This is a genomic window from Pseudomonas sp. LRP2-20 (assembly GCF_024349685.1).
Classification (GTDB): Bacteria; Pseudomonadota; Gammaproteobacteria; order Pseudomonadales; family Pseudomonadaceae; genus Aquipseudomonas.
This window is the reverse complement of the sequence record NZ_AP025944.1, coordinates 4,007,780-4,464,312: the sequence shown is the minus strand read 5'-3', so window position 1 is coordinate 4,464,312 and position 456,533 is coordinate 4,007,780. Positions and strand designations below refer to the sequence as shown.

The window sequence follows — 456,533 nt, the reverse complement described above, 5'->3', positions numbered from 1 at the left end:
TGGAGTTGCGAGTATTTCATCGCAACTTAAATGCAGGGGGGAATCAGTGCGTGCTGGCCGGGCCTTGCGCGCTCAACAGCTGTTTTTCCATATGCCAGTCGAAGGGCTCGCCCTGTTGCTCGGCTTCGTAGCGGCGTTCTTCCAGTTGCTGATACAGCGCCAGTTCTTCGTCAGGCATGAAGTGCAGGCAGTCGCCGGCAAAGAACCACAGCAGGTCGCGCGGCACCAGGTGGGCAATCTGCGGGTAGCGCTGGATCACCTGGCAGATCAGGTCCTGGCCCAGGTACTGGCTCTCCAGCGGGTCCTGCGGCAGCAGGGTCAGCAGTTCGTCGAAGCGTTCGAGGAACAGGGCGTGGCTTTCCTCCGGTACCTGATCCGCTTCGCCCAGCGCCACCAGGATGGTGCGCAGGTGGTTGAGCAGTTGCAGGTGATATTCCAGGTGGGGGTTGGCCATGGGGGCGGTCCTCGGGGTGGTTGAAACGGGGGCGGAGTATACGCGGGATGAGGAAGGGGCCGCAAAGCGGCCCCTGTGCATCAGCGGACCTTGCCGGGTTGCGTGAACAACTGCTCCTTGTCGAACGCGTCGACGTCGATCACCGCCCTGCGGGCCTGTTCCGCCGCGTGCAGGCGCTGCGCTTCACCGGGCTGCAGTACACTGCTCTCGACGGCGGCATCGATGGTCGACTGGCCCGCTGCCGGGCGTACCTTGCCATCTTTGATCGCTTGGTGCAGTGCCTTGTGCACAGGTGCTGCCTCGTCCAGCAGCTCGCTGGCCCGTTGCAGCGCCGCCACCGGGTCGCCCTCTGCCTGGGGCCTGAAGCAGCCCGCGAGCAGCTCCTCGAGCGCCGGGTCACCTTTACGGCGGCCAATCAGTGCGGCGATCTCGGCGTCAAGCTCGTCGCTCGGCCCGGTATGACGGCGGCCGAATGGAAACACCAGGGCCCGCAGCGCGCAGCCGACAAAACGGTTGGGAAAGTTGTCCAGTAGACGGTCCAGGGCCTTTTCCGCCTGGCCGAGGGATTCCTCCATGGCCCAGCGAAGCAGCGGTTGCATGTGTTCCGGCGAACCGAGGTCGTGATAGCGCTTGAGGGCAGCGCTGGACAAGTACAGGTAGCTCAGCACATCACCCAGCCGTGCGCTCAGGCGTTCGCGGCGCTTGAGCGCGCCACCCAGCAGCATCATCGACAGGTCGGCCAGCAGGGCGAATGCCGCAGCTTGGCGGTTGAGAGCCCGGAAGTAGCCTTGGCTCAAGGCGTCACCTGGCACGTTCTCCAGGCGCCCCAGCCCCAGGTTGAACACCAGGGTGCTGGCCGCGTTGCCGGCAGCGAACATGATGTGCTTCATCAACAGGTCGTCGAACTCCCTCAGTGCCTGATCGCGGTCTTCACGCCCGGCCAGGGCCATCTCCTTGAGCACGAATGGGTGGCAGCGAATGGCACCCTGGCCAAAGATCATCAGGTTGCGCGAGAGAATGTTCGCCCCTTCGACGGTGATGAAGATCGGCGCGCCTTGCCAGTTGCGCCCCAGGTAATTGTTCGGGCCCATGATGATGCCCTTGCCACCGTGTACGTCCATGGCGTGCTGGATGCATTCGCGGCCACGCTCGGTGAGGTGGTACTTGAGGATTGCCGACAGTACCGAGGGTTTTTCGCCCAGGTCCACGGCCTTGGCGGTCAGCAGGCGGGCGCTGTCCATCAGCCAGGCGTTGCCGCCGATGCGTGCCAGTGATTCCTGGATGCCTTCGAAGGCCGCCAGCGGCACGTTGAACTGTTCGCGGATGTTGGCGTACTGGCCGGTGACCAGGCTGGTGTACTTGGCGGCGCCGGTGCCGACGGCAGGCAGGGAGATCGAGCGGCCTACCGACAGGCAGTTCATCAGCATCATCCAACCCTTGCCGAGCATGGCCTGGCCGCCGATCAGGAAGCTCAACGGCACGAACACGTCCTTGCCGCTGTTGGGGCCGTTCATGAACGCGGCGCCCAGGGGGAGGTGACGCTTGCCGATCTCGACGCCGGGGGTGTCGGTTGGGATCAGCGCAAGGCTGATGCCCAGCTCTTCCTGCTCGCCGAGCAGGTGTTCAGGATCGTAAGCCTTGAATGCGAGACCAAGCAGCGTCGCTACCGGGCCCAAGGTGATATAGCGCTTTTCCCAGTTCAGGCGCAGGCCGATCACTTCTTCGCCGTGCCATTGGCCTTTGCAGACGACGCCGGTGTCAGGCATGGCGCCAGCATCGGAGCCTGCCAGTGGGCCGGTGAGGGCGAAGCAGGGGATTTCCTCGCCGCGGGCAAGGCGGGGGAGGTAGTGGTTGCGTTGTTCGTCGGTGCCGTAATGCAGCAGGAGTTCGGCCGGGCCGAGGGAGTTGGGCACCATCACCGTGGAGGCCAGGTCGCCACTGCGGGTGGCGAGCTTCATCGCCACCTGGGAGTGCGCGTAGGCAGAGAAACCTTTGCCGCCATATTCCTTGGGGATGATCAGGGCGAAGAAGCCGTTCTGCTTGATATGCGCCCAGGCTGCGGGTGGCAGGTCGAGGTCCTGGCCGATCTGCCAGTCGCTGACCATGGCGCAGAGTGCTTCGGTCGGGCCATCGATGAAGGCTTGTTCTTCCTCGGTCAGTCTGGGGGCCGGGTAACTGAGCAGGGTGCGCCAGTCGGGGCGACCGCTGAACAGCTCGCCGTCCCACCACACGGTACCCGCGTCGATCGCTTCGCGCTCGGTTTGCGACATGGGTGGCAGGGTGCGCTGGAACCACGTGAACACCGGGCCGGTGAACACCTTGCGGCGCCAGTCCGGCAGCGCCACCAGAGCGATTTTCAGCGCCAGCACGATCCAGATCAGGGTCAGCAACCAGCCGGGGGCACTGCTGAAAATGCCCATCAGCAACACGTAGGCCGCCATGATGCCGAGAATCTGCAAGGGCGCGAGGCGCCGGTGCGTGAGATACGCCGCGCCGATCACCAGCGCCACCAACCACAACAGCAACATAATCGGTCCTCCTTGGAACCAAGGGCTTGAGCCGTCCCAGACAGCTTAGACGCAACGCTGTGAACGGCAGGGTCAGAACAGTGACAGGGTGTGGCGGTGGGAGTTTCAGTGCGATGTTTGCCTGTACCGGCCTCTTCGCGGGTGAACCCGCTCCCACAGGTTCTGCATCTCTCTGAGGTCTGGTGCGATCCTTGTGGGAGCGGGTTTACCCGCGAAGAGGCCGGTACAGGCGATAAAACTCTGGAGTAGACTGTGCCTCCTGCGCATTCATAAGGACGTTGTCATGCTGAAGATCTGGGGCCGCAAAAACTCGAGCAATGTACGCAAGGCGCTGTGGATCGCCCACGAGCTGGGCCTGGACTTCGAATCCATCGACGCCGGGGGCGCCTTCGGCGTGGTCAACGAGCCGCACTACCGCGCCCGTAACCCCAACGGCCTGGTGCCCATGCTCGAAGACGGCGACCTGACCCTGTGGGAATCCAACACCATCGTCCGCTACCTGTGCGCCGAATACGGTACTGAGCAGGGCTGGTACCTGGAAGACCCGCGCCAACGCGCCCTGGCCGACAAGTGGATGGACTGGACCACCTCGTCGTTCGCCGGCCCGTTCCGCCCGCTGTTCTGGGGGCTTTTGCGCACCGCGGAAGACCAGCGCGACTGGGTGGCGATCAATGCCGCGCACAAGCAGTGCGCCCAGTTGCTGGCCATTGCTGACGAAACCCTGGCCAAACAGCCGTACCTGTCCGGTGACCAGATCGGCATGGGCGACATCCCACTGGGTAGCTTCGTCTACGCCTGGTTCGAAATGCCCATCGAGCGCCCGGCCATGCGTCATCTGGAGGCCTGGTACGAGCGCCTCAAGGCTCGCCCGGCCTACCAGGCAGCAGTGATGACTGCGCTGACCTGACCTTGCTTCGATAGTCATTATCAATACATGTGACTGTACTTGTGCGGCCTGGCCTTGCACCATGGCCGCACTCACTGCGCCAGTGATCTGCCCTGGCGTGTCCTGCACCTTTTTCTTCGGTAAGTGACCCGCTATGAGTTCCGCCCTGTCCATCCGACAGCTGACCAAGACCTACGGCAACGGCTTCCAGGCCCTCAAGGGCATCGACCTGGACGTCGCCGAAGGCGACTTCTTCGCCTTGCTCGGCCCCAACGGCGCCGGCAAGTCCACCACCATCGGCATCCTCTCGACCCTGGTGAACAAGACCAGTGGCACGGTCAATGTGTTCGGCCATGACCTTGACCGTGAACCTTCGGCGCTCAAGCGCTGCCTGGGTGTGGTGCCGCAGGAGTTCAACTTCAACCAGTTCGAGAAGTGTTTCGACATCGTCGTGACCCAGGCGGGCTATTACGGCATCCCGGCCAAGGTGGCCAAGGAACGCGCCGAGCAGTACCTGACCCAGCTGGGCCTGTGGGACAAGCGTGACGTGCCTTCGCGGTCGTTGTCCGGTGGCATGAAGCGCCGCTTGATGATCGCCCGTGCGTTGATCCATGAACCGCGCTTGCTGATCCTCGACGAACCCACTGCTGGGGTGGACATCGAGCTGCGTCGCTCGATGTGGAGCTTCCTCACCGAGCTCAACCAGAAGGGCATCACCATCATCCTCACCACCCACTACCTGGAAGAAGCCGAGCAGCTGTGCCGTAACATCGGCATCATCGACCATGGCACCATCGTCGAGAACACCAGCATGCGCCAGCTGCTGGGCAAGCTGCATGTCGAGACCTTCGTCCTCGACCTCAAGCAGGACCTGACTTCGGCGCCGGTGCTGCAAGGCTACCCGTGCCGGTTGCTGACCCCGCACACCCTGGAAGTGCAGGTGGAGAAGGACATCGGCATCACTGCGCTGTTCGGCCAGCTGGCGCTGCAGAACATCGAAGTGCAGAGCCTGCGCAACAAGACCAACCGACTCGAGGAGCTGTTCGTGTCCCTGGTGGAAAAAAACCTGTCGAAGGTGGCCGTATGAGTGTGGAACTGCGCACCAACTGGGTCGCCCTGCAGACCATCGTCTACCGCGAAGTGCGGCGCTTTTTGCGCATCTGGCCGCAGACCCTGCTGCCGCCGGCGATCACCATGGTCCTGTACTTCGTCATCTTCGGTAACCTGATCGGCCGGCAGATCGGCGACATGGGTGGTTTCACCTACATGCAGTACATCGTGCCGGGGCTGATCATGATGTCGGTGATCACCAACTCCTATGGCAACGTGGTGTCGAGCTTCTTCGGCAGCAAGTTCCAGCGTTCGATCGAAGAGCTGATGGTGTCACCGGTGTCGCCACACACCATCCTCGTCGGCTATGTGCTGGGTGGCGTGCTGCGTGGCCTGGCGGTGGGGGTGATCGTGACCATCCTGTCGATGTTCTTCACCGACCTGCAAGTGCATCACCTGGGCGTGACCGTGGTCGTGGTACTGCTGACGGCTACCATCTTCTCGCTGCTGGGCTTCGTCAACGCGGTGTTCGCACGCAACTTCGACGATATCTCGATCATTCCGACCTTCGTGCTGACGCCGCTGACCTACCTGGGCGGGGTGTTCTACTCGATCAACCTGCTGCCGCCGTTCTGGCAGACCGTGTCGCTGGCCAACCCGGTGCTGCACATGGTCAATTCGTTCCGCTACGGCATCCTAGGGGTGTCGGACATCAGTATTGGCACGGCGATCACCTTCATGCTGGTGGCCACCGCGGTGCTCTATGTGCTGTGCGTGCGCCTGCTGGTCAGCGGCCGCGGCATGCGCGCCTGACGCCCGTTGCTTGCGCCGGCGCCACTGCCGGCCAATCCACCAGCGCCAGTACAGCAGGGTGGTGAAGTAGGCCGCGATGCCCAGCACCACCCCGCACACCACCGAACCCAGCAGAAACGGCTGCCACAGCGTGGCCAGCTGGTCGGTGATCCACTCGAAGGTCAGTTCGTCGGGCAAGGTACGTGGCGGAATCTGCATCAGCCAGGCGCCGGTCATGTAGGTGACGAAGAACACCGGCGGCATGGTCAGCGGGTTGGTCAACCACACCAGGCTGACGGCGATCGGCAGGTTGCCGCGCACCGGGATCGCCAGCGCCGCGGCCAGCAGCATCTGCATGGGGATGGGGATCAACGCCGCGAACAGGCCCACGCCCATGGCCCGCGCCACCGAGTGGCGGTTGAGGTGCCAGAGGTTCGGGTCGTGCAGCAGCTTGCCGAAAAAGCGTAAGGACTTGTGTTCCCGAATGCTGGTCGGGTCCGGCATGTAGCGTTTGAAAAGTCGGCGCGGCATGTAGGCTCCCGGAGCGTTGATCGGGTCAGTATGCCTCGATTCGCGTTCAGCCTCGTTTAGAGTTTGTGACAATTGTTGAGCGGGCAGCGCCAGCTTTTCGTCTATGCCTCAGTAAGCGATTGTGCTTCTGGAGCTCTACCTCATGCGCACAGGGATGTTCGCGCTCGCGCTCGGGCTTTTGTGCCTGGGCGTTCTCCCCGTTTTGCCGTCGGTCGGCTGGCTGCTACTGCTGGTGCTGGTCGGCGGCGTCTGCGCCTGCTCACGGTTGTGGCCGCTGGGCTGTTTTCTGCTGGGGCTTTGCTGGGCCTGCTGGTCGGCCCAGCAGGCGCTGGATGATCGCCTGAGCGCGCAGCTGGATGGTCGCACTTTATGGCTGGAGGGCCGGGTCGTCGGGTTGCCGGCGCGTACCGCACAGGGCGTGCGCTTCGAGCTGGAGCAGCCGCATTCGCGTCGAGCCGAGCTGCCGCAGCGTCTGCAGTTGAGTTGGTTCGATGGCCCGGTCATCCATGCGGGCGAGCATTGGCGCGTGGCCGTCACCTTGCAGCGCCCGGCCGGGTTGCTGAACCCCCATGGCCCGGATCGCGAGGCTCAGCTGCTGGCCCGGCGCATCGGTGCCACTGGCACGGTAAAGGCGGGCCAGGTACTGCAGGCGCAGGCGCGAGGGTGGCGGGATGCGCTGCGCGAACGCCTGCTGCAGGCCGATGCCTTTGGCCAGGAAGCTGCACTGGTGGCGTTGGTGCTCGGCGACGGCGCGGGCTTGGCCCGTGAACAGTGGCAGGTATTGCAGGCGACCGGCACGGTGCATTTGCTGGTGATTTCCGGGCAACACATCGGCCTCGTCGCGGGCTTGTTGTATGCCTTGGTCGCAGGTTTGGCGCGCAGTGGGCTTTGGCCGCGACGGTGGCCATGGTTGCCTTGGGCATGCAGCCTGGCACTGGCGGCGGCGCTGGCCTACGGTTGGCTGGCCGGTGCGGGTGTGCCGGTGCAGCGTGCCTGCCTGATGCTGGCGGTGGTGCTGCTGTGGCGCCTGCGCTTTCGCCAACTGGGGGCGATGTTCCCGCTGCTGCTGGCGTTGAACCTGGTGTTGCTGGCCGAACCCCTGGCAGCGTTGCTCCCCGGTTTCTGGCTGTCGTTCGCGGCGGTGGCGATCCTCATCTACAGCTTTGCTGCACGACTTGGCGGTTGGCGACCCTGGCAGGCATGGACGCGGGCCCAATGGGTGATCGCCGTCGGCCTGTTGCCGGTGCTGTTGGTCACGGGGTTGCCGGTCAGCCTGAGTGCGCCTGTGGCGAATTTGCTGGCGGTACCCTGGGTCAGCCTGGCGGTGTTGCCACTGGCATTGCTCGGAACGTTGTTGTTACCGCTGGCAGGCGTTGGTGAGGGGTTGCTGTGGGTCGCGGGTGGCTTGCTGGATATCCTGTTCCGGCTGCTTGCCTTGCTGGCGGGGTGGCGGCCGGCATGGATACCGCCGGCACTGCCGGTGGTGGCCTGGTTGCTGGTGTGTGCCGGCGCGCTGCTGCTGTTGCTGCCCCGTGGTGTGCCGCTGCGCGGCCTTGGCGGGGTCATGCTGCTGGCCCTTTGGGTGCCACGGGATACGCTACCGCTTGGGCAGGTCGAGGTCTGGCAGCTGGATGTTGGCCAAGGCTTGGCGATGCTCTTGCGCACACGGCATCACACCCTGCTGTTCGACGCCGGGCCGGCCAAGGGCGAAACCGACCTGGGCGAACGGGTGGTGCTGCCGACCCTGCGCAAGCTTGGGGTGGGCCGCCTGGACCTGATGCTGATCAGCCATGCCCATGCCGACCATGCGGGCGGCGCTGCGGCCATCCTGCGCGGTTTGCCGGTCGGCCGGGTGATTGGCGGTGAAGCGTTGAGTGGCGTTCAGTTGCAGCCTTGCAGCAGTGGCGAGCGATGGACGTGGGATGGCGTGCATTTTTCGCTTTGGCGCTGGGAGGACGGGCAAAGCAGCAATGATCGCTCTTGTGTACTGATGGTCGAAGCGCGGGGCGAGCGTTTGCTGCTGGCGGGGGACATGGAGGCTGGCGCCGAGCGGGCTTGGCTGGCGGACACCGAAGTGCCTCGCATCGACTGGCTGCAGGCGCCCCACCATGGCAGCCGTAGTTCTTCCACCGAGGCCTTTATCCGCGCCACGATACCGCGCGGGGTGCTGATTTCGCGGGGGCGCAACAACAGCTTCGGGCACCCGCATGCGCAGGTGGTCGAGCGTTATCGGCGGCATGGGGTGGTGGTGTATGACACGGCAGTGGAGGGGGCATTGCGGTTGGTGATGGGCGGGCATGGGAGCGTCGAAAGTGTGGGGCGGCAGCGGAGGTTCTGGCGGGGGAAGTGAGGAGGGGCTGACAGGTGCTTGCCTCAAAAAATTCAGCGTCTGTGAGATCGAGCGCCGCCCGCGCGGCGCATCGCGAGCTGCGCTCGCTCCTACGCTTGTTTCGGGCCAATCATTCCTGGGGGATTTTCGCGCGGACGCCTTGCCGCACGGCGCGATATCGTGTCGTACCAACAAGGCGGTCGCGCGCGCCTGTCACAGGCGTTACTGGCCAGAAACAAACGTAGGAGCGAGCGCAGCTCGCGATGCGCCGCGCGGGCGGCGCTCGGTCTGACAGGCGCTGCATCTGTCATGGCGATCACAACAGCCCTGATGCATATTTCCCTGACCTTCGGCAGATGAGCCCCCCGCGCGCGTATGTTAGAGTGGCGGCCTTTTTCCAGAGGGGCGCTTACTGTGTGGGAATTGGTCAAGTCCGGTGGTTGGATGATGCTGCCGATCATTCTGAGTTCCATCGCCGCCATGGCTATCGTCGTCGAGCGCCTGTGGACCCTGCGCGCCAGCCGCGTTACCCCGCCGCACCTGCTGGGCCAGGTGTGGATGTGGATCAAGGACAAGCAACTCACCAGTGACAAGCTCAAGGCCCTGCGCGCCGACTCGCCGCTGGGCGAAATCCTCGCGGCGGGCCTGGCCAACTCGCGCCATGGCCGCGAGATCATGAAAGAGTGCATCGAGGAAGCCGCCTCGCGCGTCATCCACGAACTCGAACGCTACATCAGCACCCTCGGCACCATCGCTGCCATGGCGCCGCTGCTGGGCCTGCTGGGCACCGTACTGGGCATGATCGACATCTTCAGCGCCTTCATGGGCTCGCAGATGACCGCCAACGCCGCCGTGCTGGCCGGCGGTATCTCCAAGGCCCTGGTCACCACGGCGGCCGGCCTGATGGTCGGTATCCCGGCGGTGTTCTTCCACCGCTTCCTGCTGCGCCGCATCGATGAGCTGGTGGTGGGCATGGAGCAGGAGGCGATCAAGCTGGTGGAAGTGATCCAGGGCGACCGCGAAGTGGAAGTGGCCGGAGGCAAGGCGTGAAGTTTCGGCGCAATCGCCAGCGGGAGAACGTCGACATCAACCTCGCATCGCTGATCGATGTGGTGTTCGTCCTGCTGCTGTTCTTCGTGGTCACCACCACCTTCACCCGCGAGACCCAGTTGCGTGTCGAGCTGCCCGAAGCGGCCAGCGCCGAGCAGGCACCGGCCGATCAGGGCAAGCTGGTGGAAGTGACCATCAGCGCCGATGGCGTGTATTCGGTGAACAACCACCTGCTGCCCAAGAGCGACCTGGCGACCCTGACCGAGGCCATCGAACGAGAGTCTGGCGGTGACAACAAGCTGCCGCTAGCCATCAGCGCCGACGGCAAGACCCCGCACCAGGCCGTGATCACCGCAATGGATGCTGCCGGCAAGCTCGGTTTCAGCCACCTGCGCATGACCACCGTCGAGGCAGCCCAGGGGACACCTTGATGGCGCTCGCCGACCGCTTGCTCGCCGCCTGGTACGCCGGCCACCCGGCCCTGGCGCTGCTGCGCCCGCTCGAAGCGCTGTATCGGCGTGTGGTGCTGCGCAAGCGCGCGCGTTTCCTCAGCGGTGAAAGCGCCAGCTACCGGGCGCCGGTGCCGGTCATCGTGGTGGGCAACATCACCGTGGGCGGCACCGGCAAGACGCCGATGATTCTCTGGCTGATCGAGCATTGCCGCCGCCAGGGCCTCAAGGTCGGCGTGGTCAGCCGTGGCTACGGTGCCAAGCCGCCACACTACCCGTGGCGGGTGGAGGCGAGCCAGCCAGCCGAGCAGGCCGGTGATGAACCCCTGCTGATCGTCCAGCGCACCGGTGTGCCGCTGATGATCGACCCTGACCGTTCCGGCGCGGTGCAGGCGCTGCTGGCCAGCGAACCGCTGGACCTGATCCTCTGCGATGACGGTATGCAGCACTACCGCCTGGCCCGTGACCTCGAACTGGTACTGATCGACGCCGCCCGCGGTCTGGGCAATGGCCGCTGCCTGCCGGCCGGCCCACTGCGCGAGCCCCGCGAGCGCCTGCAAGAGGCGGATGCCGTATTGTTCAACGGTGCCGATGGCGACCGCGCGGACGGTTTTGGCTTTTGCCTGCAACCCTCTGCCCTAGTCAACCTGCGCAGCGGCGAGCGCCGCGAACTCGACTTCTTCCCTGCGGGCCAGCGCCTGCACGCGGTAGCCGGCATCGGTAACCCGCAACGTTTCTTCAATACCCTGCTGGGGCTAAACTGGCAGCCGGTGCCGCATCCCTTTGCCGACCATGCGCAGTTCAGCGCCGAAAGCCTGGCGTTCAGCCCGGCGCTACCGCTGGTCATGACCGAGAAGGATGCGGTGAAATGCCGGGCGTTCGCCGCCGACGACTGGTGGTACCTGGCGGTCGAGGCCCGGCCCACGCCGGCCTTCAGCGCCTGGTTCGACAGCCAGTTGCAGCGCCTGCTGCGCAAGCCCTGAGCCTCTATTCACTTTTCGGCCATCCGGCCTCAAGGACGCTTCCATGGACACCAAACTGCTCGATATCCTGGCCTGCCCGATCACCAAGGGCCCGCTCAAGCTCAGTGCCGACAAGACCGAGCTGATCAGCAAGGGCGCAGGCCTGGCTTACCCGATTCGTGACGGCATCCCGGTGATGCTGGAAAGCGAGGCGCGCACCCTGACCGACGACGAGCGTCTGGACAAATGAGCGTGAACTACACCGTGGTCATTCCCGCCCGGCTGCGCTCCACGCGCCTGCCGGGCAAGCCCTTGTTGTTGATCGCCGGCAAGCCGATGGTCCAGCACGTCTGGGAGCAGGCGCGCAAGAGCGGCGCCAGCCGGGTGGTCATCGCCACCGATGACACCAGCATCCTCGAAGCCTGCCAGGCCTTTGGCGCCGAAGTGCTGATGACCCGCGCCGACCATGAATCGGGCACCGACCGCCTGGCGGAAGTGGCCGCGCAGCTCGGCCTGCCGGCCGATGCCATCGTGGTCAACGTGCAGGGTGACGAGCCGCTGATCCCGCCGGTGATCATCGACCAGGTGGCGGCCAACCTGGCCGCCCACCCGGAAGCCGGCATCGCCACCCTGGCCGAGCCGATCCATGAGCCGGAAACCGTGTTCAACCCCAATGCGGTCAAGGTGGTCAGCGACAAGAACGGCCTGGCCCTGAGCTTCAGCCGTGCACCGCTGCCGTGGGCCCGTGATGCCTTTGCCAAGGACCGCGATGTGCTGCCGGCAGGTGTGCCGTATCGCCGCCACATCGGCATGTACGCTTACCGTGTCGGCTTCCTGCAGGACTTCGTCGGCTGGGGCCCATGCTGGCTCGAGCAGACCGAGGCCCTGGAACAGCTGCGTGCGCTGTGGCATGGCGTGCGTATCCACGTCGAGGACGCCATCGAGGCGCCGGCCGTGGGTGTCGATACCCCTGAAGACCTGGAGCGCGTCCGGCGCTTGCTGGAGGCCTGATGCGCGTCCTGTTCGTCTGCCTCGGCAATATCTGCCGCTCGCCCACCGCCGAAGGCGTGTTGCGCCATCAGTTGCAGGTGGCCGGCCTGGCTGAGCAGGTGCATGTGGCGTCTGCCGGTACCGGAGACTGGCATGTCGGCAAGGCTCCTGACAGCCGCACCTGCAAGGCCGCGCTGGCGCGTGGTTATGACTTGTCACGCCAGCGTGCCCAGCAGGTCAAGCCGGCGCATTTCGCCGAGTACGACCTGATTCTGGCCATGGATGAGAGCAATCTCGGCCATTTGCGCGCCATGCGCCCGCACAACGCCGCTGGCGAACTTGACCTGTTCCTGCGCCGCTACGGCGCAGCCCTGGACGAGGTACCGGACCCTTACTATGGCGGTGCCGAGGGCTTCGAGCAGGTGCTGGACCTGATCGAGGCGGCGTGCCGCGAGCTGGTCGTGGAAATCAAGGGGCGGCTATGACGGCGGTTTGGCAGGAACAGGTTTCGCTGAAGCCCTACAACACCTTCGGCATCGACGTGAAAGCCCGGTATTTCACCCAGGCGCACAACGATGACGAGGTGCGCGAGGCGTTGGCCCAGGCGCGCCAGCGTGAGTTGCGGGTGCAGGTGATAGGGGGTGGCAGCAACCTGCTGCTGACCCGCGATATCGATGCACTGGTGTTGCACATGGCCAGCCGCGGCCGGCGCGTACTGAGTGATGACGGTGAGCGGGTGGTGGTCGAGGCGCAAGCCGGCGAGCCCTGGCATCCGTTCGTGCAATGGTCGTTGGCGCAAGGCTATTGTGGCCTGGAGAACCTTAGCCTGATCCCTGGCACCGTTGGCGCTGCGCCGATGCAGAACGTCGGCGCCTATGGTGTCGAGATCAAGGATGTGTTTGCCGGGCTGACCGCACTGGACCGGGAGACCGGGGAGTTGCGCGATTTCAACCTGGAGGAATGCGCCTTCGGTTACCGTGACAGCCTGTTCAAGCGCAACCCCGGGCGTTGGTTGATCCTGCGGGTGCGCTTTGCTCTGAGCCATGCACTGCAGGCACATCTGGATTATGGACCGGTGCGTCAGCGCCTGGCGGAGCAGGGCGTCGAGCAACCGACCGCGCAGGCGATCAGTGACGCCATATGCAGCATTCGTCGTGAAAAATTGCCGGACCCGGCCGAGCTGGGCAATGCCGGGAGCTTCTTCAAGAACCCGGTGGTGGCGGCTGAGTTGGTCGAACGCATTCGTAGCCAGTATCCGGGCGTGGTGGCGTATCCGCAGGCGGATGGCCAGGTGAAGCTGGCAGCGGGCTGGCTGATCGAGCAGGCGGGCTGGAAGGGCTATCGCGAGGGCGATGCCGGTGTGCACCGGTTGCAGTCGCTGGTGCTGGTCAATCATGGCCAGGCGAGCGGGGCGCAGTTGCATGCACTCGCACAGCGGATCCAGGCGGATATCCTGGAGCGGTTTGGGGTTGAGCTGGAGATGGAGCCCAATCTGTACTGATTGCTTTGCCTGTACCGGCCTCTTCGCGGGCAAGCCCGCTCCCACAGGGCTATCACAAGGCCTGAACCAAGTGGGGTGATTGTGGGAGCGGGCTTGCCCGCGAAGAGGCCGGTACAGGTAAAAACAGATAGCCAAGAAAAAGCCCCGCCAGTTCGCACTGGCGGGGCTTTTTCATTCAGCCTTGGCTATCAACCGTGATGAGGCTTGTGCTCATCGGCGGTTTCCAGCACGGGCTCGGCAGCTTCCTGGGCAGCCTTGGCAGCGGCCTCGGCTTCACGCTTGCGGCGACGCACTTCACGTGGGTCGTTCGGCGCGCGGCCGTTTGGCAGCATGACAGTAGCGGCTTCGACGGTTGCCGGTGTTTCTACCGGGGCCGGTGCGACAACCGCCGGGGCAGCTTCGGCAGCGACGGGTTCAGCCGCCACTTCTGGCTGGGCTTCGACGACAGCAACTGGCTGCTCGGCAACCGGTGCTTCTTCAGCCACAACCTGCGCCTTCTCGGCTTCACCGCTCTCGACTGCTGGGGCTTCGACCGCCTTGGTTTCGACAGCAGGGGCCTCGACCGCTGCTTCGGCAGCCACGACCGGCTCGGCGGCAGGGGCTTCTTCAACTACCGGCTGCGGTGCGAGGTCGACCACTGGCTCGGCGCTGGCTTCGACCACGACAACCGGCTCGCTGACGGGCTGTTCGACCACTGGGGCGATGACAGCTTCCTCGGCTTGAGCGGCCACTTCAACCTGCTCGGTCGGCTGGGCGACTTCGCTGGTTTCGGTGGTTACGGCTGCGGCGCTGGCGCGTTCGGCCTGCTGGTTGGCTTGAGCCTCGGCATCGGCGCTGATCTGGCTGCTGGCGACAGCGGCAGTGACGGCCAGGCCGGCGGCCAGCTCGGCGCCAAGCTCGGTGGCCTGGTGCTGCTGCGGCTGCTCTTCGCTGCCTTCTTCATCGCCACCTTCGATCAGCTCGCCATTGGCATTGCGCTGACGCTCACGACGGTTGCTGCGGCGACGCTGGCCACGGGAGCGACGACGCGGACGCTCGTCATCGGTACCTTCCTGCTCGTCCTGCAGCAGCTCTTCGTTCGGCAGTTGCTCTTCGGCGAGTTCGGCAGCCTGCTCGGCAGCCTGTTCGGCCGGGCGCGGCTGGCGCTCTTCACGTGGCGGGCGAGGCTGGCGTTCTTCGCGAGGTGCACGCTCTTCACGTGGAGCGCGTTCTTCGCGAGGTGCACGCTCTTCACGTGGGGCGCGTTCTTCGCGAGGTGCGCGCTCTTCACGTGGGGCGCGCTCTTCACGTGGGGCGCGTTCTTCGCGAGGTGCACGTTCTTCACGTGGGGCGCGTTCTTCGCGAGGTGCACGTTCTTCACGTGGGGCGCGCTCTTCACGGGCTACACGTTCTTCACGTGGCTGGCGTTCTTCGCGCTCTGCCGGCGTGGCGTCGAGGGGCTCACGCAGTTCACGTACGCGCTCTTCACCGCGGTTGCCGCGGCGGTCTTCGCGTGGCTGGCGTGGTGCACGTTCTTCACGTGGGGCGCGCTCTTCACGAGGTGCGCGTTCTTCGCGTGGAGCACGTTCCTCACGAGGTGCACGTTCTTCGCGCGGTTGACGCTCTTCACGCGGGGCACGCTCGGCACGCTCTTCGCGCGGCTTGCGCTCTTCATCGCGGCGGCCGTTGCGGTTGCGGCTCTGCTGGCGGCCGTTGCGGCGTTCTTCGTTGCGTGGGCTGCGCTCGGCGGCCGGCTTTTCGGTGGCAGTGACCACTGGCGCTGCGGCGGGCTCTTCCTTGCCGGCGAACAGGCTGACCAGCGACTTCACCAGGCCCTTGAACAGGCTTGGCTCAGGTGCGCTCGGCGCCGGGGCTACCGGTGCGGCTGGCTGAGGCTGCTCTTCGGCGGCGCTCGGTACCGGGGCGTTGGCGCGGGCCGGGGCGGTCTTCACCGCCGCTTCCTGGCGAACCAGGGTGCGGGTGGCGGTCGGCTGCGGCGCTTCTTCGGCTTCGGCGGCGGCGATTTCGTAGCTGGACTGGTTGTTCAGCACTTCCGGGTTGTCGTCGCGCAGACGCTGGACTTCGAAGTGCGGGGTTTCCAGGTGGTCGTTCGGCAGAATGATGATGCGTGCGCGAGTGCGCAGTTCGATCTTGGTGATCGAGTTGCGTTTCTCGTTGAGCAGGAATGCGGCGACCGGGATCGGCACCTGGGCGCGTACTTCGGCAGTACGGTCTTTCAGGGCTTCTTCTTCGATCAGGCGCAGGATGGCCAGCGACAACGATTCGACGTCACGGATGATGCCGGTGCCGGAGCAGCGTGGGCAGACGATGCCGCTGCTTTCGCCAAGCGACGGGCGCAGACGCTGACGGGACATTTCCAGCAGGCCGAAGCGCGAGATGCGGCCGACCTGGACACGGGCGCGGTCGGCTTCCAGGCATTCACGCACGCGCTCTTCTACAGCGCGCTGGTTCTTCGCCGGGGTCATGTCGATGAAGTCGATGACGATCAAGCCGCCGATGTCACGCAGGCGCAGCTGGCGGGCGATTTCCTCGGCCGCTTCCAGGTTGGTCTGCAGGGCGGTTTCCTCGATGTCGCTGCCCTTGGTGGCGCGCGCCGAGTTGATGTCGATGGAGACCAGGGCTTCGGTCGGGTCGATCACGATCGAGCCACCGGACGGCAGGTCGACCACGCGCTGGAAGGCGGTCTCGATCTGGCTTTCGATCTGGAAGCGGTTGAACAGCGGTACGCTGTCTTCGTACAGCTTGACCTTGCTGGCGTACTGCGGCATTACCTGGCGGATGAAGGTCAGGGCTTCTTCCTGGGCATCGATGCTGTCGATCAGCACTTCGCCGATGTCCTGGCGCAGGTAGTCGCGGATGGCGCGGATGATGACGTTGCTTTCCTGGTAGATCAGGAATGGCGCGGCGCGGTCCAGGGACGCTTCCTTGATGGCGGTCCACAGCTGCAGCAGGTAGTCGAGGTCCCACTGCATTTCTTCGCTGCTGCGGCCCAGGCCGGCAGTGCGCACGATCAGGCCCATGTCGCCCGGCACGGTCAGGCCGTTCAGGGCTTCACGCAGCTCGTTGCGCTCTTCGCCTTCGATGCGGCGGGAGATGCCACCGGCACGCGGGTTGTTGGGCATCAGCACCAGGTAGCGGCCAGCCAGGCTGATGAAGGTGGTCAGGGCGGCGCCTTTGTTGCCGCGCTCTTCCTTCTCGACCTGAACGATGACTTCCTGGCCTTCGCTCAGGACTTCCTTGATGTTGACCCGGCCTTCAGGGGCTTTCTTGAAGTATTCGCGGGAGATTTCTTTCAGCGGCAGGAAGCCGTGACGTTCGGAGCCGAAGTCGACGAAGGCGGCTTCGAGGCTCGGTTCGATGCGGGTGATCTTGCCTTTGTAGATGTTGGCCTTTTTCTGCTCACGCGCGCCGGACTCGATGTCCAGGTCGTAGAGACGTTGGCCGTCCACCAGGGCTACACGCAACTCTTCGGGCTGAGTTGCGTTAATCAGCATTCTTTTCATGTTGTACCGTCGGTTTCCGGGCTGCCGGAAACGGCGTTCGGCACACACGACTTCTCATGGTCGGTGCCAAGGTGCGCAAAGGGTGGCTGGGCCACCCCCGTGTCGAGCAACGTTCGGCACCAGCCGGTTGCCCAGCCTGCCGTTGTCGCGACGACGCGTCCTGTTTGCTGCGGTGCCAACCAGGCCCCGGTGGTTTCGAATGGGTATCCGAATCAACCAAGCGGGCCTCGTGCACTCAGTCAGGAGGAGGAATCAACCGTCGGCCGTGGACGCTCGAGGCATCTGCTACACGGTCCGAGGGCTGTGCATCTCCACCCTGCACGTATCCCTGATAATTCGGGTGCTGCCGCGCGCTGAATCCGCAACGGGTTGCATTTTTCGCCAGCTTCGAATGGGAGCTGACGCCATTACATATCCAAGGCAGGTATTTCCGAAGCATTCGCCTTGCGTTGCGTGGAAGCGACGGGGCGGGCAGAGGTGCAGCGAAAAGAATCGGGAAGCAGGTGAAAAACCACACTTGTCGTTTTTTTTCGGTCTTCTCTACACAGCGCTGGTGGCGATTCCAGGCAATTCGGTAAACTGGCGAAAACCCCGTAGGACGGCCTCGCGTCCTGGAGAACTGCGTAGGTCAGGAACCGGCCCAGGGCCTGGTTTCACTGGCCTGCCGCTTTTGGCGGCGTTCGCGACTATAGCAGTAATGATTAAGTGCTTCAATTCCATAAATAATTGTTATGATCCCCGCCATGACGACCAATACCCCTCCGACTTCCGGCGTTCAGCTGATCGAAGTCGCGCCGGAACTTGCCGGCCAACGCATTGACAATTTCCTCATCACGGCGCTCAAGGGCGTGCCCAAGACCCTGGTCTACCGCATCCTGCGCAAGGGTGAGGTGCGGGTCAACAAGGGGCGGGTCAAACCCGAGTACAAGATTCAGGCCGGCGATATCGTGCGCGTGCCGCCTGTCCGGTTGCCCGAGCGTGACGAGCCGGCGCCGGTGGCCCAGGGCCTGCTGCAGCGCCTGGAAGCAGCCATCGTCTACGAAGACAAGGCGCTGATCGTGATGAACAAGCCAGCCGGTATTGCCGTGCATGGCGGCAGCGGCCTGAGCTTTGGCGTGATCGAGGCGCTGCGCCAGCTGCGTCCGGACGCCAAGGAGCTGGAGCTGGTGCATCGCCTGGACCGCGACACCTCGGGCCTGCTGATGATCGCCAAGAAGCGCAGCATGTTGCGCCACCTGCACGCCGCCCTGCGTGGCGACGGCGTGGACAAACGCTACATGGCGCTGGTGCGTGGCCACTGGCCGACCTCGAAGAAGCAGGTCAATGCGCCACTGCTCAAGAGCAACCTGCGCTCCGGTGAGCGCATGGTCGAAGTCAATGACGAGGGCAAGGAAGCGCTGACCCTGTTCCGCGTGCTGCGCCGCTTCGGCGAGTTTGCCACCATTGTCGAGGCGCGCCCGATCACCGGTCGCACCCACCAGATTCGCGTGCATACCCTGCATGCCGGGCACATGATTGCCGGTGACAGCAAGTATGGCGACGAGGACTTCAGCCGCGAGATCCGCGAGCTGGGTGGCAAGCGGCTGTTCCTGCATGCCTATGCCCTGACCGTGCCGCTGCCCGATGGCGGCGAGCTCAAGCTCGAGGCGCCTGTTGATGAAGTGTGGGCGAAAACCGTGGAGCGACTCAGTGCGGCGTGACTATGAGTTACTGATTTTCGATTGGGATGGCACCCTGGCCGACTCCATCGGCCGCATCGTCGAGGCGATGAATGCCGCTGCCGAGCGTGCTGGGGAGGCGCCCAGCCCTGAGGATGCCGTCAAGGGCATCATCGGCCTGGCGCTGGGGGAGGCCATTGCGACGTTGTATCCGCACCTGGATCCACTGCAAGTCGAAACCTTCCGCCAGCACTACGCCGACATCTATATGGCCCTGGACCAGCAGCCTTCGCCGCTGTTCGAAGGTGTGGTCGAGTCGCTGGATGCTTTCCGCGCCGAGGGCTATCGCCTGGCGGTGGCAACCGGCAAGGCGCGCCGCGGGCTGGATCGCGTGCTCAAGGCCAATGGCTGGGAGCAATTCTTCGACATCACCCGTGCCGCCGACGAAACCCGTGGCAAGCCCCACCCGCTGATGCTCGAGCAAATCCTCGGGCATTGTGGTGTCGAACCCGGGCGGGCGCTGATGGTCGGAGATTCGGCATTCGACCTGCAGATGGCTAGCAACGCCGGCATGCATTCGGTGGCGGTGGGCTATGGTGCCATGTCGCTGCAGGCGCTGGCCGAGTTTGGCCCGCAGGTGTGCATCGATCATTTTTCCCAGCTGCGCGAGTGGCTGGGCGGTTCCAGGCAAGTCCAATTCCAAGGTAGGTGAGCATGGCTGACGAGTGGAAAGCGCCGGTTAACGAAACCGAAGAGGAGCGCCTCGCTCGCGAGGCGCGTGAAGCGCAGAACGAAGAGGCTCGTGTCGAGCAGAAGAGCTGGAAACTGCTGGAAAAGACCCTGCTGGCGGGTGTTCAGGAGCAGCGCCGGGCCCGGCGCTGGGGGATCTTCTTCAAGCTGCTGACCTTCGTCTACCTGTTTGGCATTCTGGTGCTGTTTACGCCCTTGATGGACATGGACAAGGCTGCCACGCGCAGCGGCAATCACACGGCCCTGGTAGAAGTGCGCGGGGTGATTGCCGATCAGGAGGCCGCCAGTGCCGATAACCTGGTCAAGAGCTTGCGCGATGCGTTCAAGGACCCCAAGACCAAAGCGGTGGTCATGCGCATCAACAGCCCTGGCGGCAGCCCGGTGCAGGCGGGTTATGTGTACGACGAGATGCGCCGCCTGCGTGGCGAGCACCCGGATATCAAGTTGTATGCGGTAATCACTGATCTGGGGGCTTCGGGTGCCTACTACATCGCCAGCGCGGCGGATGAGATCTATGCCGACAAGGCCAGCCTGGTCGGTTCGATTGGTGTGACAGCGGCCGGTTATGGCTTTGTGGGCTCAATGGAAAAGCTGGGCGTCGAGCGTCGGACCTACACCGCTGGTGAGCACAAGGCGTTCCTTGATCCGTTCTCGCCAGAAAAGCCTGATGAGCGCGCGTTCTGGCAGGGCGTGCTGGACACCACGCACCAGCAGTTCATTGCCATGGTCAAGCAGGGGCGGGGGGATCGCCTGAAGGACAAGGAGCATCCGGAGTTGTTCAGCGGCCTGGTCTGGTCGGGTGAGCAGGCCAAGGCGCTGGGGCTGGTGGATGGGCTTGGCAGTGCCAGCTATGTGGCGCGGGAAATCGTAGGTGAGAAGGAGTTGGTCGATTACACCGTGCAGGAATCGCCGTTCGATCGCTTCTCCAAGCGTATTGGTGCCAGTGTGGCTGAGCATCTGGCCATGTGGATGGGGTTCCAGGGGCCGCAGTTGCGCTGAATGCTGCAGGGTGCCTGTCTTGGGGTTTGTGTCGGGTGTGAGATCGAGCGCCGCCCGCGCGGCGCATCGCGAGCTGCGCTCGCTCCTACGTTTGTTTCGGGCCAGTATCGCCTGTGACAGGCGCGCGCGACCGCCTTGGTGGCATGGCGCGATATCCAGTCGTGTGCCAAAGCGTCCGCGCGCAAATCCCACAGAAATAATTGGCCCGAAACAAACGTAGGAGCGAGCGCAGCTCGCGAAGCGCCGCGCGGGCGGCGCTCGATCTCACAGGCGCCATAACCCTCAAGCCAGGCTCAAGGAACCACCACCCCTTCCTTGGTCAGCATATCCACCAGCCGAATCAGCGGCAGCCCGATCAGGCTGGTCGCATCGCACCCATGGGTGCTCTGAAACAAGCTCACCCCCAATCCCTCCGCCTTGAAGCTCCCTGCGCAATCCAGCGGCTGCTCCGCTGCCACATAGCGCTCCACACGCTCCCGATCCAGCTCGCGCATCGTCACCGTGAACGGCACACAGTCGACCTGGCGCTGCCCGGTCGCGGTATTGAGCAGTGCCAGCCCGGTCAGGAAGGTCACTTGCTGGCCGCTGGCTTCGAGCAACTGCTCGCAGGCGCGCTCGAAGGTGTGCGGCTTGCCGAGGATCTGCTCGCCCAGCACTGCCACCTGGTCGGAGCCGATGATCAGGTGCTGTGGATGGCTCTCGGCAAGTGCCTCGGCTTTTTGCCTGGCCAGGCGCCGTACCAGTTCCACGGCGGGCTCGTCAGCCAGGCGCCGCTCGTCTAGGTCGGGGCTTGCCCAGGTGAAGGGCAGGCGCAGGCGCGCGAGCAGTTCGCGCCGGTAGGCAGAGCTGGAAGCCAGCAACAGAGGCAGCATGATAGACTCCTGGTCAGTTGAACCTGATTCTAACATGCGAGATGCCGCCGAATTTCCTTTGACAGGGGCGGGGGGCATCCCTAGAATGCTGCGCCTATGTTGAATGACCCGATTCCACCTCACGTTGACCCGCGCAAATTAGCCGATCGAGGCGTATCCATCACTGGTACGCTGCAACTCGCTGATTTGGAAAGACTCTGCGACCCGCTTTCCGACGATGTCGGTACGGTGCAGGCGAAGTTCGATTTTGAACGAGATGAACAGCACGTGGTGGTTATCCACAGCGAGCTGGACGTCGAGGTCAAAATGGTTTGCCAGCGTTGTCTTGAGCTGGTCACCCTGCCGATCCACAGCGAATGTACTTACGCCGTGGTGAAGGAGGGTGCGAATACCCAGTCGTTGCCGAAAGGCTATGACGTGCTGGAACTGGGCGAAGATCCTTTGGATCTGCAGGCCTTGGTCGAGGAGGAGCTGCTGCTCGCCTTGCCTATCGTGCCTGCTCATCATCCGGAAGAATGCCAGCAGCCGGCGGGCGCAGACGAGCCCGAATCGAGCAAGGACGAGGTATCGCGGTCCAACCCGTTCAGTGTTTTGGCGCAGTTAAAGCGTGACCCAAACGTTTAGGAGTTAATCAATTATGGCTGTTCAGCAGAACAAAAAATCCCGCTCTGCCCGTGACATGCGCCGTTCGCACGACGCCCTGTCGGAAAACGCGCTGTCGGTAGAAAAGACCACCGGTGAAGTACACCTGCGTCACCACGTTTCGCCAGAAGGCGTATACCGTGGTCGCAAAGTGATCGACAAGGGCGCTGACGAGTAATCCTTGTCCGCTCAGATCATCGCGATCGACGCAATGGGCGGGGACTTCGGTCCCCGCAGCATTGTCCAGGCTAGCATTGCCTGCCTTTCGGCTACTCCCTCGCTGCACCTGACCCTCGTCGGTCAACCCTCCCTCCTTGAAGATCTTGTCAGCGGCCTTGCGGCTGCGGATCGCGCGCGTCTGCAGATTGTCGCCGCCAGTGAGGTGGTCGGTATGGACGAGCGGCCATCGCAGGCATTGCGTGGCAAGCCGGATTCGTCGATGCGCATCGCCCTTGAACTGGTGCGGGACGGCAAGGCCCAGGCCTGCGTCAGCGCCGGCAATACCGGGGCGCTGATGGCGTTGTCGCGTTTCGTGCTCAAGACCCTGCCGGGTATCGATCGGCCGGCAATGGTCGCGGCGATCCCGACCCAGGCGGGTTATTGCCAGCTGCTCGACCTGGGAGCCAACGTCGACTGCAGTGCCGAAAACCTCTACCAGTTCGCCGTCATGGGCTCCGTGGCTGCCCAGGCCTTGGGTATTCACCGGCCGCGCGTGGCGCTGTTGAACATTGGTACCGAGGACATCAAGGGCAACCAGCAGGTCAAGCTGGCGGCCACGTTGCTGCAGAACGCCCGCGGCCTGAATTACGTCGGTTTCGTCGAAGGTGACGGCCTGTACCGTGGCGAGGCGGATGTGGTGGTGTGCGACGGCTTCGTCGGCAACATCCTGCTCAAGTCCAGCGAAGGCCTGGCGACCATGATCGGCGAGCGTATCGAAAAGCTGTTCAAGGGCGGCGCGTTGTCGCGGGTGGCCGGGGCGGTGGCGATGCCGCTGCTCAAGCGGCTGCAGGCCGACCTGGCGCCGGCGCGGCACAATGGCGCGAGCTTCCTCGGCCTGCAGGGCATCGTCATCAAGAGCCATGGCTCGGCAGGTGTGCAGGGCTTTCAGAGCGCGATCCAGCGGGCGCTGATCGAGATCCAGGAAAACCTCCCGCAGCGGTTGCATGGCCGCCTCGAAGACCTGTTGCCTTAGGCATTTCGCCGATGAAGTGCTTAAATGTGACCGCTCAGTTTCCGTTTCCATCCAAGTTTTCAGATTCCGCGTCTGGCCCACGGCTTGGCGCACCCTATCCGACGACAAGATCATAAGGGCTTGTTCAATGTCTGCATCCCTCGCATTCGTCTTTCCCGGTCAAGGTTCCCAGTCGCTGGGCATGCTCAAAGAGCTGGGCGCTGAAAAGCCGGTGATCATCGAGACCTTCAAGGAGGCCTCCGAAGCTCTGGGCTACGACCTGTGGGACCTGGTTCAGAACGGGCCGGAAGAAAAACTCAATCAAACCGACAAGACCCAGCCGGCGATCCTTACCGCCTCCATCGCCCTGTGGCGGCTGTGGCTGGAAGAGGGTGGCGCGCAGCCGGCCTTCGTCTCTGGTCACAGCCTGGGTGAATACAGCGCGCTGGTCGCCGCTGGCAGCCTGTCGCTGAAAGAGGCGGTGAAGCTGGTCAAGCGCCGTGGCGAACTGATGCAGGAGGCCGTGCCGGCCGGTCACGGTGCCATGGCGGCGATTCTGGGCCTGGATGACGCGGTGGTGGTCGAGATCTGTGCCAAGGCCGCTGAAGATGAAGTGGTCAGCGCGGTAAACTTCAACTCGCCAGGCCAGGTCGTGATCGCTGGCAACAAGGCTGCAGTGGACCGTGCCATCGAGCTGTGCAAAGAGGCCGGTGCCAAGCGCGCTTTGCCGCTGGCGGTCAGCGTGCCGTCGCATTGCGCCCTGATGAAGCCGGCCGCCGAGCGTTTCGCCGAATCGGTCAATGCCATCGAATGGAAGGCCCCGCAGATCCCGGTGGTGCAGAACGTCACCGCCGCCATCGCTGCCGACCTCGATGCCCTGAAGCAGGACCTGCTGGCGCAGCTGTACCAGCCGGTACGCTGGGTCGAGTGCGTACAGACCCTGGCTGCCAATGGCGCGGTCAACCTGGTCGAGTGCGGCCCGGGCAAGGTTCTGGCTGGCCTGAACAAGCGTTGCGCTGACGGCGTGACCACCTACAACCTCAATACCCCTGACGCTGTCGCCGCCACCCGTGCGGCGCTGGCCTGATTTGGAGAAGCTTGCATGAGCCTGCAAGGTAAAGTTGCACTGGTCACCGGCGCCAGCCGTGGTATTGGCCAGGCCATCGCCCTCGAGCTGGGCCGCCAGGGCGCGACCGTGATCGGTACCGCTACGTCGGCTTCCGGTGCCGAGCGCATCGCTGCCACCCTGAAAGAGCATGGTATCGCCGGCACCGGCATGGAGCTGAACGTCACCAGCGCCGAGTCCGTGGAAGCAGTGCTGGGCGCCATCGGCGAGCAGTTCGGTGCGCCGACCATTCTGGTCAACAATGCGGGTATCACTCGCGACAACCTCATGCTGCGCATGAAGGACGACGAGTGGTTCGACGTGATCGACACCAACCTGAACAGCCTCTACCGTCTGTCCAAGGGCGTGCTGCGTGGCATGACCAAGGCGCGTTGGGGTCGTATCATCAGCATCGGTTCGGTCGTCGGTGCCATGGGCAACGCCGGCCAGGCCAACTACGCGGCGGCCAAGGCCGGCCTCGAAGGCTTCAGCCGCGCCCTGGCGCGTGAAGTGGGCTCGCGTGGCATCACCGTCAACTCGGTGACCCCGGGCTTCATCGACACCGACATGACTCGCGAGCTGCCAGAAGCGCAGCGCGAAGCCCTGCAGACCCAGATTCCGCTGGGCCGCCTGGGTCAGGCTGACGAAATTGCCAAGGTGGTTTCGTTCCTGGCGTCGGACGGCGCAGGCTACGTTACCGGCGCTACCGTGCCGGTCAACGGCGGGATGTACATGTAAAACTGCAACGCAATGTGACGGATTGCTTCAAAAAAGAGTCATACTGCGAGCCTAAAATCCGTTATAAAGCTGCAACCAGATTCCAGGCAGCGGGTGCAGTGGCTAAAGGGAAGGTGCGTTCCGCTTGAAAAGCGAACGTCTTTCTATAAACTTGGTCACCGGCCAGCTGCCTGACATATGTCCATTAGGAGTGAAAACTAGGTATGAGCACCATCGAAGAACGCGTCAAGAAAATCGTCGCCGAGCAACTGGGCGTCAAGGAAGAGGAAGTGACCAACGAGAAGTCCTTCGTCGATGACCTGGGTGCCGATTCGCTTGACACCGTTGAGCTGGTGATGGCTCTGGAAGAGGAATTCGAGACCGAAATCCCTGACGAAGAAGCCGAGAAGATCACTACCGTTCAAGCTGCCATCGACTACGTCAACAGCCACAAGGCCTAAGACGTTGTAGTCGACGCTTCTTGTCGAGAAGAACCGCACTGCCTTTGCTGGCGTGCGGTTTTTTCTTTGCGAGCCTTCAGCGTTGCTTCACTCGCGTCGAGAGCTTGTTGCCATTTCATTCCATTGCTTGAATGCAATGGCAAGAAACTCTGTGATTAGAAAAGGAGAGTACTGTGTCGCGTAGACGCGTCGTGGTCACCGGTATGGGTATGCTGTCGCCACTGGGTACCGATGTACCGAGCACTTGGCAGGGCATTCTGGCTGGCCGCAGTGGCATTGGTCCGATCGAACACACGGACCTGTCTGCCTACTCCACCCGTTTTGGCGGCTCGGTGAAAGGCTTCGAGGTTGAGCAGTACCTGTCGGCCAAAGAGGCCCGCAAGCTCGACCTGTTCATCCAGTACGGCCTGGCGGCCGGTTTCCAGGCGGTGCGTAACGCCGGCCTGGAAGTCACCGACGCCAACCGTGAGCGCATTGGCGTGGCCATGGGCTCGGGTATCGGCGGCCTGACCAACATCGAAGAAACCAGCCGTACCTTGCACGAGCAGGGCCCGCGCCGCATTTCGCCGTTCTTCGTGCCGGGTTCGATCATCAACATGATCTCCGGTTTTCTGTCGATCCACCTGGGGCTGCAGGGGCCGAACTACGCCATTGCCACCGCATGCACCACTGGCACCCACTGCATCGGCATGGCCGCGCGCAACATTGCCTACGGTGAAGCCGACGTGATGATCGCCGGTGGCGCCGAAATGGCCGCCTGTGGCCTGGGCATGGGCGGCTTTGGTGCCTCCCGTGCGCTGTCGACCCGCAACGATGAGCCAACCCGTGCCAGCCGTCCCTGGGACAAAGGCCGTGATGGCTTCGTGCTGTCCGACGGTGCCGGCGCCCTGGTGCTCGAAGAGCTCGAACACGCCAAGGCCCGCGGTGCGACCATCTATGCCGAGCTGGTCGGTTTCGGCATGAGCGGTGACGCCTACCACATGACCTCGCCGCCCGACAGCGGTGAAGGTGCGGCCCGTTGCATGGCCAACGCCCTGCGCGATGCTGGCATCCAGCCTGACGAGGTCAGCTACATCAACGCCCACGGTACCTCGACGCCGGCCGGTGATATCGCCGAAGTCGCGGCGATCAAGCGCGTGTTCGGTGATCATGCCTACAAGCTGGCCGTCAGCTCGACCAAGTCGATGACCGGTCACTTGCTCGGCGCCGCCGGTGCGGTAGAGGCGATCTTCAGCGTGCTGGCAATCAACAGCCAGATGGCGCCGCCGACCATCAACCTCGACGAGCCGGACGAAGGGTGCGACCTCGACTTCGTGCCGCACCAGGCGCGCAGCATGCCGATCGATGTGGTGCTGTCCAACTCGTTCGGCTTTGGCGGCACCAACGGTTCGCTGGTGTTCCGCCGGTTCGCCGGTTGATGCACAGCTGGATCGACGGCCAGCCCGCGACTGCGATCAACTTGCAGAACCGCGGCCTGGCCTACGGCGATGGCCTGTTCGAGACCATCGCCGTGCGCGGTGGCCGGCCCAGCCTGCTGGACGGCCATCTGGCCCGCCTGGCGCTGGGTTGTCAGCGCCTGGCCATCGACGCCGACCTGGCGCTGCTGCGTGATGAAATCCTGCGCTTTGCCAGCCAGCTCGGTGACGGTGTCGCCAAGCTGGTCCTCACCCGTGGTGACAGCCAGCGTGGCTACGCGCCGCTTGCCGGCGTTGCGCCGCGCCGGATTCTCCAGGGCAGCCCGCTGCCCAGCTATCCTGTCGAACATGCCGAGCTGGGCGTACGGCTGTTCCCTTGCCAGACCCGGCTTGGGGAACAACCGTTGCTGGCCGGGCTCAAACACCTCAATCGCCTGGAGCAGGTGCTGGCCCGTGCCGAATGGCAGGACAGCGAGCATGCCGAAGGCCTGATGCGTGACGGGCAGGGCAGGGTGGTCGAAGGCGTATACAGCAACCTGTTTCTGGTGCGTGATGGCGTGCTGCTTACGGCGGACCTCAGCCGTTGCGGCGTTGCCGGCGTGATGCGTGGTGCCTTGCTGGAGCAGGCGCAGCTACTGGGCATGGTGGTACAGGTGCGTGATATCGCGTTCGACGAACTGCAACAGGCGGATGAAGTATTCGTCTGCAACAGTGTCTACGGCGTCTGGCCTGTGCGTGCAATTGCCGCGCTGAACTGGCCGCCGGGACCGCTCACCCGTAAACTGCAGGCCGTTGCCCGTACGTTACTGGATACCTGAATTCGTGAGACGCAAATTCCTGCTGCTGCTGGAAATGGGCTTGATCCTCGCCGGCCTGGCCCTGGGCTGGTCGGCGTGGAAGATCAACTCGGTGCTGGAGCAGCCACTGCATGTGGCCGAAGAGCGCCTGCTCGACGTGCCCAGTGGCACCAACCCCAACCGCATGTTCTATCGCATGCAGGCCGAGGGCTTGCTCGATGATGCCGTCTGGCTGCGCCTCTATTGGCGCTTCAACATGGCCGGCACGCAGTTGCATACTGGCGAGTATCGCCTGACCCCTGGCATGACCGTGGAAGCACTGTTCGACGCCTGGCGCCGTGCCGACGTGGTGCAGTACAACCTGACCCTGGTCGAAGGCTGGACCTTCCGCCAGGTGCGCTCGGCGGTGGCCAGGCACGAGAAGATCAAGCATACACTCGAAGGGCTTTCCGACGCCGAAGTGATGGACAAGCTCGGCCACACCGGCGTGTTCCCTGAAGGCCGCTTCTTCCCGGACACCTACCGCTTCGTGCGTGGCATGAGCGACGTCGAGTTGCTGCAGCAGGCGTATATGCGCCTGGATGAAGTGCTGGCCAAGGAGTGGGCAGAGCGCACCACCGACCTGCCTTACCGCGACCCTTACCAGGCTTTGATCATGGCCTCGCTGGTGGAGAAGGAAACCGGCATCCCGCAGGAGCGCGGGCAGATTGCCGGCGTTTTCGTCCGCCGCTTGCGCCTGGGCATGATGCTGCAGACCGATCCGACGGTGATCTACGGCATGGGTGAGCGTTACAACGGCAAGATTACCCGCGCCGACCTGCGCGAACCGACGCCTTACAACACCTACACCATGACTGGCCTGCCACCGACGCCGATCGCCATGGTCGGGCGCGAGGCAATCCATGCCGCGCTCAATCCGTCCGATGGCACCAGCCTGTACTTCGTCGCCCGCGGCGATGGCAGCCACGTGTTCTCCGATGACCTGGATGATCACAACTCGGCGGTGCGCGAGTTTCAGCTCAAGCGTCGTGCGGATTACCGGTCCAGTCCGGCGCCGCAATCGCCATCCGAGGACCCGGCCGAGCCTGCTGTGCAGGATCCGGCCGACGAGGCTGCACCGGCTGACGCGCCGGCGCCCGACGAACAATATTAAGGACTGCCTGTGAGCGGCTTGTTTATTACCCTGGAAGGCCCCGAAGGCGCGGGCAAGAGCACCAACCGCGATTACCTGGCCGCACGCCTGCGAGAGCAGGGCCTGGACGTGGTACTGACGCGGGAGCCTGGTGGTACGCCATTGGCAGAAAAGGTTCGTGAGCTGTTGCTGGCGCCAAGCGATGAAGCCATGGCGGCGGACACCGAACTGCTGTTGGTATTCGCTGCCCGCGCCCAGCACCTGGCCCAGGTGATTCGCCCGGCGCTGGCCCGTGGTGCGGTGGTCCTGTGCGATCGCTTCACCGATGCCACCTACGCCTACCAGGGCGGTGGTCGCGGACTGTCCGTGGCGCGTATCGCTACCTTGGAGCAGTTCGTCCAAGGTGATCTGCGCCCGGACCTGACCCTGGTCTTCGACCTGCCGGTGGAAGTCGGCCTGGCCCGTGCCGCCGCGCGCGGCCGCCTGGACCGTTTCGAGCAGGAAGGCCAGGCCTTCTTCGAGGCCGTGCGCCAAGCCTATCTGCAGCGCGCCCAGAGCGAACCCCAGCGCTACAGCCTGCTCGACGCTGCGCAGCCACTGGAAGCCGTGCAGCGCGCCATCGATGCACTGCTGCCGGCCATCGTGGGGCGTTGCCGTGGCTGAGGCCTACCCCTGGCAGCAGGCGCTCTGGCAGCAACTGGCCGGGCGTGCCCGGCACGCCCATGCCTACCTGCTGCATGGCCCGCAGGGCATCGGCAAACGCGCCTTGGCCGAGCGGCTGATGGCGCGCCTGCTATGCCAGCAGCCGCAGGGGCTGGATGCCTGTGGGCAGTGCAAATCGTGTCTGTTGCTCAAGGCTGGCAGCCACCCGGACAACTTCGTGCTGGAACCGGAAGAAGCCGATAAGCCGATCAAGGTGGACCAGGTACGTGAACTGGTGTCGTTCGTGGTGCAGACGGCGCAGCTGGGCGGGCGTAAAGTGGTGTTGATCGAGCCGGTCGAGGCGATGAACGTCAACGCTTCCAACGCCTTGCTCAAGAGCCTGGAGGAGCCTTCGGGCGATACTGTGTTGCTGCTGGTCAGTCATCAGCCCAGTCGGCTGCTGCCCACCATCAAGAGCCGCTGTCAGCAAGTCGTCTGTCCGCAGCCAAGCCAGGCACAGAGCCAGGCCTGGCTGGCCACGGCATTGACCGACAGCGATGAGGCAGAGCGCGAGGAGCTGCTGACGCTGGCCGCCGGGTCGCCGTTGATGGCCGTGAGTCTGCAAGCTCAAGGTGTGCGTGAGCAAAGGGCTCTGGTGACCGACGGGGTGAAGAAGCTGCTCAAGCAGCAGCAATCGCCCAGCCAGTTGGCCGAGGCCTGGAGCAACGTACCGTTGTTGCTGTTGTTCGACTGGTTCTGCGACTGGTCGCACCTGATTCTGCGCTACCAGTTGACCCAGGATGAAGACGGGTTAGGTTTGGCCGACATGCGCAAGGTAGTGCAATACCTGGCGCAGAAGGCTCGTCAGGGTAAGGTGCTGGAAGTCCAGGCGTGGATCCTTGAACAGCGCCAGAAGGTGCTCGGTAAAGCCAACCTCAATCGCGTTTTGCTGCTGGAAGCCTTGCTGGCCCATTGGGTACAGCTGCCGGGTTCCCGCTGATTTTCCATCTTTTCATGTGTGCCGCCTGCCATGCTCGTAGATTCCCATTGCCATCTCGACCGTCTTGACCTGAGCGCCCACCAGGGCTCCCTCGATGCTGCCCTGCAGGCGGCGCGCGAGCGTGGGGTCGGGCATTTCCTGTGCATTGGCGTCAGCGCCGAAAATGCCGGGGCGGTGAAGGCGCTGAGTGAGCAGTACGTCGATGTCGACTGCTCGGTCGGTATTCACCCGCTGGACCTGGCGCCGGGCGAGACGCCGGCGCTGGAATGGCTGCTGCGCGAGCTGGCGCACCCGCATGTGGTGGCGATCGGTGAAACTGGCCTGGATTACCACTACGAGCCGGAAGCCGCCGAGTTGCAGCAGGCGTCGTTCCGCCTGCACCTGGAAGCTTCGCGCCAGACTGGCAAGCCGGTGATCGTGCATACCCGTGCTGCCCGTGCCGATACGCTGGCGTTGCTGCGTGAAGCGAACCTGCCGCAGGCGGGCGTGCTGCACTGTTTCACCGAAGACTGGGACATGGCCAAGGCGGCGCTGGACCTGGGTTATTACATTTCGCTGTCTGGCATCGTCACGTTCCGCAATGCCGATGCCCTGCGTGAGGTGGCGCGGCAGGTGCCGGTCGACCGCCTGCTGGTGGAAACCGACTCGCCTTACCTGGCGCCAATCCCGCATCGCGGCAAGCCGAACCTGCCGCAGTATGTTCGGGAGGTGGCGGAGTATGTGGCATCGTTGCGCGGGGTCAGCTACGACCAGTTGGCCGAGCAGACTACCGGCAACTTCAAGCGCCTGTTCCCACTTGCACGAGTGGCCTAAACCCAGCCCAATCGCTTTTGCTCTGCTTTTGCTCTGCTTTTGCTCTGCTTTTGCTCTGCTTTTGCTCTGCTTTTGCTCTGCTTTTGCTCTGCTTTTGCTCTGCTTTTGCTTCTAAGTGCGCGGTAGTTCAGGCGACGCAGAGTGCGACTTCAGGAGGCCGAACGCAGGCGTCTGGAGGGCCAGGGTGCGTAGCACCCCTTCGGCGTAGCCGAAGGCGCGAGATGTAGACTTGCGCAGCAAGTCGTAGGCCGCGCGGGCCCGGAAGGCGCCGGAGTGAGGGGACCCCGGAGCGCAGCGTAGGGGCCGGATGATGGGAGCGGGGGTTTTTGCCTACTTTTTGCCCAGTCAAAAAGTAGGTCGCCGTAAAGGCGAAAAGGTGATTCAGCGCCACCATGGCGAATGAATGTAGACCTGCTTTGAAAGCCCACTTTTAAAAGCCAAAAGCCAAAAGCCAAAAGCCAAAAGCCAAAAGCTGAAGCGAAAAACTCGCACGCAGTGGTTTTGATTATTACGAGCGCATTCATTTGCGAGGGCGACGCACAGTCACCTTTCCGCCCTTACGGCGGGTTACTTTTTGACTGGGCAAAAAGTAACCAAAAACCCCGGCTCCCATCATCCGGCCCCTGCGCTGCGCTCCGGGGTCCCCTCACTCCGGCGCCTTCCGGGCCCGCGCGGCCTACGACTTGCTGCGCAAGTCTACATCTCGCGCCTTCGGCTACGCCGAAGGGGTGCTGCGCACCCTGGCCCTCCAGACGCCTGCGTTCGGCCTCCTGAAGTCGCACTCTGCGTCGCCTGAACTATCGCGCGCTTAGAAGCAAAAGCAGAGCCAGAGCCAGAGCCAGAGCCAGAGCCAGAGCTTGGCATCTGGTCTCGGGCAAAAAAAACCCGGGTTCTGGGGGGGGAATCCGGGTTAAGACCATTAGGAGTAAAACAAAGGTACGCGGTCCCTGAGCACCTTTATCGGCGCGCCACTTGGGGGGGATGCGCCGCGCCAACACTTCAAGTATTGGTCAGGTTTGGCACAGTGCCAGTGCTTCTCTGTTCGTTTTTTAAACAGATTTGGAATACGCCCGCCGTCCCTTCCTCCCTCAACGCATGGCAAGACGCTTTACTTGCTGAACAGCTTCGTCGATCAACTGCCCACTGGTGTAGAAATGTGGCGAAAATCGCACACCGGGCCCTCTCAGTGCACAAATCGTCTGCTCCGCCACCAGGCTTCGGTAGATAACCGCACTGTCCCGCCCCTGAAGGCTGAAGGTCACGATACCCGCCCGTCTTTCCTGGGCAGCAGGACTATGCAGATGCAAGCCGGGAATACCGTTCAGCCCTTGCAGCAGTTGATCGACCCGCAACTGCAATTGTCGGCCGACCTCGTCCATGCCGATTTCCTCCAGCAATGACAGGCTGGCTTCCAGGGCGCACGCGCCCAGCATGTTCGGGCTGCCGCTTTCGAAGCGCCTTGCGCTGCGGGCCGGCTGCCAGTCGCGGCGTTCGAAGTCGCCCAGACGTTCCAGCATATGCCAGCCATAGGCATGCAGCTTCAGCTGCGGGCGCAAGGCGGCGCGGCAATAGAACAAGCCCAGGCCCTCGGGGCCCAACATCCACTTGTGGCCGTCGGCCATGGCGAAATCGCAGCGGTAGCGCTGCACGTCGAAGGGCAGGGCGCCAATCTGCTGGATGGCATCGACACAGAACAGCACCTGGCGAGCCTGGCAGCCCTCGCCGAGGCGAGGCAGGTCCAGGCGCAGCCCGCTGGCGAACTGCACGGCGCTCACCGCCAGCAAGCGCGTGCGCGGGCCGCAGGCGGCGAGCAGCGCGGCTTCCGGGTCTGCCCCGGCAAGGCTCACCTGGTTCACCTCGACGCCATGCTTGGCCAACGCTTCCCAGACGACCCGGTTGGAAGGAAATTCCTCATCACTGATCACCACTTGGTCACCGGCCTGCCAGTCGAGACCGAAAGCAACCAGCGACAGCGCCTCGGACGTGTTCTTCACCAGCGCGATGTCTGCCCAGGAGGGCGCGTTGATCAGCCGCGCCAGCCTTTCGCGCAGCCTGCGTTCGGTGGCCAGCCATGTCGGGTAGTCGCTCGCCCCCAGGCGCACATTGTCACGGGCAAACCGCGCCACGGCCTCGCTGGCCCGGCGCGGCCAGGGAGCGATGGCCGCGTGGTTCAGGTAACGCAGCCCTGGCGCCTGTTCGAACTCATCGTGAAACATAGACATGGTTGGATGATCCGTGCAATTTGCTGCAAGTTAGGCATAATAAACCGCTTCAATGTCATCCAGTCCTTCCTATGCAGAAAGAACCTCGTAAGGTCCGTGAGTTTCGCCGTCGCGAACAGGAAATCCTCGATACAGCGCTGAAGCTGTTCCTCGAACAGGGTGAAGACAGCGTCACCGTCGAGATGATCGCCGACGCCGTGGGTATCGGCAAAGGTACGATCTACAAGCACTTCAAGTCCAAGGCGGAGATCTACCTGCGCCTGATGCTCGATTATGAGCGTGACTTGAACGCGCTGTTGCACTCGGCCGATGTCGATCGCGACAAGGAGGCGCTGTCGCGCGCCTACTTCGAGTTCCGCATGCGCGACCCGCAGCGCTACCGGCTGTTCGACCGCCTGGAAGAGAAGGTGGTCAAAGGCAACCAGGTGCCGGAAATGGTCGAACAGCTGCACAGCATCCGCGCGTCCAACTTCGACCGCCTCACCCAGCTGATCAAGGGCCGCATCAGCGAAGGCAAGCTCGAAGACGTGCCGCCGTACTTCCACTACTGCGCGGCCTGGGCGCTGGTGCATGGCGCCGTGGCGCTGTACCACTCGCCGTTCTGGAGCAATGTGCTGGAGGATCAGGAGGGCTTCTTCCAGTTCCTCATGGACATCGGCGTGCGCATGGGCAACAAGCGCAAGCGTGATCCGGAAACCACCAACTGAAGGTGCGCGTCGTCACCGGGTGAGCCTGGCGTGAAATGGGGACTTGCAAAAACTTGATCCATGAGTCAAGTTTTGCCAGCCCCGATTCATCCATGCCGGAGTCATCCATGATCGTCGATCGTCAAGGCAGGCGTTTTCGCAACCTGCGCGTCAGCCTGACGGCTGCCTGCAACTATGCCTGCAGCTACTGCGTGCCTGACGGCAAGCGCCTGGTCGCAGCCCAGGATGAGCTGTCGGCGGAGGCCTTGGCGCGTGGTGTGGGCTACCTCATCGAAGCCGCCGGCATCGAGCGTTTGCGCATCACCGGAGGCGAGCCGCTGGTCAGCCCTCGGCTGGATGCCTTTCTGGCGGCGGTGGCCAAGCTCGACCTGGACGACATCGCGCTGACCACCAACGGCCAGCTGCTCGCACGCAAACTGCCTCAGCTGCAGGCGGCCGGCATTCGTCGCCTGAACGTGTCCCTCGATACCCTCGATCCTCAGGCATTCCGCCGCATCGCCCGTGGCGGTGATCTGGCCAGTGTGCTGGCAGGCATGGACAAAGCCAGCGCCATGGGCATGCGCATCAAGGTCAACATGGTGCCAATGCGTGGCCAGAACCTCGATCAGGTGCTGCCGATGCTCGACTATTGCATGGCACGTGGCTTCGAGCTGCGCTTCATCGAACTGATGCGCATGGGGCATCTGGCCCGGGACAACAATGCGTTCCTGCAGCAGTTTGTCGGGCTCGATGCGTTGCTCGATGTGATTGGCACCAGGTATGGCTATCAACAGGTCGAGGCGCCGCTGGACGCCACGGCGCTGCGCTACCGGATCCCCGGGCACGGCCAGTTCGGCGTCATCGCCAACGAAAGCGTGCCGTTCTGCCGTACCTGCTCGCGGCTGCGGCTGTCCTCTACCGGCTGGCTGCACGGCTGCCTGTCTTCGAGCAATCGTCACTTTGTCGGCGACCTGCTGGAAAAACCACGTCATCAGGCGCTGCCAGGTTTGCAACGGTTGCTGGTAAAAGCCCTGGCAGACAAACAGGAACTGGCGTTTTCCGGAGGGGTGATGGTGATGAAGGTGATTGGCGGCTGAAGCTGGCGCAAAAGCTGCATCCGCCGGCTATTCGCCGGTTTTTCGTCACCGGCCACTGGAGGAAAGATGCGTAGCCTGGTCTTGCTGCTGACGCTGATGGCGTTGGGCGGTTGCATGAATGTCAGCGATATGGGCGAGGGCGTCCGTTACCACATGAGCGATGCCGGTTTGCTGGACCACAGCGATACCCGTCGTACCCTGTCGATTCGCCTGCAGCCCGATTCGTTCATCTTCATTGGCCAGGGCGCGTTCATGCCGCCAGGCAAGGGCCCGGTGCCGAAGCAGAACGTCGTGGCCGAGGAGGCCTTCAAGAGCTTCGTCGAGTATTTCCCGCTGGTGCGTCGCGCCCAAGGGCCGCTGGGGCTTGAGGAAGCGATTGCCCAGGCCCGATCGGTGGGCGCCGATTATGTGCTGTACACCCGCTTCGCCCGCACGGACGACCGCATCGGCAATGGCGATGAGTGGTATGACGAACAGGCTGTCGATCGACTGGGTTGGGACACCGGTGTCGTGCAGATGATGCTGATCGAGACCAACACGCGCTACCTGATCGACACGGCGCGGATCAAGAGCCGTGGCGGTTTGTTGACGTTCCACGACCAGTCACCGCAGGATTTGCTTGGCGCACCGATGCGCGAGTACGCTCGTAGCCTTCTGGGCATGAGCGAGTGAGGGCAGGGTGATGACGGATTCCGGCAAGGCCAACGATTTATTGGCGCAGATTCCCAAGCACAAGGGGCTGCCGCCGGTGCATCTGTGGAACCCGGATTTCTGCGGCGATATCGACATGCGTATCGCCCGCGATGGCACCTGGTATTACCTGGGCACACCCATCGGGCGCAAGCCGATGGTTCGCTTGTTCTCCACGATCATTCGCCGCGATGGCGATGATTATTTCCTGATCACGCCGGTGGAGAAGGTTGGCATCCGCGTCGATGATGCGCCGTTCGTGGCCGTGACGTTGGAGGTGCTGGGCAGCGGCGAGGCACAGGTGCTGCGCTTTACCAGCAATGTCGAGGACGAGGCCGAGGCGGGGCCACAGAATCCGTTGCGGGTCGAAATCGATCCGCTCACCCAGGAGCCATCACCCTACGTCTTGATGCGCACGAATCTGGAAGCGCTGATCCACCGCAATGTGTTCTACCAGTTGGTCGACCTGGCAGTGCCGCGCATGATCGATGGCGAGGAGTGGCTCGGGGTCTGGAGCCACGGCGAGTTCTACCCGATCGGGCGCAATTGCTGAGATCGATTGCCGCTGGCTGGCCCCCTGTTTTTTCTCCTGATTGGCCGTTTGCGCAGTGTGCCGCCGGGCCTAACCTGCAGGCACTTGCCAATCAGGAGAAACCCCATGAAACCTTCCAGTCTTTGCCTTGCCTTGTTCGTCAGTACTGGTCTGCTCGGTGGCCAGAGCGCCGCTTGGGCGCACGGCGACATGCCTGATCAGGTAAAGGTCTTGCAGCAAAAACAACCCGCCAATGCGCCTGGCAAGAAAGCCGTCATGCTCACTGTCAGCTACGCCCCCGGGCAGGCATCGCCCGCCCACCAGCATCCTGGTGCCGTCATGGCTTATGTGCTGGAAGGCGCGGTAGTCTCGAAACTCAACGACGAACAGGAAAAGACCTACAAGGCGGGGGAGTACTGGTACGAGGCGCCTGGGACCGTGCACAGCGTTTCGCGCAATGCCAGCAACAGCCGGCCGGCGAAATTGCTGGTGTGGAGCTTGGTGGATGAAGGCAAGCCGGTGACTGAGCTGCTTGGGGAGTGATGTGGGGGCTGAAAGGGGCTTGGCTGGGGAGGGTCAGCGCCTGTGAGATCGAGCGCCGCCCGCGCGGCGCATCGCGAGCTGCGCTCGCTCCTACGTTTGTTTCGGGCCAGTTTATCCTGTGGGATTTGCGCGCGGACGCATTGGCGTATGACTCGATATCGTGTCGTACCAACAAGGCGGTCGCGCGCGCCTGTCACAGGCGTTACTGGCCCGAAACAAACGTAGGAGCGAGCGCAGCTCGCGATGCGCCGCGCGGGCGGCGCTCGATCTCACAGGCGCCACAAACCTTCAGGCAGGCAACGAAAAAGCCCCCGATGCTTACGCATTCGGGGGCTTTCTCAATGTTTGGCTCCGCGACCTGGACTCGAACCAGGGACCCAATGATTAACAGTCATTTGCTCTACCGACTGAGCTATCGCGGAATCTGCGCGTATCTTACCGATTGCCCGGGGGAAGTCAAGCCTCCCCCTGACAAATCAATTAGTTACAGCACTTCAACGATAGCCTTGGTGACCACGTGAATGTTGCTCTGGTTCAAGGCGGCGACGGCGATGCGGCCGGTGTCCAGGGCGTAGATGCCAAAGTCGTTCTTCAGGCGGGTAACCTGCTCAACGGTCAGGCCCGAGTACGAGAACATGCCCACCTGGCGGCCGACGAAGCTGAAGTCACGTTTGGCCCCGTATTCGGCCAGCAGCGCAACCATCTGCTTGCGCATGCCATGGATGCGCTCGCGCATCTCGCCCAGTTCGGCTTCCCACATCTGGCGCAGTTCGGCGCTGTTCAGCACGGTGGCGACGATGGTCGCGCCGTGGGTCGGCGGGTTGGAGTAGGTGGTGCGGATCACGCGCTTGACCTGCGACAGCACGCGGGTGCTTTCGTCTTTCGAGGCGGTGACGATCGACAGTGCGCCGACGCGCTCGCCGTACAGCGAGAACGACTTGGAGAACGAGCTGGAAACGAAGAACTCCATGCCCGACTCGGCGAACAGGCGCACAGCGAAGGCGTCTTCGCCGATGCCGTCACCAAAGCCTTGGTAGGCCATGTCGAGGAACGGCACGTGGCCTTTGGCCTTGACCACTTCCAGAACGTTTTTCCAGTCGTCCAGGGTCAGGTCTACGCCGGTCGGGTTGTGGCAGCAGGCGTGCAGTACCACGATCGAGCCGGACGGCAGGGCGTTGAGGTCTTCGAGCATGCCGGCACGGTTGACGTCGTTGCTCGGTGCGTCGTAGTAGCGATAGTTCTGCACCGGGAAGCCAGCGCTTTCGAACAGCGCACGGTGGTTTTCCCAGCTCGGGTCGCTGATGGCGACCACGGCGTTCGGCGAAATGCGCTTGAGGAAGTCGGCGCCGATCTTCAGAGCGCCAGTGCCGCCGACGGCCTGCACGGTGACCACGCGGCCAGCGGCCAGCAGTGGCGACTCGGCACCGAACAGCAGCTTCTGCACGGCCTGGTCGTAGGTGGCGATACCATCGATCGGCAGGTAGCCGCGCGAGGCGTGCTGGGCAGCACGCTGGGTCTCGGCTTCGATCACGGCGCGCAGCAGCGGAATGCGGCCTTCCTCATTGCAGTAAACGCCTACGCCCAGGTTGACCTTGTCGGTACGTGGGTCGGCGTTGAAGGCTTCGTTGAGGCCCAGGATAGGGTCGCGGGGTGCCAGCTCGACAGCGGAAAACAGGCTCATTGTTACTTCGGCTCTGATTGGAGAGTGATAGGGCGTACACGCTCCAGCCGAATGCACTGAAGCGGTGCACAAACGGGGAGTCAGTATAGTGATACCGACCGGTCACTGCGACAGCCTGGCGCAGGTTTTCCGGCAATTTGCGCGAATTTTTTTCGACCATTGGTCGAATTGGCCGGTCCACCGTAATGCGCGCTCACTACTTGCCCTTGATTCGGCCACCGGGCGGGCGCATTTGGGTATAGACTACTGGCTAAATTTACAGTTGCTGCGTTACCGCGAGGTCCGTCATGTCCGAGTTCCAGCTCGTCACCCGTTTCCAGCCGGCCGGCGACCAGCCCGAGGCCATCCGCCAGATGGTCGAGGGCATCGACGCGGGCCTGTCGCACCAGACCCTGCTCGGGGTGACCGGCTCAGGCAAGACCTTCAGCATCGCCAACGTCATCCAGCAGGTGCAGCGGCCAACCCTGGTGCTGGCGCCGAACAAGACCCTGGCGGCGCAGCTGTATGGCGAGTTCAAGGCGTTCTTCCCGAACAACGCGGTGGAGTACTTCGTTTCCTACTACGACTACTACCAGCCCGAGGCCTACGTGCCGTCGTCGGACACCTTCATCGAGAAGGATGCCTCGATCAACGACCACATCGAACAGATGCGCCTGTCGGCGACCAAGGCGCTGCTGGAACGGCGCGACGCGATCATCGTCACCACCGTGTCATGCATCTATGGCCTGGGCAGCCCCGAGACCTACCTGAAGATGGTCCTGCACGTCGATCGCGGCGACAAGCTCGACCAGCGTGCGCTGCTGCGCCGCCTGGCCGACCTGCAGTACACCCGCAACGAAATGGACTTCGCCCGCGCCACCTTCCGTGTGCGCGGTGACGTGATCGACATCTTCCCGGCCGAATCCGACCTCGAGGCCATCCGCATCGAGCTGTTCGACGACGAAGTGGAGAACATCGCCGCCTTCGATCCCCTGACCGGCGAGGTCTTCCGCAAGCTGCCGCGTTTCACTTTCTACCCCAAGAGCCACTACGTGACCCCGCGGGAAACCCTGCTGGAGGCGGTGGAGGGCATCAAGGTAGAACTCAAGGACCGGCTCGAGTACCTGCAAAAGGCCAACAAGCTGGTCGAAGCCCAGCGCCTGGAACAGCGCACCCGTTTTGATCTGGAGATGATCCTCGAGCTCGGTTACTGCAACGGCATCGAGAACTACTCGCGTTACCTGTCCGGGCGCCCGGCCGGCGCGCCGCCGCCCACCCTCTACGACTATCTGCCGCCCGATGCGCTGTTGGTGATCGACGAGTCCCATGTCAGCGTTCCGCAGGTCGGCGCCATGTACAAGGGCGACCGCTCGCGCAAGGAAACCCTGGTCGAATACGGCTTCCGCCTGCCGTCGGCGTTGGACAACCGGCCGATGCGCTTTGACGAGTGGGAGGATGTCAGCCCCCAGACCATCTTCGTGTCGGCCACCCCAGGCCCCTACGAGGCCGAGCATGCAGGCCGCGTGGTAGAGCAGGTAGTGCGCCCGACTGGCCTGGTCGATCCGCAGGTGGAAGTGCGCCCGGCGCTGACCCAGGTCGATGACCTGCTGTCGGAGATCCGCAAGCGCGTCGATCAGGGCGATCGGGTACTGGCCACCACGCTGACCAAGCGCATGGCCGAAGACCTTACCGATTACCTGGCCGACCATGATGTGCGGGTGCGCTACCTGCACTCGGACATCGACACGGTGGAGCGCGTCGAGATCATCCGCGACCTGCGCCTGGGCACCTTCGATGTGCTGGTGGGTATCAACCTGCTGCGCGAGGGCCTGGACATGCCCGAGGTGTCGCTGGTGGCGATTCTCGATGCCGACAAGGAAGGCTTCCTGCGCTCCGAGCGCTCGCTGATCCAGACCATCGGCCGCGCTGCCCGTAACCTCAATGGCCGGGCGATCTTGTATGCCGACAACATCACTGGCTCCATGCAACGCGCCATCGACGAGACCGAACGGCGGCGCGAGAAACAGATCGCCTTCAACCAGGCCAACGGCATCGTACCCAAGGGTGTGGTCAAGGACATCACCGACATCATGGAAGGCGCCACCGTGCCCGGCGCGCGCAGCAAGAAGCGCAAGGGCATGGCCAAGGCGGCGGAAGAGAGCGCCCGCTACGAGGCCGAGCTGCGTACCCCGGGCGAGATCACCAAGCGCATCAAGCAGCTGGAAGAGAAGATGATGCAGTTTGCCCGCGACCTGGAGTTCGAAGCCGCCGCGCAGTTGCGTGATGAGATTACCCAGTTGCGTGAGCGCCTGATCACCAGCTGATTTCATTACTGGCTGCACTGGCCTCTTCGCGGGCAAGCCCGCTCCCACAGGATTGCTGCAACCCTGACCATTGCGCAAGACCTGTAGGAGCGGCGGTTCGGCGCCCCGATTTACCCGCGAAGAGGCCAGTGCAGGTTAATGAGCCTCACCAGCTTTCAACCCCTCCGGCAGCTTGCGGGTCAGCAACACCGCCACCATGCTCACCGCCAAGCCGATCCCGACAAAATGGAAGGCATCGTTGTACGCCATGATCAGCGCCTGTTGATGAGCGATTTCGCTCAGCTTGCCCAGCGCCGCATTGTCATTGCCCAGCCGCTCCGCCAGCTGTGCCAGTCGCTCCGCCACCTGTGGGTTGCTCGGTACCACCGACTCCCGCAAGTAGTCGAAGTACACCTTGGTCCGCGCATCCAGCAAGGTCGCCAGCAAGGCAATGCCGATCGCACCGCCCAGGTTACGCAGGATGTTGAACAGGCTCGAAGCTGACCCGGCATCCTGAGGCTGGATATACGCCGTGGCGATCAGCGAAATGGTCACCATGATCATCGGCTGGCCAAGGGCGCGGATGATCTGGATATGGTTGAACTGCGGCCCGGCAAAGTCCGGGTTCAACACCCCTGAACCAAAGCTGGCGATACCGAACAGGCAGAAGCCGATGGCGCACAGCACCTTGGGCGACACCACCTTCATGAGCTGTGGCACCAGCGGAATCAGGAACAGCTGCGGAACGCCCATCCACATGATCACCTCGCCGATCTGCAGGGCGTTGTAGCCCTGGATCTGCGCCAGGTACAGCGGCAGCAGGTAGATCGACCCATAAAGCCCTACGCCCATGCCCAGGCTGGCAATGCTCGACAGGCCGAAATTGCGGTTGCCGAGGATGCGCAGGTTGATCAAGGGGTGCGGCTTGGAAAGCTGCAGGATGACGAAAGTGATCAGGCTGATCAGGGCGACGGTTGCCAGGCCGACGATCAGGTTGGACTCCAGCCAGTCCTTGCGGTGGCCTTCCTCGAGGAAGACCTGCAGGCAGCCCAGGCCCACGCCGAGGGTGACAATGCCGGCATAGTCGGTACTTTTCAGCAGTTCCCAGTGTGCTTCCTTCTTTTCCAACCCATAGAGCAGGCCGGCGATCATCACCAGCCCGGGCGGGATGTTGATGTAGAAGATGTATTCCCAGCCCCAGTTCTCGGTCAGCCAGCCACCCAGGGTCGGGCCGATCGAAGGGGCGAAGGTGGCGGTCATGGCGAACATGGCCATGCCTTTGGCGCGGTGGTGCTCGGGCAGCTTGATCAGGGTCAGGGTGAATGCCAGCGGAATCAGCGCGCCCCCGGTGAAGCCCTGCAGGGCACGGAACAGGATCATGCTCTCGAGGTTCCAGGCCATCGAACACAGCAGCGAGGACAGCAGGAAACCGCCAGACACCCACACCGCCAGGCGCCGCGCCGAGAGCAGCTGCACCAGCCAGGCGGTCAGCGGAATCATGATGATCTCCGCCACCAGGTACGAGGTGGAGATCCACGAGCCTTCCTCCAGGGTCGCTGACAGCGCACCCTGGATGTCCTTGAGCGAGGAGTTGGTGATCTGGATGTCCAGCACCGCCATGAAGGCGCCGAGCATCACGCTCATCACCGCGATCCAGTCGCGCCGGGTCGGCTCCGCAGTAGGGCGGAGCAGTTGATCACCGGCCATCGTGGCCTTCGTCTTCGCGGCGCAGGTCGACGGTGGCGGTCACCGACATGCCGGGGCGAATGCGCCCATGCAGCGGGTTGTCGGCAGCGAACGTCAGCTTCACCGGAATGCGCTGTACCACCTTGGTGAAGTTGCCGGTGGCGTTGTCTGGCGGCAGCAGGCTGAACTGCGCGCCGGACGCGGCGAACAGGCTGTCGACGCGGCCCTCGATCGGGGTGTCGGGGTAGCTGTCGAACAGCAGCTCGGCACGCTGGCCGGGCTGCATCTTGCCGATCTGGGTTTCCTTGAAGTTGGCCTGCACCCAGATGTTTTCATCAGGCACGATCGACAGCAGGTAGGCGCCGGCTTGCACTACCTGACCATTGCGGGCATTGCGCTGGCCGATGGTACCGCTCAGCGGGGCGCGGATCTCGCAGCGGGTCAGGTTCAGCTCGGCCTGGGCCAGGTCGGCACGGGCATTGGCGATCTGGGCGTCGAGGCGCTTGAGGTCGGCATTCAGGGCGTTGACCTGCTGGCGCTGGCTTTGCAGGTCTGCACGGGCCTTGTCGACCTGGGAGCCGGCCACGTGGCTTTCCGCCGACAGGGTAGTGACCTGTGCTTCCGAGACGAAGCCAGGCTTGCGCAGCTTTTCGGCGCGGCTCAGGTCCAGGCGCGAGCGGTCGAAGGTCGCCTGGTTGGCTGAAACCTGAGCCTGGCCGGCGGCGATCAGGCTGCCTTGCTGGGTCAGCCGGCTCTGGGCCTGGGCATACTCGGCCTCGCGGGTGGCCAGGGCGGCGCGGGCGCGTTCCACGGCCAGTTCGAAGTCGGCGACCTCCAGACGCACCAGCAGGTCACCCTTGTTCACGTGCTGGTTGTCGTCGACCCGGACTTCGTCGATGCGTGCGCCGAGCTGGCTGGAAATGCGGGTGATTTCACCCTGCACGTAGGCGTTGTCGGTGCTTTCGTAGAAGCGGCCTTTGAAATACCACTCGGCCAGGAAGGCGAGGGCGATGATGGCCACCAGGGTGAAGAAGATCGCCAGGCGGCGTTTGAGTTGGGCAGGCATGAGGACTATCGTTCCAGAAATGTAATCAAATTTAACAGCGGCACATGGCCAGTCGACAAGTGACGTTCGCGCCATTGCTGGAGCCCGGTGCCTGCTCCCTGCTAACATCCCGCCTTTGTTTCATCTTTCGTTCGAGACTCTCCATGACCACCGTTCGCACGCGTATCGCGCCATCGCCCACCGGCGACCCCCATGTCGGCACCGCCTACATCGCCCTGTTCAACTACTGCTTTGCCAAGCAGCACGGCGGTGAGTTCATCCTGCGTATCGAAGACACCGACCAGCTGCGCTCCACCCGCGAGTCGGAACAGCAGATCTTCGACGCCTTGCGCTGGCTCGGCATCGAATGGAACGAAGGCCCGGATGTCGGTGGCCCGCATGGCCCATACCGGCAGAGCGAGCGTGGCGAGATCTACGCCAAGTACGCCAAGGAGCTGGTTGATGCCGGCCACGCCTTCTACTGCTTCTGCACCGCCGAAGAGCTGGAGCAGATGCGCGCCGAGCAGATGGCTCGCGGTGAAACCCCGCGCTACGACGGCCGTGCCCTGCTGCTGAGTGCCGAGGAAGTCCAGCGCCGCCTGGCCGCTGGCGAGCCACACGTGATCCGCATGAAGGTGCCGAGCGAAGGCATCTGCGTGGTTCCGGACATGCTCCGTGGCGATGTCGAGATTCCTTGGGACCGCATGGACATGCAGGTGCTGATGAAGAACGACGGCCTGCCGACCTACTTCCTGGCCAACGTGGTCGATGACCATCTGATGGGCATCACCCACGTGCTGCGTGGCGAAGAGTGGCTGCCTTCGGCGCCGAAGCTGATCAAGCTGTACGAGTACTTCGGTTGGGAGCAGCCGAAGCTGTGCTACATGCCGCTGCTGCGTAACCCGGACAAGTCCAAGCTGTCCAAACGCAAGAACCCGACTTCGGTGACCTTCTACGAGCGCATGGGCTTCATGCCCGAGGCCATGCTCAACTACCTTGGCCGCATGGGCTGGTCGATGCCGGACGAGCGTGAGAAGTTCTCCCTGGCCGAGATGGTCGAGCACTTCGACCTGTCGCGTATCTCCCTGGGTGGCCCGATCTTCGACATCGAAAAGCTGTCCTGGCTCAACGGCCAGTGGCTGCGCGAGATGCCAGTGGAAGAGTTTGCCGCACGCGTGCAGCAGTGGGCGTTCAACAGCGACTACATGATGAAGATCGCCCCGCATGTGCAGGGCCGGGTGGAGACCTTCAGCCAGATCGCCCCGCTGGGTGGTTTCTTCTTCGAAGGCGCTCTCAAGCTCGATGCCAAGCTGTTCGAAAGCAAGAAACTGTCCGCTGACCAGGTACGCCAGGTGATGCAGCTGATCCTGTGGAAACTGGAAAGCCTGCGTCAGTGGGAGAAAGAGCGCATCACCGGCTGCATCCAGGCCGTGGTCGAAGCGCTGGAGCTGAAGCTGCGTGACGCCATGCCGCTGATGTTCGCCGCCATTACCGGTCAGGCCAGTTCGGTATCGGTGCTCGACGCCATGGAAATCCTTGGCCCTGACCTGACCCGCTACCGTCTGCGCCAGGCCCTGGACCTGCTCGGTGGTGTGTCGAAGAAAGAAAACAAGGAATGGGAAAAGCTGCTGGCCAACATCGCCTGATAGCATTCTTGAAACGATAGCTGAAGCTGGGGGAGAGGGTTTAACCGCGAATACGATGGGGCATGCACCGCCGCATTCGCGGGTAAACCCGCTCCCACAGGGCTCAGTGTGCGGGTTTTGAGTGGGACAGGGCGGTAAGTGATTGTTATCTGTGAAAAAAATTTTGAATATTTTCAAAATTTAGTTTGACAGCCCTGCAATCCGATCTTAATATGCGCCCCGTCCACAGCGATGAACGAAAACGAAACGCCAGGCACCCAGCCAGCGCTTCTGTTCAGAGCGACATTGTGGGGCTATAGCTCAGCTGGGAGAGCGCCTGCATGGCATGCAGGAGGTCAGCGGTTCGATCCCGCTTAGCTCCACCAAATTCCGCTTGGCAGCCAAGGTTGTCGAGCAAGATCGGGTCCAGCAACCGGGTCTTGAAGGTAAGAAGGTTCGTCCCCTTCGTCTAGTGGCCTAGGACACCGCCCTTTCACGGCGGTAACAGGGGTTCGAGTCCCCTAGGGGACGCCAGTTTTGCACAAGCGATGTTTAGCGATGTCGCTGGGCCGAGAGGCTATAAATCTGGGGCTATAGCTCAGCTGGGAGAGCGCCTGCATGGCATGCAGGAGGTCAGCGGTTCGATCCCGCTTAGCTCCACCAATTTTGCCGCGGTTCGTGAAAACGGACCGGCACGAAGGTTACGTCCCCTTCGTCTAGTGGCCTAGGACACCGCCCTTTCACGGCGGTAACAGGGGTTCGAGTCCCCTAGGGGACGCCACTTTTACCCGCGTTTTGCGGGACTTAAAAGGCTCGTTCGTATATTGAATGAGTCTTTTGTTTCGGGGCTATAGCTCAGCTGGGAGAGCGCCTGCATGGCATGCAGGAGGTCAGCGGTTCGATCCCGCTTAGCTCCACCATTTCTGCCAGGGTTCGATTGTTCGAATCTTCGCGAAGGTTACGTCCCCTTCGTCTAGTGGCCTAGGACACCGCCCTTTCACGGCGGTAACAGGGGTTCGAGTCCCCTAGGGGACGCCATTTTTACCCGCGTTTTGCGGGACTTTAAAGGCTCATTCGCTTATTGAATGGGCCTTTTGTTTTTCTCCCTTCCCAATAATTCTGATGCCGACGAGCGGTGGCAGATTCTGCTTGCCAAAAAATATGATGAGAATAATATTTCGATCATCATATTTTGATCGGCGAGCCGGCGAATGAGCGACAAGAAGAGCAAGACCCGCGAACGCATCCTTGAAGCGGCCCGCAGCGCGTTGATCCAGCATGGCCCGGCCGAGCCGAGTGTCAGCCAGGTGATGGGCGCGGCAGGCCTGACCGTTGGCGGTTTCTATGCGCACTTCGAGAGCAAGGACGAGCTCATGCTCGAGGCCTTCCGCCAGTTGCTGAGCGAACGTCGTGCCTTGCTCGCCCAGGTCGACCCAAACCTGGATGGGGAAGGGCGCCGCGCGTTGGTCAGCGCTTTCTACCTGTCGCGCAAGCACCGTGACGCCGAAGTGCATGCGTGCCCGCTGCCCAATTCGCTCGGCGAAATGCAGCGCCTGCCCGAAGCCTTCCGCGAGGTCCTGACCGAGCATATCGAGCTGATGACCGCGGCCATGGTCGACCGCCCGGAAGACGCCGACAAAGCGTTGGCTGATCTGGCTTTGATGATCGGTGGTCTGGCTCTCGCGCGTGCCTTGGGCCCCGGCGAGTTGTCCGACCGCATTCTGCGTGCCGCCAAGTCGGCAGTTCTCTGATACCCCTGATCCTGGAGCAAGGCGATGACTACCCTGAGCTGGATTCGTGGCGTTAATGGCACCCTCGGCCGACTGGCCCCCGAGCATGTTGCCGGCAAGATGCGCCGTGCCTTCATGACCCCGCGCAACCTGCCGCCCCGGCAATGGGAGCTGCCACTGCTGGCCAGCGCCGAGCGCATCACATTGCGCTTCGGCCTGTCGGCCTTGCGCTGGGGCAAGGGGCCGACGGTGTTGTTGATGCATGGCTGGGAAGGGCGCCCGACCCAGTTTGCGGCATTGATCGAAACCCTGGTGCAGGCCGGGCACACCGTGGTGTCGCTGGAAGGCCCGGGCCATGGCCGCTCGCCTGGGCAGCAGGCGCATGTGGTGCTGTTTGCCCGGGCGCTGCTGGAAGCAGCCGCAGAGCTGCCGCCGCTGCGTGCCGTGATCGGCCATTCCATGGGCGGCGCCAGCGTGCTGTTAGCGCTGCAGATGGGGCTGCGTGCCGAGGCTGCCGTGAGCATTGCGGCACCGGCGCAGCTGCTCGGTGTGCTGCGTGGTTTTGCCCATCGTCTGGGCTTGCCGGCGCGGGCCAGGGCGGCCTTCATTCGCCAGGTCGAGCAGGATGTCGGCATGCAGATCGCTCGCCTTGATGTCAGTGGCTATCAGCTGGAACTGCCGGGCCTGGTGGTGCATGCCGCCGATGACGCACTGGTGCCCGCCGCTGAGGCGCAGGCCATCCACAAGGCCTGGTTCGACAGCCGCCTGATGCTGTTGGAAGAGGGTGGGCACCAGCGCGTATTGGCCGACCCGCGTCTGAGCGAGGCGGTGCTCGAATTGCTTGCTCGCGCAGCTGCACCGGCGCGGCAGAGCGCTTGACTGTGGGAGCAACGGTCTTGCTCAATTTTTAGAATCTGGCGCGATACCTGTGGGAGCGGCGGTTCGGCGCCCCGACTTGCCCGCGAAGAGGCCCGCTAATCCACCACAAAGGCTGGACATTTGCCCACTTGGCCATGCTAAATCCAGTTTTCCTTCAAGGAAGCAGGCATGAGCTGGGACCTGGCAACGCCATTCATCATCGACCTGCGCGTCGGCAGCGAGGACATCGACGGCCTCGGCCACGCCAACAATGCGGTCTACGTCACCTGGCTGGAGCGCTGCGCCTGGCGCCACTCCCAGCGCCTGGGCCTGGATCTGGCCGAATACCGGCGCCTGGACCGGGCCATGGCAGTGGTGCGCCACGAAATCGACTACCTCGCCGCCGGCTACGAGGACGATGAGCTGCAACTGGCCACCTGGATCATCGACTGGGACCAGCGCCTGCGCATGACCCGGCGCTTTCAGCTCAAGCGCCCGCGCGACGGCGTGACCTTGCTGCGCGCGCAGACCACCTTCGCCTGCATCGAGTTGTCCAGCGGCAAGCCCAAGCGTATGCCGGCCGAATTCCTCGACGGCTACGGGCCGGCGCTGATCGGCAGCTGAGACGGCGGCTTTTTTTGCTAGACTGCGGCCTTTTTCCGCCGAGACCCAGACATGCAAATTGCCCTGGCCCCCATGGAGGGGCTGGTCGACAACATCCTGCGCGACGTCCTGACCCGAGTGGGCGGCATCGATTGGTGCGTCACCGAGTTCATCCGCGTGTGCGACCGCCTGCTGCCGGCTTCCTCGTTCGACAAGCTCGCCCCTGAGCTGCGTCAGGGGGCGCGCACGGCGGCCGGCGTGCCGATGCGCGTGCAGTTGCTGGGTTCGGACCCGGTATGCCTGGCGGAGAACGCTGCGCTGGCCTGCGAACTGGGTGCGCCGGTCATCGACCTGAACTTTGGCTGCCCGGCCAAGACCGTGAACAAGTCGCGTGGCGGTGCGGTACTGCTCAAGGAGCCGGAGCTGCTGCATGCCATCGTGCGTGAAGTGCGGCGCGCGGTACCGGCGCATATCCCGGTCACCTCCAAGATGCGCCTGGGCTTCGACAGCCCGGACGGCGCGCTGGATTGTGCCACGGCCTTGGCCGAGGGCGGTTCGGCGCACCTGGTGGTGCATGCGCGGACCAAGGTTGAAGGCTACAAGCCGCCCGCCCATTGGGAGTGGGTGGCGCGGGTGCAGGATGTGGTCCAGGTGCCCGTGTTCGCCAACGGTGAAATCTGGACCGTCGACGACTGGCGGCGCTGCCGCGAGGTCAGCGGTGCCGAGGACATCATGCTGGGGCGCGGGTTGGTATCACGTCCGGACCTGGCCTTGCAGATTGCAGCGGCACGGGATGGGCGCGAGTACCAGCCGATGAGCTGGGATCAGTTGCTGCCGTTGCTGCGCGAGTTCTGGCGCCAGGCCCAGGCCAAGCTGTCGCCGCGCTATGCGCCGGGGCGGATGAAACAGTGGCTGGCGATGCTGACCCGCAGTTATCCCGAGGCAGTGGTGCTGTTTGCCGAATTGCGCCGAGAGGATGATTGCGCCCGCATCAGCCGGTTGCTTGGGGTTGAGGTGACTTCCTTCGAGTCTTGTGTTGCCTGATCTGGCCTCTTCGCGGGCTTGCCCGCGAAGAGGCCATCAGATCAAAAGCTGAATCAAGATTTTTTCCTCGTTCCTCTTGAAAGCTTTCCCGCTGGCCATATCTCTTTAGTACGCGATGCCGAAGTCGGGTCGCGCAATGACCTACTTGCTGAATTTCAGGAGTTTATGACCATGACTAGCGCTTTCTCTCTCGCTCCACTGTTCCGCCATTCCGTTGGCTTCGACCGTTTCAACGACCTGTTCGAGTCCGCGGCACGTAATGAGGCGGGTAGCAGCTACCCTCCCTACAACGTGGAAAAACATGGCGATGACCACTATCGCATCGTGGTTGCCGCAGCCGGTTTCCAGGAGCAGGACCTCGACCTGCAAGTCGAAAAGGGCGTCCTGACCGTGATCGGTGGCAAGCGCGAAAGCGCCACCGCTGAAGTGACCTACCTGCACCAGGGTATCGCCCAGCGCGCTTTCAAGCTGTCGTTCCGCCTGGCAGACCACATCGAGGTCAAATCGGCGGGCCTGGCCAACGGCCTGCTCAGCATCGACCTGCTGCGCATCGTGCCGGAAGAAGCCAAGGCCAAGCGTATCCCGATCAATGGCGACCAGCCTGCATTGAACTGATCCCTTCGGGCCAAGCCCGGTAGGATGAAAGAAAGGGCACCTTCGGGTGCCCTTTCTGCGTTTCAGTAATCCGCCGGTGCTTCCATCAGCATCTGCCTGAACTCCTGCAGCGGCAGTGGCCGGCTGTGCAGGTAGCCTTGGTAAAGGTGGCAGCCCAGGCGCTCGAGAAACGCCAGTTGCTCGGTCAATTCCACCCCTTCGGCAATCACTGCAAGGTCAAGGCTGCGGGCCATGGCCACGATGGCGCGGACAATTTCTGCATCGTTGGGGTCTTCCGGGGCATCGCGGACGAAGGTCTGGTCGATTTTCAGCACATCCACCGGCAGGCGTTTGAGGTAAGTCAGCGAGGAGTAGCCGGTGCCGAAGTCGTCCATGGCGAAACTCACGCCGTAGCGCTTGAGTTCACGCATCTTGCTGATGGTGTCTTCAAGGTTCTGGATGACGATGCCCTCGGTGATCTCCAGCTTCAGCATGTGCCGCGGCAGGCGGTAGTCGTCCAGGCTGCGCAGCACCCGCTCGACGAAGTCGTTCTGGCGGAACTGCCGCGGGCTGATGTTCACGCACAGGCTGAAATCATTGGCGTCGATCAGGCGGTCTTCCAGCATGCGCGCGCAGGCATCGCAGGCTTCGTCGAGGATCCAGCTGCCAACTTCGAGTATCAGGCCGCTTTCTTCCAGTACCTGAATGAACTGCGCAGGCGGTTGCTGGCCCAGTTGCGGATGGTGCCAGCGCAGCAGCACTTCGGCACCGATGATGCGATTGTCGCGGGCATCGACCTGGGGCTGGAAATGCAAGGCCAGCTCGCCACGGGCCAGGGCCAGGCGCAGGTCGCTTTCCATGCGCAGGCGCTCGCTGGCGGCCTTTTGCATGGTGGTGTGGAACAGCTGGGTGGTGTTGCGCCCGGAATCCTTGGCCCGGTACAGGGCTATATCGGCGCGCTTGAGCAGGTCGGCCGGCGTCGCGCCGTGGTCGGGGATCAGTGCCACGCCGATGCTCGGCGTCACCTGCAGGCGCTGGCCGTCCAGCGACATCGGTTCGGCCAGCAGTTCGCGCAGGGTGTCAGCCAGCTCGCGGACCTTGCTTTCCACCGCTTCGCGGCTGCCTTCCAGGCCGCTGAGCAGCACCACGAACTCATCGCCACCGAGGCGCGCCACGGTGTCTTCCAGGCGCACGCTGGCCTCCAGCCGTGCGGTGATGATTTTCAGCACGGTGTCGCCCACCGGGTGGCCGAGCGAGTCGTTGATGTGCTTGAAGTGGTCGAGGTCCAGGAACAGCAGCGCGCCACGCAGGTTGTGCCGGCGCAACAGGGCGATCTGCTGGCTCAGGCGGTCCATCAGCAAGGCGCGGTTGGGCAGGTTGGTCAGCGGGTCGTGGTAGGCCAGGTGGCGGATCTGCGCCTGGGCGTTCTTCAACTGGCTGACATCGCGGGCGGTCAGCAGCAGGCAGTCAACTTCGTTGAGGCTGATCGGCTCCACCGACACCTCCACGGTGAGGATGTCGCCGCGCTTGTTGCGCCCGAGCATCTCCCGGTGGTGCACCCGGCCGCGTTCCTTGAGCTCGCCGAGCAAGGCGCTGCGCTGCTTGTCGTCGGCCCAGATGCCGATTTCATAGACGCTGCGGCCGATCACTTCGGCGGTGCTGTAGCCGGTCAGCCGGCAGAAGCCGTCGTTGACCTCCAGGTAGCGGCCGCTGCGGCGTTCGGTGATGGTGATGGCGTCGGGGCTGGAGTGGAAGGCCTTGGCGAACTTCTCTTCGCTGGATTTGAGCGCCGCCTCGGCACGCTGTTGCTGGGTGATGTCGCGCAAGGTGGTGACGCTGCACGGCTGGTCGTCGACGCTGATCAGGCGGCTGGCGATCACGCAGGTCAGCGGCGCGCCATTGCGGTGGTTGACCACCACCGCGACATTGCTCAGCGCCTGCTCGCGGATCACCCGTTCGATGCGCTGGGCGCGTTCGATCGACTCGGCCCACAGGCCGATCTCTTCGGCAGTGCGGCCGATTACCTGCTCGGCAGTCCAGCCGAAGGTCTGGGTGAAGGCCGGGTTGATCTCGATGAACTGGCCAGTGTCCTGGCGGGTCACGCAGATCGGGTCGGGGCTGACCTGGAACAGGCTGGCGAACTTCTCTTCCGAGGCACTCAGGCGCTGTTCGCGTTCCACCTGTTCGGTGATATCGAGCAAGGTGCCGGCCATGCGCAACGGGTTGCCCTGGTCGTCGCGATAAAGGCGTGCACGGCTTTCGATGTAGCGCGAGGCGCCGTTTTCCAGCTGCACGCGGTAGGTGATCTGGTAATTGCCGGCCGGGCCTTCTCGCAGGCTGCGGTAGGCCTGGCGCATGCTGGCACGTTCATGCTCTGGCACACCTTCGAAGAACGAATCGAACGATTCATGGAAGGGGACCGGGTCCAGCCCGTGCAGTTGCGCGGCGCGGGCCGAGCCGTAGAGCATGCCGCTGGGGATGTGCCAGTCCCAAGTGCCCAGCTGCGCCGAGTCCAGCGCCAGGTCGAGGCGCTCCTGGCTGTCCTTGAGGGCCTGCTCGGCGCGTTTGCGTTCAGTGGTGTCGACGAAGGTGCTGATCAGGTAGGTGACGCCCTCCATGTCGATGCTCTGGGTGCACAGGATGCCGTCGTGGAGCTTGCCGGTGCTGGCGCGGAACTGCACCTCCATGATCGCCGGGCCGTGGTTGCTGCGGGTGGCCTCGATGACCTGATGGCGTTGTTCGGGGTTGACCCACAGCCCCAGTTCGATGCTGGTCTTGCCGATCACCTGGCCGCCGGGCCAGCCGAACATGTCTTCGAAGTGCTGGTTGACCTCGATGATCATGCCGTCCTGGCGGCGGCTCAGCAAAATGGCGTTGGGGCTCAGGTGGAACAGCGTGGCGAAGCGTTTTTCCGAGTTGATCAGCGCGGTTTCCCGTTCACGCTGGCGGGTGATTTCGCGGATCACCCCGATCATCTGCCGGCGGCCATGGCGGTCGTGGGTCAGGCTGCCGTTGATTTCCAGCCAGTGCAGGCTACCGTCCGGCCAGCGGATACGATGGCGCATGGCCTGTTCCACTGGCTCGCCATTGACCACTGCGTGGAACAGCTGGCGGGTTCGAGCGCGGTCTTCCTCTGGCAGCAGGTCCAGGTAGTCGATGTCGTTGGGCAACGGGCGTTGCGGGTCGAAGCCGAACAGCGCCTGGGTACCCCGTGACCAGCTGATGCGGCCGGTGTCGATATCCCATAGCCAGGCGCCCAGGCGTGCGCCATTGAGCGCGGCCAGCAACTGCGGGGCGTTCTGCCACGCCTGCTCCGATTCCTGTGGGTCGGCCGCAGGGATGCGCGGCAGGCGCGGAAAGCGATTTGCTGATTTGGGCATTGGTACCAGACCTTTGGCGTGTGACGCGTCCTTGAGTTGGAAATGCCGAGCTGACGACCGGTCAGGCGGACCCTGCGTGGCTGTCGAGCAGGGCCATGAAGGCCCTTGCAGCGTTCGATAGCGTTCGCTCCGTGTGCAGAATGTAGCCTAGCTGGCGCGACAGCTGTATGCCGGGCAAAGCGATGGGTGCAACCTGATCATCCAGCATGGTCCGGGGTAGCACGCTCCAGGCCAGGCCGATCGATACCATCATCTTGATGGTTTCCAGGTAGTTGGTGCTCATGGCGATGTTCGGCGTCAGGCCCTGGCTTTCGAACAGGCGCTGCACAATGTGGTGGGTGAAGGTGTTGCCGCCGGGGAATACCGCCGGGTGGCGGGCGACGTCGGCCAGGCTGACCGCGTGGTTGCTGGCCAGCGGATGCTCGGGCGCCGCCACGAAATCCAGGGCGTCGTCCCACACCGGCACGGCCCTGACCAGGTGGTGCGGCTCGGGGGCGAGGGTGATGACGGCGATTTCAGCGCGGCCATGGAGAATCTCATCGTAGGCCTGTTCCGAATCCATGAACTGAATATCCAGGGCCACGGCGGGGTGCTGGCGGGTGAATGCCCGCAACAGCGGCGGCAGGCGGTGCAGGCCGATATGGTGGCTGGTAGCCAGGGTCAGGCGACCGCTCACCTCGCCGTTGAGGTTGGTCAGCGCCCGTCGGGTATCATCGAGGACGTTGAGGATCTGGTAGGCGCGCGGCAGCAGGGCGCGGCCGGCTTCGGTCAGGGTGACCTCGCGACCCAGGCGGTCGAACAGGCGCACATCCAGTTGCTGCTCCAGCCCGGCGATGCGTTTGCTGATGGCCGGCTGGGTCAGGAACAGGCGTTCGCCGGCACCGGAAAAGCTGCCAGTCTCGGCAATGGCGATGAAGGCACTCAGGTTGGCCAGGTCCACGGTGTCGAATTCCTGTTGGTTATCCAAAGCATAAAAATTATGAATTTGAGTTATTCAATCTAACCCCATAGCATCGTCCGTACAAGCCAAGGGGTCTTTGGCATAGAAAGACGCTGATGAGGAACAGTCTGATGGCTGGCAAAACGCTCTACGACAAACTCTGGGAAGCCCATGAGGTCAAGCGCCGTGATGACGGCTCGTCCTTGATCTACATCGACCGCCATATCATTCACGAAGTGACGTCGCCCCAGGCCTTCGAAGGCCTGCGCCTGGCCAACCGCAAGCCGTGGCGCATCGATGCCAACATCGCCACCCCGGATCACAACGTGCCGACCACGCCAGAGCGCAAGGGCGGCATCGAGGCCATCGTCGACCAGGTGTCGCGCCTGCAGGTGCAGACCCTCGATGAGAACTGTGACGAATATGGCATCGTCGAATTCAAGATGAACGACGAGCGCCAGGGCATCGTCCACGTCATCAGCCCCGAGCAGGGCGCCACCTTGCCGGGCATGACCGTGGTCTGCGGCGACTCGCACACCTCCACCCACGGCGCTTTCGGTGCCCTGGCCCATGGCATCGGCACGTCCGAGGTGGAGCACGTGCTCGCCACCCAGTGCCTGGTCGCCAAGAAGATGAAGAACATGCTGGTGCGTGTCGAAGGCCAGTTGCCGGCCGGCGTCACCGCCAAGGACATCGTGCTGGCCGTGATCGGCAAGATCGGCACCGCCGGTGGTAACGGCCACGCCATGGAGTTCGCCGGCAGCGCCATCCGCGAATTGTCGATGGAAGGCCGCATGACCATCTGCAACATGTCGATCGAAGCCGGTGCCCGGGTTGGCCTGGTGGCGACCGACGCCACCACCGTGGCCTATGTTGAAGGCCGCCCTTATGCGCCGAAGGGCGAGGACTGGAAGCGTGCCGTCGAAGCGTGGAAGGACCTGGTTTCCGACGACGATGCCGTGTTCGACACCGTGGTCGAGCTCGACGCTGCGCAGATCAAGCCGCAAGTCAGCTGGGGGACTTCGCCGGAGATGGTGCTGGCCGTGGATCAGCGCGTGCCGGACCCGGCCGCCGAGCCAGACCTGATCAAGCGTGGTTCGATCGAGCGCGCCCTGAAGTACATGGGCCTCGCCGCCAACCAGGCAATCACCGACATCAAGCTCGACCGCGTGTTCATCGGTTCTTGCACCAACTCGCGTATCGAAGACCTGCGCGCTGCCGCCGCAATTGCCAAGGGCCGCAAGGTCGCCGCGACGGTCAAGCAGGCGCTGGTGGTGCCTGGCTCGGGCCTGGTCAAGGCCCAGGCCGAGCGTGAAGGCCTGGACAAGATCTTCCTCGAGGCGGGTTTCGAATGGCGTGAACCTGGCTGCTCGATGTGCCTGGCGATGAACCCGGACCGCCTGGAAAGCGGCGAGCACTGCGCGTCCACCTCCAACCGCAACTTCGAGGGCCGTCAGGGGGCCGGTGGTCGTACCCACCTGGTCAGCCCGGCCATGGCTGCCGCTGCCGCGGTGACCGGCCACTTCATCGATGTCCGCGAGTTGATCCAAGGGAGCGCAGCATGAAAGCCTTTACCCAGCACACCGGTCTCGTCGCGCCGTTGGATCGTGCCAACGTCGACACCGATCAGATCATCCCCAAGCAGTTCCTCAAGTCGATCAAGCGCACCGGTTTCGGCCCCAACCTGTTCGACGAGTGGCGTTACCTGGATGTCGGCCAGCCGTACCAGGACAACAGCAAGCGCCCGCTGAACCAGGAGTTCGTGCTCAACCATGCGCGTTACCAAGGTGCCAGCGTGCTGCTGGCGCGGGAGAACTTCGGCTGCGGTTCGAGCCGTGAGCACGCCCCTTGGGCGCTGGATGAATACGGCTTCCGCAGCGTGATCGCGCCAAGCTTCGCCGATATCTTCTTCAACAACAGCTTCAAGAACGGTTTGCTGCCGATCATCCTCAGCGACGAGGAAGTCGACGAGCTGTTCAAGCAGGTCGAAGCCAACCCAGGCTACCAGCTGACCATCGACCTGCAGGCGCAGGCGGTGACCCGCCCGGATGGCAAGGTGCTGCACTTCGAGATCGACGCGTTCCGCAAGCACTGCCTGCTCAATGGCCTGGACGACATCGGCCTGACCTTGCAGGACAGTGATGCGATCAAGGCATTCGAAGGCAAGCACCGCGCCAGCCAGCCTTGGCTGTTTCGGGACGCCTGAAACAGGTAGGTGACGGTTCCGGCCTCTTCGCGGGCAAGTCGGGGCGCCGAACCGCCGCTCCCACAGGCATATCACAAGCCCTGAGGGCTGCGCTGTAACTGTGGGAGCGGGCTTGCCCGCGAAAGGGCCGGAACAGGCAACGAAAATCAAAAGGACTCAGTCATGACCAGCACCACCCACACCGATGTGGTCCAACGTCAGTTCGGCGAACAGGCCAACGCTTACCTCAGCAGCACCGTGCACGCCCAAGGCAGCGAATTCGCCCTGCTGCAGGCCGAGCTGGCGGGGCAGGGTGGTGCGCGCGTGCTGGACCTGGGCTGCGGTGCCGGTCATGTCAGCTTTCACGTTGCGCCACTGGTTGCCGAGGTGGTCGCCTACGACCTCTCGCAATCGATGCTCGACGTGGTCGCCAGTGCCGCCAGCGAGCGCGGCCTGGGCAATATCACCACCGAATGCGGTGCCGCCGAACGTTTGCCGTTCGCCGATGCTTCGTTCGATTTCGTCTTCAGCCGCTACTCGGCGCACCACTGGAGCGACCTCGGCGTGGCCCTGCGTGAAGTGCGCCGGGTGCTCAAGCCAGGTGGCGTGGCAGCGTTCATCGACGTGATGTCGCCGGGCAGCCCGTTGCTCGATACCTACCTGCAAACCGTCGAAGTGCTGCGCGACACCAGTCACGTGCGGGACTACTCCGCCGCCGAATGGCAGCGCCAGGTCAGCGAAGCCGGCCTGCACGTGCGCAGCCACACGCGCCAGCCGTTGCGCCTGGAGTTTGCCAGCTGGGTCGAGCGCATGCGCACCCCGGAGCCGATGCGCGTTGCCATCCGCCAATTGCAGCAAGCCATGGGCGAAGAAGTACGGCAGTATTACCAGATCGAGGCCGATGGCTCGTTCAGCACCGACGTGCTGGTGTTGTGGGCCGAGCGTTGAGAATTTTTCGGTGGGGCCCGCTTGGCCGCACCGCGTGAATGGATAGAGGAAAGCATGAGCAAGCAGATTCTGATTCTCCCAGGTGATGGCATTGGCCCGGAAATCATGGCCGAGGCGGTCAAGGTGCTGGAGCTGGCCAACGACAAGTTCCAGCTCGGCTTCAGCCTTGAGCACGACGTGATCGGTGGCGCCGCCATCGACAAGCACGGCGTGCCGCTGGCCGACGAAACCCTGGAGCGTGCCCGCAAGGCCGATGCTGTGCTGCTGGGCGCCGTGGGCGGCCCGAAGTGGGACAAGATCGAGCGTGACATCCGCCCGGAGCGCGGCCTGCTGAAAATCCGTTCGCAACTGGGCCTGTTCGCCAACCTGCGCCCGGCCATCCTCTACCCGCAACTGGCCGATGCTTCCTCGCTGAAGCCGGAAATCGTTTCGGGCCTGGATATCCTCATCGTCCGTGAGCTGACCGGCGGTATCTACTTCGGTGCCCCGCGTGGCCAGCGCGAGCTGCAAGGTGGCGAGCGCCAGGCCTACGACACCCTGCCGTACAGCGAAAGCGAAGTGCGCCGTATCGCCCGTGTCGGCTTCGACATGGCCCGCGTGCGTGGCAAGAAGCTGTGCTCGGTGGACAAGGCCAACGTCCTGGCCTCCAGCCAGCTGTGGCGCGAAGTGGTCGAAGAGGTGGCCAAGGACTACCCGGACGTCGAACTGAGCCACATGTACGTCGACAACGCCGCCATGCAGCTGGTCCGCGCGCCGAAACAGTTCGACGTGGTGGTGACCGATAACATGTTCGGTGACATCCTGTCGGATGAAGCTTCCATGCTGACCGGTTCCATCGGCATGCTGCCTTCGGCATCCCTGGACGCCAACAACAAGGGCATGTACGAGCCTTGCCACGGTTCGGCGCCGGACATCGCCGGGCAGGGCATCGCCAACCCGCTGGCGACTATCCTGTCGGTGTCGATGATGCTGCGTTACAGCTTCAACCAGCAGGCGGCGGCCGAGGCGATCGAGAAGGCGGTCAGCGTCGTTCTGGACCAGGGCCTGCGTACCGGTGACATCTGGTCGGCCGGCTGCGACAAAGTAGGCACGCAGGAAATGGGCGACGCAGTAGTCGCAGCGCTGCGGAATCTGTAATCTCTCTGGCCCGCCACCAAAAATTCAAGGTGGCGGCCCACTTTTAGCAAAGGTGTAGTTGCGATGAAACGTGTAGGTCTGATCGGTTGGCGCGGTATGGTCGGTTCCGTGCTCATGCAGCGGATGCTGGAGGAGCAGGATTTCGACCTTATCGAGCCGGTGTTCTTCACCACCTCCAACGTAGGTGGCCAGGGCCCGAACGTGGGCAAGGATATTGCTCCGCTCAAGGACGCTTATTCGATTGAAGAACTCAAGACCCTCGACGTGATCCTGACCTGCCAGGGCGGCGACTACACCAACGAGGTGTTCCCCAAGCTGCGTGAAGCCGGCTGGCAGGGTTACTGGATCGACGCCGCGTCGTCGCTGCGCATGCAGGACGACGCGGTCATCGTGCTCGACCCGGTCAACCGCAAGGTCATCGACCAGCAGCTCGACGCCGGTACCAAGAACTACATCGGCGGCAACTGCACTGTCAGCCTGATGCTGATGGGCCTGGGCGGCCTGTTCGAAGCCGGCCTGGTCGAGTGGATGAGCGCCATGACCTACCAGGCGGCTTCCGGTGCTGGCGCGCAGAACATGCGCGAGCTGATCAAGCAGATGGGCGCTACCCACGCGGCCGTTGCCGATGACCTGGCCAACCCGGCCAGCGCCATCCTCGACATCGACCGCAAGGTGGCCGAAACCATGCGTGGCGAAGGCTTCCCGACCGAGAACTTCGGTGTGCCACTGGCTGGCAGCCTGATCCCGTGGATCGACAAGGAGCTGCCGAACGGGCAGAGCCGCGAAGAGTGGAAGGCCCAGGCCGAGACCAACAAGATCCTTGGCCGCTTCAAGAGCCCGATCCCGGTCGACGGTATCTGCGTGCGCATCGGTGCCATGCGCTGCCACAGCCAGGCGCTGACCATCAAGCTGAACAAGGATGTGCCACTGGCCGACATCGAAGGCATGATCAGCCAGCACAACCCATGGGTGAAACTGGTGCCGAACCAGCGCGAGATCAGCATGCAAGAGCTGACCCCGACCAAGGTCACCGGTACCCTGAACATCCCGGTTGGCCGCCTGCGCAAGCTGAACATGGGTTCCCAGTACCTGGGCGCGTTCACCGTGGGTGACCAACTGCTGTGGGGCGCCGCCGAGCCGCTGCGCCGCATGCTGCGGATCCTGCTGGAGCGTTGATCGTTCCGGTTGTACCGAAAACCCGTGCTGGTGACAGCGCGGGTTTTTTTTTTTTGCCTGTCGGTCGGGAGATTTTTAGCGCCTGTCAGATCGAGCGCCGCCCGCGCGGCGCATCGCGAGCTGCGCTCGCTCCTACGTTTGTTTCTGGCCAGTAACGCCTGTCACAGGCGCGCGCGAACGCCTTGTCCGTACGACGCGATATCGCGTCATGCGCCAAAGCGTTCGCGCACAAATCCCCCAGGAATAATTGGCCCGAAACAACCGTAGGAGCGAGCGCAGCTCGCGATGCGCCGCGCGGGCGGCGCTCGATATCACAGGCGCCGAAACTGTCACGGCCAGCACAGACAAAACACTACAATCCAAGTAAAGTGCCGCCCCCCGCCGTTTCAGCAAAAGGACCCCTCCATGACCACTTCCCTGGACATCGCCATCGTCGGCGCCACCGGCAGCGTCGGTGAAACCCTCGTACAGATCCTCGAAGAGCTGGCGTTCCCGGTCGGCACCCTGCACCTGCTGGCCAGCATGGAATCGGCGGGCAGCAGCGTGATGTTCGCCGGCAAGAAGATCAAGGTGCGTGAGGTCGACAGCTTCGACTTCGCCCAGGTCAAGCTGGCCTTCTTCGCTGCCAGCCCGGCCGTCAGCCGCAGCTTTGCCAGCAAGGCCGGGCAGGCCGGCTGCACGGTCATCGATTTGTCTGGTGGTCTGGAAGATGCCCTGGCCGTGGTACCGGAGGCCAATGGCGACAGCATTGCTGCCCTGAAGCTACCTGCGCGCATCACCAGTCCCAGCTGCGCGGCCGTTGCCTTGGCGGTTGCCCTGGCACCGCTCAAGGGCCAGCTGGATATCGAGCGGGTGCAGGTCATGGCCGCCCTGGCGGTGTCCGCGCAAGGCCGCGAAGCGGTCAGCGAACTGGCCCGGCAAACCGCCGAGCTGCTCAACGCGCGGCCGCTGGAGCCGCGCTTCTTCGATCGGCAGATGGCGTTCAACCTGCTGGCCCAGGTCGGTACTGTCGACGAGCAGGGCCACAGCGCCGTGGAGCGCCGCCTGGTTGGCGAGCTGCGCGTGCTGTTGGGCCTGCCGGAACTGAAGATTTCCGTCAGCTGTATTCAAGTCCCGGTGTTTTTCGGCGATAGCTTCAGTGTGGCGGTGCAGAGCCGTCGCCCAGTCGATCTGGCGCAGGTCAACCAGGCACTGGAACGCGCCGAAAGTGTCGAGCTGGTGGAAAACGATGATTATCCGACCCCGGTCGGTGACGCAGTCGGCCAAGACGTGGTCTATGTTGGTCGTGTACGCCATGGAATTGACGAAAACCAGCAGCTCAACCTCTGGTTGACCACTGACAATGTGCGCAAGGGCGCTGCGCTGAACGCCGTGCAGGTGGCGCAATTGTTGATTAAACACATGGTGTAAAAGATACTGGCGAGCACTTTTGTCCCGCGCCGCACGCAGGTTTTTGGGACGATTCATACAAGGGAAGAGGTCATGCTTCGAATTCGCAAACTGGTTCTGGCCATGGCGGCAGCGTCTGCGCTGACGTCGGGCATGGCGAATGCCCTGGGGTTGGGTGAACTGACATTGAAGTCGGCGCAGAACCAGCCCCTGGATGCCGAGATCGAACTGCTCGACGTGCGCGACCTCACCGCAGCCGAAGTGGCGCCAAGCCTGGCGCCGCCGGAAGAGTTCAGCAAGGCCGGGGTGGCGTTTCCGAGCTACCTCGAAGACCTGACCTTCACCCCGGTGATCAACCCCAACGGCAAGAGCGTGCTGCGAGTCACTTCCAGCCAGCCGCTGCCCGGCACGGTGGTCAAGTTCCTGGTCCAGGTGATGTGGCCCCAAGGCCGCCTGTTGCGTGACTACAGCGTGCTGCTCGACCAGGCCAAGGCGCAGGGCCAGCAGCCCGCGGCAGCCAATGTCAACCCGGCCACCAGCAGCGCAGGCAGCTACACCACCAAGCGCCGCGACACCCTGTGGCAGATCGCCGCCCGCAATACCCAGGGCGGTGGCTCGGTGCAGCAGACCATGATCGCCATCCAGGCGCTCAACCCGGATGCCTTCATCGGCAACAACATCAACCAGCTGAAGGTTGGCCAGGTCCTGCGCCTGCCCGACCAGCAGCAGATCCAGAACATCCCCCAAGGCGAAGCCACTCGTGAAGTGGCCGAGCAGTATGCGGCCTGGCGTGAAGGCCGGCGCCTGGGGCCGCGTGCGCGTCAGCTGGATGCCACCCGCCGCGGCGCCGCCGACGCAGCGCCCGAGCGCATCGCCCAGGGCGATAACCTGCGCCTGGTAAGCCCCGGCAACCAGGCGGGCGGCAACAGCGCCAAGGCCATCAACGACAAGCTGGCCGTCGCCCAGGAGAGCCTGGACACCAGCCGTCGTGACAACGACGAACTGAAGAGCCGGGTGGCTGACCTGCAGAGTCAGATGGACAAGCTGCAGAAGCTGATCCAGCTCAAGAACGACCAGTTGGCGCGCCTGGAAGCCCAGGCCGCGGCACCTGAAGCGCCGGCTGCGGCCGCCCTGCCTGGCGAGCCGACCCCTGCGCAGGCCCCAGCGGCCGACGCTGCGCCTGTGGTCGCGCCAGCACCGGCTGCGGTCGATACCGCACCGGCTGAAGGGGAGGCGGCTGCGCAACAGCAGCCAAGTGCCCTGGACGAAATGCTGGGTAACCCGGTCGTATTGGGCCTCATCGCCGGGTCCGCGTTCCTTGTGCTGTTGCTCCTGCTGTTGCTGCTGGCGCGCAAGCGCAAGGCTCAGCAAGAGGCAGAAAAACACCTGCGCATGGCCCGCGCGCTGGCCGAGGAGGGTGAGCGCAGCCCGGATCTCGACCTGCCGCCGAGCAGCTTCGATGGGCTGGAAGTGTCTGCGCCGAGCGTGACCCTCTCGCCTGCCGTGGTGGCCGCCTCGGCCGCCGCTGCGGTGGCGGCGGAAAAACCGGCTGCCGCCACGCCCGCGGCGCCGATTGCAGAGCCCGAGCCGGTGCAGGACCCGAATGCCGCGCTGCTGGCCGAAGTCGAACTGAGCCTGTCGCGCGGTCGCCTGAATCATGCGGCCGACCTGCTGGAGAAGGCAGTGGCGGCGCAGCCGGAAAATGACACCCTGCGCCTCAAGCTGATGGACGTCTATGCCCGTCAGGGCGACCACAGCGCCTTTGTCGAGCAGGAGCGCAAGCTGCCTGGCAGCGAAGCGAACACGGCGCAGGTCAACAGCCTCAAGGAGCGCTACCCGGCCATGCTGGGTCTTGCTGCCGTTGGTGTGGGGGCTGCGGCGCTGGCCGCCGAAATGGACGAGCAGTATGTTCAGGAGTTGCTCCAGGAACAGCCGCAAGAACCCGCTGTAGTTGAAGCAGAACCTGGGCCTGAGCCGCAAGCGCTCGTCGAGCCAGCGCCAGCGCCTGAATCCGAGCCAGAGCTCGAAGCCGCCGCCGAGGCCTTCACCGAGACCTCGGTGCTTGACGACAATGACCTGGACAGCGCTTTTGACCTGAGCCTGGGTGATGATCTGCCGGCGGATGATCTGTCGGTGGAAGATCAACTCGAGCCACCGATGCTGGATGAGGTGCAGTTGGCCGAAGCACAGGCAGTCGCCGAACCGGCGGTCGTCGAGCCGCAAACCGATGCCGATGCTGATTTCGAAGCCTTGCTGGCCCAGGCCCAGTCCGAGCCGCAGAGCGTCGACGACCTGGCCGATTTCGACCTGGCTGAGTTCGATCTGGACAGTGGCGAAGCGGCAGCTCCGGCCGCCTCGGTTGCAGCGGAAGAGGAACCGGTGGATGTCGCCGCCGAACTGGCAGCTTTCGATGCCATCCCGGAGTTCGACCCGATTTCCGAGCTGGAACTACCGGAAGACTTCGACCTGTCGCTGTCGCTGGATGACGACTCGCCGGCGGCCAAGAGCTTTGCCTCGGAGCTGAGCGACGTCAACGCCGAGCTCGACAAGCTGTCGCAGAGCCTGGAGTCGCCATCGCTCGAGCCGCACTTCACCGCCGAAGACGCTGCCGCCGAGCCCGAGCCGCTGGATGACCTCGACTTCGACTTCTTCTCCGGTGCCGACGAAGTCGCGACCAAGCTCGACCTGGCGCGCGCCTACATCGACATGGGCGACCATCAGGGTGCCCGCGACATCCTCGACGAAGTGGTCAAGGATGGTGATGACGGCCAGCGTCAGGAAGCCGAAGAGATGCTCTCGCGTCTGGTCTGAACGCTGGAGCCGAAATTGGCTCCAGCTCGGTCATTGTGGGAGCCGCGCTTGCCGGCGATGGGCCGCGAAGCGGCCCCGGCAATTTATGCAGCAACCTTGAAATCGTGGGGCCGCTTTGCGGTCCATCGCCGGCAAGCGCGGCTCCCACAAGTACGGCGTACGCCTGAGGAAGGTGATAAGCCCGTGCCATCACAGCCCTATAGGGCTGCCGTTGTCGTTATAATCCCCGCCATTCCGTATCACCCACAGGTTTCACGCTCTTGGACATCATCGACACCGCCGCCACCGAATCGGCCGCCGAAGGCTTCACCCGCATTGCCCTGGGCGTGGAATACAAAGGCTCGCGCTACCGCGGCTGGCAGCGCCAGGCCAGCGGCGTGCCCAGCGTCCAGCAGGCCCTCGAGCAGGCGCTGTCGAAGGTGGCCGATGAACCGATCAGCGTCATCTGCGCCGGGCGCACCGATGCCGGTGTGCACGGCTGCGGGCAGGTCGTGCATTTCGACACCCGCGCCGTGCGTGACGAGCGCGCCTGGACCCTGGGCACCAATTTCAACCTGCCCCACGACATCAGTGTGGTCTGGTCGCGGCCGATGCCGGCCGACTTCCATGCGCGCTTCAAGGCCTGTGCCCGGCGCTATCGCTATGTGATCTACAACGACCCGATCCGTCCCGCGCACCTGGCTGAGGAAGTGACCTGGAACCACCGCCCGCTGGATGTCGAGCGCATGGCCCAGGCCGCCCAGTACCTGCTCGGCACCCATGACTTCAGCGCCTTTCGCGCCAGCCAGTGCCAGGCCAAGTCACCGATCAAGCACATCCATCACCTGCGGGTGACCCGTCACGGGCAGATGATCGTGCTGGATGTGCGGGCCACCGCCTTCCTGCACCACATGGTGCGCAACATCGCCGGGGTGCTGATGACCATCGGTGCCGGCGAGCGCCCGGTGGAGTGGGCCCGTGAAGTGCTGGAGGGGCGCAACCGCCGCGAAGGCGGGGTGACTGCGCACCCTTATGGCCTGTACCTGGTGCAGGTGGAGTACCCGGAAGAGTTCCAGCTGCCGCAACGTTACATCGGCCCACACTTTTTGAGCGGTTACGAAGCGCTGGCCGACTGACGCGTCAGAAGTCATTTGCTACCATCGGGCCTTTCACCACTCACTCAAGGTTTGCTGTCCATGAGCAACGTTCGCAGCAAGATCTGCGGGATTACCCGCATCGAAGACGCGCTGGCCGCCGCCGAGGCGGGGGCCGATGCCATCGGTTTCGTCTTCTATGCCAAAAGCCCGCGTGCCGTGGACGTGCGCCAGGCACGGGCGATCATTGCCGAGCTGCCACCGTTCGTGACCACGGTCGGGCTGTTCGTCAATGCCTCGCGTTGCGAGCTGAACGAGATACTCGAGGTGGTGCCGCTGGACCTGCTACAGTTCCACGGCGACGAAACCCCAGCCGATTGCGAAGGCTATCACCGCCCCTGGATCAAGGCCCTGCGGGTGCGCCCGGGCGATGACCTGGAAGCGGCCTGCCAGCACTATGCCGGCGCCCGCGGCATTCTCCTCGACACCTACGTGGCCGGTGTGCCTGGCGGTACCGGCGAGGCCTTCGACTGGTCGCTGGTACCGGCGCGGCTGAGCAAGCCGATCATCCTCGCCGGCGGGCTGTCAGCCGCCAACGTCGGCCAGGCGATCGCCCAGGTGCGGCCGTATGCGGTGGATGTCAGTGGCGGTGTGGAGCAGGCCAAGGGCATCAAGGATGCGGCGAAAATCGAAGCCTTCATGCGTGCGGTGAAACAGGCGTGACAGCAGATGTGACGGCTGGCGGCGCGCCATCGTCCATAGGTTTCGCAGCCCTGCGGGGCGGCCGGCGGCATGCCGCATGGCCAAACGACAGATTGAAGATGGCGCGGTACGCGGGTAGCCCTTGTGGCCGGGCCGTCATCGTTTCATAGAAGAATTTGAGCTCAAGGGCAGGGCATGGCCGGCCAGTCCGGTCCCCGTCCGCCAATACTGGAGAAAGAAAGCATGAGCAACTGGTTAGTCGACAAACTGATCCCTTCGATCATGCGTTCCGAGGTGAAGAAGAGCTCGGTGCCGGAAGGCCTGTGGCACAAGTGCCCGGCCTGCGAGGCCGTGCTGTATCGTCCGGAGCTGGAAAAGACCCTGGATGTCTGCCCCAAGTGCAACCACCACATGCGCATCGGTGCACGTGCCCGCATCGACATCTTCCTCGACCCGGAAGGCCGCGCCGAGCTGGGCGCCGAGCTGGAACCGGTCGACCGCCTGAAGTTCCGTGACGGCAAGAAGTACAAGGACCGCCTGACCGCTGCGCAGAAGCAGACCGGCGAAAAAGATGCCCTGATCTCCATGAGCGGTACCCTGATGGGCATGCCGATCGTGGTCAGCGCCTTCGAGTTCTCGTTCATGGGCGGTTCCATGGGTGCCATCGTCGGTGAGCGCTTCGTGCGCGCCGCCAACTACGCCCTGGAAAACCGCTGCCCGATGGTCTGCTTCTCCGCCTCCGGCGGTGCGCGCATGCAGGAAGCGCTGATCTCGCTGATGCAGATGGCCAAGACCTCGGCCGTGCTGGCACGCCTGCGCGAAGAAGGCATTCCGTTCATTTCGGTGCTGACCGACCCGGTCTACGGCGGTGTTTCTGCCAGCCTGGCAATGCTCGGTGACGTCATCGTCGGTGAGCCGAAGGCGCTGATCGGCTTCGCCGGCCCGCGCGTGATCGAGCAGACCGTACGCGAAAAACTGCCGGAAGGCTTCCAGCGCAGCGAGTTCCTGCTGGAGCACGGTGCCATCGACCTGATCATCTCCCGTGGCGAGCTGCGCCCGCGTCTGGCCCGCCTGCTGGCGCAGATGACCGGCCAGCCAACCCCAGAGCAGGCCCGTGAGGTCGCTGCGGTCGCGTGATGAAACAACGATCCCTGGGCGAGTGGCTCGCCTACCTCGAGCAGCTGCACCCCTCGGCCATCGACATGGGCCTGGAACGGTCGCAGAAGGTGCTTGCCCGGCTGGCGCTGGGCAAGCTGGCGCCACGCGTGGTAACGGTGACTGGCACCAACGGCAAGGGCTCGACCTGCGCCTTCGTGGCCTCGCTGTTGCGCGCCCAGGGGCTGAGGGTGGGCGTGTACAGCTCGCCCCACCTGCTGCGCTACAACGAACGGGTACTGATCGATGGCCAGGAAGCCAGCGATGAGCGCCTGTGCGAAGCCTTTGCCGCCGTCGAGGCGGCGCGGGGCGAAATTTCCCTGACCTACTTCGAAATGGGCACGCTGGCGGCGTTCTGGTTGTTCTACCAGTCGCAGCTGGATGCCGTGGTGCTCGAAGTGGGCCTCGGTGGCCGCCTGGACACCGTGAACGTGGTGGATGCCGACCTGGCGCTGGTGACCAGCATCGGCGTCGATCATGTCGACTACCTGGGCGATACCCGCGAGCTGGTGGCCTTCGAGAAGGCCGGCATCTTCCGAGCGGGCAAGCCGGCGCTGTGCGGTGATCTCGATCCCCCTCGGCCGCTACTGGACAAGGCCGCCGAACTGGCTGCGCCGCTGTTCCTGCGTGGCCGTGATTTCGACCTGGCAAGCGGTGACGGAGGCTGGGATTGGCGCGGGGTCACGGCAGACGGCAAGCCAGTCGAGTTGCATGGCCTGCCGCTGCTCGATCTGCCGATGGAGAACGCCACCCTGGCCCTGCAGGCCTACCTGCTGATGGGCTTGCCGTGGGATGGCGGACAGATCCGCCAGGCTTTGCTCGACACCCGCATTACCGGGCGCCTCGATCGTCGCCAGTTGACCTGGCATGGCAGGGCGGTGGAGCTGCTGCTGGATGTCGGGCACAACCCGCATGCTGCCGAGTATCTGGCCCGGCGTCTGGCCGCACGCCCGCTGAAAGGTCGTCGCCTGGCGGTGTTCGGCTTGCTCGCCGACAAGGATCTGCAGGGTGTCATCGCGCCGCTGCACGAGCTGGTCGATGAGTGGGCGGTTGCGCCACTGCACACGCCACGCAGCCGTCCGGCTGCCGAATTGGCTGCTGCCTTGACGAACCACGGCGCTGCGGTGAAGTCTTACGCCAGTGTCGACGCGGCCCTTGAGGGGCAATGCGCACAGGCGACGGCAGATGACCAGATTCTGCTGTTCGGTTCGTTTTTCTGTGTCGCCGAAGCCCTGGAATGGCTGGAGCGGCAGGCCCTGGAGGGGTGACTAGATGGCAGTGCTGGACAAAGGGATGAAACAGCGCATGGTAGGTGCTTTGGTGCTGGTGGCGCTGGCGGTGATCTTCCTGCCGATGCTGTTCACCCGCCAGGACGAAATGCGCACGGTGCGTGTCGACGCCCCGCAGGCGCCTGCCATGCCGAACCTGCCGGAAGTCAAGGTGGAACCGGTGGCAGTACCTGAGCCGCAGCCGCTGCCGGAGGCACCAGAGCCGTCGCCGGTGGTGGTCAACGAGTCCACGGCACCGGTGAGGGCGCCGAGCCAGCCGATCACGCCGTCGCCGCAGACTCAGCCCCAGCCCCAGCCCCAGACCCAAGTGCAGGCGCAGGTGCAGGCCCAGCCCAAGCCGCAGACGCCTGTGCCAGCGCCAGCGCCAGCTGCCAAGGTAGCAACGCCGGTGGCGACTGCGCCTGCGCCGTCGAAGATTGACGTCAATGGCTTGCCGGTGAGCTGGTCGATCCAGCTGGCCAGCCTGTCCAGCCGGGCCGGCGCCGAGAACCTGCAGAAGACCCTGCGCAGCCAGGGCTACAACGCCTATATCCGCTCAGCCGGTGGCATGAACCGGGTGTATGTCGGGCCGCTGATCGAGCGCGCCGAGGCTGACAAGCTGAAAGACGTGATCAACCGCCAGCAGAAGCTCAATGGCTTCGTGACGCGATTCCAGCCTGAAAAAGGCTGAGCACGGCCGCTCCTACAGGGGGGCGGCGCAGGCCTGAAAACCTGACCCGCCGATCCACCTGACATTCCGCTTACTCCCGGCCTTTTGCTCTGATAAAATGCGCCGCCTCAAACGTCTGCAGGCAGCACCGTGGCCTTTACCCTGGTTGATTGGGCGATCATCGCGATCATCGCCGTCTCCACACTGATCAGTCTCAAGCGCGGCTTCGTCAAGGAAGCCTTGTCCCTGCTCATCTGGATCGTTGCAGGGGCGGTCGCCTGGATGTTCGGTGGGTCGCTTTCGGTGTACCTTGAGAGCTATATCCAGACGCCGTCGATGCGCATCATCGCCGGCTGCGCCATTCTTTTCGTCGCCACCCTGCTGGTGGGGGCCATGCTCAACTTCCTCATCGGCGAGCTGATCCGCGTGACCGGGCTGTCCGGCACCGATCGTTTCCTCGGCATGGCCTTTGGCGCCGCGCGCGGAGCCTTGCTGGTGGTGGTGGCCGTTGGGCTGCTCAGCCTGGGGCCGGTGCAACAAGACACCTGGTGGCAGGAATCACGTCTGATTCCACAGTTTCTATTGGTCGCTGACTGGTCGAAAAACCTGATCCTGGGTTTCACCGGTCAGTGGACTTCCAGTGGGGTGATCAGCGCTCCGGCTGATCTTCCATTCAAGGAGCAGTTGCTCGGGCCGGCAAAGCCCTGAGCGCTGTTCGTTCAAGTTTCATCAAAGTAGGGGTTGCGTCGCATGTGTGGCATCGTCGGTATCGTCGGTAAGTCGAACGTCAATCAGGCGCTGTATGACGCGCTTACGGTCCTCCAGCACCGCGGCCAGGACGCTGCCGGTATCGTGACCAGCCACGACGGCCGGTTGTTCCTGCGCAAGGATAATGGCCTGGTGCGCGACGTCTTCCAGCAGCGCCACATGCAGCGCCTGGTTGGCAGCATCGGCATCGGCCACGTGCGCTACCCGACCGCGGGCAGCTCGACCTCGGCCGAGGCCCAGCCGTTCTACGTCAACTCGCCGTACGGCATCACCCTGGCGCACAACGGCAACCTGACCAACGTCGAGCAGTTGGCCAAGGAGATCTACGAGTCCGACCTGCGCCACGTCAACACCAATTCCGATTCGGAAGTGCTGCTGAACGTGTTCGCCCACGAGCTGGCCGTGCGTGGCAAGCTGCAGCCGACCGAAGAAGACGTGTTCGCCGCGGTTTCCCACGTGCACAGCCGTTGCGTCGGTGGCTACGCAGTGGTCGCGATGATCACCGGTTACGGCATCGTCGGCTTCCGTGATCCGAACGGCATCCGCCCGGTGGTGTTCGGCCAGCGGCACACCGACGAAGGCGTGGAATACATGATCGCCTCGGAAAGCGTCGCTCTGGACGTACTCGGCTTCACCCTGATCCGCGACCTGGCGCCGGGCGAAGCGGTGTACATCACCGAAGAAGGCCAGCTGTACACCAAGCAGTGCGCCGAAGCGCCGAAGCTGCAGCCGTGCATCTTCGAGCACGTCTACCTGGCCCGCCCGGACTCGATCATCGACGGTATCTCGGTATACAAGGCCCGTCTACGCATGGGTGAAAAACTCGCCGACAAGATCATGCGCGAGCGCCCGGAGCACGATATCGACGTGGTCATCCCGATCCCGGACACCAGCCGCACTGCCGCGCTGGAGCTGGCCAACCGTCTGGGCGTGAAGTTCCGCGAAGGCTTCGTCAAGAACCGTTACATCGGCCGTACCTTCATCATGCCTGGCCAGGCTGCACGGAAGAAATCGGTGCGCCAGAAGCTCAACGCCATCGAGCTGGAATTCCGCGGCAAGAACGTGATGCTGGTCGATGACTCGATCGTGCGCGGCACCACCTGCAAGCAGATCATCCAGATGGCCCGCGAAGCTGGCGCCAAGAACGTCTACTTCTGCTCCGCAGCCCCTGCGGTGCGCTACCCCAACGTCTACGGCATCGACATGCCGAGTGTTCACGAACTGATCGCCCACAACCGTACCACCGAACAGGTGGCCGAGTTGATCGGCGCCGACTGGCTGGTCTACCAGGACCTGCCTGACCTGATCGATTCGGTCGGTGGCGGCAAGATCAAGATCGATCACTTCGATTGCGCGGTGTTCAACGGTGAATACGTCACCGGTGACATCGACGAAGCCTACCTTGACCGTATCGAACAGGCCCGTAACGACCTGGCCAAGGTCAAGAACCAGGCCGTTAGCGCGATCATCGACCTCTACAACAACTGATTTGGGAGCGACGGCATGACGGATCAATGGGATGCCGGGCGACTGGACAGTGACCTCGAGGGTGTCGGTTTCGACACCCTGGCGGTACGCGCCGGTCAAAACCGTACACCGGAGGCCGAGCACAGCGAAGCGCTGTTCCTGACCTCCAGCTATGTGTTCCGCACGGCGGCCGATGCCGCTGCGCGTTTTGCCGGCGAAACGCCGGGCAACGTCTATTCGCGCTACACCAACCCGTCCGTGCGTGCGTTCGAAGAGCGCCTGGCGGCCATGGAAGGTGCCGAGCAGGCCGTGGCCACTTCCACCGGCATGGCGGCGATCCTTGCCGTGGTGATGTCGCTGTGCAGTGCCGGCGACCATGTGCTGGTGTCGCAGAGCGTGTTCGGCTCGACCATCAGCCTGTTCGAGAAGTACTTCAAGCGCTTTGGTGTGCAGGTGGACTACGTGCCACTGGTCGATCTCACTGGCTGGGAAAAGGCCATCAAGGACAACACCAAGCTGCTGATCGTCGAATCGCCTTCAAACCCGCTCGCCGAACTGGTCGACATCACTGCGCTGGCTGAAATTGCCCACGCCCGTGGCGCCATGCTGGTGGTAGACAACTGCTTCAGCACGCCGGCCTTGCAGCAGCCGCTCAAGCTGGGTGCCGACATCGTGTTCCACTCAGCCACCAAGTTCATCGACGGCCAGGGCCGTTGCATGGGTGGCGTGGTCGCCGGCCGCGCCGAGCAGATGAAAGAAGTGGTGGGCTTCCTGCGTACTGCGGGGCCGACCCTCAGCCCGTTCAACGCCTGGATCTTCACCAAGGGCCTGGAAACCCTCAAGCTGCGCATGCGTGCGCATTGCGAGAGCGCCCAGCGCCTGGCCGAATGGCTGGAGCAGCAGGACGGTGTGGAGAAGGTGCATTACGCCGGCCTGCCAAGCCACCCGCAGCACGAGCTGGCCAAGCGCCAGATGAGCGGCTTCGGCGCGGTGGTCAGCTTCGAGGTCAAGGGTGGCAAAGCAGGCGCCTGGCGCTTCATCGATGCGACCCGGGTGATTTCGATCACCACCAACCTTGGCGACAGCAAGACCACCATCGCCCACCCGGCCACCACCTCCCACGGCCGCCTGACGCCGCAGGAGCGTGAAGCGGCGGGCATTCGCGACAGCCTGATCCGGGTTGCCGTGGGCCTGGAAGACGTGGCTGACCTGCAGGCGGACCTCGCCCGTGGGTTGGCGGTGCTGTGATGGAAATCCGCGGCGGTGCGCCAGGCCATAACGGCCGGGTTGCCCTGGTCACCGGTGCCGCCCGCGGCATCGGCCTGGGCATTGCCGCCTGGTTGATCTGCGAAGGTTGGCAAGTGGTACTCAGCGACCTCGACCGCCAGCGCGGTGCCAAGGTGGCCAAGGCCCTGGGCGAAAACGCCTGGTTCATCACCATGGACGTGGCCGATGAGGCCCAGGTCAGTGCCGGGGTGTCCGAAGTGCTCGGCCAGTTCGGGCGCCTGGATGCCCTGGTGTGCAACGCGGCGATCGCCAACCCGCACAACCAGACCCTCGAAAGCCTGAGCCTGGCACAGTGGAATCGGGTGCTGGCGGTCAATCTCAATGGCCCCATGCTGCTGGCCAAGCATTGTGCGCCGTACCTGCGCGCGCACAATGGTGCAATCGTCAACTTGACCTCGACCCGTGCCCGGCAATCCGAGCCGGACACCGAGGCCTATGCGGCGAGCAAGGGTGGCCTGGTGGCCTTGACCCACGCCCTGGCCATGAGCCTGGGCCCGGAGATCCGCGTCAATGCGGTGAGCCCGGGCTGGATCGATGCCCGTGATCCGTCCCAGCGCCGTGCCGAGCCATTGACCGATGCCGACCATGCCCAGCATCCGACGGGCAGGGTGGGGACCGTGGAAGATGTGGCGGCCATGGTTGCCTGGTTGCTGTCGCGCCAGGCCGGGTTCGTCACGGGCCAGGAGTTCGTTGTCGACGGCGGCATGACCCGCAAGATGATCTACACCTGAGTAGGCCGCCACACGCGAAGGGGACCGAAGGTCCCTTTTGCTTTTTTGGCTTTTTTGAAAAAAATTCAACGGGGCTATTGACTTAGCTTCGGCACCTGCGTAAATTTCGCGGCCTCAGCGAAGCAAACGCAACAAGCAACATCGCGAGGGTGATTAGCTCAGCCGGGAGAGCATCTGCCTTACAAGCAGAGGGTCGGCGGTTCGATCCCGTCATCACCCACCACTTCCTGAGAGTGTTTCTAGCGCTGGACGCTTCAGATGAAGCTGATAGCCGGAGAGAAACGCACTGCGCAGCGGTAGTTCAGTCGGTTAGAATACCGGCCTGTCACGCCGGGGGTCGCGGGTTCGAGTCCCGTCCGCTGCGCCATTTTTCAGTAACAGATGGGTGCCTGGCACCGGTCTGAAGTCGAAGGCGAAATGCCATAGACTGATCCCAGTTTCAATCAGGCGTAAGCCTGAACGATACGCAGCGGTAGTTCAGTCGGTTAGAATACCGGCCTGTCACGCCGGGGGTCGCGGGTTCGAGTCCCGTCCGCTGCGCCATCTTCGTTTCAAGGTCCCTAGAACACCTTGAAGCACACACAAATGAAGCGATCAAATATCGCTTTTTTTGTGCCTGCCCTGAGGCTATAGCGCCGGAAGGGTAGACCCAGGTTTCAATCGGGCGCAAGCCTGAATGATACGCAGCGGTAGTTCAGTCGGTTAGAATACCGGCCTGTCACGCCGGGGGTCGCGGGTTCGAGTCCCGTCCGCTGCGCCATCTTCGCTTCAAGGCCCCTTGAACGCCTTGAAGCAACGAGAAAGCGACCTTAGGGTCGCTTTTTTCGTTTCTGGACCATGCCGGCGACCAGATTTACACGAACCTGACAGACTCTTCACCGATCAACGGTTCCTGTGCTTGCCTGCAGTGATGCACAATAGGCATCTTTTTGACTTTCCCGGAATTCGCAATGACCAAGTCATCCGTCTTTGGTGCGCTCGGGCTGGCCCTGGTGCTGGCGGGCGTGACCGGTTGCTCTTCGAAGAAAGCCGCCATCTACGAGCACGAGAACTTCGACGACTCGGGGACTTACTCGCGCAGCTTCCCGGTGACCGATGCCGGCTCCTGCGAAGCGGCCCGCCGTGCGTTGCTCAGCCAGGGCTACATCATCACCAGCAGTGGTGCCAACCAGGTGATGGGCAACAAGAGCTTCCAGCAGAACAGCGAAAACCACCTGCAGATCAGCTTCAACGTGACCTGTGCGCCAGACGTCAACGACGACAAGCGTTCGACCATGTTCGCCAACGCCCTGCAGGACCGCTACAGCCTGAAGAAGTCCAACAGTTCGGCTAGCCTGGGTGTCGGTGTGCTCGGTTCGGTATCCATGCCGATCGGGTCCAGCGACGATTCGATGGTCAAGGTCGCCAGCGAAACGGTGACGGCGGCGCAGTTCTATGACCGTTACTTCGCCCTGGTCGAAAGCTTCCTGCCCAAGCCGAAGAAGGTTGCCAAGGCCAAGGTCGAGGCGCCCGTGGCCAAGCCCGAGAAGCCGGCGCCGGACCTGGGCTTGCCGGAGCAAGCCTCGGTGGCCCCTGCTGTTGCACCGCCAGCGGCTGCACCGTTGGTTGACGCTGCTTCTGCTTCTGCTTCTGCTCCTGCGGCGGCTGCGCCTGCCAGTGAAGCGGTGGCCAAACCGCTGGTCGATGACAGCCAGGGTTCGCAACCGGTGGCACCGCCAGCGGAGGCTGCCCCGATTCAGGTGCAGCAGGATGCCCAGCCTGCAGCGCCGGCGCCGTCCTCGCTTTAATTCGCTGTTACAGATGAGCGGCGATAAGTTCCTGAACACCTGCTACGTTTACCACTCATGGACTTGTCATTATTCCTTCACCCGGCTCGTTTAGGTTGAAGGCATGACCAATGAAGACAGATGAGAAGAGGAAGCAGGGCGATGGATGACTATCAGGAAGAGCTGCTCGAGTTCCAAGCTTACGAACTGGATCCGCCAGAGCCGGCAGACGACGCTACAGAGCTTTAACCTGCTCGCCGCTGGCTGCGGCGAAACTCCCCCGGCGTAAGGCCCGTCCAGCGCTTGAATGCGCGCTGGAAGGCCTCTGCCGAAGCAAACCCCAACAGATAGGCGATCTCGCCAAAGGCCAGCTCCGTATCGCGGATATAGGCCTCGGCAAGGTCACGCCGCGTGTCATTGAGCAAGTCACGAAAGCGCGTGCCTTCTTCGGCCAGCTTGCGGCGCAGTGTCCAGGTGGGCAGTTGCAGGTGCAATGCCACTTCTTCCAGGTCGGGTTCCCGGCCGCCATTGAGCAACGGCCCGAGCAGGTGGGTAATGCGCTCGCCCAGGCTGCGCACCCGGGTGCGCTGGAGCATTTCCGCTTCACACAACTGCAACAGGTGGCCGAAGGTGCTTGGGCAGTGCTGTGGGTTGGCCAGTTCCAGCGTGCTCCGGCTCAGGCGCAAGCGGTTGGCGTTGGCGGTGAACTGCACGGGGGTGCTGCAAAGGGATTGATACCCGTTGGCGTAGGCCGGTGCCTCGAATTCGACCTCCAGGCGCTCGGCCTGCAAAGGGGTGCCAGCCAGGGCGGCGAGCTGGGCCAGCCAGCCGGCCAGCAGCGAGTCGACCACAAAGCGGTTGTAGTCATTGTAGGGGCTGATCGAATAGAAACCCAGCCACGCGCCCTGGGCGTCTTCCTGGTAGCTGGAGTGGCCACGGTAGTTGGCGGCGTACAGTGGCTCGAAGCGCAGCAGCGTGCGTGCCGCCTCACCCAAGGTAGGGGCCTGGGCCGCTGTGACGCCGGCCAATCCGGCCTGGGCCAGGCGGCTTAGGCGCCCCATGCGCAGGCCCAGCGCGGGCTCGCCACACAGCGCGATGGCCGCATGCCCAAGGTGCATGTAGCGCGGGATCGACAGGCGCGCACCGGCTTCGGCCAGGCGTGCGGCATCGAGCCCGTATTGCTGCAGGAGTGGCGCCGGATCATGGCCTTGCTCGCGCAGAGCCTCGGCCAGGGGTTGGACGAACCCCACCGAAAGGTCACCCAGGCGCACGCGGGGGCGGCTCATGCGCCTACAGCCACAGGTTGAGCAGGCGCGCGCCGTGACTGGGAGGGCCCGCCAGCAACTCACCTGCCTGATGGGCGAAGCCCTGGCCGTCGCTGCCCTGTTCCCAGAACTGCCCACGCATGAACACGCTCATGCTGCTGACGCTGTCACCTGCGGCCTGGGTCAGGCGTTGCCAGGCGGTCTGCTCGCTGACCTCGCCGCGTTGCAGGCTCAGCTCGGCAGCGGCGTCCTGGTGGCGATTGCCGCGCCAGGGGGCATCCCAGCTATCTTTGCCGCTGAGAAACACCGGGTTGGCGACCAGCTGGACTTGCTGTTGCTGCAACTGATGCTGGTTCTCGGGGTACCAGCTGTCGCTGCCAATCAGCACGCCGAGGCGCCCGGCGGGGGTCTGCACCACTTGCAACGGGAAATGCCGGCCATGGTGGATGTAGCGCCGTGTTTCGCTGTCGGGGTATTGCTGGTGTTGCGGTTGGCCCAGCAGCGAGCCATCTGCGGCGAACACCATGCTGGTGTTGTACAGCGGCCCGGGGCCAATGTGCAGCACGCCTTGATCGACGTACGGGGCGGGTAGCACGATCGAGCCGGCTACCAGGGTCACGCCGAACTCCTTGGCCAGGCCGCCGAACAGTTGCTGATAATCGCTGGCCATCTGCTGGGCTTTCATGCGCAGGTGGGCATCGGCGCGCCGATCATCGCCATTGGCGCTCAGCATTGCCAGGCCATAGCGCAGCGGGTTGCTCAGCTCCAGCCATTGCTCGGCATCACGGTTGCGGGTGGCCTGGTACAGCTCATTCTTTTCGCCGCGAGCCCATAGCCAGGTGCCGATGTGTTCCGGTAGCACCACGACCGTGCGCGGGCCAACCAGGCCCTTGGCGCGTGCCTGCTCCAGGTAGGCCGAAAGCTTGCGGTGCAGACGTTGCAGGTTCTGGTAGTCGCTGGGGAACAGCAGCGGCTCGATGCCAAGCAGGTTGCCATGCTCGCCCGGCACGCCATGGTTGAGCGCCAGTTCGATGCGCAGATCGGAGAGGTAGTGGCCTTCCGGGCGCTGTTGGGTCCAGAGGCCGTAGCCGCAGAGGGCAGCAATCATCACCAGCGCCAGGGCGCCTGCCAGGAGTTTTCGCATGAAGCGGTGAAGTGCCTTGGGAAACGAGGGTTACCTAGGGTAGTACTGCTGTGCGCACGGATCAATAACTTGTCAGTTTCGATCATTGAGCGCGTTCAAACAGCTGTTTAATGTCGCAGGCAGACAAACGACGGGCACCCGCTGAGGCGCCCGCATTCCGTGATCACGCCACCTGGGGAACCGTACCATGGCTGCCGACCGCTATCCGCATTTGCTGGCCCCGCTGGATCTGGGCTTCACCACCTTGCGCAACCGCACCCTGATGGGCTCGATGCACACCGGCCTCGAAGAGCGCCCGAGTGGTTTCGAGCGCATGGCGGCGTATTTTGCCGAGCGTGCCCGTGGCGGCGTTGGCCTGATGGTCACTGGCGGCATCGCGCCGAACGATGAGGGTGGGGTGTACGCCGGCGCTGCCAAGCTCAGCACCGAGGAAGAGGCTGACAAGCACCGCATCGTCACCGAAGCCGTGCATGCCGCAGGTGGCAAGATCTGCCTGCAGATCCTGCATGCCGGGCGCTACGCCTATAGCCCGCGGCAAGTGGCACCGAGTGCGATCCAGGCGCCGATCAACCCGTTCAAACCCAAGGAACTGGACGAAGCGGGTATCGAGAAGCAGATCGCCGACTTCGTAAACTGTGCCGTGCTGGCCCAGCGTGCCGGCTACGATGGCGTCGAGATCATGGGTTCGGAAGGCTACTTCATCAACCAGTTCCTCGCTGCCCACACCAACCATCGCACCGATCGCTGGGGTGGCAGCTACGAGAACCGCATGCGTCTGGCGGTACAGATCGTCACCCGCGTGCGCGAGGCGGTAGGGCCGAACTTCATCATCATCTTCCGCCTGTCGATGCTCGACCTGGTCGAGGGCGGCAGCACCTGGGACGAAATCGAGCTGCTGGCCAAGGCCATCGAGCAGGCCGGCGCGACGCTGATCAACACCGGCATCGGCTGGCACGAGGCGCGCATCCCGACCATCGCCACCAAGGTGCCGCGTGCGGCGTTCAGCAAGGTCACCGCCAAGCTGCGCGGCGCTGTGAACATCCCGCTGATCACCACCAACCGCATCAACACACCGGAGGTGGCCGAAGCCGTGCTGGCCGAGGGCGATGCCGACATGGTCTCCATGGCCAGGCCGTTCCTCGCCGATGCGGACTTCGTCAACAAGGCGGCCGCAGGGCGTGCTGACGAGATCAACACCTGCATCGGTTGCAACCAGGCCTGCCTGGACCACACCTTCGGTGGCAAACTCACCAGCTGCCTGGTCAACCCGCGCGCCTGCCACGAAACCGAGCTCAACTACCTGCCGGTGCGCGCGGTGAAGCGCATCGCCGTGGTCGGTGCCGGCCCGGCGGGCCTGGCAGCGGCCACCGTGGCGGCCGAGCGCGGCCATGAGGTGACACTGTTCGATGCCGCCAGCGAGATTGGCGGGCAGTTCAACGTGGCCAAGCGGGTACCGGGCAAGGAGGAATTTCACGAGACCTTGCGCTACTTCCGCAACAAGGTGAAAAGCACCGGTGTCGAGCTGCGCCTGAATACCCGGGTCGATGTGCAGGCGCTGGCAGGCGGTGGTTACGACGAGATCATCCTGGCCACCGGTATTGCGCCGCGTACCCCGGCCATCCCAGGTGTCGAGCATGCCAAGGTGCTCAGTTACCTGGACGTGTTGCTCGAGCGCAAACCGGTCGGCAAGTCGGTTGCGGTGATTGGTGCGGGGGGCATCGGTTTCGACGTTTCCGAGTACCTGGTGCACCAGGGCGTGGCCAGCAGCCAGGACCGCGAAGCGTTCTGGAAAGAGTGGGGGATCGATACGCGCCTGGAGGCGCGCGGGGGGGTTGCCGGGATTACAGCCGAGCCGCATGCGCCCGCGCGTCAGGTGTACCTGTTGCAGCGCAAGAAATCCAAGGTCGGCGACGGCCTGGGCAAGACCACCGGCTGGATTCACCGGACCGGGCTGAAGAACAAGCAGGTGCAGATGCTCAACAGTGTCGAGTACCTGCAGATCGACGACGCCGGCCTGCACATTCGCGTTGGCGACGGGGAACCGCAGGTGCTGGCAGTGGACAACGTGGTGATCTGCGCCGGGCAGGAGCCGTTGCGTGAGCTGCATGAAGGGCTGCTGGCGGCGGGGCAGTCGGTGCACCTGATCGGTGGCGCCGATGTGGCGGCCGAGCTGGATGCCAAGCGGGCGATCAACCAAGGGTCTCGATTGGCCGCTGAACTCTGAGATCGCCGGGGGTGCTTTGCACCCCTTTCGCCGGCAAGCGCGGCTCCCACAGGTATTGCGCTAGCCGTGAGACTTGCGCGGTAACCCTGTGGGAGCCGCGCTTGCCGGCGATGGGCCGCAAGGCGGCCCCGGGGATTTCTCGGTTAAACTCGGGCGATGCCCAACTCTTTCCTGAACCTCCCCGATGCCCCACTGCAACCCTTCAGCCTGCCCTGGCTGGAAATGGCCCAAGTCATGGCCGCCATCCTGCGCCTGGACCTGATCGACCCCCTGATCAGCGGCAACAAGTGGTTCAAGCTCCGCCACCACCTGCAGCAGGCCCGTGAGTCCGGCGCCCCCGGCCTGATCAGCCTGGGCGGCAATCATTCCAACCACCTGCACGCCCTGGCTGCCGCCGGCAAACGCTTTGGCTTCGCCACCGCCGGCCTGTTGCGCGGCCACCCCCAGGACACCCCCACGGTGCGCGACCTGCAAGGGTTGGGCATGGAATTGCACTGGCTGGGTTACGGCGGCTATCGCGCACGCCATGAAGCGGGTTTCTGGGCGCCTTGGCAGGCTCGTTATCCGGGCTGGCACTGCATTCCTGAGGGCGGTGGCGGAGCCGCGGGTGCCGAGGGTTGCGCGCTGATCGTCGAGCAGGCCCGTTCGCAGTTGCCTGCGCTGGGATGGTCGGGCTACGACGCCTGGTGGCTGGCCGCAGGTACCGGCACGACCTTGGCCGGCCTGGCCCTTGCCGAGGCAGGGGCACATACGGTGCATGGTGCCCTGGCGGTGCCGAGGGATCACGGCGTGCCGCAGACAGTCGCCGAGCTGGCTGGCATGCAGGGCTACCAGTTGCACGACGCCTGCCGAGGTGGCTTTGGAAAATTCGATGATGAGTTGCTGGCCTTCATCGCCGAGAGCGAGCGGCACAGTGGCGTGCCGCTGGAAGCCCTGTATACCGGCAAGGCCTTGCTGGCCCTGCGTGATCAGGTCGAGGCCGGGTTGTTCGCGCCCGGTACCCGCCTGATCTTCGTGCATAGCGGCGGCCTGCAGGGCCGGCGCGGTTACTTGTAGGGCAGCATGCGCAGCAGCGTGTTGTCGCGCTGCACGTAGTGGTGATACAGCCCGGCCAGCGCATGCAGGCCGATCAGCCAGTAGCCCCAGGACGCCACCCGCTCATGCCAGCCTTTGATGAACTTGGCCTGGTCCGGGTCCGGGCCGATCAGGTGCGGCAGCTCCAGGCCAAAGAACGGCACCGGCTTGTCGGCGGCACTGAGAATCAGCCAGCCGGCCAGCGGCAGGCCGATCATCAGCAGGTACAGTGCCAGGTGCATCAGGTGCGCAAGGCCAGTCTGCCAGGCCGGCGGCTTGGGCACGATCGGCGGGGTCGGGCGGACCAGGCGCACGGCCAGGCGCAGCCAGACCAGCACGAACACACTCAGGCCGAGCATGAAGTGCAGGTCTTTCATCAGGTTGCGTTCGGCGCTGTCCTTGGGGAACAGGCCTCGGAATTCGATGCAGGCGTAAACGGCGGCCAGCAGCACCAGCATCAGCCAATGCAGGGCGATGGACAGGCGTGCGTAATGGGGCGCGGGGGTGGATGAAACCATGATCGGTCCTCGTCATCAGGTTGGAATGGCGCTCTTGCTGGCGCTCTGGGGTAACTGTAATCGCTATCCGGGAATATAGTTTTGCGCCAGGTCGGTGAAATTTGTGTTGTCAGTGGCGCCCCTTTCGCGGGTAAACCCGCTCCCACAGAGTCACCACAGAGTTCGCAGGCTGTGATGTACCTGTGGGAGCGGGTTTACCCGCGAAAGGGCCAGGGCAGGCAAAATCAATTGCTGGGCAAATGCGGCCAACTGTCAGCCACCAGAAACAAGCGCTCGGCTTCCTGCCAGGCGCCCTCGTCATCAGGCTCCAGCCTGACCAGCAACTGCGCCGGTGCATGCTCGTCCAGCTGCTTCAGCCAGTCTCCAGACCGCTGCACCGTCCAGCATTCGTCCGCCTCGACCCGCGCTGGCGCCAGCCAGGCATGCCGCGCCAGTGGTTGCCAGTGTTCATCCGCTGCCATGTGCCAGTCGCTTCGCCTTGCCCAGCGCCCGCGCAGATGCTGGGGGTTGGCACCTGCAGGCGGCCGGGCTTGCCCAGGCCACGGATAGAACAGGTAGCCGCCCAGCCACAGGTGTGCCTGCACCTGGTCCACCCCTACAGCTGCCAGTGCTTCACGACTCTGTGAGTCTCCCGACATGGGCAACTGATGCCCGGCCAGGTGTGCCAGTTTGCTGCCGAGCCGATCGTGGCAGCCAGGCCCGAGCCAGTGCGCCGGGTCGCGCCCGTCGTCCACGGTCGGCCCCAGGTAGAGCTTGATCGCCAACTCCAGATGGTGAGTGCCTTCGCCATCGCGCAGCAGAATATCCAGCTCGCCCAAGGTCCGCCCGCCCGCGCGAATCGCCAGGTTGGACGCCAGCAACTCGACCCCGGGCGCTTGCGCCAGGGCGAACTGCCACAGACCTTCGTAGTACAGCCCCAGGCGCCGGCTGGTGATCTTTGCCAACCAGTCGCGCAGGGGCAGATCATCCGCATCCAGGGCACGCAGCCAGTCGTGCAGGCGCTGCGGATCGCCCACCCAGGCGCTACCCGCCAGCGGATGGCGCTGGGGGCAGGGCGGGGCGCTCAACAGCGCGGGCGACAGCAGGGTCCAGGCCAGGTCGCGCACGGCAGGGCGGCGCAAGCGGCGGGGCAGCTCATGGAGCTCGGCAAATGGCATCATGCTGCGAGCATAGCCGGTTTGCCGCTGCCCGGTCGTTTCGCCCATAATCGCGACATCGTCACCCCGCCGCAGAGCCTCGCAGGAGCCCCATGGAGCAATTTCGCAATATCGGTATCATCGGCCGCCTTGGCAGCTCGCAGGTGCTCGACACCATTCGCCGACTGAAAAAATTCCTCCTCGAGCGCCACCTGCACGTGATCCTCGAGGACACCATCGCCGAAGTGCTGCCCGGCCACGGCTTGCAAACCTCGACGCGCAAGCTGCTCGGCGAGGTCTGCGACCTGGTCATCGTGGTCGGTGGCGATGGTAGCCTGCTTGGCGCCGCCCGCGCGTTGGCCCGGCACAATGTGCCGGTGCTGGGTATCAACCGCGGCAACCTGGGCTTTCTGACCGATATCCGCCCGGACGAGCTGGAGCAGAAAGTCGCCGAAGTGCTCGACGGCCACTACCTGGTGGAAAACCGCTTCCTGCTGCAGGCCGAGGTGCGCCGCCATCACGAGGCCATCGGCCAGGGCGACGCGCTCAACGACGTGGTCCTGCACCCGGGCAAGTCGACGCGAATGATCGAGTTCGAGATCTACATCGATGGCCAGTTCGTCTGCAGCCAGAAGGCCGACGGCCTGATCGTCGCCACCCCGACCGGCTCCACCGCCTACGCGCTGTCGGCCGGCGGCCCGATCATGCACCCCAAGCTCGACGCCATCGTCATCGTGCCGATGTACCCGCATACCCTTTCGGGCCGGCCGATCGTGGTCGACGGCAACAGCGAGCTGAAGATCGTGGTGTCCAAGGACCTGCAGATCTACCCCCAGGTGTCGTGCGACGGCCAGAACCACTTCACCTGCGCCCCGGGCGATACCATCACGGTGAGCAAGAAGCCGCAGAAGCTGCGCCTGATCCATCCGCTCGACCACAACTACTATGAGGTGTGTCGCACCAAACTCGGCTGGGGCAGCCGCCTGGGAGGCAGGGACGACTGATGCTCGATCCGGCGCGCAGTTTCGACATCATCGGCGACGTGCATGGCTGTGCACTGACCCTCGAACGCTTGCTCGACGCCCTGGGCTACAAACGCGTCGGTGGCGTGTGGCGCCACCCGCGGCGGCAGGCATTGTTCCTCGGCGACATCGTCGACCGTGGCCCGCGCATCCGCGAGGCGCTGCATATCGTTCATGACATGGTCGAGGCCGGCCAGGCGTTCTGCATCATGGGCAACCACGAGTACAACGCCCTGGGCTGGGTCACCCCGGCATTGCCTGGCAGCGGCAAGTCGTTCGTGCGCGAACACACCCCGCGCCACGCCCGGCTGATCGACGAAACCCTCACCCAGTTCGCCCACCACCCCGGCGACTGGCACGACTTCGTCCAGTGGTTCTACGACCTGCCGCTGTTCGTCGACGCCGGGCGCTTCCGCCTGGTGCACGCCTGCTGGGACCCGCGGCTGATCGAGCCGCTGCGCCAGCAGTACCCTGGCGGGCGTATCGACGAGCACTTCATCCAGGCTTCGGCGGTGTCCGGCAGCTTTGCCGCCACCGTGTGCAACCGTCTGCTGCGCGGCACCGACATGCGCTTGCCGGACGGCCTGACCCTGACCGGCGGTGACGGCCTGACCCGCGCGTTCTTCCGCACCAAGTTCTGGGAAGAAGACCCGCAGACCTACGGCGACATCGTCTTCCAGCCCGATGCGCTGCCCGATGAAGTTGCCCGCACGCCCCTGAGCCACACCGAGAAAAATGCCCTGCTGCGCTATGCCGAAGACGAACCGATGCTGTTCGTCGGCCACTACTGGCGCAGCGGCCGCCCGGCGCCGATCCGCGCCAACCTGGCCTGCCTGGACTACAGCGCGGTGCTGTACGGCAAGCTGGTGGCCTACCGCCTGGATGATGAAACCCGCATCGACCCGCACAAGTTCGTCTGGGTCGACGTCGAACGCCCGCAGGCCAATCAATGAATATCATCGAAGTGATGCGCCTGCCGCTGTCGGTCGACCTCAGCGGCTTCGTCCACCTGCTGCAGCGCCTGCAGGTGCCGCACCGGGTGAGCGAGGAAGGTGAGGATCAGGTGCTCTGGGCCCCCGACACCCTGGCCGCCGACGTGCGCGAACTGTACCAGCGCTTCCCGGACGGTAACGCCGACGTACAGCTTGCGCATGACCCTGTGGGAGCGGGTTCACCCGCGAATGCCCCTACACAGCCCTCCCTGGCAGACCAGGCCAAAGCCTGCAAGGTCACCGCCACCATCCTCGTCCTCTGCCTGATCGTCGCCGGCCTCACCAGCCTTGGCGACAACCTGAACGTCATCAGTTGGTTCACGTTCCTCGACTTCCGCGTCCAGGGTGAATACCTGCACTTCACGCCGCTGGCCCAAGGCCTGGCCGAAGGCCAGTGGTGGCGCCTGGTGTCACCCATGCTGCTGCACTTCGGCGTGCTGCACCTGGCCATGAACGGCCTGTGGTACTGGGAGCTGGGCAAGCGCATAGAACTGCGCCAGGGCCCCTGGCTGCTGCTGGGCCTGACCCTGCTGTTCAGCCTGGTGTCCAACCTGGCCCAGCACTACACCAGTGGCCCGAGCCTGTTCGGCGGCCTGTCCGGCGTGCTCTATGGCTTGCTCGGCCATGTCTGGCTGTACCAGTGGCTGGCGCCCAACCCTTACTTCAACCTGCCCAAGGGCGTGCTGGTGATGATGCTGCTCTGGCTGGTGATCTGCCTGACCGGCGTGGTCGGCCAGCTCGGCTTCGGCCAGATCGCCAATGCTGCCCACGTCGGCGGGCTGCTCATCGGATGCCTGACCGGGCTCTTGGGCGGGGCGCTGGCCCGGCGTAAACTGTCGGCTTGAATCAGGAGACACTATGTCCACTTTCGCGCAAATGATCGAAAACATTACCCCGGAAATCTACCAGAGCCTGAAACTGGCCGTGGAAATCGGCAAATGGTCGGACGGGCGCAAGCTCACCGCCGAGCAGAAAGAACTGTCGCTGCAGGCGGTGATCGCCTGGGAAATGAAAAACCTGCCCGAAGAGCAGCGCACCGGCTACATGGGCCCGCAGGAGTGCGCGTCGAAGTCCGCACCCATTGCCAACATTCTGTTCAAGTCGGACTCGGTACATTGATCGAACTCGCTCGTGGCTCTTTGAGCAAGATGGCGGTCAGCCTGCAGGCACCGGTGGTGCAATACAGCTTCCGCCTGGATGACACCCAGGTGCCGGTCAACCCGCTGATCGGCCAGCGCCTGCGCCTGGAATACCTCGGCGCCATTCACTGCAGCCATTGCGGCAAACGCACCAAGACCAGCTTCAGCCAGGGTTACTGCTACCCGTGCATGACCAAGCTGGCCCAGTGCGATGTGTGCATCATGGCCCCGGAAAAATGCCACTACGACGCCGGCACCTGCCGCGAGCCGTCGTGGGGCGAACAGTTCTGCATGACCGACCACGTGGTGTACCTGGCCAACTCGTCGGGGATCAAGGTCGGCATCACCCGCGCCACCCAGCTGCCCACCCGCTGGCTCGACCAGGGCGCCAGCCAGGCGCTGCCGATCATGCGCGTGGCCACCCGCCAGCAATCGGGCCTGGTCGAAGACATCCTGCGCAGCCAGGTACCGGACCGCACCAACTGGCGCACGCTGCTCAAGGGCGACGCCGAAGTGCTCGACCTGCCCGCCATTCGCGAGCAGGTCTTCGAAGCCTGTGCCGACGGCCTGCGCGAACTGCAGGGCCGCTTCGGCCTGCAGGCGATCCAGCCGCTGGCAGACGCCGAAGTGGTGGAGATGCGCTATCCGGTCGAGGCCTATCCGAAAAAGATCGTCAGCTTCAACCTCGACAAGGACCCGGTGGCCGAAGGCACGCTGCTGGGCATCAAGGGCCAGTACCTGATCTTCGACACCGGCGTGATCAATATTCGCAAGTACACGGCCTACCAGTTGGCCGTGCTCCAGTAAAAAGGACCTGCACATGCGTACCGAACAACCGCAAGTGATCTACCTCAAGGATTACCAGGCGCCCGAGTACCTGATCGACGAGACGCACCTGACCTTCGAGCTGTTCGAGGACCACACCCTGGTCCACGCGCAACTGGTCATGCGCCGCAACCCGGCACGCGGTGCCGGCCTGCCGCCACTGGAGCTCGATGGCCAGCAGCTGGAGCTGCTGCGCGCCTCGCTGGACGACCAGGAACTGCAGGCGGGCGACTACCAGCTCGACGCCGACAGCCTGACCGTTCAGCCCAAGGCCGAACGTTTCACCCTCGACACCAGCGTGAAGATCCACCCGGAGCGCAACACTGCGCTGGAAGGCCTGTACAAGTCCGGCAAGATGTTCTGCACCCAGTGCGAGGCCGAAGGTTTCCGCAAGATCACCTACTACCTCGACCGCCCGGACGTGATGAGCACCTTCACCACCACGGTGATCGCCGAGCAGCATCGCTACCCGGTGCTGTTGAGCAACGGCAACCCGATCGGCAGCGGGCCGGCAGAAGACGGCCGCCACTGGGCGACCTGGGAAGACCCGTTCATGAAGCCGGCCTACCTGTTCGCGCTGGTGGCCGGTGACCTGTGGTGCGTAGAAGACAGTTTTACTCGCCAGTCCGGCCGCGACGTGACCCTGCGCATCTACGTCGAACCCGAGAACATCGACAAGTGCGACCACGCCATGGTCAGCCTGAAGAAGTCCATGCGTTGGGATGAAGAAGTCTACGGCCGCGAGTACGACCTGGACATCTTCATGATCGTCGCGGTCAACGACTTCAACATGGGCGCCATGGAAAACAAGGGCCTGAACATCTTCAACTCGAGCTGCGTGCTGGCCCGCGCCGAAACCGCCACCGATGCCGCCCACCAGCGCGTCGAGGGTGTTGTCGCCCACGAGTACTTCCACAACTGGTCGGGCAACCGCGTGACCTGCCGCGACTGGTTCCAGCTGTCGCTCAAAGAAGGCTTCACGGTGTTCCGCGATGCCGAGTTCAGCGCCGACATGAACTCGCGCACGGTCAAGCGCATCGAGGACGTTGCCTACCTGCGCACCCACCAGTTCGCCGAAGACGCCGGCCCCATGGCCCATCCGGTGCGCCCGGACAGCTTCATCGAAATCTCCAACTTCTATACCCTGACCGTGTACGAGAAGGGTGCCGAAGTGGTGCGCATGGTTCGCACGCTGCTGGGTGCCGAGGGCTTCCGCAAGGGCAGCGACCTGTACTTCGAGCGCCACGATGGCCAGGCGGTGACCACCGACGATTTCATCAAGGCCATGGAAGACGCCAACGGCGTCGACCTCACCCAGTTCAAGCGCTGGTACAACCAGGCCGGTACCCCGCGCCTGGACGTCAGCGAAGCCTATGACGCAGCTGCGCAGACTTACCGCCTGACCTTCCGCCAGAGCTGCCCGCAGACCCCGGACAAGGCCGAGAAGCTGCCGTTCGTGATCCCGGTCGAACTGGGCCTGCTGGACGCTGCCGGCAACGACCTGCCGCTGCAACTGGCCGGCGAAAGTTCGTCTGCAGGCACCAGCCGTGTGCTGTCGGTGACCGAAGCCGAGCAGACCTTCACCTTCCAGGGCATCGCTGCCAAGCCGCTGCCGTCGCTGCTGCGTGGTTTCAGCGCGCCGGTCAAGCTGAGCTTCCCGTACGACCGTGACCAGCTGATGTTCCTCATGCAGCACGACAGTGACGGCTTCAACCGCTGGGAAGCGGGCCAGCAGCTGTCGGTGCAGGTGCTGCAGGAACTGATCGGCCAGCATCAGCGCGGCGAAGCGCTGAAGCTCGACCAGCGCCTGATCACCGCCCTTGGCACCGTGTTGGGCAACGAAGCGCTGGACCCCGCCATGGTCGCCGAGATGCTCTCGCTGCCAGGCGAAGCCTACCTGACCGAGATCAGCCAGGTGGCCGACGTCGATGCCATCCATGCCGCCCGTGAGTTCGCCCGCCAGCAGATCGCCGAGCAGCTGTTCGACGCCCTGTGGTCGCGTTACCAGGCCAACCGCGAAGTGTCGCGCAACACCGCCTACGTGGCCGCCGCCGAGCACTTTGCCCGCCGCAGCCTGCAGAACATTGCCCTGTCGTACCTGATGCAGAGCGGCAAGCCGCAAGTGCTGGAAGCGACCCTGGAGCAGTTCGACCAATGCGACAACATGACCGAGCGCCTGACTGCGCTGGCCGTGCTGGTCAACTCGCCGTTCGAAGCCGAGCGTGCCAAGGCCCTGGAAAGCTTTGCCGAGCACTTCAAGGACAACCCGTTGGTCATGGACCAGTGGTTCAGCGTGCAGGCGGCCAGCACGCTGCCGGGCGGGCTGGCGCGGGTCAAGGCGCTGATGCAGCACCCGGCGTTCACCCTGAAGAACCCGAACAAGGTACGGGCGCTGATCGGTGCCTTTGCCGGGCAGAACCTGGTCAACTTCCACGCGGCCGATGGCTCGGGCTATCGCTTCCTGGCGGACCTGGTGATCGAACTGAATGCGCTGAACCCGCAGATTGCCTCGCGTCAGCTGGCGCCGCTGACCCGCTGGCGCAAGTATGACGGTGCGCGGCAGGTGCTGATGAAGGGTGAGCTGGAGCGGATTCTCGCGTCCGGCGAGCTGTCCAGCGATGTGTATGAAGTGGTGAGCAAGAGCCTGGCGTAAGCCTGCTGGATCCTGGGGCTGCTGTGCAGCCCTTCGCGGGCAAGCCCGCTCCCACAGAGAGGGTGTTGACCTGAGCCTGTGGGAGCGGGCTTGCCCGCGAAGGGCCGCATAGCGGCCCCAGTTTTTTGGTTAACAAAACATAACGCAGCGCGCGTTGTATTCCCGCGACCTTCCCCGATACGATCCCTGCAAGCCTCTAACACAGGCTTTTCACAGCACAGACCCACCAAGAAGAACAGAACAGGGGACGGTCATGAAGGAGCGGGTGATGACGCAGGCCAGGCGTGGTGCCTGGCCATTGGCGGCCGGCGCGATGCTGGCGCTGGCACTGGGAATGTGGGCCGACAGCGCCCAGGCTGCTGCAGCCGACGAATACTCGACCGAATCAGCCAAGGCCAGCCAGAGCCTGCTGATCGGCGCTGCCCATGCCGGCAAGCGCCTGGTGGTGGTCGGTGATCGCGGCCACATTCTGTTCTCCGACGACCAGGGCAGCACCTGGACCCAGGCCCGGGTGCCCACCCGGCAACTGCTCACCGCCGTGTTCTTCCTCGACGACAAGCGCGGCTGGGCGGTCGGCCACGATGCGCAGATCCTTGCCAGCAGCGATGGCGGCGCCACCTGGAGCAAGCAGTTCGAAGACCTGGCCCGCGAAGCGCCATTGCTCGATGTCACCTTCCTCGACGCCCAGCACGGCTTTGCCGTGGGGGCCTATGGCGCCCTGCTGGAAACCCTCGACGGTGGCCAGCACTGGCAGGACATCGCCGAACGCCTGGACAACCCTGACCAGCTGCACCTAAACGGTATCACCCGGGTGCGCGACGCTGGCCTGTTCATCGTCGGCGAGCAGGGCGGCATGTACCGCTCCAGCGACAACGGCCAGACCTGGGCCAAGGTCCAGGGCCCCTACGAGGGCTCGCTGTTCGGTGTGATCGGCACCGCCAAGGCCAATACCTTGCTGGCATACGGGCTGCGCGGCAACCTGTTCCGCTCCAGCGACTTTGGTGACAGCTGGCAGCCGATCCCGCTCAAGGCCGCGCGCGGCGAACTCGAATTCGGCCTGGCAGGCGCTACGCTTGTCGAGGATGGCAGCCTGGTGCTGGTCGGCAATGGTGGCAGCGTGCTGCGCAGCACCGATGATGGCCAGACTTTCAGCGTCTACAACCGCAGCGACCGCATTGCCCTGGCCGGCGTCACTGGCCTGGCTGACGGTGGCTTGCTGCTGGTGGGGCAGGGTGGCGTACACCTGGCCAGCGCCGAAGGCGCAGAGCCGGCTGCCAAGGAGGTGCGTCCATGACCAGCAGGGAGAGCATCACCATGCACCCGCATCACCAGGACAAGGCCACGCTGCTCGAACGGCTGATCTTCAACAACCGCCCAGTGGTCATCGCCCTGTGCCTGCTGGTCAGCATTTTCCTGTTCTGGCAGGCTACGCAGATCCGCCCCTCGACCAGCTTCGAGAAGATGATCCCGCTGCAGCACCCGTTCATCGAGCAGATGATGGAGCACCGCAACGACCTGGCCAACCTGGGCAACACCGTGCGCATCTCGGTCGAAGCGGTCAACGGCGACATCTTCGACAAGGACTACATGGAGACGCTGCGCCAGATCCATGACGAGGTGTTCTACATCCCCGGTGTCGACCGTGCCGGCCTCAAGTCGCTGTGGAGCCCCAGCGTGCGCTGGAGCGAGGTCACCGAGGAGGGCTTCTCCGGCGGCGAAGTCATCCCCAATACCTACAACGGCTCCCAGGACAGCCTCGACACCCTGCGCGACAACGTGCTCAAGTCCGGCCAGGTCGGGCGCCTGGTAGGCAACAACTTCAAGTCCAGCATCGTCGACGTGCCGCTGCTGGAGAGCTTCCCCGACCCGCAGGACCCCGGCAAGCAGGTCAAACTGGATTACCAGCAGTTCTCGCACCAGCTGGAAGAGAAGATCCGCGACAAGTTCCAGGCGCAGAACCCCAATGTGAAGATCCACATCATCGGCTTCGCCAAGAAGGTCGGCGATCTGATCGACGGTCTGGTGATGGTGGCGATGTTCTTCGGTGTGGCCCTGGTGATCACCTGGATCCTGCTGTACTGGTTCACCTGGTGCATCCGCAGCACCATCGCCGTGCTCATCACCACCCTGGTGGCGGTGGTCTGGCAGTTGGGCCTGATGCATGCGGTGGGCTTCGGCCTGGACCCGTACTCGATGCTGGTACCGTTCCTGATCTTCGCCATCGGCATTTCCCACGGGGTGCAGAAGATCAACGGCATCGCCTTGCAGTCCAGCGACGCCGACAATGCCTTGACCGCCGCCCGGCGCACCTTCCGCCAGCTGTTCCTGCCGGGGATGATCGCCATCCTCGCCGATGCCGTGGGCTTCATCACCCTGCTGATCATCGATATCGGCGTGATCCGCGAGCTGGCCATCGGTGCGTCCATCGGCGTGGCGGTGATCGTCTTCACCAACCTGATCCTGCTGCCGGTGGCGATTTCCTATGTCGGCATCAGCAAGAAGGCCATCGAACGCAGCAAGAAGGACGCGACCCGTGAGCACCCGTTCTGGCGCCTGCTGTCGAACTTCGCCAGCGCCAAGGTGGCGCCGGTGTCCATCACCCTGGCTTTGATCGCCTTCGCCGGCGGCCTGTGGTACAGCCAGAACCTGAAGATCGGCGACCTTGACCAGGGTGCGCCGGAACTGCGCCCGGATTCGCGCTACAACCAGGACAACAACTTCATCATCAGCAACTACTCGACCAGTTCCGACGTGCTGGTGATCATGGTCAAGACCCCGGCCGAGAGCTGCTCGATCCACTCGACCATGGCCCCGATCGACGAGCTGATGTGGACCATGCAGAACACCCCCGGCGTGCAGTCGGCGATCTCCCTGGTGACCGTGTCCAAGCAGGTGATCAAGGGCATGAACGAGGGCAGCCTGAAGTGGGAGACGCTGTCGCGCAACCCGGACATCCTCAACAACTCCATCGCCCGCGCCGACGGCCTGTACAACGCCGACTGCTCGCTGGCGCCAGTGCTGGTGTTCCTCAACGACCACAAGGCCGAGACCCTGGAACGTGTTACCGCAGTGGCCAAGGCGTTCGCCGACAGCCATCACAAGGAGGGCCTGCAGTTCCTGCTGGCGGCGGGCAACGCCGGGATCGAGGCGGCCACCAACGAGGTGATCAAGTCGGCCGAGCTGACCATCCTGATCCTGGTCTACCTGTGCGTGGCGGTGATGTGCATGATCACCTTCCGCTCGTTCGCCGCGACCCTGTGCATCGTCCTGCCGCTGGTGCTGACCTCGGTGCTGGGTAACGCGCTGATGGCGTTCATGGGGATCGGCGTCAAGGTCGCCACCTTGCCGGTGGTGGCCCTGGGCGTGGGCATCGGCGTGGACTACGGCATCTACATCTACAGCCGCCTGGAAAGCTTCCTGCGTGCCGGCCTGCCGTTGCAGGAGGCTTATTACCAGACCCTGCGTTCGACCGGTAAAGCGGTGCTGTTCACCGGCCTTTGCCTGGCGATTGGCGTGTGCACCTGGATCTTCTCGGCGATCAAGTTTCAGGCCGACATGGGGCTGATGCTGACCTTCATGCTGCTGTGGAACATGTTTGGCGCGCTGTGGCTGCTGCCGGCGCTGGCGCGGTTCCTGATCAAGCCGCAGAAGTTGGCGGGCAAGGAGGGGGGCTCCATTTTCGCCCATTGAGTCGCCAGGGGCTGCTTTGCAGCCCATCGCCGGCAAGCGCGGCTCCCACAGGAACTGCGGCGCTGCACAAATCTCTGTGGGAGCCGCGCTTGCCGGCGATGGGCCGCAAAGCGGCCCCAGGGTTATACTGCCGTCTCATTTCTGATCGGTATCCCCATGTCCCCCCTCGCCACCGCCCTCGCATCCTGCGACATGCTCCTGATCGATGGCCTGCACGCCTTCGATTTCACCTGCGACGAATCCGGCCTGACCATCGAGTGCATGGACGGCCGCCAGCTCCGCCGCTGGTCCTTCACCCCCGAGCAGCTCGCTGCCGCTGTCGGCGCCGGTGATCAATGGCAACTCAACGATGCCCAGGGCGAGCATCGTCTAGTCTGTATGAGTGCCTTCCGCGCCCCGGATGAAGACGACGATGAACCGGATCTGGACCCGCCTGCTGACCGCTAGCCTGATGAGCCTGACAATCAGCGCCCACGCCGCCACGTTGCTGGTGGGCAGCTACACCGATGGCCAGAGCCAGGGCATCTACCGCTACCAGTTCGACAGCAAGACAGGGCAGATCGACCCGACGCCGCAGCAGGTGGTCAAGAGCGTCAGCCCGTCGTGGCTGGTGCTGTCGGCCGACCAGCGCCAGTTGTTCGCGGTCAATGAAACCCCGAACGGCCACGTCAGCAGCTTCAGTGTCAGTGCCAAGGATGAGATCAAGCCGCTGAACCAGGTGAGCAGCCGTGGCGACGAGCCGACCCACGCCAGCCTCAGCCGCGACCAGCGCTACCTGTTCGTCGCCAACTACGCCGTCGCCCCCGACCCGGGCGGCAGCCTGGTGGTGATCCCGGTGGCCAAGGATGGCAAGCTCAAGGACGTGGTGCAGCAGTTGCGGCACAAAGCCAGTGGCGTCAACCCCGAGCGCCAGGCCGGGGCCCATGTGCATTCGCTGGTGCTGTCGCCGGATGGCCAGCATGTGTATGCCTGCGACCTGGGGGCCGACAAGGTGTTCATCTACCGCTACGACGGCGCCAGCGCCGATCACCCACTGAGCCCGGCGATCCCGGCGTCGGTGGACCTGCCGCCCGGCAGCGGGCCACGCCATCTGCTGTTCGATGCCAAGGGCCGGCACGCCTACCTGACGCTGGAGATGAGCGGTGAAGTGGTGATGTTCGACGTCGAGGACGACGCCTTGCTGGAGCGCCAGCGCCTGCCGCTGACCGACCGGCAGGATGCCGCCGCCAAGGCCTCGGGTGGCCTGCACCTGTCGGCGGACGGGCGCTTCCTGTATGTCAGCAACCGCGGCACGGTGAACGAGATCGTGGTGTTCAGCGTGGGCAAGGACGATGGCCAGCTGGCCTTCCTGCAACGTCGTTCGGTGGAAGGCGACCACCCGCGCGAGTTCGCCCTGGACCCGAGCGACAACTTCCTGCTGGTGGCCAACCAGAAGAGCAACCAGATCGTGGTCATGCGCCGCGACCCGCGTAGCGGCAAGCTCGGCGAGACGGTGCAGCGCTTTACCCAGGATGCGCCTTCGGACCTCAAGTTCATCAAGTGAGGCGCGTCACAAGGACTATCGATACGGGTAATAATTCTTACCAGCGCAATGAATTTCTGCGGGCGACCTCAGCGGCGTAAGTTTGACCCAAGGCCCAAGCGGCTGAACGTCAAACCACACAAGTCGAGGTCAGCCACCATGAACTTCAATCTCTTCCCCGTGATTGCCGCATCCGCCATTTCCGCTTCCGTCGTGCTTCCGGCCCATGCCCATGCCGACACCAGCAAGGCCACTGCCACCCACAGCTACACCGAGCAGTACCTGCGCCAGAGCGCCAACTTCCATGCGGCACTGAGTGGCAAGCAAAACCATTGATCCAGGTTGACTCGGACCTTGTGGGAGCGGGCTTGCCCGCGAATCAGGCACCGCGGTGCTTGGCACCGGCATAGCCGGTGTTCGCGGGCAAGCCCGCTCCCACAGGGACTGAGTTGCAATCGAAGGTGCTAGCGAGCCATTACGGACTTGAACAGCTCCGACGCCAACCATCCCTCCAGCCAGCTCCGCACCTGCGGATAAGCCGCCTCGGCGAACCACTGCGGTTCGACCCCGGCAAACTGGCGCATCAAGGGCAACAGGGCGGCATCGGCCAGGCTCGGGTGAGCGGCCAGCAGGTAGGGCCGGCCTTCGAGCAACTGCTCTAGCTCTGCCAGCCAGGCTTCGGCCTGTTGGCGATAGTGCTCGCGTGAGTGCTCGGGGTAGCGCTCGGCGTACTTGTACAGGTTCACCTGCGCCTTGAAGGTGCTGTCGTTGCGGGCAATCAGCGCCTCGGCGTGTTGCGCGGCAGCGGGGTCGGCCTGCAGGCGCCAGTCCTCTGGATCATGCTGCTGCAGCGCCCAGCGCATGATGTCCAGGCTCTCTTCCAGTACACCGGCACCGGTATCGAGCACCGGCACCGTACCCTTGGGCGACAAGGCCAGCAGCGCTGCCGGCTTGTTCTTCATCGCCACCTCGACGACCTCCACCGCACAGCCGGCATAGCGCAGCGCCAGGCGCGCACGCATCGCCCACGGGCAGCGGCGGAACGAGTAGAGGATCACCCGCACACCTCCACGTCGCTCAGGCCATTGCCCTGGCGGCGCACCTGGATCTGCACCGGAATGCGCTCGTGCATTTCCTGCACGTGAGAGATCACCGCGACCTTGCGGCCCTGGGCCTGCAGGCCGTCGAGGGCATCCATGGCCAGTTGCAGCGACTCCGGGTCGAGGCTGCCGAAACCTTCGTCGATGAACAGCGATTCGATGCGCAGGGTGCTCGAGGCCATCGACGCCAGGCCCAGGGCCAGGGCCAGCGAGACCAGGAAGGTTTCCCCGCCGGACAGCGAGTGCACCGAGCGCAGCTCGTCGCCCATTTCGGTGTCCAGCACCAGCAGGCCCAGGGCGCTGCCGCCGCGCTTGAGGCGGTAGCGGCGCGCCAGCTGGCGCAGCTGGGCGTTGGCGTGGTGCAGCAGCAGGTCGAGGTTGTAGCCTTGGGCTATCTTGCGGAACACGTCGCCCGAGGCCGAGCCGATCAGCGCGTTCAGCCGCGCCCACCGCTGCCATTGCTGGTAGGCCTGCTCGATTTCCCCGGCCAGGGCCTGGCTGGCCTGCTGGCGGCGTTGGTCGTCGGCCTGCTGCGCGCGCAGTTCGGCGCATTGCTGCTCGTGGCCGGCCAGCCGCTCGCGCAGCTCGCCCAGTGCCTGCTCAAGGTCTTCGAGCGAAGCGTCCACGCTCATCTGCGCGGCATGTTGCTGCAGGCGTTGTTCACGTTCCTGGAGCAGCACGCGGTTCTGTTCGATGGCCTTCTCGGCACGTTGCAGGCGCTGGCGCAGCTCGCCCAACTGGGCATCGTCGATGGCCAACAGGCGATCCAGCCCGGCGTCGTCCAGCTCCGGATGCTCGGCGCGCCATTGGGCGATGTCGCCTTGCAGCTGCTGGCATTCCTGCGCCAGTGCCTGCTGCTGCTGGGTATTGGCCTTGAGTTCGCTGGCCAGTTGCACGGCCTGGGTGCGCAAGTCCTGCAGCTGCTGGGCGGTGTCTGCCTCGACGGCGCGGGCCTGCTCCAGCTGGCTGTCCATGTGCTGCTGCCAGGCTTCGGCACTGGCCTGCTCGCCAAGCAGCTCGGCCAGCGCGGCCTGGGCCTGCTGGCGCTGTGTGTCGAGTGCGGCGAGCTGCTGCTGCGCCTGCGTCAAGGCCTGTACGCGCGCTTGTTGCTGGTCGCGCAGCTTGTCCAGTTGAAGCTGACGCGTCTGTTGTTCTTCCTGCTCGTCCTTGCGTTGCTCCAGTTGCTGCAGGCGCTGGGCGATCTGCTGATCCAGGGCCAGGAAGGCATTGGCCGGGTCATCGCTCAGGGCTTTGAGGACATCGCCCGGAAGCACATTGGCCAGGTCATTGAGCCCTTGCTCCAGCTGTTGTTCATCGCTGGCCAGTGCCTGGTGCTGCTGGTCGAGATGGCGCTGGGCCTGCTGCTGGGCTTGCTGCGCGGCCTGCAGTTGCTGGTTCAGGCGCGCAGCATCCTTTTGCAGGGCGAGCAGGGCGCTCTGGCGTTTCTCGTCCTTGGCGATTTCTTCGTCCAGGCGCCGCAGCTGGCTGTCGAGCCAGGCGCTCCGAGCCTTGTCGTCCTGCGGGGCGAGGGCAGGCCAGAGGCTGTGCGCCTGCACCTGGGCCACCAGCGCCTGCAACTGTTCGCCAAGCTGCTGCTGTTGCTGCTGGTAATCCTTGAGCTGGGCGTTGACCACGCCAAGCTGGGTGCGCAGTTCGACCAGCTTGCCGTTGAGGGTTTCGACCTGTTTCTGCGCCGCGTCCTCTTCGGCCTGGTCATGGCGACCGAGGCTCTGCAGCAGTGCTTCGGGTTGGTGGAACGGGTGCTCGGCGCTGCCGCATACCGGGCAGGGCTCACCGTCGCGCAACTGGCCGCGCAGTTCTTCGACGCTGGTATTGCGCGCCAGGCGTTGGCGCTGCAGCAACTGGCGGGTGAGGTTGAGCGCCTGTTCGGCGGCTTCCAGTTCGGCCTTGGCTGCGGTGCCTTCGCCGATCAGCTGCTGGCGCTGCTGCATGGCCTGTTGCTGGCGCTCGCGCAGGGCGTCGAGCTGCTGGCGCAGTTCCAGTTCACGGCCGTGCAGGCGTGACAGTTCCTCGACGGCGCGTTGCTGCTTGCGGTTGTCCTGCAGCATGTTGCCGAGCAGGTCGATCTGTTCGGCCAGGGCTTGGGGCTCGGCCTTGGCTTCGCGGAACAACAGCTCGAAGTGGTCACGCTGGGCCTGCAATTGGGCATTGGCCTGGCTGGCCTGGGCCTGCAGGCCGGGCAACTCCTCGCGGCCCTTGGCCAGGCGGCCGCCGATCAGCATCACTTGCTTGAGCTGCGGCAGGTAGGCTTGCCAGGCATTGGCCAGGCCGGCCAGGTGCTGGCTGTCGGCCAGGGCCGTATCGATCTGGGCCAGTTGCTGCTGGCTGCGCTGCTGGTTTTCTTCCGTCTGCTGCAGCTGCTGCTGGCCCTCGGCGACAAGCTGTTCGGCTTGCTGACAGACCGCGAGTTGCTCGACCTTTTGCTGGTCGAGGCGCACCAGGTTGTCCTGGCCGGCGAACGCCTGGCGCAGGCGCGGGGCATTCTCGCTGTGCAGGGTCTGGCTCTGCGCCAGGGCCTCGCGAGCTGCCACCAGCGCCTGTTCCAGCGCTGCGGTGCGCGTTTGCAATTCGGTTTGCTGGCGCTGTTGCTCGGCGATCTGTGCAGTGACCGGTGCCAGTTGCGCGCCGAGCATCTGCTGGCGGTGGAACTGGTGGCGCTGCGGTGCCAGGCGCTCCAGGCGTTGCAGGTCGAGGCGCTGCTCGGCCAGTTGCTGCCAGTCCTGTTCGGCAGCTTGCAGGGTGGCGCCGGCTTCGGCGTGCTGGGCCTGCAGCTGGTGGTGTTCCTTGAGCCAGCTGCTTTGCTGCTCCAGCTGACGCTCGCCAGCCTGGTCGGCCTTGAACTGCTGCAACGCCTGTTCCAGGCGCTGGTCGAGTTCGGCGCGGGCGTCGGCGGCCATCGGCAGCAAGTGGCTGGCGCGGTCCTTGAGGGCGTTGTGCGCTTCGGCGGTTTCCCGCGCCTTGCTGAAGGCGCGCTGGCCGAGGCGGGTGTAGATGGCGGTGTTGGTGAGCTTTTCCAGCAGTTCGCTGCGCTCTTTGTCATCGGCCTTGAGGAAGGCGCCGAACTCGCTTTGCGCCAGCATCACCGCGCGGGTGAACTGCTCGAAATTCAGGCCCAGGCGGGCTTCGATCAGTTGCTTGTATTCGTTCTTGCCACTGCCCAGCACCTGTTCGCTGTCCAGGTCGTACAGGCTCTGGCGGCTGAGCTGCAGCTTGCCATTGGCCTTGTCGCGGGCGCGGTTGGCTTCCCAGCGGGCACGGTAGCGGTGGCCGTCGATACCGATGAAGTCGACTTCGGCAAAGCCGCTGCCGGTGCCACGGCGCAGCAGGTTGCGCGGGTCCGACGTGGGGATCTCGCCGTCGGCGTCCGGCACCTTGGCTTCGCGGCCGATGTCGTTCAGGCGCGGCACGGTGCCGAACAGGGCCAGGCACAGGGCATCGAGCAAGGTGCTCTTGCCGGCACCGGTCGGCCCGGTGATGGCGAACAGGCCGGCGCTGGCCAGGGGCTCGGCGGTGAAGTCGATGTCGACCGGGCCGGCCAGGGATGCCAGGTTCTTCAGGCGGATGGCGAGAATCTTCATGGCTGTTCCTCTTCCAGCTGGACGTCCTGCAGCAGCAGGGCGAAGTCGGCCAGGGACTGCTCGTCGACGGGGTTGCCGTAGGCCTGTTCCCAGGCGCGGCTGAACAGGTCCTGCGGGGTCATCTGCGCCAGCTCGACGAATTCCAGGTCATCGTCTTCGCCACGGCCGTTGCCTGCGTATTCGGTACTGATACGGATCAGCCGCACCGCCTTGCCGTGCAGGGCGCCTTCGATCTGCTGGCGCAGGTCGGGTTGCGGTTCGTCCAGGCGTACCCGCACCTCCAGCCAGGGCTGGCGGTTGGGGTCGTCGAGCAGGTCGATCACCGGCAGCTCGGCCAGTTGCTCGAGCAGTTCACCCAGTGGCGCCGGGCCGACCCGCTGCAGGGCCACCGCACGCGGTACCGGGCGCGGTTCGACGCTGACCAGCTGGCTGCCCTCGAGCTCGACTTCCAGCACCTGGTGCGGGTAGTTGATTTCGGCGAACGACAGCGGGATCGGCGAGCCGCTGTAACGGATGCGGTTTTCGCGGTTGACCTTCTGCGGCTTGTGCAGGTGGCCGAGCGCCACGTAGCTGATCGACTTGTCGAACAGCTTGGCCGGCAAGGCCTCGGCATTGCCGATGATCAGGCTGCGCTCGGAGTCTTCGGACACCGCGCCACCGGCCATGTGCGCATGGCTGATGGCGATCAGCGCCTGGTCCTTCTTGCGCTTCTTCTGCGCCGCGCCAATCAGCTGCTGATGCACCTGGGTGATGCCTTGCAGGTAGTCGTCGCCCAGCTGCGGGCCGGTGACTTCGGCCGGGCGCAGGAAGGGCAGGGCCAGGCACCAGGCGGCGACCTTGCCGCGGCCATTGGTCAGCGGGATCAGCAGGCGTTCGACATCCAGCTGGCCTTCGTCGAGCCAGTGCACACGGCCCAGCGCGTGGGTGCGCAGGCGGCGCATGAGCGCGGCCGGCAGCTCGATGCGCGAGCCGGAGTCGTGGTTGCCGGCGATCATCACGATGTCCAGCTTCGGCTGCTGCTCATGGGCCTGGACGATGAAGTCGTAGAGCCGCTCCTGGGCTTTGACCGGCGGGTTGACGGTGTCGAAGATGTCGCCGGCGATCAGCAGCGCGTCCGGCTGGCGCAGGCGCAGCTGGCCGAGCAGCCAGTCGAGGAAGCAGGCGTGTTCGAAGTCGCGTTCCTGGCCGTGCAGGCTTTGGCCCAGGTGCCAGTCGGAGGTGTGAAACAGACGCATGGATGACCTGTTGGTGTCGAGTCAGCAAGCCGGGGCTTGGCGTGAATGATGGGCTTTGCGGAGCCAGGTATGGTAACCCAAGCCCGGGCGACACGGCAGTCACGCCTTTTATGACTGCGCTGGGCCAAGCGTTTTGCCCAATCCGTGACAGGGTTCGCGCTCTACCGGCATTTCTGAAGTTGCTGGCAAGCCAATGCTGACCTACCCTCCGAACCGGCCAAGTTCATGGCCATTTAACACCCACGGACGATCATCACGGAGCTCCCCATGGAAGGTATCCCGCAATCCCAATCTACCTCTGGCAATCTCAAGCCTAAATGGCAAGAGCGTTTCGCCTTCTTCGATCAGTACGGCGCCCCGACTTCCGAGCCTTACAAAGCCGCTTTCCGCGCCTTGCCATTTCGCAAGAAGCTGCTGATCAACAATAACTTCATTGGCTTCTTCTTCGGCCCGATCTACTGGTTCGTGCTGGGATTGTGGAAGAAGAACCTGGTCATGCTGGCTATCATGATCGCCCTTGGTTTGCTGCTGGGCGTCGTCGAGGCGGTGACTGGGAGTGAGATCCCGCGGCCGGTGGATAACGGGCTCAGCATGGCGTTTGCATTTCTTTATAGTTTCCTGAGCAATCGGGCTTACTACATGAAGCAAACCAAAGGGCTGAATGGCTGGAACCCGTTTGAGGGACAACGGGTTATCTGAGTTTCTGCTTGCGGCTGGGGCCCTAGGTGTATGACTGAAGATCCGAAGGCATACACCTCTCAGCCACACCCTTCACTTCGTGCAGGACGCGAACGGCCTTGGGCATATTGTGGTTCGCGTCCTACAAACTATGCCTTCGCATTGAACATTTCGTTTGTTGACGGTCTATGACCGAAGGCCTAGCTTCCGGTTTTCGAACCTCAAAGACGCGCAAGCAACAACGCTCAAGGATCTGACTGAGCGAGCCAGTGGCCCAGAGCCTTGGGCGCGTTGGTCGGGCACTTGGTACTGGCGCGGCGTTAAGTTGCCTCTGATGTGTATCGTCAGTAAATGGAGAACTTTTCAATGGACCTGACCTTCGGCACCCCGCTTTCGCAAAGCGGCCGCCTGCTGCAGCTGACCACCCCGTTGGGTGCCGATCAGCTGCAGGCCCTGCGCGCCCACGGCGTCGAGCGCATCGGCCGCACCCCGCGCTACACCCTCGACGTGCTGGTGCAGGACACCGAGTACGACCCGGAAAAACTCATCGGCCAACCCGTCAGCCTCGCCCTGCTCTGCGACGACGGCAGCCAGGCCCCGCGCCATGGCTTGGTCGAGAGCGTGCGCTACCTCGGCAGCGACGGCGGTCTGCACGACTGGCAACTGGTGTTCGCGCCTTGGTTCAGCCTGCTCGAATACCGCAGCGACTGCCGCATCTGGCAGGACAAGGCCCTGCCCGCCATCCTCGAAGCGGTGTTCGCCCAGTATGAACAAGCCAAAGGCAACTACCGCCTCGACCTGCGCCGCGAATACGCGCCGCTGTCCTACGTCACCCAGTTCAACGAGACCGACGCCAACTTCGTGCAGCGCTGGTGCGAGCTCGAAGGCATCTTCTGGTACGTCGAGCACGAGGCCGACAGCCACTGCATCGTCTTCACCGACAGCAACGACACCTTGCCCGCCCTCGCCCCGCAGCAACTGCCGTTCCACACCCAGAGCGTGACCCAGAAGCAGGACGGCATCACCCAGTGGAGCACCGGCTCGCAACTGCTCAGCGGCAAGCTCAACTGGCGCAGCGTCGATTACCTGGCCCACAGCCAGCCGCGGGAAAGTGTGATGCCGGCCTTGCAGGCCGCCTCCGCCCCGGCGGCCCTTGAGCGTTACGAATACCAGGGCCAGTACAACTGGCAGAAACAGGAGCGCGGCGACTGGCTCAGCCGCGTGCAGAGAACAGCACGAGTCCCAGGCCCGCCGCGTGCACGGCCAAGGCGGCGTGCGCAAGTTGCAGGCCGGCCGCTGGTTCGAACTGACCCAGCACCCGCTGTACGAGCGCAAGGCCGCCGAGGCCCGGCAGTTCCTGCTGATCGAAGTGCAGTTCTTTGCCGAAAGTAACCTGCCCATGGCCCAGCAGCGCCGCGAAGCCCCCGGCAGCCTGGCACCCTTGTTCAAATCGGTACGCCCGGCACCGGACGATTCACTGCTCGGCTCGAAGCTCAGCGAAGCCTCCTACGGCTTCTTCTTCAGCACCTTCGAAGGCCAGCTGCACAACGCGCCCTACCGCAGCCCGTTCGAGCACGCCAAGCCCACCAGCCCTGGCCCGCAGACCGCCGTGGTGGTCACCCCCAGCGGCCATGAGCTGTTCACCGACAGCCTCAACCGCGTCTGTGTGCGTTTCCACTGGGACCGCCTCAGCCAGGACGGCGAGCTTTCCTCTTGCTGGCTACGCATGCTGCAACCGAGCAGCGGCCCGGACTGGGGCAGCGTGCACGTGCCACGGGCCGGTGAAGAAGTGGTGGTCACCTTCCTCGACAACGACATCGACCGCCCGCTGATCATGGGCCAGGTATACGGCGGCCACAAACCGGCCTGGCACTCCAGCGGTTTGATGAGCGGCTACAAGAGCAAGGAAATCGGCGGCGGTGGCTTCAACCAGTGGGTGATGGACGATTCCACCGGCCAGGTACGCACCCAGTTGCACAGCAGCCACGGCCACACCCAGCTCAACCTTGGCTACCTGATCGACCAGCGCGGCAACAACCGCGGCGCCCTGCGCGGCACTGGCTTCGAACTGCGCACCGACGCCTACGGCGCCCTGCGCGCCCAGCAGGGCCTGTACCTGAGCACCTGGAAGCGCAGCAACGCCCAGGGCGCCCAGCTCGACATCAGCGAAGCCCAGCAACAGCTGCAGAACAGCGAACAGCGCCTCAAGACCCTTTCCGACACGGCCAAACAGCACAACGCCGACGCCCTGCAAGCCGGCCTCGACAGCCTGACCCAGCTCAACGCCGATACCGACGTCACCTACGGCAGCGACAACAGCAGCCCCAGTCAGGGCCCGAGCGAGCAGCAACGCAACGGCGGCGACACCGCCTGGGCGATCCGCAGCGGCGGCCGCGGCAAGACGCCGGGGTACCAGAAGCCACTGCTGATCGCTTCCTCCCCGGCCGACATCGCCACCGCCACGCCGCAGAACACCCACCTGCACAGCGGCAAGCACCTGACCGTGAGCACGGGTGAGGATGTCAGTATCGCCAGCGGCAAGTCGCTGCTGGCCAGCGTGGTGCAAAGCATCAGCCTGTTTGCGCAGAACGCCGGGGCGAAGCTGTTTGCCGCCAAGGGCAAGGTGGAATTGCAGGCGCAGAGCGATGCTATGGAGCTGATTGCCAAACAAGGCATAAAGATCACTTCCACCGCCGCCGGCATCGAAGTCGCCGCGCAGGAAGGCATCTTGCTCACCAGCGGTGGCGGCTACATCCGCATCAAGGACGGCAACATCGAGATTCATGCGCCAGGGACGATTGATATCAAAGGGGCGAAGAAGATGTTCAGCGGGCCGGCACAGCTCAACCGGGAGAGCCCGGCCTGGCCTGAATCGTCTGTGACCCAGAGCCTGTCGTTCTTTGCCGGGAATACAAATGCGGGCAGCTCTGGCGCTTGGGCTGGCATGCCTTACAAACTTTATGCTGGCGGCTCAATGATCGGGCAGGGGGTGATGGACAAGTCCGGAATGATAGCTGTCGACCACCACCCGACGACATCTGACTATACCGTAGAACTTGCAAATGGGATTCGCTATGACATACCTGTAGGCGGCCAGTACAAGGGAGAAAACAAAAATGCCGAACTGGCTAATAGCGGCTTTCACCGCCACGAAAGCAAAACCCATCCGGATGTCAACCAGCCCGGCACGCGTAGCTTTTTCAGAGACAGCTATGCATCGCTTAACAACCCAAATTCAGAGGAGAATTAAATGACGACCTCCAGTTCAATTACTTCTCCGATCGCTACGGGTAAAACAACGTCAGCCACGTTAAATCTTCCGTGGTTTTTACAAAAAACTGAGTATCACCCGGTCCCGGCAACGTTTGAGCCCTTGGTGAATGGCGAACGTGCGTTTGGTGCGCTGTATGATGCGATCATGGCTGCTACAACAAGCATTGATTATATCTGCTGGGGCTTTCAGCCCTCGATGCATTTCAAGCGCAATGGCAATACGGGCGATTTGTGTATAGGGGATTTGCTGGTAAAAAAAGGGGCTGAGGGCGTAAAGGTCAGGATTCTTTGCTGGTATCTACCGCCAGCACAATTCATGGAAAATCCAACGCCCGGCAACAATGCAATAAGTTATTTTTCTGCAGGGAAGCAAAATCGTAATGACGCGCAAGAAGAGTATGATTTGAAATGGTATGAGCAAGCCCGGCTCACTGGCGTAGCTGATCGAAACTCTATACTGAATGATTCACCCTACTACCTGAAGAATGTAGAGTTTGCGACGCGGGGCTTTGGGGCCATAGAGCGCGTGGAGATTGTTTGGCAGCTTCTCGTGAACGGTGCGGATAAGAACGGTTCAAAACTTAATAAACTCTTGAGCACTGGGGCGATGTCGGCTGCTCCTACCCATCATCAAAAAATGGTGCTCATTGACTATGAAAAGCCTGATAAAGCTATAGGCTTTGTCATGGGGCACAACACGTTAGACGCATACTGGGATAAGGACGATCACAGCTATGAGAGGATGCACGCTCGTTTTGGTAGAAATGGTGCAACGCCGCGGCAGGACATCTCCAGCAAAGTAACAGGGCCGATCCTTGAGCACCTCAATCACAACTTCTGTCAGGCGTGGAAGCGTGAAACCGGCGTTGATCTGCTGTCGAAACGTAAAAATAGTGCAGCGAATTTAAAGGTTCGACCCGATGCAGGCACACCTGTCATGGCGCAATTGCTTCGTACGCAGCAGCAGGAAGGGGTGCATGATATCAAGGCGCTTTATCTGAAGGCGACCAATAACGTCACAAATTATATATACATGGAGAATCAGTATTTCAGATGGGAGCCTGTTGCAACCGCAATAAAAAAAGCGGCGCAAAAGCAGCTGGAGTGGGGCAGGAACCATGCGAAACATGGAGCCATTTACCTGTTTGTCGTGACTAACTCAAGCGACGAAGGAATGGGTGACGGCTCAATGAACACTCACAGGATGTTGCGCAGCCTGGGGCGGGAAGATGTCATGCCTACCGTTTCGAAGCTTGAGCGTAATGAAAAGCTGGATGAACAACTTAGGCTTGCACGCTCAGAAACGATAAGCGCCAGGCAATCCTTGATGTCACTGAACTATGTTGCACAACCCCTGGTAGATTCCACGCTCTTGCAAAAGATGAAAAATGAGCGTGAAGCCAAAGTCGCAGCGGCAGAAGCCAGGCAGAAGGAGCTTGAGGCGTCGATTGCGACCAAGAAAGATGCAGCCATTGTTCCAGTAGAGATCCCAGGGCTCAAAGTGCACATCTGCACATTGGTCGCTCCTGATTCACCGCCAGATAACTGGATGCCCGTTTATATTCATAGCAAGCTAGCGATAATCGATGATGTATTCACGACGTTAGGCTCCGCCAATATAAACATACGCAGCATGGAGGTCGACAGCGAGCTCAATATATGTCATGAGAGTCCTGCGTTGTCAAAACCTCTTCGCCAGCACCTTTGGGATATACATACGAAGGGGATGGGTGCGCAAGACGATGCAGCGCAAGCATTTCTAAAGTGGAATGACATTATTTTGGAAAATAATCAACGTCAAGAACACAATAAAATTTCATCATTGGATCAGAAAAAAGCTCCTTATGCTTCGCTGATAGAATTCTTTCGCGGCAGCCCAGCACGTAAAAATTTGGATTAAAATGTATAAGTATATATATATCGCGTGTGTTGTTTTTGTTGGCTTAACTATAGCATTTGAGGAGCACCTAATGCCAATGCGGTCTGAAACGTCCGATACGTCCGAAATGTATAAAGATCTCACGTTTGAATGCCGTCGTGAGGCTGATGTGCTTCCGCCATTGGATCCAAGCGTAGATTCGCTTTATAAGTACGGGCTTTTTCTAGAGCAACAGGAGGGGCCCAAGGATTTCAATGAAATTGCAAAATACTATCGTATTGCAGCATCTCATGGTCACTACAAAGCTTCTACCAATTTGCAAGCACTCATCTCTCAGGGGCTGGCTAATTCTCCCGACCCACAAAAGGAAACAATTGAACTTGTTGAAAGCGCTATAGCTCAAGGCATACCTGGCGCCTATTATGATATGGCACATTACCTTGAGTTAGGTTTTGGCGTTGAGCAGGATCGCGATAAAGCAAACGTTTATTTCCGTAAGGCGGCAGACTTGGGAAGCCCTGATGCGCAGTTCTATGTTGCAAGTCTGTTGGGTCGTGTTATAGGAACACATAGCGTAGTGACGGAGATGCGTCGTTGCGCGGCTTTCCAGGGGCACAGGCGAGCTGCGGAGAATTTGGCGGTTTCTCTACGCGTGAGTGCCAATTATAACGAAGCGGTGCAGGTTTATCAGCAAGGCGTAAAATCGGGAGATGCTGCATCAGCCAGAAAACTTGGAGAAGCTTTTGATGGTCCGCCAGAAGACAGTCTTTATTATATTGCATTGAAGGTCGATAAGGAACGCTCTGTAAGATACAAGAAAATAAGTGATTTTTTAGAGGAAAATGAGCAGCTTGGAGCAAAGCTGCCCGATATAGATGATATCGTACCTCTTCCGCCAGCCCAGCTCCCCAGTTGGGATGGTTCGTTTCAATGGCAGAAGGAGCGAGCGACGAAAAAAAACCTAGTGAAGCCTAATCAGGACTTGGTTGAGCGTTTAAGTGCAGAGAAACATCTTGATCCAGAAACTGGTCTTCCGCAGAAAACCCGAGCAATGTAAATCGGGTTGACGGAAACAACATGGATTAAAGGGGCGGATAGAAAATGCCAGACATTCTACTCTATATATTAATAGCCGTGATTTTGGCGATCCCGCTTTCCGGGGCCTGTTACGCTCCTTTCAAGGCGATCGTATTCTTGCTCAGCGGGAAACGACCTTTGGATTGTATTCCTAAGTATCAATTTCTTATTTCATTTGTCCTGTCGCTTCCTGGGGCTTATTACTCTATGGTCTTCTTTGCTGTCGGTAGGGGTAAATATGAATCCTGTTTGTATCTGTCTGTCTATTTGTTTGTGCAAGCCTGTCTGATGCTTATATTTACATTTAAAGCAAAAGCATCGCCCCCGCAGTAATGCACTTTTTTATCACTCGAAATCATGCTCTGCATCAGAGTGGTCGCGCGCAAGTGCCGAAGGACGCATTGACCAAAATCATGATTGCGTCCGGGCTGACAGGTGCCTGGCCGAAGAAATTCAGCGCCTGTGAGATCGAGCGCTCCCCGCGCGGCGCATCGCGAGCAGGTTCGCTCACATTTGTTTCTCAACCGTTTCGTTTAGGAGCGAGCGCAGCTCGCGATGCGCCGCGCGGGCGGCGCTCGGTCTCAAGGGCGCTGAAAATTCAAAGGCATGCACCTCTGCGCCACACCCCTCACTTCGGATAAAGCGGCGGTAAACTCCCACTCTCCCCAGTCGGCAACAACACCTGCTCCGCCGGCGGAATCGTCCCAATGGCCCGCCACAGATCCTCACCCTGCCAATACTGCCCGCTCTCGCTGTACAACGCCCCGTTCAACCCATCCAGCGCATCCGACAACGGCACGAAGCGCGCCGCCATCTCGGCCAGGGTCTCCGGCTGCTGCCGCGCCCAGGCATCGAGCGCCTGGCGTGTAGCTTGCGGGTCGTTGGCCAGGCACGCGCGCTTGAGGTCGTCCAGCAAGGTGCGTGGGCTCGGGCCGTTCTGCGCAGCACGCAATACCGCCGGTTGCGAGCGGGCGCGCCACCACAGGGCGAAGCCGAGCACCGTGGTCAGGGCGAACAGCAGGGTGGCGAGCTGCCAGGGCCAGAGCAGGTGATTGGCACCGCTGCTGTCGCCAACCGGCGTGTCGGCGCTCAGTGCCGGGTTGTCCTGCACGTCCAGTGTGCGCGCCGGCAGGCTGCTGTGCTCCAGGTGGTCTTCGCGGGTGTTCCACCAGGTGACTTCCACTGCCGGCAGGGCCAGCTTGCCGCTGTGGGTCGGCACCAGCGCTTCGCGCTCCTCGCGGTTGGCAGTCATGCCGCGCTCGCTGATCTCGTTGCGCAGCACCGGCTGGTCCGGGTAGCGGCGCAGGCCGACGATTTCGGTGGCAGGCAACTGCGGCAGCTGGGTGCTCGACAGGCCCTCGGCGCGCAGGGTGATACTGCGCGTCAGCGAGTCGCCAATCTGTGGCTGCTGGCTGGTCGGGTCGGGATTCCAGTGCTCTTCCAGGGTCAGCTCACGTGCCGGCAGCCAGGGCACGTTGGCAGGCCAGGCTGCGGGGATGGGGCGTACGGCCAGGCGCAGCGGCAATGAACTGACCTGCACCTGGCGGCCAACCCGGGCGGTACCGGCGGGTTGCTGGCCGTTGTCGGCGGCGGTGGCGGTAAAGGTCAGTGGTGGGATGTCCAGGTCGCCGCTCTGCTGCGGGTACACCGCGTAGCGGGTCTCGATCACCCCGTGGCGCACGCCGTTGATTTCTTTCTCGTAGGTGCGCGATTCGCCCAGCGGTTCGACCTTGGCGTTCTCCAGCTGCAGCGGGCTCAGGCTACTGTCATCGTACAGAGACACCGAATGGTAAATGCGCAGGGTCAGCACGGCCTGGGCCTGCACGTACACGTCGTTGCTGTCCAGGGTGGCCTCGACGAACACCTGCGAGGCGGCCTCCGGGCGGCTGGCGTCGGCCTGCAGCACCTGCAGGTCGATGGCCTGGCTGAACGACTGGCCCAGTTGCAGCTCGGGGATGCGCAGGCTACCGCTGCGCCGTGGCAGCAGGGTGATGATCCAGCGGGTGCTGGCGCGGGTTTCGCCGTCGAGGGTGTGCAGGCTGTTCAGCTGGCGGGTGCCGCGCACTTCGAAGTCGCTGTCCAGGGCGTGCAGGTCGGGCTTGCCGAACTGGGTCACGTCCTGGCTTTCCAGGGTCAGCTCAAGGGTTTCGCCGGCCTCCAGGCGCGTGCGGTCGACGCTCGCCTGCAGCGTGGGTAGGGCCTGGGCCATGACGGCCCACAACAGGCTGAGAACAAAGACGCCGAAGCGACTCATGGTGTTTTTTCCTGATGCAATTGCTGTTCATACCAGAATTTGCGCCGCAACAGCTCCGCCGGGTTGTCGGGGATCTCACGCAGCCATTGTTCCAGGGCCTGGCGCTGTTCGGCATCGAGGTTGGTCGATACCGGGCGCTGTGGGGGCTGGGTGATGCTGTCGTCATCGCCGCCCTGGTTGCCAGGCGCCGCCTGGCTGTTGTTGTTGCCTTCACCGGGTTGCTCGGTGCTGGCTTGCTGCTCACTGCCTGGCGTGCCTTGTACGGGGCTGGTGGCCGAGCTGCTGTTGCCTTCGGTTTCGCTGCCCGGGGTGCCTTGGGCCTCGCTGTTGGCCGGTTGTTCCTCGGCCTGGGCATCGCGTTGCTGCAGCAATTGCTGTACCAGCGCCTGGTTGGCCAGTGCCGGTTGCAGGTCGGGCTGGCGCTCCAGCGCCTGTTCGTAGGCGTCCAGGGCAGCTTCCAGTTCGCCGCTGCGGGCCAGGGCATTGCCTCGATTGTAGTGGGCCGCGGCGCTGTCGCTGTGGGCGAAGGCCTCGGCGGCACCGGCGTAGTCACCGGCCTGGTACAGCGCCATGCCGCGCCACTGTGGGTCCTGGAAGTGCCGGGCGGCATCTGCCGGGCGTTGCTTGCGCAGCAGCATCTGGCCTTGTTGATCGGGGCGTAGCCACAGGTCGTTGAACTCGAAGGCCTGGCTGGGTTGCGGCAGGGCCAGCAGCAGCGGCAGGCAGAACAGCCAGCCGCGGCGCCCGGCACAGGCGGCCAGCAGCAACAGGGGTAGCAACAGCCAGTAACCCTGGTCGGCCCAGCTGTCCAGTTGCAGGGTCTGGCCGGCATCACGCAGGTGGCGCGGGTTGTCGAACAGGCCCAGGCCGCGCAGGTCGAGGTCGTCGATGCGAGCATGGCGGTAGCGCCCGCCGGTGCCACTGATGAAGGCTTTGAGGCTGGCGCTGTCGAGCCGCGGCAGGAGGATGCCACCCTGGTCATCCTTGAGGTATTCGCCATTGGCCTGGCGTACCGGCGCGCCGTCGCTGGTGCCGATGCCGAGCATCAGCAGGCTCGGGCCCTGGCGGCCGAGGGCCTGGCTGATGCCCTGGCGTTCCGGTGCGCTCAGCGCCGAGCCGACCAGTAGCAGGCGGCCCTGGCCCAGGCCGCTCTGGGCCAGCAGGGCCAGGCCTTTCTGTACGGCCAGGTCGGCGCGCTGGCCGGGCTTGGGCATGATCGACGGGTCGATGGCCTCCAACAGGTTGCGCGTGGTACCCAGGTCGTCCGACAGCGGCACCAGGGTATGCGCACTGCCGGCATAGACGATCAGCGCGGTCTGGCTGTCGCTGCGGTGTTCGAGCAGGTCGAGGATCTTGCGCCGGGCCTGTTCCAGGCGGTTGGGGGCAACGTCGTCGGCGAGCATCTGCGGGGTCAGTTCGAGCAGGATCACCAGCGGGTCGGCCGGGCGCTGGCGGGTTTCTTCCAGGCGTTGCCAGCTCGGCCCGAGCAAGGCCAGCACCACCAGCAGCCAGGCCAGGCCCAGGGCTACCCATGGCAGCTTGCTGTTGCTACCGCTGCCGCCGCCGAGCAGCACCGGGTGGAAGGCCGGCGGCAGGATCATCTGCCAGCGCCCGGCGCGCTTGCGCCGGTGCCACAGCTTGAACAGCAGCCAGCCGAGCAGGGGCACCACCAGCAACCAGAGCGGGCGCAGCCATTGTGGCCAGAGATCGATCATCGCCGTTTCCTCAGGCGCAGGCGTTTCAGGCGCTGGCGCCATTCCGGATGAGGCTGCAGGAAGCGCGGTTTGCGCAGCACCTTGTGCAGCAGGTTGTCGGGCCATTGTGCCGCCACCACCAGCAGCACGCTGAGCAGCAGGGCCAAGGCCAGCGGCCAGGCATACAGGGCTTTGGCGGTGCGCGCCTGGGTCGGTTGCTGCGCCACCGGCTCAAGCTGGTCGAGGGTATCGCCGATGGCGTTCAGCTCGGCGCCGTCATGGGCGCGGAAGTAGGCGCCGTGGGTGATGTCGGCAATTTCCTTGAGCGACGCTTCGTCGAGGTCCAGGCTCGGGTTCAGGCCGAGCAGGCCGGGCGTGCCGCTGGCCTCGGGGTTGGCGCCGATGCCTATGGTGTAGATGCGCACGCCTTCCTGGGCTGCCAGGCGGGCGGCGGTCAGCGGGTGGATCTGCCCACCGTTGTTGGCGCCATCGGTGACCAGCACCAGCACCCGGCTTTGTGCCGGACGTTGACGCAGGCGCTTGACCGCCAGGCCGATGGCGTCGCCGATGGCAGTGTTCTTGCCGGCGATGCCGATCTGCGCCTCGTCGAGGAAGGTGCGCACGGTGCGCCGATCGAAGGTCAGCGGTGCTTGCAGGTAGGCCTGGCTGCCGAACAGGATCAGGCCGACACGGTCGCCTTGGCGGTCCTGCAGGAAGTCGCCGAGCAGGGCCTTGACCAGGTCGAGGCGGCTGATGTCTTCGTCTTTCCACTGCATGTCGGGGAAGTCCATCGAACCCGAGACATCCACCGCTACCAGCAGGTCGCGGCCGCTGGCAGCCACCGGCACGGGTTCACCGAGCCATTGCGGCCGTGCGGCGGCCAACAGCAGTAACAGCCAGATCAGTACAAACGGCGCCTGCTGGCGCAGGGTGGGCAGGTTCAGGCGGGCGCGGCGCCCGGCCAGGCCTTCCAGTTCGTCGAGAAAGCCGACCTTGAGCACCGGTTCACCACTGTCGGCGGCGGGCAGCAGCAGGCGCGCCAGCCACGGCAGCGGCAGCAGCACGAAGACCCACGGCCAGGCCAGTTCAAACATGTTTGCGAATCCAGGTTTCGACAGCCTGGCTGAGCCCGACGATGGCCTTGTCGTCGAGCTTGCACTCGGGCTTGTAAGCGCCTTCGACCAGCACCATCCAACGGGTCAGGCCGGCCGCCGGGCAGCGGTTGTCGAGAAACGCCAGCCACTGGCGACCGTTCAGGGTATGGCTGTTGGCGCCAGGGTAGTGGTTGCGGCACAGGCGCTTGAGCAGGGCGTTGATCTGCTGCAGCCAGGCGCCGGCCGGGGCGCCGTCGTAGGGGCGCGGCAGGCGGGCGAGTTCGGCCAGGGCTTCCAGGCGCACCGGGTCGAGCGGCAGCTCGGCGCGTACCACCGGGCGTTTGCCCGGGCGCCAGCGGCGCAACCGCCACAGGCCCCAGACCAGCAGCGGCAGCAGTGCCAGCAGCAACCACCAGCCCGGTGCCGGTGGCCACAGGCCGATCGCCGGCGGTGCGATTAGCGGTTGCAGCTGGTCCAGCGGAGTCATTGACTGCTCCTGGGGCGTTGGGCGTTCAGGTACTCGCGCAGTTGCTCGATCATCTCGCTCTGGGTGCTCAGCGGCATCAACAGCACGCGCAGTTTCTGTGCCATCAGCTCCCAGCGCTCGATACGCGCTTCGGCCTGTTGGCGGTAGGCCTGGCGCAGGTTGGCGTCGAGGGTATCGAGTTCCAGCTGGGCGCCGCGCTGGGCGAAACGCAGCAGGCCGGCAGCGGGCAGGGCGTGGTCGAGCGGGTCGGATACCGGCATCAGCAGCAGGTCGCAATGGCGCGAGAGCATGGCCAGGTGTTGCTCGGCCTGGGTGCTGAGCGAGCGTTCGTCGCAGATGACGATGGCCAGGCTGCCGGGGCGCAGCACTTCACGGGCGCGGCGCAGGGCCAGGCCGAGGCTGTCGGTCTGGGGCGCGGCTTCGGTGTGCAGGGCCTGGTTGACCTTGGCCAGGCGGTTGAGCAGTTGCAGCAGGCTTTGCTTGCTGCGCCGGGGTTTGATCTCGTGGTGCTCGTTGTCGCCGAACACCAGCCCACCGATGCGGTCGTTGTGGCCCAGCGCGGCCCAGCCGAACAGCGCGGCCGCTTCGGCCGCGAGCACCGACTTGAACATCAGCCCCGAGCCGAAGAACAGGCGCTGGCTCTGTTCGACGAGGATGAAGATCGGCCGTTCGCGTTCTTCGTGGAACAGCTTGGTGTGCGGCTCCTGGGTACGTGCGGTCACGCGCCAGTCGATGTTGCGCACGTCGTCACCGGCCTGGTACACGCGCACCTGGTCGAAGTCCACGCCACGCCCACGCAGCTTGGAATGGTGCAGGCCGACCAGCGGGCTGCGCTGGCCGGGGCGGGAAAACAGCTGGATCTCGCGCACGCGGTGGCGCATGTCGATCAGCTCGGCGAGGCCGATGCGGATGCCGGGTTCGGCCTGCTGCGCGGTGGGCATGGGTCAGGCGACGGCCACGACGTCGAGGATGCGCTGGACCACGCGGTCCTGGTCGATCCCCGCGGCTTCGGCTTCGAACGACAGGATGATGCGGTGGCGCAGCACATCGAACAGCACCGCCTGGATGTCTTCGGGGCTGACGAAGTCGCGCCCGGCCAGCCAGGCATGGGCGCGGGCGCAGCGGTCGAGGGCGATCGAGCCGCGCGGGCTGGCGCCATAGGCGATCCAGTCGGCCAGCTCGGCGTCGAACTTGGCCGGGGTGCGGGTAGCCATGACCAGCTGCACCAGGTATTCCTCCACGGCATCGGCCATGTACAGGCCGAGGATTTCCTTGCGCGCGGCAAAGATCGCCTGCTGGCTGACCCGGCGCTCGGGTTTCACTTCACCGCCCAGCGCTTCGCCACGGGCCTGGGCCAGGATGCGACGTTCCACGGCGGCATCGGGGAAGCCGATCTTGACGTGCATCAGGAAGCGGTCGAGCTGGGCTTCGGGCAGTGGGTAGGTGCCTTCCTGCTCGATCGGGTTCTGTGTGGCCATGACCAGGAACAGCGGCGACAGGTCATAGGTACTGCGGCCGACGCTGACCTGGCGCTCGGCCATGGCTTCGAGCAGTGCTGACTGGACCTTGGCCGGGGCGCGGTTGATTTCGTCGGCCAGCACCAGGTTGTGGAAGATCGGCCCCTGCTGGAACACGAAACTGCCGGTTTCCGGGCGATAGATCTCGGTGCCGGTGATGTCGGCCGGGAGCAGGTCGGGGGTGAACTGGATGCGATGGAACTGCGCCTCGATGCCTTCGGCCAGCTCTTTGATGGCCTTGGTCTTGGCCAGGCCCGGCGCACCTTCGACCAGCATATGGCCGTCGGCCAGCAACACGATCAACAGCCGCTCGACCAGCTTTTCCTGGCCTAGGATCTGGGAGGAAAGAAAAGTGCGTAGCGCGATCAGCGCTTCACGGTGTTCCATCGGCGGCGGTTCCTGGGTCTGGGCCAGGTCGCGGGCGACCTGGCTGGGGGGGATACTTTAATCTATCCGTGATGCCGCGTCGAAATCTGCGCTCGTGGTTTGCAGTGTTCTTCGATTTTCTACCCCACCGATCGGATGTTTGTCTGGTGCCTTCTGAACCGGAAGGAGCATGACCGTGAACAAGCATCAGCGCATTGTGCGGATGGGGCTGTTTTTCGATGGCACCAGCAACAACCAGAACAACGTGGCGCCTGTCGATGACGATGGCCGCAACTTCAATGACGACAGCTACGCCAATGCGCGGAGCAACATAGCCTTGCTGCACGCGCTCTATCCCTGTGGGGATGTCGGGCAGCAGGTGTTTTTCAAGCTTTACGTGGAGGGTATCGGCACCCGCGCCGGGGAGGCCGACACGCTGTTTGGCAAGATTACAGGAAGAGGCGCAACAGGGGTGCAGGCGCGGGTCGAGCAAACCCTGCTCAAGGTGGGTGAGTTGCTGCGCGACTACCTGGGCGACGAGCCGCAGGCCGTGCCGGAGCGGGTCGAGTTCGACCTGTTCGGTTTCAGTCGCGGGGCGGCGGCGGCCAGGCACCTGGCCAATCGGTTGGGCGCGGGCGAGCCGGGCCTGCCGGTTGAATTGCAGGGGGAACGGCAAATCAACTTCATCGGCCTGTTCGACACGGTGGCAGCCATTGTCGCTCCGCTGCAGGGTAACTTCAGCCCTGCCAACACAGACTACGGTGGCTTGCGTCTGGGCCTGGGCAGGCATGTCGCGCGGCAGGTGGTACAGCTGGTGGCAGGGCATGAACAGCGGCATAACTTTCCGCTGGTGAGCAGTGCAAACGATATCGTTGTGCCCGGCGTGCACTCGAATATCGGCGGTGGGTACCTGGAAACCATGCGTGAGCACGTCTTGCTGTGCAAGCCGCACGTATGCCGTGTTTCGCGTACGAAGCCGGTTGAACAGACAAGTGCCTGGGTGGCAGCCAATGCGCTGCTGGCATCAGCGTTCGCTGACGTGGCTGAGCCACGGCCGCAGTTGCTGACCTGGGAGGAGCCGGTAGCCGGAGGCCGGGCGAGGCGTGAAGACCTCGAAAAGCTGGTGTACGCCGCCGTGTATCGTGAGCGAGAGGTGAGCGGGCACTTGTCACGCGTGTACCTGAGCATCATGCGTGAGCTTGGCGTGCGAGGCGGAGTGCCTTTCATGCCGTTGGGCGATGATGAGGCCCACCGGTTGCCGGACGAGTTGGGGGGGATCAGCGCGAAACTGCATGACCATGTACTGGGCGCCAAGGGCGGGCCAGTGCTTTCAGCTGACGAAGAGGCGTTGCTGCAGTGGAAATATGTGCATCACTCGGCGAACTGGAACGCGCCGGGTAGTATGCGGGGCAGTCCGCTGGATGTGATTTACTTCAACCGGCCAGCGGAGGGGGGCAGGGTGGTTCATGAGAACCCGGTTGACTGAAGGGGGCTGCCTTCCTGGCGGTCCACAGGTACTCCCACTGTGCGCAAGGCTTGTGGATTCTCTGTGGCGCCGCCAGCACGGGCTTCAGTTCTTCGAGGTTGAATGCTTGCGCCCCTGGTCGCACAGGGCGAACACCACCACCAGCACCCCGGCAATCGCCAGGATCAGCGCCACGCCATCGGTGGAATGGGTCGACGACCCGGCCACCAGGGCCAACCCGCCCAGCGGCGCCAGGCCGCCGGCTACCGCCGTGCCGATCTCGCGGCCGGTGCCAAAGCCGGACGAGCGTGTCTGGGTCGGGAACTGACGGCTGAGGAACGAACCCTGCGGGGCGAACATCATCGGCGCGAGGATGCCGGTACCGATCGCGATGGCGATGTAGATCTGGGTGGGCTCACCGCTGCTCAACAGCTGCAGGAACGGGTAGGCGAACAGTGCCGACAGCACTCCGCCGAGCATCAGCACGGTCTTGCTGCTCCAGCGGTCGCACAACCAGCCGAAGAACGGCACGGCGAAGATCGCCACCAGGCTGGCGATGGTTACCGACAGCGAGGTGACATGCGCTTCCACGCCCTTGAACTGGGTCAGGTAGGCCAGTGAGAAGGTCTTGAAGATGTAGCTCAGGGCGTTGTAGCCGATGGCCACGAAGAACACCACGGCCAGGCCCTTGAGGTCGTTCCTGAACAGCAGCTTCAACGGCGACACTTGCGGCTTGCTGCTGTCGGCCTTGTCCAGCTCTTTGAAATCCGGTGTCTCGGGGATGCTCTTGCGCACCCACAGGCCGATCGCCACCAGGGCGATGCTGGCAATGAACGGGATGCGCCAGCCACCGGCGAGGAGGAAGTCATTGCCATTCATGGTCAGCAGGTAAACGGTCAGCGACGACAGCAGCAGCCCCAGGTTCAGCCCCAACGCCGGCCAGGCGCCCTGGCTGCCGCGTTTGCCTTCACTGGCATGTTCGTAGGAGGTGACTGCCGCGCCGGACAGCTCGGCACCTGCGCCCAGGCCCTGGATGATGCGGATCACCACCAGCAGGATCGGCGCCCAGATGCCGATACTGGCATAGCTTGGAATCAGCCCGATCAGCGCCGTGCACACACCCATCATGCAGAAGGTGATCACCAGCACATGCTTGCGACCGAAGCGGTCACCCAGGTAGCCGAACAGGACGCCGCCGAAGGGGCGGGCGATGAAGCCAATGGCGAAGGTGGAGAAGGCCAGCAGCGAGGCCACCGCGGGGTTGCTGGCATCGAAGAAGATCTTCGAGAACACGATCGCCGCCATGGTCGCGTAGAGGTAGAAGTCGTACCACTCCAGCATCGAGCCGAAGATGGTCGCCGCCGCCACCTTGCGCAGGCGCTTGCGTTGCTGTTGCGGGGTCTCGTGCGCGGCCGGGGCCGCCTCATGTACCGACATGGGGGGTTCCTTATTGTCTTTGTAGTTGTGGGTGTTGCAGGTTTCAGCGGGCCTTGAGGATCTTCTCGGCGATCATCTGGCCGATGGGAATGGCCGAGGTGGCAGCCGGCGACGGGGCATTGCAGACGTGCACCATGCGCGGGGTCTCGGCGAACAGGAAGTCGTGCACCAGGGTGCCGTCGCGCATCACCGCCTGGGCGCGGATGCCGGCTTCGTAAGGCAGCAGGTCCGCCACTTCCAGCGATGGGCAGTACTTGCGGCACTGTTCCAGGTAGCCGCGTTTGAACAGCGAGTTCTTCATCTCGGCGGTGCCGGAGCCGAGGTTGTTCCAGAGGGTCTTCCAGAAGCCCGGGAAGCGCGCGTACTCGGCCACGTCGCGCCAGTTGATCGAAAACTTGCGGTAGTTCTCCCGGCCGAAACCGAGCACGGCATTTGGGCCGACGGTGACACTGCCGTCGATCATGCGCGTCAGGTGCACACCGAGAAACGGCAACTCCGGGTCAGGGATCGGGTAGATCAGGTGGTTGACGATCTGGTTCTTGCTGGCCGGCAGGCGGTAGTACTCGCCGCGGAAGGGGATGATCTGGTGCTCGATCTTCACGCCGGCAAGGCGCGCCAGGCGGTCGGACTGCAGGCCGGCGCAGGCGACCAGCTGGCGGGCGCGCCAGGTCTGGCTGTCGGTGCCGATGGCGACGTGGTCGGCATGCTCCTGGATGGCGCGCACGCTGGTCGACAGGTGCACCTCGCCGCCGGCCTGACGGATCACCTTGGCCATGGCGTTGCACACCTGGGTGTAGTCGACGATGCCAGTGGCATCGAGGAACAGTGCGCCCTTGCCGACGATGTTCGGTTCACGTTCAGCCAGCGCAGCGGCATCCAGGCGCTCGACCTTCAGGCCGTTCTGCTGCGAGCGCTCATACAGCGCCTGCATGCGCTGCACTTCCAGGTCGTTGGAGGCCACCAGCAGCTTGCCGCAGACCTCGAAGGCAATGCCATGTTCGCTGCAGAAGTCCTTGGTCGCCTGGGCGCCGCGCTTGCACAGTTCAGCCTTGAGGCTGCCCGGTGCATAGTAGATGCCCGCATGGATCACGCCGCTGTTGTGGCCGGTCTGGTGGCGGCCGAGGCTGGCTTCCTTTTCCAGAATCAGCAGGGATGCGCCTGGGCGTTGCTGGAGCAGGGCCATCGCGGTGGCGAGGCCGACGATGCCGCCGCCGATGATGCAGTAGTCGTAAGTCATGCAGGGGTACCTTGGTGTTCTTGTCGGTGGATCTGCTTATCAGGTTGTCAGACTAAGTAGTGCGTAAAAAGGCCCGCGCCGGGCTGCGCCTGTATCACCGGGGTCAGTCGAGCGCGGGGAGGTCGATCTTCAGGCGTTTGGCCGAAGCGCGCAGGTGCGCTTCGGCGCAGGCTGCGGCTGCCTGGCGGTCGCCCGCGGCAATGGCCTGGTACAGCGCCTGGTGTTCGCGGTTGGCGTCGGCAGAGCCACCCACCGAGTGGGCGGCGGAGTTTTCCCAGGCGGTGCGCCTTGCGCTGGCCAACTGGCCGCCCAGGAAGTCGTGGAAGGCCACAAAGTAATCGTTCTTGCTGGCTTCGGCAATGGCTCGGTGGAAGGCCACGTCGGCAGCCGAGGCGGTGGCGAAATCGCTGCGCTTGTCGAGCATCACTTGCAGGGCCTTGGCCATGCGGGACAGGTCCTGTTCGTCGCGGCGGCGGGCGGCGATGGCGGCGGCCTGGGTTTCGATCCACAGGCGCATCTCGAACATCTGCACCAGGTCCGGCTTGCGGCCATGGCTGCCGGGGAAGCGGAACACGGTACCGGCAGGTGTTTGCGAGATGTAGGAACCGAGCCCGCGACGGGCGATCAGCACGCCGTCGGCCTTGAGCTGCGCCACGGCCTCGCGCACCACCGAACGGCTGACATTCAGCTGTTCGGCCAGTTGCTGTTCGGTGGGCAGGCGCGATTCGGCGGCCAGGCGGCCGGAATCGATCTCGGCGCGGATGGCGCTGACGACTCGCTCGACCAGGGTGTCGGGGCGCTGGAGCTCTAGCATGGAAACGGTTGCCTAGTTATCAGGTTGTCAGACAATGCCTGTGGTGGGGCTGGGCTGTCAATGGTGCGTTGGGGCTGGGGTGAATGTCTGGAGAGATTCATTGCCTTTGAGATCGAGCGCCGCCCGCGCGGCGCATCGCGAGCTGCGCTCGCTCCTACGTTTGTTTCGGGCCAATTATTCCTGGGGGATTTGCGCGCGGACGCCTTGGGGGATGGCGCGATATCGCGTCGTACCAACAAGGCGGTCGCGCGCGCCTGTCACAGGCGTTACTGGCCCAAAACAAACGTAGGAGCGAGCGCAGCTCGCGATGCGCCGCGCGGGCGGCGCTCGATCTCAACGGCGCTGAAAATCTACCGGCATGCACCCCTCAGCCTCAAAAATCTCAAAGCTCGCTGACAAAGGTACCCGTGCCATCGAGAATGTTGCGCAAGGTCAGCGCCACTTCCTCAAGGTCAGTCCCCGCCGAAGTCAGCACGATCTCCAGCGCCTCATCCCCTTTCAGCGCATCACGATCCCCGGCCGCCACCTCGAGCAGCAAGCGTTGCGCGCTCAAGGTCACCTTCAGTCCATCCAGTGTCGACGGTTCGTCATCCAGGGTCAGGTCGACGGTGTCTTCGTCCGGGTAGCGGGTCAGCAGAAACATCTGCCCCTTGTCACTGTGGCAGCACAGGGTCGCCATGTTGTCTTCCTCGTCATCGCAAGGGGTGGCGAACAGCAGGGCGGTCTTGATTTGCATGGCTACAACTCAGTTCGAGGGAATGAGAGGGAATTCTGACAGTCTTGCACATATCCATAAACGTAAAGTTGCCGCCCCTTGACCGAAATTGTCGCAGCGTTGCAAGCGGTGATGACCCATCAGTCGTTAAGCTTCCGCGAGCCCTGAACTTTACGTCCGGCTTGCCATGGGTTGGCTATCGTTGATCCGTACATGGCGGACGTGCGCGACGCTTCAACTATTACAAAGCCCAAGCGGAGTACCACAGATGGCGTTCTTCACCGCAGCCAGCAAAGCCGACTTCCAGCATCAACTGCAAGCGGCCCTGGCGCAGCACATCAGCGAACAGTCCCTGCCACAAGTGGCGCTGTTCGCCGAGCAGTTCTTCGGCATCATTTCTCTGGACGAACTCACCCAGCGCCGGCTTTCGGACCTGGCCGGCTGCACCCTGTCGGCGTGGCGCATCATCGAGCGTTTCGACCCCGAATACCCGCAAGTGCGGGTGTACAACCCCGATTACGAACGCAATGGCTGGCAATCGACCCATACCGTGGTCGAAGTGCTGCACCACGACCTGCCGTTCCTGGTCGACTCGGTGCGTACCGAGCTGAACCGCCGCGGCTACAGCATCCACACCCTGCAGACCACGGTGCTGAGCGTGCGCCGAGGCGCCAAGGGCGAACTGCTCGAACTGCTGCCCAAAGGCACCCAGGGCGAGGGCGTGCGTCATGAGTCGCTGATGTACCTGGAGATCGACCGCTGTGCCAATGCCGCCGAGCTGACCGTGCTGGCCCGCGAGATCGAGCAGGTGCTGGCCGAAGTGCGCGTGGCGGTGGCCGATTTCGAACCGATGAAAGCCAAGCTGCGGGAGGTCGTCGCCGAGGTGGAGAACACCGCCTATGGCCCGGTCCAGCATGAAAAGGGCGAGGTCAAGGCCTTCCTCGAATGGTTGCTGGACAACCACTTCACCTTCCTCGGCTATGAAGAATTCACCGTCCAGGCCGACAGTTCCGGTGGCCAGATGGTATACGACGAACAGTCGTTCCTCGGCCTGCCGCGCCGCCTGCGGGTGGGCCTGACGGCGGAAGAGCTGCGCATCGAAGACTACGCCGTGGCCTACCTCAACGAGCCGCTGCTGCTGTCGTTCGCCAAGGCCGCGCTGCCCAGCCGTGTGCATCGCCCGGCGTACCCGGACTACGTGTCGATCCGCCAGCTGGATGCCGACGGCAAGGTCATCAAGGAACACCGTTTCATGGGCCTGTACACCTCGTCGGTGTATGGCGAGAGCGTGCATGCCATCCCTTACATCCGTGTGAAGGTCGCCGAAGTCGAGCGCCGTTCCGGCTTCGACCCGAAAGCGCACCTGGGCAAGGAGCTGGCCCAGGTGCTCGAAGTGCTGCCGCGCGACGACCTGTTCCAGACCCCGATCGACGAGCTGTTCAGCACTGTGATGTCGATCGTGCAGATCCAGGAGCGCAACAAGATCCGCGTGTTCCTGCGCAAGGACCCATACGGGCGTTTCTGCTACTGCCTGGCCTACGTGCCACGCGAGATCTATTCCACCGAAGTGCGGCAGAAGATCCAGCAGGTGCTGATGGAGCGCCTGAAGGCCAGCGACTGCGAGTTCTGGACGTTCTTCTCCGAATCGGTGCTGGCGCGCGTGCAGCTGATCCTGCGGGTCGACCCGAAGAACCGCATCGACATCGACCCGCAGCAGCTGGAAAACGAAGTGATCCAGGCCTGCCGCTCGTGGCATGACGACTACTCGGCGCTGGTCATCGAAAACTTCGGCGAAGCCCAGGGCACCAATATCCTCGGTGACTTCCCCAAAGGCTTCCCGGCGGGCTACCGCGAGCGCTTCCCGGCACATTCGGCCGTGGTCGACCTGCAGCACGTGCTGGCGCTGTCCGAGAGCAAACCGCTGGCGATGAGTTTCTACCAGCCCCTGACTCGCCTGGGCGAACGCCTGCTGCACTGCAAGCTGTACCACGCCGACACCCCGCTGGCGCTGTCGGACGTGCTGCCGATCCTGGAAAACCTTGGCCTGCGCGTGCTTGGCGAGTTCCCTTACCGCCTGCGCCACGCCAGCGGGCGTGAGTACTGGATCCACGACTTCGCCTTCACCTACAGCGAAGGCCTGGACCTGGACATCCAGCAGCTCAACGACATCCTGCAGGATGCCTTCGTCCACATTGTCAACGGCGATGCCGAGAACGACGCGTTCAACCGCCTGGTCCTCACTGCCGGCCTGCCATGGCGTGACGTGGCGTTGCTGCGTGCCTATGCCCGCTACCTCAAGCAGATCCGCCTGGGCTTCGACCTTGGCTACATCGCCAGCACCCTGAACAACCACACCGACATCGCCCGCGAGCTGACCCGGTTGTTCAAGACCCGCTTCTACCTGGCGCGCAAGCTCACCACTGAGGACCTGGACGACAAGCAGCAGCGCCTGGAGCAGGCGATCCTCACGGCCCTGGACGAGGTCCAGGTGCTCAACGAGGACCGCATCCTGCGGCGCTACCTGGACCTGATCAAGGCGACCCTGCGCACCAACTTCTACCAGCCGGATGCCAACGGCCAGAACAAGTCGTACTTCAGCTTCAAGTTCAACCCCAAGCTGATTCCCGAGCTGCCCAAGCCGGTGCCGAAGTTCGAGATCTTCGTCTATTCGCCACGGGTCGAAGGCGTGCACCTGCGCTTTGGCAACGTCGCCCGCGGCGGCCTGCGCTGGTCGGACCGCGAGGAAGACTTCCGCACCGAAGTGCTGGGCCTGGTCAAAGCCCAACAAGTGAAGAACTCGGTGATCGTGCCGGTTGGCGCCAAGGGCGGCTTCCTGCCGCGCCGGCTGCCGCTGGGCGGCACCCGCGACGAGATCGCCGCCGAAGGCGTGGCGTGCTACCGCATCTTCATTTCTGGCCTGCTCGATATCACCGACAACCTCAAGGACGGTGGCGTGGTGCCGCCGGCCAACGTGGTGCGTCACGATGATGACGACCCGTACCTGGTAGTAGCAGCCGACAAGGGCACCGCGACCTTCTCCGATATCGCCAACGGCATCGCCATCGACTACGGCTTCTGGCTCGGCGATGCGTTCGCCTCGGGTGGCTCGGCCGGTTATGACCACAAGAAGATGGGCATCACTGCCCGTGGCGCCTGGGTTGGCGTGCAGCGGCACTTCCGCGAGCGTGGCATCAATGTGCAGCAGGACCCGATCACCGTGATCGGCGTCGGCGACATGGCCGGTGACGTGTTCGGCAACGGCCTGCTGATGTCCGACAAACTGCAGTTGGTGGCGGCATTCAACCACCTGCATATCTTCATCGACCCGAACCCGGACCCGGCCACCAGCTTCGTCGAGCGCAAGCGCCTGTTCGACCTGCCGCGCTCGGCCTGGAGCGACTACGACAGCAGCATCATGTCCGAAGGCGGCGGTATCTTCCCGCGCAGTGCCAAGAGCATCGCCATCACCCCGCAGATGAAGGAGCGCTTCGCCATCGAGGCGGACCGCCTGACCCCGACCGAACTGTTGCACGCGTTGCTCAAGGCGCCGGTGGACCTGCTGTGGAACGGCGGCATCGGCACCTACGTCAAGGCCAGCAGCGAAAGCCACGCCGATGTCGGCGACAAGGCCAACGACGCCCTGCGGGTCAATGGCAACGAGCTGCGCTGCAAGGTGGTGGGCGAGGGCGGCAACCTCGGCATGACCCAGCTCGGCCGTGTCGAGTTCGGCCTGCACGGCGGCGCCACCAACACCGACTTCATCGACAACGCCGGTGGCGTGGACTGCTCCGACCACGAGGTCAACATCAAGATCCTGCTCAATGAAGTGGTGCAGGGTGGCGACATGACCGAGAAGCAGCGCAACCAGCTGCTCGGCAGCATGACCGACGAAGTGGCCGGCCTGGTGCTGGGCAACAACTACAAGCAGACCCAGGCGCTGTCACTGGCCGCCCGCCGCGCTCGCGAGCGGATTGCCGAGTACAAGCGCCTGATGGCCGACCTCGAAAGCCGTGGCAAGCTGGACCGGGCCATCGAGTTCCTGCCGTCCGAAGAGCAGCTGGCCGAACGCTTGGCCGCCGGCCAGGGCCTGACCCGCGCCGAGCTGTCGGTGCTGATCTCGTACAGCAAGATCGACCTCAAGGAGCAGCTGCTCAAGTCGCTGGTGCCGGACGACGACTACCTGACCCGCGACATGGAGACTGCCTTCCCGCCGTCGCTGGTCAGCAAGTTCGCCGAAGCCATGCGCCGTCACCGGTTGAAGCGCGAAATCGTCAGCACCCAGATCGCCAACGACCTGGTCAACAACATGGGCATCACCTTCGTCCAGCGCCTGAAGGAGTCGACCGGCATGAGCCCGGCCAACGTCGCCGGGGCCTATGTGATCGTGCGCGACATCTTCCACCTGCCGCACTGGTTCCGCCAGATCGAGGCGCTCGACTACCAGGTGCCAGCGGAAATCCAGCTGACCCTGATGGACGAACTGATGCGCCTGGGCCGCCGCGCCACCCGCTGGTTCCTGCGCAGCCGGCGCAACGAGCAGGATGCCGGGCGTGACACCGCGCACTTCGGGCCGAAGATTGCCCAGCTGGGGCTCAAGCTCGACGAGCTGCTGGAGGGCCCGACCCGCGAGCGCTGGATGGTACGTTACCAAAGCTTCGTCGACGCCGGGGTGCCGGAGTTGCTGGCACGCATGGTGGCCGGTACCACCCACCTGTACACCCTGCTGCCGATCATCGAAGCCTCGGACGTGACCGGGCATGACCCGGCGCAGGTGGCCAAGGCGTTCTTCGCCGTGGGCAGTGCCCTGGACCTGACCTGGTACTTGCAGGAAATCAGCAACCTGCCGGTGGAAAACAACTGGCAGGCCCTGGCCCGCGAGGCGTTCCGCGACGACATCGACCTGCAACAGCGGGCGATCACCATCTCGGTGTTGCAGATGGCCGATGGCCCGGAAGACATGGACGCCCGCGTGGCGCTGTGGGCCGAGCAGCACCGGGTCATGGTCGAGCGCTGGCGCGCCATGCTCGACGACTTGCGCAACGCCACCGGCACCGACTATGCGATGTACGCGGTAGCAAACCGCGAGCTGGTCGACCTGGCACTGAGCGGGCAGGCGGCGGTGGTGCCGTCCTGAGTCAGGTGGTGAGGTAAAAGAAAGCCCCGGCAGCGATGCCGGGGCTTTTTTTGTACTCCTGCGGCGGCCTCTTCGCGGGTAAACCCGCTCCCACAGGGATCTTACTGACCTTGGGTATGTGCAATACCTGTGGGAGCGGGCTTGCCCGCGAAAGGGCCGCTGCAGGCTTACTTGAACCTGCGCTCCACACCTTTTTCCACGAGGATCTTCGCCGAAATCTCTTCCACCGAAAAATGCGTGGAGTTGATGTTGGGAATGTTCTCGCGACGGAACAGGTTCTCCACCTCGCGCACCTCGAACTCGCACTGGGCAAAGCTCGAATAGCGGCTGTTGGGCTTGCGCTCGTGGCGGATGGCGGTCAGGCGGTCAGGGTCGATGGTCAGGCCGAACAGTTTGTGATGGTACTTCTTCAGTACCGCCGGCAGCTGCAGGCGCTCCATGTCATCCTCGGTCAGCGGGTAGTTGGCTGCGCGGATGCCGAATTGCATGGCCATGTACAGGCAGGTCGGGGTCTTGCCGCAACGCGACACGCCAACCAGGATCAGGTCGGCCTTGTCGTAGTAGTGGGTGCGCGCGCCGTCGTCGTTATCCAGCGCGAAGTTGACCGCCTCGATCCGTTCCATGTAGTTGGAATTGCCGCCGATCGAGTGCGACTTGCCCACGGAATACGACGAATGGGCAGTCAATTCCTGCTCAAGCGGGGATAAAAACGTCGAAAAGATGTCGATCATGAAGCCGTTCGACGTCGCCAGGATCTCGCGGATGTCCTGATTGACGATGGTATCGAAGATGATCGGCCGCATGCCATCGCGCTCTGCGGCCGTGTTGATCTGCTGCACCATGGCCCGCGCTTTTTCCGGGCTGTCGATGTACGGACGGGTGAATTTATTGAACGGAATGCTCTCGAATTGAGCGAGCAGGCTCTGGCCCAGTGTTTCGGCGGTGATGCCGGTGCCATCGGAGATGAAGAACGCGGTTCGTTTCATTTGCGATCTGGGCCTTAAGCTGATGACGTTTCTTGGATATGATAAGTTCGGTTTGCCGAATGCGGCTGTCGGCATTCTGCCATATTTTGCGAACCTATTTTCCAGGTACAGGCCACAAGCGTCCGGCCCAGTCAACGAAGGCAGGCGGGCGCCCTTGAGCTTTTCCAATACAGTTAGTGGAGAGATCACCTTGGTAGAGTACGTAGTTTCCCTCGATAAGCTCGGCGTCCATGATGTGGAGCATGTGGGGGGCAAGAACGCATCCCTGGGCGAGATGATCAGTAACCTCGCCGGTGCCGGCGTGTCGGTGCCGGGCGGCTTTGCCACTACGGCTCAGGCGTACCGTGACTTTCTCGAACAGAGTGGCCTGAACGACAAGATTCACGCCGCGCTCGATGCCCTGGACGTGGACGACGTCAACGCCCTGGCCAAGACCGGCGCGCAGATTCGCCAGTGGGTGATGGAGGCCGAATTCCCGGCGCGTCTGGATTCGGAAATCCGTACCGCCTTCGCCGAAATGTCCAAGGGCAACGACAACATGGCGGTGGCCGTGCGTTCCTCGGCCACCGCCGAAGACCTGCCGGACGCCTCGTTCGCCGGCCAGCAGGAAACCTTCCTCAACATCCGTGGCGTCGACAACGTGATCCGCGCGGCCAAGGAAGTGTTCGCCTCGCTGTTCAACGACCGTGCCATCGCCTACCGCGTGCACCAGGGCTTCGACCACAAGCTGGTGGCCCTGTCCGCCGGCGTGCAGCGCATGGTCCGCTCGGAAACCGGCACCGCCGGCGTGATGTTCACCCTCGACACCGAGTCGGGCTTCCGTGACGTGGTGTTCATCACCGGCGCCTACGGCCTGGGTGAGACCGTAGTGCAGGGTGCGGTCAACCCTGACGAATTCTACGTGCACAAACAGACCCTGCAGGCCGGCCGCCCGGCCATCCTGCGCCGCAACCTGGGCAGCAAGGCGATCAAGATGGTCTATGGCGACGAAGCCAAGGCCGGTCGCTCGGTCAAGACCGTCGAGGTCGACCGCGCCGAACGCGCCCGCTTCTGCCTGAGCGACGACGAAGTCAACGAACTGGCCAAGCAGGCGATGATCATCGAGCAGCACTACCAGCGCCCGATGGACATCGAATGGGCCAAGGACGGTGACGACGGCAAACTGTACATCGTCCAGGCCCGCCCTGAGACGGTCAAGAGCCGCGCCAGCGCCAACGTCATGGAGCGTTACCTGCTCAAGGAAAAAGGCACCGTGCTGGTCGAAGGCCGCGCCATCGGCCAGCGCATCGGCGCCGGCAAGGTCCGCGTGATCAACGACGTGTCCGAGATGGACAAGGTGCAGCCGGGTGACGTACTGGTCTCCGACATGACCGACCCGGATTGGGAACCGGTAATGAAGCGCGCCAGCGCCATCGTCACCAACCGTGGCGGGCGTACCTGCCACGCGGCGATCATCGCCCGTGAGCTGGGCATTCCGGCCGTGGTCGGTTGCGGCAACGCCACCCAGGTGCTCAAAGATGGCCAGGGTGTGACCGTATCCTGCGCCGAAGGCGATACCGGCTTCATCTTCGAGGGTGAGCTGGGCTTCGACGTCAAGCAGAACTCGGTAGATGCCATGCCGGAGCTGCCGTTCAAGATCATGATGAACGTCGGTAACCCGGACCGCGCCTTCGACTTCGCCCAGCTGCCGAACGCAGGTGTGGGCCTGGCGCGCCTGGAGTTCATCATCAACCGCATGATCGGCGTGCACCCCAAGGCGCTGCTGAACTACGCAGGCCTGCCAGCCGACCTGAAAGAAAGCGTCGACAAGCGCATCGCCGGCTACAACGACCCGGTCGGCTTCTATGTCGAAAAACTGGTCGAGGGCATCAGCACCCTGGCTGCGGCCTTCTACCCGAAAAAGGTCATCGTGCGCCTGTCGGACTTCAAGTCCAACGAGTACGCCAACCTGATCGGCGGCAAGCTGTACGAGCCGGAAGAAGAAAACCCGATGCTGGGCTTCCGCGGTGCCTCGCGCTACATCAGCGAATCGTTCCGTGACTGCTTCGAGCTCGAGTGCCGTGCGCTGAAGCGTGTGCGCAACGAGATGGGCCTGACCAACGTCGAGATCATGGTGCCGTTCGTGCGCACTCTGGGCGAAGCCAGCCAGGTCGTCGACCTGCTCGCCGAAAACGGCCTGGCCCGCGGCGACAACGGCCTGCGCGTGATCATGATGTGCGAACTTCCGTCCAACGCGATCCTCGCCGAAGAGTTCCTCGAGTACTTCGACGGTTTCTCGATCGGCTCCAACGACCTGACCCAGCTGACCCTGGGCCTGGACCGCGACTCTGGCATCATCGCCCACCTGTTCGACGAGCGTAACCCGGCCGTCAAGAAACTGCTGGCCAACGCCATCCAGGCGTGCAACAAGGCTGGCAAGTACATCGGTATCTGCGGTCAGGGCCCATCGGACCACCCGGACCTGGCCAAGTGGCTGATGGAGCAGGGCATCGAAAGCGTGTCGCTGAACCCGGACTCGGTACTCGAGACCTGGTTCTTCCTGGCCGAAGGCCAGGGCGCGGCCTGATGCGGTAAATTGCGGGGGCGCGTCTGGCGCGCCCCCGCCTGGTTTTTTCCAGGGCGAGTTCCAGTGATGGATCCCGCCCTTTTTTGTGCACCAAGCAACCTTATGCAAAGCAGCAGCAACCTTTTTCCCGTGGCCTTGCTCAGTGCCGAGCGCCGCGGCGACCTCAGCGAAGACGTGTACCGGATCAAGGCCGGCAACAGCCCTGACCCCAGCGTCGAACTGGCCGTGACCCGCCTGGGCCTGGCTGATCAAGGCCGGCCCCAGGGAGTGCCGGTGATTCTGCTGCATGGCAGTTTCTCCAACCGACGCTTCTGGTACTCGCCCAAAGGCATCGGCCTGGGTGCCTATTTGGCGCGGGCCGGGTTCGATGTGTGGATCCCGGAGATGCGCGGTCATGGCCTGTCGCCGCGCAATATCGCATGGAAGCACAACAGCGTTGCCGACTATGCCCGCGATGACCTGCCATTGATTGGCGCATTCGTGCGCGAGCAGTCTGGCCAGGCGCCGCACTGGATCGGCCACTCCCTGGGTGGAACCACCTTGGTGGCGGCATTGGGTGGCGGCTTTCTCAAGGCTGAACAGGTGGCCAGCGTGGCGCTTTTCGGTACGCAGATCAGCCGTGTCTACTGGCCGCTGAAAGTGCCTCCGCTGACCTGGGGAGCGAAATTGCTGCTCAAGCGCTGGGGGCAGATTTCCGGGCCCCGTTTCAAGCGTGGGCCGGAAGACGAGCCAATCGGACTGGCCCTTGAGAGCATGCGCTGGCATGGCCTGTTCGGCCGTTTTGGCGACAAACAGGGTGATTGGTGGGCGGCGTTAGCCGAAGTGGATGTGCCGCTGCTGGCCGTGGCCGGTGCCGGCGACTTCCAGGACCCGGTGTGGGCCTGCCGCAAGCTGTTCGATCAGCTTGGTGGTGCGCGCAAGCAGTTCCTGCGCCTGGGGCGCGAAGAAGGCTTCGAGGCCTTCGGGCATGTCGACATGCTGGTGAGCAAGGCGGCGCAGGCGCAGGTCTGGCCGCTGGTGGAGCGGTGGTTGCGCGATCCGCTGTTGCCGGTGCATGAGTCGACGGTGGTGTGCGAGCCTGTGCCTGCCAACTGAATCAGTTGCGCCTGTACCGGCCTCTTCGCGGGCAAGCCCGCTCCCACAGGGACCCCTCAGGTCCTGAGGGCAGTGATGTACCTGTGGGAGCGGGTTTACCCGCGAAGAGGCCGGTACAGGCTGAATACACAACTGACTGCCTGGTCCCGGATGACTGCGATGGCATCTACGGTGTAGCCTTGGCCGATACCCGCTTTCGTTGTGACTGACAGGAGCTTCCCATGCAGCATTACGTAACGCCCGACCTGTGTGACGCCTACCCGGACCTGGTTCAGGTGCTGGAGCCGATGTTCAGCAACTTCGGTGGCCGCGACTCCTTCGGTGGCCAGATCGTCACCATCAAGTGCTTCGAAGACAACTCGCTGGTCAAGGAGCAGGTCGAACTCGATGGCAAAGGCAAGGTCCTGGTAGTCGATGGCGGTGGCTCGCTGCGCCGTGCGCTGCTCGGTGACATGCTCGCGGAAAAGGCTGCGAAAAATGGCTGGGAAGGCCTGGTGATCTATGGCTGCGTGCGTGACGTCGATGTGCTGATCCAGACCGACGTCGGCGTGCAGGCCCTGGCCAGCCACCCGATGAAAACCGACAAGCGCGGCATCGGCGACCTCAACGTGGCCGTGACCTTTGCCGGTGTCACCTTCCGCCCGGGTGAGTACCTGTACGCCGACAACAACGGCGTGATCATCTCGCCAAGCCCGCTGAAAATGCCGGAGTGACGCGCAGTACGCGCTGATGGAGCTTTGATGTTCGAGGAAGACAACGCGCAGTGGGGGCTGGTGCATGCCCTGGTGCTCGATGGTAAAGGGGGCGCGCGCTCGATTGCCCGGACCGAGCTGGACGACCTGCAGTTGCAGCCACAGGAAAGCCTGTGGCTGCACTGGGACCGCAGCCATCCGCAGACCCGCACCTGGCTGTTGCAGGACAGTGGCCTGAGCGAATTTGCCTGCGACCTGCTGCTGGAGGAAAACACCCGGCCGCGGTTGTTGCCGCAGCCGGGTGAGCAGCTGCTGTTGTTCCTGCGTGGGGTCAACCTCAACCCGGGCGCCGAGCCCGAGGACATGGTCTCGGTGCGCATCCATGCCCAGCCGCAGCGGGTCATTTCGCTGCGCTTGCGGCCATTGCGTGCCAGCGATGAAGTCCTTCAGCAGCTCGAAGAGGGCAGGGGACCGAAATCGGCGTCCGAACTGTTGCTGCTGATGGGCGAGTTGCTGACCGAAAAGGTTCAGAGCCTGGTCAGCGACCTCTCGGAACTGGTCGACCTGGAAGAAGAAAAGGTTGAATCCGACGAACGGTATACCCCTGAGCAGGGCAGCCTGCAGCAGATCCGTCGCCGCGCCGCAGGTTTGCGCCGCTTCCTGGCGCCACAGCGGGAGATCTACGCCCAGCTGTCGCGCAGCAAGTGCAGCTGGTTCTGCGATGCCGATGCCGATTACTGGAACGAGCTTAACAACAGCCTGATCCGCTACCTCGAAGAGCTCGAGCTGACCCGCGAGCGGGCAGCGCTGGTGCTGGAAAGCGAAGACCGCCGGCGCAGCGAGCGGATGAACCGGACCATGTACCGCTTCGGCATCATCACCTGCATCTTCCTGCCCATGAGCTTCATCACCGGGCTGCTCGGCATCAACGTCGGCGGCATTCCGGGGGCGAGCAACCCGTATGGCTTCCTGCTGGCCTGCATCGTCGTGCTGGCGCTGGCGGTGGGGCAATGGTGGCTGTTCAGGCGGTTGCGCTGGGTATGAAGGTGCCGAATCCTCTTGAAACATTCGTTCCATGGCGATGTGTGACCCATCGCCCGGCCATCTCGTCTCTGAGTGACACTGCGCGAGGTGCCCATGCACGATCCGTTTGAACAATCCCTGCGCGACCTGCTCAAGGCGTCACCCTCCGGTGAAGAGCGCGATGATGCCGCATGCCTGGGTCGCGTGCTGAAAACCGCCAACCGCCAGGTCGGCGCCGGTGATCTGTTCAGCCTGCTTGGCCGTTGGAGCCAGGCGCTGCTGATCGCCGTGAACAATGGCTCGGCGCACGTTGCGCCGGTGCGTCGACACTCTACCCGCAACGCTGCCAATGGCAGCAAAGCAGATAAGGCCGATTGAATATGGAACTCGATCTCTGGACCCAGAGCCTGGTCACTGCGATGACCGCCCTATGGACCAAGGTAGCGAACTTCATCCCCAACCTGTTCGGCGCGCTGGTCGTGGTGCTGCTCGGTTTCGTGGTGGCCAAGCTGCTCGATACACTGCTTTCCAAGCTCCTGGCCAAGTTCGGCCTGGACCGCCTGATGGCCGGCACCGGGCTGACCAAGATGCTTGGCCGGGTCGGCATCCAGGTGCCGATCTCGACCCTGATTGGCAAGATCGTCTACTGGTTCGTGTTGCTGATCTTCCTCGTCTCGGCCGCAGAGTCACTGGGCCTGGAGCGGGTTTCGGCAACGCTCGACATGCTCGCCCTGTACCTGCCCAAGGTCTTTGGCGCAGCCCTGGTACTGCTGGCTGGCGTGCTGCTGGCGCAGGTGGCCAACGGCCTGGTGCGCGGCGCTGCCGAAGGTATCGGCCTGGAATACTCCGCAGGCCTGGGGCGCATCACCCAAGGCCTGGTGATCATCATCAGCATCTCGGTGGCCATCAGCCAGCTTGAGGTCAAGACCGACCTGCTCAACCACGTGATCGTCATTGGGCTGATTACCGTTGGTCTGGCCGTTGCGCTTGCCATGGGCCTTGGCAGCCGCGAAATTGCCGGGCAGATTCTGGCCGGCATCTACGTTCGCGAACTCTACCAGGTCGGCCAGCAGGTGCGGATTGGAGAGGTTGAAGGAATGATCGAAGAGATCGGCACGGTCAAGACGACGCTGTTGACCGATGATGGCGAACTGGTGTCGCTGTCCAATCGCGTGCTCCTCGAGCAGCGAGTCAATAGCCGCTAACCGCACAAAAGCTGTTAATGTATGCCGCCGCGAAAATCGCCCCATGGGGCTGAGCGGCGACATTGACCTGACTGTCGGCCAGATCCGTTTTGAATAAAGTTCATTCGCCGCCCATGCGTTATGACCCCCGCGAACTCACCGACGAGGAGTTGGTGGCGCGTTCGCATGAGGAGCTGTATCACGTAACCCGCGCCTATGAGGAACTCATGCGGCGCTACCAGCGGACCCTGTTCAACGTCTGTGCGCGTTACCTGGGGAACGATCGCGACGCTGATGATGTCTGTCAGGAAGTGATGCTGAAGGTGCTGTACGGTCTGAAGAACTTCGAGGGCAAGTCCAAGTTCAAGACCTGGCTCTACAGCATTACCTACAACGAATGCATTACCCAGTACCGCAAGGAGCGTCGTAAACGCCGGTTGATGGATGCCTTGAGCCTGGACCCTGTAGAAGAGGCGTCCGAAGAAAAGGCACCGAAGCCGGAAGAAAAAGGCGGGCTGGACAAGTGGTTGGTGCATGTGAACCCGATCGATCGGGAAATTCTGGTGTTGCGCTTTGTCGCTGAGCTGGAATTTCAGGAGATCGCCGATATCATGCACATGGGCTTGAGCGCTACGAAAATGCGCTACAAGCGCGCGCTAGACAAGCTTCGTGAGAAATTTGCAGGTCTGGATGAAACTTAGTCCCTTGTAAATATCTCTAACGGATCGGCGAGTTCTGCTAGACTTGCCGTCGAGTTGTCCCCCGGATGTTGGTGGGACTGCTTAACTATCACCAGATGGGGATTTAACGGATGAAATTGAAAAACACCTTGGGCTTGGCCATTGGCTCGCTCGTCGCTGCTACTTCGTTCGGCGTTATGGCTCAAGGCCAGGGCGCAGTCGAAATCGAAGGTAACGTTACCAAGCAGTACTACGACAGCGAGCGTAACTTCAAGAACGACGGCACCAATCCTGGTGTTCGCCTGGGTTACTTCCTGACTGACGACGTATCCCTGGACCTGGGCTACAACGAGACTCACAACGCTCGTGGCGAAGTCTTCAACAAGGACATCAAAGGTTCCAAGGCCAAGCTGGACGCTACCTACCACTTCGGTACCGTCGGCGACGCTCTGCGTCCGTACGTTTCCGCTGGTTTCGCTCACGAGAGCCTGGGCCAGGCCACTCGCGGCGGCCGTGACCACTCCACCTTCGCCAACGTTGGCGCTGGCGCCAAGTGGTACATCACCGACATGTTCTTCGCCCGTGCCGGCGTAGAAGCCATGTACAACATCGACGACGGCAACACCGAGTGGGGTCCGACCGTTGGTGTGGGTCTGAACTTCGGTGGCAGCGGCGGCAAAGTTGCTGCAGCTCCTGCTCCAGTTGCTGAAGTCTGCTCCGACTCCGACAACGACGGCGTTTGCGACAACGTCGACAAGTGCCCAGACACCCCAGCCAACGTTACCGTTGACGCTGACGGCTGCCCGGCTGTTGCCGAAGTCGTTCGCGTTGAGCTGGACGTCAAGTTCGACTTCGACAAGTCGGTCGTCAAGCCAAACAGCTACGGCGACATCAAGAACCTGGCTGACTTCATGAAGCAGTACCCACAGACCACCACCGTGGTTGAAGGTCACACTGACTCCGTCGGCCCAGACGCTTACAACCAGAAGCTGTCCGAGCGTCGTGCCAACGCTGTCAAGCAGGTCCTGACCCAGCAGTACGGCGTAGAAGCTAGCCGTGTTGACTCGGTTGGCTACGGCGAAACCCGTCCGGTTGCCGACAACGCCACCGAAGAAGGCCGCGCTATCAACCGTCGCGTTGAAGCTCAGGTAGAAGCCCAGGCCAAGTAATTGGTTTGAAGCTTCCATGAAAAACCCGGCCTCGGCCGGGTTTTTCTTTGCCTGGAATTTCTATTGCCTGTGCCGGGCATTACCCGGCCTCTGCTATCCATTCCTGAATCACCTGCTCCCCTACCACCTCGCCGATTACCAGGATTGCCGGGCTGCACAGCCCGAATACCCGGGCATCCTCGACCATCCCCGACACATCGCTGCGGCATTCCCGCTGCTCCGGCAACGATGCATTTTCTATCATCGCCACCGGCATCCCCGGCAACATGCCACCCTCCAACAGCCCGCGGCGGATCTGCTCCAGGCGCGCCACCCCCATGTACACCACCAACGTCGTGCCGCCCTGTGCCAGTGCTGCCCAGTTCAGCTCGCTGTCATCCTGGGTGTGTGCGGTCACCAGCGTCACCCCACGGCTGACGCCACGCGAGGTCAGCGAGATTCCGCACTGGGTGGCACCGGCCAAACCTGCGGTTATGCCGTTGACCAACTCCACGTCGATACCGTGGCCCTGCAGCCACAGTGCCTCCTCGCCGCCACGGCCAAAGATGCACGGGTCACCGCCCTTGAGCCTGACCACACAACGCCCCTGCCGTGCATGACGCAGCATCAGGCGCTGGATGAAGGCCTGGGGCGTGGAACGACAACCGCCGCGCTTGCCAACGGCAATTACCCTGGCTTGCGGGCAATGCTCCAGTATGGCGGGGTTGACCAGATCGTCGATCATCACCACCTCGGCCTGTTGCAGCGCGCGCACGGCCTTGAGCGTGAGCAGTTCAGGATCGCCAGGGCCGGCACCGACCAGCCATACTTTTGCATTCATAAACGTTTCCTCATGGACAAGGTGCGCTCAACCCTTGAGCAGGGCAAACAGCAGCATCAGGTTGAACAGCAGAGACAGCAGGGCCAGGGTCCGCCAGACCTTCAGCGGCTCGCGTTCGAGCAGCGGGCGCGGGCGGCTGGGCAGTTCCTGACGGTCACCGCGCTCGAGCAGCAGTAGCCACTGTTCGGCGGTTTCAAAGCGTTGCGCCGGGTCTGTTGCCACGGCTTGCAGCAGGTTGTGCTGCAGCCATTCGGGCAGGTCGGGGCGATAGCGGGATGCATTGACCGGCTGGCCGAAGCGTGGGCGCTGGAAGGCCTCGATCTCGCCGTAGGGGTAGTGCCCGGTCAGCAGCAGATAGAGCGTGACGCCGACCGCGTACAGGTCCTGGCGCGGGCTCGGCGGCTGGCCCTCAAAGGCTTCCGGGGCAATGAACGAAGGCGTGCCGGGCAGCTCGTGCAGCGGCTCCTGGGAAAGGCCGGGGCAGTATGCCAGACCGAAGTCCAGCAGGCGCAGCTGGCCGTCATCACCCAGGTGCAGGTTGTCGGGCTTGATGTCCCGGTGCAGCAGGTTGCGCCGGTGCAGTACGCCGACCGCTTGGAGCAGCTGGCGGGCGACTTCCATCCACTGCGCCAGCGCCAGCGGGCCCTGTTCGGCAACGTGTGCCGCGAGGGTCTTGCCGCTGTGTTCGCGCATCACGTAGTACAGGTGCTGACGCTGGCTGGCGGCGTGCAGCTCAGGGAAGTGGCGGCCTGCGACCCGGCGCAGGAACCATTCCTCCAGCAGCAGGCCTTGTGCGGCGCCGGGTTCCTGTTCGCGGTCCTCGGGCAAGGTCTTCAGCAGCCATGGCTGGCCCTGGGCATCGTGCACACGATAGAGCAGTGACTGGCGGCTATGCGCCAGGCACGTTTCGACCTGCCAGCCATCGAGCAGCTGGCCTTCGCGTAGCGGGCCCGGTAATGGCCATTGCTGCAGTTGCACCAAGGTGTCGCCGAGGTTGGCCGTGCCCAGCTGGTCCACCCTAACCAGCAAGGCGCTGGCATTGTCCTGGCTGCCGTTGTGGTGGGCGCTGGCAACCAGTGTGTCGGCGGCCGACTGCAGGTCGGGCTGTTCGCGCAGCACGGCCTGGATGTGCTGGTCGCCAAGGCTGGCCCATACGCCGTCGCTGAGCAGCAGGTAGCATTCACCGGCCTGCAGTTCGCCGTCCAGGTAGTCGACCAGCAGATGCTGGTCCAGGCCCAGCGCGCGCTTTAGCACGTGTTGCATGCCGGGCTGGTCCCAGACGTGGTCTTGGCTCAGGCACTGCAGGCGCCCGGCATGCCAGCGATAGGCCCGACAGTCGCCCACGTGCGCCAGGGTGAAGCGGCGCCCGCGCAGTACCAGGGCGCTCAGTGTGGTGAGCAGGGGCTGGCTGCCCTGGGCGCGCAACCAGCGGTTCTGTGCCAGCAGCAGGCGGTCAAGGGCCTGGGCCACGCCCCAGGTGGCGGGCGTGGCGTAATAGTCCATGGCCAGTGCCTGCAAGCTGGCACGGGCAGCCAGGCCGCCGTCGGCGCATTGGCTGACGCCATCGGCGAGGGCGAACAGGTAACCCTTGCTGGCGGCCAGCTCCGGCGCCGGCGTGACCAGGCGCAGGGCGTCCTGGTTCTCCGTGCGTGGCCCGGTGGCGCTGGCCTGGGCAAAGCTCAGTTGCAGGCTCATGGCGCCGCCTCAGACCCGTGCCGCGGTAACCGCTGCCGAGCCCCAGGTGGTGCGCCAGCGTTGCTTGACCCCGTGCAGGCCGAACCAGGCGAGCAGGCCAAGGCTGGCGAACAGCCACAGGCCCAGCTGATAGTCGCCGCTGTGCTGCTTGATGGCGCCGAGGCCCGCTGCCAGCAGGAAGCCGCCGGTGCCACCGGCCATGCCGATCAGCCCGGTCATCACGCCGATCTCCTGGCGGAAGCGTTGCGGCACCAGCTGGAACACTGCGCCGTTGCCAGCGCCGAGGCCGAGCATGGCACTGACGAACAACGCCAGGGCCGCTGCGGCGCTCGGCAGGTTGAAGCCGACCGCGGCGATGCAGATGGCGGCCACGCTGTACATGCCGAGCAGGGTGCGGATGCCGCCGAAACGATCGGCCAAAGCGCCACCCAACGGGCGCATCAGGCTGCCGGCGAACACGCAGGCCGCGGTGTAGTAGCCGGCGGTGACCGGGCTCAGGGCGTACTGGTCGCTGAAGTAGCCGGGCAGGGCGCTGGCCAGGCCGATGAAGCCACCGAAGGTGACGCTGTAGAAGAACATGAACCACCAGCTGTCACGGTCGCCCAGGGCTTTCAGGTAGTCGGCTGCCGCCTTGGGTTTGGGCCGTTGTGGGGCGTTGCGGGCGAGCAGGGCGAACAGCGTCAGGGCCAGCAGCAGTGGCAGCACGGCAAAGCCGAACACATTGTTCCAGCCAAACCCGGCGGCCAGCACCGGGGCCAGCAGTGCGGCGAACACCGTACCGGAGTTGCCCGCCCCGGCGATGCCCATGGCCTTGCCTTGGTGCTGCGGCGGATACCACTGCGAGGCCAGCGGCAGCGACACGGCGAACGAAGCGCCGGCAACACCGAGGAACACGCCCAACAGCAGGGCCTGCTCATAGCTGTGCACGCCCAGGTACCAGGCGCCGGCGAGGGCGACGATGACGATCACCTGGCCGATCAGGCCGGCGGTTTTCGGCGAAAGGCGGTCGACCAGCACACCCATGACGAAGCGCAGCACCGCACCGGCGAGAATCGGCGTGGCCACCATCAGGCCGCGTTGCTGGGCGCTCAGTTGCAGGTCGGCGGCGATCTGTACTGCCAGCGGGCCAAGCAGGTACCAGACCATGAAGCTCAGGTCGAAATACAGGAACGCGGCGAACAGCGTGGGCACATGCCCGGATTTCCAGAAGCTGGTACTCATCGAACACCTCACTGGGCTATGCAACGGAAACGAAAAAGACGCCGCTACCCGGTCCACTGGCGTGGAGGGGAGAGCGACGTCTTTGTCGGGAGTTTTATGAGGCAACCGCCGTTGGCTACCGGTGGAATTTCTTCAGCAAGAGCTGGGCCAACTTTTATCGCGTGTGCCAGCCTTTTCGCGGCTGCGCAACGGGCGCCGCGTCAGCCGAGCATTTCATGCATGGCAATGATCTGCTCGGCCACCTGGATGAGCTTCTGCTGCCGGCTCATGGCCTGCCGGCGCATCAGGGTGTAGGCCTGTTCCTCGTTGCAGTCCTTCATCTTCATCAGCAGCCCCTTGGCCTGTTCGATGCGCTTGCGCTCGGCCAGTTGCTGGTCGCGCGCCAGCAGCTGGGCCTTGAGGGCCTGGTCACTCTCGAAGCGGGCCATGGCCACATCGAGAATCGGCTGCAGCCGCGCGGCATGAATGCCTTCGACGATGTAGGCGCTGACCCCGGCCTGGATCGCCTGGCGCATCACCGCCGGGTCATGTTCGTCGGTGAACAGCACGATTGGTCGTGGCTGGTCGCGGCTGACCAGCACCACCTGTTCCATGACGTCGCGGTCGGGTGAGTCGGTATCGATCAGCACGACGTCCGGGCGCACCGTTTCGACGCAGGCGGGCAGGTCAATGGTCAAGTCTGGCGCCTCGATCACCTCGAAGCCCGCTTCGCGCAATGCCGCCTTGAGGCGGCCAAGCTTGTTCCGGGTATCGTCGATCAGCAGGATGCGCAGCATGGTGATGGCCCTCACAGACCGACTCGGGCATCGGGCGTATCGCCCAAGGCGTGCAGGCGGAAACTGCGGGCGTAGGCATACGGATCAGTGCCGTCCCAGCGCGTGCCATCGATCAGCAGGCTGCTGCGCATGGCTGACTCGGGGCAGGGCACGCCAAGTGCGCCGGCGGCCTCGCTGTACAACTGCAATTGCTGCACCTGGCGAGCCACGCCGAGGTAGTCAGGGTCGTCGCGCAGCAGGCCCCAGCGGCGGAACTGGGTCATGAACCACATGCCATCCGACAGGTATGGCAGGTTGGCGCGGCCCTGGTCGAACAGGCGCAGGGCATGCCGATCGTGCCAGGCGTTGCCCAGGCCGTCCTGATAATCACCCTGCAGGCGCGGCTCGATGTTCTCGAGGGGCGTGTCGAGGTAGGCGCTGCCGCTGAGCAACTGCGCGGTGCTGCGCAGGTTCTCAGGGCTGTGTTCGATAAACCGGCTGGCAGCGAGCACCGCCTTGACCAGCGCGCGTGCGCTGTTGGGGTAGTGCTCGACAAAGGCGCGGGCGCTGGCCAGTACCTTTTCCGGGTGGTCGGGCCAGATCGACTGGCTGGTGGCCAGGGTGAAGCCCTGGCCTTGGCTGACGGCGGCAGCGGCCCAAGGTTCGCCGACGCAGAAGCCGTCGATGCGCCCGGCCTGGATATGCGCCGCCATCTGGGCCGGTGGCACCACCACGCTGGTGACGTCGTGCAACGGGTGGATGCCTTGGCTGGCCAGCCAGTAATACAGCCACATGGCGTGGGTGCCGGTGGGGAAGGTCTGGGCGAAGGTCAGTCGCGCGCCATGCTGGTGCACCCGTTGGGCCAGTGCTTCAGGGCTGGTCACGCCTTGGCGCTGCAGGGCCGGCGACAGGTTGATGGCCTGGGCATTCTGGTTCAGCCCCATGAGTACCGCCATGTCGCTGGCCGGCACACCACCGATGCCCAGGTGCACGGCGTAGACCAGGCCGTAGAGGCAATGGGCGGCGTCCAGTTCGCCGCTGGCCAGCTTGTCGCGCAAGCCGGCCCAGGAGCCCTGGCGCTTGAGGTTGAGGGTCAGGCCGTGTTGCTGGGCGAAGCCCTGGGTGGCGGCGACCACCACCGAGGCGCAATCGGTCAGGGCCATGTAGCCGATGTTGAGGCTGGGTTTTTCCGGCGCGTCGCTGCCGTTTACCCAGGCTAGAGGTGCTGTATTCACGAAGGTCCTCGCCCGTACTGAATAGGCTGTAGGCAAGGGAAGTAGCAACCCATGTGCCAAGCCCCTGTCATGCCGGGCGCGCGCTGGCTATAATCGCTGCCTCACTCACCCCGAGCCTTGCCCGCCCATGTATACCCTGGCCCGCCAGCTGCTGTTCAAGCTTTCCCCGGAAACCTCCCATGACCTGTCCCTGGACCTGATCGGCGCCGGTGGCCGGCTTGGGCTCAACGGTGTGCTGTGCAAGCAGCCGGCCGCACTGCCGGTGACCGTGATGGGCTTGAACTTCGCCAACCCGGTGGGGCTGGCGGCGGGCCTGGACAAGAACGGCGCGGCCATCGACGGCTTTGCCCAGCTGGGCTTCGGCTTCGTCGAGATCGGCACCGTGACCCCGCGTCCGCAGCCGGGCAACCCCAAGCCGCGGTTGTTCCGCCTGCCGCAGGCGACGGCGATCATCAACCGCATGGGCTTCAACAACCTGGGCGTCGATAACCTGCTCGAACGCGTGCGTGCTTCGCGCTACAACGGCGTGTTGGGGATCAACATCGGCAAGAATTTCGATACCCCGGTCGAGCGTGCGGTCGATGACTACCTGATCTGCCTGAACAAGGTGTATACCGAAGCCAGCTACATCACCGTCAACGTCAGCTCGCCGAACACCCCTGGCCTGCGTAGCCTGCAGTTCGGCGACTCGCTCAAGCAGCTGCTCGATGCCCTGGCCGAGCGCCGTGAGCAGCTGGCCACCGAGCATGGCAAGCGCGTGCCGCTGGCTATCAAGATTGCGCCGGACATGAGCGACGAAGAAACCGCGCTGGTGGCCGCGGCGCTGATGGAGTCGGGTATGGATGCGGTGATTGCCACCAACACCACCCTGGGCCGCGATGGCGTCGAAGGGCTGGAGCATGGTGGCGAGGCCGGTGGCCTGTCGGGTGCGCCAGTACTGGAGAAGAGCACCCATATCGTCAAGGTGCTGGCCAGCGAGCTCGGTGGCAAGCTGCCGATCATCGCCGCCGGGGGTATTACCGAAGGCCGGCATGCGGCAGAGAAAATCGCCGCTGGGGCCAGCCTGGTGCAGATCTACTCGGGCTTCATCTACAAGGGGCCAGCGCTGATCCGTGAAGCGGTGGATGCGATCGCGGCAATGCCCAAGGCCTGAAGGCAGGCATAAAAAAGGGCCCCTTCAAGGGGCCCCTGGGCCGAAGCCCGCCGCCCGGATAGGGCGCGCATGGTGACTCGAATTCAGTGTCCTCGTTCAGCCAACGGCGTGATTTTCGTTGAGTCTATGGATGCCAGCGGTGCCAGTCATTCCGTCCCAGTTATCACCGCGACCTTCGCGCCAGCCGTTAATCCAGGCTTGGCGAACTGAAGGAAGTGTAAAGGGGCAAAGTTCGCGGGATTTGCCGGTGACCCCGTATTGGTAGCCACGTGAATATGCTCTTTCCAACGGATCACGCTTAAGTCTTCTCATAGGGTGTTGCCCTCACTTGTTGACTGTAATGTCCCGTCGGCCTCTCCGAGGCCGGGCAGAGTCTTTCTGCCGGTTTGCGCTCGCTGCCGGCGTGGCGAGCTGAAGGTGCCGCCTCGTTGCGATGCGGCCTGAGACCAGTTCTAACGAATGCAGGTCACTGTGTGAATGATCGATTTGTCATAAGCACGTAACCTTTCCAAGGGTGAGGGGATAAGTAAATAAATGCGACTCAACCTTGTTTGGCGTTGTGCCTGCAATTATCGGGGTTTGCCGAACCTTGACGTCATTTCGCCAGCGTTGCGGCGGCATGACAGAAATAATTGGTAATGCGACGAAGGGTCACGCTGGCCCCCAGGTCGACGGAAATTATTGGAACTGCCTGATGATCTAAGCTGTTTCTGCCACCCGGCGAGCGGCAGATCGATCAGGCGGCCCGGCCGCCTTGCTGCGATGAAGCAGCGGGGAAGGCCACTCGGACGCTTGCTGGAAGGGCGTTCGGGCAAACATCGGCAAGGCGATGCGTCGCCTTGTCACTCACATAGCCCAAGGCGCTGGAATACTCATGTCGGACCGTTTCGAACTTTACCTCACCTGCCCCAAAGGCCTGGAAGGCCTGCTTGCCGAAGAGGCCCGAGGCCTCGGCCTCGACGATGTGCGTGAGCACACCTCGGCCATTCGCGGCGCCGCCGACATGGAAACCGCCTACCGCCTGTGCCTCTGGTCGCGCCTGGCCAACCGCGTGCTGCTGGTGCTCAAGCGTTTCTCGATGAAGAACGCTGACGACCTCTACGATGGCGTGCACGCCGTCGACTGGGCCGACCATCTGGCTGCGGACGGCACCTTGGCCGTGGAATTCAGTGGCCACGGTTCGGGCATCGACAATACCCATTTCGGTGCCCTCAAGGTCAAGGACGCGATCGTCGACAAGCTGCGCAACCGTGAAGGCCTGCGCCCGTCGGTGGAAAAGGTCGACCCGGATGTGCGCGTGCACCTGCGCCTGGACCGTGGCGAGGCGATCCTGTCCTTAGACCTGTCCGGTCACAGCCTGCACCAGCGTGGCTACCGCCTGCAGCAAGGCGCTGCGCCGCTGAAGGAAAACCTGGCGGCGGCGGTGCTGATCCGCGCCGGCTGGCCGCGCATCGCTGCCGAAGGGGGCGCCCTGGCCGACCCGATGTGCGGTGTCGGTACCTTCCTGGTGGAGGCGGCAATGATCGCTGCCGACATCGCGCCCAACCTCAAGCGTGAGCGCTGGGGCTTCAGTGCCTGGCTCGGCCATGTGCCGGCCACCTGGCGCAAGGTCCACGAAGAGGGTCTGGCCCGCGCGCAAGCCGGCCTGGCCAGGCCGCCACTGTGGATTCGCGGCTATGAAGCCGACCCGCGGCTGATCCAGCCGGGGCGCAACAACGTCGAGCGCGCAGGGCTGGGCGACTGGGTGAAGATCTACCAGGGCGAAGTCAGCACCTTCGAGCCGCGCCCGGACCAGAACCAGAAAGGCCTGGTCATCAGCAACCCGCCGTACGGCGAGCGCCTGGGTGACGAAGCCAGCCTGCTGTACCTCTACCAGAACTTTGGCGAGCGCCTGCGCCAGGCCTGCATGGGCTGGGAAGCGGCGGTGTTCACCGGCGCGCCGGAACTGGGCAAGCGCATGGGCATTCGCAGCCACAAGCAGTATGCCTTCTGGAACGGCGCCTTGCCGTGCAAGCTGCTGCTGTTCAAGGTCCAGCCTGACCAGTTCGTCACCGGCGAGCGCCGCGAGGCCCAGGCCGACAATGGCGAGGCGCGCCGCCCTGCGGCAGTTGCCAGTGAGCCGGCACGCCTGTCGGAAGGCGCGCAGATGTTCGCCAACCGCCTGCAGAAGAACCTCAAGCAGCTTGGCAAGTGGGCCCGCCGTGAGCAGGTCGACTGCTACCGCCTGTACGATGCCGACATGCCTGAATATGCCTTGGCGGTCGACCTCTACCAGGACTGGGTGCACGTGCAGGAGTACGCCGCCCCCCGCTCGATCGACCCGGACAAGGCTCAGGCGCGCCTGCTCGATGCCCTGGCGGCCATTCCCCAGGCACTGAACATCGACCCGCAGCGTGTGGTGCTCAAGCGCCGCGAGCGCCAGAGCGGCACCCGCCAGTACGAGCGCCAGGCTACCGAAGGGCGTTTCCTGGAGGTCAATGAAGGCGGCGTGAAGCTGCTGGTCAATCTCACCGACTACCTCGACACCGGGCTATTCCTCGACCACCGCCCGATGCGCATGCGCATTCAGCGCGAGGCCAACGGCAAGCGCTTCCTCAACCTGTTCTGCTACACCGCCACGGCCACCGTGCACGCGGCCAAGGGCGGTGCGCGCAGCACCACCAGTGTCGACCTGTCGAAGACCTACCTGGACTGGGCCCGGCGCAACCTGTCGCTGAACGGCTTCTCCGAGCGTAACCGCCTGGAGCAGGGCGATGTCATGGCCTGGCTGGAAGGCAACCGCGACAGCTACGACCTGATCTTCATCGACCCACCGACCTTCTCCAACTCCAAACGCATGGAAGGGGTGTTCGACGTTCAGCGTGACCATGTGCAGCTGCTCGACCTGGCCATGGCCCGCCTGGCACCCGGGGGCGTGCTGTATTTCTCCAACAACTTCCGCAAGTTCCAGCTTGATGAGCATGTGAGCACGCGCTATGCGGTCGAGGAAATCAGTGCCCAGACGCTGGACCCGGATTTCGCCCGCAACAACCGCATCCACCGCGCCTGGCGCCTGCAACTGCGTTAATTCGACGAGGCGCATTGCGCGCCTAATGGCCAATAGCTATAACTCAGCACAGGGCCAGAGAATTCGCAGGACGCTGACGTGATGAGATCGATCTATGTCGAAGTGGGGCGTGCGTGCGAAGGTGCTGGGCCTGTGCAGCGAGGCGCTGGCTGCCTGGGCGGTGGCGCTGGTGGCGTTGGTCGCCGGCGCCCTGCTGTCGGCTGCCCTGGCATTGGCCGCGCAGGCATTCTACAAGCAGCAGTTGCGCCAGCGCTTCGAGTTGCTGGCCAGCGAGCGCCATAGCCGCATTGCCGAGCGTTTCGACGACCAGGAGCAACGCCTGGATGGCTTGCGGCGCTTCTTTACCTATTCCAACAACATCACCCCGAGCGAATTCGATGGCTACGCCCGGCCTTTGCTGCAGCGGACCCAGGCCTATTCCTGGGCGCCGCGTGTCGAAGCCGGGCAGCGGCGCGAGTTCGAACGCCAGGCCAGTGCCTGGCTGGGGCAGGATTACCAGATCCGTGAACTGGATGGCGCAGGTAACTGGCAGCCATCGCCACAGCGCGACCATTACTACCCGGTGCTCTACACCCAGGCCGACGCGTTGCAGGGCCAGCCCTACGGGCTCGACTTGCGCAGTCAGCCTGCCCGCGAACAGACCTTGGCGCGGGCACTGCAGCCAGGCAGCATGGCGGTTTCCGAACCGCTGGACATGCTCAGCGTCGCGCCCGACCTCAGCCGTGGGTTGTTGATGGTCGCACCGGTGTTCGCCGCGGCACGGCCGGATGACCCGCCAGCGGGATATGTCATGGCCTTGCTGAACATGCGTCAGCTGATCACAGAAGGCCAGCCCGTCGCCGCGGATGACAACCTGGTGGTGCGCATCATCGATCCGAGCGGTCGCGATGGTCATGAAGTGCTGTTCGACTCGCAGAACCCGGTGGCTGCGCTGGCGTTGGCCAGCACGCAGTTGTTGCACCTTGCCGACCATCATTTTCAGCTCGACATACGCCCGAGCCAGGCCTTCCTGCAGGCCAACCAATCCGCCGCCGCCTTGGCCGTGGGGTTTCTCGGCGGGCTGCTGAGCCTGTTGCTGAGCGCGTTGCTCTACAGCCTGTTCAGCCAGCGCCAGCGTGCCTTGACCCTGGTCGAGCAGCGCACGGCAGAGCTGCGGGTCAGCGAGCAGTCGTTGCGCGATACCCACAACCAGTTGCGCAGTGTGCTGGATGCCGCAACCCAGGTGGCCATCATCGCGACCAGCCTCAAGGGCGAAGTCAGCACCTTCAACGCCGGTGCCGAACGCATGCTGGGTTATGCGGCCAGTGAAGCCATCGGGCACCTGCAACTGGAAGATCTGGTGATGCCTGAAGAGCTCAGCCAGCGCGCCCATGCCTTGAGCCTGCGCTATGGCCGGCACATTGCCGGTGGCCAGGCGATGTTTGCCGAAACCATCCAGGACAGTGGTGGCGAGCCGGGCGAGTGGACCTTGGTGCGCAAGGATGGCAGCCATTTGCTGGCCAACATGTTGGTGACCGCCGTGCTCGACGAGCAGGGGCTCTGGGTCGGCTACCTGGCGATCTGCATCGATGTCACCGAGCGGCGCCGTGTGCACGAGGCGTTGGCCCTGCGTGATCGCTTGCTGGAGAAGCTCAGCGCGGAAGTGCCTGGCGGGATCTATCAATACCAGCTGGATGCCGATGGCCATTCCTGCTTCCCCTATGCCAGTCAGGGGCTGTTCGACATCTACGAGGTCGACTTGCAGCTGCTGCGCCAGGACGCCACGGCGGTCTTCGAGCGTATTCACCCTGATGACCTGGAGCGCGTGCGCCGGTCGGTGCGTTATTCCGCCGAACACCTCTCGCCGTGGCGCGAAGAGTACCGGGTGTGCCTGCCGCGTGCAGGCTTGCGCTGGGTGCGTGGCGAAGCGACGCCGGAGCCTGGCGAGGGCGGCTGCACGCTGTGGCACGGCTACCTCACTGATATTTCAGACCTGAAAGGGGTCGAGGAAGAATTGCGTGCCTTGTCGGTGACCGACGCGCTGACCGGTATTCATAACCGCCGCTATTTCCAGGAGCGACTTAAGGTCGAACTGGACCGCGCACAGCGTGATGGGCTGGACCTGGCGGTGATCATGCTCGATATCGACCATTTCAAACGGATCAACGATCAGTACGGCCATGCCGTGGGTGACCATGTGTTGCGCAGCTTGTGCCAACGGATCGGTCAGCGTTTGCGCCGCACCGATGTGTTCTGCCGGTTGGGTGGGGAGGAGTTCATGGTGCTGTGCCCGGGCAGCAATGCCGAGCAGGCGCGGCTGCTGGCCATGGAGCTGTGGCAAGGGGTGCGCGGTGTGCCGGTCGAAGGCGTGGGCAAGGTGACTGCGAGCTTTGGTGTGGCCGGTTGGCGGCTGGGGGAGGGGGCCGATGCCTTGCTGCTGCGCGCGGATGCCGGGGTTTACGCGGCCAAGCAGGCAGGCAGGGACAGGGTTGAGTCAGAGTTGACCTGACTTTTCTTCATAGTCTGTGCCGGCCCTATCGCGGGTAAACCCGCTCCCACAGGTCAACCACTGCTCTTGAGAGTGGTGCTATCCCTGTGGGAGCGGGTTTACCCGCGAAGCGGCCAGTACAGGCTAAGTGCGTATCAAGGCGCTGCTGCCGTCGCGCTGTTGTTCAGCTTCGGCTGGCGATACAGATCGAGCAGCACTTGGTCGAGCACCTGCGAGGCACCCCACGGCTTCGGATCGTTGAGGATCGCCGCCACCGCCCAGGTATTGCCGTTGCTGTCGCGGCTGAAGCCGGCGATCGCCCGCACGGTGTTCAGGGTGCCGGTCTTGATGTGCCCTTCACCGGTCATTGCGGTGCGCTTGAGGCGTTTGCGCATGGTCCCGTCCATGCCCACCAGCGGCATCGAGCTGATGAACTCGGCCGAGTAAGGGCTGTTCCACGCCGCCTGCAGCAGTGCCGCCATCTCGCGGGTGCTTACCCGCTCGGCGCGCGACAGGCCGGAGCCGTTTTCCATCACCAGGTGCGGCGCGGTGATGCCTTTCTTCGCCAGCCACTGGCGCACCACGCGTTGCGCGGCACGGGCATCGTCGCCATCGGCGTCGGTGCGGAACTGTGCACCCAGGCTCAGGAACAGCTGCTGGGCCATGGTGTTGTTGCTGTATTTGTTGATGTCGCGGATCACTTCCACCAGGTCGGGCGAGAAGGCCCGGGCCAGCAGGCGTGCGCTCTTTGGTACGTTTTCGAAGCGGTCGCGGCCCTGGATGCTGCCACCCAGCTCGTTCCAGATCGCCCGCACGGCGCCAGCGGCGTAGGTCGGGTGGTCAAGCAACGACAGGTAGGTTTGCGAGTTGCAGCCATCGCCCAGCTGGCCGGTGACGGTCACGCTGATGCCGTCGGCCTGCTGCACCGGGTTGTAGCGCACGTCGCCGCTGCACTGCTTGGCGGCCACGGCCTTGACCTGATTGTCGATGTGGATGCTGGCGATCGGCGGTTCGACCGCAACGGTAACCTTGCCGCCGTCGTTGCGGGCAACGAAGCGCAAGGCTTTGAGGTTGATCATCAGCGAGTCGGGCTTGACCAGGAACGGCTTGTTGACGTCGCCGCCGTCATCGTCGAACTGCGGCAGGTTGGGTTGCACGAAGTGGCTGCGGTCCAGCACCAGGTCGCCGGTAACGGTGCGTACGCCATTGGCGCGCAGGTCACGCATCAGCAGCCAGAGTTTTTCCATGTTCAGCTTGGGGTCGCCACCGCCCTTGAGGTACAGGTTGCCATTGAGCACGCCGTTGTTCAGGGTACCATCGGTGTAGAACTCGGTTTTCCACTGGAAGGTCGGGCCGAGCAGTTCGAGGGCGGCATAGGTGGTGACCAGCTTCATGGTCGAGGCCGGGTTGACCGAGACATCGGCGTTGAACACGGTGGCCGAGCCTGGGCCGTTCAGCGGCAGCATGACCAGCGACAGTGCGCTGTCCTGCAGCTTGTTGGCCTTGAGCGCCTGCTGGACTTTCGGTGGCAGGGTGGTATTGACGGCGGCAGCCTGGCTAGGGAATGCGAGCGGCAGCAGCAGGCTGGCGAGAACGAGGGGGCGGAGCTTTTTGATCATATGGATTAAAGACCCTGCGCACGAGGGAAAAAGACAATGGGGCTGTAAGAGATGATCACCCCAGGACGAAATATAGAGCGCATTATGCCCCAAGCGCAGCATTCATGCGCCACGTTCGACGGAAAAGCGCCTTTGCAGCGCGGAAGCTGGTAAAGTGCCGCGCGTTATTACTCAAGAGGATTGTTTCATGGCTACCAACCGTTCCCGTCGTCTGCGCAAGAAGCTGTGCGTTGATGAATTCCAGGAGCTGGGTTTCGAGCTGAACCTGGGTTTCAAGGAAGACCTGTCTGACGAAGCCATCGATGCCTTCCTCGACGCCTTCCTGGCAGAAGCCATGGATGCCAACGGTCTGGACTACGTCGGCGGCGATGATTTCGGCCTGGTCTGCCTGGCCAACCGCGGCTCGGTCAGCGAAGAGCAGCGCGCCACTGTCGAAGCCTGGCTCAAAGGCCGTAGTGAACTGACCAACATCGAAGTCAGCCCGCTGCTGGACGCCTGGTATCCGGAAAAGCCGATCAACCCGGCTTCCTGATGCGTTTGAGCGGCGCCCCGCACGGGCGTCGCTCTTTCAGGCCCTGGCCAGCTCCCTGGCCAGCGCTTTCTCAACGCGGCGCATATGCCGTGCCAGTGCCTGCCGCTGCAGTTTGATGCCGGCCGCAGACAGTTGTTGCTCCTCCAGGGCCGCGCAGGCCTTCATCATGCCCCTTGCTTCCAGCATCCGTGCCGCGCTGAGGATCTTGTGTGCCTGCTCGCGGATCTCGGCTGCCTGATGGAGCGGATCGAGCCCCATGAGCAGTGCCAGGTCTTCCTGCAGGCTTGCATGCACGGCGGTGAGAAAACGGGCGCGGTTTTCGGCGTTGTCGCCGACGATGCAGGCCAGGCCCGCAAGGTTGAACGGCGAGCTAACCACTTGCCGTCGATGGGGCGTGATCCGGGCCAGGCATTGGCTGAGGGTGCGCAGGCTGATGGGCTTGAGCAGGCAATCGTCCATGCCAGCGCTGAGGCATTTCTGCCTGACTTCCGGTTGAGCGTTAGCGGTGTAGCCGAGGATGACGCAACGCGAGCGCCCGTTCTCGCGCTCTTCGCCACGAATGGCGGTGGCAACCTGGTAGCCATTCATGTGCGGCATGTTGCAATCGAGCACCAACACGTCAAACGGGGTTTGGCGCCATTTTTCCAGGCCTGCATGGCCATCGCTGGCGCTGGCATGGCTGAGCCCCAGGTAGTTCAGTTGCTGCGCCATCAGCATCAGGTTGGCCGGGTGATCGTCGATGACCAGCACCTTCAGGTCGGGAGCGGGGGCTTCGACCTCTTCCACCCCCAATACGGGTGTCACCGGGGTATCCACGCGCTCCAGCGGCAGCATCAGGCGAACCTGTGTGCCAAAGCCCGGATGGCTCTTGATGCTCAGGTTGCCTCCCATCATCTCGCACAGACTGCGGCAGATAGCCAGGCCCAGCCCAGTACCTGCACGGGCGCCTGGGCTATGGGGATTGGCCTGGACGAACGGGTTGAACAGCCGCTGCAGATCTTCGTCAGCAATACCGATGCCGCTGTCACGCACCTCAAGCTCCAGTGTCGACAGCGCGCCAGGGCCTTCGTCGCGCAAGCCGAGCGTGACCTGGATCTGCCCTTGCTCGGTAAACTTGATGGCATTGCTGACAAGGTTGGACAGGATCTGCTTGAAGCGCAGTGGGTCGAGCAAGGCATGGCCGCGCGCGCTGGGGCTGATGCTGACCACCAGGGACAGGTTCTTCTGCCGGGCCTGACCATCGAACACGCGGCCAACCGACTCGACCAGTGCGGCAGGATCGACCGCCTCTGGGCTGAGAGACAGGTGGCCGGACTCGATACGCACGATATCCAGGATATCGCCGATCAGGCCAAGCAAATCCCTGGCCGAGTGGTGGGCGACTTCCAGCGAAGTGGGGTCTGCTTGCCCCTGCAGGGCACGCCTCAGTGCCAGTTCGAGCATGCCGATGACCGCATTCATCGGTGTGCGGATCTCGTGGCTGATGGTGGCAAGGAAGGTGCTCTTGGCGCGGTTTGCGTCGTCGGCCAGGCGCTTGGCTTCGCGCAGCTCCTGCACAAGCTTGCGGCGTTCGCTGATGTCGATCCAGCCACCAATGATCCCTTGCACTTCGCCCAGCGAGTCACGATAGGGCAGGATCCAGTGGTAGATGGTGAGCTGCCTGTCCTTGACGCGTAAGGGGCGGTCGATGATCAGCGGCACGCCAGCAGCCATCACCTGCTGGTAGTCGGCCTGGATCTGACGGGTGTTCTCGGCGTCCGCGAACGGGCTCTCGTCCAGGCGCTTGCCAGTAACTGCCTCCAGGCTGGACTGGACGGCCTCCAGGTAGCTGGCATTACAGCTTTGCAGGCGCCCTTCGCGGTCGCGCACATACATCGGGTGCGGGGTGCCGTTGAGCAGCGCACCCATGAACTCCAGCTGATCGTTCAGTGCACGTTCGGCACGTTGGCGATGTTTGATCTGCCCCCGCAGGTGGGCGTTCCAGATCAGGGCCAGCAACAGCAACAGGCCAGTGCCCAGCAGCACTTGCAGGATCAGGCGGCGCAAGGCTGGCCAGCTTGCATCTTCATGCACATCGTAGCCGCGCCAGCGATTGTTTATGACCCCCAGCTCCTCCGGTGAAATACTCAGCAGGGCCTTGTCGAGGATCGTGGCAAGGGGCATGTCCTGTTCGCTGGTGGCCATGGCGAAGATGGCGGGCTCGCTGCCCACCGTGTTGCGAATGATCAGCTCGGTATTGCCGGCCAAGGCGTGATTGGCATCGATCAAGGGGGTAATCACAGCGTCGACCGCGCCACTTTTGAGCAACTCCACGGAGTAATAGGGGCTCTCGGTCTCGATCCAGTTGACCCGCGGGAAGCGGGTTGCCAGCAGGTCGTCCAGGTTGCTGTAACGGGAGATGGCAATGCGCTGCCCGCTCAGTTGCTCCAGAGAACCGAACTGTTCATCTTCGGTGCGTGTAACCAGCACATGCGGGCTTTCAAGGTAGGGCCGGCTCAGGTGCAGAGGCTTGCCGGTGATCCCGTCGCTGGCAAGCGCAGCAATCATGTTGACCCGCCCGTTTTCCAGGCGGGCGAGCATGTCGGCGGTGCCAGTGGCCCGTTGCACCTCGAAGCGCAGGCCGGTACGCAGGCGTATCAGGTCCAGCAGGTCGGCGGTTATTCCGCGAAAATGGCCATTGCCATCGAAATAGGAAAGTGGCGCCGCCGTTTCGTCGATGGCGACCTGCATGACCGGGTGGCTGAGCAGCCACTGCTCCTCCTCGGCTGTCAGCTGGAGTTTTCGATCGCTCAGCAGCAGGTCGCCGCCCGCGCTCCAGCGCTTGTAGATGCTGGCCCGCACGGCGCTGGACTGGCGGTCGAGCGTCGCATTGACCAGGGTTATGAGGTGCACGTCCTCAGCGCGCATCGCGAAACTGAAGCCGACGTTTTCGTGCTGGCCGAAACTTGCCATGCGCAAGCGTGGAAGGTGGCCGCGATTGAGTTGGTAGTGCGTCGAAATGGTGTCGCCGATGAATACATCGGCCTGGCCAAATGCCACGGCGTTGAGGGCCTGGGTTGAAGAGCCGAACGCCAGCACTTCGGCTTTGGGATAAGCGGTGTGGACATTTTCCTGGGGCAGGTAGTGGTAGAGCATGCCCAGGCGCATGTCGGCCAGGCCTGCGTTGAGGGGGCGTTGTTCATCTTCCCGTGTGACCAGCACGGGTTGATCGACGGCATAGGGGTGCGAAAGTGCCAGTCCCTCGGTTACCGCTTCGTAACCATTGGCACTGCCGAGCAGGTCGATGTCGCCGCGCTTGAGTGCCTGAACGGCCGCTTGCCGGTGGGGGTAGCGGACGACCTGGACCGGCAGGCTCAGCGCCTTGCCGATCAGGCTGGCATATTCGGCGGTGAGGCCCTGGTAGACCTGGCCGCCACTGGTGATGTCGAAGGGTGGATAGTCGGGGGCCGAGGTGCCCAGGATCAGGGCATGTCGGCCCTGCAGCCACTGCCGTTGCTGCTCCGTCAATGTCGGGCTCAGGGTCATCGTTGAGGAGCGGGCCAGCAGTGTATAGGGCACGGCTTCATGGGAGGCGGCCTGCACCAGGTTGCAGCCCAGGGTCAGGACGATGAGCAGGCAGGTAATCAATTGCACCATCAATACCTCAGACCAGCGCGTTGCGTTTGGCCATTTCGATCAGGTCGACCAAGGAGTCAGCCTGCAGTTTCTGCATGAGCCGCTTCTTGTAGGTGCTGACGGTCTTGTTGCTGAGAAACATGCCTTTGGCGATCTCCTGATTGCTGCGGCCCTGGGCGAAAAGTTGCAGTGCCATGAGTTCTCGATCGTTAACTAGTCGGAAAAGTCGCAAATCGGAGTCCGCTGTTTCGTGGCAGTTATGAATGGCCTGACTGGGGAAGTAGTTATATCCGGCGATCACCGCCTTGATTGCACTGAGTAGTTCGTTCAGATCTTCCTGCTTGCATACATAACCCGCTGCACCTGAGTGCATGCAGCGCACGGCGAACAGCGCCGGAGACTGTGCGGTGAGGATGAGCACCTTCAATGGCAAGGCCATGGCCTGGAAGCGTGCAAGTACCTCCAGGCCATCAAGCCTGGGGATGCTGATGTCCAGAATCACCAATTCAGGCTGCGTCTCACGAATCATCTGCATGGCATCTACGCCGTTGTCCGATTCGCCCACGACCTTGTAATTCTGGTTTTCGAGCAACATGCGGACAGCAAGGCGGATGACAGGATGGTCATCGACAATAAATACACTATTCATGTTCAGATTCCCTGCGGCGGATGGCGGAGGCAGGAAGCACCTTACCCCAGTTGCAAGTCATCGGGGATATACGGCAAGGAGATTCGCCATATATGGGAAATGGCTTACAATCGAGTACAAATTGAGCTACGAAATGTAAGAATTTACTTCGTTGTCAAAGGTGATTTTGTGAGATTTCGTAAGTTTGTTTAGTTGATGTTTAATCAGTTGGCGTTACTTGTAGGAAATTTCTGAAGCCAAGGAGCCTCGTCCGGTATTGCACCGGGCGAGGCGTCCGTGGGTTCAGATCGGGCTGGAGTGCCCGGTCATTTCCCGAGCCATCTCGCTGGCATAGCTGTCGGTCATGCCGGCGATGAAATCGATCATGCGCAGGAACGCCTTGTGCAGCGAGTCGTGCGGGTTGGGGGCGTTGTTGCCGATCAGGTCGAGCACACGGCGGCTCTTGAACGAAGGCGCGCGCCCGCCGTGCTGTTCCAGGGCGGCACCACAGAACGTGTTGAGCAGGATTTCCAGCGTGGTGTAGGCACCGATCTCGTGCAGCGTCTTGCGTTTGTCCTGGAAGATCTTGTTGCGCGCCATGTCTTTGGCTTGCAGTACGCAGCGCTTGGCCGGGCCGTGCATGTGCTCGACCAGGTCGCCGCTCAAACGCCCGCTCAGCAGTGCCTGCTGTTGCTCGACGAACGCGCGGGCAGCGGCGTTGGTCAGGTGCTCGATAGCCTTGCCACGCAGTATTGCCAGTTTGCGTCGCCGGGAGTCGGCAGGGCCAAGCTGACGATAGGTTTCCGGCAAGTCGTCACCGACCAGGTCGAGCAACAGCGCTTCGACTTCGGCGTAGTGCAGCAACTCCATCTCCAGGCCGTCTTCCAGGTCGATCAGGGCGTAGCAGATGTCATCTGCTGCCTCCATCAGGTAGACCAGCGGGTGACGGGCCCAGCGCTGTTCCTCGAGCAGCGGCAGGCCGAGCTTGCGGGCAATCTGCTCCAGCAGCGGTAGCTCGCTCTGGTAGCAGCCGAACTTGTGCTTCTTGTACCCGAGGGCATCGGCATGCCGGGCCGTCCAAGGGTATTTGAGGTAGGTACCCAGGGTGGCGTAGGTGAGCCGGGTGCCGCCATCGAACTGGTGATATTCGAGCTGGGTCAGCACGCGAAAGCCTTGGGCGTTGCCCTCGAAGTTGAGGAAGTCGGCACGCTCGTCGTCGTTCATGTCGTCCAGCCAGCCACGCCCGGCCGCCTGCTGGAACCAGTGGCGAATGGCATCTTCACCGGAGTGGCCGAACGGCGGGTTGCCGATGTCGTGAGCCAGGCAGGCCGACTGCACGATCATGCCCAGGTCGCTGGGTTCGCACCACTCGGGCAGGCTGGCGCGCAGTGTTTCGCCGACGCGCATGCCCAGTGAGCGGCCGACGCAGCTGACCTCCAGGGAATGGGTCAGGCGCGTGTGGATATGGTCGTTGCTGGTAACGGGGTGGACCTGGGTCTTGCGCCCGAGGCGGCGAAAGGCCCCTGAGAAGATGATCCGGTCATGGTCTTTGTGGAAAGGGCTGCGGCCCAGTTCTTCGGCACTGTAAAGGGCTTTGCCGAGGCGTTCGCGGGTGAGCAGGGTGTGCCAGTCCAAGGCGCGGTCTCCTGTCGATCGAAGGGTATAGCTTCCGGTGTCGTGGGCAGGCGTGCAAGGGGCAGATCGACACCGGCCCTGTGGGATCAGGGCCGGTAGGGGCGTTCAAGGGCGGCGGTTGCCTTGCAGGTAGAGGCGCACCAGCGGCAGCAGGCTGGTGCCCAGCCGGACCAGGCGGCTCAGGTTACCGCTACGCACCCCTTTGCCGGTGAGAAAGCCCAGCGCCACGACGGCGCCAATGCCCCACAACGGCGCATGCTTGATACCCAACCCGTCCTGCAGCGAGCTGCCCATGCCGCGCAGGCGCTGCAAGGGTTGCAGCAACTGGCCGGATTCGTGGCGAATCTCCTGGCGGTGCATTTCCAGGCGCAGGCGCAGTAGCGCCTTGCGCAGTTCCCGTGGGTTACGGGTATTCGGTAGTTCAGGCAGGCTCATGGCAACAGGCGCTCCCGGTCCTTGGCCAGTTCGTCGAGGGTCGCACCAAACGGTGATGACTCGTCGAACACCGCAGCTTTCAGGCGCAGGCCGCAATACAGCGCTGCTGCACCATAGAAAACGCACAGGCCGATGATGCCGGCCAGGCGATAGCTGTCCCACAGCAGCACCAGCAGCAAGCCGGACAAGGCCGTCAGCAACAGCAGCGCGAACACCAGTGCCAGGCCGGCGAACAGCAGCAGGCTGAGGGTGCGTGCTTTCTGTTCCTGCAGTTCGATGCCGAACAGTTCGATGTGGCTGTGCAGCAGCCCCAGCAGCGCCGCGCCCAGGCGCTTGCCCGAGGCGCTGGTGCCAATGCTGTCATTCTCCATGGGGGCTCCTTAGCGCCGATTGGCCAGCAGGCCGATCAACAGGCCGACGCCTGCAGCAATACCAATGGCCTGCCAGGGGTTTTCCTGGACGTACTGTTCGGCGCTGCCGAGTGCTGCCTGGCCGCGCTCACGCACCGAGTCCTGGGTCAGTTGCAGGGTTTCGCGGGCCTGGGTCAGGCGGTCGTGGATCTGCTCGCGCAGCTCGTCGGCCTGGTCGCCTGCCAGGTTGGCAGTATCGGCCAGCAGTTTCTCGGTATCGCGGACCAAGGCCTGGAAGTCAGCCATCAATATCTCTTGTGCAGTCTTTGCCGATTTGCTGGCCATTGTGCTCTCCCTGTGTCGGTGTGCGGGTGTGTAGGTCATTCGAGTGACCGGGTGTGTGGAAGGTTCACTAGCGGCGCTGGTATGGGCCTTGCTACTGAGATTTGCCACAACGCGGGGCGTAACCCGGTGCGGTGCGCCGAACCAGGGCGTTGACCCTGGCGGATACCGATAAACCTTAACCCAATCCACGACAAACCCAAGAAAAAACCACGCAGGCCGCACCCGGTTCAGCAAAACCGGGTAAAAGCTGGCACCGATTCGGTGCAGGGATGCAGGTTCTTGAACTGTCCTGGTGCTTTTTTCAGCAGGTCTGCCTCTTTCATGGAAAACATGCACAGCGCGATGGACTCCCTCGTCCACGGCTCCAACACCCTGTTCATCCTCATGGGCGCCATTCTGGTGCTTGCCATGCACGCCGGCTTCGCCTTTCTCGAAGTGGGCACCGTGCGCCACAAGAACCAGGTCAACGCGCTGTCGAAGATCCTCAGCGATTTCGCCATCTCCGCGTTGGTGTATTTCTTCATCGGCTACTGGATCGCTTATGGCGTGAACTTCCTGCAGCCGGCGTCACAACTGGCTGCCGACCACGGCTATGCGCTGGTCAAATGCTTTTTCCTGCTGACCTTCGCAGCGGCGATTCCCGCGATCATCTCGGGGGGGATCGCCGAACGTGCGCGCTTCGCGCCGCAGCTGTGCGCCACGGCGCTCATCGTGGCGTTCATCTACCCCTTCTTCGAAGGTGTGGTGTGGAATGGCAACTTCGGCGTGCAGGCTTGGCTGCAGGCCCGCTTCGGTGCGCCGTTCCACGACTTTGCCGGCTCGGTGGTGGTGCATGCCATGGGCGGCTGGCTGGCGCTGGCGGCGGTACTGTTGCTGGGCGCGCGGCGCGGGCGCTATCGCGACGGTCGCCTGGTGGCCTTCGCGCCGTCGAGCATTCCGTTCCTGGCGCTGGGCTCGTGGATCCTGATCATCGGCTGGTTCGGCTTCAACGTGATGAGTGCCCAGACCTTGCAGGGGGTCAGCGGCCTGGTGGCGATCAACTCGCTGATGGCCATGGTCGGCGGCACCCTCGCGGCCTTGCTGGCCGGGCGCAACGACCCAGGCTTCCTGCACAACGGGCCGCTGGCGGGCCTGGTGGCGATCTGTGCAGGCTCTGACCTCATGCACCCCATCGGTGCGCTGGTCACCGGCCTGGTGGCGGGGGTGCTGTTCGTCTGGAGTTTCACTGCTGCGCAGAACCGCTGGAAGATCGACGATGTGCTCGGTGTCTGGCCGCTGCACGGCCTGTGCGGCTTGTGGGGAGGGATTGCCTGCGGTGTGTTTGGCCAGACAGTGCTGGGTGGCATGGGGGGTGTCAGCCTGATCAGCCAGCTGCTGGGCAGCCTGGCAGGCGTGCTGATCGCTCTGACGGGTGGTTTTGCCGTGTACGGCCTGATTCGCCAGCTGCATGGCCTGCGCTTGAGCCATGAGCAGGAGTTCCAGGGCGCAGACCTGTCGCTGCACCGGATCGGTGCCACCAGCCAGGATTGAGCAAGGTCAGGTGCACAGGGGGCAGGACGGACCTAGAATAGGCTTCTCCCAACAGCCAAATCGAGCCTGCCCCATGCTGCCTGAATGCCAACTCTTCGGCACCGTTGGGTGCCACTTGTGCGAAGTGGCCGAAGCCGTGCTCATGCCCTTTGTTGATCACGGCTTGTTGATCGAACTGGTCGATATCGCCGATGACGAGGCGCTGTTCGAACGGTACGGGTTGATCATTCCTGTGCTGCGACGCGGCGATACTGCTGCCGAGCTGCATTGGCCATTCGACGCCGAGCAGGTGGTTGCATTCCTTGCAACCTGATGGGCAGAGGGAATATTTGCCTTCCTGCATCGCCTGGCGGTCAGAAACGATGATGAGGCGCCGATTAAGCGTTATCGGCCCTTTGCACTCATCGAGAAAGCAGCCATGTTTCTTACGCCACACTTTACCCTCAACGAAATGACCGCTTCGCAGATTGCCGCGAGAGAAGGACTGGACAACACGCCTTCGCCTGAAGTGATCGGCAATCTGCGCCTGCTCTGCGAGGTGCTCGAGCAGGTACGTACGTTATTCGGCCGGCCCATCATCATCAGCAGCGGTTACCGTAGCGCGGCGGTGAATGCGCGCGTTGGCGGTGCGCAAAAGAGCCAGCACATCCGTGGCCTGGCGGCGGATTTCACGGTGGTCGACGTACACAACCGTGAGGTGGTTCGGCGGCTGAGTGAGAGCGCCGTGGCGTTCGACCAGTTGATCCTGGAGTTCGACAGCTGGGTTCATCTTGCGGTTTCTGCGGTTGCACCGCGTCGTGAGGTGCTGACCATTCGCAAGGGCACGGGCTATCTGTCAGGGCTGCAGTGAGGGTCGGGCCGATTGACGCGGGTGTGTCGCTCTCCGTATGCTGTATATAAATACAGTATCGAGGTGAATCCATGCTCAACGTCGAGCAACTCAAGTACAGCGTCAACCGTATGCCGGTGGAGCGGGTGTGTGACGCCGTACTGGAATTGCGCCTCGAAGGCCTGGTCACCGATGACCGCACGCCATTCGGCAAGGTGCATTTCAACACCTGTTTTGCAGAGATCGAGGCGTTGTTCCAGCGCGCTGGTTACCACCGTGGGCTGGATGTGGTGGGGTACCAGGGCCTGGTCTATGCACTCTATGACCCAGGGCGCTGGGAGGCCGTGCAGGTGCTGCGCTGGTTGAAGGCGTACAGCGAGGGGGTACACGAGGCTGGTTGAGGCGCCGGGCTTGGGGGATAATGCGCAGCTTTATTGCTAGAGCCTTGCCATGACCACGCCTTTCGACCCCGCCCACCAGCAAGCCAGCACGGTTTGCCTGCCGCCCGGCAACTGGGCCACGGTGCTCGATTGCCTGTGCGATCATTTCAAGGCCATCGAGCGCAATCAGTGGCTCGATCGCTTCGCGCGCGGCCGGGTGCTCGATGCACAGGGCAGGGCGATTACCGCCGACTTGCCATACCGTCGCGGCATGCGCATCCACTATTTCCGCGAAGTACCCAACGAGCGGCCGATTCCGGTGCAGGAAACCATCCTGCATGTGGATGAGCACCTGGTGGTGGCCGACAAACCGCACTTTCTGCCGGTGACACCGACGGGCGAGTACGTCGAGCAAACCCTGTTGCGTCGCCTGATCCGGCGCCTGGGCAACCCTCACCTGGTGCCATTGCATCGCATCGACCGCCATACCGCCGGGCTGGTGCTGTTTTCCGCCAATCCGCAGACGCGCAGTGCCTATCAGCGGTTGTTCCCGGAGCGGCGTATCGACAAGCGCTATCAAGCCATCGCTGGCGCCTTGGCGCAGCATGCATTCCCCTTGGTGCACAAGAGTCGCCTGGTGCATGGCGAACCGTTCTTCCGCATGCATGAAGTGGCAGGGGAGGCCAACAGCGAGACCTTGGCCGAGGTGCTGGAGAAAAATGGCGAGTTGTGGCGCTACGGGCTTTCGCCGGTAACGGGCAAGACCCATCAGCTGCGAGTGCACATGGCGGCGTTGGGGGCGGCAATCTGCAATGACCCGTTCTACCCCGAGTTGCTCAAGGAAGAAGACGACTATCAGCGGCCATTGAAGCTGCTGGCGCAGAGCTTGCGATTTGCCGATCCGTTGACGGGTGAGGAGCGCTACTTCGAGAGCCGGTTGACGCTGGACTGGTAAGGTTTGCAGCGGGTAAGGCCTCATCGCCGGCAAGCTGGCGATGAGGCCATTACAGGCCGGCAACCGGCCTAGCGGTTGAAGCGCTCCACCAGCGAGTACTGGCTGCCGGCAGTGCTGGTCAGCTCTTCACTGAGCTGCGCCGAATGCTGCGCCTGGACGGCTGTCTGGTCCGCCAGTTCGGCGATGGTGCTGATGTTGCGGCTGATCTCGTCGGCCACCGCAGTCTGCTCTTCGGTGGCGGCGGCGATCTGGGTCGCCATGTCGGTGATGTTGGCCACCGCTTCGCTGATCCCGACCAGTGCCTGGTCGGCCTGCATGACGCGGTCCACGCCTTCCTGAGCCTGGCGGTGGCCGGCTTCCATGGTCTGCACGGCGTTGTTGGCCGTCTGTTGCAGCTTGGCGATCAGGCCGTGAATCTGCCCGGTCGATTCGGCGGTGCGTTGGGCCAGCTGGCGTACCTCGTCGGCGACCACGGCAAACCCACGGCCCATCTCACCGGCACGGGCCGCTTCGATGGCAGCGTTGAGCGCCAGCAGGTTGGTCTGGTCGGCAATGCCCTTGATCACGTCGACCACGCCACCGATTTCGTCGCTGTCCTTGGCCAGTTGGGTCACGGTCTGGCCGGTTTCGCCCACGGCTGTAGACAGGCGCTCGATGGCATCGCGGGTTTCACCGGCGATCTGCCGGCCCTGGCTGGTCAGGCGGTTGGCTTCCTGGGTGGCGTCAGCAGTGCGTTGCACATGGTTGGCCACTTCCTGGGTGGTGGCGGCCATCTGGTTGACGGCGGCAGCGACCTGTTCGGTCTCCACACGCTGCCGCTCCAGGCCCGAAGAACTCTTGTGGGCCAAGGCATCGGACTGGCGGGCCTGGTCGCTGAGGTGCTCGGCACTGTCCTGCAGGCGGGTCAGGCAGGTTTTCATGCGCGCGTCCTGGCTGAGCATGGCCATCTCGAGGCGTGCCTGCACCCCACGGCTGTCGGTGAACATCTGCGCGATCAGCGGGTCGGAGGTGGTCTGTTCGGCCAGGCGCAGCAGGCGCTTGAGGCCACGCTGCTGCCAGCCCAGGCCGAGCAGGCCGAGCGGTACCGACAGGCCGGCAGCCAGCGCAAAGCCCCACCAGTGGCCGAGCCAGTTGCCGATCAGGAAACCAACCTGGCTGACCAGGATGAACGGCAGCCAGTCCTGCAGCACCGGCAGCCAGCGGTCACGGCGCGGGATGGCAGTCTTGCCGTCGTTGATGCGCTGGTACAGGGCTTCGGCGCGGCGGATCTGCTCGGCGGTGGGCTTGACCCGCACCGACTCGAAGCCGACGACCTGGTTGTTCTCGAAAATCGGAGTGACGTAGGCGTTTACCCAATAATGATCGCCGGATTTGCAACGGTTCTTGACGATGCCCATCCACGGCAAGCCTTGCTTGAGGGTTTGCCACATGTGGGCGAACACCGCAGTCGGTACATCGGGGTGGCGAACCAGGTTGTGGGGGGCGCCAATCAGCTCATCGCGGGTGAACCCGCTGATCTCGATGAATGCATCGTTGCAGTAGGTGATCACACCTTTGGCATTGGTGGTGGAGATCAACCGTTGTTGGGCAGGGAAGGTCCGTTCCCTTTGGGTAATCGGCTGGTTGTTACGCATGGCTTGAGTAATCCGCAAGGCTTTCGACTGATATCGGCAAGCCACTGGTTTTATTGAATGGATATTTAATTTACTTGATCTGGGGCAGTTGGCCGGTATTCAGGGTGCGCTATGAAAACCGGGGTTTTCGCAGTAGATGCGGCTTTATTGCCTTTGTTTGTGACCGTTTGCTGATAGTTAGCACTCATGATGACTGACCGGCCATTAAAGTGCTACTGCGATGTGCCTGGCTTGGGATTCTCAGCGCCTGTGAGATCGAGCGCCGCCCGCGCGGCGCATCGCGAGCTGCGCTCGCTCCTACGTTTGTTTCGGGCCAGTAATGCCTGTGACAGGCGCGCGCGACCGCCTGGTTTGTACGACTCGGCGTCCGCGCGCAAATTCCGCAGGAAAAATTGGCCCGAAACAAACGTAGGAGCGAGCGCAGCTCGCGATGCGCCGCGCGGGCGGCGCTCGATCTCACAGGCGCTACACCTTCCAAGCCAATCAGTTGCGTATCATCTGCCGCAACACGTAGTGCAAAATCCCGCCCGACTTGAAGTATTCCACCTCATTGAGCGTATCGATCCGGCACAGCACTTCGATCTGCTGCTGTTGCCCATCCTCGCGCGTGATACGCAGCGGCAAGCTCATGCCTGGCTTCAGCGTGGCGCCAGCCAAGCCCAACACATCGATCCGCTCCTTGCCGGTCAACCCCAACTGCTTGCGGTCGTCGCCAGCCTTGAACTGCAGCGGCAGCACGCCCATGCCCACCAGATTGGAGCGGTGGATACGCTCGAAACTCTCCGCCAGCACCGCCTTGACCCCCAGCAGGTTGGTACCCTTGGCCGCCCAGTCGCGGCTGGAGCCGGTGCCATATTCCTGGCCGGCGATCACCACCAACGGCGTGCCCTCGGCCTGGTAACGCATGGCCGCGTCATAGATCGACAGTTTCTCGCCGGTGGGCACATACAGCGTGTTGCCACCTTCTTCGCCGCCAAGCATCTCGTTGCGGATGCGGATGTTGGCGAAGGTGCCGCGCATCATCACTTCGTGGTTGCCGCGCCGTGAACCATAGGAGTTGAAATCGCGCGGTTGCACGCCCTTCTCGCGCAGGTAGTGCCCGGCGGGGCTGTCGGCCTTGATATTGCCGGCCGGGGAGATATGGTCGGTGGTCACCGAGTCGCCGAGCAGGGCGAGGATATGTGCCCCTTGAATGTCCTTGATCTCGGGCAGCGGCCCGCCGATGTCGTCGAAGAACGGTGGGTGCTGAATATAGGTGGAATCGTGCTGCCATACGTAAGTCGCCGCCTGCGGCACTTCGATGGCTTGCCACTGGGCGTCGCCGGCGAACACCTCGGCATACTCTTTGTGGAACATGGCCGTGTCGACCTTGGCGACGGCTTCGGCTATTTCCTGCTGGGTGGGCCAGATGTCGCGCAGGTACACCGGTTGGCCATCCTTGCCAATGCCCAACGCATCCTTGGTCAGGTCCACACGCACGCTACCGGCCAGGGCGTAGGCCACCACCAGCGGTGGCGAGGCCAACCAGTTGGTCTTGACCAGCGGGTGCACGCGGCCTTCGAAGTTACGGTTGCCCGACAGCACCGAAGCGACGGTGAGGTCGGCGTTGCCGATGGCTTTTTCAACGGCTTCATCCAGCGGGCCGGAGTTGCCGATGCAGGTGGTGCAGCCGTAGCCGACGAGGTCGAAGCCGAGCTGGTCGAGGTAGGGGGTGAGCCCGGCGGCATTGTAGTAGTCGGTGACCACCTTGGAGCCGGGCGCCAGCGAGCTCTTGACCCACGGTTTGCGCTGCAGGCCTTTTTCCAGGGCCTTTTTCGCCACCAACCCTGCCGCCATCATCACGCTGGGGTTGGAAGTGTTGGTGCAGGAGGTGATTGCGGCGATCACCACGGCGCCATGACGCAGGGTGTGTGTCTGGCCGTCGTGGCTGTAGTCGATCTCGCCGGCCTGGTCGGCATTGCCCACCGCCACGCCACCACCGCCTTCGCTTTCCAGGCGTCCGACTTCCTTGGCCAGCACCTTGGGCTGCTGTTCGATGAAGTGGTTGAAGGCCTGGCTGACCTGGCCCAGCGCGACTCTGTCCTGGGGCCGCTTGGGCCCGGCCAGGCTGGCTTCGACCTCACCCATGTCCAGCGCCAGGGTGTCGCTGAACAACGGCTCCTGCCCTGGCAGGCGCCACAGGCCCTGGGCCTTGCAGTATTGCTCGACCAGCTGCACGGCTTCGCCAGGGCGTCCGGACAGGCGCAGGTAATCGAGGGTCACCTCATCGACCGGGAAGAAGCCACAGGTGGCGCCATACTCCGGTGCCATGTTGGCGATGGTCGCGCGGTCGGCCAGCGGCAGGTCGGCCAGGCCGTCACCGTAGAATTCGACGAACTTGCCGACGACGCCTTTCTTGCGCAGCATTTGCGTCACGGTCAGCACCAGGTCGGTGGCGGTGATGCCTTCGCGCAGCTTGCCGGTGAGTTTGAAGCCGATCACTTCCGGGATCAGCATCGACACTGGCTGGCCAAGCATGGCGGCTTCCGCCTCGATGCCACCTACGCCCCAGCCGAGTACGCCGAGGCCGTTGATCATGGTGGTGTGCGAGTCGGTGCCGACCAAGGTGTCAGGGAAGGCGTAGGTGCGGCCATCGGCGTCGCGGGTCCAGACCGTGCGCCCAAGGTATTCCAGGTTGACCTGGTGGCAGATGCCAGTGCCCGGCGGTACCACACGGAAGTTGTCGAAGGCGCTCTGGCCCCAGCGCAGGAAGGCGTAGCGCTCGCCGTTGCGCTGCATCTCGATGTCGACGTTCTCGGTGAAGGCCTGTGGCGTGGCGTAGCGGTCGACCATCACCGAATGGTCGATCACCAGGTCCACTGGCGACAGTGGGTTGATCCGCTGTGGGTCGCCACCGGCCTTGGCCATGGCGGCGCGCATCGCGGCCAGGTCGACCACCGCTGGCACGCCGGTGAAATCCTGCATCAGCACGCGTGCCGGGCGGTACTGGATCTCGCGATCGGAGCGCCGGTCCTGCAGCCAGCCGGCGAGGGCGCGCAGGTCATCGGTGCCGACGGTCTCGCCGTCTTCCCAGCGCAGCAGGTTTTCCAGCAGTACCTTGAGCGACATGGGCAGGCGTTGCAGGTCGCCCAGCTGCTGGCTGGCGGCGGCGAGGCTGTAATAGTGGTAGGTGCGGTCAGCCACCTGGAGGGTCTTGAGGGTGTTCAGGCTATCGAGCGAGGGCATTGCCAACTCCTTGTGCGGCGGGGCCCGGCACTGCCGATCGTGGCCGGTGCCACCGCGCTGTTTTGGCCCGCACGGCACGGACCTGGCTGAATGGTCAGGTTAGCTCTGTTTGGCGCCCCTGACTCTTTTCTGGACCGGCGGGGCATGTCGCAGGTTCCGATCTTCCTTTATCATCGCCGCCCTGCCAGCGCCCCTGGTGCGCCAGCCGTAGTGGAGTAAGAGATGAATACCCTGTTCATGCATTGCCGGCCCGGTTTCGAGGGTGAGGTCTGCGCCGAGATCAGCGAACATGCCGCCCAGCTGGGTGTGGCTGGTTATGCCAAGGGCAAGCCGCAGAGCGCTTGTGCCGAGTTCGTCTGTGCCGAGGCCGAAGGTGCCGAACGCCTGATGGCGCAGCTGCGCTTCGCGCAACTGATCTTCCCGCGTCAGTGGGCCCGTGGCACGTATATCGAGCTGCCGGAGACTGACCGCATCAGCGTGCTGCAGGAGCATCTGGCCGGGCAACCGGTGTTTGGCAGTCTGTGGCTGGAGGTGCTGGACAGCAACGAAGGCAAGGAGCTGTCGACCTTCTGCCGTAAGTTCGAAGTGCCGCTGCGCAAGGCCCTGGAAAAGGCCGGGCGGCTGGTCGACAACCCCAGCCTGCCGCGCCTGTTGCTGACTTTCATCAGCGGCCGCCGGGTATTCGTTGGCGTGGCCGAGGCGAACAACAGTGCGCTGTGGCCGATGGGCATCCCGCGCCTGAAGTTCCCGCGTGAGGCACCCAGCCGTTCTACCCTCAAGCTGGAGGAGGCCTGGCACCAGTTCATCCCGCGCGACCACTGGGAGCAGCGCCTGGGCGACGACATGACTGGGGTTGACCTGGGTGCTTCGCCGGGTGGCTGGACCTATCAGCTGGTGCGCCGTGGCATGCTGGTCACCGCCATCGACAACGGGCCGATGGCCGAGAGCCTGATGGACACCGGGCTGGTGCAACACCTGATGGCCGATGGTTTCACCTGGCAGCCGAAGCAGCCGGTGGACTGGATGGTCTGCGATATCGTCGAGAAGCCGGCGCGTACCACCTCGCTGATCGAGACCTGGCTGGGTGAGGGGTTGTGCCGTGAAGCGGTGGTCAACCTGAAGTTGCCGATGAAGCAGCGCTATGCCGAGGTGCGCCGCTTGCTGGACCGCATGGAAGCGACGTTCAGGGCGCGCAAGGTCAAGGTGTCGATTGCCTGCAAGCAGCTGTATCACGATCGAGAGGAAGTGACTTGCCACCTGCGCAGACTGGACCTGAAACCGCGTTGAGGTTGTCAGGTGCATGCCTGGAGTGTTGCAGTGCCTGGGAGATCGAGCGCCGCCCGCGCGGCGCATCGCGAGCTGCGCTCGCTCCTACGTTTGTTTCGGGCCAGTTATTCCTGGGGGATTTGCGCGCGGACGCCTTGGCGCATGGCGCGATATCGCGTCGTACCCACAAGGCGGTCGCGCGCGCCTGGCACAGGCGTTACTGGCCCGAAACAAACGTAGGAGCGAGCGCAGCTCGCGATGCGCCGCGCGGGCGGCGCTCGATCTCGACGCCCACGCACCACTTAAGGCATGCACCAGCGCCCCCTCTTGGTCGGCACAACCAGATGCGCCACAATAGCGATCATTTGCGGAGCCTCCCATGACCGATTTCACCCCCGATGCCATCCTCGACGCCACCGGCCTCAACTGCCCGGAGCCGGTGATGATGCTGCACCAGCACGTGCGCAACCTGGCGGCCGGCGGCCTGCTCAAGGTCATCGCCACCGACCCGTCGACCCGCCGTGACATCCCCAAGTTCTGCAACTTCCTCGGCCACGAATTGCTGCAACAGCAGGAAGAGGCAGGCACCTACCTGTACTGGATCCGCAAGAAAGCCGACTGAACCGCGCTGGAACCCACCTCCCATAGCGCCTACACTGCGCTCCCCAGACAGGAGAGCGCCATGCTGATAGTTGCCGACGAGAATATCCCGCTGCTCGATGCCTTCTTCGAAGGCTTCGGCGAGATCCGCCGTTATCCCGGCCGCAGCCTCGACGCCGCCAGCGTCAAAGACGCCGATGTGCTGCTGGTGCGCTCGGTAACCAAGGTCGACCGGCAACTGCTCGAAGGCAGCAAGGTGCGCTTCGTCGGTACCTGCACCATCGGCACCGACCACCTGGACCTGGACTACTTCGCCGCGGCGGGCATCCACTGGAGCAGCGCGCCAGGCTGCAATGCTCGCGGCGTGGTCGATTACGTGCTGGGCAGCCTGCTGACCCTGGCCGATCTGGACGGCGTGGCACTGGCGCAACGCACCTACGGTGTGGTGGGCGCCGGTGAAGTCGGTGGCCGCCTGGTGCGTGTGCTGCACGGCCTGGGCTGGAAGGTGCTGGTCTGCGACCCGCTGCGCCAGGCCGCCGAGGGCGGCGACTACGTCAGCCTCGCGACGATCCTCGAACAGTGCGACGTGATCAGCCTGCACACCCCGCTGCAGCGTGGCGGTGAGCATCCGACCTGGCACCTGCTCGGCGCAGCACAGCTGGCACAGCTGCGCCAAGGCGCCTGGCTGATCAACGCCAGCCGCGGGCCAGTGGTGGACAACGCAGCGCTGCGCGAGCTGCTGCTGGATCGCGAAGACGTGCACGCAGTGCTCGATGTCTGGGAAGGCGAGCCGCAGGTCGACCTGCAACTGGCCGACCTGTGCACCCTGGCCACGCCGCATATCGCCGGTTACAGCCTGGATGGCCGCCAACGCGGCACGGCGCAGATCTACCAGGCCTTGTGCCGCCACCTGGGCGAGGCCGAAAAGGTGCAGCTGGCCGACCTGCTGCCGCCGCCGCCGTTGGCGCACATCGAGCTGGACGGCACTGCAGAGCCGGCCTGGGCCCTGGCGACGCTGTGCCGGGCGGTGTATGACCCACGGCGTGACGATGCCGATTTCCGTCGCAGCCTGAGTGACGATGTGACCGAGCAGCGGGCGGCATTCGACCAGTTGCGCAAGCAATACCCACCGCGCCGGGAGATCGAAGGCTTGACCGTGCGCGTGCGGGGCGAGGCGCCGCAGTTGGCACAGATGGTCAGTGCCCTGGGTGGCGTTCTGGGCTGATTGCCGGTGCAGGCTGAAATAAAAAACCCGGCATAAAGCCGGGTTTCAAAGCATTCGCGCCTCAGCCGTGGCGTACTTTTTTCACGCGGCTGTCTTCCAGCTCCTTGCAGGCCTTTTGGATCATCTGCTCGGTAATCTCGATCTCGCGGCCCTGTGCATCGATGATCGAACCACAGGCCTTGGGCTGTGGCTTGTTCTGCGCTTTAACGGTATCGCTGCCATGTTGCAAGCTCATTGATTATCTCCTCCTCAGGTTCAGGCTCAGGTTAAACCTGCGCCATGAATGGCCTGTTACAAAAGTTATCGGGCACCAAGGCCTGCTCAGTCCAACAGAAAGCGCGGCAAAGCTCCAGAGGCCGGTTAGAACGATGGGCTATAGGCACTGCCGGGATGGATGAGTGGTAGTCTTCAATCTTCCTGCAATTCTGGTTCACGCCATGTCCGATCCGGCTTCCTCACGCCAACGCCGTGCCCTGCGCCTGGCCTGGCGGTTCATGCGTCCCTACCGTCGCCAGGCGCTGCTGGCCTTGCTGGCGCTGGTTGTCACCGCTGGCATCACCTTGTCCATGGGCCAGGGTATTCGCCTGTTGGTCGACCAGGGTTTCATGACCCGCTCGGCGCACCAGCTGAATCAGACCATTGGCCTGTTCCTGGTGCTGGTGCTGGCCCTGGCGGCAGGCACGTTCAGCCGCTTCTACCTGGTGTCATGGATCGGCGAGCGCTGCGTTGCCGACATTCGCCGCGCGGTCTTCGATCACCTGGTGGGCCTGCACCCAGGCTTTTTCGAGGACAACCGCAGCTCCGAGATCCAGTCAAGGCTGACTGCCGACACGACCTTGCTGCAGTCGGTGATCGGCTCGTCGCTGTCGATGTTCTTGCGCAATGCGCTGATGGTGATCGGTGGCGTGGTGCTGCTGTTCATCACCAACCCCAAGCTCACCAGCATCGTAGTAGTGGCGTTGCCGCTGGTGCTGGCACCCATCCTGCTGTTTGGCCGGCGGGTGCGCAGCCTGTCGCGGCAGAGCCAGGACCGGGTGGCCGATGTCGGCAGTTATGTGGCCGAGACCCTGGGGCAGATCAAGACCGTGCAGGCCTACAACCACCAGGCACGCGACCGCGAGCTGTTTGCCGGTACGGTGGAGGCCGCGTTTGCCGTGGCCCGGCAACGTATCGCCCAACGCGCCTGGCTGATTACCCTGGTGATCGTGCTGGTGCTGGGCGCGGTCGGGGTGATGCTATGGGTAGGCGGCATGGACGTGATCGCCGGGCGCATTTCTGCAGGGGAGCTGGCAGCGTTCGTGTTCTACAGCCTGATCGTCGGCAGTGCCTTCGGTACCCTGAGTGAAGTGATTGGCGAATTGCAGCGCGCCGCCGGGGCTGCCGAGCGCATAGCTGAACTGTTGGCAGCGCAAAGCACGATCCTGGCCCCTGAGGCGCCCGTGACGCTGGCACAGCAGCGCGCCACGGGACGCATCGAACTGCAGCAGTTGACCTTTGCCTACCCCTCGCGGCCCTCGGTGGCCGCCATCGACCACCTCAGCCTGACCATCGAACCCGGCCAGACCGTGGCGCTGGTAGGGCCGTCGGGGGCGGGCAAGTCGACCTTGTTCGACCTGCTCTTGCGTTTCTACGATCCGCAACAGGGGCGCATCCTGCTCGATGGCCAACCGATCACGGCGCTGGCCCCGGACGACCTGCGCCGCCAGTTCGCCCTGGTGGCGCAGCAACCGTCACTGTTTAGTGGCACGGTCGAGGCCAACGTCCGTTACGGTCGGCCCGAGGCGACCTTTGCCGAAGTCGAGGCGGCAGCCCGCGGCGCCCATGCCGACGAATTCATCCGGCAACTGCCGCAGGGTTACCAGACGCCACTGGGCGAGGGCGGCGTTGGCCTTTCCGGTGGCCAGAAGCAGCGCCTGGCCATCGCCCGGGCGCTGCTGGTGGATGCGCCGATCCTGCTGCTGGACGAAGCCACCAGCGCCCTCGATGCGCAAAGCGAGCACCTGATCCAGCAGGCGCTGCCAAGCCTGATGGCCGGGCGTACCACGCTGGTCATCGCGCACCGCCTGGCCACGGTGCAGCACGCCGACCGTATCGCGGTGATCGACAAGGGGCGTGTGGTCGCGGTCGGCACGCACCGGCAGCTGATCGAGGAAAGCCCGTTGTACGCGCGCCTGGCCGAGCTGCAGTTCACCACGGGCTAGGCGTCGAGCATCTGTAACATTTCTGTAGCAATTGCCTGAGAGTATTGATTTCAACTGTTGCGTAAGTGCTCGACCTGGCTGCTATCGATCGATGGCAGCTTTTTTTTGGCCTGCGAACGAGGACAAGGATGTCTGTCGCGGCGCTGCAACGGCGCGCCGTTTCCTTATTCCTTGTTCCGAGATCCACGATGTTGCGTAAATCACTCAGCGTGCAAATTCTCACCCTGCTCGGTGGCAGCCTGGCGGCGATGCTGCTGATCGCCCTGGTGTGCTTCCAGTTCCTGTCCTCCAGCGTGCGTGGCTACGCCGAACTGGTCGATGGGCCGCTGCGGGCCTCGCAGTTGATCGACGAAGCCAACCTGCAGTTCAAGATCCAGGTGCAGGAATGGAAGAACGTGCTGCTGCGCGGCCGCCAGCCAGCCGAGCTGGACAAGTACTGGCAGCAGTTCCAGGCCCGCGAGCAGCAGGTTCAGCAACTGCTCGGGCAACTGATCGACAGCAGCGACGCCACGCTCAAGGCACCGTTGCAGCAATTGCGTGACAGCCATCGGCAGTTGGGCCAGGCCTACGCGCAAGGGCGCCAGGCGTTCCTTGCGGCCGGTGGCGATCCGCTAGCCGGCGACCAGGCAGTGAAAGGCGTGGATCGGGCTGCCAGCGAGCAGATGAGCGCGCTGGTCGAGCAATTGCGCGCTGAGGCCGGTGGCCGTGCCGCCGCGATCAATGCCGCAGCCCAGCGCACCGTCTGGCTGGGTATCCTGGTGATGCTCGGTTCGGCGTTGCTGGTTGGCCTGCTCAGCCTGTGGCGGGTCAACCGCAGCCTGATCGAGCCGATCCGCCAACTGATCGAATACGTGGCGCAACTGAGTCAGGGCCACTTCGCCGCGCGCGTCGAAAGCCGTCGCGAGGACGAACTGGGCCGCCTGGCGCGTGCTGCCAATACCCTGCGCGACTTCCTTGCCGAAACCGTTGGCCGCCTCAAGGACAATGCCCAGGAACTGGAAGGCGCCAGTGGCCAGTTGCGCACCATTGCCGGTGACATGGCCCGCGGCACCCATGACCAGTTCCAGCGTACCGACCAGGTGGCCACGGCCATGCATGAGATGTCTGCCACGGCCCAGGAAGTGGCCCGCCACGCCGCCGAGGCCGCCCGCGCCGCCGATGATGCCGATCACAGTGCCCAGGCAGGCGAACAAGTGATGCAGCAGACCATCGACATCATTGGTGTGGTCAACCGCGAGATCGCCGGCACGGCTGCGGTAATCCGCGACCTGGAGCATGACAGCTCACGCATCGGCAAGGTGCTGGAAGTGATTCGCGGCATCGCCGAGCAGACCAACCTGCTGGCCCTCAATGCCGCCATCGAGGCGGCCCGCGCCGGGGAGGCCGGGCGTGGTTTTGCCGTGGTCGCCGATGAGGTACGCAGCCTGGCGCAGCGTACGGCGGCGTCGATTGCCGAAATTCACCAGATCATCGAAGCCGTGCAATCGGGTGCGGTGGAGGCGGTCAAGGCCATCGAGAGCGGCCAACAGCGCAGCGAGGAGGGTGCCGAACAGGTGCAGCAGGCCGGGCAGATGCTGCAGCGCATCACCCTGGCAGTGGAGGCGATCCGCGACATGAACCGGCAGATCGCCACGGCGGCCGAAGAGCAGACCAGCGTGGCCGAAGACATCTCGCGCAACCTGATCGAGATTACCCGGATTGCCACGGCCAACCAGGAGGCTGTGCAGCATACCGAGCAGGCTGGGCAGCGCCTGCATGGGCTGTCGGGGCAGTTGGGTGACGTCACCTCGCGGCTTACCGCCTGATGATGGGGGGCGGGGCCGCGCAGCGGCCCCAGGGGGAAACCCGCCATCTGGCAGGGAAAACGGTTTCCCTGTGGCGGAATGTCGCCATGCGACTCGCTGTCACGCCCGTATTCATTGGCCCAAACCCAGTTGGCACGCTAGCTGCTCTGTGCGGCGCGCGTGTACACAACAACTGGACAACATCAATGAAGAAATTCCTGCTGACGTTCCTCTGCCTGGGCGTCATCGGCTGCTCCAAACCCGAAGCACCTGAGAAGACCGTCGATGTGCTGCTGATCGGCGGTGGCATCATGAGTGCGAGCCTGGGTACCTACCTGACCGAGCTGGAACCGAACTGGAAGGTCGGCGTCTACGAGCGCATGGACCAGGTCGCCGAAGAAAGCTCCAATGCCTGGAACAACGCCGGTACCGGCCATTCGGCGTTCTGCGAGCTGAACTACACCAGCGAAGGCAAGGACGGCAGCATCGATATCAGCAAGGCCGTCGGGGTCAACGAGCAGTTCGAGATTTCCAAGCAGTTCTGGGCCTACCAGGTCGAGCAGGGCGTGCTCAGCAACCCGAAGTCGTTCATCAACAACGTGCCGCACATGAGCTTCGTCTGGGGTGACGAGAACGTCGCCTTCCTGCACAAACGCGTTGCCGCCTTGCAGCACAGCTCGCTGTTCCGTGGCATGGAAATCAGTGAAGACCACGAACAGATCCGCAAGTGGGTGCCGCTGGTGATGGAAGGGCGCGACCCGCAGCAGAAAGTGGCCGCCACGCGCATGGCCATCGGTACCGACGTGAACTTTGGCGAAATCACCCGCCAGCTGTTTGCCTCGATGACCCGCAACCCCAACGTCAATCTGCACCTGAGCCATGAAGTGCGCGATATCGTGCGTAACGCAGATGGCACCTGGAAGGTGCTGGTGGCTGACCTTGCCCACGGCGGCAAGGAGGCCAGCGTCAATGCCCGGTTCGTGTTCATTGGCGCCGGTGGCGGCGCGCTGAAGCTGCTGCAGAAGTCGGGCATCCCTGAAGCGGACGGTTATGCCGGCTTCCCGGTTGGTGGCCAGTTCCTGATGACCGACAACCCGGATATCGTCGCCCGCCACAAGGCCAAGCTGTATGGCAAGGCTTCGGTCGGTGCGCCGCCGATGTCGGTACCGCACCTGGACACGCGGGTGATCGATGGCCAGGAGGTGTTGCTGTTCGGCCCGTTCGCGACCTTCTCCACCAAGTACCTCAAGCACGGTTCGTTGCTGGACATGTTCGCTTCGCTGACCCGCCACAACATCCTGCCGATGATGAACGCCGGGATCGACAACCTCGACCTCAGCACCTACCTGATGGGCCAGCTGATGCTCAGCTTCGACGACCGCATGCAGGCCCTGCGCGAGTATTTCCCCAACGCCAGGAACGAAGACTGGAAGCTGCTGCAGGCTGGCCAGCGTGTGCAGGTGATCAAGAAGGACCCGGTGCGCGGTGGCATCCTGCAGTTCGGTACCGAAGTGGTGGCTGCGCAGGACGGCAGCATCGCCGCGCTGCTGGGGGCTTCGCCGGGCGCCTCGACAGCTGCACCGATCATGCTGACGGTGCTGGAAAAGACCTTCAAGGACCGCATCAAGACGCCCGAGTGGCAGGCGCGTCTGAAGGCGATCGTGCCTAGCTATGGGCAGAAGCTGAACAACGACATCGAACTGACCAACCGCACCCGTGAGTGGAGCAGTTCGCGATTGCAGTTGCTGTATGTGCCGGTGCAAGCGGAGCAGGTGACAGCGGTCAACTAGTTTCCATGGCACAACAAAAAGCCCGCGCAAGGCGGGCTTTTTGAAAAGATTTTGGTCGGAGAGACAGGATTCGAACCTGCGGCCTTCTCGTCCCGAACGAGACGCGCTACCTGGCTGCGCTACACTCCGATGAACAAAATCCTACTGCATAGATTTTTCGGGTGCAAGCCCTTGTTGTTTAAAGGGCTTATGCCAAAAAAAGCACTCGGATCAGAGTTCCTTGACGGTGCGGATCTGGTCTTTGTTCAGGCGCGTGCGCTTGCCGTCGAGCTGTTCGAACTCGTAGAAACCGGAGTCCTCGTCATAGGAGGGGGTATCCACTGCCTGGATTTCGCGGCCGTCGTTCAGGGTGATCACGGTCGGCGATGCGCAGCCAGCGAGGGCGCCAAGGCCCAGGGCGAGCAGGAAGGCGGGAAGGGTCCGTTGAATCATCGTGTTTCTCCAGTGCGATGGTGCAAGATGACTTTATGACGCGGGGCGTCCACGCAAGTTCCTTTTACATTCCAGCATAGCGGCAAGCCCGGGATATTGACCTGTCTGCCTGCACTGCCGCCTGTGATATAACTGCGCCATCCCCTTTCCCTGCGACGGACACCCATGAAAGCCAAGGCAGATATCCCCTTCGTGGCGCTGAACATTGCCGTGCTCACGGTCAGCGACACCCGTACCTTTGAAACCGACACCTCCGGGCAGACCTTCGTCGACCGCCTCACCGCCGCTGGCCACAAACTGGCCGCGCGCGTGCTGCTCAAGGACGACCTGTACAAGATCCGCGCCCAGGTCGCCACCTGGATCGCCGACGACAGCGTGCAGGTGGTGCTGATCACCGGTGGGACCGGCTTTACCGGCCGTGACAGCACGCCAGAGGCTGTCGCCTGCCTGCTGGACAAGCAGGTCGAGGGCTTCGGCGAACTGTTCCGGCAGATTTCGGTGGCCGATATTGGCACCTCCACCGTGCAATCGCGCGCCCTGGCCGGCCTGGCCAACGGCACCCTGGTGTGCTGCCTGCCGGGCTCGACCAATGCCGTGCGCACCGGTTGGGACGGCATCCTCGCCGAACAGCTGGATGCCCGCCATCGGCCGTGCAATTTCGTTGCTCACCTGAAACAGGCAGCGGCCTGTGACAGCCGTGGCTGAGGTGCCGACTGCCCGGCCTCTGATGCCGGTGGAAGAGGCCCTGGAGCGCCTGCTGGCGCTGGCCGAGGCTGCGCCGATCAAGGACACCGAACAGGTCTCGCTGGCCGAAGCCGAAGGCCGTGTGCTGGCCACCGAACTGGTGGCCACGCTCGACCTGCCGCCGTGGCCGAACAGCGCCATGGACGGTTATGCCCTGCGCCTGGCCGACCTGCAGGGCGAGCCGTTGCCGGTCAGCCAGCGGATCTTCGCCGGGCACGCGCCTGAACCGTTGCAGCCCGGGACCTGTGCGCGGATTTTCACCGGCGCGCCGATGCCGGCCGGTGCCGACTGCGTCGAGATGCAGGAAAACACCCAAGTGCTGGAAGATGGCCGGGTGCGCTTCCTCGAAGCGCTGGCGCTTGACCAGAACGTGCGCCCGCAAGGCCAGGAAACCCGCAAGGGCGAACAGGTGATGGTCGCCGGCACGCGGCTCGGGCCCATCGAACTGGGCCTGGCGGCGACCCTGGGTCATGCGCATTTGCAAGTGGTACGGCGGGTGCGGGTGGCGGTGCTGTCCACCGGCGATGAGCTGGTCGAGCCTGGCCTGCCGCTGGGCCCGGGGCAGATCTACAACAGCAACCGGCGCCTGCTGGTCAGCTGGCTGCAGCGGCTGGGCTGCGAAGTGCGCGACATGGGCATTCTCCCCGATGACCTGGAGCGTACCCGCGAGTGCCTGGGCGGCCTGGGTGATGTCGACCTGATCCTGTCCACCGGTGGCGTTTCCGTGGGCGAGGCCGACTACCTGGGCGCCGCACTGCGCGAAGCGGGTGAGCTGGCCCTGTGGAAGCTGGCGATCAAGCCTGGCAAGCCGCTGACGTTCGGGCATTACCGCGGCGTGCCGGTGATCGGCTTGCCCGGCAACCCGGCGTCGACCCTGGTCACCTTCGGCCTGCTGACCCGGCCCTACCTGCTGCGCCGCCAGGGTGTGGCCGAGGTCACGCCGCTACGCTTCGATGTGCCTGCGGGGTTCGAGTGGACCAAGGCCGGCACCCGCCGCGAGTACCTGCGCGCGCGTATCGACAATGGCCAGGTGCGTATCTACAAGAACCAGAGCTCCGGCGTGCTTCGCAGCGCTGCCTGGGCCGAGGGGCTGGTGGAAGTGCGTGAAGGCAGCACGCCGAAGCCGGGCGACAGCGTGCCGTTCATACCGCTGAGCGAACTACTCGGCTGAGCGCCCGAGCCAGGCGCCACGGCCTTGCGTGGCGTCGGCCGGTGCCGACTGGGTGAGGCGCATATGCACCGTTTCCAGTTGCTGGGCGGCCACGCTCCAGTCGTGTCGATTGCGGGCGAACTGGCGGCCGGCCTCGCTCAGCTGGCACATGCGCCACGGCTGGTTGAGCAGTTGCGTGATCAGCAGCGCCAACTGGTCGCCGTCATCACTGCCCAGGTAATGCTCGCCGTTGTTGGCGGCCAGGCCTGAAACGCCTTTGTCGGTGCTGATCACCGGCAGCCCGGCGGCCATGGCTTCGAGGATCTTCACCTTGGAGCCACCGGCATAGCGCAACGGTGCGAAGAACAGCGCGGAACGCCGTTGCAGTTCACGCAGGTCGGGGCGATAGCCGACCCATTCGATGCGGGGGTCGTTCCAGCGCAGTTTCCAACTGATCGGCATGGCATGCCCGGCGATGGCCAGGCGTACTGCCGGATTGCTCATCCACACCTGGGGCAGGATGTCTTCCAGGGCCCATTCGATGGCCTCGACATTGGCGGCGTACTCGAAGTTGCCGACGAACAGCAGCCTTTGGCTGTGAAGCGCCGGCTGGACGTTCTGGTAGTAGTCGCAATCGACGCCATTGACCACCACGTTGACCGGGCGGCCGCTGACCTGGCTGATCAGCTCGGCATCGTGCGGGCTCACGGCCACCACTTCGGTGGGCTGGCGCAGCACGCGCTGCTCCCAGCGCCGATAACGCCAGCGGTCGAAGGCGTTGAGCGGGCGTAGCCACAGCGGCAGGCGGTCATGGCAGGCGGCACCGGTTACTGATTCCAGGTTGTGTTCGCTGAGCATGTACGGCAGCTCACGTGCCTGCAGCGCTTTTTCGAAAGGCTGGAAGCTGTAGCTGTGTTCGATCTGGATAACGTCCCAGGGCTCGTCCAGCAATTGTTCGAACTGGTGCCGCAAGCCGGGAGCGAGGCCATTGATGATGGCCCGCATCGGGTAGTCGATGATTGGCGAGGCGAGCAGGTTGAGCGGGCTGTGCAGCGGGCGCCGGGGCAGCACGATCAGGCGTTCGAGCAAGGGTTCGAGGGCTTCGCGGGCGGCATCGCACAAGGGGATCTTCGACTGCACCAGCAAGGTGATCCGGTGACCCTGCTGCGCGAGGGCGCGCAGCAGGTGGTATTGCCGGGTCTTGCTGCCACTGGTGGTGGGCCAAGGCAGGTAGGGCAGTGTCCAGAGAATGCGCATGAACCGGAAACCTCGCTGAAGGCTGCGGACAAAAAACGCGTCCGCCAGCCCTCAGCCGATGGCTGCCGCCGGGACGCGTCCGTAAATATCAGTAAAGCGCACGATGTCGTCTTCGCCCAGGTACTCGCCGCTTTGTACTTCGATCATCACCAGGTCGATGACGCCGGGGTTGGTCAGGCGGTGGGTGCGGCCGGGTTTGATGAAGGTCGACTCGTTGGTGTCAAGCAGAAACTCCTCTTCGCCGTTGGTCACGCAGGCCATGCCGCTGACGATGATCCAGTGCTCGCTGCGGTGATGGTGCATCTGCAGCGACAGCGATTCGCCGGGGCGTACCATGATCCGCTTGATCTTGAAGCGCGGGCCTTCTTCGAGCACGGTGTACATGCCCCAGGGGCGGTTGACCGTACGGTGCAGGCGGTAGGCTTCATGGCCCTGGTGCTTGAGCTGCTGGGCAATCACCTTGACCTCCTGGCTGCGAGCAGCGTCGGCGATCAGCAGGGCGTCGGGGGTGTCGATGACGATCAGGTTGTCCAGGCCGACGGCACCTACCAGGCGCTTTGGCGAGTCGATGTAGCAGTTGGTCACGTCGTGCAGCACGGCTTCACCGTTGCAATGGTTGCCGTCCTCGTCGGTGTTGCGCAGTTCGCGCACAGCCTCCCAGCTGCCGATGTCGCTCCAGCCCAGTGCGCAAGGCACCACGGCCACCTTGGCGGAACGTTCCATCAGCGCGTAGTCGATGGAAATGTCCTCGGCCAGGGCGAAGCTGTGCGGGTCCAGCTCCACCTGCAGCACCTTGTCGCCTTCCTTGGTGGCGCTCTGCGCCAGGCAGCAGGTTACGCAGGCGAGCAGCTCCGGGGCATGCGCCTGCAGCTCGGCGAGTACGGTGCCCACGCGCAGGCAGAACATGCCGGCGTTCCACAGGTGGCGGCCGCCTTCGAGGTAGTCGCGGGCAGTGAGGGCGTCGGGTTTCTCCACAAAGCGGTTCACCTGATGCGCATGCGCGCTGATAGCCTGGCCTTGCTCGATGTAACCGAAGCCGGTTTCAGCGCGGCTGGGCAGCAGGCCGAAGGTGGCCAGCCAGCCATCGCTGGCCAGTTGCCGGGCGTGCTCGACGGCACTGGCAAAGGCCTCGGCGTCCTGGATCAAGTGGTCGGCCGGCAGCACCAGCAGCACGCTGTCGTGGCCGTAATGGCTGGCACAGTGCAGCGCGGCTGCGGCGATGGCCGGGGCTGTGTTACGACCGCTGGTTTCCAGCAGGTAGTCGATGGCAAGGTTGTCTGGGTTGACCTGGCGGTACTCGTCCTGGGTGCGGAAGAACACTTCGCGGTTGGTCACCGTCAGTACTCGCTCGACGCCGGGTAGCGCCGCAGCGCGGGCGAAGGTCTTTTGCAGCAGGCTCTGGCCATCGGGCAAGCGCATGAAGGGTTTGGGCATGGCTTCGCGAGAAACCGGCCACAGGCGGGTGCCGGCACCGCCAGCGATGATGCAGGGGATCAGAACGCTCATTTCACAGCCTCGACTCTAGGCGCTGGTTATAGCGCAGTGAAGGGGAACTTAGCGACCTGTCACGGTTTTGGCGGAAAAGTCAAAAAACCGACTTTTCACTACAGCTTCATCCATGAAGGCCAAATTTTTGTCGATCATGCGCCCGATGGGAAAAGCTTTCAATGATATTTATGTGAATCCGACTGTTTTTGGCTTGACCATGCTCCAGGTCAATGGGCGACCTGGAGCAGATTTGCCGGCGCCGTGCAGCATTCCGGCGATGTTTGTGGTCGAGATCTGGACTGTACGTTCCTTACGGAGAAGCACCATGCCAAAGCGCAAGGCAATCTTGATCCTGCATGGCAAGCAGGCCATGAACGAGGCAGTGCGCCAGGCGGTGGGCGCCCTGCGCGAGCGTGGCTGGACGCTGGATGTGCGAGTGACCTGGGAAGGCGGCGATGCCCGGCGGCTGGTTGGCGAAGCGCTGGCGGCCGGCTATGGCCATGTGATCGCTGGCGGCGGTGACGGCACCTTGCGTGATGTCGCCGAAGCCATGGGCCAGGCTCGCAGCGAGGCGAGCCTGGCGCTGCTGCCACTGGGAACGGCCAATGACTTCGCCAGGGCCGCGGGTATTTCACTGGAGCCTGCCGAGGCACTGGCGCTGCTGGAGCTGCCGCCACGGCCGATCGACCTGGGCCAGGTGGGCGATCAATTGTTCCTGAACATGGCCACCGGCGGTTTCGGCAGCCAGGTTACCGCCAGCACCTCTGAAGACCTGAAGAAAATGCTCGGCGCCGCAGCCTACCTGTTCACCGGGCTGACGCGCTTCAGCGAGCTGCAGAGCGCTTCGGTGCAGCTCTCAGGGCCGGGGTTCGACTGGCAGGGTGACCTGCTGGCGCTGGGGATCGGCAATGGGCGCCAGGCCGGAGGCGGGCAGGTGTTATGCCCGGATGCGCAAGTGGATGATGGCCTGCTCGACATCGCCATCCTGCCGGCGCCCCAGGAAATGGTCGGCGCGCTGCGTGATTTGCTGGCGGGCGAGGGGCTGTTCGTGCGGGCGCGCTTGCCTTGGGTCGAGATCACGTGTTCGCAGGGGCTGGACATCAACCTCGATGGTGAGCCGCTGCAGGCCGACAGCCTGCGCTTTGCCGCAGTACCGGCGGCGCTGAAACTGCACCTGCCGCCGAATTCGCCGCTGATCAGTCGTCCAGGCTGATGATTTTCTCGCGCACGGCGAACAGTACCAGGCCGGCTACGTCGTAGATCTGCAGGCGCTTCATGATCTGCGAGCGGTGGGTTTCTACCGTCTTGATCGACAGGCCCAGGCCGGCGGCGATTTCGCGGGTGGACTTGCCGCGCACGATCAGGCGCAGGATCTCCAGTTGCCGTGCGGTGAGGTTGTGGCGGTCGACGCCTGGCTGCTTGCCGTGCTGCGCGCGCATCAGGGCCTGGTTGATCACGGTATGGGCGATGGCCGGGCTGAGGTAGCGCTCGCCATTGCGCAGGGCGGCCAGGGCCTGCTCCAGTTCGGTCGCTGTCGCATCCTTGAGCAGGTAGCCATGGGCGCCACTTTCCAGCGCCCGCATGATCAGCTCGGGGTCGGTATGCATCGACAGGATCAGCACCTTGCAGGTGTTGCCTGTGGCGCGTAACTGGGTAAGCGCATCGAGGCCGCTGGTGGAGCGCATGGAGATGTCCAGCAGAACGATGTCCGGCGCCAGTTGGCGAACCTGCTCGAGCAGTTGGTCGCCATCATCGGCTTCGCCGATCACGGTATAACCGGGGATATCGGATACCAGGGCGCGAACCCCGGCACGGATCAGCGAGTGGTCGTCCACCAGCAGCAATCTACAGGTCATGATGAAACGGTAGTCCTGGCGCGTTCATGGGTACGGGGTGGCCACGGGAACAGCACGTCGATCGTCGTGCCCAGGCCGAGCTGGCTGGTGATTGCCAGGCTGCCGTTGAGGGCGGTGGCGCGTTCCTGCATGCCTGCCATGCCGCGCTGGCCGGCTTCGGCGGGGTTGGCGGCAGGGAGGAAGCCCTGGCCGTCGTCCTGGATCGTCAAGGCAAGCCCGGCTGCGCTGCGCTGCAGGCGGATGGTCAGGTTACGTGCGCGGGCATGGCGCAGCATGTTGGTGACCGCCTCCTGGGTGATGCGAAACGCTGCCATGGCGACTTCCTCGGAAATACCGCCCAGGCGCTGATGGCATTCCAGGCTCCAGTGCACGTCGGTGTTTGCCAGGGTGCGTACCAGGTGCGCCCGCAAGCTGGCTTCGAGGCCAAGGCTGGCCAGTTGCCGCGGGTTGAGGATGGCGGAAACGTCACGCACCTTGCTCAGGGTGTCCTCGAGGGTACTGCGCAAGCTGCCACAGTGCACCTGCAAGTCGCTCGGTACTCGGCGCTGCAACCACTCCAGCTGCATTTTGGCGGCAGTGAGCAGCTGGCCGATGTCGTCATGCAGTTCGCGGCTCAGATGCTGGCGCTCGCTTTCCTGGACCTTGAGCATGCGCCCGGCCAGTTCCGCCGGGCGCAGGCTGATCGACTTGGCACCGTGGCTCAGGTGCCAGCAGACGCCAAGCGTGGCCACCAGTTGCAGGAGCAACAGGCTGGCAGGCATGCCGTGCCCGCCAGCAAACAGGACCAGGTTGGCAAGCAGCGACACCACGCACAGCAATGCCGTCGCCCAGCGCAGCAAAGTGGCGCGTGAACGGCAGCGCAGAGATATCTTCAAGCGTGGGAACATAGAATTGAGAAGCCACTGAAGTCTTGCTGATGGGGGCCGTGCACAGGTCTCGGCAAAGGCTTTGGCGCCGTGTTCGCAACAAAAGGCGAGCCTGGCTCGAGGCGATACGTGAATGGCCAGCCAGCATTTGTATGCGCGCATCTTAACACTTCGGTTCGATTTGGTCGCGGCTGGGTAATGCTTTGAAACGTCAGTATTTCCGGGCTTGAGAGAGGGTGCTCGGCAGGGTTGAAGGGTATCAAAGTGCCATTACCTGGTCACATGGCTGCCGCCGCAAGTTCAACTTGCTGAAGGCCGCTCAAGTGCAAGGACTGAACTAGTGCAGAACTCTGCTAGTTCGGGCTTGTTTGCCGCTTGAGTCATGCGCTTAGTTGCTGTTGTCAGGTGGCTTAGTGGCGCTGCGCGGGCTGGCCGGCTGAAGGCCTGGCCGACGCTGTCGGATACGTATGCACACAGTTGCTGCCGTTATCGTGGCAAGGCGCACACGTTTGCGGCAATGGCTGATTCAGGGCTGTTGCCAGTTCATTCAGCAGTGCCACCTGCTCGCAGGTATCGAGGGCAAGGCGGCCCGTGTGCACGTCGATAAGTTCCAGTTGCCAGGCTAGCAGGGTCAGGCAGGCATTCAGCGTGGGCAAGGCGTCGTTGCCCAGGCACTGGTGCTGGCAGGCAGGGGCGAGCAACTGCTGCAGGACGCTTGCATAGTGGGCGACTTCGAGCAGGCCCAGGGCGCTGGCACGGCGTGCCAGGGTCTCGAGGGCGTTGTTCAGGCATCGGCAGGCGTCCGGATCATTGGCGATCAGTTCCAGATGCTGCAGGCATTCCTGGGACTGGGTCAGCAAGACCTGAGCATCCAGCAGGAACTCCTGCAGGGTGCCGATGTTAGAGACGCTGCTGTCCATCATGACACTCCGGCGCGTTGGGCTGGAGCAGGGGATGGCCACGCCATGTCGATCGCTAGCAAAAGCCTGACTCCATTCATGCAGTGAGAATGGCGTCACATTAATGGCTAAAGGATATCGCGAACATCAGGTTGCACCTGATTGCTCCTAGGGGTTTCCCTGAGGGTGCCTCGGGTGCGACAAGTTGCCCCGGAATGGATCCAAGGTGGGCGCATCGCAGTAAAGCATGATGCTAATGTGATATCAATTGCCCTGCAGAGCATTTTTGCGCAGGGGTCAAGATGCGCAGTAAAGCGCCGATATAGTACGGATCATTTCATATTTTCGACACAACCCTGGGGGTTTTCCAATGGCTGGCATTCTCGACACGGTAGACCAACGCACGCAGCTGGTGGGTGAGAACCGTCTGGAAATCCTGATGTTCCGCCTGGCCGGTCGCCAGTTGTTCGCGATCAACGTTTTCAAGGTGCAGGAAGTGCTGCAGCTGCCCAAGCTGACCCTGATGCCGCAGCGCCATGCGTTCGTCTGTGGTGTGGTCAACCTGCGCGGGCAGACCCTGCCGGTGATCGACCTGTCCCAGGCGATCGGCATGCGCCCGCTGCAGCCGGGGCCGGACAGCACCATCATCGTCACCGAGTACAATCGCTCGGTGCAGGCGTTTCTGGTGGGAGGCGTCGATCGCATCGTCAACATGAACTGGGAAGCCATCATGCCGCCGCCTTCCAGTGCCGGGCGCCAGCATTACCTGACCGCCATCACCAAAGTGGACGACAAGTTGGTCGAGGTGATCGATGTGGAGAAGGTGCTGGCCGAGATCGTCCCGTACAACGCCAGGGTCTCCGGTGACAAGCTTGCCGACCCGGTACTGGCGCGCGCGCGTGGCCGTGAAGTGCTGCTGGTGGATGACTCCAGCGTGGCCCTGGCGCAACTGCGCGATACCCTGTCGCAACTCGGGGTGAAGCTGCATGTGGCCAGTGACGGCCTGAAGGCCCTGCGCCTGCTCAAGGGTTGGGCCGATGCGGGGGAAGATGTCTGCGAGAAACTGCTGATGGTCTTCACCGATGCGGAAATGCCTGAGATGGACGGCTATCGGCTGACCACCGAAATTCGCAACGATGCGCGCCTGCGCAGGCTGTACGTGGTGCTGCACACTTCCCTGTCGGGCAGCTTCAACGAATCGATGGTGAAGAAGGTTGGTTGCGACAATTTCCTTTCCAAGTTCCAGCCTGATCGCCTGGTCGATGTGGTCAAGCAGCGCCTGCTGCTGGATACCAGCAACGCGTGATCCCGGCGCCGGCCAGGTATAAGCTTGGCTTTTGACAAGGCATGAGGCGGGCAGGGATGTTTCTCAGTGAGTTGTATCGATACCCGGTGAAGTCTGGGCAGGCGCAGTGTCTGCAGGGCTCGCCGGTGGGGCTTCTGGGGTTGCAGGGTGATCGTCGCTGGATGGTGGTCGAGGAAGAGAATGGACGCTTCCTCACCCAGCGTGCCTGGCCACAGCTGGGTCAGCTGAAGGCCAGCGAGGGGGAGGCCGGCGATTTACTGCTGGAGCTGCCTGGGCAAACGCCGTTGCGTGTGGCAGTGCCAGGCGCTGACGATGCGCTGCGCGGCGTGACCATCTGGCGCGATACCCTGCGCGCGCCGGACGCGGGCGACGAGGTGGCTGCCTGGTTGTCGCAGTGGCTCGGCAAGGCAGTGCGCCTGGTGCATTGCCCGGAACAACGGGCGCGATACCTGCCCAGTGGCTATGGCCTGAACAGCGACCGTGCGGCTTTCCCTGATGGTTTTCCGTTATTGCTGATTGGGCAAGGTTCGCTGGATGAGTTGAATCGGCGGATTGGCCGGCCGATGGAAATGCTGCGCTTTCGGCCGAACCTCGTGGTGCATGGGGCTGAACCGTTTGCCGAGGACGGCTGGAAACGGATCCGCGTTGGCGAGCTGGAGTTTCGTGTGCTCAAGCCTAGTGTGCGGTGCATCTTCACCACGCTCGACCCGGCGACCGGGGAGCGCAGTGCCGACCGCGAGCCGTTGACAACCCTGAAGACCTTCCGCGAGCGGGAGGGAGACATTCTGTTCGGGCAGAACCTGGCTGTGGATGGCACGGGTTGGCTTGAGGTCGGGATGGAAGTCGAAGTGCTGGAATAACCTGTACCGGCCCCATGTGGGAGCCGCGCTTGTCGTGGCGACGAACCGCGTCGATGGGCCGCAAAGCGGCCCCGGGGTTTTCGGAATTTCGGGAGGTCTGCTGGCCGCAGGCGAGGGCTTCGCCCTCGATCGCCGGCAAGCTCGGCTCCCACAGGCCGGTACCGGTTCAGCAGTATTCACATGTCATCAAAGTAGCGCTCATGCCAGTCCACCAGCGGCTGTGGCACATTGAGCTTCTGCCCGTAGATCACCGAATACGACAGCACGTTCTGCACATACTGGCGCGTCTCGTCGAACGGGATCGATTCCACCCACACGTCGAAGCTCAGGTGCTTGGCGCCTTTGAGCCACTGCCGCACGCGCCCGGGGCCCGCGTTGTAGGCCGCAGATGCCAGTACCCGGTTGCCGTTGAACTGGCCGTGCACCTGGCTCAGGTAGGCCGCGCCGACCTGAATGTTCTTCTCCGGGTTGAACATCTGCTGCGGCGAAGCCAGCGGGATGCTGAACTTGCGTGCGGTCTCCTTTGCGGTGGCCGGCATCACCTGCATCAGTCCACTGGCACCGACACTGGAACGGGCATCCTCCATGAAGGCGCTTTCCTGGCGGGTGATGGCAAACACCCAGCTCGAGTGCAGCCCACGCACCTTGGCTTCGCGCACCAGGGTGTCGCGGTAGGCCATCGGGAAGCGGATATCCAGGTCGTCCCAGTACTGCGCCTGGCTGATGGTGCGAATCGCCGGGAAGTACCAGTGCATGTCGTAGGCCAGGCGTGCCTGGGCGACCATTTCGTCACGGGTGAAGTGGCGGCTCACGTGGTACCACTCGCGACGGCCTTCGACCACCTGGCCGCGGGCGTGGAACTCAAGGGCGCGCTGGATGCCAGGGGTGTTGCGCACCTTGTTGACCAGTTGCGGGCTCAACAGCAGTGGCTTGTTGTTCAGCTGGTAAGGCGTTTTTGCCCGGTCAGCCGCGAGGAAACCGTAGAAGTCGCGCTCGCGTGCCACGTTCTTGTACAGCAATGGGATCTGCGGGTTGTTCGGCTGGGCCAGTTCCAGGCTGCGTGCCTGCCAGTACTTCCAGCGGTTGCTGCTGGCCAGGTCCTGTGGCAGGCGCTTGGTCAGGTCGTAGGCGTCTTCCCAGCGGCCCAGGCGCAGCAGCAGGCGCAGACGCCATTCGCTGACCGTGTTGTCGCGCAGCTCGGGGTCGTAGCGGGTCATCAGGTCAAGGGCGCGCGGGTCGTAACGGCGGGCCAGGGTCAGGCCGATCTCGCGGGCGATGGCGACCTTCTCGTCGCGGGAGAAATGCATGCGCTGGGCGTAGTCGTCGAGCATCTGCATGGCGCGATCGGGATCCTGCCTGGCCAGGCGGCGCAGGCCGAGGCTGACCACGTCGGCCATGGCCTCGTTGGCCGGGGTGAAGCGTGAAGGCTGGTTGAGCAGTTCGGGCTTCTGCGCCACGTCGATCAGCAAGCGGCCCTGCGGCCCGAGGGTGGTCAGGCCCTGCACCAAGCTGTTGGCCAGCGCGTAGTTGCGCGCCTGGGCCGCCAGCTTGGCGCGGTTCCAGCGCTTGGCCTCGGTCAACTGGCCTTCCGCGGCCCACATGCCGAACAGGGTGTCGCAGGCAGCTGGTTGCGTCTTGCCGACGTTCCACAGCTTGTCAGCGCTGGCGAAGCCTTCGGCGCGCTGGCCATGGCTCAGCTGGTACTGGCCATTGAGGCAGTCCAGCTCCGTGAAGTTGAGCTTGGGGTCGTAGTACTTGACGAAGGTATTCCACTCGCCGCGTTCGGCCAGCCAGCGCAGCCAGCGCAGTTTCATCCAGTTGGCCTGGGGCAGGTCGCCGTGCTTGGCCAGGAAACCTTCGATTTCCTCGTTGCTGGCACTCTTCAGGCGCGCGGTCAGTTCGTCGTACGCCAGATACGGCGTGAGCGGGTAGTCGCGCAGCGCCTGGGCGTAGCGCAGGTACGGGCCTTTGTCGCCCTTGGCCAGCGCACGCTTGGCCTCGTCGTAGTACTGGCGTTGCTGGGAAAGGTCGATGGCCTGCGCCGCACTGGCGGTGGCGGCGGTGAGCAGCAGGCAGGAAGCAATCTGTAACAGGCGGCTGCGCATGATACGTCCGGGCAGTTGAACCATGGGGAAGTGACGGCGAAGCCAGCACTGTTGAAATCTGATTGCATTAGCTTAGCCGTTTGCCGGCGACGGGTGATAGCGCTGTGCTTGTAACCGGGCGTTAACGCCGACCGGGCGTCGCCAAGCCCCTGTACGGCAGTCAACTTAATGCCGGAAGGGGCCAAGTCAGGTAGAATGCGCGCCCGCTTTCTGGAGACGAACATGACCCTGCTCAAATTCAGCGATGTGTCCCTCGCATTCGGCGCGATGCCGCTGCTGGACAAAGTGTCCTGGCAGATCGCCCGTGGCGAGCGGGTGTGCATCATCGGCCGCAACGGCACCGGCAAGTCGAGCATGCTGCGCCTGGTCAAGGGCGAGCAGAAGGGCGACGACGGCGAAATCTGGCGTGCCCCTGGGCTGAAGATCGGTGAGCTGCCGCAGGAGCTGCCGGTCGCCGACGAGCGCACGGTGTTCGACGTGGTCGCCGCTGGCCTGGATGGTGTTGGCGAGTTGCTGGCCGAGTTCCACCACCTGAGCCAGAACATCCAGGGCGATGAAGATCTGGAAAAGCTCATGCACGTCCAGCACGAGCTGGAGGCCCGCGATGGCTGGCGCTTGCAGCAGGTGGTGGAAAGCACCCTGAGCCGCCTGCAGCTGCCTGCCGACAAGACCCTGGCCGAGCTCTCCGGTGGCTGGCGCCGCCGCGTGCTGCTGGCCCAGGCGCTGGTGTCGGAGCCTGATCTGCTGCTGCTTGACGAGCCGACCAACCACCTGGACATCGGTGCCATCGCCTGGCTCGAAGAAGCCCTGCGTGGCTTCAACGGCGCCGTGCTGTTCATCACCCACGACCGTTCCTTCCTGCAGAACCTCGCCACGCGCATCCTCGAACTGGACCGCGGCGGCCTGATCGACTGGAACGGCGACTACGCCAGCTTCCTGGTGCACAAGGAGGCCGCGCTGGCCGCCGAAGAGACTGCCAATGCGCTGTTCGACAAGCGCCTGGCCCAGGAAGAGGTGTGGATCCGCCAGGGCATCAAGGCCCGCCGCACCCGTAACGAAGGCCGCGTGCGTGCACTCAAGGCGCTGCGTGTCGAGCGCAGTGAACGTCGCGAGCGCCAGGGCAAGGCCAACATCCAGATCGAGGCAGCGGACAAGTCCGGCAAGCAGGTGATGGTGCTGGAGAACGTCAGCTTCCATCACGCCGATGGCCCACTGCTGGTCAAGGACTTTTCCATGGTCCTGCAGCGCCAGGACCGCATCGGCCTGCTGGGTGCCAATGGTACCGGCAAGACCACCCTGTTGAAGATGATGCTCGGTGACCTGCAGCCTACGGCAGGAAAGGTCGAGCGCGGTACCAAGCTGGAAGTGGCCTACTTCGACCAGATGCGCCACCAGCTAGACCTGGAAAAGACCGTCATCGACAACCTCGCCGAAGGCCGTGACTTCATCGAGATCGATGGCCAGAACCGCCATGTGCTGAGCTACCTCGGTGATTTCCTGTTCAGCCCGCAACGTGCGCGCACGCCGGTCAAGGCGTTGTCCGGTGGCGAGCGTGCGCGCCTGCTGCTGGCCAAGCTGTTCAGCAAGCCGGCCAACCTGCTGGTGCTCGACGAACCGACCAACGACCTGGATGTGGAAACCCTCGAGCTGCTCGAAGAGGTGCTGTGCAACTACAAGGGTACCGTGCTGATGGTCAGCCACGACCGGGCCTTCCTCGACAACGTCGTCACCAGCACCCTGGTGTTTGAAGGCGAGGGCAAGGTGCGCGAGTACGTCGGTGGCTATGAGGACTGGATCCGCCAGGGTGGTTCGGCGAAGCTGCTCGGGGTGACCGAAAGCAAGGGTGGCAAGTCCGAGCTCAACAGTGCCGTGGTCGAAAAGCCGGTGGAAGTGGCCGCGCCTGCGCCAGCGGCGCCGGTAGCGGAGGCTTCGAAGAAGAAGCTCAGCTACAAGCTGCAGCGCGAGCTGGAAATGCTGCCGGGGCAGATCGACGAGGTCGAACAGCGCATGGCCGAGGCCCAGGATGAAGTGAACGCAGCTGGCTTCTATCAGCGGCCGATTGCCGAGACTTCGGCGGTGCTGGCCAGGATCGAAAAGCTGCAGGGTGAACTGGATGCGCTGGTAGAGCGGTGGGCCGAGCTGGAAGGCTAAGTCTGCTGTGCTGGCCTCTTCGCGGGTAAACCCGCTCCCACAGGTACTGCACCAGTTTTCAGATCTGTGCGATACCTGTGGGAGCGGGTTTACCCGCGAAGAGGCCGGCGCAGGCTAAATCATTCTTTTTTCTGCAAACGCACCGCCAGCACATCGCACGGCGCGCCGTGCAGCACGTCATTGGCGGTGGAGCCCAGCAGCAAGGCCAGGCCATGCCGACCATGGCTGCCGACCACGATCAGGTCGCACTTCTGCTCCTTGGCCAGTTGGTGAATTTCCTGACGTGGCTGGCCGTAGGTCAGGTGCGAGTCGCCGCGGTTGATGTCGGGGTACTTGTTGAACAGGCGTTCCATGCGCTCCTTGGCCTGGTCGAACTGCTGCTGTTGCAGTTGCGACAGGTCCATCGGTACATCGCCGCCAAAGGCCATGGCCATCGGTTCGACGATATGCACCAGCGAGACCTTGGCATTCGACGGTGCCGCCAGCGCCATGGCACGTTTGATCACCGGGTCGCATTCTTCGGTGAGGTCGACGGCGACCAGAAGATGTTCGTAGGACATGAGCTGTACTCCTGACAATCGCGATAGTAGAAGTATGGTCGCTTTCCGGCAGGTCATCCGTGAAACCTGAGTAACCCGCTCATTTGCAACGCTTTATGGAATCTACAGATATGACGGTATGGCTGGTGGTGTCAATCCTTGCGCTGATTCTCAGCCCGCTTTCCTGGCTGCGGCTGTCGCGCAAGCAGGGGCAGCAGATGAGCTTGCGCCTGGAGGCGCGGCGCATGGGCCTGGCCATGCAGCTGGCACCGCAGCAATGGCCGCACTGGCTGGAAAAGGAGCCGCCGAGCCCGTGCCCGCAGTACCACCGTGGGCGCCGCCGGGGGCACGAGGACAGCTGGTGCTACTGGCAGGTCAGCCCCGGCGTCTGGTGGAACCAGTGGAAGGAAGTGTGCGAAGAGCCGCGCCTGAACGAGGTGTTCGCGCGCCTGCCAGAGACTGTCTACAAGGTCGAGGCCGACAAGCGCATGATCGCCCTGTACTGGAGCGAGCGCGGTGATGAATCTGTATTGCAGGATATTGCCCACGCCTTCGACGCCCTCGCTTGATGGCCCAGAACGACAAAGCGGCAACCCGGTAGCTACCAGGTTGCCGCTTTGTCGTTTCTGCAGCGCAGAAAAGGCCAGGCAGGCCGGGAAATTCTTGAATCCAGTCGCAGTGTAGTCATTCTCCGGCCGGCTGCATGAAAAAAATGCAGTGCGGGCGGTTTCCTTGTGGTCAATCGCTGACATGAATGATCGGCAATCACTGTCATCATGTTTTGGCCCCCGGCGATACAAAATGACCGGAAAGTCGCGTTTTCACTCCGTTCGGGAGCATTTGACAACGCCGATCTTTTCGGAGAATGTGTGCATACCCAAATCAAACGGGCGTATGAATTGAGCGTTTGTATGTCATCCCGCTCATACAGAATCCCGACTAGCGCGCTGACGGGTGTGCCTGGGGCAGGGGCGGCAAAAGCCAGCTCTTCCACCAGTGTTCGGCGTGTACAGTTCAGCTTCCATATCGTGGAGATCAGTTGATGATTTACGAAGGTAAAGCCATCACGGTTAAGGCTCTTGAAAGCGGCATTGTCGAACTGAAGTTCGACCTCAAGGGTGAGTCCGTCAACAAGTTCAATCGCCTGACCCTGGACGAGCTGCGCCAGGCCGTCGACGCCATCAAGGCCGACGCCTCGGTGAAAGGCGTGATCGTCAGCAGTGGCAAGGACGTGTTCATCGTCGGCGCCGACATCACCGAATTCGTCGATAACTTCAAGCTGCCCGAGGCCGAACTGGTTGCCGGCAACCTGGAAGCCAACCGCATCTTCAACGCTTTCGAAGACCTCGAAGTGCCGACCGTGGCGGCCATCAACGGCATCGCCCTGGGTGGCGGCCTGGAAATGTGCCTGGCAGCCGACTACCGGGTCATGTCTACCAGCGCCAAGATCGGCCTGCCTGAAGTCAAGCTGGGCATCTACCCAGGCTTCGGTGGCACCGTGCGCCTGCCGCGCCTGATCGGCTCGGACAACGCCATCGAGTGGATCGCCGCCGGCAAGGAAAACCGTGCCGAAGACGCCCTGAAAGTCGGCGCCGTCGATGCCGTGGTCGCCCCTGAACTGCTGCAGGCCGGTGCCCTGGACCTGATCAAGCGCGCCATCAGTGGCGAGCTGGACTACAAGGCCAAGCGCCAGCCCAAGCTGGAAAAGCTCAAGCTCAACGCCATCGAACAGATGATGGCCTTCGAGACCGCCAAGGGCTTCGTCGCTGGCCAGGCTGGCCCGAACTACCCGGCGCCGGTCGAAGCCATCAAGACTATCCAGAAAGCCGCCAACTTCGGCCGTGACAAGGCCCTGGAAGTGGAGGCCGCCGGCTTTGCCAAGCTGGCCAAGACCTCGGTTGCCGAAAGCCTGATCGGCCTGTTCCTGAATGACCAGGAGCTCAAGCGCAAGGCCAAGGCCCATGACGAGATCGCCCACGACGTGAAGCAGGCCGCCGTGCTCGGCGCCGGCATCATGGGTGGCGGCATCGCCTACCAATCGGCGGTCAAGGGCACCCCGATCCTGATGAAGGACATCCGCGAGGAAGCCATCCAGCTGGGCCTGAACGAGGCTTCCAAGCTGCTCGGCAACCGCGTCGAGAAAGGCCGTCTGACCCCGGCGAAAATGGCCGAGGCGCTCAACGCCATTCGCCCGACCCTGTCGTACGGCGACTTCGCCAATGTCGACATCGTCGTCGAAGCCGTGGTCGAGAACCCGAAGGTCAAGCAGGCCGTGCTGGCTGAAGTGGAAGGCCAGGTGAAAGAGGATGCGATCCTTGCTTCCAACACCTCGACCATCTCCATCAACCTGCTGGCCAAGGCGCTCAAGCGCCCGGAAAACTTCGTCGGCATGCACTTCTTCAACCCGGTGCACATGATGCCGCTGGTGGAAGTGATCCGTGGCGAGAAGTCCAGTGAAGTGGCGGTCGCCACCACCGTGGCCTACGCCAAGAAGATGGGCAAGAACCCGATCGTGGTCAACGACTGCCCGGGCTTCCTGGTCAACCGCGTGCTGTTCCCGTACTTCGGCGGTTTCGCCAAGCTGGTCAGCGCTGGCGTCGATTTCGTGCGCATCGACAAGGTCATGGAGAAGTTCGGCTGGCCGATGGGCCCGGCCTACCTGATGGACGTGGTCGGCATCGACACCGGCCACCACGGCCGCGACGTGATGGCCGAAGGCTTCCCGGACCGCATGAAGGACGAGCGCCGCTCGGCCGTCGACGCCCTTTACGAGGCCAACCGCCTGGGCCAGAAGAACGGCAAGGGCTTCTACGCCTACGAGACCGACAAGCGCGGCAAGCCGAAGAAAGTCTTCGATGCCACCGTGCTGGATGTGCTCAAGCCGATCGTCTTCGAGCAGCGTGAAGTGACCGACGAAGACATCATCAACTGGATGATGGTGCCGCTGTGCCTGGAGACCGTGCGCTGCCTGGAAGACGGCATCGTCGAAACCGCCGCCGAAGCCGACATGGGCCTGGTCTACGGCATTGGCTTCCCTCCCTTCCGGGGTGGTGCGCTGCGCTACATCGACTCGATCGGTGTGGCCGAATTCGTTGCCCTGGCCGATCAGTACGCCGACCTGGGGCCGCTGTACCACCCGACCGCGAAGCTGCGTGAAATGGCCAAGAACGGCCAGCGCTTCTTCAACTGAGTGGTCAACGAGCTAGAGCGAGAGATTTGATATGAGCCTGAATCCAAGAGACGTGGTGATTGTCGACTTCGGTCGCACCCCCATGGGCCGCTCCAAGGGTGGCATGCACCGCAACACCCGCGCCGAAGACATGTCCGCGCACCTGATCAGCAAGCTGCTGGAACGTAACGCCAAGGTCGACCCGAAAGAAGTCGAAGACGTGATCTGGGGCTGCGTCAACCAGACCCTGGAGCAGGGCTGGAACATCGCCCGCATGGCGTCGCTGATGACCCAGATTCCGCACACCTCGGCCGCCCAGACCGTCAGCCGCCTGTGCGGCTCGTCGATGAGCGCGCTGCACACCGCTGCCCAGGCGATCATGACCGGCAACGGTGACGTGTTCGTGGTCGGTGGCGTCGAGCACATGGGCCACGTCAGCATGATGCATGGTGTCGACCCTAACCCACACCTGTCCCTGCACGCTGCCAAGGCGTCCGGGATGATGGGCCTGACCGCCGAGATGCTGGGCAAGATGCATGGCATCAGCCGTGAGCAGCAGGACCTGTTCGGCCTGCGTTCGCACCAGCTCGCCCACAAGGCGACGGTCGAAGGCAAGTTCAAGGACGAGATCATCCCGATGCAGGGCTATGACGAGAAGGGTTTCCTCAAGGTCTTCGATTTCGACGAGACCATTCGCCCGGAAACCACCCTCGAGGGCCTGGCGTCGCTGAAGCCGGCGTTCAACCCGAAAGGCGGCACCGTGACGGCCGGTACTTCGTCGCAGATCACCGACGGCGCTTCGTGCATGATCGTCATGTCCGGTCAGCGTGCCATGGACCTGGGCATCCAGCCACTGGCAGTGATCCGCTCGATGGCGGTGGCCGGTGTCGACCCGGCGATCATGGGCTACGGCCCGGTGCCATCGACCCAGAAAGCCCTCAAGCGCGCCGGCCTGACCATGGCCGATATCGACTTCATCGAGCTCAACGAAGCCTTCGCCGCACAGGCCCTGCCAGTGCTCAAAGACTTGAAAGTGCTCGACAAGATGGATGAGAAGGTTAACCTGCACGGCGGCGCCATCGCTTTGGGCCACCCGTTCGGTTGCTCCGGTGCACGGATTTCCGGCACCCTGCTCAACGTCATGAAGCAAAATGGCGGCACCCTGGGGGTGGCGACCATGTGCGTCGGCCTTGGACAAGGTATCACCACTGTCTTCGAGCGCGTCTGATCGCGTTGTGGGACAGCAGCCGGGGCCTTGTGCCCCGGTTTTTGTTTTTTACAGAATTTGTTTCAAGAGGAAGGGCGACATGCAGATACAACCAGGCGTATACCGGCATTACAAAGGGCCTGAGTACCGTGTCTTCAGTGTTGCACGGCACTCCGAGAATGAAGAGTGGATGGTCTTCTACCAATGTCTGTATGGTGATTACAGCTTCTGGGTAAGGCCGCTTGCGATGTTCCAGGAGTCCGTCGAGGTTGACGGCGAGCAGGTGCCGCGCTTTGCTTTGGTCAAGGCCGAAGAAGGGCTGCCTGAGCTGTCTGGCAAGTCGCAAGCGTGATCGACCACGCTTGACCTCACTCTTTTGCCACTATATATAGCGGTGCCGCGTCCGGCACCTGACGCGTTTTTCATCTTCAGATTCAGGAATACTCCGATCCATGGGCAAATCGCTGGTCATTGTGGAATCCCCGGCCAAGGCCAAGACCATCAACAAGTACCTGGGCAACCAGTACGTGGTGAAGTCGAGTATCGGCCATATCCGAGACCTCCCCACCAGCGGTTCGGCCAGCGCAAGCAAAGAGCCGGCCGCCAAGCGTGGCAAGGCCGCTGCGGGTGAGGCTCCGGCGCTGTCGCCGAAAGAGAAGGCCCGTCGCCAGCTGGTGGCGCGCATGGGCGTCGACCCCGAGCACGGTTGGAAGGCCAAGTACGAGATCCTTCCCGGCAAGGAGAAGGTGATCGAAGAGCTGCGCCGCCTGGCCAAGGATGCCGACACCATCTACCTCGCAACCGACTTGGATCGCGAAGGGGAAGCCATTGCCTGGCACCTGCGCGAAGCCATCGGTGGTGACGACACCCGCTACAAGCGCGTGGTGTTCAACGAAATTACCAAGAAGGCGATTCAGGAAGCGTTCTCGCAGCCTGGCGAGCTGGATATCGACCGGGTCAATGCCCAGCAGGCGCGGCGTTTCCTCGACCGCGTGGTGGGCTACATGGTCTCGCCACTGCTGTGGGCCAAGATCGCCCGTGGCCTGTCTGCCGGCCGCGTGCAGTCGGTCGCGGTGAAGCTGGTGGTCGAGCGTGAGCGCGAGATCCGCGCCTTCGTGCCGGAAGAATACTGGGAAGTGCACGCCGATCTCGGTACTGCCAAGAGCGCCAAGGTGCGCTTCGAAGTGGCGCGCGAGAAAGGCGAAGCCTTCAAACCGCTGAACGAAGCCCAGGCCATGGCCGCGCTGGAGAAGCTCAAGGCTTCCAGCTACAGCGTGATCAAGCGCGAAGACCGCCCGACCAGCAGCAAGCCGTCGGCCCCGTTCATCACCTCCACCCTGCAGCAGGCGGCGAGCAACCGCCTGGGCTTCGGGGTGAAGAAGACCATGATGATGGCCCAGCGTCTGTACGAAGCGGGTTACATCACCTACATGCGTACCGACTCGACCAACCTGTCGGCCGACGCCCTGGACATGGCGCGCAGCTACATCGAACGCGAGTTCGGCAAGCAGTACCTGCCGGAAGCCCCGCTGGTGTACGGCAGCAAGGAAGGTGCCCAGGAAGCGCACGAGGCGATTCGCCCGTCCGACGTCAACACGCACCCGACCAAGCTCAGTGGCATGGAGCGGGACGCAGAGCGCCTGTACGAGCTGATCTGGCGCCAGTTCCTGGCCTGCCAGATGCCTCCGGCGCAGTACCTGTCCACCAGCGTCACCGTGGCAGCGGGCGACTTCGAGCTGCGCGCCAAGGGCCGCATCCTCAAGTTCGACGGTTACACCCGTGTGCTGCCACAGCAGAGCAAGCCGGGCGAAGACGACGTGCTGCCGGAAATGGCCCAGGGCGAAGCGCTCAAGCTGATCCAGCTCGACCCGAGCCAGCACTTCACCAAGCCGCCAGCGCGCTTCACCGAAGCCAGCCTGGTCAAGGAAATGGAAAAGCGCGGCATTGGCCGCCCGTCGACCTATGCGGCGATCATTTCCACCATTCAGGATCGCGGTTACGTCACCCTGCACAATCGCCGCTTCTACTCCGAGAAGATGGGTGACATCGTCACCGAGCGCCTGTCGGAAAGCTTCTCCAACCTGATGGACTACGGCTTCACCGCCGACATGGAAGAGAATCTCGACGACGTGGCCCAGGGTGAGCGTGACTGGAAAAACGTACTCGACGAGTTCTACGGCGACTTCAGCAAGAAACTGCTGACCGCAGAGTCTCCTGAAAGCGGCATGCGCGCCAACCAGCCGACCATGACCAACATTCCGTGCAAGGAATGCGGCCGGCCGATGATGATCCGCACTGCTTCCACCGGTGTGTTCCTGGGTTGCTCGGGTTACAGCCTGCCGCCGAAGGAACGCTGCAAGGCCACCGTGAACCTGGTGCCGGGTGACGAGATTGCTGCGGACGACGAGGGTGAATCGGAATCGCGCGTGCTGCTGGGCAAGCACCGCTGCCCGATCTGCGCCACGGCGATGGATGCCTACCTGCTGGACGAGAAGCACAAGCTGCACATCTGCGGTAACAACCCGGATTGCGCCGGCTACGAGATCGAGCAGGGCAGCTACCGCATCAAGGGCTACGAAGGGCCGAGCCTGGAGTGCGACAAGTGCGGCAGCGAAATGCAGCTCAAGACCGGCCGTTTCGGCAAGTTCTTCGGCTGCACCAACCCTGCGTGCAAGAACACCCGCAAGCTGCTCAAGAGCGGTGAGGCAGCGCCACCGAAGATGGACAAGGTGGATATGCCGGAGCTCAAGTGCGAGAAGGTCGATGACACCTATGTGCTGCGTGACGGCGCTTCGGGGTTGTTCCTGGCTGCCAGCCAGTTCCCGAAAAATCGCGAAACCCGTGCACCGCTCGTGTCGGAGATCGTGCCGCACAAGCACGAGATAGATCCGAAGTACCACTTCCTGTGCGATGCGCCGCAGAAAGACCCGGAAGGGCGCCCAGCAGTGATTCGTTACAGCCGCAAGACCAAGGAGCAGTACGTGCAGTCCGAGGTCGATGGCAAGCCGACCGGCTGGAAAGCGTTCTACGACGGTGGTGCTTGGAAGGTTGAAGACAAGCGCTGATCCCTCAGTGCTTTGATTGGGGCTGCTTTGCAGCCCATCGCCGGCAAGCCCGGCTCCCACAGGTACTGTGTAGTCTTCGGGCTTGATGCAACCTTGTGGGAGCCGGGCTTGCCGGCGATGGGCCGCAAAGCGGCCCTAATCATTTATGATGCAGCTATCCGCCTCGCAGCCTTACGGAGGGCATTGAAAATGGCCCAGGAACTCTACACCCGCACCAATCAAAAACTGTTCTTCGCCGGCCTCGCTCTCGAATCGATGGCCAAGGCCGAACAGAGCCAGGCCATGAACGCTCAGGGTCTGGTCCAGGCCGAGCGTGAGTCGGCGCTGTTCCACCTGTACGGCGCGCTGCTGGGGCTGTGTCATGAAATCGGTGGCTTCTACCGCTTGCCTGTGGTGGCTTCGGTCGAGCAGGCGCTCGCCGACGATGCATTGAACAGCATCGCCATCCCTGAAGTTGCGGAAATGCTCGAGCTGATTCGCCAGCGTGAAACCTGGCTGGCGCAACTGCTCAGTGCTTATGCCGATTTGTTCCGACCACCGGTCGCGAAAAAAACGCCGAAAACCGACGTCACCCAGCCGCTGATTCAGGCCGTCAATCTCGATGAACCTGAGCATCCTGCGTTGTCGCGGGAAGAGTTGGAAAGCTGGCGCAACAACCTTAAAGGTTTGGTGAGACGTTTCCGCGACGCGTTGAGTGAGTGCTGATAGCTGCAGCGGCTGGTACACTAACGGCCTTTCGTGGAGAACTGCCCTATATGTCTACGTCGTTTCTGGAAATTGTCGAGTTGCCTGATGGCCGTATCGAGCTGCGTCGCGCCGAGGATGAAGGCTCCCTGGTAACCCTGGATTTCTCGGAAGACGCCAAGGCGTTCCTGCAGGGTCAACATGTCGAGGTCGCCAAGGCCATGCTGAGCGTTGGCGTGCAGATGGCAGGGCGCCTCATTGATGGCGAACTGGATCGCGACGAAGGGCCGCGCGTACTTCACTAAAGCGTGTGCTTACCTGGCATCTCAGGCAAAGCCTGAACATCAGCCGAGGCGGATGTTCAGGCTTTGTGCATTTCCGGCACTGGCTGCGCGTACCAGTTGTTGGCGAGCGGTAGCATTGACGCTGCCAAGCCAGCTGACCACGGTGTGGCTGCGGCCGAGGCGTAGCGCTTCACAGGCCAGTTGCAGTGCGCTTTGATTACCGCCGGGATGCAGCAGCAGGATTCGTTCGCGGTTGAGCCCGGCATCACGCAGCCAGGCCTGGGTCAGGCTGGTGGGTGGAGCAATCAGCGTCAGCCAGCGGGCCTCTTCCTCTTCGCTCAGATCGCGCAATACCGGCGCCAGCAGGCTATGGCAGTGTTCGGGGGCGCCACGCAGGGACAGTTCGCTGAACAGCTCTGGATGGCTGCTCTTGCGTGCCTGCTCGCTGGCCTTCAGGCCAGGCAGTACCGGCTGGGCGAGGAACGCTTCGAACAGCGGAAGCTGGACCTGCTGATGTGCTTGTATGGACTGCTGCATGACGCCTCCTGGATCAGCGGCGAATGACGCCGACACTCAAACCCTCGATCACCAGTTCCTGTTCTTTCAGGTCGACTTCGATGGGGGCGAACTCGGGGTTTTCAGCGATTAGCCAGACCTTGCTGCCTTCACGCTTGAAGCGCTTGACGGTCACTTCGTCGCCGATGCGGGCGACGACGATCTGGCCATTACGGGCCTCACGGCAGGTGTGCACTGCCAGCAGGTCGCCGTCGAAGATACCGACGTCCTTCATGCTCATGCCGTGCACGCGCAACAAATAGTCGGCGCGGGGGTGGAAGAAGGTCGGGTTGATGTTGCAGGATTGCTCGATGTGCTGCTCGGCGAGGATCGGTGCGCCTGCGGCGACCCGGCCAATGATCGGCAAGCCGTTTTCTTCGGCCTTGGCTTCAAAGCCTGGAATACGGATGCCACGGGAAGCGCCCGGGGTCATTTCGATGGCGCCTTTACGGGCCAGGGCCTTGAGGTGCTCCTCGGCGGCGTTCGGCGACTTGAAGCCCAGTTCCTGAGCGATTTCCGCACGCGTCGGTGGGAAGCCGTTGTCTTCGAGGCAGCGTTTGATGAAAGCCAGGATCTCGGCTTGGCGTGGCGTCAGTTTCAACATGGCAGGCGCTCTGTCTTTTTATACAGTGACTGGAATTATATACAGTACTGGATGCGCTGCAAGCACAAAGCAGCAGGAAATACCCAGGATGACGCTTGCAGCCTGCATCCTGGCGCTTTTAAATGGCGACCGCCCGGTCACCGAGTCTTGACAGATGCAGGTCTGAAACGTATGTTTCAAACACCTGTTTGTCTCTGTCTGGCGGAGTAGTAATGGCCCAATCTGAAACCGTTGAACGCATTCTCGATGCTGCCGAGCAGCTGTTCGCGGAAAGAGGCTTTGCGGAAACCTCGTTACGGCTGATCACCAGCAAGGCCGGGGTCAACCTCGCAGCGGTCAACTATCATTTCGGTTCGAAAAAGGCCCTGATCCAGGCGGTCTTCTCGCGCTTCCTCGGGCCGTTCTGCGCCAGTCTCGAGCGCGAGCTGGAGCGGCGTCAGGCCAAGCCAGAGCAGAAACCCAGCCTCGAAGAGCTGCTGGAAATGCTGGTGGAGCAGGCGTTGGCCGTGCAGCCGCGCAGCAACAACGACCTGTCGATCTTCATGCGCCTGCTGGGCCTGGCCTTCAGCCAGAGCCAGGGCCACCTGCGGCGCTATCTCGAGGACATGTACGGCAAGGTGTTCCGGCGCTACATGTTGCTGGTCAACGAAGCCGCACCGCGCATTCCACCACTTGAGCTGTTCTGGCGCGTGCACTTCATGCTCGGCGCTGCGGCGTTCAGCATGTCCGGGATCAAGGCGCTGCGCGCCATTGCCGAGACCGATTTCGGCATCAACACCTCGATCGAGCAGGTCATGCGCCTGATGGTGCCGTTCCTGGCTGCCGGCATGCGGGCCGACACTGGCGTCACCGACAACGCCATGGCCAGCGCCCAGTTGCGCCCACGCAGCAAGACCGGCAGCGCTTCCGTCAAGACCTGAAGGCTGGGCGGGGCAGGGCGCTTCGGCTAAGCTAGCGCCCATGCCTGACCTCGATTTCCTGCACATCTCCCTCGCCGACCAGCGCCTCTACGGCTTTGCCCAAGGGCAGCTGCGCGTGCGTCTTGCGGTATCCACCGCGCGTAATGGCGCAGGTGAGCGCAACGGTTCGGGTTGCACGCCACGCGGGCTGCACCAGGTGCGCGCGCGGATCGGCGCAGGCTTGCCAGTCAATGCCGTGCTGCAAGGGCGACGCTGGACGGGCGAGATCTGGTCGCCGGCGCTGCACGCGCAGCATCCCGGGCGAGACTGGATCCTGACCCGCATCCTCTGGCTAAGCGGCTGCGAGCCGGGCATCAATCGCCTGGGTAGCGTTGACACTTTTCGCCGCTATATCTATCTGCACGGCACGCCTGACACGGAACCCTTGGGCGTGCCGCTGTCCCATGGCTGCATACGTTTGCACAACACCGATCTGCTTGGCCTGTTCGAGTGTGTGCCGGCACATTGCCCGGTGCGCATCGACGAGGCTGCCTGCCCCCAGTGGGCTTCACTGAATCTGCAATGAAGGATTGCCTATGACCGCCAGCCTGCAAGGCTCCCTGATGGTGGATATCGCCGGTAAATGGCTGACTGCCGAGGATCGCCAGCTCCTGCGCCAGCCGGAAGTGGCCGGCCTGATCATCTTTGCCCGCAACATCGACAGCCCGCGCCAGGTGCGTGAACTGTGCGCCTCGATCCGCGCCATTCGCCCCGACCTGATCCTTGCGGTCGACCAGGAAGGCGGGCGGGTGCAGCGCCTGCGCCAGGGCTTCGTACGCCTGCCAGCGATGCGCGCCATCGCTGACAATGCCAATGCCGAGTACCTGGCCGAGCAGTGCGGCTGGCTGATGGCAACCGAAGTGCTGGCGGTCGGCCTGGACCTCAGCTTTGCCCCGGTGCTCGACCTCGATCACCAGCGCAGTGCGGTGGTTGGCAGCCGTGCCTTCGAAGGCGACCCGCAGCGCGCCACGCAGTTGGCCGGGGCCTTTATCCGGGGCATGAATGCAGCGGGCATGGCGGCTTGTGGCAAGCACTTCCCTGGGCATGGCTGGGCCGAGGCGGATTCGCATGTGGCGATTCCAACAGACGAGCGCAGCCTCGACCAGCTGCGCCAGGCGGACCTGTTGCCATTCTCCCGCCTTGGCGGGCAACTGGCGGCGGTAATGCCGGCGCATGTCATCTACCCACAGGTCGACAACCAGCCGGCCGGGTTCTCGCGGCGCTGGTTGCAGGACATCCTGCGTGGCGAGCTGGGCTTCGATGGGGTGATCTTCAGTGACGACCTGTCGATGGCCGGTGCACATGTGGTCGGCGATGCGGCCAATCGTATCGAGGCGGCGCTGAGCGCCGGTTGCGACATGGGCCTGGTGTGCAATGACCGGGCGGCGGCGGAGCTGGCGTTGACTGCGGCGCAGCGCTTGAAGGTCAAGCCGTCGCCGCGCATTGCGCAGATGCGTGGGCGTGGCTTTGCCCGGACGGATTACCGGCAGCAGCCGCGTTGGCTTGAGGCCCTGGGGGCCTTGAAGGACGCCCAGCTGGTTGATTGAGCCCAAGCGTAGGGCTTGAGTAATCTGGGGTTGCTGAGATCGAGCGCCGCCCGCGCGGCGCATCGCGAGCTAGCGCTCGCTCCTACGTTTGTTTCGGGCCAGTAACGCCTGTGGCAGGCGCGCGCGACCGCCTGGTTCATACGACGCGATACCGCGCCATGCGCCAAAGCGTACGCGCGCAAATCCCCCAGGAATAACTGGCCCGAAACAAACGTAGGAGCGAGCGCTAGCTCGCGATGCGCCGCGCGGGCGGCGCTCGATCTCACAGGCGACCAAACGCTAAAGGCATGCACCCGAAGCCATCACCGCCCGCGCTTGCCTGGCAGCGGCGCAAACAGCGCGTCGATCTCCTCATCCCCCAGCCGCCACTGCCCCGCCTGCCCGCCATCGAGCAGGCTCGCCGCCAGCGCTGCCTTCTCCTGCTGCAGTGCCTGGATCTTCTCTTCCACCGTCCCTCGGGTAATCAGCTTGAACACGAACACCGGCTTGTCCTGGCCAATCCGGTAGGCGCGGTCGGTCGCCTGGTTCTCGCTGGCCGGGTTCCACCACGGGTCGAAGTGGATCACGGTATCTGCCGCAGTCAGGTTCAGCCCCACACCCCCAGCCTTCAGGCTGATCAGGAACACTTCGCTGTCACCCTGCTGGAACTGCTGTACCGGCGTGCGTCGATCGCGCGTGTCGCCGGTGAGCAGGCTGTAGCGGATCTTGCGCTTTTCCAGCTCCTGCTGGATCAGCGCCAGCATCGAGGTGAACTGCGAGAACAGCAGCACCCGGCGCCCCTCGCTGAGCAGCTCTTCGAGCATGTCCAGCAGCGCGCCAAGCTTGCCCTTGTCAGCCTGGTTGCCCTTGGTTTCGACCCCTTTGACCAGGCGCAGGTCGCAACACACCTGGCGCAACTTGAGCAGGGCGTCGAGGATCACGATCTGGCTGCGTGCCGCGCCATTGCGGGCGATCTCGTCGCGGACCTTCTTGTCCATGGCCACGCGCACCGCTTCATAGGTGTCGCGCTGGGCATCGCTGAGTTCGACCCAGTGCACCATTTCGGTCTTGGCCGGTAGCTCGGTGGCCACCTGTTCCTTGGTGCGGCGCAGCAGGAACGGGCGCACTCGGCTGACCAGGTGGGCCAGGCGCTCGACGTCGCCGTGGCGCTCGATGGGGGTGCGGTAATCCTGATTGAAGCGTTTCACGTCACCCAGCCAGCCGGGCATGAGGAAGTGGAAGATCGACCACAGCTCGCCCAGGTTGTTTTCCATCGGCGTGCCGGTCAGGCACAGGCGCTGGTTGGCTTGCAGCTCGCAGACGGCGAGGGCGGCCTTGCTGGTGCTGCTCTTGATGTTCTGCGCCTCGTCCAGCACCAGCACATGCCAGGTTTGCGCGCGCAGGTGTTCCAGGTCGCGTGGTACCAGGGCATAGGTGCTGAGCACCAGGTCGTATTCATCCAGCTTGGCAAAATGCTTGCTGCGGCCCGGGCCGTGCAGGGCCAGCACGCGCAGGCCGGGGGCGAAGCGTTGGGCTTCGTCGAGCCAGTTGGGCACCAGGCTGGTGGGCATCACCGCCAGTGCCGGGGCGGTCAGGCGCCCGGACTGTTTCTCCAGCAGCAGGTGGGCCAGGGCCTGCAGCGTCTTGCCCAGGCCCATGTCATCGCCAAGGATGCCGCCGGTGCCCATTTCGCGCAGCGCCTGCAGCCAGTTCAGGCCTTGTTGCTGGTAGGGGCGCAGGGTGGCGTTGAGCCCGCTCGGCACTTCGACCTGCAGGTCGCGGGCATCGCGCAGGCGCCGGCCGAGGTCGCGCACATGGGCACCGCCTTCCCAGTGCAGTGGCAAGTGCGCGATCTCGTTCAGGCGTGCAGCGTCGGCGCGGTCCATGCGCAGGCTCGGGCCGACCGCGTCCTCGTGCAGGTACAGCTCGCCGAGGGTACCCATCACCGCCTTGATGCGGCCATAGGGCAGGGCGACGCGCAGCGCCGGGCTGTCCAGGCGGCCGCGGTTGAGGTCGATCAGCAGGTGCTCGTCGTCGCTGCGCCGTGCCAGCTCGCTGGGGCGCAACAGCTCAGGGTTGCTGCGCAGCAGTTGCAGCACGATCGGCAGCAGGCTGTGGCGCTGGCCCTCGACCACGATGCCCAGCTCCAGGTCGAACCATTCATGCCCAGGTGCTTCGTCGATGCTGGCGTACCAATCGTCCACCTCCTGCAGGTTGAAGGCGAAGTCGCGGTGGATGTCGATCTCCCAGCCGGCCTCGCGCAAGCGTGGCAGGCCGTCGCGCGCGAAGCGCAGCCAGGCCTCGTCGTCGGGCAGCTGGAGCATCTCGCCAGCACTGTCGGGCAGGGCCTTGCTCTGCCGGGTGGCAGGCTTGAAACCGAGGTCGCGCAGCACCTTGCGCAGCGCCTGTTCGGCCTGGGGCTGGCGGCGGATGCGCTGGTTGGTGGCGTCGATCAGGCGGGTCAGTGGTTTGTCGTCGCTGCCGCTGGCGCGCAGGCCGTCGTAGTCGAACGCCAGCGCGGCGCGGTGCTGCATCTGTCGCTGCATGCGCCCGGTCTTGGGCGTGTAGGCACTGAATTCGAGGCTGCCGAGGGTCAGGTGGGCATTTGGCTGGATGTCATCCAAAAGTACGCTGCGCACGGTCGTGGGTGTCGGGACTTGGCGATTCAGCGCGTTCAGTCGGTGGCTCAATGGGATTATCAAGTGCTCCGGGACAGTGGGGGCGCTTGCAAGCTGGCTGGCAACAAAGGGATCAAGATCATGCAGCAGCTTGCCAGTGAGTCCTGTTTGGGCGTCCACGTAATAAAGCGGATCGAGAGGAAGTGCCACGGTATGGGCATTCTCATGATGGTGCCAGGCTCCACGATAGCTGCCGTTATCAAGTCTGACCCAGCGAAACTCGGCATGCAGGTCCGGCCCTGGTGTGAGTTGGGTCTGCTGCTGGCTGTAGAGCAGGCGCCCTGTGGCGAGAGCATATTCGTACAGTTCAGCACCTTTCTTGCCTTCCAGCCTGGCTATGGGAAGGCTGTAATCCTTGCTGAGGGAGTCGATCAGTCTGAGTATGCGCAGGTCATCATCGCCCACATATTTCGGTGTGTAGTAGATCAGCTCCGGCAGCGAACTTGGACGACCCAGCTTCAAATCGGCGCCGACTTGGCCGCTGCCCTTGAACACGCTGAGCATGCATCGGCCATGCTCGCTGCTTACAACGTAAAAGAGCGAGGGGCCTTTTCGTTTGGCTGGTTCTGCAGGTTTTGCCGGTACTTCGAGGGCTTCAACCCAGACAGCCAGTTCAGGGGGTAGGTCCAGGGTCTGCTGGGCGGCCTCGTCGGTTGCGTGAGTGACGTCATGATCGCCCTCGGCGTAATCTGGTCCGCGCTCGAGCAAGTAGAGTGCTGCGGCGCAATGTTTGCAATCTGCTCCTACTGGGCACGAGCAGGTGCCCTCGCATTCCAGGCCATCTTCAGTCATGTCCAGTGTGATGCGCTGGTAGTAAGTACGACCTTCGGAGCCCGTGCACTGAGCCCTGATCGTCATGTCGAGGATCGATACGATCTCGCTTCTACCATCTTCGGCATAGTCCAGGCCGCGCTGCAGGGACTTGCGGTCAAAAGCCAGCGTCCAGCCGTCATGTGCCCGGACAAAGAACTGCGCATCGCTCTCGCTCACATCACTGCTCCATCATCTCCGGGTCCATCACCGGCATCTTTGGCGTGCCCGGTGCCGTGACCTTCAGCAGCAGTGCCAGGTGGCCGCCATCGAGGAAGGTCAGCAGGCCGCTTTTCATGTTGCTGTTGCTCTGCTTGAACTGCTCGCTCTGCAGCACGTTGCCGTTGCTGTCGAGCTGGTTGACCCAGAAGTTGGCCGCTACGGCGATGAAGCGACCCTCGGTGATGCTCAGGTTGCCTTCAATCGGGAAGTGCCCGAACTGCTCTGCACCTGAACCCAGCGCGATGCGGCTCGGCTCGCTGCCGACCTGTTGCTGCCAGGCCTTGTGCAGCAGCACGGTGTAGTCGGCGGTGGCCTCCAGCCGGGTGGCCTCGTCCTGCAGCGCCAGCGGGCGTTCGGCGCCTTTGTCCAGGCGTGGGGCACCGGCGCTCCAGTTTTCAGGCGCATATTGGCTGGTGAAGGCGGGCACGCTGTTCTGCCGCACCAGAATCATTTCTACCTGATACATGCCTTCGGCGAAGGCGGCTGGCGCGAACAGCGCGAGCAGCAGGGTCAGGCAACGGATGCTACGCATGGATCTTCCTTAGGCAGGCTGTGGGGTCAGGCGCTCGAACAGCGCCTCCAGGGTATTGAAGCGTTCTTCGGGGCGTTCCATCGGGACCAGGAAACGGAACTGTGTTGCGCCTTCGAACTTGTAGCGTTTGGGCTGGCCCTGGATCAGCTTGATCAGGGTCAGCGGGTCGACCGGGGTCTCGGCCTCGAATTCGAGCTTGCCGCCATTGGGGCCGGCGTCGACTTTCTTGATGCCGAGCGTTTCCGCCTGCAGCTTGAGCTGGGTCAGGCGCATCAGGTTCTTGGTCGGCTCGGGCAGCAGGCCGAAGCGGTCGATCATCTCCACTTGCAGGTCCTTGAGGCCTTCTTCGTCGGCCGCCGAGGCGATGCGCTTGTAGAGGATCAGGCGGGCATGCACGTCGGGCAGATAGTCCTCGGGGATCAGCGCCGGCAGGCGCAGGTTGATCTCCGGGCCACCGCCCAGCGGCTGCTCGAGGTTCGGTTGGGTGCCCTTGCGGATAGCCTTGACCGCACGTTCGAGCATTTCCATGTAAAGGGTGAAACCCACCGCCTGGATCTGCCCGCTCTGGCCTTCGCCAAGCAGCTCGCCGGCGCCGCGGATTTCCAGGTCGTTGGTGGCCAGCACGAAGCCGGCCCCGAGGTCCTGGGTGTTGGCGATGGCTTCCAGGCGCTTTTCGGCGTCAGCGCTGATCTTCTGCCGCTGCGGGGTCAGCAGGTAGGCGTAGGCCTGGTGGTGGCTGCGGCCAACACGGCCGCGCAGCTGGTGCAGCTGGGCCAGGCCGAACTTGTCGGCGCGCTCGATGACGATGGTGTTGGCGCTCGGCACGTCGATGCCGGTCTCGATGATGGTCGAGGCGATCAGCACGTTGAAGCGCTTGTGGTAGAAGTCGCTCATCACCTGTTCCAGTTCGCGCTCGCGCATCTGCCCGTGGCCGATGCCGATACGCGCTTCCGGGACCAGTTCGGCCAGTTCGGCCGCGCACTTCTCGATGGTCTTCACGTCGTTGTGCAGGTAGTACACCTGGCCGCCGCGCAACAGCTCACGCAGCAGCGCTTCCTTGACCGTGCTCTTGTTCTGCTCCATGACGAAGGTGCGCACCGACAGGCGTCGCGCCGGCGGGGTGGCGATGATCGACAGGTCGCGCATGCCCGCCACGGCCATGTTCAGCGTGCGCGGAATCGGCGTGGCGGTCAGGGTGAGGATGTCCACTTCGCTGCGCAGGGCCTTCAGCTGCTCTTTCTGGCGCACGCCGAAGCGGTGTTCCTCGTCGATGATCGCCAGGCCCAGGTCCTTGAAGCGCACGTCGTCCTGCAGCAGCTTGTGGGTGCCGATGAGGATGTCGATCTTGCCTTCGGCAAGCTCGGCGGCGGCGGCGGCCACTTCCTTGGCCGACTTGAAGCGGCTCATCACCTCGACCTTCACCGGCCATTCGGCAAAGCGGTCGCGGAAGCTGTTGTAGTGCTGCTGGGCGAGCAGGGTGGTCGGCACCAGCACCGCCACCTGGCGGCCGCTGTGCACGGCGATGAAGGCTGCGCGCATGGCCACTTCGGTCTTGCCGAAGCCGACGTCGCCGCAGACCAGGCGGTCCATCGGCTTGGGCGCCAGCATGTCGACCCGCACCGCCTCGATGGCCGCTTGCTGGTCGGGGGTTTCCTCGAACGGGAAGCCCGCGCTGAAGGTGGCGTAGTCGGCGGCCGGGTCGGCAAACGCATAGCCCTTGCGCGCGGCGCGACGGGCATAGATGTCGAGCAGCTCGGCAGCCACGTCGCGGACCTGCTCGGCGGCCTTGCGCTTGGCTTTCTGCCAGGCTTCGGAGCCCAGGCGGTGCAGCGGCGCCAGGGCGTCATCGCTGCCGGTGTAGCGGGCGATCAGGTGCAGGTTGGCCACCGGCACATACAGCTTGGCGCCCTCGGCGTATTCCAGGGTGAGGAATTCGGCGGCCTGGCCGTCGATTTCCAAGGTGGCCAGGCCCAGGTAGCGGCCCACACCATGGTCGATGTGCACCACCGGTGCGCCTTCGCGCAGCTCGGTGAGGTTCTTGATGACCGCGTCGTTGGCTGCCTCGCCGCGTTTTTCGCGGCGCCGGCGCTGCATCACGCGCTGGCCGAACAGTGGGCTCTCGGCGACCAGGGCGACGGCCGGGTCTTCCAGCAACAGGCCGTCGTCCAGCGGGGCGATGGTGATTGCCAGGCGCTCGCGGCCGGTAATGAAATCGGCCCAGCTGTCGACCGTCTGCGGGCGCAGCTTGAGGCGTTCGAGCAGTTCCAGCAGCACTTCGCGGCGGCCCGCCGATTCGGCGGTGAACAGCACGCGGCCACTGAACTGGTCGAGGAATTCGGCCAGCGCCGCCAGCGGCTGGTTGGCCTTGGCCTCGATGGCCAGGTTGGGCAGGGCGCGCGCGGGGAAGCGCTCGCGGCCGGCGCCGGCTTCGATGTCGTCGGCGCTGACCACCACCCGTGGCCACTGCTTGAGCTGGGCGAAGCAGTCTTCGACGGGCAGGAACAGCTCGGCCGGCGGCAGCAGCGGGCGGGTCAGGTCGCCGCGGCGCTCTTCATAGCGCCCGCGCACGTCGTTCCAGAAATGCTCGGCCGCCTGCTCGACGCCCGGCAGCGAGAACACCTGGGTGTCGGCGGGCAGGTAGTCGAACAGGGTCGAGGTTTCTTCGAAGAACAGCGGCAGGTAGTACTCGATGCCGGCAGGGATGATGCCGCTGGCCAGGTCCTGGAAGATCGCGCTACGGCGGAAGTCGACATCGAAACGCTCGCGGAAACGCGCCTTGAAGCGGGTCACCTCTTCCTTCTGCATGGGGAACTCGCGCGCCGGCAGCAGGCGGATCGAGTCGACCTTGTCGATCGAGCGCTGGGTCTCCGGGTCGAAGGTGCGCAGGGTTTCGATCTCGTCATCGAACAGGTCGATGCGATAAGGCAGCTTGCTGCCCATCGGGAACAGGTCGATCAGTGCGCCACGCACGGCGAATTCGCCATGCTCGTAGACCGTGTCGACGCAGCGGTAGCCCGTGGCTTCCAGGCGCGTGCGCATCTGCTCGACGTCGATGGTCTGGCCCACGTCCAGCACCAGGCTGCTGCCGAGCAGGAAGCGGGTCGGCGCCAGGCGGTGCAGGGCAGTGGTGATCGGCACGACCAGAATGCCGTGGCTCAGCTCCGGCAGCCGGTAGAGGCTGGCGATGCGCTGGGAAATGATGTCCTGGTGCGGCGAGAACAGGTCGTAGGGCAGGGTTTCCCAATCGGGGAACGGCAGCACTGGCAGGTCCGGGGCAAAGAAGCGAAGCTCTTGCTCCAGACGATCGGCCGCCTGGCTGTCGGCGGTCAGCAGCAGGGTGAAGCGGCCCGCGCTGCTGGCAGCCTCGGCGATGGCCAGGCTGAGGGCGGCACCGGGCAGGTTGCCCCAGGTTTGTTTGCCGGCCGTGGCCGACATTTGCGGTAGGCGCAGAACTGACACGGGAGATTGCACTCCAAGCGTTGCGGCAAAGAGATCGATTGTACCGGTGACAGTGCCTGCTGTCAGGCTCGACAGGCCATGAACAGCGGGCTTTGCCATCGGCGACAGGCGCTCATTGCCGGTTACGCGCAGGGGCGTCATAATGTAGCCCCTTTTTTCTGTCCCTACATGTGGAAGGTTCCCGTGACTCAGAAGCCCGACCAGTGTCTTGGTGAGTGGATCGATCGTGAAGCTCTGGCTGAAGCGATGATCCCGCTTATCGGTCAGCTCTACCGCAACAACAATGTGGTGAGCTCGATTTATGGCCGTAGCCTGATCAACCGTTCGGTTATCTCGATCCTCAAAGCCCACCGCTTTGCGCGTCACCGTCAAACTGACGAGACCGAACTGTCCGTACACGAGACATTCCCCCTGCTCAAGGCCATGAGCGAGCTGAAACTGGGCGCCGCTTCGGTCGACCTGGGCAAGCTGGCCAACAAGTTCAAGCAGGAAGGCAACGGCCGCACTGCCGAGCAGTTCGTCCGTGAAGAACTGGCCGACGTGGTTGGCCAGCAGAACGCTTCGGCCCGCAAGGGTACCGACGTCGTCCTGTACGGCTTCGGCCGCATCGGCCGCCTGCTGGCGCGCATCCTGATCGAGAAGACCGGTGGTGGCGACGGCCTGCGCCTGCGTGCCATCGTCGTGCGCAAAGGCGCCGAGAACGACCTGGTCAAGCGTGCCAGCCTGCTGCGCCGTGACTCGGTGCATGGCCCGTTCGATGGCACCATCACCATCGACGAAGCCAACAACACCCTCACCGCCAACGGCAACCTGATCCAGATCATCTACGCCAAGAGCCCGAGCGAAGTCGACTACACCCAGTACGGCATCGAAAACGCGCTGATCGTCGACAACACCGGCGTATGGCGTGACGCCGACGGCCTGGGCCAGCACCTGGCCTGCCCGGGCGCTGCCCGCGTGATCCTCACCGCACCTGGCAAGGGCGCGCTGAAGAACATCGTGCATGGCATCAACCACGGTGACATCACTGCCGATGACAAGATCATCTCGGCAGCCTCCTGCACCACCAACGCCATCGTGCCGGTGCTCAAGGCCATCAACGACCAGTACGGCATCGTCAACGGCCACGTCGAAACCGTTCACTCGTTCACCAACGACCAGAACCTGATCGACAACTTCCACAAGGGCAGCCGCCGTGGCCGTGCCGCGCCGCTGAACATGGTCATCACCGAAACCGGCGCCGCCACCGCTGCCGCCAAGGCACTGCCAGTGCTGAAAGGCAAGCTGACCGGCAACGCCATTCGCGTTCCGACGCCGAACGTTTCGATGGCCATTCTCAACCTGAACCTCGAGAAGCCGACCACCCGCGACGAGATCAACGAGTACCTGCGCCAGACCGCCATGCACTCGGAACTGCACAAGCAGATCGACTACGTCAGCTCGCAGGAAGTGGTTTCGACCGACTTCGTCGGTTCGCGTCACGCCGGTGTGGTGGATGCCGAGGCGACCATCGCCAACGACAACCGCGTTGTCCTGTACGTCTGGTACGACAACGAATTCGGTTACAGCTGCCAGGTGGTTCGCGTGATGGAAGAAATGTCGGGTGTGAACCCGCCAGCGTTTCCACGCTGATCCGCTTGTAAGCGCATGAAAAAACGGGAACCTTCGGGTTCCCGTTTTTTTTGCCTGGCATTTGTTGTCGTTGTACCGGCCTTTTCGCGGGCAAGCCCGCTCCCACAGGGATATCACTGGTTTCAAGGCTTGTGATATCCCTGTGGGAGCGGGCTTGCCCGCGAAAAGGCCGGTACAGACGATCGAGACCTCGATATTGCGTGCACTTCTCTCAATCCTGCTGATGCTCCTGACCGCCTGCAACCAGGGCCCGACCCTGGAGCGCCTGGGCGGCCCGACCATGGGCAGCAGCTACAGCATCCAGTACGTCCGCGAGCCTGGCGGCCCGGCACCGGCCCAGGTCCAGGCGGCGGTCGAGACCATCCTCAACGACATCGACCAGCATTACTCGACCTATCGCGGCGATTCCACCGTCAGCCAGTTCAACCTGCTGCCCGCCAACCAGTGCATGGTCTTGCCGCCTGACATGCTCGAACTGGTCGCCCTCGGCCAGCACCTGGCCGAACTGAGCGACGGCGCTTTCGACCTCACCGTCGAGCCGCTGCTCGACCTCTGGGGTTTCGGCCCGCAGGCTCGCCACGAGCAGGTGCCTGACCCGCAAGCCCTGGCCCAGGCCCGCCAGCGCGTCGGTTACCGCCACCTGCGCATCGACGGCCAGGCACTGTGCAAGGATGCCGCGGTGCAACTGGACTTCAACAGCATCGCTGCCGGCCACGCTGTCGACCTGATCGCCGAGCGCCTGCGCGCCATGGGTGTGAGCCGTTTCGTCGCCGAAGTCACCGGCGAGCTCAAGGCCGTGGGCCGCAAGCCAGACGGAAGCCCCTGGCGTATCGCCCTGGAGCTGCCGCGCGAGGACCGCCAGGTCGCCCGCCAGATCATCCCGGTCAATGGCCTGGGGGTTTCGACCTCGGGTGACTATCGCCACTATTTCGAGGAGAATGGCCGGCGCTATTCACACACCTTCGATGCCCGCCTAGGGCGCCCGGTCGACCACGACCTGGCCGCGGTCACCGTACTCGATCGCTCGGCACTTCAAGCCGATGGCTATTCGACCCTGCTGCTGATCCTGGGGCCGGAGCGCGCCTGGGATTTCGCCGTGGCCCATGATCTGGCTGCGGTTTTGGTGACTCGGGCCGAAGGTGGCTTCGTCTCCCGAGCTACCCCCGCATTCGAGCAGGCGGTGAAAGGCGATTGAAAGCGTTGGCAGGGATGATCGCCGCCAGGGATCGGTAAATGACATGTAGTGCAGGCAAAATTGGCCTACGACGCGACCAAGGGTTAATGTGCGCGGCGTTCACGCTTGATTAGACTGCACCCGAATTTTCTCATGACGCCCTGGCGGCATGATCGAGTCCCGCGGGTAACCGTAACCCCGGGCCAGTTCTGAAGGAGTACGCATGGCTGTCTACAACTACGACGTAGTGGTGCTGGGTTCCGGCCCGGCCGGTGAAGGCGCGGCAATGAACGCCGCCAAAGCGGGGCGCAAGGTGGCAATGGTCGACAGCCGCCGTCAGGTCGGCGGCAACTGCACCCACCTGGGCACCATCCCGTCCAAGGCGCTGCGTCACTCGGTGCGGCAGATCATGCAGTTCAATACCAACCCGATGTTCCGTGCCATCGGTGAGCCGCGCTGGTTCTCGTTCCCTGACGTGCTCAAGAGCGCCGAGCGGGTCATCGCCAAGCAGGTCGCCTCGCGTACCGGCTACTACGCCCGCAACCGCGTCGATGTGTTCTTCGGTACCGGCAGCTTCGCCGATGAGCAGACCGTCGAAGTGGTCTGCCCCAATGGCGTGGTCGAGAAGCTCAACGCCAAGCACATCATCATCGCCACCGGCTCGCGCCCGTACCGCCCGGCCGACATCGACTTCCACCACCCGCGCGTCTACGACAGCGACACCATCCTCAGCCTCAGCCATACCCCGCGCAAGCTGATCGTCTATGGCGCCGGCGTGATCGGTTGCGAATACGCCTCGATCTTCAGTGGCCTTGGCGTGCTGGTGGAACTGGTCGACAACCGCGGCCAGCTGCTGAGCTTCCTGGATTCGGAAATTTCCCAGGCGCTGAGCTACCACTTCAGCAACAACAACATCACCGTACGCCACAACGAGGAGTACGAGCGGGTCGAGGGCCTGGACAACGGGGTGATCCTGCACCTGAAGTCGGGCAAGAAGATCAAGGCCGACGCCTTGCTGTGGTGCAACGGTCGTACCGGCAACACCGACAAGCTGGGCCTGGAAAACATCGGCATCAAGGTCAACAGCCGCGGCCAGATCGAGGTCGACGAGGCCTACCGCACGAGCGTGCCGAACATCTACGGTGCCGGTGACGTGATCGGCTGGCCAAGCCTGGCCAGCGCTGCCCACGACCAAGGCCGTTCGGCCGCTGGCAGCATCGTCGACAATGGCAGCTGGCGCTTCGTCAACGACGTGCCGACCGGCATCTACACCATCCCGGAGATCAGCTCGATCGGCAAGAACGAGCAGGAGCTGACCCAGGCCAAGGTGCCGTACGAAGTGGGCAAGGCGTTCTTCAAGAGCATGGCGCGTGCGCAGATCGCGGGTGAGCCGCAGGGCATGCTGAAGATCCTGTTCCACCGTGAAACCCTGGAAGTGCTCGGGGTGCACTGCTTCGGCTATCAGGCTTCGGAGATTGTCCACATCGGCCAGGCGGTGATGAACCAGCCAGGTGAGCAGAACAACCTGAAGTACTTCGTCAACACCACGTTCAACTACCCGACCATGGCCGAAGCCTATCGGGTAGCTGCCTACGACGGCCTGAACCGGCTTTTTTGAGCGGCTCCGGCCGGTGGCCTGAGCCGGTCGGGGAGACCGATTTCAGCCCTACCCGAGGGTGGTCTTGGCCAAACCGGGAAAGTCTGTAATCAGGCTGTCCACGCCAAAGTCAGCGAGCCGGCGCATCAGTGCCGGTTCGTTGACCGTCCACACCGACACATGCAAGCCCTGACCCTGTGCCTTGAGCAGGCGCTCGGGGGTGCACAGCGTCCAGTTCAACGCCAGCAGCTCGCAGCTATAGTTCTGCGCGACCTTCAGCGGGTCGAGCCAGGCGTACTCGGCAACCAGCCCGCGTTTCACATCCGGTACCAGCTCCAGGGCAGCACCCAGCACTTCGCGTGAGCTCGAAGTGATGGTCACCTTGTCGAGCAGGCCGTACTGCTGCGCCAGTTCGCGGATCGCCAGTACGGTGGTGGCGGCGCGGGTGCGCGAGGCGCTCTTGACCTCCAGCTGCCAATGCTCGAAGGCGCACTTCTCGAACAGTTCTTCGAGTTTCGGGATAGGGCAGGGTTGCACGTGCCCAGGGCCGCCCTTGCGCGCATCGATCTTGACCAGTTCGGCGGCCGGGTGCTCGACCACCTTGCCACGGCGGCCGGTGGTGCGCTTGAGGGTGGGGTCGTGGATCACCATCAGCTCGTTGTCGGCCGACAAGTGCAGGTCCAGTTCGCAGCGGTTGACGCCGTGGGACAGGCACTGCTGAAAACTCTTCAGGGTATTTTCGGGGGCTTCGCCCTTGGCGCCGCGATGGCCGTAGATCAGGGTCACGTTCGTTCCTTCAAATCAGGGTGATAGGGCTCAGGAGGCGGGGCCGTCTTGTTCCAGCTGCTGGCGCCGTTGCTGCTGTTGGCGTTGCAGGATGTAGCGGGCCAGCAGTTGCCGTTGGGCATCGGTCATGTCGGTGAATTCCGTGCCGACCTCGTAATCGCCGCCCGGGCGCGGGTCGCAGTGGGTGACCTTGCCGCGCAGCAGCAGGCCGTGGGCGCGCGGCATCAGTACCATCTTCACCTTCACCCGGGTACCGGGGGCGATCTGCCGAGGTTGCGCGAACTCGATGCCACCTTCGGAAATGATCACCCGCTGTGGCTGGCCGATTTCACCGAGCAGGGTTTGCGCGACCACTGCACTGAGCAGGTCGAGGCGCTTGTTCTGCGCCCGCAGGAAGGCTGCCAGGGTGCGGTCCTTATCGCTCAGCTGGCGCAGCAGGTGCTGTGACTCGAAGTCGGACAGGTGCAGCTCGCTGAGCAGGTTGAAGAGTGGCGAATCATCTTGCAACAGTTCTGCCTCAAGGGCTTCGGCCGCGCTGAGGGGGCTGATTTCCAGTGCGATCCGATCTTCGATGCGGTAGTATTCGCGGCGATCTTCTTCGTCTAATGTCGTCATGGCGAACCCATGGTTGCGGCGGTGGTCCGAGTGTAAAGCCGCCGTAGGCGCCTCGCCACAAGGACGTTCCCTTTCATCCGAACAAGCCCCGACATGTTCAGACCTCTTTTCGCATTCATCGGTACGCGTTACACCCGTGCCAAGCGCCGTAACCACTTCGTCTCGTTCATTTCCCTGACCTCGATGATCGGCCTCGCCCTGGGCGTGGTGGTGATGATCGTGGTGCTCTCGGTCATGAACGGTTTCGACCACGAGATGCGTACCCGCGTGCTGGGCATGATCCCCCACGCCACGCTGGAGAGCGGCCAGCCGATCAACGACTGGTCTGCCCTTGCCCAACAAGTAAAGCAGAATCCGCAGGTGCTGGCGGTCGCCCCGTACACGCAGATGCAGGGCCTGCTGACCCATGACGGCAAGGTGCAGAAGGTGTTGCTCAACGGCATCGACCCGGCGCGTGAGCGCGAGGTGTCGATCATCGACAACTTCATCCAGCAAGGCAGCCTCGACCAGCTGGCGCCAGGCGAGTGGGGCATCATGATCGGCGACAAGGCCGCGGCCAAGCTGGGCGTGGCCATCGGCGACAAGCTGACCTTCGTCGCCCCCGAGGTCAGCGTGACCCCGGCCGGCATGTTCCCGCGCATGAAGCGCTTCACCGTGGTCGGCACCTTCCACGTCGGTGCCGGCGAGATCGACGGCTACCTGGGCCTGACCAACATCACCGACCTGTCCCGCCTGCACCGCTGGAAGCCGGACCAGGTGCAGGGCCTGCGCCTGAAGTTCGACGACCTGTTCCAGGCGCCACGGGTGGCCTGGAGCATCGCCCAGCAGCTGGGCGACCAGGAATACTACAGCCGCGACTGGACCCGTACCCACGGCAACCTGTACCAGGCGATCCGCATGGAAAAGGCCATGATCGGCCTGCTGTTGCTGCTGATCGTGGCGGTGGCGGCGTTCAACATCATTTCCACCCTGGTGATGGTGGTCAACGACAAGCGCGGTGACATCGCCATCCTCCGTACCCTGGGCGCCACGCCCGGGCAGATCATGCTGATCTTCATGGTCCAGGGCACGGTGATCGGGGTGATCGGCACGCTGATCGGCGCCGTGGTCGGGATCGTCGCGGCGCTGAACGTCAGCGCCGCGATCGCCGGCATCGAGACGCTGATCGGGCACAAGTTCCTCAATGCCGATGTGTATTTCATCGATTACCTGCCGTCGCAGATCCAGGCCCAGGACGTCTACATGGTCTGCGGTGCGGCGCTGGTCCTGAGTTTCTTCGCCACCCTGTACCCGGCCTGGCGTGCGGCCCGCACCCAGCCTGCAGAGGCGCTACGTTATGAGTGAGTCGCGCATGAGTGATAAAGCCGTTCTGAGTTGCCGCAACCTGGGCAAGTCCTACGACGAGGGCCCGGAGTCGGTGCAGGTGCTGTCCGGGCTCAACCTGGAGCTGCACGCCGGTGAGCGCGTGGCCATCGTCGGTAGCTCCGGCTCCGGCAAGAGTACCTTGCTCAACCTGCTCGGCGGCCTCGACCGGCCGACCCAGGGCAGCGTGTGGCTGGCCGGCGAAGAGCTGTCGGCCCTCGGCGAGCGTGCCCGTGGCCTGCTGCGCAACCGCGAGTTGGGCTTCGTCTACCAGTTCCACCACCTGCTGCCAGAGTTCACCGCCATGGAGAACGTGTGCATGCCGCTGTTGATCGGCCGCACCGCCATCCCTGAAGCGCGTGAGCGTGCCGAGGCGCTGCTCAAGCGGGTCGGCCTGGGCCATCGCCTGCACCACAAGCCGGCCGAACTGTCCGGCGGTGAACGCCAGCGTGTGGCAATCGCCCGCGCCCTGGTCAACCGCCCGGGCCTGGTGATGCTCGACGAGCCGACCGGCAACCTCGACCACCACACCGCCCAGGGTATCCAGGAGCTGATGCAGGAATTGTCCAGCGCATCGCGTACCGCCTTCCTGGTGGTGACCCACGACCTCAACCTGGCGCGCCAGATGGACCGCGTGCTGAAGCTCGACGATGGCCACCTGGTGGCGATCTGACCGAGTGCGCGGGGTGGCAGCGCCGCCCCGTTTTCCCGTTTAATTTGGGTGTTTCCTACATGTTCAGACCCTTGCCCATCTTCATCGGCGCGCGCTACACCCGGGCCAAGCGCCGCAACCACTTCATCTCGTTCATTTCGATGACCTCGATGATCGGCCTGTCGCTGGGCGTGCTGGCGATGATCGTGGTGCTGTCGGTGATGAACGGCTTCCAGCGCGAGATGAGTTCGCGCATTCTCGGCCTGGTGCCGCATGCCTCGATCCTTGGCGTGCAGCCGCTGGATGACTGGCACAAGGCGGCCGATGCCGCGTTGCAGAACCCGGCGGTGATGGCCGCAGCGCCGATCACCGAGATGGAAGGCATGCTCTCGTACAAGGGCGCGATGCAGCCGATCCAGGTCAGCGGCATCGACCCGGCCGAGGAGAGCAAGGTTTCCATCGTCGGCCAGCATATCGTCCAGGGCCGCCTGCAGGACCTGCAGCCGGGTGAGTACGGCGTGGTCATCGGCGAACTGACCGCGCGGCGCTTTCGCCTCAACACCGGTGACAAGCTGACCCTGATCGTGCCGGAAATCAGCAAGGAGCCCGGTGGCATCACCCCGCGCATGCAGCGCCTGACCGTGGTTGGCATCTTCAAGGTCGGTGCCGAGCTGGATGGCTCGCAGGCCTACATGCACGTGGCCGATGCCGGCGAAATGCAGCGCTGGGCGCCAGGCCAGGTTCAGGGCGTGCGCCTGAAACTGCACGACCTGTATGCCGCGCCGCAGGTGTCCAAGGCAATTGCTGCCGGTTTGGGCGATGGCTACCGCGCCGATGACTGGTCGCACACCCAGGGCAGCCTGTTCAGTGCGATGAAGATGGAAAAGACCATGATCGGCCTGTTGCTGCTGATGATCATCGCGGTGGCGGCCTTCAACATCATCGCCACCCTGGTAATGGTGGTGAACGACAAGGGGCCGGACATTGCCATCCTGCGTACCCTGGGCGCCACGCCGGCGCAGATCATGGGCACGTTCATGGTCCAGGGCAGCCTGATCGGTATTGTCGGCACCTTGATCGGTGGTGTGCTCGGGGTGATCGCCGCGCTCAATGTCAGCCAGATCGTCGGCTGGCTGGAGCGGGTGAGCGGGCAACACATCTTCACCTCGGATGTTTACTTCGTCAGCAGCTTGCCGTCCGAGCTGCAGGGCGGGGATGTGCTGATGATCTGCGCGGCGGGGCTGGTGATGAGCTTCCTGGCGACCCTCTACCCGGCGTACCGCGCGTCGCAGGTGCAGCCGGCGATTGGCCTGGCGGTCTGAGTCCTCCTGTCAGGGCCCTTTCGCGGGCAAGCCCGCTTCCACAGGGGCAGCACAAGCCCTGAAGGCTGTGCAATACCTGTGGGAGCACCTGTGTTGCTCAATTTCTGGAATCAGGCGCGATCCCTGTGGGAGCGGGCTTGCCCGCGAAGGGCTGCAAAGCAGCCCCCATGTCACCGGACTTCAGGCAATTCGATCACGAAACGGGTCCAGCCATCCTGGCAATGCGCCTGAATGCTCCCGCCATGGGCCTGTATGATCGACCGGGTAATCGCCAAGCCCAGCCCCGCATGCTCGCTGCTGCCTTCCCGCCGCGCCGGGTCCACCCGGTAGAAGCGATCGAACAAGCGCGGTAACGCTGACGGTTCAATTGCCGCCCCGGTATTGGCCACGCAAAGCCGCAACCCCGGCTCCAGCGTCACCCGTATCTGCCCGCCTGGCGGGGTGAAGCGCAGGGCATTGTCGAGCAGGTTGGACAGCGCCCGTCTCAGCATAGGCCGGTCACCCTGCACGATCGCCTCGCCCTCGCGCAGCAATTGCACGTCATTATCCTCGGCCAACGGCGCGTAGTACTCCAGCAGCGCATCCACGTCCTCGTGCAGGGCCAGCGCCGTCTGCCCCGGCACCAACAGGCCGTGGTCTGCTTTGGCGAGGAACAGCATGTCGTTGATCATCTGCGCCATCCACTGCAGCTCCTCGAGGTTGCCATGCAGTGCCTCGCGGTACTCCTCCAGGCTGCGCGGGCGGGTGAGGGTGACCTGGGTGTGGGTCAGCAGGTTGGAAAGCGGCGTGCGCAGTTCGTGGGCGATGTCGGCGGAGAACGCCGACAGGCGTTGGAAGGCGTCGTCCAGGCGTTGCAGCATGGCGTTCACCGTGGTGGCCAGTTCGGCCAGCTCCTCCGGCATCTGCGCCACCGGCAGGCGAGTGGTCAGTGAGCGTGCCGACACGCTGGCAGCCACCTGGCCCATCTGGCGCAGGGGGCGCAGGCCACTGCGTGCGGCCCAGGCACCAAGCAGGGCAGTGGCCAGCGCCGATAGCCCGACGGTAAGCCAGATCAGGCGCTGCATGCCTTGCAGGAAGTGCTGGTGATGGGTGATATCGAGAAACAGCGTCAGCTGTGCAGACGTCTGATCGTCCGGGGGGACCGTGAGGCTTCGGTAATCGACGCCCTCGGCGTGCAGGGTCGTCAGCGTGGGTGTCGACGGTGTGCCTGGCAGGCCGTCGCGGCTGGCGAACCAGTGCGCACCGTCTGGGCCATCGATGCGCAGCGCGAGGTCAGCCTGGTGGCTGAGCTCGTCGCGCAGGGCTGGCAAGCGGCCTTGCAACTGGTCGGGGTGCTTCAGGCCGGCGAGCTGGCTGCGAAACAGGGAAAGGCGCGACTCCAGCAGTTGCTGGTCCAGTTCGACGAAATGCTGCTCGCTGGCACGGTTGAACAGCAGCCCGGCGCCCAGCGACACGGCAGCGGTGCAGGCGGCAAACAGCAGTGCCAGGCGCGTGCCGAGGGACAGCCTGCGCATCAGTGGTGGCGCTCTTCGAGCACGTAGCCCATGCCGCGTACGGTATGGATCAGCTTGTTCGGGTGCGGGTCGTCGATCTTCAGGCGCAGGCGGCGCACGGCCACTTCGATGACGTTGGTGTCGCTGTCGAAGTTCATGTCCCACACTTGCGAGGCGATCAGCGATTTGGGCAGCACCTCGCCCTGGCGGCGTAGCAGCAGTTCGAGCAGGGCGAACTCCTTGGCCGTCAGGTCGATGCGCGTGCCGGCCCGTTCGGCGCGGCGGCGGATCAGGTCCAGGCGCAGGTCGGCGAGGGTCAGGGTGGTGTCCTGGCTGGGGCTGGTGCCGCGGCGCAGCAGGCTGCGCACCCGGGCCAGCAGCTCGGAGAAGGCGAACGGCTTGACCAGGTAATCGTCGGCGCCCAGTTCCAGGCCGTGCACGCGGTCCTCGACGGCGTCGCGGGCGGTCAGGAACAGCACCGGTGTGTCCAGCCCGGCAGTGCGCACGGCCTGCAGGATCTGCCAGCCGTCACGCCCGGGCAGCATCACGTCGAGGATCAGCAAGTCGTGGTCGCCGGTCAGGGCCAGGTACTGGCCGGTCTCGCCGTCGGTGGCCAGTTCGGTGGCGAAGCCGGCTTCGCTCAGGCCCTGGCTCAGGTACTGGCCGGTGCGGGCCTGGTCTTCGACGATCAGCAGTTTCATGCTCAATCCACAATCAGAGGGTTGACGCGGTTCCTTGTGGGGGCGGGTAAACCCGCCGCACAGGGATGATGGGATGGCTGAAATGATACGTGACTAACTCGAGCCTCGCCCAAGCTGACAAAGTTGTAATCTTCTTGTCAGCCAAGCGCCAGCCGCGCCTTTCTAGAGTGGTCCCATCCCGACGTGATCTTCGGAGTCATCATGAAACACCTGTTCATCGCCGCCGCCCTGGCCCTGGTCAGCCTGCCAACCCTGGCAGGCGAGGCGAAAACCTTCGCATTCGGCGAGCCAGCCCCGGCTGCCCAGGCCACCCGCACCGTTGAAGTGGTGCTCAAGGACATCGCCTTCGAGCCCAAGAGCCTGCACGTGAAGGCGGGCGAGACCGTGCGCTTCGTGCTGGTCAACGAAGGCAAGCTGCCCCATGAATTCAACCTGGGTGACAAGGCCATGCATGCCGAGCACCAGAAAGAAATGATCGCCATGCAGGGCAAGATGTTCAACACCGCCATGCAGCATGAGGGCATGGACCACTCGCAGATGGGCCACGCGCCCGCCAAACCGATGGACCATGCTGCCCATGGTCACGATGGCGGCAACACCGTGCTGGTGCAGCCCGGCCAGCGCGCCGAGCTGACCTGGACGTTCCGCAAGTCGGCGCCCATCGAGTTCGCCTGCAACGTACCGGGGCATTACCAGGCCGGCATGGTCGGGGGGCTGACCATCGAGTAAGCGGGCCTGCAAGGCGGGGTGCAAAACCGGTAGACTAAGGGCAATTTCGAACCTTCAGGTCAGTTTCCATGCATCCCGCCGCCGAACATTCCCCGCTGGGCAAATCCAGCGAATACATTGCCACCTACACGCCTTCGCTGTTGTTCCCGATCCCGCGCACGGCCAAGTGGGCCGAGCTGGGTGTGACCGCCCAGACCCTGCCGTGGCAGGGCGTGGACTACTGGAACTGCTTCGAGCTGTCGTGGCTGCTGCCCTCGGGCAAGCCGGTGGTGGCCATCGGCGAATTTGCCATACCGGCCGATTCGCCGAATATCATCGAGTCGAAGTCGTTCAAGCTCTACCTCAACTCGCTGAACCAGACCCAGTTCGCCTCGATCAACGATTTGCAGGCATGCCTGGTGAGCGATCTGTCGGCCGCCGCTGGCAAGCCGGTGGGCGTGCAAGTGCGTACCCTGGCGGAAGTTGAGGCGCAGGGCGTGATGGCCTTGCCTGGGCAGTGCATCGATGCACTGGATGTGGCGATCGACAACTACGAGCAGCCGCAACCTGAACTGCTGAGCTGCAACCCTGAGCGCATTGTCGAAGAGACCGTGCACAGCCACCTGCTCAAATCCAACTGCCCGGTGACCGGCCAGCCAGACTGGGGCAGCGTGGTGGTGGAGTACAAGGGCAGGGCGCTGGACCATGCCAGCCTGCTGACCTATCTGATCAGCTTCCGCCAGCATGCCGACTTCCACGAACAGTGCGTGGAGCGGATCTACCTGGATTTGAAGAACCTGCTGCAACCGGAGCACCTGACCGTGTATGCGCGGTATGTGCGCCGCGGCGGGTTGGACATCAACCCATACCGCAGCACCGGGGCGATCAGCCCGGCGAACCTGCGACTGGTTCGCCAGTAAGTTCTGTGTAGTTGGGGCTGCTTTGCAGCCATCCCGGCAAGCGCCGCACCCTGTGGGAGCCGCGCTTGCCGGCGATGGGCCGCAAAGCGGCCCCGGCTGTTTCAGATCCCCATGCTGTGCAGCGAGTTGGCAATGCTGCGCAGGGTGGCGGTCAGGTCCGGGTGCTCGGCTTCGAAACGTTCGATCGCCAGGTTCACCCCGTCGACCACGTTGTTGTCCGGCGTGGCTTCCTCGAGCTTCAACTGCGCTTCGATCTGCCTGGCCTCTTCGTGCAGGGCGGCCAGTTCTTCATCCGAAAGCGGTACGTTGCGGTCCAGTTGCTCGCGCAGGCTGTTCAAGCGCTCTTGCAATTCGCGGGCAGGCATTGGCTGTTCTCCATCAATGGCTTGGCAAGGCATGGACCTCAGCGAAGCGGCAAAGGTTCTCGCCTGTTCCTAGCGTAATCCACTCGCTGGCGCTTTGCATGATCCGCATCAATGGGGCTGTGTCAGGGTTTTTCACCCTTGCTGCAGCGCAGGGCGATGTCGGCAAGGCAGGTGTCCAGTTCTTCGAGGTGGTCGATCACCGAATGCACGCCCAGGCTGAACAGGGCCAACGTGGCCTTGCCGCGGGCCAGTTCCTGTTCTTGCGAGGTCATGGCCTGCCACTGCGCGGACGTGCTTGCGCATGAGGGGTTGCAGGCCGCAAGTCCCACTGTCCACAGGCCGGCGTTGAGGCCTGATTGCAGCAGCTTTGGTTCACCGCTGACCAGCACGCAACCCTCCAGGCACTCGCTGTCCAGGCTCATCAATGCCTGCCAGCAGGCGTTCGGTGCCGGCCAGCGTACGCCGTTGACCGTGTGGCCCGGCAGCCAGTCCGGCAGCACGCTGGCCAGGCGCCTGCTCTGCAGGCTGCCCAGGTCGTCGAGCCAGATGCACGGCACCTGTGCGTGGCGCAGGCCTTCCAGCGTCTCGAGGGCACCAGGGGCGGGCAGGGTGTGGCCGTCGGTGGCCTGGACCAGGCAACCGCGCAGGCCGAACAGTACAGCGGTAATGGCGGGTGCAGCGAGCATGGTAACGTCCCTGAAATAGTCCGCAGGCTATTGGACGATTGTTACCGTGCTGTGACGGGTAACAGCTGTTCACAAATTATTGAGCAAAAATGTGTAAAGCTGTTTATCAGCGCCCAACGCTCTATACTGCCGCCGTACAGCAGCGCACCTGTTGCGCTTGCGGCCGAGAATTTCGATGGAGAAACATCTATGCGTAGGATCGGTGCCGGTGTGATCGAGCGAGTCACCCAGGCCTGTGTCTGCGCCAGCTTGCTGCTGGCGCCCGTGGCAGCCACCCATGCCGCCACCGAGGAAGATCCCTGGGAAGCGGTCAACCGCCCGATCTTCCGTTTCAACGATACGATCGACACCTATGGCCTCAAGCCATTGGCCAAGGGCTACCAGTGGGTCACCCCGCAGTTCTTGCAGGATGGCATCCACAACATGTTCAACAACGTCGGCGATGTCACCAACCTTGCCAACAACGTGCTGCAGCTCAAGCCGCATGCGGCGGGCGTGGATACGGCGCGGTTGATCGTCAACACCGTGTTCGGCCTTGGCGGCTTCTTCGATGTCGGCACCAAGATGGGCCTGCAGCGCAACGACGAAGACTTCGGCCAGACCCTGGGTCACTGGGGCGTGCCCAGCGGCCCGTACGTCGTGATCCCGCTGCTCGGCCCGAGCACCGTGCGTGACGGCCTGGCCAAGTACCCGGACAGCTACACCGAACCCTACCGTTACATCAACGATGTGCCGGTGCGTAACTCGATCTTCGCCCTCAACGTGGTTGACACCCGCGCCAGCCTGCTGTCGGCCGAGAAGCTGATTCAGGGTGACAAATACATCTTCATCCGCAATGCCTACCTGCAGAACCGCGAGTTCAAGGTTAACGATGGCGAAGTCGAAGACGACTTCTGATCCTTGCAGGCAAGAAAACGGCGACCTTCGGGTCGCCGTTTTTGTTACAGCTCAATGCATGGCCAGGATACGCAGGCCAAATTTTTGCTGGCCACCGGGCTGGTCGGCGATCCACACCACCTCGGTACTGGCATGCAGGCCCTTGAGTGCCGGGTGGTCGGAGTCGATGCGCACGTCCAGGTGGTCACCGACCTTGAATTGCTGCGGCGCCTGCACCTGCATGCCGCCGCTGGAAAGGTCCAGGCACACCGCGGCGATCACCTGGCCCTCGTGCAACAGGCTGACCTCGGTGTCGATGCGCATGCGGATGAAATCGCGTTTCTCGCTGTGATTGGAGGGCGTATGAGGCATGCTGCATCCTTCCCAATAGGTTGTACTGGTTGGCATTCTTATAACTCTCGGTGATTTGCCCTGTAAAGAGCAGCGAACTCGACCGACGTATGCTTGAAACGCCTGGCGGATGGGAGTACCGTCTGCGCCTTACGAGGTATCTCCGCTGGTTGCCTGGGCCGGGTTCTTGGCCTACAACTCAAGTAGAGCGTTACCACAGAGTATTCCAGCAGTTGGATGTCAGCCTTGCAGACGCCTCTGCACCAACCCAAATCGGCGCCGTTCGCCCACATGCAGAAAATCAGTGCAACGCTGCTGATCATCGATGATGACGACGTGGTCCGTGCGAGCCTCGCCGCCTATCTGGAAGACAGTGGCTTCAGCGTCCTCCAGGCCGGTAATGGCCAGCAGGGGCTCCAGGTCTTCGAAGAACACCAGCCCGACCTCGTGATCTGCGATCTGCGCATGCCGCAGATGGGCGGCCTCGAACTGATCCGCCAGATCAGCGAGCGCGCGCCGCAGTTACCGGTGATCGTGGTGTCCGGTGCCGGCGTGATGAGCGACGCGGTCGAGGCCTTGCGCCTGGGGGCCGCCGACTATCTGATCAAGCCGCTGGAAGACCTGGCCGTGCTCGAACACTCGGTGCGCCGGGCGCTCGACCGTTCGCGCCTGGTGCTGGAGAACCAGCGCTACCGCGACAAGCTGGAAGCGGCCAATCGCGAACTGGAGGCCAGCCTGCACCTGTTGCAGGAAGACCAGACCGCCGGTCGCCAGGTGCAGATGAACATGCTGCCAGAAAGCCCCTGGGCGCTTGGTGAGTTCACCTTCGAGCACCAGATCATTCCGTCGCTGTACCTGTCGGGTGACTTCGCCGACTACTTCCGCGTGGATGAGCGGCGCATTGCCTTCTACCTCGCCGATGTCTCCGGGCATGGCGCGTCGTCGGCATTCGTCACGGTGTTGCTGAAGTTCATGACCACGCGGCTGTTGTTCGAATTCAAGCGCAGCAGCAAGCTGCGCGAATTCAAGCCTTCGGAAGTGCTCAGCCACATCAACCGCGGCCTGATCAACTGCAAGCTGGGCAAGCACGTGACCATGGTCGGTGGCGTGATCGACGAAGAAACCGGCCTGCTGACCTACGCCGTGGGCGGCCACCTGCCGCTGCCGGTGCTGTATACCCCGGGCGAGGCCCGCTACCTTGAGGGCCGCGGCCTGCCGGTAGGGTTGTTCGACGAAGCGACCTACCAGGACCTGGTGATCGAGTTGCCGCCGCAGTTCAGCCTGAGCCTGATGTCCGATGGCATTCTGGACCTTTTGCCAGGGCATACGCTCAAAGATAAAGAAGCTGCCTTGCCGGATATCGTCAAGGCGGCGGGTGGCAGCCTGGATGGGCTGCGCCAACGATTCGGATTGGCTACGCTTGGGGAGATGCCGGATGATATCGCCCTATTGGTGTTGAGCAGGAACCTTCAATGAGTACCGGTAGAATCCAGTTCGCCGAGCAGAGCGGTACCTTTGTACTGAAATTCGTCGGTGAAGTGCGCTTGACCCTGTGTTCGGCGCTGGATGCGACGATCGAGAAGATTTTCACCGCGCTGAACTTCTCGACCATTGTCATCGACCTGACCGAAACCGAAAGCATCGACAGCACCACGCTGGGCCTGCTGGCCAAGCTGTCGATCCTGTCGCGACAGAAGGTGGGCCTGTTGCCGACCGTGGTCACCACCAACCCGGATATTTCGCGTCTGCTGCAATCCATGGGCTTCGATCAGGTGTTCAACATCGTCGACCGCCCGGTACCGCGCCCCGAGTGCCTGACCGACCTGCCGTCCCAGGATCAGAATGAAGATGTGGTGCGCTCCAAGGTGCTGGAGGCGCACAAGATTCTCATGGGCCTGAACGACTCCAATCGCGAAGCCTTCCATGACCTGGTGAATGCGCTGGAGCGGACCTGATCTTTAGCCTGTGCCGGCCTCTTCGCGGCTAAAGCCGCTCCCACAGGGATATCACTTCTCCTGAGGCCTGTGGTGTACCTGTGGGAGCGGCTTTAGCCGCGAAGAGGCCAGCAAGGCCTCCACAACTCCCCAGCCCAGTCACTCACGTTGCGCAAACTCGGCCGCTTCACTGCCATCCGCACTCAGCTGAAGCACCCGCGCCGGCCGCCCCTGCTCATCGAAGAACACCTGCCCCAACCCCGCCCCATTCCAAAGCCGCTCCCCGGCCTTGCTGCGGCTGGGCGTGCGTGGCACCACCTCCATCTGCCGGCGCTTGGTAAACCAGTTCAGCGGTGAGCGTGGCGAGTACAACCAGCGGTTGAGCCGGTCCAGTACATCCAGCAAGCGCCGCGGGAATTCGTTCTTGATCCCGCTGCTGGTCACTTGCCATAGATGCGGGCTGCGCTGGCGATGACGGATCAGCACCTCGTAGACGAACGAATAGTGCACGTCACCCGACAGAATCACGTAATGCCCCGGCGTGCGCGAATGGCGGAAGATGTTCAGGATCACCTGTGCTGCGCCACGGTGGGCCATCCAGTTCTCGGCATCCACCAGCAACGGGTAACCCAGCCAGCTGAACACCTTTTGTACGGTTTCGATCAGCTTCACGCCAAAGATCGGCGCCGGTGACACGATGACCGCCGAAGGGTGGTCCAGTAGCGCCTGCTGCAGCTCGCACAGCGCTTCCCAGTCGAGCAGGCCGGATGGCTTGCCCAGGTCGCTTTCGCTGCGCCAGCGGCGCGTGCGGGTGTCCAGCACCAGCAGCGGTGGCTCGCTGGGCAGGCTGTATTGCCAGCCCTGGAAGCGCAGCAGCTCAGCGATCAGCTGGTCCTGCTGGCGGGGCAGCGTCTGGCACTGCCCGATCAGGCTGTTGCAGGCATCCGGGTCATTGCCCCAGGCCTGGCACAGCAGGTAGCCGAGCAGCGCATTGCCGATGATCCGCCGCGAGAACGGGTGGCCGTAGGCGGTTTCTTCCCACTGCGCGGAGAGGTTCCAGTCATCGGTGATGTCGTGGTCGTCGAAAATCATCAGGCAAGGCAGGTGGGCCATCACCCGCGCCACCTGGCCCAGGTTGGCAGCGAAAGCCTCGATCAGCGGCAGTTCCTCGTGGTAGCGCTGCTGGTGTCGAGGGCTCAGGCCTGCAGGCATGTTCAGGTCGATCAGGCGCCAGGGTTGTGGCGACCACACCAGCAGGTACATGGCCATGACCTCGGCGAAGGTCACCAGGTGGTTGTCGGCATTGCTGGAAGAGAAGATCGGCTTGCGCTTGCCGCCGAAGAAACGCTCACGCAGGGTTTCGTTGCGTGCCTGGGCAGGCAGCAGGTCGGCGCGATGGTAGTAGCTGGCGGGGTGGCGGTAGAGCGCCTGGCTGTCACTGACCACCGCGCCGTCCAGCGTTTCGTCGAACAGGCCCAGGCGCTCGATCAGCGCATGAATGGCGCGCAGCATCGGGCCGGCAACGTCATCAGCGTAAACCTGGTCGCCCGTCATCAACAGCACGGCAGGGCGCTCCTGCGGCGCATGGCAGGCCTGCAGCAGGCGGTCGGCGCAGAGCAGGCCATCGGCGGCCGGGTGATGGGGTTTGCGGCAGGAACCATGCAACAGCTGGTCCAGGCGGTCACGCAGCACCAGGCTTGGGCGCTGGCTGCCGGGGTAGAGCAGGTGCGGGGCCCAGCTGGCAATGCCCTGGCCGTTGATCAGCAGGTCGTAGTGGATGGCGACGTTGCGCGGCAGCGGCTCGGCGAAGTGGATGTCCAGCAGGTGAATGAAGGCGTGCTGGCCGATCGCAACGACCTGGCAGCCCACCTTGGCGGTGCCGTCGAAGATGAATTCCGGTTGCAGGGGTTGGCTGCCAACCAGCCAGATGGCCAGCCTATGCGGTTCGAGGCGGCGCAGTACCGGGCCGGCGAGCACGAGGGGCAATGGGGATGAGGTCATTTTGCCTTTGAGTTCAGAACGCGTTCACAGCCCGCAGAAACAAAACGGGCGGAAAATGCTGAACATTTCCCGCCCGCCTGGCAAACCGTAGATGTATCAGGCTTTTTCCGCCATCAACTTCTCAAGTTTCTCCTGATCCCGGGCAAACTGGCGAATCCCTTCAGCCAGCTTCTCGGTGCCCATGGCATCCTCGTTCATCGCCCAGCGGAACTGGCTTTCGTTCAGCACCTGCTTGGCCTCGCCGGCATTGCCCGGTTGCAGGATGCGCGGCAGCTCGCCCTGGTCGCTGCTCAGCTTGTCCAGCAGGTCTGGGCTGATGGTCAGGCGATCGCAGCCGGCCAGTTGTTCGATCTGGCCGATATTGCGGAAGCTGGCGCCCATGACCACGGTGTTGTAGCCATTGGCCTTGTAGTAGTTGTAGATACGAGTGACCGACTGCACGCCCGGGTCTTCGGCGCCGACGTATTCCTGGCCGGTGCTCTTCTTGTACCAGTCGTAGATGCGGCCCACGAACGGCGAGATCAGGAACACGCCAGCATCGGCGCAGGCCTGGGCCTGGGCGAAGGAGAACAGCAGGGTCAGGTTGGTCTGGATGCCTTCCTTTTCCAGCTTCTCGGCGGCGCGGATACCTTCCCAGGTGGAGGCCAGCTTGATCAGCACGCGGTCTTTGGACACTCCAGCAGCTTCGTAAAGGTCGATCAGCTGGCGGGCCTTGTTCAGCAGCGCCGGCTCATCGAACGACAGGCGCGCATCCACTTCGGTGGAGATACGCCCCGGGATGACCTTGAGAATGCCCGCGCCCACGGCCACGGCGAACTTGTCGCAGGCCAGGTCGACATTGCCCTTGGCATCGGCCTTCACCTGCTTGAGCAGCTCGGCATAGCCCGGGATGGCGGCGGCCTTGAGCAGCAGCGACGGGTTGGTGGTGGCATCGACCGGCTTGAGACGGGTAATGGCATCCAGGTCCCCGGTGTCGGCGACTACGGTGGTGAACTGCTTGAGTTGTTCCAGCTTGGAGGTCATGGGCGTGCTCTGTCCTGTGCATTTACTCGACATTACCCGAGCCCCGACGGGCGCTCAAGAGGCCCGTGGGGCAGGGCAGAATTGCCGAAGGTGATGATTCGAGTCAGCAGCTGGCGCGAGGTTCCCTGTGAGGGAAAAACCATCTGTCGCCACGGCGCGCCCCCTGTGGGAGCGGGCTTGCCCGCGAACACGGGCGAAGCCCGTGCCATGCACCACGGTGCCAGCTTCGCGGGCAAGTCGGGGCGCCGAACCGACGCTCCCACAGCTATTGCGTTGTCTTGAGGTTCGGCCTGGTTCCGGCTGGAATCAACCTATCGCCCCTGCATCAACTCCGCCGCCTGATCGAACACCTTCAGCGGCTCCGCCGCCTTGTGAATATCCGCCGACAGCAACTGCCGGAACCGCCGCGCCCCCGGGAACCCTTGGCCCAGCCCCAGAATATGCCGGGTGATGTGATGCATAGCGCCCCCGCTTTGCATGTGCGCCACGATATAAGGCCGCAGCTGCTCCAGTGCCTCGCTCCGGCTCACCACGGGCGCCTCGCTGCCAAACAGTTGCTGATCCACCTCGGCCAGCAGGTAAGGGTTGTGGTACGCCTCACGCCCCAACATCACCCCATCGAAAGTCTCAAGGTGCCCCTGGCACTCGGCCAAGGTCTTGATCCCGCCATTGAGCACGATCTCCAGGTCCGGGAAGTCCGCCTTCAACTGCGCCGCCACGTCATAGCGCAGCGGCGGAATCTCGCGGTTCTCCTTCGGCGACAGCCCTTCCAGAATCGCGATCCGCGCATGCACGGTAAAGCTCCGGCACCCGGCCTCACGCACGTGGCCGACGAAGTCGCACAGTTCGGCATAGCTGTCGCGGCCATTGATGCCGATGCGGTGCTTCACCGTCACCGGGGTGGATACCGCATCCTGCATGGCCTTCACGCAATCGGCCACCAGCGTCGGGTGGGCCATCAGACAGGCACCAATCATGTTGTTCTGCACCCGGTCGCTCGGGCAGCCGACGTTGAGGTTGACCTCGTCGTAGCTGGCTTCCTCGGCCAGTTTGGCGCAGGCGGCCAGGTCGGCCGGTACGCTGCCGCCCAGCTGCAGGGCCAGCGGGTGCTCGGAGACGTCGTGGCGCAGGAAACGGTGGGCGTCGTTATGCAGCAAGGCGCCGGTGGTGACCATTTCGGTGTAGAGCAGGGTGTGCTTGGAGAGCAGGCGCAGGAAGAAGCGGCAGTGGCGGTCTGTCCAGTCCATCATGGGAGCAACGCTGAAGCGGCGGGACGGCTCAGGGCGCGTGGTTTCTGGCTTTGCGCCTGATTTTGCAGTGATTTCGTTCAACGTGTTTCGTACCGATTTCGGGGGTTTTGGGGCGTTTTTACCAAGCGCTTGGTGCAATGTACCAATCGAATCAGGACGTGTACCAATTCTCATGGCAACGATCAGACCCCGCAAGAAGGCCGACGGCACCATCAGCTACACAGCTCAGATCCGCATCAACCGCGATAAGGTGACAGTCTACCAAGAGAGCCAGACCTTCGCCCGCAAACAGGCAGTCGTGGCCTGGGCGAAGCGACGAGAACCGAGTTGGCGGAGCTTGGTGCAATTGAGCGAGCCGGGTAGGCCGCACGGTTAAGCAGATGATCGACCGCTACCTCCGGTCATCGTGATTGAAACTCGCTGCGGCGGTATACCCATTTGCGTGGGCGAGGGCGCCCGGGCTGAGCAGGGGGCAGGCTGCCTCTATCAGCGCTTGCACATGGTAGGCATCCGCTTTGGGTCGATGCGGTCAGTCGTGACCGGCGGCTTTCGACCCGAAGCAGACCTTCGGTAAGGGTTGCAAACGGCCAAAAGCAGACTGTTTGCTCAACAAATAAATCTGTCCCCTTTTTCCGCACCCTCAGCCGGCAAGGTTGCGCATGGCCCCACCAGTCCATGGGGGCCACGCTCACTCTCTAGCTAGACCTTCATCAACTGTGTGGCCTTTCGCGAAGCGGTCTTCCGGTGATCATGTCTAGCGCAGACCTGATCTCATCGGGCTTGCCAGCAGTCGGCAGGGTATTGTCATACCGCATCACCGGCAAGTTCAGGCATAGTGCTTCGGTCTTGGCGCAGAACGCCTGAAACGCTAGCTAACTGCTGCTAGTGGCTTGCGGATAGAAACCTTGCCGCTCAACGGGTCTGGCTGAGTATGATGCGATCAAACAGACGGTCGCCAAGCCAGACGCGCATGCGGATCAGCATCTTGGCGAATTTGCCGACGGCGTAGCGTGTACGTGGGTGGCTGCTGGCCACTGCCAGGGAAACCACGTCTGCGATCACTTGTGGATCGCTGCCAGTGCCATGCCCATAGGTGCTCTTAATCGACTTGGCCACCATCTGCACCATCCGTCCGTAGGGGCCACCCGTCGAACGCTTGATGATGGTTTCGGTTGCGCCTTCGCCGAAGCCCGTCTCGATCACGCCAGGCTCGACAATTACAACCTTGATGCCGAACTCGGCCACTTCCAGACGTAGACAGTCCGACCAACCCTCCAAAGCGTGTTTGGTGGCGTGGTACCAGGCACCAAGGGCACTGTACATCTTGCCGCCCATCGATGTGATGTTGACGATGTGCCCAGCGCGCTTGGTACGCATCGAGGGTAGTAACAACTGAGTGAGGCGAGCGGCACCAAACAGGTTGACCTCGAACTGGTAGCGGGCTTCGTCGATGCCGATCTCTTCAACTGGCCCATACAGACCGAAGCCCGCGTTGTTGACCAGTACGTCCACACCGCCCGTCTGGGCCAGGATGGTCTGAACACCATTGACGATCTCCTCGTCCCTGGAAATGTCCATCCGAAGCGGCTGGGCACCGAGCCTTGCCAGGTCGGCCATCTTGTCAACGCTACGTGCGGCCACGTAGACCTGATAGCCGTCCTGGATCAACTGCTTGGCAATCGCTTTGCCCATACCCGACGAGGCGCCGGTAACCAGAGCTGTTTTCTTTCCTTTGCTGAACATAGCGAACCTCATTCGTTTGAATGTGTTCAGTGTCTCAAGCGTAGGGGCTAGGGCATCTTGCGCAAAATGCCAATGGACTTGCATCTTGCGCCACTAATTCTGCGCAAGGTGCTTGCCGCAACATTCAGGGTGCTGGCGAGGATCTTTGAAGTTGCTGTACGTGTGCTGCCACTGGGGTAACGTTTCATTGTCTCATCGCAGCCTGCAGGGCAGGTAGCGCTGCGACGGCAGCATCGTGGCCGAGGCGACGGGCGAGCTCCCGCCCCTCTGCGTCACCGACTCCGGCAGGTGTGATCACTGGTGCGATCAGCACATCGGCCGATTCGGCTTCGGGGCCGGACAGCAGGCAACTTTGTGTCTGCGACACCCGTAACCACATCGACACCGCAGAGCTCGACGGGTAGCGTGGTCCATGGCAGTAGATGTCCACGGCAATCACCAGATCGGCCCCCAGCGCACGCGCGGCCTGCACCGGCACCAGCGAGGTCACCCCGCCGTCGACGAACCGATGCCCCGAGGACTCCACTGGCAGGAACACCCCCGGTATCGCAGCGGAGGCCCGCAGTGCCTCGCCGGCATCACCTCGGGTGATCACGAAGGGCAGCGATTGATCGATATCGGTGGTCACAGCGGCAAAACGCACTGGGAAGCTTTCGATAGGCTGCTCTCCCACCAAGTCGTTGGCCCACCGTTCCAGCGCTTCGCCTTTGACGAATCCCGGGCCGCTCCAGGCTAGGTCGGCCAGGGTGCTGAAGTGCAAGGAATTGGCTTGTTTCCACAATTGATCGGGTGAGGTTCCGGAGGCATAGGCAGCGCCGATGATGGCACCGATGGAGGTGCCCACGACCAGGTCGGGATGGATACCGGCCTCTTGCAGTGCTTGTAGTACACCGATGTGCGCATAACCGCGCAGGCCGCCGCCGCCGAGTACCAAGGCAACGCGTGGCCACGTCTGGCTCGGCTTGCTGGTCGGGGTTGCGGCTGTTGTCTGAAAGGTGCCATTGACCAACCAGGCGCCTTCAAAGCTCTTGTCGTGGCGTTCCGGGGCTCCGGCACAGGCGCCCAGCAGGCTGACGGCTAGCAGCGCTACCAGATACCGACGTGCTCTGTCCAAGTGATTTGTCACTGCGATTTCGCTGAGTGTGCCTGTCCAATTTTGACCATCGTGCCGGAGGCCAGCACGACCACGCCCTGGGCCGCCGGTAAGGTCTGAACCAGTGCCAGAGCCACGGCACGTGCATACACCGGACGATAGGTGCCAGGCAGCAGCGGTGCCAGCAACATGGCAATCGGTATCGAGAGGATCTCGCCGATGCGCAGCGGCTGTCCCAGACCGTTGCGGTAGTCCAGCAGCAAAGAAGGCTGGGCAATGACCAGGGCCGTCAGGTCCATTGCCTTGAGGGCATCCTCCAGTTCACCCTTGACGCGGTTGTAGAACATCGAGGAGCGCGCATTGGCGGCGGCCGCGCTGACCAGCCCCACTCGCCGTACACCGGCCGCGACGGCTGCCTGGGCAACGGCCAGGTTGGCATCGTGATCCACGGTGCGGAAAGCTGCCTGGCTGCCGGCAACCTTGATCGTGGTGCCCAGCGCGAGATAGACCTCATCGGCTTGCGGTAGCGGGGGTAAGCGGTTGAAATTCACCAAGTGAATATGAAGCTTGGGGTGGCTGACTACAAAGGGGCGACGGCTCAGGGCATGCACCTGCGCAACCGATGGATCAGCCAGCAGTACCTGCAGCATTTGACCGCCCACCAGCCCGGTGGCACCGGTCAGAAGGACTTTACGTTGTTTCTCTTGGAGAGGCATCGCGGGTGTGTCTCAGTTTAGGCGCATAGTGTGGCGTGCGGTATCAGGTGTTTGCCCCGTCCAGTCCAGAAATGCGCGATAGAACGAATTCGGGTCTTCAAAGCCGAGTAGGAAGGCGATCTCCCCGCCAGACAGGCTAGTGCTGCCAAGATAGTGGCGGGCCAGACTTTCTCGCGTGGTATTGACCAGGCCACGAAAGTTCGCGCCCTCATCTTCCAGCCGGCGTTGTAAGGTGCGTTTGCTGAGCCCGAGGCGTTCCGCGGTTTTCTCGATAGTGGCCGTATTGCTGGGCAGCAGCTCAAGCAGGACGGCGCGTACACGCTCGGCCATCGTCGCTTTGGCGTCCAGTTCGCTGAGCCGACGACGCAGGTCAGGTTCGAAAATTCGCCACATGCTCTGATTGACGGTGAGGAAGGGACGGAGGGAGTCGGCGGCGGTAAAGGTGATACTCGGTTTTTCTCCCCGCTGTACGTGGGTACCGAAAAACACTTCGTAACGTCGGGCGTAGGTCTTGGGCGGCAGTAGCGGGAGCGTTACACGCAGGGCCTTGATGCGTTCGCGCGTGGCAAGGGTGGCCAGCCGCAGGAAGAACGCGACTTCGGCCACTTGCAACGAATAGGGCACTTGCGTCATCACCGACAGCCAGCGTGGAGAGACCGTCATTTCTCCGCCCTTGCCCACTTCCACGTCTAGGCTCATCGGAGCGACGAGTTGCTTGTACTTGGCCAGGCGCTGCACGGCCTGCATGAGGTTGGCACTGCAAAAGGCAGCGAAAAGCGGTGGGTCGAAGACCTCGGCCGAAACGGTTTCCACGATGCGCAGCGGAAACATCGCATCATCCGCCTGTGACTCCAAGGCGCGCCAGAAACGGAAGTATTCATCGGTCAGCAGCCCGTAGCTCTCGCGGGAAAAGAGGTCTTCTGGCAAGCCGGCTTTGCGCAATACATGCTCAGGCTGCAATCCAAAGTCGTTCAGGAGCGTCCGCCAGCCAATGTCCAGGGAGAAGGTGAGATTGCGTGCCATCGGATCGTAACCGCCATATGAGTCGCTGATACGCCATGAAAGGCGTTTCAGGCCATTTTAGACATGGGGGCCGATTCGGATGATGCAAAATGCGCCACACTAATTGCGGTCGGTGCCATTTATTGGCACGTACGGTGAAACCCTGCCGTTCAGGCATAGTGATCAGTGCTGTTCAAGCAAAATGAGCGCCAAGCTCCGGTGTCGCACCTCTAATGCCGGTGCAGCCGATATGCCCCGAGGTCGGCGTCCGTTGTCAGGGGGAAGACCCAACATGTTACTTATTAGCAGCATGACCACTTTTGCCTGTTAGCTGACCTGCATGTATGACCGAAATGGATCGATAGCGGTCAGTCGTGAATGGCTGTTATCGACCCACAGCTGCTGTTGCAAAAACAATGGTTTGCTTATTTTTCCAAGTCGGGCGCCAATGCAATGCTAGAGCTTAAAGGCGAGTGGACTTAGTCTAGAACGTTATGCAGCACTTCATAGATTAGACCTGAGGTAATAGCCACAAGGAGCAGGTCAGTTCCGGCTTGTCTCCACTCATAGCCATCGTAATGAGGAAGTTGTCCGATTAATCTGCTATCCAGCTTTTTGGCGACCCCGGGCGGGAGAGGTTTGCCGCGTGCCAGATTCTTCTGGATACCTGGTGGTAGGGAAGAGCCTGGATTCCAATAATCACGATGATCATTGAGGATGACGCGCACCCCGCCCACGTCGACGGACGGCCCGTCGTGCCAGTCGTTGTGGTTGCCCTGATGCCCTTGGTTTGCGTGTTCGCCTCCCTTTTCGTGGCCTTTCCCCTTTCCGGGGTCTGCCAGCAACATCGGGCTTACAACCAGTGCCAGAGAGAGCACTGCGGCGACATTGAGCTTCCTTCTCATGTTGCAAATTCCTATTTTCGTTTACTGATCCACAGAGTAGTCAAGCTACTCGCGAAGGCAATGCGCTTGAGGCTGTCAGTACTCTGTCGGGATTGAAGAACTTAAGCGCCTGCTCTCGGTCGAATTTGCACTTTATTTCCCCCGCGCGCCTCTGGAGGCGAATTGACATGAGAAAACCCTTGATTGCTGTCTTTGCTTGTGCGCTCGGACTCGCGATGACTGCATTCGTGCCCGCAGGCATCTCACCTATTGGATCGGCCTATGCCAAAGGTGGTGGTGGTGGTGGTGGTGGTCATGGCGGCGGAGGTGGTAACGGTGGCGGCAATGGCGGCGGACACGGAGGTGGGCATGCAGGTGGTATGGGAGGGAACAGCGGAAATGGCAACAACGCTGGAACCGATCACGCTGGCAAGGCCACACGCGATCATGGAGTAAGCGGCAACCATTACGGGAGCTCGCGCAACAGTGACAAGGGTCACGGAACTACCACCTCGGGTATCGCTCACTCCAAAGACACTCGTGGTTTGGCGAAATCCACTGCCATCTCACGAACCACTCCAGGTGATCACAACTCCAGAGGTCTATCCAACGCCGTCGGATCCTCTTCAAAGAATGATTGATGATTTGACGGCTTCTATGCGGTACTGACCTTCACATTCCCAAAAGCCCAGCCTGAGCTGGGCTTTTGCTCATTGGTTCTGGCAGATGCGTGTGAGCAGTGTCGCGCTTGGTATGGGCATCGCGGCTCTGAAGATAGCTGGCACCTTTGAAGGTGATGGGCCGCTTTCGACCCGCGCAGTCGTGTCTGAGGTGATCTTCGTGGGAGCGGGTCTGTTCTACGGGCATTGGGGTCTAGGCAACGATCGAAACAAGGAAAAAGGCCGATGGCGCGGTCAGTGACCTCGCCGGATCGGCCTTCAGAAAAAGTTGCCCTGGTTTACCAAGAGTGGCTGGCGTGTGCCTGCCCGCTGCCAGGATGGCAACGCAACGTCGGTTTTATCTCAGCCCCGCAGCCACCCCGCCTTGATCGGCACCGCCATCAGGCTGCGATAGCAGCGTTGCGCCAGATCGGTGACAGGCTGGCCAATACGTCTCCAGACTGGCGAGAACCCGGCATAAACCAAAAGCGAAACCACCATCCCGCCCACCATGTCGAGTGGGAAGTGCACGCCCAGAAATACCCGCGCCCAGGCGACGCTCAGCCCGGTCAGCAGAATGATCAGGCCCCACCCCGACAAACCATCCAGCAGCAAAGTAAAGCCGATGCAGGCGAACACGGTCATGTGATCGCTTGGGAATGACGAATCGGGCGCGTGCATCATCCACGTGTGGCCCAAGCCGATCATGAACGGCCGTGGATGTGGCCAGATGGCCCAGATGAGCTGGTTGGCGAGCAAGGCGATCACGGTGACCAACGTCGCTTTCAGCATCAGCCTGCGCTCCCCGGGGCTGCCCCATAACCAGAAGCCCAACAGCAGCACGGGCAGCAGGTAGATCAGGCCGGCAGCGATGCCGATGGCGAGCTGAATCAGCCAGTGCGGCGTGTCGCCGCCAGCGTTGATCAGCAGGAAAAAGCTGCGGTTGAGTGCTTCAAGTTCGCCCATGGTTTGCGTCCACGCAGGTGTTTCAAGTGCTGATAGATTCAATTAAAGCTGTTCGCTTTATTCGATCCGTAAATTAGGTATGAAGGTTGTTTCATCAGGCGGATGTGCGAGCGGCAATGAAAAGGCCGATGGCGTGGTCAGTGACCTCGCCATCGGCCTTGGAAGAGCCTCTTTTCCGATCGCTACTTCTGAACGTTGGCAGCCGTTTCCTGCGTATGTTCCGCCTTGTCCTGCGGCAACAGGTCGAACTCATGCAGCCCATCCTTGCGGTACGGGTCGCCGATCCAGCGCGGTGCTGCGGCAAACTGCGCGTTCACCAGGCTCTTGGCCGGTTCGTACTTGTCGTAGCTCAAACCCGCCAGGTCCGACAGCGTGTGAATCAGGTGCGCGCTGCTGTAGGGGCGGTTGGCCATGGCCTGCAGGTCGCGCGGGTGCGCCGCCTGCCAGCTCGGCGAGGTCCACAGCAGGAACGGCACGGTGTACATCGGCCGGGTCGGCGCGCCTTCGTTGCGGCCCAGGCGGTCGTGGTTGCCGGAGCTGTACACGTCTTCACCGTGGTCGGACAGGTACAGCAGGAAGCCGTTCGGGGTGGTCGCCGCGTACTGCTTGATCAGGCTCGACACCACGAAGTCGTTGTAGCGCACGGCGTTGTCATAGAAGTTGTAGGTTTCCACCTGGTCATCGGTCAGCGCTTCTGGGGCGCCCTTGCGATCGGTGAAGTGCTGATAGGCATCCGGGTACCGGTAGCGGTAGTCCATGTGCGTGCCCAGCAGGTGGACGATGATCAGCTTCTTCGGCGCCGGGTCCTTCAGGGCCTTCTCGAACGGTGGCAGCACCACTTCGTCGTACTGGCTGGCGTTCTGGTTGCGCTGGTTGTTCAGGTACACCTGCTCATCCGTCTGCTGCGAGAAGGTGGTGAGCATGGTGTTGCGCTTGGTCATGGTCTGCTGATTGGTGATCCAGAAGGTCTTGTAGCCCGCCTGTTTCATCAGGTTCATCAGCGACGGCTCGGTGAGGAAGCGGTCGGGGTGTTCTTCGTCGCCGAAGGTGAGGATCTGCTGCATCACCTCGATGGTGTAAGGGCGCGGGGTGACCACGTTCTGGAACACGGTCAGGCTCTTGTCGGCAGCGGCCAGGGCGTCCAGGTTGGGGGTGGTGTCGCGATTGTAGCCGTACAGGTGCATGTGTTCGCGGGTGGTCGACTCACCAAGCACCAGTACCAGGGTGCGCGGGGCTTCGCCGCTGCTGTCCTGGAGGTTCTGCAGCGGGGGCAGGGCGGCGTTCTGGGCCAGCAGGTTCTGCATGTTGTTCAGTTGTTGCAGGTATTGGCGGTAGCCGACCACCAGCTGCCAAGGCACGGCAGGCTCCATGCGTTGCTGCACTTTCTCTGCCGCGTCGGCGAAGTTGCGTTCCTGGGTGACCATCTGCTTGTAGAACGGCAGCACCAGGTTGGCGACCAGCAACAGCACCACGACCGGGATGCGGCTGCGCAGGCGCAGGGTAACCGGGCGAACGCGGGTCCACAGCAGCACTGCGCCCACGGTGTAGGCCAGCAGGCCGAGCATCAGGCCGATGCTGAAGTACTGGCTGAAGTACTCGCCCGCTTCGGCGGTGTTCGACTCGAACATCACGAAGATGACGCTTTGCGAGAACTCCTGATGGTAGATGCCGAAATAGCTCAAACCCACCAGCGAGGCAGCCCACAACACCACGCCGATGACGGCGGCGAGGGTGCGGGTGAGGCGTGGCAGCAGCAGCACCGGGACGAACCACAGGGTACTGAGGAACAAGGCGTCGCGGAAACCGGCGAAACCGGTGGTGCCACTGAACAGAAGAAGCGCCTGGGTGACGCCGGAGAAATACCAGAAGAACAGCAAGAGCCAGCCCAGGCCGGCCCAGTCCACGCGCTTGGGCGCGGATGGGGATGCGGTGTTTGCCACGTGTGCCTCGTAAAACAATGGCGGCAGCCAGAAAAGGAGGCTGCCGGAAAGGCAGAGACGCTAGAGGGCGGGATGTGAAAATTGCGTTAACGAATTATCTAAAAAGTCTTAACAAATCATTACGGCGAGGTGGTTCCTACAAATCAAGAAACAGATTTTTCCTCTGGATTGTAGGACGCCTCTGAATCAGGCTTTGGGCCATTGCGGTGGGAAATCGAGCTCCCTAGGCTGGCGGTGCCGTTGCAAATTCAATGGCCAGGTCTGCAAGCCTGTAGGTTCACTAGAAATGCCACCGTCAGTTGATCGCGTTTCGCGTCCAGCTGCGCCTTATGGTGGCTACGTACGGGTGATCTTCGGATCAGCCGGGGTTTCTAGTTGACCTGGTCTTGCAGGCCTGTACGTAGCCGCCACCCAATCATCTGCAAGTGAGCAGGTGGCGATTTTTTCAATTCAGCTAGAGATTTTCGCCATGCTCAAAATGGTTCCCGATCCACCTTTTACCCCCGATGCATCCCACTACCTCGAAGACACCTTGGTCGAGGCCACCGAATACCTGCTCTGCGGCTTGGCCGTGGGCCAGCAGGCCGTTACCACGCTGCCCAAGTCACCCGCCACCGTCATGACTCTGTCGATGATCCATGAGATGGAGGCAGTGCGCACGTTGCTGGAGTCGGCGATTGCGCAGGTGCAGTTGAAGCGGCCCCGGCAGGTGCACACGCTGCATTGAGGCGCTGGCCCATTCGGCTGATGGCTCGGACAGGTGTGTTGCCTGGGCAATCGCATTCGCGGGTTCACCCGCGAAGAGGCCATCGGTTACATTGCAGCGCGCCGTCGCTCGATCAAAGCGCCCATTGTTCATCCGGCACTGCGGATTCACTTCACTGCTTGGCCGAGGTGCCGTTGGGCTAGCGGTGTAGGTGTTGGCTGGCGCACAGTGTTTCAGCAGCTTGCCTTGCTGGAGGCAGGCAGCGCTCCCCAACCTTTTTGTCATCTCGTTGAACTTGAAGCACTTTCTGCCCTGGCACGGTTGCTGCTCCGCTCCCTGGACTTTCTCACGTCCTGCCAAGGAGCACCCTCATGAGCCAGCAACCGATCAAATTCGCCTACTGGGTCCCCAACGTCAGTGGTGGCTTGGTGGTCAGTACCATCGAGCAGCGCACCAGCTGGGACATCGACTACAACCGCAAGCTGGCGCAGATCGCCGAGCGGGCCGGTTTCGACTACGCCCTGTCGCAGATCCGCTTCACCGCTGGCTACGGTGCCGACAACCAGCACGAATCGGTCACCATCAGCCACGCGCTGCTGGCGGCCACCGAGAAGCTCAAGGTCATTGCCGCCATTCTGCCTGGCCCATGGAACCCGGCGCTGGCGGCCAAGCAACTGGCGAGCATCGACCAGTTCACCAATGGCCGAATCGCCATCAACGTGGTGTCGGGCTGGTTCAAGGGCGAATTCCATGCCATTGGCGAGCCCTGGCTGGACCACGACGAACGCTATCGCCGCTCCGAAGAGTTCATCCGGGCGCTCAAAGGCATCTGGACTGAGGACAACTTCACCTTCAACGGCGACTTCTATCGCTTTCGCAACTACAACCTCAAGCCCAAGCCGCTGCAGCAGCCGCACCCGGAAATCTTCCAGGGCGGCAGTTCGAGGGCGGCGCGGGACATGGCGGCGCGGGTGTCGGACTGGTACTTCACCAACGGCAATACGGTAGAAGGGATCAAGGCGCAGGTCGATGATATCCGTGCCAAGGCTGCTGCCAACGGGCATTCGGTGAAGATCGGGGTGAATGCGTTCATCATCGCCCGCGATACCGAGGAACAGGCCCGGGCGGTGTTGCAGGAGATCATCGACAAGGCCAACCCCGAGGCGGTGCAGGCTTTTGGCCATGAAGTGAAGCATGCCGGCTCCGCCAGCCCGGAAGGCGAGGGCAACTGGGCCAACTCCAGCTTCGAGGACCTGGTGCAGTACAACGACGGCTTCAAGACCAACCTGATCGGCACACCACGGCAGATTGCCGAGCGCATCGTGGCATTGAAGGCGGTGGGGGTGGACTTGATTCTGTCCGGGTTCCTGCATTTCCAGGAGGAAGTGGCGTACTTTGGCGAACAGGTGTTGCCATTGGTGAGGGCGCTGGAGGCTGAGAAGGCACAGGTGCAGGCTGTCGCTTGATCGGTGCAGGGTCCCAGGGCCTTATCGCCGGCTAGCCGGCGGTGGGGCCAGTAAAGACAGCACAAACCCTCAGGTCGGTTTCAGGATGCGCCTGGTCGCTCGCATGCAACCCCTCGGCGCCACAAGTGCCATGCTTGTGGGATGCCTATGAGCCCAGTGCGCGCAGACGTACGGCCATCGGCAAGGAGGCCCCCGTGCCCACGCCACCGTGTCGTGGCCGGTGTGCCGCAGCAGAACACGCCGGATACCTGCCCCTTATAACAAATCAGGCAGGGTCCGTGATGCCGAGGTCCGCTGTATGCCTGATGAATTGCTTTACCTGCCCGCTATCCAGAGCATCCTGACCCGCAAGAAGGATACCCCCGGCGCGCTGTTGCCGATCCTTCACGCCATCCAGGACGCCGTTGGTTTCATCCCCGAAGCTGCAGTTCCTGAAATCGCCCACGCCCTCAACCTCAGCCTCGCCGAAGTGCGCGGGGTGATCAGCTTCTATCACGACTTCCGCACCACACCGCCGGCCCGTCACACGCTGCGCCTGTGCCGCGCCGAATCGTGCCAGAGCCGTGGCAGCGAAGCCCTGGCCGCGCAGTTGCGCGAACAGCTGGCGCTGGATGATCACGGCACCAGCGCCGACGGGGCCATCAGCCTGCGCCCGGTGTATTGCCTGGGCGCCTGCGCCTGTTCACCGGCGCTGGAACTGGACGGCCAGGTGCATGCACGGCTTACTCCCGAGCGCTTGCGGGCCCTGGTGAACGGTTGCCTGGAGGGCGAAACATGCTGAAGCTGTTCATCTCCTGTGATTCGGTGGCGCGCGCGGTCGGCGCCGACCAGGTCGCTGCTGCTATCCAGACGCAAGCCGAGCGCCGCCAACTGCCGGTCGAGATCCAGCGCACCAGCTCACGCGGCCTGTACTGGCTGGAGCCGCTGGTGGAATGCGAAACCCCGCAAGGGCGGCAAGGCTTCGGCCCGGTCAGCCCTGAAGATGTAGCGTCGCTGCTCGACGCCCTTGCTGGAGAACCTGGCGGTCATTCGCTGGCGCTGGGCGCGGTCGAAGAGCTGGCTTACCTGAAAACCCAGCAACGCCTGCTGTTCGCCCGCGCCGGCATCACCCGCCCATTGTCGCTGGACGACTACCGTGCCCACGGCGGTTTCAAGGGCCTGGAGAAGGCCGTGGCGCTGGACGGCGCCGCGGTGGTCGCTGCCGTGCTCGATTCCGGCCTGCGCGGCCGGGGCGGCGCGGCGTTCCCGGCTGGCATCAAGTGGCGCACCGTGCGCGAGGCCACGCCTGCGCAGAAGTATGTGGTGTGCAACGCCGACGAAGGCGACTCCGGCACCTTCGCCGACCGCATGCTGATGGAGGGCGACCCCTTCCTGCTGATCGAAGGCATGATCATCGCCGGCCTCGCCGTCGGGGCCGACCAAGGCTACATCTATGTGCGCTCGGAATACCCGGACGCCATCGGTGTGCTCAACCAGGCGCTCGCCATCGCCCGCGATGCCGGTTACCTCGGCAGTGACGTGGCCGGCAGCGGCCAGGCCTTCGACCTGGAGGTACGGGTGGGGGCCGGTGCCTATATCTGCGGCGAGGAAACCGCGCTGCTCGAATCCATCGAAGGCAAGCGCGGCATCGTGCGCGCCAAGCCGCCGCTGCCCGCGCTCGAAGGCCTGTTCGGCCTGCCGACGCTGGTGCACAACGTGCTCACCCTGGCGTCGGTGCCGGTCATCCTGGCCGAGGGCGCGGCGTTCTACCGCGATTTCGGCATGGGCCGTTCGCTGGGCACCATGCCGTTCCAGCTGGCCGGCAATATCCGCCACGGAGGCCTGGTGGAACGCGCCTTCGGCCTGACCCTGCGCGAGCTGGTGGAAGGCTATGGCGGCGGCACCGCCAGCGGTCGCCCGCTCAAGGCCGCGCAGGTCGGCGGGCCGCTCGGCGCCTGGGTACCGCCCAGCCACTTCGATACCCCGCTGGACTACGAGGCGTTCGCCGCCATGGGCGCGATGCTCGGCCACGGCGGCGTGGTGGTGGCCGACGACACCCTGAACATGGCCAGCATGGCGCGTTTCGCCTTGCAGTTCTGCGCCGAGGAATCCTGTGGCAAGTGCACCCCGTGCCGGATCGGCTCGACCCGCGGCATGGAGGTGGTCGACCGGCTGATCGCGACCAGCGATTTCAGCGAGCGCCATGACCAGGCCCTGCTGCTGCGCGACCTGTGCGACACCATGCAGTACGGCTCGCTGTGCGCCATGGGCGGCATGACCGCCTACCCGGTGGCCAGCGCCCTCAAGTACTTCCCCGCCGATTTCGGGCTGACCACCACGGAGGCCGCACAGTGATCAATTACTTTGACCCCGGGGCTGATACCAACATCGATCTGGGCACGCCAGCCCGCGACAGCGACGTGCAGATCAGCCTGAACATCGATGGCCGCAGCATCAGCGTGCCGGCCGGCACCTCGGTGATGCGCGCCGCCGCCATGCTCGGCACCAGCATCCCCAAACTGTGCGCCACCGACAGCCTCGAAGCGTTCGGTTCGTGCCGCATGTGCATGGTGGAAATCGAAGGCATGCGTGGCTACCCGGCCTCGTGCACCACGCCGGTTGCCGAGGGCATGGTGGTGCGCACGCAAACCTCACGCCTGGCCGACCTGCGCCGCAACGTGATGGAGCTGTACATTTCCGACCACCCGTTGGACTGCCTGACCTGCTCGGCCAACGGCAACTGCGAGCTGCAGACCGTCGCCGGCCAGGTCGGCCTGCGCGAGGTGCGCTACGGCTATGACGGCGCCAACCACCTGGCGGAGAAGAAGGACACGTCCAACCCGTATTTCGATTACGAGCCGAGCAAGTGCATCGTCTGCAGCCGCTGCGTGCGTGCCTGCGAAGATATCCAGGGCACCTACGCCCTGACCATCACCGGGCGCGGTTTCGAATCACGGGTGGCGGCGGCCGGCGGCGACAACTTCCTCGCTTCCGAATGCGTGTCGTGCGGCGCCTGCGTGCAGGCCTGCCCGACGGCGACGCTCACCGAGAAGAGCCTGGTCCAGCTTGGCCAGCCCGAGCGTGCGGTGATCACCACCTGCGCCTACTGCGGCGTTGGCTGCTCGTTCCGCGCCGAGATGAAGGGCGACCAGCTGGTGCGCATGGTCCCGGACAAGAACGGCGGCGCCAACCATGGCCACGCCTGCGTCAAGGGCCGTTTCGCCTGGGGTTACGCCACCCACCCCGACCGCATCACCAAACCGATGATCCGCAAGCGCCTGGAAGACCCGTGGCAGGAAGTCAGCTGGGACGAGGCGGTGACCTACGCCGCCAGCGAGTTGCGCCGCATCCAGCTCAAGTACGGGCGCGACTCGATCGGTGGCATCACCTCCAGCCGCTGCACCAACGAAGAAGCCTACCTGGTGCAGAAACTGGTGCGTACGGCGTTTGGCAACAACAACGTCGACACCTGCGCACGGGTTTGCCACTCGCCGACCGGCTATGGCCTGAAGCAGACGCTGGGTGAGTCCGCCGGCACCCAGAGTTTCGACTCGGTGATGCAGGCCGACGTGATCCTGGTGATCGGCGCCAACCCCACCGACGCCCACCCGGTATTCGGCTCGCAGCTCAAGCGCCGCCTGCGCCAGGGCGCGCGGCTGATCGTCATCGACCCACGGCGCATCGACCTGGTCGACTCGCCCCACGCCCGTGCCGAACTGCACCTGCAACTGCGCCCCGGTACCAACGTGGCCATGCTCAATGCCCTGGCCCATGTGATCGTCAGCGAGGGCCTGCTGGCCCAGCGCTTCATCGACGCCCGCTGCGAAACCGAAGACTTCGCCCGCTGGCGCGACTTCGTCAGCCTGCCGGAAAACGCCCCGGAAGCCCTGGGCCCGGTCTGTGGCGTGCCTGCCGAGCAGATCCGCGCCGCCGCCCGGCTGTACGCCACCGGCGGCAACGCGGCGATCTACTACGGCCTGGGTGTGACCGAGCACAGCCAGGGCAGTACTGCGGTGATGGGCATCGCCAACCTGGCCATGGCCACCGGCAACATCGGCCGCGAAGGGGTAGGGGTGAACCCGCTGCGTGGGCAGAACAACGTGCAGGGCTCCTGCGACATGGGGTCGTTCCCCCACGAGCTGCCCGGTTACCGGCACATCTCCAACGAAGGCGTGCGCGCCGAGTTCGAGCAGGCCTGGGGCGTGACCCTGCAACCCGACCCGGGCCTGCGCATCCCCAACATGTTCGAGGCGGCGCTGGACGGCAGCTTCAAGGCGCTGTACTGCCAGGGCGAGGACATCGCCCAGAGCGACCCCAACACCCAGCATGTCACCGCCGCCCTGCTGGCGATGGAGTGCGTGGTGGTGCAGGACATCTTCCTCAACGAGACGGCCAAGTTCGCCCACGTGTTCCTGCCGGGCAGCTCGTTCCTCGAGAAGGACGGCACCTTCACCAACGCCGAGCGGCGCATCTCGCGGGTACGCAAGGTGATGGAGCCGCTGGCCGGCAAGGCCGACTGGGAAGCCACCATGGCCCTGGCCAATGCCCTGGGTTACCCGATGAATTACCGCCACCCGGCCGAGATCATGGACGAGATCGCCCGCCTGACGCCGAGCTTCCACCGCGTCAGCTATGCCGAGCTCGACCGCCACGGCAGCCTGCAATGGCCGTGCAACGACGCCGCCCCGGACGGCACCCCGACCATGCATATCGACCAGTTCGTGCGGGGCAAGGGGCGCTTCATGCTGACCGGTTATGTGCCCACCGACGAGAAGGTCAACAGCCGCTACCCGCTGCTGCTGACCACCGGGCGCATTCTCAGCCAGTACAACGTCGGCGCCCAGACCCGACGTACCAGCAACACTGCCTGGCACGACGCCGACCGGCTGGAAATCCACCCCAGCGATGCCGAAAGCCGTGGCATCCACGACGGCGACTGGGTGGGCATCGGCAGCCGTGCGGGGCAGACCGTGCTGCGCGCCAAGGTCAGTGCACGGGTGGCGCCGGGGGTGGTGTACACCACCTTCCACTTCCCCGAGTCCGGCGCCAACGTGATCACCACAGACAACTCCGACTGGGCCACCAACTGCCCGGAATACAAGGTCACGGCGGTGGAGGTGGTGAAGGTGTTCCACCCGTCGGAATGGCAGAAGCGCTACCAGGACTTCAGTGACGAACAGCGGCGCCTGCTCAAGGAACGCCGCACTGCGGAAAAAGCCGAGGTGCACCGATGAGCAGCGACAACCTGGTCAAGATGGCCAACCAGATCGCCCACTACTTCGACAGCGAGCCGAACCGGCAGTTGGCGGTGCAAGGGGTGAGGCTGCACCTGCAGAGCTTCTGGACGCCAGCGATGCGCCGGCAGCTGGGGGAGTGGATTGCTGCCCATGGGCAGGAAGGGCTGGATGCCAAGGTGGTGGAGGCCTTGGCCTAGCGCTCGCCTGTGCCGGCCCTTTCGCGGGCAAGCCCGCTCCCACAGGAGTACCACTGGCCTGAGTGCAGTGGAGTACCTGTGGGAGCGGGCTTGCCCGCGAAGGGGCCGGAACAGGGAAAATGAAATGTCCGTCATTTATGCAAGACGAATCCCACTGCGATGCTACGCTCGCGGAAACTCTCGTCACGGATATTCCCTATGGACATGAACTGGCACCAGGCCCTGCAAGAGAGCCTGAGCTGGCTTGCAATCGCCTCGTTCATCACCCTCATCGGCTTCACCGCCGCTGCCTCCCTGGCCGTGCGCTACACGCGCTGGGGCAGACAGTTCTGGCAGCTGGCGGGGCCTTACTTCACCTTCCGGCGCAGCTGGCGCCCGCTGCTGGTGTTCGGCCTGTTGCTGGTACTGACGCTGTTCTCGGTGCGCCTGAACGTGCTGTTCTCGTTCTGGTACAACGGCTTCTACAGCGCCCTGCAGGCCCTCGACCAGACCGCCTTCTGGTACCTGCTGGGGGTGTTTGCGGTGCTGGCCACCATCCATGTGCTGCGTTCGCTGTTCACCTTCTACGTGACCCAGGCGTTCAGCATCCAGTGGCGGGTGTGGCTGACCGAGCGCCTGACGGGCGACTGGATGAAGGGCGATGCCTACTACCGCGGCCGCTTCCTCGCCGAGCCGGTGGACAACCCCGACCAGCGTATCGAGCTGGACGTCAGCGCGTTCGTCAGCAACTCCGTGTCGCTGGCCCTGGGCGCGGTCAGCGCGCTGGTTTCGCTGGTGGCCTTTACCGGCATCCTCTGGGGCCTTTCGGCGCCGCTGACGGTGGCAGGCTACGAGATTCCCCGGGCGATGGTGTTCGCGGTGTACGTCTATGTGCTGATCGCCACCTGGGTAGCCTTCCGCCTCGGCCAGCCGCTGATCCGCCTGAACTTCCTCAACGAAAAGCTCACGGCGAACTTCCGTTATGCGCTGATGCGCCTGCGTGAGAACGCCGAGAACATTGCCTTCTACCAAGGCGCGCCGGTCGAACGGGCGACTTTGCTGGGGCGCTTCGGCGCGCTGATCGTCAATGTCTGGGCCCTGGTGTTCCGGAACCTCAAGTTCAGCGGCTTCAACCTCGGTGTCAGCCAGGTGGCGGTGGTGTTCCCGTTCATCCTCCAGGCGCCGCGCTTCTTCAGCGGGGCGATCAAGCTGGGTGACGTGATGCAGACTTCCCAGGCGTTCGGCCAGGTGCAGGATTCGCTGTCGTTCTTCCGTGAGTCCTACGACACCTTCGCCCAGTACCGCGCCACCCTCGACCGTTTGACCGGCTTCCTCGATGCCAATGACCAGGCCAGCGCACTGCCACGGGTGCAGACCAAAGACCAGCCGCGGGCGCTGGATATCATCGGCCTGCAAGTGCTGCGCCCGGATGGGCATGCGCTGATCGCCGACCTCGACCTGCGCCTGCACGGTGGCCAGGCGCTGCTGATCAAAGGGCCGTCGGGCAGTGGCAAGACCACCTTGCTGCGTGCCCTGGCGGGCCTGTGGCCGTATGCCGAGGGTGAAGTTCGGCGGCCGCTGGGTACCCAGGCGTTGTTCCTGTCACAGCGGCCTTACCTGCCCCTGGGCGACCTGCGCACCGCCATTGCCTACCCGGCCGACAGCCAACCGGGGGATGAAGCACGCATGCAGCAGGCCCTGCGCGAGGTCAACCTGGCGCACCTGGCCGAGCGGCTGGCGGTCAATTGCGACTGGTCGAACATTCTGTCGGTCGGTGAGCAGCAGCGCCTGGCGTTTGCCCGGGTGCTGTTCAACCGGCCGCAGGTGGTGTTCCTCGACGAGTCCACTTCGGCGATGGATGAAGGGCTGGAGCATGCGATGTATGCGTTGTTGCGCAAGGAAATGCCCGAGACCTTGCTGGTGAGTGTGGGGCATCGCAGCACCTTGGCCGACTTCCATACCCATCGGCTGGAAGTGGATGGGCAGGGCGGTTGGTCGCTGCGCCAGCAGGAGGTCCTGGCTTGACCTTCGGCAGTTAGGTTGCCGGTACTGGCCTCTTCGCGGGCAAGCCCGCTCCCACAGGGACCGCACAGGTCTTGAGCATTGTGCAGTCCCTGTGGGAGCGGGCTTGCCCGCGAAGAGGCCGCCACTGGCAATAAAGATTCAGGGCTGATGCGCGGCATCGAGCATCACAATCAGCTCAGCCCCTTCGTTGCGCACATTCCCCACTTCCTTGCCCACCGCAAACCATTCGAACGCCTCCACCGGCAAGCACTGCTCCCGCGCCAGTCGCTCGGCTTCTTCGGCAGGTACGTCTGGGTCGATCCACGCCCGGGCATGCTCCGGGCTCAGCACCAAGGGCCGGCGGTCATGGATATCGACCATTCCCGCATCGCTGGCAGCAGTGATGATGACGAAGCCATCCCCCTCGTTCGGCTCCAGCCCCGCATGCACCTCGGCCAGCGCCGCCATGAACATCGGCGCCTGGCTCTTCAGGCGGATGAAATAGGGTTGCTTGCGCTTGGGGTCCTGCGGGTCGGCCACCCATTCGTACCAGCCGTCGGCCATCACCAAGGCCCGCCCTTGCGGCCAGAGGGCCTTGAAGAACTTGCCGGTGGTCACCGTCTCGACCCGCGCGTTGATGGGTGCCGGCCGTTTGCCCGTGGCCCAGAACGGTGCCCATCCCCAATGGCAAGGGGCGATGCGCAGGCCATCGGCAGCCTGATGCAGGATCAGCACGCGGCTGCCGGGGGCGACGTTGTAGCGGCCGATCGGCTGGTTGTCGTAGCCGCTGATCACGTCCTGTTCGGCGTCCAGTTCACGCAGGTAGTCGGCCAGGCCCTGGTACTGGGCGAAGCGTCCGCACATGGCATGTACCCCCACTTGTCGAAATATCCTACGGCGAAATTGACCGGATACTCGCTACCGCGTTTACTGTATATGCATACAGCTAATTATCAAGGCCGTCTCATGACTTCCATCCTGGGTCCCATCACGGGCGGCAGTGCTGCCGTGCCGCGCTATCTGTTCCGTGTTCCGGCGGGCTTTCCGTCGCCAGCCGCCGACCACATGGAGCAGCCTATCTCGCTGGACGAACTGCTCAACCTGCGCGCACCGCACATCTATCTGGTCAGGATAGACGGCGACAGCATGCAAGGCGCCGGTATCTTCGATGGCGACCTGGTGCTGGTCGACCGCTCGATCGAGGCGCGCCATGGCCATATCGTGATTGCCGCAGTCAACGGCGAGCCATTGTGCAAGCGCCTGCAGCACGTTGCCGGGCAAGTGCTGCTGCGCTCGGAAAACCCCCGCTATGCGCCACGCTACATCATGGAGGGTGACGACTTCATGATCTGGGGTGTGGTGACCTTCAGTGTGCGCAGCCACGACCCGGCCGCCTGAGCGGGCTCAGCGCAACAGCGTCACGCCCAGCAGTGTGGCACCGGCAAACCCCGCCCCGACCAGGAAGGTCGCCTGGAACCCGGCGCCATCCCACAGCAGCCCGGCCACCACGCTGGCGACCAGCAGCGCCACACCGGTCAGCAGGTTGAACAGGCCGAATGCGGTGCCGCGCAGGTTGGCCGGCGCGCTGTCGGCGATCAGCGCGGCGAAGATGCCCTGGGTGAAGCCCAGATGCAGGCCCCAGGCCGCCACGCCCAGTGCCAGCCCGGCCCAGCCTGGCAGCAGGGCCAGCAACAGGTCGGCGGCAACCAGCAGGCCCAGCCCGATCATCAGCACGCCCCGGCGGCCCACGCGGTCCGACAGCGCACCGGCGGGGTAGGCCGACAGCGAATAGGCCAGGGCCATGAGCACCAGCACCGCTGGCGCCCACAACGGCGCCAGGCCCATGTCCTGGGCGCGCAACAGCAGGAACGCCTCGCTGAAACGGGCCAGGGTGAACACCATGGCCAGGCCGATCAGCCGCCAGTAGGCCGCGCCCAGGCGCGCCAGTTCATGCAGCGCCAGCGGCGAGCGCAGCGGCCGCGCACCGGGCGATACCTCGGGTTCGCGCACGAAGGCGACGAGAATGTACACGGCGATGAATGCCGGGATCACCGCCACCCAGAACACCGTCTGGAAATGGCTCGCCGTCAGCCACATCAGCACGATCGCCAGCAGCGGGCCGAGAAAAGCGCCGACGGTGTCCAGCGCCTGGCGCAGGCCGAATGCCGCGCCACGCAGCTCGGGCGGGGTCACATCAGCCACCAGCGCATCGCGGGGGGCGCCGCGGATGCCCTTGCCGATACGGTCGACGAAGCGCGCCGCCGTCAGCCACTCCAGCCCGGAGGCCAGGGGGAACACCGGCTTGGTCAGCGCGCCCAGGCCATAGCCCACCACCGTCAGCAGCTTGCGCTTGCCGAGGCGGTCGCTGAGCGCGCCGGAGAACACCTTGGTGATCGCCGCAGTGGCCTCGGCGATGCCCTCGATGAAGCCGACGGCGACCACCGAAGTACCGAGTACGGTGACCATGTACAGCGGCAGCAGGGCGTGGATCATCTCCGAGGAAATATCCATGAACAGCGACACGAAGCCCAGCGCCCAGACGCTGCGAGGCATCTTCGGCAGGGCCTTGGCGGCGGTGCCTTGCTCGGTCTTTTCGGCGCTGCGCATCGGGAGCCTCGGCGGGTTGCCACAATTCGAAACTGTAGGAGCCCGTGGGCAGGATGCAAATCGGATGAGTGGCTGCAGGCTTCGGCAGGATGTTGTGATTAACTGTATATAAATACAGTATTGTTGATGCTGCCCGATGAAACCCACGCCTGTTTTTGCCCTGATCGACTGCAACAGCTTCTACGCCAGCTGCGAGCGGGTGTTTCGCCCCGACCTGCAGCGCACGCCCATCGTCGTGCTCAGCAACAATGATGGCTGCATCGTCGCCCGCAGTGCCGAGGCCAAGCCGTTGGTGAAGATGGGCCAGCCATACTTCCAGGTGAAAGACCTGCTGCGCCGTCACGGCGTGGTAGCGTTTTCCTCCAACTATGCGCTGTATGGCGACATGAGCCAGCGGGTGATGACGGTGATCGAAGGCATGGTCCCGGCGCTGGAGGTGTACTCCATCGACGAAGCCTTTGCCGACCTGGCCGGCATGCCTGGCGACCTGGAGCGCCTTGGCCGCGACATCCGCGCGCGGGTGTTCAAGCACACTGGCATTCCGGTCGGGGTCGGTATCGCTGGCACCAAGACCCTGGCCAAGCTGGCCAACCACGCGGCCAAGCGCTGGTCGGTACAGAGCGGTTGGGTAGTCGATCTGCGGGATCCGACAAAGCGCGAATGGGTGCTGAAAAAGTGCGATGTGTCGGAAGTCTGGGGCATCGGCAAGCGCCTTACCGCACACCTGCAGGAAATGGGCATCCGCACCGCCTGGGACCTGTCCCGTGCCAACCCCGGCCTGCTGCGCAAGACCTTCAGCGTGGTGGTGGAAAAGACCGCCCGCGAACTGGCCGGCATACCTTGCCTGCAACTGGAAGAGGTCGACCCGCCACGCCAGGAAATCTGCTGCAGCCGCATGTTCGGCCAGCGCCTGACCGCGCTCGCACCGCTCAAGGAAGCCGTGGCCACCTACGTGATGCGCGCGGCGCAAAAGCTGCGCAAGCAGCGCTCGCTGGCGCAGCGCATGCGGGTGAGCATCCGCACCGGCATGTTCAACCCCGATGAGCCGCGCTATGCCAACGGCGTGGTGGTGCAGTTGCCGTACCCGACTGACGACGAGCGGCTGCTGACACGCCTGGCGCTGGAGGCGGTGGAGCGGGTGTATCGCGAGGGGTTTCGCTACAGCAAGGCCGAGGTGCTGCTGATGGAGTTGTGCCAGCGCGGGGAGGTGACGGGCGATCTGTTTGCGCCGACGCAGAGCGTGAAGGCCGAGCGGGTCATGCAGGTGATCGACGGCGTCAACGGGCGCTGGGGGAGGGGGACACTGCGCAGCGCGGCGGTACCGGCGGCGGCGCAGTGGGCGATGCGGCGGGAATTGATGAGCGCGGGGTTTACCACGCAGATGGCCGGGTTGTGGCGGGTCAATCCTTGAGCCCGTTGGTTTTGCAACGTGGATCGAGTACTTCAGGCACTTTCACCTGGTGTCTTGCGCCGTAATGACCTGCTTTTACATCACGGATGGACTTCAGCAGTTCTTCGCCGATGTTGCGTTCGGCATCGCGTATCTTCAACTCTTTCTCAGTCAGCGGCATGGCGAGCTCCTTCGCTATCTGCACAGTACGAGCGCAGGCATTTTGCTTTGCTTGTCAGGGGTAAAGAAGCGGGAGGTTGTATCGAGGGATTGCTGAAAGGGTGGTTTGGTTCGAGATCGCCGGGGCCGCGCAGCAGCCCAGCGTGACTACCCCGAACAGCAGCGCCAGCATGGCGCCGAGGCTGGCGCTCCAGCCGACGCCAAGGCCCTTGGGCTGCCAGATGACCAGGGTCAGGGTGAACAGGAAGATCAGAGCGGCTGGGAGCATGAGTTGGGGAATTCAGTGATTGTGTGAGCCGACTTGAAACATCCGTGGGTCGTACATGAAATCGTAAATTTCAAACACCTGGATCTGACTCACCGCTGGGTGGCCGGGGTTGATCACGATATTGCTCTCCAACGGCAGGATGGCAGATGGGATGATCAGCCCAAGGTGGCTGTTCGACTTCAGCCAGGCTGTGCCGAATTCCATGCTTGGGCGGTCGGCAGGCAGACTGGCCCAGCCTTCGGGGAGGTCTGTCGAATCGACCTGCAGATACAGCGAGGAATCTGCAGGTAGCTCAAAGCAGGTGATCTTCAAGGGGACAGTGGGTTCGCCCGCCGCATGTACAAAGGTTTCCAGGCAGCAGATTGCCGGCGTCATGCCCATGTATACGGCGGGTACGTCCTGATCGTTCCAGCGCCCGCCTTCGATGGCCGCGCCCTTGCCGCTCAAGTCAGTGGCGCGTTTTGCCTTCGCGATTCGCCACCCCCGCATCAGGCAACACCCCCCCATTCCAGGGCTTGTAGAACCCGGCGCACCTGCTTGGCACCGATTTCGGTTTCGCAGAGCAGGATCGGCGCAACATCACCCAGGGCTTTGTTCGGCTTCGATAGCCACTGTGCTGCAGCGTCGCGGCTCTCGAACACCTCCTCGGCCAGATGGGACACCGAGGCGATGCGGTCCAGGCGTTCGGAGGCAACGGTATCGAGCACTTCGTGCTCCCGAACACGCCGCTCCAGCGTGGAGATCGAGGCATTGAGCAGCAATGCCAGGCTGGGTTCTTCGAGGTTGAAAGTGTAGCGCACAGCTCGGAAGAGGTGGGCAGAAAAGCCGCGCTTGATCTGCACCAGTCGCTCCGACTCCCTGAGTGCATAGCGGCTGGCGCTGAATGCCCAGAATTCGTCGATGCCAGAACTGCGCACATCTTCTTTGGCTTTTTCGTGACGCTGTTGGGCGATTGAAGTACTCATCACGCCTCCGTCAATTGACTGGTTTTTTTCGTCAAATGAAGTATAGGCCTGTAGGGCACTCCATTGCATCTACCTTTCAGCCGGCGGTCACCCTGGCAAAGGCGTGCCGAAAGCGCAGCATGTCCTGTTCATCGCCGACACTCACCCGCACCCAGTTCGGCCAGCTGGGCCACACCCGGCCTACCAGCACGCCCTGTTTGGCCAGCCGTTCCACTACTGGCTGGGCCGGCCCGCGCATGTCGATCATGAAGCAGTTGGTCTGTGACGCTGTGCAGCGCCAACCGCGCTCGCCCAGCCAGGCGATGGTGTGGTCGCGCAGGCGGGCGTTCTCAGCCTTGCGCCGGGGCACCAGCTGGCTATCATTCAGGCTCGCCAACCCCGCCAGCAAGGTCGATGCAGCGGCAACGTTGTCGCCGTCATACACCTCCAGGCGCTTGAGCAATGGCGCCTGGCCGATGGCCAGGCCAAGGCGCGCCCCGGCCATGCCGTAGAGCTTGGAGAACGTCTGCAGCACCAACAGCTGCGGGTGCTCCTTGATCAGGCTAATGCAGCTCTGGGCATCGCTGAAATGGATGTAGGCCTCGTCCACCAGCACCACGCTGCCGGCCGGTGCGTGCTTGAGCAGGCGCTCGATATCGCGCCGTGGGGTGAGTGTGCCGGTGGGATTGTTGGGGTTGCACAGGTAGATCAGCCCGGGGCTACTGTCGGCCGCCAGCATGGCGTCGATGTCATGGGCATGGCGCGCGTCCAGCGCTACTGCGTGCACGGTGCTGCCATGGCCTTTGGCGGCTTCGGCGGCCGCTTCATAGGAAGGTTCGGCAAGCACCAGGCTGCGCGGGCCGGCGAAGGCCATCACGGCGTGCTGCAGGGCCAGTTTCGAGCCACAGAACACCTGGACCTGCGACGACGCCAGGCCATGCTCGGCAGCGAAGGTGTCGATCAGGCGGTACTGCGCCTTGTACGGGTAGCGCCCGCATTGCTCGATGCCGTCACGCATCGCCTGACGGGCAGCGGGGCTCGGGCCCCAGGGGCTTTCGTTGTAGTTGATGCGCACCGGGCCTTGTCCGGCGCCTGGCGCAACGGTGGTTTCGCCGGCCCAGCCCAGTTGGCCAAGCAACGGCACAGCCAGGCCCAGGCCCACCAACGAGCGACGTGTCATATTGGTCATGAAGCGACTTCCTTGTTGTCATTGGATACAGCAAGGAACGAGTACCGGCGCTGCCAATTAATAGTGGCAAAGCGCCGAATAGCCCCCAAGGCAGGCGCTAATTCAGGACATTGCGCTGGTCGAGCCACGCTTCGAAGCAGGTGAAGGTGTCGACGGCGGCCTGTACCGTGATGGCCTGTGCCGGCGCTGCGGCCGATGCCTGGCCAAGCCGTTCGAGGAAGCTTCGCCAGTAGCTGCCGGTCAGCTCGCCGTACACGTCGAGGAAGGCGGCACCGCTGTCGTGGCCGATGCCCAGGCGCTCGGCCATTGCCCGCTTGAGCACCTGGCCACCCAGCGTCGAGCCTTCCAGCACGTACATCACGCCCAGCGCGCTGGCCTCGTCGCGGATGGCCGGCAATGCCTGGCACTGTGGCAGGGCGGCGATGTCGGCTTCACTCAGGTTCAGCGCCAGCAGGTCGCGGGCCAAGGTCGCGGTCTTGCGGCGTTCTGGTCCCTGATACTCGCTCAGGTGATGTTCCAGGGGGGCATGGAAACCGTAATAGGCCTGCAGCAGGCGGCGGTAGGCGGCGCTGTCGAAGCCAGGGCTGAAGAAGGGCAGGCGCGCCTCCAGAGCCTTGTGGCAGTCACGGGTGCCTTCGCGCAGGGCGAGCAGCAAGGGGCTGGGGGTAGTGATGGGCATTGGTCTGGCTCTGCTGGCATTTCGCCTGATTTGGAGTGGCGATGCTAACCCGGCGTTCCGCCTTGGCGTGACTTTGTTGCAGTAAAAATGTGGCCAGCGTGTTAAACCAGTCGGCCTGACCCTCAATAAAGAACGCCCCTGGTGAAAGCCGTACGCCTGACCTTGCTCTGCCATGCCCTGACCCAGGCCCAGAAGAACGGGCGCCTGGCACACCCCGACGACGGCATCTTGCCTTTGGCCGTGGAGCCTTGGGTGAGCACTCCCGACACGCAGCTGCTGGCTGCGCCGGAGCGGCGTGCAGCACAGACGGCGGCGTGGCTCTCGCCGCAGGTGCAGATTGAGCCGGCGTTGGCCGATTGCGCCCTTGGCCACTGGCAGGGCTTGCCGCTCAAGCAATTGCAGGCCGAGCAGCCGCAGGCGTTGGCGCAGTGGCTTGAGGATCCGCTCAGCGCGCCCCATGGCGGCGAGTCGTTCGCGCAGCTGTGCAAACGCGTTGGGGCATGGTTGATGGCCTTCGACAGGCCCGGTGAATGGCTGGCGGTGACTCACCCGTGGGTGATTCGCGCTGCGCTGGTGACGGTGCTGGAGTGCCCGCTGGCGGCCGCGCAGCGGATCGATGTGCTGCCGTTGTCGCGGGTGGAGCTGAGCTTTACCGGGCAATGGCGCTTGCGTCTGGGCTGAGCAAGCGCCGTTTGCGTGGTCAGAACGCCAACTTGTAGCCGATCAGCAGCAACATGGTGGCCAGGCAAGGGCGCAGCACGCGGTCGGAGATGCGCCCGGTGAGGTGGCTGCCCAGGTAGATGCCTGGCAGCGAGCCCAGCAGCAGGTAGCCCAGCAGCGACCAGTCCATGTTGCCCATGCCGGCGTGGCCGATACCGGCGACCAGGGTCAGGGGTACGGCGTGGGCGATTTCGGTGCCGACCAGGCGGCGGGTGGCCAGGAACGGGTAGAGCAGGAACAGCGCCACGGTGCCCAAGGCACCGGCACCAATGGAGGTCAGGGTGACCATGATGCCCAGCACCACACCGGTCAGCACGGTGAGGATGTTCAGGCTGCGGTCGCTGAGGTGGTAGTGGTCACCGGCGTGGCGACTGGCGAACGCCTGCAGGCGCGATTTGAACAGAATCGCCAGCGCGGTGAGGATCAGAACCACCGCCAGGCCCTGCTTGATGATTGCGTTAAGCGCCGTGGTGTCGGTGTGCAGGGTGCTGAGGAACCACAGGGTCAGCGCCGCCGCCGGCACGCTGCCGAGGCTGAGCAGGCCGGTGATCTTCCAGTCGATGTTCTTGTTGCGGGCATGCACCCAGACGCCACTGCCCTTGGTGATGGCGGCATACAGCAGGTCAGTGCCCACGGCAGTTGCCGGGTTGATACCGAACCACAGCAGGATCGGGGTCATCAGCGAGCCGCCGCCGACGCCGGTCATGCCGACGATGAAACCCACAACCAGTCCGGCAATGGTGAAACCGAAAGATCCTACATCCATACGCTACTCGACTGCCCAGCTTTGCCCGTTATCGGATGAGTGCCAGCATATAGGGAGTTTTTATAGCCAAATAGACTTGTTCGTTATTAGGTTATAACCGAGGTTGGGGTTGGGAGTGCCTGGCGGGAGGTTTCTGGCGCCTGTGAAATCGAGCGCCGCCCGCGCGGCGCATCGCGAGCTGCGCTCGCTCCTACGTTTGTTTCTGGCCAGTAACGCCTGTCACAGGCGCGCGCGAACGCCTTGTCCGCACGACGCGATATCGCGTCATGCGCCAAAGCGTTCGCGCACAAATCCCCCAGGAATAATTGGCCCGAAACAAACGTAGGAGCGAGCGCAGCTCGCGATGCGCCGCGCGGGCGGCGCTCGATGTTTGCCCCAGCACAAAACCCCAGCCCTGCACCCAGGCCTCAGATACGGAAACTGCCCACCAGCTGCTTCAGGCGCCCAGCCTGCTGAGCCAGGGCATCGCAATGCTGCAGGGTCTGGTTGAGGTTCTCCACCCCTTGCTGGTTCAGCGCGTTGATCTGGGTGATGTCCAGGTTCAGGCTATCCACCACTGCGGTCTGCTCTTCGGTAGCCGTGGCCACCGACTGGTTCATGCCGTCGATTTCGCCGATGCGCTGGGTCACGCTGGCCAGGCGTTCGCCAGCCTGGTTGGCCACCTGCACGGTCTGTTCGCTCGATACCTGGCTGGTGTTCATGGTGTGCACCGCCTCGCGTGAACCCACCTGCAGGCTGGTGATCATGCGGTGGATCTCTTCGGCCGATTCCTGGGTCCGATGGGCCAGGTTGCGTACTTCGTCGGCGACCACGGCAAAGCCGCGCCCAGCCTCACCGGCACGGGCGGCCTCGATGGCGGCGTTGAGGGCCAGCAGGTTGGTCTGCTGGGAAATGCCCTTGATCACGTCGAGGATCTTGCCGATCTCGTCGGTGCTGGCATTGAGGGTTTCGATCTGTTCGCACGACTCGCTGATGCGCTGCGACAGCGCGGTCATGGCGCTGATCGCCTGCTCGACCACTTCACGGCCGCCATGGGCCTGCTCGCTGGCGCCGCTGGCGTGTTGTGAGGCATCGGCCGCGTTGCGGGCGATTTCCTGAGTGGCGGCGCCCAGCTGGTTGATCGCCGCCGCCACACTGTTGGTGCGCATGCTCTGCTCTTCGGAACCGATGATCGAGGCATTGGACGCGTTGACCACTTTTTCCGACAGGTCGTGCACCAGGCGGGTGGCCGAGGACACTTCGCTGATCGAGCTGTGGATGCGTTCGACGAAGCGGTTGAACGAGCTGGCCAGTTCGCCGAATTCGTCCTTGTGCTGCACGTCGAGGCGGCGGGTCAGGTCGCCTTCACCTTCGGCGATGTCGCGCATGGCGCGGCCCATGGTGGTCAGCGGGCGCATCAGCACCGGAATCAGCAGGCCGAGCAGCCCGGCGATGACGGCCACGGCGATGAGCATGGCGATGATCGCCGAGGTGCGGAACTGGCTGAGTGCGGCGTAGGCCTTGGCCTTGTCGATCGACAGGCCGATGTACCACTGTGCCGACGGCAGGCCGGCGACCGGGGCGAACGAGATCAGCCGGTCCTCGCCGTTGAGGGTGACATCCTGCATGCCCGTGGTCACGCGCAGGCCGCTGCCGGGGTAGATGTCCTTGAGGTTCTTCATCAGCTGGCCCTTGTCCGGGCTGACGATCACCTGGCCGCTGCTGTCGGCGAGGAAGGCGTGGCCGATGCCACCGAAGTCGACCGAGTTGATGATCTCGACCAGGGTGTCGAGGGTCAGGTCGCCGCCGACCACGCCGATCAGCTCACCGCTGTGCTTGCTTTTCACCGGTACCGCGATGGTCACCATCAGGCCGCCGACTGCGCCTTGGTAGGGTGCAGTGAGCACGGTCTGGCCGGCGCTGGCCGCGCTGCTGTACCACGGTCGCTGGCGTGGATCGTAACCGGCCGGCATCTGGGTATCAGGGCGCTGGGTGAACACGCCGTTGGCTTGGCCCAGGTAGGTGAACAGGAAATTTCGCGTATAGGAAGGCTGCTCGATCAGCCCGCCGAGGGTGCCTCCTGCCCCTTGTTCGGCAATGTCCTGCGCCAGGTTTTCCAGCACCAGAATGCGCCCGCTCATCCAGTTCTGCACGCTGCTGGCGGTTAGCGCGCCGGCTTGCTGCACGGAAGATTCGATGTTCTGGCGAAGGGTGTTGCGTTGCAGATAGTCGTTGTAGAGCGTGAACAGCGCAAAGGCCAGCACCACGACACCGCAGGCGCTGAGGAGGATTTTGTGGCGAAATTTCAGGTTCATGTTTCGAGACCTTGAGCCATTGAGGGGAGGGCGCCAGGCGCTTGTGGCGCGATGGCGGGTCCTGTCCTCTGGGATATCGGCGCGGCCGGTAAAAGGTTGAAACACTTACTTATTTTCTTTGCCTCAGGTCGACGGACGGTGGGCTAGCCGGCGGCTAGCAGGTCGATCAGCAGGCGTGCGCCCTGGCGCAGCGGTTGCTGCTTGCGCCACAAGGCATGGATCGGCAGCTGCAGTTCGTTGCGGGTGTTGCGAAATTGCAGGCGCACCAGGCGCCCGGCATCGACCAGCGGCGCCACGCGGGCCAGTGGCAGGTCACCCCAGCCGAGGCCGGCTTCGACCATTTGCAAGGCCAGGTCGAAACTGTCGGTGGACCAGTGCGTGGCGCCGATCAGCGGGCGCGGGTCGAGCAGCGGCAGGTCTCGGCTGCGGACCAGGATCTGGCGCACATTGACCAGGTCCTCGAGGTAGTGGATACGGCCTTCGAGCAGGGCCGGGTGGGCCGGCGACAAGGTGGCCACCAGCGACTCCATGCCGACGTGCTGGAAGCTGCGGCGGGCATCGACCTGCAGGCCGGCGAAGGCCAGGCACAGGTCGGCGCGGCCAATGTCGAGCAGGTGCAGGGCTTCTTCCTGAGGGGCGCTGAGCAGCTGGATGTCGAGCAGCGGGTAGCGTGCGCCGAGGCTGGCAATGGCCGCCAGCAGCGGACGATGGTCGATATCGGGGACCACGGCCAGGGTCAGGTTGCTTTCCAGGCCTTGGGACAGCTCCAGCGCGTGCACTTGCAGCAAGCCCAGCTGTTCGGCGATCAGCCGCGCATGGGGTTCCAGGGCCAGGGCCTGGGCGGTGGCGCGGACTTCGCGTGGGCCGCGCTCGAACAGGGGGTAGCCCAGTTCGGCTTCAAGGTTGCCGATGCCCATGCTGACTGCCGAGGGCACGCGCTGCAGGGCGCGGGCGGCGGCGGAAAACGAACCGCGGTCGAGCACGGCGAGAAACAGCTGGATGTTGTCGCTGGAAAAATTCATGGCAGCCTCCTGTCAGTCAATCTGAAAGCTGCTGACTTTTCCTGTCAAGCGGATTGAATCATCCTTGCGCCTCATTGTATTGCGACACATGAGGTAACCCGTGCAGGGCATCAAACGCAAACTGGTCTACGTGACCTTTTATGAACTGATCGGCCTGTGCATGTCGACGCTCGGGCTGGCCTACCTGTCGGACACCCAGGCGTCGCACACCGGGCCGCTGGCAGTGATGATCACCTCCATCGCCATGCTCTGGAACCTGATCTACAACAGCCTGTTCGAGTACTGGGAGAGCCGTCAGGCCACACGTGGACGCAGCGTGGCACGGCGAGTGGCGCATGCTGTCGGCTTCCAGCTGACCTTGGTGGTCTACTTGATTCCGCTGATCGCCTGGTGGTTGGACATGAGCCTGGTGGAGGCGTTTCTGGTGGACCTGGCGTTCATCATTCTGATCCCGTGCTACACCTTTGCCTACAACTGGGCGTTCGACCGGATCTTTGGCCTGCCGACTTCGGCCATGGCCACTGCCTGATGCTGGCAGGTCTGGCCTCTTCGCGGCTAAAGCCGCTCCCACAGGAACTGCGCAGGCCCTTGCTGCAGTGGCAATCCTGTGGGAGCGGCTTTAGCCGCGAAGAGGCCGATGCAGGAGACTAAGGCAGGCGAATCAGCAAGGGTTCCTGTGGTGCTGGCGCTTGGCGCTGTTGCGCCTGCTGCTCGATGGACGGCTGTGGTGCGGTGGCCAGCAGGCTGTCCTCGACCTGCCCTGACAAGTAGTACACCCCCGCCAGCGCGCCGCTCTGGCGGTTCTCCATCAGCTCCTGCCATTCCTGGTTGAGTGCGACGTTGAGGATGACCCGCAATTGCTCGACCATCTCTGGCTGGTCACGGTTATGGGTCATGATCCCGTAGCCGGTCGCTGCAATCGAGATCATCGCCCCGGCCACCTTGCCCACCGCGCTGGCCACGGCGCTGGCGATACCGCGCGGCGCCAGGGTGGCACCGAGTTTTTCACTGGCATTGTTCGCCACGGACGACAAGCTCACATCCGTTTTCCCGGGGCCTTTGCTGGCCTGCTTGTGCAAGTGCTCGCGCAACGCCAGCCAGGCCGGCTGCTGCTCCAGCGACTTGGCCCGCAGCAACTGATAGAGCGTGGCATTGCGGGCGGATGGTGGCCCCAGGTTGATCGCCGGGATGCGGTTCAGGCGCTGGCTGAATGCTTCGGGCGCGGCATGGTAGCGCTGGATGATGGCCGGCAGTTGCTGGCCGAGCAGTTGCACGTACAGCTCGCAGGCCCGATCGCGGATGCCCTCGGGGTTGATCTGTTCGGCCACCGGTTCGATCACTCGATCGTGGTACTGCTCCTGCAGGTACAGCGCCAGGCGCTTTTCTGCAGGCTCGCGGCCCTCGCCGCTGTCGAGCTTGTACCAGGCCACTTTCATGGTCAGCCATTGTTGGGTCCAGTAGCCGGTGAACCAGGGGATGAAGTCCTGTTCGGTACGTTGCTGCACCTGCTCCTTCCACACCCGCATCGAACGCCGGGCATAGTCGTTGGCAGAGCCGGCGGCGCCGACCGACGCCTCGATCAGTTCCTGGTCGATGCGCTGCCAGGTGGCGGGATCGAGCACCGCTGGAGGCGGCGGGGGAGGCGAGCGTTTGCCGGCGCAGCCGGTGATGGCCAGCAAAAGGCACAGCACAATCAATAGGCGTGGGCTCACTCGGCTGCCTCCCTGGGGTAGAGGCTGGGTGGTTATCCGAGTATAGGGCGGTGCTCATGGGGCTGCTGTGCAGCCCATCGCCGGCAAGCGCGGCTCCTACAGCTGCCGCGCGATGCTCGGGTTCAGCGCAGTACCTGTGGGAGATCACCCAGCCCTGTGGGAGCGGCCCCGAGTCATTCGAGGTCGAGCTTGTCTTCCAGGCGGTCGAGATGATCATGCATCAACGCCAGCGCTGACCCCCCATCACCGGCTTCCACGGCATCGATGATCGCCGCATGTTCCTCCCAGGCGCAGTGGTCGCAGCAAGGCGACTCATAGCGGGCGATGATCAATGAGGTCATCGGCACCAGGCCGTTGAGAAAGCGCGCCAGCGGTGCATTGGCCGCGACCTGGGCGAGCTTGAGGTGAAACTCGCCCCCCAGGCGGATCGCGGCGCAGCGTTCGCCGCGTTCGTGGTGCTGGCGCTCGCGCTCGACCAGCTGGCGCAGTTGGCGGATCTGCGCCGGCCGGGCGCGCTGGGCGGCCAGGCTGATCAGGGTGGTTTCGGCCAGGCGCCGGGCGCTGAGCACCTGGCGTGCCTGCTCAGGGTCGGGGGCGGCCAGGTGGGCGGTGTGGCTGGGCCGCTGCACCACCACTTGCTGGTCCGACAGGCGCCCGAGCACCCGGCGGATCACCGTGCGGCTGACCCCGAAGGCATTGCCCAGGGCCTGTTCGGGCAACAGGCTGCCGGGCGGCAGGCGCTGTTCGAGGATCGCGTCGAACAGGCGCGGGTAGATCTGCTCGGCCGACAGGCGGGTCTCGCCGGCGGCGAGCAGGGCAGGCAGGCGGGGGGCGGCGTGGGCGCAGGCGGTCATGGTCGCTCTCCTGGGGTCATTGGCCGGGCTGGTCGTCCGGGATGTTGAGTTGAATGCCCATGCGCTGGCCCTCGGCGAGGATGTGCTGGCGCATCTGGGCGCTGGCCTGGGCGCTGTTGCGCTCGCGAATGGCGCGCACCACGGCTTCGTTTTCCTTGAGCCGCGCGGCCAGGTGCTCGGGCGAGTTGCGCAGCATGCTGGCGCTCTGCTTGAGCGCGTTGCCGGTCTGCTGCACCACGCTCTGGAAGATCGGGTTGGTGGTCAGGGCGAACAGTGCCTCGTGGAACGCGATGTAGGCCTTGACCCCGGCTTCGCTGTCATCGGCTTCCAGGGCCTCGCGCATGTCCATCAGGGTCAGGCGCAGCTGGCCGATGTCCTGGTTGTTGGCCGATTGCGCGACCAGGCCGACGATGAACGGTTCGAGGGTGTAGCGCAGCTCCAGCACATCGGCCAGGCTCGCAGCTGCGGCGCTTTCGCTGGTCGGGTCCTGGGTCGCTGCCTCGGCATCCAGCACCAGCACCCCCTTGCCTGGCAGCGCACGCACCAGGCCCAGGGTTTCCAGCACGGTCACGGCTTCGCGCAGGCTGGGGCGGCTGATGCCCAGTTGCTCGGCCAGTTCGCGCTGGCCGGGCAGCATGTCGCCGGAGCGCCACTGGCCACGGGCCAGGGCCTGGCGCAGTTTTTCCACCACTGAGTTGACGACGGTCGATGAGCTGATCACGGTTCGCTCCTGGAAGGGCCGGCGTCAGCGCCGGCCACATGGGCTCAGAATTCCTGTTGATGGGGGGTGGCTTGCTTGCGTGGCGCAGGGGCGAAGCCGGGTTTGCCATCGAGCACGTTCTGCGCACGTTCCAGGTCGATGTCCTTTTCCCAGCGGGCAATGGCCACGGTGGCCACGCAGTTGCCGATCAGGTTGGTCAGTGCCCGGCCAATGCCCATGAACCAGTCCACCGCCAGCACCAGCACCAGGCCCACCACCGGGATCGCCGGCACGGCAGTCAGGGTTGCGGCAAGGATCACCAGCGCCGAGCCTGGGATGCCGTGAGCGCCCTTGGAGGTCACCAGCGATACCAGCAGGATGGTCAGCAGGTCGGTCATTTCCAGTGGCGTGCCGGTGGCGTTGGCGATGAACACGATGGCCAGGGTCAGGTAAATGGAGAAACCATCGAGGTTGAACGAGTAGCCGGTGGGGATCACCAGGCCGACGGTGGAGCTGCCAATGCCCAGGTGTTCCAGCTTGCGCATGATCTGCGGCAGCACCGCGTCGGATGACGCGGTACCGAGCACGATGGTCAGCTCTTCACGCAGGTACTTGATGAACGGCAGCAGTTTCAGGCCCGACACGCGCATCACGGTGCCCAGGACGATCAGCACGAAGCCGGCGCAGGTCAGGTAGAACAGTGCCACCAGGCCACCCAGGTGCTGCAGCGACTCCAGGCCGTACTTGCTGGTGGTGAAGGCGATGGCACCGAATACACCGATCGGTGCCAGGCGCACGATCATGCCCATGATGCGGAAGATCACGTGGCTCAGCTCGTTGATCAGCCGCGAGATGCCGGCGGCCGACTCGCCCACCAGGTTCAGGGCGCTGCCGAACAGCACCGAGAACAGCAGCACCTGGAGGATGTTGTTGTCGGCGAAGGCACCGATCACCGAGGTCGGGATCAGGTCCATGAAGAACGCCGTGGCGCCATGGATGTGCTGGCCGCGCTCGGCCAGGCTGCTGGCGTCGGCGCTGGACAGCTGGTCGAGGTGGATGTTGGCGCCGCTGCCGATGCCGCTGCTGAAGGCGAACACCAGGCCGATGACCAGGGCGATGGTGGTCAGCACTTCGAAGTAGATCACCGATTTCAGGCCGATGCGCCCGACCTTCTTCAGGTCGCCGGCGCCGGAAATGCCGCTGACCACCACACAGAACACGATCAGGCCGATGAGCATCTTGATCAGCTTGATGAAGCCGTCGCCGAGGGGTTTGAGCTGCAGGGAAAGGTCGGGGAAGCTGAGGCCGCAGGCGATGCCGAGGGCAAGGCCAAGCACGACTTGCAGGAAGATCGAACGCGAGCACCATTTGAGCATGGGAGGGATCTCAGATCGGTGTCCTTGCTTCGGTGCCGCACGGGGCGAAAGAGCGCAGGACTTAATTATTGTGGTCTTACCGGTTTGTTCAGCGCCGGATCATAAAACCGCGAAAAATCCGACATTGCAAGGGATTTTGGCCTTACCGGTCTGACCAGTTATGGGGCAAGGTGAGCGCTTCGGCTCTAGTACGGTGCAGGCCGTCGATTCGCCGCTTTGTCTAAGACCTGAGGAAATCGCAGTGGCCGCCCCGCCCCGGTGGATGACTTGCAAGCTGCTTGCCAGGGGCGTGTCGAGGGCGGGGCTGGTCCGGCGGGTGCAGCCCGCGCCGGGCACGGGCTGGCTCTGTCAGGTCATTCGGCGTGTGGGGAGAATGCCTGCGGGTTGGCTTCGCTGAGGGTGCGGGTCAATTGCTGCATCAATTGCTGCAACGCTTGGTCACGGCTGTGTTTCAGCAGATCGGCTGCTCGCTGGTACCGGGCGCTGTCGCTGGACAAGTCAATGCGTTGCAGTACGCCCTGCTGGCGCCAGTTGATCTCTGCCAGCTCGGCTTCCAGCAGGGCGATGTAGCGTTCAGGCACCGCTGGCCCGCTGTAGGCACCCGCGGGTGCCGCTTCGTTCAGTGTATCGAAATACTCCGCGGCACCTTCCCATTCCAGCTCGAAAGCCTGGAACGCTTGCGGGCGCAAGCGGCGCAGCCAGCGCGGCCAGAAGTGCTGTGCAGCCAGCCATGGATCCAGCTGAGGCGCTGCACCTGCGGACCACACGCTCTGTTCCAGGCGCTGGAGCGTGGCATCGCTCAGGCGAGCGAGGTATTCAAACTGCATCCCGTCAGGTTGCGCCGGGAGGCGCAGCCGCTGCCGCAGGCGGATGCGGGCGTAGAGCGCCATTTCCAGCTCGTCCAGCAGGAAGCCGGGCTCGCTCAGTCGCGCATCGGCGAGGTCGTCGAGCGCTGAAAGGGCAGGGGCCGCCGCGCGCTGAGCCGGGCTGCGGGCATTGGCCAGGGCCGTGCGCCTGGCCCTGCGGGCGTTGTACAGGTCGCCGATGTGGGCGTCGAGCAACTGCTGGCGATAGACACCGGCCAAGGTTTCCAGCGCAGCCTGTTCGTCATTCGCATCAGCTGCGGCCCGGGATACCGACTGCCACAGGGTGACTTCGGTTTCCACCTGCTGGAACAGCAGGCTGGCCTGGTCGACGCATTGCGTGGCGGCGTCGTGCAGCAGGTCGTTGATCTGTTGCTGGAGTTCGGCAAAACCGTTACCTGCCGCCTGCTCGCCGGCTCCGGTGACCAAGGTCTGCAACACCTGACGCATGCGCAAGTCCATCGCGGCCCTGTGGTGCTGATAGTCGGCCGTGCCGGGCAGGCGCTGGTAGAGGTCGAACAGCGGCTGCCAGTTTTCGTCCATCCACAGCTGCGCCAGATGGGCACGCAACGCACCGGGCCAGCCGGTGGACCAATCCTCGTCTTCCGAGTCGTTGAGCAGCGCGGGCAGCCCGGCCTCGTCAAGCCGCTGCAGGGCTTGCTCGGAGAATGGGTTGTCATCGAAGGAGTAAGTCATTTCAGCGTGGCCTTCCCGTATACGCCGGGCGAAGGCTGTGTCGCGCAGTTGGGGAGCATCGCTCAGCTCGTTGAGGCTCAGGTCGATGGCCCTCAGGTTCAGTGGCTGCTGATCCATCAGCTCGGTCAACCCCGCAGGCCAGTCGGCGATCGACGTGCGCTCCAGGTCGAGCTGTTCGAGCGCCGTCCAGCCGGTGATGTCTGGTGCCAGTTCCAGGGGGTTGTAGCGCAGCGACAGCATGCGCAGCCGGTCAAGGCCGGCCAGCGCGCCGCGGCTTGCTTCGCTCAGGGCAATCTCGTTGCAGCCCAGTTCGAGGTGGGTCAGGCTCGGCCAGCGTTGCAACGCCTGGAAGTGTTCTGCGCCGAAGGCCAGGGTATTGAGGTCGGCTTGGAAGAAGCTCAGCTGTGGCAGGCTGGCCAGGCGCTCGAGGGTGCTGACAGCCAGTTGTTGCAGGCTGCTGGACAGGTTCAGGCGCTGGAGCTGGGTCAGGCGCGTGAGGATATCCAGATCGGCCTGCCGGGACAGGTCGAGCTGGTTGTGGGACAAGTCGAGCGATTGAATTTCACCGAGTTCGGCCAATGCCGGCGGCAAGGCCTGCAGGGCATTCTGTTCAAGGTCGAGATGGCGAACCCGGGGGAAGGCGCGCAGAAAGCCATCGAGTTGGGCATCGGCGTGTTCGGCCAGCCCGCTGATATGCAAGTCGCGCACGTGCGGCAGCGTCACGCTCAGGTTTGGCAGGGCCTGGACCTGCGCCGCGTCGATTTCGAGTATGACGAAGTCAATGGCACCTGTCGGGGCTTCGGGGCTTTCCCTGCGCCACGCTCGGCGTATGCGCTGGGCCAGCTGGTCGCGCGCGGCACGTTGTTCGGCGTGGGCGCTGTCGACCCAGGCCTGAAGCTCGTGATCCAGTTGTCGGTACTCGCTGAGCAGGCGTTCCAGCATGGCGTGGAAACCGCCCGGCACCTGGCGTGCCTCGTGCTGCAGGCGCTGGCGCAATAGTTGGCGTTCTTCAAGGTTGCCGCCCGGATACAACTGGTCGAACACTTCGTCGGCAGTCAGCCAGCCCCGGCCCCGGCCACTGAGGGGGTAGCCCAGGCGCTGGCTGCCCGGTAGCCGCGCGGGTGGGTTGTACATCCGTCGCAGCGGCGCCATGCCCAGGTCCCTGGCGGTTGCTTCGCGGTCCTTGCAGGCCAGCGCGAACAGCGCATCGCGCAGGCCTGTCGTGTCATGGATGTTCAGCTTGAGGGCATTGCGCTCGCTGTCGGGCAGGGCACGCAGCAGCGTGGCCAGCAAGGCATCGCGATTGCCGAGGATTTCGCCGTTTGCATCGCTCGGCTCGTAGCCACCGGCGCTGCGCAGCACCCGTCTGGTAGTTGCGCCCTGCGCATTGGCCAGCTCGATCAGGCGGCCGTCTTCAACCAGCTCCAGCCTTATGTCGCCCGACCAGCCAGGCAGGCGCGGCAGGTTGGCGAATACCAGGCGGTCGCGGTCGACGTTGGCCGTCCCTTGCTGCAAGTCCCGCAGCGCACGATTCAGGCGGCCCTCGCGCAGATACAGGCGCGCCTGTTCTGCCATGCGCAGTGGCAGGCGGCCGCTTTGCCTGAGCCTGGCCAGGTCCGGCGCCGATGCTGTTGCGAGAATTTCACTGCGCGCCCGTGGGCTAACTGAGGGGAAGTCCCTGGCCAGCACCGCAGTGTCACCTGCTGCAACCGGGGCAATGGCGCTGGCGCCGAAGGCCTCCAGGTGATCCAGCAGCAGAGCCGGCAGCGGGCTGTGATCGTGCAGCAACCGGCGCAGCGCGCCGTCATCGTAGCCGCTGCTGCGCATTGCCTGGGCCAGGGTGCTGTCGTCCAGGCCGGCGCTCGCCTGGCCAAGGCGTCGGGCCAGCACCGGGCTACGCCAGGCAAGCGGCCGCTCGTGCTCCAGCAGCCAGGTGCCCTGGCCGTTGCCCAGCAGTTTGGGCTGATGGCGCATGCCAGTGGCGGATGCCAGGCGCCAGCCTCCCTTGGGTTCGGCTTGCAGCGCGAAGGCCTGGCCTTCGTGCAGCCACCAGTGCCGGCCTTGCCATGTATACAGGCCGCTGGCACCGGGTAGCGTGTCTGCAGGCCATGGGCGCGGCTGGGCAAACGGCTGCAGGCCGCCATGCCACAGGCGCTCGGCAGCGCCATGGCCAACCCGCTGCCATTGGTGCAGGGCCCCAGGTGGTTCGACAAAATGCCCGGCAGCCCCCAGTGCCGCCAGTTGCGCCAGGTTTTCGAAGACCTCGAACAGGTGGGCGATGGCGGCGTCGGTTTCGCCCTCGTTGGCGGCCTCCACACCTTCGAGAAACTCATCGATCAGTTGCGCAGCGCCAACCACCAGCATCGCTTCTGCCAGGCCCGGGACAAAGAAGCTGGCAAGGTTGAGCAGGTTCAGCCCAGCCTGCAGCCAGCCTTCAAGGCTGTTCCACAGGGCTTGAGCATCGCGCTGCGCGGTGGGTACGACGATGCTGGCGGCATCCTGGCGCTTGCGCTCAAGTGCGGTGCGTGCCCGCTCGGCAAAGCAGTCCCGGGACCAGGGGGTGGCGCTCCAGTTCAGCCGTGCGTTCTTGTCCAGGGTTGCCTGCCACAGCTGGCGAGGGCCGGGAAACACGCGGCTGAGCCAGCTTATATGCTGGCCTTTTTCCAGCTCCGGCGTGCCTGCCTGTAACGTGTCATAGGGAAAACGGGGCAGGAGGGTTTCGCGCAGGCGCCTGGCGAAATGCAGCTGCTGATCATGGCTGACATAGCGCAGGAAAAACCGTCGTTGTTCGTCGTGCCAGAGCATCTGCGTCAGCGCCTGACCCAGCGCCGCCAAGGAAGGATACTGGCGCAGGGCCTTGGCGGGATGCCCTGGCAGGTAAAGCAGGCAGGTCTCCTTGGCGGCTTGTGGTTGCAGGCGAACCACCAGCGGTCCGTTCAAGCGGCAATCGAACAGCGACAGGTAATTGCATTCCACGGGGCGAGCAGGCACTGGGCTATCCGCCAACAGCGCCTCGCCCAGGGCCTCACCGCGCTGGTCGAGCCTGCCCTGCAGGCTCGCCAGGCTAAGTTCTGCGGCAAAGGCCGCGCGGTCCTGGTCCCGGTGTAGCGCGCGGGCGGCGGCGGTATCGAGCAGGGCGGCCAGGTGATCCTGGTAGCGCCGGCCGAGGTCGAGGTTGCGGACCCCTTTGACGAAGCGCTCGGCGTCGAGGTTGGTTGCTGCCGGTGCATCCTTGCTCAGGTATAGCTTCACCGAGTCGTTTTCGTCGAAATTCAGCATGGCAGCTTCCAGCCATGACATGTCGCGGTGCTGGGCCGCATGCCACAGCCAGCCCCGATCGACATCGGGCAGTTCGCGGTCGGCAAACCAGTGGGCCAGGGCGTCTTCCAATGGCCCGCGGCAAAACGCTTCGGGGGCTTGCAGCGTTGCCAGATGCTGGCGCAGGCGATGGGTGGCGCGATGGCTGTCGCGCAGGCGCTTCTCCAGTTGCTTGCGTTGTGCCGGGGTGCTCGCTGTCAGCCAGGCGGGCATGCGCTGTTGTATGAATGCCAGGTGGGGCGAGGGGGCGTGGGGCATGGCCGTTCTCCAGGTTTGGGGAGCGGCGAGCCTAGGTGTGCAGCCCGCGTGCCGAGGGCTATCGGGTTACTGCCCGGTCTGCGGCGCCATGCACTTGATTGACGCCAGCTCGGGATGTGCCACCAGTTTGTCGATGTGCAGTGCGTCGTCGTTCATCCAGCTTTCGCTCAGCACCCGATAGTGCTCCATATCGCGGCAGCGCAGGCGCAGGCTGTAGTCGAAGTGGCCGCTGATCAGCTGACATTCGTAGACTTGCGGGCAGGCCAGCATGGTCGCTTCGAAGGCTTTTTGCGCGGCACGCCCGCTCTGGTTGGACAGCGCCACCAGTACCAGCAACGACAGGCCGGGGGCGAGCTTCTGCAGGTCGATGATCGCGCCGTAGCCGCGAATTACGCCACGTCGTTCAAGCTTGCGCACGCGCTCCAGGCAGGGGCGTGGCGTGAGATGGACCAGGGTCGAGAGCTTTTCGAAGGTGATGCGGCCATCGTGACGCAGCACCTCGATGATGGCCTCATCGATGCGGTCCAGAGGTTGGGCATTGGCGTCCTTGGTGTCCATGCGCAGGGCTTCTTTCGAGAGTGGGCATGGACAGGGTAGGCGTAATCCGGGGCCGCTGCGCGGCCCCGAGGTGCATCAGGCGCAGGCAGTGTCTGCCTTGCGCATCGACCGTACGCCAACCACGCGTGGTTGTAGCAGCGAATACAGGTCTTTCGGGTCTTCCAGCTTCGGCACCAGCGTGATGTCCTGACCAATGCCGAGCATGCGTGCGGTGTCCAGCACATAGCGCAAGGCCGAGTAGTCCTCCAGGGCAAATCCGACCGAGTCGAACAAGGTCACTTGCCGCGCATCCTCACGGCCTCGAACAAGCCCCGCGACCACCTGCCAGAATTCGACCACCGGTGAATCTTCAGGCATTTGCTGGATCTCGCCCTCGACACGGCTTTGCGGCTCGTATTCGACGACCACCCGTGCCTGTTCGACGATGTCACGGTGCAGTTCGGTCTTGCCTGGGCAGTCGCCACCCACGGCGTTCAGGTGCATGCCCGGCTCGATCATTTCCGGCGTGAGGATGGTTGCGTAGGCCTTGTCGGCCGTCACGGTGGTGACGATATCGGCGCCGCGCACCGCTTCGGCAACCGAGCCGGCGACGATCAACTTCAGGCCAGGGCGGCCGGCCAGGTTGGCCACCAGCTTGGCCGTGGCGGCCGGGTCGATGTCGTACAGACGGATCTCGTCGATGCCCACCAGGGTATTGAAGGCGATGGCCTGGAATTCACTCTGCGAGCCGTTGCCGATCAGCGCCATGCTGCGGCTGTCCTCGCGTGCCAGGTAGCGGGCTGCCAGTGCCGAAGTGGCTGCGGTGCGGATCGCCGTGGTCAGGGTCATCTCGCTGAGCAGCAGCGGGGTGCCGGTGTCGACATCGGCCAGGGTGCCGAAAGCCATTACCGTGGGCAGGCCGTGCTGAGTGTTTTTCGGGTGCCCATTGACGTACTTGAAGGCGTACAGGCTGGCATCGGAAACCGGCATCAGCTCGATGACGCCGCCGGGGGAGTGGTTGGCCACCCGTACGCATTTCTCGAAGGCCTGCCAGCGCAGGTAGTCCTGGCGGATGTACTCGGCCATCTCCACCAGGCAGGTGGGCAGGCCTTTGCGGTTGACCAGGCGGGCGAGGTCTTGCACATCGATATAGCGGGTCATGATGGGTCTCCTTGCGGCGACGCTTCCAGTGTGGGCTCTGGAGATATTGTCGGGCGCGGAGCGTTGCGATGCTGGCTGAAGCGGGGGCTGGCGGCAGCGGGGGCGGCTGATTTCGCGCAGGCGACAGCCGAATCGGCTGTGGCCAGGTAGGGAGGCTGTGGCAGATGGCCAGGCGTTTCAGGCAAAAAAAACGGCACCTGCCAGAGGTGCCGCTTTCAGGTCACGCTGTCTTACTTGTGCAGCTCTTCAGCTGCATACAGCGTGTTCTCCAGCAGGCAGGCACGGGTCATCGGCCCGACGCCACCTGGAACCGGCGTGATCCAGCCAGCGCGCGGCAGGGCGGTCTCGTAGACCACATCACCCACCAGCTTGCCATCTTCCTGGCGGTTGATGCCGACGTCGATGACGATGGCGCCTTCCTTGATCCACTCACCCTTGACCAAGCCCGGCTTGCCGGCGGCCACGACCACCAGGTCGGCGCGGCCGACGTGGCCTGCCAGGTCCTTGGTGAAGCGGTGGCAGACGGTCACGGTGCAGCCGCCCAGCAGCAGCTCCATGGCCATCGGGCGGCCAACGATGTTGGACGCGCCGACGATGACCGCGTTCATGCCGTACAGGTCCTGACCGGTGCTTTCCAGCAGGGTCATGATGCCTTTGGGCGTGCACGGGCGCAGCAGTGGAATGCGCTGGGCCAGGCGGCCGATGTTGTATGGGTGGAAGCCGTCGACGTCTTTGTCGGGGCGGATGCGCTCGAGCAGCAGCGAGGCGTCCAGGTGCGCCGGCAGCGGCAGTTGCAGCAGGATGCCATCGACGGCCGGGTCGTCGTTGAGGCGGTCGATCAGCTCGGTCAGCGCTTGCTGCGTGGTCTCGCTGGGCAGGTCGAATGCCTGGGAGATGAAGCCGACCTCTTCGCAGTCCTTGCGCTTGTGCGAGACATAGACTTGGGAGGCGGGGTCGGTGCCGACCAGGATCACCGCCAGGCCCGGCGTGCGCAGGCCTTGCTGGCGACGCTCCTCGACACGTTGAGCGATCTGCTTGCGCAGGTTGGCGGCGATCGCCTTGCCATCGATTAGGTGTGCAGTCATAGACGCGTGATTAACCATCGAGAAAGGAACAATAAAGAGGGCGCATTCTCGCACGACATCGCCCAAGGGCAAAGGCGGGTGGTCGGGCAAATCCCCTAACCCCTTAAATAATTTAAATTTTTTGGAGAAAGGTGTTGACGCCCCGGAGGCTCGCCTATAAGATTCGCCGCACTTGTCGGGCACAGCCTAGCACTGGTTGGCGAAGTCGGGCAGAATGAGTGGTTTAGCAGTTACCTGTTAAAGCCTCGTTCAGTTAGGCTTAAAGCTTAAGCGCCCGTAGCTCAGCTGGATAGAGCATCCGCCTTCTAAGCGGATGGTCGCAGGTTCGAGTCCTGCCGGGTGCGCCATTTAGGCAGCTTGGGCAAGCAAGTAAGGCTGTAATGCAATATGGTGGGCGTAGCTCAGTTGGTAGAGCGCTGGATTGTGATTCCAGTTGTCGTGGGTTCGATTCCCATCGTCCACCCCATATTTGACGAAGGCGCCTTTGATTGAACAATCTGGCGCCTTTGTTTTAAGCGTTACGCGGACGTGGTGAAATTGGTAGACACACTGGATTTAGGTTCCAGCGGCGCAAGCTGTAAGAGTTCGAGTCTCTTCGTCCGCACCATGCTTCTGTAAGGCTGTATCGCAACACTGCAACACCGCAATATGGTGGGCGTAGCTCAGTTGGTAGAGCGCTGGATTGTGATTCCAGTTGTCGTGGGTTCGATTCCCATCGTCCACCCCATATTTTTCAAAGGCGCCTTGATCGTGAGATCGGGCGCCTTTGTTGTTTCTGCTGGGGTCATGGCTTGGGTCATGTGTTGGCATTGAGATCGAGCGCCGCCCGCGCGGCGCATCGCGAGCTGCGCTCGCTCCTACGTTTGTTTCGGGCCAGTAATGCCTGTAACAGGCGCGCGCGACCGCCTGGTTTGTACGACGCGATATCGAGTCAGGCGCCAAGGCGTTCGCGCGCAAATCCCCCAGGAATAATTGGCCAGAAACAAACGTAGGAGCGAGCGCAGCTCGCGATGCGCTGCGCGGGCGGCGCTCGATCTGGCAGGCGCCCAAAGGCTCAAGCCAGAAACTTCGCAGCCACAACTCAATCCCCCCTTGCAATCCTCTGGTGGCACCCCAATAAAAGCTGTTAGATTTCAGCCGGTTGAAACACCGGCCCAGTTGGCCGGCAGAGGAACAGCCTGATGATTGCAAAAGAAGCCCGCCAGGCCCTGGCGCTGCAGCGCTTCGCTGAGGCCAATCCGCAACTGCTCGAGGAGATCCGCGAGCTGGATCCGCGTGAGCAGGCCCAGCAGATCGAGTGGGCCTTCGAGGATGCCGCCGATGAGCAGGGGGTTCAGCCTTGGGAGCTGGCCTTGCAGTTGATCGCCGAAAGCCCCGAGCAGCTGCAGGCCATGCGCCTGGAGACCCATCGCGAAGTGGCCGAGGCGCTGGGTATGGAGTGGGAAGAGTACTGCCAGTTCAACGAGATCGATCCCGAATAAGACGGCGTCGCTTTCGTACCGGCAGTTGTTTGACAAGGTATTTCGGCTGCGGGGCGCCAGTGGGCGTTGCGTTGCCTTCTATATAAAGAGGCCTGGCACTTCAGCGTGCGGGCCATGCAAGTTAATCGACCGGCGTGGTTTCCCGTCGTCCCGGGTGGGGTGACTTCTGGTGCGTGACTCACTAGAATGTTTGCCCTTGATTCTGGAGTCGGGCTATCGCCGGCTAACGTCTGTGCAACGAGGAATATCCATGCAAGTTTCTGTTGAAAACACTTCCGCTCTCGAGCGCCGCATGACCATCGCCGTTCCGGCCGAGCGCGTCGAGAACGAAGTCAACAAGCGTCTGCAACAGACTGCCAAGCGCGCCAAGGTCGCGGGCTTCCGCCCAGGCAAGGTGCCGATGAGCGTGATCCGTCAGCGTTTTGAGGCCGATGCCCGTCAAGAGGCTTTCGGTGACCTGGTCCAGGCTTCCTTCTACGAAGCCATCGTCGAGCAGAAGCTGAACCCGGCTGGCGCTCCGGCCGTTGAGCCGAAGTCCTTCGAGAAGGGCAAGGACCTGGAATTCGTTGCCATCTTCGAAGTGTTCCCAGAGTTCACCGTTGCCGGCTTCGACTCGATCAACGTCGAGCGCCTGAGCGCCGAAGTGGCCGACGCCGACCTGGACAACATGCTGGAAGTCCTGCGCAAGCAGAACACCCGTTTCGAGGCTGTCGAGCGCGCCGCGCAGAACGACGACCAGGTCAACATCGATTTCGTCGGCAAGGTCGACGGTGAAGTGTTCGCCGGCGGTTCCGCCAAGGGCACCCAGCTGGTACTGGGTTCCGGTCGCATGATCCCTGGCTTCGAAGACGGCCTGGTTGGCGCCAAGGCGGGTGAAGAGCGCGTTGTCAACGTGACCTTCCCAGAGGACTACCAGAACCTGGACCTGGCCGGCAAGGCCGCCGAGTTCACCATCACCGTCAACAGTGTTTCCGCACCTGTGCTGCCAGAGCTGAACGAAGAGTTCTTCGCCCAGTTCGGCATCAAAGAGTCGACCCTGGAAGGCTTCCGCACCGAAGTTCGCAAGAACATGGAGCGTGAACTGCGCCAGGCGATCAAGACCAAGGTCAAGAACCAGGTCATGGACGGTCTGCTGGCTGCCAACCCGATCGAAGTGCCGAAGGCGCTGCTGGAAAACGAAGTCAACCGTCTGCGCGTGCAGGCTGTTCAGCAGTTCGGTGGCAACATCAAGCCTGAGCAGCTGCCAGCCGAGCTGTTCGAAGAGCAAGCCAAGCGCCGTGTGGTCCTGGGCCTGATCGTCGCTGAAGTGGTCAAGCAGTTCGAGCTGAAGCCGGACGAAGACAAGGTTCGCGAAATGATCGAAGAAATGGCCTCGGCTTACCAAGAGCCTGAGCAGGTCATCTCCTGGTACTACAAGAACGACCAGCAACTGAACGAAGTCCGTTCGGTTGTGCTGGAAGAACAAGTTGTAGATACTGTTCTGCAGAAAGCGACTGTGACCGACAAATCGGTCTCGTACGAAGATGCCGTTAAGCCAGCACAGGCTCCTGCCGCCGCTGAGTAACAGGCTTCTCTCGTAGGAACCCCCACAAGCCAGCCTTCGAGCTGGCTTGTGCGTTATCAAGCCATGACTATTTGGGAGTGAGCGCAGGACATGTCCCGCAATTCTTATATTCAGCAGAGCTCTGACATCCAGGCCGCAGGCGGCCTGGTCCCGATGGTTATCGAGCAGTCCGCCCGTGGCGAACGTGCCTACGACATCTACTCGCGCCTGTTGAAGGAGCGAGTGATTTTCCTGGTTGGCCCGGTAGAGGATTACATGGCCAACCTGGTGGTGGCGCAGCTGCTGTTCCTTGAAGCGGAAAACCCGGACAAGGATATCCATCTGTACATCAACTCCCCAGGCGGCTCGGTGACTGCAGGCATGTCGATCTACGACACCATGCAATTCATCAAGCCGGACGTCTCGACTATCTGCATCGGCCAGGCCTGCAGCATGGGTGCATTCCTGCTGGCCGCGGGTGCCAAGGGCAAGCGTCACTGCCTGCCGAACTCGCGCGTGATGATTCACCAGCCACTGGGTGGTTTCCAGGGGCAGGCCACCGATATCGAGATCCACGCCCAGGAAATCCTCAATATCAAGGCGCGCCTGAACGAGCTGCTGGCCTACCACACCGGCCAGGAACTCGAGACCATCAAGCGTGACACCGAGCGTGACAATTTCATGAGCGCCTCGCGCGCGGCCGAGTACGGCCTGATCGACTCGGTGTACGACAAGCGGCAACTGGCCTCCTGAACCCAGGTGCCAGAGCAGGTAGGTGCGCAAAGCGCCTACCTGCGGACTTGAAAAAGCCCGCAATTGCCTTCATCTTGTGTTGCAAGCCTACCGGATTGGATCGATCGAATGACTGACACCCGTAACGGCGAGGACAGCGGCAAATTGCTTTATTGCTCCTTCTGCGGCAAAAGCCAGCACGAAGTGCGCAAACTGATTGCCGGGCCCTCGGTATTTATCTGCGACGAGTGCGTCGACCTGTGCAACGACATCATCCGTGAGGAGGTGCAGGAAGCCCAGGCCGAGAGCAGCGCGCACAAATTGCCTTCGCCGAAAGAAATCAGCGGCATCCTGGACCAGTACGTCATCGGTCAGGAGCGCGCGAAGAAGGTGCTGTCGGTAGCGGTGTATAACCACTACAAGCGCCTGAATCAGCGTGACAAGAAGGGCGACGAAGTCGAACTCGGCAAGAGCAACATCCTGCTCATCGGGCCTACCGGCTCGGGCAAGACCCTGCTCGCCGAAACCCTTGCACGTCTGTTGAACGTACCGTTCACCATTGCTGACGCCACCACCCTGACCGAAGCCGGTTACGTGGGTGAGGACGTCGAGAACATCATTCAGAAGCTGTTGCAGAAGTGCGACTACGACGTGGAAAAGGCCCAGATGGGCATTGTCTACATCGACGAGATCGACAAGATCTCGCGCAAGTCGGACAACCCGTCCATTACCCGTGACGTTTCGGGTGAAGGCGTGCAGCAGGCATTGCTGAAGCTGATCGAAGGCACCGTTGCTTCGGTTCCGCCTCAGGGCGGCCGCAAGCACCCGCAACAGGAATTCCTGCAGGTTGATACCCGCAACATCCTGTTCATTTGCGGTGGCGCCTTCTCCGGCCTGGAAAAGGTCATCCAGAACCGCTCCACCAAGGGTGGCATCGGTTTTGGCGCCGAAGTACGCAGCAAGGAAGAGGGCAAGAAGGTCGGCGAATCGCTGCGCGAAGTCGAGCCGGACGATCTGGTCAAGTTTGGCCTGATCCCTGAGTTCGTCGGTCGTCTGCCAGTGCTGGCGACCCTCGACGAGCTGGACGAGGCTGCGCTGATGCAGATCCTCACCGAGCCGAAGAATGCCCTGACCAAGCAGTACGCCAAGCTGTTCGAGATGGAGAGCGTGGACCTCGAGTTCCGCACCGACGCCCTCAAGGCAGTCGCGCGCAAAGCCCTGGAGCGCAAGACTGGCGCCCGTGGCCTGCGTTCGATCCTCGAAGGCGTGCTGCTCGACACCATGTACGAGATTCCTTCGCAGAAGGATGTCAGCAAGGTGGTGATCGACGAGAGCGTCATCGAAGGCACCTCGCAGCCGTTGATGATCTACGAGAACAGCGAGCCGCAAGCCAAGGCCGCGCCCGACGCCTGATTCCAGGTAGATGCCGGGTGATGGCAGCAAGCAAGAAAGGGGCCTACGGGCCCCTTTCTGCTTTTCCTATGCGAGCGCTTGTAATTTCCCAAGCGTGCCCCCACATTAGGTCCAAGCATCATTTCCACCGGTTTCCGGCCATAAGGCCGCTGTAGAGGCGAAATCATGAAGACCACCCTCGACTTGCCTCTTTTGCCATTGCGCGATGTCGTCGTCTATCCGCACATGGTCATCCCACTGTTCGTGGGGCGTGAGAAGTCTATCGAAGCCCTCGAGGCCGCGATGACGGGCGAGAAGCAAATTCTGCTGCTGGCCCAGAAGAACCCAGCCGATGACGATCCAGGCGAAGACGCTTTGTATCGGGTCGGTACCGTCGCTACCGTATTGCAACTGCTGAAACTGCCCGATGGCACTGTCAAGGTGCTGGTCGAGGGTGAGCAGCGTGGCGCGGTCGAGCGTTTCACCGAAGTAGAAGGGCACATCCGTGCCGAAGTTTCCCTGATCGACGAAACCGACGCTGCCGAGCGCGAGTCGGAGGTCTTCGTGCGCACGCTGCTGTCGCAATTCGAGCAGTACGTGCAACTGGGCAAGAAAGTCCCCGCCGAAGTACTGTCGTCGCTGAACAGCATCGAAGAGCCCGGTCGCCTGGTCGATACCATGGCCGCGCACATGGCGCTGAAGATCGAGCAGAAGCAGGAAATCCTCGAGATCGTCGACCTGTCGACCCGGGTCGAGCACGTACTGGCACTGCTGGATGCCGAAATCGACCTGCTGCAGGTCGAGAAGCGTATCCGTGGCCGGGTCAAGAAGCAGATGGAGCGCAGCCAGCGCGAGTACTACCTGAATGAGCAGATGAAGGCCATTCAGAAGGAGCTCGGCGATGGTGACGAAGGCCACAACGAAGTCGAAGAGCTGAAAAAGCGCATCGAAGCCGCTGGCCTGCCGAAAGACGCCCTGACCAAGGCCCAGGCCGAGCTGAACAAGCTCAAGCAGATGTCGCCGATGTCCGCCGAGGCTACCGTGGTGCGGTCCTACCTCGACTGGCTGGTGCAGGTGCCGTGGAAGGCCCAGAGCAAGGTGCGACTGGACCTGGCCAAGGCCGAAGAGATTCTCGATGCCGACCACTATGGCCTGGAAGAGGTCAAGGAACGCATTCTCGAGTACCTCGCCGTGCAGAAGCGGGTGAAGAAGATCCGTGGCCCGGTACTGTGCCTGGTTGGCCCACCTGGCGTCGGCAAGACCTCGCTGGCCGAGTCGATCGCTGCCGCGACCAACCGCAAGTTCGTGCGCATGGCCCTGGGCGGCGTGCGTGACGAAGCCGAGATTCGTGGTCACCGTCGTACCTACATCGGTTCGATGCCTGGCCGCCTGATCCAGAAGATGACCAAGGTGGGTGTGCGCAACCCGCTGTTCCTGCTCGACGAGATCGACAAGATGGGCAGCGACATGCGTGGCGACCCGGCCTCGGCGCTGCTGGAAGTGCTCGACCCTGAGCAGAACCACAACTTCAACGACCACTACCTGGAAGTCGATTACGACCTCTCGGATGTGATGTTCCTGTGCACCTCGAACTCGATGAACATTCCGCCGGCGCTGCTTGACCGCATGGAAGTCATCCGCCTGCCGGGCTACACCGAGGACGAGAAGATCAACATCGCGGTCAAGTACCTGACGCCCAAGCAGGTCAAGGCCAACGGTTTGAAGGCCGAAGAGCTGGACATCGACGTCTCGGCGATTCGTGACATCATTCGTTACTACACCCGCGAAGCTGGTGTACGGGGCCTGGAGCGCCAGATTGCCAAGGTCTGCCGCAAGGTGGTCAAGGAACATACCGGGCAGAAAAAGGTCAAGGTCAAGGTCACCAGCGAGCAGCTCGAGCACTTGCTTGGCGTGCGCAAGTTCCGCTACGGCCTGGCCGAGCAGCAGGATCAGATCGGCCAGGTCACCGGCCTTGCCTGGACCCAGGTGGGCGGCGAACTGCTGACCATCGAGTCGGTGGTCATCCCTGGCAAGGGTCAGCTGATCAAGACCGGCTCGCTGGGTGATGTCATGGTCGAGTCGATCACTGCCGCGCAGACCGTGGTCCGCAGCCGCGCCCGCAGTCTGGGGATTGCCGCCGACTTCCACGAGAAGCACGACGTGCATATCCACATGCCCGAAGGCGCCACGCCGAAGGACGGCCCGAGCGCCGGTATCGGCATGTGCACCGCGCTGGTGTCGGCGCTGACGCAGATCCCGGTGCGTGCCGATGTGGCCATGACCGGTGAAATCACCCTGCGTGGCCAGGTATTGGCCATCGGCGGGTTGAAGGAAAAACTGCTGGCTGCACACCGTGGCGGGATCAAGACGGTGATCATTCCCGAGGAGAATGTTCGCGATCTGAAGGAAATTCCGGAAAATATCAAACAGGATCTGCAGATCAAACCGGTCAAATGGATTGACGAAGTCCTGCAAATTGCGCTGCAATACGCCCCGGAGCCCTTGCCAGATGTGGCTCCGGAGATTGTCGCGAAAGATGACAAACGCGACGGCGATGCTAAGGAAAGAATCAGCACGCATTAGTAGTTTTTGGCTGGGGGGCTTTCCTTGACAGTTTTTTCGGGGCCTTGCTATAAAGCGGCACGCTATTGTCAAGCTGCCACCCGGCGCACGTTTCATAAGCTTTTCATTACATACTTAGAAACAAACTCAATAGAGAAATAAGGGGACTTAGAGTGAACAAGTCGGAACTGATTGACGCTATCGCCGCATCTGCTGACATCCCGAAAGCTGTAGCCGGCCGTGCGCTGGACGCAGTCATTGACTCCGTTACCGGTGCCCTGAAGCAAGGTGACGATGTGGTACTGGTTGGTTTCGGTACCTTCTCGGTCAAGGAGCGCGCCGAGCGCACCGGCCGCAACCCGCAAACCGGCAAGGCGATCAAGATCGCGGCCGCCAAGGTTCCAGGCTTCAAGGCTGGCAAAGGCCTGAAAGACGCCGTCAACTAAGTCGTCTCTTTCAGCCGGACCTGGCCTGGCCAGGTCCGAGCACGCTGATGGCGGGCCGCAAACGTTCCCGCCTGACACGTTTGCTAAGAAAAGGCGCATCCTCGGATGCGCCTTTCTTTTATCAGGATTCTACCCACGCTCCGCGGTTGTCGACGCAGTGGTACAGCCGTTTCTGGGGGACGCATGCTGCAAAATATCAGGGACAATTCACAAGGTTGGATTGCCAAGACCATCATCGGCCTTATCGTCGTGTTGATGGCGTTGACCGGCTTCGAAGCTATTTTCAAGGCCGCCACCCACAGCCAGGACGCGGCCAAGGTAAACGGCGACACCATCAGCCAGAATGAGCTGAGCCAGGCCGCCGACATGCAGCGCCGCCAGCTGATGCAACAGTTGGGCAAGGATTTTGACCCAGCGCTGCTGGATGAAAAGCTGCTGCGTGACGCCGCGCTCAAAGGCCTGATCGATCGCAAACTGCTGCTGCAGGGTGCCGAAGACGCCAAGTTCGCCTTCTCTGAAGCCGCGCTGGATCAAGTGATTCTGCAGACGCCGGAATTCCAGGTCGATGGCAAGTTCAGCGCCGATCGTTTCGACCAGGTCATCCGCCAGATGGGCTATGGTCGCATGCAATTCCGCGACATGCTTGCCGAAGAGATGCTGATCGGCCAGCTGCGTACCGGTATTGCCGGCAGCAGCTTCGTCACCGACCAGCAGGTCGACGCCTTTGCCCGCCTGGAAAACCAGACCCGCGATTTCGCTGCCCTGACCTTCAAGGCCAACCCGGCTGCGGTCAAGGTCAGCGATGACGAAGTCAAGGCGCACTACGACCAGCACGCCAAGGAGTTCATGACCCCGGACCAGGTGGTCATCGACTACATCGAGCTGAAGAAGTCGGCGTTCTTCGATCAGGTCAAGGTCACCGACGAAGAGCTCAAGGCCCAGTACGAGAAGGAAATCGCCAACCTCGCCGAACAGCGCCATGCCGCGCATATCCTCATCGAGGTCAACGACAAGGTCACCGACGCCCAGGCCAAGGCCCGTGCCGAAGAGATCGAACAGCGCCTGGCCAAGGGTGAAGATTTCGCCAAGCTGGCCAAGGAGTTCTCCCAGGATCCGGGTTCGGCCAGCAATGGCGGCGACCTCGGCTTCGCGGGCCCGGGTGTGTATGACCCGGCCTTCGAAGACGCCCTGTACAAGCTCAACGATGGCCAGGTCTCGGCCCCGGTGCGCACCGAGTTCGGCTACCACCTGATCAAGCTGCTGGGCAAGCAGGCGCCTGAAGTGCCGAGCTTCGCCAGCCTGAAGGACAAGCTGACCCGCGACCTGAAGACCCCGCTGGTCGAACAGCGCTACGTCGATGCCAGCAAGCAGCTGCAGGATGCTGCCTACGAGGCTTCCGACCTGGCCCAGCCGGCCCAGGACCTGAACCTCAAGGTGCAGACCTCCGCAGCGTTCGGTCGCGAAGGCGGCGAGGGCATCACGGCCAACCGTGGTGTGATCCAGGCGGCGTTCTCCGAAGAGGTGATGGATGAAGGTGCCAACAGCACCGCCATCGAGCTCGACCCGGAAACCACCGTGGTGCTGCGCGTCAAGGAGCACCGCAAGCCGGAGCAACTGCCGCTGCAAGCCGTGGCCAAGAACATCAGCGAACACCTGGCCAAGGAGAAGGCGACCGCCGAACTCAAGGCCAAGGCGGACAAGCTGATTGCCGGCCTGCGTGATGGTTCCATCGCTGCTGCTGGCGCTCACGACGGCCAGGAGTGGAAGACGCGCGAGGCTGTGACCCGTGGTCAGGACGGTATCGACCCGGCCGAGTTGCAGGCGCTGTTCCGCCTGCCCAAGCCGCAAGCCAAGGACAAGCCGGTCTACGGCAGTGTGGTCCTGGCTGACGGCAGCCTGGTCGTGCTGCAGCTCAAGGGCGTCAATGAAGGCGCCGCCGCCAGCGACGAAGAGAAGCAGCAGATCCGCCGCTACCTCGCATCGCGTGCTGGCCAGCAGGACTTCGCGGCCTACCGCAAGCAGCTGGAAGGCACTGCCGACATCACCCGCTACTGAGTGATGCATGCATGATGAAACAGGCCGCTAGATGCGGCCTGTTTCATTTCTGCTGCCTGTGCCGTCCTCCTCGCGGGTGAACCCGCTCTCATGGGACTGCACATAACTCATTGAATTAGCAGGGACACTGTGGGAGCGGCTTTAGCCGCGAACACCGGCGCAGCCGGTGCCATCACCGCGTTGGATTCTTCGCGGCTAAAGCCGCTCCCACAGGGTAGGCGGACTGCTTGCGAACTAAGTTCTCTAAGCGACAGCGCAGCCGACAGGGCTGGGTGATCTCCCACAAGTACAGCGCAGCGCACAGTCCCTGTGGGAGCGGCGGTTCAGCGCCCCGATTCACCCGCGAAGAGGCCGGCACAGGCAACCCGGCACCTAGCGTTTCTCGCCTTCGTAGTTATCCAGCGTGTCCCGCGCAATCTCCCGCCCCAGGGCAATCAGCTCCGGCGCCTTGTAGAACTCGAAGAACCGGCATACCCGCTTGGGCACGTTGATCAGCACATCCGGCGGATACCCGGCAATCTTGTACTGCGCCAGCGACGTCTGCATCACCTCGAAGCTCTGGTTGATCAGGTCGAGCAGCGAGGCCGGCCCGACGTTGTCGATGATGAACGAGCCGGTTGCCGACTTCGGCGCACCTTCCCGCTCGGGCGCCGCAGCGGGTTGCTGGGCCTCGGGGTCGGCCGTGTCGGCCAGCCACGGGTTGGGGGGCGCCAGCCCTTCGGCGACGATCTCCTGCTCGATGCGAATCAGCTCTTCGGCAGGCTTGCGCCGAAACGGCAGGCGCGAGCCGAGTGAGCTGAGCAGGGCGTCGAAGCGCATCTTGAAGGCTGCCGGGCGTTCGATCACGGGCAACTGGTATTGCTTCTGGTTGGTGGCGTTGAGGTTGACCGCGATGATCAGGTCACAGTGGCTGGACACCACAGGTACGATCGGCAGGGGGTTGAGGATGCCGCCATCGACCAGCATGCGGTTACCCTGCATCACCGGTGTGAACAAGCTTGGAATCGCCGCCGAAGCACGCATGGCCTGATGCAGGCAGCCTTCCTGGAACCAGATTTCCTGCTGGTTGGTGAGGTCGGCCGCGACTGCCGTGTAGGGGATTCGCAACTGCTCGATGTTTATGTCGCCGACGATCTTGCGAATCTGGCCGAACACCTTGTCACCGCGGATCGCGCCAAGGCGAAAGCTGACGTCGACCAGGCGCAGCACATCCAGGTAGTCCAGGCTTTCGATCCAGTTACGGTATTCGTCAAGCTTACCTGCCGCGTAGATACCGCCAATCACCGCGCCCATGGAGCAGCCAGCGATGCAGGCGATGTCGTAGCCGCGCCGTTCGATTTCCTCGATCACGCCGATATGGGCATACCCACGAGCGCCTCCCGATCCCAACACCAATGCCACACGTTTGCTCATGAGCTTTCCCCGGCTGGTACAACCCTGGCCCTACAATGCACTCATCGCCGCCTGTGCTTCAATCCAGAGCGTGCTGAACTACTCTAAGCAAAGCACATCGGGCCGGGCACTTTTCAATCGCACCGGCGTCGAACAGCCACTCTTTTGACCTTTGAGGTATTACTGATGAAAGCCTGGATCTGCCTTCCACTGATCGCCCTGGCCCTTGCTGGCTGCGCGGGCAAGACGGCCTACCGCGAGAGCTGCGCGACTCAGCTGGATGCCGCCTGGAAGGAGCTGGACCTGGCCAAGGCCGAAGGTTTTGCCGGTACCGTCAGCTATTCCAAGGCCCTGTCGCTGCTGACCGGTGCCAAGACGCAGCAGCAATTCGAAGGGTACGAAGGGTGCACCCACAAAGCCGAAAAAGCCCGCTTCTACATTCGTGAGTCGCGCGCCGGGCGCTGACCAAGGAGCGACACATGTCCGCCATGCTCGATCATGTCGTTGCCCAGCTACTGGCCTTGCAGGTGCGCCTGCTGGCCTGTCGCGAGCGCCTGGCTGCCGATACCGACAGCGAGGCCCTGCACGACCTGCGCATCAACCTGCGGCGCCTGCGCAGCCTGTTGCGGCCCTTGCAGGGCCTGCCTGGGATCGAGCAGCTGGAGGCGGCGGCCAAGTCATTGGGGACCTTGACCACGCCCCTGCGTGATCGCGAGGTACTGGCGGTTGAGCTGATCAGGCGCGGTCATGCCGAGGCCGGGCAGCGGCGTCTGGCAGGGCGGGACAGGACATTCGCCAGCATTGCCGACAGCCCGCAGCTGACCCGGGTGCTGGCGATTGTCGATGCGTTCCCGCTGTTTTTGCGTGCGGCGGATCGCGAGGGGCTGGCCAGGTCGCTGGGCAAGCGCATCGACAAGCGCCTGGTCAAGCAGTGGCACAAGTTGCGCAAGGCCCTGCAGGACCCCGCCCATGATCGCCACCGATTGCGCCTGCTGATCAAGCGCGCGCGCTACGGTGACGAGGCCTATCCGCAACTCGATCATGCCGGCAAGAAACTGCAGCGCCTGCTGAAGAGGGCCCAGAGCGATCTGGGGGAGTGGCATGACCGCTTGCAGTGGTTGCTGCAGGCCAAGGAGCATGCCGACCTGGCACCTTGCACAGCCGCCTGGCAACAGGAACTGCTCGAGGCCGAGCGCAAGTCCGATCTCGCCCTGGACGCGCTGCAGGCGGCGCTCAAGCAGCGTTAGCCCGGCAAATGACCGATTTGCGGGCTGATCGGGCGAAGTTTGCTGGCTAGTATGGGCGGACCGTTCGCCATACAGCCAGGAGCCGGCCGATGAATTTCAACCAACTGCTCGACGCCGTGCGGGAAACCCCCGACGCGGTCAGCATTCCGCCCACCTGGGCCCAGGGGCGTGCCGTGTTCGGTGGCCTGATGGCGGCCATGGTTCATGAACGCATGCGCATGAAGCTCTCCGATGATCGCCCGGTGCGCTCGCTGGCCATCACCTTCGTCAGCCCGGCTGCGGCGGATGTGCCCATTCGTTTCGAAGTCGAAGTGCTGCGCGAGGGCAAGGCGGTCAGCACGCTGCTGGGGCGGGCCATTCAGGAAGGCCAGGTGGTGACGCTGGTGCAGGGCAGCTTCGGTGCCGGCCGATCATCGGTGGTCGATGTTGCAGCTGCACCTGCGGCGGAGATGAAACCACTTGAACACGCGGCGCCGGAGTTGCCCTACATCAAGGGCGTCACCCCGGAGTTCATGCGCCATGTCGCCTTGCGCTGGGCGGTGGGGGGGCTGCCGTTCAGTGGCAATCAGTCGCGCCACATGGGCGGCTGGGTACGTTTGCGCGATGTGGCCGAAGAGCAGGTCAACGAGGCGCACCTGCTGGCGCTGGTGGATGCCTGGCCACCGAGCCTGATGCCGTTCCTCAAGCAACCGGCGGCGGGCAGCACGCTGACCTGGACCATCGAGTTCATCCAGCCGACGGCGAAACTGTCGACGCTGGACTGGTGCCGTTACCGTGTCGAGACCGAGTATGCCCGCGATGGCTACGGGCATGCGGCGGCAGCACTATGGAGCGCGCAAGGGGAGTTGCTGGCCTTGAGCCGGCAGACGGTGACGGTGTTCGCCTGATCATCAGCGCCGGTGCTTGTGCCGTTCGCGCCAGGCCTTCCACCAGGCACCGCTGAGCACGAAACGCGGGAAAGTGACGAACTGCTCGGTCAGCAGCCGCTGCACGGCGTCCTTGCGGTTGGCGAACGGTTCGGGTTGTTCGGCTTCCAGGCGATGCCCGTGGCGCTGCAGGCCCAGGCCGGCGATCAGGGCAATGACGCCGACGGCGATCTGCCCCAGGTCCAGGGCGAACAGGCCGGACAGCACCAGCAGGGCGCCGAGGATGAACAGCGGTACGGCGATCAGGTGCAACACCAGGTTGGTCGGGTGCCGGTGATTGTGGTGGTAGCCACGCCATTGCCAGGCGTGCAGGTTGGGCAGTCGTTTGCTCATGGGCGGTTCCTCGCGCGCTTGGTTGCGCGCTTCGTTGCAATCATGCCCAAAGCTTAGTGCGGCCCCGAGGGCGGGGCCAATCGAGGCTGGCTATGGCGACTATAGCTTGAGCTGGCCAATGGCCTTGCTCAACTCGCCGGCAAGGGTCGCCAACTGGCTGCTGGTGGTGGCCGAGCCGACGGTCTGCTGCACAGTCTCTTCGGTGACATCGCGGATGCTCACCACCGCGCGGTTCATTTCTTCAGCCACCTGGCTTTGCTGCTCGGCGGCGACGGCAATCTGCGTGTTGCTCTCGCGCATCTGCGCGACTGCGCCGGTAATCTCGGCCAGTGCCGCGCCGGCCTCCTGAGCCTGCCGGACACAATCGTCGGCCTTGTACGAACTCTCCTGCATGAACTCCACGGCATCGCGGGTACCGGCTTGCAGGTCGGCGACCATGCGGGTGATTTCATCGGTGGACGTCTGTACGCGCTTGGCCAGGTTGCGCACCTCGTCGGCGACCACGGCAAAGCCCCGGCCCAGATCCCCTGCGCGCGCGGCTTCGATGGCGGCGTTGAGTGCCAGCAGGTTGGTCTGTTCGGCAATACTGTGAATGACCCCGACCACGCTGTTGATCTTCTGGCTGTCGTCGGCGAGCTGGCGAATCATTTCGGCAGTTTGCTGTACGCCGCTGGAGAGCCCGGCGATCGAATCCTGCACCCGGCTGACCACTTCCTTGCCGCTGCCGGCGAGGGTGTCGGCGGTCTGCGACAAGTCCCGGGTGGCGCCGGCATGCTGGGCGATATGGTGCACGGTGGCTGACATTTCATTGATCGCCGTGGCGGCCTGATCGGTCTCGCTCTGTTGGCCGAGCATGCCATGGCGCACTTCGTTCATGCTCGCGGCCAGGCGCGCGGCACCGGAGTCCAGTTGCGCGGCGGTGTGGGCGACGGTGCTGACCACGCGGTGGTAGGTGGCCTGCATGGCGTTGAAGGCACCGGCCATCTGGCCGACTTCGTCGCCGCAGGCCAGGGGGACGCGGGCCGACAGGTCGCCGGTCTTTTCCACGTGCAGCATCACGTCCTTGAGGGTATTGAGCTGGCTCAGCAGGAAGCGGATCAGCAGCTGCGAGGCAGCAAGCATTGCCAGCATCAGGATCAGCACGCAGACCGCGTAGTTGCTGAAGCGGTCGAGAAAGACCTGGCGCAGGCTCGGTGCGGCTGCCAGCACGGCCAGTTGCTGGTCGCCATGGTGCAGCACCTGGGCACCGCGCAGCGGGTTGTTGCCGAGGACCCAGGCCGCCGGTAGCGTGACCCAGCCTTGCCCGTTGGCCAGGGCTTCGAGGTTTTCACCCGCGTAGGTCGGGGTCTGCCCGGGCTGCCAGGTAATCAGGTTGGCCTGGCGCGGCAGGGGCTGCCCGGCGGGCCAGGCGGCCAGCAGCTCGGCTTGGGCTTGCGCCTGGGCCTGCGCGGCATCGGCGCGGGCGCGTTGCTCCAGGTGCACTGCATAAAGCACCAGCAGCAAGGTCGTGACGAAGGCCACTGCGTTGACGGCCCAGAATTTGTACTTCAGGGAAATATTGCTAAGCCAGGCACCCATGGGTAGGTCTTCTCTGAGTTGAGCGGAAACATTATTGGCAAGGTGCCATCATTGTGCCCGCTCACTCGAGCGACGCTCATGACATGTGTCAAGGAAGCTGGAAGAAAGCTTTGGCCGTGGCGCTGGTGTGCTGGGCACAGTGCTCGAGGCTTTCGTTGCGATGCTGGGCTACTTCGCGCAGCACTTCGGTCAGGAATGCCGGCTCGTTACGGCCGTTTTTCGGCTTCGGCCGCAGGCTGCGTGGCAGCAGGTACGGCGCATCGCTTTCCAGCATCAGCCGGCCCTCGGCAATGTTGCCCACCAGCGGGTGCAGGTGGGTGCCGCGACGCTCGTCACAGATCCAGCCGGTGATGCCGATGTGCAGGTCCATGTCCAGGTAGGCGTACAAGGCGTCGCGCTCACCCGTGAAGCAATGCACCACGGCGGCTGGCAGGTGGTCGCGGTAATCCTTGAGGATGGCCAGCAGCCGCCCGCTGGCATCGCGTTCGTGCAGGAACACTGGCAGGCACAGTTCGGCCGCCAGTGCCAGCTGGGCTTCCAGGGCTTTTTCCTGCAGTGGGCGAGGGGAGAAGTCACGGTTGAAATCCAGCCCGCATTCCCCGACAGCGCGCACGCGTGCTTCAGCCAACAGCTGGCGCAGTCGCCGCTCGCTGTTGCCATCCCATGACTTGGCATCATGTGGGTGCACGCCAGCCGTGGCGAACAGGTGCTGGCCGTCGCCATCGAGCTGCTGGCACAGCTCCAGTGCCTGTTCGCTGACCTCAAGGCTGGTGCCGGTCAGTACCATCTGCACAACGCCGGCCTCGATGGCGCGCTCGACGATGGCGGCCTGTTGGTCATGGAAACTGCTGTTGGTCAGGTTGACGCCGATATCGATCAGTTGCATGGTGCTACCTCGTGCCGCGGGGCGGCCAGCATAGCAAAAAGCGTGATATTCGGAAAAAGCCAAGAACTTCAGGCGCTTGCCGTGGTCTTTTAGCGTCATTTCTCTAGATCGCGCGTATCACCATGGCTGCCGCCCACCGACCACGGACACGATTTCGCATGCTGCGATACCTGCTGACCCTGTTGCTGATGCTCGGGCTGACCACGGTCGGCCCGGCCTACGCGCGCCTGCCGGGGCCACAGCAGAACGTACCGGCGAACACCTCCCGTGACCTGCAGCAGATTCGCAGCAGCAAGGTGCTGCGGGTGCTGGTCAACCAGAGCCGCAACAGTTCGGGTGAGATCAAGGGCGAGCCGGTGGGGGTCGAGTATTACCGCCTGCGCGGGCTGGAGCATTACCTCAATGCCCGGGCCGGGGATGGCCAGCAGATCCGCCTGAAGATCATTCCGCGGGCCAAGGAACAACTGCTGGGCGCCCTGCAGCGCGGTGAGGGTGACCTGGCCGCGCCGGGCGAGCTGCTGGACCCGGCGGTGACAGGCGGCGTCAACAGCAGTGCGCCGGTACTGGACCAGGTGCCGCTGTTGCTGGTCGGGCGCAAGGGCGAGCGCAGCTACACCCGCGCCGAGCAGCTGTCCGGGCGTACGGTGGCGTTGACCAGTGCCAGTGCGGCAGGGGCGGTGATTCAGCAGATCAACCAGCAACTGGCGCTGCGCAAGCGGCCGCCGATCAAGATCGAATGGGTCGATTCGACCCTGGCTGTGGAAGATGTGCTGGAAATGGTCCAGGCCGGCATCTATCCATTGACCATGGTGGAGCGCCCGATCGCCCAGCGCTGGGCCAGGGTCATGCCGAACTTGCGCCTGGACAGCCGGGTGCAACTGGGGCAAGCGCAGGCCATGCGTTGGTATGTGCGGCGCGATGCGACGATGCTGCTGGCCACGGTCGATCGCTTTCTCCAGGGGTATCGCGCGCCGGAAAACCAGGATGCGGCCTTCGAGCGCATCTACCGGCGCCAGTATCGCGTGCACAACCCCTTGGCGCGCAAGGACCGTCAACGCTTGAATGCACTGCGCCCGGTGTTGCAGAAGCATGGCGAGGCGCAGCAGATCGACTGGCTGAACCTGGCTGCCCTGGCCTTCAAGGAATCGACCCTGAACCCTGCGGCGCGCGGTAGCGGTGGGGCACACGGCCTGATGCAGATCACCCCGTCGGCTGCGCAACGGGTGGGGGTCAGCGACACCGGCACGGTCGATGGCAATGTCCAGGCCAGTGCGCGCTATCTGGCGCTGATCCGCCGCAAGTTCTTCGCCAGCCCGCAGATCAACGAGCGCGAACGCATGGCGTTTGTGCTGGCGGCCTACAACCTGGGCCCGGAGCGGGTGCAGGCCATGCGCGCCGAGGCTCGCAAGCGCGGCCTCAATGGTAACCAGTGGTTCTTCCAGACCGAGCGCATCGCCATGGAGCAGGTCGGCATGGGGCCGGTCAACTTCGTCAACAGCGTCAACAAGTACTTCCTGGCGTTCAATCGCGAACGCACGGCACTGGAGCGGGTGGTCATTCGCTGACAAATCAATTTTGTCGATTGTTATGTTGGGTTTTTTGCGATTTTCATATCTATTGAATTGATTATGATGGCGCCCATCCCAACACAACATCCCGCTTTCAAGGACGCTTCGAAATGAACAACGCAATCAGCAAGCTGCTTTCCACTCGCGCAGGCCTGGGCCTGAGCGTGATCCGCATCCTGGTCGGTGTGATCTTCATGGCGCATGGCGCGCAAAAACTGTTCGGCCTGTTCGGTGGCTACGGCCTGGAAGGCACCGGCCAATGGATGGAAAGCATCGGCCTGGCGCCGGGCTACCTGATGGCGTTGCTGTCCGGCAGCGCCGAGTTCTTTGGCGGCCTGGCCCTGGTGATCGGCCTGCTGGCCCGCCCGGCCGCACTGGCACTGACGGTGACCCTGGTCGTGGCGATCTTCTCGGTACACATCAACAACGGCCTGTTCATGTCGAACAACGGCTATGAGTTCGCCCTGGCGCTGCTGGCCGGCACCGTGGCGGTACTGATCGAAGGCGCGGGCCGCCTGTCCCTGGACCGCCTGATCGCCCGCTGACAGGTCGCGAGACGCAAGCTGCAAGCCCCAAGCCGAACGCATTTCAGCTTGGGGCTTGCAGCTTGCGGCTTGTCGCTCTAGCATACCGCCTGCGCCGATTTAAACAGCTACTTGCGGGGCGCAGGACTGGCCCCTCTCCGGGTTATCCGAAATACCGCTAAAGCGCTGGTTCGGTGACGCCTCCCACCGCTGCCCAGCGGGATTCGCGAGGCGGAGAGAAGCTCCATGAGTTGTCCACGTACCAGTGTCTGTTTGAGCCCATTGCCTGCCAACCAGGCTTCCCGCACACCGCGCATCCTGCTCGGTGGCCAGCATCAGCCCACACTCTTGCGTCATCTTGAAGGGTTGTCCCGCCGCAAGGGGCAGGCTCGTGCCTTTCTCATCCAGTTCGCCGAAGATGCATGCCGCCTGGAGCAGTTCGGCAACGACCGCTTCGACCTGGCGGTGATCCAGGCGCCAGCCCGCGAAGACGCAGCCCAGGTCATTGGCGAGCTTACCCGCATTGCGCGCCAGGGCCTGATTACCCGACGCTGAGGAGCGCGCCGTTGAGCACCAACATCATCACCACGGAAGGTCACGAGGCCCTGAAGAAGGAGCTGGACCATCTGTGGCGGGTGTATCGCCCGGAAATCACCCAGAAAGTGACCTGGGCCGCTTCGCTGGGCGATCGTAGCGAGAACGCCGACTATCAGTACAACAAGAAGCTGCTGCGTGAGATCGACCGCCGGGTCCGCTATCTGCGCAAGCGCCTTGAAGACGTGAAGGTGGTCGCCTACTCGCCGCAGCAGGAAGGCAAGGTGTTCTTCGGTGCCTGGGTCGAGATCGAGAACGATGATGGCGAGACCCTGAAGTTTCGCATTGTCGGGTATGACGAGATCTATGGCCGCAACGACTACATCTCGATCGACTCGCCGATGGCCCGGGCCCTGCTCAAGAAGGAGGAGGGTGATGAAGTGGTGGTGAATACGCCGACCGGCCAAGCGACCTGGTATGTGAACAGCATCCACTACGGGCAATGAATTGGGAGTGCCTGTGCCGGCCAGTTCGCCGGGCCGGGACAGGCAACCATCAACCTTCCCGCAGTACCGCCAGCGGGCTGGCATTCAGTGCTCGCCGTGTTCCCAATACCCCCGCCCCACCCACCAGCAGCGCCCCAACCACGGGCAGCACCAGCAACCACGGATGCGGGCTCCACTGCAGGTCGAACGCATAGCGATACAGCACCAGGGTGATCAGCTCGCACCCCAGTGCCGCCAAGGCCCCGCTGGCCGCCCCCAGCAAACCGAACTCGATGCGCCGGGCCCTGACCAGCAAGGGGCGCGCGGCCCCCAGTGCGCGCAGCAAGGCGCCTTGGCGAATCCGCTCGTCCAGTGTCGCCTGCAGCCCGGCGAACAATACCGCAAGCCCCGCCGCCAGCACGAACAGCAAGACATACTCGACCGCCAGCGTGACCTGAGCAAGGATGCTGCGGAGCTGTTCGAGCAAGGCATCGACCTGCAGGATGGTCACCGCCGGGAACGCCCGCGACAGTGCGACCACGTCCAGGTCATGGCCTGGGGCCAGGTAGAAGCTGGTCAGGTAGGTGGTTGGCAGCCCCTGCAGGGTGCCCGGCTGGAAGATCATGTAGAAGTTCGGCTGGAAGCTGTCCCAGTGCACCCGGCGCAGGCTGCTGACCCGCGCCTGGCGCTGCTCGCCGCCGATGTCGAAGGTCAGCAGGTCGCCCAGTTGCAGCTTGAGGCTGGCAGCCAGCTCGGCCTCGACCGACACGCCGGGGATTTCATTGCCGCCAGGCAGCGCCTGCCACCAGTTGCCCGCGCTTAGCGTATTGCCCTCAGGCAGGTCGGCGGCCCAGGTCAGGCTGAGGTCGCGTTGTACCGCTCGCTCGCCGGCGGAATCCTTGCTGACGACCTGTTGCACCGGTTCATCGTTGATCTGAATCAGCCGGCCTGGCGTCACCGGGTAGAGCGGCGCCGAACTGGCATTCACCTCGCGCAGGCGCTGGGCGAACGGTTCGCGGTCAGCGGGCAGGATGTTCAGGGCAAAGTGGTTGGGCGCGTCCTTGGGCAGTTGTGCCTGCCAGGTGTCGAGCAACTCTGCCCGCAGCAGCGCAACCAAGGCCATGGCCAGCAGGATCAGGCCGAAGGCCAGGGCTTGCCCGGCTGCCGCCATCGGGTGGCGCAGCAACTGGCCAAGGCCCAGGCGCCAGGTCAGCGGTGCGCCAGCGAGTGCCTTGCGCAGGCTTTGCAAGCCGAGCAACAGCAGCCCGCCCAGCAGCAGCGCGGCGATCAGGCCGCCACCGAGCAGGGCGAAGGTCAGCAGCAGGTCAAGGCTCAGGCGCCACATGATCAGGCCCAGGGCGAGCAGGGCGGCGCCATACACCAGCCAGCTGCTCGGTGGCACGGGCAGCAGATCGCGGCGCAGCACGCGCAACGGTGGTACCTGGCCCAGCGCGGCGAGCGGCGGCAAGGCAAAACCGGCCAGGGCCACCAGGCCGGTGGCGATGCCGGCCAGTGCCGGAAGCATGCCCCCGGCTGGCACCACGCTGGGCAGCAGGTCGTGCAGTAGGTGGAACAGGCCCAGTTGCGCGAGCCAGCCGAGCAGGGCGCCGGCCAGGGCGGCGACCAGCCCGAGCATCGCCAGTTGCAGGCAATACAAGCCCAGCGCCTGGTGCCGCGACAGCCCCAGGCAGCGCAGCAAGGCGCTGGCATCCAGGCGGCGCGCGGCGTAGCGGCTGGCCGAGAGCGCCACGGCCACGCCTGCCAGCAGCACTGCGACCAGGCTGGCCATGTTCAGGTAGCGCTCGGCTTTGCCCAGGGCGCCGCCGATCTGCCGGTTGCCATCGCGGGTGTCGAGCAGGCGCTGGCTGGCGGCAAGGTTGTTTTCCACGGCCTTGCGATAGTGCGCGAGGGCTTCGGCATCGCCGCGCCACAAGTCGCGGTAGGAAACCCGGCTGCCTGGCTGGATGACCCCGGTGGCCGGCAGGTCAGCCAGGTTCATCAGCACGCGGGGCGTCAGGCTATAGAAGTTGTTGGCGCGATCGGGTTCATAGGTCAGTACGCGGCTCATGCGCAAGGTTTTCATGCCGACATCGATGCTGTCGCCGACTTCAAGCCCCAGGGCCGCGAGCAGGCGAGGTTCGACCCAGGCCTCCCCGGGGGCCGGGCCGCCTCCTGGGGTTTCTTCGCCATAGGGCGCGGCGGCACTGCGCACCTGGCCGCGCAATGGGTAGGCGCTATCGACCGCCTTGATGCTCGATAGCTGGATGCCAGCATCGCCACCCACCACGCTGGTGAATTCCACCACCTGGGCATGCCGCAGCCCTAGTGCCTGACCGGCGCCGAGCTGCTCGTCACGGGCCGGTGCGCTGCCTTGCAATACCAGGTCGGCACCGAGGAATTCGCTGGCGCGCAGTTGCATCGCGCCATTCAGGCGAGCACCGAAATAGCCGATGGCGGTACTCGCGGCGACCGCCACCAGCAGGGCAAAGAACAGCACGCGCACTTCGCTGGCGCGGATATCGCGCAGCAGCTGGCGCAAGGCCAGGCCGCACAGGCGGGACAGCGGCATGTGCTTCATCAGGCCTCCACCGGCGCCACCAGGCGGCCCGCTTCCAGGCGGATCTGGCGCCGGCAGCGGCGGGCCAGGCGCTCATCATGGGTAACCAGTACCAGGGTGGTTCCGCGTTCCTTGTTCAATTCGAACAGCAGGTCGCTGATGCGCTCGCCGGTGTGGCTGTCGAGGTTGCCGGTGGGTTCGTCGGCAAACAGTACGGCGGGTTGTGCGGCGAAGGCGCGGGCGATGGCGACCCGTTGCTGCTCGCCACCGGAAAGCTGGCGCGGGGTGTGGGCCAGGCGCTTGCCCAGGCCGACCCGCTCAAGCAGGTTGCGGGCCTGCTCGCGGGCGTCGCGCCGACCGTCCAGCTCCAGTGGCAGCATCACGTTCTCCAGGGCGTTGAGGCTGTCGAGCAACTGGAACGACTGAAAGACGAAACCGACATGCTCGGCGCGCACCCTGGCGCGCTGGTCCTCGTCCAGTGGGCCGAGGTCGTGCCCGGCGAGGATGACCTGGCCGGCGCTGGGGCGGTCGAGGCCGGCGAGCAGGCCAAGCAGGGTCGATTTGCCCGAACCCGAGGCGCCGACGATGGCCAGGCTGTCGCCCTGGGCAAGGTCGAGGGAGAGGGCGTGCAGGATGGTCAGATCGCCTTCCGCGCTGGGGACCACTTTGCTAAGGTTCTGAGCAACGAGAATGCTGGGGCCCATGGAGAATCCAATGCGAGTGTGGTGGTTGAGTGCCGGTCTGGCCCTGTATTGCCTGGCCCAGAGCGCGGCGGCGGGAACACTGCTGGTCGTCGGCGATAGTATCAGCGCCGGTGCTGGCCTGGATATCCGCCAGGGTTGGGTCTCTCTGCTGCAGACCCGGCTCAAGGAGGAAGGTTTCGACGATCAGGTGGTCAATGCGTCGATCAGTGGTGACACCAGTGCGGGTGGCCAGGCGCGGCTGCCGGCGCTGCTTGCAGCGCACAAGCCGAGCCTGGTGGTGCTGGAGCTTGGGGGCAACGACGGGCTGCGTGGGCAGCCTCCGCAACAATTGCAACAAAATCTTGCCTCGATGATCGAAAGTGCCCGCAAGGCGGGGGCCAAGGTGGTGCTGCTGGGCATGCGCCTGCCGCCGAACTATGGGGTGCGTTACAACACCGCCTTCGCCAACGTCTATGCACAGCTGGCAACGGAAAAGCAGGTGGCGCTGGTGCCGTTTTTCCTCGAGGGGGTGGGCGGTGTGCCGGGGATGATGCAGGCCGATGGCATCCATCCGGCACAGGTGGCTCAACAACGTTTGCTGGAAAATGCCTGGCCGGCGATAAAACCCTTGCTGTGACGCTTTAAACGGGGGCGGCTTTCGGCTAATGTTGCGCCCCCCGTTTCGAGAGCCCCCGATGCCGCGCCCTGCCTGGTCCTTGTTTGCCTATCAACTGATCGAGCCCGATGAGCAGCTCGACCTGTTCGCCTGCCAGGAAATCCGCGTTCACCTCGTCGCCCGTCAGCTCGAGCTTGGCGTGCCGGTCGATCGCACCTTGTGCGGCGGCCTGCTGCCTGCGCAGCCGCGTTGGTCCGGTGTGCCTCGCAGCATCTACCGTGACGGGCGCCTGTGTGACCTGTGCCGGGCGATTCTCGATGCCCAGCGCCGCGGCATGCGGCCGGTCTGGCCCGAGCTCTGAAGTGAATTACCGGCGCCCATCTGCGCGCACCTTTCATCAACTGAAACGCTTGCAAGGCGCCAATGCCTCCCGCTTGCAGCGAGGCGGGTGTACAATCGTGCTTCTTGACCACCTTTCGAAGGATTTACCGGATGTTGCCGCGCTTTCCCGCCGTCACCCGTTGCCTGTCCCTGGCCGCCCTGCTGGTAGCGGGTCGCGCTGTTGCGCTGGAACTGCCACTGCCACCGCCCGGTGAAGACGTCGTTGGCCAGGTCCAGACCATCAAGGCCAAGTACGAAGACACCTTCGCCGACATCGGCACCGCCAACGACCTCGGCTACCTGGAAATGATCGCCGCCAACCCGGGCGTCGACCCATGGCTGCCGGGCGCTGGCACCGAGATCGTCCTGCCGACCCGTTACATCCTCCCACCGGGGCCGCGAGAAGGCATCGTCATCAACCTGGCCGAGTACCGCATGTACTACTTCCCGAAAGGGCAGAACGTGGTGCATACCTTCCCGCTGGGTATTGGTCGTGAGGGCTGGGGTTCGCCGATTGCCTTGACCAAGATCACCGCGAAGACGCCGAACCCGACCTGGACGCCGCCTGCCTCGATTCGTGCCGAGCACGCCGCGGACGGTGACATCCTGCCGAGCGTTGTACCTGCCGGCCCAGACAACCCGCTGGGGCCGTTCAAGTTCACCCTGGGTGTGCCGGGCTACCTGATCCATGGCTCGAACAAGAAGTTTGGTATCGGTATGCGCACCAGCCATGGTTGTTTCCGCATGCTCAACAACAACGTGCTGGAACTGTCGAAGATGGTCCCGGTAGGAACGCCGGTGCGCATCATCAACGAGCCGTACAAGTTCGGCAGAAGTGGTGGCAAGGTGTATCTGGAGGCGCACACGCCGTTGGACGATCATGGCAACCCATCTGTGGTCGACAAGCACACGGCGGTCATCAATGCCTTGCTCAAGCGTGAAGACCTGGCCAACAACCTGCGCATGAACTGGGACATGGTGCGTGACGTGGTGGCGGCGGAAGACGGTATGCCAGTGGAAATTGCCGTGCCCACCAATAACCAGGGCGCCGCACCAATGGTTACCAGCATTCCGCCCGAACTCCAGTAACGGTTTTGCTGCACCCGGGGGCCCGCACAGGTTAACAACCTGCTGCGGGCCTCTTCGTTTCTGGTGGGGGCTTTCGTCCAGGCAATAAAAAAGCCGACCCACAAGTGGGTCGGCTTCTCAACAATCCGTGAGGATTATTACTTGCGGCTGGCTTTGTCCAGCATACGCAGAGCGCGCTCGTTGGCTTCGTCAGCGGTCTGCTGAGCCTTCTGAGCGGCTGCCAGAGCGTCGTCAGCCTTACGGTAGGCTTCGTCAGCACGGGCTTGAGCGCGAGCTGCTGCGTCTTCAGTCGCAGTCAGACGAGCTTCGGTTTCTTTGGATACGCTGCTGCAACCGGTAGCCAGAACTGCGGCCAGAGCCAGAGCAGAGAATTTCAGAACGTTGTTCATCGTGTTCCCCTTCAAGGACTTTCTATTAAATAGCCATCTCTCGGAAAAGAGAAACTGGCCGGCGTACATAGTACCCATTACTTGTAGTAAGTAAACTGACAGAGCGCAAGAACTGCAAAAAAAATGTTGCTGAGGGTGGCGCCGACAAGATTTGCGGGGTTTTTGTGAAAAAACCGTATAGCGGGCGCAAGCGGTTGTAGTACAGGAACTTTTTTGTTGAACTAACGGTGACTTTAACTGTCCATGAGCGTCTTACGCACAACAACATCCGGTTGCTGTTGCGGGGCGTGCCGGGGCGAGGTCCCGGCGCGGGTTCCTGCTACTTTTTAACGCAGGCCACCTTGAGCAATCCCGCTGGCGGCGCCTACTATTTGGGAGTGCCCGGCCCGGTCGAACGAGTGCTGTTGGCTTAGGGTCCAAGGGGCAAGAGGTGGCGTAGAGGTTCCTCCGCCGGATAAACCACATCGGTTAAGGTAAGGGTCTGCCAGAAAGGCCTGCGAGGAGTAGTGATGAGTGAAGCGCTGACCATCCACCATGACCAGGCCGGTCATCAGTTCGAAACCAACGTGGACGGTCATCGTGCCTACCTGACGTACATGGACCTGGGTAAGCAGACGCTGGATATCTATCGCACCTTCGTGCCCAACGCCCTGCGTGGCCGTGGGATCGCTGCAGCGCTGACCGAGAAGGCCCTGGAGTACGCCGACCAGATGGGTTATACGGTGATCCCTTCCTGCTCGTACGTGGAACGCTACATGGAGCGTCAGCAGCGCCATTCGAGCAAGGTCTGAGGCGGGCGTCTGCACGCCAGATACGAAAACGCCGGGCATTGCCCGGCGTTTTTCATGGCGGCAAGGTTCAGCCGCGCTTGCGCTGTGGCAGCACATCCTTGAGCTTGGCGTGCATGCTGCGCAGGGTCTTCTCGGTGGTTGACCAGTCGATGCAGGCATCGGTGATCGACACGCCGTACTGCAGTTCGTCGAGGTTTTTCGGGATCGACTGGCAGCCCCAGTTCAGGTGGCTTTCGACCATCAGGCCGATGATCGATTGGTTGCCTTCGAGGATCTGGTTGGCGACGTTCTCCATGACCAGTGGCTGCAGGGCCGGGTCCTTGTTGGAGTTGGCGTGGCTGCAGTCAACCATGATGTTGGCCTTGATCTTGGCCTTGGCCAGGTCCTGTTCGCACAGGGCGACACTGACCGAATCGTAGTTCGGCTTGCCGTTGCCACCGCGCAGCACTACGTGGCCATACGGATTGCCCTTGGTGGTGACGATCGACACGCCGCCTTCCTGGTTGATACCGAGGAAACGGTGCGGCTTGGACACCGACTGCAGGGCGTTGATGGCCACGGTCAGGCCGCCATCGGTGCCGTTCTTGAAGCCAACCGCCGAGGACAGGCCCGAGGCCATTTCGCGGTGAGTCTGCGATTCGGTGGTGCGCGCGCCGATGGCCGACCAGCTGATCAGGTCCTGCAGGTACTGCGGGGAGATCGGGTCGAGCGCTTCGGTGGCAGTCGGCAGGCCCATTTCGGCCAGGTCCAGCAGCAGCTGGCGACCGATGTGCAGGCCGTCCTGGATCTTGAACGAGTCATCCAGGTACGGGTCGTTGATCAGGCCTTTCCAGCCAACGGTGGTGCGTGGCTTTTCAAAGTACACGCGCATGACCAGGTACAGCGTATCGGACACTTCCGCGGCCAGCACCTTGAGGCGCTCGGCGTACTCGTGGGCGGCCTTGATGTCATGGATGGAGCAGGGGCCGACCACCACGAACAGGCGATGGTCCTTGCCGTCGAGGATATTGCGCACCACTTCGCGGCCGGCAGTCACGGTCTGCAGGGCCTTGGCGCTGAGGGGGATTTCCTTCTTGAGCTGATCAGGGGTGATCAAGGTCTCGTTGGAAGCAACGTTAAGGTCGTCGATCGGTAAATCAGCCATCGTGTTACTCGTCAGGTCACGGGTGCCGGCCGCCAGCAATCCCCGTGCGGCCCAGCAGCAATAATGTTCGCAGCGGGGAGCCGAACCTTAGCGCGTTACAGGGGGCGCGACAATGGGATTTGGCGCGGGTTGGCACACTTGTGTGTGCCTGGGTGGCCGCGAAGGTGTAAAAAAGCGAATCAACCCACAAGGAGATCTTCATGGCTTCTCGCAATCTACGCATTGGCATCATCGGCAGCGGCGCTATCGGCGGCTTCTACGGGCTGATGCTGGCGCGCGCCGGTTTCGATGTGCATTTCCTGCTGCGCAGCGAATACGACGTGGTGCGCGAACAGGGCCTGAAGCTCGACCATGCCGTGCACGGCGCGTTACAGATGCCGGTCAATGCCTACGCCAGCGCTGCCGATATGCCGCCCTGCGACTGGCTGCTGGTGGGGGCCAAGGCGACCAGCAATGCCGAACTCGCACCGCTGATCGTCCAGGCCGCCGCTGCCGATGCCAAGGTGGTGCTGTTGCAGAATGGGCTCGGCGTGGAGGAACAGTTGAGGGCGACCCTGCCGGGCAACCTGCACCTGCTCGGCGGCCTGTGCTTCATCTGCGTCAATCGCCAGGCCCCAGGGGTGATTCGCCACCAGGCGCTGGGTGCGGTCAACCTCGGCTATCACAGCGGGCCGGCCGCAGATGGCGGTGCGGCGATCGTCGAAGCGGGTGCCGGGTTGTTCCGTGCGGCGGGCATCGACTCCCAGGCCATGGCCAACCTTGGTCAGGCGCGCTGGCAGAAACTGGTGTGGAACGTGCCTTACAACGGCCTTTCGGTGTTGCTGGGTGCCAGTACCACGCCGCTGATGGCCGATGCCGACAGTCGCGCGCTGATCCAGGCGCTGATGGCTGAAGTGGTGCAGGGCGCTGCCGCGTGCGGGCATGAGTTGCCCGCGGGTTACGCCGAGCAGCTGTTTCGCATGACCGAACAGATGCCCGATTACTGGCCGAGCATGTACCACGACCATGCCCAGCAACGCCCGCTGGAGCTGCAGGCGATCTATGCCGAACCCATCGCTCGCGCCCAGGCGGCCGGCTGCAGTCTGCCGCGGATGCACATGCTTTATCAGGCCCTGGCCTTCATCGATCGCGCCAACCGGGCTGGCTGAATCCTCTGCAGGCCGCATCAGTAGTGCGCCGGACGGCAAAGCGTGGGTCCGGCGCACTGCTAAGCTGAAGCTTGCTCTGCCGCAACGGCAGTCGAGGAGGTCGAATGATCCGCTCCATGCTGTACGCCACCGACCTCGGTGTCTACGCCCCTTTTGTCATGCAGCACGCCCTGACCCTGGCTCGCGCCTTCAGCGCAGAGCTCTACGTGATTCACGCGGTGGAGCCCATGGGGCAGTTCGCCGAGTCCCTGCTGCAGAGTTACCTCGATGAGCAGACGCTGGATGAATTGCACAGCGAAGGCGTCAATACGGTGATGGCCAATATCGAGCAGCGGGTGTTGGAAAACTTTCGTGAAGAATTGGGCGAGGACGCTGATCTGGCTCTGATCAAGGCGGTGCGGGTGCGTCAGGGTGATCCGGCGCAGGTCATCCTCGATCAAGCGCAGCGGCTGAGCGTCGACCTGCTCATATTCGGCAGCCACAGTGCGGGTGCCGGAGTGGATGTGCCAATTGGTCGGACGGCGGTGCGCTTGCTGCAACTGTCGCCGGTGCCAGTGTATATGGTGCCGCTCTCGCAGCACCTTGGACGTAGGAAATCGTGAAGCAAGCGGTAGGCTGATTCAGAGGCGCGTGTAACAAAATAGTTCTAGTTTTATTTCGAGAACCACTAATATAGTTATATCTCGTCGCTGCCTGCTGCCGCTGACTTACCGCCGATTCGAGGGAAACCTATGAAGCTTCAACAACTGCGCTACATCTGGGAAGTGGCGCACCATGACCTCAACGTCTCCGCGACGGCGCAAAGCCTGTACACCTCGCAGCCGGGGATCAGCAAGCAGATCCGCCTGCTCGAGGACGAACTGGGTGTTGAAGTCTTTGCCCGCAGCGGCAAGCACCTGACCCGCGTGACCCCGGCCGGTGAGCGCATCATCAACACCGCTGGCGAGATCCTGCGCAAGGTCGAAAGCATCAAGCAGATCGCCCAGGAATTCTCCAACGAGAAAAAGGGTACGCTGTCCATCGCCACCACCCACACCCAGGCCCGCTATGCGCTGCCACCGGTGATCAGCAACTTCATCAAGCAGTACCCGGAAGTGGCGTTGCACATGCATCAGGGCTCACCCATGCAGATCGCGGAAATGGCCGCCGACGGCACCGTCGATTTCGCCATCGCCACCGAGGCGCTGGAGCTGTTCGGCGACCTGATCATGATGCCGTGCTACAAGTGGAACCGCTGCGTGGTGGTGCCGCAAGGTCACCCGCTGACCAAGCTGCCGAAGCTGACCCTGGAAGCGGTCGCCGAATACCCGATCGTCACTTATGTGTTCGGTTTCACCGGCCGTTCGAAGCTGGATGAAGCCTTCAACCACCGTGGCCTGACACCAAAAGTGGTGTTCACCGCCGCTGACGCCGACGTGATCAAGACTTATGTACGCCTGGGTCTGGGCGTGGGCATCGTGGCCAAGATGGCGGTCGACACCAAGCTCGACAGCGACCTGGTGGCCCTGGATGCCAGCGAGCTGTTCGAAGCCAGCATCACCAAGATCGGCTTCCGCCGTGGCACCTTCCTGCGCGGTTTCATGTGCGACTTCATCGAGAAGTTCGCGCCGCACCTGACCCGTGAAGTGATGGCCAAGGCCATCCAGTGCCATAACAAGCAGGAGCTCGAAGAGCTGTTCGAAGGCGTCGAGCTGCCGGTGCACTGAGTGCGCCGGCGCTGATGTGCGGTTAAATAAAAACCGGCCCTTGGGCCGGTTTTTCATGCCTGCGATTCAGGCCTTGCTGATCAGGTTGCCGGCGTGCAGCCCGCATTCCTTCTGGGTCGACTCCTCCCACCACCAGCGGCCTTCGCGTTCGTGCTGGTTTGGCAGCACCGGGCGCGTGCAAGGCTCGCAACCGATGCTGATGAAGCCACGTTCGTGCAGGCTGTTGTACGGCAGCTCGAGCATGCGGATGTAACCCCACACTTCCTCGCTGGTCATCTGCGCCAGCGGGTTGAACTTGTACAGGGTGCGCTCGGGCGTGGAGAAGGCACCGTCGATTTCCAGTGCCGCCACCTGGCTGCGGGTGCCTGGGCTCTGGTCGCGGCGCTGGCCTGTGGCCCAGGCGCTGACGGTGGCGAGCTTGCGCCGCAGCGGTTCGATCTTGCGGATGCCGCAGCATTCGCCGTGGCCGTCCTTGTAGAAGCTGAACAGGCCTTTTTCCTTGACGAACGGGTCGAGCTTGGCGCGATCCGGGCTGAGGATTTCGATCGGCAGGTTGTAATGTTCGCGCACCTGGTCGATGAAACGGTAGGTTTCCGGGTGCAGGCGGCCAGTATCGAGGCTGAACACCTTGACCTGCTTGTTCAGCTTCCAGGCCATGTCGACCAGCACCACATCCTCGGCGCCGCTGAAGGAGATCCACAAGTCATCACCGAAGTGCTCGAAGGCAAGCTTGAGGATGTCCTGCGGGGACTTGTTGGCATAGGTCGCGGCCAGGGCGGCGACGTCGAAGGGTTGGCTCATCAGGCGGTTTCCATCTTGGCTGTGGCGCTGTGCGCTCGTAATGGGGTGATGGTAACAAAAAAATGCCGGGGTAGACGGGCTGATATCGGCATCGCCCGCGAAGCAGGCGACGCCGATCACAAGCCTTGCAAGGTCTCCATCAGCACCCGCACCTTGGCAATCGATTCCTCGTATTCGGCCTGCCAGTTCGAGTCGGCCACCACTGCGCCGCCGCCCCAGCAACTGACCTGGCCATCCTTGACCAGCAGGCTGCGAATGGCGATGGAGCTGTCCATCTCGCCGCGCACGTCCACGTACAGCAAAGATCCGCAGTACAGCGCGCGACGGGCAGGTTCCAGCTCGTCGATGATCTGCATGGCGCGAATCTTCGGTGCGCCGGTGATCGAGCCGCCGGGGAAACTGTCACCAATCAGGTCCAGGGCATCCTTGTCGCGGGCCAGCTTGCCGGTGATGCTACTGACCAGATGATGGACGTTGGGGTAGCTTTCCAGGCTGAACAGCTCCGGCACCTTCACCGAACCGATCTCGCAGGTGCGCCCCAGGTCATTGCGCAGCAGGTCGACGATCATCAGGTTTTCCGAGCGGTCCTTGGGGCTGTGGCGCAGCTCTTCGGCATTGCGGGCGTCTTCGGCCGGGTCGGCCGAGCGCGGGCGGGTGCCCTTGATCGGACGGGTTTCCACCTGGCCCCGGCTGACGCGGATGAAGCGCTCCGGGGAAAAGCTCAACAGCGCGCTGCCGTCAGCCAGTTGCTGGTAGCCGGAAAACGGTGTCGGGCAGGCTTGGCGCAGGGCCTGGTAGGCGTGCCACGGGTCGCCCTGGCAGGGGGCGCGAAAACGCTGGGTAAGGTTGATCTGGTAGCAGTCGCCGGCCTGGATGTAACGCTGCACCTGGTCGAAGGCTGACTTGTACTGTTCTGGCTGCAGGTCGCCGTGCATCGGGGCGAGTAGCTGGAAACTGCCGTGCGTCGAAGTGTCGACAGTCTCGAAAAGTGCCGTCAGCCGTGCCCGCTCTGCCTGCGCCAGGCTTGGGTGGAACACCAATTGACTGGTGCCAAGCTTATGGTCGGTCACCACTGCCCAGGCGTAGAGGCCTAGCTGTGCATCGGGCAACCCCAGGTCGTCGCATGACAGGCTGGGCAGCTGTTCCAGGCGGCGGCCGAAGTCGTAGCTCAGGTAGCCGATCAGGCCGCCTGCGAAGGGCAGCTCGATGCCGGCGGGCAGCTGCGCTTCACCCAGTTGCGCCAGGCTGGCGCGCAGGCGTTCAAGGAAGGCACGGCCGCTCTCGTCGGGCTGGGCCTGCAGGCGTTGCGCGGGCCAGGCGCTGAACAGGTCGAAGCGGCCGCGTTCGGCACCGGGGCGCGCGCTGTCGAGCAGGATCGCGCCGGGGGCCTGGCGCAGGCGGGCGAAATAAGCAGCGGGGTCGGGCTGGTAGGGCAGGGGGTGGAGCGTACAGGTCGGCATCAGTGTGGACGGCGATGTAAAAGCGAGGAGGGCGATTGTAGACCTGTGTAGGAAATGCGCCTAGCTTTGGCGCGACATTAAACTCCCTGTTTTCCCCGGGGCCGCTTTGCGGCCCATTCGCGGGCAAGCCCGCTCCCACAGGTATCGTATTTGCCTCAGGGTCTACGATACCTGTGGGAGCGGGCTTGCCCGCGAATGGGCCGGGACAGGCTTACCGCGGGTGCACGTGCCCGAACAGGTTCTGGGTCACCCGCACGCGCTGCTCGGCGTCTTCGGTGATCCCTTCCTTGGCCAGTGCTTCGATGTGCGCTTCGATGGCATGGGTGCGCTGGGTCAGGCCGGTGTCGTTGGCGATCTGGATGTTCAGGCCGGGGCGGGCGTTGAGTTCGAGAATCAGTGGGCCCTTGTCCTGGTCCAGCACCATGTCCACGCCGATGTAGCCCAGCCCGCACAGCTCGTAGCAGCCGGCGGCCAGCTTCATGAAACCATCCCAGTTCGGCAACTGCACGCCGTCCACCGCGTTGGTGGTGTCCGGGTGCTTGCTGATGATGTTGTTCAGCCAGGTGCCGCGCAGGGTCACGCCGGTGGCCAGGTCCACGCCCACGCCGATGGCGCCCTGGTGCAGGTTGGCCTTGCCGCCGGACTGGCGGGTCGGCAGGCGCAGCATGGCCATTACCGGGTAGCCCATCAGCACGATGATGCGGATGTCCGGCACGCCCTCGTAGCTGATGCTCTTGAAGATCTGGTCTGGGGTCACCCGGTATTCGATCAGCGCGCGGTCGCGGTGGCCGCCGAGCGAGTACAGGCCGGTGAGGATGCTCGACACCTGGTGCTCGATTTCCTCGTGGCTGATGATCTTGCCCGACACCGTACGGTAGCGGTCCTCGAAGCGGTCGGCGATCACCAGGATGCCGTCACCGCCAGCGCCCTGCGCCGGCTTGATGACGAAGTCGTTGCGCCCGCCGATGATCTCGTGAAGCTTTTCGATCTGCTTCTCGGTCTCGATGATGCCGTACATCTCCGGCACATGGATGCCGGCGGCCAGGGCGCGCTCCTTGGTGATGATCTTGTCGTCGACGATCGGGTACAGGTGGCGCTTGTTGTACTTCAACACGTAGTCCGCGTTGCGCCGGTTGATCCCCATGATGCCCCGGGCCTCCAGGGCTTTCCACGTCTTGATCAGGCCAAACATCAGGCGTCAGCCTTCTTCAGGAATGCCTTGAAGCGCACGAGCTCGGTCAGGCGGTAGCCGCGGTAGCGACCCATCGCCAGCATGAAGCCCACCAGGATCAACAGCACGGCCGGGAAGGTGAAGACGAAGTACACCAGCTCCGGCACCATCATCAGCAGGTGCGCCAGGGAGGCGGCGAACAGGGTGCCGATTGCCACTTTCATGGCATGGCCACCGCCGCGCTCTTCCCAGGTGATCGACAGGCGCTCGATGGTCATGGTCAGGATCACCATCGGGAACAGCGCCACCGACAGGCCGCGCTCCAGGCCCAGCTTGTGGCTGAACAGGCTGATGGCGGCGATCAACACCACGACGAAGGTCAGCACCACCGACAGCCGTGGCAGCATCTGCAGCTTCAGGTGTTCCAGGTACGAGCGTAGCGACAGGCCCAGCGCGGTGATCACCGTGAACAGCACGATGCCGAAGCCCAGCTGGGTCTCGCGGAAGGCCAGGGCGATCAGTACCGGGGTGAAGGTACCCAGGGTCTGGATGCCGATCAGGTTGCGCAGGATCAGGATCACCAGCACGCCGATCGGGATCATCACCATGATCATGAAGGTCTGCTGGGTCTGCAATGGCAAGCCGTACAGCGAGTATTCGAGGAAGTCGGCGTCGGTGTTCTCGTCGGTCAGCTTGGCCAGGCGGATGGCGTTCATCTCGCTGTTGTTCATGCTGAAGGTGACGTTGGCCTTCTTGCCGCCATCGACGGTGATCAGGTTGTCGTCACCGGTCCACCACAGCAGGCGATCGGCCGGCAGGCCCTGCTCGCCGGTGTCCGGGTTGAAGTACAGCCAGTCGTTGCCGTTGAAGCTGCGCAGCCACAGTTCAGGCGTTTGCGGGGTGTCGGCCACCAGGCGGATGGTGTGGACCTTTTCCATCGGCACGTGGGCGATCGACAGCAGCAGGTCGATGACCTGGGCCTTTTTCATCGGCGAGGTGTCGCCGGCCAGCAGCAGCTTGACGTTGTCGTCGTTGAGGTTGTTGACCCGCTTGATGGTCTCGCTGACGAAGGTCTCGACGTCGGCAGAGTGCTGGCGGATCGGTGCCATCAGGGCTTCGGCAGCGATCTTTTCCGGGCCGTCGATGGCCAGGCTGTCACGGAAGGTCGGGCCCTTGATGGCGGACTTTTCATTGCTGTAACGCTTGGTCAGGACCAGGCGGTAGTAGAGGGTCTGGTTGCCGGTGACGCGGCGCGCCGACCAGGTCACCTTGCGGTTGCCGTCGACGCGGTTGACGCTCACCCCATAGTTGTTGGAGATGAAGCTCTCGTTGAGGCTGACATAGTCACGGTTCAGCGGCGGCACGAACATCTGGATCTTGACCGGGTCCTTGGAACTGGCGACGAACTCGACCTTGGCGTCGATGTTCCACAGGTCGTCGGTCTCGTCTTCGGTCACCGGGATGCCGAGCACGAAGATCTGATAGGCCGTGACCGCCACGCCGAGCAACACCAGCACGGTGATCAGGACTTTCAGATGGAGGGTAAGAGAGCGCATCGGGATTACTCTGCTTTAGGAGCGTCGGTGGCACAGGCAGGTTTGCCGGCCGCGTATTTAAGGCTTGGGTCGACCAGTGCGTCGAAGTGCTTGAGCGCCTCGGAGCCGATCAGCAGCGGGAACTGGAAGGCGCTGCGGTCGGTGAGGTTGACTTCGATGGTGCGCCGGGCCTGGCCCATGCAGATTTCAAGTTCGATGACCGGGCGGGCGGTGTAGGCCTTGCCGGATTCCGCATCATAGTCGCCGGCGCGGCGCTTGATCTTGCTCACGCGCGCCAGGGGGCGTTCGATGGGGTGCGAATGGGCGGCGTCGATGGCCAGGTAAAAGCGCACCCAGCTTTCGCCGTTGCGCTTGAAACGCTTGATGTCGCGGGCGCTGAGCGACGCGGTCTTGGCCCCGGTGTCGAGCTTGGCGGCCACTTCCAGGTCAAGGTCGCCGAGCCGGGCGTATTCGTTCAGACCGTACACGGTCTTGCCCGCCGCCTGACCAAGGGCCGGCAGCAGGGTGAGGCATAGCAGCAATAATACGGGTGTAAGTCTCATAATCCTGGCGCGGTGCTGAGCTGTGCGGGGTTCGGGGCAAAGGTGACTGGCAACGCCTGCACAAGCTTCCTCGTTCGTCTGTCAACAACATGAATTGATGACAAACACACTATCGGTACTCCGTTGGAGGCGCGGCATTCTATCACGCCGACGTCTTGACGCCAGCGTGCCGCGATCTGACAACGCCATCACTGGCTAAGTTCGTTCTTAGACGATTGTCGACAATATTGATTTTGTCTTTGACTGTGCGCCTCTGATTCGCTAGTTTCTGCTCAAGCGATTAGCAAGGTGTCGACAATATGCTGGACCTCACCACCCCAAGCCCTGCCGAGACAGACGAAACGGAAACCTTGTCCGAGAATGTCTTCCGGCGCATCCAGGCGGCGATCGTCAAGGGCGACATCGCCCCGGGCAGCAAGATCTCCGAACCGGAGCTGGCGCGTACCTATGGCATCAGCCGCGGCCCGCTGCGCGAGGCCATCCATCGGCTGGAGGGGCAGCGTCTGCTGGTGCGCGTGCCGCATGTCGGCGCGCGGGTGGTGTCGCTCAATCACGCCGAGCTGATCGAGCTGTACGAAATCCGCGAATCGCTGGAAGGCATGGCCTGCCGCCTGGCGGCCGAGCGCATGAGCCAGGCCGACATCGACGAGCTGCGCCGGGTGCTCGATACCCATGAGCGTGATGCCGCGTTCCAGGCCGGGCTTGGCTATTACCAGCAGGAAGGCGACTACGACTTCCACTACCGGATCATCCAGGGCAGCGGCAACCAGACCCTGGTCAAGATGCTCTGCGGCGAGCTGTATCAACTGGTGCGCATGTACCGCATCCAGTTTTCCGCCACGCCCAACCGGCCGCGCCAGGCCTTTGCCGAACACCACCGCATTCTCGATGCCATTGCCGACCGTGACGGCGAACTGGCCGAACTCCTGATGCGCCGCCACATCGGCGCGTCCAAGCGCAATATCGAGCGTCACTACCTGGACGCCAACAACAACAGCCCACGAGGTGAGAAATGACTGTGAAGAGCACCCCCGGTCAGCGTTTCCGCGACGCCGTTGCCGCCGAACATCCCTTGCAAGTGGTCGGCGCGATCAACGCCAACCATGCATTGCTGGCCAAGCGTGCCGGTTTCAAGGCCATCTACCTGTCCGGTGGCGGCGTTGCTGCTGGCTCCCTGGGCCTGCCTGACCTGGGCATCAGTGGCCTGGATGACGTGCTGACCGATGTGCGCCGCATCACCGACGTCTGCGACCTGCCCCTGCTGGTGGATGTCGACACCGGCTTCGGCGCTTCGGCCTTCAACGTCGCCCGCACCGTGCGCTCGATGTGCAAGTTCGGTGCGGCAGCGATCCACATCGAGGACCAGGTCGGCGCCAAGCGCTGTGGCCACCGCCCGAACAAGGAAATCGTCACCCAGCAGGAGATGGTCGACCGTATCAAGGCCGCCGTGGATGCCCGCAGCGATGACAGCTTCGTGATCATGGCGCGCACCGACGCCCTGGCGGTGGAAGGCCTGAACGCTGCCCTGGACCGGGCTGCCGCCTGTGTCGAGGCGGGTGCCGACATGATCTTCCCGGAGGCCATCACCGAGCTTTCGATGTACAAGACCTTCGCCGACCGGGTAAAGGCGCCGATACTGGCCAACATCACCGAATTCGGCGCCACGCCGCTGTACACCACCGAAGAACTGGCCTCGGTCGATGTGTCGCTGGTGCTGTACCCGCTGTCGGCGTTCCGCGCCATGAACAAGGCGGCGGAGAACGTCTATACCGCATTGCGCCGCGACGGCACGCAGAAGAACGTGATCGACACCATGCAAACCCGCATGGAGCTCTACGATGCCATTGGTTACCACGCCTTCGAGCAGAGCCTGGACGCGTTGTTCGCGCAGAAGAAAGGTTGAGCGAACCGCTCCCGAATTAGCCAGATCGCTTCCTATAACAAGTTCAAGAAAGGAGAAACACCATGGCCGAAGCAAAAGTACTCAGTGGCGCTGGCCTGCGTGGCCAGGTGGCCGGCCAGACCGCACTGTCGACCGTGGGCCAGGCTGGTGCTGGCCTGACCTACCGTGGCTATGACGTGCGTGACCTGGCAGCCGGTGCCGAGTTCGAAGAAGTCGCCTACCTGCTGCTGTACGGCGAGCTGCCCAGCAAGGCCGAACTTGCCGAGTACAAGCGCAAGCTCAAGGGCCTGCGTGACCTGCCGCAAGCACTGAAGGAAGTGCTCGAGCGCATCCCGCGCGATGCCCACCCGATGGACGTGATGCGCACCGGTTGCTCGGTGCTGGGTACCTTGGAGCCGGAGCTGAGCTTCGAAGCCCAGCGCGAGAAGACCGACCGCCTGCTGGCGCTGTTCCCGGCGGTGATGTGCTACTGGTACCGCTTCACCCACGACGGCGTACGCATCGACTGCACCAGCGACGAGGACACCCTCGGTGGCCACTTCCTGCACCTGCTGCATGGCAAGAAGCCGAGCGAGCTGCACGTCAAGGTGATGAACGTGTCGCTGATCCTCTACGCCGAGCACGAGTTCAACGCCTCGACCTTCACCGCGCGGGTCTGCGCATCGACCCTGTCCGACCTGTATTCCTGCATCACCGCCGCCATTGGCTCGCTGCGCGGCCCGCTGCACGGGGGTGCCAACGAAGCGGCGATGGAACTGATCGAGCGCTTCCAGAGCCCGCAGGAGGCCACTGCCGAACTGCTGCGCATGCTTGAGCGCAAGGACAAGATCATGGGCTTCGGCCATGCCATCTACAAAGAGTCCGACCCGCGTAACGAGGTGATCAAGGGCTGGTCGAAGCAGCTTGCCGACCAGGTCGGTGACACGGTCCTGTACCCGGTTTCCGAAGCCATCGACAAGACCATGTGGGAGCAGAAGCGCCTGTTCCCCAACGCCGACTTCTACCATGCCTCGGCGTACCACTTCATGGGCATCCCGACCAAGCTGTTCACCCCGATCTTCGTCTGCTCGCGCCTGACCGGCTGGGCCGCGCACGTATTCGAACAGCGCGCCAACAACCGCATCATCCGCCCGAGCGCCGAGTATGTCGGCGTCGAACAGCGCCAGTTCGTGCCGATCGAACAGCGCTGAAATAGATAAAGAGAGGCAACCCGTTTCCCCTGTGGGGGCCGGCTTGCCCGCGAATGCGCCCGACCGGCAACCGTTGTGCACCTGCTGACGCATTCGCGGGCAAGCCCGCTCCCACAGGGACGGTGGAGCCTTCCGAATCCTGTGACCGAGCCTGAATGATGAACACTGCATACCGCAAAGCCCTGCCAGGCACAGCCCTGGACTATTTCGATGCCCGCGCCGCCGTCGAGGCCATCAAGCCCGGTGCCTACGACCGCCTGCCTTATACCTCCCGCGTACTGGCCGAAAACCTCGTGCGCCGCTGCGACCCGGCCACCCTCGACGCCTCGCTGGGCCAGCTGATCGAGCGCAAGCGCGACCTCGACTTCCCGTGGTTCCCGGCCCGCGTGGTGTGCCATGACATCCTCGGCCAGACTGCCCTGGTCGACCTCGCCGGCCTGCGCGATGCCATCGCCGACAAAGGCGGCGACCCGGCCCAGGTCAACCCGGTGGTGCCGGTGCAGCTGATCGTCGACCACTCCCTGGCAGTGGAATGCGGTGGTTTCGACCCGCAGGCGTTCGAGAAGAACCGCGCCATCGAAGACCGCCGTAACGAAGACCGCTTCCATTTCATCAACTGGACCAAGAAGGCGTTCAAGAACGTCGACGTGATCCAGCCCGGCAACGGCATCATGCACCAGATCAACCTGGAGAAGATGTCGCCGGTCATCCACAGCGACCGCGGCGTGGCCTACCCGGACACCTGCGTCGGCACCGACAGCCACACCCCGCATGTCGACGCCCTGGGCGTGATCGCCATTGGTGTCGGCGGCCTGGAAGCCGAAAACGTCATGCTTGGCCGTGCCTCGTGGATGCGCCTGCCGGAAATCGTCGGCGTCGAGCTGACCGGCAAGCTGGCGCCGAACATCACCGCCACCGACCTGGTGCTGGCCCTCACCGAGTTCCTGCGCAAGCAGAAAGTGGTCGGCGCCTACCTCGAGTTCCACGGCGAAGGTGCGCGTGCGCTGACCTTGGGCGACCGTGCCACGATCTCCAACATGGCCCCGGAATACGGCGCCACCGCCGCGATGTTCGCCATCGACCAGCAGACCATCGACTACCTCAAGCTGACCGGCCGCGATGACCAGCAGGTGCAGTTGGTGGAGACCTACGCCAAGGTCGCCGGCCTGTGGGCCGACAGCCTGGCCAAGGCCGAATACGAGCGTACCCTGAGCTTCGACCTGTCGAGCGTGGTGCGCAACATGGCCGGCCCGTCCAACCCCCACGCCCGCGTTGCCACCAGCGACCTGGCGGCCAAGGGCATTGCCGGTGCCTGGGAAGAAGTGCCGGGGCAGATGCCCGACGGCGCGGTGATCATCGCCGCCATCACCAGCTGCACCAACACCAGCAACCCGCGTAACGTGATTGCCGCCGGCCTCCTGGCGCGCAATGCCAACAAGCTCGGCCTCAGCCGCAAGCCGTGGGTCAAGTCGTCGCTGGCACCAGGCTCCAAGGCCGTGCAGCTGTACCTGGAAGAGGCGGGCCTGGAAAAGGAACTGGAGCAGCTGGGCTTCGGCATCGTCGCCTTCGCCTGCACCACCTGCAACGGCATGTCCGGTGCGCTGGACCCGGTGATCCAGCAGGAAATCATCGACCGCGACCTGTACGCCACCGCCGTGCTGTCAGGTAACCGCAACTTCGACGGGCGTATCCACCCGTACGCCAAGCAGGCGTTCCTCGCGTCGCCGCCGCTGGTGGTGGCCTACGCGATTGCCGGCACCATTCGCTTCGACATCGAAAAAGATGTGCTGGGCGTGGTCGATGGCAAGGAAATCCGCCTCAAGGACATCTGGCCGAGCGATGAGGAAATCGACGCGGTGGTGCGTGCGGCGGTCAAGCCGGAGCAGTTCCGCAAGGTCTATATCCCGATGTTCGCCATCGAGGAAGACCGCGGGCCGAAAGTCGCGCCGCTGTACGACTGGCGCCCGATGAGCACCTATATCCGCCGCCCGCCTTACTGGGAAGGTGCCCTGGCCGGCGAACGCACCCTGCGTGGCATGCGCCCGCTGGCGGTGCTGCCGGACAACATCACCACCGACCACCTGTCGCCGTCCAACGCCATCCTGCTCGACAGCGCCGCCGGCGAATACCTGGCCAAGATGGGCCTGCCGGAAGAGGACTTCAACTCCTATGCCACCCACCGCGGTGACCACCTGACCGCCCAGCGCGCCACCTTCGCCAACCCCAAGCTCTTCAACGAAATGGTGCGCAAGGAAGACGGTAGCGTGAAGCAGGGTTCGCTGGCGCGCATCGAGCCGGAAGGCAAGGTGACGCGCATGTGGGAAGCCATCGAGACCTACATGGAGCGCAAGCAGCCGCTGATCATCGTTGCCGGTGGCGATTATGGCCAGGGCTCGTCCCGCGACTGGGCGGCCAAGGGCGTGCGCCTGGCCGGTGTCGAAGCGATCGTCGCCGAGGGCTTTGAGCGTATTCACCGCACCAACCTGGTGGGCATGGGCGTGTTGCCGCTGGAGTTCAAGCCGGGCACCGACCGCAAGACCCTGGGCCTGGATGGCAGCGAGACCTACGACGTGCTCGGCGAGCGCAAGCCGCGGGCGACGCTGACCCTGGTGGTCACGCGGCGTAATGGCGAGCGTGTCGAAGTGCCAGTGACCTGCCGCCTGGACACTGCCGAAGAAGTGTCGATCTATGAGGCGGGTGGGGTGCTGCAGCGCTTTGCCCAGGACTTCCTCGAAGCGACCGCGTAGTTGCAGGGGGGCTGCACAGCAGCCCCTGGGTTTCAAGCATTTCAGACAGGACAGTACAGCAATGGCACATGCACCTCAGATCAAGATTCCCGCCACCTACATCCGTGGCGGCACCAGCAAAGGCGTGTTCTTCCGCCTGCAAGACCTGCCGGAAACGGCCCAGGTCCCAGGGCCGGCCCGTGACGCCCTGCTGTTGCGGGTAATCGGCAGTCCCGATCCTTACGCCAAGCAGATCGACGGCATGGGCGGCGCCACGTCGAGCACCAGCAAGACGGTCATCCTGTCGAAGAGCATCAAGCCCGGGCACGATGTCGACTACCTGTTCGGCCAGGTCGCCATCGACAAGGCGTTCGTCGACTGGAGCGGCAATTGCGGCAATCTCTCTGCCGCAGTGGGTTCGTTCGCCATCAGCAATGGCCTGGTCGACCCGGCGCAGATTCCGCACAACGGCATGGCCACTGTGCGCATCTGGCAGGCCAACATCGGCAAGACCATCATTGCCCATGTGCCGATCACCGAAGGTGAAGTGCAGGAAACCGGCGACTTCGAGCTCGATGGCGTAACCTTCCCGGCCGCTGAAGTGCAACTTGAGTTCCTCGACCCGGCCGCCGACGAGGACGGCGAAGGTGGCGCGATGTTCCCCACGGGTAACCTGGTGGATGACCTGGAAGTGCCGGGTATCGGCACCTTCAAGGCGACCATGATCAATGCGGGTATCCCGACCGTGTTCGTCAATGCCGCCGACATTGGTTACACCGGCACTGAATTGCAGGACGCGATCAACGGCGATCCGCAAGCGCTGCAGCGCTTCGAAACCATTCGCGCCTACGGCGCCGTGCGCATGGGCCTGATCGAGCATGTCGACCAGGCTGCCGGGCGTCAGCACACGCCGAAGGTGGCTTTCGTTGCGCCGCCGAGCACCTACACTGCGTCCAGTGGCAAGGTGGTTGCGGCCACTGACATCGACCTGCTGGTGCGTGCCTTGTCCATGGGCAAGCTGCACCACGCGATGATGGGGACCGCAGCCGTGGCCATCGGCACCGCTGCAGCCATTCCCGGCACCCTGGTCAACCTCGCCGCAGGCGGGGGCGAGCGCAGTGCCGTGCGTTTCGGTCATCCGTCCGGCACCTTGCGGGTCGGGGCCGAGGCGCGACAGGTGGATGGCGAGTGGGTGGTGACCAAGGCAATCATGAGCCGCAGTGCTCGCGTGCTGATGGAGGGCTGGGTGCGCGTACCTGGCGATAGCTTCTAACGCACCACTGGCGCTCGGCTTGGGATGAATAGGGCCGCTTTGCGGCCCATCGCCGGCAAGCGCGGCTCCCACAGGGATTGCATCGCCCGTGAGGTAGGTGCTGTACCTGTGGGCGCCGCGCTTGTCGGCGATGGGCTGCAAAGCAGCCCCATGCACAGGAGCTGGCTATGAGCGCCAACGTGGACCTGAACGACCGCCCGGACTACGACCGGGTCCTGCAAACCCTCGCCGACTATGCCCTCGGCTACCGGGTCGAATCCGCTGAAGCCCTGGACACCGCGCGCAACTGCCTGATGGACACCCTCGGTTGCGGCTTGTTGGCCCTGCGCTTTCCCGAATGCACCAAGCTCCTCGGCCCGCTGGTGGAAGGCACCGTGGTGCCCAATGGCGCCCGCGTCCCCGGTACCGCCTACCGCCTCGACCCGGTCAAGGCGGCTTGGGACATCGGCTGCACCGTGCGCTGGCTGGATTACAACGACACCTGGCTGGCCGCCGAGTGGGCGCACCCCTCGGACAACCTTGGCGGCATCCTGGCAGTTGCCGATCACCTGTCACAGAAGCGTGTGGCCAGCGGCGAAGCGCCGCTGCTGATGCGCGACGTGCTCGAAGCCATGGTCATGGCCCACGAGATCCAGGGCGTGCTGGCGCTGGAGAACGCCTTCAATCGCGTCGGCCTCGATCACGTGATACTGGTCAAGGTGGCCTCGACCGCCGTGTGCGCCCGGCTGATGGGGGCCAATCGCGAGCAGATGCTCTCGGCCCTGTCCCATGCTTTTGTCGATGGCCAGGCCTTGCGCACTTACCGCCATGCGCCCAATGCCGGTTCGCGCAAGTCCTGGGCGGCCGGCGATGCCTCCAGCCGTGGCGTGCGCCTGGCCGATATCGCGCTGCGTGGCGAAATGGGCGTGCCAGGGGTGCTGACGGCGCCGCAGTGGGGGTTCCATGAGGTCTCGTTCAGCCACACCAACAAGGACCTGGCGGTAAAGCCGGCCGGCCAGTACGAGCTGCGCCTGCCGCAACCCTTGGCCAGCTACGTGATGGAGAACGTGCTGTTCAAGGTCAGCTTCCCCGCCGAGTTCCACGCCCAGACGGCATGCGAGGCGGCGGTGACCCTGCACCCGCTGGTGCGTAACCGCCTGCATGAGATCGACCGCATCGTCATTACCACCCAGGAGTCGGCGATCCGCATCATTTCCAAGCAAGGCCCGCTGGCCAACGCCGCCGACCGCGACCACTGCCTGCAGTACATGGTGGCGGTGCCGCTGATCTTCGGCCACCTGGTGGCCGAGCATTACGAAGATGCCTTCCATGCCAATCATCCGAGCATCGATCGCCTGCGCGAGAAGATGGAGGTGGTCGAAGACCCACGTTTCAGCCGCGAGTACCTGGAGGCGGACAAGCGCTCGATTGCCAATGCCGTGCAGGTGTTCTTCAAGGATGGCAGCAGTACCGATCAGGTGCTGGTGGAGTACCCGATCGGGCATCGGCGGCGGCGCGAGGAGGGGATACCCTTGCTGGAGGCCAAGTTCAGGGGCAACCTGGCGACGCGCTTTGTGCGACAGCGCTGTGAGCAGATCTTCGAGCTGTGCAAGGACCAGCAGAAGCTGGAGCAGATGGCGGTGCACAGGTTTGTGGATCTATTCGTGATTTGAGCTTGCCTGTGCCGGCCTCTTCGCGGGCAAGCCCGCTCCCACAGGTCTTCCACAAGTCTTGAAAACTGTGAGGTCCCTGTGGGAGCGGGTTTACCCGCGAAGAGGCCGGCACAGGTTGAAACAAAAAGCCCCGGCATTTCTGCCGGGGCTTTCTTTTACACCTTACAACTCAGCTTACGCCTGAACCACCGGGATCTTGGCGTTGGCAGCCGCTTCACGGAACTCGGCGATCTGGTCGAAGCTCAGGTAGCGGTAGACGTCGGCAGCCATGCTGTCGATGTCCTTGGCGTACTGCATGTACTCTTCGACGGTCGGCAGCTTGCCGATGATCGAAGCGACCGCAGCCAGCTCGGCCGAGGCCAGATACACGTTGGTGGCGTCGCCCAGACGGTTCGGGAAGTTACGGGTCGAAGTCGAGACCACGGTCGAACCGGTCTGCACACGTGCCTGGTTACCCATGCACAGCGAGCAGCCTGGCATTTCCATGCGCGCGCCGGCCTTGCCGTAGATGCCGTAGTAGCCTTCTTCGGTCAGCTGGTGGGCGTCCATCTTGGTTGGCGGGGCCAGCCACAGACGGGTCGGGATACCGCCCTTGACCTTGTCCAGCAGCTTGCCGGCCGCACGGAAGTGACCGATGTTGGTCATGCACGAACCGATGAACACTTCATCGATCTTCTCGCCCTGTACCGAGGACAGCAGGCGGGCATCGTCCGGGTCGTTCGGCGCGCAGAGCACAGGCTCCTTGACGTCGGCCAGGTCGATTTCGATGATTTCGGCGTATTCGGCATCGGCGTCGGCCGACAGCAGCTCAGGCTTGGCCAGCCAGGCTTCCATGGCCTGGGCGCGGCGCTCCAGGGTGCGGGCATCGCCGTAGCCTTCGCCGATCATCCAGCGCAGCAGGGTGATGTTGGACTGCAGGTACTCGGCGATGGCCTTTTCCGGCAGCTTGATGGTGCAGCCCGCAGCGGAACGCTCGGCCGAGGCATCGGACAGCTCGAACGCCTGCTCGACGGTCAGGTCGTTCAGGCCTTCGATTTCCAGGATGCGGCCGGAGAAGGCGTTCTTCTTGCCTTTCTTCTCGACGGTCAGCAGGCCCTTCTGGATGGCGTAGTAAGGGATGGCATGAACCAGGTCACGCAGGGTGATGCCAGGTTGCAGTTTGCCCTTGAAGCGCACCAGGATCGACTCTGGCATGTCCAGCGGCATGACGCCGGTGGCGGCGGCGAAGGCCACCAGGCCGGAACCGGCCGGGAACGAGATGCCGATCGGGAAGCGGGTGTGCGAGTCGCCACCGGTACCCACGGTGTCAGGCATCAGCATGCGGTTCAGCCAGCTGTGGATGATGCCGTCGCCTGGGCGCAGCGACACGCCGCCACGGGTGCGGATGAAGTCTGGCAGGGTGTGGTGGGTGGTGACGTCGATCGGCTTTGGATAGGCCGCGGTGTGGCAGAACGACTGCATCACCAGGTCAGCGGAGAAGCCCAGGCACGCCAGGTCTTTCAGCTCGTCGCGGGTCATCGGGCCAGTGGTGTCCTGGGAACCGACGGTGGTCATCTTCGGCTCGCAGTAGGCACCTGGGCGCACGCCCTGGCCTTCTGGCAGGCCGCAGGCACGGCCGACCATTTTCTGAGCCAGGGTGAAGCCCTTGCCGGAATCGGCAGGCTGCTCTGGCTTCTTGAACAGGTCGGAACTACCCAGGCCCAGCTCGGCGCGGGCTTTTTCGGTCAGGCCACGGCCGACGATCAGCGGGATACGGCCGCCAGCGCGGACTTCGTCCAGCAGGACTTCGGTTTTCAGCGCGAAGGTGGTGACCAGCTCGTCGCTGCCGTGACGGCGTACTTCACCTTTGAATGGGTAAACGTCGATGACGTCGCCCATGGCCAGGTTGGTGCAGTCGAATTCGATCGGCAGGGCGCCGGCGTCTTCCATGGTGTTGTAGAAGATCGGGGCGATCTTGGTGCCGAAGCAGAAGCCACCGGCGCGCTTGTTCGGCACGTACGGGATATCGTCGCCGAAGAACCACAGCACCGAGTTGGTGGCGGATTTACGCGAGGAACCGGTACCGACCACGTCACCGACGTAGGCAACCGGGAAGCCTTTGGCCTTGACCGCTTCGATCTGCGCCAGCGGGCCGACCGAACCAGGCTGCTGCGGCTCGATGCCGTCGCGGGCCATTTTCAGCATGGCCAGGGCGTGCAGCGGGATGTCAGGGCGCGACCAGGCGTCCGGAGCAGGGGACAGGTCGTCGGTGTTGGTTTCGCCAGGCACCTTGAACACGGTCAGGGTGTACTTGTCGGCGATGGCCGGACGCGAGGTGAACCACTCGCCGGCAGCCCAGGATTCCAGCACGGCCTTGGCGTGAACATTGCCGGCCTTGGCCTTTTCGGCCACGTCGTGGAAGGCATCGAACATCAGCAGGGTGTGCTTGAGCTGTTCGGCCGCGACGGCGCCCAGTTCGGCGTCGTCGAGCAGCGCGACCAGCGTTTCGATGTTGTAGCCGCCCTGCATGGTGCCCAGCAGTTCAGCAGCGTGCTTGCGGTCGATCAGTGGCGACTTGGCTTCGCCCTTGGCCACGGCGGAGAGGAAAGCGGCCTTGACGTAGGCAGCTTCGTCGACCCCTGGTGGAACGCGGTTGGTGATCAGGTCTACGAGGAAGGCTTCTTCGCCGGCCGGCGGGTTTTTCAGCAGCTCGACCAGGCCTGCAGTTTGTTCGGCGTTCAGCGGCTGGGGCACGATACCCAGGGCGGCACGCTCTTCGATGTGTTTGCGGTAGGCTTCAAGCACAGTTATTACCCTCATCAGTGGTCCCTAAAGGGAGTCCGGGACGCTCATCCAGCATTCGATGCACCCATGCGCTGCCACGGCTTTGTGGGCCGCCCAGCCAGAGTCGCAAAGAATCCTTACAGAAGCTGCTTTCAAAGTTTTACGCCTGCAGAACGGGAGCTGATGAGGGCTGGCGCGGGCATGCAGGGGTGCATGGCCCGGGCCAACGCCGTTCTACCGGATGAACTGTGCTCGTGACGCTTTGAAAACAGCTTCCAACGGACATTGTTGCCTTGAAAAGGCGGGATGATTCTACGGTAAAAAAAGCCTGAAGGTAAGGCAGCGATCATGACTTTAACGGGTGACCCTGGTTAGACAAAGGGCTAACATGACCCGGTGTTCCACCGCCAAGCCGTTGTTTTCAATGTCCAACCAGTCCATCAAGACCCCTTGCGTCGGCCTCTGCTCCACGGTTTACGGAGACACGGTGTGCCGTGGCTGCAAGCGTTTCCACCACGAAGTGATCAACTGGAACGGGTACGACGACGAGCAGAAGCGCGCCGTCTGGCTGCGCCTGGAGCAACTGCTGGTACAGGTGATGATGGCCAAGCTGGAAGTGTTCGACAAAGGCCTGCTGCGCCAGCAACTGCAGCAGCGCTCGATCCGCTTCGTCGAGCAGCAGTCGGAATATTGCTGGGCGTATCAGCTGATCGCTCGCGGGGCGCGGATGATCCGCGATCTGGAGGCTTACGGCATGGTCCTGCTGCCGGAGTTTCGCGACTGGGAACTGCCGCAACTGCGCGATGCCATCGACCGCGAGTTCTTCCTGCTCTCGGAGGCGCATTACCAGCGCTACATCGCCCCCAGCTTCCTGCGCGATGCCATGGGCAGTGCGCAGCAAGGCTGAAACCTTGTGCTGCTTGTGCCGGCCTCTTCGCGGGTGAACCCACACAGGTTAAGTGCTTACCTCAAGGCATGCGCAATCCCTGTGGGAGCGGGTTTACCCGCGAAGAGGCCAGCGAAAACCTGAATCAGTCGCCGGTGTATTCGCAACCGCTGGTGCAGGTTTCGTGGATGCGCACTTTCGACAGCTCCGGCATCAACGGCTTGACCTGATCCCAGATCCACTTGGCGATCACTTCGCTGGTAGGGTTTTCCAGGCCCGGAATGTCGTTCAGGTAGTTGTGGTCCAACTGCTCGTAGATCGGCTTGAAGATCGCCTTGACCTCGGCAAAGTCGCGGATCCAGCCGGTGTGCGGGTCGAGCGGGCCGGTCAGGTGCAGGCCGACCTTGAACGAGTGGCCATGCAGGCGGCCGCATTTGTGCCCTTCCGGGACGTGGGGCAGGCGGTGGGCAGACTCGAAGGTGAACTCTTTGAAAATTTCCACGCTGTCATAACTCTGTGTGAATCAATAATGCGCGCAGTCTACCAGCATGGCCGCTACAAGGCTTGCAGGCGTTCGTGCAACCGCCCGGTGGCGATCAGTTCGAGCAGCTCGTCGCCCAGGCGCTGGCTTTCGGCTATTGCCTTGTACCAGTAGCGTTTGCGGCTTGGCGCATCGCCCATGAAGCGCTTGAAGTCGTTGCGGTCGGGCAGTTTGCCGTAGGGCAGGGCGGCCAGGTACTGCGGCGAGGGCGTCATCAGCAGCACATTCTGCAGGCGCGTGGCGTCGCCCTTGCGCCAGGGCAGGGCCTTGTCGAACCAGCCGGGCACCACCTTGTCGGTGAAGTGCGGGTACAGCACCAGGTCGTCACCGCGGTAGGGCAGGTCGAGGTGGTAGTCGAGCAGGCCGCCGTCGCGGTAGGTGCCGGTGCCGGCGCCGGGAATGTCACGCACACCTTGCATCACCATCGGGATCGAACCCGAGGCAAGCAGGGCCTGGCGCAGGTTGGCCAGGTCCAGCGGCAGGCAGCGCGAGGGGAAGTCGGTCAGCGCATCAAGCGGCGGCACGCTGCGCGCATCATGCAGGATGATCCGTTCAAAGTGCCGGGCCAGGCGCGAGCGCCCCAGCAGGTTGCTGGCGATCACCGAGCCCAGGCCCATGCCCAGGCGGCCCCGGTGGTCGTGGGCGAGCTGGCCGTGGCTCTTCACCACCAGAATGTTCAAGCGGTAGTGCGGGTTGGCGAGGATCTGCCCGTCGCGGCCCTGCAGCAGGTCGTCGAGCATGCGCTGGCAGCTGTGGCTGATCTGGGCCGGGGTAACGCCTTTGGCAAAATCCTGCTCGGTGTAAAGCTCGCCCAGGCGGCGGATGCCGGCAACCGGGTCGTCGAGGCAGGCGCTGGCGAAGCGCCAGGAGCCGATCGAGGCGCCGATCAGAGCGCGTTGCCGCGGTGCCGATGGCAGCCATTCACCGAACAGCGCCAGGTCCAGGCCCTGGATGCCCAGCGGCTTGGGCCCGCCTGCCGCCCCTGGCAGCACGCCCACATCGGCCGCCTGCAGGCCACGTTCACGAATGTGCTGCAGCGCGCGCTGGCCAGCCTTGAAGGTGAGTGCAGGGTTTTTGATGTGAATGGCGCTCATGACGGATCTCGCAGGTAACAAGCCGGTCATTATAGGGGCTTGATCCCGTTACAGCTGCGCTATCATGGCGCCAGCTGTTTTCAGGTTGAATTAAGGACCGCTGGTTAGTCTTAACCCTGTAGACAACTTGAACGTCGCTCAGGAGAGCCACCATGAAAACCTTGACTGCCCTGTTCACCGCCGCCGCCCTTGCCCTGGGCGCCAATGCTGCCTTCGCCAAGGACGTCCAGCCTGACGAAGTGGTCAAACTGGTCAATGCCAAGACCATCAAGTCGCTGGACGAACTCAAGGCCACCGCCGTGGCCAAGCACCCCGGTGCCACCGTCACCGATTCGGAACTTGAAGACGAATACGGCCGCTACATCTACAAGGTCGAACTGCGCGACACGCAGAACGTCGAGTGGGATGTCGACCTGGATGCCAAGACCGGTGAAGTGCTCAAGGACGCGCGGGACAGCTGATGATCCAGTTACCCCGGTCGGCGCGATACCTGGCGCTGTCGTTGCTGGCCGTGTGCTCCCTGGCCGTTGCCCGCGACCTGGACCAGGACGAAGCCCTGAAGCTGCGCCAGAAGGGCGTCATCCTGCCGCTTGAGCAACTGCTGGAAGCCGCCCTGGGGCGTTACCCCGGGGCGCGCCTGCTGGAGGCCGAGCTGGAAGAAGACGACGGCCGTTACGAATATGAAGTCGAACTGCTGACCAAGGAAGGCGTGGTGCGCGAGATCAAGCTGGATGCCAGCAGCGGCGCCCTGCTAAAAGACGAGGAAGACGACTGACATGCGCCTGCTGCTTGTCGAAGACAACGTGCCCCTGGCCGACGAACTGACCACCAGCCTGCAGCGCCAGGGCTATGCCGTGGACTGGCTGGCCGATGGCCGTGATGCGGTGTACCAGGGCCAGAGCGAACCTTATGACCTGATCATTCTCGACCTCGGTCTGCCGGGCTTGCCGGGCCTGGAAGTGCTGGCGCAGTGGCGTGCCGGCGGCCTGGTCACGCCGGTGCTGATCCTCACGGCGCGGGGGTCGTGGGCCGAACGCATCGAAGGCCTGAAAGCCGGTGCCGACGATTACCTGAGCAAGCCATTCCACCCCGAGGAACTGCAGCTGCGCATTCAGGCGTTGCTACGTCGCGCCCGGGGCCTGGCCAACCAGCCAACCCTGGAAGCGGCAGGCCTGCACCTGGATGAAAGCCGCCAGTGCGTGAGCCGCGACGGCGTCGATGTCCAGCTTACGGCTGCGGAGTTTCGCCTGTTGCGCTACTTCATGCTGCACCCGCAGCAGATCCTGTCCAAGAGCCACCTGGCCGAGCACCTGTACGACGGCGAGACCGAGCGCGATTCCAACGTGCTGGAGGTGCACGTCAACCACCTGCGGCGCAAGCTGGGCCGCAGCGTCATCGAGACACGCCGCGGGCAAGGCTACATCTACGCCGGGAGCGGCGGATGAAGTCGATCCAGGCGCGCCTGAGCCTGGGCCTGGTCGCCGTGCTGGTGGTCGTGGGAGTGGTGCTCGCACAGCTCACGCTGTGGCTGTTCGAAGCGGGCTTGCAGCGTTACCTGGAAAACGGCCTGCGCAAGGAAAGCGAGAACCTGCTGGTGGCATTGGTGCGCGGGCCGAATGGCCTGCAGCTGGATGAACGGCGCATTTCCGCCGCCTACCAGCGGCCTTTTTCGGGTTACTACTTCCGTATCGATTTCGACCAGGGCACCTGGCGCTCGCGTTCGCTGTGGGACCTGGACATGCCCAAACCGGCCGCGCCGGGGTTGTCCGATAGCCACGAGCTGGGCCCGGAGGGGCAGCAACTGCTGGCCTTGCGCGCCGATTACCGGCGCCTGGGGCAGAACATCTCGATCAGCGTGGCGCAAGACTACTCGCCCGTGCGCGAGGGCTTTCGTCGGCTGCAGCAGGTCGGCCTGGGCATGGGCCTGGTGGCGTTGCTGATCGTGCTGGTGCTGCAGCGCATCACCGTCACCCGCTCGCTGCGCCCGCTGGAACGCGCGCGCCAGCAGATCGCCCAGCTGCAGCAGGGCCAGCGCTCGCAGCTCGATGCCCAGGTGCCCAGCGAGCTGGCGCCCCTGGTGGGCCAGATCAACCACTTGCTCAGCCACACCGAAGACAGCCTGCGCCGCTCGCGCAATGCCCTGGGCAACCTCGGCCATGCGCTTAAGACACCGCTTGCGGTGTTGCTCAGCCTGGCGTCCAGCGAGCGCTTGAAGGCCCTCCCAGAGGTGCAGGCGCAGTTGCGTGAACAGCTGGAGCAGATCCAGCAGCGCCTGGCCCGTGAGCTGAACCGAGCGCGCCTGGCAGGCGATGCCTTGCCTGGGGCGCAGTTCGATTGCGATGCCGAGCTGCCGGGCTTGCTCGCGACCTTGGGCATGATCCATGGCGAAGGCCTGCTGCTCGAGCGCGATGTGCCGCCGGGGCTGCTGTTGCCGTGGGACCGTGAAGATGTGCTGGAGCTGCTCGGCAACCTGTTGGACAACGCCTGCAAGTGGGCCGACAGCGAAGTGCGGCTGGGGATTGCGCCGACCACCGAGGGCTATCGGTTGTGGGTCGATGACGATGGTCCTGGGATTCCTGAAAGCCAGCGGCTGCAGGTGCTGGAGCGCGGCTCGCGGCTGGATGAACAGGTTGATGGACATGGGCTGGGGCTGGGGATCGTGCGCGATATCGTCGAGGCTTGGGGCGGGCGCCTGGCGTTGTTGGAAAGTGCCTTGGGCGGATTGCGGGTAAGCATCGAGTTACCGCGCAAGGCTCGGTAATGCCGGGGCCGCTTCGCGGCCCATTCGCGGGGCAAGCCCGCCCCCACAAGTGCAGCGCACACTTGGAGGCTGGTGATCATCCTGTGGGAGCGGGCTTGCCCCGCGAATGGGGCGCAAAGCGCCCCCGACCCTCTCGGCACTGCAAAAAAATTGCAGTACAGCCGCATTTTTTTGAATTAGCCCAATCTTCCGCCGGCCGGCACAATTCCCCCACGAAACCCTGCGGTTTCCATCTCTCCACGGACGGAGCCCCTTGTGATATTGCATCCGCAATACGAGGCCCAGGCCACTTCGACTGGGCTTTCTTTTTAATCAAAAAAACTACAGATCCTGATTACTTGTATGTCTGCCATGCGTTCCGAGCGTCGTTTGCAGCGGTTGTTGCCAGCGCCCCTGAATATCCCCCCCAAAGAATGGTTGCGTGCCGGTGTCGGCGCGTTGCTAGGCCTGCTGCTCGCGGGTTGGCTGACCAGCCTGGCCTATGGCCCGGGCATTGCCCTGCACCTGCTTGGCCCGTTGGCCGCCTCGGCGGTGCTGGTGTTTGCCGTGCATTCCGGGCCGTTGGCGCAGCCGTGGCCAGTGCTCGGCAGCTATGCGCTGGCCGGTGCGGTCGGCCTGGCCATGCGCCAGGGCTTGGGCGCTGAATTATGGGTGGCCGCTGCGGCCTTGGGCATCTCGATCCTGGTCATGTGCCTGCTGCGCTGCCTGCACCCGCCGGGTGGCGGCGTGGCGGTGAGCGCGGTGCTGGCCGACCCAGGGCTGACGGCCATGGGCGACCACCTGCTGGAGCCGGTATTGCTCAATGCGCTGATCCTGGTAGGCGTGGCGGTGATCTACAACCGCCTGACCGGTGTGCGCTACCCCAAGGGCGCGGCGCCGCGCAAGGACCTGCACCACACCCACGACCCGCTGCCCAGCGAGCGCGTCGGCATCAGCGGCACCGACCTGGACCAGGCGCTGGAAGAGCTGGGTGAATTTGTCGACGTCACCCGCGACGAGCTGGAACGCATCATCCTCGCCACCGAGCAGCACGCCTTGCAACGCAGCCTCGGCGGCATCACTGCCGGGGCGGTGATGTCCCGTGACGTGCAGTTCGCCTCGCCGCAGACCACCCTGGAACAGGCCTGGAAAATGCTCGCCAGCCACCACCTGAAAACCTTGCCGGTGCTGCAGCAGGGCAAGCTGGTGGGTATCGTCAGCCTCAGCGACCTGGTCGGCCCGGCCATGCAGCGCGGCCAGTTCAGCTGGCGTGGCCTGTTCGGCCGCAAGGTGGTGCGCATGGAGCAGGTCATGAACCGGCGAGTGGTCAGTGTCAGCAGCCAGCATCCACTGGAGCGCCTGTTGCCGCTGCTGTGCGAGCAGGGCTTGCACTGCCTGCCGGTACTCGACGGTGACCAGCTGGTGGGTGTGGTCACCCAGACCGACCTGGTCGCCGGCCTCAAGCGCCAGTTGCTCAGTGCCGCTGGCAGTGCTTCAGATAACCGGGTCCCAGCGTTGTGACCAATCGCTGGCGCCGGCCGCCACCAGCCGGCGCAGCACCGCGATGGCCTGCTGCAAGGCATCACTGTCGCGCTTGCGCGGGTAGACCAGGTAGGTCGGGTAGGTGAATTCCGGCGCTTGTGGCACCCGCTCGAACACGCCGCTTTCCAGGTAGGCCTGCACCACGCGGGTACGGAAATACCCGCTACCGCCCTGGTCGAGGATGAACTGCAGGGCCAACGGCCCGAGGTTGAAACTCAGCGCCGGGCGCGCGCAGTCGGGCAGGGCAGCGTCATGCTGGCGGCGGAAAGCTTCGCCCCAGTCGATGTAGATGTACGGCTCGGGCTGCTCGACCCGGCGCACACGAATCAGCTTTTCTTCCATCAGCTGCTCCACCTGCAGCCCTGGGCCGTAGATCGGCTGGTACACCAGTGCGGCGTCGAGCAGGCCCATCTCCACCTTGCGCAGCAACGACTCGCCATCGCTCACCTCGCTGCGGATGGCATGGCTGGGCAGCTCGCGGTGCAAGGCGCCGACCCAGTCGAGCAGCATCGGGTTGCCCAGGCTCACTTCCGCGCCCACATGCAGCACCTGCTGGCAGCCTTCGGGCAGCGGCAGGTCGCGGCGTGCCGCTTCCCAGGTCTGCACCAGCTGGTTGGCGTAGCTGACGAAGGCTTCGCCATCACTGGTCAGGCTGGCACCGTTGCGGCTGCGTACGAACAACTGGCAGCCCAGTTGCTGCTCCAGGCGTTGCACGCGGGCGGTGATGGCGGTCTGCGACACGAACAGGCGTTCGGCGGCGGCGACCAGGCTGCCGCAACGCACGATTTCCAGGAAGGTTCGGGCCTGATCGATGTCCATGAGCTGCTCTGTGGCGGAGAGGGGCGCCTATTCTAGAGGCTTTGCACTGTTGTGGGGCGCTTTTGCCCTGTCTGCAAATTTGCAGGTCCGTTGTGACTTTAGTCCCATGGCGGCCCCGGTGTGGCGGGCCATACTCATTATTCGCCCTTCAATAACAACAAGTACCGGGTTTTCACCACCATGACCTACCAGCACAGCTATGCCCAATCCATTGCCGACCCTGCTGCCTTCTGGGCCGAACAGGCCGAATCCCTGGCCTGGTACCGCAAGCCTTCCCTGACCCTGCAGAATAACCCCGACGGCACCCACCGCTGGTTCGCCGACGGCCAGTTGAACAGCTGTTACCTGGCCCTTGATCGGCAGATCGAACTGGGCCGTGGCGAGCAACTGGCGCTGATCTACGACTCGCCAGTGACCGGTGCCCAACAGGCATTCACCTACAACCAGCTGCGCGACGAAGTGGCACGCCTGGCTGGCCTGCTGCGGCAACTGGGTGTGGGCAAGGGCGACGGGGTGATCATCTACATGCCGATGGTGCCCCAGGCGGCCATGGCCATGCTCGCCTGCGCGCGGATCGGTGCGGTGCATTCGGTGGTGTTCGGCGGCTTTGCCGCCAACGAACTGGCGCTGCGCATCGACGATGCCCGGCCGACGCTGTTGCTCACTGCGTCCTGCGGCCTGGAGTTCGACCGGGTGATCGAGTACAAGCCGCTGGTCGACCGCGCCCTGCAGGCGGCCCGCCATCAACCTCGCCAGGTGCTGGTGCTGCAAAGGCCCCAGGCCCGCGCGCAGCTGCAGCCAGGCCGTGACCTGGACTGGCAGCAGGCCTTGGCCGATGCCGAACCGGTGGCACCCGTGGCGCTGGAGGCCGGCGACCCGCTGTACATCATGTACACCTCCGGTACCACCGGCAAACCCAAGGGCATCGTCCGTGAAAATGGTGGCAACGCCGTCGCGCTTTGTTATGCGATGCGTCATATCTACGGTATGCAGGCTGGCGATGTGTGGTGGGGCATTTCCGATGTCGGCTGGGTGGTCGGCCATTCGCTGATCGTCTACGGGCCACTGATGAGCGGGTGCACCACGGTGTTCTATGAGGGCAAGCCGATCCGCACGCCGGACGCCTCGGCGTACTGGCGGGTGGTCGAGCAGTACCAGGTCAACGCCTTGTTCTGCGCGCCGACCGCGATGCGTGCGATCCGCAAGGAAGACCCGGACGGCGAGCTGATCCGCAAGCATGACCTGAGCTCGCTGCGCCAGCTGTTCCTGGCCGGGGAAAAGCTCGATTCCAGCACCCATCAGTGGTTGGAGCGGGTGACTGGCAAACCGGTGCACGACCATTGGTGGCAGACCGAAACCGGCTGGCCGGTGACCGCGCCATGTGTGGGGCTGGCGGGCAGTGCGGCGCGGCCAGGTTCGAGCAACCGCGCGGTGCCGGGTTATCACGTGCGCGTGCTGGATGATGACGGGCATCTGCTCGGTCCTGACCAGCAAGGCGCCATCGTCATCGCCCTGCCGCTGCCGCCAGGCTGCAGCCAGACCTTGTGGGGCGACCATGAACGCTACCTGCAGGCCTACCTGCAGACTTACCCGGGCTATTACCACACCGGTGACGGCGGCTACCTGGATGAAGAGGGCTTCGTCTACATCATGGGCCGCACCGATGACGTGATAAATGTCTCCGGGCACCGCCTGTCCACGGGCGAGATGGAAGACCTGGTCGCACGCCACCCGGCGGTGGCCGAGTGCGCGGTGATTGGTGTGCATGACGAGATCAAGGGCCAGGTGCCGCTGGCGCTGGTGGTGCTCAAGGATGGCGAGGGTATCGCCGAGGCGCAGTTGCTGGTGGACCTGGTGGGCAGTGTGCGTGAGGAGATCGGCGCGCTGGCGTGCTTCAACCGGGTGCGCTTGGTAAAGCGGCTGCCCAAGACACGGTCGGGGAAAATCCTGCGGGCGGTGCTGCGCAAGATTGCCGACGGGCAGGCTTATGTGCCGCCTTCGACCCTGGATGACCCAGCGGTGCTGGGGGAAATCGAGGCGGTGCTGGCGGACCTGCCCAGGGCTGGCTGATGGGTTGACCTGGTCCGGCCTCTTCGCGGCTAAAGCCGCTCCTACAAGGACAGCGCTGTACCTGTAGGAGCGGCTTTAGCCGCGAAGAGGCCCGATCAGGCAATAGCGTTGTCAGGCCCGATCTGGTGTAACTGCCCCAACCTGCTACGGGTACGCATCAGGTCGGCCAGTGGCCCTCCGAGGCTTTCTGCAAGTGGCCGGCGCCCGATCACGGTCACCTGCCGATCCTGGTCATACAGCACATCCACCAGGTTGACGAAGCGCTGCTGCGCCGCCAGCGAGCATTGCGCCAGATCATCCAGCCCATCGATGATCCACTCGTCGTACTGCCCGGCCAGCACCAGGTAGTCGATCACAGCCGTGGCCTTTTCGCACAGGTCGTCAAAGGCCAGCACCACCCGCCGGCCATCGATGGCCAAGGCACGCAACGGGCGCTTGTTCACCTCCAGCACCACCGGCTGCTCATCCGGCACGTTCAGCGCCTGGCGCTGGGCCGCATTGCCCGGCCACACATAGTGCCCCTGGGTGAAACGCTGGTGCTCGCGGTTGGCCGGCAGGCTGCGAAAATCCGTGTCGCCGCCCACTTCGAGCACGTCCATCGCGCGGTTGATCAGGCGGATCACCGGCAGGAAGCGCTCGTGGTACAGCGGGTTGGGCAGCAACCCTTCTGGCGCGTAGTTGGACGTCACCAGCAGGAAGATGCCGCGGGCGAACAGGGCATTGAACAGCCGGGTCAGCAGCATGGCATCGCCGATGTCATGCACATGGAACTCGTCGAAGCACAGCACTTGGCAGTCGCCCAGCAGCTCATCGAGGGTAGCGCCAAGCGCATCGTCCAGCAGGCGGTGCTGGTGCATGCCCTGGTGCAGGCGGGCGAAAAAGTCGTGGAAGTGCAGGCGCCGCTTGGCCGCTACGGGTACCGCCTGGAAAAAGCCATCCAGCAACCAGCTCTTGCCACGGCCAACCGAGCCGTACAGGTAGAGGCTGCGAGGCTGGCCACCCTCCAGTTGTGCAAGCTGCGCGGCCATACTGTCGATGACCCGGCGCTGGCCCTCGCTGAGCTGATAGCCGCGGCTGTGGGCCTTGTCCTCGAACCAGTTGAGCAGTTCGCTCTGGTTGGACGACGTGCCGCGCAAGCGCTGGCCGAGCTGGCGCAGCGGGGAAGGGATCCAGGCAGACAAAAGCTAAGCTCCTTGGGCAAAGGCAGGGCAGCGTGCAGCTTGCCCCAGATGGGGCATTTTGACTAATAGATAAAGTGCCGGGCAATGATCGGCTGGCGAGATAGGTCGAGCGAACAGGCGTAGGCTGGAGGAGTGCAAAACAGAGGAGCAGCGGCCATGCCTGCCGATTTCGAGCTGGAGCGTTTCGTCGATGCACAGGACCGCGTTTACGACCAGGTCATGCAGCAGCTGCAGGCCGGGCGCAAGCGCAGCCACTGGATGTGGTACGTGTTCCCGCAGCTGGACGGCCTGGGCCACAGCATCATGGCCGAGCGCTATGCCTTGTCCGGCATCGACGAGGCGCGCGCCTACCTCGCTCATCCTGTGCTGGGGCCAAGGCTGGAAGCCTGTGTGACTGCCCTGGTGCAGCACAGCGACAAGAGCGCCCGTGAGATCCTCGGCAGCCCCGACGATCTCAAGCTGCGCTCTTGCCTGACACTGTTCAGCCAGGCGGCGCCTGACCATCCGCTGTTCCAGCTTGGCCTGGTGCAGTTCTACGGCGGTGAACCGGACATGCGCACCCTGGCGCTGCTGGAGCGTTAGCTCAGGCCTTGCGCTCCAGTTGGCGCTCGATCATGTACTTCACGGCCAACCGGCGTTCCTTGAGATGGCGCAGGTCCTCGTCGACGAAATTGCCTGCCGAAATCGATTCGGCGGCCAGCACCTGGTTGTCGATGTCCATGTACTCGTCGAGCAGGCGGTCGAGGGCCTTGTCCTGCTGGCGGCGCTGCTGAACGATTTCGCGCGGGTAGTGCAGGTCCTGGTAGAGGTCGTGGGAAACGGGCATGGGGTCCTCCTTGGTCAATGCAGTTCGCTTTACTGATTGGAAGGGAGGAATGCGATTGTGTTGAAGCGCAGCGGTGAAAAAACGACGGATGGTTGCCATGCTGGCCCGTGAAAACGGCCCTCGAACACTAACTTGCTGTTTTAAAGCATTTTTTTTCACATGGGGGCTTCACAGACCGAAACTTTGTTGTTAAAGTGCCGCGCATTCCAAGACAACAACCCAGTTGTCACTCAGTTGGAATTGTCAGAGCAGCATCAGCTGCATCCGATACAGGGGCGTCGCCAAGCGGTAAGGCAGCAGGTTTTGATCCTGCCATGCGTTGGTTCGAATCCAGCCGCCCCTGCCATTTTCTCTCTTCAAATACCTAATTCCTTTTTCAGTGCAGATGAACGTCGGCGCTGGATTTTGCCGTTTCTGTTTCCTGCGCTGGCCTGTTCGCGGGCAAGTCGGGGCGCCGAACCGCCGCTCCCACAGGGATCGCGCCAGATTCTGGAAAGTGAGCAAGACAGTTGCTCCCACAAGGAAAACACCGCCCTTGAGGGCAGTGCAGTACTTGTGGGAGCGGCGGTTCGGCGCTCCGATTTACCCGCGAGAGGCCAGTGCAGGCACAGTTGATCTATCCTGGCACCCGCAGCAGTTCATTCAACACCCTGGCCAGCTCTTCCGCTTGCACCGGCTTCTGCACCACCAGGCTCCCTGGCAGTTCCAGCCCTTCCAGCTCCGCATAGCCGGTCAGAAACACCACCGGCAAGCGGGGGTGCCGCTCGCGCGCCGCCAGGGCCAGTTGCCCGCCGTTGAATTCAGGCATGGCAAAGTCGGTCAGCAGCAGGTCGATACTGTCGTCCAGCAGAGCCAGCGCCTGCTCCCCGTTGTGCGCCTGGCGTACCTGGTAGCCATACTGGCGCAGCACGTCACCGAGCAGGTCACGTACCAGATGATCGTCATCCACCAGCAGTACCGTACGGTCCCGGCCACTGTCATCGATCGAATGGATGGCGGGCGGCGGGGCAGGGTCGATGGCGACTTCCTGCTTCACCGCCGGCAAGTACACCGCCACCTGGGTACCATGCCCAGGCTCGGTATCGATGCGCACACCGCCGCCGGACTGCTTGGCGAAACCGAACACCTGGGCCAGGCCCAGGCCCGAGCCTTTGCCGATGTCCTTGGTGGTGAAGAACGGCTCGAACACCTTGGCCAGCACCTCTTCACTCATGCCGCAGCCGGTGTCACGGATGCTCAGCATCACGTACTCGCCGGGGTCGGGGTCTTCCGGGCGCTGCGGGCGGGCCTTGATGCGCGTGTTGCGGGTCGACAGGGTCAGCTGGCCGCCTTCGGGCATGGCGTCGCGGGCGTTGATTGCCAGGTTGAGGATGATCATTTCGGTCTGGGTCGGGTCGGTCAGCGCCTGCCACAGGCTGTGGTCCAGGTCCAGGCGCACCAGGATGTTGCCGCCAAGGGTACGGCGTAACAGTTCTTCCAGGCCGGTGAGGGTGCGGTTCAGGTTCAGCGGCACCGGCTCCAGGCGCTGGCGACGGGAGAAGGCAAGCAGCTGCGAGGTCAGCTTGGCGCCGCGGTCACCGGCCTCGCGGATGTGCGTCAGGCGGCTGCGGGCCTTGTCCAGGTCACCCTTGGCCAGGTCGCGTTCAAGGAAGCTGGCGCCGGTGAGGATCACGGTGAGCAGGTTGTTGAAGTCGTGGGCGACCCCAGCGGTGAGCTGGCCGACGGCCTCCAGCCGCTGCATCTGCTGCAGCGCCGCCTCGATGCGTTCGCGCTCGGTGATCTGTTCACGCAGGCGGGTATTGGCTTCGGCCAGGCCGAGGGCGGTTTCCCGCTCGCTGGTGATATCCCGCGCCACTACGTAGAGCAGGGTGTCTTCCGGCACCACCACCCAGGACAGCCAGCGCAACTGGCCGCTGGCATGCTGGATGCGGCCGACGAAGCGTGCGCTGCTGCGACCGTGGGCGAGGGCGGCCAGCTCGGTGAGCAAGGCTTGCTGATCCGTCTCGGGCAGCAGGTGCAGCAGCGAAGTCTGGCTCAGGCGCTCGCGGGAAAAACCCAGGCTGGCCTCCCAGGCCGGGTTGAGGGCTACCGGGGTCAGGTCCTTGTTGAGCACCGCGAGCAAGTCCTGGGACAGCTCCCAGGCGCGGTCGCGCTCACGGGTACGGCGCTCGACCCGTTCGCCGAGCATCTCGTTGAGCTGCCTGAGCGCCTGGGTTGCCTGGCGCTGAGTATGGATGTCCTGCAGTACGCCGGTAAAACGCGTGCACTGGCCGTCGACGAACTGTGACTGGCCGCTACTGAGCAACCAGCGCGGCTCCAGGCCGTTGGGTTGGGCGATGCGGAACTCGACCCGGTAGAGGCCGTCACTGTCCGTGCGCATGGCTTGCTCGACGGCTTCGCGTACCTTCGGCAGGTCGTCGGGGTAGATGCCGGCATAGAACACCTGCAGATTCATCTCGGTATCGACCGGCAAGCCGAACAGGATCTTGCAGCGGTCGTCCCAGATCAGTTGGCCCTGCTGCGGACGAAAGTCCCAGGTGCCCATGCCGGCGGCATTGATGGCAATGCGCGCGCGCGCTTCGACATCGGCCAGGGCTTCCTCCGCACGGCGCCGGCGCTGGCGCTCCTGCACTTCGGTGAGGGCCCGGCGCACGGCCTTGGGCAGCAGCGGCAGGTTCTTCTTCAGCACGTAATCGGTGGCGCCCAGGCGGATCATTTCCACCGCATGTTCTTCGCCATAGATGCCCGAGAGAAAGATGAACGGGGTATCCGGTGCCAAGCGCTGGGCGATGGCCAGCACGTCGGTGCCGGAGGAGCCCGGCAACACGCAATCGCACAGGATCAGGTCGAAACTGCCCTGATGCAGGGCATGTTCGAACCCGACGTGGTCGAACACCAGCTGCGACTGCACCTGCAACCCGCTGCGCTCCAGGCACATCAGGGTCAGCTCGGCGTCCATCGAGCTGTCTTCGACCATCAATAATTTGAGCGGTGTCGGCAACATCTTTGCGTGGGCCTCAGTTGCTGCCGCGCCGGTTCAGGCGCAGCGAGCCGGGTGGCGGCTCGTTGAGCACAGCCCAGAACACGCCGAGGTCGGAAATCGCCGCGACGAATTCCTTGAACTCCACCGGCTTGACCACGTAGGCATTGACTCCCAGTTCATAGGCGCGCAGCAGGTCAGGCTCTTCACGCGATGAGGTCAGCATCACCGTTGGGATGCTGCGCAGCTCTGCGGTGGCGCGCACTTCCTTGAGCACTTCCAGGCCGTCGACCTTGGGCAGTTTCAGGTCCAGCAACAAGACCGCCGGGTTGCCATCGTCGCGATTGGCGTAAGCGTTGCGCCGCAGCAGGTAGTCGAGGGCATCGGCGCCGTCCCGCAAGACGATCACTTCGTTGGCCAACTGGCTGCGCTCCAAGGCCAGGAGCGTCAGTTCGAGGTCCCGGGGGTTGTCTTCGACCAGAAGGATAGGCTTGAGCATGTTGATACGGGCCCTCAGGTAGTGGCAGGGTGACGGGGTAGCGTGAAGTGGAAGCTGGCGCCATGATCGACTTGGCCTTCGGCCCAGACCCGGCCATCATGGCGCTCGATGATCCGCCGCACACTGGCCAGGCCGATCCCGGTGCCTTCGAAGTCTTCCATGCGGTGCAGGCGCTGGAACACCCCGAACAGCTTGTTGGCGTAGGCCATGTCGAAGCCTACACCATTGTCGCGGATACTCACCTCGGTCTCGCCCGGGCGCTGCCGGGCGCGGATCGTGATGCGGGCCGGTTCACGGCCACGGGTGTACTTGATGGCGTTGGCGATCAGGTTGTGCAAGGCCATGTTGATGAACGCCGGGTCGGCGATCACCTTGGGCAGCGGCGCGATGTCCCAGACGATTTCGCGGCCCTGGTAGTCGGGCGCCAGTTCCTGGCGGATGGTATCGACCAGTGCATTGAGGTCGACATCCGACAGGCGCAGCGCCGAGCGGCCCATCTGCGAGAAATTGAGCAGGTTGTCGACCAGGCTGCCGGCGAAACTCGCGGCCTCTTCGATGTGCTGCAGGAAACGTCGACCGCGCTCGCTCAGGCCGTGCCCTTCGATTTCGCCGAGCAGCTCGGAGTAGCCGGCGATGTGCCGCAGGGGCGCTCGCAGGTCGTGGGACACACTGTAGGAAAAGGCTTCGAGCTCCTTGTTCGAGCGGCGCAGTTCATTGGCCAGCTGCGCCAGCTCCTCGGCCTTGCGCAGGACGATACCGAGCACCGCCGTGCGCAGTTCGACCACACCTTCGATGATCAGCGGGTCCCATGGCTCGCAATAGCCACCCACCTGTTCCTGCCAGGTTTCGAAGCTGTGCCGTGGGTTGAGCGCGCCCTGGGGGCCGATTTCCTTGTCTGGCCGCCCGGCCCAGTTGACCGTGCGCACCTGCTCCGGGCGGAACCACAGCAGGTAGTGCGAATGGATCTGCGAGATGGCCACCGCCAGCACGCCGCCGGCATGGGCCGCGAGCTCTGGCAGCTCATCGATGTCACGGCGCAGGTTGTCGCTGTGGAACACCGTCTCATCGCCACGCCGGGTCAGCCAGTGCACCAGTGCAGTGACTTGTGCGGCCGGCGGTGTCTGGCCGATCAGGTCGCAGCGTTCGGCAGAAATCACCGCTGCACCGCTGGCATCGGCAAACGCCAGCAGCACCTCGGGCAGGGCGAGCAGGCCGTCGCTGACACTGTCGTGGTCGGCCATCGACGAAATCATGCGCACGATGTGCTGGCGCAAGTCGAGCAGCTGCCGGGTCCTGGCGTGGGACTCGCGGCTTTCGATCTGCAGTGACAGCACGCTGGCCAGCAGTTCGCAGGCGGTGCGGGTGCGCAGCTCGACCGCGTGTGGCTGCGCGTGGTGGCAGGAGATCAGGCCCCAGAGCTGGCCATCGACCACGATCGACAGCGACATCGACGCCAGGGTGCCCATGTTGCGCATGTACTGCAGGTGCACCGGCGACACGCTGCGCAGGGCGGCGAAACTCATGTCCAGGGGTTTGCCGGTGCGCGGGTTGATCGCTGGCAGCAGCGGGGAGGCCTGGTAATTGGCATCTTCGATCACGCGGATGCGGTTGACCCGGTACAGGTCGCGGGCCTGGCGCGGGATGTCCGATGCCGGGAAACACAGGCCAAGGTAGCGCGGGTAACCGGCATCGGCGAGTTCGGCCAGTACCTTGCCGTTGCCCTCGGCATCGAAGCGGTAGGCCTTGACCCGACCGAAGCCGGTGACCCGCTTGACCTGCACCACGCACTGCTGCAGCAGCTCTTCGAGGCTGTCGGCATTGTGCAGGCTGCTGACGAAGCCGCGCACCAACGGGTAGTAGTCGCCCTGGTCGGCCAGATCGGTGGGCGGGCGCAAGGGTTCGAATTCGGCGATCAGCACCTGGTCGTGGCGATGGGTCAGCAGGCGCAGTGTTCCGCCAAAGGGGGCGCCTTGGCGCAAGCGCACGTCGCCGATATGAAAGGGGAATGCTTCTTCGCCCGGCAACCGCTCGAGCTGGGTGCGCAAGTCGAAGCTTTCGCTGACCACGTCGGCGAAGGTGCAGCCGATCAGCTCCCGCGCGGGAACGCCCAGCCAGCGTTCGACGTTTTCGCTGGCCTGGAGGATGCGCAGGTCGCACTCATCCAGCACCAGCAGAAAGCCATGGGGCTGAATGCTGCCGGGTATCTGGATCGGCTCCTGGGCACAGCGCTCCACGGCTGCGGCGAGCGCATTGTCTGCAGTCATCAATGGAAACGCTCCTGTCATGTTGTTCCATGCCTGCCGCGAGCATCTGCTGCCGGCGGTTGGCTGCCAGGCACCGTAACAGAATATTGGCCACTTTACCGGCCCATGGCCATTGGAGGCATGGGAGGCCCAGGGGTTCGCCTGGGTTGTGAAATTTCTTGCCGGTTCGCTAGCGCTTTGTCGTTAGCACAAAAGAATGGCACCCCGCCATCACGGTTCGGCCACCTGCTGCTACGCTGAAATTCACGATAGAAGAACAAGGAACAGCCAGTGACGGAACGCTTTGTGGCCGCGCTGTTTGGCCTGTTGTTGAGCGGCAGTGCCGTGGCAGCGGACTTCCTGGTCGAGGTGCGGGTGCTGGTGCAGCGTGGTTGCATGCTGGTCACCCAGCCGCGTGACGCAGGCGCCCAGGCCCTGGGTCGGATCGACCTGGGGGCAGTCGCTCGTCTGGACGGCCCGGATGCGCCATTGAGTGGCGTATTGCTCAGCCAACGCCCACCGCGCCTGGAATGCAACCCCGACACGCCTTATCAGGTACGCGTCGATGGTGGCCAGCACGGGGGTGTTGGCGAACTGCGTTTCCTCGCCAGCAAAGACGCCAATGCCAGGCCGATTCCCTATCGGCTGTTCCGCGATGCGGCCTGGCGCGAGCCCGTTGTGGTCGGTGAGCCCCATGCCGCACGTGTGCCGAGCAGCGGCTCGGTCGAGCTGCCGCTCTACGCGCGAATCGACAGGCTGGCCTGGATGCCACAGGCAGGGCAGTACGCCGACCTGCTCAAGATCACGGTTACCTGGTAGCGAGGCCGCCATGCATAAGGACGTCATGCCATGAACCGCACTTCGATCCTGCTGCTCAGTCTCGGCCCGCTGCTGTTGCCCAGTGGTGTTGCGCATGGCACCACCACCGGTTTCATCCAGGCCCGCCTGGTGATCAGTGCCGCCTGCCAGATCGACAGTGGCGACCAGCCGCCCGCCACCCTGGGCAACCCCGGGCTGATGGATTTCGGTCAGCGTGGCCCGAACTGGGACACGCCGCTGCGCACCCGGGTCGACGAGGCGGGTGGCCAGGGCAGCCTGCAGATCAGCTGCACGCCCCAGGTGCGGGCATTCAACGTGCGCATCAACGGTGGCCTGAATGGCGACGATGGTGTGCGTCGGCTGAGTAACGGCCGCGAGATGATCCCTTATCAACTGGCGGTCGACCCTGGTGGCAACAGCCGCTACGGCATCGGCCAGGCCAGAGCTTTCACCATCAGCAGTACCGAGCAGGTCCCTGTGCCCATCTACGGCGTGGTCGTGGCGCAACCGCGCGCGCTGCCGGCCGGGCTGTACCGCGACACCCTGAGAGTGACCCTGGACTGGTAAACGACGCAAGGAGACTCCGATGCGAACGACTTTCACCCGCTGCATGCTCGCCGGCCTTGGCCTGACCATGGCCGCTCATGCCCAGGCCGCCACGGTGACCGGGACCATCTCCTCGACCCTGACCCTGACCTCGGCTTGCCAGGTCAATGGCGCCAGCGGCACGACCGGGTTGAACTTCGGTAACCTCAACTTCGGTAGCACCGATGCCCTGTTCACCACCGCCAACGCCCAGGTGCTGGGTGGCGGCGGCGGTGCCATGAGCATCCTCTGTTCGGCCGGCACGGTACCGGCGATCCGCGTGCGCGCCGGGTCCCACGACGGCCAGTCCACTGGCGGCACGCGTGCGCTGGCCGACGGCGCCGGCAATTTCGTGCCCTACGACTTCTACACCGATGCCGGGCGCACCACGTTGCTGGCCATTGACGGCACCATCACCCTGCCGACCAGCACTGGCGTGGCGCAGACCGTCAACCTGTATGGCCAGGCGCGTGGCAAGGCCGGCCTGCCGGCGGGGACGTACACCGACACGGTGGCTGTCGAGCTGTCGTTCTGAGCCATGTGCGTCTGCATGCGTGCCTGGCTCGGCGGCTGCCTGGCGGGGTTCGGCGTGTTGCTGACGCCGTCGCTGGATGCAGCCACCAGCAGCACCTTCCAGGTGAGCGCGCAGATTGTCGCCGGCTGCCTGGTGGTGGGCGGTGTGACCAGCTATGGCGTGCTCGATTTCGGCACCCAGTCGGCGCTGTCCGCCAGCACCCTCAGTACCTCGCTGGGGGGGACCACGGTGACCTTCCAGTGCACGCCAGGCGTGGCCATGAGCATGAGCCTGGACGGCGGCCAGAACAGCGCCAGTGGTACACGCAACCTCAAGCGCACGGGCGGCACGCAGGTGCTGGCCTACCAGTTGTACCAGGACGCGGCCTACAGCCAGGCCCTGGGGATCGGCCAGAGCGTGACGGTGAGCTACACCGACGCCACGGCCATCAAGTTGCCGGTGTATGGCCGTACCCAGTTGCCAGGCACCTTGCCGGCCGGGACCTACACCGATGTGGTGCAAGTATCGGTGAGTTGGTGAGTACACCAGCACCCAAGAAAAAGAAACCAAGGAGAGTGGCATGGGGGTAGGCGCGAAGTGGGCGCAAGGTTTGACCGGTTTGTTGCTCTTGGCGAGCCTGCCGGCAGGGGCAGCCACCTCGGTGCTGATCTGGCCGATCGACCCCGTATTGGAGGCTGACCAGAAAGCCGGCGCACTGTGGCTGGAAAACCGCGGCACAGCCCCTGCCAGCTTGCAGGTCCGGGTGTTCGCCTGGCGCCAGGGCGACTACCAGGAACAGTTCCAGGCCCAACGCGAAATCATCGGCAGCCCGCCGGTGGCCAACATTCCCCCAGGGCAGAAGCAGCTGATCCGCCTGACCCGCACGGGCAGCTCGCCGGTCGGCCAGGAGCAGGCCTACCGCATCATCATCGACGAAATCCCCTCGCCATTGCCCGTTGATGCCGGCAACCAGGGCACCACGGCGGCGATCCGCCTGCAGATGCGCTATTCGGTGCCGCTGTTCGTCTACGGCGAAGGGCTGTGGGGCAAGGCTGACCCGCAAAGCCAGCGCAACGCCGAAGGCGTCGGCAAGCCGCAACTCAGCTGGCGCCCGGTGACGGTACAGGGCAAGCCCTATGTGGAAATGCGCAATACCGGCCCGGTACATGCGCGCCTGACCGATGTGGTGGTGCAGCACGGCGGCCAGGCCAAGCCCTTGGCCGAAGGCTTGCTCGGTTATGTGTTGCCCGGTGCCAGCATGCGCTGGCCGGCACCGGTTACGCCAAACGCTGGCAGCGTGATCAAGGGGAGGGTGAACGGCCAGGAAACGGCTGAAGCGATCCGGCAGGGGCAATGAGCCCGCTGCTGAATGAAGGGCAAGGGCCATGGAGGACCTGGCAATGGTCGGAGTCCGTGCGTGAGATGGCTGTCGCGGGCTTCGCGCCGCTGGTGCCTGGGGCTGACCTTGTTCGGCCCCTGCCTTGCGCTGGCCGACGACCTGCCACCACCGCCCAGCGAAACCCCCGCTGTCGCCGATGCCACGCTGTACCTCGACCTGCTGGTGAACCAGATGCCCAGGGCTGAGCTGGTGCCGGTGCAGCAGCGTGCCGGGCGCTTGTTCCTGGACAGCGAAGTGCTGCGCGGCCTGGGCGTCAAGCTGCCGGGCGACCCGCAGGGTGAAGTGGCATTGGACGATGTGGCAGGTTTGCACACCGATTACGACAGCCAGAACCAGCGCTTGCTGCTGCAAGTGCCACCGGCCTGGCTGCCGGACCAGCAGGTCGGTGACCGCGGCCTGTACCCTGCCAGCGAGGCGCGCAGCAGTTTCGGTGCCTTGTTCAACTACGACGTTTACCTCAACGATACCGATGATGGCGGCGCCTACCTGGCGGCATGGAACGAGCTACGCCTGTTCGACAGCTGGGGCACGTTCTCGAGCACCGGCCAGTGGCGCCAGTCGTTCAATGGTGCGCAGCGCGACGAAAGCCACCAGGGTTTCCTGCGCTACGACACCACCTGGCGATTCACCGACGAGCAACGCCTGCTGACCTACGAGGCCGGCGACTTCGTCACTGGGGCATTACCCTGGACCAGCTCGGTGCGGGTAGGCGGCCTACAGCTGTCGCGTGACTTTGGCGCGCGTCCGGACCTGGTGACCTACCCCTTGCCGGCCTTTGCCGGGGAGGCGGCAGTGCCAACCTCGCTGGATCTGTTCATCAATGGCTACAAGTCCAGTACCGCCGAGCTGCAGCCAGGCCCATACACCCTGACCAACGTGCCGTTCATCAACGGTGCTGGCGAGGCGGTGGTGGTGACCACCGACGCCCTTGGCCGGCAGGTATCCACGACCTTGCCGTTCTACGTCACCAGCAGCCTGCTGCAAAAAGGCCTGTCGGACTTCTCGATGGCCGCCGGCAGCCTGCGCCGCGACTATGCCGTGGAAGATTTCGGCTACGGCCCCGGTGTTGCCTCGGCCAGCCTGCGCCACGGCATCAGCGACAACTTCACCCTGGAAACCCATGTCGAGACCGCCGAGTCGCTGCTGCTCGGTGGCCTGGGCGGCAACATGCGCCTGGGCACGTTCGGTGTGCTCAATGCGGCCTTGGCGCAGAGCCAGTTCGATGGCGAGAAGGGCCACCAGGTCGCCCTCGGCTACCAGTACAACAGCCAACGTTTCGGTTTCAACTATCAGCGTCTGCAACGTCATGGCGAGTATGCCGACCTGACCCGGGTCGACACGCCCGACATGCAGCTGAGCCAGCGCAGCGAGCAGGTGACCCTGAGCGTCAACCTCAACCAGTACGGCAGCGTGGGCGCCGGCTATTTCGACGTTCGCGCCGGTGATGGCACCCGCACCCGGCTGATCAACCTGAGCTGGAGCAAGCCGCTGTGGGGCAACAGCAGCCTGTACCTGTCGGCCAACCGTGAGGTTGGCGACAGCAACTGGGCGGTGCAGGTGCAGGTGGTGATCCCGTTCGACTTCGGCAGCACCCTGGCGGTGAGTACCGAGCGCAGCAAGGACGGCGAGAGCCTGCAGCGGGTCAACTACAGCCGCGCCGTGCCGGTGGGTGGCGGCGTCGGCTACAACCTTGGCTACGCTGGCGGTGGCGACCGCGATGCCTACCGCCAGGCCGACCTGACCTGGCGCCTGCAGGCTGTGCAGTTGCAGGCTGGCGTGTACGGCAGCAGCGGCGAGATGACCCGCTGGGCCGACGCCAGTGGCTCGCTGGTGTGGATGGACGCCGGGGTATTCGCTGCCAACCGCATCGACGATGCCTTCGTGGTAGTCAGCACCAGCGGCTACGCCGACGTGCCGGTGCGCTACGAAAACCAGGAAATCGGCCGCACCGACCGCAGCGGCCACTTGCTGGTGCCGTATAGCAGCGGCTACTACCGTGGCAAATATGAAATCGACCCGATGGGCTTGCCGCCCGATGTGCTGGCGGCTGAGGTCGAGCAACGGGTGGCTGTGCGCCGTGGCAGCGGCTACCTGCTGGAGTTCCCGCTCAAGCGGGTGCTGGCGGCAAGCATCGAGCTGGTAGACGCCAAACAACAGCCGCTGAAACTCGGCAGCAGGGTCAGCCACCAGGAGAGCGGCAGCCAGGCCGTGGTCGGTTGGGACGGCCTGGTGTACCTGGAGAACCTGTCGCCACATAACCGCCTGCACGTGATGGTGGAAGGAGGAGGGCAATGCCAGGTCGAGTTCGACTTGCCCGATGCGCAAGGTTCGGTGCCGTTGATTGGCCCGCTGGTGTGCCGATGAAGCGCTTGTGTTGTGCCTTGCTGTTGTTGCCCACCGGCTCAGCCTGGGCCTTGTGCTCGTCGGTGGCCACTGCCCCGGCGAGCTTTGGCAGTGTCAATTCGACGCTGGTGCGGACCACGAGCCAGGCGGCCTCGACCACCAACTCAGGCCTGCAATGCACCGGCTCGCTGCTGAGCGTGCTGACCTCCACCGACCACGTCTACGCCACCATCACCTCAACCACCAGCGGCCTGGTCGGCCCCACCGGGGATATCATCAGTTACACCCTGTACGCCACCAACAGCTCCAGCTACCCGATCACCCGAGGCGTGGCCTTCGACTTCGCCCGCAACAGCATCCTCGATCTCCTTGGCCTGCTCGGCAGCAGCACGCCCAAGACCGTCCCGCTGTACATGCGCACGATCATAGGCAGCAACGTCGCTGCCGGGGTGTATACGGAAACATTGAATGTGGCCTGGAGCTGGGACTATTGCTCCGGCATCGGTGTTGGAGCCATCTGTCTTGGTCGTGACATCGGTTCAGGTAGCCAGACGCTGGTCGTTACCTTGACCGTGACCAACGACTGCCAGATCACCACGCCCAACATCAGCTTCGCCAGCGCGCCGGTGGTGGCCGGGTTCGGCACGGTGAGCCAGAGCGTGACCCTGTCGTGCACCAAGGGCAGTGCCTACACGGTGGGCCTGAATGATGGGGAGAACGTGTCGGGCGGGCGGCGGCGGATGAAGTCGGCGGCGGGCAACTACCTGGCCTATGACATCTTCAAGAGTGCCAGTACCGTGCGCTGGGGCTCGCTGACCACTGCCAGGCGCTCGAGCAGCGATGCCGATGTGAACCCCGGCAACGGCACCGGGACGGGCAGCCAGCTGTTCAACTACAACGCCAAGGTCTACACCGACCAGGCCACACCGCCGGCGGCGAGTTACCTCGACAATGTGATTCTGGATGTGCAGTTCTGACAGTGCAATCCGGTATCGGCCCTTTCGCGGGCAAGCTCGCTCCCACAGGAATTGCACAATGTTCGAGGCTGTGGCGATCCTGTGGGAGCTGGCTTGCCCGCGAAGAGGGCGGGCCTGCTCAGCGCAGATCGCCAACCATCTTCAGCAAGGTCTCCAGCACCGCGCCGGCCAAGGCCTTGGACCGCGCCCCCGACCATTCGGCCACTGGCTCCGGCGCATCGTCATGGTCCTTGAACGGCATCTCCAGGGTCAGCGACAGGCAGTCATACGCCATGCCCACCGCATTGCACGCCAGCGTGGTATTCGCCTGACCTGGCTCGTCCCGGGTATAGCCATGCTTCGTCTGGAAATCCTTGGTCACACTGCACAAGGTCGTGCGGAACTGTTCTTCCAGCTTGGCCAGCCGTGGCGTATACCCCGGGTTACCCTCGCAGGCCGCCGTGAACACATGGGGAATTTCCTCATCGCCATGCACATCGATGAACGCATCCACACCGTACTGCTTCATCTGCGCCTGGGCAAAGAACACCTCCGGGCTGAGTTCGACACTGGCATCCTGCCAGGCCCGGTTCAGGTCCTTGCCCTTGAAGTTGGTGCGCAGGTGGCCAAGGAAGGCGCCATCCGGGTTCATGTTCGGGATCAGATACAGGTCGGCCTTTTCCAGTAGTTTCTGAACCGTCGGGTCATTGCCTTGCAGCCGGTCGATCACCCCCTCCATGAACCACTCGGCCATGTGCTCGCCTGGGTGCTGCTGGGCGATCAGCCACAGCTTGCGCTTGCCTGTAGCGCCATCGCCGGCACGCAGCAGCGGAATATCCCGGCCTTGCACGCTGCGCCCGTGGGCCAGCAACTCGACGCCCGGGATCTGCTGGGCCCGCTCGATCAGCTGGTTGTGGCGCGCGCGCGGGTAGGGCTCGAAGTAGGCGAACCAGACTTGCCCCTGCTCGGCCTTGAGTTCGAACGACAGCGCCTTGCCATCGAACTGGCTCGGCACGCGGAACCAGGTCTGCTGGTCGTAGGAGGCCACGGCGTTGTAGCCGTTCCAGGCGTTCTTGTAGGAAGACTCGCTGGCGTTGTCCAGGCTGAAGCGATGGACCTGACCCGGCGTGAGGCCGCTGACCTTGAAGTGGAACCACTGGAAGTGGCCGCTATGGGTATCGGGGCGGATGGCCAGGTGCACCTGGGCCGGGTTGCTGGCATCCAGGACCTGGATGTTGCCGGAATCGAAATCGCAGTCGATTTGCAGGGGGGACAGCGTCACGGTCATTGCCAGACTCCTTAGGCATTGTTGTGACGGCTACTGTACACCGCTTGGCAAGGTTGCTGCGTTGCCAATGGGTATCAAGTCATGCCCAATAGCGCAAACAGCAGCGCTGCCGCCACACCCAGCCCGACTGCCACCGAACACCCTCCAACCGAGATCGCCGCACGCCCGTGCCGATACCAGCCATCGAGCCCCAGCTCCCGCGCCGGGGCGAGCAGGCTGCGCCAGCGCAGCTCGGTATCGTGAAACGCCTGCAGGTGTGCAGGTGCCGCATCCAGCCAACGGCGAAAATCGATGCGCTCGCACGAGGTCACGTCAGGGCTCTGCAACCGCACATACCATTGCCCCGCGACACTGGCCAACGCATCCCCGTGAGGTTGCGCCACCTGCAGGGCCTGGTTCATGTTGCGTTCGACGCTGAGCAGCGGGAGGTCGAGGCGCTTGGCAATGCTGGCAAAATCCAGCTGATCGAGGCGGTTGAGCAGGAACACTTGCTGCACGCGCCGGGGCAGGCGCTTGAGTGCGTACAGCCGCTCATGCTCGGTAGCATGCTCGCTGGCAGGCGTGGAGTGCTCAAGGGGCAGCAGCAGACGGCTCATGGACAGCTCCTTGCTCGAGGGTAGGGTGGGGGCATCGTCCGTGATGCAGAAACAGCGTAGTAAAAACGAGATTGATTCTCAAGTGCTGGTTCCGCAAAGATTTGTAATGAGCGTTCACGCTCTGAAACACTTTTGCTATCATGCGCGCCATCAACGATCTTCATTAGCCTGAAGAGCCAAAAAAAATGACCCGGCAAAAAGCCGGGTCAAAAACCGTGATTAGCCTGATGAGGAGATAATCTGGAGCGACCTAAGCTCCGGGTTATCCAGCAGATCTTGCGATCAGCTGAGTGCAATAATAATCGTTATCATTTGCCAGTCAAATGAATTTTCAGTTATCCGGTAAAAAAGTTTTACCGGCGCGCTTCCTTGTCCCGGCGCGCGGGGCCTTTCGCCGGCAGCCGGCCATCACGTTCTCCCTTCTTCTTTTTGCCTACAGCCCGTTTTGCAGGGCGCGCCTGTGCTCCAGCAGGGCTCTGGCCATATCGATCATGTGCATGAGTGCAAACGTCAGCTCGCGGGTGCTGCCTTCCTGATGGGAAGCCGTTTCGTGCGCGGTGGCCGCAGCACAGCGCAACAACTCGATGGCGTGGTCCTGGGCCTGCTCGGCGGTGACGCCGGCATGCAAGGTCCAGATCTGGTTGTGCGCGCTTGGGCGCGTGGGGTTGGGGTTGAGGTAGTAATCGAGCGCGCGGCGGGCTGCTTCGCTGTCGAGATCTGTTACGTCGTCTTTCGGTGGTTTCATCCTGATACCTGCGCAAGCCAATGGGAAAGGGTTCTGCCTGAGTTTAATACCTTGGGTATTTATGTGCTTTTCTAGAAATAATACTGAATGTTTATTGAGCGCCAGAAGGCAGTCCGTATCGTGCCAGCGATGAATATGGATAAATGGATTGCCCTCGTCCGTGACCGGATGGAGGAGTTGAAGCTCACCCAAGAGCAGCTTGCCGAGCGCGTCGGCGTGTCTCAAGGCAGCGTGGGGCATTGGGTGAACAAGCGGCGCCAGCCCAAGATCGAATCGATGAACCGTACGTTCGTCGAGATTGGCATGCCCCACTACAGCGTCAGCTTGCAGCTGCGGATACAGGGCCAGGTTGGCGAGGAGCGTGGCACCTACGAGGTGCATGACGACGATGAAGAACTTGACCTCATGCAGTACATCGTGTGCTTCCGCTACCCGGTGTTGGCGTGGGATGAGCTAGGTGCCGCAGAGATGTCCGAGCCGGGTGTATTCGAACAGACGGACTACCTGGCACAGGGCAAGGCGTTCTGGTTGACCGTGGAAAATGACGCGATGAGCGCTGCCAGTGGCCGCAGCGTGCCGCAGGGCATGCGGATACTGGTGGACCCGGGGCTGGAGGCGGAGCCGGGCCGGTTGGTGATTGCCCGGCAGCCGGGGAAGACGGCGATTCTGCGGGAGTTGGCCGAGGAGGGTGGGCAGCAGTACCTGAAGGCGCTGAACCGTAGTTATCCGACGCTGGTGTGTGAAGAGGGCTGCGAGTTTCTCGGGGTGGTCGTGCGGGTGCACGGCGTCTTCTAGGGCGTGGGGTCGGGCATGGCATTTGAGTGAGGGCTGGCAGGTGCATGCCGCAGCTTTTTTTGTGCCTGCGAAATCGAGCGCCGCCCGCGCGGCGCATCGCGAGCTCTGCTCGCTCCTACGTTTGTTTCTGGCCAGTAACGCCTGTGGCAGACGCGCGCGACCGCCTTGTTTGCACGACGCGGTATCGTGCATTGCGCCAAGGCGTCCGCGCGCAAATCCCCCAGGAATAATTGGCCCGAAACAAACGTAGGAGCGAGCAGAGCTCGCGATGCGCCGCGCGGGCGGCGCTCGATCCCTCAGGCGCTAAAAATGCCACGACCTACACCTGTCGGCCGCAACCCACCGCCTCACTCCATCAGTTCGACCAACACCGTCCCTTCGCTGACCATATCCCCTTCCTGGCAGAACAGCGCCTTCACCGTCCCGCCATGGGGCGCGCGAATGCTGTGCTCCATCTTCATCGCCTCAAGCACCACCAGGGCAGTTCCTGCCTCCACCACCTGGCCTGGCGCCACCAGCACCCGCACGATGCTGCCGTTCATGGGCGCGCCCAACCCGCCCTGATGGCTGTGACTGGCTTCGGCCTCGGCAATCGGGTCGAAGGCTTCGACGGCATGCATTTCGCCATCCCAGCGCAGGAACAAAGTGCCAGCGCGGCGCACCGCCAGGTAGCGGCGACGGATTCCGCCCTCATCATGGCTCAGCTGTTCACCTTCAAGCTGCCAGGTGGCAGTGGAGCTGCGCTCCAGGGCAACCGCCTGTTTTTCGCCGCCACTCACCAGGTGCAGGCTGCTGCGTGCCGGCAGCCCCAGGCGCAGGCCATTGCGCTCGGCCCACGGCGAACGGCCATCGTCGGCCCGCTGGAGCGGCGCCTGGCCTTGCAGCCAGGCCTCTGCCGCGGCTTCCCAGAAGCCCGCCGGCAATGCCTGCGGTGCCGGCAACAGCACCTCCTGATGGCGTGGAATGAACCCGGTATCCAGCTCTGCCGCCGCGAAGGCCGGGTGGGCGAGAATACGGCGCAGGAAGGCAATGTTGGTCTTCAGCCCGCCGATGGCGAATTCATCGAGCATGGCCAGCAAGCGCAGGCGTGCCTGTTCGCGGTCCTGCCCCCAGGCAATCAGTTTGCCCAGCATCGGGTCGTAGAACGGCGATACCACATCGCCTTCGCTGACCCCGCTGTCCACCCGGCGGCCTTCGCCCGGTGCCGATTCGCGGTACAGCGCGAGCGTACCGGTGGCCGGCAGGAACTCATTGGCCGGGTCCTCGGCATACAGCCGCACTTCGATGGCATGGCCGATCAGCGGCACCTGCTCCTGAGTCATCGGCAGCGGCTCGCCGCAGGCCACGCGAATCTGCCAGGCCACCAGGTCGAGGCCGGTGATGGCTTCGGTGACCGGGTGTTCCACCTGCAGGCGGGTGTTCATCTCCATGAAGAAGAACTCGCCGCGGGCATCGAGCAGAAACTCGACGGTGCCGGCACCGACATAGCCAATCGCCTGGGCCGCGCGCACCGCTGCCTCGCCCATGGCCCGGCGCAGCTCGGGGGACAGGCCGGGGGCTGGCGCTTCTTCGACCACCTTCTGGTGGCGACGCTGGATCGAGCAGTCACGCTCGTTGAGGTACAGGCAGTTGCCGAGCTGGTCGGCGAACACCTGGATCTCCACATGGCGTGGCTTGAGCACGTACTTTTCCACCAGCATGCGCGCATCGCCGAACGACGACTGCGCCTCACGCTGAGCCGAGGCCAGGGCGTCGGCCAGCTGGCTTTCTTCCTCGACCACTTTCATGCCCTTGCCGCCACCACCGGCGCTGGCCTTGAGCAGCACCGGGTAGCCAATGCGTTCGGCGGCGGCGCGGAAGGTGTCCAGGTCTTGCGCTTCGCCGTGGTAACCGGGCACCAGCGGCACGCCGGCGTCTTCCATCAGCGCCTTGGCGGCCGACTTGCTGCCCATGGCATCGATGGCACTTGCGGGTGGGCCGAGGAAAATCAGCCCGGCCTGTTCGATGGCGCGGGCAAAGCCTGCGTTTTCGGACAGGAAACCATAGCCTGGGTGGATGGCCTGGGCGCCACTGGCCTTGGCCGCAGCGAGAATCTTGTCGACCACCAGGTAGCTGTCGGCGGCCTTGCTGCCGCCCAGGTCGACGCGAATGTCGGCCTCACGGCTGTGGCGGGCGTCACGGTCGGTGGCGCTGTGCACGGCGACCGTGGTCAGGCCCATGGCCTTGGCAGTGCGCATCACCCGGCAGGCGATTTCGCCACGGTTGGCGACCAGCAGGGTGGTCAAAGCGGGACGGCTCATGGGCGCGGTTCCTTCTTGTCGTCGGTTTGCCAGGCGGGGCGGCGTTTTTCCAGGAAGGCGCGCAGGCCCTCCTGGCCTTCGGCGCTGACGCGGATGCGGGCGATGGTGTTTTCACAGTAGCGGCGCAGGGCCGGGCTGAGTTCGCCGTCGTCCACCTCGCGTAGCAGGTCCTTGGTGGCGCGCAGCGCTTGCGGGCTGTTCTGCAGCAGGTTGCTCACCCAGGCTTCGACCTGGGCATCCAGTTCGCTGGCCGGGTACACCTCGGCCAGCAGGCCCAGCTCGCGGGCACGTGCGCCGCTGAAGCGCTCGGCGGTCAGGGCATAGCGGCGTGCTGCGCGTTCGCCGATGGCCTTGACCACGAACGGGCTGATCACCGCCGGTGCCAGGCCGATGCGCACCTCCGACAGGCACAGCTGGGCGTCTTCGGCGCCGATGGCCATGTCACAGCAACTGATCAGGCCCAGCGCGCCACCGAAGGCCGCGCCTTGCACCACGGCCAGGGTCGGCGCCTTCAGGCGATGCAGGGCGTACATCAGCTCGCCGAGTTCGCGGGCGTCATCGAGGTTGGTGTTGAAGTCCAGTTGCGCCGATTGCTGCATCCAGGCCAGGTCGGCGCCGGCGCTGAAGTGCCGGCCACGGCCGCGCAGCAGCAGGAAGCGCAGGCTGGCGTCTTCGGCCAGCTGGTCGAGGGCAACGATCAGTTCGCGGATCATCAGCGCGTTGAAGGCGTTGTTCTTGTCCTCGCGGCTCAGCCACAGGGTGGCGAAGCCGCGCGGGTCGCGGATCACTTCGAGGGTGCTGAAATCGCTCATGGGTCACATCCGGAAAATGCCGAAGCGGCTCTGTTCGATCGGCGCGTTCAACGCGGCTGACAACGCAAGGCCAAGCACGTCGCGGGTCTGCGCCGGGTCGATGACACCGTCGTCCCACAGGCGGGCGCTGGAGTAGTAGGGGTGGCCCTGGTGCTCGTACTGGTCGAGGATCGGCTGCTTGAGCCTGGCCTCGTCCTCGGCACTGAAGGCTTGGCCGCTGCGTTCGCTCTGCTCGCGCTTGACCTGGGCCAACACCCCGGCGGCCTGCTCGGCGCCCATCACGCCAATCCGCGCGTTGGGCCACATCCACAGGAAACGCGGGTCGTAGGCGCGGCCGCACATGCCGTAGTTGCCGGCGCCGAAGCTGCCGCCGATGATCACCGTGAACTTCGGCACCTGGGCGCAGGCGACGGCGGTGACCAGCTTGGCGCCGTGCTTGGCGATGCCGCCTTCCTCGTACTTCTTGCCGACCATGAAGCCGGTGATGTTCTGCAGGAACAGCAGCGGGATGCCGCGCTGGCAGGCCAGCTCGATGAAGTGCGCGCCTTTTTGCGCGGCTTCGGCGAAGAGGATGCCGTTGTTGGCCAGAATCGCCACCGGGTAGCCATGCAGGTGGGCGAAACCGCACACCAGGGTGGTGCCGAACAGCGCCTTGAACTCATCGAACACCGAGCCGTCGACCAGCCGCGCGATCACTTCGCGCACATCGAATGGCTGCTTGGCATCGGCCGGGACCACGCCATACAGCTCGTCGGCGTTGTACAGCGGCGCCACCGGCGCCTGGCGCTGCAGCTTGCCGAGCTTGTGCCAGTTGAGGTTGGCGACGCTGCGCCGGGCGATGGCCAGGGCATGTTCGTCGTTGTCGGCGTAGTGGTCGGCGACGCCGCTGGTGCGGCAGTGCACATCGGCCCCGCCGAGGTCTTCGGCGCTGACCACTTCACCGGTGGCGGCTTTCACCAACGGCGGCCCGGCGAGGAAGATGGTCGCCTGCTGGCGCACCATGATCGCTTCGTCGGCCATGGCCGGCACGTAGGCGCCGCCCGCGGTGCACGAGCCCATCACCACGGCGATCTGCGGGATGCCCAGCGCGCTCATGTTGGCCTGGTTGAAGAAGATCCGCCCGAAGTGCTCGCGATCGGGGAACACTTCATCCTGGCGCGGCAGGTTGGCGCCGCCGGAGTCCACCAGGTAAATGCATGGCAGGCGGTTCTGCAGGGCGATGGTCTGCGCGCGCAGGTGCTTCTTCACCGTCAGCGGGTAGTAGGAGCCGCCTTTGACCGTGGCGTCGTTGGCCACGATCATGCATTCCACGCCTTCGACGCGGCCGATGCCGGCGATCACGCCTGCGGCCGGCACGTCTTCGCCGTATACCTCATGGGCGGCCAGCTGGCCGATCTCGAGGAACGGCGAGCCTGGGTCGAGCAGGCGGTCGATGCGTTCGCGCGGCAGCAGTTTGCCACGCGAGGTATGCCGTTCCTGGGCCTTGGGCCCGCCGCCCTGGGCCACCTGGGCGAGCAGGCCGCGCAGGGCCTGGACCTGTTCGAGCATGGCCGCGCTGTTGCGGGCGAACTCCGCCGAACGCGGGTTGATCTGGGTGTGCAAGGTAGCCATGTGCGCCCGTCCCCTGTGCTCAGCGGGTTTCGTTGAACAGTTCGCGGCCGATCAGCATCCGGCGGATTTCGCTGGTGCCGGCACCGATCTCGTACAGTTTGGCATCGCGCAGCAGGCGGCCAGCCGGGAACTCGTTGATGTAGCCGTTGCCACCGAGAATCTGGATCGCTTCCAGGGCCATTTGCGTAGCGCGTTCGGCGGTGTAGAGGATCACCCCGGCGGCGTCCTTGCGGGTGGTCTCGCCGCGGTCGCAGGCCTGGGCCACGGCATACAGGTAGGCGCGGCTGGCATTGAGCTGGGTGTACATGTCGGCGATCTTGCCCTGGATCAGCTGGAACTCGCCGATGCTCTGGCCGAACTGCTTGCGATCGTGGATGTACGGCACCACCAGGTCCATGCAGCTTTGCATGATGCCGGTCGGGCCGCCGGACAGCACCACGCGCTCGTAGTCCAGGCCGCTCATCAGCACGCGCACGCCGCCGTTGAGCTGGCCGAGGATGTTTTCTTCCGGCACTTCGACGCCGTCGAAGAACAGCTCGCAGGTGTTGGAGCCGCGCATGCCCAGCTTGTCGAACTTGTTGCTGCGGCTGAAGCCTTTCCAGTCACGTTCGACGATGAACGCGGTGATGCCGTGGGGGCCCTTGTCAAGGTCGGTCTTGGCGTAGATCACGTAGGTGTTGGCGTCGGGGCCGTTGGTGATCCAGGTCTTGCTGCCGTTGAGCACGTAGTGGTCGCCGCGCTTCTCGGCGCGCAGCTTCATCGACACCACGTCGGAACCGGCGTTGGGCTCGCTCATGGCCAGGGCGCCAATGTGCTCGCCGCTGATTAGCTTGGGCAGGTACTTGAGCTTCTGCTCGTGGCTGCCGTTGCGGTTGATCTGGTTGACGCAGAGGTTGGAGTGGGCGCCGTAGGAGAGGGCGACCGAGGCCGAGCCACGGCTGATTTCTTCCATCGACACCACGTGGGCCAGGTAGCCCAGGCCGGCGCCGCCGTATTCCTCGGCAACGGTAATGCCCAGCAGGCCCATGTCGCCGAACTTGCGCCACATGTCGGCGGGGAACAGGTTGTCATGGTCGATCTGCGCGGCGCGCGGGGCCAGTTCGGCGGCGACGAAGGTGCGCACCTGGTCGCGGAGCATGTCGATGGTTTCGCCCAGGGCGAAGTTCAGGGTGGGGTAATGCATGCGGGGGCACCTTGTTGTTCTTGAAATTGGATAACACCGTAGCTCAAGTGTGAGTCGCCGAACCCTGTGGGAGCGGGCTTGCCCGCGAAAGCGTCAGCAGGATCACCGTCATTGCCTAAATGATCGCATTCGCGGGCAAGCCCGCTCCCACAGGGTTCGGCGTCAAGCTTGGGCCGGTGTTGTTCATCACCTTTACGTTAACGTAAACCTGCCTTTGGTCGCTGTCAATCCGATCATCACCTTTACGTAAACGTAAATCTGCGCCAGAGTATTCCCAGCTCGTTTCAGCCGTGCCCAGAACAACCACAAGAAGGGACACCCATGAGTCAACCAAGCTACACCCGCGGCCGCCAGGACCAACCGCTGCTGACCCTGACCATCGGCCAGGCCTTCGATGCCACCGTGGCCCGCTGCGCCGATGGCGAAGCGCTGGTGGTGCGCCACCAGGGCCTGCGCTACAGCTGGCGGCAGCTGGCCGAACAGGTCGACATCCATGCCCGCGCCCTGATGGCGCTGGGCGTGAACACTGGCGACCGGGTCGGCATCTGGTCACCCAACTGCGCCCAGTGGTGCATCCTGCAGCTGGCCAGCGCCAAGGTCGGTGCGATCCTGGTCAACATCAACCCGGCCTATCGCGTGGGTGAACTGGAGTACGTACTACGCCAGTCCGGCTGCCGCTGGCTGGTGTGCGCCGATGCGTTCAAGACCTCCGATTACCATGCCATGGTTCAGGAACTGGTAGCGGAGTTGGCGACCGCCAACCTTGGCGAGCTGGCCAGTGAGCGCCTGCCCGAACTGCGTGGGGTCATCAGCCTGGCGGCCAACCCGCCCAGCGGCTTCCTGCCCTGGCAAGCCCTGGCCGAGCGGGCAGGGCAGACTGCGATCGAAGCCTATGCGGCGCGTCAGCAGGGCCTGCAGTTCGACCAGCCGGTGAACATCCAGTACACCTCCGGCACCACCGGCGCGCCCAAAGGTGCCACGCTCAGCCACTACAACATCCTCAACAACGGCTTCATGGTCGGCGAAAGCCTGGGTTTGACCGAACGCGACCGCATGGTGATCCCGGTGCCGTTGTACCACTGCTTCGGCATGGTCATGGCCAACCTCGGCTGCATCACCCACGGCAGCACCATGGTCTACCCGAACGACGCCTTCGACGCCGAGCTGACCCTGCGCGCCGTGGCCGAAGAGCGCGCCAGCATCCTCTATGGCGTGCCGACCATGTTCATCGCCATGCTCGACCACCCGTCGCGCACGCAACTGGACCTGTCGACCCTGCGCAGCGGCATCATGGCTGGCGCTACCTGCCCGATCGAGGTGATGCGCCGGGTGATCGACCAGATGCACATGGCGCAAGTACAGATTGCCTATGGCATGACCGAAACCAGCCCGGTATCCCTGCAGACCGGCCCGGATGACGAACTGGAGCTGCGCGTGACCACCGTCGGCCGCACCCAGCCTCAGCTGGAGACCAAGCTGGTGGACGCCGACGGCTGCATCGTCGCCCGCGGCGAGATCGGCGAACTGTGCACCCGTGGCTACAGCGTGATGCTCGGCTACTGGGACAATCCCCAGGCCACGGCGGATGCCATCGACCCGGCCGGCTGGATGCACTCGGGCGACCTGGCGGTGATGGACGAGCATGGCTACGTACGCATCGTCGGGCGCAACAAGGACATGATCATTCGTGGCGGCGAGAACATCTACCCGCGTGAGCTGGAAGAGTTCTTCTACACCCACCCGGCGGTGGCCGATGCGCAGGTGGTGGGTATTCCGTGCAGCCGTTATGGCGAGGAGATCGTGGCCTGGATCAAGCTGCATCCGGGGCACAGTGCCACGGTTGAAGAGCTTCAAGGCTGGTGCAAGGCGCGCATTGCGCACTTCAAGGTGCCGCGGCATTTCCGCTTCGTCGAAGAGTTTCCGATGACTGTCACGGGGAAGGTGCAGAAGTTCCGGATGAGGGAAATCAGCGTGGCGGAGATGGCAGCTGTGACCGAGTGAGGCTGATAGGGCTCGTCGCGGTATGTCTGCTGGGGTCGAGATCGAGCGCCGCGTGGGCGGCGCTCGGTGGCACAGGCAGACATATTTAACGGCGAGTCCGCCCACCCTTCATGAACAGCGGGTCTACCCTTAAGCCTTCACCGGTGGTTCATCACTCGGCGGATCACCCACCGTCGGCGGTACGGTCGGCTTGATCGGCAGCTCGTCCGGATCCTTTTCCGGCACGGGCGGCGGCAGGCTCGGGTCGTCGATGTTGGGGTCGGGTGTTTCCGGTGGAATGGGAATGTTCATGGCCTGGCCTCGCAGGGGTGAATTGAAGAGGTGCTGCAGGCTCTGACCGCCGGCAGTTGCCGTTCGCTCAATTATTTTGAACCCCTTGTCTGCGCCCGGCTCTGAACCCTTACCGCCACAAGCCTGAGGGAGCAAGGTCGATGTCACGAAACGAGCCCTTTGAAAGTGCGCCCACGGCGAATGATCACCCGGATCAGGCCATCAGCCTGTCCCAGGCGCTGCTGGCGCCACGCATCGTCATCGAAGACACCCAACCCGTGCTCGAAGCCGGCACGTTCGCCGCCAAGGCCGTCAGCGGCCAACAGGTTACGGTCAGCAGCAAGGTCTACAGCGACGGCCACGACCGCCTGGTGGTCATGCTCAACTGGCGCCAGGCGCACAGCCGCCGCTGGCACTGCGTGCCAATGCAGTCGCCGGGCAATGACCTGTGGCTGGCTGATTTCACCCCCACCGAACTGGGCCCGCACCTGTTCAGCATCGAGGCCTGGATCGACCCGTTCGCCACCTATTGCCACGACCTGGAGAAGAAGTACCACGCCGGCGTCGCGGTCGAGCTGGAGCTGGAAGAGGGGCGGCTGATGCTCGGCCAGGGCATCGACCTCAGCGAAGGCGTGCTGCGCGAAGAGATCGCAGCCTTGCAACAGCAGCTGGCTTCGCTCAAGGCCGATGACCAGGTGGCGCTGCTGCTGCACCCTGACACCGCACGGCTGATGGCCGAAGCCGAGCACCGCAGCTACCTGACCCGCAGCCGTGAGTTCCCCCTCGATGTCGACCGGCCGGCCGCACTGTTCGCCAGCTGGTACGAGCTGTTCCCGCGTTCGATCACCGACAGCCCCGAGCGCCACGGCACCTTCAACGACGTGCACGAACGTTTGCCGATGATCCGCGACATGGGCTTCGATGTGCTGTACTTCCCGCCGATCCACCCGATCGGCACCCAGCACCGCAAGGGCCGCAACAATGCGTTGCGCGCCGAGCCCGGCGACCCCGGCAGCCCCTACGCGATCGGCAGCCCCGAGGGTGGCCACGAGGCCATCCACCCGCAGCTGGGCACGCGCGAGGACTTCCGCCGCCTGGTCGCCGCCGCCGCCGAGCACGGCCTGGAGATCGCCCTGGACTTCGCCATCCAGTGCTCCCAGGATCACCCCTGGCTCAAGGAGCACCCTGGCTGGTTCAGCTGGCGCCCCGACGGCACCATCCGCTACGCCGAAAACCCGCCGAAGAAATACCAGGACATCGTCAACGTCGACTTCTACGCCGCCGACGCGGTACCGAGCCTGTGGCTGGCCCTGCGTGACGTGGTGGTTGGCTGGGTCGAGGAGGGCGTGAAGACCTTCCGCGTCGACAACCCGCACACCAAGCCGCTGCCGTTCTGGCAATGGCTGATCGCCAATGTGCGCAGCCAGCACCCCGAGGTGATCTTCCTGGCCGAGGCCTTCACCCGGCCGGCGATGATGGCGCGCCTGGGCAAGGTGGGGTATGCGCAGAGCTACACCTACTTCACCTGGCGCAACACCAAGCAGGAGCTGCGCGAATATTTCGAGGAACTCAACCAGCCGCCGTGGTGCTACTGCTACCGGCCGAATTTCTTCGTCAATACGCCCGACATCAACCCCTTTTTCCTGCACAGCTCGGGCCGTGCCGGCTTCCTCATCCGCGCCGCACTGGCGACCATGGGGTCGGGGCTGTGGGGCATGTATTCAGGCTTCGAACTGTGCGAAGGCACGCCACTGCCGGGCAAGGAGGAGTACCTGGATTCGGAGAAGTACGAGATCCGCCCGCGTGATTTCAACCAGCCCGGCAACATCATTGCCGAAATTGCCCAGCTCAACCGTATCCGCCGGCAGAACCGGGCGTTGCACACCCACCTGGGCGTGGCGTTCTTCAACTGCTGGAACGACAACATCCTGTACTTCGCCAAGCGCACGCCCGAGCGCGACAACTACATCCTGGTGGCGATCAGCCTCGACCCGCACAACGCCCAGGAAGCCAGTTTCGAGTTGCCATTGTGGGAGTTGGGGCTGGATGACAACGCCGACACCCACGGCGAGGACCTGATGAACGGCCATCGCTGGACCTGGCATGGCAAGACCCAGTGGATGCGTATCGAACCCTGGCACCAGCCGTTCGGCATCTGGCGCATAGAAAAGGCCCGTTAGCACGGCACGCCACATTCCCTGTGGGAGCGGGCTTGCCCGCGAACACCGGCAAAGCCGGTGCCATCCACTGCGGTGCCTGCTTCGCGGGCAAGCCCGCTCCCACAAGGATCTCGCCGAACCCAGGACAGAAAGGAGTCACCCATGGCCAAGCGTTCCCGCCCGGCAGCCTTCATCGATGACCCGCTGTGGTACAAGGACGCCGTGATCTACCAGCTGCACATCAAGTCGTTCTTCGATGCCAACAACGACGGCATTGGTGATTTCGCTGGCCTGATCAGCAAGCTCGACTATATCGCCGAACTGGGCGTAAACACCCTGTGGCTGCTGCCGTTCTACCCCTCGCCACGGCGCGACGATGGCTACGATATCGCCGAGTACAAGGCTGTGCACCCGGACTATGGCAGCATGGCCGATGCCCGCCGCTTCATCGCCGAGGCACACAAGCGCGGCCTGCGGGTGATCACCGAGCTGGTCATCAACCACACCAGCGACCAGCACCCCTGGTTCCAGCGCGCCCGCCATGCCAAGCGCGGCAGCAAGGCGCGGGACTTCTACGTGTGGTCGGACGACGATCAGAAATACGACGGCACGCGGATCATCTTCCTCGACACCGAGAAGTCCAACTGGACCTGGGACCCGGTCGCCGGCCAGTATTTCTGGCACCGTTTCTATTCGCACCAGCCGGACCTCAACTTCGACAACCCGCAGGTGCTCAAGGCCGTCATCGAGGTGATGCGCTTCTGGCTCGACCTGGGTGTCGACGGCCTGCGCCTGGATGCCATCCCGTACCTGATCGAGCGCGATGGCACCCACAACGAAAACCTGCCCGAGACCCACAGGGTGCTCAAGGCCATCCGCGCCGAAATCGATGCCAACTACCCCGACCGCATGCTGCTGGCCGAGGCCAACCAGTGGCCCGAGGACACCCGCCCGTACTTCGGCGAGGGTGATGGCGACGAATGCCACATGGCCTTCCACTTTCCGCTGATGCCGCGCATGTACATGGCCCTGGCCATGGAGGACCGCTTCCCGATCACCGACATCCTGCGCCAGACCCCGGATATCCCGGCCAACTGCCAGTGGGCGATCTTTTTGCGCAACCACGATGAGCTGACCCTGGAGATGGTCACCGATCGCGAGCGCGACTACCTGTGGAACTACTACGCCGAAGACCGCCGCGCGCGCATCAATCTTGGCATCCGCCGGCGCCTGGCGCCGCTGCTGCAGCGCGACCGCCGGCGCATCGAACTGCTAACCAGCCTGCTGTTGTCGATGCCCGGCACGCCAACCCTGTACTACGGCGACGAACTGGGCATGGGCGACAACATCTACCTCGGTGACCGCGACGGCGTGCGTACGCCGATGCAATGGTCGCCAGACCGCAACGGCGGTTTCTCCAGGGCCGACCCGCAGCGCCTGGTGCTGCCGCCGATCATGGACCCGTTGTACGGCTACCAGACCGTCAACGTCGAAGCCCAGGCCCATGATCCGCACTCGTTGCTGAACTGGAACCGCCGCCTGCTGGCGGTACGCAAGCAGCAGAAGGCCTTTGGCCGCGGCAGCCTGCGCATGCTCACGCCAAGCAACCGGCGCATCCTGGCGTACATCCGCGAGTACACCGACGCCGATGGCAACAGCGAGGTGATTCTTTGCGTCGCCAACGTTTCCCGCGCCGCCCAGGCCGCCGAGCTCGAACTGTCGCAATACGCTGACAAAGTGCCGGTTGAGATGCTCGGCGGCAGCGCCTTCCCGCCGATCGGCCAGTTGCCGTTCCTGCTGACCTTGCCGCCTTATGCCTTTTACTGGTTCCTGCTGGCTGCCCACGACCGCATGCCCAGCTGGCACATCCAAGCCACCGAGGGGTTGCCGGAATTGACCACGTTAGTGCTGCGCAAACGCATGGAAGAACTGCTCGAACCGCCCTCCAGCGACACCCTGCAAGGCACCATCCTGCCGCAATACCTGCCCAAGCGCCGCTGGTTCGCCGGCAAGGAAGGCCCGATCGACCAGGTGCGCCTGCGCTACGGCGTGCGCTTTGGCACCGCCACCACACCAGTGCTGCTCAGCGAGATCGAAGTGCTCAGCGACGGCGTGGCCAACCAGTACCAGCTGCCGTTCGGCCTGCTGCCGGAAGAACAGATCAACACGGCGCTGCCGCAGCAGCTGGCGCTGGCGCGGGTCCGCCGTGGCCGCCAGGTTGGCCTGATCACCGACGCCTTCGTCCTTGAACCGTTCATCCGCGCTGTACTGCGCGCCTGTCAGGACGGTGTGCAGCTGCCTTGCGGCAATGGCCAGGGCGAACTGCACTTTGAGTGCACCGCACAGCTGGCTGAGCTTGAGCTGAATGAGGAAAGCCCAGTGCGTTACCTCAGCGCCGAGCAGTCCAACAGCTCGGTGGTGATTGGCGACCGCGTGGTGCTCAAGCTTATCCGTCGGGTCAATCCGGGCATTCACCCGGAGCTGGAGATGAGCGCCTACCTCACCGCCGGCGGCTTCGCCAACATCTCGCCGCTGCTGGCCTGGGTCAGCCGCGTCGACGAGCAGGGCGCGCCGCACCTGTTGATGATCGCCCAGGGCTACCTGAGCAATCAGGGCGATGCCTGGGCCTGGACCCAGAACACCCTGGAGCGGGCCATCCGCGATGAGATGGAGCCGACCAGCGCTGATGCCGAAGCCCATACCGATGCGCTGGCCGAACTCAACGGATTCGCTGCCTTGCTCGGCCAGCGCCTGGGCGAGATGCACCTGCTGCTGGCGGCACCGAGCAACGATCAAGCCTTCCAGCCGCGCCCCAGCGACGCCGACGACAGCCAACGCTGGAGCGTGCAGATCAGTGCCGAACTGAACCACGCCCTCGACCTGCTGGCCCAGCACCGCGAACACCTCGACAGCGACAGCCAGGCCCTGGTCGACGACCTGCAACAGCAGCGTGACGGCCTTGCCCAGCACATCGCCAGGCTCGCCGAACAGGCCCAGGGTGGCCTGCTGATGCGCGTGCACGGCGACTTGCATCTGGGCCAGGTCCTGGTGGTACAGGGCGATGCCTACCTGATCGATTTCGAGGGCGAGCCGGCCCGTCCGCTGGACGAGCGCCGGGCCAAACACAGTCCGTACAAGGATGTCAGCGGCGTGTTGCGATCCTTCGACTATGCTGCTGCGATGATCCTGCGCAGCGCGTCTGCGGTCGACCTTTCCGGCCCGGCGCGCCAGGCCCGGCAACGGGTTGCCCGGCAGTACCTGCACCAGTCGCGGCATGCCTTCGTCGAGGCCTATGGCCTGGCCACCGCCGCCATGCCCCACGCCTGGCAACAGGCCGAAGGCGAGCGCGCCGCACTGGAGTTGTTCTGCCTGGAAAAAGCCGCCTACGAAATTACATACGAAGCCGAAAACCGTCCGAGTTGGCTGGCCGTGCCCTTGCATGGCTTGCATGGACTGATCAGTACCTGGGGAGAGTCATAGATGAATGCAACCACGCGTGATAACGGCGGCCTTCGGCAACGTGACCTGGATGCCCTGGCCCGCGCCGAGCACGCCGATCCATTTGCAGTGCTGGGCCCCCATGCAGACGGGCAGGGCGGCTTGCTGGTGCGGGCGTTCCTGCCCAATGCGCTGAACGTGCGGCTGCTGGCGCGCCATGATGGGCGTGTCCTCGCCGAAATGGTGCAGGGCAGCCTGCCCGGCCTGTTCAGCGCGCACCTTGATGAGGCACACCCGTACCTGCTGCAGATCGGCTGGGCCGGGGGCGAGCAGGTGACCGAAGACCCCTACAGCTTTGGCCCGCAACTGGGTGACATGGACCTCTACCTGTTCGCCGAGGGCAATCACCGCGACTTGTCCGGGCGCTTTGGCGCCCAGCCGGTCCAGGTCGATGGCATCGATGGCGTGTGCTTCTCGGTGTGGGCACCCAATGCCCGACGGGTCTCGGTGGTGGGCGACTTCAACAACTGGGACGGCCGCCGCCACCCCATGCGCCTGCGCCACAGCGCCGGGGTGTGGGAGCTGTTCGTGCCGCGCTTGGGCGTGGGTGAAACCTACAAGTTCGAAGTGCTCGGCAAGGACGGCATACTGCCGCTCAAGGCTGACCCGCTGGCCCGCGCCACCGAGCTGCCGCCGAGTACGGCGTCGAAGGTGGCCGGTGAGCTGAGCCACGAATGGCATGACCACGACTGGATGGAACACCGCGCCCAGCGCCATGCCTACAGTGCACCGCTGTCGATCTACGAACTGCACCCCGGCTCCTGGCAATGCGAGCTCGACGAACTGGGAGAAGTGTCGCGCTACTACAACTGGCGCGAGCTTGCCGAACGCCTGGTGCCTTACGTGCAGCAGCTGGGCTTCACCCACATCGAACTGTTGCCGATCATGGAGCATCCATTCGGTGGTTCCTGGGGCTATCAGCCGCTGTCGTTGTTCGCCCCGACTTCACGCTATGGCAGCGCCGAGGACTTCGCGTTCTTCGTCGATGCCTGCCACCAGGGCGGCATCGGCGTGATCCTCGATTGGGTGCCGGCGCATTTCCCCACCGACGAACATGGCCTGGCGCGTTTCGACGGCACCGCACTGTATGAGTACGACAACCCGCTGGAAGGCTTCCACCAGGACTGGAACACGCTGATCTACAACCTTGGCCGCAACGAAGTGCGCGGTTTCATGCTGGCCTCGGCGCTGCACTGGCTCAAGCACTTCCATGTCGACGGCCTGCGCGTCGATGCGGTCGCTTCGATGCTGTACCGCGACTATTCGCGCAAGGCCGGCGAGTGGGTGCCAAACCGCCACGGTGGGCGCGAAAACCTCGAGGCCATCGACTTCATCCGCCACCTCAACGGCATCGCCGCCCACGAGGCGCCGGGGGCGCTGATCATCGCCGAGGAGTCCACCGCCTGGCCAGGCGTCAGCCAGCCGATCCAGCAGGGCGGCCTGGGTTTTGCCTACAAGTGGAACATGGGCTGGATGCACGACACCTTGCATTACATCCAGAACGACCCGGTGCACCGCACCTATCACCACAACGAAATGAGCTTCGGCCTGATCTACGCCTACTCCGAGCATTTCATCCTGCCCATTTCCCATGATGAGGTGGTGCACGGCAAGCATTCGTTGATCGACAAGATGCCCGGCGACCGCTGGCAGAAGTTCGCCAACCTGCGCGCCTACCTGACCTTCATGTGGACCCACCCAGGCAAGAAGCTGCTGTTCATGGGCTGCGAGTTCGGCCAGTGGCGCGAGTGGAACCACGACCACCAGCTGGACTGGTACCTGCTGCAGTACCCGGAACACCAGGGCGTGCAGCGCCTGGTCGGTGACCTGAACCGCCTGTACCGCGAGCTGCCGGCGCTGCACGAGCAGGACTGCCAGCCCCAGGGCTTCCAGTGGCTGATCGGCGATGACGCGCACAACAGCGTGTATGCCTGGTTACGCTGGAGCAGCCAGGGCGAGCCGCTGCTGGTGGTGGCCAACTTTACCCCGGTGCCGCGCGAGGGGTACCGGATTGGCGTGCCGTTCGGGGCGCGTTGGCAGGAGTTGCTCAACAGCGATGCCGAGCTGTATGCCGGGTCGAATGTCGGCAATCTGGGGGCGGTGGAGAGTGATCAAGTGGCCAGCCATGGGCAGCCACTGTCATTGGCGCTGAACCTGCCGCCGCTTGGGGTTCTGGTAATGAAACCGGCCTGATTCATCGCCTGTGTCGGCCTCTTCGCGGGCAAGCCCGCTCCCACAGGTACTGCACCAACCTTCAGGTGAGTGCTATTTCTGTGGGAGCGGGCTTGCCCGCGAAGAGGCCGTGCCTGCCTACCACCGCATCCGCACCCCAAGGCTGCCAATCAGCCCGTTGAGGTCGTTGCCATCCACATCGCTGCTGTAATCGGCACTGACAAACAGCGCCACCGATGGTGTCACTCGTGCCACCAGCCCCAAACCCAGTTCCACCGTGGTCGAATAACGCGAGCTGGAGATCTTGTCGACCTGGTCCAGCTTCACCTCGCTGGTGTCGTTGAAGTCATACCAGACGTTGGTCCGCACATAGGGCTCGATCGGCATGCCTTTGACCTCGTAGCGCCCGGACAATTTGGCACCCACGCGTCCGCTCCAGCTGGGCTGGCTGTCAAAGGCCTGCAAGGTCTCTGCCTGCACCTGGTTGCCGGGGAAGAACTGCTGGTTGATCAACTGCGCCTGGGGCTCGATCACCCAGCCACCCCCCAGGCCGATCGGGTAACCGCCCTCCACCGAGAAGGTCATCGCATGGCCGCTGTCATCCAGCCGTTGGCCTTTGTCGCCACGGCCCATCACCTCGATGCGTGAGCCCATGGCCACGGCATCCAGGTGCCAGCCTTGCTCATGGGTCATGCTCCAGTACACCCCCAGGCTCTCGCCGCTGAGGTTGACCGCATTGCGCTGCTTGTCCCCCAGCAACGGCCGTGCGCCGTTGAAGCTGCTCTGCAGGTTGTTGTGCCCCACGAAGATGCCCGCACGGTGCACGTTGCCATCGGCGGTTTCACGCACGAACAGGTCCGGGCCGATCATCAGTTGCTGGCTGGGCGCTTCCAGCTGCTCTGGCGTCCGCGCGCCAGGCTGCGGCGTGGCGCCAGGGAAGAACTGTGCCCACTGGCCGCCCACCAGGTCGGGGGCTGGCAGGCTGTGCCGTTCGCCCATCTTCTCACTGAAGGCGTTAAGCGTACCCAGGCTCAGGCCGCTGGCGCTGACCGGGTCGAGCGACAACGTCGGCACCGTCGCGTGTTGCAGGTAGCTGGGGGAGATCGGATCTTCCTGCAATTCGAACGCGAACGTTTCCACCGGGGTTGCCAGAAGCATCGACGTGGAAACCGCGTAGAAAAAATGATCGAAGCGCAAGGGATTCGAGGTTCTTTTCATGGCGGATCTCCTCTGTTTTTTTTGTTGCAAAGCCCAAGGACCTGGCCTGTTGTCACGAGCTGTACGACAAAAACAGAGGGCGACCCAAACCAGCACGCCAGCTTTCGCGAGCGCGCACAAAGGCGCGAGCTAGAGGCCCGGCGCGAGTTTTTACGTCTAGTGATACTGTTCAGCTAAGGAGAGTCCGGGGCTTGCGTCAAGAAAGCGTGAAAGGTCTGTTCACACTCCGTGACTGCCGTTAACCCTATGATTATCTTGGCGAAGTTGTTTGGTATAGCGGTGATCGCTATTTCTGCGCCATTGGCTATGCCGAATCATTGTTACAACCTGACCTCAACGGCCAGTGGCAAGTGGTCGGAAAGGTGCGTCCAAGGTTTGTGCCCCAGAATCTGCGGCGCATGGCTATCGGCATTGCGCAGGTAGATGCGGTCCAGGCGCAGTAGCGGCAAGCGGGCCGGGTAGGTGCGGGCGAGCAGGCCGTGGTGGCGCTCGAAGGCCTCGTGCAAGTCGCGCTGCAGGCGCAGGATGCGGTTACCGTGTTGCTGCCAGTCGTTGAAGTCGCCGGCGATGATTACCGGTGCATCCTTGGGCAGTGCATCGAGGAGCTGGCGCAGCAGTTGCAACTGCTTCTGCCGGTGGCTTTCCAGCAGCGACAGGTGCACGCAGATGGCATGCACCTTGTGCTGGCCGGGGACGTCGAGGATGCAATGCAACAGGCCGCGACGCTCGGGGCCGGTGATCGACACGTCGAGGTTGCGGTGTTCGATGATCGGGTACTTGGACAGCAGTGCATTGCCGTGGTGGCCATCGGGGTAGACCGCATTGCGGCCATAGGCGAAGTCGCTCCACATGCTGTCGGCGAGGAATTCATATTGCGAAGTCTGTGGCCAGCCGGGATAGCGTGCGGCATGGCGATCGTGACTGCCGAGCACTTCCTGGAGAAAGACGATATCGGCCTGGGTACTGCGCACCGCCTCGCGTAGCTCAGGCAGAATGAAGCGCCGGTTGAAGGCGGTGAAGCCCTTGTGCGTGTTCACAGTCAGCACCCGCAGCCGTTTGACGGGCGCGGACTGGCGGGTGCTGATGAAACCTGGGCTGCCGGCTTCGAGGTTCACGGTGGCTCCTCAATGCAACAGATACAGATGGGACAGGGCGCGCCGGTGCCGGTTCACTCTTCCTCGCGCTGCAACACCATCAGCAGCAGCGACCGCCCCTTGACTTCGAAGGTGCTGTCGAACTGCAGATGCTGCGGCTTGCGCAGCTCCGGCCGGTCGGTATCGATCAGGCAACTCCAGTAGTCGCCTTCCGGCACGGCCGGCAGCAGGAACGGCACCACATCATGGTGAGCATTGACGATCAGCAGCATGGTCGCCTCCGAGCCGGGCCGCGCGATGCCACTGACCTGGGCGCGGCCATCGATCAGCATGCCCAGGCAACGCCCGTGCGGGTCTTCCCACTGCTCAACGCTCATCTCGCTGCCATCCGGTGCCAGCCAGGTGACGTCCTTGACCCCGATCGCCTCATTGTAATCGCCCACCAGGAAGCGTGAGCGGCGCAGTACGGGGTAGGCCAGGCGCAGGCGAGTCAGGCGCTTGACGAAGGCCAGCAGTTCCTTGCCGTCCTGGTCCAGGTCCCAGTTGACCCAGCCGATCTCGCTGTCCTGGCAGTAGGCGTTATTGTTGCCGTGCTGGGTGCGGCTGAACTCATCACCCGCCACGATCATCGGCGTCCCCTGAGCCAGCAGCAGCGTGGCAAAGAAGTTGCGCATCTGGCGCATGCGCAGGGCTTTGACCTGCGGATCGTCGGTGGGGCCTTCAACGCCGCAGTTCCACGACAGGTTGTTGTCGGTGCCGTCCTGGTTGTTCTCGTCGTTGTCTTCGTTGTGCTTGCTGTTGTACGACACCAGGTCGCGCAGGGTGAAGCCATCGTGGGCGGTGATGAAGTTGACCGAGGAATACGGCCGGCGCCCGCGGTTGTTGAACATGTCGCCCGACGCCGTCAGGCGTGCGGCAAAATCGGCCAGCTGGCCTTCGTCGCCTTTCCAGAAGGCCCGTGCGGTATCGCGGAAGCGGTCGTTCCATTCGGCCCAGCCTGGCGCGAAGTTGCCCACCTGGTAGCCACCAGGGCCACAGTCCCAGGGCTCGGCGATCAGTTTTACCTGGCTGAGCATTGGGTCCTGACGGCAGGCGACGAGGAAACCGTGGCGCTCGCTGTAGCCATCGTGGTAGCGGCCGAGGATGGTCGCCAGGTCGAAGCGGAAGCCGTCCACGTGCATCTCGCCGGCCCAGTAGCGCAGCGAGTCGGTGACCAGCTGCAGCACGCACGGGTGGCTGAGGTCGAGGGTGTTGCCGGTGCCGGAATCGTTGATGTAGTAACGCTTGTCGTCGGGCATCAGGCGGTAGTACGAGGCGTTGTCGATGCCGCGCATCGACAGGGTCGGGCCGCGCTCGTTGCCTTCGGCGGTGTGGTTGTAGACCACGTCGAGGATTACCTCCAGGCCGGCGTCATGCAGGTGCGCGACCATTTCCTTGAACTCGGCGATCTTGCCACTGGCCAGGTAGCGCGGGTGCGGTGCGAAGAAGGCGATGCTGTTGTAGCCCCAGTAATTGTTCAGGCCCTTGTCCAGCAGGTGCTGGTCGTTGACGAAGGCATGGATCGGCAGCAGCTCGATGCTCGACACACCCAGGTCCTTGATGTGCTTGAGCAGCTCGTCGTTGGCAAGGCCGGCGAAGGTGCCGCGCAGTGCTTCCGGCACCGCCGGGTGGCGCATGCTGATGCCGCGTGCGTGGGCTTCGTAGATGATCGTGCGTTCCCAGGGGATCTGCACACGCTGGTCGCGGCCCCAGGTGAAGGCCGGGTCGATGACCTTGCATTTGGGCACGAAGGGCGCGCTGTCGCGTTCGTCGAACGACAGGTCGCCGTCGGGGTGGCCGATGGTGTAGCCGAACAGCGCCTCGGACCATTTCAGGCTGCCGACCAGTTGCTTGGCATAGGGGTCGATCAGCAGTTTGTTGGGGTTGAAGCGGTGACCGTTTTCCGGCTCGTAAGGGCCGTATACACGGTAGCCATAGACCAGCCCGGGATGCGCGTCGGGCAGGTAGCCGTGGTAGATCTCGTCGGTGTACTCGGGCAGTTCGATGCGCTCGATTTCCTGCTCGCCAGTAGAGTCGAACAGGCACAGCTCGACCTTGGTGGCATTGGCCGAGAACAGGGCGAAGTTGACCCCCAGGCCGTCCCAGGTGGCGCCCAGGGGGAAAGGCATACCCTCACGAATGCGCGATGGGGCGACGGAGCGGGTTTTCTTGGGCGTGCGCGGGCTCATGGCTATCCTCGAAATGGCCGTGGTGGAGGGAAATCGTGGGGACCTGCACCGGCCTGTTCGCGGGTAAACCCGCTCCCACAGGTACTGCACCTGTGGTGAGGTGGGTGCGATCCCTGTGGGAGCGGGTTTACCCGCGAAGGGGCCGCTGCAGGCTTACCCGGCAGTCGGCTTTTTCGCTGCCCGAGGTTTCTTGGCAGCTACCGGCTTGCTAGCCCCCGGCAAGGCGGCCGCCTTCTGCTCAGCCGCTACCTTGGGCTTGGCTGGTGCCCGCTTGCGCGGCGCAGCCTTGGGCGCCAGCGCCTCGGCTTCGGCAAGCTTGCGGGCCATGTCCCAGTGGCGGTCTTCCTGGCCGGCGGGCTTACCTTCGGATTCCCAGATCTGGTAGGCGAATTCGCGGATTCGTTTTTCATCGACACTCATCATTGCACTCCTGATGCTCAAGATTGTTGTATCAGCAGGTTGACCGGAAACTCCGCCAGCAAGGCGCTCAACAACAGCTCCCTAGAAGGGCTGACCGCAGCGTTGGAGAAAAGTCCAGTCGAATTGGCAGGCGACAAGGCAAACGGCAGGATCAGCCGGGTGTCGTCCCAGTTCTGTGCCGGGATCAACGGTGTAGAGGCGCCACCGAGCAGGCCGCTGGTCAGGCGCGGAGCGACGACGATGGCGCGTTCGCCATCACCCAGGCGGGCGAAGGCGATGACCTGGTCGGCATGCCGGCCCTGCACCTTCAGTGGCAGGTAGGCACCCCGGCGAAACAGCTCGGCGTGGGCCAGGCGGCAGTCCAGCACCCGGGCGATCAGGGCCTGTTTGATGCGGCCGTCGCGCCAGTGCGCCAGCAGTTCGCCGGGGGCAGCGGCATCGTCGAGGGTGCGACGCCTGCAAGCGTAGTCCACGGCGCGGCGGTTGTCCGGGTCGACCAGGCTGAAATCCCAGTACTCGTTGCCCTGGTACAGGTCGGGGACGCCAGGCACGGTCATGCGCAGCAGGCTCTGTACCAGGCCGTTGAGGGCACCGGGGCAGGCGATCAGCTGCGCGGCATCGGCCAGCGACTGGCGCAGCTGCTGGTTTTCCCGACCCAGCAGCAAGCCGTCGACATACGCTGCGCAGGCGGCTTCATAGGCCTCGTTTGGCGCGCTCCAGCTGCTGCGCAGCTTGGCTTCGCGCAGGGCCTTCTGCTGCCATTGGCGGATGCGTTCGGCGTAATGGCGCAGCGCGCTGTCGTCGTGCAGGTCGAGGCTGAGTGGCCAGCTGCCCAGTAGCGTCTGCAACAGCAGCAGCTCGTCGCCGGGGCTTGGCGCCATGCCATCATCCAGTTGTTCACGCAGCGGTGCGGCCAGTTCGCGCCAGTGCTCCACACGGCTGGCGAACCAGGGCCCGCGCTCACTCAACACGGCCAGGCGTGCGCGGCTGTCCTCACCACGCTTGTGGTCGTGGGTGGCGGTGGCCAGCAGGTTGTCGGGGAAGTCGCGCAGGCGGCGCTGGGCCTCGTTGTGGAAATGTTCGCTGGTGGCGCTGAAACGCTCGGCCTCGAAGCCGACGTCATTGCGCGACAGCAGCCGCGCCGAGCGATAGAACGCGGTGTCTTCCACGGCCTTGGCGGCGCTGGGCGCGGTCAGCTGCTGGAAACGCACGCAGGCATGGCGCAGGTGCTTGCGCGGCCGGCCTGGGGGCATCTGACGCCAAGGCTGGCCACCGAGCCATTGCTCGAGCTGGTCGAGCAATGGCCAGTCGGCTTCGCCCAGGTCCTGGCGGGCATGGGCCAGGGCCTGCTGGAAGAACCGCTCATCTTCGGCCGGGCGCCCGCAGGCGTTGAAGTAGGTGCGATACACCGGGTAATGCGCGACCAATGCCTGCAACGCGCGGCGGATCGCGCCCAGGGTCAGGTCGCGGGTCATCAGGTCGTCGCGGGCGACCTGCAACAGCGCCTGGGCCACCGACTCGCAGTCGCCGGCCAGGCTGGCGTTGAGCACCAGGTGCCGCGCCAGGCGCACCTCCTCGGGGAAGTCGGGGCGCTCGCTGACCGTCGCCCACAACTCGGTCAATGGCGCTTCGCCGGCCGGGTCGTGCTGCAGCAACGAGACCTGGTTCATGAACTCGTAGCCGGTGGTGCCGTCGGTGAGCCAGTCGCGGTGCAGGTGTTCGTCGGCGCCGAGGATTTTTTCCACATAGATCGGGAAGTGCTCCAGTGCGGCCTGTAACGGGCGCCTGGCAAGCAGGCTGTCGACCCGACGGCGCAGCTTGCGGCAGTAACCGCGCGGGTCGGCCAGGCCGTCGATATGGTCGATGCGCAGGCCGTCGACCAGGCCGCGCTCGATCAGCTCGAACAGCTTGGCGTGGGTCGCCTCGAACACCACGGCGCGCTCCACCCGCAGGCCGCCGAGTTCGTTGATGTCGAAAAAGCGCCGCCAGTTGATGTCATCGGCGGCGGTGCGCCAGCTGGCCAGGCGGTAGGTCTGGCGTTCCAGCAGCAGATGCAGGCGCTTGAAGCCGTCTTCGCTGCGGCTGTCGAAGGCGACCAGGGCCGACTCCAGGTCTGCGCCTTCACGCACCAGGCGCGCCAGCTCGGCGTGCAGGGGCAGGGCGTCGGCCAGTGGGTCGGTGGCGTCGCGCAAGGCAGTGAAATGCTCCGCCAGGGCCTTTAGCGCAGGCTCGGGGCCCTGCGCAAGAATCCACCCATAGTCCAGCGGGCAGATCGGGAAGCGGTGTTCGTAGTGGGCGACCTGCAGGGAGCCCGATTGCTTGTCGAATTGCAGTGGAACCTCGCCATTCTTCAGCGCCGCGCCATAGTCGCTGCCGAGGAACGGCAACAGCAACTGCCCGGCCAGCAGCGGGTCGCTGGAATGCCACTGGATGTCGAAGAATTCCGCGTAAGGGCTGCGCCGGCCCCAGGCCAGCAGGCTCTGCCACCATGGGTTGTCGGCGCCGCCCACGGCCATGTGGTTGGACACGGTGTCGAGGATCAGCCCCATGCCATGCTGGCGCAGCGCTGCCACCAGCCGCTGCAGCGCCGCTTCGCCGCCAAGCTCTGGGTTGACACAGGTCGGGTCGACCACATCGTAACCGTGGCGCGAGCCGGCGCGGGCCTTGAGGATCGGTGAGGCATACAGGTGGCTGATGCCCAGCTGGGCGAAATACGGCACCAGTGGCACGGCGTCATCAAGGCTGAAGTCGCTGTGAAATTGCAGGCGCAGGGTCGCTGTCAACGGCTTCATCGGTCTCGCTCCCAGGCTTGTTCACGGGCCTGGGCCAGCAGCTCCAGGCGCCGTGCGGCGTCTTCATCGTCAAGCAGTTCGCGCACCGGCGCGGCGAAGCGCCGGCGCCAGTTGGGGTGGCCGCTGGTGGTGCCGGGCAGGTTGGGCTGCTCGTCGCTGCCGAGCAGGTCTTCCAGCGGGATCAGCACCAGTGGGGCGCGGGTGTGGCCGACGTAGCGGATGGCAGCATCGATCAGCGCGTCATTGTCGTCTTGTGGCCCGTAGTTGGCTTCCAGGGTGCGGCGCAAGCCTTCGCGCTCCTTCTGCCGTTCATGACGCCAGTGCAGCTCGGTGGCGGCGTCGATCAGTTGCAGACGCTGGCTCCAGTCGATGTCGCGGCTTTGCAGCCAGCCGGCCAGCGGCGCAAGGTCGTGGGTGCCGGTGGTGGCCAGGGCGTCGTCCGGCCAGTCGAGGATCGGCTTGAAGTGGCCCGGCTGGGTTTGCTCGAAAGGCAGCACGCGCATGCCCAGCACGGCCTTGGCCGCCAGCTGCTCGCGCAGGCCTTCGGGCACCGTGCCAAGGTCCTCGCCAAGGATGATCGCCTGGTGGCGTACCGACTCCAGGGCCAGCAGGCGCAGCAGGTCTTGCAGTGGGTAGTGAAGGTAGGCGCCTTGGTCGGGCGTGCAGCCACGGGGGATCAACCACAGCCGGCGCAGGCCCATCACATGGTCGATGCGCAGGCCGCCGGCATGTGCCAGACTGGCCCGCAGCATCTCGATGAAGGCGCGGTAGCCGTTGCGCTTGAGCCCCTCGGGGGAGAACGCGCAGATGCCCCAGTCCTGCCCCGAGCGGTTGAGGATGTCGGGCGGCGCGCCGACCTTGAGGTTGGCCAGCAGCTCGTCCTGGCGGCTCCAGGCCTGGCTGCCGGCGCCATCGGCGCCCACCGCCAGGTCGGCGATCAGGCCGACCGCCATGCCGTTGCTACGCGCGGCGTGCTGGGCACGTTGCAGGCTGCGTTCGGTCAGCCACTGGCAGAACGCGTGGAACTCGACCTTGGCCGGGTAGGCGTTGGCGAAGGCTTCGACTTCCGGGTGGTAGGGGTCGTGCCAGGCGCTGGGCCAGTTACGCCAGTCGGCCCCCAGGCCCTGTTCGACGGCGTGCGCCTGCAGCACTTCGAAGCGGCAGTGATGTTCCAGGGCCTGGCCGCGGGCCTCGCGGAAGCTGTCGAAGTCCTTGCGCAGCGGGTGGTCGGCCTGGCTGAAGTCCTGGTACAGCGCCTCGAGCAGGCGCAGGCGGGCATCGGCGGCGCGGGGCCAGTCCACCAGCGGGCGCTGCTCCAGCTCTTCGAGCAGCTGTTCCAGGCCACACGCCTCGACCGCCATGCGCACGGCGCGCTCGCCCAGCAGCGTCGCGGGGCTGGCGTACAAGGTGTTGAGCAGCAGCCGGCTGGACGGTGAGTAAGGGCTGTAGTGTTGCTGGTCGATGGCCGAGAGGGCGTGGATCGGGCTGATCGCCAAGGCATCGGCGCCGCGTTCGGCGGCGCTGCGGGCCAGTTGCTCCAGGGCCAGGCAGTCGCCAAAACCGCCATCACCTGAGCGGCGCAGGCTGTAAAGCTGCACGGCCAGCCCCCAGCAGCGAGGCGGCGGCTCGGCCACCGCGTCGGCCAGGCTGTGGCAGCGCTGTGGGGCCACGGCGAGGGTGAAGCTGCGGTCATTGATCTGCAGCAGGTGATAGCCGACCGGCAAGCCGCCGGGCAGGTTGCCTTGGGCATCGAGGGTCAGGTACTGCAGGCGGTTGCTTTCCAGGGTACAGCGTACCGCGCTGCCAGGCGGGAAGTAACGCTGCAAGGGCAGCGGCTGGTCAAGGTCGGCGGTGATCAGCGGGGGCAGGTGCTCGGCGTCATCTGCGGCCTCCACGGCGCGCAGGCTGGCCTGAATCGCCGCTTCGTCGCTGGCAGGGTGGCCCAGCCCGTCGAGGACCTTGCGCAGCACCTCGTCACTGACCTGCTGCGGGCGGTTGTTGGCGTCGATCCAGTCACGGGCCAGCCCGACACGGGCGGCCAGTCGATGCAAGGCGTTTTCGCTCATGGGTTCTCCTGGCCGGGCGCAATCAGGCTGACCACGCAGCTGTAGGCGCACAGCGCGGTGTCGGGGTGGGTCGTGTCGCTGCTGTCGAACAGGCGCCAGTGGACGGCGGGCAGTTCGACCTGCTGCGGCGTGGCGGCCACATTCAGGTCGATGCGCAGGGTGCTGCCATTACCCAGGCGCCAGCGTGCGGTCAGGGCCTGGTCGCCCAGCACTTCGGAGCCCAGTGCGCGGCTGCCGGGCAGGTGCGGGATGATGTGGCGTTGGCGCAAGTCGAGCAGCTGCTGATACAGGCCGTGCCAGTCGGCGATGACCTCTTTGTTCCGTAGCCGCGACGCTTCGAAGGTCTGCTCGGCATTGGGGTCGGGAATGTGTTCACGTTGCTCGGGGTCGGCGAACGCCTTGAAATGGGCGAACTCGCCCCGGCGGCCTTCGCGCACGGCATCGGCCAGCTCATCATGAAAATCGGTGAAGAACAGGAATGGCCGGCAGCTGCCCTCTTCATCGCCCATGAACAGCAGCGGGATCATCGGTGCCAGCAGCAACAGGCCGGTGGCCGCACGCAAGGCCGCAGGCGGGCACAGGCGGGTCAGGCGCTCGCCCAGGGCGCGGTTGCCGATCTGGTCATGGTTCTGCAGAAACAACACGAACGAACTGGGGGCCAGGTGCCCGCTGGGCTCCCCGCGTGGCGTGCCGTGGCGGTTGGCCTGGCCCTGGAACACGAAGCCTTCGGACAGGCAGCGGGCCAGCTTGTCGATCGGCTTGTCCTGGTAGTCGGCGTAGTAACCTTCGGTTTCCCCGGTCAGCAGCACGTGCAAGGCGTTGTGGCCATCGTCGTTCCACTGGGCATCGAAGCCCTGTTCGAGCAGCGAAGCCTGGTTATGCTCGTTCTCCAGCACCAGCCATATATGCCGGCCCGGCTCCACGGCGGCGCGCACCCGTTGCGCCAGCTCGAGCAGAAAGTCGGGCTGGTCGATGGCGTGCACCGCATCCAGGCGCAGGCCGTCAAAGCGGTAGTCGCACAGCCACATCAGGGCGTTCTGGATGAAGTACTCGCGCACCTCGCGGCGGCGAAAATCGATGGCCGCGCCCCAGGGCGTCTGGCGGTCTTCGCGAAAGAACGGGCTGGCGTACTGGTGCAGGTAGTTGCCGTCCGGGCCGAAGTGGTTGTACACCACATCGACCATGACCATCAGCCCCTGGCCATGGGCGCGGTCCACCAGTGCGCACAGCTGTTCGGGGCTGCCGTAGCTGTGCTGCGGCGCATAGGGCAGTACGCCGTCGTAGCCCCAGTTGCGTTCGCCGGGGAACTGGCCCAGGGGCATCAGCTCGATGGCACTGATGCCCAGTTCAGCCAGCCTCGGCAACTGCCGGGCGACGCCCTGGTAACCTTCGAGCACGCCGACGTGCAGCTCCTGGATCACCGCCTCGTGCCACGGTCGGCCTTGCCACGGGTGCTGCCAGGCGTAGGCGCCGGTATCCACCAGCTGGCTCGGGCCGTGTACACCTTCGGGCTGGTAGCGCGACGCGGGGTCGGCCACTTGCAGTTTGCCGTCGATGCGATAGTGATAACGGTCGCCGGCCTGGCACGGGGCGACGCCCGTGTACCAGCCGTTGCCCTCGGGCAGCAGCTCAATGGCCGGCTGCTGCTCCAGTTCCAAGCTCACGCTGCGCGCATCTGGCGCCCACAGGGCGAAGCGCGCCGACGTGGCGTCCAGCAGGTGTGCGCCATGCCTGTGCATCTTCGAACCCCCGCTCAGTAGTGGCTCAGGTGTGCCTGCTTGACCAGGTCCTCGTAGAGACGCGCATAGGGTTCCACCGCCTGGCACCAGTTGAACGGCTGGGTCATCGACAGGCAGCGCATGGCGTTGAGCAGGTCCTTCTTGCCGTAGGTATAGAAGGCACGGCTCAGCGCTTCGCGGTAGCTGTCGACAGTCGATTCATCGAACAGGAAACCGGTGACGCCATTCTCGATGGTGTCGGCCAGGCCGCCGGTGTTGCGTGCCACCGGCAGCGAACCGAAGCGCTGGGCGTACATCTGGCTCAGACCGCAGGGCTCGTAGCGCGATGGCATCAACAGGAAGTCGCTGCCGGCGAACATGCGCCGGGCGTCGGTTTCGTTGAAGCCGATGCGCACGCCGATGCGGCCTGGGTGGCGCAGGGCCAGCTCGCGCATGGCCTGTTCTTCCTCCGGCTCACCGCGGCCGATGATCGCGATCTGCCCACCTTGTTCGACGATGTAGTCGGCAACACCCAGGGTCAGGTCCAGGCCTTTCTGGTAGACCAGTCGCGAGACCACGGCGAACAGCGGCCCTTCGGACGGTTCCAGTTCGAACAGTTTGCGCACTTCGGCGGTATTGCGTGCCTTGCCGTCCCAGTCGTTGATGCTGAAGTTGTGCTGCAGGTGCTTGTCGGTGGACGAGTCCCAGCTTTCGTCGATGCCGTTGGGGATGCCGCCGAGAAGGCCTTGCTGGGCCTTGCTGGCCAGGAAGCCATCGAGCCCGCAGCCGAATTCGGGGGTGGTGATTTCCTGGGCGTAGGTGGCGCTGACCGTGGTGATGTGGCTGGAGTAGGCAAGGCCGGCCTTGAGGAACGACAGTTTGCCGTAGAACTCCATGCCTTCCTGTTGCATGGCATGCTCGGGGATCGCCAGCTCCGGGCTGCAGCCGCGGCTGTAGACGCCCTGATACGCCAGGTTGTGAATGGTGAACAAGGTCGGCGTGTTCAGCCCGCGCCAGTGCATGTAGGCCGGTGCCAGGCCAGCGGGCCAGTCGTGGGCATGCACCACTTCGGGCTTCCAGTGGATCATGCCCTCACCAGCGGCAATCTCGGCCGCGGCCAGGCCCAGGCGGGCGAAACGGATGTGGTTGTCGGGCCAGTCACGGCCGTTGTTGGCACCATAGGGGGTGCCGTCACGCAGGTACAGTTCGGGGCAGATCAGTACATAGATGACCAGGCCGTCGGCCAGGTCCATGCGGCCGATCTTGCACGGCGGCAGGGCTGCGTGGCCGCCGAGCTCGCCGACGATATGAATGGGGTTGTCACTTTCCATCACCTGGCGGTAGCCGGGGATCAGCACCCGTACATCGTGCAAATGCGCCAGGGCGCGGGGCAGCGCCGCAGAGACGTCGCCGAGGCCGCCGGTCTTGACCAGGTCGGCGATTTCCGAGGTGACGAACAGGATCTTGCGCTTGTTCGGGTTGTGCTGGCGCTGGGCGCCGGGTGTCGTGCCTGTCTTGGCGAAGTCCGGGGTGAGCGGCTCGCGGTTGTCCGGGTTGAATGAATCTACGTGAGGCTCGACAGCGGCACTGATCATACTTCTCTCCGTCCCTATGTATTAGCCGGGTGCTGGCACCCGTTGCGGTATCTCGTGCTGGTTCTCTCTGGTTCTGTAGTTGCGTAAAGCTATCCATGCCCCGAAGTCGTGCGCACAGGCACAACGCGATCAGCATTCCGGCCGAAGGCGATTGGACTGATTGGGGTAGGCGGGCCGTGCGAAGGAAGTCCTTTTGCAATTGGCCTACTTAGTTGCTGACCCGCCACCATTTCCAAAAGTTCGACTTTTTTACGTCGCTCTTCCTCTGAGCAAATGGCGGGCCGAAATCTGAGTGTAGGAGAGCTGGAGATAAAAAGGTGACCCACTGGTCACTTTCGCTATGACGCGAGATAGACGCAAACGTTGGCGTGTGTGACCGAATATGAACAGAGGTGTTCGAGGGTGGGGCAAGGGGTATTCAGGTGTGCGCCATAGAGTGGCTGGCCAGCGTATCGTGCACCGTGATGGGGCAGAATGTCGGCACTGTGGGAGCCGAGGCTCCCACCAGGGGAGGGCTGAATCAGAGGCTGACGGCTTTACCGTCGCCAAGCGCCTGTTCCAGCAACAAGTGCAGCTGGGCGACCTGCTGGCGCAGCTGGTCACGTTCGTCCTTCAACTTGCGCAGCTCATCACGGCGTACGGAGACATAGAGGGTCTGGGTTGGAGTAGCAGGCATCAAGGTACCCATGAGCACACCTCGCGGTTTTGGCTGGTGACAGTTAAAGCGTAGACGCTTCACGCGGCGCGCATTCTGAATTCTTTTGCCGCTCATGGGAACTTTTTTGTTAAACGTTGTCACGCCGTTCGTCGCTGAACCCTCGGGCTCAGTGCTGGACTAATCTGAAAAATTGAACTGTGTTTGTCATCCATTTCGAAAGGGGAGCATCGGCTCATGCAATTGGGAATCGTCGGGCTGGGCCGCATGGGCGGCAATATCGCAAGGCGGCTGATGCGCGCAGGCCACCAGACCGTGGTGCACGACCGCAACCGTGAGGCAGTCGATACCCTGCATCACGAAGGTGCGCAAGGGGCCCATGACCTGGGTGCGCTGGTGCAGAAGCTCAAGGCACCGCGCGCGGTGTGGGTGATGCTGCCGGCCGGCGAACCTACCGAGCAGACCATCGCCCAGCTGGCCGAGCTGCTGGAACCGGGTGATGCGATCATCGACGGTGGCAACACCTTCTATAAAGACGACATGCGCCGCGCCGCCGAGCTGGCCAAGCGTGGGCTGCATTACCTGGATGTCGGCACCTCCGGCGGGGTGTGGGGCCTGGACCGTGGCTACTGCATGATGATCGGGGGCGAGAAAGACGTGTTCGAGCGCCTTGAGCCGCTGTTCAAGGCACTGGCACCGGGCGTCGGCGACATTCCGCGCACCCACGGCCGCAGCGGTGAGCATCAGCGCGCCGAGCACGGCTATATCCACGCCGGCCCGCCCGGCGCCGGGCACTACGTGAAGATGGTGCACAACGGCATCGAATATGGCCTGATGCAGGCCTATGCCGAAGGTTTCGACCTGCTGCGCAGCAAGGGCGGCAGCGAGCTGCCGGAAGACCAGCGCTTCGACCTGAACGTGGCCGAGATCGCCGAGGTCTGGCGCCGTGGCAGCGTGGTCACGTCCTGGCTGCTCGACCTTACCGCCGATGCACTGGTGGCCGACCCGCAGCTGGCGCAGTTCAGTGGCTCGGTGTCCGACAGCGGTGAAGGCCGCTGGACCATCGATGCTGCCGTCGAGCAGGCGGTGCCGGTGCCGGTGCTGTCCAGCGCGCTGTTCGCCCGCTTCCGCTCGCGCCAGCAGCAAGGTACCTATGGCGACAAGATCCTGTCGGCCATGCGCCTGGGCTTCGGTGGCCACGTCGAGAAAAAAGACTGATGACCAAACAGACCATTCCTGCTGCTCCGCCCTGCACGCTGTTCCTGTTTGGTGCCAATGGTGACCTGGTCAAGCGCCTGCTGATGCCGGCGCTTTACAACCTCAGCCGCGATGGCTTGCTGGACCGCAACCTGCGCATCGTCGGCGTCGACCACAACGCGGCGACGGCTGATGAATTCGCCGAGCGCCTGCATGCCTTCATGCAGGCGCGCGACAAGGGCGGCGAGGGCGCTGCCAAATGCCTGGACGAAAAGCTTTGGGCGCGTCTGGCCAAGCGCCTGGATTATCAGACCGGCGATTTCCTCGACCCAGCCACCTATGCGGCGTTGGCCAGGCGCATCGAGAAAACCAGCCACGGCAACGCCATCTTCTACCTGGCCACTTCGCCGCGTTTCTTCCCCGAGGTGGCTCAGCGCCTGGGCGAAGCCGGCCTGCTCGACGAGTCTGCCGGCGGCTTCCGGCGGGTGGTGGTGGAAAAACCCTTCGGTACCGACCTGGCCAGTGCCGAGGCGCTCAACGCCTGCCTGTTGAAAGTGATGAGCGAGCGGCAGATCTACCGCATCGACCATTACCTGGGCAAGGAAACGGTGCAGAACATTCTGGTCAGCCGCTTCTCCAACGGCCTGTTCGAGTCGTTCTGGAACAACCATTACATCGACCATGTGCAGATCACCGCCGCCGAGACGGTTGGCGTCGAGACCCGTGGCGCGTTCTACGACAACACCGGCGCGCTGCGCGACATGGTACCCAACCACCTGTTCCAGCTGCTGGCGATGGTCGCCATGGAACCACCGGCGGCGTTCGGCGCCGATGCGGTGCGTGGCGAAAAAGCCAAGGTGATCGGGGCCATTCGCCCCTGGTCGGCGAAGATGGCCCTGAAACACTCGGTGCGTGGCCAATACGTGGCGGGCAAGCAGGGCCGCAAACCGCTGCCGGGCTACCGCCAGGAGCGCAATGTCGCGCCGGACAGCCAGACCGAAACCTACGTGGCGCTCAAGGTGATGATCGACAACTGGCGCTGGGCCGGGGTGCCGTTCTACCTGCGCACCGGCAAGCGCATGAGCGTGCGCGACACCGAGATTGCCATCTGCTTCAAGCCGGCACCCTACGCGCAGTTTCGCGAGTCGGAGCTGGAGCGGCCCAAGCCCAACTACCTGAAGATCCAGATCCAGCCCAACGAAGGCATGTGGTTCGACCTGCAGGCCAAGCGGCCAGGGCCGGAGCTGGTGATGGAGAACGTCGAGCTGGGCTTTGCCTACAAGGACTTCTTCAAGATGACCCCGGCCACCGGCTACGAAACGCTGATCTACGACTGCCTGACCGGCGACCAGACCTTGTTCCAGCGGGCCGACAACATCGAGAACGGCTGGCGCGCGGTGCAACCGTTTCTCGATGCCTGGGCCCAGGGGGGCGAGGTGCATGAGTACCCGGCGGGCGAGGATGGCCCTGAAGCGGGCAATGAATTGCTGACCCGCGACAAGCGCGAGTGGCACAAGCTTGGATGACAGTGCTGTGTTGCCTGCTCGGGCCTCTTCGCGGGTGAACCCGCTCCCACAGGTACATCACTGACCTGAGAAAGTGATATCCCTGTGGGAGCGGGTTCACCCGCGAAGAGGCCTAAGCAGGCAGCCTTTGAAAAGGAGGTGCAATGCCCGCCCACATCGAAGACTACGCGCTGCTCGGCAACTGCCGCAGCGCCGCCCTGGTCAGCCGCGACGGTTCGATCGACTGGTTGTGCCTGCCGCGTTTCGACGCCCCGGCGGTGTTCGCCGCGCTGCTGGGCAACGAAGAGAACGGCCGCTGGCGCCTGGCGCCCAGCGACCCCGTCGAGCACACCCGCCGCCAGTACCTGGGCGACACCCTGGTGCTGGAAACCACCTGGGTCACTGCCAGCGGCCGCGCCCGGGTGCTCGACTTCATGCCACTGGACGAGGTCAACTCGGTGGTGCGTATCGTCGAGGGGCTGTCCGGCGAAACCCGCTTCGAAATGGACCTGGTACTGCGCTTGGACTACGGTCGCAGCGTGCCCTGGGTGGAGAAAATCGACCCGTTGACCCTCAGTGCAGTCGCCGGCCCCGATCGCCTGATCCTGTGCAGCAGCGTGGCGCCCCATGGTCAAGACCACCACACCGTCGCCCGTTTTGGCGTGTGTGCCGGCGAGCGCCAGGTTTTCAGCTTGCGTCACCAGCCCTCGCACTTGCCGGTGCAGCCCGACTGCGACATCGACCAGGCACTGCAACACACCCTGTTGCACTGGCAGGCATTCGCCGACCGTTGTCCTGAGGTTGGTGCCTACAGCGGGCTGGTGCGCCGCTCGCTGCTCACCCTCAAGGCCATGACCTATGCGCCCACGGGCGGCATTGTCGCGGCGGTCACCACCTCGCTGCCCGAGCGCATCGGCCATGAGCGCAACTGGGACTACCGCTACTGCTGGTTGCGCGACGCCACCATGACCTTGCTGGCGTTCATGAACCTTGGCTATTTCGATGAGGCCCAGGCCTGGCGTGAATGGTTGCTGCGTTCGGTGGCCGGCAACCCTGAACAGATGCAGATCATGTATGGCCTGGCCGGCGAGCGTGACCTGCAGGAATACACCTTGCCGTGGCTGGCCGGCTACGAGCACTCGAAGCCGGTGCGGGTCGGCAATGCAGCTTCGCAACAGGTGCAGCTGGACATCTACGGCGAACTGGCCGACGCCATGACCCAGGCGATCAAGGGCGGCCTGCCGCGCCACCCGCGCAGTGCGGCGATCTCCCGGCTGATCCTGCCCTATGTCGAGCGCATCTGGCGCGAGCCTGATGAAGGCATCTGGGAAGTGCGCGGCGGCCGCCAGCATTTCGTCCATTCCAAGGTCATGGCCTGGGTCGCCTTCGACCGCGCGGCGGGGCTGGCGGATACCACCGAGGAAGGTCGTGAGCGGGGCCGCCATTATCGGCAGGTGGCTGACGAGATTCATCGGGAAGTCTGCGCGCGCGGGCTCGATGCCGGCGGCCAGCACTTCGTCCAGGCCTACGGCTCGGCCGAAATGGACGCCAGCCTGTTGCAGATCGCCTTGACCGGCTTTCTGTCGGCCGAGGATCCGCGCTTTCAGCGTACCTTGGCGCAGATCGAACAGCGCCTGCTGAAGAACGGCCTGCTGCTGCGCTACGACAGCGACAGCTGCAGCGATGGGCTGACGCCGGGGGAGGGCACGTTCCTGGTGTGTTCGTTCTGGCTGGCCGATGTGTATGTGCTGCTGGGGCGTGAGGCCGAGGCCCAGGCGCTGTACGAAAAGCTCACCGGCTTGTGCAATGACGTCGGCCTGCTGGCCGAGCAGTACGACCCCGCCGGCAAGCGCATGCTTGGCAACTTCCCCCAGGCGTTCAGCCATATCGGCATCATCAACACGGCGCTGAACCTGCACCGGGCTCAGTGCCCGGTGCGGGACCGGGCCAGATGTGGCTGAGCGGCCAAGCGGTGACGGGGCCGGTGGCTGCTGCACGCAACTCGCGATCGTCGGAGTAGACTAAGCCAACCCCATTCGGCAAGGAGCACCCATGAGCGTTCGTGGCCACGATCGGCAGATCGACAACATCGAGTTCAACGTCAGCGATATCGCACGGAGCAAGGCGTTCTATGGCAGCGTGTTCGGCTGGCGTTTCACCGACTACGGGCCGACCTACACCGAGTTCAGCGATGGTCGCTTGACCGGCGGTTTCACCACCGGCGAAGCGGTACGCCCGGGCGGGCCGCTGGTCATCCTGTATGCCGACGACCTGGAAGGCGCACAACAGCGGGTCGAGGCAGCCGGGGCGAAAATAAGCCGGGCGACCTTTGCCTTCCCGGGTGGCCGGCGCTTTCATTTCATCGACCCGGACGGGTACGAACTGGCGGTGTGGACGGCCCAAGCCTGATGGCCAACCACAAGATCGAAATCCGCCGTCGCAATATCGAGAAGATCCTCGTCGCCGCCGAAAAGGTGTTCGCCGAAAAAGGCTATGGCGCGACTTCCATGGGTGATATCGCCGAGCAGGCCGAGTTGCCGCGTTCCAACCTGCACTACTACTTCAGCACCAAGGACGAACTGTTCCGCGCGGTGCTGCAGGACCTGCTGGATGTGTGGAAGCAAGACGCGCTGTGCTTCGAGAACTTCGATGACCCGCGGGTGGTGCTGACCAGCTACATCCGCGCCAAGATGGGCCATTCACGGACACGGCCGCTGGGCTCGAGGATCTGGGCCGAAGAGATGTTGCATGGGGCGCCGGTGCTGGGGGTGAACCTCGCCGAGAGCCTGGTGCCCTGGGCGAAGCTCAAAGAAGACAAGATTCGCCGTTGGGTGGCAGAGGGGCGCATCCTGCCAGTGGAGCCTTCGGCGCTGCTCTACATGATCTGGGCGTCGACACAGCACTATGCCGACTTTGGCTACCAGGTGGCGTTGCTCAACGAGGGTGAGCCGTTGTCGGACATGGCGTTCGAGAGTGCGGTGCAGACGGTGACCTGTGTGATCTTGCGCGGGATCGGGCTGGAACCATGAACAACGGGGGCCGCTGCGCGGCCCTTCGCGGGCAAGCCCGCTCCCACAGGTGCCGCGCAAGCCTTGAATGTTGCGAGATACCTGTGGGAGCGGGCTTGCCCGCGAAGGGCTGCGCAGCAGCCCCAATGCTTCAACTGGCCTCGCGGTAGGGGTTGCGCGGATCCTGGGTCCAGTTCATGTAAGGCTTGCCGGTATCCTGCGCCACCATCTCGATGCAATTCTCCACCGGGCAGGTGATCTGGCACAGGTTGCAGCCCACGCATTCGTCCTCGATCACGCTGTAGGCATGCGTCCCGTCAGCCTTCAAGGTGCTGGCAATCGCCTGGTGCGAGGTATCCTCACAGGCAATGTGGCAACGCCCGCAACCAATGCACGCGTTCTGGTCGATATGCGCCACCGACTTGTAGTTGATGTCCAGGTACTTCCAGTCGGTGGTGTGCCCCACCGCCTGCCCGCGGAACGCCTCGAGGTTGCGGTGGCCGTGCTGGTCCATCCAGCGCGCCAGGCCGTCCTTCATGTCCTCGACAATGCGAAAGCCATGCAGCATCGCCGCCGTGCACACCTGCACCGCGCCGCTGCCCAGAGCGATGAACTCGGCGGCATCGCGCCAGTTGCCGATCCCGCCAATGCCGCAGATCGGCAGCCCGCGGGTTTCCGGGTCGCGGGCGATCTCGGCGACCATGTTCAACGCGATCGGCTTGACCGCCGAGCCGCAGTAACCGCCGTGGGTGCTCTGATCGCCGACGATGGGGTGGGCGACCATGCGGTCCAGGTCGACGCTGGTGATCGAGTTGATGGTGTTGATCAGCGACACCGCATCGGCACCGCCGCGATGGGCGGCACGGGCCGACTGGCGAATGTCGGTGATGTTCGGCGTGAGCTTGACGATCACCGGCAGCGAGCAGTGCATCTTGCACCAGCGGGTGACCATTTCCACGTACTCCGGCACCTGGCCGACCGCCGCGCCCATGCCGCGCTCCGGCATGCCGTGCGGGCAGCCGAAGTTCAGCTCGATGCCATCGGCGCCGGTGGCTTCCACCAGCGGCAGGATGAACTTCCACGATTCTTCCACGCACGGCACCATCAGCGACACGACCAGTGCACGGTCGGGCCAGTCCTTTTTCACCTGGGTGATTTCCCGCAGGTTGATCTCCAGCGAACGGTCGGTGATCAGCTCGATGTTGTTGATGCCCTGCACCTGGCGGTTGGGGCCGTAGTGCGCGGAATAACGTGACGACACGTTGACCGCCGCCGGGTCCTCGCCCAGGGTCTTCCAGACCACGCCGCCCCAGCCGGCCTCGAAAGCGCGGACCACGTTGTAGGCCTTGTCGGTGGGGGGCGCAGAGGCCAGCCAGAAGGGGTTGGGTGCCTTGATACCGGCGAATTCGATGGACAGGTCGGCCATTTACGCTGCCTCCACGTTGAGCATGAGTTGGGCATGGATGGCTTCGGCGGCCAGCTTGCCGTGTTGCACGGCCTGGACAGTGAGGTCCTGGCCCAGCGCGGTGCAGTCGCCGCCGGCATAGACCCCCGCCAGGCTGGTGCGCATGTTTTCGTCGACGCGGATTCGCTCGCCGTCGCGCACCAGTTGCGCGGCGACCGGGTCGCCGAGGCTGGCATCGTCGAAGCGTTGGCCGATGGCCTTGAAGATGGCGTCGGCGGCCAGCTCGTAAGTCTCACCGGTGTCACGCAGGCGGCCGTCAGCCAGTTCGGTGCGCATGAAGCGCATGCCGCGTACACGGCCGTCGTCATCGAGCAGCACGGCGTCGGGGCGGGCCCAGGTGTGAATGCGCACCTGGTTGGCCTTGGCGATGTCCTGTTCATGGCCGGTGGCGCCCATGTCGGCGTGGCCGCGGCGGTAGACCAGGTTGACGTCGCGGGCGCCCAGGCGGCTCATCTGCACGGCCATGTCGATGGCGGTGTTGCCGGCGCCGATCACCAGGCAGCGGTCGGCCAGCGGCAGTTGCGCCAGGTCGTCGGCCTGGCGCAGTTCGCGGATGTACGCGGTGGCAGCGAGCAGGCCGGGCGCTTCTTCGTCGGCCAGGCCGAGCTGGCGCACGGCGTTCAGGCCCAGGCCGAGGAACACCGCGTCGAACTGGTCGCGCAACTCGCCCAGGCCAAGGTTGGCGCCCAGGCGCTGGCCGTGACGGATCTCGATGCCACCGATGCCAAGCAGGAACTCCACTTCGCGCTGGGCATAGTCGTCCACCAGCTTGTAGCGGGCGATGCCGTACTCGTTGAGGCCACCGGCCTTGTCGCAGGCTTCGAACACCACCACGTCATGGCCGTGCATGGCCAGGCGATGGGCGCACGACAGCCCGGCGGGGCCGGCACCGACCACGGCAATGCGCTTGCCGGTAGCGGGCGAGCGCTTGAACGGGTGCTCGCTGAAGTGGGCATTGTCCAGGGCGTAGCGTTGCAACTGGCCGATCAGCACCGGGGCGCATTCCTGGGCATTGTTACGTACGCAGGCTTGTTGGCAGAGAATCTCGGTGGGGCACACGCGGGCGCAGCTACCGCCAAGGATGTTGGCCAACAGGATGCGCTCGGCGGCGCCTTGCAGGTTCTCGTCGCTGATGCGGTGGATGAACGACGGGATGTCGATTTCGCTTGGGCACGCGTTCACGCACGGGGCGTCGTAGCAGTAAAGGCAGCGTGCGCTCTCGACGGCAGCCTGGCGGGCGGTGAGGGGCGGGGCCAGGTCGGTGAAGCGCTCGGTCAATTGGTCGCTGCCGGCGCGCGGGCGCGGCAAATGGTTCAGGGCATCGATCACGGTTGTAGCCTCTCTTTTCTTTTTGGTCGTGGCAGTCAACGGCAATACGGCGCCGCCCGGCCTCTGAGGGCCGGTACGGCAATGCGGGTCAGGTCAGCGCTGAACGGGTGTCGGGCGCTGTTGCTCGGCGCGCCGGCCCAGCACCTCGTACACCGAGGGGTAGGCCGGGCGCTCCACGTACCGACCGGCGCCAGGCTCGGCGCGCAGGTCGCCATCGGCCCAGAGCACCTTGCCCTGGCTGATGGTGTGGCTGGGGATGCCGCGTACGGTGCGGCCTTCGAAGATGTTGAAGTCGACCCGTTGATGATGGGTCTGGGCCGAGATGGTCCGCGTGCCCTGCGGGTCCCACAGCACCAGGTCGGCGTCGGCACCGACGCGGATGGCGCCCTTGCGCGGGAACAGGTTGAAGATCTTCGCGGTGTTGGTCGAGGTCAGCGCGACGAACTCGTGCATCGACAGGCGCCCGCTGTTGACCCCGGCGTCCCACAGTACCGCCATGCGGTCCTCGATGCCGGCGGTGCCGTTGGGGATGCGGCTGAAGTCGTTGCGGCCCATGGCTTTCTGCTCGGCGCAGAAGCAGCAATGGTCGGTGGCGGTGGTGTGCAGGTTGCCCGATTGCAGGCCGCGCCACAGCGCCTCCTGGTGCTCGCGCGGGCGGAACGGCGGGCTCATCACATAGCCGGCGGCGGTCGCCCAGTCTGGGTGGCGATAGACGCTGTCGTCGATCAGCAGGTGGCCCGGCAGCACTTCACCGTACACCGGCTGGCCCTTGGCCCGGGCGTAGGTGATTTCGTCCAGCGCTTCACGGCTGGAGATATGCACCACGTACAACGGCGTGCCGATGGTCTCGGCAATGCGGATGGCACGGCTGGCGGCTTCGCCTTCGACTTGCGAAGGGCGTGACAGCGGGTGCGCTTCCGGCCCGGTCAGGCCTTGGGCCAGCAGCTTCTGTTGCAGGTGGTAGACCAGCTCGCCGTTCTCGGCATGCACGGTGGGTACCGCACCCAGCTGCAGGCAGCGCTCGAAGCTGGCCACCAGGGTGTCGTCGGCCGCCATGATGGCGTTCTTGTAGGCCATGAAGTGCTTGAAACTGTTGACCCCATGCTGGTTGACCAGCTCGCCCATTTCCTCGGCGACCTGCTCGCTCCACCAGGTGATGGCGACATGGAAGCCGTAGTCGGACGCGCTCTTCTGCGCCCAGCCGCGCCAGGTGTGGAAGGCCTCCAGCAGCGACTGCTGCGGGTTGGGGATGACGAAGTCGATGATCGAGGTGGTGCCACCGGCCAGCCCTGCGGCGGTGCCGCTGAAAAAGTCCTCGCTGGCGACCGTGCCCATGAAGGGCAGTTGCATGTGGGTGTGCGGGTCGATGCCGCCGGGCATCAGGTACTGGCCGCTGCCGTCGAGGATCTCGCAGTCGGTAGGGGCTTCGAGGTCTTTGCCGATGGCGCGGATCTGGCCATCGACACACAGGACATCGGCGGGATAGCTCTCTTCATGGGTAACCACGGTGGCGCCACGGATCAACAGGGACATGCCGTCTTCCTCGCAGGCTGACCGGTCTGTGCCGGTTCTTGAAATTGTTATGTGCCAGTGGCTGGAGGATGCGGGTTAATCCTGTCAGGCCTGACAAGATTGGAATCTAGATGCAGTTTCAGGATTGTTCAAGAAAAAATTTCATAAGCATATATCGTTATTAACATATTGATAATTAACGATTAATTGCCGTAATCACCAAAATGGTGAGGCCTTTCACCATTTTGACGCACTTGACAAGAAGCCAAATTGGTCAAGATTTTCCATGCAAAATCAGCTGCTTGATTCCCGGCTTCGAGGCGCAGGCCGCGCCGATGAAAAAACAGGCTGCACCAGTTTGAAACCTGGTGCAGGGGCCAGGGCCGGCCCAAGGTGGCGCAAGCGGCAGGCGAGGGGATAACCGTGCCCGCGCCTGCCGCGCAACAATGCTTTGCAGATCAGTTGATTACCTCCGCTCGGCGGCGGCCGGCCGGGTAGGCGCAAGCCAACCCGGCACGCAATTTGAGTACGGCCACAACCGCCAGGCCGGACCGGAGGAGCAGTACTGGTGGTGTGTGTACTCCGGCCATCGCGTTAGCCCGATGAGCAAACAACTAGAAGAAATCTGGAGAAGGCCCCATGCAACAGAGCAGATCGGAAGTGATCGAGCAGGCAGGCCTGTTCGAGCTGTCCGCAGGCAGTGACGTCCTCGACAGCCCGCGCTACAACCACGATATCGCGCCAACCAAGGTGCACCAGCGCACCTGGAACAAATGGCACATCACCGCGCTGTGGGTGGGCATGTCCATCTGCGTGCCCACCTACACCCTGGGCGGCGTGCTCACGGCCTACTTCGGCCTGAGCGTGGGCGAGGCGCTGCTGGCGATCCTGCTGGCCAACCTCATCGTGCTCATCCCGCTGACCCTCAACGCGTTCCCCGGCACCAAGTACGGCATCCCGTTCCCGGTGCTGCTGCGCTCGTCGTTCGGCATCTTCGGCTCCAACGTGCCGTGCCTGATCCGCGCGGTGGTGGCCTGTGGCTGGTTCGGCATCCAGACGATGTTCGGCGGCCTGGCCATCCACCTCTTCCTCGGTTCGATCTTCGACGGCTGGAAGGCGTTGGGCGGTACCGGTGAAGTGATCGGCTTCATGGTCTTCTGGGCGCTGAACCTGTGGGTGGTGCTGCGCGGCGCCGAGTCGATCAAGTGGCTGGAGACACTGTCGGCACCGCTGCTGGTGGCGGTCGGTTTCGGCTTGCTGTTCTGGGCCTTGCCGCACATGTCGATGACCGAACTGTTGGCGCAGCCGCCCAAGCGCCCGGAAGGGGCCAGCGTGGTCGGTTACTTCTGCGCCGGGCTCACCGCCATGGTCGGCTTCTGGGCCACGCTGTCGCTGAACATTCCGGACTTCAGCCGCTATGCCAAGAGCCAGAAGGACCAGATTCTCGGGCAGATCTTTGGCCTGCCGCTGACCATGTTCCTGTTCGCCGCACTGGGTGTGGTGATGACCGCCGCCTCGGCGTCGCTGGTGGGGGAAACGGTGTCCGACCCGGTCAGCCTGATCGGCAAGATCCACAGCCCCGGCTGGGTGGCGCTGGCCATGGCGTTGATCGTGATCGCCACGCTGTCGACCAATACCGCCGCCAACATCGTCTCGCCGACCAACGACTTCCAGAATATCGCCCCGCGCCTGATCGGGCGCAGCCGCGCCGTGTGGCTGACCGGTTTCATCGGCCTGGCGCTGATGAGCCACGAGCTGCTGAAGAAGCTCGGCTGGATCGTTTCCGACCTGAGCCTGGAGAGTGTCTATTCCAACTGGTTGCTGGGTTACTCCAGCCTGCTCGGGCCGATTGCCGGGATCATGGTGGTGGACTACTTCCTGATCCGCCGCCAGCAGCTGGACCTGGCCGGCCTGTACCGCGATGACGTGTACCCAGCGTGGAACTGGGCGGGCTTTGCCGCCTTCGCCTTGCCGGTGGCGCTGACCGTGCTGGCCATCGGCAACAGCAGTTTCAGCTGGTTCTACGACTATGGCTGGTTCACCGGCTCGCTGCTGGGCGGGGCACTGTACTACGCCCTGGGTGGCGTGGCGGTGCGCGGGCCGGCGATCGCGCCAGTGCAAACCAATAAAAATGCCTGAGGAGAAACACCATGAGCCAATCCCAGCATGTGCTGAAATCCACCGAGCGCCACGTCGACAGCGCGCGCCTGTGGCAATCGCTGATGGACCTCGCCCGCCTGGGCGCCACGGCCAAGGGAGGCGTGTGCCGGCTGGCGCTGACTGACCTCGACCGCCAGGCCCGCGACCTGTTCGTCCAATGGTGCGAGGCCGCCGGTTGCAGCGTCAGCGTCGATGGGGTGGGCAATATCTTCGCCCGCCGGCCTGGGCGCAACCCCAAGCTGCCACCGGTGATGACCGGCAGCCATATCGACACCCAGCCCACCGGCGGCAAGTTCGATGGCTGTTTCGGGGTGATGGCCGGGCTCGAGGTGCTGCGCACCCTCAACGACCTGGGTATCGAGACCGAGGCGCCGCTGGAAGTGGTGGTGTGGACCAACGAAGAAGGCTCGCGTTTTGCGCCCTGCATGATGGGTTCGGGTGTATTTGCCGGCAAGTTCACCCTGGAGGAAACCTTGGCCAAGCGTGATGCCCAGGGCGTGTCGGTCGGCGAGGCGCTGAACGCCATCGGCTATGCCGGCCAGCGCGCGGTGCTCGGCCACCCGGTGGGTGCCTATTTCGAAGCGCATATCGAGCAGGGGCCGATCCTCGAAGACCAGGCCAAGACCATCGGCGTGGTCCTTGGCGCGCTGGGGCAGAAGTGGTTCGACCTGACCCTGCGCGGCGTCGAAGCCCACGCCGGCCCGACTCCGATGCACCTGCGCAAGGACGCCCTGGTTGGCGCTGCGGCCGTGGTCGAAGCTGTCAACCGCACCGCCCACGCGCATCAACCCCATGCCTGTGGCACGGTCGGTTGCCTGCAGGCTTACCCCGGCTCGCGCAACGTGATCCCGGGCGAAGTGCGCATGACCCTGGACTTCCGTCACCTGCAGGGCGATCAGCTGGATGCGATGATCGCCGAGGTTCGCGCGGTGATCGAGGCGACCTGTGCCAAGCATGGCCTGAGCCATGAACTGGTCCCCACAGCGGACTTCCCGGCGCTGTACTTCGACAGCGGTTGCGTCGATGCCGTGCGCCAGTCGGCGCAGGCGCTGGGCCTGCCGCACATGGACATTGTCAGCGGCGCAGGGCATGACGCGATCTTCCTCGCCGAACTGGGGCCGGCGGGGATGATCTTCGTGCCTTGCGAGAATGGCATCAGCCATAACGAGATCGAGAACGCCACGCCAGAAGACTTGGCGGCGGGTTGCGCGGTGTTGCTGCGGGCCATGCTGGCGGCGTCGGAGGCGATCGCCAGCGGGCGCCTGGCGGCATAACGACGCGCTGCAGGGGGCTGCTGCGCAGCCCTTCGCGGGCGAGCCCGCTCCCACAGGGATTGCGCATGCCTTGAGGTAAGCATTGAACCTGTGGGAGCGGGTTCACCCGCGAAGAGGCCGGCACAAGCAGCACAAGACAGTTGCTCCTGCAGGTACTGCACATGCATCGAAATTTGCGCAGTACCTGTTGGAGTGGGCTTGCCCGCGAATGGGCTGCAAGGCAGCCCCGGCGATCTCAAGCCGAAACGGTCACCAGCAGCCCATCACGCCCGATGTGGTAACGCTGCAGGTCCCGCGCCAGGGTCAAGTGCCCGGTGTAATGGGCCAACGCTTCCTCACGCACATCATCAATGCACGGGCTGCGTTTCGGATCCCCCTGGTATCGCGCACTGAAATGCGTCAGCACCAGATTCCGCACCCGCGCCGCTTCGGCGAACTGCGCCACCGCCGCCGCCGTGCTGTGGCCGAACGCATTGCCGCTGCGCTCGACGATGGGCTGGGTATAGGTCGCCTCATGCACCAGCACATCCGCATCCTGGGCGACCTCGGCGAGCAACGCCGGGTTGTCGTTATCGCCACAGACGATCACCCGCCGCGGTGGCCGCGAGGCTTTCAGGTAGTCACGTGGCGTTAACCGCTGCCCGTCATGCTCGACCACCAGCCCCTTGGCCAGGCCACCCCATAACGGCCCGCGCGGGATCCCTTCGGCCTCCAGCCGCTGAACATCCAGGCGTGGTTCGGGGTTCAGTTCGGTGAACACGAAGCCGACGCTCGGTACGCGGTGCGACAGCTGCACGCAACTGACCAGAACGTTATCGCTCTGCCACTGCCCCAGGCGCTCGACCGGCAACAGGCGCAGTTCGAACGGCAGGTAGGTTTCGCTGGCCGCCAGGCTCAGGCGCACCCAGTCCTGTAGCGCGGCTGGCAGGATCAGGTCGAGCGGTTCGCTGCGCCCGGCCATCCCGGCGCTGGCCAGCAGCCCCGGCAGGCCGAAGCAGTGGTCGCCATGCACATGGGTGATGAAGATGCCGCGCAGGTCGCGTACCGAGAGCGAACTGTGCAGCAACTGATGCTGGGTGCCTTCGCCGCAATCGACCAGGTACCAGTGCTTGCCGCTGGCTTCGATGACAGCGGTGGCGCTGACGTTGCGGGCTTTGGTAGGCACCCCCGAAGAGGTGCCCAGAAACTGCAGGTCCACTGTTTCGCTCCGTGCGTGGGGGAGCCACACCTTAGACGCAATGCAGCCGCGCGTCGATGCTCAGGGCACGGCAGGGGCGTCCTGGCGCCAGATCAGCTTGCGGGTGTCGTAGCCCTGCTTCTGAGCAATAGCCACCAGTTGGTCGCGGGCCTGGTCGGTGATCGCCGGTGTGCGCGACAGCAGCCACAGGTATTCGCGGTTGGGGTGGCCGACCAGTGCCACGCGGTAGTCTTTGTCGTGGTACAGCACCCAGTATTCACCCTTGGTCAGGTCCGGCGCCAGGCGGCTGAACCAGTTGTCGAAGCGCACCCACAGCTTATCGGTTTTGCCTGGGACTTGGGCTTCGGCAATGCCGCGGGCCTCGTTCCATTCGCCGTCCTTTTCCTTGCAGCGGTTGGTCACGTCGATCCGGCCATCCTCGCGCAAGCCATAATGGGCTTCGGACTGCACGCAGTTGCGCTGGAAGAACATCGGCAAGCGCGCCAGCTCGTACCAGGTGCCCTGGTAGCGTTGCAGGTCGACCTGCTCGGTGGTCGGCGGGGTGTGGTGGTCGTCGTTGGAACCGACGCAGCCCATCAGGGCCAGGGTCATGCAGGAAAGCATAAGGGCCGTGCGCATCGCCATGGCAAACCTCCTGTCAGCGGGTGTTGGGCTCACCCTTGGTTGGATGCGGGCAGGGCGCAAAAGTTGTATTGGTTATTCCTGGGTTGAGTTATTTGGCGCCTGTGAGATCGAGCGCCGCCCGCGCGGCGCATCGCGAGCTGTCGCTCGCTCCTACGTTTGTTTCAGGCCAGTCATTCCTGTGGCAGGCGCGCGCGACCGCCTTGTTTGTACGACGCGATATTGAGGCATGCGCCAAAGGCATTCGCGCGCAAATCCCCCAGGAGCAATTGGCCCGAAACAAACGTAGGAGCGAGCGACAGCTCGCGATGCGCCGCGCGGGCGGCGCTCGATCTCACAGGCGCTGAAAATGCCAAGGCAAGCGCCCCGGCCCTCACCCATTTTCCGGCGGCAAATCAAACGACCCAGTCTCAACCTCACCCGCCCGCACATAGCGGGCGATGATCACGCCCTTCGGCGTCACCTGCGAATGTACCAGGGTGAAAACCCCAGGCGCGGCATCGTCCCCGAACAGCCGTTTGCCATGCCCCAGCAACACCGGGTGAATGAGTAACTGCAACTCATCGACCAGGCCGGCTGCGAGCAATTGTTGCACCACATCGGCACTGCCCTGGGTCAGCAAATCGGCGCCGTCCTGCTGCTTCAGGGCACGTACCGCTGCGACAATATCCGCGCCCAGCGCATGGCTGTCGTGCCAATCGAGGCTGTCAGGGTCATGGGTGGCGACATGCTTGGCCACGCTGTTGAACAGGTTGGCAATCGAGAAATCTTCGGTATCGTCCTTCACCTTCGGCCAGTAGCCGGCAAAGATGTCATAGGTGCGCCGGCCCAGCAGCAACTCGAAAGGCTGGCTGAACAGCGCCTGCATGGCCTGGCCAAATACTTCCTCGGCATGGGGCACGAGCCAGCCGCCATGGGTGAAGCCGCCACTGGTGTCTTCCTGTGGCCCTCCAGGGGCCTGCATGACGCCGTCGAGGCTGACGAAGGCGGCTACGATGAGTTTGCGCATGGGGCTCTCCTGAAAGGCCTGAAGGGGGTGATGATTCACCTATGGTCGAACGGCGCACGGCGATTTCGACAGGGCATGCAGTCCCGTTTTTGGCACAAGCACGGTCATCCGCCTGGGTTACCATCCACGCTGTGAACCCTTTCCCACAGGAGTGCCGCCCGTGACCGAGTACACCGCGTTCAAGGTCGAACTGACCGACAACATCGCCCATGTGCAGATCAATCGCCCGGAAAAGATCAACGCGATGAACGCGGCCTTCTGGGCGGAAATCGTCGACATCTTCCAGTGGATCGACGACACCGATGCCGTACGCGCGGTGGTGATCAGCGGTGCCGGCAAGCATTTTTCCGCCGGTATCGACCTGATGATGCTGGCGTCACTGGCCGGGCAGCTGGGCAAGGACGTTGGCCGCAATGCCCGCTTGCTGCGCAAGACCATTCAGCGCCTGCAGGCGTCCTTCAATGCCGTGGACAACTGCCGCAAACCGGTACTGGCGGCGGTGCAGGGTTACTGCATCGGCGGTGCCATCGACCTTATCTCTGCCTGCGACATGCGCTACTGCAGCCGCGATGCGCAGTTCTCGATCAAGGAAATCGACATGGGCATGGCCGCCGATGTCGGCACCTTGCAACGTTTGCCACGTATCATCGGCGACGGCATCATGCGTGAGCTGGCCTTCACCGGGCGTAATGTGGAAGCCGACGAGGCGCTGCGCATCGGCCTGGTCAACCGGGTCTATGATGATCAGGCCGCGTTGCTCGACGGCGTCTTTGCCATTGCCCGTGAGATTGCCGCAAAATCGCCGATCGCCGTGGCCGGCACCAAGGAAATGCTCAGCTACATGCGTGACCATCGCATCGACGATGGCCTGGACTACATCGCCACCTGGAACGCCGCGATGCTGCAGTCCGAAGACCTGCGCGTGGCCGTGGCGGCGCACATGAGCAAACAGAAACCGACGTTCGCCGACTGACCGGGCCGGGGGACGCGCAGTAAAGGAACCCCGACATGTCAGCTCGCTGGACTACCGCAGTACTCGACCCACAGATCACCGGGGGGCTGGCCGTGGCCCGCAGCCCGGAAGGGTTCCTGGTGGACGCCAACGGTGCGCTGTTCCCCCGCGACTGGCTCAAGCGCCAGGACCTGGACGTGCTGTGTGAACACGGCATCGGCCATTTCGACGGCGAGCCGGTATTCCTGCTGGAGCTGCGCCGCGCGACCGAGGTGCCGGGCTGCAGCTGGCGTGGGCTGCGTGCGTTCATGCTGGAAGGCGACTTCGACACCTACACAGTGCTCGGCTATGCCGCGCAGATCGGCACCTGGGCCCGCGAGCACCGCTTCTGCGGCAGCTGCGGCCAGGCGATGACGCAGATCCGCTGGGAGCGGGCGATGTATTGCCAGCCCTGCGACCTGCGCAGCTACCCGCGCATTTCGCCGAGCATGATCGTGCTGGTGACCCGTGGCGACGAAATTCTGCTGGCCCGTTCGCCGCGCTTCGTCGCGGGCGTGTACAGCACCCTGGCGGGCTTTGCCGAGCCGGGCGAGTCGGCCGAAGACTGCCTGGTGCGCGAAGTGCGTGAAGAGGTGGCGGTGGAGGTGCGGAACATCCAGTACGTCGGCAGCCAATGCTGGCCGTTCCCGCATTCGATGATGCTGGGCTTCCATGCCGAGTACGCCGGGGGCGAGATCGTCATGCAGCCGGACGAGATCGAGGACGCCAAGTGGTTCAACGTGCACGACCTGCCGCCGCTGCCGGCCGGGCGCTCCATCGCCCGTTACTTGATCGATCTGTACGTTGCCCGGCGGCTGGGCAGTGACATCCCTGCTTTCCCGTCCTAGCTGCAGTGAGAAATGTTCTCCGGCTAGGCGCAGGGCGCAGGCAATGGTCATTCCATTGCCAAGTCCTGCAACGACGACGGAGGACATTTCGCGCGCAGATAGGACGGAAAGCAGGGATGTCACTGCCCATCAGGCCTGCCCGAACCAGTGCTGCCACGCTAGGCGTACGGTCAACGCCAGCACCACGGTGATGAACACCGGGCGGATGAACTTGCTGCCGCCGCTGATTGCCGTGCGTGCGCCGAAGAAGGCGCCGACCATCACCGACAGGCCCATGCACAGGCCGACGATGTAATCCACCTGCCCGGAAATGATGAACACCGTCAGCGCCGCGATGTTGCTGACGAAGTTCATGCTGCGCGCCACGCCGCTGGCGCGGACCAGGTCGATGGGGTAGAGCAGCAGCGTGCTCACGGTCCAGAACGCGCCGGTGCCAGGGCCGGCCACGCCGTCGTAGAAACCCAGGGTGAAGCCCTGGGGGAACTGCCATTTCTTCCTGATCGGTGCATCGGCATCCAGCGGCGCCTTGGGCGTGCCGCCGAACAGCAGGTAGATACCGCAGGCGAAGACGATCACCGGCAGCATCTTGTTCAACCATTCGGCCGGCATGTAGTGGGCCACCAGCGCACCGATCGAGGCGCCGAGCAGCGTTGCGAACAGGGCCGGGCGCCATTGCGCCGGGTGGAACAGCTTGCGCTTGTAGTAGGTGAAGCCGGCGGTGGCCGAGCCGAAGGTCGAGCTGAGCTTGTTGGTGCCAAGCACCAGGTGCGGTGGCATACCGGCGGTGAGCAGCGCCGGGGTGGTCAGCAGGCCACCGCCGCCGGCGATGGCATCGATGAAACCGGCGACGAAGGCGACCAGGGCGAGGATCAGGAGGGTGAGCGGTTCTACGGTGAGTTCGAAAGGCATGGGTGTCTGGCAGGCAGAGGGCAGGGCGTGCGGCAAATGGCCGCGCTAGATGGGAGACATGTTAATCCTGGGCGCAAACGGTTGCCAGTGCCGGCCCTTTCGCGGGTAAACCCGCTCCCACAGGACCATCACAGGTTTCGAGCACTCTGCAGTATCTGTGGGAGCGGGTTTACTCGCGAAGGGGCCGGTACAGGTTAATCACATCAACTCCGGATGAACGCCAGCAGATCCGCGTTGATCACATCGGCATGGGTGGTCGGCATGCCATGCGGGTAGCCCTTGTAAGTCTTCAGCGTGCCATTGGGCAGCAACTTGGCCGACATCGGTCCGGAGTTTTCATAAGGCACGATCTGGTCGTCGTCGCCATGCATCACCAGCACGGGCTGCTTGATGCCCTTGAGATCCTCGGTGAAGTCGGTCTGTGAGAACGCCACGATGCCATCGTAATGCGCCTTGGCGCTGCCGATCATGCCTTGGCGCCACCAGTTGCCGATAATGCCTTCCGAGGCTTGCACACCTGGGCGGTTGTAGCCATAGAACGGCCCGGCCGGCACATCGCGGTAGAACTGTGCACGATTGCTGGCGACCTGGGCCTGGAAGTCGTCGAACACCGACTTTGGCAGGCCGCCGGGGTTGGCGGGGGTCTGCACCATCAGCGGTGGCACGGCGGCGATCAGCACGGCCTTGGCTACCGGGTCGCCGGGATGACGCGCCATGTAGCGCACCACTTCGCCACCCCCGGTGGAGTGGCCGACATGCACCGCACCCTGGGTGCCAAGGTGAGCGACCACAGCGGCTACATCGTCGGCATAGTGGTCCATGTCATGGCCATCCCACACCTGGCTGGAACGCCCGTGGCCGCGGCGGTCGTGGGCGACCACGCGAAAGCCCTTGGCGAGGAAGAACAGCATCTGTGCGTCCCAGTCGTCGGCGCTGAGCGGCCAGCCGTGGTGGAAGTGGATGACCGGCGCATCGCGCGGACCCCAGTCCTTGTAGAAGATCTGGACGCCATCCTTCGTGGTTACGTAGCTCATGGTTGTGTCTCCTCAGTGCAGGAACCGAAGTGAGCTATTGAGAATAGGAGGGATTTCGTTCGGCATCCGAATTTGTTGTGGCAGGACTGGGCTCTTCGAGGCGTCGAACCGCCGCGAAGAATCCAACACCGATGTCACATGAACCAGCGGTACTCCCGCGCACTGACTTCCTGCATGAACGCCAAGTGGTCCTGGCGCTTGTTCTCGCAATAGACCATCACGAACTCCTCCCCCAACCCCTCGTTGACGGCCGTGTGGCTGCGCATGGCCGCGACTGCGCCGAGCATGTCCTTGGGGAAGTCGACGCCGCTTCGGCGGTCTTCGTTAAGCGGCGCAATGGGTTCCTGCCCGGCATCCAGCCCATGTTCCATGCCACACAGGATCGCCGCCAGCACCAGATACGGGTTGGCATCCGCCCCTGCCAGCCGGTGCTCGATACGCAGGTTGCGCGCATCCGACTCGGGAATGCGAATGCACGCATCGCGGTCCTCGAAACCCCAACTGGCACGGCTGGCGGCATTGACCATGGCGCCATAGCGGCGGAAGGCATTGTGGTTGGCCGCAAAAATCGGCATGCAATGCGGCAGCAGCGCCAGGCAGCCAGCCACGGCATGGCGCAACGGGCGTTGCTGGTCGGCGGCCAGCAGGTTGTTGCCGGCCTGGTCGTACAGGCTCACATGCACATGCATGCCGCTGCCCGGTGCCTGCAGGTAGGGCTTGCTCATGAACGAGGCGCGCAGCCCGTGCTTGAGCGCGACACCCCGGGTGCTGCGGCAGAACAGGGCGGCCCAGTCGGCGGCTTGCAGGCCGTCGTCGCAGTGGCCGAAGTTGATCTCGAACTGGCCGGGGCCCAGCTCGGCGGTGATGACGTTGGCATCCACACCTTGCGCATTGGCGGTCTCGACCATGTCGTGCAGCACCTCGCTGAAGCGCGACAGCCGTTCGATGTGCATGTTGGGCTGGTCGTCCGGGTCATCGCTGAGCGGGTCGCGGGGGAACTGTGGCAGGCCCTGCTTGAGCGCCCGGTCGAACAGGTAGAACTCCAGCTCGAACGCCACCACCGGGCGAATGCCGCGACGTTCCAGGCGCTGCAGTACGCGGGCGAGGACCTCGCGCGGTTCGAACTCGATGGGTGCGGCGGTGCCGTCGGAGCTGATCAGCATCTGCCCCAGCGGCTCGCGCTCCCAGCTCACCGGCTTGAGCGTGCCAGGGATCAGGCGGCGGATGGCATCCGGATCGCCGTCGTTGAAGCAGTAGTCGCCAATCGGGAACAGCCCGCCTTGTACGCCCAACAGTACGCAGTTCTGCGGCAGTTTCAGCGGGCTGCCGGCGGCGACTTTTTCCAGCATGTCGATGGGGTAGCGCTTGCCATAGAAATGCCCGGGGATGTCCAGGCTGAGCAGGTCGACATGGCTGACGTCGGGGTAGCGGGCACGGAACGCGCGGACTTCACTGAGCAGATCGGGAAAGCCTGTTGTTGGAGTCATGCTGTGCTCTCATCGGAAAACCCAGAGGACGCGGGTCGTCTGGTCGGTCAGGTTGGCGTAGCGAAAGTGGCGGTTGGGCGGCAGCTGGAAGCTGTCGTTGGGCGCGAGGGTCACGGCTTGCTCATCGTCAGCCAGCCAGAGGGTCAATTCACCCTCCAGGACAAAGCCGCCTTGTTCGGAGCTGTCGTCCAGGTGCCCCTCGCCACTGCTGGCACCGGGCGCCAGGTGGCTTTCGAGCATGGCGAAACGGCCGTTGAGGGTGGGCGAAACCAGCACGTCGCTGATGCCTTCGGCGTAGTAGAGGGTGCGCCGCTCGCCGGGCCGGGTGACCCAGTCCAGCGCGGGTGGCTGGCTGGCCTGGTAGAAGTAGGTGGTCGGCACCTGCAAGGCTTCGCTGATCGCCGTGAGGTCGGCCACGGTGGGCTGCGACAGGCCGCGCTCGACCTGGGACAGAAAGCCCAGCGAGCGCTTGACCTTGCCCGCCAGCTCATCGAGGGTCAGCCCGCGGTGCTTGCGCAGGTCGCGGATCAGCAGGGCCAGGCCCAGGGCGTCTTCAGACATGATCGCGCATCCTGTACCAGGCCTTGGCTGCCGCCTCCAGCGGTGCGGCCAGCAGGTCACCGCCGGGGAAGCGGCCGTTGTCGATGCCCTGGTACAGCGCCAGCAGGTCGTCGTCGCCAAGAATCGCATCGCTGACCGCTCGTGCGGCGGCCAGGGTCGGCAGCACGCCGTGGCCGGAGAACCCTTGCAGCCAGTAGCGCTGGCCCGCGCGGCCGACGTCCGGGGTGCGCTGGATGCTGCAGTCGATATGGCCACCCCAGGCATAGTCGATGGCCACCCCGGCCAGTTGCGGGAACACCCGTTCCAGGTAGGGGCGGGTGGCGCCGGCAACGTCCTTGGGGATGCCGCCCAGGTAGGTGCAGCCGCCGCCGAACAACAGACGGTGGTCGGGGGTGAGGCGGAAGTAGTCGGGCACGAACTGGTTGTCGATCACGCAGCTGTTGCGTGGCAGCAGCGAGCGGGCGAATTCGGCCTCCAGCGGCGCAGTGGCCACCTGGTACGAACCGACCGGCAGCAGCCGGCGCGACAGGCCGCGGTCGAGGCGGTCGATGTAGGCATTGCAGGCCAGCACCAGCACGTCGCAACGCACCTCGCCATGCTCGGTGCGGGCTACGTAGCCGTTGGCGCTTGGCTGATAGTCGAGGACCTGGCTCTGCTCGAAGATGCGCCCACCATTGGCTTCGATCGTGGCCGCCAGGCCCTGGGCCAGTTTCAGCGGGTTGAGGTGCGCGCCCTTGGCATCATATAGCGCGGCCTGGTAGCGCGGGCTGTCGATCCATTGTGGCAGCTCGTCGCGGCCGATCAGGCGCAGGGCGTCGTAGCCCCATTTGTGTTCGGCGTCGTGCAGCGCCTCTTCGAGCATCTTTATCCGCCGTGGCAGCACCGCCGTCCACAGGCTGCCGAGCCGGTAGTCGATGTCGAAGCCATGGCGCAGGGGCAGTTCGCGCATCTCGTCGGCGGCCCAGCACATGCTGTCCCACAGGCGGCGGGTGCGTTCCACACCCAGGGCTTTTTCCAGTGGCGGCATGTCGCACGACCAGCCCAGCAGCGCCTGGCCACCGTTACGGCCGGAGGCGGCCCAGGCGACCCGGCTGGCTTCCAGCAAGGTCACGCGCTTGCCGGCCAAGCTCAGGCGCAGGGCGGTGTGCAGGCCGCTGAAACCGGCGCCGATGATCAGTACATCGGTGTCATGTTGGCCTTGCAGGGTGGGGCGCAGGGGGATGCTGGCGGGGTAGGTCTGGGCGTAGTAGCTGGCGACGTGCTGGGCGGATTGCTTGAACATGCCTTGGCCTCGTGAAATTTATTGTGATTATTTTCATGAAAATCTAGCAGGGTTTTTTCATGGCGCCAGGGCCGTTCGTCTTTGCGTCGTCGTTGGATATATGATCCGGGGGCTGCTTTGCGGCCCATTCGCGGGTCAAGCCCGCTCCCACAAAGGTCGCGCTAGCCCCGAATCCTGTGGGAACCCCCGAATCCTGTGGGAGCGGGCTTGCCCGCGAATGGGCCGCAAAGCGGCCCCTTAGGCCCTGACAGGAACAACAATGCGCCGCCTGCCTTCCCTGACCGCCCTGCGCACCTTCGAATGCGCCGCCCGCCATGGCCATTTCGGCCGCGCTGCCGCTGAGCTGTGCGTCACCGACAGCGCCGTCAGCCACCAGATTCGCCAGCTGGAGGAACAGCTCGGCGCCACGCTGTTCGAGCGCGTGGGACGCCAGGTGCGCCCAAGTGCCGAAGCCGAACGCCTGCTGCATCACCTGCAACAGGCCTTCGAGCTGATCGGCAAGGCCTGCGACGAGCTGCGCGACCCGGCTTCGCAAGCGGTGCTGCGGGTGGCGGTAACGGCGGAGCTTGCGCAAAAATGGCTGGTCGCGCGCCTGGCCGACTTCAGCAGCCGTTACCCGCATATCACCCTGCACCTGCACGATCAGCCGATCGATGCCGGCGCCCCGGCGCTGGACGTCGACCTCGCCATCACTTACGGCACCAGCGCCCTGGACGGCAGCACCCACTTCGTCCGGCCGCTGCCGATGCTGCAGTTCTTCCCTGTGTGCAGCCCCGGCCTGTTCAACCAGGGCGGCCTCAGGCGCCCGCGCGACCTGATGCGCCACTGCCTGTTGCACGACGACCAGGATGGCCGTACCTGGACCACCTGGCTGGCCACCCACGCCGAGGACGCCTTGCCCACCCGCCAGCTGTATTTCCCCCATGCCGCGCTGGCGCTGGAGGCCGCGCTGCTGGGGCAGGGCGTGGCGATGGGCGACAACCTGACCTGCCAGGCCGACCTGCAGAGTGGCCGGCTGGTGCGCCCCTTCAGTGCCAGCGTGACGGCTCAGGGCCAGTACGCACTGGTGTGCGAGCGGCTGCGCCTGGAGCGGGCGCCGGTGGCTGACTTCATTGAATGGTTCATCGAACAGCTGGGCGATAGCTGAATTGAATTCAACTATCGCTGAGTTTTCATCGTTGGATGCCGCAAGCGAGGCGGCGTAGCGTGCAGTCATCACTCACCGACACGAGGTTGACCCATGGCACGTTCGCTCACCACCACTCCCAAGGCCGATGGTTTCCGCCTGCCTGGCGAATTCGAGCGCAAGGCCGGCTGCTGGCTCGGCTGGCCAGAGCGCCCCGATGTCTGGCGCAATGGCGCAAAGCCTGCGCAAAAGGTCTGGGTCGAGATCGTCACGGCCATCGCCTCCAGCGAGCCGGTCACGGTCTGCGCCTCGGCTGCCCAGTACGCCAACGCCCGGCGCCTGCTGCCGCCGCAGGTGCGGGTGGTGGAAATGACCTGCAACGACACCTGGTTCCGTGACAGCGGTGCCTGTTTCGTGGTCAATGACACCAGCGGCGAAGTACGGGGTGTGGACTTCGAGTTCAATGCCTACGGCGGACTAGATGGCGGCCTCTACTACCCCTGGGACAAGGATGACCAGATCGCCCAGAAGATCCTCGAGATCGAAGGCCTGGACCGCTACCGCGCGCCGTTGATCGCCGAGCTTGGCGGCATCCAGAGTGACGGCCAGGGCAGCCTGCTGACCACCGAGCAGTGCCTGCTCAACCGCAACCGCAATGCCCACCTGGGCAAGGCCGAAGTGACGCGTCGCCTTGAAGACTACCTGGGTGCCGAGCAGGTGATCTGGCTGCCGCGTGGTTGCAAGTTCGACGAGACCGATGGCCACGTCGACGACCTGGCCTGCTTCGTGCGCCCCGGTGAAGTGGTGCTGCAATGGACCGACAACCGTGACGACCCGCAGTGGGAGATCTACCAGGAGGCCTACGACATCCTGCGCAGTACCCGCGATGCCCGTGGCCGTGAACTGAAGGTGCACAAGTTGCCGCAACCCGACGTGCTGGAGTGGACTGCCGAAGAAGCGGCCGGGCTCGATCAGGTCGACGGTACTCACCTGCGCGAGGCAGGCACGCGTATCTGCGCTTCGTACATCAACTACTACGCGGGCAACTCGGCCATCGTCGTGCCGCTGTTTGGCGACCGCAATGACGCCATTGCCCAGGCAACCCTGGCGGAGCTGTTCCCTGATCAGCGCATCATCGGTATCCAGAACTCCCGCGAGATCCTGCTGGGAGGTGGCAATGTCGCCTGCATCACCATGCCGCAATACGCAGGAGGCCGCCGCTGATGAAGCTGAGCGCATTCACGATTGCGCTCGCCCTGGGCTGCGCCGCCTCGGCGGCCCAGGCTGCCGACGCACAACAGGCGACCGTCAACCTGTACATCTGGGGCGAATACCTTGCCCCCGACACCTTGACCCAGTTCGAGAAGGAAACCGGCATTCGTGTGGTTGCCGATCACTTCGACTCGCTGGAAACCGCCGAGACCAAGCTGTTGACTGGCGGCAGTGGCTACGACGTGGTGCTCACTGCCGGTCAGCACCTGAGCCGGGCGATTGCCAGCGGCGCCCTGCAGCCGCTGGACAAGGCCAGGTTGCCGCACCTGGCGGGCGTCGGCGAAGAGTTTCGCCAGCACATGGCCTTGTTCGACCCCGGCAACCGCTATGCCGGGACCTATGCCTGGGGCACCACAGGGGTGGGCTACCAGCAGCAGGCCGTAACGGCGCGCATGGGCGATGCGCCGCTGGACAGCTGGGCGATGCTGTTCGATCCGCAGGTGGTGGCGAAATTTGCCGACTGCGGGGTGAGCCTGCTCAACGACCCCAACGAGGTGTTCGCCGCGGTGATGCGCTACATGGGCCTGGACATCAATCAGCAGCGTCTTGAGGACCTGAAAGCGGCGGAGGTGCAACTGCGCAAGATACGCCCGTTCATTCGCTACTTCGACAATGATCGCAACATCAACGACCTGGCCAATGGCGAAACCTGCGTGGCGATGTCGTGGAACGGCAACGTGGCCATTGCCCAAGGGCAGGCGCAGCAGGCGGGCAAGGCGTTTGCGCTGGATTACAGCATTCCGAAGGAGGGCACGTTGATCTGGTTGGACGCTTTGGTGGTGCCCAAGGATGCGCCGCATCCGGACGCTGCATGGAAGCTGGTGGATTACCTGATGCGACCGGATGTGATCGCGCCGATTACCGACACCATCCATTACGCCAATGCGATCACGGCGGCGGATGGGCTGGTGGATGCGCAGATCCGCAATGCGCCGGGGACCTATCCGCCGGCCGAGGTGCGGGCACGGTTGTATGGCAAGAATGACAATGGCAAAGCCTTCAACCGCGAGCTGACCCGGGCGTTCAGCCGGTTGAAGAGTGGGACCTGACGGGTGATTTGTAATGGCTGTACTGGCCTCTTCGCGGGCAAGCCCGCTCCCACAAGTGCCGCGCAGATACTGAAAGTTGTAACGACCTGTGGGAGCGGGCTTGCCCGCGAAGAGGCCAGCACAGGCAACACATCAGCTGGATGGCTTACGCCGAGGTTGCCTTGGCTTGCGGGCAGCGGGTTTGCCCTCGGCGGCCTTGCCTTTCCCGGTACTGCGCCGCTTTTTCTTCCAAGGTGCCGCCTTGCCAACGGCCGGCCCGGTAATGGTCATGCGCATCCCGCGGCAACGCTCCACCAGCTTGCCCATCCACGCCGACTGGCGAGCGACGAACTCTTCCAGGCTCATCTCGCCACTTTGCACCATGTCCAGCGCCTGCTCCCAGATTGCCGTGGTACCCGGGTCGGCTATGGCGCGGGGCACGGCGTCGATCAGGCTGAACGCGGCCGGGGTGGCGGACAGCGCCTTGCCGTTCTTCACCAGATAACCACGGTCGAGCAGGCCCTGGATGATGCTGGCACGGGTGGCTTCGGTGCCGATGCCGGTGGTTTCCTTGAGCTTTTGCTTGAGCCGCGGGTCGTCCACCAGCTTGGCAACGTTCTTCATCGCCTTGATCAGGTCGCCTTCGGTGAACGGCTTGGGCGGCTGGGTCCACAGGTCTTTGAGCTGCAGGCCGTGCACGTTGCAGTCCTGGCCTTGGTGCAGGGCCGGCAGCACCTGGGCTGGCTGGGCTTCGCGGCCCTTGGCCGGGGTCAGCGCCTCGGGCAGGGCGCGGCGCCAGCCGGGCTCGACGATCTGCTTGCCGACTGCGCGCAGGGCATGGCCGGCGCAGTCGAATTCGGCCTGGGTACGGTCGTATTCGTGGTTGGGCAGGAACTGCGCCAGGTAACGTGCACGGATCAGCGTGTAGACCGCCTTGTGCTTGGCGGGCAGGCGTGCCGGGTCGCTGGCGGCGGCGGTGGGGATGATGCCGTGGTGGGCGCTGACCTTGGCGTCGTTCCAGGCGCGTGAGCGGCGTTGCGGCTCCAGGTGCGCTTGCAGCGGCGCCAGGCTGGTGTCGGCGCGCTGCAGCGCGGCGAGGATGGCCGGGGCCTCGCCGTGCTGGCTGACGGGCAGGTAGCCGCAGTCGCTGCGCGGGTAGGTGATCAGCTTGTGGGTTTCGTACAGCGCCTGGGCGATGTCGAGGGTTTCCTGGGCGCCGAGGCCGAACTTTTTCGAGCACAGCTCTTGCAGGGTGCCGAGGTCGAAGGGCAGCGGGGCGGCCTCGCGCACGCGTTCGGTGGCGACCTTGAGTACCCGCGCAGTACCGGCCTTGTTCATATCTGCAGCGGCCTGCTGGGCCAGCGCCTGGTTCAGGCAGCGGCCCTGGTCGTCGCAGGCGTCTTCCGGCGCACGCCACTGGGCGCTGAAAGTGTGCCCTGCCGTTTCGAGCTGTACGTCGATGGCCCAGAACGGCACAGGTACGAAGTCGGCGATGCTGCGGTCACGGTCCACCACCAGGCGCAGGGTCGGGGTCTGCACCCGGCCCACCGGCAGTACGCCCTGGTAGCCAGACTGGCGGCCGAGCAGGGTGAACAGCCGGCTCATGTTCATGCCGATCAGCCAGTCGGCGCGAGAGCGGCCCAAGGCCGAGTGGTAGAGGTTGAAGGTGTCCTGGCCAGGCAGCAGGCGCGCCAGGGCCTTGCGGATCGAAGCGTCGTCCAGGGCCGATAGCCACAGGCGCTGGATCGGGCCACGGTAACGGCAGTGCTCGACCAGCTCGCGGGCGATCATTTCGCCTTCCCGGTCGGCGTCGGTGGCGATCACCAGTTCGCGGGCTTCGCCGAGCAGGCGCTTGACCGCCTTGAACTGACTGGCAGTCTTGGGCTTGACCAGCATTTTCCACTTTTCCGGGATGATCGGCAGGTCGGCCAGGTTCCAGCGCTTGTAGCGGTCGTCGTAGCTGTCGGGTGGGGCGGTTTCCAGCAGGTGGCCGATGCACCAGGTCACGCAGACGTCGGTGCCCTGCCAGCAGCCGTCGGCCTTGCGGTTGGCACCGAGCACCTTGGCGATGTCTTTGGCCTGGGAGGGTTTTTCGCAGAGGAACAGGCGCATGGCCGGGAACGCTTCATCGGGGAATGATGGGCACTAGGATGCGCAAGCGGGGGCGCGGAGGCAAGTTTTATCTGGATGGATGTACAGGTTTTTGTCAGTGGAAGTGTCTTCAGCCTGTGCCGGCCTCTTCGCGGGCAAGCCCCCTCCCACAGGGATCGCACAGTTTTCAGAAGCTGTGGAGTAACTGTGGGAGCGGGCTTGCCCGCGAAGAGGCCGGTGCAGGTCAAGGATCAGGCGCGCGAGTCGCGCACCATGTCCACGTGCGGAATGCCGGCTTCGAGGAATTCCTCACTGACTACGCGAAAGCCCAGGCGCTCGTAGAACGGCGTGGCATGCACCTGTGCACTGAGCATCTGCTGCTTCAAGTCACGCTCCTGCGCTTCGACGATCACTGCATTCATCAGCGCATCGCCCACTTTCAGGCCGCGCCAGTCCTTGAGCACCGAGACCCGGCCGATGGTGCCGTCAGGCAGCAGGCGAGCGGTGCCGATCGGGTAGTCGCCTTCCAGCGCCAGGAAGTGCGCGGCGCCCGGATCGTCCGAATCCCATTCCAGCTCTGGCGGTACATGCTGCTCGGCAATGAACACGGCTTCGCGGATACGGCGGATATCAGCGTTGTCCTTGTGCCAGTCGGCAAGGCGCACACGAATCTTATTCATTGGCGAATCCCAGGCTTCCTTGTTTGATCAGCTGCTGTACCAGCATAAGGCCGTCCTCATCCTGCAACCACTGCTCAAGGTTGTCGATGTGTAACGCGTCGGCCGAGCACACCAGCTTCAGCAGTTCACGCAGCTTGGCCGGCAGCGGGCAGCTGCGGCCGCTGGCGAACAGCATCAGGTCGTCGCCAAGCTCGGACCAGGCCATGCGGGCGCTCGGGTTGCGGATCAGGATGGCGCCGTCTTCCAGGGCTTCGACCAGTTCGTCTTCGTCCAGCTCTTCACCGACCACCTGCTCCGGGTAGCGCGGCTCGGTCATGAACTGGCCGAACCAGGTCAGCAGCAGGTCCTTGTCGTTCATGTGCTTGTCCATGAGCGCCTTGAGGCGGTCGAGGGCGTCATGCTGGATCTGGTGCGGGTCGCTGGCAGGCTGCGCGTCGGCATCGCTGTAGCGCTCTTCGTCTGGCAGGAACTGGCCAAGGAAGTCGGTGAAGTGGGTCAGCACTTCGGCGGCGCTTGGGGCGCGGAAGCCGACCGAGTAGGTCAGGCAGTTGTCCACGGCCACGCCGTAGTGGGCCAGGCGCGGTGGCAGGTAGAGCATGTCGCCCGGCTCCAGGGTCCACTCGCCGCTCTGTTCGAACTCGGCGAGGATGCGCAGGTCGGCGTGCTCCAGCAGCGGGCTGTCGCTGTTGCACATCTGGCCGATCTTCCAGTTGCGCTCGCCGTGGCCCTGCAGCAGGAACACGTCGTAGTTGTCGAAGTGCGGGCCGACGCTGCCACCCGGGGTGGCGAAGCTGATCATCACGTCATCGATACGCCAGCTTGGCAGGAAGCGGAAGTGCTCCAGCAGCTCGGCAACTTCCGGGACGAACTGGTCGACGGCCTGCACCAGCAGGGTCCAGTCCTTCTCCGGCAGCTCGGCAAAGGTGTCTTCGTTGAACGGGCCGCGGCGCAGCTCCCATGGGTGGGCGCCGTGCTCGAGGACGATGCGCGACTCGACTTCCTCTTCCAGGGCCAGGCCGGCCAGCTCGTCGGGGTCGATCGGGCTTTCGAAGTCCGGGAAGGCCTGGCGCACCAGCAGCGGCTTCTTCTGCCAGTAGTCGCGCATGAATTCGCGGGCCGAGATGCCGCCGAGCAGCTGCAGTGGAGTATCAGGATTCATGTTCAACCTATTGAAAAAACGTAATTTTCGTCCGGGAATAAAAACGCCCGGCCAGGCCGGGCGTTGAACGCGACGGTCAGCTTAGATGCGTTTGGCCTGGGCTGCCGCGTTACCGATGTAGGTAGCGGGGGTCAGCAGCTTCAGTTCGGCCTTGGCGTCGGCAGGCATGTCGAGGCCGTCGATGAAGGTCAGCAGCGCTTCTGGCGTGATGCCCTTGCCGCGGGTCAGCTCCTTGAGCTTCTCGTAGGGGTTCTCGATGTTGAAGCGGCGCATCACGGTCTGGATCGGCTCGGCGAGGACTTCCCAGCAGGCGTCCAGGTCGGCGGCGATACGGGCCTCGTTGACTTCCAGCTTGCCGATGCCTTTCAGGCTGGCTTCGTAGGCGATGACGCTGTGGGCAAAGCCCACGCCCAGGTTGCGCAGCACGGTGGAGTCGGTCAGGTCACGCTGCCAGCGCGAGATCGGCAGCTTGCTGGCCAGGTGCTGGAACAGTGCGTTGGCGATACCCAGGTTGCCTTCGGAGTTTTCGAAGTCGATCGGGTTGACCTTGTGCGGCATGGTCGACGAGCCGATTTCGCCGGCCACGGTCTTCTGCTTGAAGTAGCCCAGCGAGATGTAGCCCCAGACGTCGCGGTCGAAGTCGATGAGGATGGTGTTGAAGCGGGCGATCGCATCGAACAGTTCGGCGATGTAGTCGTGCGGCTCGATCTGGGTGGTGTACGGGTTGAACTGCAGGCCCAGCTCGTCTTCGATGAAGGCGCGGGCGTTGGCTTCCCAGTCGATCTGCGAGTAGGCCGACAGGTGGGCGTTGTAGTTGCCCACGGCGCCGTTGATCTTGCCCAGCAGCGGCACGGCGGCAACCTGGGCGATCTGGCGCTCCAGGCGGTACACGACGTTGGCCAGCTCTTTGCCCAGGGTGGTCGGCGAAGCCGGCTGACCGTGGGTGCGCGACAGCATCGGCACGTCGGCGTGGGCGTGGGCCAGGGCGCGGATGGCGTCGGCGATCTGGCGCATCAGCGGCAGCAGAACTTCATCACGGCCGGCGCGCAGCATCAGGGCGTGGGACAGGTTGTTGATGTCCTCGCTGGTGCAGGCGAAGTGGATGAACTCGCTGACCTTGGCCAGCTCAGGCAGCTTGGCGGCCTGCTCCTTGAGGAGGTATTCGATCGCCTTGACGTCGTGGTTGGTGGTGCGCTCGATTTCCTTGACGCGTTCGGCGTGCTCGAGCTTGAAGTCGGTGGCCAGGCTGTCCAGCAGGGCATTGGCTTCGGCGGAGAACGCCGGCACTTCGCCGATCTGCGGGTGGGCGGCCAGGCGCTGCAGCCAGCGCACTTCGACCAGGGCGCGGAAACGGATCAGGCCGAATTCGCTGAAAATGGGGCGCAAGGCCTGGGTTTTGCCGGCGTAACGGCCGTCTACAGGGGAAACCGCAGTGAGCGAAGAAAGCTGCATGGGGTGTTCTCGGACAGTCAGGCTTTTGGAAGGGCGCATATCATACATGAATTTTGCGCCCGGGTCGGGTGGCTGACCAAAGGTCGGGCCTGTTTGAATCTGTTGGCAGACCCTGTGGGAGCGGGCTTGCCCGCGAACACCGGCATAGCCGGTGCCATCCACCGAGTCGTCTGCTTCGCGGGCAAGCCCGCTCCCACAGGGTTGGGTGTCACCCGTCAGGAAGGCGAACGCATCATGTCGTACAGTTCGTTGAGCAGCTTGCGCCGGCTGAACACCAGCTGCCAGCGGTGCCCGCCCAACTGGCGCCACAGGCGCGCGGCACGGATGCCGGCGAGCAGCAGGGCACGGATCTTCGAGGCGTTGCTGGCCTGCTGCAGGAAGCGCATGTCGCCGTGCACCTGAATGCGTTGGCGCAAGGTGCTCAGGGTGTCCTGGTACAAGGCTCCACTGGAAGCGATGACGTTTTCGTGAACCAGGCCGAAATGGTCGGCCTGTGACTGGATCTGTGGCAGGCGGTTGCCGATGGTGTCGAGCAGGTCGCTGCGTTTGTTCAGCTGGCGCTCCAGGCCCAGCATCGACAGGGCGTAGCGCAGGGGCTCGCGCTGCAGGCTGCTGGGGTCGCGCTCCAGGGCGCCGACCAGGGCGCGATAACCGTCACGCAGGTTGAGGTCGTCACCGCCGAACACCTCCAGGGTGTCCTTGGGGTCGCGGACCAGCAGGCTGCCGAGCATGCAGCCGATATTGGCTTCGCTGGCCTGGCCGGTGCGGGCGATGCGGTCGACCAGCACGGCGGCCTGGAACACGCCGCCCAGGGCAATCAACTGCTCCTGCAGGTTGCTCATGCGCGCGGGCTCCACGGCTCGGCCGTTTCGATCACGCCGCCGCCCAGGCAGACTTCACCGTCGTAGAACACCACCGACTGGCCTGGGGTCACGGCGCGCTGCGGCTCGTCGAACACGGCGCGGTAGCCGGTTTCGGTCAGCTCCAGAGTGCACTGCTGGTCACTCTGGCGGTAGCGCACCTTGGCCGTCAGGCGGCGTTGGCTGCTCAGGTCGATCGGGTTGACCCAGAAGATTTCCGAGGCGAGCAGGGCGCGGGAGAACAGCCATGGGTGTTCGTTGCCCTGGCCGACCACCAGCACATTGCGGGTCAGGTCCTTGTGCAGCACGTACCACGGTTCGTCACCGGCGTCCTTCAGGCCGCCGATACCAAGGCCCTGGCGCTGGCCGATGGTGTGGTACATCAGGCCGTGGTGGCGGCCGATCACTTCGCCGTCAGTGGTCTCGATGTCGCCTGGCTGGGCCGGCAGGTACTGCTTGAGGAAGTCGCTGAAGCGACGCTCGCCGATGAAGCAGATACCGGTGGAGTCCTTCTTCTTGGCGGTGGCCAGGCCGTGTTTTTCGGCGATGGCGCGGACCTCTGGCTTTTCCAGTTCGCCGACCGGGAACAGGGTGCGGGCAATCTCCTTGCCGCCGACGGCGTGCAGGAAGTAGCTCTGGTCCTTGTTCGGGTCCAGGCCCTTGAGCAGCTCGGTGAGCGCGCCGGTGTCGCGGCGGCGCACGTAGTGGCCGGTGGCGATCAGGTCGGCACCCAGCGACAGGGCGTAGTCGAGGAATGCCTTGAACTTGATTTCGCGGTTGCAGAGGATGTCCGGGTTGGGCGTGCGGCCGGCCTTGTATTCCTCGAGGAAGTGCTCGAACACGTTGTCCCAGTATTCGGCGGCGAAGTTGGCGGTGTGCAGCTTGATGCCGATGCGGTCGCACACGGCCTGGGCGTCGGCCAGGTCTTCACGGGCAGTGCAGTATTCGGTGCCGTCGTCTTCTTCCCAGTTCTTCATGAACAGCCCTTCCACCTGGTAGCCCTGCTCCATGAGCAAAAGGGCGGAGACGGAAGAGTCCACGCCGCCGGACATGCCGACGATGACGCGGGTCTTGGCGGGGTCTTTGAGTGCTGGGCTGGTCATGGGTACCGGTGTGTATCAAGGGGGAAAAACGCCGATTCTATCAAAACCGGCGCGGCGCGTCAGTCGCGTAGCAGGTCGAGGCTGTGCAGCGGGCCTTTCAGGTAGTCATCGAGGCAGCGTGGCACCAGCTCGCTGCGCCAGCGGGCGGGGTCGGCCAGCAGTTCGTCGCGGGTCAGCCACACGGCGCGGACGATGTCGCTGTCCAGGGCCAGGTCGGCATGGTGGCGCACAGGGCGGGCGGCGAAGCAGATGCGCTGGTAGGTCACGCCGTTGCTCGGGGCGGTATACAGGTAGATGCCGACCACGCCGGTGAGTTCGACTTCCCAGGCGGTCTCTTCCAGGGTTTCGCGCAGGGCGGCCTGGGGCAGGGTCTCGTTGGGTTCGAGGTGGCCGGCGGGCTGGTTGAAGACGTGCTGGCCTGCCTTGAATTCTTCGACGAAGAGGAACTTGCCTTGGTCTTCGACGATGGTGGCGACGGTGATGTGGGGTTGCCAGGTCATGTGCGGTGTCCTTTCAGATTGCCGGGACCGCTTTGCGGCCCTTCGCGGGCAAGCCCGCTCCCACAGGTACCGTGCAGGTCTCGGTGTCTGCACCTTTCCTGTGGGAGCGGGCTTGCCCGCGAAGGGCTGCGCAGCAGCCCTAATCCCAGAAAGCACAAACCCCGGTGCGTGGCCGGGGTTTGTGCTGTTACATCAAGCGAACCTTACAGGGCAGCAATTGCGCTGTTCAGGGTCTGGCTTGGGCGCATCACCTTGGCGGTCAGCGCGGCATCCGGGGCGTAGTAGCCACCGATGTCGGCCGGCTTGCCCTGAACGGCGTTGAGCTCGGCGACGATGGTCTCCTCGTTCTCGGTCAGGGTCTTGGCCAGTGGGGCGAAGCGTGCCTGCAGGGCGGCGTCGTCGCTCTGGGCAGCCAGGGCCTGGGCCCAGTACAGGGTCAGGTAGAAGTGGCTGCCGCGGTTGTCGATACCACCGACTTTGCGCGAAGGCGACTTGTTGGTGTCGAGGAACTTGCCAGTGGCCTGGTCCAGGGTGTTGGCCAGGACCTTGGCGCGCGGGTTGTCGTAGGTGTTGCCCAGGTGCTCCAGGGAAGCAGCCAGGGCCAGGAATTCACCCAGCGAGTCCCAACGCAGGAAGTTCTCTTCCACCAGCTGCTGCACGTGCTTCGGTGCCGAACCACCGGCGCCGGTTTCGAACAGGCCACCGCCGTTCATCAGCGGCACGATCGACAGCATCTTGGCGCTGGTGCCCAGCTCCATGATCGGGAACAGGTCGGTCAGGTAGTCGCGCAGCACGTTGCCGGTCACCGAAATGGTGTCCTTGCCTTCGCGGATGCGGGCCAGGGAGAACTTGATGGCGTCGACCGGCGCCAGGACGCGGATGTCCAGGCCGGTAGTGTCGTGATCCTTCAGGTACTTCTGCACCTTCTCGATCATCACGCCGTCGTGGGCGCGGGCCGGGTCCAGCCAGAACACCGCCGGGGTGTTGCTCAGGCGGGCACGGTTGACGGCCAGCTTGACCCAGTCCTGGATCGGCGCGTCTTTGGTCTGGCACATGCGGAAGATGTCACCGGCTTCGACGTTCTGCTCCAGAACGACCTTGCCCTTGCCATCGACCACGCGCACCACGCCGTCGGCCTGGATCTGGAAGGTCTTGTCGTGGGAGCCGTACTCTTCGGCTTTCTGTGCCATCAGGCCAACGTTCGGCACGCTGCCCATGGTGGTCGGGTCGAAGGCGCCGTTGGCCTTGCAGTCTTCGATGGTGGCCTGGTAGATGCCGGCGTAGCAGCGATCCGGGATGATCGCCTTGGCATCCTGCAGTTCACCTGCAGTGTTCCACATCTTGCCCGAGTCGCGGATCATCGCTGGCATCGAGGCGTCGACGATGACGTCGCTCGGCACGTGCAGGTTGGTGATGCCCTTGTCGGAGTTGACCATGGCCAGGGCTGGACGCTCGGCGTACAGGGCCTGGATGTCGGCTTCGATTTCGGCCTGCTTGTCGGCTGGCAGGTCCTTGATGCGGGCGTACAGGTCGCCGATGCCGTTGTTGGCGTTGAAGCCTACTTCAGCCAGGGCTGCAGCGTGCTTGACCAGTACGTCGTTGTAGAATTCTTCGACGATGACGCCGAACATGATCGGGTCGGAAACCTTCATCATGGTGGCTTTCAGGTGCACCGACAGCAGCACGCCGGAGGCCTTGGCATCGGCGATCTGCTCGGCGATGAAGGCTTTCAGGGCCTTGCGGCTCATGGTGGCGCAGTCGACGATTTCGGCAGCTTTGACGGCAGTCTTGGCTTTCAGCACGGTGGTGCTGCCATCTTTGCCGACCAGCTCGATGCGCAGGCTGTCGTCAGCTTCGATCAGCGCGGCTTTTTCGCTGCCGTAGAAGTCGCCGTTGTTCATGTGGGCAACGTGCGACTTGGAGTCGGCGGCCCAGGCGCCCATCTTGTGCGGGTGCTTGCGGGCGTAGTTCTTGACCGACAGCGGCGCGCGGCGGTCGGAGTTGCCTTCGCGCAGCACCGGGTTCACGGCGGAGCCCTTGATGCGGTCGTAGCGGGCGCGGGACTCTTTCTCGGCCTCGGTGGACGGCTCGTCGGCGTAGTCAGGGATGTTGAAGCCCTTGCCTTGCAGTTCCTTGATCGCGGCCTTGAGCTGCGGTACCGAGGCGCTGATGTTCGGCAGCTTGATGATGTTGGCTTCAGGGGTGGTAGCCAGCTGGCCCAGTTCCGCCAGGTGATCGCCTACTTGCTTCTCTGCGCCCAGTTGCTCCGGGAAGGCGGCAAGGATACGGCCGGCCAGGGAAATGTCGCGAGTTTCGACGGCGATGTCAGCCGAAGCGGTGAAGGCTTCGACGATCGGCAGCAGCGAGTAGGTGGCGAGGGCGGGGGCTTCGTCGGTGAAGGTATAGATGATCTTGGAACGGGTGGGCATGCGGGTTAACTCTCTGTGTGCTGAGCGTGCTCGAGTCTCGTGTTGCGCAGGGTAGGCGCATCGCCCTGGCAACGCCATGAGCGGAAAGTCGAGAGGCTGCGAGCGGTGATGGTGGATGCATCAGTCGAGCGTCAATGCTGAGCTGCGGTAACAGTCCAGACTTTTCTGGCCAGGCTTTTCGGCCATTCATGGCCAAGGGCGGTCCGCATTTTCCTGGGATTCGCCCCGGTGACCCTTCGGTCGCGGCGGAGTATACCAAACCATTTGGGCTATTCAGCAAGGCGAAGTGATATCGGCGCCATTTATAAGACCAAAGATGTAGGGGCAATGTGGCGTAGTGACGCACCATCGGCGGGGTATTCTTCGCGGGCAAGCCCGCTCCCACAGCTTGCAGGTCGACAGATGTGGTTTAGGCTCATTGGATCGCAGGATGTCCAATCACACCCGACAGCGGAGTAGTGCAAGCATGGGATACCAGAAAATCAAGGTTCCGACCGACGGCGCCAAGATCACCGTCAATGCAGACCATTCGCTCAACGTTCCTGACAACCCCATCATTCCTTATATCGAAGGCGACGGGATTGGCGTCGATGTTTCGCCCGTGATGATCAAGGTGGTCGATGCCGCCGTGCAGAAAGCCTATGGCGGCAAGCGCAAGATCGCCTGGATGGAGGTGTATGCCGGCGAGAAGGCCACCCAGGTCTACGACCAGGACACCTGGCTGCCCCAGGAGACGCTGGATGCGGTGAAAGACTACGTGGTTTCGATCAAGGGGCCGTTGACCACACCGGTCGGTGGCGGTATCCGCTCGCTGAACGTGGCCTTGCGCCAGCAGCTCGACCTTTATGTGTGCCTGCGCCCGGTGTTGTGGTTCCAGGGCGTACCAAGCCCGGTGAAGAAGCCTGGCGACGTCGACATGGTGATCTTCCGCGAGAACTCCGAGGACATCTATGCCGGTATCGAGTGGAAGGCCGGTTCACCTGAGGCGAACAAGGTGATCAAGTTCCTCAAGGAGGAAATGGGCGTCACCAAGATCCGCTTCGACCAGGACTGCGGCATCGGCGTCAAGCCGGTTTCCCGCGAGGGCACCAAGCGCCTGGTGCGCAAGGCCCTGCAGTACGTGGTGGACAACGACCGCGAGTCGCTGACCCTGGTGCACAAGGGCAACATCATGAAGTTCACCGAAGGTGCCTTCAAGGATTGGGGCTACGAAGTGGCCCGCGACGAGTTCGGCGCCGAACTGCTCGATGGCGGCCCATGGATGAAGTTCAAGAACCCCAAGAGCGGCCGCGAGGTGATCGTCAAGGACGCCATCGCCGACGCCATGCTCCAGCAGATCCTGCTGCGCCCGGCCGAGTACGACGTGATCGCCACCCTCAACCTCAACGGTGATTACCTTTCCGACGCCCTGGCGGCGGAGGTGGGCGGCATCGGCATCGCGCCGGGCGCGAACCTGTCCGATACCGTGGCCATGTTCGAGGCCACCCACGGCACCGCGCCGAAATACGCCGGGCAGGACAAGGTCAACCCGGGCTCGGTGATTCTCTCGGCAGAGATGATGCTGCGCCATATGGGCTGGACCGAGGCGGCCGACCTGATCATCAAGGGCACCAATGGCGCGATTGCGGCCAAGACCGTGACCTACGACTTCGAGCGGCTGATGGACGGTGCCAAGCTGGTGAGCAGTTCGGGCTTTGGCGATGAAATGATCAAGCACATGTGAGTCAATTGAAAACCGGCCGCTTCTGCTAAAGAAGCGGCCGGTTCTTTCGTATCCCGGCAGAGAGCAGGGTGGTCAGACTTGCACGGTCTCGCCCTCGGAGTGGCCTACGGCGTTGGTCGCAGCGGCAGCGGCAACGGCGGCGTCCTTGATCTGGACCGCATGCAGGCCTTTGGGGCCCTGAATGATCTCGAACACCACGGACTGACCTGCCTTGAGGGTCTTGTAGCCTTCCATCTGGATCGCGGAGTAGTGCGCGAACAGATCGTCGGTTTTTCCCTCTTCGTTGATGAATCCGTAGCCCTTGGCATTGTTGAACCACTTGACTTTACCGCTTGCCATCCCTATGTCCCTCTGCAAAGGACTCCATCACTGGAGTATCATCCACTTCATCCGCATACGAACCATGCGAAAAATCTGGTTGACTGCGCGGATCTTTATCGACCACGGTGGGTTCTTATTGGTTGTAACACCGTTTTGCCGTTAGTCAAGGTCAGGTGGCGCGTGCGCCAGCGGCCGCCAATGCAGTCAACCCACAACCTTAACCTGACGCTCATGATGAAATTCTTTCCATGCATGCACCCAGTGAGATTCGACTAACATTCAATCAGGATCGCCCGCAATCGAATGAGGACGACGGCTCAGGGCTTGCGGTACAGGAAGCCAAGCCGATCCTGCAGGCGCCACCGATGTACAAGGTGGTTTTGTTCAACGATGACTACACGCCGATGGATTTCGTCGTCGAAGTGCTCGAAACGTTCTTCAGTCTGAACCGCGAGCTGGCGACCAAGATCATGCTGACCGTCCATACCGAAGGGCGGGCAGTGTGCGGATTGTTTACCCGTGACATCGCCGAAACAAAGGCCATGCAGGTCAACCAATACGCCAGGGAAAGCCAGCATCCGCTACTCTGTGAAATCGAGAAGGACGGTTAATCGCCGACCACTTGGGTATGAGGTGAAGCTATGTTAAACCGCGAGCTCGAAGTCACCCTCAATCTTGCCTTCAAGGAGGCTCGTTCGAAACGTCATGAATTCATGACCGTCGAACATCTGCTGCTGGCACTCCTTGACAATGAGGCTGCTGCGACCGTTCTGCGCGCCTGTGGCGCCAATCTCGACAAGCTCAAGCACGACCTGCAAGAGTTCATCGACTCCACTACACCCCTGATCCCCGTCAACGACGAAGACCGCGAAACCCAGCCAACCCTGGGCTTCCAGCGTGTGCTGCAACGTGCCGTGTTCCACGTGCAGAGCTCCGGCAAGCGCGAAGTCACCGGTGCCAATGTGCTGGTGGCGATCTTCAGCGAACAGGAAAGCCAGGCCGTGTTCCTGCTGAAACAGCAGAGCGTGGCCCGTATCGACGTGGTCAACTACATCGCCCATGGTATCTCCAAGGTGCCGGGGCACGGTTCGCACGCCGAGAGCGACCAGGAAATGCAGGACGAAGAGGGTGGCGAAACCTCCTCTTCGAGCAACCCGCTGGATGCCTACGCCAGCAACCTGAACGAGCTGGCCCGTGCCGGCCGTATCGACCCGCTGGTGGGTCGTGAGCAGGAAGTCGAGCGCGTGGCGCAGATTCTGGCCCGCCGGCGCAAGAACAACCCGCTGCTGGTCGGTGAGGCTGGCGTCGGCAAGACCGCCATCGCCGAAGGCCTGGCCAAGCGCATCGTCGACGGCCAGGTGCCTGACCTGCTGGCGCAGAGTGTGGTCTATTCGCTGGACCTCGGTGCGCTGCTGGCCGGTACCAAGTACCGTGGCGACTTCGAGAAGCGCTTCAAGGCGCTGCTCGGCGAGCTGCGCAAGCGCCCGCAGGCGATCCTGTTCATCGACGAAATCCACACCATCATCGGTGCCGGTGCGGCGTCGGGTGGGGTGATGGATGCGTCCAACCTGCTCAAGCCGCTGCTGTCGTCCGGTGAAATCCGTTGCATCGGTTCGACCACCTTCCAGGAGTTCCGTGGCATCTTCGAGAAAGACCGTGCCCTGGCACGGCGTTTCCAGAAGGTCGATGTCAGCGAGCCATCGGTCGAAGACACTGTCGGCATCCTGCGTGGCCTGAAAGGCCGCTTCGAGAGCCACCACAACATCGAGTACAGCGACGAAGCCCTGCGCGCCGCCGCCGAACTGGCCTCGCGCTACATCAATGACCGGCACATGCCGGACAAGGCCATCGACGTGATCGACGAGGCGGGTGCCTATCAGCGCCTGCAGCCTGAGGCGAACCGGGTCAAGCGCATCGACGTGCCGCAGGTCGAGGACATCGTGGCCAAGATCGCGCGGATTCCGCCGAAGCATGTCACCAGCTCCGACAAGGAGCTGCTGCGTAACCTCGAGCGTGACCTGAAGCTGACCGTGTTCGGCCAAGACGCGGCTATCGACTCGCTGGCTACGGCCATCAAGCTGTCCCGTGCCGGCCTGAAGTCGCCGGACAAGCCGGTCGGTTCGTTCCTGTTCGCCGGCCCGACCGGTGTCGGCAAGACCGAGGCTGCGCGGCAGCTGGCCAAGGCGCTGGGTGTCGAGCTGGTGCGCTTCGACATGTCCGAGTACATGGAACGCCATACCGTGTCGCGCCTGATCGGTGCGCCGCCAGGCTACGTTGGTTTCGACCAGGGCGGCTTGCTGACCGAAGCGATCACCAAGCAACCGCACTGCGTGCTGCTGCTCGATGAAATCGAGAAGGCCCACCCGGAAGTCTTCAACCTGCTGCTGCAGGTGATGGACCACGGTACCCTGACCGACAACAACGGGCGCAAGGCCGACTTCCGTAACGTGATCCTGATCATGACCACCAACGCCGGCGCTGAAACCGCTGCGCGGGCCTCGATCGGCTTCACCCATCAGGACCATGCGTCCGATGCCATGGAAGTCATCCGCAAGAGCTTCACGCCGGAGTTCCGCAACCGTCTGGACACCATCATCCAGTTTGGCCGCCTGAGCACCGAGACGATCAAGAGCATCGTCGACAAGTTCCTCATCGAACTGCAGGCACAGCTGGAAGACAAGCGTGTGCTGCTGGAAGTCAGCGATGCCGCCCGCGGCTGGCTGGCGGTTTCCGGCTACGACGTACAGATGGGCGCACGGCCGATGGCGCGGCTTATCCAGGACAAGATCAAGCGGCCGCTGGCCGAAGAGATCCTGTTTGGCGAGCTGGCCGAGCACGGTGGCGTGGTGCATGTCGACCTGCGCGATGGCGAACTGGTGTTCGACTTCGAGACCACGGCTGAGGTTGCCTGACAGCGGGGGCAGGGCTGTACCTGTGGGAGCGGCTTCAGCCGCGAACACCGGCGCAGCCGCTGCCATCCACCGCGTTGGGCTCTTCGCGGGTGAACCCGCTCCCACAGGGCTGCTACGCAACCCCAAGCAATCTGGCAGGCACAAAAAAGCCCGGCACATGGCCGGGCTTTTTCATGGCTAGAGCTTAGCGCGCACGATAGGTGATGCGGCCCTTGCTCAGGTCGTAGGGCGTCAGTTCGACGCGGACCTTGTCGCCAGTGAGAATACGGATGTAGTTCTTGCGCATCTTTCCGGAGATGTGCGCGGTTACGACGTGCCCGTTTTCCAACTCCACGCGGAACATGGTGTTGGGCAGGGTGTCGACGACAGTACCTTCCATTTCGAAGCTGTCTTCTTTCGACATGCAGTAGAGCCCTCGGATCCAGTGTTGGCCCGACGCATAACCGCACCGGGCAAAAAAGTGGCGTGGATTATGCCGGAAAACTGTGTGTCAAGCCAATGCTTTCAGTTGAGGGTGACCCAGCGCTGGTTTATCAGCAGCTCGATAGGTCGATACTGCGTCTTGTAATTCATTTTCTTGCAGTTCTTGATCCAGTAGCCCAGGTAGACCGCCTCCAGGTCCTGGCGCAGGGCTTCGGTGATCTGCCAGAGAATGGCAAAGCGCCCGAGGCTGCGGCGCTCTTCCTCAGGTTCGTAGAAGGTGTACACCGCCGACAGGCCGTTGGGCAGCAGGTCGCATACGGCGACTGCCAGCAAGCGGCCTTCCAGGCGAAACTCGTAGAACCAGCAGAACGGTAGGTCGCGGACCAGGAAGGTGGAAAACTGATCGCGGCTCGGCGGGTACATGTCGCCATCGGCATGGCGGGTCTCGATGTAGCGCCGGTAGAGGTCGAAATACTCCTCCTTGAACGCCGGGCGAGCGGCGGTCACGGTCAGGTCGGCGTTGCGCTTGAGGATGCGCCGCTGCTGGCGGTTGGGAATGAAACGCGCGGCAGGGATGCGCGCGGGCACGCAGGCATTGCAGTTCTGGCAATGCGGGCGGTACAGGTGGTCGCCACTGCGCCGAAAGCCCATTTCCGACAGGTCGGCATACACGTGCACGTCCATCGGCTGGCTGGGGTCGAGGAACAGCGTGGTGGCCTGTTCGTCCGGCAGGTAGCTGCAGGAGTGGGGTTGAGTGGCATAGAACTTCAACCGCGCCAACTCTGTCATGATCAACCCCCTCGGTGAGACGTTGCTTTAAGTGTAAGCCAGCTCGCAGAACTCGCCTAGCAAACCCAGGTGGCGCTGTTGGGCTGGTCGAGGTGTTGCGCCAGGTACTCGGCGAAGCGGGCGCGGCTGATGGCGCGGGCGCCAAGGCTGTGCAGGTGGTTGGTCGGCATCTGGCAGTCGATCAGCACGAAGCCGGCCTGGCGCAAATGCTCGACCAGTGTCACGAAGCCGACCTTGGAGGCATTGTCGGCGCGGCTGAACATCGATTCGCCGAAAAACAGCCTGCCAATAGCCAGGCCGTACAGGCCGCCAACCAGCTGGCCGTGCTCGCGCACTTCCACCGAATGGGCGATGCCGCGCCGATGCAGTTCGCAGTAGGCATTGCGCATGGTGTCGGTGATCCAGGTGCCGTCGGCATAGTCGCGCGGTGCCGCGCAGGCGGCGATTACCCCAGGGAAGTCAGTGTCGAAGCTGACCTGGTAGCGGCTCTGGCGCATCAGCTTGGCCAGCGAGCGCGAGACGTGCAGCTCGTCCGGGAACAGCACCGTGCGCGGGTCGGGCGACCACCAGAGGATCGGCTGGCCGTCCTGGTACCAGGGGAAGCAGCCGTGCCGGTAGGCTTGCTCCAGGCGCTCGGGGCTCAGGTCGCCGCCAGCGGCGAGCAGGCCGTTGGGGTCGTGCAGGGCCTTTTCCAGGGGCGGGAAGGTCAGCGAGTCGCGGGTCAGCCAGGTGAGCATGGTCTATCGTGCGGTGGGGGAGGGGAGAGGGCAGCATGGCGCGCAGGGCTTGCGGGGTCAATGCCGGCAGGGTCAAGAGGCATTGGCGGGCAGCAGAATAGGCAATTTCCTACACATTCATGAAACCACAGGCACCATCCGCTACATTTGCTGTCACACCTGTGCAAAAACACAGCATAAGCCTTTGTCACGAAAGAAAATGCGTGCTCAAATTGCACCTATACGAAAGTCGCCCCCACTCAAGCTCCATACGGCGCGCCGTCATGGCGGCTGGCGGGCAGTAATGTTAAAAGTAGTGGTTCATTGGCCAGACGCCGGCCGATCACTACTGGACGCGCAGCACGCGCAGGAATAGACGCGTTTTGAAGAAATCCACCGCAACTCCAGCTCCCTTGCCCGTGCCCCTGTGGCGCCAGCAGCTGCATTACCGCCTCAAGGAAGGTGCGTTGATCGCTGTCGGCGCACTGTGCCTGTACCTGTGGATGGCACTGCTGACGTACGACACGTCGGACCCGGGCTTCAGCCACACCAGCAACGTCGACCAGGTGCAGAATGCCGCCGGGCGTGCCGGTGCGTACTTTGCCGACATCCTGTTCATGGTGCTGGGCTATTTCGCCTACATCTTCCCGCTGCTGCTGGCGATCAAGACCTGGCAGATCTTCCGCGAGCGGCACCAGCCGTGGCAGTGGAGCGGGTGGCTGTTCTCCTGGCGGTTGATCGGCCTGGTGTTCCTGGTGCTGTCGGGCGCGGCCCTGGCGCATATCCATTTCCACCCGCCGGCGAGCCTGCCGTTTTCTGCGGGCGGTGCACTGGGCGAAAGCCTCGGCGACCTGGCGCGCAACCTGCTGAACGTGCAGGGCAGCACCCTGATGTTCATTGCCCTGTTCCTGTTCGGCCTGACCGTGTTCACCGACCTGTCGTGGTTCAAGGTGATGGACATGACCGGCAAGATCACCCTCGACCTGTTCGAGCTGGTGCAGGGTGCGGCCAGCCGCTGGTGGGAAGCGCGCAACGAGCGCAAGCGCCTGGAAGCGCAGCTGCGCGAAGTCGACGAGCCGGTGTTCGACTCGAAGTTCGACCTGGCGCCGAAGGCCGCCGACAAGCGCGAGCCAGCCAAGCCGGCGCTGCGCGAGCGCATCTTCAAGCGTGAAGAAGCACCGGCCCAGCCCGTTGAACCCCGCGAACCGACCCTGGCCCGTGAACCGACGATCGCCCGCGAGCCTGTGGTACCTCGCGAACCGACCCTCGCCCGCGAGCCTGTCGTGCCCCGCGAGCAGCCTGCAGCGGCCCCGACCATCGTGCCACCGGCCGCGGCCAGGGCGCCGGAGCCGAGCAAGCGGGTGATGAAGGAAAAACAGGCGCCGCTGTTCGTCGACAGCGCCGTGGAAGGTACCTTGCCGTCGATTTCCATCCTCGACCCGGCCGAACAGAAGAAGATCGAGTACTCGCCAGAGTCCCTGGCCGGTGTCGGCCAGCTGCTGGAAATCAAGCTCAAGGAGTTCGGCGTGGAAGTCTCGGTGGACTCCATCCACCCAGGCCCGGTGATTACCCGTTACGAAATCCAGCCAGCCGCTGGCGTCAAGGTCAGCCGCATTGCCAACCTGGCCAAGGACCTGGCGCGGTCCCTGGCGGTGACCAGTGTGCGGGTGGTCGAAGTGATCCCCGGCAAGACCACCGTGGGTATCGAGATCCCCAACGAAAACCGGCAGATGGTGCGCTTCTCGGAAGTGCTTGCCACGCCGCAGTACGACGAGCAGAAGTCGCCGGTCACCCTGGCCCTGGGCCACGACATCGGCGGCAAGCCGGTGATCACCGACCTGGCCAAGATGCCGCACCTGCTGGTGGCCGGTACCACCGGTTCCGGTAAGTCGGTGGGGGTCAACGCGATGATCCTGTCGATCCTGTTCAAGTCCAGCCCGGAAGACGCGCGGCTGATCATGATCGACCCGAAAATGCTCGAACTGTCGATCTACGAAGGCATCCCGCACCTGCTGTGCCCGGTGGTCACCGACATGAAGGACGCCGCCAACGCCCTGCGCTGGAGCGTGGCCGAGATGGAGCGGCGCTACAAGCTGATGGCGGCCATGGGCGTGCGTAACCTGGCTGGCTTCAACCGCAAGATCAAGGACGCCCAGGAAGCCGGCGAGATCATCCATGATCCGCTGTATCGCCGCGAGAGCATGGACGACGAGCCGCCAGCGCTGAAGACCCTGCCGACCATCGTCGTGGTGGTCGACGAATTCGCCGACATGATGATGATCGTCGGCAAGAAGGTCGAAGAGCTGATCGCCCGTATCGCCCAGAAGGCGCGGGCCGCCGGTATCCACCTGATCCTCGCCACCCAGCGCCCGTCGGTGGACGTGATCACTGGCCTGATCAAGGCCAACATCCCGACCCGCATGGCGTTCCAGGTGTCGAGCAAGATCGACTCGCGGACCATCATCGACCAGGGCGGCGCCGAACAGCTGCTCGGCCACGGTGACATGCTGTACATGCCGCCGGGCACCAGCCTGCCGATCCGGGTGCACGGTGCGTTCGTCTCCGACGACGAAGTGCACCGCACGGTCGAGGCGTGGAAACTGCGCGGCGCGCCAGACTACAACGACGACATCCTCAATGGTGTCGAAGAGGCCGGCAGCGGCTTCGACGGCGGTGGTGGCGGTGGCGGCGATGGTGACGATGCCGAAACCGATGCCCTGTATGATGAAGCCGTGCAGTTCGTGCTGGAGAGCCGCCGCGCATCCATCTCGGCCGTGCAGCGCAAGCTGAAGATCGGCTACAACCGCGCGGCGCGGATGATCGAGTCGATGGAGATGGCCGGCGTGGTCACCCCGATGAACAGCAACGGCTCGCGGGAAGTGATTGCCCCGGGCGGCCCGCGCGACTGATGAACACCTTGCCGGGCGCCAACGGTGGCGCCCGCCTTTTCAATGCTCAATGAGGATTCCCATGCGCGCGATTCGCATGCTGTTGGTTTCTGCCCTGACCCTGGGCTCGGTTACTGCTTATGCCGGTGAGCAAGACGTACAACGCCTGACCCAGCTGTTGGAAAAATCCCAGACCATCGAGGCCAACTTCTCCCAGCTGACCCTGGATGCCGGCGGCACCAGCCTGCAGGAAACGTCCGGCAAGATGACCGTGAAGCGCCCTGGCCTGTTCTACTGGCACACCAATGCGCCGCAGGAGCAGGTGGTGGTGTCGGACGGCAAGAACGTTACCCTGTGGGACCCGGACCTGGAGCAGGCGACCATCAAGAAGCTCGACCAGCGCCTGAACCAGACTCCGGCGCTGCTGTTGTCCGGTGACGTGTCGAAGATCAGCCAGAGCTTCGACATCACCTCCAAGGAGCAAGGCGAAGTGATGGACTTCACCCTCAAGCCGAAGACCAAGGACACCCTGTTCGACTCGCTGCGCGTGTCGTTCCGCAAGGGCCTGATCAATGACATGCAGCTGGTCGACAGCGTCGGCCAGCGCACCAACATCCTGTTCAATGGCGTCAAGGCCAACCAGGCGGTGCCGGACAGCCAGTTCAAGTTCGACATCCCTAAAGGCGCCGACGTCATCAAGGAGTAAGCAGAGCTCGCCATGGACCTGTTTCGAAGCGAACCCGTCGCCCAGCCGCTGGCCGCCCGCCTGCGTCCGTCCAACCTGGATGAGTACGTTGGCCAGGAGCACCTGCTGGCGCGTGGCAAACCGCTGCGCGAGGCGCTGGAGCAGGGTGCGCTGCACTCGATGATCTTCTGGGGGCCGCCGGGGGTGGGCAAGACCACCCTCGCGCGGCTGCTGGCGCAGTTCTGCGATGCGCACTTCGAGACGGTCTCGGCCGTACTGGCCGGGGTCAAGGAGATCCGCCAGGCGGTCGAAGTGGCCAAGCAGCAGGCCGGGCAGTATGGTCGGCGCACCATCCTGTTCGTCGACGAAGTGCACCGTTTCAACAAGTCCCAGCAGGATGCCTTCCTACCCTATGTAGAGGACGGAACGCTGCTGTTCATCGGTGCCACCACCGAGAACCCGTCGTTCGAGCTGAACAACGCCTTGCTGTCGCGGGCGCGGGTGTACGTGCTCAAGAGCCTCGACGAAGCGGCGCTGCGCAAGCTGGTCCATCGCGCGCTGACCGAAGACCGCGGGCTGGGCAAGCGCAACCTGCGTGTCGGTGACGACGCCTTCAAGATGCTCATGGCCGCCGCCGATGGTGATGGCCGGCGCATGCTCAACTTCCTCGAGAATGCCTCTGACCTGGCCGAAGATGGCAGCGAGATCGACGTCGAGATGCTGCAAAGCCTGCTCGGCGACAGCCGCCGGCGCTTCGACAAGGGGGGCGAGGCGTTCTACGACCAGATTTCCGCGCTGCACAAGTCGGTGCGCGGCTCCAACCCCGATGGCGCCCTGTACTGGTTCGCGCGCATGCTCGACGGCGGCTGCGACCCGCTGTACATCGCCCGCCGCGTGGTGCGCATGGCCAGCGAGGACATCGGCAACGCCGACCCGCGCGCCCTGAGCCTGTGCCTGGCCGCCTGGGACGTGCAGGAGCGCCTGGGCAGCCCGGAAGGCGAGCTGGCGGTGGCCCAGGCCATCACCTACATCGCCTGTGCGCCGAAGAGCAATGCGGTGTACGTGGGCTTCAAGACCGCCTTGCGCGAAGCTGCCGAACACGGCTCGCTGGAAGTGCCGCTGCACCTGCGCAATGCCCCGACCAAGCTGATGAAGCAGCTCGGCTACGGCGAAGAATACCGCTACGCCCACGACGAGCCCGACGCCTATGCTGCCGGCGAGGATTACTTCCCTGAAGCGCTCGAACCGCGCCAGTACTACCAGCCCGTGCCGCGAGGCCTGGAGCTGAAGATCGGCGAGAAGCTGCGCCACCTGGCCGAGCTCGACCGCAACAGCCCCCGCCAGCGGAGAAAACCATGATTGCCCTGATCGCCGCAGTCAGCGCGGGTGGTATCGCCGGGACCTTGTTGCGCTTCGCCACCTCTAACTGGGTCGCGGCCCACTGGCCACGGCACTTCTATCTGGGTACGCTGGCGGTCAACCTGGTTGGCTGCCTGCTGATCGGCCTGCTGTACGGCCTGTTCCTGCACAAACCGCTGGCGCCGGTCGAACTGCGCGCTGGCCTGATCGTCGGCTTCCTTGGCGGCCTGACGACGTTTTCCTCCTTCTCGCTCGATACCGTGCGCCTGATGGAAAGTGGGCAAGTGCCCCTCGCCTTGGGCTATACCAGTATCAGCGTGGTGGGCGGGCTTCTGGCCACCTGGGCCGGCCTGTCCCTGACCCGTTTCTGAACCAACACCTACACATAACGAGAGAACGATATGCTCGATTCCAAACTGTTACGCGGCCAACTTCAGGAAGTGGCGGATCGCCTGGCCTCCCGTGGCTTCAGCCTGGATGTCGCGCGCATCGAATCACTGGAAGAGCGCCGCAAGGCGGTGCAGACCCGCACCGAGCAGCTGCAGGCCGAGCGTAATGCCCGTTCCAAGTCGATCGGCCAGGCCAAGGCCAAGGGCGAGGACATCGCCCCGCTGATGGCTGACGTCGAGCGCATGGCCAATGAACTGGCTGCCGGCAAGAGCGAACTGGACGGTATCCAGGCCGAACTGGACAGCATCCTGCTGACCATCCCCAACCTGCCGGACGCCAGCGTGCCGGTCGGTGCCAGCGAAGACGACAACGTCGAAGTGCGCCGCTGGGGCACGCCGACTGCCTTCGATTTCGAGATCAAGGACCACGTCGCCCTGGGCGAAATCAGCGGTGGCCTGGACTTCGAAGCCGCAGCCAAGTTGTCCGGTGCGCGCTTTGCCGTGCTGCGTGGGCCTATCGCCCGCCTGCACCGCGCCCTGGCGCAGTTCATGATCAACCTGCACACCGGCGAGCACGGCTACGAGGAGCACTACACCCCGTACCTGGTACAGGCCCCGGCCCTGCAGGGCACCGGCCAGCTGCCGAAGTTCGAGGAAGATCTGTTCAAGATCACCCGCGAAGGCGAAGCCGACTTCTACCTGATCCCGACGGCCGAAGTGTCGCTGACCAACCTGGTCGCCGAGCAGATCCTCGACGCCAAGCAGCTGCCGCTCAAACTGGTCGCCCACACCCCGTGCTTCCGTAGCGAAGCCGGTGCTTCGGGCCGTGACACCCGCGGCATGATCCGCCAGCACCAGTTCGACAAGGTCGAGATGGTCCAGGTGGTCGAGCCGTCCAAGTCGATGGAAGCCCTGGAAGGCCTGACCGCCAACGCCGAGCGCGTGCTGCAGTTGCTGGAGCTGCCCTACCGCGTACTGGCCCTGTGCACCGGCGACATGGGCTTCGGCGCCGTGAAAACCTACGACCTCGAAGTGTGGGTGCCGAGCCAGGACAAGTACCGCGAAATCAGCTCCTGCTCCAACTGCGGTGACTTCCAGGCGCGCCGCATGCAGGCCCGCTGGCGTAACCCGGAAACCGGCAAGCCGGAGCTGGTGCACACCCTCAACGGCTCCGGCCTGGCTGTAGGCCGTACCCTGGTGGCGGTGCTGGAAAACTACCAGCAGGCCGACGGGTCGATCCGTGTACCAGAGGTGCTGAAACCGTACATGGGCGGCGTCGAGGTCATCCGTTAAATGGATTACCTGCCGCTGTTCCACAAGCTGCAGGGCGGCCGGGTACTGGTCGTCGGCGGCGGTGAGATCGCCCTGCGCAAGGCGCGCCTGCTGGCCGATGCCGGCGCCGCGCTGCGCGTGGTGGCGCCGGACGTCGACGGCCAGCTGGCCGCGTTGGCCCGGGAAGGTGGCGGTGAGGTGCTGGTGCGTGGCTATCAGGCGGCCGACCTGGTCGGCTGCCGGCTGGTGATCGCGGCCACCGACGACCCTGGGCTCAACGCCCAGGTGTCGGCCGATGCGCAGGCGCTGAGCCTGCCGGTCAACGTGGTGGATGCGCCGGCCCTGTGCACGGTGATCTTCCCGGCGATCGTCGACCGTTCACCGTTGGTGATCGCGGTGTCCAGTGGCGGTGACGCCCCGGTCCTGGCGCGGCTGATCCGCGCCAAGCTGGAAGCCTGGATCCCGTCGGCGTATGGCGAACTGGCCGGGCTGGCCGCGCGCTTCCGGCACAAGGTCAAATCCTTGTACCCGGACGTCAACCAGCGCCGTGGCTTTTGGGAAACCGTGTTCCAGGGGCCGATCGCCGAGCGCCAGCTGGCCGGGCAGGGCGCCGAGGCCGAACGCCTGCTGCAGGCGATGGTCGACGGAGCGCCGGTGCAGCAGGGTGGTGAGGTGTATCTGGTCGGTGCAGGGCCGGGCGATCCGGACTTGCTGACCTTCCGCGCCTTGCGCCTGATGCAGCAGGCCGATGTGGTGCTGTACGACCGCCTGGTGGCTCCGGCCATCATCGAGATGTGCCGGCGTGATGCCGAGCGTATCTATGTCGGCAAGCGCCGCGCCGACCATGCCGTGCCACAGGACCAGATCAACCGCCTGCTGGTCGATCTCGCCCAGCAGGGCAAGCGCGTGTTGCGCCTCAAGGGCGGCGACCCGTTCATCTTCGGCCGTGGTGGCGAAGAGATCGAGGAGCTGGCCGAGCAAGGCATCCCGTTCCAGGTGGTGCCGGGCATTACCGCGGCCAGTGGTTGCTCCGCCTATGGCGGGATTCCGCTGACCCACCGTGACTATGCCCAGTCGGTGCGCTTCGTCACTGGCCACCTCAAGGATGGCACCAGCAATCTGCCTTGGCATGACCTGGTGGCGCCGGCCCAGACCCTGGTGTTCTACATGGGGCTGGTGGGCTTGCCGACCATCTGTGCCGAGCTGATTCGCCATGGGCGGGCGGCCAGTACGCCGGCGGCCCTGGTGCAGCAGGGGACTACGCGCAATCAGCGGGTGTTTACCGGCACCCTGGCGGACCTGCCGGACCTGGTGGCCCAGCATGAAGTGCATGCGCCGACCCTGGTAATTGTCGGGGAAGTGGTGCAGCTGCGCGACAAGCTGGCCTGGTTCGAAGGGGCGCAAAACAGCTGAAACCGTTGGGGCCGCTTTGCGGCCCTTTCGCGACACAAGGCCGCTCCTACAGGGATCACGCGTTTCCTGTAGGAGCGGCCTTGTGTCGTGAAAGGGCTGCACAGCAGCCCCGGCAATCTCAAGCCTGCCAGATCCCTTTGCCCGCCAACCGCTCCCGATCATGGGGCTGGTTGAAGTCCTGCTGCGGGCCCTTGGGCACGATGCCGTTCGGGTTGATGGTCTTGTGGCTCATGTAATAGTGTTTCTGGATGTGCTCCATGTTCACCGTGCCAGCCACGCCCGGCCATTGGTACAGCTCGCGCAGCCAGTTGGGCAGGTTGTGATAGTCGCTCAGGCGGCGCAGGTTGCACTTGAAGTGCCCGTGGTACACCGCATCGAAGCGCACCAGGGTAGTGAACAGGCGCACATCGGCCTCGGTCAGGTACTCGCCCGCCAGATAGCGATTGCGGCCCAGCAGCTCTTCCAGATAATCCAGTTCGTTGAATACGTCATCGAAAGCGGCCTCGTAGGCATCCTGTGTGGTGGCAAAGCCTGCGCGGTACACGCCGTTGTTCACCGCCGGGTAGATGCGTTCGTTCAGCGCCTCGATGGTCGGGCGCAGTGGCTCTGGGTACAGGTCCAGGGTGTTGCCGGTCAGTTCGTTGAACGCACTGTTGAAGATGCGGATGATCTCTGACGACTCGTTGTTGACGATGCGCTTCTCTTTCTTGTCCCACAGCACGGGCACGGTCACCCGGCCGGTGTAGTGCGGGTCGTCCTGGGTGTAGCGCTGGTGCAGGTACTGCAGGGCGTCGAGGTGGTCGCCGCTGGAGCCTTGCTGCGGGTCGAAGGTCCAGCCATGGTCCTGCATCAGCCAGCTGACCACCGACACGTCGATCAGTGGCTCCAGGCCTTTGAGGGCGCGCAGGATCAGGGTGCGGTGGGCCCATGGGCAGGCCAGCGAAACGTACAGGTGGTAGCGGCCGGCCTCTGGAGCGGGCAGCTGATTGCGGCGCTGGGCGTTTTCGCGTTTGAAGGTGCCGTCCTTGCCGTTTTCATACCACTGGTCGTGCCAGCGGCCGTCGATCAAAAGGCCCATGGTGAGCTCCTCGGAAACAAAGTTGTTTGTCGTTGGAGCCCAGTCTAGGGCAAATCGTTCGAATAACTAGCGCAAAGAATGCCCCCTTACTATCTAGTTATTCGATTGGTTGCGCGTAGCCCAGTAACCCCGTGCGCTGGCAAAAGCCTGTTCGCGATCCTGGCCCAGGCCACGCAGCGCCAAGGCCATGGTCGCTATCACGGCCATTTCGCCATAGCTGTCCTCGGCCTCGCCGCGCCAGACCGCCAGCAGCTGTTCGGGCTGCAGGCTCGGTGGCTTCACATGGCGGCGCTCGCTCAGCGCCGGCCATTCCTCGTCCCAGGCTTCGCCTGCGCGGGTGCCGTAGAGGTGGCTGATGACATCGGGGTTGACCTCGATCTCGCCGCCATCGCCCTTGATCACCACGGCGTGGTCGCCGAGCAGGCGGCTGGCTTCACGGTGCACCGCCTGGTAGCCGGGGTGGAAGATGCTCTGCAGGCCGCAACGCGCGCCCAGCGGATTAAGCACCCGTGCCAGGGAATGGATGGGCGAGCGCAGGCCCAGGGTGTTGCGCAGGTCGATCATCCGCTGCAGCTGCGGCGCCCAGTCGTGCAGCGGGGCGAACGCCAGGTGCTGCTGGTCGAGGGCCTGGCCGACCGCCGTCCAGTCGCGGCACAGCGGGATCTGCAGCAGTGCCAGCAGCTGTTCGGTGTACATGCGCCCGGCGGTGTGCGCGCCGCCGCCGTGCATGAGGATGCGCACGCCATTGGCGGCCAGGCACTTGGCGCTGAGCAGGTACCAGGGCAGGTGGCGCTTCTTGCCGGCGTAGGTCGGCCAGTCGATATCCACGGCGATGCGTGGCGCCTGCAGGTGCGCACGCAGGGCTTCGGTGAAACCGGCGAGCTCTTCGGCGCTTTCTTCCTTGTGCCGCAGCAGCATCAGGAAGGCCCCCAGCTGGGTGTCTTCGACCTTGCCTTCGAGCAGCAGGGTCATGGCGGCGCGGGCTTCTTCGCGGGTCAGGCCGCGGGCGCCGCGTTTGCCTTTGCCAAGGATGCGCACGAATTCGGCGAACGGGTGTTCAGCCGGGGTTTCCAGGGTCAGCGGGCGGGCGTCGGTCATATGCAATTGGTCGGCTTGGGCAGGCCCGCCAGCTTGGCGGCGAGTTTGGCGGGGGTGCCGTTGAACAGGCGGTTGAGGTGCGGGCTGTTGCCCTTTTCCGTGCCCAGCTTGAGCGCGGTGTACTTGATCAGCGGGCGGGTGGCCGGCGACAGCTGGTATTCGTCGTAGAACTGGCGCAGCAGTTCGAGGATTTCCCAGTGGTCGGCGGTCAGGGCGATGCTTTCGCGTTCGGCCAGGGCCTCGGCGACCGGGTGCGACCAGTCTTGCAGGTCGACCAGGAAGCCGTCCTTGTCCAGGGCGATGGCGCGATCGCCTACGTTCAACGTACTCATAGCCAGCTGTTGACCTTGTCGTAGTGCAGCGACAGCTCGACGAAAGCCTGGTAGTCCACAGGCTTGGCCAATGCGCTGCTGATGGCGCGGGCCTGCAGGTCTTCGTCGAGGGCGAACAGGCGCTGAGCCAGGTTGGCCGCCTGCAGCTGTTGCTGGGGGGCACTGCCCTCGCGCAGGGCGTAGACCGCATCGCCGCACAGCAGCACGCCGTCGTCGGCACCCAACAGGCGCAGGCAGCTGTCCAGGCGCTCGTCGCCGAACGGGGAGTGGGATAACACGTGCAGGGTTGCCATCAGAGCGTCACCACTTGGTCGAAACGGGCAATCAGGGCTTGCAGGGCGGGATCGTCCAGCACTTCCACTGGCAGCTCCAGGCCATTGTCGGCCAAGCCACGACGCGCCAGGCTGTGCTGGCAGGCGAACAGCTCTTCGACGCCGAACATCGGCAGCGCCTGCAGGTTGGCGGCGAGATTCTTCTGCTCCACGGCGGCCGGTTGCTGGCCGGGCGCCAGCTGGAACACGCCGTCATCGAGGAACAGCATGGCCAGCGGCAGGTCGAAGGCGCCGCCGGCCAGGGCGATGTCCAGCGCTTCGCGGGCGGACGGGCCGTTCCAGGGTGCCTGGCGGCTGATGATCAACAGGGATTTGGCCATTTCAGTCGCCTCCGAAGCAGACCAGGCGGTCGGCCTTTTGCGCAGCTTCATGCAGCTGGCCGAGGCCAGACAGCTCCCACGGCTTGGGCAGGTTCACCGCCGGGCGCTGGTAGCGGCTGGCTTCGGCTTCATCGAGCACGCCACGGCGCAGGGCGGCGGCGATGCACACCACCGCGTCGAGCCGGTTGATTTCGATGAAGGCTCGCCATTGGGCGGCGATGTCCTGCTCATCCTGAGGCGCGACCACGTTGGCCGAGGCGCTGTGCACCCCGTCCTGATAGAAGAACAGCCGGGCAATCTCATGCCCGCCAGCCAGCACCGCCTCGGCGAAGCGCAGGGCGCGGCGCGAGGAGGGCGCATGGGCCGGGGAAAAAACCGCGATAGCGAATTTCATGGATAACTCGTGCAAAGGAATGCCGCCATGATAAAGCAAAAAAGCCCGACCCCGCTTCTACCTGGCGGGGCGAGCTTCCGGTATTTGAGGCTGACGCTAGCCCGTGGGAGCTGGCTTGTCGTGGCGACGAACCGCTGCGATGGGCCGCGCAGCGGCCCACTGGCCCTAACTGGAGGGCACAAGACTCAAGCTTGTTCCTTGCTCTCAGGCAGGAACCAGTTCAACACCAGGGCGCAGATGCCTCCGGTAGCTACACCCGACTCCAGCACATTGCGAATCGCCGCCGGCATGTGCGCGAGGAATTCCGGCACCTGTGCCACACCCAGGCCCAACGCCAGCGACACGGCGATGATCAGCAGGGCACGACGGTCCAGGCGGGTACTGGCCAGGATGTTGATGCCCGACGCGGCAACCGCACCGAACATGACCATGGCCGCGCCACCCAGCACCGGCTCAGGCACTGCCTGGATCACACCGGCCACGCTCGGGAACAGGCCCAGCAGCACCAGCATCGCGGCAATCCAGATGCCGATGTGGCGGCTGGCAATACCGGTCAGCTGAATCACACCGTTGTTCTGGGCGAAGATCGAGCTGGGGAAGGTGTTGAACAGGCCGGCCAGCAGCGAGTTGGCGCCGTTGACCAGCACGCCGCCCTTGATGCGCGACATCCACAGCGGGCCTTCGACCGGCTGGCGCGAGACCTTGCTGGTGGCGGTGACGTCACCGATGGCTTCCAGCGAAGTCACCAGGTAGATCACCAGCATCGGAATGAACAGCGCCCAGGAGAAGCCCAGGCCGAAGTGCAGCGGCATCGGCACCTGGAACAGTGCCGCCTCGTGCATGCCGGTGAAGTCCAGGCGGCCGAGGTAGCCGGCCAGGGCATAGCCGACCGCCAGCGCGATAACGATGGCGCAACTGCGCATCCACACCACCGGGATGCGGTTGAGGACCACGATCACCGCCAGCACCGCGCCCGACAGCAGCAGGTTTTCGCCGTTGGCGAAGGTGCCGTTGGCCATCGCCCCGAAGCCGCCGCCCATGCTGATCAGGCCGACCTTGATCAGGGTCAGGCCGATCATCAAAACGACGATACCGGTCACCAGCGGGGTGATCAGGCGTTTGACGAACGGCAGGATGCGCGACACGCCCATCTCGACAAAGGAGCCTGCAATCACCACGCCGAAGATCGCCGCCATCACGCTTTCGACCGGCGTACCTTGCTTGACCATCAACGCGCCGCCGGCAATCAGCGGCCCGACGAAGTTGAAGCTGGTGCCCTGTACGATGAGCAGCCCGGCACCGAACGGGCCGAAGCGCTTGCACTGGACGAAGGTGGCGATACCGGAGATCACCAGCGACATGGAGACGATGAGGTTGGTATCACGAGCCGAAACGCCCAGCGCCTGGCAGATCAGCAGGCCTGGGGTGACGATCGGCACGATGATCGCCAACAGGTGCTGCAGGGCTGCCAGCAGGCCGATCAACAGCCGTGGCTTGTCCTCGAGGCCAAGTACCAGTTCGTTGGCAGGCGCCGCCGCGCCTGGGCTGTGTTCGTGTGAGCTCATCGGTGAAGCTGCCCCGGAAGAAAAAAGGAGCGCATTCTACGGGCAGAAGGGCGATAGCGGTAGGGGAATGCACGATGGCGGCATGATCGGCGACCATTTGCGTGGTTTTCTGACTTTTAAGTCAGTGTTTAGGGTGGGGTTTGTGGAGGAAGGGGGAGGCTGGCCAGTTGTTCGCCTTGAGGGGTTCAGCGCCAGTGAGATCGAGCGCCGCCCGCGCGGCGCATCGCGAGCTGCGCTCGCTCCTACGTTTGTTTCGGGCCAATTATTCCTGGGGGATTTGCGCGCGAACGCCTTTGGCACATGACTCAATATCGCGTCGTACAAACAAGGCGGTCGCGCACGCCTGCCGCAGGAGTGACTGGCCCGAAACAAACGTAGGAGCGAGCGCAGCTCGCGATGCGCCGCGCGGGCGGCGCTCGATCTCACAGGCGCTGAACCCCTCAAGGCGAACACCCCGCAGCCCACCACATTTCCATCACGCAAAGAAAAGCCCGCCGAAGCGGGCTTTCTCAAGCAGCAATCAATCAGTCATCACGACCCATGATGCCAAACAGCTGCAGCAAGCTGATGAACAGGTTGTAGATCGATACATACAGGCTGATGGTCGCCATGATGTAGTTACGCTCGCCTCCATGGATGATCGCGCTGGTCTGGAACAGAATGCAGACCGACGAGAACAGCACGAAGCCAGCGCTGATCGCCAGTTGCAGGCCGCTGATCTGGAAGAAGAAGCTGGCCACCACCGCACCCAGCAGTACAAAGAAGCCAGCGGTAATGAAGCCGCTGAGGAAGCTCATGTCCTTGCGAGTGATCAGCACATAGGCCGACAGACCACCAAACACCAGCGCGGTCATGGCAAACGCCGAGCTGACCACTTCGGCACCACCGGCCATGCCCAGGTAACGGTTGAGGATCGGGCCGAGAATGAAGCCCATGAAGCCGGTGAGGGCGAAGGTGGACACCAGACCCCAGACCGAATCACGCAGCTTGGCAGTGAGGAAGAACAGACCGTAGAAACCGATCAGCACGACGAACACGTTCGGGTAACCGACACGCATCTGCTGGGCGACGAAGGCCATGACACCGCTGAAGGCGAGGGTGAGTGCCAGCAGGCTGTACGTGTTGCGCAGGACCTTGCTGACCTCCTGCTGCTCGGCTTGTTGGCCGTGGTGTACGGCATAATCCTGTTCGCGCATGGCGACACTCCTTATGGAACCGTGGTTTGAGACGTTCAGATGCAAGCAGTCTAACAGAGCCTCCGCAACCCGCGACACAGAGAGTTTGACAGCGTGTTTCATTACGGTATTATGGCGGCCGCAAAACGAGCTGGAAGCGTGGCCGAGTGGTTTAAGGCAACGGTCTTGAAAACCGTCGATGGGCAACTATCCTAGAGTTCGAATCTCTACGCTTCCGCCATATTCTGAAACCCCTGTGAGCCTTGAGTCCCGGGGGTTTTGTCGTTCTAGGGCCACTTAATCCTCTTGATTTGAGTACACAAGGTGGGTACACAATGGCTCGCATGGCTACTCCATGGAAAGACCCTCGAACGGGCATCTACTACATCAGACGGCGGGTTTCTAAGGACCTCGTTCAGGCCTTTGGCGAGCTCTACAAGAAGAGCCTCAAAACCAAGGATCTGAGCCAGGCCAAGCTACTCTTTGCCTCCGAATGGGTCTCCTCTGAGGAGGCCTTCGCTATGGCTCGTTCACGAGGTGAAGGGCCCACTGTTCTCACGGCCTCTGACATCCAACGATCAACGTAGTTATGCTTGAGTGCGACCTGTGATTGCCCACCTACCAACGCACCGCATACCCACGACAACCATCCTGACATGCGCGCTTCGCTTGTTTAGAGAGCCCTTGTTCTGTGCCCACCTGCTTGGCTACAGAGAACTCCTCTCGGGAGACATGGAGTTCATGCCTGGCTTTTCTGGTTCTCCTTGGATAGTGGAGGCCCGGTTAAACACGGAGATGACTTTTACAACGCCGAGCACTATGAGCATAATTCCAACTGTTTCATAAGCAGTTGGCCAGCGCGCAGACACCATCAACCCTAGCCCCGTCGCAAAAACCATCTCCATTGACAGTAGCTGACTAGCGAGGCTGATTGGCAAGCGCTTTGAAGCAATCGTCCAAGCCCATACCCCACCCATAGATGCCACTATCGCAAGCAGCAAAGCTGGCAGATACAGGTGGTGCACGGAGTACGTGTTAAGAGCCAGGCCAACAGCTTCGGCCTTGAATAGCCCTGAATTTACGAGAATAGGCAGGGCAATCACTGTTTGGATGCCTCCGCCTATCATCATCATTCCCGTCCACACCCAAGAATTTATGCTGGGGCGCTTAGCCAGCGCTCTTTGGTTAGCCAGGCCAAACCAAGTCCAAAGGGCGACTGCTGCAATGGCGGCGATAATCCCCAATGCTAACGACAGAGATAACGATTCACGGGCACTTAAGAGCTCTCGGAAATTCACAAGTATAAGGCCGATCAACGCCATCGCCAGTGGTGCTCGAAGGTGCCCCCATGGAACCCCTCCACGAAATTTCCCTGCAATAGCTAGAACTACGGGTACAAGGCCTAAGAAAGCAGGTGCAATTACTGGGCCTGCGTACTTGGCTGCCACAACTATTGCGAGAAAGTATCCTACATAACCGATGAAACCCAGCCAGAAAGTCGTTAGCCAGTCATTAAGTGTGAGACCTTTACAGGCAGGGTGGTTAATAAAGATTATCCCAAGCCCTAGTAGTGATGAGAATATGAATCTGCAAGCGGCTAGGTCGTAGATTGTATAACTACCGACGACCATCGGCGCCAGGAAATTCAATGACCAAGTGAATGCTGCAAAAAGCGCGGCAGCGATCCCTATTGGAGAAGTAATGATTTTCATAAGGCTGCCCATTGGCAAAGGTGCTGAAGGTAGGGAGCTTTAGCTCCCTACAATGTCGAAAGCGACGATTTAGTCATCGATAGTTTAGAGAAAGAACTGCTAGTCGGCTCTTGAGTTCGGATGTCTCCAGGTAGCAACCTTGTAGAACTTCTATGCCGTTCTTTTCTGCCCTCGGATAACGGCCAGGTCACCACCAGGAAACCGTCTTCGCTCAATTCGCCTTGCTCAGGTTTGATGTTGGGCGATATCTCAGAAGGCTGAATCAAACGTTCCATAGAAGAAGGGTGTCGAGATTCGGTGCTTGGGCAATTTTCCCTCAGCCATCCATGGTGGAAACGGCTGAAACCTCCATGACTCCAAGTTACTGTAACCTGAATGTCGTCCATCACCGCTGCAATCAAGCCGTTTTGGTTGTCATGGTGCCGCAGGTCAGACATGACATTCCGTTTTTCACTTTGAGCCGCTGAATTGATCAATTTGCTGCTGTCAATATTGGGCGTGGCGTTCATATCGGTCGCTTCCATGTGGCCTAACGGACGGTCATGAGTGTTGGCGATGTTCCTATGGTTGAATCACAAATGGAATTCCTATATTTTTACAATCAGTTGTTCCAGAATGGAACAGGAGGCGGCATGGATAAGCACAGTGATATGGCCATACTGGTTGCGGTAGTGGACGCTGGGGGATTCTCACCGGCTGCGCGGGCGCTTAACCTTACTCACTCCGCCATCAGCAAGCGAATTCAGCGGCTTGAAGACAGGTTAGGCGCTCAGTTGCTAACCAGAACTACAAGATTTATGCAGCTCACTGAAATGGGTATGGTCTACGTCCGTGAGGCTCGAGTAATACTCGACAAAATTCAAGCCTTGGAGCGAGTAGTGTCATCTGACGCTGAGGCGCCTCGAGGGAGTATAAGGGTTTCAGCATCCAATGTGTTTGGGCGCCATTTCGTAACTCCGGCCTTGGTTGGTTTTTTGGATCGCTATCCAGAGATTAAAATCGATTTGGTGCTCACTGATGAGTTTGTCGACTTAAAGCAAGACCGGATTGATGTGGCTATTCGAATTGGACGGATGCCCGTGGTGGAACACTCCTGCGTTAAGCTTGGAGAGAGTCCGCGCACTTTATGTGCGTCACCTGTTTATCTTGATGTGTATGGTAAGCCAGAGGTGCGCTCTGATCTGGTTAAACATATCAGGCTGAAATTAAATTTTGATACAGAAATGAATGATCTGTCTGAAATGACTGAGCCCTCACTACGGGGTCAAGCTTCAAGTCGATTCACGTGTAATAGTGTCGAGGCTATTCATACTGCTTGCCTGGCGGGTCATGGAATAGCTTTGCTTCCGGACTACCTGGTTGCGCAAGACATTGCGGATGGGCGTCTAATTTCACTTTTCTCCCCAGCTCCAGACAGCTTAGTGCCGAGTATCTATGCCGTTGTAAATTACAAAGAAACTCTACCAGCTAGGTTGAAGATTTTGCTGGATTACATTTCTAAAACGTTGGTTGCGAAGGCGCAAGGGAGCCCTTGGTGGGCGTCCGTCGAAGCCTCTGGGTAGTTCTGATGCAGACTGTGATAGGGCGGCGATTTCGCCAAGCTGCCCGCAGTCAAACAGAAGCAGGGGAGCTTGGCGAGTGTGAGGGAACCGACCTAGCGGTTTACGTCGACAATCAATCGGCCACGGATCTTCCCGTCCATCAAATCGACGGCGGCTGGAAGAGCAGACTCAAGGCTAATCTCCTGAGTCATCAGAGATAAGGCATCGAGGTTGAGTTGATTAGCCAGTCGTTTCCAAGCTTCGACTCGTCGCTCAAATGGTTGAGTAACACTGTTGATGCCAAGCAGGCTTACCCCTCGCAGAATGAAGGGAGCAACGGTTGCAGGGAAATCCATTCCCTGAGCCAATCCACATGCGGCCACCAAGCCTTCAGGCATCGTGCTTGCGCAGGCATTGGCCAAGGTGTGGCTACCGACTGAGTCGATTACTGCAGCCCATTTCTCTTTTGCCAGAGGGCGCCCAGGGGCAGAAAGCTCGGCACGATCAATGATCGTCGTCGCCCCCAGGCTCTTCAGATACGCTTCTTCGCTGGATTTTCCGGTAGCGGCAGTGACGGTGTACCCAGCACCTGCCAGAAGGCTGATTGCGAAGCTACCGACACCACCTGTGGCGCCTGTCACCAGCACGGGGCCATTGGCCGGCTTCAGTCCATGGCGTTCCAGCGCCATCATGCACAGCATGGCGGTGTATCCGGCAGTGCCGACGGCCATGGATTGGCGTTCGGTCAAGCGCTCGGGGTGAGGGATAAGCCAGTCCCCGCTCAGCCTCGCCTTTTGTGCAAGTCCACCCCAATGGCTTTCGCCCACGCCCCAGCCGTTCAAGAGTACGCGGTCACCTGGCTTATAGCGCGGATCATCACTTGACTCGACGGTGCCTGCGAGGTCAATGCCCGGCACCATAGGGTAGCTGCGAACAACCGGCCCTCGGCCGGTGATTGCCAGAGCATCCTTGTAGTTCAAGGTGCTGTAGGCGACCTTCACCGTCACCTTTCCGCTTGGCAGCTGGTCATCGTTCAGCTCAGTGAGTCGGGCCGAATACTTGTTTTCCTGCTTCTCAATCAGAATGCCTTTGAACATTACCAATCCTCATTTAGACCGATTGTCTTTAAATTGTCGCAAGGAATCATTTGGTGATTCCCGCCAGAAAACCTTGAAAAAAAATGTCGAGGGGACGGACATGTTGCACAAGACGCGCTCGAAGGATGGCGCCCTCCCAGCCAACCCAGAAGAAGGCGGCAAGGGCTCGGCAGTCATGCTTGGAAGATAGCTCTCCCAGTTCGACCGCCTCCTCCAGGCAGATAGATAAGCGCTGCTCCCAGTCCTTCAGGGTCAGTTCCAGTTGTTCACGGAAGCTGTCTGGCAGCACCAGTACTTCTTGCCCAAGATTGCCCACAAGGCAGCCCCTTCGGAACTGGTACCTGGTCATCCCGAGTTTTGCCTCTTCAACGAAGTTGGACAGCCTTCGCAGAGGGGGCACGCTTAGGTCGCTGAAGCAGCGATCCAGCTTTCGAGCAAAGTAGTCTGCATAGCGCTCCAACACGGCTTGGCCGAAAGCTTCTTTGCTTTCAAAATAGTGATAGAACGAGCCTTTGGGTACCTGGACACGCTTGAGAACGGTGTCGATGCCGGTGGCAGCAAAGCCTTGTTCAGTGAGGATTTCCATGCCGCAGCGCAGGAGCAGCTCCAGCGTTTCACCATGCTCACGCGGGACTTTTGGGGGGCGGCCTCTTCGAGAGACAGGTTTAGAGCTATTCATGCGTTGTAATTTAGACCAATCGTCTTTAATGTCAACCACTGAGAGATTTGATCCCCCACGAACCTAGCGCTGGATACGTTATGAAGAAGCGTTTACCTCCCTTGAACTGGCTACGGGCTTTCGAGGTTTCTGCGCGGCTGCTGAATTTCACGCACGCAGCGGAAGAGCTCAACCTCACGCAGGCGGCAATCAGTCAACAGGTAAAGGGCCTGGAGTCCCAGTTGGGGGTTGCTCTTTTCAAGCGCCTGGCACGAGGCCTGGAGCTCACCGAGGCAGGGAAGTCATACTTCCCTGTGGTGAGGGAGTCCGTCGAGCGCCTGGCAGCTTCCACGGATGAAATTTTTGGGCAAGGTCACCGCAGCGTATTGATCATCCGCAGTAGTCTGGTCTTTTTCACACACTGGATTGCGCCTCGGTTGCCTCGCTTTCAGGCCCTACATCCTGACGTCAATCTGCGCGTCGCTAGCAATATTTGGGTGGACGACTCAGAGTTCGATGCCGACCTGGAGATCAGGTATGGGCAAGGGCGATGGCCAGGCATGAAGTCTGAGCGCTTGACGTGGGATACGTTGGTACCGGTTTGCTCTCCTGCACTCATCACTGATGAGCGTCCGCTGAGCTGCCCTCAAGACCTTGCGAAGCACCAGTTACTTCACGTCCTGGGATACGAGGAGGGATGGGGATATTGGCTTCAGAAAAATAACGCTGAAACCGTCGATTCCTCTCAGGGGTTGCAATTTGACACCCTGATTTCGGCCTTGGCGATTGCCGAGTTGGGCCAGGGTGTTGCCTTGGCCAGATCTTCACTGGTCAAGCATTTGTTGGATGAGGGTCGGCTTGTAGCCCCCTTCGGGGGCTGCGTTCCAACCAAAGAGGCGTTCTACCTGACTTACTCGGCGCACAGCATGGTTAACCCGATTGCCGCTGCATTCGCACAGTGGCTATGTGATGAGGCGAAGTCATTCAGGCTTTTGTCCAGCGAAGGTGCGGACGAGAGCGAGGGATGATTAGAAAGCAACTCAAGCATTAAAAATGGCCCATCAGGGCCATTTTAATTGCCTCTATGAAAGCCTCAAATTACGGCACTTGTTTTTCTCGTATACCATTGAGCTTAAGAGTGGTTACTCTTTGATGCCACGTAAACGAAGAGACCGACGACGCATAAGCTCAACCGCAACCAACAACGCCACTGAGCCGAGTATCAGTAGGGTAGCTGCAGCGAGGATTGTCGGGCTTATCTGTTCACGCATGCCTGACCACATTTGTCGCGGTATGGTGCGTTGTTCGACACCTCCAAGGAATTGCACCAAGACAGCTTCGTCAAATGAGGTCACCATCGCGAAGAGTGCGCCGGACATGATCCCTGGGCGAATGATAGGGAAGGTTACACGGAAAAACGTATACGTTGAAGAAGCCCCCAGACTCGATGCTGCCCGAGTCAATGAATGATCGAAACCTACCAGCGTCGCTGTCACGGTAATAATGACAAATGGGGTGCCTAGTACAGCGTGACCCAGAATGATTCCTATATGGTTTTGCCCTATGCCCATTGTGCTGTAAAAAAAGTACATGCCTGCCGAGGAGATTATCACTGGGACAATCATCGGTGATATCAGCGTACCCATTAACAGTCCCTTGCACGGTAGATTGGCGCGGCATAGACCTAGAGCTGCTAAGGTTCCCAGCGCTGTTGCGATGACAGTGGCACAGCATGCAATCACCATGCTGTTCTTGAATGACAATAGCCACATTGGGTCTTCAAGAAGCATGTGATACCAACGCATTGAAAAGGCCGCAGGGTCAAGGCTGAGCATTCCGCTGGTAAAGCTGAAGTAGGGTTCCACATTGAACGACAGCGGCATAACGACCAATATTGGCAGGATTAAAAAAAGCAGTACCAAAACACCAAACCCACGAACACTGAAGAACCAGACTCTGCCCAGTGGGCTTGTATAGCTCGGAAGACTCATCTCGATTACCCCAGTTTCATGTTGTTGATGCCAACGACTCGGTCGTATATCCAGTACAGCACCAGGACAATCAGCAGCAGGATGGAGGCGATGGCTGCAGCCAGCCCCCAGTTAAGGGAGGTTTGCATGTGATAGGCAATAAAGTTGCTGATGACCTGGCCGGTGCGACCTCCCACCAGTGCCGGAGTGATGTAGTAACCAGTGGCCAGAATGAAGACCAAAATGCCTCCCGCACTCAAGCCGGGTAAGGACAGGGGAAAATAGATCTGCGCGAAGGTGCGGAACGAGCTGGCCCCCATGGAGTGCGCTGCACGCACGTAGGTAGCGTCAATACTCTTCATGACGCTGTACATCGGCAACACCATGAATGGCAACAGGATGTGGGTCATGGCAATCACTGTTCCGAACATGTTGTACATGAGCTCAAGCGGCTGGTTAATCAGCCCCATGCTGGTCAATGTGCTGTTGAGCACGCCGTTTGACTGCAGGATTACCATCCAGGCGCTGGTACGTACCAACAGTGATGTCCAGAACGGCAAGAGCACCATGACCATCAACAGGTTGCTGGTTTTCGCAGGAAGAGTTGCCAGCATGTATGCCAGCGGATACCCCAACAGCATGCACAGCCCCGTTATACCCAATGCAACCAGCAACGTCTTGACCAGAATGCTGACGTAAATACGCCGGCTTTCAGGTTGCTTAACTACGTTGCCTTGATCGTCGTAGCGCAAGTCAAGCGCCGCAACGTAGTTTGAGACGGAATAGGCGGGTGCCAGTCTCTTCAGCTGCATCCAGATGCCAACCTGCCCCCATCGTTTATCGCTACTGATCATCCTGGCTTTGAACGATCCCGGCGCGACTGTTTCACTAGCCAAACCTCGCGCTGTACGAGCGACCAGGCTCTTTGCATCGCTCATGACTCGATTGAGGTCAGAGCCGACACTGTCCAACTGTCGATGCTCCTGTAGGGTGAGAAGTTCGTGTCCAACTACCGCGAAAACTTGCTCGTCTGGCAGTTCTATCCCCTCCCAGTTGAGCAAAGCGGCAGCCGTCAGTGGCATTCCCGTAGAAAGGGCTGGGGTTTGCACACTCCGCAGCAGCATGGCGCCAATCGGCATTATGAAAAATACCGTGATGAATGCCAGTAACGGCATGACCAATAACAATGACTTGGTCTTGTTCAGGCGTTCCGCTCGGTCAAGTTTTTCCTTGAGGTTTTCTTGAGGCAGGGCACTGTCGAGCAGTGTGCTTTCGGTATATGAGTTCATCGGCGTACTCCGGAACAGCTGTAAAGTCGTTTAAAGGCTTCAAGCATCCAGCGCTCGACAGTCATCAGCCGACCAACCTACATCAATGCAAGTACCGGCTTGAGGGGCAGCGTGCCCCGTTGTATTGACGACCTTGACGATGAACTCATCGTTGTCTGCCAACTTTAGCCGCGCTCGTAAATGATCACCGTGGTAAATGATCTCCTCGATACGCGCGGGCATATGGTTGTCGTACTCACCTACACGTGCGCCAATTTGCACACGCTCAGGGCGTATCGATAATGTGGTGTCTGAGCTGTTCGATGCGATGTTGACGGCAAGTGCCTTGATCATGTGCTTACCAACCAGAACCTGGCAGTAGTCTTGTTGACGCTCGACAATCTGTCCCTTCAGGCGATTGTTTTCACCGATAAAGCTCGCGACAAAAGCTGTCTGGGGTTTCTCGTAAAGATCTGAAGGGTTGGCCAGTTGTTGGACAATTCCGTCGTTGAACACGGCGATGCGATCCGACATTGTCAGCGCCTCGGCTTGATCGTGGGTGACGTACACCACTGTGATACCGAGCTGCTTCGACAGGCGTTTGATCTCGTACTGCATTTGTTCACGCAGTTGTTTGTCCAGCGCGCCCAATGGTTCGTCCATAAGCACCAGGCGCGGCTCGAAAATCAATGCACGGGCCAGCGCCAATCGCTGTTTTTGACCACCCGATAACTGAGCAGGCATTCGCTTGGCAAAAGGCCCCAGGGCCACCAGATCCAGCGATTTCCTCACGCGGGTTTCAATGTCCTGCCGGGACATCTTGCGTACCCTTAGCGGGAAGGCCAGGTTTTCTTCAATGGTCATGTGGGGAAACAGGGCGTAGTTCTGGAATACCATGCCTATGCCGCGTTTTTGCGGGGAGATATCGTTGACCGGCTGTCCGTCAATGCAGATCTGCCCATGAGTCACCGTCTCGAACCCTGCCAGCATCATCAGGCAGGTGGTTTTGCCTGAGCCCGAAGGGCCAAGCATGGTGACGAACTCTCCCTGTTCGATTTCGAGGTTGAAGTTCTTGACGACGAGATGTTCGCCGTCATAACTCTTCTGCACATTTCGAAAACTTACAAAAGATTCAGTACGCATGGGGGATTTCTCTTGTTATGGGGCGTAGCAGGGCCGGCCACGAAAAGTCGCCCGCGCCCATCAAGGAATACATCAGGTGTGTTGCTGGCAGCGTCGGAACTGCGAGTGTGCTTTACCTGGAGAGCCAGGCGTTGAAGCGCTCATTCAACTCATCGGAATGATCACTCCACCACTGAGAGTCAACTTGCAACGCGGTAGCAAAATTTTCCGGGCTGGTGGGCAGGTCTGGCCTGACTTTTGGATCGACCAATGCCTGTGCTGAACGCCGGGTTGGCCCATAGGCGATGTAATTGCTCTGGTCGGCAAGAACTGTGCTTTGAGTGGCGAACTTCAGGAAAGCCAGGGCCTGTTCTTTCTTTGGGTTGCCGGCAGGAACTACCCAGGCCTCCATGTCGTACATCTGGCCATCCCAGAGGATCTTGAAGGGTTGTTGTTCTTTCTGTTGGGCGATCACGATTCGCCCGCTGTACGCTGAGATCATGCTGACCTCACCGTCGGCCAGCAGCTGTGGGGCCTGTGCCCCGGCTTCCCACCAAATGGTGTCTTTCTTGATGGTGTCGAGTTTTGCAAAGGCGCGCTCCAAACCTTCTTCAGTCCCCAGCAGGTCATACACTTCCTCGCGGGGTACACCATCAGCCATTAATGCCCATTCAAGATTGACTTGAGGTGCCTTGCGCAGCGCCCGCTTGCCAGGGAAGCGCTTAGTGTCGAATAAGTCTTGCAGCGTACGGGGCTGATCGCCCTTGAATGCTTTGGTGTTGTAGGCCACGACCGTCGACCAGATGTAGCTGGCCACACCGCACTCCGTCAGGGCACCCGGCAGAAAATCCTGCACTGCGGGTGTCCCGTCCGGCGCAGGAGCTAGGGTTGCGGGGTCGATACGTTCAAGTAAACCATTGTTGCAGGCCCGAATTACGTTCGGTATTTCAGCGTCGACCACATCCCAGGTGACCTTCTTACTGTCAACTTGGGTCTTGATTTGGGCGATACCACCAGAGTAATCCTCAGAAATCACCTGAGTACCAGTGGCGGCGGTGAACGGCTTGTGCGCGGATTGGATTTGGGCGTTGGTCAAGTTACCGCCATATGACACAACGGTAAGAGATTCTTGGGCGAACGCGCTGCAGGAAACGATGCTTGAGAGCAGAAGCAGTGTTGCGCTTTTCATGCCTGATACCCCTAATTTTTGTTTTTGTGGGTAATCGTCGAGAGGTCGTTGCACAGCGAGAGCGTAAGCGGCCATGGGACGATCAGGGCCTACTCTCGGCAAAAAAAATCGAAGGTTAAAGCAATAAAATAGAGCCCATTGAGGCGATTTTTTTTATGGCTTCTACACAAAAATTGTCTGTGGGGAGGGTGAAGTGTTCGCCTTGACAAGGCCTTGAGAGCAGAAAGCATTTTAGGTGGGACAGCGCAGTATCCGGTGTTCCGGAGGCTGATCGCGAATGTGCCAACACCATCAAGGTACCTGTCGCTAATGCTCTTGTGCGTTTTTAGCCGCTTGTCTGTGCGCTGGACGAAATCACTCAGGGGCCTTTCTGCGAAGGTTCGGGCGAGGGTATGCAGTGATAAGAAGGCAATTTAAGCAATAAAAAAAATGACCCCTCAGGGCTATTTTTTATTGCTTTTACGAAAGCCTCAAATTTCTGAAAGTAGCAGCCAGATCGCAAGGCCCTCGGATGGTGCAGTCGTCCAAGAGACCGGTTAGTGCGAAGTCTCAACAACAACAATAACCGCGCCGGCTAACAATGCTGGCCCCAGGCAACGTAGGATTTTCGTCATGGGACATTCCAAGCAATTGCCTTTGCAAGGCGTCAATGTCATCGATTTCGGACAGTACATCGCAGGCCCTGCAGTCGCGATGATTCTCGCTGATCTGGGTGCGACGGTTGTTCACATCGACCCGCTGGGTGGGCCTCTCTGGGATAGCCCAGCGAATGCCACGCTGAACCGCAACAAGCTGTGCATGCGCCTGGATCTGAAAACGCCTGAAGGGCTGCAGCAAGCTCGCCAGCTCACCACTCGTGCCGATATCGTCATCGAGAACTTCCGCCCTGGCGTCATGTCCAGGCTGGGCCTCGATTTAGGAGAGCTTCGGCGTGCACGTCCTGAGCTGATCACCTTGTCGATCCCAGGGTTTGCCAGTGATGACGAGCTGCGTGCGCAATGGCGGGCTACCGAAGCCGTTATCGCTTCGGCCTCCGGTGTGTTCACCGACATGGGTCAGAACCGTGTTTTGATGGGCATCAACCCCAGCTTCTCGCCGCTTCCTTTGGCGTCCGCGTATGGAACCATGCTGGCTGTGTCTTCTGTGGTGCTTGCACTGCAGGCACGTGAAAAGAATGGCGTTGGCGATCAGATCGAAGTCCCGTTGGCATCAGCGGTCATGGAAGGACTCTCGTACAACTCGATCAAGATCGACGGCTATCCGCTGCGCTATAAAACTCTGCGTGAAAAGGAGAGCGAGCGTCGCCGGGCCGAAAACCTGCCGATGAACCTGAGCTACCAGGATCTGCAGGAGTTCCTCGATCCGTTCTACCGCACCTATGAATGTGCTGATGGCCGTAAGTTCTACGCCGTGTGCCCCTCGCACCGTGAACATGCCAAGCGCTGCCTGCAGGCAATGGGCATCTACGAAGAAATGGTTGCTGCCGGCTTGCCGAAAGTTGATGACCCCTACCTGCCGATTGCCCGGTGGGAAGGAAATGCATCACTGGGCGTTTACCCGTTGCCTGCTGATTGGGCAGCGCGTATCTCGGCCAGGATGAAAGAAGTATTCCTGACCAAAACAGCCGCCGAATGGGAAGTCATCTTCGGTGAGGGACGTTTCCCTGGTGCGCCGCACAGGTCTACCCAAGAGTGGCTCCATGATGAGCACTCCAATACTGCTGGGTTGATCGTTGAGGTCAATGATCGCGAGTTTGGCCTTATGAAGCAGCCTGGCCCAATCGCATGGCTGGAGGGCTGTTCCGAGCCAATGCTGAAGCCGCTTTCGCGTCGTGATGTGAGCTTCGAGGAAGCGTTGGCAACGCTGTCTGAGAGCCCTGCGCGTGCATTGCCCCCTGCCAAACTCGATAAGCCTGCCGGTTGGCTGGAGGGTGTCAGGATACTCGATCTGACCAATGTTATCGCAGGGCCGCACTCGACATCATTCTTGGGCCGCTTTGGTGCTGACGTCATCAAGCTCGACCCGGTCATGCCCAATTATGATCCCTGGAATACCGTGGTCTTCGGCATGTCGTCGGCACGCGGCAAGGAAAGTGTTCTGGTTGATCTGAACAAGTCCGAAGGCCGAGACGTATTCAATCGTCTGGTGCGGGAAGTCGACGTGATCGTCATGAACGCACCTGATCGCCAGCTGGCACCGCTGGGCCTGGATGAGGCGAGCCTCCAGGCAGTGAATCCTGGTGTGATCTTCTGCCAGCTGGACTGCTTCGGCGGGCCACGTCGCGGCCCTCGTACTGACTATCTGGGGTATGACGATCTTATCCAGGCCACCACCGGGATCATGCTGCGCTTTGGTGGAGGGATGGATACACCAGAAGAACATGCTCACGTCGGCACCATTGATGTGATGTGCGGGTTTGCTGCCGCTCTGGGTGTTGCAACAGCCCTGTATCGCAAGCATCACGCCGGCGAAGCTCACCGGGCCCGCACCTCGCTCGCATCACTGGGGAATCTGGTACAGATCCCGTTCTGCTACGACTATTCAGGTCGAGCACCATTCAACGAGCCGTCCGGGCGTAACGTCGTTGGCTACAGCGATCTCTCTCGGTTCTACAAGACGGCGGATGGTTGGATCTACCTGGATGCCTGCGAGTCAGAGCTGCACAAGTTCTCGGCCATTTCTGAGCTCTCCGGGTTGGAGTCTGCAAGTGATCGCGCATCCTATCTGAACAGCGCTATTGGCCGCATGAGCAGCTCGGTTCTTCAAGAGCGTTTCCAGGCTGCCAACATTGCTGCAGCGGTGCCGGACAACATTGATCACCTGCGCAGCCAATACAGCCGATCCGCTGATGGCCTGCCAGGCACTGAGAATGGAAGCTACTCCTTCAGCATCTACAGCGACCATCCGAGTGGCCATCGGGTGACGCAGCTGGATCCCTACGCCATTCGCCCACGTGTAGCGCGAATTCGAGCGTTGCCACCCGCTGAGAAGTTTGGCGCTTCGACTCGCAAGGTACTGGGGCGCTACGGCTATACCGACGTGCAGATTCAATCGCTCCTGGACGCCGGCGCAATCGGCGAGTCCTGGAGTGAGGAATACCTGCCGAGCTAATAGCTGAGGGTCATCAAGGGGAGACCTATCAGCGTCACCCCTTGCACTCCGATTCACTGATCAAGCGAACACGAGCCCAAGGCAGCTCGCGGGCGCGTTCATGCCCAGGAAATGAGATATAGCCATGACTTACAACAGCATTCTCCCACGCGTCCTGCAAACCGGTGCCGGTGCTAGCCAGCAAATTCACCAAGTTCTGGCCAGCCTCGGCTGCCAAAAACCGCTCATCATCACCGACCGAATGATGGTCGAGCTGGGTTACGCAGGTCGTATCAGCGCCGTATTGGCTGAGCATGGCATTGAAGTTGACGTGTTCTCCGATACCGTGCCGGAGCCCACAGTTGCTTCGATCCAAGCCGGCGTGTCGACCGCCCGGGAAGGGGGTTATGACAGCATCATCGCCCTGGGTGGGGGAAGCCCAATCGACAGTGCTAAAGCGATTGGCATCCTGGCCAAGTTCGGCGGCGTCATGCGCGATTACAAGTTCCCGCGCAACGTCACCGAGATGGGCTTGCCGATCATTGCCATTCCAACAACTGCCGGCACCGGCTCCGAGGTGACCCGGTTCACCATCATTACCGATGAGTCGACTGACGAGAAAATGCTCTGCGTCGGCGCAGGCTTTATGCCCGTTGCCGCGCTGGTCGATTATGAGCTGACCCTCTCGTTGCCGGCTCGGGTGACGGCGGACACCGGTATCGACGCGCTGACCCACGCCATCGAGGCGTACGTCAGCAAGAAAGCAAACCTTTTCAGCGATGCCCAGGCGCTGGCCGCCATGCGCTTGATCGGCCCAAACCTTCGCAAGGTCTATCGCGATGGCTCTGACCGCGTTGCACGAGAGGCCGTCATGCTCGGATCGACCCTGGCTGGCCTGGCGTTCTCGGCCTCATCGGTTGCCCTGGTACATGGCATGAGCCGCCCGATTGGCGCCGCATTCCACGTACCTCATGGGCTCTCGAACGCAATGCTGCTGCCCGAAGTGACGGCGTTTTCCATCCCGTCTGCACGTGATCGGTACGCAGATTGCGCACGTGCAATGGGCGTCGCTAATGAAAGCGACACAGATCAGTCAGCAGTGGAAAAGCTCTTGGAAGAGTTGGTGGCAATCAACGATGAGCTGAATGTTCCAACGCCAGCACAGTTCGGAATCGACCGTGAAAAGTTCTTCGCGCTGATGCCAACCATGGCCGCTCAAGCGCTGGCTTCCGGCTCGCCTGGAAATAACCCTCGTGTGCCCACTGAGGCAGAGATGGTCGAGCTTTACCGCAGCCTTTGGTAATCGAACACCCAACCAATATTTGAATAACAAAAGTGGAGTTTCACATGAATACTGTCGGCCATCTGATTAACGGCGAAGTCGTTCTCGAATCCAAGCGCACCCAAGATGTCTTCAACCCCGCTACTGGCCAGGTGGCTCGCCAAGTTGCGTTGGCATCGAGTCAGACAGTGGAGCACGCCATTGCCGCTGCTGAGGCTGCTTTCCCGGCCTGGCGTGATACTCCGCCGATCAAGCGGGCTCGCGTCATGTTCCGCTTCAAAGAACTCCTGGAGCAGAACGCTGATGCGATCTGCAAACTGATCGGCGAAGAGCACGGGAAAATTTCCCATGATGCGGCAGGCGAACTGCAACGTGGTATCGAGAACGTCGAGTATGCTTGTGGGATCGCCGAGCTTCTCAAAGGTGAGCACAGCAAGAATGTAGGCCCGAACATCGATGCCTGGAGCGAGTTCCAGCCGCTGGGTGTGGTGGCAGGCATCACGCCGTTCAACTTCCCCGTGATGGTTCCGCTCTGGATGATTCCAGTGGCCATTGCGGCGGGCAACTGCTTCATTCTGAAGCCTTCTGAGCGCGACCCAAGCTCCACGCTGTTCATTGCCCAGCTGCTGCAGGAAGCAGGCCTGCCCAACGGTGTGCTGAACGTGGTGAACGGCGACAAGGAGGCGGTCGATATCCTGCTGCGTGACGAGCGTGTCCAGGCGGTCAGCTTCGTCGGCTCGACGCCGGTCGCCGAGTACATCTACACCACCGCCACTGCTCACGGCAAACGCTGCCAGGCACTGGGTGGAGCGAAGAACCATGCCATCGTCATGCCTGACGCCGATATCGACAATGCGGTGAACCAACTCCTGGGCGCTGCGTTTGGCTCTTCTGGAGAGCGTTGCATGGCGCTGTCCGTAGCCGTTGCTGTGGGTGACGCGGCAGCCGATGCGCTGATCGCAAAAATGAAAGAAGCCATGAAGAACCTGAAGGTGGGTGCTTACACCGACAGCAAAAATGACTTCGGCCCAGTGATCACCCGCCAGCACCAGGAAAAGGTCGTTGGGTACATCAACAGTGCTGAAGAGCAGGGCGCTACAGTGGTTGTCGACGGGCGTCAGCCAAACGTTGCTGGTTACGAGGAAGGCTTCTTCGTCGGTGGCACTCTGATCGATCACGTCACTCCGCAGATGCAGAGCTATAAGGAGGAGATTTTCGGCCCTGTTCTTCAGGTAGTGCGTGTCAACAGCATGAAGGAAGCCATGGCGCTGATCGATAAGCACGAGTACGGCAACGGCACCTGCATCTTCACCCGTGACGGCGAAGCAGCACGCTACTTCTCCGACAACATCAAGGTGGGCATGGTTGGGATCAACGTTCCTCTGCCAGTACCTGTCGCGTACCACAGCTTCGGCGGTTGGAAGCGTTCTTTGTTCGGCGATCTTCATGCCTACGGGCCAGACGGTGTTCGTTTCTACACTCGCCGGAAAACGGTTACCCAGCGCTGGCCTTCCTCAGGCATTCGAGAGGGCGTTGAGTTCTCCATGCCGACGATGAAGTAAATAACAGAGCCGAGGTGGGACATCCCACCTCGGCTTTTGCTTGTCTGTCACAAATCGCCCGATAACAAAAAATGTAAGGCTGCGATGATGAACTCCAATGATGCCTCCTCAAAAAATATCAAGACTCAGATTGATCTGCCCCTGATTTTTATAAGTCTGGTTGCCATAGGCCTCAGCGTGGCAGGCTTGACGCTCTATCCAGATCAGTCTTTAGAACTCTCGGGCGTTGTATTTGAAGCGGCGACGAAGTTGTTTGGCGCCAGTGTTCAAATTATTGGATTCGTCTGTGTGGTTTTCGTTGTGTGGATTGCGCTTGGTAAATACGGGAATATCAAGCTAGGCGAAGGCAAGCCCGCCTATGGGAATGCAAGCTGGGTTTTTATGTTTATCTGTGCAGGGCTTGGATCTGCAACCATGTACTGGGCGTTCATGGAGTGGGTCTATTATTATTCTGCGCCAGGCTTAGGTGTTGCGCCGCTCAGTAAGGAAGCACTTGAATACAGTATTGCCTACTCCTTCTTTCATTGGGGTATTACGCCTTGGGCGATTTACGGTATTGCTTCGCTGGCCATGGCGTATCATTTCCATGTGCGAAAAAATACAGGTCTCAGTCTGTCTGCTGCCGTTGAGGCTATCACGGGTCTGAAAGCAACAGGTGCTGTTGGGCGTTTTGTGGATGTGGTGTTCTTGATGTCGACATTTGGTGGGCTGGTGCTCACCATCACGCTGTCGGCATCGACAGTCGGTAAAGGCATATCCATGTTGTTTGGTATCGACGATGGGTATGCGCTGAAGGCGTCACTGGTCTTGGCTGTTACGTTGGTATTCTCGCTTAGCTCATACATTGGCATCGGCAAAGGGATGCAAAAGCTTGCGCATGCAGCATGCGCCTTGACCGTTATCTATGCCGTCATCGTCCTGGTACTCGGGCCTACCGGGTTCACGCTCAACAACATTGCAAACGGGGTTGGCCTAATGCTACAGAACTTTGTGCGTATGAGCCTTTCCACTGACCCTGCAGGCAATGGAGAGTTCGCACGGGGCTGGACGGTATTTTACTGGTTGTACTGGATCACCTACACCCCAGGGGTCGCACTCTTCGTGACCCGCGTGTCGCGTGGGCGCAAGATCAAAGAGGTTGTTGCCGCCATGATTCTGGGCGGCTGCGGGGGGTGCTGGCTCTTCTTCGGTAGTCTGCAGAGCTTTGCGATACATCAGTTCATCTCAGGCGTAGTGGATGCGCCTACCCTCATTAACAGCGTCGGAGGAGAGGAGGTGGTCTCGCTTCTGCTCTTCAGCTTGCCTTTCGGCAAGATCCTCGCGGTTGGGTATTACTTGTTGATGCTGGTCTTCCTGGCCTCGCACCTGGACGCCGTGTCGTTTGCAGTTGCGGCTACCAGCACCAGGAACCTGAAAGAAGGTGATGAGCCTTCGACCACGCTTAGGCTCTTCTGGTGCCTAATGCTGGCAGCAATTCCTCTGGCGATGCTCTACATTGGAGCCCCGTTGCATGCACTCAAGACTGTGGTGACCGTAGCGGCGATCCCGTTCCTGGCTGTGCTGATGGTCAAAATGTACGGCCTCCTACGGTGGATGAAAGCCGACTATGGAAACTCGCCTGCCCATGAGATTGAAATGAGGTGCTCTGAGCTCTCAGAGCTACCGTTGTTGCTCAAAGCTGAGAAAGAACCTGACAAAGCAGCTGCCTGATCATCATGACGAAGAGCGCCCTCGATCTGAGGGCGCTTTTTATTTCAAGGCCATCCTGGCTAGCTATTAGAACAACCACCCCTAAGCTATCATTTTTATTGTTTTTAGTGTTTGTTCTAAGCGTCTATAGTTTTTGGTTTTTTGATTTGAAACTTGAGGTTTCATGTCGCGAACGTTTCTGGTATGTCGCGGGTGGCCAACTGATCGCTAGCGCTCGCGAGATAGTGTTTTGTCGACGTATTCGCTTTGGCGGGTGGGGTCGGAAGTTGTGGGGCTAAGAAATAAGAGGCGATAAGGAAAGTTTTATATGGCTAATGTTTGGCGGGATGGCAGGTGGGTGTTGTTGGGCAGTGCAGTGATACTCACATTATCCCTAGGGATCCGACACGGGTTTGGGCTTTTTTTGTCGCCAATGAGCACACAGTTCGGTTGGGGGCGTGAGGTCTTTTCGTTCGCGATTGCTATTCAAAACCTGGTGTGGGGGCTCGCACAGCCTTTCGCAGGTGCACTTGCCGACAGGTATGGTGCCGGAAAAGTAGTTGGAGCTGGCGGCGTGTTGTATGTGGTGGGTCTGGTCTGCATGAGTTTTTCCGACTCACCCTCGACGTTGATGATGAGCGCAGGCGTACTCATCGGCATTGGCCTATCCGGCACGTCATTCTCGGTGATCTTGGGGGTGGTGGCTCGGGCACTACCGCCGGAGAAGCGCAGCACAGGAATGGGCCTTGCAAGTGCGGCGGGATCCTTTGGCCAATTCGCGATGCTCCCAGGCTCTCTGGGGCTGATCCAAGGGATTGGCTGGGAGAAAGCTTTATTGGTTCTGGCATTGTTCGCCTCTGTGATTATCCCGTTGGTCGCTCTGTTGAAAGACAAACCAATCGAGCGTCAGGAAGGTGACCAGACCATGACAGAGGCCCTTCGAGCTGCAAGCTCCAGCCCTGATTTCTGGCTCCTCACGTTTGGCTTCTTTGTATGTGGATTCCAGGTCGTCTTTATCGGCGTCCATTTGCCGGCCTATTTAATGGACAAGGGGCTGACTGCTCAAACTGGAACCACTGTTCTGGCACTCATCGGGCTATTCAATATTTTTGGCACCTACACAGCCGGCTGGCTCGGCGGGCACCTGTCCAAACCCAAGCTGCTCACGGCTCTCTACTTGCTTAGAGCAGCGGTCATTGTCGCCTTTGTTTCTGTCCCGGTGAGTAACGTCACGGCTTACCTGTTTGGGATGGCAATGGGCTTTCTCTGGCTTTCAACCGTCCCACTGACAAATGGAGTCGTCGCCTCGGTATTCGGTGTTCGCAACCTTTCAATGCTTGGCGGGCTCGTCTACCTGTTCCACCAAGTGGGCGCATTCCTGGGGGGGTGGGTCGGTGGGGCGGCTTACGACATCACTGGGAGCTATGACCTGGTCTGGAAGGCTGCGGTTGTCCTGAGCCTGTTCGCTGCTGCAGTCAACTCGGCGGTGAGAGAGAAGCCAGTTGCGGAGCTTCGCACCAGCGTTGCTGACGTGTAGTAAGGAGGCTTTCTGCAGGCGCTCGTTCACCTTCATGGGCGCCCGGCATCGTTTTCGGCCTTCAACACAAATTGAACGTCAAGACCAGCGTTCGGGGCCTTGGGCTCAGGATCGAGTTTGAACACCGTTTCGAATCAGGCCTTCCCCTGTACTTGGTCTTTACAGGGGCGGCTTGCATATCCACTTTCCGAACGCCACGGCGATGCGAGCCCTGGAACCACCCTCTTCGTGCCCGTGCTGAACATCGAGGGTTTCAGGGATGGGTTGCTCAACAAACGCTATGGCTCCAGTCGAAGCCCGTCATCCGCCTGAGGCTACTGAACCCGCCAGCCTCAGGCCATTTGGCGCTTTGCGAGGCTATCCGTCATCGCGGCCATTGCTAATTTCGCGGGTTCCGCTAACTT

General features: G+C 63.4%; 381 protein-coding genes, 18 tRNA genes and 7 pseudogenes. 231 read left to right on the top strand and 175 right to left on the bottom strand.

All coding sequences use genetic code 11. The features are described 5' to 3' along the window. Positions 1-43: 43 nt before the first annotated feature. Complete coding sequence (locus tag OCX61_RS19995) at positions 44-454, bottom strand: PA2817 family protein (protein ID WP_261941056.1); 411 nt, start codon at positions 452-454, stop codon at positions 44-46. Between the two features lie 80 nt (positions 455-534). Continuing rightward, positions 535-2,982, bottom strand: coding sequence for an acyl-CoA dehydrogenase (locus tag OCX61_RS19990; RefSeq protein WP_261941055.1), 2,448 nt, complete (start codon positions 2,980-2,982; stop codon positions 535-537). A 283-nt stretch (positions 2,983-3,265) separates the two neighbouring features. Between OCX61_RS19990 and OCX61_RS19985 the strand changes: the two genes are divergently transcribed. From OCX61_RS19985 to OCX61_RS19975, 3 genes are all read left to right on the top strand, one after another. Next, entirely contained in the window at positions 3,266-3,889 is a 624-nt protein-coding gene (locus OCX61_RS19985; RefSeq protein ID WP_261941054.1) for a glutathione S-transferase, read from the top strand. Positions 3,890-4,022: 133 nt separating this feature from the next. Further along, the gene (locus tag OCX61_RS19980; RefSeq protein ID WP_261941053.1) at positions 4,023-4,955 is read left to right on the top strand and encodes an ABC transporter ATP-binding protein; all 933 of its coding nucleotides are present in this window, start codon (positions 4,023-4,025) and stop codon (positions 4,953-4,955) included. Next, positions 4,952-5,731, top strand: coding sequence for an ABC transporter permease (locus OCX61_RS19975; protein WP_085675531.1), 780 nt, complete (start codon positions 4,952-4,954; stop codon positions 5,729-5,731). Before OCX61_RS19980 ends, OCX61_RS19975 begins: the two co-directional genes overlap by 4 nt. Here the strand turns inward: OCX61_RS19975 and OCX61_RS19970 are convergent. After that, positions 5,615-6,241 (bottom strand): DUF2062 domain-containing protein, encoded by a 627-nt coding sequence (locus OCX61_RS19970; RefSeq protein WP_261941052.1) that lies wholly within the window; start codon positions 6,239-6,241, stop codon positions 5,615-5,617. The genes OCX61_RS19975 and OCX61_RS19970 overlap by 117 nt on opposite strands. Before the next feature lie 142 nt (positions 6,242-6,383). Between OCX61_RS19970 and OCX61_RS19965 the strand changes: the two genes are divergently transcribed. The 8 genes from OCX61_RS19965 (at position 6,384) to murB (ending at position 13,522) form a co-directional block, all read left to right on the top strand. Beyond that, complete coding sequence (locus OCX61_RS19965) at positions 6,384-8,591, top strand: DNA internalization-related competence protein ComEC/Rec2 (protein ID WP_261941051.1); 2,208 nt, start codon at positions 6,384-6,386, stop codon at positions 8,589-8,591. Positions 8,592-8,984: 393 nt separating this feature from the next. Next, a complete protein-coding gene (gene pocA / locus OCX61_RS19960; RefSeq protein ID WP_016391244.1) occupies positions 8,985-9,620 on the top strand; it encodes a flagellar polar localization protein PocA in 636 nt (211 codons plus the stop codon). Beyond that, positions 9,617-10,051: a flagellar polar localization protein PocB gene (gene pocB / locus OCX61_RS19955; RefSeq protein ID WP_085675533.1), complete on the top strand. Its 435-nt coding sequence runs from the start codon at positions 9,617-9,619 to the stop codon at positions 10,049-10,051. Before pocA ends, pocB begins: the two co-directional genes overlap by 4 nt. Then, a complete protein-coding gene (gene lpxK, locus OCX61_RS19950; protein ID WP_261941050.1) occupies positions 10,051-11,052 on the top strand; it encodes a tetraacyldisaccharide 4'-kinase in 1,002 nt (333 codons plus the stop codon). Before pocB ends, lpxK begins: the two co-directional genes overlap by 1 nt. A 43-nt stretch (positions 11,053-11,095) precedes the next feature. After that, positions 11,096-11,281, top strand: a complete 186-nt coding sequence (locus tag OCX61_RS19945) for a Trm112 family protein (RefSeq protein ID WP_003247142.1) — start codon at positions 11,096-11,098, stop codon at positions 11,279-11,281. Continuing rightward, positions 11,278-12,042, top strand: a complete 765-nt coding sequence (kdsB, locus tag OCX61_RS19940; protein WP_261941049.1) for a 3-deoxy-manno-octulosonate cytidylyltransferase — start codon at positions 11,278-11,280, stop codon at positions 12,040-12,042. The genes OCX61_RS19945 and kdsB overlap by 4 nt, the downstream gene beginning before the upstream one ends. Then, complete coding sequence (locus OCX61_RS19935) at positions 12,042-12,506, top strand: low molecular weight protein-tyrosine-phosphatase (protein WP_261941048.1); 465 nt, start codon at positions 12,042-12,044, stop codon at positions 12,504-12,506. The genes kdsB and OCX61_RS19935 overlap by 1 nt, the downstream gene beginning before the upstream one ends. Further along, positions 12,503-13,522, top strand: coding sequence for a UDP-N-acetylmuramate dehydrogenase (murB, locus tag OCX61_RS19930; protein WP_261941047.1), 1,020 nt, complete (start codon positions 12,503-12,505; stop codon positions 13,520-13,522). The genes OCX61_RS19935 and murB overlap by 4 nt, the downstream gene beginning before the upstream one ends. 188 nt (positions 13,523-13,710) lie before the next feature. On the opposite strand, the gene rne is transcribed toward murB, so the two are convergent. Further along, positions 13,711-17,025 (bottom strand): ribonuclease E, encoded by a 3,315-nt coding sequence (gene rne, locus OCX61_RS19925; protein WP_261941046.1) that lies wholly within the window; start codon positions 17,023-17,025, stop codon positions 13,711-13,713. Positions 17,026-17,768: 743 nt separating this feature from the next. Here rne and rluC point away from each other — a divergent pair. The 3 genes from rluC to OCX61_RS19910 are packed head-to-tail and all read left to right on the top strand — an operon-like array spanning position 17,769 to position 20,432. Further along, positions 17,769-18,725: a 23S rRNA pseudouridine(955/2504/2580) synthase RluC gene (rluC, locus tag OCX61_RS19920; RefSeq protein ID WP_261941045.1), complete on the top strand. Its 957-nt coding sequence runs from the start codon at positions 17,769-17,771 to the stop codon at positions 18,723-18,725. Next, a complete protein-coding gene (locus OCX61_RS19915; protein ID WP_261941044.1) occupies positions 18,715-19,395 on the top strand; it encodes an HAD family hydrolase in 681 nt (226 codons plus the stop codon). Before rluC ends, OCX61_RS19915 begins: the two co-directional genes overlap by 11 nt. A 2-nt stretch (positions 19,396-19,397) precedes the next feature. Next, the gene (locus OCX61_RS19910) at positions 19,398-20,432 is read left to right on the top strand and encodes a S49 family peptidase (protein WP_261941043.1); all 1,035 of its coding nucleotides are present in this window, start codon (positions 19,398-19,400) and stop codon (positions 20,430-20,432) included. Positions 20,433-20,725: 293 nt separating this feature from the next. On the opposite strand, the gene OCX61_RS19905 is transcribed toward OCX61_RS19910, so the two are convergent. Continuing rightward, complete coding sequence (locus tag OCX61_RS19905) at positions 20,726-21,304, bottom strand: Maf family protein (protein ID WP_261941042.1); 579 nt, start codon at positions 21,302-21,304, stop codon at positions 20,726-20,728. 96 nt (positions 21,305-21,400) lie between these two features. On the opposite strand from OCX61_RS19905, the gene OCX61_RS19900 reads away from it, so the two are divergent. The 12 genes from OCX61_RS19900 (at position 21,401) to OCX61_RS19845 (ending at position 31,199) form a co-directional block, all read left to right on the top strand. Beyond that, positions 21,401-21,928, top strand: a complete 528-nt coding sequence (locus tag OCX61_RS19900; protein ID WP_027919446.1) for a YceD family protein — start codon at positions 21,401-21,403, stop codon at positions 21,926-21,928. A 13-nt stretch (positions 21,929-21,941) separates the two neighbouring features. Further along, positions 21,942-22,124 carry a 50S ribosomal protein L32 gene (gene rpmF / locus OCX61_RS19895; protein WP_010223221.1) on the top strand — a complete coding sequence of 61 codons (183 nt, stop codon included), beginning with the start codon at positions 21,942-21,944 and terminating at the stop codon, positions 22,122-22,124. Positions 22,125-22,127: 3 nt separating this feature from the next. Continuing rightward, on the top strand, positions 22,128-23,138 hold the full coding sequence (plsX, locus tag OCX61_RS19890; RefSeq protein ID WP_261941041.1) for a phosphate acyltransferase PlsX: 1,011 nt from the start codon (positions 22,128-22,130) through the stop codon (positions 23,136-23,138). 127 nt (positions 23,139-23,265) lie between these two features. Further along, on the top strand, positions 23,266-24,204 hold the full coding sequence (fabD, locus tag OCX61_RS19885) for an ACP S-malonyltransferase (RefSeq protein ID WP_261941040.1): 939 nt from the start codon (positions 23,266-23,268) through the stop codon (positions 24,202-24,204). Between the two features lie 15 nt (positions 24,205-24,219). Continuing rightward, positions 24,220-24,960, top strand: coding sequence for a 3-oxoacyl-ACP reductase FabG (gene fabG, locus OCX61_RS19880; protein WP_261941039.1), 741 nt, complete (start codon positions 24,220-24,222; stop codon positions 24,958-24,960). 203 nt (positions 24,961-25,163) lie between these two features. After that, positions 25,164-25,400, top strand: coding sequence for an acyl carrier protein (gene acpP / locus OCX61_RS19875; RefSeq protein ID WP_008096410.1), 237 nt, complete (start codon positions 25,164-25,166; stop codon positions 25,398-25,400). 173 nt (positions 25,401-25,573) lie between these two features. Further along, on the top strand, positions 25,574-26,818 hold the full coding sequence (fabF, locus tag OCX61_RS19870; protein WP_261941038.1) for a beta-ketoacyl-ACP synthase II: 1,245 nt from the start codon (positions 25,574-25,576) through the stop codon (positions 26,816-26,818). Further along, positions 26,818-27,633: an aminodeoxychorismate lyase gene (pabC, locus tag OCX61_RS19865; RefSeq protein WP_261941037.1), complete on the top strand. Its 816-nt coding sequence runs from the start codon at positions 26,818-26,820 to the stop codon at positions 27,631-27,633. The genes fabF and pabC overlap by 1 nt, the downstream gene beginning before the upstream one ends. A 4-nt stretch (positions 27,634-27,637) precedes the next feature. Further along, positions 27,638-28,765, top strand: coding sequence for an endolytic transglycosylase MltG (mltG, locus tag OCX61_RS19860; RefSeq protein WP_261941036.1), 1,128 nt, complete (start codon positions 27,638-27,640; stop codon positions 28,763-28,765). Positions 28,766-28,774: 9 nt separating this feature from the next. Beyond that, positions 28,775-29,407: a dTMP kinase gene (gene tmk / locus OCX61_RS19855; protein ID WP_261941035.1), complete on the top strand. Its 633-nt coding sequence runs from the start codon at positions 28,775-28,777 to the stop codon at positions 29,405-29,407. Then, positions 29,400-30,386: a DNA polymerase III subunit delta' gene (locus OCX61_RS19850; protein WP_261941034.1), complete on the top strand. Its 987-nt coding sequence runs from the start codon at positions 29,400-29,402 to the stop codon at positions 30,384-30,386. The genes tmk and OCX61_RS19850 overlap by 8 nt, the downstream gene beginning before the upstream one ends. A 30-nt stretch (positions 30,387-30,416) precedes the next feature. Further along, a complete protein-coding gene (locus OCX61_RS19845) occupies positions 30,417-31,199 on the top strand; it encodes a TatD family hydrolase (protein ID WP_261941033.1) in 783 nt (260 codons plus the stop codon). Positions 31,200-32,287: 1,088 nt separating this feature from the next. On the opposite strand, the gene OCX61_RS19840 is transcribed toward OCX61_RS19845, so the two are convergent. Next, the gene (locus OCX61_RS19840; RefSeq protein ID WP_261941032.1) at positions 32,288-33,421 is read right to left on the bottom strand and encodes an aminotransferase class V-fold PLP-dependent enzyme; all 1,134 of its coding nucleotides are present in this window, start codon (positions 33,419-33,421) and stop codon (positions 32,288-32,290) included. A gap of 71 nt (positions 33,422-33,492) precedes the next feature. On the opposite strand from OCX61_RS19840, the gene OCX61_RS19835 reads away from it, so the two are divergent. From OCX61_RS19835 to OCX61_RS19815, 5 genes are all read left to right on the top strand, one after another. Then, positions 33,493-34,128 (top strand): TetR/AcrR family transcriptional regulator, encoded by a 636-nt coding sequence (locus tag OCX61_RS19835; protein ID WP_261941031.1) that lies wholly within the window; start codon positions 33,493-33,495, stop codon positions 34,126-34,128. A gap of 107 nt (positions 34,129-34,235) precedes the next feature. Then, positions 34,236-35,204: a GTP 3',8-cyclase MoaA gene (locus tag OCX61_RS19830; protein WP_261941030.1), complete on the top strand. Its 969-nt coding sequence runs from the start codon at positions 34,236-34,238 to the stop codon at positions 35,202-35,204. A gap of 66 nt (positions 35,205-35,270) precedes the next feature. Then, positions 35,271-35,876 carry a DUF4823 domain-containing protein gene (locus OCX61_RS19825; protein WP_261941029.1) on the top strand — a complete coding sequence of 202 codons (606 nt, stop codon included), beginning with the start codon at positions 35,271-35,273 and terminating at the stop codon, positions 35,874-35,876. 10 nt (positions 35,877-35,886) lie between these two features. Then, complete coding sequence (locus tag OCX61_RS19820) at positions 35,887-36,447, top strand: DUF1285 domain-containing protein (RefSeq protein WP_261941028.1); 561 nt, start codon at positions 35,887-35,889, stop codon at positions 36,445-36,447. A 105-nt stretch (positions 36,448-36,552) separates the two neighbouring features. Beyond that, entirely contained in the window at positions 36,553-36,969 is a 417-nt protein-coding gene (locus tag OCX61_RS19815) for a cupin domain-containing protein (protein WP_261941027.1), read from the top strand. A 346-nt stretch (positions 36,970-37,315) separates the two neighbouring features. Here the strand turns inward: OCX61_RS19815 and OCX61_RS19810 are convergent. Both OCX61_RS19810 and OCX61_RS19805 read right to left on the bottom strand, forming a co-directional pair. Then, positions 37,316-37,391: transfer RNA gene (locus OCX61_RS19810), tRNA-Asn, on the bottom strand. A gap of 62 nt (positions 37,392-37,453) precedes the next feature. Continuing rightward, positions 37,454-38,650, bottom strand: a complete 1,197-nt coding sequence (locus OCX61_RS19805) for an amino acid aminotransferase (RefSeq protein WP_261941026.1) — start codon at positions 38,648-38,650, stop codon at positions 37,454-37,456. Between the two features lie 287 nt (positions 38,651-38,937). On the opposite strand from OCX61_RS19805, the gene uvrB reads away from it, so the two are divergent. Beyond that, complete coding sequence (gene uvrB / locus OCX61_RS19800; protein ID WP_261941025.1) at positions 38,938-40,953, top strand: excinuclease ABC subunit UvrB; 2,016 nt, start codon at positions 38,938-38,940, stop codon at positions 40,951-40,953. A gap of 135 nt (positions 40,954-41,088) precedes the next feature. Here the strand turns inward: uvrB and OCX61_RS19795 are convergent, their stop codons facing one another. Together OCX61_RS19795 and OCX61_RS19790 are read right to left on the bottom strand one after the other, a co-directional pair. After that, the gene (locus OCX61_RS19795; protein ID WP_510177789.1) at positions 41,089-42,639 is read right to left on the bottom strand and encodes an MDR family MFS transporter; all 1,551 of its coding nucleotides are present in this window, start codon (positions 42,637-42,639) and stop codon (positions 41,089-41,091) included. Beyond that, a complete protein-coding gene (locus OCX61_RS19790; RefSeq protein WP_261941024.1) occupies positions 42,629-43,684 on the bottom strand; it encodes an HlyD family secretion protein in 1,056 nt (351 codons plus the stop codon). The genes OCX61_RS19795 and OCX61_RS19790 overlap by 11 nt, the downstream gene beginning before the upstream one ends. Positions 43,685-43,827: 143 nt before the next feature. Here OCX61_RS19790 and gltX point away from each other — a divergent pair, with 143 nt between their 5' ends. The 12 genes from gltX (at position 43,828) to OCX61_RS19730 (ending at position 50,138) form a co-directional block, all read left to right on the top strand. Further along, a complete protein-coding gene (gene gltX, locus OCX61_RS19785) occupies positions 43,828-45,309 on the top strand; it encodes a glutamate--tRNA ligase (RefSeq protein ID WP_261941023.1) in 1,482 nt (493 codons plus the stop codon). Positions 45,310-45,598: 289 nt separating this feature from the next. Continuing rightward, positions 45,599-45,674, top strand: a tRNA-Ala gene (locus tag OCX61_RS19780). A 72-nt stretch (positions 45,675-45,746) separates the two neighbouring features. After that, a tRNA-Glu gene (locus tag OCX61_RS19775) sits at positions 45,747-45,822 on the top strand. A 53-nt stretch (positions 45,823-45,875) separates the two neighbouring features. Beyond that, positions 45,876-45,951 (top strand) — tRNA-Ala (locus OCX61_RS19770). A gap of 42 nt (positions 45,952-45,993) precedes the next feature. Continuing rightward, a tRNA-Glu gene (locus OCX61_RS19765) sits at positions 45,994-46,069 on the top strand. Positions 46,070-46,132: 63 nt separating this feature from the next. Beyond that, positions 46,133-46,208, top strand: a tRNA-Ala gene (locus OCX61_RS19760). Between the two features lie 42 nt (positions 46,209-46,250). After that, a tRNA-Glu gene (locus OCX61_RS19755) sits at positions 46,251-46,326 on the top strand. A 173-nt stretch (positions 46,327-46,499) separates the two neighbouring features. Continuing rightward, positions 46,500-47,039 (top strand): TetR/AcrR family transcriptional regulator, encoded by a 540-nt coding sequence (locus OCX61_RS19750; RefSeq protein ID WP_261941022.1) that lies wholly within the window; start codon positions 46,500-46,502, stop codon positions 47,037-47,039. A 24-nt stretch (positions 47,040-47,063) separates the two neighbouring features. Next, a complete protein-coding gene (locus OCX61_RS19745; protein WP_261941021.1) occupies positions 47,064-47,897 on the top strand; it encodes an alpha/beta hydrolase in 834 nt (277 codons plus the stop codon). A 168-nt stretch (positions 47,898-48,065) separates the two neighbouring features. Then, positions 48,066-48,500, top strand: a complete 435-nt coding sequence (locus OCX61_RS19740) for an acyl-CoA thioesterase (RefSeq protein ID WP_085675562.1) — start codon at positions 48,066-48,068, stop codon at positions 48,498-48,500. Positions 48,501-48,551: 51 nt separating this feature from the next. Further along, complete coding sequence (locus tag OCX61_RS19735; protein WP_261941020.1) at positions 48,552-49,523, top strand: tRNA dihydrouridine synthase; 972 nt, start codon at positions 48,552-48,554, stop codon at positions 49,521-49,523. Positions 49,524-49,694: 171 nt separating this feature from the next. Beyond that, positions 49,695-50,138 (top strand): Hsp20 family protein, encoded by a 444-nt coding sequence (locus tag OCX61_RS19730; protein ID WP_261941019.1) that lies wholly within the window; start codon positions 49,695-49,697, stop codon positions 50,136-50,138. A gap of 62 nt (positions 50,139-50,200) precedes the next feature. Here the strand turns inward: OCX61_RS19730 and OCX61_RS19725 are convergent, their stop codons facing one another. After that, on the bottom strand, positions 50,201-53,497 hold the full coding sequence (locus OCX61_RS19725) for a PAS domain S-box protein (protein WP_261941018.1): 3,297 nt from the start codon (positions 53,495-53,497) through the stop codon (positions 50,201-50,203). A 61-nt stretch (positions 53,498-53,558) separates the two neighbouring features. Beyond that, positions 53,559-54,437, bottom strand: coding sequence for a LysR family transcriptional regulator (locus OCX61_RS19720; RefSeq protein ID WP_261941017.1), 879 nt, complete (start codon positions 54,435-54,437; stop codon positions 53,559-53,561). A gap of 131 nt (positions 54,438-54,568) precedes the next feature. Between OCX61_RS19720 and leuC the strand changes: the two genes are divergently transcribed. The 21 genes from leuC (at position 54,569) to OCX61_RS19615 (ending at position 74,991) form a co-directional block, all read left to right on the top strand. Further along, positions 54,569-56,002 carry a 3-isopropylmalate dehydratase large subunit gene (gene leuC, locus OCX61_RS19715; RefSeq protein WP_085675566.1) on the top strand — a complete coding sequence of 478 codons (1,434 nt, stop codon included), beginning with the start codon at positions 54,569-54,571 and terminating at the stop codon, positions 56,000-56,002. Next, positions 55,999-56,643 carry a 3-isopropylmalate dehydratase small subunit gene (leuD, locus tag OCX61_RS19710; protein WP_027919154.1) on the top strand — a complete coding sequence of 215 codons (645 nt, stop codon included), beginning with the start codon at positions 55,999-56,001 and terminating at the stop codon, positions 56,641-56,643. The genes leuC and leuD overlap by 4 nt, the downstream gene beginning before the upstream one ends. Positions 56,644-56,805: 162 nt before the next feature. After that, the gene (locus OCX61_RS19705; RefSeq protein WP_261941016.1) at positions 56,806-57,570 is read left to right on the top strand and encodes a class I SAM-dependent methyltransferase; all 765 of its coding nucleotides are present in this window, start codon (positions 56,806-56,808) and stop codon (positions 57,568-57,570) included. A 54-nt stretch (positions 57,571-57,624) separates the two neighbouring features. Next, on the top strand, positions 57,625-58,707 hold the full coding sequence (leuB, locus tag OCX61_RS19700) for a 3-isopropylmalate dehydrogenase (RefSeq protein ID WP_261941015.1): 1,083 nt from the start codon (positions 57,625-57,627) through the stop codon (positions 58,705-58,707). Positions 58,708-58,770: 63 nt separating this feature from the next. Continuing rightward, on the top strand, positions 58,771-59,883 hold the full coding sequence (gene asd / locus OCX61_RS19695; RefSeq protein WP_085675569.1) for an aspartate-semialdehyde dehydrogenase: 1,113 nt from the start codon (positions 58,771-58,773) through the stop codon (positions 59,881-59,883). A gap of 405 nt (positions 59,884-60,288) precedes the next feature. Continuing rightward, positions 60,289-61,293, top strand: coding sequence for an aspartate-semialdehyde dehydrogenase (locus OCX61_RS19690; protein ID WP_261941014.1), 1,005 nt, complete (start codon positions 60,289-60,291; stop codon positions 61,291-61,293). A 72-nt stretch (positions 61,294-61,365) separates the two neighbouring features. Further along, positions 61,366-64,083, top strand: a complete 2,718-nt coding sequence (locus OCX61_RS19685; RefSeq protein WP_261941013.1) for a FimV/HubP family polar landmark protein — start codon at positions 61,366-61,368, stop codon at positions 64,081-64,083. Between the two features lie 260 nt (positions 64,084-64,343). Further along, positions 64,344-65,198, top strand: a complete 855-nt coding sequence (gene truA / locus OCX61_RS19680; protein WP_261941012.1) for a tRNA pseudouridine(38-40) synthase TruA — start codon at positions 64,344-64,346, stop codon at positions 65,196-65,198. Positions 65,199-65,258: 60 nt separating this feature from the next. Next, positions 65,259-65,879 carry a phosphoribosylanthranilate isomerase gene (locus OCX61_RS19675; protein ID WP_261941011.1) on the top strand — a complete coding sequence of 207 codons (621 nt, stop codon included), beginning with the start codon at positions 65,259-65,261 and terminating at the stop codon, positions 65,877-65,879. Between the two features lie 222 nt (positions 65,880-66,101). Next, the gene (accD, locus tag OCX61_RS19670; RefSeq protein WP_261941010.1) at positions 66,102-66,995 is read left to right on the top strand and encodes an acetyl-CoA carboxylase, carboxyltransferase subunit beta; all 894 of its coding nucleotides are present in this window, start codon (positions 66,102-66,104) and stop codon (positions 66,993-66,995) included. Beyond that, on the top strand, positions 66,995-68,281 hold the full coding sequence (gene folC / locus OCX61_RS19665; protein WP_261941009.1) for a bifunctional tetrahydrofolate synthase/dihydrofolate synthase: 1,287 nt from the start codon (positions 66,995-66,997) through the stop codon (positions 68,279-68,281). The genes accD and folC overlap by 1 nt, the downstream gene beginning before the upstream one ends. A gap of 4 nt (positions 68,282-68,285) precedes the next feature. Then, positions 68,286-68,972: an SPOR domain-containing protein gene (locus OCX61_RS19660; protein WP_261941008.1), complete on the top strand. Its 687-nt coding sequence runs from the start codon at positions 68,286-68,288 to the stop codon at positions 68,970-68,972. A gap of 129 nt (positions 68,973-69,101) precedes the next feature. Next, a complete protein-coding gene (locus OCX61_RS19655) occupies positions 69,102-69,659 on the top strand; it encodes a CvpA family protein (protein WP_261941007.1) in 558 nt (185 codons plus the stop codon). 42 nt (positions 69,660-69,701) lie between these two features. Continuing rightward, positions 69,702-71,207 carry an amidophosphoribosyltransferase gene (gene purF, locus OCX61_RS19650; protein WP_261941006.1) on the top strand — a complete coding sequence of 502 codons (1,506 nt, stop codon included), beginning with the start codon at positions 69,702-69,704 and terminating at the stop codon, positions 71,205-71,207. 15 nt (positions 71,208-71,222) lie between these two features. Beyond that, the gene (locus tag OCX61_RS19645; protein ID WP_261941005.1) at positions 71,223-72,434 is read left to right on the top strand and encodes an O-succinylhomoserine sulfhydrylase; all 1,212 of its coding nucleotides are present in this window, start codon (positions 71,223-71,225) and stop codon (positions 72,432-72,434) included. Continuing rightward, positions 72,434-73,204: an SDR family oxidoreductase gene (locus OCX61_RS19640; RefSeq protein ID WP_177408522.1), complete on the top strand. Its 771-nt coding sequence runs from the start codon at positions 72,434-72,436 to the stop codon at positions 73,202-73,204. The genes OCX61_RS19645 and OCX61_RS19640 overlap by 1 nt, the downstream gene beginning before the upstream one ends. A gap of 147 nt (positions 73,205-73,351) precedes the next feature. Beyond that, positions 73,352-73,427, top strand: a tRNA-Val gene (locus OCX61_RS19635). Between the two features lie 67 nt (positions 73,428-73,494). Continuing rightward, positions 73,495-73,571: transfer RNA gene (locus OCX61_RS19630), tRNA-Asp, on the top strand. A 99-nt stretch (positions 73,572-73,670) separates the two neighbouring features. Beyond that, positions 73,671-73,747, top strand: a tRNA-Asp gene (locus OCX61_RS19625). 140 nt (positions 73,748-73,887) lie between these two features. Beyond that, positions 73,888-73,964, top strand: a tRNA-Asp gene (locus OCX61_RS19620). Between the two features lie 190 nt (positions 73,965-74,154). Then, on the top strand, positions 74,155-74,991 hold the full coding sequence (locus tag OCX61_RS19615; RefSeq protein ID WP_261941004.1) for a DUF2242 domain-containing protein: 837 nt from the start codon (positions 74,155-74,157) through the stop codon (positions 74,989-74,991). A 224-nt stretch (positions 74,992-75,215) separates the two neighbouring features. Here OCX61_RS19615 and OCX61_RS19610 read toward each other — a convergent pair whose 3' ends face one another. Further along, positions 75,216-76,256, bottom strand: a complete 1,041-nt coding sequence (locus OCX61_RS19610; RefSeq protein WP_261941003.1) for an AraC family transcriptional regulator — start codon at positions 76,254-76,256, stop codon at positions 75,216-75,218. Between the two features lie 4 nt (positions 76,257-76,260). Then, entirely contained in the window at positions 76,261-77,379 is a 1,119-nt protein-coding gene (locus tag OCX61_RS19605; protein ID WP_261941002.1) for a nitrilase-related carbon-nitrogen hydrolase, read from the bottom strand. A 187-nt stretch (positions 77,380-77,566) separates the two neighbouring features. On the opposite strand from OCX61_RS19605, the gene OCX61_RS19600 reads away from it, so the two are divergent. Both OCX61_RS19600 and OCX61_RS19595 read left to right on the top strand, forming a co-directional pair. Continuing rightward, a complete protein-coding gene (locus OCX61_RS19600; RefSeq protein WP_261941001.1) occupies positions 77,567-79,603 on the top strand; it encodes an NADPH-dependent 2,4-dienoyl-CoA reductase in 2,037 nt (678 codons plus the stop codon). A 156-nt stretch (positions 79,604-79,759) separates the two neighbouring features. Continuing rightward, entirely contained in the window at positions 79,760-80,659 is a 900-nt protein-coding gene (locus tag OCX61_RS19595; protein ID WP_261941000.1) for a 1-aminocyclopropane-1-carboxylate deaminase/D-cysteine desulfhydrase, read from the top strand. Here OCX61_RS19595 and cybB read toward each other — a convergent pair. Both cybB and OCX61_RS19585 read right to left on the bottom strand, forming a co-directional pair. Further along, a complete protein-coding gene (cybB, locus tag OCX61_RS19590) occupies positions 80,650-81,195 on the bottom strand; it encodes a cytochrome b561 (protein WP_261940999.1) in 546 nt (181 codons plus the stop codon). The two genes, OCX61_RS19595 and cybB, sit on opposite strands and share 10 nt — an antisense overlap. Before the next feature lie 224 nt (positions 81,196-81,419). Continuing rightward, positions 81,420-82,400 (bottom strand): DUF1853 family protein, encoded by a 981-nt coding sequence (locus OCX61_RS19585; RefSeq protein ID WP_261940998.1) that lies wholly within the window; start codon positions 82,398-82,400, stop codon positions 81,420-81,422. Positions 82,401-82,444: 44 nt separating this feature from the next. On the opposite strand from OCX61_RS19585, the gene OCX61_RS19580 reads away from it, so the two are divergent. The 11 genes from OCX61_RS19580 to OCX61_RS19530 all read left to right on the top strand — a co-directional run bounded on the left by OCX61_RS19580 (position 82,445) and on the right by OCX61_RS19530 (position 94,510). Beyond that, positions 82,445-83,335: an NAD(+) kinase gene (locus OCX61_RS19580; protein WP_027919132.1), complete on the top strand. Its 891-nt coding sequence runs from the start codon at positions 82,445-82,447 to the stop codon at positions 83,333-83,335. After that, the gene (locus tag OCX61_RS19575) at positions 83,335-84,306 is read left to right on the top strand and encodes a metallophosphoesterase (RefSeq protein ID WP_261940997.1); all 972 of its coding nucleotides are present in this window, start codon (positions 83,335-83,337) and stop codon (positions 84,304-84,306) included. Before OCX61_RS19580 ends, OCX61_RS19575 begins: the two co-directional genes overlap by 1 nt. Continuing rightward, positions 84,303-85,190 carry a rhomboid family intramembrane serine protease gene (locus OCX61_RS19570; protein WP_261940996.1) on the top strand — a complete coding sequence of 296 codons (888 nt, stop codon included), beginning with the start codon at positions 84,303-84,305 and terminating at the stop codon, positions 85,188-85,190. The genes OCX61_RS19575 and OCX61_RS19570 overlap by 4 nt, the downstream gene beginning before the upstream one ends. Before the next feature lie 13 nt (positions 85,191-85,203). Further along, positions 85,204-85,464 carry a YeaC family protein gene (locus OCX61_RS19565; RefSeq protein WP_054885767.1) on the top strand — a complete coding sequence of 87 codons (261 nt, stop codon included), beginning with the start codon at positions 85,204-85,206 and terminating at the stop codon, positions 85,462-85,464. Continuing rightward, the gene (locus tag OCX61_RS19560; RefSeq protein WP_261940995.1) at positions 85,461-86,291 is read left to right on the top strand and encodes a DUF2797 domain-containing protein; all 831 of its coding nucleotides are present in this window, start codon (positions 85,461-85,463) and stop codon (positions 86,289-86,291) included. The genes OCX61_RS19565 and OCX61_RS19560 overlap by 4 nt, the downstream gene beginning before the upstream one ends. 13 nt (positions 86,292-86,304) lie before the next feature. After that, positions 86,305-88,962, top strand: coding sequence for an aminopeptidase N (pepN, locus tag OCX61_RS19555; RefSeq protein WP_261940994.1), 2,658 nt, complete (start codon positions 86,305-86,307; stop codon positions 88,960-88,962). A gap of 268 nt (positions 88,963-89,230) precedes the next feature. Further along, positions 89,231-90,256 (top strand): YCF48-related protein, encoded by a 1,026-nt coding sequence (locus OCX61_RS19550; RefSeq protein ID WP_409261472.1) that lies wholly within the window; start codon positions 89,231-89,233, stop codon positions 90,254-90,256. A 20-nt stretch (positions 90,257-90,276) separates the two neighbouring features. Further along, entirely contained in the window at positions 90,277-92,652 is a 2,376-nt protein-coding gene (locus OCX61_RS19545; protein WP_261944341.1) for an efflux RND transporter permease subunit, read from the top strand. A 156-nt stretch (positions 92,653-92,808) separates the two neighbouring features. Then, entirely contained in the window at positions 92,809-93,099 is a 291-nt protein-coding gene (locus OCX61_RS19540) for a DUF5629 family protein (RefSeq protein ID WP_261940992.1), read from the top strand. After that, on the top strand, positions 93,065-94,195 hold the full coding sequence (locus OCX61_RS19535) for a lactonase family protein (protein ID WP_261940991.1): 1,131 nt from the start codon (positions 93,065-93,067) through the stop codon (positions 94,193-94,195). Before OCX61_RS19540 ends, OCX61_RS19535 begins: the two co-directional genes overlap by 35 nt. Positions 94,196-94,333: 138 nt before the next feature. After that, entirely contained in the window at positions 94,334-94,510 is a 177-nt protein-coding gene (locus tag OCX61_RS19530) for a hypothetical protein (protein ID WP_261940990.1), read from the top strand. Between the two features lie 128 nt (positions 94,511-94,638). On the opposite strand, the gene OCX61_RS19525 is transcribed toward OCX61_RS19530, so the two are convergent. From OCX61_RS19525 to OCX61_RS19515, 3 genes are read right to left on the bottom strand one after another with little or no spacing between them, the layout of a single operon-like run. Continuing rightward, positions 94,639-95,232 (bottom strand): glutathione S-transferase, encoded by a 594-nt coding sequence (locus OCX61_RS19525; protein ID WP_261940989.1) that lies wholly within the window; start codon positions 95,230-95,232, stop codon positions 94,639-94,641. Further along, positions 95,229-98,873, bottom strand: a complete 3,645-nt coding sequence (locus tag OCX61_RS19520) for an AAA family ATPase (RefSeq protein ID WP_261940988.1) — start codon at positions 98,871-98,873, stop codon at positions 95,229-95,231. Before OCX61_RS19520 ends, OCX61_RS19525 begins: the two co-directional genes overlap by 4 nt. Next, positions 98,870-100,108: an exonuclease SbcCD subunit D C-terminal domain-containing protein gene (locus tag OCX61_RS19515; RefSeq protein WP_261940987.1), complete on the bottom strand. Its 1,239-nt coding sequence runs from the start codon at positions 100,106-100,108 to the stop codon at positions 98,870-98,872. Before OCX61_RS19515 ends, OCX61_RS19520 begins: the two co-directional genes overlap by 4 nt. 267 nt (positions 100,109-100,375) lie before the next feature. Here OCX61_RS19515 and OCX61_RS19510 point away from each other — a divergent pair, with 267 nt between their 5' ends. From OCX61_RS19510 to OCX61_RS19495, 4 genes and pseudogenes are all read left to right on the top strand, one after another. Beyond that, positions 100,376-100,807, top strand: coding sequence for a DUF2628 domain-containing protein (locus tag OCX61_RS19510; RefSeq protein WP_261940986.1), 432 nt, complete (start codon positions 100,376-100,378; stop codon positions 100,805-100,807). 345 nt (positions 100,808-101,152) lie between these two features. Beyond that, positions 101,153-104,036 (top strand): annotated as a pseudogene (locus tag OCX61_RS19505) (type VI secretion system Vgr family protein). Continuing rightward, a complete protein-coding gene (locus OCX61_RS19500; RefSeq protein ID WP_261940985.1) occupies positions 104,037-105,959 on the top strand; it encodes a Tle5 family T6SS lipase effector in 1,923 nt (640 codons plus the stop codon). 1 nt (position 105,960) lies between these two features. After that, positions 105,961-106,995 (top strand): SEL1-like repeat protein, encoded by a 1,035-nt coding sequence (locus tag OCX61_RS19495; protein WP_410011086.1) that lies wholly within the window; start codon positions 105,961-105,963, stop codon positions 106,993-106,995. A gap of 648 nt (positions 106,996-107,643) precedes the next feature. Here the strand turns inward: OCX61_RS19495 and OCX61_RS19490 are convergent. Genes OCX61_RS19490 through OCX61_RS19465 form a run of 6 tightly spaced genes read right to left on the bottom strand, consistent with a single transcriptional unit; the run spans position 107,644 to position 114,448 of the window. Then, entirely contained in the window at positions 107,644-109,269 is a 1,626-nt protein-coding gene (locus tag OCX61_RS19490) for a BatD family protein (RefSeq protein ID WP_261940983.1), read from the bottom strand. Then, positions 109,266-110,984 (bottom strand): tetratricopeptide repeat protein, encoded by a 1,719-nt coding sequence (locus OCX61_RS19485; protein ID WP_261940982.1) that lies wholly within the window; start codon positions 110,982-110,984, stop codon positions 109,266-109,268. Before OCX61_RS19485 ends, OCX61_RS19490 begins: the two co-directional genes overlap by 4 nt. After that, complete coding sequence (locus OCX61_RS19480) at positions 110,981-112,057, bottom strand: vWA domain-containing protein (RefSeq protein ID WP_261940981.1); 1,077 nt, start codon at positions 112,055-112,057, stop codon at positions 110,981-110,983. Before OCX61_RS19480 ends, OCX61_RS19485 begins: the two co-directional genes overlap by 4 nt. Continuing rightward, positions 112,050-112,544 (bottom strand): DUF4381 domain-containing protein, encoded by a 495-nt coding sequence (locus tag OCX61_RS19475; RefSeq protein WP_261940980.1) that lies wholly within the window; start codon positions 112,542-112,544, stop codon positions 112,050-112,052. Before OCX61_RS19475 ends, OCX61_RS19480 begins: the two co-directional genes overlap by 8 nt. Continuing rightward, positions 112,541-113,485 (bottom strand): DUF58 domain-containing protein, encoded by a 945-nt coding sequence (locus OCX61_RS19470; RefSeq protein WP_261940979.1) that lies wholly within the window; start codon positions 113,483-113,485, stop codon positions 112,541-112,543. Before OCX61_RS19470 ends, OCX61_RS19475 begins: the two co-directional genes overlap by 4 nt. A gap of 3 nt (positions 113,486-113,488) precedes the next feature. After that, positions 113,489-114,448 carry an AAA family ATPase gene (locus tag OCX61_RS19465; RefSeq protein ID WP_027919334.1) on the bottom strand — a complete coding sequence of 320 codons (960 nt, stop codon included), beginning with the start codon at positions 114,446-114,448 and terminating at the stop codon, positions 113,489-113,491. Positions 114,449-114,650: 202 nt separating this feature from the next. Between OCX61_RS19465 and OCX61_RS19460 the strand changes: the two genes are divergently transcribed. Further along, positions 114,651-115,913: a T6SS phospholipase effector Tle1-like catalytic domain-containing protein gene (locus OCX61_RS19460; RefSeq protein WP_261944340.1), complete on the top strand. Its 1,263-nt coding sequence runs from the start codon at positions 114,651-114,653 to the stop codon at positions 115,911-115,913. 84 nt (positions 115,914-115,997) lie between these two features. Here the strand turns inward: OCX61_RS19460 and OCX61_RS19455 are convergent, their stop codons facing one another. The 4 genes from OCX61_RS19455 to OCX61_RS19440 form a co-directional block, all read right to left on the bottom strand. Then, positions 115,998-117,329, bottom strand: a complete 1,332-nt coding sequence (locus OCX61_RS19455) for an MFS transporter (RefSeq protein ID WP_261940978.1) — start codon at positions 117,327-117,329, stop codon at positions 115,998-116,000. Positions 117,330-117,372: 43 nt separating this feature from the next. Then, a complete protein-coding gene (gene lhgD, locus OCX61_RS19450) occupies positions 117,373-118,566 on the bottom strand; it encodes an L-2-hydroxyglutarate dehydrogenase (RefSeq protein WP_261940977.1) in 1,194 nt (397 codons plus the stop codon). A 103-nt stretch (positions 118,567-118,669) separates the two neighbouring features. After that, complete coding sequence (locus OCX61_RS19445; RefSeq protein WP_261940976.1) at positions 118,670-119,380, bottom strand: FadR/GntR family transcriptional regulator; 711 nt, start codon at positions 119,378-119,380, stop codon at positions 118,670-118,672. Between the two features lie 382 nt (positions 119,381-119,762). After that, positions 119,763-120,116, bottom strand: coding sequence for a hypothetical protein (locus OCX61_RS19440; RefSeq protein WP_261940975.1), 354 nt, complete (start codon positions 120,114-120,116; stop codon positions 119,763-119,765). Positions 120,117-120,363: 247 nt separating this feature from the next. Here OCX61_RS19440 and OCX61_RS19435 point away from each other — a divergent pair, with 247 nt between their 5' ends. Next, positions 120,364-125,229, top strand: a complete 4,866-nt coding sequence (locus OCX61_RS19435; protein ID WP_261940974.1) for an NAD-glutamate dehydrogenase — start codon at positions 120,364-120,366, stop codon at positions 125,227-125,229. Between the two features lie 167 nt (positions 125,230-125,396). On the opposite strand, the gene ppsR is transcribed toward OCX61_RS19435, so the two are convergent. After that, positions 125,397-126,215, bottom strand: a complete 819-nt coding sequence (gene ppsR / locus OCX61_RS19430; protein WP_261940973.1) for a posphoenolpyruvate synthetase regulatory kinase/phosphorylase PpsR — start codon at positions 126,213-126,215, stop codon at positions 125,397-125,399. A gap of 190 nt (positions 126,216-126,405) precedes the next feature. On the opposite strand from ppsR, the gene ppsA reads away from it, so the two are divergent. The 8 genes from ppsA (at position 126,406) to OCX61_RS19390 (ending at position 134,624) form a co-directional block, all read left to right on the top strand. Further along, positions 126,406-128,781, top strand: a complete 2,376-nt coding sequence (gene ppsA, locus OCX61_RS19425; RefSeq protein ID WP_085674906.1) for a phosphoenolpyruvate synthase — start codon at positions 126,406-126,408, stop codon at positions 128,779-128,781. A 102-nt stretch (positions 128,782-128,883) separates the two neighbouring features. Continuing rightward, positions 128,884-129,876, top strand: coding sequence for an alpha/beta fold hydrolase (locus tag OCX61_RS19420; protein ID WP_261940972.1), 993 nt, complete (start codon positions 128,884-128,886; stop codon positions 129,874-129,876). A gap of 221 nt (positions 129,877-130,097) precedes the next feature. Further along, a complete protein-coding gene (rraA, locus tag OCX61_RS19415) occupies positions 130,098-130,589 on the top strand; it encodes a ribonuclease E activity regulator RraA (RefSeq protein ID WP_054883439.1) in 492 nt (163 codons plus the stop codon). 27 nt (positions 130,590-130,616) lie between these two features. Further along, positions 130,617-131,612: a divalent cation transporter CmaX gene (cmaX, locus tag OCX61_RS19410; protein WP_261940971.1), complete on the top strand. Its 996-nt coding sequence runs from the start codon at positions 130,617-130,619 to the stop codon at positions 131,610-131,612. Between the two features lie 93 nt (positions 131,613-131,705). Then, on the top strand, positions 131,706-131,969 hold the full coding sequence (locus tag OCX61_RS19405; RefSeq protein WP_261940970.1) for a CrfX protein: 264 nt from the start codon (positions 131,706-131,708) through the stop codon (positions 131,967-131,969). A 2-nt stretch (positions 131,970-131,971) separates the two neighbouring features. After that, entirely contained in the window at positions 131,972-132,796 is an 825-nt protein-coding gene (locus tag OCX61_RS19400; protein WP_085674901.1) for a mechanosensitive ion channel family protein, read from the top strand. 113 nt (positions 132,797-132,909) lie between these two features. Beyond that, a complete protein-coding gene (sigX, locus tag OCX61_RS19395) occupies positions 132,910-133,476 on the top strand; it encodes an RNA polymerase sigma factor SigX (protein WP_033696348.1) in 567 nt (188 codons plus the stop codon). Between the two features lie 110 nt (positions 133,477-133,586). Further along, complete coding sequence (locus tag OCX61_RS19390) at positions 133,587-134,624, top strand: OmpA family protein (RefSeq protein ID WP_261940969.1); 1,038 nt, start codon at positions 133,587-133,589, stop codon at positions 134,622-134,624. A gap of 79 nt (positions 134,625-134,703) precedes the next feature. Here the strand turns inward: OCX61_RS19390 and cobA are convergent, their stop codons facing one another. The 5 genes from cobA to OCX61_RS19365 form a co-directional block, all read right to left on the bottom strand. After that, positions 134,704-135,444 carry a uroporphyrinogen-III C-methyltransferase gene (gene cobA, locus OCX61_RS19385; protein WP_261940968.1) on the bottom strand — a complete coding sequence of 247 codons (741 nt, stop codon included), beginning with the start codon at positions 135,442-135,444 and terminating at the stop codon, positions 134,704-134,706. Positions 135,445-135,471: 27 nt separating this feature from the next. Beyond that, a complete protein-coding gene (locus OCX61_RS19380) occupies positions 135,472-137,139 on the bottom strand; it encodes a bifunctional protein-serine/threonine kinase/phosphatase (protein WP_261940967.1) in 1,668 nt (555 codons plus the stop codon). Positions 137,140-137,148: 9 nt separating this feature from the next. Continuing rightward, positions 137,149-138,360: a nitrate/nitrite transporter gene (locus OCX61_RS19375; RefSeq protein WP_261940966.1), complete on the bottom strand. Its 1,212-nt coding sequence runs from the start codon at positions 138,358-138,360 to the stop codon at positions 137,149-137,151. Positions 138,361-138,560: 200 nt separating this feature from the next. After that, positions 138,561-139,136, bottom strand: coding sequence for an ANTAR domain-containing response regulator (locus OCX61_RS19370; protein ID WP_261940965.1), 576 nt, complete (start codon positions 139,134-139,136; stop codon positions 138,561-138,563). Between the two features lie 11 nt (positions 139,137-139,147). After that, a complete protein-coding gene (locus OCX61_RS19365) occupies positions 139,148-140,350 on the bottom strand; it encodes a CmpA/NrtA family ABC transporter substrate-binding protein (RefSeq protein ID WP_261940964.1) in 1,203 nt (400 codons plus the stop codon). Positions 140,351-140,477: 127 nt separating this feature from the next. On the opposite strand from OCX61_RS19365, the gene OCX61_RS19360 reads away from it, so the two are divergent. After that, positions 140,478-141,503, top strand: coding sequence for a quinone-dependent dihydroorotate dehydrogenase (locus tag OCX61_RS19360; RefSeq protein ID WP_261940963.1), 1,026 nt, complete (start codon positions 140,478-140,480; stop codon positions 141,501-141,503). 96 nt (positions 141,504-141,599) lie between these two features. Here the strand turns inward: OCX61_RS19360 and rmf are convergent, their stop codons facing one another. Further along, the gene (gene rmf / locus OCX61_RS19355; RefSeq protein WP_079227119.1) at positions 141,600-141,815 is read right to left on the bottom strand and encodes a ribosome modulation factor; all 216 of its coding nucleotides are present in this window, start codon (positions 141,813-141,815) and stop codon (positions 141,600-141,602) included. 562 nt (positions 141,816-142,377) lie between these two features. On the opposite strand from rmf, the gene rlmKL reads away from it, so the two are divergent. After that, positions 142,378-144,570 (top strand): bifunctional 23S rRNA (guanine(2069)-N(7))-methyltransferase RlmK/23S rRNA (guanine(2445)-N(2))-methyltransferase RlmL, encoded by a 2,193-nt coding sequence (rlmKL, locus tag OCX61_RS19350; protein ID WP_261940962.1) that lies wholly within the window; start codon positions 142,378-142,380, stop codon positions 144,568-144,570. Positions 144,571-144,664: 94 nt separating this feature from the next. Further along, the gene (locus OCX61_RS19345) at positions 144,665-147,058 is read left to right on the top strand and encodes a sensor domain-containing diguanylate cyclase (protein WP_261940961.1); all 2,394 of its coding nucleotides are present in this window, start codon (positions 144,665-144,667) and stop codon (positions 147,056-147,058) included. A 134-nt stretch (positions 147,059-147,192) separates the two neighbouring features. On the opposite strand, the gene dacB is transcribed toward OCX61_RS19345, so the two are convergent. Further along, on the bottom strand, positions 147,193-148,656 hold the full coding sequence (dacB, locus tag OCX61_RS19340) for a D-alanyl-D-alanine carboxypeptidase/D-alanyl-D-alanine endopeptidase (RefSeq protein WP_261940960.1): 1,464 nt from the start codon (positions 148,654-148,656) through the stop codon (positions 147,193-147,195). A 187-nt stretch (positions 148,657-148,843) separates the two neighbouring features. On the opposite strand from dacB, the gene OCX61_RS19335 reads away from it, so the two are divergent. Next, the gene (locus tag OCX61_RS19335) at positions 148,844-149,188 is read left to right on the top strand and encodes a YggL family protein (protein WP_085674884.1); all 345 of its coding nucleotides are present in this window, start codon (positions 148,844-148,846) and stop codon (positions 149,186-149,188) included. 36 nt (positions 149,189-149,224) lie between these two features. Here the strand turns inward: OCX61_RS19335 and OCX61_RS19330 are convergent, their stop codons facing one another. The 6 genes from OCX61_RS19330 to OCX61_RS19305 form a co-directional block, all read right to left on the bottom strand. Continuing rightward, a complete protein-coding gene (locus tag OCX61_RS19330; protein WP_261940959.1) occupies positions 149,225-152,824 on the bottom strand; it encodes an ATP-binding protein in 3,600 nt (1,199 codons plus the stop codon). A gap of 7 nt (positions 152,825-152,831) precedes the next feature. Continuing rightward, complete coding sequence (locus tag OCX61_RS19325) at positions 152,832-153,452, bottom strand: response regulator transcription factor (protein WP_261940958.1); 621 nt, start codon at positions 153,450-153,452, stop codon at positions 152,832-152,834. Positions 153,453-153,734: 282 nt separating this feature from the next. Continuing rightward, a complete protein-coding gene (locus OCX61_RS19320) occupies positions 153,735-155,066 on the bottom strand; it encodes a deoxyguanosinetriphosphate triphosphohydrolase (RefSeq protein ID WP_261940957.1) in 1,332 nt (443 codons plus the stop codon). A gap of 105 nt (positions 155,067-155,171) precedes the next feature. Continuing rightward, positions 155,172-155,501 carry a hypothetical protein gene (locus OCX61_RS19315; RefSeq protein WP_261940956.1) on the bottom strand — a complete coding sequence of 110 codons (330 nt, stop codon included), beginning with the start codon at positions 155,499-155,501 and terminating at the stop codon, positions 155,172-155,174. Beyond that, positions 155,498-155,872 (bottom strand): phage holin family protein, encoded by a 375-nt coding sequence (locus tag OCX61_RS19310; protein ID WP_152955821.1) that lies wholly within the window; start codon positions 155,870-155,872, stop codon positions 155,498-155,500. The genes OCX61_RS19315 and OCX61_RS19310 overlap by 4 nt, the downstream gene beginning before the upstream one ends. A gap of 9 nt (positions 155,873-155,881) precedes the next feature. Then, positions 155,882-156,196, bottom strand: coding sequence for an ElaB/YgaM/YqjD family protein (locus OCX61_RS19305; protein WP_060508089.1), 315 nt, complete (start codon positions 156,194-156,196; stop codon positions 155,882-155,884). A 321-nt stretch (positions 156,197-156,517) separates the two neighbouring features. Between OCX61_RS19305 and OCX61_RS19300 the strand changes: the two genes are divergently transcribed. The 5 genes from OCX61_RS19300 (at position 156,518) to OCX61_RS19280 (ending at position 159,890) form a co-directional block, all read left to right on the top strand. Further along, positions 156,518-157,726: an ammonium transporter gene (locus OCX61_RS19300; protein ID WP_261940955.1), complete on the top strand. Its 1,209-nt coding sequence runs from the start codon at positions 156,518-156,520 to the stop codon at positions 157,724-157,726. Between the two features lie 73 nt (positions 157,727-157,799). Beyond that, positions 157,800-158,039: a glutaredoxin family protein gene (locus tag OCX61_RS19295; RefSeq protein ID WP_261940954.1), complete on the top strand. Its 240-nt coding sequence runs from the start codon at positions 157,800-157,802 to the stop codon at positions 158,037-158,039. 105 nt (positions 158,040-158,144) lie between these two features. Next, a complete protein-coding gene (locus tag OCX61_RS19290) occupies positions 158,145-158,576 on the top strand; it encodes a D-Ala-D-Ala carboxypeptidase family metallohydrolase (protein ID WP_261940953.1) in 432 nt (143 codons plus the stop codon). Positions 158,577-158,647: 71 nt separating this feature from the next. Further along, complete coding sequence (locus OCX61_RS19285) at positions 158,648-158,956, top strand: transcriptional regulator (protein ID WP_261940952.1); 309 nt, start codon at positions 158,648-158,650, stop codon at positions 158,954-158,956. A 49-nt stretch (positions 158,957-159,005) separates the two neighbouring features. Next, complete coding sequence (locus tag OCX61_RS19280; protein WP_261940951.1) at positions 159,006-159,890, top strand: pseudouridine synthase; 885 nt, start codon at positions 159,006-159,008, stop codon at positions 159,888-159,890. Positions 159,891-159,958: 68 nt separating this feature from the next. Here OCX61_RS19280 and aer read toward each other — a convergent pair whose 3' ends face one another. Both aer and acnA read right to left on the bottom strand, forming a co-directional pair. Continuing rightward, positions 159,959-161,524, bottom strand: coding sequence for a methyl-accepting chemotaxis protein Aer (gene aer / locus OCX61_RS19275; protein ID WP_261940950.1), 1,566 nt, complete (start codon positions 161,522-161,524; stop codon positions 159,959-159,961). A gap of 483 nt (positions 161,525-162,007) precedes the next feature. Beyond that, entirely contained in the window at positions 162,008-164,749 is a 2,742-nt protein-coding gene (gene acnA / locus OCX61_RS19270; protein ID WP_261940949.1) for an aconitate hydratase AcnA, read from the bottom strand. Positions 164,750-164,971: 222 nt separating this feature from the next. On the opposite strand from acnA, the gene rlmM reads away from it, so the two are divergent. From rlmM to pdxB, 3 genes are all read left to right on the top strand, one after another. Continuing rightward, positions 164,972-166,036: a 23S rRNA (cytidine(2498)-2'-O)-methyltransferase RlmM gene (gene rlmM / locus OCX61_RS19265; RefSeq protein ID WP_261940948.1), complete on the top strand. Its 1,065-nt coding sequence runs from the start codon at positions 164,972-164,974 to the stop codon at positions 166,034-166,036. A 358-nt stretch (positions 166,037-166,394) separates the two neighbouring features. Beyond that, the gene (gene tusA / locus OCX61_RS19260; protein ID WP_027919534.1) at positions 166,395-166,637 is read left to right on the top strand and encodes a sulfurtransferase TusA; all 243 of its coding nucleotides are present in this window, start codon (positions 166,395-166,397) and stop codon (positions 166,635-166,637) included. Between the two features lie 60 nt (positions 166,638-166,697). Beyond that, positions 166,698-167,840, top strand: coding sequence for a 4-phosphoerythronate dehydrogenase PdxB (gene pdxB, locus OCX61_RS19255; RefSeq protein ID WP_261940947.1), 1,143 nt, complete (start codon positions 166,698-166,700; stop codon positions 167,838-167,840). A 61-nt stretch (positions 167,841-167,901) separates the two neighbouring features. On the opposite strand, the gene OCX61_RS19250 is transcribed toward pdxB, so the two are convergent. Further along, a complete protein-coding gene (locus tag OCX61_RS19250; protein ID WP_261940946.1) occupies positions 167,902-168,075 on the bottom strand; it encodes a PA1571 family protein in 174 nt (57 codons plus the stop codon). A 202-nt stretch (positions 168,076-168,277) separates the two neighbouring features. Between OCX61_RS19250 and OCX61_RS19245 the strand changes: the two genes are divergently transcribed. From OCX61_RS19245 to mqo, 4 genes and pseudogenes are all read left to right on the top strand, one after another. After that, on the top strand, positions 168,278-170,041 hold the full coding sequence (locus tag OCX61_RS19245) for an ABC transporter transmembrane domain-containing protein (RefSeq protein ID WP_261940945.1): 1,764 nt from the start codon (positions 168,278-168,280) through the stop codon (positions 170,039-170,041). 128 nt (positions 170,042-170,169) lie between these two features. Continuing rightward, a pseudogene (locus OCX61_RS27410) lies at positions 170,170-170,913 on the top strand (methyl-accepting chemotaxis protein); the annotation flags it as partial. Positions 170,914-171,078: 165 nt separating this feature from the next. Further along, on the top strand, positions 171,079-171,846 hold the full coding sequence (locus OCX61_RS27405) for a methyl-accepting chemotaxis protein (RefSeq protein WP_410011120.1): 768 nt from the start codon (positions 171,079-171,081) through the stop codon (positions 171,844-171,846). Between the two features lie 185 nt (positions 171,847-172,031). Further along, positions 172,032-173,615, top strand: coding sequence for a malate dehydrogenase (quinone) (gene mqo / locus OCX61_RS19235; protein ID WP_261940943.1), 1,584 nt, complete (start codon positions 172,032-172,034; stop codon positions 173,613-173,615). 52 nt (positions 173,616-173,667) lie between these two features. On the opposite strand, the gene OCX61_RS19230 is transcribed toward mqo, so the two are convergent. Beyond that, positions 173,668-173,744, bottom strand: a tRNA-Pro gene (locus tag OCX61_RS19230). A gap of 81 nt (positions 173,745-173,825) precedes the next feature. Continuing rightward, complete coding sequence (locus OCX61_RS19225) at positions 173,826-174,047, bottom strand: YgdI/YgdR family lipoprotein (RefSeq protein ID WP_110631211.1); 222 nt, start codon at positions 174,045-174,047, stop codon at positions 173,826-173,828. Between the two features lie 165 nt (positions 174,048-174,212). Between OCX61_RS19225 and moaB the strand changes: the two genes are divergently transcribed. Together moaB and OCX61_RS19215 are read left to right on the top strand one after the other, a co-directional pair. After that, positions 174,213-174,752: a molybdenum cofactor biosynthesis protein B gene (gene moaB / locus OCX61_RS19220; protein ID WP_261940942.1), complete on the top strand. Its 540-nt coding sequence runs from the start codon at positions 174,213-174,215 to the stop codon at positions 174,750-174,752. Beyond that, positions 174,736-175,962 (top strand): molybdopterin molybdotransferase MoeA, encoded by a 1,227-nt coding sequence (locus tag OCX61_RS19215; protein ID WP_261940941.1) that lies wholly within the window; start codon positions 174,736-174,738, stop codon positions 175,960-175,962. Before moaB ends, OCX61_RS19215 begins: the two co-directional genes overlap by 17 nt. Here OCX61_RS19215 and OCX61_RS19210 read toward each other — a convergent pair. Then, the gene (locus tag OCX61_RS19210) at positions 175,951-177,198 is read right to left on the bottom strand and encodes a glycosyltransferase family 4 protein (protein WP_261940940.1); all 1,248 of its coding nucleotides are present in this window, start codon (positions 177,196-177,198) and stop codon (positions 175,951-175,953) included. The two genes, OCX61_RS19215 and OCX61_RS19210, sit on opposite strands and share 12 nt — an antisense overlap. A gap of 51 nt (positions 177,199-177,249) precedes the next feature. Continuing rightward, entirely contained in the window at positions 177,250-178,704 is a 1,455-nt protein-coding gene (locus OCX61_RS19205) for a mannose-1-phosphate guanylyltransferase/mannose-6-phosphate isomerase (RefSeq protein ID WP_261940939.1), read from the bottom strand. 307 nt (positions 178,705-179,011) lie between these two features. Between OCX61_RS19205 and yegS the strand changes: the two genes are divergently transcribed. Continuing rightward, positions 179,012-179,899 carry a lipid kinase YegS gene (gene yegS / locus OCX61_RS19200; RefSeq protein ID WP_261940938.1) on the top strand — a complete coding sequence of 296 codons (888 nt, stop codon included), beginning with the start codon at positions 179,012-179,014 and terminating at the stop codon, positions 179,897-179,899. Here the strand turns inward: yegS and OCX61_RS19195 are convergent. The 3 genes from OCX61_RS19195 to OCX61_RS19185 all read right to left on the bottom strand — a co-directional run bounded on the left by OCX61_RS19195 (position 179,883) and on the right by OCX61_RS19185 (position 182,331). Then, complete coding sequence (locus OCX61_RS19195) at positions 179,883-180,542, bottom strand: response regulator (protein ID WP_261940937.1); 660 nt, start codon at positions 180,540-180,542, stop codon at positions 179,883-179,885. The genes yegS and OCX61_RS19195 overlap by 17 nt on opposite strands. Beyond that, positions 180,539-181,429, bottom strand: coding sequence for a sensor histidine kinase (locus tag OCX61_RS19190; protein ID WP_261940936.1), 891 nt, complete (start codon positions 181,427-181,429; stop codon positions 180,539-180,541). Before OCX61_RS19190 ends, OCX61_RS19195 begins: the two co-directional genes overlap by 4 nt. A 389-nt stretch (positions 181,430-181,818) precedes the next feature. Continuing rightward, the gene (locus tag OCX61_RS19185; protein ID WP_261940935.1) at positions 181,819-182,331 is read right to left on the bottom strand and encodes a histidine kinase; all 513 of its coding nucleotides are present in this window, start codon (positions 182,329-182,331) and stop codon (positions 181,819-181,821) included. Between the two features lie 346 nt (positions 182,332-182,677). Between OCX61_RS19185 and OCX61_RS19180 the strand changes: the two genes are divergently transcribed. Then, on the top strand, positions 182,678-183,613 hold the full coding sequence (locus tag OCX61_RS19180) for a chemotaxis protein CheV (RefSeq protein ID WP_261940934.1): 936 nt from the start codon (positions 182,678-182,680) through the stop codon (positions 183,611-183,613). 56 nt (positions 183,614-183,669) lie between these two features. Continuing rightward, entirely contained in the window at positions 183,670-184,473 is an 804-nt protein-coding gene (locus tag OCX61_RS19175) for an MOSC domain-containing protein (protein WP_261940933.1), read from the top strand. A 176-nt stretch (positions 184,474-184,649) separates the two neighbouring features. On the opposite strand, the gene OCX61_RS19170 is transcribed toward OCX61_RS19175, so the two are convergent. Then, the gene (locus tag OCX61_RS19170; RefSeq protein ID WP_261940932.1) at positions 184,650-186,578 is read right to left on the bottom strand and encodes a transglycosylase SLT domain-containing protein; all 1,929 of its coding nucleotides are present in this window, start codon (positions 186,576-186,578) and stop codon (positions 184,650-184,652) included. A gap of 222 nt (positions 186,579-186,800) precedes the next feature. Here OCX61_RS19170 and OCX61_RS19165 point away from each other — a divergent pair, with 222 nt between their 5' ends. Then, on the top strand, positions 186,801-188,729 hold the full coding sequence (locus OCX61_RS19165; protein ID WP_261940931.1) for an ATP-binding cassette domain-containing protein: 1,929 nt from the start codon (positions 186,801-186,803) through the stop codon (positions 188,727-188,729). A gap of 119 nt (positions 188,730-188,848) precedes the next feature. On the opposite strand, the gene OCX61_RS19160 is transcribed toward OCX61_RS19165, so the two are convergent. Continuing rightward, positions 188,849-189,289 (bottom strand): universal stress protein, encoded by a 441-nt coding sequence (locus OCX61_RS19160; RefSeq protein ID WP_261940930.1) that lies wholly within the window; start codon positions 189,287-189,289, stop codon positions 188,849-188,851. 110 nt (positions 189,290-189,399) lie between these two features. On the opposite strand from OCX61_RS19160, the gene OCX61_RS19155 reads away from it, so the two are divergent. From OCX61_RS19155 to OCX61_RS19125, 7 genes are all read left to right on the top strand, one after another. Beyond that, complete coding sequence (locus OCX61_RS19155) at positions 189,400-189,837, top strand: hypothetical protein (RefSeq protein ID WP_261940929.1); 438 nt, start codon at positions 189,400-189,402, stop codon at positions 189,835-189,837. 473 nt (positions 189,838-190,310) lie between these two features. After that, positions 190,311-192,458: a fatty acid oxidation complex subunit alpha FadB gene (gene fadB / locus OCX61_RS19150; protein ID WP_261940928.1), complete on the top strand. Its 2,148-nt coding sequence runs from the start codon at positions 190,311-190,313 to the stop codon at positions 192,456-192,458. Between the two features lie 31 nt (positions 192,459-192,489). Further along, complete coding sequence (fadA, locus tag OCX61_RS19145) at positions 192,490-193,665, top strand: acetyl-CoA C-acyltransferase FadA (protein WP_261940927.1); 1,176 nt, start codon at positions 192,490-192,492, stop codon at positions 193,663-193,665. A gap of 79 nt (positions 193,666-193,744) precedes the next feature. After that, positions 193,745-193,996: a DUF1653 domain-containing protein gene (locus OCX61_RS19140; RefSeq protein WP_079227151.1), complete on the top strand. Its 252-nt coding sequence runs from the start codon at positions 193,745-193,747 to the stop codon at positions 193,994-193,996. A 100-nt stretch (positions 193,997-194,096) separates the two neighbouring features. Beyond that, complete coding sequence (topA, locus tag OCX61_RS19135; RefSeq protein WP_261940926.1) at positions 194,097-196,709, top strand: type I DNA topoisomerase; 2,613 nt, start codon at positions 194,097-194,099, stop codon at positions 196,707-196,709. A gap of 189 nt (positions 196,710-196,898) precedes the next feature. Next, positions 196,899-197,414 carry a DUF6586 family protein gene (locus OCX61_RS19130; protein ID WP_261940925.1) on the top strand — a complete coding sequence of 172 codons (516 nt, stop codon included), beginning with the start codon at positions 196,899-196,901 and terminating at the stop codon, positions 197,412-197,414. A 50-nt stretch (positions 197,415-197,464) separates the two neighbouring features. Next, on the top strand, positions 197,465-197,698 hold the full coding sequence (locus OCX61_RS19125) for a hypothetical protein (protein ID WP_261940924.1): 234 nt from the start codon (positions 197,465-197,467) through the stop codon (positions 197,696-197,698). A 39-nt stretch (positions 197,699-197,737) separates the two neighbouring features. On the opposite strand, the gene sulA is transcribed toward OCX61_RS19125, so the two are convergent. After that, on the bottom strand, positions 197,738-198,214 hold the full coding sequence (gene sulA, locus OCX61_RS19120; protein WP_261940923.1) for an SOS-induced cell division inhibitor SulA: 477 nt from the start codon (positions 198,212-198,214) through the stop codon (positions 197,738-197,740). A 13-nt stretch (positions 198,215-198,227) separates the two neighbouring features. Further along, positions 198,228-198,836 carry a transcriptional repressor LexA gene (gene lexA / locus OCX61_RS19115; RefSeq protein WP_261940922.1) on the bottom strand — a complete coding sequence of 203 codons (609 nt, stop codon included), beginning with the start codon at positions 198,834-198,836 and terminating at the stop codon, positions 198,228-198,230. A gap of 212 nt (positions 198,837-199,048) precedes the next feature. Between lexA and OCX61_RS19110 the strand changes: the two genes are divergently transcribed. From OCX61_RS19110 to nagZ, 3 genes are read left to right on the top strand one after another with little or no spacing between them, the layout of a single operon-like run. Next, the gene (locus OCX61_RS19110) at positions 199,049-199,756 is read left to right on the top strand and encodes a TetR/AcrR family transcriptional regulator (RefSeq protein WP_261940921.1); all 708 of its coding nucleotides are present in this window, start codon (positions 199,049-199,051) and stop codon (positions 199,754-199,756) included. Positions 199,757-199,796: 40 nt separating this feature from the next. Further along, positions 199,797-200,321: a L,D-transpeptidase gene (locus OCX61_RS19105; protein ID WP_261940920.1), complete on the top strand. Its 525-nt coding sequence runs from the start codon at positions 199,797-199,799 to the stop codon at positions 200,319-200,321. Positions 200,322-200,343: 22 nt separating this feature from the next. Beyond that, on the top strand, positions 200,344-201,342 hold the full coding sequence (gene nagZ / locus OCX61_RS19100; RefSeq protein ID WP_261944339.1) for a beta-N-acetylhexosaminidase: 999 nt from the start codon (positions 200,344-200,346) through the stop codon (positions 201,340-201,342). A gap of 302 nt (positions 201,343-201,644) precedes the next feature. Here the strand turns inward: nagZ and OCX61_RS19095 are convergent, their stop codons facing one another. Genes OCX61_RS19095 through mfd form a run of 3 tightly spaced genes read right to left on the bottom strand, consistent with a single transcriptional unit; the run spans position 201,645 to position 209,022 of the window. Further along, positions 201,645-204,989 (bottom strand): DEAD/DEAH box helicase, encoded by a 3,345-nt coding sequence (locus tag OCX61_RS19095; RefSeq protein ID WP_261940919.1) that lies wholly within the window; start codon positions 204,987-204,989, stop codon positions 201,645-201,647. 1 nt (position 204,990) lies between these two features. Next, positions 204,991-205,563: a CsiV family protein gene (locus OCX61_RS19090; RefSeq protein ID WP_261940918.1), complete on the bottom strand. Its 573-nt coding sequence runs from the start codon at positions 205,561-205,563 to the stop codon at positions 204,991-204,993. A gap of 9 nt (positions 205,564-205,572) precedes the next feature. Next, positions 205,573-209,022 (bottom strand): transcription-repair coupling factor, encoded by a 3,450-nt coding sequence (gene mfd, locus OCX61_RS19085; RefSeq protein ID WP_261940917.1) that lies wholly within the window; start codon positions 209,020-209,022, stop codon positions 205,573-205,575. 168 nt (positions 209,023-209,190) lie between these two features. On the opposite strand from mfd, the gene OCX61_RS19080 reads away from it, so the two are divergent. From OCX61_RS19080 to sthA, 3 genes are all read left to right on the top strand, one after another. Continuing rightward, complete coding sequence (locus tag OCX61_RS19080; protein WP_261940916.1) at positions 209,191-210,654, top strand: glyceraldehyde-3-phosphate dehydrogenase; 1,464 nt, start codon at positions 209,191-209,193, stop codon at positions 210,652-210,654. Between the two features lie 223 nt (positions 210,655-210,877). Then, a complete protein-coding gene (locus tag OCX61_RS19075) occupies positions 210,878-211,849 on the top strand; it encodes an FAD:protein FMN transferase (RefSeq protein ID WP_261940915.1) in 972 nt (323 codons plus the stop codon). Positions 211,850-212,051: 202 nt separating this feature from the next. Continuing rightward, the gene (gene sthA / locus OCX61_RS19070; protein WP_261940914.1) at positions 212,052-213,446 is read left to right on the top strand and encodes a Si-specific NAD(P)(+) transhydrogenase; all 1,395 of its coding nucleotides are present in this window, start codon (positions 212,052-212,054) and stop codon (positions 213,444-213,446) included. Between the two features lie 48 nt (positions 213,447-213,494). On the opposite strand, the gene OCX61_RS19065 is transcribed toward sthA, so the two are convergent. Both OCX61_RS19065 and OCX61_RS19060 read right to left on the bottom strand, forming a co-directional pair. Then, the gene (locus tag OCX61_RS19065; protein WP_261940913.1) at positions 213,495-214,211 is read right to left on the bottom strand and encodes a glycerophosphodiester phosphodiesterase; all 717 of its coding nucleotides are present in this window, start codon (positions 214,209-214,211) and stop codon (positions 213,495-213,497) included. Positions 214,212-214,241: 30 nt separating this feature from the next. Beyond that, entirely contained in the window at positions 214,242-214,826 is a 585-nt protein-coding gene (locus tag OCX61_RS19060) for a PilZ domain-containing protein (protein ID WP_261940912.1), read from the bottom strand. A 93-nt stretch (positions 214,827-214,919) separates the two neighbouring features. Here OCX61_RS19060 and OCX61_RS19055 point away from each other — a divergent pair, with 93 nt between their 5' ends. The 3 genes from OCX61_RS19055 to OCX61_RS19045 are packed head-to-tail and all read left to right on the top strand — an operon-like array spanning position 214,920 to position 218,162. Next, a complete protein-coding gene (locus OCX61_RS19055; protein ID WP_085674795.1) occupies positions 214,920-216,170 on the top strand; it encodes a lipoprotein-releasing ABC transporter permease subunit in 1,251 nt (416 codons plus the stop codon). 7 nt (positions 216,171-216,177) lie between these two features. Continuing rightward, on the top strand, positions 216,178-216,861 hold the full coding sequence (lolD, locus tag OCX61_RS19050; RefSeq protein ID WP_176506135.1) for a lipoprotein-releasing ABC transporter ATP-binding protein LolD: 684 nt from the start codon (positions 216,178-216,180) through the stop codon (positions 216,859-216,861). A gap of 59 nt (positions 216,862-216,920) precedes the next feature. Further along, entirely contained in the window at positions 216,921-218,162 is a 1,242-nt protein-coding gene (locus OCX61_RS19045; protein WP_261940911.1) for a lipoprotein-releasing ABC transporter permease subunit, read from the top strand. A 170-nt stretch (positions 218,163-218,332) separates the two neighbouring features. On the opposite strand, the gene OCX61_RS19040 is transcribed toward OCX61_RS19045, so the two are convergent. Both OCX61_RS19040 and cinR read right to left on the bottom strand, forming a co-directional pair. Further along, positions 218,333-219,676, bottom strand: coding sequence for a heavy metal sensor histidine kinase (locus tag OCX61_RS19040; protein WP_410011085.1), 1,344 nt, complete (start codon positions 219,674-219,676; stop codon positions 218,333-218,335). Continuing rightward, positions 219,676-220,356: a two-component system response regulator CinR gene (gene cinR / locus OCX61_RS19035; protein ID WP_261940910.1), complete on the bottom strand. Its 681-nt coding sequence runs from the start codon at positions 220,354-220,356 to the stop codon at positions 219,676-219,678. Before cinR ends, OCX61_RS19040 begins: the two co-directional genes overlap by 1 nt. Before the next feature lie 201 nt (positions 220,357-220,557). Between cinR and OCX61_RS19030 the strand changes: the two genes are divergently transcribed. Together OCX61_RS19030 and queF are read left to right on the top strand one after the other, a co-directional pair. Beyond that, complete coding sequence (locus OCX61_RS19030; protein ID WP_261940909.1) at positions 220,558-221,085, top strand: cupredoxin domain-containing protein; 528 nt, start codon at positions 220,558-220,560, stop codon at positions 221,083-221,085. Positions 221,086-221,153: 68 nt separating this feature from the next. Then, a complete protein-coding gene (queF, locus tag OCX61_RS19025; protein ID WP_261940908.1) occupies positions 221,154-221,984 on the top strand; it encodes an NADPH-dependent 7-cyano-7-deazaguanine reductase QueF in 831 nt (276 codons plus the stop codon). Between the two features lie 101 nt (positions 221,985-222,085). Here queF and OCX61_RS19020 read toward each other — a convergent pair whose 3' ends face one another. Both OCX61_RS19020 and pcrP read right to left on the bottom strand, forming a co-directional pair. Further along, positions 222,086-222,349, bottom strand: a complete 264-nt coding sequence (locus tag OCX61_RS19020) for a DUF4404 family protein (protein WP_152956394.1) — start codon at positions 222,347-222,349, stop codon at positions 222,086-222,088. A gap of 122 nt (positions 222,350-222,471) precedes the next feature. Beyond that, on the bottom strand, positions 222,472-223,035 hold the full coding sequence (gene pcrP, locus OCX61_RS19015) for an HAD superfamily inactivated hydrolase PcrP (RefSeq protein WP_261940907.1): 564 nt from the start codon (positions 223,033-223,035) through the stop codon (positions 222,472-222,474). Between the two features lie 189 nt (positions 223,036-223,224). On the opposite strand from pcrP, the gene OCX61_RS19010 reads away from it, so the two are divergent. After that, the gene (locus OCX61_RS19010) at positions 223,225-223,932 is read left to right on the top strand and encodes an MlaA family lipoprotein (protein ID WP_261940906.1); all 708 of its coding nucleotides are present in this window, start codon (positions 223,225-223,227) and stop codon (positions 223,930-223,932) included. Between the two features lie 51 nt (positions 223,933-223,983). Here OCX61_RS19010 and OCX61_RS19005 read toward each other — a convergent pair whose 3' ends face one another. Beyond that, positions 223,984-224,283, bottom strand: a complete 300-nt coding sequence (locus OCX61_RS19005) for a PilZ domain-containing protein (RefSeq protein WP_261940905.1) — start codon at positions 224,281-224,283, stop codon at positions 223,984-223,986. 270 nt (positions 224,284-224,553) lie between these two features. On the opposite strand from OCX61_RS19005, the gene rssB reads away from it, so the two are divergent. Next, positions 224,554-225,738: a two-component system response regulator RssB gene (gene rssB, locus OCX61_RS19000; protein WP_261944337.1), complete on the top strand. Its 1,185-nt coding sequence runs from the start codon at positions 224,554-224,556 to the stop codon at positions 225,736-225,738. Further along, entirely contained in the window at positions 225,735-226,217 is a 483-nt protein-coding gene (rssC, locus tag OCX61_RS18995; RefSeq protein ID WP_027919583.1) for an anti-sigma factor antagonist RssC, read from the top strand. Before rssB ends, rssC begins: the two co-directional genes overlap by 4 nt. 138 nt (positions 226,218-226,355) lie before the next feature. On the opposite strand, the gene OCX61_RS18990 is transcribed toward rssC, so the two are convergent. From OCX61_RS18990 to dusA, 3 genes are all read right to left on the bottom strand, one after another. Beyond that, on the bottom strand, positions 226,356-228,197 hold the full coding sequence (locus OCX61_RS18990; protein ID WP_261940904.1) for an alkaline phosphatase D family protein: 1,842 nt from the start codon (positions 228,195-228,197) through the stop codon (positions 226,356-226,358). A gap of 96 nt (positions 228,198-228,293) precedes the next feature. Continuing rightward, on the bottom strand, positions 228,294-229,220 hold the full coding sequence (gene tal, locus OCX61_RS18985) for a transaldolase (RefSeq protein ID WP_261940903.1): 927 nt from the start codon (positions 229,218-229,220) through the stop codon (positions 228,294-228,296). Between the two features lie 311 nt (positions 229,221-229,531). Further along, positions 229,532-230,470: a tRNA dihydrouridine(20/20a) synthase DusA gene (dusA, locus tag OCX61_RS18980; RefSeq protein ID WP_261940902.1), complete on the bottom strand. Its 939-nt coding sequence runs from the start codon at positions 230,468-230,470 to the stop codon at positions 229,532-229,534. 172 nt (positions 230,471-230,642) lie between these two features. On the opposite strand from dusA, the pseudogene OCX61_RS27230 reads away from it, so the two are divergent. Beyond that, positions 230,643-230,868 (top strand): annotated as a pseudogene (locus tag OCX61_RS27230) (site-specific integrase); the annotation flags it as partial. Between the two features lie 514 nt (positions 230,869-231,382). Here the strand turns inward: OCX61_RS27230 and OCX61_RS18970 are convergent. The 5 genes from OCX61_RS18970 to OCX61_RS18950 form a co-directional block, all read right to left on the bottom strand. Further along, positions 231,383-232,213 (bottom strand): oxidoreductase, encoded by an 831-nt coding sequence (locus OCX61_RS18970; RefSeq protein ID WP_261940900.1) that lies wholly within the window; start codon positions 232,211-232,213, stop codon positions 231,383-231,385. 184 nt (positions 232,214-232,397) lie between these two features. After that, on the bottom strand, positions 232,398-233,327 hold the full coding sequence (locus tag OCX61_RS18965; protein ID WP_261940899.1) for a patatin-like phospholipase family protein: 930 nt from the start codon (positions 233,325-233,327) through the stop codon (positions 232,398-232,400). A gap of 8 nt (positions 233,328-233,335) precedes the next feature. Continuing rightward, a complete protein-coding gene (locus tag OCX61_RS18960) occupies positions 233,336-233,956 on the bottom strand; it encodes a Rossmann-fold NAD(P)-binding domain-containing protein (protein WP_410011084.1) in 621 nt (206 codons plus the stop codon). 78 nt (positions 233,957-234,034) lie between these two features. Next, a complete protein-coding gene (locus OCX61_RS18955) occupies positions 234,035-235,045 on the bottom strand; it encodes an AraC family transcriptional regulator (protein WP_233687735.1) in 1,011 nt (336 codons plus the stop codon). Between the two features lie 458 nt (positions 235,046-235,503). Further along, positions 235,504-235,938: an anti-virulence regulator CigR family protein gene (locus tag OCX61_RS18950; protein ID WP_410011119.1), complete on the bottom strand. Its 435-nt coding sequence runs from the start codon at positions 235,936-235,938 to the stop codon at positions 235,504-235,506. A 218-nt stretch (positions 235,939-236,156) separates the two neighbouring features. On the opposite strand from OCX61_RS18950, the pseudogene OCX61_RS27400 reads away from it, so the two are divergent. Next, positions 236,157-236,267: pseudogene (locus OCX61_RS27400) on the top strand (hypothetical protein); the annotation flags it as partial. 663 nt (positions 236,268-236,930) lie between these two features. Here OCX61_RS27400 and OCX61_RS18940 read toward each other — a convergent pair. Both OCX61_RS18940 and OCX61_RS18935 read right to left on the bottom strand, forming a co-directional pair. Beyond that, a complete protein-coding gene (locus OCX61_RS18940) occupies positions 236,931-237,533 on the bottom strand; it encodes a phosphatase PAP2 family protein (protein WP_261940895.1) in 603 nt (200 codons plus the stop codon). A gap of 182 nt (positions 237,534-237,715) precedes the next feature. After that, positions 237,716-239,473 carry a phosphoethanolamine transferase CptA gene (locus OCX61_RS18935; protein WP_261940894.1) on the bottom strand — a complete coding sequence of 586 codons (1,758 nt, stop codon included), beginning with the start codon at positions 239,471-239,473 and terminating at the stop codon, positions 237,716-237,718. 469 nt (positions 239,474-239,942) lie between these two features. Here OCX61_RS18935 and OCX61_RS18930 point away from each other — a divergent pair, with 469 nt between their 5' ends. The 7 genes from OCX61_RS18930 to OCX61_RS18900 all read left to right on the top strand — a co-directional run bounded on the left by OCX61_RS18930 (position 239,943) and on the right by OCX61_RS18900 (position 249,062). After that, on the top strand, positions 239,943-240,200 hold the full coding sequence (locus OCX61_RS18930; protein ID WP_261940893.1) for a hypothetical protein: 258 nt from the start codon (positions 239,943-239,945) through the stop codon (positions 240,198-240,200). Positions 240,201-240,550: 350 nt separating this feature from the next. Beyond that, a complete protein-coding gene (gene sfnG / locus OCX61_RS18925; RefSeq protein ID WP_261940892.1) occupies positions 240,551-241,645 on the top strand; it encodes a dimethylsulfone monooxygenase SfnG in 1,095 nt (364 codons plus the stop codon). Positions 241,646-241,943: 298 nt separating this feature from the next. Continuing rightward, positions 241,944-242,426, top strand: a complete 483-nt coding sequence (locus OCX61_RS18920) for a formate dehydrogenase subunit gamma (RefSeq protein WP_261940891.1) — start codon at positions 241,944-241,946, stop codon at positions 242,424-242,426. Further along, positions 242,420-243,979: a formate dehydrogenase beta subunit gene (locus OCX61_RS18915; RefSeq protein ID WP_261940890.1), complete on the top strand. Its 1,560-nt coding sequence runs from the start codon at positions 242,420-242,422 to the stop codon at positions 243,977-243,979. Before OCX61_RS18920 ends, OCX61_RS18915 begins: the two co-directional genes overlap by 7 nt. Beyond that, positions 243,976-246,858 carry a formate dehydrogenase subunit alpha gene (gene fdhF / locus OCX61_RS18910; RefSeq protein WP_261940889.1) on the top strand — a complete coding sequence of 961 codons (2,883 nt, stop codon included), beginning with the start codon at positions 243,976-243,978 and terminating at the stop codon, positions 246,856-246,858. The genes OCX61_RS18915 and fdhF overlap by 4 nt, the downstream gene beginning before the upstream one ends. Then, a complete protein-coding gene (locus tag OCX61_RS18905; RefSeq protein WP_261940888.1) occupies positions 246,855-247,058 on the top strand; it encodes a formate dehydrogenase subunit delta in 204 nt (67 codons plus the stop codon). The genes fdhF and OCX61_RS18905 overlap by 4 nt, the downstream gene beginning before the upstream one ends. Positions 247,059-247,256: 198 nt before the next feature. Next, complete coding sequence (locus tag OCX61_RS18900; protein WP_261940887.1) at positions 247,257-249,062, top strand: ABC transporter ATP-binding protein/permease; 1,806 nt, start codon at positions 247,257-247,259, stop codon at positions 249,060-249,062. Positions 249,063-249,200: 138 nt separating this feature from the next. On the opposite strand, the gene OCX61_RS18895 is transcribed toward OCX61_RS18900, so the two are convergent. Continuing rightward, positions 249,201-249,905 carry an SOS response-associated peptidase family protein gene (locus OCX61_RS18895; RefSeq protein ID WP_261940886.1) on the bottom strand — a complete coding sequence of 235 codons (705 nt, stop codon included), beginning with the start codon at positions 249,903-249,905 and terminating at the stop codon, positions 249,201-249,203. A gap of 102 nt (positions 249,906-250,007) precedes the next feature. Between OCX61_RS18895 and OCX61_RS18890 the strand changes: the two genes are divergently transcribed. After that, the gene (locus tag OCX61_RS18890; RefSeq protein ID WP_261940885.1) at positions 250,008-250,439 is read left to right on the top strand and encodes a LexA family protein; all 432 of its coding nucleotides are present in this window, start codon (positions 250,008-250,010) and stop codon (positions 250,437-250,439) included. Positions 250,440-250,445: 6 nt separating this feature from the next. Here the strand turns inward: OCX61_RS18890 and OCX61_RS18885 are convergent, their stop codons facing one another. Then, positions 250,446-251,648: an MFS transporter gene (locus OCX61_RS18885; RefSeq protein WP_261940884.1), complete on the bottom strand. Its 1,203-nt coding sequence runs from the start codon at positions 251,646-251,648 to the stop codon at positions 250,446-250,448. Between the two features lie 136 nt (positions 251,649-251,784). On the opposite strand from OCX61_RS18885, the gene OCX61_RS18880 reads away from it, so the two are divergent. Further along, the gene (locus tag OCX61_RS18880) at positions 251,785-253,059 is read left to right on the top strand and encodes a Y-family DNA polymerase (protein WP_261940883.1); all 1,275 of its coding nucleotides are present in this window, start codon (positions 251,785-251,787) and stop codon (positions 253,057-253,059) included. Here the strand turns inward: OCX61_RS18880 and OCX61_RS18875 are convergent. From OCX61_RS18875 to OCX61_RS18850, 6 genes and pseudogenes are all read right to left on the bottom strand, one after another. Continuing rightward, positions 253,049-253,219 carry a hypothetical protein gene (locus tag OCX61_RS18875; RefSeq protein ID WP_261940882.1) on the bottom strand — a complete coding sequence of 57 codons (171 nt, stop codon included), beginning with the start codon at positions 253,217-253,219 and terminating at the stop codon, positions 253,049-253,051. The genes OCX61_RS18880 and OCX61_RS18875 overlap by 11 nt on opposite strands. A gap of 138 nt (positions 253,220-253,357) precedes the next feature. Continuing rightward, positions 253,358-253,486 (bottom strand): annotated as a pseudogene (locus OCX61_RS18870) (ArsB/NhaD family transporter); the annotation flags it as partial. 12 nt (positions 253,487-253,498) lie between these two features. After that, on the bottom strand, positions 253,499-253,933 hold the full coding sequence (locus OCX61_RS18865) for an RES family NAD+ phosphorylase (RefSeq protein ID WP_410011083.1): 435 nt from the start codon (positions 253,931-253,933) through the stop codon (positions 253,499-253,501). A gap of 41 nt (positions 253,934-253,974) precedes the next feature. Next, complete coding sequence (locus OCX61_RS18860; RefSeq protein WP_261940880.1) at positions 253,975-254,451, bottom strand: Xre family toxin-antitoxin system antitoxin; 477 nt, start codon at positions 254,449-254,451, stop codon at positions 253,975-253,977. Positions 254,452-254,527: 76 nt separating this feature from the next. Next, positions 254,528-255,619, bottom strand: a complete 1,092-nt coding sequence (gene ptaA, locus OCX61_RS18855) for a pyoverdine biosynthesis transaminase PtaA (RefSeq protein ID WP_261940879.1) — start codon at positions 255,617-255,619, stop codon at positions 254,528-254,530. A 97-nt stretch (positions 255,620-255,716) separates the two neighbouring features. Next, positions 255,717-256,298 (bottom strand): biliverdin-producing heme oxygenase, encoded by a 582-nt coding sequence (locus OCX61_RS18850; RefSeq protein WP_261940878.1) that lies wholly within the window; start codon positions 256,296-256,298, stop codon positions 255,717-255,719. Between the two features lie 141 nt (positions 256,299-256,439). Between OCX61_RS18850 and OCX61_RS18845 the strand changes: the two genes are divergently transcribed. Further along, positions 256,440-256,979, top strand: coding sequence for a histidine phosphatase family protein (locus OCX61_RS18845; RefSeq protein ID WP_261940877.1), 540 nt, complete (start codon positions 256,440-256,442; stop codon positions 256,977-256,979). 19 nt (positions 256,980-256,998) lie between these two features. On the opposite strand, the gene OCX61_RS18840 is transcribed toward OCX61_RS18845, so the two are convergent. The 4 genes and pseudogenes from OCX61_RS18840 to OCX61_RS18830 form a co-directional block, all read right to left on the bottom strand. Next, positions 256,999-257,784, bottom strand: a complete 786-nt coding sequence (locus tag OCX61_RS18840) for a sulfite exporter TauE/SafE family protein (protein WP_261940876.1) — start codon at positions 257,782-257,784, stop codon at positions 256,999-257,001. Between the two features lie 407 nt (positions 257,785-258,191). After that, a complete protein-coding gene (locus OCX61_RS27395; RefSeq protein WP_400806676.1) occupies positions 258,192-258,932 on the bottom strand; it encodes a methyl-accepting chemotaxis protein in 741 nt (246 codons plus the stop codon). Between the two features lie 165 nt (positions 258,933-259,097). Next, positions 259,098-260,078, bottom strand: a pseudogene (mcpA, locus tag OCX61_RS27390) (methyl-accepting chemotaxis protein McpA); the annotation flags it as partial. Positions 260,079-260,221: 143 nt separating this feature from the next. Next, complete coding sequence (locus tag OCX61_RS18830) at positions 260,222-261,100, bottom strand: LysR family transcriptional regulator (protein ID WP_261940874.1); 879 nt, start codon at positions 261,098-261,100, stop codon at positions 260,222-260,224. 100 nt (positions 261,101-261,200) lie between these two features. Between OCX61_RS18830 and OCX61_RS18825 the strand changes: the two genes are divergently transcribed. Further along, positions 261,201-261,629, top strand: a complete 429-nt coding sequence (locus OCX61_RS18825) for a PACE efflux transporter (RefSeq protein ID WP_261940873.1) — start codon at positions 261,201-261,203, stop codon at positions 261,627-261,629. Positions 261,630-261,747: 118 nt separating this feature from the next. Here OCX61_RS18825 and OCX61_RS18820 read toward each other — a convergent pair whose 3' ends face one another. The 8 genes from OCX61_RS18820 to folD form a co-directional block, all read right to left on the bottom strand. After that, positions 261,748-262,812 (bottom strand): hypothetical protein, encoded by a 1,065-nt coding sequence (locus OCX61_RS18820; RefSeq protein ID WP_261940872.1) that lies wholly within the window; start codon positions 262,810-262,812, stop codon positions 261,748-261,750. 173 nt (positions 262,813-262,985) lie between these two features. Continuing rightward, positions 262,986-263,666, bottom strand: a complete 681-nt coding sequence (locus tag OCX61_RS18815) for a GntR family transcriptional regulator (protein WP_261940871.1) — start codon at positions 263,664-263,666, stop codon at positions 262,986-262,988. Positions 263,667-263,682: 16 nt separating this feature from the next. After that, positions 263,683-264,387, bottom strand: a complete 705-nt coding sequence (locus tag OCX61_RS18810) for a FadR/GntR family transcriptional regulator (RefSeq protein WP_261940870.1) — start codon at positions 264,385-264,387, stop codon at positions 263,683-263,685. A 44-nt stretch (positions 264,388-264,431) separates the two neighbouring features. Beyond that, positions 264,432-265,742, bottom strand: a complete 1,311-nt coding sequence (locus OCX61_RS18805; protein ID WP_261940869.1) for a C4-dicarboxylate transporter DctA — start codon at positions 265,740-265,742, stop codon at positions 264,432-264,434. 353 nt (positions 265,743-266,095) lie between these two features. Further along, positions 266,096-270,877, bottom strand: a complete 4,782-nt coding sequence (locus tag OCX61_RS18800) for a dermonecrotic toxin domain-containing protein (protein ID WP_261940868.1) — start codon at positions 270,875-270,877, stop codon at positions 266,096-266,098. Positions 270,878-270,943: 66 nt separating this feature from the next. Further along, positions 270,944-271,435, bottom strand: a complete 492-nt coding sequence (locus OCX61_RS18795) for an Lrp/AsnC family transcriptional regulator (protein ID WP_261940867.1) — start codon at positions 271,433-271,435, stop codon at positions 270,944-270,946. Positions 271,436-271,510: 75 nt separating this feature from the next. Then, the gene (gene ocd / locus OCX61_RS18790; protein ID WP_261940866.1) at positions 271,511-272,575 is read right to left on the bottom strand and encodes an ornithine cyclodeaminase; all 1,065 of its coding nucleotides are present in this window, start codon (positions 272,573-272,575) and stop codon (positions 271,511-271,513) included. A 230-nt stretch (positions 272,576-272,805) separates the two neighbouring features. Next, entirely contained in the window at positions 272,806-273,660 is an 855-nt protein-coding gene (folD, locus tag OCX61_RS18785; protein WP_054883547.1) for a bifunctional methylenetetrahydrofolate dehydrogenase/methenyltetrahydrofolate cyclohydrolase FolD, read from the bottom strand. Between the two features lie 270 nt (positions 273,661-273,930). On the opposite strand from folD, the gene OCX61_RS18780 reads away from it, so the two are divergent. The 11 genes from OCX61_RS18780 (at position 273,931) to OCX61_RS18730 (ending at position 283,871) form a co-directional block, all read left to right on the top strand. Further along, positions 273,931-274,007: transfer RNA gene (locus tag OCX61_RS18780), tRNA-Arg, on the top strand. A 43-nt stretch (positions 274,008-274,050) separates the two neighbouring features. Beyond that, positions 274,051-274,126: transfer RNA gene (locus OCX61_RS18775), tRNA-His, on the top strand. A 56-nt stretch (positions 274,127-274,182) separates the two neighbouring features. Then, positions 274,183-274,267: transfer RNA gene (locus OCX61_RS18770), tRNA-Leu, on the top strand. 44 nt (positions 274,268-274,311) lie between these two features. Next, positions 274,312-274,387: transfer RNA gene (locus OCX61_RS18765), tRNA-His, on the top strand. A 454-nt stretch (positions 274,388-274,841) separates the two neighbouring features. Continuing rightward, positions 274,842-275,141 (top strand): DUF6388 family protein, encoded by a 300-nt coding sequence (locus OCX61_RS18760; RefSeq protein ID WP_261940865.1) that lies wholly within the window; start codon positions 274,842-274,844, stop codon positions 275,139-275,141. A gap of 250 nt (positions 275,142-275,391) precedes the next feature. Next, complete coding sequence (gene tig / locus OCX61_RS18755; protein ID WP_261940864.1) at positions 275,392-276,705, top strand: trigger factor; 1,314 nt, start codon at positions 275,392-275,394, stop codon at positions 276,703-276,705. 90 nt (positions 276,706-276,795) lie between these two features. After that, entirely contained in the window at positions 276,796-277,437 is a 642-nt protein-coding gene (gene clpP, locus OCX61_RS18750) for an ATP-dependent Clp endopeptidase proteolytic subunit ClpP (protein ID WP_003250240.1), read from the top strand. 108 nt (positions 277,438-277,545) lie between these two features. Continuing rightward, positions 277,546-278,829, top strand: coding sequence for an ATP-dependent Clp protease ATP-binding subunit ClpX (gene clpX / locus OCX61_RS18745; RefSeq protein WP_054883550.1), 1,284 nt, complete (start codon positions 277,546-277,548; stop codon positions 278,827-278,829). Between the two features lie 165 nt (positions 278,830-278,994). Next, entirely contained in the window at positions 278,995-281,391 is a 2,397-nt protein-coding gene (gene lon, locus OCX61_RS18740) for an endopeptidase La (protein WP_261940863.1), read from the top strand. Between the two features lie 152 nt (positions 281,392-281,543). Continuing rightward, positions 281,544-281,816, top strand: a complete 273-nt coding sequence (gene hupB / locus OCX61_RS18735; protein ID WP_085674679.1) for a nucleoid-associated protein HU-beta — start codon at positions 281,544-281,546, stop codon at positions 281,814-281,816. A gap of 183 nt (positions 281,817-281,999) precedes the next feature. Beyond that, positions 282,000-283,871: a SurA N-terminal domain-containing protein gene (locus OCX61_RS18730; RefSeq protein ID WP_261940862.1), complete on the top strand. Its 1,872-nt coding sequence runs from the start codon at positions 282,000-282,002 to the stop codon at positions 283,869-283,871. 372 nt (positions 283,872-284,243) lie between these two features. Here OCX61_RS18730 and OCX61_RS18725 read toward each other — a convergent pair whose 3' ends face one another. Beyond that, positions 284,244-285,284, bottom strand: coding sequence for a patatin-like phospholipase family protein (locus tag OCX61_RS18725; RefSeq protein WP_261940861.1), 1,041 nt, complete (start codon positions 285,282-285,284; stop codon positions 284,244-284,246). A 165-nt stretch (positions 285,285-285,449) separates the two neighbouring features. Between OCX61_RS18725 and OCX61_RS18720 the strand changes: the two genes are divergently transcribed. From OCX61_RS18720 to OCX61_RS18710, 3 genes are all read left to right on the top strand, one after another. Beyond that, positions 285,450-285,728, top strand: coding sequence for a hypothetical protein (locus OCX61_RS18720; RefSeq protein ID WP_085674672.1), 279 nt, complete (start codon positions 285,450-285,452; stop codon positions 285,726-285,728). Positions 285,729-285,742: 14 nt separating this feature from the next. After that, positions 285,743-286,510 carry a CHAD domain-containing protein gene (locus OCX61_RS18715; RefSeq protein WP_261940860.1) on the top strand — a complete coding sequence of 256 codons (768 nt, stop codon included), beginning with the start codon at positions 285,743-285,745 and terminating at the stop codon, positions 286,508-286,510. An 89-nt stretch (positions 286,511-286,599) separates the two neighbouring features. Then, the gene (locus tag OCX61_RS18710) at positions 286,600-287,397 is read left to right on the top strand and encodes an acyl-CoA thioesterase (protein WP_261940859.1); all 798 of its coding nucleotides are present in this window, start codon (positions 286,600-286,602) and stop codon (positions 287,395-287,397) included. 3 nt (positions 287,398-287,400) lie between these two features. Here OCX61_RS18710 and OCX61_RS18705 read toward each other — a convergent pair whose 3' ends face one another. The 3 genes from OCX61_RS18705 to OCX61_RS18695 all read right to left on the bottom strand — a co-directional run bounded on the left by OCX61_RS18705 (position 287,401) and on the right by OCX61_RS18695 (position 290,233). Next, positions 287,401-287,769, bottom strand: a complete 369-nt coding sequence (locus tag OCX61_RS18705) for an Mpo1-like protein (protein WP_110631623.1) — start codon at positions 287,767-287,769, stop codon at positions 287,401-287,403. Positions 287,770-287,868: 99 nt separating this feature from the next. Beyond that, positions 287,869-289,347 (bottom strand): methyl-accepting chemotaxis protein, encoded by a 1,479-nt coding sequence (locus OCX61_RS18700; RefSeq protein WP_261940858.1) that lies wholly within the window; start codon positions 289,345-289,347, stop codon positions 287,869-287,871. Positions 289,348-289,435: 88 nt separating this feature from the next. Continuing rightward, on the bottom strand, positions 289,436-290,233 hold the full coding sequence (locus OCX61_RS18695) for a TatD family hydrolase (RefSeq protein WP_261940857.1): 798 nt from the start codon (positions 290,231-290,233) through the stop codon (positions 289,436-289,438). 158 nt (positions 290,234-290,391) lie between these two features. On the opposite strand from OCX61_RS18695, the gene OCX61_RS18690 reads away from it, so the two are divergent. The 4 genes from OCX61_RS18690 (at position 290,392) to greB (ending at position 293,365) form a co-directional block, all read left to right on the top strand. Beyond that, the gene (locus tag OCX61_RS18690; protein WP_261940856.1) at positions 290,392-291,798 is read left to right on the top strand and encodes an MltF family protein; all 1,407 of its coding nucleotides are present in this window, start codon (positions 290,392-290,394) and stop codon (positions 291,796-291,798) included. 113 nt (positions 291,799-291,911) lie between these two features. Continuing rightward, positions 291,912-292,346, top strand: a complete 435-nt coding sequence (locus OCX61_RS18685) for a DoxX family protein (RefSeq protein ID WP_159409591.1) — start codon at positions 291,912-291,914, stop codon at positions 292,344-292,346. Positions 292,347-292,571: 225 nt separating this feature from the next. After that, the gene (locus tag OCX61_RS18680; protein ID WP_261940855.1) at positions 292,572-292,880 is read left to right on the top strand and encodes a hypothetical protein; all 309 of its coding nucleotides are present in this window, start codon (positions 292,572-292,574) and stop codon (positions 292,878-292,880) included. Between the two features lie 11 nt (positions 292,881-292,891). After that, positions 292,892-293,365: a transcription elongation factor GreB gene (gene greB, locus OCX61_RS18675; protein WP_261940854.1), complete on the top strand. Its 474-nt coding sequence runs from the start codon at positions 292,892-292,894 to the stop codon at positions 293,363-293,365. A 49-nt stretch (positions 293,366-293,414) separates the two neighbouring features. Here the strand turns inward: greB and OCX61_RS18670 are convergent, their stop codons facing one another. Both OCX61_RS18670 and OCX61_RS18665 read right to left on the bottom strand, forming a co-directional pair. Next, positions 293,415-295,922: an ABC transporter permease gene (locus OCX61_RS18670; protein ID WP_261940853.1), complete on the bottom strand. Its 2,508-nt coding sequence runs from the start codon at positions 295,920-295,922 to the stop codon at positions 293,415-293,417. Further along, positions 295,922-296,605, bottom strand: a complete 684-nt coding sequence (locus OCX61_RS18665) for an ABC transporter ATP-binding protein (protein ID WP_261940852.1) — start codon at positions 296,603-296,605, stop codon at positions 295,922-295,924. The genes OCX61_RS18670 and OCX61_RS18665 overlap by 1 nt, the downstream gene beginning before the upstream one ends. 10 nt (positions 296,606-296,615) lie before the next feature. Between OCX61_RS18665 and OCX61_RS18660 the strand changes: the two genes are divergently transcribed. The 3 genes from OCX61_RS18660 (at position 296,616) to OCX61_RS18650 (ending at position 298,670) form a co-directional block, all read left to right on the top strand. Then, on the top strand, positions 296,616-297,221 hold the full coding sequence (locus OCX61_RS18660; RefSeq protein WP_261940851.1) for an arylesterase: 606 nt from the start codon (positions 296,616-296,618) through the stop codon (positions 297,219-297,221). Between the two features lie 58 nt (positions 297,222-297,279). Next, complete coding sequence (locus tag OCX61_RS18655; RefSeq protein WP_027919636.1) at positions 297,280-297,561, top strand: hypothetical protein; 282 nt, start codon at positions 297,280-297,282, stop codon at positions 297,559-297,561. 131 nt (positions 297,562-297,692) lie between these two features. After that, positions 297,693-298,670, top strand: a complete 978-nt coding sequence (locus tag OCX61_RS18650; protein ID WP_261940850.1) for a L,D-transpeptidase family protein — start codon at positions 297,693-297,695, stop codon at positions 298,668-298,670. Between the two features lie 137 nt (positions 298,671-298,807). Here OCX61_RS18650 and oprI read toward each other — a convergent pair whose 3' ends face one another. Then, on the bottom strand, positions 298,808-299,059 hold the full coding sequence (gene oprI, locus OCX61_RS18645; RefSeq protein WP_003259780.1) for an outer membrane lipoprotein OprI: 252 nt from the start codon (positions 299,057-299,059) through the stop codon (positions 298,808-298,810). Positions 299,060-299,568: 509 nt separating this feature from the next. Between oprI and OCX61_RS18640 the strand changes: the two genes are divergently transcribed. Further along, on the top strand, positions 299,569-299,850 hold the full coding sequence (locus OCX61_RS18640; RefSeq protein WP_023379662.1) for a GNAT family N-acetyltransferase: 282 nt from the start codon (positions 299,569-299,571) through the stop codon (positions 299,848-299,850). Between the two features lie 67 nt (positions 299,851-299,917). Here OCX61_RS18640 and OCX61_RS18635 read toward each other — a convergent pair whose 3' ends face one another. Next, positions 299,918-300,994: a 3-deoxy-7-phosphoheptulonate synthase gene (locus OCX61_RS18635; protein ID WP_261940849.1), complete on the bottom strand. Its 1,077-nt coding sequence runs from the start codon at positions 300,992-300,994 to the stop codon at positions 299,918-299,920. A 200-nt stretch (positions 300,995-301,194) separates the two neighbouring features. Here OCX61_RS18635 and OCX61_RS18630 point away from each other — a divergent pair, with 200 nt between their 5' ends. The 3 genes from OCX61_RS18630 (at position 301,195) to cysB (ending at position 303,848) form a co-directional block, all read left to right on the top strand. After that, a complete protein-coding gene (locus OCX61_RS18630; RefSeq protein ID WP_261940848.1) occupies positions 301,195-302,142 on the top strand; it encodes a putative 2-dehydropantoate 2-reductase in 948 nt (315 codons plus the stop codon). A gap of 104 nt (positions 302,143-302,246) precedes the next feature. Next, on the top strand, positions 302,247-302,744 hold the full coding sequence (locus tag OCX61_RS18625; RefSeq protein ID WP_261940847.1) for a universal stress protein: 498 nt from the start codon (positions 302,247-302,249) through the stop codon (positions 302,742-302,744). A 129-nt stretch (positions 302,745-302,873) separates the two neighbouring features. Further along, on the top strand, positions 302,874-303,848 hold the full coding sequence (gene cysB / locus OCX61_RS18620; RefSeq protein WP_060507962.1) for an HTH-type transcriptional regulator CysB: 975 nt from the start codon (positions 302,874-302,876) through the stop codon (positions 303,846-303,848). Between the two features lie 66 nt (positions 303,849-303,914). On the opposite strand, the gene OCX61_RS18615 is transcribed toward cysB, so the two are convergent. From OCX61_RS18615 to rloA, 5 genes are all read right to left on the bottom strand, one after another. Further along, entirely contained in the window at positions 303,915-304,649 is a 735-nt protein-coding gene (locus OCX61_RS18615) for a phosphoadenylyl-sulfate reductase (RefSeq protein ID WP_261940846.1), read from the bottom strand. 116 nt (positions 304,650-304,765) lie between these two features. Further along, positions 304,766-306,109: an aminodeoxychorismate synthase component I gene (pabB, locus tag OCX61_RS18610; protein WP_261940845.1), complete on the bottom strand. Its 1,344-nt coding sequence runs from the start codon at positions 306,107-306,109 to the stop codon at positions 304,766-304,768. 211 nt (positions 306,110-306,320) lie between these two features. Then, positions 306,321-307,301, bottom strand: a complete 981-nt coding sequence (locus OCX61_RS18605; RefSeq protein ID WP_152956369.1) for an alpha-L-glutamate ligase-like protein — start codon at positions 307,299-307,301, stop codon at positions 306,321-306,323. Beyond that, entirely contained in the window at positions 307,301-308,836 is a 1,536-nt protein-coding gene (rloB, locus tag OCX61_RS18600; protein ID WP_261940844.1) for an osmotic stress tolerance membrane protein RloB, read from the bottom strand. Before rloB ends, OCX61_RS18605 begins: the two co-directional genes overlap by 1 nt. A 5-nt stretch (positions 308,837-308,841) precedes the next feature. After that, complete coding sequence (rloA, locus tag OCX61_RS18595; protein WP_027919647.1) at positions 308,842-309,378, bottom strand: retropepsin-like aspartic peptidase RloA; 537 nt, start codon at positions 309,376-309,378, stop codon at positions 308,842-308,844. A gap of 299 nt (positions 309,379-309,677) precedes the next feature. On the opposite strand from rloA, the gene OCX61_RS18590 reads away from it, so the two are divergent. The 6 genes from OCX61_RS18590 to prpD all read left to right on the top strand — a co-directional run bounded on the left by OCX61_RS18590 (position 309,678) and on the right by prpD (position 318,122). Continuing rightward, positions 309,678-310,394, top strand: coding sequence for a GntR family transcriptional regulator (locus OCX61_RS18590; RefSeq protein WP_261940843.1), 717 nt, complete (start codon positions 309,678-309,680; stop codon positions 310,392-310,394). Then, positions 310,391-311,281, top strand: a complete 891-nt coding sequence (gene prpB / locus OCX61_RS18585; protein WP_261940842.1) for a methylisocitrate lyase — start codon at positions 310,391-310,393, stop codon at positions 311,279-311,281. Before OCX61_RS18590 ends, prpB begins: the two co-directional genes overlap by 4 nt. 62 nt (positions 311,282-311,343) lie before the next feature. Continuing rightward, entirely contained in the window at positions 311,344-312,471 is a 1,128-nt protein-coding gene (prpC, locus tag OCX61_RS18580; protein ID WP_261940841.1) for a bifunctional 2-methylcitrate synthase/citrate synthase, read from the top strand. 158 nt (positions 312,472-312,629) lie between these two features. After that, the gene (gene acnD, locus OCX61_RS18575; protein ID WP_261940840.1) at positions 312,630-315,218 is read left to right on the top strand and encodes a Fe/S-dependent 2-methylisocitrate dehydratase AcnD; all 2,589 of its coding nucleotides are present in this window, start codon (positions 312,630-312,632) and stop codon (positions 315,216-315,218) included. Positions 315,219-315,279: 61 nt separating this feature from the next. Next, a complete protein-coding gene (gene prpF, locus OCX61_RS18570; RefSeq protein ID WP_261940839.1) occupies positions 315,280-316,470 on the top strand; it encodes a 2-methylaconitate cis-trans isomerase PrpF in 1,191 nt (396 codons plus the stop codon). Positions 316,471-316,637: 167 nt separating this feature from the next. Continuing rightward, entirely contained in the window at positions 316,638-318,122 is a 1,485-nt protein-coding gene (gene prpD / locus OCX61_RS18565; RefSeq protein WP_261940838.1) for a 2-methylcitrate dehydratase, read from the top strand. Between the two features lie 174 nt (positions 318,123-318,296). Here the strand turns inward: prpD and acnB are convergent, their stop codons facing one another. Next, positions 318,297-320,906 (bottom strand): bifunctional aconitate hydratase 2/2-methylisocitrate dehydratase, encoded by a 2,610-nt coding sequence (gene acnB, locus OCX61_RS18560; protein WP_261944336.1) that lies wholly within the window; start codon positions 320,904-320,906, stop codon positions 318,297-318,299. 403 nt (positions 320,907-321,309) lie between these two features. Between acnB and OCX61_RS18555 the strand changes: the two genes are divergently transcribed. Beyond that, the gene (locus tag OCX61_RS18555) at positions 321,310-321,792 is read left to right on the top strand and encodes a DUF1289 domain-containing protein (RefSeq protein ID WP_261944335.1); all 483 of its coding nucleotides are present in this window, start codon (positions 321,310-321,312) and stop codon (positions 321,790-321,792) included. A gap of 124 nt (positions 321,793-321,916) precedes the next feature. On the opposite strand, the gene queD is transcribed toward OCX61_RS18555, so the two are convergent. After that, on the bottom strand, positions 321,917-322,273 hold the full coding sequence (queD, locus tag OCX61_RS18550; protein WP_012271598.1) for a 6-carboxytetrahydropterin synthase QueD: 357 nt from the start codon (positions 322,271-322,273) through the stop codon (positions 321,917-321,919). Positions 322,274-322,326: 53 nt separating this feature from the next. Next, positions 322,327-323,406 (bottom strand): patatin-like phospholipase domain-containing protein, encoded by a 1,080-nt coding sequence (locus OCX61_RS18545; RefSeq protein WP_261940837.1) that lies wholly within the window; start codon positions 323,404-323,406, stop codon positions 322,327-322,329. 152 nt (positions 323,407-323,558) lie between these two features. Between OCX61_RS18545 and OCX61_RS18540 the strand changes: the two genes are divergently transcribed. The 5 genes from OCX61_RS18540 to OCX61_RS18520 all read left to right on the top strand — a co-directional run bounded on the left by OCX61_RS18540 (position 323,559) and on the right by OCX61_RS18520 (position 327,667). Next, on the top strand, positions 323,559-323,867 hold the full coding sequence (locus OCX61_RS18540; protein ID WP_159409610.1) for a PepSY domain-containing protein: 309 nt from the start codon (positions 323,559-323,561) through the stop codon (positions 323,865-323,867). After that, the gene (locus OCX61_RS18535) at positions 323,867-324,181 is read left to right on the top strand and encodes a PepSY domain-containing protein (protein ID WP_261940836.1); all 315 of its coding nucleotides are present in this window, start codon (positions 323,867-323,869) and stop codon (positions 324,179-324,181) included. The genes OCX61_RS18540 and OCX61_RS18535 overlap by 1 nt, the downstream gene beginning before the upstream one ends. A 1-nt stretch (position 324,182) precedes the next feature. Next, entirely contained in the window at positions 324,183-324,851 is a 669-nt protein-coding gene (locus OCX61_RS18530) for a response regulator transcription factor (protein WP_261940835.1), read from the top strand. Further along, a complete protein-coding gene (locus OCX61_RS18525; protein WP_261940834.1) occupies positions 324,848-326,167 on the top strand; it encodes an ATP-binding protein in 1,320 nt (439 codons plus the stop codon). The genes OCX61_RS18530 and OCX61_RS18525 overlap by 4 nt, the downstream gene beginning before the upstream one ends. Before the next feature lie 342 nt (positions 326,168-326,509). Further along, positions 326,510-327,667 (top strand): HPP family protein, encoded by a 1,158-nt coding sequence (locus OCX61_RS18520; protein ID WP_261940833.1) that lies wholly within the window; start codon positions 326,510-326,512, stop codon positions 327,665-327,667. Here the strand turns inward: OCX61_RS18520 and OCX61_RS18515 are convergent. Next, a complete protein-coding gene (locus tag OCX61_RS18515; protein WP_261940832.1) occupies positions 327,641-328,507 on the bottom strand; it encodes a LysR family transcriptional regulator in 867 nt (288 codons plus the stop codon). The two genes, OCX61_RS18520 and OCX61_RS18515, sit on opposite strands and share 27 nt — an antisense overlap. A gap of 180 nt (positions 328,508-328,687) precedes the next feature. Here OCX61_RS18515 and OCX61_RS18510 point away from each other — a divergent pair, with 180 nt between their 5' ends. After that, complete coding sequence (locus OCX61_RS18510) at positions 328,688-330,577, top strand: propionyl-CoA synthetase (protein WP_261940831.1); 1,890 nt, start codon at positions 328,688-328,690, stop codon at positions 330,575-330,577. 95 nt (positions 330,578-330,672) lie between these two features. Here the strand turns inward: OCX61_RS18510 and zapE are convergent, their stop codons facing one another. Continuing rightward, on the bottom strand, positions 330,673-331,758 hold the full coding sequence (zapE, locus tag OCX61_RS18505) for a cell division protein ZapE (protein ID WP_261940830.1): 1,086 nt from the start codon (positions 331,756-331,758) through the stop codon (positions 330,673-330,675). Between the two features lie 156 nt (positions 331,759-331,914). On the opposite strand from zapE, the gene OCX61_RS18500 reads away from it, so the two are divergent. Then, positions 331,915-332,340, top strand: a complete 426-nt coding sequence (locus OCX61_RS18500) for a DUF1810 domain-containing protein (protein ID WP_261940829.1) — start codon at positions 331,915-331,917, stop codon at positions 332,338-332,340. Between the two features lies 1 nt (position 332,341). Here the strand turns inward: OCX61_RS18500 and OCX61_RS18495 are convergent, their stop codons facing one another. Beyond that, positions 332,342-332,584, bottom strand: a complete 243-nt coding sequence (locus OCX61_RS18495) for a hypothetical protein (RefSeq protein WP_012271609.1) — start codon at positions 332,582-332,584, stop codon at positions 332,342-332,344. Positions 332,585-332,855: 271 nt separating this feature from the next. Here OCX61_RS18495 and OCX61_RS18490 point away from each other — a divergent pair. Further along, positions 332,856-332,930 (top strand) — tRNA-Gln (locus OCX61_RS18490). 270 nt (positions 332,931-333,200) lie between these two features. On the opposite strand, the gene OCX61_RS18485 is transcribed toward OCX61_RS18490, so the two are convergent. The 3 genes from OCX61_RS18485 to OCX61_RS18475 are packed head-to-tail and all read right to left on the bottom strand — an operon-like array spanning position 333,201 to position 338,327. Further along, on the bottom strand, positions 333,201-335,588 hold the full coding sequence (locus OCX61_RS18485; protein WP_261940828.1) for a hybrid sensor histidine kinase/response regulator: 2,388 nt from the start codon (positions 335,586-335,588) through the stop codon (positions 333,201-333,203). Positions 335,589-335,601: 13 nt separating this feature from the next. After that, on the bottom strand, positions 335,602-336,063 hold the full coding sequence (locus tag OCX61_RS18480) for a response regulator (protein ID WP_079227241.1): 462 nt from the start codon (positions 336,061-336,063) through the stop codon (positions 335,602-335,604). A 14-nt stretch (positions 336,064-336,077) separates the two neighbouring features. Then, positions 336,078-338,327, bottom strand: a complete 2,250-nt coding sequence (locus tag OCX61_RS18475; RefSeq protein ID WP_261940827.1) for an ATP-binding protein — start codon at positions 338,325-338,327, stop codon at positions 336,078-336,080. A gap of 270 nt (positions 338,328-338,597) precedes the next feature. On the opposite strand from OCX61_RS18475, the gene OCX61_RS18470 reads away from it, so the two are divergent. The 7 genes from OCX61_RS18470 to OCX61_RS18440 are packed head-to-tail and all read left to right on the top strand — an operon-like array spanning position 338,598 to position 344,943. Next, positions 338,598-339,125: a Csu type fimbrial protein gene (locus OCX61_RS18470; RefSeq protein ID WP_261940826.1), complete on the top strand. Its 528-nt coding sequence runs from the start codon at positions 338,598-338,600 to the stop codon at positions 339,123-339,125. A 30-nt stretch (positions 339,126-339,155) separates the two neighbouring features. Further along, positions 339,156-339,692, top strand: coding sequence for a Csu type fimbrial protein (locus OCX61_RS18465; protein WP_261940825.1), 537 nt, complete (start codon positions 339,156-339,158; stop codon positions 339,690-339,692). A 19-nt stretch (positions 339,693-339,711) separates the two neighbouring features. After that, on the top strand, positions 339,712-340,245 hold the full coding sequence (locus OCX61_RS18460; RefSeq protein WP_261940824.1) for a Csu type fimbrial protein: 534 nt from the start codon (positions 339,712-339,714) through the stop codon (positions 340,243-340,245). A gap of 15 nt (positions 340,246-340,260) precedes the next feature. After that, a complete protein-coding gene (locus OCX61_RS18455) occupies positions 340,261-340,764 on the top strand; it encodes a Csu type fimbrial protein (RefSeq protein WP_261940823.1) in 504 nt (167 codons plus the stop codon). Positions 340,765-340,804: 40 nt separating this feature from the next. Further along, positions 340,805-341,581 carry a fimbrial biogenesis chaperone gene (locus OCX61_RS18450; protein WP_261940822.1) on the top strand — a complete coding sequence of 259 codons (777 nt, stop codon included), beginning with the start codon at positions 340,805-340,807 and terminating at the stop codon, positions 341,579-341,581. 12 nt (positions 341,582-341,593) lie between these two features. Then, on the top strand, positions 341,594-343,987 hold the full coding sequence (locus OCX61_RS18445) for a fimbria/pilus outer membrane usher protein (RefSeq protein ID WP_410011082.1): 2,394 nt from the start codon (positions 341,594-341,596) through the stop codon (positions 343,985-343,987). Beyond that, positions 343,984-344,943 carry a Csu type fimbrial protein gene (locus OCX61_RS18440; RefSeq protein ID WP_261940820.1) on the top strand — a complete coding sequence of 320 codons (960 nt, stop codon included), beginning with the start codon at positions 343,984-343,986 and terminating at the stop codon, positions 344,941-344,943. The genes OCX61_RS18445 and OCX61_RS18440 overlap by 4 nt, the downstream gene beginning before the upstream one ends. A 118-nt stretch (positions 344,944-345,061) precedes the next feature. On the opposite strand, the gene OCX61_RS18435 is transcribed toward OCX61_RS18440, so the two are convergent. The 3 genes from OCX61_RS18435 to OCX61_RS18425 form a co-directional block, all read right to left on the bottom strand. Continuing rightward, on the bottom strand, positions 345,062-346,210 hold the full coding sequence (locus OCX61_RS18435; RefSeq protein ID WP_261940819.1) for a M14 family metallopeptidase: 1,149 nt from the start codon (positions 346,208-346,210) through the stop codon (positions 345,062-345,064). 74 nt (positions 346,211-346,284) lie between these two features. Then, positions 346,285-346,806, bottom strand: coding sequence for a DUF4880 domain-containing protein (locus OCX61_RS18430; protein ID WP_261940818.1), 522 nt, complete (start codon positions 346,804-346,806; stop codon positions 346,285-346,287). Positions 346,807-347,239: 433 nt separating this feature from the next. After that, a complete protein-coding gene (locus OCX61_RS18425) occupies positions 347,240-347,551 on the bottom strand; it encodes a DUF6124 family protein (RefSeq protein ID WP_261940817.1) in 312 nt (103 codons plus the stop codon). A gap of 87 nt (positions 347,552-347,638) precedes the next feature. Here OCX61_RS18425 and OCX61_RS18420 point away from each other — a divergent pair, with 87 nt between their 5' ends. Further along, on the top strand, positions 347,639-348,346 hold the full coding sequence (locus tag OCX61_RS18420) for a LexA family transcriptional regulator (RefSeq protein ID WP_261940816.1): 708 nt from the start codon (positions 347,639-347,641) through the stop codon (positions 348,344-348,346). A 347-nt stretch (positions 348,347-348,693) separates the two neighbouring features. On the opposite strand, the gene OCX61_RS18415 is transcribed toward OCX61_RS18420, so the two are convergent. From OCX61_RS18415 to OCX61_RS18400, 4 genes are read right to left on the bottom strand one after another with little or no spacing between them, the layout of a single operon-like run. Then, positions 348,694-350,646 carry an acetyl/propionyl/methylcrotonyl-CoA carboxylase subunit alpha gene (locus tag OCX61_RS18415; RefSeq protein WP_261940815.1) on the bottom strand — a complete coding sequence of 651 codons (1,953 nt, stop codon included), beginning with the start codon at positions 350,644-350,646 and terminating at the stop codon, positions 348,694-348,696. Beyond that, positions 350,643-351,458: a gamma-carboxygeranoyl-CoA hydratase gene (locus OCX61_RS18410; RefSeq protein ID WP_261940814.1), complete on the bottom strand. Its 816-nt coding sequence runs from the start codon at positions 351,456-351,458 to the stop codon at positions 350,643-350,645. Before OCX61_RS18410 ends, OCX61_RS18415 begins: the two co-directional genes overlap by 4 nt. Positions 351,459-351,461: 3 nt before the next feature. Beyond that, positions 351,462-353,069 carry a carboxyl transferase domain-containing protein gene (locus tag OCX61_RS18405; protein ID WP_261940813.1) on the bottom strand — a complete coding sequence of 536 codons (1,608 nt, stop codon included), beginning with the start codon at positions 353,067-353,069 and terminating at the stop codon, positions 351,462-351,464. Between the two features lie 19 nt (positions 353,070-353,088). Then, a complete protein-coding gene (locus OCX61_RS18400; RefSeq protein WP_261940812.1) occupies positions 353,089-354,252 on the bottom strand; it encodes an isovaleryl-CoA dehydrogenase in 1,164 nt (387 codons plus the stop codon). Between the two features lie 321 nt (positions 354,253-354,573). Here OCX61_RS18400 and OCX61_RS18395 point away from each other — a divergent pair, with 321 nt between their 5' ends. Continuing rightward, on the top strand, positions 354,574-356,253 hold the full coding sequence (locus OCX61_RS18395) for an AMP-binding protein (protein WP_261940811.1): 1,680 nt from the start codon (positions 354,574-354,576) through the stop codon (positions 356,251-356,253). A gap of 129 nt (positions 356,254-356,382) precedes the next feature. Here the strand turns inward: OCX61_RS18395 and OCX61_RS18390 are convergent, their stop codons facing one another. After that, positions 356,383-356,544, bottom strand: a complete 162-nt coding sequence (locus tag OCX61_RS18390) for a hypothetical protein (protein ID WP_261940810.1) — start codon at positions 356,542-356,544, stop codon at positions 356,383-356,385. Positions 356,545-356,684: 140 nt separating this feature from the next. Between OCX61_RS18390 and OCX61_RS18385 the strand changes: the two genes are divergently transcribed. From OCX61_RS18385 to glgB, 3 genes are all read left to right on the top strand, one after another. Beyond that, positions 356,685-358,703 carry an alpha-1,4-glucan--maltose-1-phosphate maltosyltransferase gene (locus tag OCX61_RS18385; protein WP_261940809.1) on the top strand — a complete coding sequence of 673 codons (2,019 nt, stop codon included), beginning with the start codon at positions 356,685-356,687 and terminating at the stop codon, positions 358,701-358,703. Between the two features lie 141 nt (positions 358,704-358,844). Then, the gene (gene treS, locus OCX61_RS18380) at positions 358,845-362,162 is read left to right on the top strand and encodes a maltose alpha-D-glucosyltransferase (RefSeq protein ID WP_261940808.1); all 3,318 of its coding nucleotides are present in this window, start codon (positions 358,845-358,847) and stop codon (positions 362,160-362,162) included. Then, positions 362,163-364,373 carry a 1,4-alpha-glucan branching protein GlgB gene (gene glgB, locus OCX61_RS18375; RefSeq protein WP_261940807.1) on the top strand — a complete coding sequence of 737 codons (2,211 nt, stop codon included), beginning with the start codon at positions 362,163-362,165 and terminating at the stop codon, positions 364,371-364,373. Positions 364,374-364,490: 117 nt separating this feature from the next. On the opposite strand, the gene OCX61_RS18370 is transcribed toward glgB, so the two are convergent. From OCX61_RS18370 to OCX61_RS18330, 9 genes are all read right to left on the bottom strand, one after another. Further along, a complete protein-coding gene (locus OCX61_RS18370) occupies positions 364,491-365,570 on the bottom strand; it encodes an autotransporter domain-containing protein (protein WP_261940806.1) in 1,080 nt (359 codons plus the stop codon). A gap of 320 nt (positions 365,571-365,890) precedes the next feature. After that, positions 365,891-366,685 (bottom strand): endonuclease/exonuclease/phosphatase family protein, encoded by a 795-nt coding sequence (locus OCX61_RS18365; protein ID WP_261940805.1) that lies wholly within the window; start codon positions 366,683-366,685, stop codon positions 365,891-365,893. A 53-nt stretch (positions 366,686-366,738) separates the two neighbouring features. Then, complete coding sequence (gene glgX, locus OCX61_RS18360) at positions 366,739-368,892, bottom strand: glycogen debranching protein GlgX (protein WP_261940804.1); 2,154 nt, start codon at positions 368,890-368,892, stop codon at positions 366,739-366,741. Between the two features lie 153 nt (positions 368,893-369,045). After that, positions 369,046-369,315: a DUF2934 domain-containing protein gene (locus OCX61_RS18355; protein WP_261940803.1), complete on the bottom strand. Its 270-nt coding sequence runs from the start codon at positions 369,313-369,315 to the stop codon at positions 369,046-369,048. 14 nt (positions 369,316-369,329) lie between these two features. Next, positions 369,330-372,104: a malto-oligosyltrehalose synthase gene (locus tag OCX61_RS18350; protein WP_261940802.1), complete on the bottom strand. Its 2,775-nt coding sequence runs from the start codon at positions 372,102-372,104 to the stop codon at positions 369,330-369,332. Continuing rightward, positions 372,101-374,170: a 4-alpha-glucanotransferase gene (gene malQ, locus OCX61_RS18345; RefSeq protein WP_261940801.1), complete on the bottom strand. Its 2,070-nt coding sequence runs from the start codon at positions 374,168-374,170 to the stop codon at positions 372,101-372,103. Before malQ ends, OCX61_RS18350 begins: the two co-directional genes overlap by 4 nt. Further along, on the bottom strand, positions 374,167-375,909 hold the full coding sequence (gene treZ / locus OCX61_RS18340) for a malto-oligosyltrehalose trehalohydrolase (RefSeq protein ID WP_261940800.1): 1,743 nt from the start codon (positions 375,907-375,909) through the stop codon (positions 374,167-374,169). The genes malQ and treZ overlap by 4 nt, the downstream gene beginning before the upstream one ends. Positions 375,910-375,923: 14 nt before the next feature. Continuing rightward, the gene (gene glgA, locus OCX61_RS18335) at positions 375,924-377,483 is read right to left on the bottom strand and encodes a glycogen synthase GlgA (RefSeq protein WP_261940799.1); all 1,560 of its coding nucleotides are present in this window, start codon (positions 377,481-377,483) and stop codon (positions 375,924-375,926) included. 520 nt (positions 377,484-378,003) lie between these two features. Next, entirely contained in the window at positions 378,004-378,171 is a 168-nt protein-coding gene (locus OCX61_RS18330; RefSeq protein ID WP_261940798.1) for a DUF6026 family protein, read from the bottom strand. 204 nt (positions 378,172-378,375) lie between these two features. Here OCX61_RS18330 and gnd point away from each other — a divergent pair, with 204 nt between their 5' ends. The 5 genes from gnd to OCX61_RS18305 all read left to right on the top strand — a co-directional run bounded on the left by gnd (position 378,376) and on the right by OCX61_RS18305 (position 383,869). Then, the gene (gene gnd, locus OCX61_RS18325) at positions 378,376-379,356 is read left to right on the top strand and encodes a phosphogluconate dehydrogenase (NAD(+)-dependent, decarboxylating) (protein WP_261940797.1); all 981 of its coding nucleotides are present in this window, start codon (positions 378,376-378,378) and stop codon (positions 379,354-379,356) included. Further along, positions 379,356-380,861 (top strand): glucose-6-phosphate dehydrogenase, encoded by a 1,506-nt coding sequence (zwf, locus tag OCX61_RS18320; protein WP_261940796.1) that lies wholly within the window; start codon positions 379,356-379,358, stop codon positions 380,859-380,861. The genes gnd and zwf overlap by 1 nt, the downstream gene beginning before the upstream one ends. A 143-nt stretch (positions 380,862-381,004) precedes the next feature. Then, positions 381,005-382,801 carry a glycoside hydrolase family 15 protein gene (locus OCX61_RS18315; protein WP_261940795.1) on the top strand — a complete coding sequence of 599 codons (1,797 nt, stop codon included), beginning with the start codon at positions 381,005-381,007 and terminating at the stop codon, positions 382,799-382,801. A gap of 91 nt (positions 382,802-382,892) precedes the next feature. Next, complete coding sequence (locus OCX61_RS18310) at positions 382,893-383,249, top strand: VOC family protein (RefSeq protein WP_261940794.1); 357 nt, start codon at positions 382,893-382,895, stop codon at positions 383,247-383,249. Next, positions 383,249-383,869, top strand: a complete 621-nt coding sequence (locus tag OCX61_RS18305; protein WP_261940793.1) for a TetR/AcrR family transcriptional regulator — start codon at positions 383,249-383,251, stop codon at positions 383,867-383,869. The genes OCX61_RS18310 and OCX61_RS18305 overlap by 1 nt, the downstream gene beginning before the upstream one ends. 130 nt (positions 383,870-383,999) lie before the next feature. Here the strand turns inward: OCX61_RS18305 and preA are convergent, their stop codons facing one another. The 3 genes from preA to hydA all read right to left on the bottom strand — a co-directional run bounded on the left by preA (position 384,000) and on the right by hydA (position 388,175). Beyond that, on the bottom strand, positions 384,000-385,274 hold the full coding sequence (gene preA, locus OCX61_RS18300; protein ID WP_261940792.1) for an NAD-dependent dihydropyrimidine dehydrogenase subunit PreA: 1,275 nt from the start codon (positions 385,272-385,274) through the stop codon (positions 384,000-384,002). After that, entirely contained in the window at positions 385,275-386,642 is a 1,368-nt protein-coding gene (locus OCX61_RS18295) for an NAD(P)-dependent oxidoreductase (protein WP_261940791.1), read from the bottom strand. A 93-nt stretch (positions 386,643-386,735) separates the two neighbouring features. Then, the gene (gene hydA / locus OCX61_RS18290; RefSeq protein ID WP_261940790.1) at positions 386,736-388,175 is read right to left on the bottom strand and encodes a dihydropyrimidinase; all 1,440 of its coding nucleotides are present in this window, start codon (positions 388,173-388,175) and stop codon (positions 386,736-386,738) included. 618 nt (positions 388,176-388,793) lie between these two features. On the opposite strand from hydA, the gene OCX61_RS18285 reads away from it, so the two are divergent. Together OCX61_RS18285 and OCX61_RS18280 are read left to right on the top strand one after the other, a co-directional pair. Further along, positions 388,794-390,293 carry an NCS1 family nucleobase:cation symporter-1 gene (locus OCX61_RS18285; protein ID WP_261940789.1) on the top strand — a complete coding sequence of 500 codons (1,500 nt, stop codon included), beginning with the start codon at positions 388,794-388,796 and terminating at the stop codon, positions 390,291-390,293. 11 nt (positions 390,294-390,304) lie between these two features. Beyond that, positions 390,305-391,588, top strand: a complete 1,284-nt coding sequence (locus OCX61_RS18280) for a Zn-dependent hydrolase (protein WP_261940788.1) — start codon at positions 390,305-390,307, stop codon at positions 391,586-391,588. A gap of 235 nt (positions 391,589-391,823) precedes the next feature. On the opposite strand, the gene OCX61_RS18275 is transcribed toward OCX61_RS18280, so the two are convergent. The 3 genes from OCX61_RS18275 to OCX61_RS18265 form a co-directional block, all read right to left on the bottom strand. Beyond that, positions 391,824-392,786, bottom strand: coding sequence for an MBL fold metallo-hydrolase (locus tag OCX61_RS18275; RefSeq protein WP_261940787.1), 963 nt, complete (start codon positions 392,784-392,786; stop codon positions 391,824-391,826). Between the two features lie 60 nt (positions 392,787-392,846). Then, on the bottom strand, positions 392,847-393,410 hold the full coding sequence (locus tag OCX61_RS18270) for a lipocalin family protein (protein WP_261940786.1): 564 nt from the start codon (positions 393,408-393,410) through the stop codon (positions 392,847-392,849). A 370-nt stretch (positions 393,411-393,780) separates the two neighbouring features. Continuing rightward, positions 393,781-394,416 carry a dihydrofolate reductase family protein gene (locus OCX61_RS18265; RefSeq protein ID WP_261940785.1) on the bottom strand — a complete coding sequence of 212 codons (636 nt, stop codon included), beginning with the start codon at positions 394,414-394,416 and terminating at the stop codon, positions 393,781-393,783. Between the two features lie 160 nt (positions 394,417-394,576). On the opposite strand from OCX61_RS18265, the gene OCX61_RS18260 reads away from it, so the two are divergent. Together OCX61_RS18260 and nudC are read left to right on the top strand one after the other, a co-directional pair. Then, positions 394,577-395,389 (top strand): crotonase/enoyl-CoA hydratase family protein, encoded by an 813-nt coding sequence (locus OCX61_RS18260; RefSeq protein WP_261940784.1) that lies wholly within the window; start codon positions 394,577-394,579, stop codon positions 395,387-395,389. 35 nt (positions 395,390-395,424) lie between these two features. Further along, positions 395,425-396,255 carry an NAD(+) diphosphatase gene (gene nudC / locus OCX61_RS18255; RefSeq protein WP_261940783.1) on the top strand — a complete coding sequence of 277 codons (831 nt, stop codon included), beginning with the start codon at positions 395,425-395,427 and terminating at the stop codon, positions 396,253-396,255. 129 nt (positions 396,256-396,384) lie between these two features. Here the strand turns inward: nudC and OCX61_RS18250 are convergent, their stop codons facing one another. From OCX61_RS18250 to OCX61_RS18230, 5 genes are all read right to left on the bottom strand, one after another. Beyond that, complete coding sequence (locus OCX61_RS18250) at positions 396,385-397,164, bottom strand: TSUP family transporter (protein ID WP_261940782.1); 780 nt, start codon at positions 397,162-397,164, stop codon at positions 396,385-396,387. Between the two features lie 203 nt (positions 397,165-397,367). Continuing rightward, complete coding sequence (locus tag OCX61_RS18245) at positions 397,368-398,198, bottom strand: alpha/beta fold hydrolase (protein ID WP_261940781.1); 831 nt, start codon at positions 398,196-398,198, stop codon at positions 397,368-397,370. 134 nt (positions 398,199-398,332) lie between these two features. Continuing rightward, a complete protein-coding gene (locus OCX61_RS18240; protein ID WP_261940780.1) occupies positions 398,333-399,685 on the bottom strand; it encodes a glutamine synthetase family protein in 1,353 nt (450 codons plus the stop codon). Positions 399,686-399,694: 9 nt separating this feature from the next. Continuing rightward, a complete protein-coding gene (locus OCX61_RS18235; RefSeq protein ID WP_261940779.1) occupies positions 399,695-400,246 on the bottom strand; it encodes a helix-turn-helix domain-containing protein in 552 nt (183 codons plus the stop codon). Next, positions 400,239-401,528: an NAD(P)/FAD-dependent oxidoreductase gene (locus tag OCX61_RS18230; RefSeq protein WP_261940778.1), complete on the bottom strand. Its 1,290-nt coding sequence runs from the start codon at positions 401,526-401,528 to the stop codon at positions 400,239-400,241. Before OCX61_RS18230 ends, OCX61_RS18235 begins: the two co-directional genes overlap by 8 nt. Positions 401,529-401,787: 259 nt before the next feature. Here OCX61_RS18230 and OCX61_RS18225 point away from each other — a divergent pair, with 259 nt between their 5' ends. From OCX61_RS18225 to OCX61_RS18215, 3 genes are all read left to right on the top strand, one after another. Next, positions 401,788-402,675 (top strand): LysR substrate-binding domain-containing protein, encoded by an 888-nt coding sequence (locus tag OCX61_RS18225; RefSeq protein ID WP_261940777.1) that lies wholly within the window; start codon positions 401,788-401,790, stop codon positions 402,673-402,675. Positions 402,676-402,768: 93 nt separating this feature from the next. Further along, positions 402,769-403,878 carry an agmatine deiminase gene (aguA, locus tag OCX61_RS18220; protein WP_261940776.1) on the top strand — a complete coding sequence of 370 codons (1,110 nt, stop codon included), beginning with the start codon at positions 402,769-402,771 and terminating at the stop codon, positions 403,876-403,878. Continuing rightward, positions 403,878-404,975, top strand: coding sequence for an extracellular solute-binding protein (locus tag OCX61_RS18215; RefSeq protein WP_261940775.1), 1,098 nt, complete (start codon positions 403,878-403,880; stop codon positions 404,973-404,975). The genes aguA and OCX61_RS18215 overlap by 1 nt, the downstream gene beginning before the upstream one ends. A 132-nt stretch (positions 404,976-405,107) precedes the next feature. Here OCX61_RS18215 and OCX61_RS18210 read toward each other — a convergent pair whose 3' ends face one another. The 8 genes from OCX61_RS18210 to OCX61_RS18175 all read right to left on the bottom strand — a co-directional run bounded on the left by OCX61_RS18210 (position 405,108) and on the right by OCX61_RS18175 (position 415,228). Beyond that, a complete protein-coding gene (locus tag OCX61_RS18210) occupies positions 405,108-407,066 on the bottom strand; it encodes a DNA topoisomerase III (protein WP_261940774.1) in 1,959 nt (652 codons plus the stop codon). 230 nt (positions 407,067-407,296) lie between these two features. Further along, positions 407,297-407,725, bottom strand: a complete 429-nt coding sequence (locus OCX61_RS18205; protein WP_261940773.1) for a GNAT family N-acetyltransferase — start codon at positions 407,723-407,725, stop codon at positions 407,297-407,299. Then, positions 407,718-408,884, bottom strand: coding sequence for a ribosomal protein uL16 3-hydroxylase (locus OCX61_RS18200; protein WP_261940772.1), 1,167 nt, complete (start codon positions 408,882-408,884; stop codon positions 407,718-407,720). The genes OCX61_RS18205 and OCX61_RS18200 overlap by 8 nt, the downstream gene beginning before the upstream one ends. Positions 408,885-408,965: 81 nt before the next feature. Further along, positions 408,966-410,336, bottom strand: a complete 1,371-nt coding sequence (gene purB, locus OCX61_RS18195; protein ID WP_261940771.1) for an adenylosuccinate lyase — start codon at positions 410,334-410,336, stop codon at positions 408,966-408,968. 215 nt (positions 410,337-410,551) lie between these two features. Then, positions 410,552-411,178, bottom strand: coding sequence for a high frequency lysogenization protein HflD (gene hflD / locus OCX61_RS18190; protein ID WP_261940770.1), 627 nt, complete (start codon positions 411,176-411,178; stop codon positions 410,552-410,554). Then, the gene (mnmA, locus tag OCX61_RS18185) at positions 411,175-412,299 is read right to left on the bottom strand and encodes a tRNA 2-thiouridine(34) synthase MnmA (protein ID WP_261940769.1); all 1,125 of its coding nucleotides are present in this window, start codon (positions 412,297-412,299) and stop codon (positions 411,175-411,177) included. The genes hflD and mnmA overlap by 4 nt, the downstream gene beginning before the upstream one ends. A 59-nt stretch (positions 412,300-412,358) precedes the next feature. Further along, positions 412,359-412,799, bottom strand: coding sequence for an NUDIX hydrolase (locus OCX61_RS18180; protein ID WP_261940768.1), 441 nt, complete (start codon positions 412,797-412,799; stop codon positions 412,359-412,361). Between the two features lie 203 nt (positions 412,800-413,002). Further along, positions 413,003-415,228: an NADP-dependent isocitrate dehydrogenase gene (locus OCX61_RS18175; RefSeq protein WP_261940767.1), complete on the bottom strand. Its 2,226-nt coding sequence runs from the start codon at positions 415,226-415,228 to the stop codon at positions 413,003-413,005. Positions 415,229-415,694: 466 nt separating this feature from the next. Between OCX61_RS18175 and icd the strand changes: the two genes are divergently transcribed. Next, on the top strand, positions 415,695-416,951 hold the full coding sequence (gene icd, locus OCX61_RS18170; RefSeq protein WP_261940766.1) for an NADP-dependent isocitrate dehydrogenase: 1,257 nt from the start codon (positions 415,695-415,697) through the stop codon (positions 416,949-416,951). Between the two features lie 72 nt (positions 416,952-417,023). On the opposite strand, the gene cspD is transcribed toward icd, so the two are convergent. Beyond that, positions 417,024-417,290, bottom strand: coding sequence for a cold shock domain-containing protein CspD (gene cspD, locus OCX61_RS18165; protein WP_315973260.1), 267 nt, complete (start codon positions 417,288-417,290; stop codon positions 417,024-417,026). A 230-nt stretch (positions 417,291-417,520) separates the two neighbouring features. Here cspD and clpS point away from each other — a divergent pair, with 230 nt between their 5' ends. Together clpS and clpA are read left to right on the top strand one after the other, a co-directional pair. Continuing rightward, positions 417,521-417,883, top strand: coding sequence for an ATP-dependent Clp protease adapter ClpS (gene clpS / locus OCX61_RS18160; protein WP_003251220.1), 363 nt, complete (start codon positions 417,521-417,523; stop codon positions 417,881-417,883). Between the two features lie 30 nt (positions 417,884-417,913). Next, a complete protein-coding gene (clpA, locus tag OCX61_RS18155) occupies positions 417,914-420,184 on the top strand; it encodes an ATP-dependent Clp protease ATP-binding subunit ClpA (RefSeq protein ID WP_261940765.1) in 2,271 nt (756 codons plus the stop codon). Between the two features lie 184 nt (positions 420,185-420,368). On the opposite strand, the gene infA is transcribed toward clpA, so the two are convergent. The 3 genes from infA to aat all read right to left on the bottom strand — a co-directional run bounded on the left by infA (position 420,369) and on the right by aat (position 422,133). Further along, complete coding sequence (infA, locus tag OCX61_RS18150; RefSeq protein WP_002553999.1) at positions 420,369-420,587, bottom strand: translation initiation factor IF-1; 219 nt, start codon at positions 420,585-420,587, stop codon at positions 420,369-420,371. Between the two features lie 101 nt (positions 420,588-420,688). After that, on the bottom strand, positions 420,689-421,396 hold the full coding sequence (locus tag OCX61_RS18145) for an arginyltransferase (RefSeq protein WP_054886817.1): 708 nt from the start codon (positions 421,394-421,396) through the stop codon (positions 420,689-420,691). A gap of 56 nt (positions 421,397-421,452) precedes the next feature. Then, positions 421,453-422,133, bottom strand: a complete 681-nt coding sequence (gene aat, locus OCX61_RS18140) for a leucyl/phenylalanyl-tRNA--protein transferase (protein ID WP_261940764.1) — start codon at positions 422,131-422,133, stop codon at positions 421,453-421,455. A 302-nt stretch (positions 422,134-422,435) separates the two neighbouring features. On the opposite strand from aat, the gene OCX61_RS18135 reads away from it, so the two are divergent. The 6 genes from OCX61_RS18135 (at position 422,436) to cysG (ending at position 430,118) form a co-directional block, all read left to right on the top strand. Then, the gene (locus tag OCX61_RS18135) at positions 422,436-425,021 is read left to right on the top strand and encodes a DNA translocase FtsK (RefSeq protein ID WP_410011118.1); all 2,586 of its coding nucleotides are present in this window, start codon (positions 422,436-422,438) and stop codon (positions 425,019-425,021) included. 61 nt (positions 425,022-425,082) lie between these two features. After that, complete coding sequence (gene lolA, locus OCX61_RS18130) at positions 425,083-425,706, top strand: outer membrane lipoprotein periplasmic chaperone LolA (RefSeq protein WP_016392718.1); 624 nt, start codon at positions 425,083-425,085, stop codon at positions 425,704-425,706. 12 nt (positions 425,707-425,718) lie between these two features. After that, entirely contained in the window at positions 425,719-427,044 is a 1,326-nt protein-coding gene (locus OCX61_RS18125; protein WP_261940762.1) for a replication-associated recombination protein A, read from the top strand. After that, the gene (crcB, locus tag OCX61_RS18120; protein ID WP_070092653.1) at positions 427,041-427,415 is read left to right on the top strand and encodes a fluoride efflux transporter CrcB; all 375 of its coding nucleotides are present in this window, start codon (positions 427,041-427,043) and stop codon (positions 427,413-427,415) included. Before OCX61_RS18125 ends, crcB begins: the two co-directional genes overlap by 4 nt. A gap of 30 nt (positions 427,416-427,445) precedes the next feature. Continuing rightward, complete coding sequence (gene serS / locus OCX61_RS18115; RefSeq protein ID WP_261940761.1) at positions 427,446-428,726, top strand: serine--tRNA ligase; 1,281 nt, start codon at positions 427,446-427,448, stop codon at positions 428,724-428,726. Then, positions 428,727-430,118 carry a siroheme synthase CysG gene (cysG, locus tag OCX61_RS18110; RefSeq protein WP_261940760.1) on the top strand — a complete coding sequence of 464 codons (1,392 nt, stop codon included), beginning with the start codon at positions 428,727-428,729 and terminating at the stop codon, positions 430,116-430,118. Between the two features lie 118 nt (positions 430,119-430,236). Here cysG and OCX61_RS18105 read toward each other — a convergent pair whose 3' ends face one another. From OCX61_RS18105 to OCX61_RS18070, 8 genes are all read right to left on the bottom strand, one after another. Then, a complete protein-coding gene (locus OCX61_RS18105; RefSeq protein ID WP_261940759.1) occupies positions 430,237-431,196 on the bottom strand; it encodes a glutathione S-transferase family protein in 960 nt (319 codons plus the stop codon). 93 nt (positions 431,197-431,289) lie between these two features. Then, on the bottom strand, positions 431,290-432,294 hold the full coding sequence (locus OCX61_RS18100) for a glycosyl transferase family protein (RefSeq protein ID WP_261940758.1): 1,005 nt from the start codon (positions 432,292-432,294) through the stop codon (positions 431,290-431,292). Further along, the gene (locus OCX61_RS18095; protein WP_085674362.1) at positions 432,291-432,626 is read right to left on the bottom strand and encodes a TusE/DsrC/DsvC family sulfur relay protein; all 336 of its coding nucleotides are present in this window, start codon (positions 432,624-432,626) and stop codon (positions 432,291-432,293) included. The genes OCX61_RS18100 and OCX61_RS18095 overlap by 4 nt, the downstream gene beginning before the upstream one ends. Beyond that, positions 432,623-432,919, bottom strand: a complete 297-nt coding sequence (tusB, locus tag OCX61_RS18090; RefSeq protein WP_261940757.1) for a sulfurtransferase complex subunit TusB — start codon at positions 432,917-432,919, stop codon at positions 432,623-432,625. The genes OCX61_RS18095 and tusB overlap by 4 nt, the downstream gene beginning before the upstream one ends. After that, positions 432,919-433,278: a sulfurtransferase complex subunit TusC gene (tusC, locus tag OCX61_RS18085; protein ID WP_261940756.1), complete on the bottom strand. Its 360-nt coding sequence runs from the start codon at positions 433,276-433,278 to the stop codon at positions 432,919-432,921. The genes tusB and tusC overlap by 1 nt, the downstream gene beginning before the upstream one ends. A 1-nt stretch (position 433,279) precedes the next feature. Then, on the bottom strand, positions 433,280-433,672 hold the full coding sequence (tusD, locus tag OCX61_RS18080; protein WP_261940755.1) for a sulfurtransferase complex subunit TusD: 393 nt from the start codon (positions 433,670-433,672) through the stop codon (positions 433,280-433,282). A 185-nt stretch (positions 433,673-433,857) separates the two neighbouring features. Beyond that, positions 433,858-435,237, bottom strand: coding sequence for a nucleobase:cation symporter-2 family protein (locus OCX61_RS18075; RefSeq protein WP_261940754.1), 1,380 nt, complete (start codon positions 435,235-435,237; stop codon positions 433,858-433,860). A 524-nt stretch (positions 435,238-435,761) separates the two neighbouring features. After that, positions 435,762-436,433 carry a Bax inhibitor-1/YccA family protein gene (locus OCX61_RS18070; protein ID WP_027919754.1) on the bottom strand — a complete coding sequence of 224 codons (672 nt, stop codon included), beginning with the start codon at positions 436,431-436,433 and terminating at the stop codon, positions 435,762-435,764. A 132-nt stretch (positions 436,434-436,565) separates the two neighbouring features. Here OCX61_RS18070 and OCX61_RS18065 point away from each other — a divergent pair. Beyond that, positions 436,566-436,653 (top strand) — tRNA-Ser (locus tag OCX61_RS18065). A 94-nt stretch (positions 436,654-436,747) separates the two neighbouring features. Next, positions 436,748-436,999, top strand: coding sequence for a DUF6538 domain-containing protein (locus OCX61_RS27225; RefSeq protein WP_315973259.1), 252 nt, complete (start codon positions 436,748-436,750; stop codon positions 436,997-436,999). A 120-nt stretch (positions 437,000-437,119) separates the two neighbouring features. On the opposite strand, the gene OCX61_RS18060 is transcribed toward OCX61_RS27225, so the two are convergent. Further along, complete coding sequence (locus OCX61_RS18060; protein WP_261940753.1) at positions 437,120-438,124, bottom strand: DMT family transporter; 1,005 nt, start codon at positions 438,122-438,124, stop codon at positions 437,120-437,122. A 47-nt stretch (positions 438,125-438,171) separates the two neighbouring features. Next, positions 438,172-438,633 carry a gamma-butyrobetaine hydroxylase-like domain-containing protein gene (locus tag OCX61_RS18055; protein WP_261940752.1) on the bottom strand — a complete coding sequence of 154 codons (462 nt, stop codon included), beginning with the start codon at positions 438,631-438,633 and terminating at the stop codon, positions 438,172-438,174. Between the two features lie 33 nt (positions 438,634-438,666). Here OCX61_RS18055 and OCX61_RS18050 point away from each other — a divergent pair, with 33 nt between their 5' ends. Further along, positions 438,667-439,686: a LysR family transcriptional regulator gene (locus tag OCX61_RS18050; RefSeq protein WP_261940751.1), complete on the top strand. Its 1,020-nt coding sequence runs from the start codon at positions 438,667-438,669 to the stop codon at positions 439,684-439,686. Positions 439,687-439,778: 92 nt separating this feature from the next. On the opposite strand, the gene acuI is transcribed toward OCX61_RS18050, so the two are convergent. Both acuI and acuR read right to left on the bottom strand, forming a co-directional pair. Beyond that, on the bottom strand, positions 439,779-440,762 hold the full coding sequence (gene acuI, locus OCX61_RS18045; protein ID WP_261940750.1) for an acrylyl-CoA reductase (NADPH): 984 nt from the start codon (positions 440,760-440,762) through the stop codon (positions 439,779-439,781). Between the two features lie 46 nt (positions 440,763-440,808). Further along, positions 440,809-441,441, bottom strand: a complete 633-nt coding sequence (gene acuR / locus OCX61_RS18040) for an acrylate utilization transcriptional regulator AcuR (protein ID WP_410011081.1) — start codon at positions 441,439-441,441, stop codon at positions 440,809-440,811. Between the two features lie 80 nt (positions 441,442-441,521). On the opposite strand from acuR, the gene gcvA reads away from it, so the two are divergent. After that, positions 441,522-442,448: a transcriptional regulator GcvA gene (gene gcvA / locus OCX61_RS18035; protein WP_261940748.1), complete on the top strand. Its 927-nt coding sequence runs from the start codon at positions 441,522-441,524 to the stop codon at positions 442,446-442,448. 114 nt (positions 442,449-442,562) lie between these two features. On the opposite strand, the gene OCX61_RS18030 is transcribed toward gcvA, so the two are convergent. From OCX61_RS18030 to OCX61_RS18015, 4 genes are all read right to left on the bottom strand, one after another. Beyond that, on the bottom strand, positions 442,563-443,411 hold the full coding sequence (locus OCX61_RS18030; protein ID WP_261940747.1) for an ABC transporter permease: 849 nt from the start codon (positions 443,409-443,411) through the stop codon (positions 442,563-442,565). Positions 443,412-443,416: 5 nt separating this feature from the next. Further along, positions 443,417-444,679 (bottom strand): ABC transporter permease, encoded by a 1,263-nt coding sequence (locus tag OCX61_RS18025; RefSeq protein ID WP_261940746.1) that lies wholly within the window; start codon positions 444,677-444,679, stop codon positions 443,417-443,419. 39 nt (positions 444,680-444,718) lie between these two features. Beyond that, positions 444,719-445,801: an ABC transporter ATP-binding protein gene (locus tag OCX61_RS18020; protein ID WP_261940745.1), complete on the bottom strand. Its 1,083-nt coding sequence runs from the start codon at positions 445,799-445,801 to the stop codon at positions 444,719-444,721. A gap of 112 nt (positions 445,802-445,913) precedes the next feature. Next, a complete protein-coding gene (locus OCX61_RS18015; protein ID WP_261940744.1) occupies positions 445,914-447,044 on the bottom strand; it encodes an ABC transporter substrate-binding protein in 1,131 nt (376 codons plus the stop codon). Between the two features lie 537 nt (positions 447,045-447,581). Between OCX61_RS18015 and OCX61_RS18010 the strand changes: the two genes are divergently transcribed. The 6 genes and pseudogenes from OCX61_RS18010 to OCX61_RS27385 form a co-directional block, all read left to right on the top strand. After that, positions 447,582-450,080: a CoA transferase gene (locus OCX61_RS18010; protein WP_261940743.1), complete on the top strand. Its 2,499-nt coding sequence runs from the start codon at positions 447,582-447,584 to the stop codon at positions 450,078-450,080. Between the two features lie 124 nt (positions 450,081-450,204). Then, positions 450,205-451,362, top strand: coding sequence for an iron-containing alcohol dehydrogenase (locus OCX61_RS18005; protein ID WP_261940742.1), 1,158 nt, complete (start codon positions 450,205-450,207; stop codon positions 451,360-451,362). A 44-nt stretch (positions 451,363-451,406) separates the two neighbouring features. Beyond that, complete coding sequence (locus OCX61_RS18000) at positions 451,407-452,903, top strand: CoA-acylating methylmalonate-semialdehyde dehydrogenase (protein ID WP_261940741.1); 1,497 nt, start codon at positions 451,407-451,409, stop codon at positions 452,901-452,903. An 87-nt stretch (positions 452,904-452,990) separates the two neighbouring features. After that, positions 452,991-454,613 carry a BCCT family transporter gene (locus OCX61_RS17995; RefSeq protein ID WP_261940740.1) on the top strand — a complete coding sequence of 541 codons (1,623 nt, stop codon included), beginning with the start codon at positions 452,991-452,993 and terminating at the stop codon, positions 454,611-454,613. A 307-nt stretch (positions 454,614-454,920) separates the two neighbouring features. Next, positions 454,921-456,129: an MFS transporter gene (locus OCX61_RS17990; RefSeq protein ID WP_261940739.1), complete on the top strand. Its 1,209-nt coding sequence runs from the start codon at positions 454,921-454,923 to the stop codon at positions 456,127-456,129. Positions 456,130-456,227: 98 nt separating this feature from the next. Beyond that, positions 456,228-456,423, top strand: a pseudogene (locus tag OCX61_RS27385) (glyoxalase superfamily protein); the annotation flags it as partial. Positions 456,424-456,533: the final 110 nt, after the last annotated feature.

What these genes read in the sequence shown, in the direction of transcription:
- OCX61_RS19745 (WP_261941021.1), top strand. Translation starts at nt 47,064, where the DNA reads ATGACTACCCTGAGCTGGATTCGTGGCGTTAATGGCACCCTCGGCCGA.
- OCX61_RS18270 (WP_261940786.1), bottom strand. Translation starts at nt 393,410, where the DNA reads ATGGCGATGCGCACGGCCCTTATGCTTTCCTGCATGACCCTGGCCCTG.
- OCX61_RS19180 (WP_261940934.1), top strand. Translation starts at nt 182,678, where the DNA reads ATGGCTGGCATTCTCGACACGGTAGACCAACGCACGCAGCTGGTGGGT.
- tusB (WP_261940757.1), bottom strand. Translation starts at nt 432,919, where the DNA reads ATGGCAACCCTGCACGTGTTATCCCACTCCCCGTTCGGCGACGAGCGC.
- prpD (WP_261940838.1), top strand. Translation starts at nt 316,638, where the DNA reads ATGAGCGCCAACGTGGACCTGAACGACCGCCCGGACTACGACCGGGTC.
- OCX61_RS19945 (WP_003247142.1), top strand. Translation starts at nt 11,096, where the DNA reads ATGGACACCAAACTGCTCGATATCCTGGCCTGCCCGATCACCAAGGGC.
- OCX61_RS19310 (WP_152955821.1), bottom strand. Translation starts at nt 155,872, where the DNA reads ATGGAGAATGACAGCATTGGCACCAGCGCCTCGGGCAAGCGCCTGGGC.
- OCX61_RS18145 (WP_054886817.1), bottom strand. Translation starts at nt 421,396, where the DNA reads ATGACAGAGTTGGCGCGGTTGAAGTTCTATGCCACTCAACCCCACTCC.
- murB (WP_261941047.1), top strand. Translation starts at nt 12,503, where the DNA reads ATGACGGCGGTTTGGCAGGAACAGGTTTCGCTGAAGCCCTACAACACC.
- OCX61_RS18940 (WP_261940895.1), bottom strand. Translation starts at nt 237,533, where the DNA reads ATGGGCGAACTTGAAGCACTCAACCGCAGCTTTTTCCTGCTGATCAAC.
- gcvA (WP_261940748.1), top strand. Translation starts at nt 441,522, where the DNA reads ATGAAGAAGCGTTTACCTCCCTTGAACTGGCTACGGGCTTTCGAGGTT.
- leuC (WP_085675566.1), top strand. Translation starts at nt 54,569, where the DNA reads ATGGCTGGCAAAACGCTCTACGACAAACTCTGGGAAGCCCATGAGGTC.
- OCX61_RS18500 (WP_261940829.1), top strand. Translation starts at nt 331,915, where the DNA reads ATGCCTGCCGATTTCGAGCTGGAGCGTTTCGTCGATGCACAGGACCGC.
- OCX61_RS19190 (WP_261940936.1), bottom strand. Translation starts at nt 181,429, where the DNA reads ATGTTCCCACGCTTGAAGATATCTCTGCGCTGCCGTTCACGCGCCACT.
- OCX61_RS18305 (WP_261940793.1), top strand. Translation starts at nt 383,249, where the DNA reads ATGGCCAACCACAAGATCGAAATCCGCCGTCGCAATATCGAGAAGATC.
- OCX61_RS19985 (WP_261941054.1), top strand. Translation starts at nt 3,266, where the DNA reads ATGCTGAAGATCTGGGGCCGCAAAAACTCGAGCAATGTACGCAAGGCG.
- OCX61_RS19125 (WP_261940924.1), top strand. Translation starts at nt 197,465, where the DNA reads ATGTCTACGTCGTTTCTGGAAATTGTCGAGTTGCCTGATGGCCGTATC.
- OCX61_RS19475 (WP_261940980.1), bottom strand. Translation starts at nt 112,544, where the DNA reads ATGACTCCGCTGGACCAGCTGCAACCGCTAATCGCACCGCCGGCGATC.
- OCX61_RS19295 (WP_261940954.1), top strand. Translation starts at nt 157,800, where the DNA reads ATGCTGCCTGAATGCCAACTCTTCGGCACCGTTGGGTGCCACTTGTGC.
- OCX61_RS18555 (WP_261944335.1), top strand. Translation starts at nt 321,310, where the DNA reads ATGTCCAACCAGTCCATCAAGACCCCTTGCGTCGGCCTCTGCTCCACG.
- OCX61_RS18240 (WP_261940780.1), bottom strand. Translation starts at nt 399,685, where the DNA reads ATGACTCCAACAACAGGCTTTCCCGATCTGCTCAGTGAAGTCCGCGCG.
- OCX61_RS18875 (WP_261940882.1), bottom strand. Translation starts at nt 253,219, where the DNA reads ATGCCGCTGACTGAGAAAGAGTTGAAGATACGCGATGCCGAACGCAAC.
- OCX61_RS19060 (WP_261940912.1), bottom strand. Translation starts at nt 214,826, where the DNA reads ATGACGACATTAGACGAAGAAGATCGCCGCGAATACTACCGCATCGAA.
- OCX61_RS18030 (WP_261940747.1), bottom strand. Translation starts at nt 443,411, where the DNA reads ATGAGTCTTCCGAGCTATACAAGCCCACTGGGCAGAGTCTGGTTCTTC.
- OCX61_RS18720 (WP_085674672.1), top strand. Translation starts at nt 285,450, where the DNA reads ATGAAAGCCTGGATCTGCCTTCCACTGATCGCCCTGGCCCTTGCTGGC.
- OCX61_RS19195 (WP_261940937.1), bottom strand. Translation starts at nt 180,542, where the DNA reads ATGACCTGTAGATTGCTGCTGGTGGACGACCACTCGCTGATCCGTGCC.
- cinR (WP_261940910.1), bottom strand. Translation starts at nt 220,356, where the DNA reads ATGAAACTGCTGATCGTCGAAGACCAGGCCCGCACCGGCCAGTACCTG.
- OCX61_RS19055 (WP_085674795.1), top strand. Translation starts at nt 214,920, where the DNA reads ATGTTCAGACCTCTTTTCGCATTCATCGGTACGCGTTACACCCGTGCC.
- asd (WP_085675569.1), top strand. Translation starts at nt 58,771, where the DNA reads ATGAAACGTGTAGGTCTGATCGGTTGGCGCGGTATGGTCGGTTCCGTG.
- dacB (WP_261940960.1), bottom strand. Translation starts at nt 148,656, where the DNA reads ATGATCAAAAAGCTCCGCCCCCTCGTTCTCGCCAGCCTGCTGCTGCCG.
- OCX61_RS19335 (WP_085674884.1), top strand. Translation starts at nt 148,844, where the DNA reads ATGGCTACCAACCGTTCCCGTCGTCTGCGCAAGAAGCTGTGCGTTGAT.
- OCX61_RS18395 (WP_261940811.1), top strand. Translation starts at nt 354,574, where the DNA reads ATGAGTCAACCAAGCTACACCCGCGGCCGCCAGGACCAACCGCTGCTG.
- OCX61_RS18890 (WP_261940885.1), top strand. Translation starts at nt 250,008, where the DNA reads ATGACTTCCATCCTGGGTCCCATCACGGGCGGCAGTGCTGCCGTGCCG.
- OCX61_RS18405 (WP_261940813.1), bottom strand. Translation starts at nt 353,069, where the DNA reads ATGGCTACCTTGCACACCCAGATCAACCCGCGTTCGGCGGAGTTCGCC.
- OCX61_RS18175 (WP_261940767.1), bottom strand. Translation starts at nt 415,228, where the DNA reads ATGCCCACCCGTTCCAAGATCATCTATACCTTCACCGACGAAGCCCCC.
- OCX61_RS19325 (WP_261940958.1), bottom strand. Translation starts at nt 153,452, where the DNA reads ATGAATAGTGTATTTATTGTCGATGACCATCCTGTCATCCGCCTTGCT.
- acpP (WP_008096410.1), top strand. Translation starts at nt 25,164, where the DNA reads ATGAGCACCATCGAAGAACGCGTCAAGAAAATCGTCGCCGAGCAACTG.
- OCX61_RS19245 (WP_261940945.1), top strand. Translation starts at nt 168,278, where the DNA reads ATGTCCGATCCGGCTTCCTCACGCCAACGCCGTGCCCTGCGCCTGGCC.
- OCX61_RS19735 (WP_261941020.1), top strand. Translation starts at nt 48,552, where the DNA reads ATGCAAATTGCCCTGGCCCCCATGGAGGGGCTGGTCGACAACATCCTG.
- OCX61_RS18700 (WP_261940858.1), bottom strand. Translation starts at nt 289,347, where the DNA reads ATGGGTGCCTGGCTTAGCAATATTTCCCTGAAGTACAAATTCTGGGCC.
- OCX61_RS19790 (WP_261941024.1), bottom strand. Translation starts at nt 43,684, where the DNA reads ATGCCTGCCCAACTCAAACGCCGCCTGGCGATCTTCTTCACCCTGGTG.
- rlmM (WP_261940948.1), top strand. Translation starts at nt 164,972, where the DNA reads ATGAATACCCTGTTCATGCATTGCCGGCCCGGTTTCGAGGGTGAGGTC.
- clpS (WP_003251220.1), top strand. Translation starts at nt 417,521, where the DNA reads ATGCATGCACCCAGTGAGATTCGACTAACATTCAATCAGGATCGCCCG.
- OCX61_RS19820 (WP_261941028.1), top strand. Translation starts at nt 35,887, where the DNA reads ATGACGGATTCCGGCAAGGCCAACGATTTATTGGCGCAGATTCCCAAG.
- OCX61_RS18615 (WP_261940846.1), bottom strand. Translation starts at nt 304,649, where the DNA reads ATGAGCCAACCCTTCGACGTCGCCGCCCTGGCCGCGACCTATGCCAAC.
- treS (WP_261940808.1), top strand. Translation starts at nt 358,845, where the DNA reads ATGGCCAAGCGTTCCCGCCCGGCAGCCTTCATCGATGACCCGCTGTGG.
- OCX61_RS18370 (WP_261940806.1), bottom strand. Translation starts at nt 365,570, where the DNA reads ATGAAAAGAACCTCGAATCCCTTGCGCTTCGATCATTTTTTCTACGCG.
- OCX61_RS19585 (WP_261940998.1), bottom strand. Translation starts at nt 82,400, where the DNA reads ATGGGCGAAACGACCGGGCAGCGGCAAACCGGCTATGCTCGCAGCATG.
- OCX61_RS19110 (WP_261940921.1), top strand. Translation starts at nt 199,049, where the DNA reads ATGGCCCAATCTGAAACCGTTGAACGCATTCTCGATGCTGCCGAGCAG.
- OCX61_RS19520 (WP_261940988.1), bottom strand. Translation starts at nt 98,873, where the DNA reads ATGAAGATTCTCGCCATCCGCCTGAAGAACCTGGCATCCCTGGCCGGC.
- OCX61_RS19530 (WP_261940990.1), top strand. Translation starts at nt 94,334, where the DNA reads ATGAACTTCAATCTCTTCCCCGTGATTGCCGCATCCGCCATTTCCGCT.
- infA (WP_002553999.1), bottom strand. Translation starts at nt 420,587, where the DNA reads ATGTCGAAAGAAGACAGCTTCGAAATGGAAGGTACTGTCGTCGACACC.
- acnA (WP_261940949.1), bottom strand. Translation starts at nt 164,749, where the DNA reads ATGCCCTCGCTCGATAGCCTGAACACCCTCAAGACCCTCCAGGTGGCT.
- OCX61_RS18075 (WP_261940754.1), bottom strand. Translation starts at nt 435,237, where the DNA reads ATGAGCTCACACGAACACAGCCCAGGCGCGGCGGCGCCTGCCAACGAA.
- OCX61_RS19440 (WP_261940975.1), bottom strand. Translation starts at nt 120,116, where the DNA reads ATGCAAATCAAGACCGCCCTGCTGTTCGCCACCCCTTGCGATGACGAG.
- OCX61_RS18285 (WP_261940789.1), top strand. Translation starts at nt 388,794, where the DNA reads ATGCAACAGAGCAGATCGGAAGTGATCGAGCAGGCAGGCCTGTTCGAG.
- OCX61_RS18685 (WP_159409591.1), top strand. Translation starts at nt 291,912, where the DNA reads ATGAACAACGCAATCAGCAAGCTGCTTTCCACTCGCGCAGGCCTGGGC.
- oprI (WP_003259780.1), bottom strand. Translation starts at nt 299,059, where the DNA reads ATGAACAACGTTCTGAAATTCTCTGCTCTGGCTCTGGCCGCAGTTCTG.
- OCX61_RS19600 (WP_261941001.1), top strand. Translation starts at nt 77,567, where the DNA reads ATGGCTGCCGACCGCTATCCGCATTTGCTGGCCCCGCTGGATCTGGGC.
- zwf (WP_261940796.1), top strand. Translation starts at nt 379,356, where the DNA reads ATGACCAAACAGACCATTCCTGCTGCTCCGCCCTGCACGCTGTTCCTG.
- OCX61_RS19605 (WP_261941002.1), bottom strand. Translation starts at nt 77,379, where the DNA reads ATGCGAAAACTCCTGGCAGGCGCCCTGGCGCTGGTGATGATTGCTGCC.
- OCX61_RS19290 (WP_261940953.1), top strand. Translation starts at nt 158,145, where the DNA reads ATGTTTCTTACGCCACACTTTACCCTCAACGAAATGACCGCTTCGCAG.
- OCX61_RS18485 (WP_261940828.1), bottom strand. Translation starts at nt 335,588, where the DNA reads ATGTTGCCGACACCGCTCAAATTATTGATGGTCGAAGACAGCTCGATG.
- OCX61_RS18100 (WP_261940758.1), bottom strand. Translation starts at nt 432,294, where the DNA reads ATGACCGACGCCCGCCCGCTGACCCTGGAAACCCCGGCTGAACACCCG.
- OCX61_RS19210 (WP_261940940.1), bottom strand. Translation starts at nt 177,198, where the DNA reads ATGCGCATTCTCTGGACACTGCCCTACCTGCCTTGGCCCACCACCAGT.
- glgX (WP_261940804.1), bottom strand. Translation starts at nt 368,892, where the DNA reads ATGAGCCCGCGCACGCCCAAGAAAACCCGCTCCGTCGCCCCATCGCGC.
- rssB (WP_261944337.1), top strand. Translation starts at nt 224,554, where the DNA reads ATGCAGAAAATCAGTGCAACGCTGCTGATCATCGATGATGACGACGTG.
- OCX61_RS19970 (WP_261941052.1), bottom strand. Translation starts at nt 6,241, where the DNA reads ATGCCGCGCCGACTTTTCAAACGCTACATGCCGGACCCGACCAGCATT.
- pcrP (WP_261940907.1), bottom strand. Translation starts at nt 223,035, where the DNA reads ATGCTCGCTGCACCCGCCATTACCGCTGTACTGTTCGGCCTGCGCGGT.
- OCX61_RS18025 (WP_261940746.1), bottom strand. Translation starts at nt 444,679, where the DNA reads ATGAACTCATATACCGAAAGCACACTGCTCGACAGTGCCCTGCCTCAA.
- nudC (WP_261940783.1), top strand. Translation starts at nt 395,425, where the DNA reads ATGTCAGCTCGCTGGACTACCGCAGTACTCGACCCACAGATCACCGGG.
- OCX61_RS19685 (WP_261941013.1), top strand. Translation starts at nt 61,366, where the DNA reads ATGCTTCGAATTCGCAAACTGGTTCTGGCCATGGCGGCAGCGTCTGCG.
- lexA (WP_261940922.1), bottom strand. Translation starts at nt 198,836, where the DNA reads ATGTTGAAACTGACGCCACGCCAAGCCGAGATCCTGGCTTTCATCAAA.
- OCX61_RS18730 (WP_261940862.1), top strand. Translation starts at nt 282,000, where the DNA reads ATGCTGCAAAATATCAGGGACAATTCACAAGGTTGGATTGCCAAGACC.
- cybB (WP_261940999.1), bottom strand. Translation starts at nt 81,195, where the DNA reads ATGGTTTCATCCACCCCCGCGCCCCATTACGCACGCCTGTCCATCGCC.
- rmf (WP_079227119.1), bottom strand. Translation starts at nt 141,815, where the DNA reads ATGAGAAGACTTAAGCGTGATCCGTTGGAAAGAGCATATTCACGTGGC.
- OCX61_RS18955 (WP_233687735.1), bottom strand. Translation starts at nt 235,045, where the DNA reads ATGGCACGCAATCTCACCTTCTCCCTGGACATTGGCTGGCGGACGCTC.
- OCX61_RS19565 (WP_054885767.1), top strand. Translation starts at nt 85,204, where the DNA reads ATGTCCACTTTCGCGCAAATGATCGAAAACATTACCCCGGAAATCTAC.
- OCX61_RS18000 (WP_261940741.1), top strand. Translation starts at nt 451,407, where the DNA reads ATGAATACTGTCGGCCATCTGATTAACGGCGAAGTCGTTCTCGAATCC.
- cobA (WP_261940968.1), bottom strand. Translation starts at nt 135,444, where the DNA reads ATGAATGCAAAAGTATGGCTGGTCGGTGCCGGCCCTGGCGATCCTGAA.
- OCX61_RS18495 (WP_012271609.1), bottom strand. Translation starts at nt 332,584, where the DNA reads ATGCCCGTTTCCCACGACCTCTACCAGGACCTGCACTACCCGCGCGAA.
- clpX (WP_054883550.1), top strand. Translation starts at nt 277,546, where the DNA reads ATGACTGACACCCGTAACGGCGAGGACAGCGGCAAATTGCTTTATTGC.
- purF (WP_261941006.1), top strand. Translation starts at nt 69,702, where the DNA reads ATGTGTGGCATCGTCGGTATCGTCGGTAAGTCGAACGTCAATCAGGCG.
- moaB (WP_261940942.1), top strand. Translation starts at nt 174,213, where the DNA reads ATGAAAGCCAAGGCAGATATCCCCTTCGTGGCGCTGAACATTGCCGTG.
- rssC (WP_027919583.1), top strand. Translation starts at nt 225,735, where the DNA reads ATGAGTACCGGTAGAATCCAGTTCGCCGAGCAGAGCGGTACCTTTGTA.
- OCX61_RS19660 (WP_261941008.1), top strand. Translation starts at nt 68,286, where the DNA reads ATGGCAGTGCTGGACAAAGGGATGAAACAGCGCATGGTAGGTGCTTTG.
- OCX61_RS18760 (WP_261940865.1), top strand. Translation starts at nt 274,842, where the DNA reads ATGATTGCAAAAGAAGCCCGCCAGGCCCTGGCGCTGCAGCGCTTCGCT.
- OCX61_RS19165 (WP_261940931.1), top strand. Translation starts at nt 186,801, where the DNA reads ATGACCCTGCTCAAATTCAGCGATGTGTCCCTCGCATTCGGCGCGATG.
- OCX61_RS18640 (WP_023379662.1), top strand. Translation starts at nt 299,569, where the DNA reads ATGAGTGAAGCGCTGACCATCCACCATGACCAGGCCGGTCATCAGTTC.
- OCX61_RS18350 (WP_261940802.1), bottom strand. Translation starts at nt 372,104, where the DNA reads ATGAAGCCGTTGACAGCGACCCTGCGCCTGCAATTTCACAGCGACTTC.
- OCX61_RS18425 (WP_261940817.1), bottom strand. Translation starts at nt 347,551, where the DNA reads ATGAAACCACCGAAAGACGACGTAACAGATCTCGACAGCGAAGCAGCC.
- OCX61_RS19595 (WP_261941000.1), top strand. Translation starts at nt 79,760, where the DNA reads ATGCCCAACTCTTTCCTGAACCTCCCCGATGCCCCACTGCAACCCTTC.
- OCX61_RS18695 (WP_261940857.1), bottom strand. Translation starts at nt 290,233, where the DNA reads ATGCAACTGATCGATATCGGCGTCAACCTGACCAACAGCAGTTTCCAT.
- OCX61_RS18355 (WP_261940803.1), bottom strand. Translation starts at nt 369,315, where the DNA reads ATGATGAGTGTCGATGAAAAACGAATCCGCGAATTCGCCTACCAGATC.
- prpC (WP_261940841.1), top strand. Translation starts at nt 311,344, where the DNA reads ATGGCCGAAGCAAAAGTACTCAGTGGCGCTGGCCTGCGTGGCCAGGTG.
- OCX61_RS19330 (WP_261940959.1), bottom strand. Translation starts at nt 152,824, where the DNA reads ATGGTGCAATTGATTACCTGCCTGCTCATCGTCCTGACCCTGGGCTGC.
- OCX61_RS18430 (WP_261940818.1), bottom strand. Translation starts at nt 346,806, where the DNA reads ATGAGCCGTCTGCTGCTGCCCCTTGAGCACTCCACGCCTGCCAGCGAG.
- OCX61_RS18805 (WP_261940869.1), bottom strand. Translation starts at nt 265,742, where the DNA reads ATGCTCAAATGGTGCTCGCGTTCGATCTTCCTGCAAGTCGTGCTTGGC.
- OCX61_RS19805 (WP_261941026.1), bottom strand. Translation starts at nt 38,650, where the DNA reads ATGAGCCTGTTTTCCGCTGTCGAGCTGGCACCCCGCGACCCTATCCTG.
- OCX61_RS18850 (WP_261940878.1), bottom strand. Translation starts at nt 256,298, where the DNA reads ATGCCCATCACTACCCCCAGCCCCTTGCTGCTCGCCCTGCGCGAAGGC.
- OCX61_RS18410 (WP_261940814.1), bottom strand. Translation starts at nt 351,458, where the DNA reads ATGAGCGATTTCAGCACCCTCGAAGTGATCCGCGACCCGCGCGGCTTC.
- OCX61_RS19835 (WP_261941031.1), top strand. Translation starts at nt 33,493, where the DNA reads ATGCAGAAAGAACCTCGTAAGGTCCGTGAGTTTCGCCGTCGCGAACAG.
- fabG (WP_261941039.1), top strand. Translation starts at nt 24,220, where the DNA reads ATGAGCCTGCAAGGTAAAGTTGCACTGGTCACCGGCGCCAGCCGTGGT.
- OCX61_RS19580 (WP_027919132.1), top strand. Translation starts at nt 82,445, where the DNA reads ATGGAGCAATTTCGCAATATCGGTATCATCGGCCGCCTTGGCAGCTCG.
- icd (WP_261940766.1), top strand. Translation starts at nt 415,695, where the DNA reads ATGGGATACCAGAAAATCAAGGTTCCGACCGACGGCGCCAAGATCACC.
- OCX61_RS18010 (WP_261940743.1), top strand. Translation starts at nt 447,582, where the DNA reads ATGGGACATTCCAAGCAATTGCCTTTGCAAGGCGTCAATGTCATCGAT.
- OCX61_RS18105 (WP_261940759.1), bottom strand. Translation starts at nt 431,196, where the DNA reads ATGGGCCTTTTGATCGACGGCCGCTGGCACGACCAGTGGTATGAAAAC.
- OCX61_RS19370 (WP_261940965.1), bottom strand. Translation starts at nt 139,136, where the DNA reads ATGCTGCGCATCCTGCTGATCGACGATACCCGGAACAAGCTTGGCCGC.
- OCX61_RS19495 (WP_410011086.1), top strand. Translation starts at nt 105,961, where the DNA reads ATGTATAAGTATATATATATCGCGTGTGTTGTTTTTGTTGGCTTAACT.
- crcB (WP_070092653.1), top strand. Translation starts at nt 427,041, where the DNA reads ATGATTGCCCTGATCGCCGCAGTCAGCGCGGGTGGTATCGCCGGGACC.
- malQ (WP_261940801.1), bottom strand. Translation starts at nt 374,170, where the DNA reads ATGAGCGAAAACGCCTTGCATCGACTGGCCGCCCGTGTCGGGCTGGCC.
- OCX61_RS18885 (WP_261940884.1), bottom strand. Translation starts at nt 251,648, where the DNA reads ATGCGCAGCGCCGAAAAGACCGAGCAAGGCACCGCCGCCAAGGCCCTG.
- mnmA (WP_261940769.1), bottom strand. Translation starts at nt 412,299, where the DNA reads ATGACCAGCCCAGCACTCAAAGACCCCGCCAAGACCCGCGTCATCGTC.
- OCX61_RS19610 (WP_261941003.1), bottom strand. Translation starts at nt 76,256, where the DNA reads ATGAGCCGCCCCCGCGTGCGCCTGGGTGACCTTTCGGTGGGGTTCGTC.
- OCX61_RS19315 (WP_261940956.1), bottom strand. Translation starts at nt 155,501, where the DNA reads ATGAGCCTGCCTGAACTACCGAATACCCGTAACCCACGGGAACTGCGC.
- OCX61_RS19390 (WP_261940969.1), top strand. Translation starts at nt 133,587, where the DNA reads ATGAAATTGAAAAACACCTTGGGCTTGGCCATTGGCTCGCTCGTCGCT.
- OCX61_RS17990 (WP_261940739.1), top strand. Translation starts at nt 454,921, where the DNA reads ATGGCTAATGTTTGGCGGGATGGCAGGTGGGTGTTGTTGGGCAGTGCA.
- OCX61_RS18070 (WP_027919754.1), bottom strand. Translation starts at nt 436,433, where the DNA reads ATGCGCGAACAGGATTATGCCGTACACCACGGCCAACAAGCCGAGCAG.
- sthA (WP_261940914.1), top strand. Translation starts at nt 212,052, where the DNA reads ATGGCTGTCTACAACTACGACGTAGTGGTGCTGGGTTCCGGCCCGGCC.
- rne (WP_261941046.1), bottom strand. Translation starts at nt 17,025, where the DNA reads ATGAAAAGAATGCTGATTAACGCAACTCAGCCCGAAGAGTTGCGTGTA.
- OCX61_RS19030 (WP_261940909.1), top strand. Translation starts at nt 220,558, where the DNA reads ATGAAACACCTGTTCATCGCCGCCGCCCTGGCCCTGGTCAGCCTGCCA.
- OCX61_RS18415 (WP_261940815.1), bottom strand. Translation starts at nt 350,646, where the DNA reads ATGAGCCGTCCCGCTTTGACCACCCTGCTGGTCGCCAACCGTGGCGAA.
- queF (WP_261940908.1), top strand. Translation starts at nt 221,154, where the DNA reads ATGCATCCCGCCGCCGAACATTCCCCGCTGGGCAAATCCAGCGAATAC.
- OCX61_RS18450 (WP_261940822.1), top strand. Translation starts at nt 340,805, where the DNA reads ATGGGGGTAGGCGCGAAGTGGGCGCAAGGTTTGACCGGTTTGTTGCTC.
- tusC (WP_261940756.1), bottom strand. Translation starts at nt 433,278, where the DNA reads ATGGCCAAATCCCTGTTGATCATCAGCCGCCAGGCACCCTGGAACGGC.
- OCX61_RS18420 (WP_261940816.1), top strand. Translation starts at nt 347,639, where the DNA reads ATGTTTATTGAGCGCCAGAAGGCAGTCCGTATCGTGCCAGCGATGAAT.
- acuR (WP_410011081.1), bottom strand. Translation starts at nt 441,441, where the DNA reads ATGAATAGCTCTAAACCTGTCTCTCGAAGAGGCCGCCCCCCAAAAGTC.
- OCX61_RS18020 (WP_261940745.1), bottom strand. Translation starts at nt 445,801, where the DNA reads ATGCGTACTGAATCTTTTGTAAGTTTTCGAAATGTGCAGAAGAGTTAT.
- OCX61_RS18705 (WP_110631623.1), bottom strand. Translation starts at nt 287,769, where the DNA reads ATGAGCAAACGACTGCCCAACCTGCACGCCTGGCAATGGCGTGGCTAC.
- OCX61_RS18455 (WP_261940823.1), top strand. Translation starts at nt 340,261, where the DNA reads ATGCGTGCCTGGCTCGGCGGCTGCCTGGCGGGGTTCGGCGTGTTGCTG.
- OCX61_RS19980 (WP_261941053.1), top strand. Translation starts at nt 4,023, where the DNA reads ATGAGTTCCGCCCTGTCCATCCGACAGCTGACCAAGACCTACGGCAAC.
- OCX61_RS18795 (WP_261940867.1), bottom strand. Translation starts at nt 271,435, where the DNA reads ATGGACACCAAGGACGCCAATGCCCAACCTCTGGACCGCATCGATGAG.
- OCX61_RS18525 (WP_261940834.1), top strand. Translation starts at nt 324,848, where the DNA reads ATGAAGTCGATCCAGGCGCGCCTGAGCCTGGGCCTGGTCGCCGTGCTG.
- OCX61_RS19205 (WP_261940939.1), bottom strand. Translation starts at nt 178,704, where the DNA reads ATGAGCGTTCTGATCCCCTGCATCATCGCTGGCGGTGCCGGCACCCGC.
- hflD (WP_261940770.1), bottom strand. Translation starts at nt 411,178, where the DNA reads ATGAGCAACCTGCAGGAGCAGTTGATTGCCCTGGGCGGCGTGTTCCAG.
- OCX61_RS19130 (WP_261940925.1), top strand. Translation starts at nt 196,899, where the DNA reads ATGGCCCAGGAACTCTACACCCGCACCAATCAAAAACTGTTCTTCGCC.
- OCX61_RS18235 (WP_261940779.1), bottom strand. Translation starts at nt 400,246, where the DNA reads ATGTCTGAAGACGCCCTGGGCCTGGCCCTGCTGATCCGCGACCTGCGC.
- OCX61_RS18400 (WP_261940812.1), bottom strand. Translation starts at nt 354,252, where the DNA reads ATGCATTACCCCACCCTGAACTTCGCCCTGGGCGAAACCATCGACATG.
- clpP (WP_003250240.1), top strand. Translation starts at nt 276,796, where the DNA reads ATGTCCCGCAATTCTTATATTCAGCAGAGCTCTGACATCCAGGCCGCA.
- OCX61_RS18445 (WP_410011082.1), top strand. Translation starts at nt 341,594, where the DNA reads ATGAAGGGCAAGGGCCATGGAGGACCTGGCAATGGTCGGAGTCCGTGC.
- OCX61_RS19995 (WP_261941056.1), bottom strand. Translation starts at nt 454, where the DNA reads ATGGCCAACCCCCACCTGGAATATCACCTGCAACTGCTCAACCACCTG.
- OCX61_RS18710 (WP_261940859.1), top strand. Translation starts at nt 286,600, where the DNA reads ATGAATTTCAACCAACTGCTCGACGCCGTGCGGGAAACCCCCGACGCG.
- OCX61_RS18960 (WP_410011084.1), bottom strand. Translation starts at nt 233,956, where the DNA reads ATGCTGCAGGTACTGCTGGCTGATCCATCGGTTGCGCAGGTGCATGCC.
- OCX61_RS18200 (WP_261940772.1), bottom strand. Translation starts at nt 408,884, where the DNA reads ATGAATCCTGATACTCCACTGCAGCTGCTCGGCGGCATCTCGGCCCGC.
- OCX61_RS18900 (WP_261940887.1), top strand. Translation starts at nt 247,257, where the DNA reads ATGGACATGAACTGGCACCAGGCCCTGCAAGAGAGCCTGAGCTGGCTT.
- lolD (WP_176506135.1), top strand. Translation starts at nt 216,178, where the DNA reads ATGAGTGATAAAGCCGTTCTGAGTTGCCGCAACCTGGGCAAGTCCTAC.
- OCX61_RS19380 (WP_261940967.1), bottom strand. Translation starts at nt 137,139, where the DNA reads ATGAGCCTGCAACTGAGCTTTGCCCAGGCCAGCGCCACCGGGCCACGC.
- OCX61_RS19420 (WP_261940972.1), top strand. Translation starts at nt 128,884, where the DNA reads ATGCAAAGCAGCAGCAACCTTTTTCCCGTGGCCTTGCTCAGTGCCGAG.
- yegS (WP_261940938.1), top strand. Translation starts at nt 179,012, where the DNA reads ATGCCAAAGCGCAAGGCAATCTTGATCCTGCATGGCAAGCAGGCCATG.
- OCX61_RS19825 (WP_261941029.1), top strand. Translation starts at nt 35,271, where the DNA reads ATGCGTAGCCTGGTCTTGCTGCTGACGCTGATGGCGTTGGGCGGTTGC.
- OCX61_RS19840 (WP_261941032.1), bottom strand. Translation starts at nt 33,421, where the DNA reads ATGTCTATGTTTCACGATGAGTTCGAACAGGCGCCAGGGCTGCGTTAC.
- OCX61_RS19250 (WP_261940946.1), bottom strand. Translation starts at nt 168,075, where the DNA reads ATGAGCTTGCAACATGGCAGCGATACCGTTAAAGCGCAGAACAAGCCA.
- OCX61_RS19305 (WP_060508089.1), bottom strand. Translation starts at nt 156,196, where the DNA reads ATGGCCAGCAAATCGGCAAAGACTGCACAAGAGATATTGATGGCTGAC.
- OCX61_RS19690 (WP_261941014.1), top strand. Translation starts at nt 60,289, where the DNA reads ATGACCACTTCCCTGGACATCGCCATCGTCGGCGCCACCGGCAGCGTC.
- uvrB (WP_261941025.1), top strand. Translation starts at nt 38,938, where the DNA reads ATGTCCGAGTTCCAGCTCGTCACCCGTTTCCAGCCGGCCGGCGACCAG.
- hydA (WP_261940790.1), bottom strand. Translation starts at nt 388,175, where the DNA reads ATGTCCCTGTTGATCCGTGGCGCCACCGTGGTTACCCATGAAGAGAGC.
- pdxB (WP_261940947.1), top strand. Translation starts at nt 166,698, where the DNA reads ATGCTGATAGTTGCCGACGAGAATATCCCGCTGCTCGATGCCTTCTTC.
- OCX61_RS18330 (WP_261940798.1), bottom strand. Translation starts at nt 378,171, where the DNA reads ATGGGTACCTTGATGCCTGCTACTCCAACCCAGACCCTCTATGTCTCC.
- OCX61_RS19965 (WP_261941051.1), top strand. Translation starts at nt 6,384, where the DNA reads ATGCGCACAGGGATGTTCGCGCTCGCGCTCGGGCTTTTGTGCCTGGGC.
- OCX61_RS19345 (WP_261940961.1), top strand. Translation starts at nt 144,665, where the DNA reads ATGTCGAAGTGGGGCGTGCGTGCGAAGGTGCTGGGCCTGTGCAGCGAG.
- OCX61_RS19490 (WP_261940983.1), bottom strand. Translation starts at nt 109,269, where the DNA reads ATGAGTCGCTTCGGCGTCTTTGTTCTCAGCCTGTTGTGGGCCGTCATG.
- OCX61_RS19845 (WP_261941033.1), top strand. Translation starts at nt 30,417, where the DNA reads ATGCTCGTAGATTCCCATTGCCATCTCGACCGTCTTGACCTGAGCGCC.
- OCX61_RS19435 (WP_261940974.1), top strand. Translation starts at nt 120,364, where the DNA reads ATGGCGTTCTTCACCGCAGCCAGCAAAGCCGACTTCCAGCATCAACTG.
- OCX61_RS18280 (WP_261940788.1), top strand. Translation starts at nt 390,305, where the DNA reads ATGAGCCAATCCCAGCATGTGCTGAAATCCACCGAGCGCCACGTCGAC.
- OCX61_RS18005 (WP_261940742.1), top strand. Translation starts at nt 450,205, where the DNA reads ATGACTTACAACAGCATTCTCCCACGCGTCCTGCAAACCGGTGCCGGT.
- OCX61_RS19155 (WP_261940929.1), top strand. Translation starts at nt 189,400, where the DNA reads ATGACGGTATGGCTGGTGGTGTCAATCCTTGCGCTGATTCTCAGCCCG.
- cysG (WP_261940760.1), top strand. Translation starts at nt 428,727, where the DNA reads ATGGATTACCTGCCGCTGTTCCACAAGCTGCAGGGCGGCCGGGTACTG.
- preA (WP_261940792.1), bottom strand. Translation starts at nt 385,274, where the DNA reads ATGGCCGACCTGTCCATCGAATTCGCCGGTATCAAGGCACCCAACCCC.
- rraA (WP_054883439.1), top strand. Translation starts at nt 130,098, where the DNA reads ATGCAGCATTACGTAACGCCCGACCTGTGTGACGCCTACCCGGACCTG.
- OCX61_RS18520 (WP_261940833.1), top strand. Translation starts at nt 326,510, where the DNA reads ATGTCTGCCATGCGTTCCGAGCGTCGTTTGCAGCGGTTGTTGCCAGCG.
- OCX61_RS18635 (WP_261940849.1), bottom strand. Translation starts at nt 300,994, where the DNA reads ATGGCTGATTTACCGATCGACGACCTTAACGTTGCTTCCAACGAGACC.
- OCX61_RS19010 (WP_261940906.1), top strand. Translation starts at nt 223,225, where the DNA reads ATGCGTAGGATCGGTGCCGGTGTGATCGAGCGAGTCACCCAGGCCTGT.
- OCX61_RS19075 (WP_261940915.1), top strand. Translation starts at nt 210,878, where the DNA reads ATGCTCCTGACCGCCTGCAACCAGGGCCCGACCCTGGAGCGCCTGGGC.
- OCX61_RS18205 (WP_261940773.1), bottom strand. Translation starts at nt 407,725, where the DNA reads ATGAATAAGATTCGTGTGCGCCTTGCCGACTGGCACAAGGACAACGCT.
- OCX61_RS19510 (WP_261940986.1), top strand. Translation starts at nt 100,376, where the DNA reads ATGGAAGGTATCCCGCAATCCCAATCTACCTCTGGCAATCTCAAGCCT.
- OCX61_RS18625 (WP_261940847.1), top strand. Translation starts at nt 302,247, where the DNA reads ATGATCCGCTCCATGCTGTACGCCACCGACCTCGGTGTCTACGCCCCT.
- OCX61_RS19360 (WP_261940963.1), top strand. Translation starts at nt 140,478, where the DNA reads ATGTATACCCTGGCCCGCCAGCTGCTGTTCAAGCTTTCCCCGGAAACC.
- OCX61_RS18265 (WP_261940785.1), bottom strand. Translation starts at nt 394,416, where the DNA reads ATGCGCAAACTCATCGTAGCCGCCTTCGTCAGCCTCGACGGCGTCATG.
- OCX61_RS18930 (WP_261940893.1), top strand. Translation starts at nt 239,943, where the DNA reads ATGCTCAAAATGGTTCCCGATCCACCTTTTACCCCCGATGCATCCCAC.
- rlmKL (WP_261940962.1), top strand. Translation starts at nt 142,378, where the DNA reads ATGTCGGACCGTTTCGAACTTTACCTCACCTGCCCCAAAGGCCTGGAA.
- pabC (WP_261941037.1), top strand. Translation starts at nt 26,818, where the DNA reads ATGCACAGCTGGATCGACGGCCAGCCCGCGACTGCGATCAACTTGCAG.
- OCX61_RS18055 (WP_261940752.1), bottom strand. Translation starts at nt 438,633, where the DNA reads ATGAACGCCACGCCCAATATTGACAGCAGCAAATTGATCAATTCAGCG.
- ppsR (WP_261940973.1), bottom strand. Translation starts at nt 126,215, where the DNA reads ATGAAACGAACCGCGTTCTTCATCTCCGATGGCACCGGCATCACCGCC.
- OCX61_RS18050 (WP_261940751.1), top strand. Translation starts at nt 438,667, where the DNA reads ATGAGTGTTGGCGATGTTCCTATGGTTGAATCACAAATGGAATTCCTA.
- rpmF (WP_010223221.1), top strand. Translation starts at nt 21,942, where the DNA reads ATGGCTGTTCAGCAGAACAAAAAATCCCGCTCTGCCCGTGACATGCGC.
- cysB (WP_060507962.1), top strand. Translation starts at nt 302,874, where the DNA reads ATGAAGCTTCAACAACTGCGCTACATCTGGGAAGTGGCGCACCATGAC.
- OCX61_RS18670 (WP_261940853.1), bottom strand. Translation starts at nt 295,922, where the DNA reads ATGAAGCACATGCCGCTGTCCCGCCTGTGCGGCCTGGCCTTGCGCCAG.
- OCX61_RS19445 (WP_261940976.1), bottom strand. Translation starts at nt 119,380, where the DNA reads ATGCTAGAGCTCCAGCGCCCCGACACCCTGGTCGAGCGAGTCGTCAGC.
- folC (WP_261941009.1), top strand. Translation starts at nt 66,995, where the DNA reads ATGAAACAACGATCCCTGGGCGAGTGGCTCGCCTACCTCGAGCAGCTG.
- lon (WP_261940863.1), top strand. Translation starts at nt 278,995, where the DNA reads ATGAAGACCACCCTCGACTTGCCTCTTTTGCCATTGCGCGATGTCGTC.
- aguA (WP_261940776.1), top strand. Translation starts at nt 402,769, where the DNA reads ATGGCACGTTCGCTCACCACCACTCCCAAGGCCGATGGTTTCCGCCTG.
- OCX61_RS19905 (WP_261941042.1), bottom strand. Translation starts at nt 21,304, where the DNA reads ATGCTGCCTCTGTTGCTGGCTTCCAGCTCTGCCTACCGGCGCGAACTG.
- OCX61_RS19040 (WP_410011085.1), bottom strand. Translation starts at nt 219,676, where the DNA reads ATGCGCAGGCTGTCCCTCGGCACGCGCCTGGCACTGCTGTTTGCCGCC.
- mqo (WP_261940943.1), top strand. Translation starts at nt 172,032, where the DNA reads ATGAAGAAATTCCTGCTGACGTTCCTCTGCCTGGGCGTCATCGGCTGC.
- OCX61_RS18385 (WP_261940809.1), top strand. Translation starts at nt 356,685, where the DNA reads ATGTCACGAAACGAGCCCTTTGAAAGTGCGCCCACGGCGAATGATCAC.
- OCX61_RS19090 (WP_261940918.1), bottom strand. Translation starts at nt 205,563, where the DNA reads ATGCGTAGCATCCGTTGCCTGACCCTGCTGCTCGCGCTGTTCGCGCCA.
- OCX61_RS18655 (WP_027919636.1), top strand. Translation starts at nt 297,280, where the DNA reads ATGCCGCGCCCTGCCTGGTCCTTGTTTGCCTATCAACTGATCGAGCCC.
- OCX61_RS18095 (WP_085674362.1), bottom strand. Translation starts at nt 432,626, where the DNA reads ATGAGTACGTTGAACGTAGGCGATCGCGCCATCGCCCTGGACAAGGAC.
- OCX61_RS19300 (WP_261940955.1), top strand. Translation starts at nt 156,518, where the DNA reads ATGGAAAACATGCACAGCGCGATGGACTCCCTCGTCCACGGCTCCAAC.
- aat (WP_261940764.1), bottom strand. Translation starts at nt 422,133, where the DNA reads ATGCTCACCTGGCTGACCCGCGACTCGCTGACCTTCCCGCCCCTGGAA.
- OCX61_RS19535 (WP_261940991.1), top strand. Translation starts at nt 93,065, where the DNA reads ATGAACCGGATCTGGACCCGCCTGCTGACCGCTAGCCTGATGAGCCTG.
- OCX61_RS19140 (WP_079227151.1), top strand. Translation starts at nt 193,745, where the DNA reads ATGCAGATACAACCAGGCGTATACCGGCATTACAAAGGGCCTGAGTAC.
- treZ (WP_261940800.1), bottom strand. Translation starts at nt 375,909, where the DNA reads ATGCACAGGCATGGCGCACACCTGCTGGACGCCACGTCGGCGCGCTTC.
- OCX61_RS18460 (WP_261940824.1), top strand. Translation starts at nt 339,712, where the DNA reads ATGCGAACGACTTTCACCCGCTGCATGCTCGCCGGCCTTGGCCTGACC.
- OCX61_RS19515 (WP_261940987.1), bottom strand. Translation starts at nt 100,108, where the DNA reads ATGCGTCTGTTTCACACCTCCGACTGGCACCTGGGCCAAAGCCTGCAC.
- sfnG (WP_261940892.1), top strand. Translation starts at nt 240,551, where the DNA reads ATGAGCCAGCAACCGATCAAATTCGCCTACTGGGTCCCCAACGTCAGT.
- OCX61_RS18990 (WP_261940904.1), bottom strand. Translation starts at nt 228,197, where the DNA reads ATGACCTCATCCCCATTGCCCCTCGTGCTCGCCGGCCCGGTACTGCGC.
- OCX61_RS18480 (WP_079227241.1), bottom strand. Translation starts at nt 336,063, where the DNA reads ATGCTCAAGCCTATCCTTCTGGTCGAAGACAACCCCCGGGACCTCGAA.
- OCX61_RS19900 (WP_027919446.1), top strand. Translation starts at nt 21,401, where the DNA reads ATGTTGAATGACCCGATTCCACCTCACGTTGACCCGCGCAAATTAGCC.
- OCX61_RS18215 (WP_261940775.1), top strand. Translation starts at nt 403,878, where the DNA reads ATGAAGCTGAGCGCATTCACGATTGCGCTCGCCCTGGGCTGCGCCGCC.
- OCX61_RS19830 (WP_261941030.1), top strand. Translation starts at nt 34,236, where the DNA reads ATGATCGTCGATCGTCAAGGCAGGCGTTTTCGCAACCTGCGCGTCAGC.
- OCX61_RS18660 (WP_261940851.1), top strand. Translation starts at nt 296,616, where the DNA reads ATGCGAGTGTGGTGGTTGAGTGCCGGTCTGGCCCTGTATTGCCTGGCC.
- prpF (WP_261940839.1), top strand. Translation starts at nt 315,280, where the DNA reads ATGGCACATGCACCTCAGATCAAGATTCCCGCCACCTACATCCGTGGC.
- OCX61_RS19730 (WP_261941019.1), top strand. Translation starts at nt 49,695, where the DNA reads ATGACTAGCGCTTTCTCTCTCGCTCCACTGTTCCGCCATTCCGTTGGC.
- OCX61_RS18310 (WP_261940794.1), top strand. Translation starts at nt 382,893, where the DNA reads ATGAGCGTTCGTGGCCACGATCGGCAGATCGACAACATCGAGTTCAAC.
- OCX61_RS18590 (WP_261940843.1), top strand. Translation starts at nt 309,678, where the DNA reads ATGCTGGACCTCACCACCCCAAGCCCTGCCGAGACAGACGAAACGGAA.
- OCX61_RS19815 (WP_261941027.1), top strand. Translation starts at nt 36,553, where the DNA reads ATGAAACCTTCCAGTCTTTGCCTTGCCTTGTTCGTCAGTACTGGTCTG.
- OCX61_RS18440 (WP_261940820.1), top strand. Translation starts at nt 343,984, where the DNA reads ATGAAGCGCTTGTGTTGTGCCTTGCTGTTGTTGCCCACCGGCTCAGCC.
- gltX (WP_261941023.1), top strand. Translation starts at nt 43,828, where the DNA reads ATGACCACCGTTCGCACGCGTATCGCGCCATCGCCCACCGGCGACCCC.
- OCX61_RS27225 (WP_315973259.1), top strand. Translation starts at nt 436,748, where the DNA reads ATGGCTCGCATGGCTACTCCATGGAAAGACCCTCGAACGGGCATCTAC.
- OCX61_RS19400 (WP_085674901.1), top strand. Translation starts at nt 131,972, where the DNA reads ATGGAACTCGATCTCTGGACCCAGAGCCTGGTCACTGCGATGACCGCC.
- OCX61_RS19485 (WP_261940982.1), bottom strand. Translation starts at nt 110,984, where the DNA reads ATGATCGATCTCTGGCCACAATGGCTGCGCCCGCTCTGGTTGCTGGTG.
- OCX61_RS18180 (WP_261940768.1), bottom strand. Translation starts at nt 412,799, where the DNA reads ATGACCTGGCAACCCCACATCACCGTCGCCACCATCGTCGAAGACCAA.
- OCX61_RS18535 (WP_261940836.1), top strand. Translation starts at nt 323,867, where the DNA reads ATGATCCAGTTACCCCGGTCGGCGCGATACCTGGCGCTGTCGTTGCTG.
- OCX61_RS19020 (WP_152956394.1), bottom strand. Translation starts at nt 222,349, where the DNA reads ATGCCTGCCCGCGAATTGCAAGAGCGCTTGAACAGCCTGCGCGAGCAA.
- OCX61_RS18250 (WP_261940782.1), bottom strand. Translation starts at nt 397,164, where the DNA reads ATGCCTTTCGAACTCACCGTAGAACCGCTCACCCTCCTGATCCTCGCC.
- OCX61_RS18905 (WP_261940888.1), top strand. Translation starts at nt 246,855, where the DNA reads ATGAGCAGCGACAACCTGGTCAAGATGGCCAACCAGATCGCCCACTAC.
- OCX61_RS18435 (WP_261940819.1), bottom strand. Translation starts at nt 346,210, where the DNA reads ATGACCGTGACGCTGTCCCCCCTGCAAATCGACTGCGATTTCGATTCC.
- OCX61_RS19575 (WP_261940997.1), top strand. Translation starts at nt 83,335, where the DNA reads ATGCTCGATCCGGCGCGCAGTTTCGACATCATCGGCGACGTGCATGGC.
- OCX61_RS18510 (WP_261940831.1), top strand. Translation starts at nt 328,688, where the DNA reads ATGACCTACCAGCACAGCTATGCCCAATCCATTGCCGACCCTGCTGCC.
- OCX61_RS19280 (WP_261940951.1), top strand. Translation starts at nt 159,006, where the DNA reads ATGACCACGCCTTTCGACCCCGCCCACCAGCAAGCCAGCACGGTTTGC.
- OCX61_RS18970 (WP_261940900.1), bottom strand. Translation starts at nt 232,213, where the DNA reads ATGTTCAGCAAAGGAAAGAAAACAGCTCTGGTTACCGGCGCCTCGTCG.
- OCX61_RS19375 (WP_261940966.1), bottom strand. Translation starts at nt 138,360, where the DNA reads ATGAGTACCAGCTTCTGGAAATCCGGGCATGTGCCCACGCTGTTCGCC.
- OCX61_RS18920 (WP_261940891.1), top strand. Translation starts at nt 241,944, where the DNA reads ATGCCTGATGAATTGCTTTACCTGCCCGCTATCCAGAGCATCCTGACC.
- OCX61_RS18690 (WP_261940856.1), top strand. Translation starts at nt 290,392, where the DNA reads ATGCTGCGATACCTGCTGACCCTGTTGCTGATGCTCGGGCTGACCACG.
- OCX61_RS19615 (WP_261941004.1), top strand. Translation starts at nt 74,155, where the DNA reads ATGACCAAGTCATCCGTCTTTGGTGCGCTCGGGCTGGCCCTGGTGCTG.
- sulA (WP_261940923.1), bottom strand. Translation starts at nt 198,214, where the DNA reads ATGCAGCAGTCCATACAAGCACATCAGCAGGTCCAGCTTCCGCTGTTC.
- OCX61_RS18125 (WP_261940762.1), top strand. Translation starts at nt 425,719, where the DNA reads ATGGACCTGTTTCGAAGCGAACCCGTCGCCCAGCCGCTGGCCGCCCGC.
- OCX61_RS18915 (WP_261940890.1), top strand. Translation starts at nt 242,420, where the DNA reads ATGCTGAAGCTGTTCATCTCCTGTGATTCGGTGGCGCGCGCGGTCGGC.
- OCX61_RS19975 (WP_085675531.1), top strand. Translation starts at nt 4,952, where the DNA reads ATGAGTGTGGAACTGCGCACCAACTGGGTCGCCCTGCAGACCATCGTC.
- tig (WP_261940864.1), top strand. Translation starts at nt 275,392, where the DNA reads ATGCAAGTTTCTGTTGAAAACACTTCCGCTCTCGAGCGCCGCATGACC.
- OCX61_RS19480 (WP_261940981.1), bottom strand. Translation starts at nt 112,057, where the DNA reads ATGTTTGAACTGGCCTGGCCGTGGGTCTTCGTGCTGCTGCCGCTGCCG.
- OCX61_RS19645 (WP_261941005.1), top strand. Translation starts at nt 71,223, where the DNA reads ATGACGGATCAATGGGATGCCGGGCGACTGGACAGTGACCTCGAGGGT.
- OCX61_RS19550 (WP_409261472.1), top strand. Translation starts at nt 89,231, where the DNA reads ATGACGCAGGCCAGGCGTGGTGCCTGGCCATTGGCGGCCGGCGCGATG.
- OCX61_RS19185 (WP_261940935.1), bottom strand. Translation starts at nt 182,331, where the DNA reads ATGATGGACAGCAGCGTCTCTAACATCGGCACCCTGCAGGAGTTCCTG.
- cmaX (WP_261940971.1), top strand. Translation starts at nt 130,617, where the DNA reads ATGTTCGAGGAAGACAACGCGCAGTGGGGGCTGGTGCATGCCCTGGTG.
- OCX61_RS18895 (WP_261940886.1), bottom strand. Translation starts at nt 249,905, where the DNA reads ATGTGCGGACGCTTCGCCCAGTACCAGGGCCTGGCCGACTACCTGCGT.
- OCX61_RS19540 (WP_261940992.1), top strand. Translation starts at nt 92,809, where the DNA reads ATGTCCCCCCTCGCCACCGCCCTCGCATCCTGCGACATGCTCCTGATC.
- leuB (WP_261941015.1), top strand. Translation starts at nt 57,625, where the DNA reads ATGAGCAAGCAGATTCTGATTCTCCCAGGTGATGGCATTGGCCCGGAA.
- OCX61_RS18210 (WP_261940774.1), bottom strand. Translation starts at nt 407,066, where the DNA reads ATGCGCCTGTTCCTCTGCGAAAAACCCTCCCAGGCCAAAGACATCGCC.
- OCX61_RS19570 (WP_261940996.1), top strand. Translation starts at nt 84,303, where the DNA reads ATGAATATCATCGAAGTGATGCGCCTGCCGCTGTCGGTCGACCTCAGC.
- prpB (WP_261940842.1), top strand. Translation starts at nt 310,391, where the DNA reads ATGACTGTGAAGAGCACCCCCGGTCAGCGTTTCCGCGACGCCGTTGCC.
- aer (WP_261940950.1), bottom strand. Translation starts at nt 161,524, where the DNA reads ATGCGTAACAACCAGCCGATTACCCAAAGGGAACGGACCTTCCCTGCC.
- OCX61_RS18515 (WP_261940832.1), bottom strand. Translation starts at nt 328,507, where the DNA reads ATGGACATCGATCAGGCCCGAACCTTCCTGGAAATCGTGCGTTGCGGC.
- OCX61_RS19750 (WP_261941022.1), top strand. Translation starts at nt 46,500, where the DNA reads ATGAGCGACAAGAAGAGCAAGACCCGCGAACGCATCCTTGAAGCGGCC.
- OCX61_RS19105 (WP_261940920.1), top strand. Translation starts at nt 199,797, where the DNA reads ATGCCTGACCTCGATTTCCTGCACATCTCCCTCGCCGACCAGCGCCTC.
- OCX61_RS19405 (WP_261940970.1), top strand. Translation starts at nt 131,706, where the DNA reads ATGCACGATCCGTTTGAACAATCCCTGCGCGACCTGCTCAAGGCGTCA.
- OCX61_RS27395 (WP_400806676.1), bottom strand. Translation starts at nt 258,932, where the DNA reads ATGCGCACCAACAGTGTGGCGGCGGCGATCAACCAGCTGGGCGCCGCC.
- OCX61_RS18800 (WP_261940868.1), bottom strand. Translation starts at nt 270,877, where the DNA reads ATGCCCCACGCCCCCTCGCCCCACCTGGCATTCATACAACAGCGCATG.
- OCX61_RS18390 (WP_261940810.1), bottom strand. Translation starts at nt 356,544, where the DNA reads ATGAACATTCCCATTCCACCGGAAACACCCGACCCCAACATCGACGAC.
- pabB (WP_261940845.1), bottom strand. Translation starts at nt 306,109, where the DNA reads ATGCCGACCTGTACGCTCCACCCCCTGCCCTACCAGCCCGACCCCGCT.
- accD (WP_261941010.1), top strand. Translation starts at nt 66,102, where the DNA reads ATGAGCAACTGGTTAGTCGACAAACTGATCCCTTCGATCATGCGTTCC.
- lhgD (WP_261940977.1), bottom strand. Translation starts at nt 118,566, where the DNA reads ATGACTTACGACTACTGCATCATCGGCGGCGGCATCGTCGGCCTCGCC.
- OCX61_RS18715 (WP_261940860.1), top strand. Translation starts at nt 285,743, where the DNA reads ATGTCCGCCATGCTCGATCATGTCGTTGCCCAGCTACTGGCCTTGCAG.
- OCX61_RS18245 (WP_261940781.1), bottom strand. Translation starts at nt 398,198, where the DNA reads ATGAGCTACGTAACCACGAAGGATGGCGTCCAGATCTTCTACAAGGAC.
- OCX61_RS19465 (WP_027919334.1), bottom strand. Translation starts at nt 114,448, where the DNA reads ATGGAACACCGTGAAGCGCTGATCGCGCTACGCACTTTTCTTTCCTCC.
- OCX61_RS18880 (WP_261940883.1), top strand. Translation starts at nt 251,785, where the DNA reads ATGAAACCCACGCCTGTTTTTGCCCTGATCGACTGCAACAGCTTCTAC.
- OCX61_RS19460 (WP_261944340.1), top strand. Translation starts at nt 114,651, where the DNA reads ATGGGGCTGTTTTTCGATGGCACCAGCAACAACCAGAACAACGTGGCG.
- OCX61_RS19935 (WP_261941048.1), top strand. Translation starts at nt 12,042, where the DNA reads ATGCGCGTCCTGTTCGTCTGCCTCGGCAATATCTGCCGCTCGCCCACC.
- fabD (WP_261941040.1), top strand. Translation starts at nt 23,266, where the DNA reads ATGTCTGCATCCCTCGCATTCGTCTTTCCCGGTCAAGGTTCCCAGTCG.
- OCX61_RS18665 (WP_261940852.1), bottom strand. Translation starts at nt 296,605, where the DNA reads ATGGGCCCCAGCATTCTCGTTGCTCAGAACCTTAGCAAAGTGGTCCCC.
- OCX61_RS19725 (WP_261941018.1), bottom strand. Translation starts at nt 53,497, where the DNA reads ATGCCCAAATCAGCAAATCGCTTTCCGCGCCTGCCGCGCATCCCTGCG.
- OCX61_RS18530 (WP_261940835.1), top strand. Translation starts at nt 324,183, where the DNA reads ATGCGCCTGCTGCTTGTCGAAGACAACGTGCCCCTGGCCGACGAACTG.
- OCX61_RS19795 (WP_510177789.1), bottom strand. Translation starts at nt 42,639, where the DNA reads ATGGCCGGTGATCAACTGCTCCGCCCTACTGCGGAGCCGACCCGGCGC.
- folD (WP_054883547.1), bottom strand. Translation starts at nt 273,660, where the DNA reads ATGACTGCACACCTAATCGATGGCAAGGCGATCGCCGCCAACCTGCGC.
- OCX61_RS18630 (WP_261940848.1), top strand. Translation starts at nt 301,195, where the DNA reads ATGGCTTCTCGCAATCTACGCATTGGCATCATCGGCAGCGGCGCTATC.
- OCX61_RS19705 (WP_261941016.1), top strand. Translation starts at nt 56,806, where the DNA reads ATGACCAGCACCACCCACACCGATGTGGTCCAACGTCAGTTCGGCGAA.
- ptaA (WP_261940879.1), bottom strand. Translation starts at nt 255,619, where the DNA reads ATGACCAATATGACACGTCGCTCGTTGGTGGGCCTGGGCCTGGCTGTG.
- OCX61_RS19170 (WP_261940932.1), bottom strand. Translation starts at nt 186,578, where the DNA reads ATGCGCAGCCGCCTGTTACAGATTGCTTCCTGCCTGCTGCTCACCGCC.
- OCX61_RS27405 (WP_410011120.1), top strand. Translation starts at nt 171,079, where the DNA reads ATGGCCCGCGGCACCCATGACCAGTTCCAGCGTACCGACCAGGTGGCC.
- tal (WP_261940903.1), bottom strand. Translation starts at nt 229,220, where the DNA reads ATGACCTCCAAGCTGGAACAACTCAAGCAGTTCACCACCGTAGTCGCC.
- OCX61_RS19160 (WP_261940930.1), bottom strand. Translation starts at nt 189,289, where the DNA reads ATGTCCTACGAACATCTTCTGGTCGCCGTCGACCTCACCGAAGAATGC.
- sigX (WP_033696348.1), top strand. Translation starts at nt 132,910, where the DNA reads ATGCGTTATGACCCCCGCGAACTCACCGACGAGGAGTTGGTGGCGCGT.
- OCX61_RS18230 (WP_261940778.1), bottom strand. Translation starts at nt 401,528, where the DNA reads ATGTTCAAGCAATCCGCCCAGCACGTCGCCAGCTACTACGCCCAGACC.
- OCX61_RS18060 (WP_261940753.1), bottom strand. Translation starts at nt 438,124, where the DNA reads ATGAAAATCATTACTTCTCCAATAGGGATCGCTGCCGCGCTTTTTGCA.
- acuI (WP_261940750.1), bottom strand. Translation starts at nt 440,762, where the DNA reads ATGTTCAAAGGCATTCTGATTGAGAAGCAGGAAAACAAGTATTCGGCC.
- OCX61_RS18475 (WP_261940827.1), bottom strand. Translation starts at nt 338,327, where the DNA reads ATGACTGCAGACAATGCGCTCGCCGCAGCCGTGGAGCGCTGTGCCCAG.
- dusA (WP_261940902.1), bottom strand. Translation starts at nt 230,470, where the DNA reads ATGATGGACTGGACAGACCGCCACTGCCGCTTCTTCCTGCGCCTGCTC.
- leuD (WP_027919154.1), top strand. Translation starts at nt 55,999, where the DNA reads ATGAAAGCCTTTACCCAGCACACCGGTCTCGTCGCGCCGTTGGATCGT.
- OCX61_RS18860 (WP_261940880.1), bottom strand. Translation starts at nt 254,451, where the DNA reads ATGAGTACTTCAATCGCCCAACAGCGTCACGAAAAAGCCAAAGAAGAT.
- clpA (WP_261940765.1), top strand. Translation starts at nt 417,914, where the DNA reads ATGTTAAACCGCGAGCTCGAAGTCACCCTCAATCTTGCCTTCAAGGAG.
- OCX61_RS19740 (WP_085675562.1), top strand. Translation starts at nt 48,066, where the DNA reads ATGAGCTGGGACCTGGCAACGCCATTCATCATCGACCTGCGCGTCGGC.
- OCX61_RS19545 (WP_261944341.1), top strand. Translation starts at nt 90,277, where the DNA reads ATGCACCCGCATCACCAGGACAAGGCCACGCTGCTCGAACGGCTGATC.
- OCX61_RS18680 (WP_261940855.1), top strand. Translation starts at nt 292,572, where the DNA reads ATGAGTTGTCCACGTACCAGTGTCTGTTTGAGCCCATTGCCTGCCAAC.
- OCX61_RS19285 (WP_261940952.1), top strand. Translation starts at nt 158,648, where the DNA reads ATGCTCAACGTCGAGCAACTCAAGTACAGCGTCAACCGTATGCCGGTG.
- OCX61_RS19005 (WP_261940905.1), bottom strand. Translation starts at nt 224,283, where the DNA reads ATGCCTCATACGCCCTCCAATCACAGCGAGAAACGCGATTTCATCCGC.
- OCX61_RS18540 (WP_159409610.1), top strand. Translation starts at nt 323,559, where the DNA reads ATGAAAACCTTGACTGCCCTGTTCACCGCCGCCGCCCTTGCCCTGGGC.
- cspD (WP_315973260.1), bottom strand. Translation starts at nt 417,290, where the DNA reads ATGGCAAGCGGTAAAGTCAAGTGGTTCAACAATGCCAAGGGCTACGGA.
- OCX61_RS19455 (WP_261940978.1), bottom strand. Translation starts at nt 117,329, where the DNA reads ATGTCGGTACATGAGGCGGCCCCGGCCGCGCACGAGACCCCGCAACAG.
- glgB (WP_261940807.1), top strand. Translation starts at nt 362,163, where the DNA reads ATGAATGCAACCACGCGTGATAACGGCGGCCTTCGGCAACGTGACCTG.
- OCX61_RS18545 (WP_261940837.1), bottom strand. Translation starts at nt 323,406, where the DNA reads ATGAGCGCCATTCACATCAAAAACCCTGCACTCACCTTCAAGGCTGGC.
- acnD (WP_261940840.1), top strand. Translation starts at nt 312,630, where the DNA reads ATGAACACTGCATACCGCAAAGCCCTGCCAGGCACAGCCCTGGACTAT.
- ocd (WP_261940866.1), bottom strand. Translation starts at nt 272,575, where the DNA reads ATGACCCGCTATATCGATGTGCAAGACCTCGCCCGCCTGGTCAACCGC.
- gnd (WP_261940797.1), top strand. Translation starts at nt 378,376, where the DNA reads ATGCAATTGGGAATCGTCGGGCTGGGCCGCATGGGCGGCAATATCGCA.
- OCX61_RS18650 (WP_261940850.1), top strand. Translation starts at nt 297,693, where the DNA reads ATGTTGCCGCGCTTTCCCGCCGTCACCCGTTGCCTGTCCCTGGCCGCC.
- lolA (WP_016392718.1), top strand. Translation starts at nt 425,083, where the DNA reads ATGCGCGCGATTCGCATGCTGTTGGTTTCTGCCCTGACCCTGGGCTCG.
- rloA (WP_027919647.1), bottom strand. Translation starts at nt 309,378, where the DNA reads ATGAGACTTACACCCGTATTATTGCTGCTATGCCTCACCCTGCTGCCG.
- glgA (WP_261940799.1), bottom strand. Translation starts at nt 377,483, where the DNA reads ATGATCAGTGCCGCTGTCGAGCCTCACGTAGATTCATTCAACCCGGAC.
- OCX61_RS19175 (WP_261940933.1), top strand. Translation starts at nt 183,670, where the DNA reads ATGTTTCTCAGTGAGTTGTATCGATACCCGGTGAAGTCTGGGCAGGCG.
- OCX61_RS18815 (WP_261940871.1), bottom strand. Translation starts at nt 263,666, where the DNA reads ATGACCGCCTGCGCCCACGCCGCCCCCCGCCTGCCTGCCCTGCTCGCC.
- OCX61_RS19045 (WP_261940911.1), top strand. Translation starts at nt 216,921, where the DNA reads ATGTTCAGACCCTTGCCCATCTTCATCGGCGCGCGCTACACCCGGGCC.
- OCX61_RS18605 (WP_152956369.1), bottom strand. Translation starts at nt 307,301, where the DNA reads ATGTTTGGCCTGATCAAGACGTGGAAAGCCCTGGAGGCCCGGGGCATC.
- OCX61_RS18315 (WP_261940795.1), top strand. Translation starts at nt 381,005, where the DNA reads ATGCCCGCCCACATCGAAGACTACGCGCTGCTCGGCAACTGCCGCAGC.
- OCX61_RS19910 (WP_261941043.1), top strand. Translation starts at nt 19,398, where the DNA reads ATGGCTGACGAGTGGAAAGCGCCGGTTAACGAAACCGAAGAGGAGCGC.
- OCX61_RS18465 (WP_261940825.1), top strand. Translation starts at nt 339,156, where the DNA reads ATGAACCGCACTTCGATCCTGCTGCTCAGTCTCGGCCCGCTGCTGTTG.
- kdsB (WP_261941049.1), top strand. Translation starts at nt 11,278, where the DNA reads ATGAGCGTGAACTACACCGTGGTCATTCCCGCCCGGCTGCGCTCCACG.
- OCX61_RS18225 (WP_261940777.1), top strand. Translation starts at nt 401,788, where the DNA reads ATGCGCCGCCTGCCTTCCCTGACCGCCCTGCGCACCTTCGAATGCGCC.
- OCX61_RS19640 (WP_177408522.1), top strand. Translation starts at nt 72,434, where the DNA reads ATGGAAATCCGCGGCGGTGCGCCAGGCCATAACGGCCGGGTTGCCCTG.
- OCX61_RS19225 (WP_110631211.1), bottom strand. Translation starts at nt 174,047, where the DNA reads ATGATTCAACGGACCCTTCCCGCCTTCCTGCTCGCCCTGGGCCTTGGC.
- topA (WP_261940926.1), top strand. Translation starts at nt 194,097, where the DNA reads ATGGGCAAATCGCTGGTCATTGTGGAATCCCCGGCCAAGGCCAAGACC.
- rluC (WP_261941045.1), top strand. Translation starts at nt 17,769, where the DNA reads ATGACGACCAATACCCCTCCGACTTCCGGCGTTCAGCTGATCGAAGTC.
- OCX61_RS18830 (WP_261940874.1), bottom strand. Translation starts at nt 261,100, where the DNA reads ATGAATTTTTCCAGCGACAACATCCAGCTGTTTCTCGCCGTGCTCGAC.
- OCX61_RS19675 (WP_261941011.1), top strand. Translation starts at nt 65,259, where the DNA reads ATGAGCAACGTTCGCAGCAAGATCTGCGGGATTACCCGCATCGAAGAC.
- fadB (WP_261940928.1), top strand. Translation starts at nt 190,311, where the DNA reads ATGATTTACGAAGGTAAAGCCATCACGGTTAAGGCTCTTGAAAGCGGC.
- fadA (WP_261940927.1), top strand. Translation starts at nt 192,490, where the DNA reads ATGAGCCTGAATCCAAGAGACGTGGTGATTGTCGACTTCGGTCGCACC.
- OCX61_RS18725 (WP_261940861.1), bottom strand. Translation starts at nt 285,284, where the DNA reads ATGAGCAAACGTGTGGCATTGGTGTTGGGATCGGGAGGCGCTCGTGGG.
- OCX61_RS19080 (WP_261940916.1), top strand. Translation starts at nt 209,191, where the DNA reads ATGTGGAAGGTTCCCGTGACTCAGAAGCCCGACCAGTGTCTTGGTGAG.
- OCX61_RS19990 (WP_261941055.1), bottom strand. Translation starts at nt 2,982, where the DNA reads ATGTTGCTGTTGTGGTTGGTGGCGCTGGTGATCGGCGCGGCGTATCTC.
- tusA (WP_027919534.1), top strand. Translation starts at nt 166,395, where the DNA reads ATGACCGATTTCACCCCCGATGCCATCCTCGACGCCACCGGCCTCAAC.
- OCX61_RS19470 (WP_261940979.1), bottom strand. Translation starts at nt 113,485, where the DNA reads ATGCCCACCGCGCAGCAGGCCGAACCCGGCATCCGCATCGGCCTCGCC.
- serS (WP_261940761.1), top strand. Translation starts at nt 427,446, where the DNA reads ATGCTCGATTCCAAACTGTTACGCGGCCAACTTCAGGAAGTGGCGGAT.
- OCX61_RS17995 (WP_261940740.1), top strand. Translation starts at nt 452,991, where the DNA reads ATGAACTCCAATGATGCCTCCTCAAAAAATATCAAGACTCAGATTGAT.
- OCX61_RS18015 (WP_261940744.1), bottom strand. Translation starts at nt 447,044, where the DNA reads ATGGCCGCTTACGCTCTCGCTGTGCAACGACCTCTCGACGATTACCCA.
- purB (WP_261940771.1), bottom strand. Translation starts at nt 410,336, where the DNA reads ATGCAGCTTTCTTCGCTCACTGCGGTTTCCCCTGTAGACGGCCGTTAC.
- rloB (WP_261940844.1), bottom strand. Translation starts at nt 308,836, where the DNA reads ATGCGCTCTCTTACCCTCCATCTGAAAGTCCTGATCACCGTGCTGGTG.
- pepN (WP_261940994.1), top strand. Translation starts at nt 86,305, where the DNA reads ATGCGTACCGAACAACCGCAAGTGATCTACCTCAAGGATTACCAGGCG.
- tusD (WP_261940755.1), bottom strand. Translation starts at nt 433,672, where the DNA reads ATGAAATTCGCTATCGCGGTTTTTTCCCCGGCCCATGCGCCCTCCTCG.
- lpxK (WP_261941050.1), top strand. Translation starts at nt 10,051, where the DNA reads ATGGCGCTCGCCGACCGCTTGCTCGCCGCCTGGTACGCCGGCCACCCG.
- OCX61_RS18840 (WP_261940876.1), bottom strand. Translation starts at nt 257,784, where the DNA reads ATGGATGTAGGATCTTTCGGTTTCACCATTGCCGGACTGGTTGTGGGT.
- OCX61_RS19500 (WP_261940985.1), top strand. Translation starts at nt 104,037, where the DNA reads ATGACGACCTCCAGTTCAATTACTTCTCCGATCGCTACGGGTAAAACA.